Consider the following 461,373-nt stretch of genomic DNA (forward strand, 5'->3'; position numbering starts at 1 on the left):
CGAGTCGCGCACCACTTCTTCATCATCGACGATATGCAACATTTTATGTGTCTCCGTTAATCTTGGCTTCGGACGCAGGGAGCGTGAAGGTGAATATGGTACCGCCTTGCGGGTTGTCGCGGTGCGTCAGCGTGCCGCCGTGGAATTCGATCGCCGTGCGGCAGATGTTCAGCCCCATGCCCATGCCCTGCGCCTTGGTCGAGAAAAATGGCGAGAACAGGCGTTCGGCCACGTCGGCCGGAATGCCGTGGCCGTTGTCGATCACGTTGACGGCCACCTGGCCCGCCGCGGCATCGTGCCGCGCCTCGATGCGCAGCACGCGCTGCTGCAGCGGCACCCTGGCCATCGCCTCGATGCCGTTGCGCGCCAGGTTCAGCAGCACCTGTTCGATCATGATGTGGTCGGCCCGCACGAGCGGCAGGTCGGCCGGCAGTTCGGTGTGGACCGTCACCCGGTGCGGCCGCGCCTGCAGGTCGATCAGCGCGCGGATGCCGTCGATCATCGTGGCCAGCGGCACATCCCGCCGCTCGGTTTTTCGCTTGCGCACGAATTCGTGCACGCTGCGGATTATCTGCCCGGCGCGGCGCGCCTGGGTGCCGGCCTGCTCCAGCGCCGGCTTCAGCGTGGCGGGATCGACTTCCGGCCGCGCCAGCAGGTTCAGCGCGCCGGTCGTGTAGCTGGAAATGGCCGCCAGCGGCTGGTTCAGTTCGTGCGCCAGCATCGAGGCGATCTCGCCCATCGTGGCCAGCCGGCTGGACGCCTGCAGCTTTTCCTGGTGTTCGCGGTTCAGTTCCTCGATGCGCTTGCGGTCGGTGATGTCGAGGATCGACCCCATCCAGCCGGTGTGCCGGCCTTCGTTGTCCACCAGCGGCGCCTCGAAGATCAGCACCGGAATGCGGGTGCCGTCCGGGCGCTGGAAGATCGTTTCGAACTGCGGCGTCACCGTCCCCTGCAGCACGTTCTGCAGCCGGTGCTCGTATTCGGCCATCACTTCGGTGGCCCAGTACGGCATCGGCGGCGAGCGGCCCACCAGTTCTTCTTCGCTGTAGCCCACCATCTGGCAGAACGCCGGGTTCACGTAGGTGATGCGGCCCGCCAGGTCGCGCGCGCGCAGGCCCGTCACCAGCGAATTTTCCATCGCGGTGCGGAACGCCATCTGCTGGCGCAGCGCCTCCTCGGCCTCGAGCCGGCGCGAGATGTGGCCCCACAGCGCCAGCAGGCTCCACAGCAGCGCCAGCGCCAGCACGATCACCGAGCCCACCAGCAGGTTCGGCAGCAGCTTCGGCTCGGTTTTCACGCTGTCCGTCATCAGCGTGACGGTGGCGCCGGGCAGGTCGAGCGCGCGCTTGTGCGTGTAGACGCCGTGGCCCGGGCCGGCGGCGGCGCGGCGCGCCAGGATGCGGTCGTCCCGGTCGAGCAGGCTGACCTGGTTATCCTGCGCGAACCACCATGGCACCATTTCCTCGAGGATCGCGGACAGCTGGAACGTGGCCACCAGCGTGCCCAGGTAGGTGGCGCCACGGTACAGCGGATAGTGGTAATCCATCATCGCCGCGCCGGGCGTGCCGGCCGGATTGACGGTCTGCGGCGCCGGTTCGCTGTACACGCCGTTACGGCTGAGCCGGGCGCGTTCGGCGGCATCCCGCGAAGCGGCCGACAGCGTGGCGACCGGCGGCGGCGCTTCGTCGCTCGACGCGGCCACGTCGCCCTCGGGTGTTACCCACATCACGCGTTTCAGTTCCAGGCCCGTCTTCAGTTCGTTGGCCATGCGCTCGTGCAGCCGCTTCACCGAGGCGCCGGCCAGGATCTCGTTGGCCACGCCTTTCAGGTCTTCCTCGTGGCGGCCCAGCTGGAAGCGGATGGTCTGCTCCACCCACAGCGTGTCGGCGATCAGCTGTTCCTGGCGCTCGTTGCTTTCCATCTGGCGCGCCTGCCACGGCAACCAGATTAGAATCGCCAGGAACAGCAAGACGAGCACGACCGGCAGCAGCCAGCGCGCGGAAGTCGGAAACGGCAGGCGCGCGGCCCAGGGTTTGAGGGAGGTCATTGTCCGAGGGTAGCCATTCTGGTACGGCCGGGTATTGTGGTTTTCCACAGTAGCCCCTTGCCAGGGGGTTATGCAGAATGTAATTGCAGGAATAATAAATGTAACTTCCATCTATGGGGACACCGCATGAAGCTCAAGACCATCCTGGTTGCGCTCGCCGCGACCGCCTGCTTCACCAACGCTTACGCGCAAGCACCAATCGTCATCAAGTTCAGCCATGTCGTTGCCACCGATACGCCGAAAGGCCAGGCTGCCGCGCGCTTCAAGCAATTGGCCGAGCGGGCGACCAACGGCCGCGTGAAGGTGGAGGTGTATCCGAACAGCCAGCTGTACAAGGACAAGGAAGAACTCGAAGCGCTGCAGCTGGGCGCCGTGCAGATGCTGGCGCCGTCGCTGGCCAAGTTCGGGCCGCTGGGCGTGAAGGAGTTCGAGGTCTTCGATCTGCCCTATGCGTTCCCCACCAAGCAGTCGCTGTACAACGTGACGGAAGGGCCGATCGGCCGCAGCCTGCTGAAAAAGCTGGAAACCAAGGGCATCACCGGGCTGGCGTACTGGGATAACGGCTTCAAGATCATGTCGGCCAACAAGCCGCTGTATGCGCCGGCCGATTTCCGCGGCCTGAAGATGCGCATCCAGTCCTCGAAGGTGCTTGATGCGCAGATGCGCGCGCTGGGCGCCAACCCGCAGGTGCTGGCGTTCTCCGAGGCTTACCAGGCGCTGCAGACGGGCGTGGTGGATGGCACGGAGAACCCGCCGTCGAACATGTACACGCAGAAGATGCACGAGGTGCAGAAATACGCCACGCTGTCGAACCACGGCTACCTGGGCTACGCCGTCATCGTCAACAAGAAGTTCTGGGATGGCTTGCCGGCCGATATCCGCACCGCGCTCGAAGGGGCGATGCGCGAAACCACCACGTATGAAAAGGCGATCGCCCAGCGCGACAACGACATGGCGCTGGAAGCGATGAAGAAGTCCGGCCGCACCCAGTTCATCACCCTCACCGCGCAACAGCAGGACGCCTGGAAAAAAGTACTGCTGCCCGTGCACAAGCAGATGGAAAGCCGCATCGGCGCCGATCTCGTCAACGCGATCGCGAAGGAAGGCGCGAAGTAACCCCGCGGCTGTACGCCACGGGGAAAGCTTCGCCCGCAGCAGTTTGAGCCGGGGCGGCGTCCTGCCGCCCCGTGTGTTCCGCTGTGCCGGTCGCCCCTGACCGGAGATTTCCGAAAGTCACCCATGAAATTCCTGGACCACCTGGAAGAGTGGCTCATTGCATTCCTGATGGGCGCGGCCACCCTCATCATCTTCATGGCGGTGGTGCACCGCTACCTGTCCGGCCTGCCGGTTCCCTGGCTGCAGGACCAGCTCATTCAGATCAACACCAGCTGGGCACAGGAACTGTGCATCTACATGTTCGTGTGGATGGCCAAGTTCGGCGCCGCCTACGGCGTACGCACCGGCATCCACGTGGGCGTCGACGTCGTGATCAACCGCCTGTCGGTGCCGTGGCGCAATGGCTTCATCGTGTTCGGCCTGCTGGCCGGGGCGCTGTTTACCGGCGTGGTCGGCGCGCTGGGCGCTTCGTTCGTGTGGGACATCGGCCACACCGAGCAAACGTCGGCCGATCTCGAGGTGCCGATGTGGCTCGTCTACCTGGCGGTGCCGGCCGGTTCCTGGCTGATGTGCTTCCGCTTCCTGCAGGTGATGGTGGCGTTCGTGCGCACCGGCGAACTGCCGAAGCACGACCATGCCCACGTCGAGGGCCTGGATGACGAACTGGGAGCCAAGGCATGAACGCGCTGATCATTTTCACGCTGCTGCTGGCGCTGATGCTGACCGGCATGCCGATCTCCATCTCGCTGGGCCTGACGGTGCTGGCGTTCCTGTTCACGATGACGCACGTGCCGATCGAGGCGGTGGCGCTGAAGCTGTTCACCGGCATCGAGAAGTTCGAGATCATGGCGATCCCGTTCTTCATCCTGGCCGGTAACTTCCTCACGCATGGCGGCGTGGCGCGGCGGATGATCAACTTCGCCACGTCGATGGTGGGGCACTGGCACGGCGGACTGGCGCTGGCCGGCGTGCTGGCGTGCGCGCTGTTCGCGGCCGTTTCCGGCTCCAGCCCGGCCACCGTGGTGGCGATCGGCTCGATCATCCTGCCGGCGATGGTGAAGCAGGGCTTTCCCAAGCGCTTCGGCGCCGGCGTGATCACCACCTCCGGCGCCCTGGGCATCCTGATTCCGCCATCGATCGTGATGGTGATGTATTCGGTGACGACCAACACCTCGGTGGGCAAGCTGTTCATGGCCGGCGTGGTGCCGGGCATCATGCTGGCATTCCTGCTGGGGCTGACGACGTGGGCGCTGGCAAAGAAGCACAATTATCCGCGCCTGAAACGTGCCACGTGGAGCGAGCGGCTGGTGGCGTTCCGCAAGAGCGCGTGGGGTCTGCTGCTGATCGTTATCGTGATGGGGGGCATCTACAGCGGCATGTTCACGCCCACCGAGGCGGCGGCGATGGCGGCCGTGTATGCGTTCCTCATTGCCGTGTTCGTCTATAAGGACCTGCGGCTGCGGCAAGTCGGCAAGGTGCTGCTGGATTCGGCGTCGATGTCGGCGATGCTGTTGTACATCATCACCAACGCGATGCTGTTTTCGTTCCTGATGACCAGCGAGAGCATCCCGCAGGAGATGGCGGCCTGGCTGACGGCGCAGGGGCTGGGGCCGGTGGCATTCCTGCTGGTGGTGAACCTGATCCTGCTGGCGGCGGGGAATTTCATGGAACCGTCGTCGATCGTGCTGATCATGGCGCCGATCCTGTTCCCCGTGGCGGTCGCGCTGGGCATCGATCCGGTCCATTTCGGCATCCTGATCGTGGTCAACATGGAAGTGGGGATGTGCCATCCCCCGGTGGGCCTGAACCTGTACGTGGCATCCGGCATCACGAAGATGGGCATTTCGGAACTGACGGTGGCGGTGCTGCCGTGGCTGATGACGATGCTGGGCTTCCTCATGCTGGTGACGTATGTGCCGCAGATTTCGCTGTGGTTGCCTGAATTGATCTATGGCAAGGGCTAGGATAGTTGGCGTCTACCAAACTTTCGGGAACATTGCCACAGTTTATTTTAGGGCAAGCCAAATAATCTCTTGCTACAAAAAAACAGGAGAAAAGCGCAGATGGATCAGTTATGATCGCTCCTGTTTGGTGCAACAGATATCGATATGCACCAAGGTAGCAAGGGCATGAGATTTAGTGGGGAGTGGTAATAAAAACGGCATGCCGGAGACGGCAATAAATCGAGGAGACACGCGGTTCACAGTATGTTGTTGGCATCACTGCTGAAGGCGGCCAAAAGCCAGCCGCGGCGGGACCAAACAACCGGAATCGCGCCAGGCATTACTTAAAACGCACCGCAGGTGCGTTTTTTTTCGCCCGTGGCATTCATGACCGTTTCATGAAAACGCGTGAACGGTGGCGTCGTCCCATTCATGAAGCCAAAGCGGTGCATCAGGGGAGCATGGGGAAGCCACAGGGTCTGCGCAGTGCCGGCTTTGCGCATGGGAAACGGCGCGGCGGGCTGTCATGGCGGGACGCCGTTAACGCATCGCAGCCGGGCCATCGGCCGCCAGCAAAGACCCGGCTGTATGAAATCTGGTACTGCACACGCCGTTGGTGTAGCATGTTTGCCACAGTAGTTTGGAGTTAATTGTGACGCATATACAACAGGCCAGCGAGCTGTTCGCAGCGATCGTTTCCACCCCGTTCGGCGCGCTCGGCATCCGCACCGGCGGCGCCGTCGTCAGCGAACTGGTTTACTTGCCGGCAAGTCATGCCGAAAAAGCGCCTGTCGATGCGGTAGCCGAGCAGGCCGCACGCCAGGTACGGCGCTATTGCGACGACCCGGACTTCGTGTTCGACCTGCCGCTGGCGCAGGTGGGCAGCGCTTACCAGCGCAAGGTATGGGATGCGATCCGCGCGATTCCGCGCGGCGAAGTGCGCACCTACGGCGAGGTGGCGAAATTCATCGGCTCGATGCCGCGTGCCGTGGGCCAGGCGTGCGGCGCCAATTATTTCCCGCTGGTTATCCCATGCCACCGCGTCACGGGCGCCCAGGGCCTCGGCGGCTTTGCCGGCAGCGACGACCGCAACGGCTTCACGCTGGACGTCAAGCGCTGGCTGCTGGCACACGAAGGGCACCGCGAATACGCATGGCAGCAAACGACCCTGCTCTGATCGACGAGTTCTGCGATACGCTGTGGCTGGAAGACGGCCTGTCGAAGAACACGCTCGATGCCTACCGGCGCGACCTGAAGCTGTTCGCCGCGTGGCTGGCACAGGCGCGCCCGGATGCCGGCCTGCTGGCGGCGCATCCCGGCGACATTGCCGGGTATTTCGCGGCCCGGCACGACGATACGAAGGCCAGTTCGTCGAACCGGCGCCTGTCGGTGCTGAAGCGTTTTTACCAGCAGGCGCTGCGCCGGCAGCGCATCGCCGAAGATCCGTGCCTGAAGCTGGCATCGGCGAAGCAGCCGGCGCGTTTCGTGCATACCCTGTCCGAAGGCGACGTGGAAGCGCTGCTCGCGGCACCCTGCGTGCGCGAGCCGCTGGGCATCCGCGACCGCACGATGCTCGAACTGATGTATGCGAGCGGGTTGCGGGTGTCGGAACTGGTGGCGCTGAAGATCGCCGAGCTCGGCCTGAACGAGGGCGTGGTGCGGATCACGGGCAAGGGTTCGAAGACGCGCCTGGTGCCGTTCGGCGGGGAAGCGCGGCAGTGGATCGAACGCTACCTGCGCGAAGCCCGCGGCGCGATCCTGAACGGGCAGCAGGACGATGCGCTGTTCGTCACCGCGCGCGGCGGGCCGATGACACGGCAGATGTTCTGGGTCGTCGTGAAGAAATGCGCGCAGAAGGCGGGAATTACGGCGCCGTTGTCGCCGCATACGCTGCGCCACGCATTTGCCACCCACCTGTTGAATCACGGCGCCGACCTGCGCGTGGTACAGCTGCTGCTGGGCCACGCGGATATTTCGACCACCCAGATCTATACCCACGTGGCGCGGGAACGGCTCAAGCAGCTCCATGCGGTACATCATCCACGGGGATGAGAAATCTGCGATGCTGAATCTGTCGCATAATGTCGGCAACGGAGGTAGTCATGGCAAAAACGAATTTTCAGTACGAAAAGCGGCAACGCGAGTTGGAAAAGAAGCGCAAGGCCGACGAAAAGGCCAAGCGCAAGCTGGAGGCGAAAGTCCATCCGGCCGGCGAGGGCGATGGTGGAAGTCACGGCGGCGAAGCTGCCGATGAAACGGGCGAGACGGAGATCGATACCGAGCCGGCAAGGCAGGAGTAAGCACCTGGCGGCACCCGGCAACCCATCGTGGCATGAAGGCCTGTTTCTTCGTGCGCCAGGGATTGCACCCGGTGCGGCACGAAAATCCATCGCTTTCCTGTGCCACGCCGGTGCCGGCTGAACCGCCGGCCGTACGCCACGGCAGTTGCACCGGGGACTGACCAATGATTGCCGGGCAATCCCGCCCGGCAGGGTTGCTGCCCCCCGGTTTTGCATTTAGCAATAACGATGTTCCCCGTGTAGCTATTCTTGATGCAGCGCAAGTGCCTGCCGGGCAGGGCAGCAAAGAATGGGACGATGAACCCGCACGAGCCCCTTCTTCCTCCCGCTTCGCATTCCGTCCCGAAAACGGATTCGCGATCCAATGCCCGATCCGCTTTCCCCGCCAATCCCCGATCCGACCCCACGGCCGATCGCACGTCGCAATCCTGGTTCGATGCCAAATCCCATCCCGCGGCGGATCCCGGGCAACCCCACGCGCTTGGGCACGAATCGCACCTGGCAAGCGAGGCGCTCGACCTCATCGCGCGCCTCGTCGCGGCTCTCGAACTGACGCCGCTGGTGGCGGTCAGCAGCATCGATCGCGAAGGCAGGATCCGCTTTTGCAATACGGCATGCGCCGAACTGTCCGGCGTGGCGGGGGAAGCGGCGCTCGGCCAGCCAATGCAGGCCCTGTTTTCACGCGGCGAGCGCGAAGCGGAACACGATGCGCTGGTCGAAGAGGCCTGGCGCACCGGCCGGCATTCTCCCACCGGCGACTGGCAGGTGCGCACCGCCGGCGGCCGCGAGCTGTGGCTGTATTCGACACTGGTGCCGGTGTTTCACGAAGGCACGCTGACGCAGATCTTCTGCATGGATGTCGACGTTACCTCCCGCAAGCGCAACGAAGACGCGCTGGCCGCAGCAGGCACCAATTTCCGCCAGCTGTTCCAGAAGTCCGACGATGCGATCCTGCTGGTGAGCGGCGGCCTGATCGAGGAAGCGAATCCCGCCGCGCTGCGCCTGTTCAAGTGCCCTGGCGCGGCCACGTTCGTGGGCCGCCGGCTGGCCGATTTCTCGCCGCTGCAGCAGCCCGGCGGTGCATTGTCCGAGCCGGCCGCGCGCCAGCTCGAGGAGCAGGCATACGCCCAGGGCAACTGCCGCTACGACTGGCGCTATCTCGATTGCGCCGGCAACCTGTTCTGGGCCGAAGTGCTGATGACGTCCGTCACACTGGACCACGAATACCTGTTCTACGTGGTGGTGCGCGACATTTCAGAGCGCAAGAGCGCCGAGCGTACGCTGTACCTTGGGGCGCAGGTGTTCGAGAACAGCCGCGATGCGATCCTGCTGACGGACCATCAGCGCCACGTCATCTCGATCAATCGCGCGTATTCCGCGATCACCGGGTTCGGCAGCGACGACATGCTGGGCAAGCCGCTGTCCGTGTACCGCTCCGGTGTCGAGGATGAAACCTTCTTCCGCCACGTGTGGGACGAGATCGAGGCCACCGACCACTGGCAGGGTGAAATCTGGTCGCGCCGCAAGAGCGGCGAACTGTTCCCCGCGTGGCTGGCGCTGACGGCGATCCGCGACAGCCACGACCAGGTCAGCAACTACATGGCCATCGTGTCCGACATCACCGAGCGCAAGCGCTCGGAAGAACAGACGCGCCACCTGGCCGAGCACGATTTCCTCACCGATCTGCCGAACCGCGTGCTGCTGCTGGACCGGCTGTCGCTGGCGCTGTCCGCCGCGCGCCGCAAGGGCAGCATGCTGGCGATCCTGTTCCTGGACCTGGACCGCTTCAAGCAGATCAACGACACGCTGGGTCACCAGGTGGGCGACCAGCTGCTCAAGGAGGTGGCGGCGCGGCTGCTGAAATGCGTGCGCAAGGTCGATACCGTCAGCCGGCAGGGCGGCGACGAGTTCGTCATCATCCTGGCCGACATCGGCGGCATCGACCACGCGGCCCACGTGGCGGCGACGATCCGGCAGGCGATCTGCCAGCCGTACGGGATCGGCGCGCACGAGCTGCACGTGTCCACATCGATCGGCGTGGCCATTTTTCCCAGCGACGGCGACGATATCGATACCTTGGTCAAGAATGCCGACACGGCGATGTACCACGCCAAGCAGGGCGGCCGCAACAACTTCCAGTTCTTCAGCGCCGAGATGAACGAGCGCATCGTCGAACGCGCGTCGTTCGAGCAGGGCCTGCGCCGCGCACTGGCCGAGGGGCAGTTCGAACTGGCATTCGAGCCCGAGCTCGATATCGCCACCGGCGCGCTGGTGGCGGCGGAAGCGCTGATCCGGTGGCGGCACCCCGAGCTGGGCCTGCTGTTGCCGGAACGCTTCCTCGGCGTGGCCGAAGAAGCGGGTTTGATGGTCCCGATCGGCAACTGGGTGCTGCGCGAAGCCTGCCGCCGGGCGCGCCGCTGGATGGATGCCGGCACGCCGCTGGTGGTGGCCGTCAACCTGTCGCCGGCGCAGTTCATCGGGCGCGACCTGATCGACAATGTGCGCGACGCGCTGGCGGAGGCGGGGCTCGAACCCGGCTGCCTGGAACTGGAACTGACCGAGGCGATCATCATGAAGGGCGGCAATGCTACCGCCGGCACGCTGGACGGCCTGCGCGAGCTGGGCGTGCGCCTGTCGCTGGACGATTTCGGCACCGGCTGGTCGCGTCTGGAACAACTGAAGGACTACCCGATCGGCAAGCTGAAGATCGCCCAGGCATTCATGCGCGGCGGCGGCAACGAAACGGTGATCCGCACCATCATCGCGATGGCGCGCAGCCTGCGGATGACGGTGATCGCCGAAGGCGTGGAAACGCCCGGGCAGCTGGCATTCCTGCGGGAAGAAGGATGCGACCTGTACCAGGGGCGGCAGGCGGAAGCGGCGTTGCGCGAGGGCGGGCTGGATGGCCTGCTGCGATAGCGCCGGGCCGGCCGTTCGATCGCGGCGGCGTCAATACAGCCGCATCCGCACCAGCACCTGCCCGTGGTCCGAGGCTTCCGGCCGCTCCAGCCGCAGGTGGTCGTTGAAATAGCTGACGTCGATCACTTCGCCGATCGCGCGCGGCGAGTTGCGGTTGAATTCCTCGGAGACGAGCACATGGTCGATCGTCGAGTAATGCCCCTCGTGGATGCTGGTGTAGCCCACGTGGCGCAGGTGATCCTGGCGCAACTGGATCTGGTTGCTGTCGTACAGCCGGCCGCGGCGCTCCTCGGCCTGCGGGCCGCCACCGCTGCCATGGCTCCCATTCATTGCATTGCCGGTTACGCTGTGGGGACCGCCGTCACCTGCCATGCCGCGGGTGCCTTCATTTCCCGCCACGCTGCGGGTGCCTCCACTCCCCAGCACGATCGTCGTGGTGACGGCATCGGCGGTGTCGTTGAAGTCGCCGAGCACCACGCAGGGGCGGCGCGCTTCGCGCATCATCTTCGACAGCAGCACGCGCAGCGCCACCGCCTCGGTGCCGCGCCACACGAGCGAGCGCAGGCTGGCCAGCGCGTAGTGCAGCGGATCCTCGCCGCTGTCGCCGTTGCGGTAATCGGGGCGGCGCGATTTCAGGTGCACCACCACCACGTCCACGATCCGCGCGCCGGGCAGTACCACCTGCACGTGCAGCGGCGCGCGGGCGAAACGGTCGGAATCCGGGTTGCCGGAATCGCACGGCACGTCCTTGGGGAAATTGGCGTAGATGCCCGGCGTGCCGGCCAGCGGCAGGCGCGAGACGATGGCCACGCTGGGCGTGAGCCGGTGCGCGTGCGGATCGGGGTCGAAACCGGCATGCAGCGCATCGCGGTACTTGCGGGTGCGGGACAGCACGTCGCGCAATGCCGCCTGCGAGAAAATCTCCTGGAAGCCGATCACGTCCGCGTCGAGATGATCGAGCTGCTGCGCGATCCAGTCGGCCTTGGCGTCGTAGCCTGCCGGGGTCAGGGGCTCGAGGTTGTCGTACAATTTCGCGCCGGGCGGGGCGAGGTTGCAGACGTTGAAAGTGGCAAAGCGAATTTCTTCCTGCATAATGAGAAACTCCTTTTGAAAACGATCGTATCACGGCATGGCCAAGAAAGAGCACATTTCAGAGACCCCGGCAACCGCGCTGCTGAAGCAGCACAAGGTGCCGTTCAGCGAACATCCGTACGACTACGAGGAACATGGCGGCACGTCCGTATCGGCACGCGCGCTCGGCGTCGACGAGCACCACGTCGTCAAGACGCTGGTGATGCAGGACGAAGCCGCCAGGCCGTTGATCGTGCTGATGCACGGCGATCGCAAGGTGTCGACGAAAAACCTGGCGCGCAACATCGGCTGCAAATCCGTCGAACCGTGCAAGCCGGACGTGGCGCAGCGCCATTCCGGCTACATGATCGGCGGCACCTCGCCGTTCGGCACCCGGAAAGCATTGCCGGTGTACGTGGAAGCGTCGATCCTGGAACTGGAAACAATTTATATCAATGGCGGCCGGCGCGGTTTCCTGGTGGGCATCGCGCCGCGCGTGCTGACCGAGGTGCTGGCGGCCAGGCCCGTCGCCTGCGCACTGGCCGACTGACACGCTGTTGCTGTATAGTCGGCGCCCGCTGCCACTCTTACGCCATCAACAACACATGGGACTACCTGGGGAAATGACTACCATCCTGCTGGCGATTGCCGCCTACCTGATCGGCTCGATCTCTTTTGCCGTTGTCGTGAGCAAGGTGTACGGCCTGTCCGACCCGCGCACCTATGGCTCCGGCAATCCCGGCGCCACCAATGTGCTGCGCAGCGGAAACAAGGGCGCCGCGATCTGGACCCTGGTCGGCGACGCCTTCAAGGGCTGGCTCGCGGTCTGGCTGACGGTCCGCTACGCCAGCGAGCTCGGCATTGGCGACAACACCATCGCCCTGGTGGCGCTGGCCGTCTTCATCGGCCACCTGTGGCCCGTGTTCTTCCGCTTCGAGGGCGGCAAGGGCGTGGCCACGGCGCTGGGCGTACTGCTGGCGCTGAACGTGTGGCTCGGGCTGGCCACGCTGGCGACCTGGCTGGTGGTGGCCTATGCGTTCCGGTATTCGTCGCTGGCCGCGCTGCTGGCCGCCGTGTTCGCGCCGTTCTACTACGGCCTGCTGTTCGGCATCGAGCCGCAACTGTTCGCCGTGCTGGTGATGTGCGGCCTGCTGGTCTGGCGCCATGCGAAAAACATCGGCAACCTGATGGCCGGCAAGGAAAGCCGCATCGGCAGCAAGAGCAAGGGCGCCGCCGCCGGGGCAAAGAAAAAGTAGGCGCTGTCCGCGAACGGCGCCAGAAGTAACTTGCAATACCGGCGACAGCCCTCATCATGCGTGGGCCGCCGTCATCGGCGGCAAACCGATGGCCGCCGCCGGCGGCCCGCACCAGAAAGGCCGCCATGTCAATATCCGTCGATTCAAAGCCCGCCGATGCAACGCCCGCCGAGGCAACGACCGTCGCAGCCCCCGCCACATCGACGCCCATCCGCATCGATTTCGTTTCCGACATTTCCTGCCCCTGGTGCGCGGTCGGGCTGAAATCGCTGGAAACCGCGCTGGCGCGCATTCCCGAGGCCGCCGTCGAATTCCACTTCCAGCCTTTCGAGCTGAACCCGGACATGGAGGCGGAAGGGCAGGACATTACCGAGCACATCGCCGAAAAATACGGCAGCACGCCGGCGCAGCAGGAACAGTCGCGCGAGATGCTCCGCCAGCGCGGCGCGGCGGTCGGCTTCACGTTCGCGATGGACAAGCGCGGCCGCATCTACAACACGTTCGATGCGCACCGGCTGCTGCACTGGGCCGAGGGAGAAGGGCGCCAGCACGCCCTGAAGCACGCACTGCTCGAAGCCTACTTCACCAACGGCGAAGACCCGAGCTCGCACGACGTGCTGCTGCGCGCGGCCGAACGGGTGGGCCTGGACAGCGGCGCCGCGCGGCAGGTGCTGGAATCGGACCGCTACGCCGACGACGTGCGCATGCTCGAGCAATACTGGCAGCAGGCCGGCGTGCGCTCGGTGCCGGCCATCGTCATCAATCAGCGCCACCTCATTTCCGGCGGCCAGACGCCCGACGTGTTCGAGGGCGCGCTGCGGCAGATCATGGAAGGAAAGTAGCCTTTCCGGTTCCGGTATTACCGCATGTTGCCTTTTGCGCTACACTGCCGCGGCACCATGTAACCCGCTGCCCTGGACGCATCCCGTCCGCAGTGGGGAAGCGGGGGCACCCGTTGCAGCGCTAATATCGCACCGTATCATCGGACCACAGACATCAGGAGAACAGCCATGCCGAAAGCCATCTGGAACGGCGCGATCATCGCCGAGGCCGCCGACAACGAGGTGGAAATCGTCGAGCAGAACGTGTATTTCCCGCTCGAGCGCGTCAGGCGCGAATACCTGAAGGACAGCAGCCACACGACGCTGTGCCCGTGGAAAGGCGTGGCCAGCTATTACGATGTCGAGGTCGACGGGCAACTGAACCGCAACGCGGCATGGTATTACCCGGCGGCCAAGGAGGCGGCCAAGGCCATCGAGGGCCGCATCGCGTTCTGGCACGGCGTCGAGGTCAGCCGCTGAGTGGATAATGTCACCCATACCTTCGTCGGCCTGGGCATCGGCGAACTGGTGCAGCGCTCGCTGCCGGCCGAGCGCGACGAGGCACGGCAGCGCACGCGCCACCGGCTGCTGCTGACCGCCTGCGCCGCCGCCAGCAATTTCCCCGACCTGGACCTGTTCCTCACGCACCTGCTGCCCGCGCCGCTGGGCTACCTGCTGCATCACCGGGGCCACACGCACACGCTGCTGTACGCGCTGCCGCAGGCCTTGCTGCTGCTGGCGGCGCTGTGGCTGCTGTGGCCGAATGCACGGCGCCTGCTGAGAGACAGCGGCACCGCCCGGCTCGGACTGGGCCTGGCCATCGTGCTGGGCTTCCTGCTGCACATGTCGATGGATTTCCTGAATTCGTACGGCATCCACCCGCTGTACCCGTTCGACCCGCGCTGGTTCTACGGCGACCTGGTATTCATCGTCGAACCCGTGTTCTGGATCGCGTTCGGCGTGCCGCTGGCGCTGGCGATCCCGCGCCGGCCGCTGCGCCTGCTGGCGCTGGCCGCGCTGGCGCTGTTCCTGGCGGTGGTCACGTGGCGCGGCTACCTGGGTCCGATGTCGCTCGCCGGCCTGCTCGCGATCGGCGGCGCCATCGCGGCACTGCGCATCACCCGCACGCAAAGCCGGCGTGCGCTGGCATTGTCCGCCCTGGTGTCGGTGGCGTTCATTGCCGTGCAGGGCGGCGCGTCGTCGGCGGGGCGGGCAAGGGTGGAAGGGGCGCTGCAGGCGATCGACCCGGCGTCCCGCGTGCTGGACGTGGCGATGACGGCCTTCCCCGCGCAGCCGCTGTGCTGGTCGTTCGTCGCCATCGAGGAAAACGCGGCGCAGGGCAGCTACCGCATCCGCCGGGGCATGCTGAACCTGGCACCGGATCTGCTGGCCCATTGCCCGGCGTCGCTGGCCGAGCCCGGCGCAAGCGCTACCGGATCGGCCGGCGTGAGCCTGGCTTCCGCATGGCAGGGCAGCCTTGCCACGCTGCAAACACTGGCGAAGAACGATTGCCACGTCAACGCGTGGCTGCGCTTTGCCCGCATGCCGGCTGTCGATGCCGACGTGGCCAGCGACCTGCGCTTCTCGTCCACCCCGCGCGGCAATTTCACGTCGATGGACCTGGCCGCGGCCGGCCGCGAGCCGTGCGGCAATGTGCCGCGCTGGGGCTATCCGCGCGCCGACCTGCTGGGCGCCGCGCTACACTGACCGCCCCATGAGCGACCGTCCCGTCACCGACCGTCCGGCCAAGGAACCGGCGCCACCCGAGCGCTCGGCCGATCCGCAACAGCTGTACGGCAAGCCCGCCGGCGGCTGGCGCGAGGAGCTGTACGAAGTCATCTTCGAATCGCACACGCGCAAGGGGCAGATCTTCGACCTGGTGCTGATCGGCGCGATCCTGCTGTCCGTCGCCACCGTGGTGCTGACTTCGATCGCGCCGGTCGCGCGCGCCTATGGCCCGTGGCTGGTGGCATCCGAGTGGGTGTTCACGCTGCTGTTTACGATCGAATACATCGCTCGGCTGCTGTGCGTGAAGCGGCCGGACCGCTATGCGCGCAGCTTCTTCGGCATCATCGACCTGATGTCGGTGGTGCCCAGCTACGTCTCGCTGTTCATTCCCGGCTCGCACGTGCTGCTCGATGTGCGGATCCTGCGCCTGCTGCGCATCTTCCGGATCCTGAAGCTCACGCTGTACATCCAGGAATACAGCATGCTGGGCAGCGCACTGATGGCCAGCCGGCGCAAGATCCTCGTGTTCCTGTCGGTGGTATGCCTGGTCGTGTTCCTGATGGGAACGGTGATGTACGTGGTCGAAGGGCCGCAGCACGGCTTCACCAGCATCCCCACGGCCGTCTACTGGGCCATTTCGACGATGACCACGGTGGGCTTCGGCGACCTGGTGCCGAAGACCGACATCGGCCGGACCATCGCTTCATGCATGATGCTGCTGGGCTGGGGCATCCTGGCGGTGCCGACCGGCATCATCAGCTCCGAGATCTCGCACCAGCGAGGCATGCGCGCGATGAGCGCGCGCATCTGCACGCGCTGCCTGGCGCCCGGCCACGAGGCCGCCGCGCGCTTCTGCAAGAGCTGCGGCGAGGCGCTGCCGCAGGAGACGAGCTAGTCATTCCTGCGGCCCGGCCGCACCTGGAAAGCGGACGAACTGGTGCAGGCGCACCGCGATGGCCCGTGCGCGGCAGGGCTGGCGCATGCCCGGCCCGGTCCGCTGACTGCTGCGTTGCAGGGCACGCCTGGGGAAATTGTCACAAGAACCACGACAGTTTCAAAATCGTGGCCATGGCACGCCAATTGCTGATACATTGTCTCGTATAGACAATTTTCGCCAGGAGACAATCATGAACGAATCGGCTACCACCTCCACCAAGCCAATGACGCGCGACCCGGTCAAGCCGCCGCGCAGCGTGCGCGTCGAGGACATGCGCAAGAAACACGTGAAAACGGGCGCCGTGGCGGCCGGCGGCCTGCTGGCGCTGGTGGGCCTGGCGGCGGTGCTGCTGGGTGCCTGACCTGGCAACTGTCCGATTCGGCTTCAGACGGTCCTGAGTTCGTCCAGCGGCCAGCGCGGCCGCACATTGAATCCATATTCGCGGCGCGCCGCGGCCGGATTGATCGACAGCCGCATCGCGCCCGCAAAGGCGATCATCGCGCCGTTATCGGTGCAAAACTCCAGCTCGGGGTAATACACGCGGAAACGCTTCTTGGCTGCCGCCGCGTCCAGCGCGGCGCGCAGCTGGCTGTTCGCGCCCACGCCACCGGCGATGACGAGGCGTTTCAGGCCCGTCTGCTTCAGGGCCGCAACGCATTTCGCCACCAGCACGTCCACGATCGCATCGACGAAGCCGCGTGCGATGTCGGCCTTGCTCTGCTCGCATACATTGGCCGCCCCCCGGTTCTTCACCACGGTCAGCACGGCCGTCTTCAGGCCGGAAAAGCTGAAGTTCAAGTCTTTCGAATGCAGCATCGGCCGCGGCAGTTTATAGGCTGCCGGATCGCCGAATTCGGCCAGGCGCGAAATGGCCGGCCCGCCCGGGTAGCCCAGGCCCAGCAGCTTGGCCGATTTGTCGAACGCCTCGCCGGCGGCATCGTCCAGCGTTTCGCCCAGCAGTTCGTACTGGCCCACGCCATCGACCCGCATCAGCTGCGTGTGGCCGCCGGAAACCAGCAGCGCCACGAATGGGAATTCGGGCGGATCGGACGCCAGCAGCGGCGACAGCAGGTGGCCTTCCAGGTGGTGGATGCCGAGCACCGGCTTGTCCAGCGCCAGGCCGAGGCTGCATGCGATCGACGAACCGACCAGCAACGCGCCCGCCAGGCCGGGGCCCTGCGTGTACGCGATGGCGTCGATCCCGGCGGCCGCCATGCCTGCCCCCTTCAGCGTTTGCTGCAGCAGCGGGATGGCGCGGCGGATATGGTCGCGCGACGCCAGCTCCGGCACCACGCCGCCATACTCCTCGTGCATCGCCACCTGCGAATGCAGCGCGTGCGACAGCAGGCCACGGCCGGTGTCGTACAGGGCCAGGCCGGTTTCGTCACAGGAAGATTCAACGCCGAGAACGATCATGGTAAATAGCTGAAAATAAAGGGCAATCCGCCATTGTAATGGAAAGCGGCGGCCGTTTCAGCGCCATGCCGGACGCTGCATGGTTCCAATGCCCAGCCCGTGTCATGGGGTCTGACCACATGACACGGGCTGAGCATTGGCCAGGTTGCTGCCACAGCGCAGGGCGCTGGCGCACCGTGGCGGTGCGCCGATGGGGGCAGGGAGCGAAGTTTGCCGTCTTCGCCATGGCACCGCTCTTGCTATGCCTCTTGTGTTGCGGCAGCACGCCGTGGAAGGAGAGGCAATGCCCGAACACTGGAAACTGGTTTGCAAGGTCAAGGATATTCCGCCCGGCGGCGCGCACCACGTGCCGCGCGGCCTGGCGTGGCAGGAGCTGCCCGGGGTGGCCGTGTTCCGCACGGTCGACGACCGCATCTATGCGCTGCTCGACAGCTGCCCGCACAAGGGTGCGCTGCTGTCGCAGGGGATGGTGCTCGGCGAGCATGTGGAATGCCCGCAGCATCAGTGGAATATCGCCCTGGAAACGGGCTGCGCCGTGGCGCCCGAACAGGGTTGCACGCGACGCTATACCGTGAAGGTGGAGGACGGCAAGATCTACCTGGACCTGCTGGAGCTGAACGCGCCGGCCAGCCGCGCGGAGGCGGCGCTGGCCGGCACCTACGGCGTGGCACCGCTGGTCGGCACCTATATATAGATCGTTACGGCCGGCGGCGCAGTTCCGCGTCCGCCGATTTCAGCATCTGCGCCGTGGTTTCCCAGTCGATGCAGGCATCCGTCACCGAACAGCCGTATTTCAGCTCGGCCAGGTCGGCCGGGATCTTCTGGTTGCCGGCCACGATGTTGGACTCGATCATCACGCCCACCAGCGACCGGTTGCCGTGCACCAGCTGGTTGATCACGTCCGTCATCACCAGTGGCTGCAGTTCCGGCTTCTTGTAGCTGTTCGCATGCGAGCAGTCGACCACGATATTGGCCGGCAGCTTCGCCTTCGCCAGCGATTGCTCGGCGATCGTCACCGATACGGAATCGTAGTTCGGGCGGCCATCGCCGCCGCGCAGCACCACGTGGCCATAGGCATTGCCGCGCGTGCGCACGACCGCCACGTTGCCTTCCCCATTGATGCCCAGGAACGCGTGCGGGTTGGCGGCCGAGAGGATCGCGTTGATCGCGATGCTGATGTCGCCGTCGGTGCCGTTCTTGAAGCCCACCGGGGTCGACAGGCCGGACGACATTTCGCGGTGCGTCTGCGATTCGGTGGTGCGCGCGCCGATCGCGGTCCAGGCGATCAGGTCGCCCAGGTATTGCGGCGAGATCGGATCGAGCGCCTCGGTGGCCGTTGGCAGGCCCAGCTCGCACACGTCCAGCAGGAACTGGCGCGCCTTTTCCATGCCGATATCCACGCGGAACGAATCGTCCATGAACGGATCGTTGATGTAGCCCTTCCAGCCGGTGGTCGTGCGCGGCTTCTCGAAATACACGCGCATCACCAGCAGCATCGTGTCCTTTACTTCTTCCTGCAGCGCTTTCAGGCGGCGGGCATAGTCCAGGCCGGCCACCGGATCGTGGATCGAGCAGGGGCCGACCACGACGAACAGGCGCTTGTCCTTGCGGTCGAGGATGTTGCGCAGGTCTTCGCGGCCCTTGGTGACGGTGGCGAACGCCGTGTCCGTCATCGGCAGCCTGGCGTGCAGTTCGGCCGGCGTGGGCATGGACGCGAACGAGGTAACGTTGATGTTTTCTAAGTCGAGGGCAGTCATGGCTTCAGGTCTCTGGCTATGCTTTGTTAAGGCTCTGTTTGCTTACGGTATTCTTTTAGGGAGTCGATCAGTGTAGCCGAAATGCGGTAAGCTGTTTCCATGAGTATCGAAAACACATCCCTACCCGCATCGGCCCCCGTATTGGCCCCCGCATTGGCTCCCTTCGTTGCCGCTCCTTTCATCAAGGAAATCGGCCGCGGCGTCAAGGGCGCGCGCAGCATGAGCCGCGCGGACGCGTACACGCTGTATGAGGCCATGCTGAACGGCCGCGTTTCCGACCTGGAGCTGGGCGGCATCCTGCTGGCGATGCGCATCAAGGGCGAGTCCGTCGACGAGCTGGCAGGCTTCCTCGATGCCGCCGAAGCGTCGTTCGCGCCGCTGCGGGCGCCCGCCGGACCGTATGCCCCGGTGCTGATTCCCACCTACAACGGCGCCCGCAAGATGGCCAACCTGACGGCGCTGCTGGCGCTGCTGCTGGCGCGCGAAGGCGTGCCGGTGCTGGTGCACGGCGTGGCGCACGACCTGGGCCGCATCGCCACCGCCGAAGTGCTGGCCGAACTGGGCATCGCCGCCGCGGCCACGGCCGCCGATGCCGAGCGTGCGCTGGCCGACGGCCACGCCAGCTTCATCACGATCGACACGCTGGCGCCGAAGCTGGCCCACCAGCTGTCGCTGCGGCGCGTGCTGGGCGTGCGCAATTCCACGCACACGATCGTCAAGATCCTGCAGCCGTTCGCCGGCCCGGCATTGCGGCTGGTGTCGTACACGCACCCCGAATACCTGGAAACGCTGGGCGAATACTTCACCACCGCCGCCCCGCAGGCGCGCGGCGACGCGTTCCTGATGCGCGGCACCGAAGGGGAGACGGTCGCCAACGCCACCAAGGCGCAAAAGATCGACTGGTTCCACGACGGCGAACGCACCGTGCTCGTCGAGCGGCAGATGTTCGCCGAGGTCGAGCCGGTACTGCCTGAAGACAAGAGCGCCCCCGCCACCGCCGCCTGGATCGCGTCGGTATTGCGCGGCGATACGCCTGTCCCCGATCCGGTCGCCCAGCAGGTCGGCCACTGCCTCGCCGTTTCCCGCGAGTTGCGCAGCCGCCACGGCTGAACCGGGCATCGGCACCGGCGGGCAAGCCTGGCAAGGCTTTACCCGCCCAGGCAGGTACAATGCCCGGTTTGATTGGCGGGGCAGAGACAATGGCGGAACAGTTCGACGTGGTGGTGATCGGTGCGGGCGCGGCCGGAATGATGTGCGCGGCGGCGGCCGGGCAGCGGGGCAAGCGCGTGGTGCTGATCGATCATGCCGAAAAGCTGGCCGAGAAGATCCGCATTTCCGGCGGCGGCCGCTGCAATTTCACCAACATCAACGCGGGGCCGGCCAATTTCCTGTCGGAGAATCCGCACTTCGCCAAGAGCGCGCTGTCGCGCTACACGCCGCAGGATTTCCTCGCGCTCGTCAGGAAATACCGGATCGGGTACCACGAGAAGCACAAGGGCCAGCTGTTCTGCGACGAGTCGGCCGAGCAGGTCATCAACATGCTGCGCGCCGAGTGCGATGCCGCCAATGTGCGCTGGCGCATGCCGGCCACGGTGCAAGGCGTGGAAAAGGAAGGCGAGCTTTTCCTCGTGCAGACGAGCGCCGGCCTCATCGAAGCCGGGGCGGTCGTGATCGCCTCCGGCGGCCTGTCGATCCCGAAGATCGGCGCGACCGATTTCGGCTACCGCATCGCCAGGCAATTCGACCTGGCCATCGTCGAACCCCGTCCCGCGCTGGTGCCGCTCACCTTCGATGCCCGGCAATGGGAGCCGTTCGCGGCATTGGCCGGCGTGTCGCTCGAAGTGGACGTGGAAACCGGCACGCTGAAGGGCCGCAAGGCCACCGGTGCACGCTTCCGCGAAGACCTGCTGTTCACGCACCGCGGCCTGTCCGGCCCGGCCATCCTGCAGATCTCCAGTTTCTGGGAACCCGGCACGCCGATCACGATCAACCTGCTGCCGGAGCTGGACGTGGCCGCCACGCTGATCGAAGGCAAGGGCACGGTCAAGAAGCAGCTCGGCAACGTGCTGGCGCAATGGCTGCCGTCCCGCCTGGCGGACGGGCTGCTGAAGGCGCACGATTTCAACGCCGAAGCGCGCCTGGCCGATATGCAGGATGCCCAGCTGCGCCGCCTTGGTCAGGCCATCAACGCGTGGACCATCACGCCCGACGGCTCCGAAGGCTACCGCAAGGCCGAGGTCACCCGCGGCGGCGTCGATACCAGGGAACTATCGCAGCAGACCATGGGGGTCGTGAAGGTGCCCGGCCTGTACTTCATCGGCGAAGCCGTCGACGTCACCGGGTGGCTGGGAGGCTACAACTTCCAGTGGGCCTGGGCATCGGGGATGGCCGCGGGGCTGGCAGTCTGATATGATTCCTGACCCGGCAACGCTGTGGCGGTGCCGGTTTCGTGTGTTCGGATGTTAGCGGGTAGGCCATGAAGCCGCTTGTCTCTCTGGACAAAAGGTGCTAATATCGCCGTCTTCCTAAAAACCCTCTAACGGTTTGAATTTTACATGACCACTATCCGCCTTAAAGAAAACGAGCCGTTCGAAGTTGCCATGCGCCGCTTCAAGCGCACCATCGAAAAAACCGGTCTGCTGACCGAACTGCGCGCACGCGAGTTCTACGAAAAGCCAACCGCCGAGCGCAAGCGCAAGCTGGCCGCAGCCGTGAAGCGTCACTACAAGCGTATCCGCAGCCAGCAGCTGCCGAAGAAGCTGTACTAATTCTCGCTCTCGCAGACCGGGCCGTCGACGGCGCTTTCGCCTCCGGTCCGCTTGCGTGATGCGTTCGCCCGCTCCGGCAATGTCCGCAGCGGGTTTTTCGTCTTTTTATTTGTCTTTTTTGCTGCGTGTCGTGCGCAGTATCAGCCCGAGGAACTCATGAGCCTGAAAGCCCAGATTACCGATGACATGAAAGCCGCGATGCGCGCCAAGGAGGCCGGCAAGCTTTCCACGATCCGCCTGATCCTGGCCGATATCAAGCGCAAGGAAGTGGACGAGCAGATCGAGCTGAACGATACGCAGGTGCTGGCCGTCGTCGAAAAGATGATCAAGCAGCGCAAGGATTCCATCACGCAGTTTGAAGCCGGTGGCCGTGCCGACCTGGCCGATATCGAAAAGGCCGAACTGGCCGTGCTGGCCGCCTACATGCCTGCCGGCCTGTCGGATGACGAAGTGGCCGCCGAAGTCGCCGCCGGCGTCGCCGCCTCCGGTGCCGCCGGCCCGCAGGACATGGGCAAGGTCATGGCGATCCTGAAGCCGAAGCTGGCCGGCCGTGCCGACATGACGGCGGTGTCCGGCCTCGTCAAGAAGGCGCTGACCGGCGCCTGAGCCTGCCGGGTTTTGCTGTCCCCGTGCGCTTTGAGCTGAATCAACATCGCATCGGGGCGGCGTTATAGTTTGATCTGTAACCTCATCTGCAACATCCTGTAGGAAGCGCGGTTGCCACAGTGATTCCACAATCCTTTATTTCCGACCTGCTGAACCGCGTCGACATCGTGGACGTGGTGGGCCGCTATGTGCAGCTCAAGAAGGGCGGCGCCAATTTCCAGGGCCTGTGCCCGTTCCACAACGAAAAATCCCCCAGCTTCACCGTCAGCCCCACCAAGCAGTTCTATCACTGCTTCGGCTGCCAGGCGCACGGTACCGCGATCGGTTTCCTGATCGAGTATTCCGGCATGGGCTTCGTCGATGCCGTGAAGGACCTGGCCCAGAGCGTGGGCATGATCGTGCCCGAGGCGGACGACAAGATTCCGCCCGCCCAGCGCGCCCAGATCCAGGCGCAGAGCCTGGCGCTGTCCGAGGCGATGTCGCTGTCCGCCGACTTCTACAAGGCGCAGCTGCGCAAGGCGCCGAACGCCATAGGCTACCTGAAGGGCCGCGGCCTGACGGGGGAAATCGCGGCCCGCTTCGCGCTCGGCTATGCGCCCGAAGGCTGGGACAACCTGCGCGCCGTGTTCCCGCAATACGATGCGCCGGCGCTGGTCGAGGCCGGCCTCGTCATCGACAAGGTCGATGAGGAAGGCCGCCACATCAAGCGCTACGACCGTTTCCGCGAACGCGTGATGTTCCCGATCCGTAACGCCAAGGGGCAGGTCATCGCCTTCGGCGGCCGGATCATGGATCAGGGCGAGCCAAAGTACTTGAATTCTCCGGAAACGCCTTTATTTTCAAAGGGTTCAGAGCTGTATGGCTTGTTCGAGGCACGCCAGGCGATCCGCGATGCCGGCTATGTGCTGGTGACGGAAGGGTATATGGATGTCGTTGCGCTGGCCCAGATGGGCTTCCCGCAGGCGGTGGCCACGCTCGGCACCGCGTGCACGACGGTTCACGTGCAAAAGCTGTTGCGCCAAACCGACAACGTGATCTTCAGTTTCGACGGCGACAAGGCCGGTCGCCGCGCCGCGCGCCGCGCGCTGGAAGCGTGCCTGCCGCACGTGGCCGACGACAAGACGATCAAGTTCCTGTTCCTGCCGGCCGAGCACGATCCGGACAGTTATATCCGCGAGTTCGGCACCGAGGGCTTCGAGCAGCAGGTACATGAAGCGATGCCGCTGTCGCAGTTTCTGCTGCGCGAGGCGGCCGGCGAGCACGACCTGGATGAACCGGAAGGCCGCGCCCGTGCGCAGTTCGATGCGAAGCCGATGCTGCAGGCCATGGCGCCGTCGGCGCTGCGGTTGCAGATCGTGCGCGGGCTCGCTTCGATGACGCAGAGCACGCCTGGCGAGATCGAGGCGCTGTTCGAGCTGTCGAAACCGGTGGCGGCCAGCCGCAAGGCGCCGCCGCGCAGCAAGCGGCAGGAGCCGGTGGGGCTGGAGCGCAAGATCGTCCGTGCCGTCGTCACGCATCCGGCACTGGCGCTGCAGCTGGACGAGTCGGCGCTGCAGGCGTTCCACCAGTTCGGCCCGGAGCAGTGCGAGCACCTGGTGCACCTGGTACAGACGGCCCAGGCGCTCGGCGAAGGCGCCACGTTCGCCGCACTGGTGCAGGGCCTGAAGGACCAGGGGGCCGATTATGATGCGCTGATCAGCGAAATCGCCGAGGCGCCGGAACAGGATATCGATGCCGAAGCCGCGGTGCTCAAAGCCACGGTGCGCCAGCTGAAGAAGGACGCGCTGAACGCGGAGTTGAACGAGATCTTCGCCTCGGCATTGTCGACGGAAGAAAAAGCCATTCGCTATCGGGAAAATATGGCGAAGCAGGACATGTTATCCCGCGAAGAACAGTCGGAACTGGCGAATCGATAGAAAGTGGTAAAGGCGGTTGCAGGCCGAAACACACTGCAAGGCATGCGGGAGCGCGGCGCCAGGGCCGCGCGTCTGGCAATCAAAATACGGCGTGCTATAATAAAACGCTAAGTATTTCAATACCTTGGCAAGGTTACTTCAGTTCAGAATTTGTGTTTGTTTTCAGTAAGTTGGGCTCATGATCGGCACGTAATACAGTGTGCTGGCGGCCGGGTCCGGACTTGGTTGAGACGGCGCGAGTTTCTTGTCGCCGCGCAGGCAAATCTGCCCGCACCCTCACACCATTCGTGCCCCTAGCCCCCACGCGCACTCATACAGTAGAATTTCTGCCAAACATGGTCATTCAATAACGGAATGGCTGCCGGCAGCTTCAGGACTGTGGCCGGGAATGAGCAAGGAAGTTTTGTAGAAGTGCCGGATGGAAGAGTCCCGCGATTTCGGGGCTCCGGTGATTACGGCATCATCCTAACCCGTAAAGCAAGTCGTTGTGACATCGAAAGCGCCTGTGCCAGCAAAGAAACCTGAAACCCAAGCGGCTGCAAAGCCCAGCAAAGTGACCGCCAAGGCAGCCAAGACGGCCGACAAATCCGAAGCGCGCACGGAAACCCGCGCCGAAGCCAGCGCGGAAGCGGGCGTGGAAACGCGCGCGCCCGCGGCACCGCCGGCGGTGAGCCAGACCACCGATGCGGCCGCGCTGGCCGCGATCGACACGTCCGGCTACGTGCTGCCGAGCGTGAAGGTGCCCGGCCGGCGCGGCCGCAAGCCGAAGGAATTCCAGCCCGAGAACGAGGAAGTGGCGGCCCTGAACGCCGTCGAGCGCGCCGAACTGAAGGCCGTGGACAAGGCAAAAGCCAAGGACCGCAAGGCCAAGGAAAAGGCACTGCTGAAAGACGCGTTCTCGTCCGACACGGAAGCCACCGAGGAAGAGCTGGAACGCCGCCGCCAGAAGCTGAAAACGCTGATCAAGTTCGGCAAGGAGCGCGGCTTCCTCACATACGCCGAAATCAACGACCACCTGCCGGACAACATCGTCGACCCGGAAGCGATCGAAGGCATCATCGGCACGTTCAACGACATGGGCATTGCCGTGTACGAGCACGCGCCCGATGCCGAAACCTTGCTGCTGTCCGACAACGTTGCCACGGTCACCAGCGACGACGAGGCGGAAGCCGCCGCCGAAGCCGCGCTGTCCACCGTCGACTCCGATTTCGGCCGTACGACCGACCCGGTGCGCATGTACATGCGTGAAATGGGCTCCGTCGAACTGCTCACGCGCGAAGGCGAGATCGAGATCGCGAAACGGATCGAGGATGGCCTGAAGGACATGATCCAGGCCATTTCCGCCTGCCCGGTCACCATTGCCGAGATCATCGCCACGGCCGAGCGCATCCGCAACGACGAGATCAAGATCGACGAGATCGTCGACGGCCTCGTCGACGAGAGCGACGATGCGCCGAACCAGGCGCCGCCGACGGCGGCCGTCGCATCCGACGAGGATGACGAAGAGGAAGAGGAAGAAGAAGAGGAAGCCGAGGAAGAGGAAGAGGCCAATGCATCCGGCGCGGCCGCGGGCTACTCGGCCGAGCAGCTCGAGGCGCTGAAGAACACGGCCCTGGGCAAGTTCGGTGAAATCGCCAGCCAGTTCGACAAGATGCGCAAGGCCTTCGAGAAGGAAGGCTACAGCTCGAAGTCGTATGTGCGGGCGCAGGATGCGATCTCGAACGAACTGCTGGGCATCCGCTTCACGGCGAAGGTCGTGGAAAAGCTGTGCGACACGCTGCGTGGCCAGGTCGACGAAGTGCGCCACATCGAGAAGCAGATCCTCGACGTGGCGGTGAACAAGTGCGGCATGCCGCGCGCCCACTTCATCAAGGTCTTCCCCGGCAATGAAACGAACCTGGAATGGGTCGACGGCGAAGTGGCCGCCAGCCACGCGTACAGCGCGATCCTGGGCCGCAACATCCCCACGATCAAGGAACTGCAGCAGCGTCTGATCGACCTGCAGGCCAGGGTCGTGCTGCCGCTGCCGGACCTGCGCAACATCAACCGCCAGATGGCGGCCGGCGAGATGAAGGCGCGCAAGGCCAAGCGCGAAATGACCGAGGCCAACCTGCGCCTGGTGATCTCGATCGCCAAGAAATACACCAACCGCGGCCTGCAGTTCCTCGACCTGATCCAGGAAGGCAACATCGGCCTGATGAAGGCCGTGGACAAGTTCGAGTACCGCCGCGGCTACAAGTTCTCCACGTACGCCACATGGTGGATCCGCCAGGCCATCACGCGCTCGATCGCCGACCAGGCGCGCACCATCCGCATTCCGGTGCACATGATCGAAACGATCAACAAGATGAACCGGATCAGCCGCCAGATCCTGCAGGAAACGGGCGCCGAGCCCGATCCCGCCACCCTGGCGATCAAGATGGAGATGCCGGAAGACAAGATCCGCAAGATCATGAAGATCGCCAAGGAGCCGATCTCGATGGAAACGCCGATCGGCGACGACGACGATTCCCACCTGGGCGACTTTATCGAGGACAACAATACCCTCGCGCCATCGGATGCCGCGCTGCACGCATCGATGCGCGGCGTGGTGAAGGACGTGCTCGACTCGCTGACGCCGCGCGAAGCCAAGGTGCTGCGCATGCGCTTCGGCATCGAAATGTCGACCGACCACACGCTGGAAGAAGTGGGCAAGCAGTTCGACGTGACCCGCGAGCGGATCCGACAGATCGAGGCGAAGGCGCTGCGCAAGCTGCGCCACCCGTCGCGGTCGGACAAGCTGAAGAGTTTCCTGGAAGGGAATTGATCGGTCACCCGTGACGGGGTCTTGACGGAAGCGGGAGCAGGCCCTATTCTGCCGAGTTCGTTTTGCAGTCGTTTGACCGACGAACGCGGCAGGGTGGGGCGGTTTCGGCTTCGATTCCGGCCTCTGTTGTCGGTGGTAACATCAGCCTGGGCTTCCGCTCCGGCGCATTTGTTTGACAATACCCGCGCCTGGCATTCGCACGGCGCATCTGCAGTACCTCTGGGCCTCTAGCTCATGCTTGGTTAGAGCAGCGGACTCATAATCCGTTGGTGCCGTGTTCGACTCACGGGAGGCCTACCATTAAATCAATGAGTTACATCATTTTGATGTTAGCTTTTTGAGCGCACTGTCAACAAAGTGTCAACGCGAGATGTGCATATCGCATTGTCATTGTTAAACTTGCATGTCCAAGTATTTTCGAGACGCCGCTCATGCCTATTGCCTTGACCAGCTCGTCGACTGAGCGTGTCGAGATTCCTTGGATATAGGCTTCCTAGATGACTGCTGTCAGCGCCTTTTCGGCGGTACGCCGTGGCTCGAGAAAGCCTGGGGAAATAGCTGCCGCTGCCCAGCTTCGGGATTTTCAGATCCACTTTGCCGGCGCGGGTTTCGTAAGCCCGGTCGCAGTAGCCATTGCGGCTGTTAACGCGATCATCGCTACGCTGGCAGTATGCTGCCTGGCAAAGCGCTTCGACATCCATCTCCATCAGCCGCTGCAGGGCATGCTGCAGCGTTTGGCGGATGAAATCTGCTTCTGCCCCTTTTCGGCGAGCTCGGATAATGCGATAGTGGCGTCGGCCATTGTGACTCCGTAAGTGTTTTGTTAAGGTCTTCGCAAACCCAACATTACCTCAAGAATCACAATGGCCGCCCTCAAGCTGCCTTCCTAAACGCCAACTCTGGCGAAGTCTTCATACACCACGCTGCGAGACACAATCTTATAACAATGCAAGCCGAGTTGCGCCGCGCGTGCCACGGATCCGGGATTACCGCCGCTGCAGAGCCAGACCTTCATCGGCTGCTCGGCACGCGGCACAAGCACGTCCCGCAGAGGCTGCTTGCGATATGGCCCGGTTCATGCGACCTGCTCATTGCAATTCACGACGAACAGCAGCGCCAGCTTGGAACAGAACAGCATGTCGTAGCCACGCTCTTCGAGATCGAAGATCGGGAGGGTGATTGGGGACGACCCCGCGTCTTGCCACGATCTCAGTACGCCCGGGCGTCAGGCCAGCGCTTGTGGCGAGTTGCTGGTACACGCGAACGGGATCGTCGATGGACAATACCAACATCCGGTGCCTTGCTTGATCCACTTCTTTGATGCTGCCGCCGCGTTGACGAGCACCGTAGGCGACGTAGACGACGATACCGGAATCGGCGGTGTGTGGTGTTCGCCGAAACCGAAGAAGTCGAGTCCCACTGATTCGGCCACGTGGAGGACTGCGATGATGTTGCGGACCGTCTGCGCCGTTGGAGCGCCTCCTGCATGAAGATGTCTAAACCGTCTTTCGACTCGGTAAGTCAGGCGTGGCGTATGATTGTTGCATCGAATACTCATCCACTTCCACATGATCACATTAAACGTCAACAAAGAACTGTTCAAAGTCGAACATTGGGACGATGTTCTCCAGCGGCCGGGATTTACAAACAACCTCGACCCAACAAAGCATGAGCTTGGGTCGATCATTGGGCGTTACGTTTTCAGCGACTATGTTCGTTGTGGATTATCCGACTGCCATACTCCACATGGCCGAGGTTATCTAGTAGCGACCAAGGACGGGCGCGAAACGAACATCGGTAAAGACTGCGGCAGCAAGTACTTCGGCGTAGACTTCGTTGAGCAGGCCCGGCAATTCGAGCGCGATCTGGAGGCCCGAGACAATCGAGAAGTGCTAGCAACTGCCTTCTTTAGGCTTGATGAACTGGAAGCCAGGATCGAAACACTGCGAGCTGGCGATCACGGAGCGCGCTGGATACATCGCCAAGTGAGTGCACTAAAGAACCCCGCCAAGATCCCAACATTGATTACACGTACTCTTGAGCAAATGGTCCGGCAAAGAACCCGCCATTTGACTGCGTCACGCGAAGCCAACGAGAAGGAGATCGAACAGATCGAGGCAATGAGAGGCAAGAAAATCTCGCGACCATACTATCTGGATGAAATCGTCGCCGAAATTCAAGGATTAGAAGCACTGTATCAGGAGAACGACTTGCGCGAGTTGCTTGTCGTGCAACTTGAGGAAAAAATAAAAGAATTTAAGAAAGTGAAGATTGATGACTTACAGGTCAAGGACCTGAACCGCTGGAGTAAGTGGGTACAGTCAATTAAGCCCACTCTAGACACGGCTCGCGACTCAGTCGCGTTCGGCCGTCTCTTGCTGACTCAATCTAACTTAAAGCCACTGCTTCACAAGATAGATTCCGCTGATCCACGAGACGAGGAACGCCTCCGAGGGTTTCTGACAACATTGCCGTTTTAGATTCCTTCTACTTCGGCGCAGTTTTGCCGAGTGGTCTATAAGGCACCTACTGTGCAGATGATTACCTGCCCTTGTACGCAGGTAGTTTCTGCAGCTGTGGCCGTCAGTGATTTGACAGCTGCATCCCATCCGAGCATTAGGGTGCAGGGTAGGTTAATCCCTTGGAATTGGCCGCAGGCTGCGTCTGCTGGCGCCTGACAATACCAGCACCATCACAACGGGCGGTGCACCAAACATCACGGCGGACCGGAATCGGAAGGTAAGGGGCTCCGATGAGACAATAAGAGCCGCTAACAAAAGTCATCTATGAAGCGCGAAGTTATGATCGCAGCAGCCAGTGAGAGCAGCACTTTATGAATGTCGAGCCGGCACTCAAAACGGATTCGCAACTTCCCAAAACAAGCGAACTCTGAGTATGTTCGTTCAACGACCCAGCGGTGTCGGCCTAGACGATCTTTGCTTTCGATACCCTTGCGGGCAACGCGCGCTGTGATGCCGCGCTTTCGCAAATAACGTCGACATCGGGCATAGTCGTAGCCCTTGTTGGCGTGCAGTTTGCCTGGGCGTGTCCTTGGCCGCCTATCTAGTCCTGGCACGGCCGGGATAGCGTCCAGCGTGCTCTCAAACGCTATCGAATCGTGACGATTTGAGCCAGTGATCGTGATAGCCAGCAGGACACCTCTGGCATGGACCACGATGTGCCATTTACTGCCTAGTTTTCCACGATTGGTTGGGTTTGAGGCGGTTTCAGCATCGCCAAGTGCAATTCCTCCCATACGCCAGCAGCTTGCCAATCGCGCAGTCGCCGCCAGCAGGTCATTCCACTGCCAAAACCCAGTGCTTGCGGTAAGTCTTCCAATGGAATACCGGTGGGTAGCGCGTACAAATGCCGTTCAAGGCTACCTAGTCATTGACTGAACGCCGACGGCCTCCTTTTCGCGACGGGACAAATTCCGGTATCAACGGCCCCAGCGCTGCCTATAACTCATTGATAAATTTTCTTCTTGCCATACCCATGACGATAGCCAAAATATGGCCTACACATCCAGTTGTGTTACCGGCTCTTAAGGCGGTGCGGGCCGGCTACGGATGTGTACTGAACCCGTTTTAACAAATTGCTCCCATCGCATCATGAGATTGTAGTCCAGCAAACGTTGATCACCTTTACTGCATTTTAGTATAGTTACCAGCTCTCGAAGATCGAGAATGTGATAGAAATCGCCCGTTTCTAATACTGCGTCTCTCAAGGATTTCTCTATGGCCTTCCAATCTCCTTCATGCATCAGGTCAGATAGGAGGGCAATGCAATGTATTGGTTGATTCAGATTGAGTAAAATTGGATTGCCGTGTCGATCGGTGATTTTCTCTCCCCTCTTCGCGGCCTTACAAGCTCCAGTGAGTTGGACGATTGCTTTTTTCGCCTGTTTTTGAATTCCCGCCAAGCGGCGTTCCCGTGTTCGGTCGAATCCAGATGCGAGGATTGATAGATCTTTCGCTTCAATAAAGAAACTGCCGTGCTCATAGAATGCAGTAACATCAACTAACTCCCGTTGTTTTTTGCCGATAGTAACTTGCGGTGATCGATGAAGATTAAATGGGAACACTGACTCTAATGAAGCCCAGATTGCACTCTCGAAGACACCTCCTTCATTAAGATCGTCTATAACGATACTTTGCGTGTCTCGTATCCCTGGGAATGAAACCATATTTGATGCCCATGGACCATGTGCTACAGTAGTTTCTATAGCGAGAAAGTCTTCAGTACTCGTGATGCGTTTCTGGAGGTTTGTTGCTTCGCAAACGGCATCTAGAAAGTTTGGAGCTGCCTCTGGGTACTTGCCGGAGTAGAAGCCTTCTGGAATTGAGAGAAAGTCTATGAGCATAGCCTTTTCATCATTGGCTATCATGCTGTCCGACCATGCTACACATACGTCCATTTCATTGAAGAGGAAGATTGGGGAGCGTCCCGCTGCAGCAATTCGGCGAAGAGTCGCATGTTCTTCATTATGGCGCTGTATGCTACAAAGCAGCAATGGTGCTCCAGGCACATCGTAAATGCGTGTTCCGCAGCAGAGATATTTATCCTGAATAGCGAAAACGAAGGTCAGAGGAGCTCCTGCTACGAGAGCTTTTAAGGCACTTGTTGGCGCCTTGATAAGTACTGCTGTTTCTTTGCCACCGTTTGCTGGAACAAACCAAATACCTCCTTCTTCACGATGAATCTGGTTATAGACTCTGCTACTTGGGATATGCATGGGGTTCCTTTATTTTGATGTAGTCGGTCAGAATCTATTGCGATATGCAAAGAGAAGGCGCGCCAGTGAGTATGTCTGCAAATGATCTGCATAGATTTATACACACGGATTGACGCGGCCTCCTGATCATTGAGCCGCTAACACAAGTCATCTACGAAGTGCGAAGTTATAATCGCAGCCAGTGAGAACAGCGCTTTATTAATATCGAGCCGGTGTTCAAAACGGATTCGCAACTTCCCAAAACCAGCGAACCACGAGTGTGTTCGTTTAACGACCCAGCGGTGCCTGCCTAGACGACTTTTGGTTTCGATACCTTTGCGGGCAATGCGTGCTGTGATGCCGCGCTTTCGCAAATAACGCCGACATCGGGCATAGAGGTAGCCTTGTCGGCGTGTTTGCTTGGACGTCGTCTTGGCCGCCTATCTAATTCTGGCACGGCCGGAATGGCTTCCAGCATGCTCTTGAACGTTATCGAATCGTGACGATTTGCGCCAGTGATCGCGATGGCCAGCGGAACGCCTCCGACATAACGACGATGTGCTGTTTACTGCCTAGTATTCTACGATTGGTTGGGGTTGTGCCGGTTTCCTAGCCCCGAGGGGCTGGCCGCACTGGCTCCATCAATGCTGGCGCGATCCAGTTAATCTCTGGTCATGCTCGCGCAACCTCATCAGCATCGCCAAGTGAAATTCACCCATACGACAGCAGCTTGCCAATTGCGCAATCGCCGCCAACAGTCTCCTTTTCGCGTCGGAACAAATTTCGATATCAACGGCTCCAGCATTGCCAACAACTCATTGCTAACTTTTCTTCTTGCCATACCCATTACGATAAGCCTACACGGCGATGCTTTTGTCAGAGCGCAGCGTCCATGCAAAAAAAGCGCTGATGCTACTCGCACATTTATCCCTCGACGCCGCTCCCGCGATGCTCGCCACGAGCAAGAGAAGCGCCAATGAATAGCGCTTTTTTCGCAACTGGATGATTACTTTGTCTTGCTGCTTTTTTGAAGAGCCTTCAGCTGATCCTGAAGTACGGTCAGTCGGACGGTTTTGTGCAGCCCTACCCAATGCTGGCGATTTTTCCCAAGCAATTCGGGGTTGCGACCGATATCTTTCGTCGCACGATATGTCTCGGCAACCAGTTCAGGGCCGAGGTCCTGCCAGACTTTAAGAACTCGCTTAAAGCCACCACGCCAAACCGCGTCGCCAGTCTTCTCATCAATGGCGACATAATTGCGGAACGCGCCCAAGATCGGAAAAGCCGCGCCTTTGGTTAGCCGGTAGGCAGAGCTAGGAAGAGGGGCAAAGGGAAATTCGAAAACGCCTTTCTTGACTGGGGCTTTTTCAACTATATTCAGCTTGCCTGCAGAGCCGCCAGATCCATTGTGAATTTCCGGAAAATCGTGGCGGATGTGATCCCAGAGCTTGAGTACGTCCACAAGGAGATTTCTGAGACGGTAGTACTTGCTCTTTGAGAGGTCGTCTCGGCTAGCTTCATGATCAGCAGCGAACCGATCAAGAACAAGAGAGGACTTCTCGTACGCTGAAATCGGATGCTTGGGCTCATCATTATCGAAGTCAAAAATATTAATCAACTCCAGAACCCCGATGAGGTCACGGACATCATACTCGGCTACGTCGCTTTCCTTCCAGGAAAACTGATCGCTATAAGTCTCGGAGGATACGGCATCTTTCAGCCAATCAAAAACGCCATCAATGTTGTAGATCGATTTCGGCGCAACCTGCAGGCTTGTATTAAGGCCACGCGCAATGTCAGTAATCATCCGGCCGAAAATATTCGTACGAATGTAGACTTCGACATGCTGTTCGGGTGGAATTGAGCCGGACGCGTTAGCATCTGCAATAATTCTTGCCGTGTGGGCTCCATCTACAATTCCGCCTTCCTCGTCATCAATGACGATTTCATACTCACCACGTGCCTTGCTGATGAGGCGCACTTCTTCCGCGAGAATCGTAATGCCCTTGTTCATGAGATCAAAAGTGCCAAGTTCTGCTGATGACAAGCCTAGCAATGATTCCTTGACGTCGCGATACACCCGGCGATTCAAGCCAACGGGATCACGGGCATTTACAGCCGTACTTATGCCAGATGGGAAGTTCTTTGCGGGAACAGTGAGCCAAAATTTGGCAACACCATCAATGACAGGATGAGTGATTTTGCGCGCTTCATGCGCAACAATGCGGTGGACGGATTGTCCCATTTGACTTCCTTTCAATGCTCACGATGGAGCTTGACTAAAATTGTCGTGCTGCACGATGGCGGACGACGGCTGTGGTCACGATGAACCACCGCTGAGAAGGCTACTCCCGGAAAAGTTTCCTGTCAACAGGATACTTGCAGGGGCAATTTTGGGCGTCGAGCTTTGGGCAGACGAGGGATAATTGTGTTTGCGGACCACTGAGATAGGTGGAAGGAATCTAGGTTCACTAGCGGTACATTCATAACGTTTTCATGGCTGACGTAAATTTCGTTAACTCATTGATTCGTCATATATGATTACCTTCACCAACCTGCGGAGACTTGTCCTAGATTTATCTATGGATATGGTTTTGCTAGCAACTCATGATCCGTTGGTGCCGTGCTCGACTCACGGGAGGCCTACCAATCTTTATGCTGTGTAATCAATGGGTCAGGTGAGGATGCTCACTGCCCGGGCGCTGGCCGTCGGTCAGCAGTGTCGCGGCCAGCAGGTGCCAGTGGCACCCGTTACCGGCACGACCCGACACGCCGGCCTGAAATCAATCGCGTCAGTCGTCGCGCAGCCCTTTCGTGAACGGGCTGCCGCGGTGGCACACGTCGCCGTCGCAATGAGGCGCCGGCAGGCGCATGCCGAGCAGGCGCGAAACCCGGTAGCGGTTGCGCGCGAAGTGGTCGTAGGCCCAGGCCAGTGCAGGGCGCAGGGGGCGGATGCGCAGCGGCAGCACGGCCCAGCCCATGCCTACCAGCGAATACGCGGCCTGCATGCTGTCCAGGCCGGACAGCACGCGGCCGTCGGCCGTGACGGCATGCAGCCTGGCGTTCAGCGCCGCCATGTCCGTCCCCGGGGGGAAATCGGCAAAGCCCGGCGCGGCGATATCGACGAAGTCGAGTACGCCGCTCCGGTCGTGGCGGAGCAGGGTCAGCATGGCATCGGTGCAGAAGGCGCATGCACCGTCGTAGTACAGGGTCAGCGCCGGCGTGCCCGTGGTGTGTTCACTCATCGCGCAGGCCTTTCGTGAAGGGGCTGCCGGGATGGCAGACATTGCCGTCGCAGCGAGGCGCGGCGGACGTCGAACGCATGCCGAAGAAGTTCGAGATGCGATAGCGGTGGCGCGCGAATTGCTCGTAGCACCAGGCCATCGGCGGTCGCAGGGGGCGGATGCGCAGCGGCCAGACCACCCAGCCCAGGCCTACCAGGCGATAGATGGCCTGCATGCTGTCCAGGCCGGTGAGCACGCGCCCATCGGCCGTCACCGAATGCAGCCTGGCATTCAGGGCCGCCAGGTCCGTGCCCGGCGGAAAGTCGGCAAAGCCCGGCGTCGCCACGTCGACGAAGGCCAGGACGCCGAGACGGTCGTGGCGTTTCAGCATGTTGACCTCGGCCATGCAAAATCCGCAGGTGCCGTCGACATAGACGGTCAATTCGGGTGTACTCATGATGCCTCCTCAGCCCAGCAGCCTGGCGACCTTGCCGCCCATGGTGATGAAACGCTTCAGCGTGGCCGGCTCCAGGTGCTTGTAGTCATCGTAGCTGTCGGTCAGCATTTCCAGGAATTCCAGCACCTCCGCCATCCGCTCGCGGTTTTCTCTTATTTCTGTCATTACAGAAACTTAAGACCAAATGCGCCGGATGTCAACCTTTGTGCATTCTACCGAGTGGCCCGCAGCCGACCACTTCGCAGCCAGTCATGCGTGCCCTGCCACGACACCCTGCCGAACTGCGATATGCTCCAGGCTTCCATGCCGCCAGTCGCAGCACATCCGATGCCTTCCCGTAAAGCGGTAAAGGGAATCCGCGTGCACCGATACGACACAAACTGACAGGTGCCGGCAAGAGCCCCTGCAGGCCAGCAGATACAGGATATGATAGTTCCAATGGGAAATAAAATTCTTGCGATGTCCTGTCTGCGCCATTCTTTCCGATGCCTCATGCTTCTGGCGGTACTGGCGCTGACTTTCCAGGCGCAAACCGGGCACGCGGCCATGCCCGCCCCCTGGTCGGCACTCGCCCACACCTCGTTCACCCATCACAAGACGCCTTCATTGGGCGTCGGCACCGCGTTGGCCCAGGATCGGCAGGGCTTCATCTGGCTCGGTACCCAGACCGGCCTGATGCGCTGGGATGGTTTCCAGTTCCGGCGCTACCAGGCAAACCCCCGAAAATCGGGCACGCTGCCCGACAGCTATATCCTCAGCTTGCGGATCGATGGTGCGGGCCGCCTGTGGATCGGCACCAACAGCGGCGGTATTGCGCGGTATGACGCCGAGCACGACAGCTTCGTCTCGCCGGGGGTGGGCAAGAACGGGCTGAGCCATGTCCAGGTGACCTCCATGGCCGAAGACGGCAACGGCGGCCTGTGGGTGGGCACCGGCGCAGGACTGGAACGCATCGATGCGGCCGGCGTGGTGCATGCCGCGCGCAGCGGCGCGCCGCAGATCGCCGGCACCGCGCTGCCCAAGGGCGGCATCGAGTCGCTGCTGCGCGACCGCGGCGGAGCACTGTGGATCGGAACGCGGCAGGGATTGTGGCGGCGCGATGCCGACGACCGGCCGCTCGTGCCGGTCAACCTGCCGGTCGATGGCGCCAGCCAGCCGACGGTCAGCGTGCTCTACCAGGATAGCGCGGGCAGGATATGGATCGGCACGCGTGCCAATGGCGCGTTCGTGCAAGACGATGCGCATCACGGCCCGGTCGCGGTGACCGAAGCGCCGGGCCGGTCGATGCTGGAAAGCGAGCGGGTGTTTTCCATCGTGGAGAAGACCGCCGGCGTGATCTGGCTGGGAACGGAAGGCGGCGGTATCGTCGAGATCGATGCCGAACACGGGCACACGCGGCGTTTCAGGCACCGGGCGGAAATGCCGGACAGCCTGATCGAAGATGACGTCAGCGCACTGCTGCGCGACCGCAGCGGGCAGATATTCGTCGCCACGATGGATGGCCTCAGCCAGCACGACCCGCGTACCCGCGGCGTCACCACCATCCGCGCGCTGGGCGATATCCCGAAGCTCGACGTGCCGAGCATGCTGGCCCGGCCGGATGGCAGCGTATGGCTCGGCGTGGGCGAGGGAAGGATCGCGATTGTCGATCCGCTGCATGGCGCAACGGGGGAACTGGCGCCGGCAACGGGCAGGGGCGGCAAGGGGTTGCCGAAGAGCCGCGTCCTGGCGATGGTCAATGGCCCCGAAGGCACGGTCTTCCTCGGTACCCAGCACGGCCTTTTCCGCAGTGCCGCGGACGGCGGCGACATCCGGCGCATCGATATACCAGGGCGCCCCGGCGACAGTTCGGTCTGGAGCCTGGCATGGCGCGACGGCGTGCTGTGGACGGGTGGCCTGGACGGCCTCCATGGTCTCAGGATGATGCCGGGCGGGATGGCCGAAGTCATACGCCGCGAAGACAGCGCGCTGGGCGATTCCCGCGTCACCGCGATCCTGCCGCTGGAAGACGGCAGCGTCTGGGTGGGCACCATGGCGGGCCTGGCCCGGCTGGACATCGGCAGGAAAGAAGTGGAACGGGTCACGCTGCATACCGCCGGCCAGGCGCACATGCCGGCCAACTATGTATCGTCGATCATCCAGGATGCCCGGGGCCGCGTGTGGATTTCCACGTTCTCCGCCGGTATCGCCATGCTGGAACGCACCGATGGGCAGGGGCGGCGATGGTTCCGGCGTTTCGGCACCGCGGAGGGTCTCCCCGACAACGGTGTGAACGCACTGGTGCGTGACGCGGCCGGCCGGATCTGGATCAGCACCGACAACGGCCTGGCGGGCATCGATCCGGAAACATTCGCCATACGGCGACTCGGCATCGCGGACGGCATGCAGGTGTCGGCTTACTGGACCGGCTCCGCGGCGCGCACGCCTTCCGGCGATATCCTGTTCGGCGGCGTGTCCGGCGTGACCATCCTGCGGCCGGACCGCCTGAAGCAACCGGGCTACCGGACCTCGATGGCCATCACGCAATTGTCGCTGGGCGGACGGACCACGGCGTCGATGCCGGTGCCGGTGACAGCAGGCGGGGGCGGCGGCACGCCGCTGCAAATCGCGCCGGACGACCGCGAGCGCGGCATCGCCCTGGAGTTTTCCGCGCTCGATCATGCACCGCCCGGCTATCGCCGTTACGACTACCGGCTCGATGGCTTCGACCGGGGCTGGATCGAGGCGGCCGCCACGCCGCCCCGCGCGAGTTACACCAATCTGCCGCCGGGAAGCTACACGCTCGAATTGCGCGGCACGGCGGAAGACGGCGATATCGCCATGCTTCGCGTTCCTGTCGTGGCGCTGCCCGCCTGGCACCAGAAGAATTGGGTGCGCGGCCTGGCCGGCCTGTGCGTGCTGCTCCTGCTGGTGCTGCTGATGCAGGCCCGCACTTCGCTGCTGCGCCGGAAAAAGCGCGAGCTGGAAGCGATCATCGCCGGCCGCACGGCCGAGCTGCGCGCCATCCAGGCGCAGCTCGAGGAAATGGCCTATGGCGACACGCTGACCGGCCTGCCGAACCGGCGCCTGTTCAACGACACGCTGCGCCGGATGACGGCGCAGGCGGCACGCGGCGGCAAGCCGTTCGCGCTGCTGCTGGTCGACCTCGATCATTTCAAGTCGGTCAACGACACGCTGGGGCACGACGCCGGCGATGCGCTGCTGGTCGCCGCCGCGGAGCGCCTGCGCACGGCGGTGCGCGAGGGCGACCTGGTGGCGCGCCTGGGCGGCGACGAGTTCGCGATCCTGCTGGCGCCAGGCTACGAACCCGCGATCGTGCAGGATGTCTGCGAACGCATCGTCGCCGCCATGGCCATGCCGGTCGTCCACGGCGCGCACACGATGCAAATCAGCGCGAGCGTTGGCGTGGCCGGCTATTCGAACGGACAGGACAGCGCGGAGCGGCTCTACAAGCGCGCCGATATCGCGCTATACAAATCCAAGGAAGCGGGACGGAATACCTGGTCGTCCTGCGACGTGACGTGAGCGCCCGCCATATCGCGGCCGCGCGGCCGGCCCGATGAATTACCATGGTGGTTTCACCACCACCACCCGGGAACCGACACCCATGAAGACCTTCATTCGCGGCCAGAAAGGCAAGCTCTCCGATCTCGGCCTGCAGTCCGCATTCAGCGTGACCATCGACCTGCCGGCCAGCGGCGCATCGGTCGACCTGTCGTGCTTCGGCCTCGATGCGGCCGGCAAGCTGGCGGACGACCGCTACATGATCTTCTATAACCAGCTGGCCAGCCCCGAAGGGGCGATCCGCCTGAACCTGTCCGGTTCCAGGGCGGAGTTCCCGCTGAACCTCGATGCGCTGCCGGCGTCCATCGACAAGCTGGTATTCACCGGCGCCATCGACGGCAGCGGCACGATGCGCAATATCGGCAGCGGCGCCATGACGCTGGGCGACGCGGCCACGTTCGCGCTGGCCGGCGCCGACTTCCAGGAAGAGAAGGCCGTGATGCTGGGCGAGCTGTATCGCAAGGATGGCCTGTGGCGCTTCGGCGCCATCGGCCAGGGCTTCAATGGCGGCCTGTCGGCGCTGCTGGCGCATTTCGGCGGCAGCGAGGCCGCGTCCTCGCCGGCACCCGCGCCGGCCCCTGCCCCGGCCCCGGCGGCCGCCCCGGCTCCGGCACCGGTCCCCGCGGCACCGAAAATCTCGCTGTCGAAAGTCACGCTGGAAAAGCGCGGCGACAAGGTATCGCTGGCGAAGAACGCGGCTAGCCGCGGTTTCGGCCGCATTCGCGTCAACCTGAACTGGAACCGCAATCCGCCCGGTGCCAAGCCGGAGCAGAAGGGCGGTCTTTTCGGCGGCCTGTTCGGCGGCGCCAAGGGATCGAACGGAATCGACCTGGACCTGGGCTGCCTGTACGAGCTGGCCGACGGCACGCCGGGCGGCGTGCAGGCGCTGGGCGATTCATGGGGCAGCTTCGACCGTCCGCCCTACATCATGCTCGACAGCGACGACCGCACCGGCACCAACACCAGCGGCGAAAACCTGTTCATCAACGGCGACCATTTCGACCAGGTCAAGCGCATCCTCGTGTTCACGTTCATCTACCAGGGCGTGCCGAACTGGGCGGCCACCGACGGTGTCGTCACGATCGAGGTGCCCGACAACGCACCGGTCGAGGTACGGCTCGACCACGGCGGCGCCGGCGGCATGTGCGCCATCGCGTCGATCGAGAACCGCAACGGCCAGCTGCAAGTCACCAAGCTCGTCGACTACATCGTCTCCGACGGCAAGATGAGCAACCACGAGGCGATGGGCCGCAAGTACAACTTCGCCCTGCGCTGGGCACGCGGCTCCAAGAACTGATCTCTCGCAGGTTCAGGCGATCGTGACCGCCGGTCCCGACCAGTCGCGGGGCGTCATGCTCACGGGGGCGTGGCGGTTGACACCGCGCCCGGGGCCGCCGCAGCCCGCTCCCGCCGGGCAGGGGTGATTTGCTATGATTCGCCACTTCATTTTGATTACCTTGAGAAACCATGCGAACGAAGAGCCCTGTCAAACGCCAGTCGATCATTGATGCGGCCGCGGCAGCCTTCGAAGAGTTCGGTGTCGCGGAAACATCCATTTCGCAGATCGTTCAGCGTATCGGCGGGTCCAAGGCAACCATCTACAGTCATTTCGCATCGAAGGAAGAACTGGTCGGCGCGGTGATGCTGAGGATGTGGGTGGAGCAGATGACGCAGGTGTTCCTCGCGTTCGAAGCAGCTGACGATCTGCAACCCGCATTGGCCAGATTCGCGCGCGCGTACCTCAACATACTGTTGCAGCCTGCGATCATGACGCTCACGCGCTCGGCAATGCTGCACGGTGACAGCACCGGCCGCGATGTCTACGAGAAGGGGCCGAAGCGCGGCTGGGATCTCGTGGCTTCGCGTCTTCAGCATTGGTCGGAAAAAAATATTTTTCCTGCGGTGGACACGCAAGTCGCGGCCCTTCACTTGAAGGGCTTATTGCAGGCAGAGCTGTTCGACAAGGTGCTGTTCGGCTTTCCCGTGCCGGACCGGCAGGAAGTGGATGCCGTGGCCGACCGCGCCGTGCAGGCTTTTCTGGGCCACTACGCATTGCGCCTTCCGTAGATCCTGCATCACTGATGGCACCGCTGCGTTGCAGCGTGCCGGCTGCATCCCGCGGGCACGTGTCGGCGTCGGACCGGATGCGGCAATGGCGCTTGCCGCGACTCCGTCTTGATTTCCTGCTGCACTTTCTTTCTCTCTCTCAGTCTTCTCTCCCGAGATTCCTCCGATCTCAACTATTGCATTTTTGCATTCAGATTAACGATTCTTTTGACAAGTTCTTGCTATACTGTACCGCTGGTACGGTTTTGCAGTGACACAGCACGCTTCCGTCACCGTACTACGTTACAACTTTCAAAGGATATGAGCATGAAACAACCAATCGGAAAGGCCTGGGCACTCGCACTCTGTGTGTGCGTGTGCCCTCTCGTGCAAGCCGAGCCTGCAAACAAGGCCGTGGCAGCCGAAACGAAAGCGGCCCGGGACGCGCGGCTGGAACGCGAAGCGGTCGCCGCGAAACAGACGGAAATTTTTGAGCGCAAGAACATCTCGCTGCCAAACGAGGCCGCACCGGCCATGCTTCTGGATGCGCCAGTGGACGAAACCGACTCCCCGGGAGCAACGAAACAATGATGCACGCCCTTCATACGTCTGCACGCCGCCGGACCGTTCCCGCATTGATCGGCAAATCCATCCTGATGCTGGCTATCGGACAGGCAGGCTTCGCCCATGCCACGACCACGCGGTCCTGGGCCGAAGTGGAAGCCCGCGTCAGTGCGATGTTCGACAACATGACGCTGTCGGAAAAAATCAATTTCACTCGCGTCAACGACGGTCACATGCTGCCCGTGCTGGGCGCACAGGGCCTTCAAGGCACGCTTGCCTATGACTCCTCGATGGGGGTGCAGGTCCGGGGGGCCTTGTTCGGCGCCCAGTACCCGTCCCCGTCCGCGCTTGCGGCAACCTGGAGCATCAATCGCGCCAGGCAGTACGGACTGGCGATCGGCTACGAGACGCGCGAATCGGGCGCGCAGCAGATGCTGTCGCCTGGCCTGAACATGTATCGCACCCCGTACAACGGCCGCAGCGCCGAATACCTCAGCGGAGAAGATCCGTTTCTTGGCGCCGTGCTGGGCCCCGTGGTCACGAACGCAATCCAGGCCCAGGGCATTCATGCCGCGGCAAAGCACTATGTCGCCAACGATAACGAAGCGAACCGTCACCTGATCGATATCAAGGTCGACGAACGGACGTTGCGCGAAATTTACCTCCCTGGCTTCGAGTCGACGGTCAAGAATTCGAATCCGGCGTCGATCATGTGCTCGTTCAACAAGATCAACGGCGATTACGGCTGCGAAAGCCACCGCCTGATCACCGAGATCCTGAAAGGCGAGTGGGGTTTCCGCGGCTTCGTCATGAGCGACTTCAACTCGATCCACAATGCGCAAAAAGGGGCCTGGGCGGGTACCGACCTCGACATGCCCAGCGGGCTGCAGTTCACCGAAGCGAACATGTATGACCTGATCTACAGCAATCAGGTTCCGCTGTCGGTCCTGAATGACAAGGTCAAGCGCAATCTGCGTGCCATGGTGAACTATGATTTCGACAAGGGGTTGCCGTCGCCGAAGGGGCTCGACACCCGTTTCGGCGACACGGCGTCGCTGGCGATGTCGCGCGAGGCCATCGTGCTGCTGCAAAACGACGTGCCGCAGGGAGGTTCCTTGCCGCTGCTGCCACTGCAGGCCGGCGCACGCGTCGCCGTGATCGGCAATCTGGCATTGCAGGCGCCGGCCTCGCCCTTCGGTACCGCCTGGGCGCCACCCAACCGCTACGTGACCGAATTGAACGGCTTGCAGCAACTGAATGCCGCGCCTTCGAACGTGACCTTCATCAGCGCGCTGTCGCTGAATCCCGCCGCGTCGGTCTGGTACCAGCCCGCAAGCGGCACGGCAGGCGCCCTGCAGGCCGGGCTGAAGGCCGAGTACTATTCGAATTCGAGCCTTTCCGGCAGCCCGTCGGTAACGCGGATCGAACCCGGGGTTGCCTGGGACTTCACCACCGGGGTCAATGCAACCGACAGTGGCCGCACCTCGGTATCCGGCTTCAGCACGACGGCCGGGGCGTTTTCTGCCCGCTTCAGCGGACTGATCAAACCAACGACGACCGGCGAGCAAGTGTTCAAGGTGCGCGCGGATGGCGCCTACAAGCTGTGGGTCAACGACCAGCTCGTACTGGATTATGACGGCGCTCCCGTATCCACCGATGTCATCAATGCATACGCCAAGTCGGCCAAGTCCGCCGTGCTGAAAGCAGGACAGACGTATGCCGTGAAGCTGGAATATCGTCGCCTGAGCGACCGCTATTTCCCGGTCATCGGCGGCATGCAGGGTGTGCAGATGAGCTGGGCCGGGCTGTCCGCCCCTGCGGATCTGTCGAACTACGATGCCGTGGTGGTGGCGGTCGGTGCAAACCACGAGCATGAAGGAGAAGGCGCTGACCGCAGCTTCGACCTGCCGGAATTCCAGGCGGAACTCGTTGCCAATGTCGCCAAGGTGAATCCGAATACCGTGGTGATCATGCACGGCGGCGGGCCATCGAACATGTTGCCCTGGTCGAAAAAGACCGCAGCGGTGCTGAACGCATGGTATCCAGGGCAATACGGGGGCCAGGCATTGGCGGAGATCTTGTACGGCAAGGTCAACCCGTCCGGCAAGCTGCCGGTGACCATCGGTCGCCGCGCGGAAGACTACCCGTCCTACGCCAGCTACGGCAAGATTTCCGACTATGTGCCAAGTCTCACGTACGCGGAAAGGGCCAGCAACACGGCCAAGACGGAGATGACCTATGCCGAAGGCGTATTCATGGGTTACCGTGGCTTTGAAAAAACGGGCATCAAGCCGCTGTATCCGTTTGGCTTCGGCATGTCGTACACCACCTACGACTACAGCGACCTGACCCTCTCCGCGAACAAGTTGAGTGCCGATGCGACGGTGAATGCCACATTCACTGTCACGAACAGCGGCCGCATGGCCGGTTTCGAAGTGGCGCAGCTGTACGTGCGTCCGGTCAGCGCCACCGGCGACCGTCCGGTCAAGGAGTTGAAGGGATTCGCCAAGGTCTTCCTGCAGCCCGGTGAAAGCAAGCAGGTGACGATACCTGTCGATGGCCGTTCGCTGGCGTATTTCACGCAAAAGACGGTGTCGTGGAATGTCGACGCCGGCAAGTACCGTATCCAGGTTGGCCGGTCTTCAGCCGACCTGCCACTTTCGGAAGTCTTGACGGTAACCCAGCCCCTGAAGCTGTCGACAACGACATCGAATCCGCTGCCGCCAGCAGTCCGTGAAGCTGTGCAGGTACCGGCCACACAAGCGTACTGATAGAGCTCGTGGCGCGATGATCCCGTTCATCGCTGATTGTGAAGCCGCCCGGCCAAGCCGGGCGGCTTTTCTCATTGGGCGCTGGCAACGCCAAGCCGGAGATACCACCATTGCCAGCCTGCCGCGCGGCGCGGCAGGCCATCGCCCGCACGAGCATTTCCTCCGTTGCCGATAGCCAAAGATTCTGATACCGATGATATCGGCTGCCATATAAGCCCCCGGTCTTCTGCCGGTACATTACCTCCCTGCGACTGCCGAATTCGGCAACGCCTCTCCTCACCGCTGCGCGCCGGCCGTCATGCCCGTTCAGCGACAGTACAGAGACTGCCATGAGACGAATGCCACATGACCCCAGAAGGGCCATGCGGACACGCCTGCGCGAACGAAGGGGAGGGGCCGGCAAGCCCGGCAAGGAGAACTTCTGCAGCCAACCATAACAAGGTGCGGAACAGCACCACGATCCATCCCATCATTGGAGACAACATGAACAAAGCACGCCTGTCATGCCTGGCCGTGGCGATCGCCGCCGCCCTGGCAACCGCCTTCCCCGCGCAAGCGGCCCGGCAACAGCAGCAGCAACAGCAGCAGCAAAACACCGGCACGACCGCCTATCGCGCCTCGGTGCTGCACTTCACCGGCGACCCGTCGGCCACCCAGCAGTCGTACGAATACTACGAGGACGGCGTGCTGCTGGTGGGCGCGGACGGCAAGGTCAAGGCCATCGGCCCGGCCAACACCGTGCTGTCGGCCAACCAGAATGCCCAGGTGGTCGACTATCGCGGCCGGCTGATCGTGCCGGGCTTCATCGACAGCCACGTGCACTATCCGCAGACCGAAATGATCGGTTCCTTCGGCGAGCAATTGCTGGAGTGGCTCAACACCTACACATTCCCCACCGAGAAGCAGTTCGGCGACAAGGTGTATGCCCGCGGCGTCGCCAAGACGTTCGTCAAGGAGCTGGTGAAGAACGGCACCACGACGGCGCTGGTGATGGCCACCGTGCATCCGGAATCGGTCGACGCGCTGTTCGAGGAAGCCGCCACCCGCAACATGCGTCTCATCGCCGGCAAGGTGATGATGGACCGCAATGCCCCGGGCTACCTGCTCGACACGCCGCAAACCTCGTATGCCGACTCCAAGGCGCTGATCCAGCGCTGGCACAAGCGCGGCCGCGCGCTGTACGCGGTCACGCCGCGCTTCGCGCCGACCTCGTCGCCGGAACAGCTCACGCTGGCCGGCAAGCTGCTGCAGGAATATCCGGATGTGTACATGCACACCCACCTGTCCGAGAACAAGGGCGAAATCGCCTGGGTGCAGGAGCTGTTCCCGTCGTCCACCGGCTACCTGGACGTGTACAACAGCTTCGGCCTGTCGGGCAAGCACTCGGTCTACGCGCATGGAGTGCACCTGCGCGACGACGAATTCGCCTCGCTGGCCAGGACCGGCTCGGCGGTGGCGTTCTGCCCCACGTCGAACCTGTTCCTGGGCAGCGGCCTGTTCGACCTGCAGGCGGCCGAAAAGCATGGCGTGAAGGTGGGCCTGGGCACCGACGTGGGCGCCGGCACCAGCTTCTCGGCGCTGCGCACGATGGGCGAGGCCTACAAGGTCATCCAGCTGCACAAGGCGTTCACCGATAACCCGGCCGAGAAAAAGCCGCTGACGGCGCTGAAGTCGTTCTACCTGTCCACGCTGGGCGCGGCCAAGGCGCTCGACCTGGATGACAGGATCGGCAGCTTCAAGGCCGGCAACGAGGCCGACTTCGTGGTGCTGAACCCGAACGCCACCGAGCTGCTGAAATTCCGCTCGGCACGGGCCACCACGCTGGAAGAAAAGCTGTTCGTGCTGCAGACGCTGGGCGACGATCGCACGGTGGAGCGCACCTATATCATGGGCAAGCCCCAGTAATTGCACCGAGGCACGCATGTTCGGGCGGTCTGCGTGCCGCATTTTACGAATCGGTCACCGGAGCATCGCATGATGTTCCGGCCCGGTTCGCGCATGACTGCATATCTTATTTCCACAAGCCAATAAGAATGTGACGTTCATGCCATGTTCCAGTCAGCAAGCGAAAATTGTATACAAAATCTGTTGACAACTTTTTCGCGACTGGGCACCATGACTTCCCATTGAGAGCTGCCAAAGAGCAGCGCGGAGGGCATCTCCGGTGAAGCGCGTCGATGCGCGGCAAGTCCGATCCCATGGCTTGCCGCGCCTGTCCAGCACCAGCATCCATTATCCGGACGCCGGCATGGCGGCAGACACTTCACTCCAGCATCTTGCCGGTCCGGCACGACAGCAGGCGACACGACCTGCGTGACGGCACCGGTTGCACCGACAGCAGTCCATACACACATCTTGGAGACACAGATGAACAACCTGCTCTACCAGGTGGACGACCGTCCGCCGTTCCTCACCACCATCCTGCTGGCCGCCCAGCACATGCTTGCCGCACTGGGCGGCATCATTGCCGTGCCCATGGTCATCGGTGCCGTCCTGAAACTGCCGGCCGACCAGATTGTCGCACTCGTCAATGCCGCGCTGCTGGGCTCGGGCGTCGTCACCTTCATCCAGTGCAAGGGCGTGGGGCCGATCGGCATCCGGCTGCCCTGCGTGATGGGCACCAGTTTCGCCTTCGTCGGCGCGGCCATCACGATCGGCCTGGAACACGGCGTGCCCGGCATCCTGGGTTGTTCGCTGGCCGGCTCGGCGATCATGATCGTCGGCAGCTTCTTCATGCCGCAGATCCGCAAGCTGTTTCCCCATACCGTGACGGCCGTGGTGGTCACGATGATCGGCCTGTCGCTGATCCCGGTCGCGATCGACTGGGCCGCCGGCGGCAAGGGCGCCCCCAACTATGGCGATCCGGTCAACCTGGGCATCGCCCTGTGCGTGCTGGTGATCGTGATCGCCCTGGTGCAGTTCGGCAAAGGCATCATTTCCGCCGCCGCCATCGTGATCGGCATGGCCATCGGCTACGCCGGCTGCGTGGCGTTCGGCCTGGTCGACTTCACCTCGGTGAACAAGTCCGCCGTGTTCGCACTGCCGCAGGTACTGCAACACGGCATGACCTTCCCGCTTGGCGGCATCTTCGCGATGAGCCTGGCCTACATGGTCACGATCGTTGAAACCACCGGCACCTTCATGGCGCTGGGCTCGGCCACCAACACCAAAATGCGCGGCAAGCTGCTGTGCCGCGGCGTGCTGTGCGACGGCGTCGGTTCCGCGTTCGCCTCCGTCATGGGCAGCCCGGCGGTCTCGACCTTTGCGCAGAACGTCGGCGTGATCTCGCTGACCGGCGTGGCCAGCCGCCACGTGGTGGCGCTGACCGGCGTGTTCCTGGTGCTGGCCGGCCTGTTCCCGATCATCGGCGCGCTGGTCGTGACGATTCCGCAGTCCGTGCTGGGCGGCGCCGGCCTGATGATGTTCGCGATGATCCTCGCCGCCGGCGTGCAGATGCTGGCCAACGTGGAGCACAACAAGCGCAACGGGCTGATCATCGCCGTGTCGCTGGGCTGCGGCCTGGCCGTCAGCGGCCGCCCCGAACTGCTGGCCAAGCTGCCGGCCGTCTTCGCCGAAATCTTCGGTTCCGGCATCAGCACCGGCGCCATCGTCGCGGTGGTGATGAACCTGCTGCTGCCGGGCCGCGAAGTCGAAGCGCACGATGACGAGGTTGACACGCAAGCCGAACAACAAGAACCACCCCAGCCCCTGCTGGTAAAAAAAGCCGAGGCGGCGTAAGCTAGTTGCCTCACCTCATGCCGTGCCGGCTCCGCTTTGCGGGCCCGGCACGGTTTTTTGACATTGTTTCCGCAGTGCCCGAGCATTGTTTCCGCAGTGTCCCCACATTGAAAACGGAAACAACATAATGAGCAAAACACTGCTGATCAAGAATGCCCGCGTGGTGGTCACGATGGATGACGCACGCCGGGAAATCGACAACGGCGCGGTCTTCGTGCGCGATAACGTCATCGAAGCGGTCGGCCCCGGCGCCGAACTGCCGCAAACGGCGGACGAAGTGATCGATGCCACCGGCCAGGTCGTCATGCCCGGCCTGGTGAACACCCACCACCACATGTATCAGAGCCTGACGCGCGTGATCCCCGCCGCGCAGAACGGCGAGCTGTTCAACTGGCTGACGAACCTGTACCCGATCTGGGCCAACCTCACCGGCGAGATGGTGCACGTGTCCACGCTCACGGCGATGTCGGAGCTGATCCTGTCCGGCTGCACCACCAGCAGCGATCACCTGTACATCTACCCGAACGGCTGCCGGCTGGACGACAGCATCGCGGCCGCCTCGCAAATCGGCATGCGCTTCCATGCCGCGCGCGGTTCGATGAGCGTGGGCCAGTCGAAGGGCGGCCTGCCGCCGGACAGCGTGGTGGAAGAGGAGGGCGCGATCCTGAAGGATACCCAGCGCCTGATCGAGACGTATCACGATGCCGGCCGCCATGCGATGCAGCGCATCGTGGTGGCGCCGTGCTCGCCGTTCTCCGTGTCGCGCGACCTGATGAAGGAAGCGGCCAGCCTGGCACGCAGCTACGGCGTGTCGCTGCACACGCACCTGGCGGAAAACGTCAACGACATCGCCTACAGCCGCGAGAAATTCAACATGACGCCCGCCCAGTACGCCGAGGATTGCGGCTGGGTGGGCCACGATGTGTGGCACGCCCACTGCGTGCAGCTCGATGACGACGGTGTCTACATGTTCGCCCGCACCGGCACCGGCATCGCGCACTGCCCGTGCTCGAACATGCGGCTGGCCTCGGGCATCGCGCCGATCCGCAAGATGATCGATGCCGGCGTGCCGGTCGGCCTGGGCGTGGACGGCTGCGCGTCGAACGATGCCGGCCACATGCTGGGCGAGGCGCGCCAGGCGATGCTGTTGCAGCGCGTGGGCTTCGGTCCCGATGCGATGACGGCGCGCCAGGCGCTGGAAATCGCCACGCTGGGCGGCGCGAAGGTGCTGAACCGCGACGACATCGGCGCCCTGAAGCCGGGCATGGCGGCCGACATCGTCACGTTCCGGCTCGACCAGATCGGCTTTGCCGGCGCGCTGCACGACCCGGTCGCCGCGCTCGTGTTCTGCACGCCGTCGAACGTCACGCACAGCATCATCAACGGCAAGGTGGTGGTGCGCGACGGGCAGCTGCAGACGGTCGACCTGCCGGTGGTGATCGAGCGCCACAATGCGCTGGCCGGCGAGCTGGCGCTGGCGACCGGCACGCGCAAGCTGGCCTGATTACTTCAGCAGCGCCGACACGAGATCCTTCTCCTGCGGCGTGCTGCCGTCGAAGCGCAGCGCGGCTTCCACGTGCGACAGGTGCGAGAGCATCAGTTGCGCGGCCAGGTCGGCATCGCCGGCGTGGGCCGCCGCCAGGAATTCGGCATGTTCGTCGGCCGAGCAGGCGGCATCGCGGTCGGACTGGTACAGCATCGTGATCAGCGAACTGCGCGCCACGAGTTCGTGCAGCATTTCGCGGATCACGCCGTTGCCCACCACGTCCGCCAGCAGCACGTGGAAGTCGCCCAGCAGCTGCGAGCGCACCTTGTGGTCGCCCTCCAGCGAGCGGCGTTCCGCTTCCAGGTGTTTTTCCAGCCTGCGGTAGTCGGCGGCGGTGGCCCGGGCCACGAACTCGCGCGCCAGCGCGCCCTCGATGATGCGCCGCGCGGCGAAGATGTCGCGCGATTCCTTTTCGCTGGGCTGGCTCACGAACGCGCCCTTGTCCGGCACGATCTGGATCAGCTTGTCCTTGGACAGGATCAGCAGCGCCGCGCGGATCTTGGTGCGGCTGACATGGTAGAGCCGCGACAACGCTTCCTCGCGCAGCTTGGTGCCAGGGGGGAGTTTGCGCGCCGCGATCGCTGAGGCGATATCGTCGGCAATGTCGTTCGAGCTCGCGCCGCTGCTCTGCTTTTCTTCTGTGGCTGCGGTGGACGCTGACATGGAAATCGGACAGTGGATGATTCGCAATCATACATGCGCACGCATATATTGGCTATCTCGCAAGTGATCTGTTCAAGGCGCTTGCGATCTGGCAGCTGCGCAATGCCGATCGCCTGACAACGATATCCGTTAATGTGGCGACGAAAACCGATATCGTGCTGACAGGACTGAATTTGGTGTATATTTGGTCGTGTCGTTTTATCCCTGGAGCTGCCATGGCCGCCGCCGAACAAGTCAAACCTATTTCCTACTTGAAATCCCATACCACCGACATCGTGAACAGCTTCGATGCGGGCCAGGAAGAGCCCATCATCATCACCCAGAACGGCGAAGCGAAAATGGTGGTCATGTCGATCGACGCGTACAGGGAGTCCAGGCGCCGGGTGGAGCGCATGGAGGAACAGCACGCATTCATGAAGCTGGTGGCGCTCGGCAACAAGGAAATTGCCGCGGGTGACGCCGTTACCGAAGAAGCGTTCCTGGCCGACCTCGACAAGGATTGAGCCGGCGATGGTCAAGATCGTCGTATTGAAGAGCGCAGTGGAAGATTTCAACGAGATCAAGCAGGCATACCGGCAGCGGCACACCGACGACATGGTCCGGCGCTTCCTTGCCGAGTTTCCCAAGCTCTTCGAGCGGATGAAGCAATATCCCGAAAGCGGAGTACTTGTCGAGGAAGCGCGGGCGGTCGGCGCCAATATCCGCCAGCACCTTTGCGAACAGGTACGTGTCATTCATCACTACGACAGGTCGGACGATGTCATCTATATCCGGATGTTCCTGCCGACGAAGAAGAACTTCGTCGAGCACCTGACCAATCGCATCCTGCGTCCCTGACTGCGCGCCGGGCCGCGCCGGACGGCGCAGGCCCGGCATCCATCACCGCGATTTCCCCAGCAAATCCTTGCGGAACCAGTCCTCCAGCATCTGCTTCTCGTGGCTGTACTGCTCGTTGTTGTACAGGTTCGAGCTCATCAGGTAGTTGGGATCGGCCAGCTTCGGTTCGCCGCTCTTGATCACCTGGCCGTTTTCTTCGAGGGTGTAGCGCAAATGCATGCGCGGCCAGTCGGCGCGGCCTTTCAGCACCCGCACATCCTGGATCGCCACGCGGGGAAACTGGTCGCCCGCCAAGTCGATATCCAGGAATTCCACGTTCAGCTGCTGGCCGGCAGGCAGCTTTTCGGCCAGCTTTTCGATGGTTTCGCGGAAATGGATTTCCATCGATTCCCGATCGCTGGAAAAACGCGGCACGTCGGTCATTTTTTCGGTTGCCACGTACGTGACCCTGGCGCCGGCACTGGCCAGGCTGGACGCGGCCAGCAGCAATACGGCCATGCCCACCATGCGAATAAACGTCTTCATGACAAAGCCCTTTCACAGTATTTACCCAATATACCCCCATTGGACGGCGGCGCAACGGCGGCTTGGAAACACAATGTGACAGGAACCAGGCGAGGAACGAACGGGCCGGCATCGGCGCCGGAGCACAGTGCCGGTGCTCCGGCGCCAGCCCGGGATGCGGGCCCGCACCGCTTTGACGCGGCCGCGGCCGCCAGCACGCGGGAAGCGCCATGAAGCTTGCTGGCACGAAAATAGCATAACGTCATGCGGGCATTGGATTTTCCAGGGGAGGCGCATGACATTGCAGCAACTACGGGATTTCGTGGCCGTCATCGAACATGGCGGCTTCAGGGCGGCGGCGCGCGCGCTGCTGGTATCCCAGGCGGCGCTGACGAAGAGCGTTCTGAAACTCGAAGCCACGCACGACGTGGAGCTGGTGCTGCGCATGCAGTCCGGCGTGGCGCTGACCGATCCCGGACGGCAACTGCTCAGCTATGCCCGGGCCATCCTGCGCGACGTGGACGAAGCGATGGCCATGCTCGATACCCGGCGGCTGGCCGAGCGCATGACGCTCGTGGTGGGCGCCAGCATCGACCCGGCGCTGACGCTGGTGCCGCGCGTGTCGGAGGATTTCAAGCGCCGCAACGCGCACGCCAATGTGCATATCCAGTACGGCGCGCCGGGCGACCTGGTGGACATGCTGCGCGAAGGGCGGTTGAACCTCGTCGTGTCCGAGCTGCCCGGCGGCCTGAATACCGGCAACCTGTGCGTGGAGCCGATCTACCGGGAATCGCTGTTCATCGCCAGCCGCGCCGGCACGGTCGATACGCTGGACGGCGAGCAGTTTTCAAGGCGGCCCTGGCTGGTGCTCGGCGAAACCAACAGCGCCAAGCAGCCGCAGGATGCGCTGCGCGACGTGTTCGCCCGCTGGGGCTGGCGGCTGCCGGCCACCGTGTATTCGTCCAGCTCGCTGATCGCCGCGATCGACGAGGTGTCCGGCAGCGATACCTTCTGCCTGCTCCCCGAACGCATCTTCAGCCATCCCGTCGCGGCCCGGCGCCTGCGCATGACCTCGGTAGCCGGGCAGCCGGTGGCCGAGCGCGAGGTGGCGATCATCACCAAGGGTTCGCGCCACCCGCAGGGCGGAGTGGCCGAATTCGTGGCGATGACGAAGTCGCTGGCACGCATCCGCGATCTCGCGTTTTCGTAGCGCGCCAGCCGGCTCCGGCCATGTTCACTGGCGCAGCTTGCGTACATCGGCCGCCGTCGTGGCCGGCGCATCCGGCTTGCCGAACGACTGGCGCACGTAGGTGACCACGGCGGCGATCTGCTCGTCGTCCATCATGCCGGCGAACGCGGGCATGCCCCGGTAGCCGTTGGCTACCCGGTGGACGATGTACTCCGGGCTCTGCACCAGCGGATTGCCGGCCAGCTTCGGATAGAAGCCGGCGCCGTGCGCCCCTTCGCCCTTGGCCATGTGGCAGCCCTGGCAACTGGCCGCATACAGCGCCTTGCCATCCTTCTGCGCAAAGGTATACCCGCTCGACATCTGCGGCACGTCGGCCGCGCCAGCCGCCGCCGGTACCAGCGCGGCAATCGTGAAGACAGCCGCGAGAACCGTGCTGCCGAAAGGTTTCATCATGCTGCGCTCCTTGTCGTCGTGGCTTTCGCCTTCGCGTGCAGCCGGGTGATCGCGTCGTGCGCCGACAGCACGGCGCCTTCCTGCCAGCCGCCGATGAACGAGGCGTGCTCGCCGGCCAGCACGAGGCGGTTGTCGATGGTGCACAGGTTGTCGTAATGCTGCGCGCGCGCCCCCTCGGTCCACATGCCCATGCAGCCGTTGATCCAGGGTACCCGGTGCCAGCCCACGGTCACGCCGTTGTCGAATTCCTTCTCGTACTGCGCGTGGAGCTGGCCGCCCTGGCGCACCACTTCGCGCAGGCGCTCGTCGGTGTTCATCGCCGAGAATTCGAATGCGTTCGGCCCGAACATGTAGGCGCCCAGCACCACGGCCGGTCCCTTCGCATTGAAGTTCGAGGCGGGGTAGCAGATCCGGTTGATCGGCTGGTCGGTGTACGAAATGCCGCCGAAGATGCCGTCGTCCTGTTCCCAGAAACGGCGCTTGAACTGCAGGCCCGCCTTGAATGCCGCGGCATACGGCACCGCCGCGATCGCGGCCAGCAGTTCGGGCTTCGCCTTGACCTCGACCTGGCTCAGGATCGACAGCGGAATCGTGCACACGCACCAGTCGGCCTTCACCTTGCGGATGCCCTGGCCCGGCTGGCGCGCATCCTCCACCGTCACGGTCACGCCGCGCTCGTCCTGGTCGATCGCCGTCACCTTGGCGTGGAACTGCACCAGCTGTTTCACCTGGCCGTACACGGCCAGCGCGATCTGGTCCATGCCGTGCTTCGGCTGGAAGATGCTGGTCTGGAATTCATATTCGTGACCCACGGCCAGGCTTTCCCATAACCGCGAAGAGAGCAGCTCGCCGCGGTTGCCCGGCGTCGAGTACTGCGCACGTGGCATCAGGCCGCCGCCAGGCGGCACGTCATAGCCGCGCCGTTCGCTGGCGATGCGGTTTTTCCCGTACAGCATGTCCTTGTCCAGCCCGCCGAACGACGCCAGCGATTCGAGCAGCTGTTCCTTTTCCTCGCCGCTGATCTCGCCGTCGAGCCGGCCGGCGCCGGTGGCCTTGGCGAGCAGCTCGGCCACGTGGCCGTTGTAGTCGGCCTGCACCGTGCGATAGCGCTGCGGCTTGCCGCCGAAGGCATTGGTGCCGTGCAGGTAGGCGTTGTAGTTCACCTGGATGAACGGCTCCAGCGGCACGTTGAAGCGGCGCGCATAGTCCAGCATGCCGTGGTGGTGGTAGGGCAGGCGCCACGGGCCCGGATTCACGTATTCGCCCTTGGCGAAGCGGCACGTCTGCTCGGCGCCGCCCAGTTCCGTGTAGCGGTCGCCGCCGCGGATCGACCAGCTGCGCCCGCCCGCGCGGCCGTTGTATTCGAGTACCGTGACGTGGTAACCGGCCTGGCGCAGTTCGTACGCCGCCACCAGCCCGGCAATGCCGGCGCCCAGCACCAGCACGCTGGCGCCTTTCGGTGCGCCGTCGAGCCGCAACGGGCCGCTGAACGTGGACGCCTGGGCAAAGCCCAGCGACGTCATCGCGTGATACATGGCCGTGCCGCCGAGCGTCTTGCCCAGCGTCGCCAGCATCTGCCGCCTGCTGACGCCGCCCTCCAGGCCTGCGCCCGCATCTCCATTTGCCCTGTGCCGCATCGTGCTCCTTCCAGGAATGAACTCAACGGCTTCATCCTCGGGCACAGGCGCTGCCGCGTCGATCACTCGCGGGTGTTTGCGATTCCATTACGGAATCACCCGCCTCCCCGGATGGGGGGTGTCGAAAAGTTATGGTAGCGCTACATTGGGGCTACCAGCATGCTTGCCAGTGCACTTGCCAGTTCCCTTGCCAGCCTGTCCGGTGCCACAGCGCCATAGCAGTTCATGCCACCGAAATTTCCTCAACCAACCATCAGGAATCCCATCGTGCGTATGTCTCTCTCCCACAAGGCCGTTGCTGTTGCTTCACTGATCTTCGCCACCTCTGCAAGCGCCGATATCACCGCCTATACCAGCCAGGCGTCCTATCTCGCCGCCGTCGGTACATCCGGCGTCGACACGTTCGACGATTTGCAGATCTGGAACTATCCCACCCCCGCGCCGCGCCAGGCGGGCGATTTCGGCTACTCGGTCACGGCCGGCCCGGTCGTCAACGAATATTGGGGCGCCACCGACAACGGCAGTGACTGGTGGATGTCCACGGGTTACTCGCACGACCAGCTGGCTTACAGCGGCTTCGGCGAAGGCATCGTCGGCGCCGGCGGCTTCTTCTTCGGCTCCTGGTACAACGGCACCTCGCTGCCGATCGACGCGATCCGGGTCACCGCCACCGACAGCACCGGCGCCACGCTGACGTGGACCATCGAATCGCCGGAAGTGAACTCGTTCGTCGGCTTCGTCTCAGACACGCACCTGACATCGCTCACGGTATGGAAGGACAACATTCCCGACACGTTCATCACCGTCAACGACCTGCACCTGTCTGTGGCGGCGGTACCCGAGCCGGCCACGTACGGCATGCTGCTGGGCGGCCTTGCGCTGCTCGGCGCGGCGGCGCGCAAGCGGCGCCGGGCATAATCGGTTTTTCACGGGCCGGCCTGACGCCGGGCAGGCCCGACACAAAAACGCTATCCGTCCGCCATTTTTCTGCGTATGATACTAATCACTTAGTACTAAGAATGGTATGAGATGGACCCGAACCCGACCGAAGGCGAACTGGCGATCCTGCGCATCCTGTGGGCGCGCCAAACTCCCACCACCGTGCGCGAAGTGCACGAGGAACTGCTGCGCACGAAGGACACGGCTTATACAACCGTGCTGAAGATGCTTACGATCATGCACGAGAAAAAGCTGGTGCACCGCGACGAGAGCGAACGCAGCCACCGCTTCGTGCCCGTCTACAGCGAACCGGTGGTGCAGTCGGCCATGCTGAAGAGTTTCGTGCGCAACGCCTTCGCCGGCTCGCCGTTGACGCTGGTCCAGCGCGCCCTCGACGACGAGCACACCAGCGACGAGGAACTGACGGCGATCGAGAAGCTGATCGCCGAGGCGAAGGCCCGGCGCGGGGGCGGCGCATGAGCGCGCTGCCGCCGGCCGTGGCGCATGCGCTGCTGCATGCGCTGTGGCAGATCGCGCTGCTCGCACTGTGCGCCGGTGCAACGCTGCACGCGCTGCGGTACCACACGGCGGCGGCCCGCCATGCCGCGGGCATGGCGTGGCTGCTGGCAATGGCACTGGTACCGCTGGCCACGGCCATCGGGTTCTTCGCCGCCCCGCACGCGCCGTTGCAGGCGAATACCGGCTTTTCTCCCGGCCCGGCGCCGATGGCGGCCGCGCCCGCGCTGTGGCTGACGGGTGTGGGCATGATGGCCCTGCTGCGCTTGCGCGACTGGCGCGCACTGCTGAACCTGGAGCACCAGCGCTTCACGCCGTTGCCGGCCGCATGGGTTGCGCGCTTCGAAGCGATCCGGCGCCGCATGGGCATTCCGGCAGCGCTGCCGGTGCAGGTGCGCGTAGGCACGGACTTCGGCATGTCGCCTTTCACGGCGCGGCTGCTGCGCCCGGTCGTCTGGCTGCCGCTGGCCGTGCTGACGCACCTGCCGGCGGACCAGGTGGCCGCGCTGCTGGCCCATGAACTGGCCCATATCCGCCGCAAGGACTGGCTGTGGAACGGCCTGCAGTACGCGGTCGAAGCGCTGCTGTTCTTCCACCCGGCCATGTGGTGGCTCAGCCGGCGCATCCGCCAGGAACGCGAGAATGCCTGCGACGATCTCGCGCTGGCGGCCGGCGAAGATCCGGTCGCGCTGGCCGAAGGCCTGACGGCGCTGCAGCGGCTGCGCCAGCCGCGGGTCCCGCGCCCGATGCCGGCATTCGCGCTGGCCGCGGGCGGTGGCGTGCTGCTGGCGCGCGTGACCCGCATCCTGGCGGAGCCCGGCGGCAGGCCGCTCGGCGTGCGCACCGCCGGCGCCCTGGCCGCGATGCTGTGCGCCGCGCTGCTGCTGGTACATGGCGTCCCCGGATTCGAGGCAGGCGTTGCCGCACCGGCCGGCCATCAGTTGCCCGACGCGCCGCCTGCGACGGCCCCGGCCATGCCCACGCCGCTGCCGCAGCCGGTGCACCACGCAGCGCTGCCGCTGGCCGTGATCCACGTGGTGCCGGTGCCGCCGGAACCGCCCACGCTGCGGCATACCGTTCCGGCGCTGCCGCCGCCGCCGCCGCGCCCGACCATCGAATGAGCCGGTAACCCGCCTGTTGCGCGGCGAGGCTGCGGCCTGCGCCGCGATTTTTTTCACACGATGTACTAAATAATTAGTACTAATGGAGGAGTTGATATGAGAAGCTCGAACGGCCTGACATCATGAACCGCTATCCTGTCTGGAAATACATCGTCATTGCCATGGTCGTGCTGCTGGCGGCCCTGTACACGGCACCCAATTACCTCGGCGAATCGCCCGCGCTGCAAGTTACCGGCGGCAAATCCACGGTCAAGGTGGGCAGCGATATCGCCACCCGTGTCGAACAGCTCCTCGGCAAGGCCGGGCTGCCCGCCACGGACATCGCGCTCGATGCCGGCACGAATCCTTCGGTGCTCGTCCGTTTCGCCGACATCGACACGCAGTTCAAGGCCCGGCTCGCACTGGAGCGGGGCCTGAACGCCGATCCGCGCGATCCCGCCTATATCGTCACGAACAACCTGCTGGCCAACACCCCGAAGTGGATGCGGAAACTGGGCGCCTATCCGATGTACCTGGGCCTCGACCTGCGCGGCGGTGTCCACTTCCTGATGCAGGTCGACACCAGGGCCGCGCTGGACAAGCGCATCCAGGGCTTCGAAGCCGCGTTCCGGATGCAGCTGCGTGACAAGGACGTGCGCCATGCCGGCATCGAACGCGTGGGCGACGCGGTCGTCGTGACATTGCGCGACGAACCCATGCGGCGGGCAGCCCGCGACGCGCTGGCCGGCATGAGCGAACTGCGGTTCGCCGATGGCGGCAGCGGCACGGACCTGACGCTGACGGCCACCATGGCGCCGGCAGCCCTGAAAGCCGCGCTGGATAACGGCGTCAAGCAGAACATCGCCACGCTGTCCAAGCGCGTCAACCAGCTGGGCGTGCGGGAACCGGTCATCCAGCAGCAGGGCGCGGACCGCATCATCGTCCAGCTGCCCGGCATGCAGGACGTGGCGCGCGCCAAGTCGCTCATCGGCCGCACCGCCACGCTGGAAGTGCGCCTGGTCGACCCCGCGGTAACCCGCGGCACCGAACTCTCCGCCGCGATCCCGTTCAATTCCGAGCTGTTCACCGCCGGCAGGAACGCACCCGTGGTGCTGTACAAGGATGTCATCGTCACTGGCGACTACATTTCTTCGGCCACCGCCACTTTTGACTCGAGCCAGCAACCGGCCGTATCGATCGACCTGAACGGCGATGGCGGCCGCAAGATGCGCCAGGCCACGCGCGACAAGGTGGGCAAGCTGATGGCCATCGTGCTGGTCGAAAACAGGAAGCCGGAAGTATTGATGGTGGCGACCATCCAGCAGGAGCTGGGCAGCACCGTCCAGATCACCGGCGTGGGCAGCATCGGCAACGCCACCGAGCTGGCGCTGCTGCTGCGCGCCGGCGCGCTGTACGCGCCGATGGCCGTCATCGAGGAACGCCTGGTGGGCCCGCAGCTTGGCGCGGAGAACATCATGAAGGGCAAGCACGCCACGTTGTACGGCTTTGCCGCGATCGCCGTGTTCATGATCGCCTACTACACGATGTTCGGCTTCTTCTCCGTGCTGGCGCTGGCCATCAACGTGCTGCTGCTGGTGGCGATCCTGTCGATGATGCAGGTGACGCTGACGCTGCCGGGGATCGCCGCCATCGCGCTGGCACTGGGCATGGCGATCGACGCCAACGTGCTGATCAACGAGCGGGTGCGCGAGGAGCTGCGCGCCGGGGCTTCGCCGCAGGCCGCGATCTCGGCCGGCTTCGACCGCGCCTGGGCCACCATCCTCGACTCGAACGTGACCACGCTGATCGTGGCGTTGGCGCTGCTGGTGTTCGGTTCCGGCGCCATCCGCGGCTTCGCGATCGTGCACGCCCTGGGTATCCTGACCTCGATGTTCTCCGCCGTCTTCGTGTCGCGCGGCGTGGTCAACCTGTGGTACGGCCGCAGGAAGAAACTGCAATCGCTGTCGATCGGTACCGTCTGGGTACCGGGCCAGGCCAGGTAACCGCCGAAGTAGCCATTCATATCAGAGGATTCCATGGAATTTTTCCGCATTCGCAGAGACATCCCGTTCATGCGCTACGCGACGATCTTCAACATCGTGTCGGCGTTGACGTTCGTGGCCGCCGTGTACTTCCTGGCCACGAAGGGCCTGCACCTGTCGATCGAGTTCAAGGGCGGCACCGTGGTCGAGGTGAAGTACCCGCACGCGGCCGACCTGGAACGGCTGCGCGGCACGCTGCGCGGCGCCGGCTTCGAGCATCCCGAAGCCAGCACGTTCGGCACCGCGAGCGACGTGATGATCCGCCTGCCGGTCACGCCCGGTGCCAGCCCCGATGCCACGTCGGCCCGCGCCTTCGAGGCGCTGTGCCGCGCCGGGCAGGGCACGGCCCGCGTCTTCGATGAAGCGACGCAGAAGGGCGGCGGGGCTCATGCCCGCACCGCCTGCATCGATGCGGCCGGCAACGAAACGGTCTCGCTGCAGCGCGTCGAATTCGTCGGCCCGCAGGTGGGCGAGGAACTGGCGCAGAACGGCCTGAACGCGCTGATCATGGTGGTGGCCGGCGTGATGTTCTACCTGGCCGTGCGCTTCGAGTGGAAGTATGCGGTGGCGGCGATCATCGCCAACCTGCACGACGTGGTCATCATCATGGGCTTCTTCGCGTTCTTCCAGTGGGAATTCTCGCTGACGGTGCTGGCGGCGATCCTGGCGGTGCTGGGTTACTCGGTCAACGAATCGGTCGTCATCTTCGACCGGATCCGCGAGAACTTCCGCAAGCAGCGCAGGATGACCGTGCACGAAGTGATCGACAACGCGATCACCAGCACGATGTCGCGCACGATCATCACCCACGGCTGCACGGAGATGATGGTGCTGTCGATGCTGTTCTTCGGCGGCCCCACGCTGCACCACTTCGCCGTCGCGCTGACGATCGGCATCCTGTTCGGCATCTACTCGTCGGTGTTCGTGGCCGCCGCCGTCGCCATGAAGCTGGGCGTCAGGCGCGAAGACCTGGTCAGGCCAATGAGGGAAGAAGAGGCCAGGGAAAAGGACGGGACCGGCGGCGCCGTCGTCTAGGCCGGCATCATGGCGAGCAGTCGAGCACCACCAGCACGTCGATCCGGCGGGCCACGCCGTTTTCCACGAAGCGCGCGCTGGCCCGTTCCTCGATCGTATAGATATCCTGCGTGGCGCCATCGCGCATCTTCGTCCGCCGCGGCACGATCGTCACGGCAAGGCCGTCCGCGGCGTACGTGCGGGTCTTGCCGTCGCCAATGTCGGCCTGGCTTGTTTTCGTCAGCGCCGCCAGCCTGCCTTGCCGGCCGACCAGCAGATCCTGCAGCTCGTAGCCGACCAGCCGCCCGTTCGCCGTGATCGTTCCATAGCAGGTCTTCGAATCGAGCCTTGCCTCGGCCAGGCGCGGGTCCATCGGGATATCGACCGCGCCGGCGGCCGGGCACATCGCCAGCACGGCCATGCCAAGCAAGATTGTTGCGGTACTGTGCATTACGCCTCCGTCGGCAAGCCTGCGGTGCATCGGCCGGTCAGCGCTTCGTCGGCACGAACCGCAGCAGGAACACGGAAACCCCCAGCCCGATCGTGACCAGCAATGCCACCAGCGCGGGAATGTGGGCGACCCGTGTCAGCGAATAGCCCATCGATCCCCACATGAACAGCAGGATCGCGATCTTGCCGCGCAGCGGCAGGCCGCGCCCGTCTTCCCAGTCGCGCAGGTATTTGCCGAACAGCGGGTTGGTGCGCAGCCAGTTGTGGGCGCGCACCGAGCTGCGCGCAAAGCACGCGGAGGCCAGCAGCAGGAACGGTGTGGTCGGCAGCAGCGGCAGGAATGCGCCCAGTACGGCAAGCACGACGGCTACCGCGCCGATCATCGTCAACAGCCATTTCATCGGTCGGTTCATTGTTGCATCGTACCATTTGGCGCTGTTCGCATTAACTATGCAATGCTCCGAGGAACGGAACTTTTTCAGCAAGCTGGTCTTTGGCGATGGCTTCCGGCGACGCCCACGCGCAGCCATTGGGCCGGTAGCAGCAGGTGGGCCGCGTCGAGCACGCGTTGCCAGCCGGTGTAATTGGCCAGGTAGCGGCTGGCCACCCCATTGAAGCGGCGTAGCCAGGTTTTAAAACGGCTGTGCCACCCGTTCACGTTATTGAGGTGAATCGCGCCCCGGGCACGAACGCCGGCGCGAACGTTAATGGCTTCGTGGGTAATATTGGCCGCCCGAGCAAAAGTCCCGTAAGCCTTGGCACCATCGCTGATCAGAAGAACGTCACGACGCAACACCGGCAGCAGATGCAGCGCCAGCTGCCGCGCACTAACCGATCCACGCCCGGTAACGAATTCGTGCGTCACCCTGGCACGGTCGCGAGCGACCAGAATGCAGTCCAGTTCGCGGCTGATACCGCGGCGTGCCGCTTTGCTGCCACGCCGCCGCGCCGGGCGGTCGAGCTTTCGCGAGCCTTTTTGCGATTCCAGTAAATATGTTTCGTCCACCTCGACCATGCCTGCCAGTGGCGCCGGGCGCTCGCGGCGCACGCCGCCGATGAACCGGTGGCGCCATCGGAAGCTCGTCGAACGGGCGACGTCGACGCGCCGCGCCGCATCTCGCACGGTGCGCGACTCAAGCAGGCACTGCAGATACGGCAGCCATTTGTCGCGATGCCGTAATCGTGCCAGCGGCGTGCCGGTCAGCGCGTTGTAGCTGCGCGTGCACGCCATGCAGCGATAACGCTGCAGGCCATTGGCCTGACCACAGCGATGCCGCCGCCCGCAGCCACAGTGCGGGCAAGGGCACGCGCCGGCGGCCTGTTCAACAATGCCGAGGCAATTGCCACGCGACGACAGTGCCGCAAGCCACGCCTCCAGGCTGGCGACCTGCTGATCGGTCAGTTGCTCCTGGGTGAGTGCTTGAAACAGTCCGACAAAGCCGGCAGGGTCCATGATCGCTCCTCGTTTGCATGAGTTACCTCAACAAGGAGTAAGACAACGACCAGTTCGACTGGTTCCCCGATTTACCGCTAACAGCGCCTACCATTTGCGCCCTGACGCCGAAGGGCACCTTGTCGAAAAGAAAAGGCAAGTATATAATTTCCGCCCTGCAAATTTATTTGCATAATAAAAATCATAACCACATCAGGAAAACCATGTTCAACAAATACTTCGCCGCCGCCGTGCTGTCGCTGGCCGCTTCCGCTTCGTTCGCCACGCCGACCGGCATCTATGCCGGCGTCAATGCGGGCGTGACGCACGTTACCGACCTGGACGGCAACAAGTCGAGCTTCGGCGCGTTCGCCGGCTATGGCATCAATGCGAACTTCGCGATCGAAGCGGGCTACCGCCAGCATGGCGACTGGGACCTGTACGGCTCCGACGTGACGGTCAAGCAGACCGACATTTCCGTGCTGGGTTCGCTGCCGCTGAACGCCGGGCTCGACCTTTACGGCCGCCTGGGCTACAACCACGCCAAGGTCGAGGCGGAATACGCGGGCTACCGCGGCAGCGAAAGTGTCGACAACACGCTGTACGGCATCGGTCTCGCCTACAATTTTTCCCAGAACCTGTCCGGCCGTGTCGAACTGCAAAAGCCGTCGAGCGACACCACCAACACGAGCGTGAGCCTGGTCTGGAAGTTCTGATCCATTCGTGGCACCAACAAGAAACCGGCACGCGATGCCGGTTTTTTGTTGGCGGCCGCCCTTATTTGGTGCATCCCAACAGTGTGTAGCCATTCCAGGTATTGCCATTACCATCATTGCTGGTTCCCGGCCGGCCACGAGCCCGCACGCCCGCAGCGAACCTTCCCGGCACTACCCCAACCGCCAAAGGATGCAAACACATGGATGAGATCGATACCACCCGGCGCGACCTGCTGATCGCGGGTGCGCTGACCGCCACGGCCGCCGCCGTGCCCTCAATGGCGGGTGCCCAGCCCGCACCCGCCGGCGCGGCGAATGCCGCGCCGGCGACCCCCGTTTCCTCGAAAGTCACGCTGAAGGTGAACGGCCAGCAGCACGCCGTCTCGGTGGACACGCGCACCACGCTGCTCGACCTGCTGCGCGAGCAGCTGCACCTCACCGGCACCAAGAAAGGCTGCGACCAGGGCCAGTGCGGCGCCTGCACGGTGATCGCCGACGGCCGCCGCATCAATTCCTGCCTGTCGCTGGCGGTGATGCACGAGAACTCGGAAATCACCACGATCGAAGGCCTCGGCACGCCGGACAAGATGCACCCGATGCAGGCGGCCTTCGTCAAGCACGACGGCTACCAGTGCGGTTACTGTACGCCGGGGCAGATCTGTTCGGCCGTGTCCGTGCTCGATGAAATCCGCAAGGGCATTCCGAGCCACGTGACCGGCGACCTGACGGCGCGCCCGCTGCTGACCGAGAAGGAAATCCGCGAACGCATGAGCGGCAACATCTGTCGCTGCGGTGCCTACTCGAACATCGTCGACGCGATCGTCGAGGTGTCCGGGAGGCCCGCATGAAAGTCTTCAGCTACGAAAAGGCACGCACGCCCGCCGAGGCGGCCGCGGCGGCCGCGCGCGTGCCCGGCGCCCGCTTCATCGCCGGCGGCACCAACCTGCTCGACCTGATGAAGCTGGAAATCGAAACGCCGCCGCACCTGGTGGACGTCAACGGTCTCGGCCTCGACAGGATCGAGCCTACCAAGGAGGGCGGCCTGCGCCTCGGCGCGCTGGTGCGCAACACCGACCTGGCGGCGGACGAGCGCGTGCGCCGCGATTACGGCGTGCTGTCGCGCGCGCTGCTGGCCGGCGCCTCGGCCCAGCTGCGCAACAAGGCCACCACGGCCGGCAACCTGCTGCAGCGCACGCGCTGCCCGTATTTCTACGATACCAACCAGCCGTGCAACAAGCGCCAGCCGGGCAGCGGCTGCTCCGCGATCGGCGGTTTCACCCGCCATCACGCGATCGTGGGCACCAGCGAAGCGTGCATCGCCACGCACCCGAGCGACATGGCGGTGGCAATGGCGGTGCTCGATGCCAGCGTGGAAACGGTGCAGCCGAACGGCACCACGCGCGTCATTCCGATCGCCGATTTCCACAAGCTGCCGGGCAACACACCGCACATCGAGCACGCCCTCGTTCCGGGCGAGCTGATCACCGCGGTCACGCTGCCGCGCCCGCTCGGCGGCAAGCACGTGTACCAGAAGGTGCGCGACCGCGCCTCGTATGCGTTCGCGCTGGTGTCGGTGGCCGCCGTCGTGCAGCCCGACGGCACCGGCCGCATCGCGCTGGGCGGCGTGGCCCACAAGCCGTGGCGCATTCCGGCGGCGGAACAGAACCTGCCACGCGGCGGCCGCGCCGTGACCGACCAGTTGCTGGCGGGCGCGAAGCCGATGCACGACAACGCGTTCAAGGTTCCCCTCGTGGGCCGCACCATCGACGCCGTGCTGGCGGAAACCAGGAAAGGATAGAGCGATGAAATTCACCACGCCCGCCACCACCAACCCGATCGACCAGCTGAAGGTGGTCGGCAAGCCCACCGACCGCATCGACGGTCCGCATAAAACCACCGGCACCGCGCGCTATGCCTACGAGCGGCACGACGTGGCGCCGAACGCCGCCTACGGCTACGTGGTCGGTGCATCGGTCGCGAAAGGGCACATCACGTCGATCGATACCGCCGCCGCGCAGCGCGCACCCGGCGTGATCGCCATCGTCACCCATGAAAACGCTGGCAAGCTGGAAAAGGGCGACTACAACACCGCGAAACTGCTGGCCGGCCCGGTCGTCGAGCATTACCACCAGGCCGTGGCGCTGGTGGTGGCCGAAACGTTCGAGCAGGCGCGCGCCGCCGCCGGCCTGGTGAAGGTGCAGTACTCGGTCATCGCCGGCGAGTACGACCTGGCCAAGGCCAAGGATTCGGCAACGATCCCGAAGAGCGAAGACGATCCTTCGCAAACGAAGACGGGCGATTTCCAGGGCGCGTTCGACGGCGCCCCGGTCAAGCTCGATGCCACCTACACCACGCCGGACCAGTCGCACGCGATGATGGAGCCGCATGCCTCGGTGGCCGCATGGGAGGGCGACAAGCTCACCGTGTGGACCTCGAACCAGATGATCGCCTGGGGCAAGGGCGACCTGGCGAAAACGCTCGGCATCCCGAAGGAGAAAGTGCGGCTGGTGTCGCCCTACATCGGCGGCGGCTTCGGCGGCAAGCTGTTCGTGCGTGCCGAGGCGCTGCTGGCGGCACTGGGCGCGAAGCAGGCGAAGCGCCCCGTGAAGGTGGCGCTGCAGCGCGCGCTGATGATCAACAACACCACGCACCGCCCGGCCACGATCCAGCGCATCCGCATCGGCGCCACGCGCGAAGGGCGCATCACGGCGATCGCGCATGAAAGCTGGTCCGGCGACCTGCCGGACGGCAAACCGGAAACGGCCGTCCAGCAGACCCGCCTGCTGTATGCGGGTGCGAACCGGCTAACGACGCTGCGCCTGGCCGTGCTCGATCTGCCCGAAGGCAACGCGATGCGTGCGCCGGGCGAGGCGCCGGGCCTGATGGCGCTGGAAATCGCCGTCGACGAGCTGGCCGAAAAGCTGAAGATGGACCCGGTCACGCTGCGCATCGTCAACGACACCACGGTCGATCCGGAAAAGCGCGGCCGCAAGTTCTCGCAGCGGCGCTTCGTCGAATGCCTGCGCACCGGCGCGGAGAGGTTTGGCTGGAACAAGCGCAACGCGCAGCCGGCGCAGGTGAGGGAAGGGCGCTGGCTGATCGGCCAGGGCGTGGCCTCCGCGTTCCGCAACAACCTGGTGCAGAAATCGGCCGCCCGCGTGCGGCTCGACGGCAAGGGCATCGTCACGGTCGAAACGGACATGACCGACATCGGCACCGGCAGCTACACGATCATCGCGCAGACCGCGGCCGAAATGATGGGCGTGGCGCTGGACCAGGTGGTCGTGAAGCTGGGCGATTCCGATTACCCGGTGTCGGCCGGTTCGGGCGGGCAATGGGGCGGCAACAGCTCCACGGCCGGCGTGTACGCTGCCTGCGTGAAGCTGCGCGAGGCCGTGGCGAAGAAGCTCGGCCTCCCCGCCGATGCCGAGTTTGCCGACGGCACCGTGCGCGCCGGCGGCAAGTCCGTGCCGCTGCGCGATGCCGCGGCGGGCGGCGAACTGGTGGCCGAGGACAAGATGGAATACGGCGACCTGGACAAGAAATTCCAGCAGTCGACATTCGGCGCCCACTTCGTCGAAGTGGCCGTCGACGCCTATACCGGCGAGGTGCGCATCCGGCGCATGCTGGCCGTGTGCGCGGCCGGTCGTATCCTGAACCCGAAATCAGCGCGCAGCCAGGTGATCGGCGCAATGACGATGGGCGCCGGCGCGGCATTGATGGAAGAGCTGGCCGTGGACAAGCGCATCGGCTTCTTCGTCAACCATGACCTGGCCGGCTACGAGGTGCCCGTGCATGCCGATATTCCGCACCAGGAGGTGGTGTTCCTCGACGAGACGGACCCGATGTCGTCGCCGATGAAGGCGAAGGGCGTGGGCGAGCTGGGCATCTGCGGCGTGGCGGCGGCGGTGGCGAATGCGATCTACAACGCCACCGGGGTGCGCGTGCGCGAATACCCGGTCACGCTGGACAAGCTGATCGACAAGCTGCCGCAGGTGGCATAAGCGTCTCTATACAAATGTATTAATTTCATGGCAACATCGGGGGCGGTACGGCGCAGGCTGTACCGCCCTTGTCCGTTCCGCAGTCCATTTCATTCGAGGAGTCGCCATGAAGCTGTTCGCCGCCGCGGTGCTGTTGACCGCCGCCACTTTCGCCTGCGCCCAGGTCGCGCAAACCGCCCAGGCCGGGCAAGAGAAGCAGGCCATCGATGCGGCGAAGGCTGCCGCCGACAAGTGGCTGGCGCTGGTCGATGCCGGGCAGTACAGGGCATCGTGGGAACAGGCCGCGCCGGTGCTGCGCAATGCGGTCGGCGTGGCGCAATGGGAGCAGGGCGGCCGCGCCGTGCGCACGCCGGTCGGCGCCTTCCAGGCGCGCACGCTGGCATCGGCGCAATACACCACCACGATGCCCGGCGCGCCGCAAGGCAAGTACGTGGTGCTGCAATACACCACCCGCTTCGCCGACCGCGCCAACGCGGTGGAGATCGTGACGCCGATGCTGGACGCGGACGGCACGTGGCGCGTGTCCGGGTACTTCCTGAAGTAGGCGGGCCATGGGGCAGGCCGATGGCTTGCTGCGGCGGTTCGCCCTATCCGGTCGATGCAGCCGGAATATCGCCGTGCCCGTATTCCATGGGCTCATCCATGGCCGGCGTCGGGCAAGCAGCCTGCATGGGCAGCCGGCTTGCCAGAATCCTGCACTAGTTGCACGCATAGTGCCCGGCTTGGAAACAACATGCCCAGTCCAAACAAAATTCCTTGATGTAGTAACTATAGCTCATCAAGACTTTCATACTTTCTGTTGCTAATCTCCGACAGGTTGGCTGCTAGCCTCGCCAAAGCAGGAAATTTGCCTTATTACGCATAATTTTGATATTAGAATAAGGCGGCAGGCAGGACCGTAAAAATCCAAAGTAGAGAATTTGGGGGGTATTGTCATGATAAAAGTCATCAGAAATCTCTTGCATTTTACGCTTCTATTTTTCACGCTTCAAACAGCTCACGCGACGTCATTCGTTTTCCCAGCAGGAAGTCCCGAGATTTTGCCGACCACGGTACCGCCAGCCTGGCTGCCCGGAGGTAGTGGTGACGATGGTTATGTCACTGTTCAAGCCGATGTAAAAATGCCGGCCATATCGTGCGCTGCCTTAGGCAAAAAGGGACTTATCGCCGATGTTTTTGCGGAAAAAATGCAGATTGTTGCATCGATAAAAACTGTAGGCTTTCGCAACAACCTTGATGGGCAGAGTTTGCCGGTGGCCACGTTCGATGGAAGGTCCGATCCGGGGGGGTGTACAGGTTTTAACACTTTGCCAGCGATTATCATCCCCTATGCTCGCCTTGAGCCATTTTCTGCTACTGACGAGGGCACATTGGCGATCATTTTCGACGTTAAATCGACGACGGACAAGAACTCGAACCTGCTCTCCAATGCTCAGATGGCACTGGGCGTGGCAGCGGTGTTCACCACCGGTGGGGCAGCCACTACGGTGGCCGGCTTGACAGCAGCGTTCGCCAAACCCGCCTTGTCGAAGGCGGAGCAGAAAATCGACAAGAGCATTGGCATGATTGTTCCGGGGCAGGCGCGGGTCGATTTGACATGGCCAAGTATCCGGAACGGGATCAAGTCGATCACCTTGCCAGTATATGCGGCCAGGACAAAATTCAGAGAGCAGCCGGATGTGGTGATTTCACGGCTTCGAAATACAAAAATCAACGCCAATGACAAGTTGTTCGACATCGTGCTCACGTTTAGCTACAGCAAGACTCTTTTCGATCCGAGGATTTCATCGAAAGACGAGCTTCCCAAAGGCGATTCGGTTGCTAAGATTTTCGTGCTTAATTATCCTCGCCTTCCAGGCATTCAAAATTTCATTCAGTTACTGAATGCGAATGCGCCGAGTCTGCTGCAGACGCTTGCCAATGCAAAAACGCAACCCGAAAAAGCTGCAGCGACAAGCAAGGCTGTCGAGGTATTGGAAAGTACGGGGTTGAATGAAATCGACAGGGCCATTGTGATGAAATCGTTCATCGACGAGGCAAAAAAGGATGTCAACTGGTATGGAGCGCCAGAAGTTAATCAATATTTCTATGATTTAACCGATTTGAAAGCTCAGGTTATTAGAATATATGGGAGTGGAGGTCAATATGTCGGTATCGCCGATACGCAGGCAGGCATGGGCGAAAAATTTGATTCATGGAAACAAGCCGTTCCACCCATCCTTGCCGATCTCAGGCAGGCACTGACGACTACGGAAGCCAGAACTGCTGCGCTGAGCAATTTCAATGGCGGAGCGGACATCGAGGTTTCGTTTTATCCTGGTCCAGGCGAATGGGTGACTGCGGCGCCCATGACATCGGGCACATCAGTGCCGGGCACGACGGGTGGCACCAGCACGGACGATGCAGCCATCAAATATCCACCTGGCATTACAAAGCTTGCCGCCACAGGGGTGACCAAGGCGGGTTGCTTTGCGTATGGCAGCGACGCCAACCTTGAGGCGGAGAATTTCGGGGGCCACATGATCGTTGTTTCTGAAAAAGGTGAACCCTGGCGAGCGGATGTAAAAGTAGGGCCGAAGGGCGGTGGGAAGATAAGCAAGGTTACCTTGGCCAGGCTGACGGATGACTGGAAAAACTATTTCAAGTCAGCGACTTTCGGCGGGGGAGACTGCCCTGGAATCTTGAGCTCGCTCTAAGCGGTATCTGCCTGGGGCCGCAGGATACGCTTCGGGCAGATTTGACCGGTGCCGGCTAGGCCCGCCTAGGCCGGTGACATGGCGGCCGTCCTGTCCAGTGCCGAGTAGGGCCAGAGCCGCTTTCGAGCCCCGGTGGACAATACCCGCTCGATGACATCCTGCGACAGTTGCTCTGCGTGCAGCACGGCCATTGCCGCGCGTGTCCCGTGTGTTTGCTGGATCGATATGGCCGCCTGCACCATGGCGGCCTGTATGTAGTTTTCCCTGCGACACGTGACGAGGTCATAGTTATGCATGGGCGTCTCCTCCTTGGGAAGCAATCATGCGATAAGTGACGTGGAATGTTTAGGACAAAATGACAGGTCTTGATGTAGCTCAAACTCCATGCATTCACATGGTTGAGCTCGCACAATACGGCAAAAAACCATGCATGGCGCCTGGGCGATGCCCGTGTGGCGGGTATCAAAAAGCAAGGGGCGGTCAAAAATATTTGGACAGGTAATTCACGCCCGAGTCGGGGAAGATTGTGACGATCCGGCCGGCCAGCTTCGGCAGCAGTTGCGCAATGCCCGCCGCCACGCAGCCCGACGAGCCGCCGGCCAGGATGCCTTCCTCGCGCGCCAGCCGGTGGCAATAGTCGACGGCCATGTCGTCCGGCACCTGGATCACGTCATCCACCACGGCGGCGTCGAATGTGCCGCATGGCTTGCGCTTGCCCACGCCCTCGATGACGGTGCTGAACGTGCCGCTGTCGCCATCTTTGCTGGCCGCGATCCCGGCCACCGCCGCGCGGTACGCCGAATGCAGCGGTTCGACGCCGATCACGACGATGCGCGGATCGCGCTCCTTGAGGAACCGGCCGATGCCGGAAATCGTGCCGCCCGAGCCGATGCCGCACACGAAGTAGTCGATGCGGCCGTCGAGCTGGGCCCACAGCTCGGGCGCCGTGTCCACGTAGTGGGCTTGCCGGTTCAGGTCCGACCGGTACTGGTCGACATGGAATGCGCCGTGTTCGCGGGCGATGCGTTCGGCCATGCTCAGGTAACTGCGTCCGTGCGCTTCGGGTACGCCAGACATGCCCCTGTGCACCACCGCGCCGTACGCTTCCATGCGGCGGATCTTCTCCACGCTGGTCTGTTCCGGCACCGTGACATCGCAGCGCAGTCCGCCCACCGCGGCGGCCATCGCCAGGGCGGCGCCGGTATTGCCGGACGAGCTTTCCACCACGCGTTCCACGCCGGGCGGCATGTGGCGCAGCACATGGCGCACCATGCGGTCCTTGATGCTGCCGCCGGGGTTCATGAATTCGAGCTTGGCCACCACATCGTGGCCGTGGAACAGGCGCCGCAGGCGCACCAGCGGGGTGTTGCCGATGGCATCGAGCACGGAATCGTGGATCTGCGACACGCGTTCGGAGTGCGGCATGGTTACCCCTGAAATATTTTTCCTAGAGGAAATGTTAGCACCGAAATCGTGCCGGCAGCGCGCGCCTGACCTGAAACCGTTCAGGGTTTTGCATAAAAGGCATGGCACGCAAGTAAGACCCGGCCCGGCCGCGAACCCGGCATGGAAAGCTGCGTTAGAATGGCCGGTTTCGGCAATACTCGAGGTAAGCGCAATGAAATGGGCCCTGATCGGTTTTTACATCCTGTCCGTGATGCACATCCACTTCCGCGGCAAAGTGCGGCTGCCGATCGGCCGCCAGTTGTTCGACCACTCGTCGTTCATGGCGCCGATTAACATCTTCATGCACTTCTTCTCGCGCGTACCGTCCACGCCTTACCTGCCGGTAGCGGGTTTCAAGGAACTGGCGCCGCTGCAGGAAAACTGGCAGGTGATCCGTGCCGAGGCCGAAAACCTGATCCGCCTGCAGAAGATCAAGGCATCCGAAAAGAACGACGATGCCGGCTTCAACTCGTTCTTCAAGGCGGGCTGGAAGCGCTTTTACCTGAAGTGGTACAACGCCAGCCATCCGTCCGCGGCCGAACTGTGCCCGAAAACCTATGCGCTGCTGCAGGGCATTCCTTCCGTGAAGGCGGCGATGTTCGCCGAACTGCCGCCGGGCGGCAAGCTCAACCCGCACCGCGACCCGTTCGCCGGTTCGCTGCGCTACCACCTGGGCCTGGCTACGCCGAACGACGACCGCTGCTTCATCGACGTGGACGGCGTGAGCCACAGCTGGCGCGACGGCCAGGGCGTGATCTTCGACGAAACCTACATCCACTGGGCGATCAACGGCAGCGAGAGCAACCGCATCATCCTGTTCTGCGACATCGAACGCCCGATGCGCTTCCGCTGGGCGCAAGCCGTCAACCGCTTCCTGGGCCGCACGATGATGACGGCCGCCGCCTCGCCGAACGAAACGGGCGACCAGGTGGGATTGGTGTCGAAGCTGTTCCGCGTGTCGCACTATGCCGGCATCTACCGCCGGCGGTTCAAGGCGTGGAACAAGACCGTGTACAAGATCACGAAGGTGGCGCTGATCGTCGGTCTGGGCGCGCTGATCTACTACATCTGAAAATCAAGACGGACCCTGTTTTCCAGGAAATTTCCCAGAAAACAGGGTCCGTCCCTATTTTTGTTTTTGCTATTTTTGAAAACCGGTGTCCGACACCTTTTTCTGGAACAATCATCCGGGAAAAAGTGTTCGACACCACTGGCTCACTAGCCGGGTTATGGCTCGCCGGCCAGCACCTTGTCCGGCGTCATCGGCGTGCTGCGCAGGCGCTTGCCGGTGGCGTGCCAGATCGCGTTGCTGATCGCGGCGGCCACGCCGACGATGCCGATTTCCCCCACACCCTTGGCGCCCAGCCGGCTGACGATCCGGTCGTCCTCGTTCGCGAAAATCACGTCCATCGCGTGGATGTCGGCGTTCACCGGCACGTGGTACTCGGCATAGTTGTGGTTCATGAACCGCCCCAGCCGGTGGTCGGCATACGATTCCTCGTGCAGCGCCTGGCTGATGCCCCACACGATGCCGCCGGTGATCTGGCTCGTTGCCGTCTTGGTGTTCATGATGCGGCCGGCGGCGATCGCGCTCGTTACGCGCGTCACGCGCACCATGCCGGTCTGCTCGTCGACACGCACCTCCACGAACACGGCCGAGTGCACCAGCCGGCGGAACTTGCGCTGCTTGAGCATGTTCGGCAGCATCAGGTATTTTTCTTCCAGCTTCACCAGGCCGCTGTCGCCCAGGATCGCCTTCAGCGGCAGCGCAACATCGGGCTGGCGCTTGAGCCGCAGCGTGCCGCCGGCAAATTCCACGTCCTTGAACTTCGCATCCGCGAACGGCGAAGCGTGCAGCTTCTGCGCGTGCTTGAGCAGGGTTTTGCGCAGCTTTTCGCAGGCACCGGCAACGGCCGAACCCACCGTGGTCACGTGCGACGAGCCGCCCTGGATCGGCGCCACCGGCAGCGTGGAGTCGCCCAGCTGGAATGTCACGTCCTCCAGCGGCAGGCCCAGCGCCTCGGCGGCGATCATCGCCATCACCGTGTAGGTACCGGTGCCGATGTCGGTCGCCGCGCTGGACACCACCAGCCGGCCATCGGCATGCAGCACGGCGCTGGCGCGGGCGAACATCTGCATCGCGTCCCACACGCCGGTCGCCATGCCCCAACCGACCCATTCGGTGCCTTCCTTGCGCGAACGCGGTTCCAGCGGCCGTCGTGCCCAGCCGAATTTCTGCGCACCGAGCTCGTAGCAGGCCCGCAGTTCCTTGCTGGAATAGGGCTTGTCCTCGATCGGCGAGCGCTCCGCATAGTTCTTCAGGCGCAGCGCCAGCGGATCCATTTTCAGTTCATAGGCCAGCTCGTCCATCGCCACTTCCAGCGCGTGCACGCCGTGCGCGGCGCCGGGCGCGCGCATGTCGATCGGGGTGTATTCGTCGAGCTTCACGAGCTTGTAGTCGAGCTTGATGTTGTCGCATGCGTACAGCAGGCCCGACCAGTTGACCACCACCTCCACGTAATCCTCGATCGGCGACGTGGCGGCGATCGCCTGGTGCCAGATCGCGCGCAGCGTGCCGTCCCGCTCGGCCGCCAGCTTCACGCGCTGCACGGTTTCGGGGCGGTGGCCGAACGTGAACATCTGCTGGCGCGTCAGCACCACGCGCACCGAGCGCTTCAGGTGCAGCGACGCCATCACCGCCAGCGTCAGCTGGTATTGCGGCCGCAGGCCGGAGCCGAACGCGCCGCCCACGTAGGTGTTGCGCACCGTGACCTTGTCCTTGGAAAGGCCGAACACGTGCGACACGTACCAGCGGCTGTTCTGCGAGCTTTGCGTCTTGTCATGGATGGTCAGGTGGCCATCCTCGCCGCGGATCACGGTCGAGGCGAACAGCTCCATCGGGTTGTGGTGTTCCACGCCGCTGTAGAACTCCGCGTCGATCTTCACCGGCGCGGCGGCGAACGCCGCGTCGGTATCGCCCTTTTCGTCCGGCGGCGGCTCGAAACCCGCTTTCAGGGGCTTGGGCTTGTAGGCGCGGTCCAGGTTGGCCGAAAGCTTGGTGCCGTGCGGCTCGGGCGCGATCTCGAACGTCACCAGCGAAGCGGCATAGCGCGCCGCCTCGAATGTTTCGGCCACCACCAGCGCCAGCGGCTGGCCGCTGTACATCACGTGGTCGTCGTACAGCGGGCGGAACGGCGAGCCGGCCGGCGCCGTCATGTCCTTGTAGGCGATATCGAAGGAACGCACCTTCGGGCGGTTCAGGTGCGTGAGCACTTCCACCACGCCGTCGACCGCCAGCGCGGCACGCGTGTCGATTGACAGGATCTTGCCCTTGGCGGCCGGCGAACTGACGACGACGCCGTACGCCAGGTCGGCCGCCGGGTACTCGGCCGCGTATTTCGCCTGGCCCGTCACCTTCGCGCGGCCATCCACCCGCGATACCGGCGTGCCGGTGCGGACAGGCCCCGTGCCCCGGTCCGCGCTGGGTGCCTGCAATGCTTCGATCAGATCCGTCATTGCGCTTCTCCGTGATTCGTTTGGTTCATTCCCCCGTTCGTCACCGTTCCCTGGCTGGCCATGTGCAGTGCGCGCACGATGGCGTTCCGGGCGAGCGGGATCTTGAAGTCGTTGGCGCCGCGGCCCAGGGCGCCGTGCAGCAACGCATCGGCCACGCGGCCGAAGGCTTCATCGCCCGGTTCGGCGCCTTCCAGCAGTTGCTCCGCTTCCGGCAGGCGCCAAGGCTTGTGGGCCACGCCGCCCAGCGCGATGCGCGCGGCGGCGATCCTCCCGTCCGCGCCGATATCCAGGGCGGCCGCCACCGACACCAGCGCGAACGCATAGGACAGCCGTTCGCGCAGCTTCAGGTAGGCCGAGTGCCGCACGAACCGCGCCGCCTCCGGCAACGCAATGCCCGTGATCAGTTCATCCGGCGCCAGCGTCGTGTCGATGTCGGGCCGGTCGCCGGGCAGCCGGTGGAACCCGGCAAAGGGGATTTCACGCTTGCCGCGCACCGATTGCACGTGCACCACCGCTTCGAGCGCGGCGAGCGCCACGCACATGTCGGAAGGGTGGGTGGCGATGCAGTGTTCGCTGGTGCCCAGGATCGCATGCTGGCGCGTGATGCCGCCGTTGGCCGAGCAGCCGCTGCCCGGCTCGCGCTTGTTGCAGGGCGTGGCCACGTCGTAGAAATACCAGCAGCGGGTGCGCTGCAGCAGGTTGCCGCCGTTGCTGGCCATGTTGCGCAGCTGCGGCGAGGCGCCGGCCAGGATCGCCGCCGACAGCAGCGGATAATGCTGCTCCACCAGTGGGTGGTAGGCGGTATCGGCATTGCGGGCGAGGGCGCCCAGCAGCAGTCCGCCGTCCGGCGTTTGCGCGATGCTGGCCAAAGGCAGGCGGTTGATATCGACCAGGTGCGGGGCGATCGTTACGCCTTCCTTCATCAGGTCGAGCAGGTTGGTGCCGCCGGCCACGAAGCGAATCTCGTGTTGGTTCGCGGTCCCGGTGCCGGCAGCGGCGTTGGCGGCAATGACTTGCAGCGCGCTCTCCACGCTGTCCGGGCGATCGTAGGCGAACGGGTTCATGCCGGCACCGTTCCGGTAACGACCGGCCCTTCGGCGTTTTCGCTGTCCGCCGGCACGCCGGCCACCTGGGCGACGGCACGCAGGATCTGCGGGTAGGCGCCGCAGCGGCAGATGTTCCCGCTCATCAGCTCGCGCACGTCGGCCGAGCACCTGGCCCGTCCCTCGCTGATCAGGCCAACCGCGGAACAGATCTGGCCGGGAGTACAGTAACCGCACTGGAAGGCGTCGTGGTCCACGAAGGCTTGCTGCAGCGGGTGCAGGGTGTCGCCGTTGGCCAGGCCTTCGATCGTGGTGACTGCGCGGCCGTCGTTCATCACGGCCAGTGTCAGGCAGGAATTGATGCGGCGGCCATCGACGAGCACCGTGCAGGCGCCGCACTGCCCGTGATCGCAGCCTTTCTTGGTGCCGGTCAGCCCCATCCGCTCGCGCAGCAGGTCGAGCAGGGTGACCCAGGCTTCGATTTCCATGGTGTGCTGTTGTCCGTTGACGGTGATTGTCAGCGGGCAGCGCGCGGGAGCATGCATGGCGTGCCTTTCGGGTGAGTTCATGAAAGGCACCACGTTAGCGCGCGCAACGGCTGCGTTGCGTGCGCACACACACACAGGTTGTCGCCACAAGAAAAAAGCCCGCAGCTTGCGCTGCGGGCCGAGGGTCCAACGAGGTGTTCTTGATTTTTATTCCGGTGCTTCCTCGACGTGGAAGCATTGAAATCTGTTAATGATATTAATCAAACTGCCTGGTGATTTCAAGAAGGAAATCCGGGATTCGTGAGGGAAATGTCACCGTTCTGCAACACATTTGTACAAATAAAGTGTTAGCTGCGTGGCTCCTGGTTCCTGTCCATCGTGGCATGCTGATAGCGTCGCGACGCTGGCCCGCCGGACCTGCGCCTTTCATCTACCAGTCGAGGAGATGGACATGCAATGGTTTCGTGATCTGAAGATCGCCCGCAAGCTGTTGCTTGCGTTCGCCGTGGTGCAGTTGCTGATGCTGGTGCTGGGCATCGCCTGCCTGCAGTCGATGTCCCGCATCAACGACGCGTCGAGCGACCTGGCGGAGAACTGGCTTCCCAGCGTGCGTGCCGTCATGCAGGTGCGCAACGATGTGGGCGACCTGCGACGCCAGGAACTGGCTTTCCTGATGGCCGACGACCCGCAGGAACGCAACCGCTTCTCGCAGCAGATGGATACCACGAAGGCAGCCGCCGGCACCAACATCGCCAACTATGAAAAACTGATCTCGAGTCCCGAGGAGCGGGCGCAGTTCAACGTCTTCGCAGGCAGCTGGCAGGGTTTCCTCGCCGAGCACGGCAAGGTGATGGATCTCGCCCGGCAGGGGCGCAACGACGAGGCCCGGGCGATCGCCAACGGTGCGATAACGCGCCTGCTGCGCGAAATCAATACCACGCTGGACGGCCTGGTGCGCGTGAACGTGACAGGCGGCGACAAGGCCAGCGCGGCGGCCACGCAGCTGTATGAGTCCACGCGCATGTGGACGATCGCGCTGCTGGTCGGCGCCGTCACGGCCGGCATCGCGCTGGCGCTGTGGGTGGCCGGCATCGTGTCGAAGCCGCTGCGCGAAGCCGTCGACGTGGCCCGCACCGTGGCCGGCGGCGACCTCACGCGGCCGATCGACGTGCGGTCGCGCGATGAAACAGGCGAGCTGATGATGGCCTTGCGCGACATGACGGCCAGCCTGCAAACCCTGGTGGCGCAGGTGCGCACCGGGACCGAGACGATTTCCACCGCGTCGAGCCAGATCGCGGCCGGTAACCAGGACCTGTCTTCACGCACCGAGCAGCAGGCCAGTTCTCTGGAAGAGACCGCCTCGTCGATGGAGGAACTGACGTCGACCGTGCGCCAGAACGCGGACAATGCGCGCCAGGCCAACCAGCTGGCCCAGTCGGCCTCGGGCATCGCGGTGCGCGGCGGCCAGGTCGTGGGCGAGGTGGTGGGCACGATGGCATCGATCAACCAGGCATCGCAGCGGATCGTCGAGATCATCGGCACGATCGACAGCATCGCCTTCCAGACCAATATCCTGGCGCTGAACGCCGCCGTGGAGGCGGCCCGTGCCGGCGAGCAGGGCAGGGGCTTCGCCGTGGTGGCATCCGAGGTGCGCAACCTGGCACACCGCTCGGCCGCCGCCGCCAAGGACATCAAGCAGCTGATCGGCGACTCGGTCCAGAAGGTCGACGCCGGCTCGCGCCTGGTCGACGAGGCGGGCAACACGATGCGCGAGATCGTCGCCAGCATCGCCCGCGTGTCGAACATCGTCAGCGAGATCACGGCCGCCAGTAACGAACAGAGTACCGGCATCGAACAGGTCAACGAAGCGGTGGTGCAGATGGACCAGGTCACGCAGCAGAATGCCGCGCTGGTGGAGCAGTCGGCCGCGGCCGCGGAGGCGATGCAGCAGCAGGCCGAGCGGCTGGCGGCACTGGTCGCCACGTTCCGCGTCAATGCCGATGCGATGGCCGGGGTGGCCGCGCAGGCGGTCGTCGCGCCGGTGCGGGCGGCGACACGGCCGGCGCTGCCGCGTGCGGCGGGCAAGGATGCATGGGAAACGTATTGAAGGCGCTGTCGCCGCGGCTTGTTGGAACGGCCTGAACCTTCTGCAGTCCGTTGTCTGGACAGTATCGACGACGAGAGCGGCGAACAGCCGGCGCCGCGGCCGCTCCGTTCAGCTGCTGTCCGGGTGGCGCGCCAGCCACGCCGCCAGCAGCGTTTCGTAGCGCTCCAGGGCATCGTTGTACAGGTCGAACACGCAGACGGCGCAGCCGCTGTGACAGCAGTCGTCCGGCGCCGGCGGAACGGGCGGTTCGGGGCGTGGATCGGCGGCGCGATCAGGCGGCGGAGCGGTCATCATGCCCCAGCACCGCCCCGTTCTTGCCCCGTACCTTGGCGCGCAGCAGCGCCTCGTCCGCGCGCCGTAGCAGTTCGGACGGCGCCTCGGAGGTCGGCCGCAGCGCGGCGACCCCGATGCTGACGGTGAGCTTGCCGAGCGGCGATTCGCCGTGCGGCAGGTCCAGCGCCGCCACCTCGGCGCAGATCGCCTGCGCCTCCTTCAGCGCGGTGGCGGCGTCGCCGGCGGCCCACAGCACCGCGAATTCCTCGCCGCCGTAGCGGGCCACGAAGTCGGTCGTGCGCCGGCCGTGCCGCATCAGCACCTCGGCCACGGCGCGCAGGCCGGCGTCGCCGGCCGCGTGGCCGTGCCGGTCGTTGTACTGCCTGAACCAGTCCAGGTCCACCATCGCCAGCGCCAGCACCTGGCCGGTACGTGCGGCGCGGCGCCACTCGGCATCCAGCCTGGCGTCGAAGGCGCGGCGGTTGGTCAGGCCCGTCAGGCCGTCCGTGGTCGACAGCGACGCCAGTTTCAGGTGCGATTCCTCCAGCGCGGCGGTGCGCGCGCGCACCAGGTCTTCCAGCGAGCGGTTGGCGCCCTTGAGCCGCCGCACGCGCCAGTTGTAGGCGGTCCACAGCAGCGCCAATGCCAGCGCGGCGGCCAGCAGGCGGAACCACCACGCTTCCCAGAACGGCGGCGTGATCGTCACCGTCAGCGTCACCGGCTCGGCGCTCCACTGGCCGCGGTGGTTCGAGGCCTTTACGCGGAACACGTAGCGGCCCGGGTCCAGGTTGGTATACGTGGCGGCGCGATGGACCGCATCCGTTTCCACCCAGTCGCGGTCGAAGCCTTCCAGCCGGTAGGCGTAGCGGTTCAGCGCCGGCTCTGTGTAGTGCAGGGCCGCGAACTCGATCGAGAACGCCGAGGCGCTCGAGGCCAGCGTCAGCGCGCGCGGCGCCGTCACGGTGCCGTCGAGCGCCACGCCGGCATGCGGCCCCGGTTCGGCCAGCGAGCGGTTGTAGACCTTGATGTCGGTGATCGCCAGCTGCGGGGGCACCGACTGGCTGCGCACCTCGCGCGGCGCGACGGCCGTGAGGCCGTGCACGCCGCCGAAGTACAGGATGCCGTCCGGCCCCGGCGTCGACGAGTTGACGGTGAAGCCGTCCGTCATGCCGTCCGCCGCCGTGTACAGCGTGGCCTTCGCGGTGGCCGGATCGACGCGGAACAGACCGACGATCGTGCTGACCCACAGCTGGTCGTCCAGGTCGCTACGGATCGACAGGACCTTCGCGCCCCCGGTCGCCGCCGTGTACGAGCGGAACGTGATCGCGTCGCCCGCCTGCACCACCTGCTGCAGGCCTTTCGCGGTGCCGATCCAGATGCGGCCCAGCGAATCCTCGTGCACGGACGAGACGTTGTCGTCGGCCAGGCTGTCGGCGGCATCGGGCCGGTGCGTGAAATGGCGGAATTTGCCGGTCTTCGGATCGAGCAGGTCGAGGCCGCCGCCGTTCCATTCCGAGCCCATCCACACGCGGCCGTTGCGGTCTTCCAGCACGGACGACGTGCCGTTGACGGCGCGACTGTCCGGGTCGGCCGGGTCGTTCTGGAAGAGGCGGTGGTTGCCGGTGGCCGGTTCGTAGCGGATCAGGCTGTTGCCGGTGGCGAGCCAGAGGATGCCGCCGCGGCCCGGCGCGATCGCATTGATGTAATCGCTGGCGGGATTGCCGAAGTGAACCACCTTGAACGGGCCGGCCGGGCTGTCCAGCCGGTTCAGGCCGTTCGACGTGCCGGCCCACAGCGGTCCTTCGGCACCCTGATACAGGCTGTAGACAATGTTTTGCGACAGCGAGCCGGGCTGGCGGGGATCGGAAGTGTAGCGGCGCACCACGCTGTTGGCGGCCGGATCGAACAGGCTGATGCCCACGTTGCCGCCCAGCCAGAGCTTGCCGTCCGGCGCTTTCGCCACCGCCAGCACGGCATTGCTCGCGGCGACATTGCTTGCGGCATTCGGGCCGATGCCGCTGGTGTCGAAGTGCTGCGGCACGTAGCGGGTAAAGCCGCTGCTGTTCAGGTTGACGAGGCTGATGCCGTCGGTGAACGTGGCGATCCACAGCATGCCGCTGCGGTCCTGCAGCATCGCGCGCGTGCTGTCGCCCGGCAGCGAATAGGGATCGTTCGGCGCGTGCCGGTATTGCGTGAAACTGCCGGCCTGCGCATTCCAGCGCAGCAGGCCGGCGGAAAGCGTGGTCGCCCACAGCGTGCCGCTGCGGTCGATATAGAAGTTCGTCACGCGGCTGTTCGGGGTCGGCACCTGCCGGCGCGTGTTCCAGTCGCCCTTGCCGTCCCAGCGCAGCACGCCGCTTTCGGTGCCGATCCACAGCGCGCCATGGGCGTCGAACTGCAGCGCGCGCACGATGTTGGTGCGGGGATCGGTCTGGCCGGCAGGGTCCACCCCGTGGTGGACGAACTCGGTGGCGCCCGGCGGCAGGTAATCCAGCCCGCCCGGCCAGGTGGCGGCCCACAGGCCGCCCCTGGCATCGAGCGTGATGGCGTTGACGTCGTTGCTGGCCAGGCTGCCCGGCCGTGCCGGATCGTGGCTGTGCACCGTGAACTTGCCGGTGGCGGGATCGAAGTGCTGCAGGCCGCCCCAGCTGGCGAGCCACATGCCATCCTTGCCGTCCGAAATGATGGCCTTGATGATGCCCCGGTTGAGCGGGCCTGTACCCCGGGGGCCCTGCGGCGCCCTGAAAACGGTGAAATCGTTGGTGGCGGCGTCGTACCGCGCCAGGCCGTTCTGCGTGCCGGCCCAGATGCGGCCCTGCCGGTCTTCGTATAGCGTGGAAACACGGTCGTGCGGCAGGCTTTTCGGATCGTTGCTGCGGTTCCGGTAGCGCACCGCCTGGTAGCCGTTGTAGCGGTACAGGCCGTTGACATGGGTGCCGATCCACATGAAGCCCTGGCGATCCTGCAGCAGCGAGAGCATCGACGGCTCGTCGTTGCCGAGCGGCCCCAGCTTCTTGAAGCGCAGGGTCGGCGGCGGTTTGGCTTCACCCGCGACCCTGGCCCCGGCTCCGGCCTGGCCCCGGGCCGGGGTAACGGCGGCCAGCAGCAGGCATGCCGCCACCGATGCCGCCACGAATTTTGCCAGCCCCGTCCGCACGGGACGCGCCAGGTCGAATATTTGAGCTCGCATGGGCTGATTATAGAATCAAACGCATTCCTTTTATGCAATAAAAGATCGTGCTGCACGCCATTTTGTGCGTGTCCCGCCTGAAACAGGTATGATTCGTGGTTGGCCTTCAGCCTCAGCATGGGCGGTCTCCGACCTCGGCGAGGTTGGCCGTTTCAGTATCGCGGGGTTGGCAGTCCCGGTCACAGCTGCAGTTTTTTTCTCGGAAAGCATGGTCGCACGACCAATCATTTATGTCTGACATCGAAACAACCGCCCAGCCCGAGGCTCCCGCCCAGGTGCGTTTCTCCGACTTCGGCCTTTCTCCCGACATCCTGCGCGCGCTGACGGACCAGGGATATGTGCACCCGACGCCGATCCAGGCGCAGGCGATCCCAGTGGTGTTGCAGGGGCGCGACGTGATGGGCGCGGCCCAGACCGGTACCGGCAAGACCGCCGGCTTTTCGCTGCCGATCATCCAGCTGCTGCTGGCGCACGCGAGCGCGAGCATGAGCCCCGCGCGCCACCCGGTGCGCGCGCTGATCCTGGCGCCGACCCGCGAGCTGGCGGTGCAGGTGGCGGAAAACGTGGCGAATTACTGCAAGCACACGCCGCTGCGCTCGACCGTGGTGTACGGTGGCGTAGACATCAAGCCGCAGGCCGCGATCATGCGCGGTGGCGTCGAGATCGTGATCGCCACGCCGGGCCGCCTGCTGGACCACGTGGAACAGAAGAACATTTCGCTGTCGCAGGTGCAGATGCTGGTGATGGACGAAGCCGACCGCATGCTCGACATGGGCTTCCTGCCGGACCTGCAGCGCATCATCAACATGCTGCCGAAGCAGCGCCAGAACCTGATGTTCTCGGCCACGTTCTCGCCCGAGATCAAGAAACTGGCGGCCACGTTCCTGAACGATCCCGTCACCATCGAAGTGGCGCGCAGCAATGCCACGGCCGACAAGGTCACGCAGGTGGTCTACAAGGTCAGCGAAGAAAACAAGCGCGATGCCGTGGCCCACATCCTGCGTAGCCGCGAGCTGAAACAGGTGATCGTGTTCTCGAACACCAAGATCGGCGCCTCGCGCCTGGCGCGCGGCCTGGAACAGGAAGGCATGAAGGCTTCCGCGATCCACGGCGACAAGACGCAGCAGGAACGGATGGCGGCGCTGGAAGCGTTCAAGCGCGGCGAAGTGGATGTGCTGGTGGCCACCGACGTGGCGGCCCGCGGCCTCGACATCACCGACCTGCCGTGCGTGATCAACTACGACCTGCCGTACAACGCCGAAGACTACGTGCACCGGATCGGCCGCACGGGCCGCGCCGGCGCCTCCGGCGATGCGATCTCGATTTTCTCCGACAAGGACGAGCGCCTGCTGGTGGACATCGAAAAGCTGATCAAGCAGACCATCAAGCGCGCCGAACTGGTTGGCTTCAGTCCGTCGGCCCGCAGCGCCGAGGAACGCCACGGCGAACGCCGCACCCCGCGCCGCGCCGAAGGCGAACGTAGCACGGGCGGCCCCTATGCCGGCCCCAATGGCGGCGGCAGTGGCAGCAGCAGCGGCGGCAACGGTGGTTCCGGCAGCGGCCGTCCCGATCGCAGCGCGACCTACGACCGTGGCCCCCGCCCGTCCGGCCCGCGCCGCGACAAGGTCGATCCGTGGTTCCTGAAGCCCTACGAGCCCACCCGCGGCGGCAACGCCAACGCGGCACCCGCTTCGCCATCGTCGTCGTCGTCGTCGAAGCCCAAGCCGAAGCTGGCAGCCTTGCTGGGCGGCTTGCGGAAAGAATGAGCGGCCGAAGGCTTGTAGTGCCAGAAACGGAAATTCAGCGGGTATAATTGCGCGGTTTTTAACTTTCTGGCTGTGCCGCGATGCCTGCCCTTCGAATCCGTGAACGAGTCTGTTTTCCCGCGCGTGGCGGTCCTGGTACCCTGCTATAACGAAGCCTTGACGGTCGCCGCCATCGTGCGCGACTTTAATAAATTCCTGCCCCAGGCAGTGGTTTATGTATTCGACAACAACTCCACGGATGACACGATCCGCATCGCGCGCGAAGCGGGTGCAGTCGTCCGCGCCGTGCCCCTGCAGGGCAAGGGTAATGTCATCCGCCGCATGTTCGCCGATGTCGAGGCCGATGTTTATGTGATGGTCGACGGCGACGACACCTATGACGCCAGCGTTGCCCAGCAGCTGATCGACAAGCTGCTCGACGATGGCCTGGACATGGTAGTGGGCAAGCGTGTGGCCGAAGAGCAGGAAGCCTATCGCTTCGGCCACCGCTTCGGCAACCGCCTGCTGACGGGCTGCGTGGCCACCGTGTTCGGCAACACGTTCTCCGACATGCTGTCCGGCTACCGCGTGTTTTCCCGCCGCTACGTCAAGTCGTTCGCCGCCCATGCAGCCGGCTTTGAAACCGAAACCGAGCTGACCGTGCACGCGCTGGAATTGCGCATGCCGGTGGCGGAAGTGGACACCGTGTACAAGTCACGGCCGGAGGGTTCGGTCAGCAAGCTCAGTACCTACAAGGACGGCATCCGCATCCTGTGGATGATCATCCGCCTGTACAAGAACGAACGGCCGCTGTATTTCTTCGCGCTGGGCGCGCTCGTCACCGCCCTCATCGCGCTGGGGCTGGCCATCCCCCTCGTCAATACCTACATGCATACCGGCCTGGTGCCGCGCCTGCCGACGGCGCTGCTGTGCGTCGGCCTGGGGCTGCTGTCCGGCCTGCTGCTGACATGCGGCATGGTGCTCGATACGGTCACCAAGGGCCGTGTCGAGCAGAAGCGCTTCGCTTACCTGGCGATTCCTCCGACGGTGCGATGATGGCGTGCGCGGCGTGACCCCGCCGCGCCGGCAGCTCAGCCCGCGTTGCCGCGAAACGTGAACGTCTTGTGCAGCAGAAAGGTGAGCACGGGGCCGCACAGCAGCACCAGCCCCAGGCCCACCAGGTAATGCCAGTGCATCGCCTCGCCCAGCGCGGACAGGCTGATCGTCAACACCAGGCTCAACATCGAAACGCCGAGGAACTTGCGGTAGCTGGCCCAGGTGGGCGGCTGGCGGAACGTCAGCCGGCCGTTCGCGAAGAACGAGATGGTATTGGCGAGCGCAAAGCCGGCCATGTTGGCCAGCACCGGCCGGGCCAGGCCATGCTCCACCAGGGCCACCACCACGCCCGAATGCACGAACGTGTTGATGACGCCGATGACCCCGAAGGTCAGCAGCGCGCGCTGGCGGGCGATCCGTTCCCTCAGGTTAAGGCCGGCCAATTGCATGCTCTTCTCGTTCCGGGCACCGTGCGGTCCCCGGGGATGATGTCAGGATGTCCAGCAATGCACGGGCGTTTTCTGCCCATGTCATCCAGCGCATGCCTTTCGGCAGCGGGTGGCTCCCTGCGGCGTGCAGGGCCAGCCAGTCGCGCACGGCGCCAGCCAGCGCATCGCCATCCATGCCCCTGAAGTAATGCGCGGCATCGCCGGCCACCTCGCGGAACACGGGCAGGTCGCGCACCAGCAGCGGCACGCCGTATTGCGCGCCTTCGATCAGCGGCAGGCCGAAGCCTTCGCCCTCGCTGGGCGACAGCAGGCAGGCGCTGGCCAGGTACACCTGCTGCAGCGTGGCGTCGTCGATGCCTTCCAGCCAGAACAGGCGCTTGCCCAGTTCCGGATGCTCGCGCAGTTTCTGCACGATCTGCGGGATGGTGCGCCGTTCGCCCTGCGGCAGCGGCTTCCAGCCTTCGCGGCCGACGATGACGAGGTTGACATCCACGCCGGCGGCCCACAGCCGTTCGAATGCCTCGATCGCCTGCAGGTGGCCCTTGCGCGGTTCGATCGTGCCCACCATCAGGAAGCTTGGCCGCGCCGCGATCTGCTGCACCACCGGCGCTTGCGCGACAGGGGCGGCCGCCTGCGCGGCCGGCGCATCCGTTTCCAGGTCGGCGCCCAGGTGCAGCGCCGTCAGTTGCTGGCCCGGGCGGCGGCGGATGTCGCGGCCGTCCAGCCAGGTGGCCAGGTCGTCCTGCACCGCGCGCGAGATGCAGATCAGCCGGTCGGCCTCGGCGCCCACGCAGTCGAGGAAGGCGCCATGCGTGAGATCCGCATGGGACGGGAAGAATTCCGGGCGCAGCACCGGCAGCAGGTCGTAGATCACGAAATTGATCGAGACGCCGCGCGCGCGCCACGCCGCATACAGGCCGCTGCCGGCGGCCTGTATCGCCGCGTGCGGCGAATGGTCGGGGCAGTAATACACGTCGCCGGCCTGCACGTCCACCACCGGGTCGGCGCCCTGCAGCAGGTTGTCGATGCCGAGCAGGCGTGCCGCGTAATTGCGCGCGTAGCGGTATTGCGGCTGGCCGTCGGCGCTGCCCAGGTACACCGGTTCCACGCGCCAGCCGGTGGCACGCAGCTGCAGCAGTTCCAGCAGCTGGTTGCGCACCACGCGCTCGATGCCGGTTTTCAGGTCGTGCTGCGCGATATTCGTTACGTCCAGCAGGATCTGGCGCGGCTGCAGCGGATCGGGCGCGTGCCCCACGCAGCGCGCCAGGCGCTGCAGCATCGCGTCGTCCGCTTCCAGGCCCGGCGTGGACAGCAGGGCGCGCAACAGCGCGTCCCGGCCGTGCCTGCGCTTCGTTGCATCGTAGGCCAGTGCCTCCCTGTACATGCGGCCCACTTCTTCCGGGCTGTTGCGCCGCCGCATCAGGTCGAACCCGGCCGTGCCCAGTGCGCGGCGGCGCGCGGCGTCGGCGCGCAGCGTGTCAAGCGATTCCACCAATGCCTCCTGGCTGAATACGTCCGGCAGCATCCATGTGGCATCCGGGCCGAACTCGGCCATCGCGCCGTTGGCATTCAGGATCACCGGCATGCCGTAGATCATGCAGTCGGGCACGGTGCTCGAAGTCTCCCCACGCGAACCGGTGCGCAGCTGCACGCCCACGTCGGCCGCCTGGAGATAGTTCAGGTAATCGTCGTCCGAGGTCCAGCCGGTGATGCGGATGCGGTCGGTGCCGGCGGCGCCGATGATGTTCGTCATTTCGCGGCCATAGTCGCCGCCATGGTTGGCGCCCACGAACACCAGGTGGCAGGTCGTATCGGCATGCAGCCGCGACGCCAGCCAGGCCTGCAGCAGTTCGAGGCAAAGCTTGGTGGGTGCGATGAAGCCGAAGTTGCACACCACGAAGGCATCCTCCGGGATGCCCAGCGCGCGACGCGCGGCGGCGCGGTCGTTCACGGCCGGCACGGCGCGCGGCAGGTGGCCCAGGCTCCAGTCTTCGCCGGCGCGCGGGCCGTACCACTCGCCGGCCAGGTTGCGCGCATAGTCGGAGTGCACGATCACGTGCGTGGCATCCTGCAGGATCTCCAGGTTGCTGGGGTATAGCTGGCGGGCCAGTTCCAGGCCATCCGGCACGGCGCTGGCCTGCACCGCGGCATAGCCGTGCGAGTGCAGCATGCTCTGCGTCCACACGCCCGGCATGGCACCGGTGATCTGCTCGTACGACAGCATGCTCGACAGGTAGAAGTCGTGCAGCACCACCACGCCCGGGTGACGCCGCAGCAGCGGCACCATGTGGCTGTGGTAGGGGCTGTTGCCGAACTGGTAGACGATGTGCTGGTAGCGCTCCGGGTGCTCGTCGAGCCAGGCGACCGGGTGCTGCGGCAGGTGCGCCAGTTCGGCCGGCAGGTCCAGCCGCAACTGGTGCACGATCAGCTCCACGTCGAAGTACGGCAGCAGCGTGGGAAGCACGCGTGCCGAGTGGTCGGCGATGCCGGTGCGTTCCGGCGGCAGTGGCGACAGGAAGGCGATGCGGGGCCGTTCGGCCGGCGCCGGAGCAGCTTGCGCCGCCGCCGCTTGCGCGGCCCTGTCACGCGTGGCGGCATGCACCTCCAGCGCGGCGATGGCCTTGCGCGCGCTGTTGTCCCAGCTGAACTTGCGGGCCTGGGCACGGCCATGCACGCGCAGGCGCGCCTGCAGTGCTTCGTCGCCCAGCACGTGCTCGATGGTGGCTGCGATCGATGCAGGATGACGCGCATCGAACAGCGCTTCCGGGTTGCCGATCACCTCGGGAATGCTGGTGTTGTCGGCACCGATCACCAGCGCGCCGCATGCCATCGCCTCCAGCGCCGGCAGGCCGAAACCTTCGTGTAGCGACGGAAACACGAACAGCGCCGCGCTGCGGTAGAGGTCGATCAGGTCGGCATCGGTGAGGTAGCCGGTCAGGACCAGCTCGTCCGCGGCCAGGCCGGAACGGCGGGCCACGTCTTCCAGGCGCTGGCGTTCGCCGTCGTTGATGCGGCCCGCGATCACCAGCTGGTGGGCGCCCCGCATCGGACCCGGCAGCAGGCCATAGGCCGTGATCAGCCCATCGACATTCTTGCGCGCATCGAAGCCGCCCGGCGCATACATCAGCGCCGCGCGGGTGATGCCGCAACGGTCGCGCAGAGCGTGCAGGCTGGCCGGGTCCGGCGCGGCGGCGTTGAAGGTGTCGTCCACCGCCGTGGAAATCGCCACCACGTGCTCCGGCGCCAGGCCCAGCGCGTCGATCGCCTCCTGGCGCGAGTAGTCGGAAATGGCCAGCAGCAGGCCCGCCTTGCGCAGCGATGCGATCTTGCGTTCGTAATAGCTGCGCTGCTCCGGCTGGCGCAGGTAGGCATCCGGGTTCAGGAAGGGAATCAGGTCGTACAGCACCACGGCGGTGTCGGCGCCGTCCGTGAAGGTGCCCACCGAGACCACGCTGTCGTCCACGTAGCCTTCGAACAGGCTGGTGACCAGCACCGCGTCGGGCCGCAATTGCGCGATCGCATATTCGCGCAGCAGCTCGCCGGCGCGCGCGCGCGCGCCGTTGGCGGCGTGCAGCTCGGCGGTGGGACCGGCGATGTCGAACAGGCAGATACGTTCCGGCGGCACCAGGCCGGCGAAGGCCTGGCGGATGTCCTCGATCGCGCCGCCCAGCGCCGCGTTGAGCACCAGCCACACCTCGTGTTCGCCGGCGTTGCGGGCCACGCCCAGCGCCAGCGCCAGCGAATAACGGCCGATGCCGCGGAACCGGCTTTCCGATTGCGCTCCCTGCAGATCAATGACTATTCGCATCGGACATCCTTGCTTGTTCCTGTTTCAATTGCCGGTAAATGCGTGCCGCGCGGGGAGACAGCTCCCCCGGTTCTTCTTCCAGCACCAGCCGCGTGGCGGCGCCGCTGTTGTCGAGCATGAGCGTGTACAGGCGCGATTCCAGTGCCGGAATGTGCCGGAGCGCCGCGCGTGCCCAGCCTTTCAGGCGCGGGCGCCGCAGCACGGCGGCGGCACTGCCGCGCACTACACGTTTGGTGCGCGACTTCAGCCCGCTGCCGACGCGGCCGTCGCGGGTCGCCGAGCGCAGCCGGTAGACCAGCGTCATCACGCTGCGCAGCGGCGCGGTGATGCGCCATGACGTGCTGCCGAGCAGGTCGGTGATCTGCTTCGCGTAGGCGTTGGTGCGCTCTTCGTTGTGGGCGATGCGCCAGGCCAGTTCCTCCATCCGCGTGGCCCGTGCCTCGTCGCGCGCGGCCAGTTCCTCGGTGCGCGCGGCCAGGGCCGCCGCCTGTACGGACAATTCCACGTCGCGCGCGGCCAGGCCTGCGGCCTGCACCGACAGTTCCACATCGCGTGCGGCCAGGGCCGCGATCTGCACGGCCAGCTCGTGGGTGCGTTCGGCCAGCTCGTTCCGGATCACGCCGCTCTCGTGTTCCAGCGCCGCCAGGCGCCGCCGCTCGGCATCCAGTTCGGCCAGCTGCCGTTCGGCCAGTTTGCCCAGTTCGACCAGCCGTTCCGCGTGTGCGGCCGCCAGCCGCGACGTATGCTCGGCCGTCTGGCTGGTGGCCTGCTGGGCCACGCGCAAATCTTTGGCCTCGGCGGCGGTGCTGGCGCGGTCTTCCGAAATGCGCTGCTCGATGTGCGCGAAGATCTGGTGCACGCCGGCCAGTTCGCCATCGAGCTGTTCTTCATAGCGCCGCGCCAGTTGCTGCATGTCGATACCGTAGTCGGCGCCGAACGCCGCATCGAACAGCGCCAGTAGCGCGGGCGCGGCGGCCTTCTGCGCCACCACGCTGTAGTCCGGGCTGGCACCCTGCAGCACGGCCGTGAGCACCACGCGGCCGCCTTCGCGCAGTTGCGGGTCTTCCTGCAGTCGAACCACCTTGTGGCGCGCGAAGCCGCTATGCTCGGCGGCGAAGGCCAGCAGGTTCGGCGGAATGGGGCGCTCGTGCGATGGGTCGGTATAGAAATCGGAGGCGCCGACCACGAGGTTTTCCGGGTTCGGCGTTTCCATGATCAGCAGGCCGCCCGGCTGCAGTGCGCGCAGCGCCTCGGCGATCAGCTGGCGCACCAGGTCGAACGGGATGTGCTCGACCAGGTGGAAGGCCGAGACCAGCGCCAGACTGCCATCCGGCTGCGCGCGCAGCGCGGCCAGCGCATCCATGTTCTGCACATCCAGCCCGCGCTCGATGCAGGCGGCGAGCATGCCGTCGTCGAGATCGATGCCGCGCGCCGCGAAGCCATGTTCGCCCAGCAGTTCGAGCCATTCGCCGCGGCCGCAGCCCAGGTCCAGCGCCGGCGCCTGTGCGCCGGCCAGCGGGCGCAAGAAGGGCAGGTAGGCGCGCAGGCGCTCCTTGATGACTTCGCGCGAGCCGCGATAGCGGTCTTCGAACGCGCGATAAAAGGGTTGGCTCATCGCGGTTGCCTCATCGGGTAATCTCCACGGCCGGCTCGATCCAGCTGCTGCCGACGAACTCGCGCCGGTTCATGTTCGTGACGATGAACAGCAGGGCCAGGTCGCGCCATTCGTAATTGTTGGCCAGGTGGGTTTCGCTGCTGGTCAGCGCGGTGGTCACGGCATAGCTGCCAGCGCCCAGGTTCAGCGGGAAGCGAAACCGGTACTCCAGCGTTTCGCCCGCCTTCAGGTTTTCCATCGGCTGTTGCATGTAGTGCGTGTTGGTGCCGTAGATCGGCTGGCCGAGCCGGTCCTTGATCATGTAGCCGAGCACCAGGCGCTCCAGATCCGCATGCACCTTCACCTTGACGCGCAGCGTGACGGCCGCGCCCACGTTCAGGATCTCGGCCGCTTCGCCGTGCTCGTTTTCCATGACGATCTCGGTCACGGTGGCCTCGCCGCTGCCGGACACGGTCTGCGTGCGGCCTTCGGCGGTGACGATCTGCTCCACCGAGCTGCCTTCGCGCTCGGCGATCAGCGCATTGTAGTAATCCATCACCTCTTCCGGCGTGCCCTGCTTGGCCAGGCGGCCACGGTCGAGCAGGATCGCGCGGTCGCAGATCGACTGCATCGCGGTGCGGTCATGGCTGACGATCAGCAGCGTGGTACCCAGCTTGCGGAACTCGCGGATGCGGTCGAAGCTCTTGTGCTGGAAGTAGGCGTCGCCCACCGACAGCGCTTCGTCCACGATCAGCACATCCGGCCGGCGCGCGGTGGCGACCGAGAACGCCAGGCGCATCTGCATGCCCGACGAATACACGCGCACCGGCTGGTCGATGTAGTCGCCGATGTCGGCGAACGCCTCGATCTCCGGCATCAGCGCGGCGATCTCGTCGACCGTGAGGCCGATCAGCTGGCCGGCCATGAACACGTTCTGCCGACCCGTGAAATCGGGGTGGAAGCCCATGCCCAGCTCCAGCAGCGCGGCCACGCGGCCGTCGATGGCCACGCTGCCCGTGGTGGGTTGCGCGGTACCCGTGATCAGCTTGAGCAGCGTGCTCTTGCCGGCGCCGTTGATGCCGATGATCCCCACCGCCTCGCCCGGCGCCAGCTGGAAGCTGATGTCGTGCAGCACCCATTTGCTGCGATGGCGCGGGCCGCGGAACGGCATGACCCATTCGGCCAGCCGGTGCCAGCGCTTGTCGTAGATCTTGTAGGCCTTGCCCAGTTGTTTGACGCGGATGCTGCCCATTAGAGTTCGTCCACCATTTCACCCGCACGCTTGCGGAACAGATGCATGCCCAGCACGCAGAACACCACAGCCAGCACCGTGACCGGCAGCAGGCTTTCCCAGTCCGGCATGCGGCCATGGACGAGAATGCTCTGGCAGGCCATGATCACCGGCGCCATCGGATTGTACTTAACGAGGTCGCGCACGCCTTCGGGCAGGATGCTCGGCGAATAGACGATCGGCGTGAACCAGAACCAGAACTGCAGCAGGATCGTGAAGAACTGGCCCACGTCGCGAAAGAACACGTTCAGCACGCCCAGCACCATGCCAATGCCGATCGCGAACAGGATCAGCACCAGCAGCACCGGCGCCAGCGCCAGGAAAACCCAGCCGGGGAAGTTGTCCGTCGTGACCAGGAAGATCGTGAACAGCCCGAAGATGATGGCGAAGTTCAGCAGCGCATTGAGCACCACGATGATCGGCAGGCAAATGCGGGGAAACTGCAATTTCTTGATCAGGTTGGCATTTTCGAGGAACACCGTTTGCGCGCGCCCGGTGATCTCGGCGAACAGGCCCCAGGTCAGCACGCCGGCGCACAGGTAGATACTGTACGCGAACGTGGAATCGACGCCCTGCAGGCGGCTGTGCATCACTTGCGCGAAAATCACCGTGTACACCACGATCATCGCGAGCGGATTAAGCACCGTCCAGGTGGCGCCGAGCAGGGAATTACGGTATTTGGACTGGAATTCGCGTTTCAGGCTGCCGCTGATGAAGCCCCGGTAGCGCCAGACGCCGCTGAGCATGGCCGATGAGATCATGGCACTATTCCAGCAAAGATGTTGTACAGGGACATGGTGCGCAAAAAAGCGCGAATTATAGCATAAGCAACTTTCTCGAAGACGAGTATTCGCTGCCCGGGCGCCTTGACGTGCTGGGGCGCGAGCTAGCCCTCGACCAGCTTTTGCAGCGCGTCCGGCTTGACGATGATGAGCCGGTGGGTGCCTTTTTCCACGATGCCTTGCTGCGCCAGGGCGACCAGCGTACGGGTCACGGTTTCCCGGCTGGTATTGATCATGTTGGCGATATCCTGGTGGGTCGGCAGGTTTTCCACCACCTGGACATCGCCGTCCTTGGTCTGCTTCAGCAAGTTGATGAAGCAGTAGATGCGGCGCGCCGTATTGTTGATACTGAGCAAGGCCCGAAACTCGGAATCACGCTGCACCTTTTCGGCGAGAAAGCGCAGCATCTGATTCGCCACGGGCGGGGAGTGCGCGAACAGGTAAAGCGCGGTCTGGCGCGGCAGCAGCGCCACCAGCACCGGCGTGAGGGCCTCCACCGATGCCGAGCGCATCGTGCCGTTGATGACGGCGATTTCACCGAAGAAATCTCCCGGCTGCAGCATGCGCAGCCCGATGGCGCGGCCATCCTCGGTAATGTCGATGACCTGCAATGAACCGGTCAGCAGGAACAGCAGGCTGTCGCCCGCCGCGCCCTTCTGCAGCACCACGTCGCGCTTTGCGTACTGGCGGATGCGGATGTCGGCCTTGACGCGCGCCATTTCGTCATCGTTGAGCTCGGCAAGTAGCGGGATTTTACGCAGGTGAATCTGCAAATTGACCTGGGACGGCTCGCCCTGCGTCAGCGCAGTCGCGGTATCGGCGCTGGGCGGAGCATTGCGTGTGACGAACTCGCTTTGTGGTTTGCTTGTCATCTCTACAGTACAAGTTTCAGCAGGAAAGTGCCGGCGGCGGCGCAGGCGATGCCTGCCGCGTTGGCGCCCATGTCGCGCCAGCAGAAGCCGCGGCCGGGCACCAGCATTTGCAATACTTCGATCAGCCAGCCCGCTGCCAGCAGGCCCAACAACCAATAACCCAATTCGTTCCAGCCCGGTGCGATCAGGGCCGCCAGCATGGTGAGGCCGGCATAGGCGCCGAAGTGCAGCCATTTGTCGTGCGGTAGCGGCCGCATCCAGTGCGTGGGGATCAGGCACCCTACGGCCACGCCTGTAATGACAATGGCAAATACTGCGATTTCCCAGCCCACCATGCTACAACTCCAGCGTTACTTGCAAACGTTAAAAATTATCCCAGCGCAAGCCGAACTGGACAGAGCGAACATTATATTGAAACAGCCCGATATTCTCGTGGTTGCGCGTGGCCCGCGCTTCGATGTACAGGCTGTAATTGGGGCGTAAATAATACTGCACGGCGCCCCGGCCGGTCGTGGTCTGCTGGCGCCGCACCACATCGATCAGTTCGGGCGAATACATCTCGCTGCCGAGCCACACCTGATGGCTGAGCCCGGCTTCCGCGACCCAGCCGCTGCCCAGTGAAGTATACCATTGCAGGTTGCCGAACCAGCCCCTGCGGTCACCCCCCGGGCGGCTGGTTTCGCCGTTATCCTTCAGTCCGCTCAGGGTCATCAATACCTGGTTTCGACTGTTGCGCCAGGTGAGCGTGCTGCTCAGTTCCCAGGTATTGCCATCGTAGCTTTCCCGGGTGGGGTATTTGACATGGTTCAGGCTGGCGGCCACGGCCAGGTCCACGGACTTCGGCAGTGGCAGCGGGGGGGAGACCCGCACCTGCGCCTGCTGCTGACGCTGATACAGCACACCGCCGAGCATGGACGCGCCATAGGCCACCGTGCCGCGCACCCGCCAGCGTCCCGGTTTCCAGGCTTGTTCCACCGCGGCGAGCACCGATGTCATGTCCTGTTCATCGACATGGTCGTGCCTGACCGCGAAGGCCTGCACGATGGCCAGCGTGCCCTTGTTGTTCAGCGGCTTCAGGAACGACGCGGTGGCGGTCGTGTAGCTGTCGGCTTTCGGCAGGAATGACGGGTCCAACTCGAATTCGGTCTGGTTGCTGCCGCTGCCCAGGCTGCCGGTTGGGCTGCTGGCACCCTGGTTGACGTTGTTGCTGCGGCCGCGTGACGTGCTCAGCAGCCATGACGCCGGACGGATATAGACCCGTCGGCAACCTTCGGCACGGCGGGCGCCGATGACTTCCAGGATGCCGGGCGGCGGATCGAAGCGAGCCTCGATGGCGGCGAACAGCCGTTCCGCCTCGGCTGCATTGCCGAGTTCGCATTCGCTTAACGCCAGGTCGAGCCAGGCCCCGGCATGCTCGGGTTCCTGTTGGAGGAAACGCTGCAGTAGCACGGCGGCTTCGTCGGGGTGGCCTTCATTGATCAGCCGCAGTGCCTCGCGGTACATTTCGGGATTGCGAACATCTCCCTGGACACGCTGCTCCGCCGGCGCCGCGGCATCGGCCGGCTCCCGGGCCGCGGCACTGCCGCAGAAGATCGCCAGCAGGCAGGCGAACAGGAAGCGCGTCACGTGCCTGCCGCCAATGTATATACACGGATCGGCTTTTCGCGTCCACGCAGCTTGCGCTCGCCCAGTGGCAGGAAGTCGTGGCGGCGCGACAGCGCCACCGTGCCTTCGCCGATGACGACATCGTGCGGATAGTCGCGCGCAGCCTGTTCCAGGCGGGACGCGATGTTCACGCTGTCGCCCACGGCGGTATAGATGCTGCGGAAACTGGTGCCGTAGTCGCCGGCCATGGCCGGCCCGCTCTCGATGCCTATGCGTACCCGCAGCGGCGCCAGCCCTCTTTTGGCGCGCTCGCTGCTGAAACGGGCCACCTCGTGCAGGATCGCGCGGGCGGCGTCCAGCGCCAGGTCTGCATGCTCGTCGTTCGGCAACGGCGCGCCCCAGAAGGCCACCAGGCCATCGCCCGTGTATTTGTCCAGCGTGCCCTGCTTGTCGAGCACCGGCCGGGTCAGGCAATCGAGGAAGTCGGTGGTCAGGCGCGCCGCCTCTTCCAGCGACAGCGACTCGACCTGCGACGTATAACCTTCCATGTCGGCGATCAGCGTGGTCACCTGCAGCAGGCGCGGTGCCAGCGGGTCTTTCAGGTCGCTGCGCAGCAGCTCGTCCACCACGGCCTTGGCCACGTACTGGCGTAGCGTGCCGAGTAGCTGGCGCGAACGTTGCTGGGCAAGCTGCCAATGCATCGGCACGGCCACCGCCAGCAGGAACGCCGTGGCCAGCAACGGCGCCCCGGGCGCCAGCAGCGGGTCGTGCGGCACCATCAGGTAAGCCAGCCCGACCCACGCCATCGAAACGAGCGCCAGCAGCAGCGCATTGGCCGCGGCGGACAGGCGGGGCAGGGTATAGCTGGCCAGCAATGCCAGTGCGATGCAGAACACCACCGCCACGGCCCGACCCGGCCATGGGGCAGGACCGTTGCCCGCCTGCAGGTCGAGCTGGCTGCTGAGCATGGCGGCATGCACCAGCAGTCCGGCGGTCGAGGCGCCCAGCGGCGTGGCGAGGCGGTCGCCGATGCTGAGCGACGAAGAGCCGATCAGCGCCAGCCTGCCCTGGATGAAGCTGTCCGGCACTTCCCCGCGCAGCACTGCACCGGCCTTGGCCACGTCATAGGATTCCCAGCTGCGCGCATAGGGAATGCGCGCCTGGCCTTGGACGATGCGGCCCGGTGCGCCGTGGCCCGGTCGCGCGCTGCAGCAGTCGAGCAACGCGCGCGACAGCGTGGCATACACATGGCCCTCGTACCAGGTATGCATCGGTACGCGGCGCAAGATGCCGTCCGCATCCGGTACTACACCGATATTGCCGACATGCCGGGCGGCTGCAAGGCCCGGATGATTGGCGATGAAGCCATGGGCCGGCACGGCGCCGCCCGCATCGCGCGCAGGCAATCCACCGGCGAGGCGGCCGGCATGCAGTGGACTGCTGCGTGGAACATAGTCGAACATCTGCGCCAGCACTACCGGGCCATGCGATGCCAGCATGGCCAGCCTGGCGTCGCCGCCGGCATCAGCCGGTTTTTCCTGGAGAATATCGAGCGCGACGCCACGCGCACCGTGCTGGAGCAGGACTTCAATCAGGTCGGCCAGCTTGGCGCGGGGCCATGGCCAGGGCTGCTCGGCGAGGCTGCTTTCGTCGATGTCCACGACCAGGATGCGGTCTTCCGGCTCATCCCGCGCACCGAGCTGGATAAAGCGATCGCGCAACCACTCACTGCCCAGGTGCAATGGCTCCGGCGCGTTGCCGAACTGCGGCCAAGCCCCGATAACCGCCACGGCAGCGGCTACCAGGCTGCGCAGCACAAGCGCGGGAGCAGGATTGGTACGGGCGAAAGCCGGTAATATCATTGAGTGCGATAGCTAGAGCTGTTTGCAGGTAATATGGAGCAAAGTGATGCTGGAAAGACATGCCATAAATATAGCGCGTTGTCAATCTCCAAGAAAATGATGCAAAGCAATTGTGTGCCCCAGTGTAACAGGTGTAGTATGTGACGTAAATCACAGATTTTTACTTACCGCTGCGGATAATGCACAGGAGGGAGATTGCCATGTTTAAAGTGCTTGCCGTGGGCTTGATGATAAGCAGTTGTACATTTGCTTTCGCAGCGGAGGCTGGCCGTGTTGTATTCGTTACCGGTAAAGCTGATATCGCAGAAAAAGCGGCCACGCTCAATGCGGCGGTGCAGGAAGGTGACGAGATTGTTACCGGTAGCGACGGTTACGTCTACATCAAGACCATCGATAATGGATTCTTTATCCTGCGCCCGAATAGCCGCGCAAGGGTAGCAGCGTACCACATCGACAACAATGATCCCGCCAGTAACCGCGTCAAGCTGGAGCTCAAGAACGGTGTGGCGCGCGCCATTTCCGGGCAGGGCGTAAAAGCTGCCCGCCAAAACTTCCGATTCAATACGCCTGTCGCGGCGATCGGGGTGCGCGGTACCGATTTCATCGTGTTCACCGACGAGCATACATCCCGCGTTTCGGTGATATCCGGCGGCGTGGTGGTGACCGGCTTCGGCGGCACCTGTACTGCGGAAGGGGCTGGGCCTTGCGAAGGTACCGCGAGCCGCGAGTTGTTCGCGGGACAGGCCGGGCTGCTGCAGATCCAGCGCGGCGAGAACGTGCCGCAGCTGCTGAATAATCCGGCGTTGCTGCCGGATCAGAACGAAAAGCCGCGGATCGATGAGCCTGTGGGCAAGGTGTCGGCCGCTGCACCGTTGCAGTCGACGCAGCTGAACCTCGATCCGCAGCGCGAACTGGCGGTGGAAGGAGTACGTGCTTCCAATAATGTGGCGCCACCCGACAACTCCGGCAGTTCGGGCAATCAACCCATCGTGACGGTGCCGCCGGTAGTGGAGGTAAGTCCCAAGCCGGAGCCTGTGCCGGTTCCGGTTCCGGTTCCGGAGCCCGTTCCTGTTCCGCTTCCCGTGCCGAATCCCGCGCCGGACCCCATCGCCACGCCGGAGCCAACCCCGGAGCCTTTGCCAGTGCCGGTGCCCGAACCGCTGCCCCCCAAACCGCAAGAGGTATTCTGGGGCCGCTGGAGCTTGGTCGCGGGAACGATCAAGAAGCCGGGCAGCTTTACCAACCAGGACCTGGATACGGCACGGTTCCTGGATGGCTACATGATCGCCCGTACCAAGGGAGCAACCCTGGTCATGCCGACCGAGGGCACGATGGCCTTCACGCTGACGGGTAGCGAAGCTTTCATGCTGCGCGGCACCAAGGAGACGGTGGCAAAAGTCGACTCGGGTTCGCTGGGAATCAATTTTAACGATCGCACCTTCACGACCGCGCTCGTGGTATCCGATGCGGCCAATACGGTCGACGTGAATGGCCGTGGAGTAATCGACCTGAAGGGCGTGATGACGAACGACGCCCGCTCGCAGACGACGATTGTCGGCTATCTCAGCGGTGCGCAGGCCGAAGAAGCCGCTTACCTGTTCAGGAATACCGTAAAGCCCGGCATCACCGTCTTCGGTGCTGCCAGCTGGAAGAAGTAAGATCGTCCTCATGGCCGGCTACTGGCCGGCAAGCCACATCCATGACGAGGCAGGAGAGCAAACAGCTTTCCTGCCTCGCATGCGTTTACCCGCGGCAGTGTTCGCCCACGTCATGAAACGGCCTGGATACCGTATCCATTGCCTCGATGGTTCCTGTGCATCCAGCAGCATCCCAATTTTCATTTTCAATGCATATTTTGCATGACATTGGCAACTGGTTCTGGCGATGGATGCTTGCGTTTGCCATAACTATAACGGGTCCTGATAGGCCGACAATGAAATTTCAATATTGACTATATTCGGTTTTGTAAGAACGTCAAACGAACCTGATATATCGATAAGGAAGTTTCACGATGCTACCGAGATGGTCGTATATCGCAATGCAGCATTATGACCAAATGATGACATTCAGATTGTTCGTGTTGTCGAGCTCAAATCACAGGAATCGTGATAATCTATTAATGATTCGTTAGATATAATTGAAACGAAGTGTAAAAAAGGCGCGTTTTTACCACAAAAATCTTGTGATTTGTGATGTGCATCACAACCCGCGAAATAGATTGTGGCAATATACCTCCCATCGCTGCAGAGAAGCTGCTTTAAATCAAGACGCAGTGTGACAGACAGATTTTTGGTTAATACCACTTTATAAGGATTCAAAATCATGGCAGCACAAGACTACTACGCAGTCGTTCAGCAACTGTACGTTTCGTACTTCGGCCGCCCTGCGGACTACTACGGTCTGCAAGATTTCGCCGCACAGCTCGAGGCACTGGGTGCTCCAAAGACCTTCGCTGCGCTGAACGTTGCGATTCAGTCTCCTGACGCTTCCGCCGGCCTCAAGGCGCTGGTCTCCGGTTTCGATTCTTCTCCTGAAGCCATTGCCCTGTATGGCTCCGACACGTCGACCATCGGCACTTCGAAATTTGTTGCTGCAATTTATCAAAATGTGCTGAACCGCGAGCCGGACGTTTCCGGCTTGGATTTCTGGGTCAAGGCGATTACCTCCGGTACGCTGTCGCGCGCAAACGCCGCCGCTTCCATCAGCGCTGCCGCCGTGGCGAATCCTACCGGCCCTGACTCGGCTACCGTGCAGAACAAGGTGAACGTTGCGACCAACTTCACCGCCGCCATCGACACCGCCGCCGAAATCAACGGTTTCTCCGGTGACGCTGCTGCCGCATCGGCACGCGACCTGCTGGCTGCCGTGGACAGCACGACCAACGTCGAAGCCTACCAGGCTACCGTTGAAGCATCGCTCGAAGCCATCGTGGTCGCATCGATCCCGACCACGACCGCCGCACTGACGCAAGGCCTGGACAACCTGACCGGCGGCGCCGGCAACGATACCTTCAACGCTACCGAAGTAGTGGTTGGCGGTGTTGCCCAAGCCACCCTGACCCTGGGTGACAAGATCAACGGCGGCAGCGGCAACGACACGCTGAACATCACCCAGACGGCTGCGCTGGGCGCGCTGTCGAACGTAACCGTCGCTAACGTCGAGAACGTCAACGTGACCGTTGCCAATACGGTCCAGATCGACACCACCGCATGGACCGGCGTGACCGCGCTGAACGTCAACTCGGTCGGCGGCACGACTGGTACTGGTATCGTGGCAGCGGCTACGACCAACGTTACGGCAAACAACTCCGGTACCGGCAACGTCGTCGTCGCTGGCGGCCTGGCACAAACCGTTACGACCGCCGCTGGTGTTACCCTGAGCGGCGCTACCGGCGCAATCACCACCACGAGCTCGGCCCAGGCTGGCAATGCCATCTTGGTCAATGGCGGCACGACCGTTGCCGTTACCGCTGAAGGCCAGACCACCGGTACGATCACGGTCGGCAGTACCGCTGCTCCTACCGGCGCCGTGACTGTCGACGCCGCCGTCGGCTACGCTGATGGGGTACTGGCGGCAGGTAACATTTCTGTCAAAGGCGGCACGACGGTCGAAGTCAATGCAACGGGTGTCACCGCTGCTGCCGCGACTGCCGCTGCGACCGATACGTCCAACTTCACCGTCACGCTGGGTAGCGTCACGGTAACCGGCGGCGACGCTACGACGGATGTGACCGTCAACCAGGCCAACGCCGTGACCAAGGTCGATGCCACCGGTACTGCCGGTGCTGACGCAAACGGCAAGATCGGTATCGTCAACGGCCAGGTCGTCATCGCCGACAAGAACGTTGCTTCCGCAACGGCCGCCGGCACGATCGCCACGGTTACCATCAACAGCTTCGGCGCTTCGTCGACGGTCGCTTCCAGCGCACTGACGACGTTGAACCTGTCCGGTACCGGCGTCGACCTGACCGTGACCGATGGCAGCCTGACGACGGCAGCCGTGACCGAACAGGCAGTGAACGTGAATGGCCTGACCACCACGGGCGCAGTGACGCTGGACGCGCACATCACCACGCTCAACCTGAATGCGGCGACCAAGGAATCGACCATCGCTTCGCTGGCAGCTTCCGGCGCCGCCACGCTGAACATTGGCGGCGATGCAGCCGTGACCCTGACCAGCCATACGCTGGCCGGTGCCGCGAACACCATCACCGTGACCAACACCGCAGGCGTGACGCTGGGTGCGGCTCTGGCGACGAACACGACCTTCACCGGTGGTGATGGCGCCGATTCCATCAAGCTGACCGGTGGCTTCACCAAGGCGATCACCCTGGGCGCCGGCGATGACACCGTGACCTACGCTGCTGTGGGCACCGGCGGTTCGGTTGCTGCGGGCGAAGGCACCGACACGATCATCATCACGGGTGCTGCTGCCGTAACCGCAAGCGCCAGCTCGGCGTTCAACTCGAAGTTCACCGGCTTCGAAGTGCTGGAGCTGTCGAGTGGTGACGTTGGCACGATCAACCTGCTGGGCGTCAACAACATCTCCAGTGTTCGTGCTGCTGGCGGTGAAGTAAACCTGGAAGGCCTGGTATCGAACGGTACGTTCACCCTGACCGGCAACAGCGTCGACGCAACTGTCAATGTGGCTGCCGCTGCCTTCAATCCTGCTGACGTGCTGAACATCGGCCTGGCTTCCACAACTGCCCTGACCGGTGGTTCGGTTGTTGCAGCAGGCGTCGAAACCATCAACATCTCGGCCGCCGATGCTGCCGCTGCCGGCAGCAGCGCCGTCGTGCATGAGCTGACCCTGGAAGCTGTCGCCGCAACCAGCGTTGTCGTTACCGGCAACAACGGCGTCAACCTGACCAACACGGGCAACGTCGCGATCACTTCGTTCGATGCATCCGGCGTGGTGGCAAATGGTACGGCGACCGCTGATACGGCTGCCAACCTGGCTGTGACGTTCGTTTCGGAAAACACCACTGCTTCGGCCGCAGTAAGCATCACCGGTGGCGCAGGTAACGATACCCTGACCGGTAGCGTTGCGATTGACACCATCAACGGCGGTGCAGGCAATGACACCATCGGTGGCCTGGCTGGCGCCGACGTCCTGAACGGTGGCGAGGGTAACGACACGATCACCGGCGGCGCAGGCATCGACACCCTGACCGGTGGCGAAGGCGCGGATATCTTCGTGTTCGCTGCGGGCGACGCTGGTATCACCGGCACCGAACGTGTCACGGACTTCAGCATCGCGCTTGGCGGCGACAAGCTCGACCTGTCGACCACTACCCTGGTTGCCGACGTAACCGCTTCGAACATCACTTCGGCTATCAATGGTGCAGTGGACCTGACGGCAACCGTGAAGAACGGCATCATCACGCTGGGCGGTGCGGATGCTTCCCTGGTCGATACCATCGGCGAACTGAAGCTGGTCTTCGAGGCCCTGGAAGCCGCTGGTGCTGCTGATACGGCTGCGATCGTTTGGGGTGGCAACACCTACGTCATCACCGACACGGTTGGTGGCGCTGCCAATGACATCATCCAGCTGGTGGGCGTGACGGGTGCAACGTCGCTGTCGACCACGGATGCTGCCAACAGCATCTGGATCAGCTAAATTCTCACTGGCGTGCCTGCCTTCGAGCAGGCGCGCCGAGCGGAATTCCCCAAAACCCTGTCCTCTCACGAGGGCAGGGTTTTTTTATACGGATGACGGGCGCGACTGGAAGTGCGTCTTCCAGGCGAAATCCCCTGATGGGGTGGGCGCCGCCATGCGGTGCGAGTCCAAGCGTACGCGCAAAGCTATCATGCTTCGAAGCAGATTCCGGACGATCAACCTTGTCGATCACGCCGGTGCCATAAAGCAACAATTCGTCGAAATTTACATAAATATGTGATGTATGTCACATGATAGTTACATTTTGATGGATAATAAGTCGTTCTCAGATGAAGTGCCAGCACTCGATGCCAGGCCACGCCAATGAAAAAACTTCTCCCGATCCGTAACGAAATCGAGCTGGTCCTGCTCAGTTTCAAGCGCACTTTCTATACCGTTGGCACGTTCAGCGCGATCACCAACCTGCTGATGCTGGTGCCTTCCCTATATATGCTGCAGGTGTACGACCGCGTACTGCAGAGCCGTAACGAATACACGCTGCTGATGCTCACCGTGCTGATGCTGGGCGCGTACCTGTTCATGTCGGCACTGGAACTGATGCGCAGCTTCGTGCTGATCCGCGTCGGTGCCCGCTTCGACATGCAGCTCAACAAGCGTGTGTATACCGCGGCGTTCGAGCAAAACCTGAAACGGGCCGGCGGCAATGCCGGCCAGTCGCTGTCGGACCTGACGAACCTGCGCCAGTTCCTGACCGGTAACGCGCTGTTCGCGTTCTTCGATGCGCCCTGGTTCCCCGTGTACCTGCTCGTCATCTTCCTGTTCGAATGGCAGCTCGGCCTGTTCGCGCTGGTCGGTACGGCGATCCTCGTGATCCTGGCGATCGTCAACGAAAAAATCACGAAAAAGCCGCTGGCCGAGGCCAACGCCATGTCGATCGCCGCCGGCACGCTGGCCACCAACAACCTGCGCAATGCCGAGGTGATCGAATCGATGGGCATGCTGCCGAACCTGATGCAGCGCTGGTTCAAGACGCACGGCATGTTCCTGCATCTGCAGGCCGATGCCAGCGAGAAGGGCGGCAAGATCTCGGCGATCACGAAATTCGTGCAGGTGTCGCTGCAATCGCTGGTGCTGGGCTTCGGCGCGTTGCTGGTGCTCGAAAACAAGATGACGCCGGGGATGATGATCGCCGCGTCGATCCTGGTGGGCCGCGCGATGGCGCCGGTGCAGCAGCTGATCGGCGTATGGAAGAGTTTTTCCAGCACGCGCAGTGCCTATGAACGCCTGACCGCGCTGCTGCAGGCCAACCCGGAACGCGAAGCCGGCATGCAACTGCCGAAGCCGAAGGGCCAGCTGTCGGTGGAAGGCGTCACGGCCGCGCCGCCTGGAACGACGGTGCCGGTGATCCGCGGCCTGTCGTTCGGCATCGTGCCCGGCGACGTGCTGGGCATCGTGGGGCCGAGCGGCTGCGGCAAGTCCACGCTGGCCCGCCTGCTGGTGGGCGTGTGGCCGGCGGCGATGGGCAAGGTGCGCCTGGATGGCGCCGACATCTATCACTGGAACAAGGCGGAACTGGGCCCGCACCTGGGCTACCTGCCACAGGATATCGAACTGTTCGGCGGCAGCATTGCCGAGAACATCGCCCGCTTCGGCGAAGTGGACGCGGAAAAGGTCGTCGAGGCGGCCAAGCGTGCCGGCGTGCACGACATGATCCTGCATCTGCCGGACGGTTACGACACGAAGCTGGGCGATGGCGGCGCCGGCCTTTCCGGCGGCCAGAAGCAGCGCCTGGGCTTGGCACGCGCCATGTACGGCGACCCGGCCCTGCTGGTGCTGGACGAGCCGAACTCCAACCTCGACGATGCCGGCGAAGCCGCACTGGTGCGCGCCGTGAACGACCTGCGCCAGCGCGGCAAGACGATCGTGCTGATCACGCACCGCACCAATGCGATCGCGGCCACGAACAAGCTGCTGGTGCTGCAAGACGGCGGCGCGGCCATGTTCGGCCCTACCCGCGATGTGCTGGGCGCGCTGCAGGAGCAGAACAACAAGCGCCAATTGCAGGCGCAGCAGGCCGCGGCCCAGCAGCAACCGGGCCAGCAACAGCCAGGCCAGCAGCCTAACCCGCAGGCCGCGGCTCAACAGGCGGCGGCACAACAGGCGGCGGCACAACAGGCGGCCGCGCAGCAGGCAGCGACCCAGCAGCAGCCGGGCGTACCCGCGCAACCGGCCGGTACCGCGGTGCAGGCGCCTGCCGACACGGAGCAAAAATAATATGGTCAATATTGTCAAGTCGTCGGACAACGGCGCATCCGACGTCATCAGTCATGACGTCTCCCCAATCACCGTCCAGACCGACGACCGCATCTACACGCGGCTGGGCTGGTTCATCGTGCTGGCCGGCGTGGTCGGCTTCCTGATCTGGGCCTTCACGGCGCCGCTGGACAAAGGCGTGCCGATGTCCGGCTTCGTGGCCAAGGAGAGCAACCGCAAGGCGATCCAGCTGCTGAGCGGCGGTACCGTGTCCGAGATCCTGGTGCGCGACGGCGACGTGGTCAAGGCCGGCCAGGTGCTGGTGCGGATGAACGATGTGCAGGTCACGTCCGCGCAAGCCATGACCCTTGCCCAGTATTTCAGTGCGCGTGCCGCCGAGGCGCGCCTGCAGGCGGAGCTGCGGGGCGATAAATCCGTGCCGTTCCCTCCCGCGCTGGAAGAGTTCAAGGCCGACCAGGAAGTGGCCCAGGCGGTGGCATTGCAAAACGAACTGCTCGCCTCGCGCCGCATGGCGCTGCAGAACGAACTGGGCGCCATGCAGGAAAATATCGCGGGCCTGAATGCGCAGACGAAGGGCCTGGAAGAGTCGCGCGCCGCGAAAAAGGCGCAGCTCGACATCCTGAAGGAACAGCTGGAGAACTCGCGCGACCTGGCGAAGGAAGGCTACATTCCCCGCTCCCGCCTGCTGGACCTGGAGCGTACCTACTCGCAGATCGGCGGGGCGATCTCGGAAGATATCGGCAACATCGCGCGCGGGCGGCGCCAGGTGGCGGAACTGAACCTGCGCAGTGCGCAGCGCCAGCAGGAATACCAGAAGGAAGTGCGCGCCCAGCTCTCGGACGTGCGCAAGGAAGCCGATGCGCTGCAGGCACGCCTGGTCGGGCAGAACTACGACGTCGCCAATGTCGAGGTCAAGTCGCCGGTTGATGGCGTGGTGGTCGGCAGCAGCATCTTCACCAAGGGCGGCGTGGTGTCGCCGGGCGCGCACATGATGGAAATCGTGCCGGCCCAGGATGCGCTGGTGGTGGAAGGGCAACTGCCGGTCAACCTGGTGGACAAGGTACGTCCCGGCCTGCCCACTGAACTGATCTTCTCGGCCTTCAACACCAACCACACGCCGCACATTCCGGGCGAGCTGGTGCAGATCGCCGCGGACCGCACCGTCGATGAAAAGACCGGCAACGCGTATTACAAGGTGCGCGCCAGGGTCACGCCCGAAGGCGCCAAGCTGATCGCCGACAAAAAGCTCGAGATCGTGTCCGGCATGCCGGTGGAGCTGTTCGTCAAGACCGGTGAGCGCACGATGATGAGCTACCTGATGAAACCGATCGTCGACCGTGCCCATTCGGCCCTGTCGGAGGACTGACATGACCATTTCCATGAAACGCGCGGCGCTGCGCCGCCTGCCGCTGCTGCTGGGCGCGGCCTTCCTGCTGCACGGTGGCGGCGCCTCGGCCCTCGGCCTGATGCAGGCTTACCAGGCCGCGCTGCAGAACGACCCGGCCTACCGCGCCGCGTTCTACACCGCCGAAGGCGGCAAGGAATACAAGGTGCTGGGGCGCGCGGCGCTGTTGCCGACCGTATCGGCCAGCTACAGCGGCAGCAAGGCGCACACGCTGACGGAATACCCCGGCACCGCGCTGCCCGAGCGGGACCAGCACTACATCGCCCGTTCCACCGTGCTCCAGGTGCGCCAGCCGCTGGTCAGCCTGGATGCGCTGGCCCGCTACAAGCAGGGCAAGGCGCAGAGCGCCTACAGCGAATCGCAATTCGCCAGCCAGCAGCAGGATGTGATCGTGCGCGTTGCAACCGCGTATTGCGAAGTGCTGTACCAGCAGGAGCAGCTGGCGCTGGCGCAGGTGGAGCGCGACATGTACATCGAGCAGCGCAAGGTCAACGACCTGCTGTTCTCGAAAGGCGAGGGCACCAGGACGGATTCGATCGAAACCCAGTCGCGGCTGGATCTTTCCGAAGCCCAGGTGCTCGAAGCGCAGGACAATGTCGTCAACGCGAAAACCACGCTGGCCGGCATCGTCGGCGGCGAGGTCGGCGAGCTCGATGGCTTGCGGCCGGGCTTCCGGGCGGCGCCGGGCGACACGCGCGGCTTCGAGGCATGGAAGCAGACCGCCATCGACAACAGCCCGGAGATCCGCGCCCTTACCCAGGGCATCGAGATCGCCCGGCAGGAAATCAACAAGGCGCGCGCCGGCCACACGCCGCGGCTGGACCTGGTGGGCACATACCAGAAGAGCGAGTCCGATACGATCAACACGATCAACCAGAACATCGACTCCCACTCGCTCGGCTTCCAGCTGAACATTCCGATCTATAGCGGCGGCTCCGTCAGCGCGCAGACGCGGCAGGCCGCGGCCAACAAGAACAAGGCCGAAGAAGACCTGCAGGCCCAGATCGACAAGACGCTGACCGCGCTGCGCAAGGACTACAACACGCTGAGCAGCAGCGTGCGGCGCATCGATGCGCTGGTCAAGGCCGTCGATTCGGCGCAACTGCTGGTGAAAGCCACCGAGCAGAGCATCAAAGGCGGCGTGCGCATCAACCTCGACCTGCTGAACGCCAAGCGCCAGCTATATACGGCACAGCGCGACCTGGCCCAGGCGCGCTATGGCTACATGCTGGCGTCGCTGCGGATGAAGGCGGCGGCCGGTGTGCTGTCGGCGGAAGACCTGCAGCTGACGGCCGCGTATTTCCAGTAAGGTTCGGTAGCGGCCCGCGTCCGGAAGCAGGAGCGGATCCCGATAGCGCTTGAGGCACTGGTGCGGTCGCTGGCGCAGTCACTGGTGTCGGACACCGGTTTTCGCCAGCGCTTGCCGACTTCGGCGCCGAAAACCGGTGTCCGGAGAGGGCCATGCCTGCATGACCCGCTACGCAGGCAAGGAGCATGCTCCTTGAAACCCCTGCTTCGCCACCGAAGAGCCGGTGGCGACACCAGGCTGTCACCCCGACAGCGCAGTCCCCGCTTCTCTCAAGCAATACCCAACCCCTGATACATCGGCAGGAATTCCTCGTTGAACACGGTGGCGACGCGGGTCAGCTCGGCCAGTTGTTCCTCGGCGGAGAATTGCTCGCCGTTTTTCAACAGGCGCTCGTTCTGCGACGTGAGCACGTCGTGCACGAAACGCGGCCATTGTTCCGGCTGGCTTATGCCGCGGCGGCGCGCCAGCAGGAACAGCTGCTGGAAACGGTTGACGACGATCCCGCCGCCGGTCACGGGCGACGCCAGCTGCCCGATATCGCCGTTCTGGATGGCGAATTCGCACAGGCGGGCGTTCAGCTTGTCGGTGCGTGGCCGGACCCGCGCAACGACTTCGTTCGACTGGGCGGCGTGCACCTGGCCCGCACCGATCAGGATGAACACGGCTTCCGTCAGGTTGGCGAACTTCACCTCGCCGCAAGCCTGCTCCAGCTCGGCGATCGATTTCGGCCGATGGTCGGCCAGCGCATCGAGGATCGGCCGGTAGATGGCCTCATGCAGCGTGACGTCGCCGGCCACGGTCTTGATCGTCGTCGGCACCTTTTTCGCCGGGGTCGTCAGCACCACGCGCTGCCGGCGCAACTGCTGCGCGCGTTCCTGGGTGGTCAGCTTGCGGGTGCCGCGCGCCCAGTAATCCTTCCGGAACTGCTGGTTGCCGATGAAATCGTAGACCGTTTCCCGGAAGGTCGAATCCTCGATTTCCTTGATCAGCGCCAGCTGGTCGGCGCTGCAGTTCAGTGCGGGGAGCTGCCGCAGGTAATCCGCGCTGGCCGCGAAGCCGAGTTTCGCCGTTTCCATGTGGCCGGCGATTTCACTGAACAGCATGGGCTTCCATTCGCTGTTGAAATATTCGTGGGCAAGGTAGCTTTTTGGCTGCGCTTTCATGCTGGTGAGACGCTGGGCGATCTGGGGATTGGCGGCACTGAACTTGGGATTGGTTGCCAGCAGGCGTTCCGCGAACGCCACCGATTGTTCGACCCGCTTCAGGATATTGCTGCCGGGCGAGCACATCACCTGGTCGTATTGCGAAATCAGGTCGCGCAGCGGCACCATCGGCGCCCAGCCCGGCTGCGTGTTGTAGCTGATGAAGGCCACGCCGCCCACTTTCAGCTTGCGCGAGATAAAGTCCAGGATGATGCGGCGGTTGCTCTCCGAGACCCAGCTCCAGATGCCGTGCAGGCCGATGAAATCGAAATCCGGCAAGTCGTCGCGGCTGCAGAACTGTTCGAACGACTGGTCGAACAGGTGGGCGGGCGTACCCGAGGCACGCGCCAGTTCCTGCGCGAACGCCGCATGCGACGGATTGAAATCGGTACCGTACCAGTCGATTTCCGATGCCGCGGCATGCACGTTGATGCCCAGGCCCTGGCCGAAGCCCAGTTCGCACGCCGTGCGGATTTCCGGTACCGCGGTACCACCGTTCAACAGGGCCAGGCCCAGGCGCAAAGGGTTCAACTCCGGATAGACCCCGTAGGTGTATCCAACTTCGGAGACATAACCGGCAGACCATGTGGACATGCAACCCCCTTCAAGTTGATATCGATTTCCTTATTTTATAGGCAAGTGCCGTGTTGCTGAAAAATTTACTGCCCGATCCACCAGGGCAAAATTAATTGGCAGCAATGCGATTATTAATGGGCAATGTGGCAGGTTACCCATGCCCTCAAAACTGTTTTTCCTTCCCGGCGCCCTCGGGCGGATGGATTTTTGGATACCGGTTGCCGAACTCGTTCGTCACCGTGCGGAAAAAATCCACGTCGGATGGCCCGGATTCGGTCCTATTCCGCCTGAGCGCGATGTACACGGTCTCGACGACCTGGTCGGCAAGGTCGTTTCCAGAGTGGATGCGCCGTCGGCGCTTGTCGCGCAATCGATGGGCGGCGTCATTGCGATCCGCGTGGCGCTGGCCCGTCCGGACCTGGTAACCCACCTGATTCTTGCAGCGACGTCTGGCGGCATGGATGTCACGGGGCTGGGGGCGGAGGACTGGCGCCCGTTCGTGCGCAGCGACCATCCCGCGCTGCCTGGCTGGTTCCTCGATGATCGCGAAGATCTCACGGAGCGCCTTTCCGAGCTCCGGATGCCGGTATTGCTGCTCTGGGGGGAATAGCGATCCCATCAGTCCGGTGAAGGTGGGCGAAAGGCTGGCTGCGTGCCTGCCCAGGGCCGATCTGCGGATCATTGACGGCGCGGATCACGATCTGGGCTACACGCACGCGGCACGGGTTGCGGCACTCGTCGATCGGCACCTCGGATCGACCGATTGTCCGGAAGCTCAAGTTCCATGATGGAGCTGGCGGCAGAAGCGGCGGATCGATGGCGTCCGCGTGCCGATGCCCGGCATCCCGAAGACCAGTTCCACGATGGGACAGCGGCGCCATCCCGCGTGCTTTCATCGGCACCGCAAACAAGGTCCTGCCAGACTGTGGGCATGGCGTTACCAGCCTCGGCACCGGATCTGGAGCTTCGTCTCGCCGGGCAGCGTTAATCAGGCGCCAAATCAGGCGCCAAATCAGGCGCCGAACGCGCCGTCGATCGTATGCATTGCCCCTGTGACGAAACCCGCCTCCGGTCCGGCCAGCCACGCCACCATTGCCGCGACCTCCTCGGGGCGGCCATGGCGCTTGATGGCCATGAAACTGTGCATCAGGTCTTTCATCGGGCCGTCCGCCGGGTTCGCTTCCGTGTCGATCGGTCCGGGTTGCACGATATTGATCGTGATGCCGCCGGGACCGAAATCACGCGCCAGCCCGCGCGCCATCCCCTGCAATGCGGATTTGGTCAACGCATAGGAGGCCAGGCCGGGCATGGGCATGCGGTCGCCGTTGACCGATCCGATCACAACGATCCGACCGCCCGGGGGCATTTGCCGTGCGGCTTCCACCGAAGCATGGTACGGCGCGTGGATATTGATACGGAACATGCGATCGACCGCATCCGGGTCCTGCTCCCGTGCATCGCCGAAGATGGCAATCCCGGAATTGACGACCAGCACGTCCAATGGACCACTGTCGCGGACGCGCCCGATGACCGCATCCCGGTCGGCACTGTCCGTAGAGAACGCCGTGCTCCCTGTTTCCTCAGCGACCAGTTGCGCCGCTTCCGGAGAACCCGAGTATGTGAACGACACCTTTGCGCCATCGGCGGCAAACCGCCGGACGATCGCGGCTCCAATGCCCCGGCTGCCGCCCAGGACCAGCACCGACTTGTTCGTGAAATCCATGGCATTCTCCTTCGTGATTAATGTAGCGCATGTTACAATAAGGCCCATCGCACCTGTCAAGGATTTTTTTAGTCATGACTACAAATATGCCCGCGTCCCGAGGACGTCCACGGCAGTTCGATCCGGACGAAGCAGTGGCCAAGGCCCAGCGGCTGTTCCATGAGAAAGGCTACGACGCTGTCAGTGTCGCGGACGTGACGAAAGCGCTCGGCATCAATCCGCCCAGTTTCTATGCCGCCTTCGGCAGCAAGGCCGGGCTGTATGCACGCATCCTCGACCGCTACGCGGCCCTCGGTGCGATTCCTCTGAAGAAGATCCTGGAAACCGACCGGCCATTGGTGGAATCGCTTGCCGAAGTCCTCATGGAGGCAGCGCGCTACTACGCTGCCGATCCGGCTGCCACCGGCTGCATGGTGCTGGAGGGCACGCGCAGCAACGATCCGCAGGCGCGTGATGCCGCCTGCGGCTTTCATGTTGCTGCGCAAGATTTTATTCGGAACAAGATTGCTGAACGTTATCCGCGCGAGGCGGACCAGTTGGCCGATTTCATCTGCACGACGATGGCCGGACTGTCAGCCAGTGCCCGCCATGGTCAAAGTCTGGACCGCCTGCTGGCTACCGCGCGGCTGGCCGGCATGGCGCTCGCCCAGACGCTTCGTGGCTGAACGTTCGACTTGCACCAGGAGTGGACGTTGGCCTGCTGTCATGCCACCTCGGGCGCCAGTCGAAGCCTGTGGCGGACAGCGCAGGCCGCATCGGGCGATCGCCACTGTGAAATGTCGTGACAGGCAGCGATCCGCGCCCAGGGCCTAGATGACCGGCGCGGCCTCGAACGATGCCACATTGACGGGCGCGCGCCATCTGCGCTGCGATGGCCGCGTCAACACCCGCGTCGCCACGTTGATCGAAATGTGGTTTTCGCAGAAATAGCCGGCTGCGGCCCGCGTGCCGAGCATCTCTTGCATGACCAGGCCGACCTCGACCTGCTCGGCACGAAGGCGGTTCGCCCTGGACTGCGCCGTGTGGCCGTGAGCCAGGTCCGTGGCCCTTCGATTGGCATCCATCATTGGGGCTCCAATTGGTATTCGCACTTATCCTATCCGCTTATGGCGCGTCACAGTACCAGAGCACATGCGCTTCCTGTGTGGGAAATGGAGTACAGGCGACATGCATCCTGGGCAACAATGTGGATCGCGGCTGGGTACAAACGCGTGGCAAAAAGCGGGTTGTACCGCACGCTTTGGGCGATGGCGATCGTGGAGCGATGGACTGATGTTGGCAGAAACGATTCCTGCCATACTCGACGTTTTAACCATATCGCCGGGTTCATGCCAACTGATGCCGGCGGCGGGATAATCCGCCAGCCAGGTTCAAGGAAGCGGCGCGGCAGCGCAGGCCTGGCTGCGCTGCCGGCATGGCGCCGGCCTAGGCGCCTGGACGAGGTGGCTCGTGCAGCCGCTGCACACCCTGCCGCAGCATGTTGTAGACGGCGGAGCCGTCGTGATACAGGAACAGGATGTCGGTCTTCTGCGGATCGCGCAGCAGCACCTGCTTGAGCGTTTCCATGTCTGGCTGGCTCAGGTCGTTGATGGAGTGCGTGGCCATCTGCTCGACGGTGCGGTAGTAGCGCGAGAACCAGCCCGAGCTCTTGGAGCCGAACGAATCGGACATGATGAGCAGGCGCCGGTCAGGCGCGGCCGGATTGGTGAAGCGCGAGACATCGTCCATTACCCGGGCATAATTCGGGAAGCCGGCGAATTCCGGGAAGCACGCGGAACCGAAACAGGCTTGCACATTGGCCGTCGCGAAATCAGGCTCGGCAACGTAACTGGCCAGGTGGACACCGGGGAACAGGTGGTTGACGTCCGAATTCATCCAGGTCGACTTGACGGGCCATGGTTGCTGGTGCGCCGGCGCCCGCCCCCAGAAGCGGGCAACGGTGAGGCGCGCAACCTCGCCCAGTCCCGGCCCGCTCCAGTGGAACCAGGTCTTGGGATAGATCGCATCGTCGCCGGCCATTGCACGCATCTGCTGCAACGGGTAAAAAATGCGTTCGCGTGCCATGGGACTGAGTGCAGGGTCCCTGAGCACCGTATCCACCGCCGTATCGGTGGCCGCGCAGCGCGGCTCCAGCCATTTCGGCGTATCACTGCTGTGCAAGACAGCCGCCGATGGCACGATCAGCACCGCCGGGTGCATGCCCATGCGTTCGAAATCGGCCATCATGCTGGTGAAGTATTCAGCCGTGCCCGGCGCCGGGCTCGGCCTGCCGCCGCAGACATTGGTGATGGCGGAGAACGGCGGCGCCGTGGTGCCGTGCGCTGCCAGGAACACCCGCCCATGGCGGCCGGCCGCCATCTGGATGGTCGGGAATTCGCGGAAGGCCTTGAAGCGCACCTGGTTATTGGCTTTCACCAGTGCGCCGCGCATGCCGAAGTGATCGTTGATCCAGGCATCGGTGCGCGTGGGCAGTTGCAGGAAATCCTCCCAGGAGGTCGGCAAACTGGGTGCCGGCGCCAGGTGGCGGTGTTCATCGTTATTGCCGGCGCCGCCACGCACCGAGGCCAGCATTGGCACGAACAGTACCGCCAGCAGACCGAGCTTGACGGCATTTCCGCGCAGGAGTTGGGAAACAGAGACCATGGTTCAGAAGCGGAAATAGATGAAGGGGTTGTAGGTGCCGGCGGCCAGGCTGACCACGCACAACGCGAAGCACAGCAGCAGGGCCGTCGTGCGCATCGGACGCCACAGCGCCGGCGCGCGCAGCACCGGCGTGCCGCGCCAGAGCGCCAGGAGCATGCCGACGGCGAGCGCCGTCATTGCCGAGCGGCCGAAATACATCTGCCACGGGTTGGCCACCGGGCCATGCGCCTCGCCCATGCCGAACATGGCGCCGATGTAACCCAGCGCATGCGGCAGGGTATCGGCGCGAAAGAACACCCAGCCCAGCATCACCATCAGCAGCGTCCAGGCTTGCGCCAGCAGGCCCGGCCAGCGTGCCAGCCGTGCGCCCAGGAAGGCGCGCTCGATAATCAGCAAGGCACCATGCCACACGCCCCAGACGATGAAGGTCCAGGCCGCGCCGTGCCACAGGCCGCACAGCAGGAACACCAGGCCCAGGTTGAAATACGTGCGCGCCGGCGAGACGCGATTGCCACCCAGTGGAATGTACAGGTAATCGCGGAACCAGCTCGACAGGCTGATATGCCAACGGCGCCAGAACTCCGTAATCGAGCGCGCCGAATACGGCCGGTCGAAGTTGATCGGATAACTGAACCCCAGCATGTGGCCGATGCCGATCGCCATATTGCTGTAGCCGGCAAAGTCGAACAGGATCTGGATCGAATAGCAGGCGATGCCGATCCAGGCTGCCGGCGCGGTCAATTCCGCTGCCGGCAGGCCGAACAGATGGTCGGCCGGGCCGGCCACGGTATTGGCGATCAGCACTTTTTGCGCGAGGCCGGTCAGGAATATCTGGATGCCCAGCCAGATGCGCGCATTGTCGACCGTGCGCCGCTCGATTTCATGGGCGATCTGGCTATAGCGGACGATGGGACCCGCCACGAGCTGGGGGAACATCGCCTTGTACATGGCGAAGTTCAGGAAGCTCGTCTGTACGGCGATATCGCGACGGTACACGTCGATCAGGTAGGAAATGCCCTGGAACGTGAAAAACGAGATTCCCAGCGGCAGTACTACTGCCGGAAAGTCGATAGGCCCATGAAACTTTTCCAGCACGGCGTTAACCATGCCGCCGAAAAAGCCCAGGTACTTATAGTAAAGCAGCATGCCGAGGTTGGCGGCAACGCCCAGCCACAGCCAGTGCTTGCGTGACGGCCCTTCGCTGCGGCTGATCATCTGACCGGCGCCATAATTGAGCAGCGCCGACAGCAACAACAGGGGTACGAAGCGTGGCTCGCCCCAGGCATAGAACAACAGGCTGCCGATCAGCAGCACTGCATTCTTCCATGGCAGCAAGTAATACAGCAACAGGAAACAGGGCAGGAAATAGAACAGGAAGATGATGGAACTAAAGACCATTAAGCAAACTCGTCAAGTATCAGCACAATGCCGTAACGATAGATTATATTCTAGAAACATTACAAAGTCGCAACATATAGTCGGCTCGGGCGAAAAAAAAACGGGCCAGAATTGGTGCCTGGTGCGCTGTTTGCAGACATCGTCCCGCGATGGCGGGGATGAACGGCGGCTACATTGCGCCAACATGGCCTTTGTTGGCATTTCGCCACAAAGCTGACCGCAACACCGCTGGTGCGGGAAGCCCATGTGCTTTGTAAGTCGGTCGAAAGCAATGGCAGTTCGCGCCGCCCCATGCCAGGCGGTCCGTGAGGACCACATAAACATTTTTGATCCGGGATTTATCCCTTATCATGACCACCGGAATTTTTTACGGTTTTCTACATGCGTATTGTCTCGAAACTGAATCACGCCATTCAGCGCGCTCCCAATCTGGCGACATTGGTGGTGGCGCTGGTGGTCCTCGCAATTTTCTTCCGCCTGCAAATTCTCAACCACTTCAATTATTTATCCGGCGACCGTTACGACGGCGTGATCCAGGTGGCCTTGCTGGAGCACTGGTTCAACGTGTTCACGGGCTGGTCGAACTGGCGCAGCCCGAACTATTTCTACCCGTATCCCAATATCCTGGGCTTTAACGAAGGCCAGTTCCTGTATGGCGCGATCTATTCGATATTCCGCACCCTGGGCATCGATGGATTCCTGGCCAATGAACTGGTCAACGTGGCAATCAAGGCGATCGGCTTTTTCGGCTTTATCGCCGCGGGGCGCCGCATATTGAAATTGCCGTTGGCCTGGGCTTTGCTGGGGGCGGCGATCTTCACCCTGAGCAATAACAGCTTTTTGCAGATGTCGCACGCGCAGCTGCTGTCGGTGGCATTCGCGCCGGTCGAGGCTGTGCTGATCTACGAAGCCATCGGCGCGCTGCTCGCCCATGATGCCCGGCGCCTGTTCAGGTTTGGCAGCATCGCCGGGGTGTTTTTCGCGGCCTGGCTGATCACCTGTCTCTACACTGCCTGGTTCTTTACCCTGTTTGCGATGGTCACGCTCGCCGTGCTGCTGCTGACGGCTGGCCGGCCGGGCCTTGCGCGCCTGTGGCAAGCCATCATGGCGAACAAGCTGGCGATCGCGGGGATCGCGATGGTTACCGGCCTGGCCCTGGTGCCGTTCGTCAGCGTTTACACAGGCGGCGTGTCCAGGCAGCGCGCCTGGAGCGAGATCCTGTTCTACCTGCCCAACCTGTGGGATACGGTCAACGTCAGTACCGGCAACCTGCTGTACGGAGGCGTCATCGAATACCTGCTGGCGCATTGCAGTCGCTGCCATTTCGGCAACGGCGAGATGGAAGCGGGCTTGTCGCCCGTGCTGCTGGCGCTGACCGGCATGTGCATGTTCAGTATCTTCCGCCGCAAGAGTGCGGCAGGGCTGGCCGAAAAGGCGGCCCTGGTCAGTATTGCCGCTGCCAGCCTCATTTTATGGGTGATGGCACTTCGTATCGATGGCCATAGTGCCTGGTTCCTTATCTACAAATTCTGGCCAGGCGGTAACGGGCTGCGTGTCGTCGCGCGTATTGCACTGCTGCTGGCGCTGCCAGCTACGGCGCTGGCTGTCTGGTACCTGTCGCGTTCGTCATGGCCGCCACTGGCGTTGCTGGCGATTGGCACCGTGCTGCTGGCCGAGCAGATCAATACCAGACCCATCACCACGCTGGACCGGCGCCTGATGCTGGAGCGTACGAGCGGGATTGCGGCGCCACCGGCCAGTTGCCGCGCATTCTTTACCACCGCTTCGCCCGATACCGTGGAGGGCGACGAGTCGTTCCCGGTAGGGGCGCTGTATCCGCACAACGTGGATGCGATGCTGATCGCCGAATATGTGCATCTGCCTACCATCAACGGCGTGGCGAGCTTCCATCCCGCCGACTGGAATTTTGGCTCGCCGGGCAGCCCCGACTACCTGCAACGGGTCAAGGTATTTGCCGATGCGCATAAACTGGAAGGCCTGTGCCAGCTGGACCTGAAGACCAGGCAATGGAACAGCCGGCCGGTCTTCGCCGCCACGAGCGAGCGGGTAGCCTACTGGGATCTCTCCAACGCCAGCGAGGCCATTCCGGCCGACAGCCTGCAGGGTTTCAGCCCGGCCCAGACGTTCGGACGCTGGAGCGAGGGCAAGGAAGCCAGTTTCAAGTACACGTTGCCGGACAGTGCGGGCAATGGGGACCTGACATTGCAGATTGTGCTGATCACCGCGTTGGTCAACGATCGCCACAGTCAGCGAATGCTCGTCTCCGTAAACGGCGGCGAAAAGCATGAGTTCGTTTTCAAGACCACCGCGCGTGCCAATGCCGAGCTGCGCCTGCCTGCCGCCAGGGAAGGCGTGATCAGGATGGAATTCCCGGATGCGATTTCACCCAAGGAGCTCGGTATCAATGCCGACACGCGACCGCTTGCCGCCGGCATCAAGTCCTTTGAAATCCGGCGTGCGATAAAGGCGGAATGAAAGGTCTCCAAGCATGTTCGTCTGTCGGCCTGACTGATCACAAGCGCCGGAACAACGGCGCCGGCCATTACGCGCTGTTGGCAGAAAGGAAAACCGCGGATGCCGTTTCACGCGCAGGCAATTTGCCGAGCTAGAGCAGCGCCTGCGCCGCTGCTCGCCACCGCACGCGCACGGCGCATCTCGCGCATCGTGCCCGATCCCGCACGGCAGCATGCTTGCTGGACTTTGCCTAGCCGCGACTCCGTTCAGGGCAAGCACGCTACTCATGACATTGCATCACCATGGGATCAGGTCTTGCCATAATTGCCTTTTGACCATATCGACTTGGGTTGCCAATGCCCTTTAAATTGTTTTTCCTTCCCGGCGCCCTCGGGCGAATGGATTTTTGGCTACCGGTTGCCGGGCTTGTGCGTCACCCTGCGGAAAAAATTCACTTCGGATGGCCCGGATTCGGTCCCACTCCGCCCGAGCATGATGTGAACGGTATTGACGACCTGGTCGGCAAGGTCGTTTCCAGGCTGGATGCGCCGTCGGCACTCGTCGCGCAATCGATGGGCGGCATCATTGCGATCCGGGTGGCGCTGGCCCGGCCGGACTTGGTAACGCACCTGATCCTTGCAGCAACGTCGGGCGGCATGGATATTACGGGACTGGGCGCGCAGGACTGGCGCCCGTTCGTGCGCAGCGACTATCCGGCGCTGCCTGACTGGTTCCTCGATTACCGCGAAGATCTCACGGAGCGCCTCCCCGAACTCCCCATGCCGGTATTGCTGCTCTGGGGGAATAGCGACCCCATCAGTCCGGTGAAGGTGGGGGAGAAGCTGGCCGCGTGCCTGCCACGGGCCGATCTGCGGATCTTCGACGGCGCGGATCACGACCTGGGCTACACGCACGCGGCACAGGTTGCGGCACTGATCGATCGGCACCTCGGATCGGCACCTGGATCGACCCATTTCAAGGAACCTCAAGTTCCGTAATGGCGCTCGCCGCGGAAGCGGCGGATCGGCACACGAGGGCAGGTGACCGGCACGGTGCCTTACACCTGGTGTGAGCCGGAGTCGGCGCCATCCACGGGCGTCAGCACATGGCCCGCTTGCCCCAGCAACGCAACCGCTTTGGGCATGTCGCCTCTCTTGAGCAGCAGATGATCGCCGTCGAAAGTCGATACGACGAACACCCCCAGTCCACCCTCCGACAACGGCCGCACGACCGACAGCACGATGCCGGTGGCGCCAAAGGCGAACGGGCCGACGAAACGCAGGCAGGTCCAGCCGCCTTCCTTCTGCATATCCTCCGGCACGCGTTCAGCCAGGCAGACGATGGACAGTTCGTGGGCCGAGCGGCTGATGGTCACGAAGCCGGTCCCATCGGCCCAGGCGGGAATGGCTGCGTTCGGCGCCAGACGGCAAACCGCGTATTCGCCTTCTGCCTGTTCCAGTTCGATCTGATGGATCTCTTTTTGCATACGTCCTCTGAAGATTTATTAAACGAAAAGTGAGACGGCGATGGTCCACATGACCATGGCAATCAGCGCATCGAGCATCCGCCATGCGGCAGGCCGGGCGAACAACCGGGTCAACCCGCGCGCGCCCAGCCCCAGGCTGGTAAACCACAGCACGGACGCTGCCATTGCGCCAGCGGTAAAGCTGATGCGGCCATCGCCCGATTGCTGCGCGCCGATTGCGCCGAGCAGCACCACCGTATCGAGCCAGGCGTGCGGATTCAACAGGCTGAGCGCCATGGCGGCACGGAAGACGGGCCCGCGACGAGGCAGGCTGCGTTCATCGCCCTGCACCAGCCGGGACTGGCCGCGCCACGCCGATACCGCAGCGCGCCGACCGTATTCGACAAGGAACAATGCGCCGCCGATGCGCACAACCTCCAGCAGCATTGGGCTCGAAGCGATGGCGCGACCGACACTGCCGGCGCCGAGCGCAATGAGCAGCACGTCGCAGCAGATGCAGGTGACGATGCACATTGCGACGTATCGGCGCTGCAGGGCCTGCCGCAGCAGGAAGGCATTTTGTGCACCGATGGCAACAATCAGGCCGCCGCCCATGGCCATGCCTTTGAAAAAAGCGCCGCTAAGCATCATTGCTCCCTTGCTGCAGAAAGGCCGAAGCTTAACGATCCTGAGTTGATTAGTATAATGAATGATGTTCATAAATCATTCACAGAACTTATCATGTGGGACTATCGTGGACTGGCAGCACTGACGGCGATCGTGGAAGAAGGCAATTTCGAGCGGGCCGCAATGGCTTTGTCCATCAGCCAGCCTGCGGTTTCGCACCGCCTGCGCGCGCTGGAACAATGGGCTGGCGAATTGCTGGTGATACGCAGCCAGCCGCCGCAGGCCACGCTCCGCGGTCAGCAGCTGATCGCGCATTTTCGCCAGGTGCAGCTGCTGGAGTCCGGCATGGAGGCTCAATTGCAGGCCCATACCCCGATGCCGCAACTGGCGATCGCAGTCAATGCGGACAGCGCGGCGACCTGGCTGCTCGATGCGCTGGCGCCGCTACTGAATGCGCCCGCGTGCCTGATCGACATACGGATCGACGATCAGGAGGAAACGCTGCGCCATCTGCGGGAGGGGCAGGTGATCGGCTGCATCACCAGTTCCGGCGACGCGGTCGCCGGCACGACCGTGGAAGCATTGGGCAACATGGCTTATCTTTGCGTGGCAACGCCGGCCTTCGTGCAGCGCTGGTTCGCGGATGGTGTGACCGCGTCCGCGACGGCGGTCGCGCCAGCCCTGGTGTACAACCGCAGCGACCGGCTGCATGAACGCTATCTTCGGCAGGCCGGACTGCCTCCCGGCGTGCCGAAGAACTATTTTCCGAGTGCCGAGGGTTTTGTGTCGTTCATCAAGGCCGGCCACGGTTATGGCATGGTGCCGGCGATCCAGGTTCGCCACGAACTGGAAGCGGGCACACTGGTGGAGCTGACGCCGCGAGAAGCGCTGGATGTGCCGCTTTACTGGCACCAATGGAATATACAAACCCTGACCACGCGTGCGTTGCGTACCGCCATTGTGGAAGCCGCGCAGCGTTGGCTCGGGAGGCACTGATCAATTCTGGTGGGTGAGACCAGCCTCGGCAAATCGTCGCCCTGCCGGGCATGGCGACGATTTTCAGTGCGGCTGGGCGCCTTTCCCAACCGGTTGCGAGACATCCGCCCGGCGAATCGCTCAGTCCCGCGCCTTGCCATGGCAGTGCGGGCACGACACCTCGTACACATACTCCGGCGCCAGTTGCTGGCGCGGCGTGACCACGGCGCGGCACGCGAAGCACTGCACGGTCTCGGTCGGCTGCAGCTGCGGGTTGAGCGCGGTGCGGTAGTCGAACACGAAGCAGTCGCCCGTGTAGTGCGCGCCGCCCACATCCTCGAAGTATTTCAGGATGCCGCCTTCGAGCTGGTAGACGTTGTCGTAGCCGATGTTCTGCATGTGGATCGCGGCCTTTTCGCAGCGGATGCCGCCGGTGCAGAACGTGACCACGGTCTTGCCTTCGAAGTCGGCCTTGTGCTCTTCGATCAGTTGCGGAAATTCGGTGAACTTCTTGATGCGGTAGTCGACCGTATTGTCGAACGTGCCCACGTCCACTTCGAAATCATTGCGGGTGTCCACCATCACCACCGGCTTGCCGTTGTCATCGTGGCCCGCGTCCAGCCAGCGCTTCAGGGTTTTTGCGTCCACGAACGGCGCGCGGCCTTCTTCCGGCTTGATCAGCGGCATGCGCATCGTGATGATCTCGGCCTTGATCTTCACCAGCATGCGCTTGTGCGACTGCTCGGTGGACAGGCTTTCCTTCGCTTCCAGGTCGGCCAGCCGGGCATCGGCGCGCACCCATGCCAGGTACTCGTCGATATTTTCGCGCGTGCCGGAGAGGAACATGTTGATGCCTTCGGGCGTCAGCAGGATCGTGCCCTTCAAGCCGAGGCGCTGCGTGATGTCCTGGTATTGCGGGCGCAGTTCTTCGAGGTTTTCCAGCGTGATGAACTTGTAGGCGGCGATGTTGACGAACAACGCCGGAGCGGCGCCGGCCTGGACGGGGGCGCCAAGAGTGCTAGCTTGCATAACGGATCAGGGAAGGAATAGCGGAACAGCCGACATTATAAGCGTATCGCTGCAAAGCCGGCGGCAACGCCCGGGCCGCCCCGTCGATGTTTTAGCTAAGCAACAGTCATGCCGCTGCGCGGCTTGTGCCGCAGCAGGAACGCCGCAAGGCCGGCGGCCGTCAGCAGCAGGGTCGATGGCTCCGGCACGGCTTGCCGCACGTCTTCCTGCAGCGACCAGTGCGCGTAAGTCATGAACGTGGAATTGGCCGCGTCGCCGATCACGGCGAAGGGAAGCAGCAGGTCGGCATATGGGCTGGCCGTATTGGTAAAGGCGGCGCCTTTCGCGAATACGCCGTTGACTTCAAACGCCGTGACGACGAAGCACAGCAGGGGATTCGTGCAGCCGTTGGTCAGGCCCGGATTGGCATCGTGCATACCCTGGAAGACCAGCCGGTCGAGGGCGCTGGAAGCGCCGAAAGTGGCAGCCAGGGAATCGAACGCCATGTTACCTTCCACCGGACGCGTGTCGGAGAACGACACGTCGTAGTGCTGGCCATCGTATTCGACACCCGTGGCACCCGTCAGGATACCGTTGGTAACGAGCAGGATCGGCCCGGCATGGGCGGTCAGTTGCATTCCCAGCAGCATGCCGCATGCCGCAAGGAGTTTCTTGGAAGTGGATTTCACGGCGGCTCCAGTGTGATACTTCATTAACTCATCAGTTAATGAATAAAGAGCAAGAATTGTACCAGAATGGAAATGTTAAGGGAAATCAATGCCATAGTTAAGGATGGCATTGATTCTGCTCAATGAAGTGTAAGATTTCTCGACAGGTATTGAAGTTTCCGTCCCTGTGCAACAGCCAGGTAAGGTGCTTCTGGATCAGGCATGCATCCGGGCAGCGCCGCTTCCATCACGCCGGCGCCGCGCGAGCAGGGCAGCGAGGCCGGCGCCAGCCAGCCACAGCGTGGACGGCTCTGGAACAACCTGGCGTTCTTCCTGCAGCGCCCAATGGGCATAAGTGACGATGGCCGAGTTGGCGGCATTGCCCAACACGGCATAAGGAATGATCGGGTCGAGGTAACGGGTCGAGGTATTGGTAAATGCTACGCCGGTCGCCAGGATCTGGTTAACGTCGAATGCCGTCACGACCAAGCATTTCACCGGGTTCGAGCAACCGTTCGTCAAGCCTGGCGACATGTCGTAAGCACCCTGGAACACGAACTGGTCCAGGACATCCATCGCACCCCAGGTCGCGGCGAGGTCATGAAACGCCAGGCTTCCCGCCGTCGGACGCGTATCGGAGAACGAAACGTCATAGTGCCGGCCCCCGAACTCGACGCCTTGGGCACCCATCAGCACGCCGTTCGTGACGAGCAGGATCGGGCTCGCGTGGGCTGTGGCATTCAGGCCCAGCAGGAAGCTGCCGGTGATGAGGATTTTTTTCGTTATGGGTCGCATCGTGGCTCCTGTTGGTTGGTTACCAACAGTTAAGCAAGCATAATGCCAGTGAAGAATCTTGATAAAAATCAAGGGTATGGTTGAGCTAGCGCATGTGTGAGGCTATCCTGTGTAAAGTTTCTCGACAGCGAGAAGTCATCTGGAGGGCAGGCGGGTCCGATATAATATTTGGCTTTCCAGTCAAATTTCCCAGACACTCAATGACGATGCAAAATACGAAACGCGCCCTGGTCACGGGCATTTCCGGCCAGGATGGCGCTTACCTGGCGCAGCTGTTGCTCGAGAAGGGCTATGAAGTCACCGGCACGTTCCGCCGCACCAGTTCCGTCAATTTCTGGCGCATCGAAGAACTGGGCATCCAGGATCACCCGAACCTGCACCTGGTGGAGCACGACCTGACCGACCTGTCGTCGTCGATCCGCCTGCTGCAGAATGGCCGCTTCCACGAGGTCTACAACCTGGCCGCGCAGAGCTTCGTCGGCGTGTCGTTCGAACAGCCGGTGACCACGGCCGAGATCACCGGCATCGGCGCCGTCAACCTGCTCGAGGCGATCCGCATCGTCGATCCGAAGATCCGTTTCTACCAGGCGTCCACGTCGGAAATGTTCGGCAAGGTGCAGGCGATTCCGCAAAAGGAAGACACGCCGTTCTACCCGCGCAGCCCGTATGGCGTGGCCAAGCTGTATGCCCACTGGATGACGGTGAACTACCGCGAATCCTATGGCATCTTCGGCTCGTCGGGCATCCTGTTCAACCACGAATCCCCGCTGCGCGGCCGCGAATTCGTGACGCGCAAGATCACCGATTCGGTCGCCAAGATCAAGCTGGGCAAGCTCGAGGTGCTGGAACTGGGCAACCTGGACGCCAAGCGCGACTGGGGCTTCGCCAAGGAATACGTGGAAGGCATGTGGCGCATCCTGCAGGCCGACCAGCCCGATACCTATGTGCTGGCAACGAACCGCACCGAGACCGTGCGCGATTTCGTGACGATGGCTTTCAAGGCGGTCGATATCGCGATCGAATGGCAGGGCAGCGGCGAAAGCGAAACGGGCCATGACGCGCAAAACGGCAAGGTGCTGGTGCGCATCAGCCCGAAATTCTACCGTCCGGCCGAAGTGGAACTGCTGATCGGCGATGCGTCGAAGGCACGCAAGGAACTGGGCTGGGAACCGAAGACCACGCTCGAAGAGCTGTGCCAGATGATGGTCGACGCCGACCTGCGCCGCAATACCGCCGGCTTCTCGTTCTGACGGCCGCCTCCGCTGCCCCCGGCCTGCCCCGGGCCTCGCGGCGGTAAAGGGCACCGGATCCGGTGTCCTTTCGTTACGATTCTATTTTTGGCAATCATGCGGAGGCCACATCGGTGCCCGCCGGCTTTCGCCACTTCCGCCCGGCCTGTAAAATGGCACCTTCCGCTGCCCCATTTCCATGAGCCCCATGAGCACCAGTACCGTCTACCAGCCCGTCACTCTTCCCGTGATCTTGCCAGATGAACCGGCAGCGCCACCCGGCCCCGATTTCGTCCACCTGCGGGTGCACTCGGAATACTCGATCGTCGACGGCCTGGTGCGTATCGACGATCTGGTGAAAGCCGCGGCAAAGGACAAGCAGGGTGCGCTGGCCATTACCGACCTGTCGAACCTGTTCGGCATGGTCAAGTTCTACAAGACCGCGCGCGGCAAGGGCGTCAAGCCCGTGATCGGCTGCGACGTGTGGATCACCAACGACGACAACCGCGAAAAACCGTGCCGCCTGTTGCTGCTGGCGAAGAACCGCGTGGGCTACCTGCAGCTGTGCGAGCTGCTGTCGATGGCATGGCTGACGAACCAGTACAAGGGCCGCGCCGAGCTGCGCACCGAATGGCTGCAGGCGCTGAAGGACCAGACGTATGACGTGATGCCCGGCGAAAGCGGCGCCGACGGCCTGATCGTGCTGTCCGGCGCGCAGTTCGGCGACATCGGCTGCGCGATCGACAACGGCAACCTGGAACTGGCCGAACGGAACGCGCAAAAGTGGTCGGCGATCTTCCCCGGTCACTTCTATATCGAGATCCAGCGCGCCGGCCAGCCCAACCAGGAGGCGCAGGTGCGCCAGTCGGTGGCGCTGGCGGCCAAGCTGCGCCTGCCGGTGGTGGCCACGCACCCGGTGCAGTTCATGTCGCAGGCCGAGCACATCGCGCACGAGGCGCGCATCTGTATCGCCGAAGGCGAGATGATCGCCAACGCGAAACGGCCGAAACGCTTCAACGAGCAGATGCGCTTCCTCACGCAGGAAGAGATGGCGATCCTGTTCGAAGACCTGCCGGCCGCACTGACCAACTCCGTGGAAATCGCCAGGCGCTGCAACGTCACGCTCACGCTGGGCAAGCCGCAGCTGCCGAACTTCCCCACGCCGGGCATGACGATTGACGAATTCCTGGTCGCCGAAACGAAGAAGGGCCTGGAGAAACGCCTCGAACACCTGTACCCGGACCCGGTGCAGCGCGAAAAGCAGCGGCCCCGCTACGAGGAGCGGCTCGAGTTCGAGAACAATACGATCATCAACATGAAGTTCCCGGGCTACTTCCTGATCGTGGCCGAGTTCATCCAGTGGGCCAAGGATAACGGCGTGCCCGTCGGCCCGGGCCGGGGTTCCGGTGCGGGTTCGCTGGTCGCCTACTGCCTCCTGATCACCGACCTGGACCCGCTGCGCTACAACCTGCTGTTCGAGCGTTTCCTGAACCCGGAACGGGTATCGATGCCCGACTTCGACATCGACTTCTGCCAGGAAGGCCGCGACCGCGTGATCCAGCACGTGAAGGAGCTGTACGGCAAGGAGGCGGTGTCGCAGATCGCCACGTTCGGCACGATGGCGGCGAAGGGCGCGATCCGCGACGTGGGCCGCGTGCTCGATTTCGGCTACAACTTCTGCGACGGCATTTCCAAGCTGATCCCGTTCAAGCCGGGCAAGCCGGTGACGATCGCCGATGCGATCGACGAGGAACCGCTGCTCAAGGAGCGCCTCGAGAACGAGGAAGAAGTGCGCCAGCTGCTCGACCTCGCCCAGCAGGTGGAAGGCATCACCCGCAACATCGGCATGCACGCCGGTGGCGTGCTGATCGCGCCGGGCAAGCTGACCGATTTCTGCCCGCTGTACACGCAGGGCGGCGACGGCGGCGTGGTGTCGCAGTACGACAAGGACGACGTGGAGGCCGTGGGCCTCGTGAAGTTCGACTTCCTGGGCCTGACCACGCTGACGATCCTCGACCGCGCGGTGAACTACATCCGCGAACTCGATCCGGCGATGAAGGATTTCGACCTGGCCTCGCTGCCGCTGGACGACCGCGGCTCGTACGACCTGCTGACCAAGGCCAAGACCGTGGCCGTGTTCCAGCTGGAGTCGCGCGGCATGCAGGGCATGCTGAAGGATGCGCGCCCCGACCGCTTCGAGGACATCATCGCGCTGGTGGCACTGTACCGCCCGGGCCCGATGGACCTGATCCCCGACTTCTGCAAGCGCAAGCACGGCGAAAAGTTCGATTACCCGGACCCGCGCACCGAGGGCATCCTGTCCGAGACCTACGGCATCATGGTCTACCAGGAGCAGGTGATGCAGATGGCGCAGATCATCGGCGGCTACTCGCTGGGCGGCGCCGATATGCTGCGCCGCGCGATGGGCAAGAAGAAGGCCGAGGAGATGGCCGAGCACCGCGAGATCTTCCGCAAGGGTGCCGGCGAGCGCGGGCTGACCACCGAGAAGGCCGACGAGATCTTCGACCTGATGGAAAAGTTCGCGGGCTACGGCTTCAACAAGTCGCACGCCGCCGCCTACGCGCTGCTGTCCTACCATACCGCGTACCTGAAGCAGCACCACACGGCCGCGTTCATGGCGGCCAACATGTCGCTGACGATGGACGACACGGAAAAGGTCAAGATCCTGGTCGAGGATTCGATCGAGGTGTGCGGCCTGAAGATCCTGCCGCCGGACATCAACCTGTCGGCCTACCGCTTCCGCCCGGACGGCCCGGCGCCGTCGGTCACCGGCAAGAAGGTGACCAATATCCGCTACGGCCTGGGGGCGTGAAGGGCGCCGGCCAGAACGCGATCGAGGCGATCATCGCCGCGCGCGAGGCCGATGGCCCGTTCGTCAGCCTGTTCGACTTCTGCAAGCGCGTGGACAAGCGCCAGATCAACCGCCGCACGATCGAGGCGCTGATCCGCGCCGGCGCGTTCGACTGTTTCGGGGTTGACCGTTCGGTGCTGTTCGCCTCGGTCGCCTTCGCGATGGAGTGCGCCGAGCAGGAACTGAAGGCGGCCAACCAGGTGAGCCTGTTCGGCGGCGACGACAGCGACCTGGTCGCGCCACCGGAGTATGTGCAGGCCACCGCGTGGACCGACCGCCAGAAGCTGGCCGAGGAAAAGATCGCGCTGGGCTTTTATTTGTCGGGCCACATGTTCGACTCGTATGCGGGCGAGGCGCGGCGTTTTGCGCGCACCAAGCTGTCCGAACTGGAGCCGTCGCGCGAACCGCGCATGATGTGCGGCGTGATCACCGGCATCCGCACGCAGATGACGCAGCGCGGCAAGATCCTCATCGTCACCCTGGACGACAAGAGCGCCGTGGTCGAAGTCACCGTCTACAACGAGATCTTCGAGGCCAACAAGAAGGCGTTCAAGGAAGACGAATTCCTGGCCGTGACCGGCAAGGTGTCGGAAGACCGCTTCACCGGCGGCCTGCGCATCTCGGCCGAGAAGGTGTACGACATCGTTTCGGCCCGCCTGCAGTTCGGCCGGCAGATGGGCTGGCTGCTGCCGGGCGCCGTGCCGCCCGCCAAGCTGCAGGAAGTGCTGGCCCCGCACCGCGACGACTACGGCCTGCCGGTGCAGATGCGGATCAAGCCGCAAGGCATCGACTGCACGATGCAGCTGGGCGACGACTGGCGCGTGGCGCCATCGGACGAACTCACGCTGGCGCTGGAGCAGGTGCTGGGGGCGAAGGAAGTGGCGGTGGAGTACTAAAAACCAAAAGCCAGAAAAACAGGGACAGACCCTGTTTTCTGGGAAATAAAATTGGGACCGATTGAAATTGGGGACGGACCCTGTTTTTCAGGAAATTTCCTGAAAAACAGGGTCCGTCCCTATTTTTAGATGCCGCGCGGCGCGCGCACCGCCGCCACCAGGTTCCGCACGAACGCCTTCATGTCGAACCGGTTGTCGAACGCATCGAGCGCGCGGTGGGCCATCTGCGCCGTGTAGGGGGCGTCGTCCAGCAGCCGCGCGATGGCGGCGCGCATCGCGGCGGCGTCGCCCTGCGGCACCAGCACCGCCTCGTTGCCGTCGCTGACATAATCCTCGACCGTCAGCGTGCGCGTGATCACGGTGGCCTTGTTGAAGGCCATCGCCTGCAGCAGCACCATCTGGCCGGCCGAGATGTCGGCCACGCCCAGCGGCACCACCACGAAGCGGGCGTTCTTCAACTGTTCGACATAGTCGCCGTCGTAGCAGTTGCGCAAGACCTTGACATTGGGCGGGATCGCCAGCCCGGCCAGCGGCTTGTCGTTGTCGCACACCACGTGCAGGTCGATCGGCAGCCCGGTCACCGCCTCGAACAGCGTGGCGTAATCGCGGCCGGAGCGGCCGGCCGTCAGGATATACGGCGAGTTCGACGCTTCCGGCAATTCCTCGCGGCCGTGGATGTGCGTGCCGTGCGGGATGTAGAACACCTCGGTGCGGCCGTTCGCGAACAGCTCGCTGTAACGCTCGCGTTCCTTTTTCGAGTGGCAGATCACCTTGTCGACGAACGACATCACGAAGCGGAAGTACATCAGCCGCAGGCGGTTCAGCAGTGGATGCCTGCGCGGCGTGAGGATGAAGCCCAGCAGCACGATCTGCGTGCGGCGCGAGAACAGGGCGCGCAGCGGCGCGAAGATCAGCACCTCGATATCCGAACCCAGCACCACCGCTTCGGGATGCGTGCGGCTGGTGACCAGCGAGCGGATGCCGGCACGCAGCGCGAACCAGGCCAGCTTCGGCCAGCCGACGAACAGCAGTTTCAGGCGCGAGTGGTAGCGGAAGCGCACGTCGTCCGCGAACAGCCGGTAGTCGACGCCGAGTTCCTTCAGACCGAGGGCGAACGGCGAACGCGTGCCGTCCTTGGTATAGGTGGGGAAGAAGTGGATCACGGCAGGCCCTGTCGCGGTGAGTTTGACAAAGAGGAGTTACCAATTATACAAGGATAACCCCGCGATCTTTCCGCGGCCATGGCCGGCTGTTGCGCCAGCACAGCACAGCACGGGCGCAGGCGGGGGATGCCGCCGGTGCACGACGTGCTTACATGTGCTTACATGTCTTACATGTCTTTCAGGCTGGTGATCGCATAGCCCTTGGTGCCGAGCTGCTCGGACAGGTGTTCGATGTGGAAGTCCGGCAGGGTATCGGCTTCGTCGTCGACTTCCAGCGCCTTGGCGTCCGGCTCCCAGTCGGTATTGATCGCCTCTTGCGGAATTGGCTTTCCTTCCGGCACAGCCAGATAGGAAAAGATGCCATCGTGTTCAGGTCGTCGGTAGATGTCCAGGCGCATTGCGGTTCCTCCTTGTGGTTGTTCAGTGGCCAGCTTGGCAGTACCCGCGTGCAAGATCAGTTCGGTACCGCACATGCCGCCGTTTTCCGACCGATTGTACTCCGCGCCCGGACGACCGGTAGTTCCGGATGCCGGGGCGTCGCCTCGCCTCCGGCCCCAACCGCGATGGCGCCTTATCCGCCCGATCTGGCCATCCGTTTTGCCAGCTCCTTCAGGCCCGCCGCGGCCTGGGTGGTGCCGTCCGTGGCGCGTTGCAGCACCACTTTCCGGTTCGAGGTCGCCTGGTCGCGCTGGTTCTCGCGGTGCCACAGGTGATAGACCTCGGTGGCGAATGCGCCATCCTTGCGCAGCACGCCGGCGTTGAACAGCCGTACCACCAGGTCCGAATCCTCGTGGCCCCAGCCGGTAAAGCTTTCGTCGAAGCCGTTCACGCGATCGAGATCGCCGCGCCAGACGGCGAGGTTGCAACTCTTGATGCGGCGCCAGGTGAACTTGCGCCGCTCGCGCCCCAGGTCCGGCAATATCAGCACCGTCTGCAGGAACTTGTTGAAGTGGCCGCCCAGGCGCAGGCGCAGCCGCTCGATGGCGCCGAGGCGCTGCAGGTCGATACGGGAAGCGAGCAGGGTGTTGGTGTATTGCTCCGACACCAGCACGCGGCTGCCGGACACGAGGAAGCCGCGCCGTGCCAGCTTGCGGTGCTGCGAAACAAAGTTTCTTGCCGGGATGCAGTCGCCGTCCAGGAAAACGATGTAGTCGCCGCTGGCGGCCAGCGTGCCCAGGTTGCGCACGCGCGCGGCGCGAAAGCCTTCGTCGGGCTGCCACACGTGCCGCAGCGGCACCGGCGAACGGGCGCGCAGGGCTTCCACGCAGTCCCGTGTGTTGTCCGTGGAGCCGTCATCAGCGATAATGATTTCGAAATGCGGGTCATCCTGCGCAAAGCAGGCTTCGATCACGGCCGTCAGCGCGTCCGGGCGGTTATAGGTCGTGACAATGACAGAAATTTTTGACGCTGGTTGCATGTAGTCGGCGCGCCCAACAAGAACATTGATGAATAAAACTTTAGCCAGGCACCCCGATGTAACCGGTATCACCGCTTTTGCAGTCAACTGCCTGGTCTTCCTCCTGCCCTTCCTGACCCTGATCACCAACGCCGGCGTTGGCCTGTGCAGCTTTTGCTTCCTGCTGGCGGCGATCTGGTGCCACAGGCGCGGGCTGCCGGAGTTCCGGCGCCATCTTAACGATATCCGCGGCGTTTTGACAGCCTTCGTGCTTGCCTTCCTGTTAGCAGGTGTTACCGTGCTGCTGCACGAAGGCATCAGCATGCGCAATTGGGAAAAGCCCAGCCGCATGCTGTTTGCCATCACCGCGCTGATCGTGGTGCTGGCCTTGCGGCCCGCCCGCAAGGCGCTGTGGTGGGGCCTGATCGGCGGCGCCGTGGCCGGCGCCTGCGTGGCCGGCTACCAGCGCTGGGTGCTGGGCATCGATCGCCCGGGCGGATTGATGAACGCCATCACGTTCGGCGATATCGTACTGTGCATGGGCCTGATGTGCCTGGCGGCGGTGCTCGATTTCCGCGGCCGGCAGCGGCTCTGGCCGGCGCTGGGCGTGGTTGCCGGCCTCGTCGGCATGGTGGCCACCGGCACGCGCGGCGGCTGGGTGGCGATCATTTTCTCGGCGCTGCTGTTCCTGAAATACGGCCACTTCCTGCGCGGCAGGTTCGCCAAGGCCGCGGCCGTGCTGGTGGCGGTGCTGATGATCGGTGCCTATTTCGTGCCGCAGACGGGCGTCAGCGAACGGCTGGGGCAGGGCGTGGGCGATGTGCAGGCCTATTACACGGGCGGCAGCGCCTTCACGAACGTGGGTGTGCGGCTCGAGTTGTGGAAGGGCGCCATGATGCTGGCCGCGCGCCATCCGTGGATGCCCACCGGCCAGGAACAGGTCAAGGCCGAGCTGGGCGAACTGGTCGCAGCGGGCACGCTGCAGCCATTCGTGCTCGAGGCCGAACATTTCCATAACGACGCGCTGCAGATGCTCGTGTATGGCGGCATACCGGGCCTGTTATGCTGGTTCGGCACGCTCCTGCTGCCGTTCGCGTTCTTCCTGCGCATGCTGCACTCGCATCGATCGGCGCCGCCGGGGCTGGTGTCCGCGGCGCTGGCGGGGCTGCTGCTCGTGCTGAGCTACTTCAGTTTCGGGCTGACGGAAGTCATTTTCTATTCCACGCGCAGCGCGATGTTCTATGCGCTGATGCTGTTCGTGCTGATGGGCCTGTGCCTGAACGCCAGGGAAGGAAAGCAGTGATGCCTTCGAGTTTGCCGCGGATCCTGATCATCTCGCCCAACTGGATCGGCGACGCCGTGATGGCGCAGCCGCTGCTGCAGCGGCTGCGCGCCATGCATCCCGGCCGCCCGATCGACGTGCTGGCACCGCCGCCGGTGGCGCCCGTGTGGCGCCAGATGCGGGAGGTCGACGACGTCATCCAGACCACGTTCCGCCACGGCGCGCTGCAGCTGCGCGAACGCTGGCGCCTGGCGCGCGAACTGAAGCGCCGCGGCTATGCCGAAGCCTATGTGCTGCCGAACACGCTGAAGTATGCGCTGATCCCCTGGCTGGCCGGCATTGCCCGCCGGATCGGCTACAAGGGCGAAAGCCGGTATGGCCTGATCAACGTGATGCACCATGACGACGTGCCGCCGCGCCCGATGGTGCCGTTCTATGCGGCGCTGGCCAATGCGCCGGAAGCGCCGCTCGCACCCGCGCCGCGGCCCGCGCTGCAGGTGACACCGGAGCAGGCCGCCGCCGCGTGCGTGAAGGCGGGCCTGGCGGCCGGGCGGCCGCTGGTGGTGTTTGCCCCGGGCGCCGAGTTCGGCTCGGCCAAGCGCTGGCCGCCGGGCCATTTCGCCGCGCTGGCGCAGGCCATCGTGGCGCACGTGCCGCTGGCACAGGTGGCGCTGCTGGGTTCGCCCAAGGACCGCGCCGTGTGCGACGAGATCGTCGCGGCCTTGCAGGACACCGCGGCCGCGCCCGCCGTGTCGAACGTGGCCGGCCAGACCAGCCTGGCGGAAGCGGTGGCGCTGATCGGCCACAGCGCCGCCGTTGTCAGCAACGATTCCGGCCTGCTGCACGTGGCCTCCAGCCTGGACCGCCCGGTGGTGGCCATCTACGGGCCCACCGACCCGGACCACGCGCCGCCGTTTTCCACCGTGGCGGCGGCGCTGTCGCTGCGGCTCGACTGTTCGCCATGCCGCCAGCGCGAATGCCCGCTGGGCCACCACGACTGCATGCGCAAGCTCGACGCCGCGCTGGTGTGGCACACGCTGCAACCGATGCTGCCGGCCGCCGTGCCGGCCTGACCGGGCCGGGAGAGGGCGATGAAGCGGCAGCCGATCACCTTCTGGACCACGCTGTTCGTGACCCTGGTGTGCGTGGCACTGGTGGCGCTGGATATCGAACGCAGCTGGGCGGCACGCAAGGTGTTGCTGGAACAGACCGAGCGCAACGCCACCAACCTGGCGCGCGCGATGAGCGGGCAGGCCGACGATACGCTACGCGGTGCCGACACCACGCTGGCGGACCTGGAGGAGCGCATCGAGACCGACGGCACCGGCCCGCGCGAATTGCGCCGGCTCAATGGACTGATGGCCAGCCACGTGCGCGCGCTGCGGCAGCTGAACGGGCTGTCGTTCTACGATGAAACGGGGCGGCGCCTCGTCAGTTTCCTGCCGCAGCCGCACCGCGAGGCCAGCATCACCGACCGCGATTACTTCACGTATCACCAGCGGCGGGCGGATGACGGCCTCCATATCGGCAAGCCCGTCGCCAGCCGGCTCACGGGGGCATGGGTGATCCCGCTGTCGCGCCGCATCGACAAGCCGGACGGCAGCTTCGGCGGCGTGGTCGTGGCCACGATCGACATGAGGTACTTCCGCGACTTCTACGCCGGTTTCGACATCGGCCGCCATGGCGCCGTGGCGCTGCTGTCGAACGACGGCACGTTGCTGGTGCGCCGGCCGTACCGGCAGGAAGCCATCGGTACCAGCATCGTCCGGACGCCGCTGTATGCCGCCTATACGCGGGTGGCGAGGACCGGCATCGGCGAATTCCGCTCGTCCCAGGATGGCCAGGTACGCCTGAACAGCTACCGCCCGCTGCAGCATTACCCGCTGTTCGTCACGGCCGCGCTGTCGAAGGAAGAAGTGCTGGCCTACTGGTGGCGCGATACGCTGATCCGCACGGCCGGCGTGCTGTCGCTGGCGGCGCTGCTGGCGCTGTTCGGACAACGCCTGGTCCGCCAGATGCGCCGGCGGCTGCAGGCGGAGCAGGAACTGCGCGAGGCCCGCGATGCGCTGGCGGACCTGAACGCCACGCTGGAAAAGCTGGCGCTGCAGGACGGCCTGACGGGCCTGGCCAACCGCCGCCAGTTCGACCTGTCGCTGGGCACCGAGCTCAGCCGCGCGGCGCGGCAAGCCACGCCGCTGGGACTGGCAATGATCGACGTGGACCACTTCAAGGCCTACAACGACCATTACGGGCACAGCGCCGGCGACGATTGCCTGCGCGCCGTGGCGCGCGCGATCCGCCAGCACACGCCGAAGCGGGCAGGGGACCTGGCCGCGCGCTATGGCGGCGAGGAGATGACGGTGCTGCTGCCCAACACCGACGAGGCGGGTACCGGGGCGGTGGCCGAAAAGATGCGCGAGGCGGTGGAAGCACTGCGGCTGCCGCACGCGGGCAGCCCGCTGGGCATCGTCACCATCAGCGGCGGCGTGGCGGCGATCGTGCCGCGCCGCGGCGACGACCGGGCCGGGGTGCTGGTGGAACACGCCGACCGGGCGCTGTATGCCGCCAAGGACGCGGGCCGCAACCGCGTGCTGCGGCACGAAGACGCCGCGGCAGGCTGAAGTCCGGCTTACTCCACCATCAAGGTCAGTTGCAGTTCCCATGGCCAGATCCTGCGCCGGCCTACCGCTTCGCGCTGCACCACGATGGCGGCGGACAGGCCGTCGTCGATGCAGGCGGTCAGCTCTTCCACGCGCGCAAGGATTTCGGCGCGCCTGTCGGGATCGTTTTCCCACAGCAGCGCTTCCCAGCAGGCCATGACGGATGCCCGCTCGACCATCACTTCCGGGTGGTTGAACAGCCAGCGCACGAACGGCATCGCGTCGATGCGCTCCTCCCACAGTTCGCCATAGTTGTCCAGGTACTCGCGTGCCGCTTCCGGCAGCGTCGTATCGTCGGGGTGCCACATGACCAAAGGCGCGGGGGATGGATTGCCGGCCAGGATTTCGGCGATGTAGGGATTGGTCGCGAAGCCCCGCCGCAGCGCCGTGGCGGCGGCCACCCGGCGATCGCTCCGCAGGTGGGCCAGCGCCAGTTCGTACCAGTAGGGCGGGTATGTGCCGGCGTGCTGCGCCAGCACGTCGACGGCGCGGTCGAACCCCTCGGCGCCGCCCCACAAGTTGGCACGCAGCGCCGCGGAGCCGAGCAGGTAGCGCACGCCCTGGTTGTCGTTGGGGTTACGCAGCAGCATCTGCTCCATCAGTGCGGCGCCGTCCTTGTGTCGGCGCAGGCGCACATAGGCCAGCACGGCCACGTGCATCAGCCGCAGGTAGGCGCGGTTGTCGATATTGAGCCACTCGATGCGGCCGACGAAGCCCTCCGGGATCAGCCGGTTGGCCATGCCCAGGCCCAGCAGCGCGGCATCGAGCGACTTCTTCGGCTTGCCCTGGCGGTTCCAGTGGAAGGCGATCTGCGTATGGGCATCGATGAAATCCGGCGCTTCGGCCAGCAGGCCCTGCAGTGCCGCCAGGTATTTCGTTTCGCTCAACCGGCCTGTTTCGTGCTGGTCGAGGATGTCGTTGAAGCGGCCCAGCAGGGCGCCGTATTTCTCTTCGGTGTAGCCGAATTCGCCCGATTCGGCATTGGTTGCTTCGAATTCCAGTGGCATTTGGGGGGCGAGCGAAATTATTGGTGACGCCGCATGATATCAGTATCATCCGGCAAGTCTCGCCCGGTATCGCCTCCGGCAGGGTGCCGATGCCGGTCGGACAGGTGGTGGAAGCGGCGCAAAACAAGGCCGCACATCGCGATTGCCCACCGCCCGCATGTCAAACGCCTGTCACAAATAGCGCCTACCTTGCAAGTCTCGCGCTCCGAACCGGAGCCCGACGATCGTGCAACTGAACAGTTGAGTTGCCTTTCCCGAGGCCCGCCAGATGCCGCACTCCAGTGTTTGACGTGCCAACCCGTTTGTGAAATTTCACTTGATGAGGTATGCCATGTTCCTGTTTTCCCAGTCCGTTACGCCAGCAGTCCGTACTCACCTGAACGCACAGGCCGCATTCCTGAACGACGTGTCGAAATCGCTGTCGCGCTCCTTCCAGGAAATGTGCCAGCTCAACATCCAGCTTGGCCAGACGCTGCTCGAAGAAAGCACCATTGTCGGCCACCAGCTGCTGTCGACCGACCGGCCAAGCGACCTGATTTCGGTAACGGCGGCACGCGCGCAGCCCGCGGCAGAAAAACTGCGCGTGTACCAGCAACATCTCTCGCGGGTTGCCGCGGATTCGCAGGTCGACTTTACCCACGTCGCCGAGCAACATGTGCAGGAAACGTCCCGTACCGCACGCGCGCTGGCTGACCAGGTGGCACGCTCGGCCGCTGAAGAGACCGATCGCAGTGTCCGGCACCAGGAAGAATCGCTGAAAAACTTCCGTGATCCGTTCGAACACGGCAAGTCGTCGGAACGCGGCAACGGCGGCACGTATCGCGGCAGCATGCAGGCCGCCGGCGAAGGTTCGCAGGGCAGCGCGCAGGTCGACATCGACGGCGAACACGGTTCGTTCAAGGCCAATGTGCAGGGCGGCCAGTCGTCGCAAAACTCGCAGGGCGGCAAGCCGGGCAAGTCGTCATGATTTGACTTTGCCCTGACCGTTTGATCCGGTCGTGGGGCACCGGATGTGCGGCCGGCCGGGCCCGGCTTGCCGTACATCCTTTTGCTTTCGTCTGCCTCATTGAGCGGCAGCAGGATGGCGGCAGTTTTTTCGAAGCCTATTCGTCATCATGCGACGCGGCATGGTGCAACGTCATTGCAGGAGGCTGCCATGCTTCTCGAGCGACGCAACGATGTCGAAACCGCCTGGACCATCCAGCGCGCGGTCCGGATCGAACAGCAGGAAGGCGCCGTCAAGGCATGGACCTATCTCGCAGTGCGCGGCATTTCGACGAATGCCATTTGCCGAGTACTGGGACTCCATGGAGGCGTACCGTTGCGAAGGGCTTTCGAATGTCATGCCATGGACGACTTGTAATGACGTCGTGGAATCGCATACCAGCTTGTACCATGCTTATTTGTAAATATTCTATTCCAGCTCTTTGCTTTATTGGCAACTCTTGCTAAGTTATCGTGGTCCGGCAGCCCATCCATTTAACCAAGGAGCAAGAATGACGAACATGAAGAAGATCGGAGCAGCACTGGCCATGGCATGCGCCGCAGTAGCCGCGCAAGCGGAAGATATCAGCCTGCCGGTGAGCGGCATCGAAGTCATCGAGGGTGCCGGCGCATTCAGCCGCCTAATCACCGGCAACCATTCCGGCGACACATTCACCGACACGTATGCATTCGACGTGACCGATGCATCGTCCTTTACGGCCAACCTGTATTCGAACGCCGGCAACGCCAAGGTGGGCCTGGACATCACCGGCTTCAGCCTGTACGCCGGCGACGGCACGCTGGTGAGCAGCGGCACGCAGGTCGCCACCGGCAAGTTCGATCACTGGAGCCTGGACCTGTCCAAGGTAGCCCCGGCTGCCGATTATTATGTCGCGGTAAGCGGCAAGGTCGTGTCGCAGGCCGCCGGCACGTACAGCGGGCTGGTCGCCGTCACAGCCATCCCGCCGGTACCGGAGCCTGCCACCTATGGCATGCTGCTGGGCGGCATGGCACTGCTGGGCGTCGCCGCGCGCCGCCGTTCGCAGCAAAAGTAAGGAACCGGAAAGGCCACCCGCGCGAGCCTGCCCACACCGGGCTACCGGACGGCGCGCGGGTTGCTACATCAAGATCACGTCGTACTGCTCCTGGTGATACGACGTCTCCACCTGCAATGAAATCTTCTTGCCGATGAAATCGCCCAGCATCGCCAGATGCTGCGATTCCTCTTCCAGGAACAGGTCGACCACTTCCTGCGAAGCGAGGATGCGGAATTCGCGCGGGTTGAACTGCTTGGCTTCGCGCAGCAGCTCGCGCAGGATTTCGTAGCAGATCGTGCGCGACGTTTTGACCTGCCCCTTGCCGCTGCAGGCGGGGCAGGGCTCGCACAGGATGTGGGCCAGCGATTCGCGGGTGCGCTTGCGCGTCATCTCGACCAGGCCCAGCGCCGAGAAGTTGCTGACGGAGACCTTGGTGCGGTCGCGCGACAGTGCCTTCTTCAGTTCGGCCAGCACGGCATTGCGGTGCTCGGCGTTTTCCATGTCGATGAAATCGAGGATGATGATGCCGCCCAGGTTGCGCAGGCGCAGCTGGCGCGCGATCGCGTGCGCCGCTTCCAGGTTGGTCTTGAAGATCGTGTCGGCGAAATTGCGCCCGCCCACGTAGCCGCCGGTGTTGACGTCGATCGTGGTCATCGCCTCGGTCTGGTCGACGATCAGGTAGCCGCCGGATTTCAGGTCCACGCGGCGGCCCAGCGCGCGCTGGATTTCCTCTTCCACGCCATACAGGTCGAACAGCGGCCGCTCGCCGGTGTAGTGGTGCATGCGTGGCAGCACGCTGGGCGTGTAGGTCTTGCCGAATTCGGTGAGGCCGATGAAGTTCTCGCGCGAATCGACCTGGATGGTGGCGGTATCTTCGTGTACGAAGTCGCGCAGCACGCGCTGGGCCAGCGACAGATCCTGGTGCAGCAGGCTGGTCGGCGGCCGCGTGCGGGCGCCGTGCGTGATCGTGGCCCACGTCTTGCGCAGGTATTCGATATCGGCGGCCAGGTCGCCGTCGCCCGCGTCCTCGGCCTGCGTGCGCACGATAAAGCCGCCTTTTTCTTCCTTCGGCAGCAGTTTCTGCATGCGTGAGCGCAGCGCCTCGCGTTCGGATTCCTTTTCGATCTTCTGCGAGATGCCGATATGCGAATCCTGCGGCAGGTACACCAGCATGCGGCCTGCGATCGAAATCTGGGTCGACAGGCGGGCGCCCTTGGTGCCGATCGGATCCTTGATCACCTGCACCGTCAGCACCTGGCCGTCGAACAGCAGCTTCTCGATCGGCGTCGGGGTGGCGGCGGTGCCGTCGTGCGGGCGTGCTTCCCAGATATCGGCCACGTGCAGGAAGGCGGCGCGTTCCAGACCGATGTCGATGAACGCCGACTGCATGCCGGGCAGCACGCGCACCACCTTGCCGGCGTAGACATTGCCGGCCAGGCCGCGCGTGAGCGTGCGCTCGATGTGCAGTTCCTGCACGGCGCCCTGCAGCACCAGCGCCACGCGGGTTTCCTGCGGCGTGATGTTGATGAGGATATCTTCGCTCATGGCAGCCTCAGGCCCGCGCGGCGCAGGATATCGGCTGTTTCGAACAGCGGCAGGCCCATGATGCCGGAGTGGCTGCCTTCGATATGCTCGATGAACATGGCGGCCAGCCCCTGGATGCCGTAGCCGCCGGCCTTGTCGTAGGGTTCGGTGGTGGCGCAGTAAGCCTGGATGTCGCCCGGCTTCAGCGTTGCGAAGCGCACCTGCGATATCTGCGTGAAGCTGTCCGCGAAGTCGTGCGTGCGCACCGCCACGGTGGTCAGCACCTGGTGCGTGCGGCCCGACAGCTGGCGCAGCATCGCTTCCGCTTCGGCCTTGCCGGCAGGCTTGCCGAGGATGGCCCCGTCGATCGCCACCGTGGTATCGGCCGACAGCACGGGGCGGGGTTTCAGGTGGCGGCGGCGGCACAGGTCGAACGCGAAGTCCGCCTTTTCATTGGCCACGCGGCGCACATAGGCTTCCACCGGTTCGTCCGGCAATACTTCCTCGGTCACATCCGGCCCGCGCGGTCCGTCGCTGCGCAGCAGCATCAATTCGAATTCGACGCCGATCTGGCGCAGCAGCTCGCGGCGCCGCGGACTTTTTGAAGCGAGGTAGATTTTGCGTTCGACCAGTTTCATCGTTGTTCTTATGGTGATCCGGCTTCCCGGCGAATACCGGGAGGACTACACCCGATGATACGGGTGGTTCTGGGTGATTGTCCATGCACGGTAGAGCTGCTCGGCCAGCATCACGCGCACCACCCCATGCGGCAGCGTCATGCTGGAAATGCGGATCAGCCCTTCGGCTTTCGCCTTCAGGCCGGGATCGAGGCCATCGGCGCCGCCGATCAGGAAGGCCGTGTCGCGGCCATCCTGCTGCCACAACTCGAGCTGCTGCGACAGGCCGACGCTGGTGAGATCCCGGCCCCTCTCGTCGAGCGCGATGATGCGCACCGATTTCGGCAGCGCGGCCTCGATGCGTTCGCGTTCGAGCGCCATCGCGGTGGCGGCGGTCTTGCTGCCGGACCGCTCGACGGGCTTGATTTCCTTCAGCACGATGCGCAGCTCGGGCGGCATGCGTTTCACGTATTCGGCGAAACCCGTCTCGATCCACGCGGGCATCTTGTGCCCCACGGCAGCGATGATCAGCTGCATGAGTTCTCCAAGTTCTACCCCGCCTTACTCTTCCGCGGCCGGCTTGCGAATCCGCTTGATCACGGTCTTGGCAGGCGCGCCCGGTTCCTTGGCCTTGGCTTCCTTGGCGGCCCTGGCCGATGCCACGGATGCCTTCGGCGCGGCAACCTTCACCTTCTTGCCTTCCGGTACTTCGAGCTTCGGCGCGGCCTTCTTCACGGCGGCTTTCTTGGCCACGGCACCCGCGGCGGCGGCGGCTTTTGCCGTGCCGGGCTTGCGGGCGGCAGGGGCTTTCTTCTCGATCACCGGTTCCGCGGCCTTGGCGGCCTTGGTCGCGGCCAGGTGGCCGGCCTTCTTCTTCGGCGCGGCTTCGAGCGCTTCGGCAGCCTTGCCTTCGGTCGATGCCTTGCGCTTGGCGGCGCCCAGCTTCACCGGCTTCTCGCCCCAGATTTCCTCCAGGCGGTAGTAGGCGCGGATCGGCGCCTGCATGATGTGGACGATCATGTCGCCCAGGTCGACCAGCACCCATTCGCCCGTATCTTCGCCTTCGATGCCGATGACGTCGCCGCCGGCTTCCTTGACCTTGTCACGCACGGAAGAGGCCAGGGCGCGCGTCTGGCGGTTCGAGGTACCGGAGGCGATGCAGATGCGGTCGAACAGGGCTGTCAGACCGGTGGTGTCGTATACGACGATTTCCTGGCCTTTGACATCTTCCAGGGCGTCGACGACGAGGGCTTGCAGTTTTTTGATATCCATTCAGTTTTACTTCTTATAAAGATTATGTTGTCGAATATAGTCTAGCACCGGTGCCGATATCGGCGAGCCGCTATCGTGCTTGAAGTTTCCGGCCGCCAGCAATTCGCGGAGGCGGGTGGATGAGATGTCCACCGCCATGTCGGGTGCGATACAGGTTTGCCCGGCCGGACGGCTGCACAGCCGTTCCGCCGGCACGAGGCGATTGCGGAATTCGGCCGCCACCGCGGCGGGGATGTCCGGCCCGTCGAGCGTGAAGCCGGGGCGGGCCGCCACGCACAGGTGTGCCAGCCCGAACAGGTCATGCCAGTCGTGCCATGTGTCCAGCCGCTGCAGCTGGTCGGCACCCATCAGGAAACACAGCGAAACTTCCGGCCCCAGTTCGGCGCGCAGCGCGCGCAGCGTTTCGACCGTGTAGGTGGGCCGGCCACGTTCGATTTCCTGGCGGTCGATCACCACGCGGCAGGGCAGCGCCGCGAAAGCCAGCGCCGCCATGTCCGCGCGCTGCTCCGGCGTTGCCACCAGGCTGCTTTTTTGCCACGGCACGGTGGGAATCACGCGCAGCTCGCTCGCGCCCAGCAATCGCGCGAACGTGGCGCCGAGCGCCACGTGGCCATTGTGCACGGGATCGAAGCTGCCGCCCAGCAGCAATACACAAGTAGACTGCGAGGCAGACCGCGAGGCAGGATACGAACCGGTCACGCCAGCCAGTCGCGGTGCGGCAGGAAATCGGTGGTCAGCGCCGCCTCGGGCGTGCCATCCGCGGGGTGCCAGTCGTAACGCCATTTCACGATCGGCGGCATCGACATCAGGATCGCCTCGGTGCGCCCGCCCGACTGCAGGCCGAACAGCGTGCCGCGGTCGAACACGAGGTTGAATTCCACGTAGCGGCCGCGCCGGTAAGCCTGGAAATCGCGCTCCCGCTCACCGTAAGGGGTGTCCTTGCGGTTCTGCAGGATCGGCAGGTAGGCGCCAAGGAAACCGTCGCCGACGCTCTGTACCATCGCGAAGCTGGTGTCGAAATCGCGCTCGTTGAAGTCGTCGAAGAAGATGCCGCCCACGCCGCGCGCTTCCTGGCGATGCTTCAGGTAAAAGTACTCGTCGCACCACTTCTTGAAGCGGGGGTGCAGGTCGTCGCCGAACGGCGCCAGCATGTCGCGGCAGCTGCGATGGAAGTGGCGCGTATCGGCCTCGTTGCCGTAGTAGGGCGTGAGATCCATGCCACCGCCGAACCACCACACCGGCGTGCCGTCCTCGGTGGAAGTCGAGAAGAAGCGCACGTTCATGTGCACCGTGGGCGCGTACGGATTGCGCGGATGCAGCACGAGCGAGACGCCCATCGCTTCCCATGCGCGGCCGCCGATGCCGGGCCGGTGCGCCGCCGCGGAAGGCGGCAGCTTCGCGCCCGTCACGTGCGAGAAGTTGCAGCCGCCCCGTTCCAGCACATCCCCATCCTCGATCAGGCGCGAGATGCCGCCGCCGCCTTCGGGGCGCTGCCAGGCATCGCGCAGGAACGGCTGGCCGTCGGCCACCTCGAGCGCGGCAACGATGCGCTCCTGCAGGCCGATCAGCCAGGCCTTGACGGCTTCCGGGTTTGGCGTCGTCATCGCGCTCAATGCTTCAGGCCGCGCCAGCCGATATCGCGGCGGTACTGCATGCCGTCGAAGTGAATCTTCTCCAGCGTTTCATAGGCCTGCTTCTGCGCCAGCTTGACCGAGTCGCCCAGGCCCACCACGCACAGCACGCGCCCGCCCGAGGTGACCAGGTGGCCATCCACTTCCGCGGTGCCGGCATGGAACGTGACCGCTTCCGGCGTTTCCGCCGGAATGCCGTCGATGGCGTTGCCCTTGACCGGATCTTCCGGATAGCCGGCGGCGGCCAGCACCACGCCGACAGCGGTGCGGCGGTCCCATTCCAGGCCCACGGCATCGAGCGTGCCGTTGACGGCATGTTCCATCACGCCCACCAGGTCGGTCTTCAGGCGCGCCATGATCGGCTGCGTTTCCGGATCGCCCATGCGGCAGTTGAATTCCAGCGTCTTCGGGTTGCCGGCGGCGTCGATCATCAGGCCCGCGTACAGGAAGCCGGAGAACGGGATGCCGTCCTTCGCCATGCCGGCGATGGTGGGATTGATGATCTCGCGCATCACGCGGGCATGCATCGCCGGCGTCACGATCGGTGCCGGCGAGTAGGCTCCCATGCCGCCCGTGTTCGGGCCCTGGTCGTTGTCGAGCAGGCGCTTGTGATCCTGGCTGGTGGCCAGCGGCAGCACGTTCTTGCCATCGCACATGACGATGAACGAGGCTTCCTCGCCGGCCAGGAATTCCTCGATGACGATGCGCGCGCCGGCATCGCCGAAGCGGTTGTCCGACAGCATGTGTTCCACCGCCTGGTGCGCCTCGTCGAGGCTCATGGCCACGACCACGCCCTTGCCGGCGGCCAGGCCGTCGGCCTTGATCACGATCGGCGCGCCCTTGGCATCGATGTAGGCATGCGCCTGGGCCGCGTCGCTGAAGGTTTCGTACTCGGCGGTGGGAATGCCGTGCCGCTTCATGAATGCCTTGGCGAAGTCCTTCGACGATTCCAGTTGCGCCGCTTCCCTGGTAGGGCCGAACACCTTCAGGCCGCGCGCACGGAACAGGTTGACGATGCCGCCGGCGAGCGGCGTTTCCGGGCCCACCACGGTCAGCGCGATGTGCTCCCGGATCACGAATTCGGCCAGCGTGTTCAAGTCCGTGATCGGCAGGTTCTGCAGGCGCGAGTCACGCGCCGTGCCGCCGTTGCCGGGTGCGACGTAGACGATCTGCACCCGTTCCGATTGGGCCAATTTCCAGGCCAGCGCATGCTCGCGGCCGCCGGAGCCGACTACCAGAATTTTCATAGGGATCTTCGGTTAGTTTTTCAGGAAGCTGTTTCCGGATGCACGGACAAGGCACGTACAAGACATGCACAGAACACGCACAAGATACGCTCGAATACACGCATCCGGAAAGAACCTCGGAGACTGAAACAGCGGCCCGCGGGCCGCTGCTGCATCATGCTTCTCGATGAATCGTCGATGCCGGCCAGGACCGGCGTCATCGATGACGCGGCGTTGCGCTGCCGCTTACTCTTCGATGATGGCGTTGGAGTAGACCTCCTGGGTATCGTCCAGGTTCTCCAGCGCGTCCAGCAGCTTTTGCATTTTCACGGCCTCGTCGCCGGTAAACACGGTTTCGGTGGCGGGCTTCATCACGATCTCGGCCACCTCGGCCTTGAAGCCGGCCTTGTCCAGTGCATCCTTGACGGCGGCGAAATCGTGCGGGGCGCACAGCACCTCGAAGCCGCCTTCTTCGTCGGCCACGATGTCTTCCGCGCCCGCTTCGAGCGCCGCTTCCATCAGCGATGCCTCGTCGGTGCCGGGAGCGAACAGGAACTGGCCGCAATGCTTGAACAGGAACGACACGGAGTTTTCCGTGCCCATGTTGCCGCCGAATTTGCTGAACGCGTGGCGGACTTCTGCCACAGTGCGCACGCGGTTGTCGGTCATGCAGTCGACGATGATCGCCGCGCCGCCGATGCCGTAACCTTCGTAGCGGACTTCTTCGTAGCTGGCGCCGTCTTCGCCGCCGGTGCCGCGCGTGATCGCGCGTTGCACGTTATCCTTCGGCATGTTGGCGTCGGCCGCCTTGTCGATGGCAAGGCGCAGGCGTGGGTTGGAGGCGATCTCGCCGCCGCCCATGCGGGCGGCAACGGTGATTTCCTTGATCAGGCGCGTCCAGATCTTGCCACGTTTCGCGTCCGTTGCAGCCTTTTTGTGCTTGATGTTGGCCCATTTGCTGTGTCCAGCCATGTTCGGTCTTCCTTGGAGGGTATGCAATCGAGGGCGGTATTCTAACATACCGCCCCCTGCCGATTGCGCCGCCGCGGGCCGGGCCGCCGGGCGGTCAGCCCGTGAACAGCGTGTATTCGATGCCGTTCTGGATCTGGCCGATGACAGCCGCCTGGTTTTCCGGGCTTTCGGAGAAATCGAGAAGGATCTGTTCGCGGCTCACGCCGTTTTCCAGCGCCGCGATCCAGAAGTTGTAGCCGTCCTGGTCGAATGGACGATGCAGCGCGTTCAGGTACAGATTTTTCACGAACGAATCGTTGCTCGAGTTGGCGCCGTACAGGCTTGCCCACTCGGGGCTGCCCGTGAAGCCGGCCGCCATGCCTTGCCAGCTGTTGCCGGTGTCGGCCGCGTGGATCCACCAGCCGAGCCCGTCTTCATCGGGCGTGCGGTTCAGCGCTGCCTGGTAGAGGCGGAACATCTTGCCGGCATTGCCGTCGATGTCGAATGCGATGGCCCCGTCGGAAAAGGCCAGTCGCTCGATCTGGGCCAGCGTGTCGGACTGGCCGCCGGCCGCGATCGTGGCCACGCCGGCGGGCAGGTTGCCGGACATTGCGACCGTGTAATCGCCGCGTGCCCCGGTATAGATGGCGGTATCGAAGTTTCCGCCGCCGTTCAGGCTGTTCGTGCCCGCGCCGCCGAGGAGGAAATCGGCGCCTGAGCCGCCGTTCAACAGGTCGTTGCCGTTGCCGCCGTCGAGCCAGTCGCCGATGTAGTCGGGGGTATTGCCCGTGATCGTGCCGGGAGTTTCATATTCGCCACTGTTCAGGCTGTCGTTGCCATCGAGGCCGATCAGCCTGTCGCGGCCGCCTTGGCCATACATGATGTCGCTTGCGTCGCCGCCGGTCAGCACGTCATTGGCGGCCGTGCCGCCCTGGAATGTTGGTTCTGCCATAATAATTTCCTCGTGTTAATAACATTTTTACATTATCTAGACTACAACGAAACGGCTGGGTTGTCGATGATTGGCTTTCAACTGTGCAGTATCTTTTGTATCGAGCTGTAAGCAAAGCCGGGCCGACCGGCACCGGCGGTTTCCCCTTACAATGTTTCGATGGACAAAACCATAACGCCCCCGGCCGCGTCTTACCTGGGCGGGCTGATGCTCGCCGTCGGCGGCGCCGTGCTGTTTTCCGCCAAGGCCGTGATCGCCAAGCTGCTGTACCGCTACCACATCGATGCCGTGACACTGATCGCATTCCGCATGATCTTCTCGCTGCCCGTGTTTGCCGCCGTGGCGCTGTGGACGATGCGCGGCGCGGCGCCGCTGTCGACCGGCGACCGCTGGCGCATCGTCGGGCTCGGCCTGGTCGGCTATTACCTGTCCAGCTTCCTCGATTTCCTTGGCCTGCAATACATCACCGTGGGCCTCGAACGGCTGATCCTGTTCTTGACGCCCACCTTCGTGCTGCTGATCTCGGCCACCTGGCTGCGCCAGCACATCGGGCGGCTGCAGTGGATGGCGCTGGCCGTGTCGTATGCCGGCATCGTGTTCGTCTTCGTGCACGACCTGCGGGGCGGTGGCTCGAACGTGCTGGTCGGCTCCTCGCTGGTGCTGGGGTCCGCCGCGGCCTATGCGGCCTACCTGCTGCTGTCGGGCGAGATGGTCAAGCGCCTCGGCCCGCTGCGGCTGGTGGCGTATGCGATGTGCGTGTCCAGCGCGGCCTGCATCGGCCAGTATTTCCTGCTGCGGCCCGTCGCGGGGCTGATCCAGCCGCTGCCGGTCTATGGCCTGTCGCTGGCGAACGGCCTGCTGTGCACGGTGGCGCCGGTCTTCATGACGATGACCGCGGTGCAGCGCATCGGCGCCGGCGCGGCTTCGCAGGCCGGCATGATCGGCCCCGTTTCCACGCTGTTCCTCGGCGCCGTCATCCTGGCCGAACCGGTCACGAGCTGGCAGCTGGCCGGCACGGCGCTGGTGCTGGCCGGGATCTACCTGCTTTCCCATGCAAAACCCAACAATGGATAACGAGATGATTGCTGCCCCCCGCATCGCCCTGATCGCCCACGACAGGAAGAAGGACGACATGATCGCGCTGGCCGGCGAATACGCGGCCTTCCTGCGCCGGTGCACCTTGACGGCCACCGGCACCACCGGCGGCCGGCTGATCAGCGAGCTGGGGCTGGCGGTCGACTGCAAGCATTCCGGCCCGCTGGGCGGCGACCTGCAGATCGGCGCGCTGCTGGTGGAAGACAGGATCGACGCGGTGATCTTCCTGCGCGACCCGATGACGCCGCAGCCGCACGAACCGGACATCAATGCCCTGGTGCGTGCCTGCGACGTGCACAACGTGGCGTGCGCCACCAATGTCGCGACGGCCCACCTGGTGCTGTCGCAACTGCGGGATAATGGCCCCGCGCTCAACGAGGAGGTGTGATGAACAAGGCGGCAACGACCAAGGCGATCCGGATGAGCCGCACCGGCGGTCCGGAAGTAATGGAATACGTGGATGTCGAGGTGGGCGCGCCGGGCCCCGGCGAAGCCACCGTGAAGCACGAGGCGATCGGCGTCAATTTCATCGACGTGTATTTTCGCACCGGCCTGTACCCGCAGCCGCTGCCGAACGGCCTGGGCATGGAAGGCGCGGGCACGGTGGAGGCGGTGGGCGAGGGCGTCACGCACGTGCAGGTGGGCGACCGCGTGGCCTATGCCGGCCGCCCCAACGGTGCCTATGCGCAGGTGCGCAACGTGCCGGCCAGCCTGCTGGTGGTGCTGCCCACCCAGATCGCGTTCGACACGGCGGCGGCGATGATGCTGCAGGGGATGACGGCGCAATACCTGCTGCACCGCACCGCCCACCTGAAGCCGGGCGACACGGTGCTGTGGCACGCGGCGGCCGGCGGCGTGGGGCTGATCGCCTGCCAGTGGGCGAAAGTGATGGGCGTGAACCTGATCGGCACCGTGGGTTCGGACGAGAAGGCGGCGCTGGCGATCGAGCACGGTGCCGCGCACGTGATCAATTACCGGCGCGAGAATTTCACCGAAAAGGTGAAGGAACTGACGGGCGGCGAGGGCGTTTCCGTGGTCTACGACTCGATCGGCCAGGATACCTTCTACGGCTCGCTCGATTGCCTGGCGCCGCTGGGGCTGATGGTCAGCTTCGGCAACGCGTCCGGCCCGGTGCCGGCGTTCGCGCCCTCCGAACTGCAGTCGCGCGGCTCGCTGTTCCTCACGCGGCCCACGATGATGCACTACACGGCGAAACGGGAAGACCTGGAAGCCACGGCCCGCTCGCTGTTCGGCGTGGTGGCCAGCGGCGAAGTGAAGATCGCCATCAACCAGCGCTACCACCTGCCCGATGCGGCCCAGGCCCACATCGACCTGGAGTCGCGCAATACCACCGGCTCGTCGATCCTGGTGCCGCGCTGACATGGACCAGCATCGAGACGAGCCGCCGGTGAGCACGCCTGACGGCGAAGACGACGGCAACCCGAAGTTCGGCCGCCTGCTGGCCGTGCTGCTGCTGGCGCTGGTGCTGGTGGTCCTGATCACCTTTGCCAGCGAGGCCTTGTTCACCTGACCTGTCAGTCGAGCCTGGACGGGCCGGCAATCCGGTCCGTTCCCGGTTTTACTCCAGTTTCAGGTCCACCTGCTTCGCCTTGCCGTTCTCGCCCGGGAAGCCGCTGAAGGCGCTTTGCACCAGCAGCGGCATCACGGCCGGAGTCGACTGCCGGCGGCTGGTGTTCTGCACCGTCACGTCGTACAGCTTCTTGCCGGCGTTGTCGGCGATCGACACGTTCAGCTTGCGTTCGTAGTTGTGCCGGATCACTTCGCGGTATTCGGTCGGGCCGTACATCCACGGGTCGTAATACGGGCGGAAGCCATAGTAGCGGTAGCGGTAACGCGACGGGTAGAAGCCGCCGCGGTACGGCCAGCCGCCGTATATGCCGCCCCAGTACGGGCCGCTGGCCCAGAACGGATCGTAGGCCTGCAGCACGCGCGTGGGCCGGTCGATGGTCGAGAAGGCCATGTCCACACGCAGCTTCGCCGCATCCGGCGAGCCGGCCTGGGCGAAGCCCAGCTTGTTCAGCTCGGTTGCCACCAGGCCCTGGTAGCTGCGGTATTCCAGCGTATCCTCGCTCGGCGCCGGCGTATCGAACACATAAGTCTTGTCCTGCAACGCCGCCGGCCACTGGTGGAACACCGTGACATCGCTGCGGATGGTCGTCGCGCACCCGCCGAGCAGGAGACTGCCTGCCGCAACCAGGATCGCCAAGCATTTCATGATCTACTCCCAGAAAAAAGTATTTCCCCACGTTCAGTGTATGACCGGCCGCGTTGCATCGTCTAATTATTACAGAATGTTACGGCCACGCGAAAAGCTGAAACGAATGCGGACAATCGGGCTGGAAATCGGGCGGATATCAACGCAGTATTGGTAAAATAACCTTTTGTCCGCAACGAAGGTATTGGCGCCATGAGAACCGACAGCCCGCAGACGATCTACCGCAAGGATTACATCCCGCCCAGCTACCTCGTCGAAACGGTGGAACTGGGCTTCGACCTCGACCCCGCACGCACGATCGTCGCCAACCGGATCACGCTGCGCCACAATCCCGAGAGCAAGGGATCGAAGAACGAGCGCGACATCGTCCTGCACGGCGAGGACATCGAGCTGGTGGCGATCCGGCTGAATGGCGCCGAGCTGAACCCTGGCCAGTACATACTGGGGGCGAATACGCTGACGATCAAGAAGGCACCGCCCAATGTTGTGCTGGAAATCGAAAGCACCTGCGCGCCGGAAAAAAACACCACGCTGTCGGGCCTGTACGTGTCGAACGGCAGTTTTTATACGCAATGCGAGGCGGAAGGTTTCCGTCGCATCACCTTCTTCCCGGACCGTCCGGACGTGATGGCGAAATTCACCGTCATGCTGCGTGCCGACAAGGAAAAATACCCGGTGCTGCTGTCGAACGGCAACCTGGTCGAACAGGGCGACCTCGATGACGGCCGCCATTATGCCAAGTGGGAAGACCCGTTCAGGAAGCCTTCCTACCTGTTCGCGCTGGTGGCCGCCAGGCTGGTCTGCCAGGAAGAAACGTTCAAGCTGGCCGACGGCCGCGAGGCGCTGCTGCAGGTGTGGGTCGAAGAGGGCAACCTCGACAAGACCGACTACGCGATGCAGTCGCTGAAGAACTCGATCCGCTGGGACGAGGAACGCTGGAACCTGGAACTGGACCTCGACCGCTTCATGATCGTCGCCGTGGGCGACTTCAACATGGGCGCGATGGAAAACAAGGGCCTGAACATCTTCAACACCAAGTTCGTGCTGGCCAATCCGGCCACCGCCACGGACGTGGACTACGCCGGCATCGAAGCCGTGGTCGGCCACGAGTATTTCCACAACTGGACCGGCAACCGCGTCACGTGCCGCGACTGGTTCCAGCTGTCGCTGAAGGAAGGCCTGACGGTGTTCCGCGACCAGGAATTCTCGGCCGACATGATCGGCACCGACAGCGGCCGTGCCGTGACCCGCATCGACCAGGTGCGCACGCTGCGCCAGGCGCAGTTCCCGGAAGACGCCGGCCCGATGGCGCACCCGGTGCGCCCCGACTCGTTCGTCGAGATCAATAATTTCTACACGGTGACCGTGTATGAAAAGGGCGCCGAGGTGGTACGCATGTACCAGACCCTGCTGGGCCGCGACGGATTCCGCAAGGGCATGGACCTGTACTTCGCGCGGCACGACGAACAGGCCGTCACGTGCGACGATTTCCGCGCCGCGATGGCCGATGCGAACAACCGCGACCTGGCACAGTTCGAACGCTGGTACAGCCAGGCCGGCACGCCGGTCGTCACGGCCAGCGGCGAGTACGACGCCGCGACGCAGCGCTACGTGCTGACGCTGGCGCAACGCTGCCCGCCGACGCCGGGCCAGCCGGAAAAACTGCCGTTCCACATCCCCGTCGCCGTCGGCCTGCTGTCGGGCAGCGGCAGCGACCTGCCGCTGAACCCGGATGGCGACACCACCGTGGTGCTGGAACTGACCGAAGCGCGGCAGGTCTTCACGTTCGACGGCATTCCCGCGGCGCCGATCCCGTCGCTGCTGCGCGATTTCTCCGCGCCGGTGGTCCTCGAATACCCGTACACGGACGAGGAACTGCTGCACCTGTTCCGCCATGACAGCGATCCGGTCAACCGCTGGGAAGCGGGCCAGCGCCTGGCGATGGCCCGGCTGCTGAAGCTGACCGCCGCCGTGCAGGCCGGCGAAGCGCTCGACCTGGACTACACGTTCGTTGCCGCCCAGCGCGCGCTGCTGCTGGACGATACGCTCGATGCGGCGTTCCGCGAACAGGCGCTGATCCTGCCGTCCGAATCGGTGATCGCGGACCAGATGGAAATCGTCGACCCGCAGGCGATCCACCAGGCGCGCCAGTTCATGCGCAGGACGATCGCCGTGATCCTGCGCACCGAGCTGCTGAATGCCATCGCCGCCAACCAGACGCCGGGCGAGTACAGCCCCGACGCCGTGTCGGCCGGCAAGCGCGGCCTGAAGAACCTGGCGCTGGGTTACCTGCTGGCCGCGCCGGACGCCTTCACCCTCGACCTGGCGCGCCGCCAGTTCGATGAAGCCACCAACATGACGGACCGCGCCGCGGCACTGGTGGCGCTGATCCACAGCGGCGCCGATGTCGAAGAGCCGCTGCAGGCCTTCTACGACCAGTTCAAGGGCGAGGCGCTGGTGGTCGACAAGTGGTTCGCGATGCAGGCCAGCGCGCCGACCACGGATGTGGCGCGCGTGCGCGAACTGATGCAGCATCCGGCCTTCACGCTGCGCACGCCGAACCGCGCGCGCAGCCTGCTGTTCAGCTTCGCCAACGCCAATCCTTCGCAGTTCCATGCGAAGGACGGCAGCGGCTACGAATTCTGGGCCGAGCACGTGGCCAAGCTCGATGCGCTCAATCCGCAGGTGGCGTCGCGCTTCGCCCGCAGCATGGACCGCTGGCGCCGCTATGCGCCCGAACTGCAGGCGAACATGCGCCGCGGCCTGGAGCAGGTGGCCGGCGCCACCAAGCTGTCGAACGACGTGATGGAAGTCGTCTCGAAAGCGCTGGCGAATTAAAAGAACCGTATTCAAAAACCGAGTCAACCAAGGGAATCCATGAAACGTATCAGCCTCACCCAATACCTCGTCGAGGAACAGCGCGAGCACAACACCATTCCGGCCGAACTGCGCCTGCTGATCGAGGTGGTCTCGCGTGCATGCAAGACGATCGCCCACTCGGTGGGCAAGGGCGCCCTGGGCGACGTGCTGGGCGCGCTCGAAACCGAGAACGTGCAGGGCGAAGTGCAGAAGAAGCTCGATGTGATCAGCAACGAGATCCTGCTGGAGGCGAACGAGTGGGGCGGCCACCTGGCCGCGATGGCGTCGGAAGAGATGGAATCGATCCACCTGATCCCGAACCGCTATCCGAAGGGCGAATACATGCTGGTGTTCGATCCGCTGGACGGCTCGTCGAACATCGACGTCAACGTCTCGATCGGCACCATCTTCTCGGTGCTGAAGGCGCCGGAAGGCATGACCACGCCGACCGAGGAGGATTTCCTGCAGCCCGGCACGAAACAGGTCGCCGCAGGCTACGCCGTATACGGCCCGCAGACCATGCTGGTGCTGACCACCGGCAATGGCGTGAACTGCTTCACGCTGGACCGCGAAATGGGTTCGTGGGTGCTCACGCAGCGCAACATGCAGATCCCCACAACGACGAAGGAATTCGCGATCAACATGTCGAACCAGCGTCACTGGCAGCCGCCGGTGCAGCGCTACATCGGCGAACTGCTGGCCGGCAGCACCGGCCCGCGCGGTGCCGACTTCAACATGCGCTGGATCGCCTCGATGGTGGCCGATGTGCATCGCATCCTGAACCGCGGCGGCATCTTCATGTACCCGGCCGACGTGCGCGACCCGAGCAAGCCCGGCAAGCTGCGCCTGATGTACGAAGCGAACCCGATGGCGTTCATCGTCGAACAGGCCGGCGGCATGGCTACCGACGGCAAGCACCGCATCCTCGACATCGTGCCGACCGCGCTGCACCAGCGGGTGCCCGTGTTCCTGGGCTCGCGCGACGAGGTGGCGGTGGTGACCGGCTATCACCATGAAGGCACCGCCTGATTTTCAAGGCAGCGCGTTTCAAGGTATTGCGGAATATTTCCGAAAGAGACCCTAGTCAACCGTAAAAACGGTTGCTATAATGTGGCCTCTTTCGCAGCGGTTCATCCAAAGCGGCAAGAAGGCTAGACAGGTTTCCAGGTTTAGCCGCTGTAGCTCAGTCGGTAGAGCAGCGCATTCGTAATGCGAAGGTCACCAGTTCGATTCCGGTCAGCGGCACCAAGATTGGCAGTAAAGCAGAGGGTTACATGCTTCGGCGTGTAACCCTTTTTGCTTTTCAGCGGCGCCTCACCATGTAGGCGCCAACTCCCTGCGCTCCGCGTCGCTTGGCGCTGATTGGCGCCATTATACTCGGCAGTCTGGATGGCCTGTCCGCATCCTCACCCCCACCATGGCCGCCATGACGAAGCTGCGGCGCTTGCCGCGATCGCGCGCGATTTTCGCGGCACGCCGTCATCGGCTCCGTTCCACGGTTTCGATAGCCATATCTTCATTATCGCGCGCAGCATCGCCGTCGCGTCACAAAATACATTTTTGCAATGTTTATTGCCGATAAAGTACATTCCTGAACTTCCGCAGAAACATTTAATTTGCTAATATGCAAATCCCTGCGGTGCCGGGACAAGTCGTTGCGACGTGTGATGATGCGCCGCAGGAAATATGTCGCAAATATCCACTCGCAGTGACTTTTAGTGAGAAATGCGCGGGTGGAGTCCATTACAATGTCCTCCGTTTACCTGCTAAGCAGGCTCATCAGTATCCGGAGGAGACGTGTCACCCCCGGTCCATGACGCGGCGTTCGCGATCTCCCGGTTGTCGGCGGAATTCACCGACAAGTCCGTTGAAGCGCATTTCAGCCATCACCTGCTGCCACAGACCAAGGCCCAGCTGCGCACCACGCTGCTGTTCTGCGCTACCGCATACCTGCTCTTCGCGGTAACGGATGTGCTCGCACTCGGCCTGACGTCCATGGCGCTGGTGCTGTTCGGCTGCCGGCTCGCGGTCGGCGTGGTGGCCGTGGCCAGTTGCGTCACCAATTACCTGCATCCGCACTCCGTGCGGCGCGTCTACCTGACCGCGAGCATCACCGAAGTGGTGGGCATGCTGGCGTTTGCACCGATCGTGCTGGCGCGGCCCGCCGAGCTGCCGTGGCACTCCATGTCGATCGGGCTGATGATCATGGCCGTCTACCTCTACATTCCCAACCGGCTGGTGTATTCGCTGGCCATCTCGGTGATCTCCACGATCGTCTTCATCGTCGTCGCGATCCTGACCGGCACCCTGTCGGGCCAGGAGCAGCTGACGATGATCATGCTGCTGATACTGGCGAACTGCTTCGGCTATATTTCCGCGCGCCGCTATCACGTGATCCGGCGCGAGGAATTCCGCGTGCAGTCGGTGTTCAAGAACCTGTCCGAGCGCGATCCGCTCACGGGCTGCCACAACCGCCGCTACCTGCAGCAGGAGCTGCTGAACATGGAACTGTCGCGCGCGCGCCGCTTCCGCCTCAGCCTTGCGGTGATCGCGTGCGACATCGATTACTTCAAGTCGGTCAACGACACCTACGGCCACGCCGCCGGCGACCGGGTACTGGTGGCCTTCACCACGCTGCTGCGCGGCATGATCCGCGAGAATGTGGACAGCCTGATCCGCTTCGGCGGCGAGGAATTCCTGCTGGTGCTCCCCGAAACCGACCTGGCCGGCGCCATGCATCTGGCCGAGCGCATGCGCCTGGCGGTGGCGGCGGCAGCAACGAACATCGCGCCCGGCAAATCGGTTTCCGTGACGGCCAGCTTCGGCGTCACGTCGGTCAATTTCGCCAACGTCGTCGCGCGCTTCCCGCAGGAATCGGTGATCGAGCTGGCCGACCAGCTGCTGTACGCGGCCAAGCACGATGGCCGCAACACCGTCAAGGCGCTCGAGTTCTACGGCCGGCCCGGCCTGCACGTGGCGGCCCGCGCGGTCGGCTGAGGCGGGCGCCGGCATCGGGCTGCCGCGCGGCAGCGCAACGCGGCGCGCAATCCCGAAGGCTGGAACTGCGGGACTTGTCGCATCGTCGCCCCGAATGGTGACGGTCACCGGTTTCGCCTTTATTGGCACCACTGGAAAAACTAACTGACTCCGCCATCCGGCCGATTCTCTCCAATTATCACAATTTAATTAATGGTTGCCAATATTAAATAAAAGAAGGTATTATAATACTTTCTATGTGGTAATATTTGTATGTCCAGGTTAATCAGTTCCGCAGTACTTTCGTGTCTTTGCGCATGTGCGTCACAGCCGGAACAAGCCCCTGATCTGATTGCCTATTCCACGATCGAAATTACCAATAATGGCTCGGGAGAACGCGTTATCGCCCCGGGTCGCTACGATGCGGCAGCTTCAATCCTGGACCTGACTCTACCCGGCAATTTCCCGGCGCAGCGGTTGTTTGTCCAAGTGGAAGACTGTCATGACTCCGCCGATCCGCAATGCCGCCGAAGTTATTACCTGGGCGGCGATCTCGATGCCTTTCAATCACGCTTGAAGTGCTATGCACGGATACGCAACGACATCAATGTCGGCTATGCGGGGCAGGCATTGCAGGGTATTTGCACCGATCGCTCGGGTCGAACCTACGCATTGACGATTTCCCGCTGATTTTTTCTGTCCGCCAGCGGCGGGCGCACTTGATGGAGCTATCCCATGTTTAAGAAAAAGAATCTGGCCGCAGCGCTGTGCGCGGTGCTGCTGGCTGTGCCAGCCGTCGCCGACACCGTGATCGGGGAGGGGCGTGCACCGCTCGGTGCCGGCAACGCGTCCGCCGTCCGCAACGTGGCGAAGCAGGAAGCCGTCCGCGATGCCGTTCTGAAGGCGATCAAGGACGCCACGGCGCTCGACGCCAGTGGCGATCGGTTCGCCGGTATCGTGGGCGAAGTCGCGAAGCAGGTACAAGACATTCGTGTCATGTCCGAAGAGGCGGTCGGCAATGATTTCCTCACCCGGGTACAGGTGAATGTCGATCGCAAGCAGATCAAGAATGCGATTCGCGGTACCGAGCTGGACAAGCTGAACGACCGTTCCTTCAGTATCCTGATGTTGGTGGATGAGTTCGTAACGAGCACGCGCGACCTGAACCTGCCGCTCGAAGAACTGACCGAGTTTAAATATGACGCAGGTTCGTCGTTCCGGGACAAGTCGATTAAGGCCAATGCCGCCAGCGCGTCGTCCAGCTCCGCGGCAGCTTACAGCGGCAGCATCAACGCTGCCAGTGCACAGTCGGCAAGGCTCGACGCGTCGTCGCAAGGCTCGCTGGCCGCCGCATCGCCGCATGGCAGCCTGCATGCCGCCGACCGGTCCGCGGTGAAGGGCAGTGCATCGTCTTCCTCGTCGCTGTCGGCAAAGGAGAACTACGCGGCCGCCGCCAGCGCCAAGTCGGCCAGTTCCGCTGTCGATGCCAGGAATGTCGCGGCCAACAGCCACGAAACGGCCAGCTACAAGCACCTGGTGAAATACCAGGACACCTCGAAGCCCACCAACCGGCCGATGTTCCTCGGTGAGTTTGCAGGCAGGCTGCGTGATTACGATTTGCGCCTGCTCGATTCGAGCAATGCACGCAGCCAGTTCTTCGGCAACAAGCCCATTAACCTTGCTTTGCTGGCGAACGGCGCCGAGATGACGAAGTTCAGCGAGTTCGCGCGCACCAAGGCGAACGCCGACTTCCTGCTGATGGGGTCCTCCACTGTGGTCGCGGGCGACTACAACAGTGCCACAGGTGCCATAGGGTGCGTGGTCAACGCCGAGGTAAAAGCATTCGCCACGGCCGGTGGCGAGGTGATTGCTTCGATCGCCGACAGCGCCCAGGCGAGCGGACCGAATATCGAGGGCTGCGCCGCCGTCGCATCCAAGAAAATCGCCGACCTGATGGCACCGGTATTTGCCTCCGGTGCGCTGGGCTACTGGGCCGACCGTTCCGCGCGCGGCCGCCAGTACACGGTCGAATTCAAGGGCACGAACCTGGCTTTGCCGATGCGTATGGCGTTTGCCAAGGCCCTGCGCGACATCGACGGGGCGACCGCGGTCGAGAAGAAGGAAGACGGCCCGGATGGCGTGAAGGTGACCCTGACGCTGAAGGGCAAGGGCGACGCCATGGAGCAGGTGTACGGCGCCGTGTCCGGCCAGGCCGCGTTTGCCGGCAAGTCGCTGGACGGCACGGTCAATGGTGAAATGGTCACCTTGTGCCTCGACAAGTGCGGTGGCACGGCAAAGCCGGCTGCGAAAAAGCGCTGAGGCGACCGATGACTCTACATCGCACGCTTCGCAGCATCGGCGCTGCATGGCTTGTCGCGGGCGCCTGTTGCGCACCCGTGGGGGCGGCAGCGCAAACCACTGCCAGGGTCTATCCGGTCCAGGGGGTATTCTGGGATGAGAGGGAACCGGCGATCGAGCAGCGTTTCCTGCGCGCGCAGGATATTGCCGGCCTGTCGCAGCAGGTGCGCACGGCACTCGACAACGCCTTTGCGGGGCGCACTGGCGAACTGACGCAGAAGACGGCTGGCGGCACGTTTGCCGTGTCGTTCCATCTGACCCGGATGGCGCAGTACGCAACGAGAAAGCCGGATGGCAACCTGGAGATCCGTACCCCGGTCACCGGCAGCATTTACTTTACCAATGTGCAGACGGGCGAAATCCTGTTCACGCAGTCCGATACCAATGTGGCGCTGGGCCTGGTCGCCGCCAGGGACTCGGCACAGGTTCCGGCGGAGGTGGACAAGCTCTATGCTTCAGCGCTGACCGCGCTGATCGCCCAGCTGTGCAGCAAGGCGGGCCAGCAATTCCAGCCACATGCCGTGGAAGCGAAGATCGCCGCGCTGCAGAATGGCCTGATGGTGCTCGATGGTGGCTACCAGCAGGGCATCCAGTCCGGCGACAGCCTGGAAGATGAACAGTCGAACCTGATCCGGATCGTGTATGCGGGTGCCGGTTACGCGGTCGCGGAGCGGGTGCTGGTGGACAGCATCAAGCCCGGCATGGTGTTCCGCAAATACGTGGTCGGCAAGATCGACGGCCGCCGTCGGCCACGCGTCGCGGTCGTGGTCGACCAGGCCGCCGCCGGGTTCAGCCGCGAGTACCTGAACCGGATGTTTTCCGAGGCACTGGGGCAGCAGGCGCCATTCACGCTGGTGCAGGTAAACCCGAATTTCACCAATTTGCTGAAGACAGTTGCGCAGCATGCCACGCTGTCGACCTCCAGTACGGCGCAGCGCGAAACGCCGGATCTGCTGATACGGCTGCGGGTTCCCGATCCCATCCATTACGAGGCGAAGACCAATCTCGCATTTCGAACCGTGCGCGGTTTCGAAGCCAATGCCTATGCTGAACTGATCGATACGACCGGCCGGGTGCTGATGGCAACGTCCGGGCATGATGCGCAAAAGATCGAGGTCGACAACGGCTTCGACATGGACCCGCTGGCGCGGCGCGAAATCGCCGTCAAGAACGCATTGCTTGCCGTCGCCCGGCAGCTGGGCACGGTGGCCGAGGCGCAGCCGGATGCCGCGCCGGTGGCGCGCGTGGACGCGAATGGCATATTCGTGGCTACGCCGGCAAAGGTTTATCCGCAACAGGCGCCGGGCTACTTGCTGCGCCCGACAACGCTTGCAATCGGTGGCAAGCCGGTGAAGCTGCTGTTTCCGATGGCCGAAGCGACTACTGCGCAGCGGGAAGGCGCAGAAACCCGGATCGCGCCGAGCCTTCCGTTCGGCGAACAAAGGATTCCGGTCGTCGCAGGCGATGTGTTCGAGACACTGCAGTTGGGCGCCGTGCCGAAATCCGCCGCTGCGTTCAGCCTTTGCCCGGATTCGGAAACGCTGGGCAGCGTGCAAACTCCGCAACTGGAAAATGTCGCCTCGCTGGCGCTGGCACAGGCAATGCCCGGCAATTTTTACGCGCCCGAAGTACGTGAACTGGCCGACACGATGATCAATCCAGGCACGTCGTTCCGCGACCGTATCCGCTGGTCGGTGCCGCCGGTAACGGCCTGCATCCAACTTGTGCAGCGCGTCGATGCGACCGGCGAGCAGTGCGAGGAGCATTGCCAGCAAAACCTGACGGCCCGCTACACCATGCGCGTGCGCGAGAACGCGCAGGTGACGGCGCGGGTCGGCCTTGAATCGAAATTCCGCTCGAGCGGTTACGAAAAATCCACCACCCTGCAGGCAGTGAACAGCCTGGTGCGCTCGGATTTGATCGACGAAGCCCGAAAGTTGTTGAGCGCCGTTGCTGCAAAACTCGTTTTCCCGTCCACCAAATAGAAAGAAAAACATGAAATTCCGTATGAGCGTTACCGCCGCCGCCGCTACCCTTCTGCTGGGCACCGCCGTTCCTGCCTCTGCTCAACTGGGCGGCTTATCGCTGCCGGGTTTGTCGAAGAGTAGCTCGGGAGCCAAGGTGGACGTTGACGCCTACCTGAAAAACGCATTGACCGCCGAAGTGCTGCTGCGGAACTCGCTGGAGCAACTGGTGGCTTCGCTGGGCAGCAAGGAAGATATCGCCCGCATCGAAGCGCTGAAGCAGCAAGCCGCTGGCATCACCGACAGCAAGGAAAAGGAAGCGAAAACCCAGGAAATCACCAAGTCGCTGGCCGCAGCCGCATCGACGGTGGACTTTGAGAAAGCTGCCAACGAGAAAGTAAAGGCGATGGATGCACAGCAAAAGAAGACGCTGGGCGCGGCCAGCTTCAACTTCGTGCTCGCCATGCTGAAGGACAAGGAACTGGTCGGCCAGTCGCAGTCCGTCATCGATGGCATCGGCAGCAACCCGGCCAACCTGGGCAAGCTGGGCGCCGTCAAGGATACCGCGGCCAGCCTGAAGAACCAACTGGAACTGGGCTCCGCGCTGGCGGTCAAGGTACCGAAACTGTTTGCCACGGTCGGTGTGAAAAATCCGCCGACCAAGGCTTCCGACGCACCAGTCTCCGTGGCAGACTAATACCTGTTCCGGCGCCGCGTTCCATGCGGTGCCGGGAAGTGGCAGCGGTTCGCTTGTCGTGGCCGCAACAGTACGACGGCATCGATGCCGGTGCGGCATGTGACCCTGGCCGAGAATGCCAAGGGCATCACTGCACGCCGATGCCGTCCAGCGTATAGCGGATGCGGGTGTCATCGGACCAGCCCTTGTCGCCGATCCGCGGCGGGTTCGCCTGCGATGCCTGCCAAGCCAGGCGTCGCTCGCCGTCTTCCAACATCACCGTGTCGTATTTCCCGGCCGGCGGGTCGGCCTTCGTGACTTCCAGCTCGCTGCACACATTCAGCCCGAACAGGCCGGCCACGCCGAACATGGCGCGCAGCTGCATGCCTTCGGTCTTCATCATCGCGATCTGCGCCGCGCATGCCAGCCGCAGGTCGCCCATGCGCCGCACGCCGTCCGGCAGGCCGGGGGAGCGCACCCGCACGTTCGGGTGGTTCACGGCGCCCGGCGGGAAATGGCGGTTCACCACCGTCACCGCCGCGTCCGCGGGCACGGCATCATCGCGCACGAACCCGAACGTGGTCGGGGAAGTCATCGGCAGCGCGGTGCGCTTGTCCCCCTGGATGATCTCGACATGGTTGTCGCCCTGTGCCGCATCGAGCCTGGGCAGGCGGAACGACAACGTGGCGCCCGGCGCCTGCCGCGGCGCCCCCTCGTCGAACAGCGCCTGCGCCGTTCGCAGCATGCCGTAGCGCCAGCTCATCGGCTTTGCCACGGGTTCGCCATTATCGGGAATCACGCGATGGCCGAAGGAGACCGTGTCGGCGGCCTGGACGGTGCCGGCGAGCGCCAGCAGGATCACAGAGGTATGGAAGCGCATTGGATTGTTCCGGTTGTTCCGATGGAAAAAGAATAACGGGAAACGCGGTCGCGCCGCCGGGAATTTGCGACGAAACGCCGGGGCGGCGGGTCGAGCGGTGATGGCGCCGGGCGGAATGCCGCCACACCGGCTTTACGCCGCGTGCAGCGTTTCCGGTTCAAAGAACTGGTATGACCCGTTGCGTCGTGCTTTCGCCTGGTACATCGCCGTATCGGCGTTCTCGAACAGCGCTCCGGTCGACACCGTGCCGGGCTGCGCGAGACTGATGCCGATGGCGGCGCCGATCCGTATTGCCATGCCATTGATGGGGAACGGCGCTTTCAGGCTGTCGAGCAGGCGCTGGGCGATCGCTGACGCGGCACCGCGATCGCCACACTTCGCCACCACCACGAACTCGTCGCCGCCCAGGCGTGCCACCGCATCGCCAGGGCGCATGCAACGCTGCAGCCGTTTGCTTACCCGCTGAAGCAGGGCGTCCCCGGCCGCGTGACCCATCGCGTCGTTGACGGCCTTGAAGCCATTCAGGTCGATGAACAGCACGGCCGTATGGACCCGGTCTCCGGCTTGCGCCAGCAGGCGGTCGACATGGCCGTTGACCCAGGCCCGGTTGGGCAATCCCGTCAGCGCGTCGTGGGTTGCCATTTTCTCGAGCTTGCGGATGCTTTCCTTGTCGCGGGTAATGTCGCGCGACACCAGGACCGCACCGATACAGCCGCCGGTGGCGGGATCGCTGACGCCGCAAGCCTTGGTACCGAGCGTGATGTAATGGCCGTCGCGATGGCGCTTGCGTACCTCGACCACGTCCGGCAACGCGGCACCGGCGAAAAGGCGGTTCAATGCGTCCGAAGCGTGTGCGCGGTCGTCCGGATGCAGGAAATCCACCACGCGCTGGCCCACGATCTCGTTCGCCGCCCAGCCTATCATCCGGCTATAGGACGGCGATATCGCGATATACCTGCCGTCGGTGCCGCAATGCGCGATCAGGTCGGTGCTGTTTTCCACCAGCAGGCGATATTCCGCTGCGCTGCGCAACGCGCCCTCCAGTGCCTTGCGCTGCTCGGTGATGTCGACGATGGAGCCGCTATATTGGGGACGGGAAGCGCGGCGCTGCATATCCGGCACGCCCGACATGAGCACGCGCCGCGTGATGCCGTTCATGCAACGGATCGTCAATTCGACATGGAACGGCGCCGCGTGCTCCAGCACCTTGGCAAGCTCGAGCGCTGCCTGCGCGCCATCCTCGGCATGCGCGGCCAGCCACTCGGGCAGCGTCATGCCGCTCATTGCCGGCATCAGCCCGGTAAAGCTTTCCTGGACGGTACCGCACCGGCCTTCCGCGTCCGTGGACCATACAGTGAAAAGGTGGTGTTTGCTGACGATGTTCATGGGCTGCTTGCCGAAGGGGAGTGGCGCGACGGGGCGCATGGGCTCCGCTTGTCCGATGACCTGGCGGGCAAGGGATGGGGGCCGCCACGAAGCTATGCATACGATAGCATGTGAAATTCCTGAAGGCAATTGATGCTGATGTAAAACAACATCAGCATTTTTTATCCCTGGAATCTGCCCCTGCCGCGCGCCCCATCACGATGTCAGCCAGCGCGCCGCAATCACGCGGCGCAATGATCGTTCAATAACTCGCCAGCGCGCTCGGCTGCCCGCCCTTGAACGTGAAGATGGTGACCGGCGAAGCCTTCATGTCGCCCTTCGCATCGAAGGCATAGGTGCCGGCCACGCCCTGGTACGAGCCGGCCGAAATCGCGGCGCCCACTTTCGCGGGGTCGACGGAGCCGGTCGCCTGCATCGCCTGCGCGAACAGGTTCACGGCATCGTAGTACGACGCCGCGTAGACGTCCGGCTCGGCGTTGAAGCGCTTCTTGAACCTGGTCTTGAAGCCCGGACCGCTGGCTGCCTTGTCGAGCAGGGCGCCGCCCTGCGAGCACAGCACGTTGTCGCCGACGGCATCGCCGCCCAGCTTGCCCATCTCTGCGGTGCAGATCGTGTCGCCGCCCAGCAGCCTGGCCTTGATGCCCAGTTGCCGGATCTGGCGCGCCATCGGGCCGCCCTGCGGCGCGTAACCGCCGAAGAAGATCGCTTCCACGTTCTTAGCGCGCAGCTTGGTCAGGATCGACGCGAAATCCACCGCCTTGTCGGTGGTGTATTCATGCCCGGCCACGGTCATGCCGGCGGCGCGCGCGCCTTTCTTGAATTCCTCGGCCAGGCCCTGGCCGAACGCGGTGCGGTCGTCGATCACGGCCACCGTCTTCAGTTTCAGTTCCTTCGCCGCGTACACCGCCATCCGGGAACCGAGCTGCGTGTCGCTGGCGTTCACGCGGAACAGGTTCCTGTAGCCCTGCTGCGTGAGTTTCGGATTCGACGCGACGCTCGCCACCACCACGCCAGCATTGGCATAGACGCGCGAGGCGGGGATGGCCACGCCGGAGTTGTAGGGCCCGACAACGTAGCGCACGCCACCATCGGCCAGCTTCTGCGCGACGTTGACGCCGGCCTTCGGGTCGCCCTGGTCGTCCTCGGACACCAGTTCGAACTTGACTTTCCTGCCGCCGATGGTGAGCGGCCTGGCGTTGAGCTCCTCGATCGCCAGCCGCGCGCCGTTTTCATTGTCCTTGCCGGAGAACGCCTGCGCGCCGGACAGTGGCCCGCTGTGCCCGATCCGGACCACCGTCTCCTGTACCTGCGCGGCCGCGCCGGCGGTAAGTGCTGCCAGCGCGACTGCGCCGGCCAAGTGCCTGGTCTTCATTCGGTCTCCGTCGTTATGGTCGAGCGTGAATTATCCACGTTCTCGCCATGGGAGCAAGGGAAGTCGGCACCCGGCCCGCATTCGAGGTTGCAGGCGGGGGAGGCCGAAGATGGCAACGCCGCTCAGACCGGCGGCACGTTGCCCGTGCGGACAACCGGACGCACCGCCGGGTTGATCTCGTTGCGCGGCGGCGGCGCGGCACCCGGGGCGCCGCCGCCGGCAATGCCACCGGCCAGGTGCTGCGCGGCGATCGAGGCGGCCACGGACGGATCGGCCGCGTTCGGCGCCCGCGGGGCATTGTTCGCGCCGGCAGCGGCAGCCGCCGCACCCGGGGCGGTGCCGGCGTCCGCGGCGGTCGTTCCCGGCGTTCCCGGTGCCGTGCCCGCCGGCGCGCCGGTTGCCGACGGCGTGCCGCCGGCGGTGGTACCGGCGTCCGTGTCGGCCGGCGTGCCCAGCGAAGCCTGGGCCGCCGCCGCCGTGTCGGCCGCCGCCTGGGCCGTGGCGGCCGACACGGCGCTGAACGCGGCGATCTGCGCATCGGCCGCGGCACCGGCCACGGCCTGTTCGTTGGCCGTGCCGGCCAGTGCGGTCGCATCGGCGGCGGTACCCGTGCCGGCAGCCGCCGCGGCCTGCTGGGTGCGCAGCGCCAGCCGCTGCCGGTCCAGGATCGATTGCGCGCGCTCGGCGCCCTGTTCCTGCAGCACCCGCAGCGCATCGCGCTGCCGTGCCGTTTCGGCCTCGGTCAGCTCGGTGGCCTGGCGGGCATCCTCGGCCTGCCGCGTCGCGGCCATCCGTACCTGGGCGAGCCGCTGTTCGAGCAGTGCATCGTCCTGCGTGCCCAGCGTTTGCCGGGCCGCTTCGCGGCGTGCCGCCAGCAGGCGGTCCTGCGCCAGCTGGTCGGTGAGGGTCAACGCTTCCCGCCGCGCGTCGTCGAGGCGGTCGGCCAGTTGCTGCGCGGCCAGGTCTTCTTCGCGCGTGGACGTGAGCTGGCGCGCCGCGGCGGCGCGCACTTCCTGCAGGCGCTGGTCCTGCGTGACGATGTCCTGCTGGGCGGCCAGCGCTTCGTTGGCTGCCTGCCGCGCCAGCGCGAGGCGGTTGGCGGCGGCGCGTTCCTGCTGCGTCAGCCCGGCCAGGTCGCGGTCGAGGCGGGCCGCTGCGTCGCCCTGCGCCTGCCGCTGTGCTTCGCGCTGTGCTTCGATTTCGCGGTCGGCCGCCAGTTGCTGCTGCAGCGCGGCCTGCCGGCGCCGCGCTTCGGCGTTCTCCGCCACCGCCGCGCGCTCGGCGGCAAAGCGTTCGGCGGCCAGTTGCCTGGCAAGCGCATCGGCATTGGCCTGGTCGGGCGATGTCGTGGCCGGCGGCGGCGTCTGCACGGGGTTCGCCTGCGCTTCGCCGGCGGCACCGCTCACGCGCGAAGGCGGCGGCTGCAGCGACTGTCGCACGGCCTGTTGCGCGGCGGCGGCCTGGGCCGCCGTAAACGTCTGCGGGTTGGCGCTGGCCTGCGGCGCACCATCGACGGGTGCCTGCCCAACGGATGCCTGCGTGACGGGGGGCTGTGTGATGGGAGCCTGCGTGACGGCGGCCTGCGCGACGGGTACCTGCGGGCTGGCGAACGTGCCCGGTTGCGGATTGATGCCGACCGGCACCTGGGGATTCGCGAACGATGGTGCCGGCGGACTGGCCGCCGGCGCGGGATTGGCACCCGGCTGCATGGCCTGCTGCGCATTTTGCTGCGCCGCCACGGCAGGGCCGAGCGCGCCGCTGGCGCTGTTATTGGCCTGCGCGGCCGTCAGCTCAGCGGCCTGGTTGTTCAGCATCGCCGCCGGCGTGCCGGAACCGGCGATCTGCGGGGCCTCGGGCTGGCGTGCGCCGGCTGCGGGACTGCCGCCGGCTTCTTCCGCATCGCCGGCCGGCGCATTCTGCTGGCTGGCATTCACCGTGGTGTCGCGCAGCGCGTTCCGGAAAGCCGCATCGCTGACCTCGCTCGGCGGCAGGTTGGCGGTGGCAGGGGGCTGCAGCGTATTGCCGTCCGGGCCGACGGCATCCTGCTGCCGGGCCAGCACGCTGGCCGCTTCGTCGAAGCCGCCGGCGGCGCGCGCCAGCGTGTCCAGCGTGCCCTGGCGGTCGGATTCGAATGCGGCCAGCAGGCGGCGGTTGTCCACCGCGAGCATTTCGCCATCGTCGCCCAGCAGCGATGGCGCGAAACCGATGCCGATCTGCGCCAGCGCGGCGCGCTCCGCATCGAAGCTCTGCGTCAGGCGGCCGGCCAGCGCGTTGGCGGGCAGCGGTTCGCCCGAGGGCGGTGTCAGCGTATCGATGGCGCGGCCGACGTTGAAGGCTTCGACCAGCTCGCTGGCCGCGGTGCCCAGCAGTTCCAGGTCCGCATCCGGGTTGCGCCCGCCGCCGGCGGCCGCCAGTTCGCCCAGCCGCTTCTGCGACAGCGCAAGCGTGCCCATGAACTGGCCCAGCGACGACACCTCCACGGCGGAACTCGGCGCTACGTCCTGCTGCGCCGGCGCGGCGGCCACGCCGCCCATGCCGAACAGGGCGGCCATGCCGGAGGATTCGGATACTGAAGAGATAGGAAACATCGCACACCTCCATGCCTGATGCGGGGAGCATGCCATAAAGCCGGCGACGGCGGCGTGCGGCAGGGGGCAGGTATTTTCCTGCGGCTGCCCGGTCATTAGTCTTTTGTTATGCACCGCACCGTCAGGCGGTGGCGAACGGCCTATTGTTGGTCCTGCAAACACCAACCAAGAGGATACCGATCATGGACAATGAAAAATCGACCATCAATGCGACCGGCACCGTGACGCCGATCGGCAACAACAACCGTAACGATGCGCACAACGCGATCGACAAGGCCGCCGACAAGGTGCAGCCGAGCGCGGACAAGGCTGCCGCCTCCGTCCACAGCGCCGTCGACAAGGTCCAGCCCGCCGCCGACAAGGCCGCGGCATCGGCCCACAGCGCCGTCGACAAGATCGCCGAAAAAGTGCCTGCCGTCGCCGACAAGGTGCACAGCACCGTCGAGAAGCTGGCCGAAAGCGTGCCGGCCGCTACCGACCGCCTGGTGAGCAAGGCCCACGACACGGTGGATAAAGTCACCGATGGCGCCGCCAACCTGTCCGAACGCCTGAACCAGAAGGCCGCCGACCTGAACGTGGCGTACGGCCGCCTGGCCGAAACGGGCCGCAGCTATGTGCGCAACAGCCCGGGCACGTCCGTGCTGGTGGCACTGGCCGCCGGCTACGCCGTCTCGAAGCTGCTGGGTTCGCGCCGCCATTGATTCGCCCTTGCTGGCCCGCCGTTCGCCCCACCCCTTGCGGACGGCCGCGCCCGGCCGTATGTCATTGCGACATGCGGCCGGGCGCTTTTGCGCGTGTCGTGGCCAGCGACATCGTTGATCTCTTTTAGCGTTGTCATCCGTTTTTTGCGTTTCTTTTCGCGTTTTTTTCGCGTTTTTTTCGATCACCCACGAGGACCCATGAGCACCCCAACCAGCAAGCAGTCCTCCGGCGTCGACGGCGCCGGCTCCATTCTCTCCACCGTATCCGGCCCCTCCAACTCGGCACCGCCGCAATCGCTCGGCAACAACAACCCGCAAGGCGATGTGCTGCTCGAGAAGCAGGCCGGCGGCATGGACCTGGCCGCGCAATGCCCCTACAACGCCAACAAGCCGGGCGAGTACGGCGACGCGGCGCGCACGCCGCAGCAGGGCCAGACCGCCACGCCGGCCAGCGACATCGCCACCGCCAGCACAGCCGTCGAGAACATCGCTTCGCCCAAGACGGGCAGCGGCCAGCCGCCGGTCGGCGTGAACAACACCATTGCGCCGCTGGACCGCGTGCGCGCCGATTCGAGCGGGCAGGTGCTGACCACCAACCAGGGCGTGCCGGTGGCGAACAACCAGGATTCGCTGAAGGCGGGGCTGCGCGGCCCCACGCTGATGGAAGACTTCATCCTGCGCGAAAAGATCACGCACTTCGACCATGAGCGCATCCCGGAACGCATCGTGCACGCGCGCGGCTCGGCGGCGCACGGCTACTTCGAGAGCTACAAGGCCCTGACGGACGTCACGCGCGCCGCGCCGTTCGCCGAAGCGGGCAAGAAAACGCCGGTGTTCGTGCGCTTCTCGACCGTGGCCGGCGAACGCGGCTCCACCGATACCGCGCGCGACGTGCGCGGCTTCGCCGTCAAGTTCTACACGGACGAAGGCAACTGGGACCTGGTCGGCAACAACATTCCCGTGTTCTTCATCCAGGATGCGATGAAGTTCCCCGACCTGGTGCATGCGCTGAAGCCGGAGCCGCACAACGCGATGCCGCAGGCCGCCAGCGCGCACGACACGTTCTGGGATTTCGTCTCGCTGATGCCCGAATCGATGCACATGCTGATGTGGGCAATGTCCGACCGCGCGATCCCGCGCAGCTACCGCACCATGCAGGGCTTCGGCGTGCACACCTTCCGCCTGGTGAACGCGGCCGGCGAGTCGGTGTTCGTCAAGTTCCACTGGACGCCGCTGCAGGGCACCCATTCGCTGGTGTGGGACGAGGCGGTGAAGATCAGCGGCGCCGATCCCGACTTCCACCGCCGCGACCTGTGGGAAGCGATCGAGGCCGGCGAATTCCCCGAGTGGGAACTGGGCCTGCAGATCTTCACGGAAGCGCAGGCCGACAGCTTCGAATTCGACGTGCTCGATGCCACCAAGCTGGTGCCGGAAGAACTGGTCCCCGTCACCCCGGTGGGCCGCCTGGTGCTGAACCGCAATCCGGACAACTTCTTTGCCGAAACCGAGCAGGTGGCGTTCTGTACCGCCCACGTGATTCCCGGCATCGACTTCACCAACGATCCGCTGCTGCACGGCCGCATCCACTCGTATGTGGACACGCAGCTGTCGCGCCTGGGCGGGCCGAACTTCCATGAGATCCCGATCAACGCGCCGGTCACGCAGGTGCACAACAACCAGCGCGACGGCATGCACCGGCAAACGGTCAACCGCGGCCGCGTGTCCTACGAGCCGAACTCGCTGGGCGGCGGCTGCCCGTTCCAGGGCGGCCGCATGGGTTTCACCAGCTTCCCCCAGCAGACCTTCGTGGAAGACAAGGTGCGCGGCAAGCCCGAACTGTTCGCCGACCACTATTCGCAGGCCCGCCTGTTCTGGCAGAGCCAGACGCCGGTCGAGCGCGCCCACATCATCGGCGCGTTCCGCTTCGAGCTGACGCGCGTGACGGTGCCGGCGATCCGCCAGCGCACGCTGTCGATGCTGGTCAACGTGGATGCGGAACTGGCCAATGCCGTCGCCTCCGGCCTCGGCATGCCGGTGCCCGACCCGCAGCCGATGGCCACCACGCGGCCGGTTCCCGCCTACCGCAGCTCGCCCGGCCTGTCGCTGCTGTCGCGGCCAGGGCAGGTGGGCATCCACGCGCGCCGGGTGGCGATCCTGGTCGCCGACGGTGTCGATGCCGATGGCGTGCGGGAAATCTACGCTTCGCTGCTGGCCGATGGCGCCGTGCCGCGCGTGGTCGCTTCGCGCCTGGGCCTGATCAACGGTGCCGGCGGTGCCACGCTCGATGCGGAAATCACGCTGGAAGCCGGGCCGTCCGTCATCTATGACGCCGTGGTGATCCCGGCCGGCGCGCAGTCCGCGCTGGCACTGGCGGCCGACGCCAACGCGCTGGAATTCGTGCGCCTGCAATACCGTCACTGCAAGCCGATCCTGGTGGTGGACGATGGCGTGCAACTGCTGGTCAAGGCCGGCATTCCCGCCACGCTGCGCGACGGCTCGGCGGACCCGGGCATCATCGGCACCCAGCCGGTCGATGCGGCGGCCGCGCTGGCCGCGTTCAAGGCGGTGCTGGCCGAGCACCGCGTGTGGGCGCGCGAGACCGATCCGCCTGCGGTCTAAGCAAGACCAGGCAACACCTGCCGCAAAACGGCAGTGACATCCACCATGGCAGGCATCAGCTCTGCCATAAGTGGTGACCGGCCCGGTGCATGCGACATCGTTCGCAGCCGGGCCGTATCATTGTCACCTCGACCTTTCTCACCGTTACCACCGCTATCACCCACAGCATGGACGTCTACGCGCCCCAGACCTGGAAACCCCACGAACGGCCAATGCTGCCGGGGTCGCCGTCGTCGCCGCTGCATTCGCCGCAGCGCCGCCTGGCCTACCTGCTGGTCGGCTTCATCGTGGCGCTCACGGGCGGGCTGGGCAATGCGCTCGTCACCGTCAACCTGGTCTACGCCCAGGGCACCCTGGGCGTGTACCAGGCCGAGATCCAGTGGCTGCCCACGGTGTACGTGATGGCCAATGTATCGATGAACCTGCTGCTGGTGAAATTCCGCCAGCAATTCGGCCTGCGGCTGTTCACCGAGCTGTTCCTCGTGCTGTATGCGCTGGCCACGCTGGCCCACCTGTTCGTGCACGGCCTCGGCTCGGCAATCGCGGTGCGGGCCGCCAGCGGCATCTGCGGCGCGGCGCTCACGACCCTGGGGCTGTACTACACGCTGCAGGGCTTTCCGGCCCAGCACCGGCTCAAGGGCGTGGTGCTGGGCATCGGCTTCTCGCAGCTGGCGCTGCCGATCGCGCGGATCTTTTCCACCGAACTGCTGGAGATCGCCGAATGGCGCGGCCTGTACTGGTTCGAGCTGGGCATGTGCCTGCTGTCGCTGGGTTGCGTGCTGCTGCTGAAACTGCCGCCGGGCGACCGGATCCGTGCGTTCGAGAAGCTCGATGCCGTCACTTTCGCCCTGTTCGCACCCGGCGTGGCGCTGCTGTGCGCCGTGCTGGGCCTGGGCCGCACCGTGTGGTGGTTCGAGGCGCCGTGGCTGGGCTGGTGCCTGGCCGGCTCGATCGTGCTGGTGACGGCGGCGATCACCATCGAGCACAACCGCGCCCGGCCGCTGCTGAACATCCGCTGGCTGACGACCTCGAACATGGTGCGCCTGGCGTTGTCGGTGCTGCTGATCCGCATCGTGCAATCGGAGGCCACCGGCACCGTCGGCTTCCTGCAGGCGCTGGGCCTGCAGAACGACCAGATGCGCGATCTGTGGCTGGTCACGCTGGCCGCCAGCATCGCCGGCATGGCGGCCAGCGCGCTGACGATCTCGCCCAGCCGCATCCAGGTCTCGCTGATGTTCGCGCTGGTGCTGATGGCGATCGGCGCCTACATGGATGCGCACGCCACTAACCTCACGCGGCCGGCGCAGATGTACATCAGCCAGGGGCTGCTGGCATTCGCCGGCATCTTCTTCATCGGCCCCGTGTTCGTGTCCGGCTTCGGCGCGATCATCGCGCAGCCGAACAACCTGATCAGCTTTTCGCTGATGTTCTCGATGACCCAGAACCTGGGCGGCCTGCTCGGTTCCGCGCTGGTGGGCACGGTGCAGGTGCTGCGCGAAAAATACCATTCCAGCCAGCTGGTCGAGCACCTCACGCTGATCGATCCGCTGGTGGCCAGCCGCGTGCAGGGCAGCGGGGCCGCGCTGGCCGGCACGCTGGCCGACCCGGCGCTGCGCAGCGCGCAGGGCGTGGCGTCGCTCGGCGCGGCGGCCACGCGCGAAGCCAACATCCTCGCCTACAACGATGTCTTCCTGCTGATCAGCATCGTCGCCGTGGCCACGCTGGCGTGGCTGCTGGCGCACTACCTCTGGCAGCTGTGCACCGCCTGCCGGCCGGCCGTGCCGGCGCAGAATGCCCAGACGGGCATGGCCAGAGTTTCCCTTGAAAATTCCGGATCGAAATGAGCGCAAACGACACCAATCCTCCATCCGCACCTGCACCCGCATCCGCACCCGCACCTGCGGCGCCCCCCGCGGCAGCTGCGCCGGCTGCCGCAGCGCCCGGCCAGCCCGACCGGCCGCACCAGTGGTTCGCCATCGCCGGCTTCGCGCTGATCGCGCTGGTCGGCGTGCTGGTCGTGCTGTACGCATGGCGGCTGCCGCCGTTCACCAGCCCGGTCGTGTCGACCGAGAACGCGCTGGTGCGCGGGCAGGTGACGGTGATCGGCACCCAGCTTTCCGGCTATGTCACGCAGGTGCACGTGCAGGACTTCCAGCTGGTGAAGCAGGGCGAGCTGCTGGTGGAAATCGACCGCCGCATCTACGAACAGCGCTACGAGCAGGCCGAGGCCCAGCTGGCGGCGCAACAGGCCGCGCTGGAAAACTGGGGCCAGTCGCGCCGCAGCGCCGCCGCCACCATCGCGCTGCAGGAAGCGGCGCTGGCCAACGCGCGGGCCCAGGCCACCCGTGCCAGCGCCGATCTCGGGCGCGTCGAGGAACTGGTGCAGGATGGCTCGCTGTCGCAGCGCGAGCGCGATGCGCAGCGGGCCGCCCATGCGCAGGCCCGGGCCGCCGTGGCGCAGGCCCAGGCCAATGTCGAGATCTCGCGGCAGCAGTCGCAATCCGTGACGGTCAACCGCGCCGCGCTGGAAGCGGCGGTGGCCAACGCCGCGGCGGCGCTGAAGGCGGCGAAAGTAGACCTGGACAACACGCGCATCGTCGCGCCATCGGATGGCCAGCTGGGCCAGGTGGGCGTGCGGCGCGGCGCGTTCGTCAATTCCGGCGCCCAGCTGATGGGGCTGGTGCCCCGGCAGATGTGGGTCATCGCCAATTTGAAGGAAACCCAGATGAGCGGGGTGGGCGTGGGGCAGAGCGCCACGTTCAAGGTCGATGCGCTCGATGGCGCCGTGCTGACCGGGCAGGTCGAGCGCATCTCGCCGGCCACCGGCTCCGAGTTTTCCGTGCTGCCGGCCGATAACGCCACCGGCAACTACGTGAAGATCGCCCAGCGCATCCCGGTGCGGATCAGCATCGATGCCGGCCAGCGGCTTGCCGACCGGCTGCGGCCCGGCATGTCGGTTGTCGTCAGCATCGACACGTCGTCCGAGCGCATCGACGCGGAGGCGCGGCGATGAGGCGTGGTTCGCTTGCGCTGGTTGCGATGCCGCTCGCGGCGGTGTTGCTGGCCGGCTGTGCCGCCAGGGTGGCCGATCCGCCGGCGTCGATGCTGCAGGTACCGTCGCAATGGCGCGCGCCGTTGCCGGCGGGCGCTTCCGCGCTGCCAGTCGATGCGCAATGGTGGCAGGGCTTCGACGACCCGGCGCTGACCGCGCTGGTCACCGAAGCGCTGGCGAACAACGGCGACCTGCGCGTGGCACGCGAGCGGATCGAGGATTACCGCGCCCGCGTGCGCGCCGCCGCCGCTTCGCAGCAGCCCACGCTGTCGTTCGACACGTCGCCCACGCGCACGCGCACGCTGTCCGCCGCGACCGGCAAGCCGTACGTGGCGAACGTGTTCCAGGCGGAATTCCAGGCCGCGTACGAGATCGACGTATGGGGCCGCCTGGCCAACGCCACCGAGGCCGCCGCCGCCACGCTGCGCGGCGAGCAGGCCAGCCTAGATGCGGTGGCGCTGTCGGTCGCGGCGAACGTGGCCAGCGGCTACCTGAACCTGCGCGGCCTCGATGCGCAGCTGGAACTGGCGCAGGCCACGCTGCAGGTGCGCGAGCGTTCGCGCGACCTGGCGCGGCGCCAGTTCGAAGTGGGCTACAGCTCGCGCCTCGAATGGCTGCAGGCACAGGCCGAATACGATACGGCGGCCGAGCAGGTGCCGCAGCTGCGGCGGCAGATCTTCGAGCAGGAAAACGCGCTGGCGCTGCTGGCGGGCGGCCCGCCCGGCGCAATCGCACGCGGCAAGCCGCTGGCGGACCTGGCGCCGCCGCCGGTGCCTGCCGGCCTGCCGTCGGACCTGCTGCGCCGCCGCCCGGACATCGTGCGCGCCGAGCAGGCCATCGCCGCCGCCAGTGCGCAGCTGGCGGCCACGCGCGACCAGTTGTTGCCCACCTTCCGGCTCACGGCGGGTGGCGGCATCCAGTCCGCCGAGCTTTCCGACCTGCTGCATGCGCCCACCCGGCTGTGGCGGTTGTCCGGTGCGCTCGTGGCACCGCTGTTCGACGGCGGCCGCGTGCAGGCCGCCACCGATTCCGCGGCGGCGCAGCGCAACGGGGCATTGATCGCCTACGAGAACACGGTGCGGCAAGCCTTCGCGGAAACGGAAAACGGCCTCGATGCGATCACGCGGCTGCGCGAGCAGGTGGTGCAGAACGATGCCCGCCGCGCCACCGCTGCCGAAACGCTGCGCATCGCGCACAACCGCTACGCCAACGGCTACGCGGCCTACCTGGAAGAACTCGACGCGCAGCGCAGCCTGTATGCGGCCGACGTGGCGCGGCTGCAGTTGCGCGCGCGCCTGCTGGCCGCTTCGGTGGACTTGTACCGGGCGATGGGGGGCGGGTGGACGGCGCCGGCCGGCCGTTGAGCACATCGGGTAATATTGCCGGATGACCTATCATTTCACGCTCACGACCCCGCGCCTGACGTTGCGCCCGCCGCGCCCCGGCGATGAGGACGACCTGATGGCGATCCACGACGATCCCGAAGTGATGCGCTACTTCAGCGAGCCGGCGTGGACCGATCCCGAACGGCCCGCCCGGCAGATCGCCGAGGATGCGGCTGCCTTCGCGGCGCGCGAGTACTTCCGCTTCGCCATCGTGCTCAATGAAACCGGCCGGCAGATCGGCAATTGCGGGCTGTTCCGCCTGCACTGGCAGAACCGGCGCGGCGAAGTGGGGTACGCGCTCAACCGCGCGCACTGGGGCAAGGGCTACATGAACGAGGCGCTGCGGGCGCTGCTGGAATTCGCGTTCGTGGAACTGGACATGCACCGGCTCGAGGCCGATATCGATCCGCGCAACGCCGCTTCCACGGGCGCGCTGGAACGCCTGGGCTTCCAGCGCGAAGGCCTGCTGCGCGAACGGTGGATCGTCGGCGGCGAGATTTTCGACTCGGTGCTGTACGGGTTGCTGCGGCGGGAGTGGGAAAGCGGTCAGGCGGCTGCGGCCACCTGACCCGCCCGGCCGCCGCCTTCAGGGCCGGCGGATATCGTCCGAGGTGTACTCCAGTTCATACTCGTCGAACAGCGTCACGAGGCACGCCAGGTAGCCGTACGGGGTGGCCATCGTTTCGTCGCAATGCACGCGGATTTTCTGCTTCATGATTTCCGTCAGTACCGCCACGGCGAGCTGCGCCTGGGACTGGGCATAAGCCTGGGTGGGTTGGCCGAAGGCGATGACCAGCGTGGCGGCGGTCAGGGCGGCGATGCGTTGGATGGTTTTCATGGTATTTCTCCTGGTTGGTCCGCCTGGGGCGCCGGCGGGAGCGCTTGATCGACCTGGCAAATGCCGCATCGATGGAGCCATTCTGGACCCCGCCAGGGGCTTCGGATACCCGTTGAAAGCAGGTTCGCAGCCGCCGCGAAGCAGCCATGCGCCCGGAGCCCTCACTTCGTGGGGTGTCCGGTGCCGCCGGATTGCTCTACGATGGGCCATCGATCCACATCACGGGCGCACACATGGAAACCCCACACTTCAGGAAGACCCTGCTGGTCGAGGACCAGGGGTTGACCCGGCAGGCGATGAAGACGCTGCTGATCCAGTGCGACCCGCTGCTGGAAGTGGACGAGGCGGGCGACTTCGCCGGTTGCACCGCGGCGCTGGCGGCCCGGCAGTACGACCTGCTCTTCCTCGACTACCAGCTCGGCACTGGCGGGTGCGGGCTGGACGTGCTGCACTGGATTGCGGAGCGCGACATGCCGATTCATGTGGTGATGCTGTCCGGCCAGGACGATCGGGAAACGGTCATGGAGTGCATCAAGGCCGGCGCCAGCGGCTTCATCTCGAAGCGCAGCGACGAAGGGGATGCGGTATTCCGCTCGGCCCTCGACACCATCCTGCGCGGCCAGATCTACCTGCCGCACACGGCGATGGGCAAGGGGGGATTCAGTCCGCAGGCCAGGCTGCCGATGGCAACGCTGGAAGGCCTGGCGCTGTCGCCGCGCCTGGCCGAGGCGCTGGGCTATCTCTGCCAGGGCCTGTCGAACAAGGGCATCGCCCGCAAGATGGGCCTGACGGAAAACACGGTCAAGGAATACAGCGGCGACTTGCTGGAAAAGTTCGGCGTGCGGCGCCGGACCGAGCTGATCGTCGAGATGGCAAGGCGCGGTATCGTCATTCCACGCAGTTGACGTGCCGGCGCTCCCCTGCCAGCCGCGCAATGGCGGCGCGCAGCTGTTCGGGTTGAAGTGGCTTCGGCAATACTTCGGCCGCAACCCCGGCCAGCGCCGCCCTGGCGGTTTCCGGTTCGCCGCTGACCGCCAGCACGGGTGTCCGGCGGGCGCCGCTGCGGCAATGGGGCAGCAACATGTCCAGCACTTCCACCGCCGTGACACCGTTTGCGAACTGGTAATCGGTCACGATCAGATCGGGCATGCGTTCGAGGTCCGCCGCCAGGTCCGCCACCTGCGCCATGCCCGCAGCCGCGTCGACCAGCACGCCCCACTGGTTCAGCAGCGCTTCCATGGCCATCCTGACCAGCGGATCGTCTTCGATCACGATCACATACAAACCATGCAAGTCCGCAGCCGGCGGCGACTCGCCGGCTGCGGGGAAGGGGTCCTTGCGGCCATCCACGCAACCCGAGGGCACGTCGAGCGAAAACCGCGTGCCGCGTCCCATCCCGGACTTGAATTCGAGCCGGTGCTCGGGCAGCAGCGCGATCATCGCATTCACGATCGACAGCCCCAGCCCCAGGCCCTTGTCGCGGTCGCGCTCGGGATTGTTCAGCTGGACAAACGGCTCGAACACGCGCTGCCATTGCTGCGCCGGGATGCCGATGCCGTTGTCGACCACGTCGAGCCGTACGCGCATCGGCAGCTTGACGGCGCCGATCAGCACGATGGCGCCGCGCGGGCTGCCGTGGCGCGCGTACTTGATGCCGTTGCTGGCCAGGTTGCGCACGATGCGGCTCAGCATCTGCCGGTCGCTGTAGACGAAAATGCCGCCGGCACATGGCAGCCGCAGCCGCAGCGTAACGCCCCGGCTCTGCGCGAAGGACGCCAGGTCGGCGGCGATTTCGCGGATCAGCTCGCACACATCGAAGTGGCGGGGCTCGGGCGCCACAAAGCCCGACTCCAGCCGCGACAGGTCGAGCACCGCGTTGAAGGTGGTCGCCATGGCCCGCACCGAGCGGGTCGACAGCCGCGCCAGCCGGCGCGCTTCGTCCGTCTCGCCGTTCTCCAGCGCGCGCTGCATCGCCTCCAGCGCCAGCCCGAGGCCGAAGATCGGCTGGCGCAGGTCGTGCGACGCCGAAGCGAGGAAGCGGGCATTTTCCTGGCTTGCCCGCAACGCCTGCGTGCGCTGCTCGTCTTTGAGCCTGATCAGCGCCTGCGCCTTGATATGGTTTTCCTCCTTTTCCTGGGCCAGTTGCGCGTTCTTGCGGTGCGACTCCTCGTTGGCCTGTTCCAGCTCGCATTTCTGCAGGAAGTGACGTCGCGCATGGCGCTCGAACTTGATGCAGATGCCTACGCCGATCACGGCAAGGTGTACCAGGAACATCATCGCGTAGCCGAACTCGCTGGATGGCAGCAAGCCATGACGGGGGCCCGGCAGCAATATCGCATGGGTGCCGAGGATGGCCGCGAAGATCGCGATGGTGGTGTAGAGCACGGGCCTGGCCCGCATGTGGAGGAAACCGTACAGATAGATCATCACCACGTACAGCGACATGAAGTAGTCCTGGAACGCGATGGCGGCCGGCACGATCACGACCATCGCCAGTTCACAGGCAGCGGTCATGCAGATGGCCGCCACCATCAGCGCATGGGCCTGGCGGTCGTCGCAGAAGGAGGGCTGCAAGGATCGCACGAGCGTATAGCCGGTCACTGCCAGGATCACGGCACGGCACAGCAATACCTGCAGCAGGGGGAAAGCGGGATCGCCCACGTAGTGCGCATAGTCCCATACGACAAAGGCCGACAGCAGCAGGAACGCCAGTACGCTGGCGGCGCGGCGGTACGGGGCATACCGGTGGCCATAGTCGAGCAGGAAACGCTCTTCCAGCGCGGCTGGATGGAACGGCGCGGGCGGCGTGAACGTTTCGCGGATATTGCGCAGTGCACCAGCGCAGCGCAGGCGCAGGCGCCGTGTCCGTACGCCGGCACGACGGTGTACCGCGGGCATTGGTTGCTTCGACGAAAACAGCTTCACGATTCCTCCGCGCGCTGGTGCATCGCCAGCTACGATAGCACGCTGCAAGGCGCCGGCGGTGGCGCCGGCGCCACATCGCGCAATGCGAAGGCGCCCCAGCCGGAGAACGGTATCAGCGGCGCCGCAGTGGCTGTCCCTGTACGGCGTCTAGCTGAAACGTATCGACCACGCCCGCCAGCTGATCGGCCTGCTCGCGCAATGCCTGCGCCGCGGCGGAGGCCTGTTCGACCAGCGCGGCGTTCTGCACCGTCATGTCGTCCAGCTGGCCGATGGCCTTGCCGACCGATTCGATATCGGCGCTTTGCGTGTTCGTCACGGTCGAGATGTCCTGCATGATCGCGGACACGCGGGCAATGCCGTCGACCACGTTCTTCATCGTGGTGCCCGCCGCGTCGACCAGCGCGGTGCCGGTATCGACCTTGGCGACGGAATCCTCGATCAGCACCTTCACTTCCTTCGCGGCGGCCGCCGAGCGGTGCGCCAGGTTGCGCACTTCGCTGGCCACGACGGCGAAGCCGCGCCCCTGTTCGCCGGCGCGGGCGGCTTCCACCGCCGCGTTCAGCGCCAGGATGTTGGTCTGGAACGCAATGCCGTCGATGACGGCGATGATGTCGACGATCTTCCGCGACGATTCGCTGATCAGGTTCATCGTGTCCACGATGCTGTCCACCGCCACGCCACCCTGCCGCGAGACGTCCGACGCCTGGTGCGACAGCGCGCTGGCTTCTTTTGCGTAGCCGGCGTTGACGCGCACCGAGTCGACCAGCTTGTGCATCGACGTGGTCACGCGCGCCAGCGCTTGCGCCTGTGCCTCGGTGCGCTCCGACAGGTCGGCATTGCCGGATGCGATGTCGGCGGAAGCGGAGGTGATCGCCATCGTGCCGCCGCGTACGTCCGTCACGATGCCGGCCAGGCTGTCGCGCATCGTGCCCATCGCATGCAGCAGGCTTTTCTCATGCGCGCGGCCGGTATCCACCCGGCGGTGCAGTTCGCCCCGTGCGATGGCGCGCGCCACGCTGGTTGCATAGCCCGGTTCGCCGCCCAGCTGGCGCAGCAGGCCGCGCACGATGGCCGCGCCGATCGTCACGCACAGCAGGGCACTGGCGATGGCCAGCGCGCCGATCCACCAGCGCGCATTCGCCGCCTGCTCGCCGGCCGCCGCGGTGGCCAGCTCGTTGCGCTGCTCCAGGTCCTGCAGCAGCACCTCGATATCGGCCACGATCCGGCGGCGCAGCGGGCTGCATTCCTCGACCAGGAAGGTGCCGTACTGTTCCATCTCGCCCGCCTCGCGGTACTTGCGCGGGCGCTCCAGCTCCACCGCCATCTGCCGCATCCCGTCGCGTACCTTGGCGAACTGCGCCTGGTCGCGCAGCAGCGGTTCCAGCTTGTCCAGGTCGGCCAGGTACAGGGCTTTCTGCCGGTCCACGATGTCCAGTTCGCGCAGCGCGGCCGTGCCGTCGCCGAAGATGAATGCGTTGCGTGCGGCGATGCCGGTCTGCGCCAGGGCCTCGCGCGCATCCAGCAACGGATCGAGCTGGGTGCGGCGCAGGGTATTGGCATTGTCCAGCGCGGCGTCGATCTGGTTCACGCGCGAGATCGAAAAGAAGGCGAGGGTGACGGTAAAGAGCAGGACCAGGACGAAGGCCGAGTAGAGCTTGGTGGCAATGCTGGCGTGACGGTAGGCGTTCATGGGGAGACCGGGTGGATGCTGGTTATTTGACGGATTTGAGCAGCATGATGCCGTAAAAGTTTCCGTAACTCAACTTAAATTGTCATATTTGATGAATTGTTGCGGAAATGCCGTCAAATTCGTCAAATAGCGTTGCCCAGCGTATACTCTCGGCAATGAAAGGTTTTGTATGAATACTTTGGAAGACCCTATCCTGACCACCACGGCCGCCGCGCGCCTGCTCGGCGTGGCGACCAGCACCGTCCAGATGTGGATGGAAAGCGGCGCCATCGCTTCGTGGAAAACGCCGGGAGGGCATCGCCGCACCCGCATTTCCGCGATCCGGGAACTGATGGAAAGCGCCCCCGGCCAGCCATCGGCCACGGTGGGGCAGGCGGTCGAGGCGGCGCTGTCGCCGGTATCGCCTGCCGAGTTCAAGCCCCATCCCGCCCCCGGATATCCGGCGGGGAGGGATGAAGCCGCGCGCCTGGTGGCGCTGGCTTCGTCCGGCCTGATCGACACGCCGCCCGAAGCCCGGTTCGACCGCATCGCGCGCCTTGCCGCGCAGGTGACCGGGTCGCCGATCGCGCTGGTGTCGCTGCTGACCTCCACCCGCCAGTGGTTCAAGGCCCGCGTGGGCCTGGGCGCGCAGGAAACGCCGCGCGAGTGGGCGTTCTGCTCGCACGCGATCCTCGCGGAAGCAGCGTTCGTGGTGGAGGATGCGACTACCGACCCGCGCTTTCGCGACAACCCGCTGGTGCAGGGCGAACCGCGGATCCGTTTCTATGCCGGAGTGCCGGTGCGCGATCGCGCGGGACAGCCGCTCGGCACGCTGTGCGTGATCGACCGCGAACCGCGCAAGCTGCGTGCGGCCGAACTGCAGGCGCTGGTCGACCTGGCGGACATCGCTTCGGAAGAAGCGGGGAAGCGGTAAGTCGCGGAGGGAGCGGTGCCGGCTGCCCGGAAAGGGGCCGGCACCGTGGATTGCCGAAGACGGTCAGTGGCTGCCGGACTTGCCCGGCTCCACGACCCGTGGCAGGTTGGCCGCTTCGCCATGCGGCGCCGCGCCGTGCGCATGATCCTTGTGCCGCAGCTTGCGCGCCACCTTTGCGATCAGGTGTTCGAGGTCGTCTACGTACGTGAACACGGCCGGCACCACCAACAGACTCAGCAGCGTCGACGTGATCAGCCCGCCGATCACGGTGATCGCCATCGGCGCGCGGAAGCTGGGGTCGGCGCCCAGGCCCAGCGCCAGCGGCATCATGCCTGCGCCCATCGCAATGGTCGTCATCAGGATCGGGCGGCTACGCTTGTGGCAGGCGTCGACCAAGGCGTCGAAGCGCGTCATGCCGGCCTGGCGCGCCAGGATCGCGTAGTCGACCAGCAGGATCGAGTTCTTCGTCACGATCCCCATCAGCATGATCAGGCCGATCATCGACGGCATCGACAATGCATTGCCGGTAACGAGCAGCAGCACGATCGCGCCGCCGATCGACAGGGGCAGGGCGGCCAGGATCGTCACCGGCTGCATGAAGTCCTTGAACAGCAGCACCAGCACGCCGTAGATGCACAGCACGCCGATCGCCATCGCGATGCCGAAGCTGGCGAACAGCGACGCCATCTCCTGCGCGTCGCCCAGTTCGGCGATGCGCACGTTCGGCGGCAGGTTGGCCAGCGACGGCAGCTTGCGCGATTCGGTATTCAGTTCGCCCAGCGAGCGGCTGCCCAATTCGACGTCGAGCGTCACGTTGCGGCTGCGGTTCAGACGGTCGATCTGGGCCGGGCCGCTTTCCATCGTGATGGTGGCCACGCTGGCCAGCATCACGGGGCCGTTCCGGCCCGGTACCGTCAGGCGGCCGATCGCATCCAGGTCGGCGCGCACGGCGTCCGGCAGCTTCACGCGGATCGGCACCTGGCGCTCGGGCAGGTTCATCTTCGTCAGGTCGAAGTCGTAGTCGCCGGCCGTGGCCACGCGCACCGTTTCGCCGATCGACGTGGCCGTCACGCCCAGGTCGGCCGCGCGCGCGAAGTCGGGCCGCACGATGATCTCGGGCCGTACCAGCGACGCCGACGACGTCACGTTGCCGATGCCGGACAGCGTGCGCAAATCGCGCTCGGCCCGGCGCGCGGTGGCGATCAGTGCGTCCGGGTCTTCCGACTGCAGCACGAGCTGCATCTTGACGCCGGTATCCGGCGGGCCCACGGTGAAGCGCGCGCCGGCAATGCCGGCCAGCTGGCGGCGCAGCAGCGAGTCGATCTGCGCCATCGTTTCATCGCGGTCGGTGCGGTGCACGGTGGTGATCGTGAGCACCGCACGGCGCGCCTCGGCCGCGGCGCCGGGCGCGAACGCATCGCCGGACGAGCCGCCGCCGATCGAGCTGAACACGCCCGTCACGCCCGGCACGCGCATCGCCGCCAGGCGCGCCTGCTCGGCCACGGCGCGGGTCTGCGCCAGCGTGGAGCCGGGCGGCAGTTCGGCGTTGACCTGCGTCTGCGCGCGGTCGGCCGGCGGCACGAAGCCGGTCGGCAGCAGGCCCACCAGCATGATCGAGCAGACGAAGAACACGGCCGAGGCGATCATGGTGACCAGCCGGTGGTGCAGGCACCACTTCATCGTGCGCATGTAGCGCGACATGACCGGGCCGTCCTGCTCCGGCTTGCCGTCCGGTTTGGGCTTGTGGGGTTTCAGCAGGTAGGCGGCCATCATCGGCGTGAGCAGCCGCGCCACGACGAGCGAGGCCAGCACAGCCAGCACGGCGGTCCAGCCGAACTGCTTGAAGAACTTGCCGGGAATGCCGCCCATGAACGCGGTCGGCAGGAACACGGCCACCAGTGCGAACGTGGTGGCGATCACCGCCATGCCGATCTCGTCGGCCGCTTCCAGCGCGGCCTGCATCGGCGTCTTGCCCATTTGAAGGTGGCGCTCGATGTTCTCGATTTCCACGATCGCATCGTCCACCAGCACGCCCACGACCAGCGCCAGCGACAGCAGCGTGACCGTGTTCAGCGTGTAGCCGAACCAGTAGATGCCGAGAAACGCGGGCAGCACCGACAGGGGCAGCGCGGCGGCCGCCACCAGCGTGGCGCGCCAGTCGCGCAGGAACCAGTACACCACGATCACGGCCAGGATCGCGCCTTCGTACAGCAGCTCCATCGAGCCTTCGAAGTTTTCGTCCACCGGCGCGGCATTGTCGATCACCTGCTTCAGCTCCAGGTTCGGGTGCGCCTTGCGCATTTGCTCGACTGCTTCCTGCACGCCTTCGGCCACCGCCGTTTCGCTGGCGCCCTTGGTGCGGAACACCTCGAAGGCCACGACCGGCTTGCCGTCCTGCGTGGCGATCGCGCGCGGTTCGGCGATCGTGTCGGTCACCTTCGCCACCTGGTCCAGGCGGATGTGGCGGCCGTCGCCCAGCGGGATATCCATCGCCGCCAGCGCCTGGGCCGACTGCACGGTGCCGATCGTGCGCACCGACTGCTCGGCGCCCGACACGTCGCCGCGCCCGCCCGGCGCTTCCTTCTGCACCAGCCGCAGCTGGCGCGACACGTCCAGCGCCGAGACGCGCAGCGCGGCCATCTGGGCGTCGTCCAGCTCGACGCGGATCTCGCGGTTCACGCCGCCCACGCGGCTGACGGAGCCCACGCCGGGCACGGTCAGCAGCCGTTTCGAGACGGTGTTGTCGACGAACCATGACAGATCGGCCGGATCGACCTGCGTGGTGCCGGGTTTGCTCGCCAGGACGTACGTCGTGATGACCCGGCCGGCGGTGGACACCTTGCTGACCACGGGTTCGCGCAGTTCGGCCGGCATGTCGGCGCGCACCTGCGAGACCGCGTCGCGCACTTCGTTGACGCCGTCCGACAGGTTCTTTTCCAGGATGAATTCGACGGTGACCGTGGCCACGCCGTCGAGTACCTTGGTATAGATGTTCTTAACGCCTTGCAGCGTGGCGACCGAATCCTCGATCTTGCGGGCGACCTCGGTTTCCAGCTGGGCCGGCGCGGCGCCGGGCAGCGAGGCGCTGACGGTCACGATCGGCAGCTCGATATCCGGAAAGTCCTGCACCGGGTTGGCCTTGTAGGCCATCAGGCCCGCCAGCGTGAGCAGCACGAACAGCATGATCGCCGGAATGGGATTCCTGATCGACAGGGCGGAGAAATTCATCGCATTTCCCTTAATGTGGCAACTGGGCCGAGGCGCGCTGCGCAGGCGTCGGCGCCGTTGCCGTTGCCGTTGCCGGTGCAGTCGACGGTACTGCGTTGGCAACCCTGACAAGATCGCCGTCGTTCAGGAAGCCGGCGCCGCTCAGCACCACCGGCATCTGCGCCGTCACGCCGGACAGGATCTCCACCCGGTCGCCCAGGCGCCGGCCGGTCTGCACCTTCAGCTGGCTCACGCGCGAATCGGCGTTCAGGCGGAACACGTAGGGAAAGCCGTCGCGCACCACCACGGCCGGCTGCGGCAGGGTCAGCGCGCTCGATGTGCCCAGCTCGAAGTGGCCGCTGGCGAACATGCCGGCCTTGAACGGCGCATTGCTGCGCGTATCCGGCGGCAGGTCCACATAGACCAGCGCCGAGCGGGTCTGCGGGTCCACGGTGGGAGCGATCATGCGCACCTTGCCCGCCAGCTCGCTGCCGTTGGCCGCCTTGACGGTGGCCGTGGAGCCCACGCGGATGCTTTTCAGTTCCGCCGCCGTCACTTCGGCGCGCCATTCGAGGCGGCCCTGGCGGATCATCCGGAACAATTCCGTGCCGGCGCCTACCACCGATCCCACCGTGGCGGTGCGCGCCGAGATCACGCCGCTGTCGGGTGCCACCACCTGTGTGTACTTCAGCCGCAACTGCTGCGATGCCAGCGCGGCGCGCGCCGAGGCGATGCGCGCGTTGGCGGTCTGCTCGGCGGTCAGGTACTGGGAAACCTGCTGCTCCGACAAGGCGCCGGAGGCCTGCACGGCGCGCGCCCGTTTCGCGTTGGCCTGCGCCTCGGCGGCATTGGCCTGCGCCTCGGCCAGCGCGGCACGTGCCTGCGCGACGTCGGCGTTCACGGTATCGGCCGAGAACACGGCCAGCACCTGGCCCTTCTTCACCACGTCGCCGACATTGACGCGCACTTCGGTGAGCCGCAGGCCGGTCGATTCGCTGCCGAGCGAAGCTTCCTGCCAGGCGGCCACGTTGCCGTTGGCGGTCAGCTTCAGCGGCAGCGTGGCCGATTGCGGGCGGGTGGTCGATACCGTCAGCGCGGGCGTGGGCGCCGTTTTCTTTTCGTCGGCCGCATTGGAGGCGGGGCTGTACAGCATGACGCCGGCGGCGGCCAGGGCGAATGCGGCCAGCAGGGCCAGCGCGAGCGGCTTCGTTTGCATTGTCGTCTTCAGCTTGTTCATCGTGTTCATGGGTTGCCAGCAGTGGAGTTGAGTCGGTCGCGGGTCCAGCCGCCGCCGGCGGCACGGTACAGGGCGATCCAGGCGGCGCTGCGTTCGCGCTGCACGGCGATCATCGCGTTCTCGGCGGCCAGGCGGGTGCGGCGCGAATCTTCCAGCTGCAGCAGGCTGCCCATGCCGTTCCTGTACAGGTCCTCGGCGGCCGTGAAGGAGGCGCGGTAGCCTTCCAGCGCCGCCTGCGCCTGCACGGCGCGCAGGTCGGTGCCCTGCAGGTTGACGAGCGCCTGCTCGACCTCGCTGACGGCCTGGCGCACGCTGCCCCGGTAGCTCGTCGCGGCGGCCTCGTAGCGTTCCTGCGCCGCATCGACGGATGCGCGGCGGCGGCCGGCGTCGAAGACCGGCAGCGTCACCTGCACCGGGCCGATGGTCCAGGTATTGGCCGTTACGCTGTCGCCGGCGGCGCGGATCTGGCCGCGGCCGATGGCGCCGGCAAGGCTCAGCCGCGGATAGCGCTGGGCACGGGCGCCGGCCACTTCGAAGCTGGCCGCGGCCAGTTCGCGCTCGGCGTTGAACACGTCCGGCCGCTGGGCCAGCGTCTGCGCCGGCAGCGTATCGATGCCGATGCCCCGGGCCGGCGACAGTTCCGCCGGGCCGGCCGCCAGCCGGCCGCGCAGGTCCGGTTCCGGAATGGCGGTCAGGGCGACCAGCGTCTTCACGTCCACCTCGCACTGCGCGCGCTGGGCGATTTCGCGGTTGGCGCCGTCGGCCGCGCTGGCACGCGCCAGCGCCAGGCTGGCGGGCGCCTCGAAGCCCGCCCGGGAGGTCAGTTCCGTCAGGCGCGCGGTGTCGGCGCGCGAGGCGGCATCCTGCCGCGCCACGTCGAGCAGCCGTTCGCAGGCGCGCAACTGGTAGTACGTGTTCGCGGTATCGGCCGCCACGGAAACGCGGGCATCGTGCCAGCCCGCCTGCGCGCCTTCGTAGCGGGCCTGCGCCGCATCGCGCGCGGCGCGGTTGGCGCCGAAGATGTCGATTTCCCACGACGCCTGCAGGTAGCCCTGCGACGTGGTATTGGTCGGCATCGCGGCGCTCTGCTGGCTGGAGCGGGTGGAGGTCAGCGCCGCATCCACGGCCGGGGCCAGCACGGCGCCGGCGGCCACGCGCTGCTCGCGCGCCTGGGCCAGGCGGGTGCGGGCCGAAGCCACGGTGGGACTGACGGCCTGCGCCGCTTCCACCAGGTCGGCCAGCAGCGGGTCGCCCTGGCTGCGCCACCAGCCGGACAGCCCCGCTACCGTGCCGCCGTGCGGCAGCGGCGCGTGCCATTGCACGGGCGGCTGCGCATCGACCGCGGCCGGCGGCCCGGACAGCGCGCAGCCGCCGAGCGCCAGCGCTGCCGCCAGGGCGAGTGGTTTCATGATCGCCTTCCTGCTGACTGCTGCGGGCTTCATCCTTCTCCTTTCCTTCTTTTTTCCTGTTCGGCGGCGACGATCGCCTCTGCATACCCGACCAGCCTCGGTATCCATTCCTGCAGCGCGTTCGGCGCCGCCATCAGCTGCGGCGTGACGGCGGCCACGATATCCATCGACACCATCAGGTGCGCGCCCAGCGCGCCCACCGCGTGGACCAGGCGGCGCACCTCGTCGTCGACCGGTACCTGCAGGTGGCGCGCCAGCACGGCGGCCAGCGCCTCGAATTCGGGACGGATGCCGTTGTCGATCTCGTTCTGCCAGGTACCGGTGGGCTCCAGCACTTCGCGCAGCCACATGCGCAGCCGCAGCTGGGCCGTGTCGCCCTCCATCATCGGCGCCAGCAGCTGGGCGTAATAGCCTTGCAATACCTGGCGCAGCGTGAAGCCGGGCTGGTCGAACTGGGCGATGTTCCTTTCCGGCGGCGGCATGAAGTCCGTCAGCGCGGCGCGGTACAGGCCGGCCTTGTCGCCGAAGTAGTAGGCGATGGCCGCCACGTTGGCGCCCGCGGCCAGCGCGATCTCGCGGGTGGACGTGGCATTGAAGCCTTGCGCGGCGAACAGCCGCATCGCCGCCTGCAGCAGGCGCTCGCGCGACTGTTCGCCGTCCGACCGGATCTTGCGGGTGTGTTTTTCTGACATCTGCAGATTAAATCACAGATTTCAAACGATTGATATAAGTAAATCGGGTGTTTAGGTATGGCGGGGTTCAATGGCTGCCTTCGATAGATCAGCGCCGCGTTTCAGTACGTTACAAACCCGGGGTGGGCAGTGCCGCCGTCATGACGTATAAAGATCGCTGTTGTCTCCAGAAAGGATCACGACCGGCATGAAAGCTGCCCGTTACCTGATGATGCCGGCCGTGCTGCTGGGCGCACTTGCCGCGCAGGCGACGCCGCTGACCGGCGAAGCGGCGGCCGTTCATGTGCTGAACCGGCTGGCCTACGGGCCGCGCCCGGGCGACATCGAACGGGTGACGCAGATGGGGACGGGGCGCTACATCGACGAGCAGCTCGATCCGGCGGCGCTGCCGCTGCCGGCCGCGCTGGAACAGCGCCTGCTCCGGTTGCCGACGCAGCAGGAAGGCGCGGGCGTGACATTCGGCCGCTGGCGCGGTGCCCGGCAGGCGGGCGGCGATGCCCAGCGCGCGGTGAACACGCAGCTGGTCGCCGAGGCGGCCGAGGCGCGGCTGCTGCGCGCGGTGGACAGCCCGCGGCAACTGGAAGAAGTGATGATCGATTTCTGGTTCAACCACTTCAACGTGTTCGCCGGCAAGGGCGACGTGCGCGCGCTGGCGACAGGCTTCGAGCGCGATGCGATCCGCCCGCACGCGTTCGGCCGCTTCCGCGACCTGCTGGGCGCCACCGCGCGGCACCCGGCCATGCTGCATTACCTGGACAACCGGGTATCGAAGGCGGGCGGTGTCAACGAGAATTACGCGCGCGAGCTGATGGAGCTGCACACGCTGGGGGTGGACGGCGGCTACACGCAGCGCGACGTGACGGAACTGGCGCGCATGCTGACCGGCTGGACCTTCCGCCCGAAGGAACTGGCGCAGAACGGCGAAACGTTCCATTTCGACGCGAAGCGGCATGACACCGGGGCGAAGACATGGCTGGGGCGGTCCGTCGCGCCGCGCATGAAGGCCGAGGGCGTGCGCGAAGGGGAGATCGCGCTGGACATCCTGGCGATGCATCCGTCGACGGCGCGGCACGTCAGCGGCAAGCTGGCACAATACTTCGTGCGCGACGTGCCGCCGCCGGCACTGGTGGAGCGCATGGCACGCACATGGATGCTCTCCGATGGCAGTGTGCCTGCCGTGCTGCGCACGCTGTTCGCCAGCCCCGAATTCATGGACGACAGCGCGGCAGGCGCCAAGTTCAAGACGCCGTACCAGTACGTGGTATCGGCCGCGCGCGCGGGCGGCCTGGCGCCCGACGTGAAGAAGCTTTCCGGCGCGCTGGCGCGGCTGGGCATGCCGCTGTACGGCTGCCCGACACCGGACGGCTACGACAACACGCAGCAAGCCTGGCTGAACCCGGACGCGCTGGCCAACCGCATCGGCCTGGCGGCCGCGCTGGGCAGGGAAGCCGACGCGCGGACGGTCGCGCAGGCGCTGGGGCCGGCGCTGTCGGCGCGCACGAGGGCATTGTCGGGTGCCGAACCCGCAAGGCTGCACGCCGCGCTGCTGCTCGGCAGTCCCGATTTCATGCAGCGCTGACCAGTCACCAGGACACTACGGAGTAACCATGGAACGCCGCGCATTCCTGTACACGCTGGGCGCCGGGCTGGCATTGACGGCCGGCCGGCAAGCCTGGGCGGTCTCGTCGCCGCAACCGACGCAACGCAAGCTGGTCGTGGTGATGCTGCGCGGCGCGGTGGACGGGCTCAATGTCGTCGCGCCCGTCGCCGACGCGCATTATGCGCAACTGCGCCCGACGATCGCGCTGGCGCCGCCGGGCAGCGAGGGCGGCGGGGCGCTGGACCTGGACGGCTACTTCGGCCTGCACCCGGCGCTGGCGCCGCTGCTGCCGCTGTGGGAAGCGAAGAAGCTGGCATTCGTGCACGCCAGCGGCTCGCCGGACGAGACCCGGTCGCACTTCGATGCGCAGGATTACATGGAATCGGCGACGCCGGGCGTGAAATCCACGCCGGACGGCTGGTTGAACCGGCTGGTGCTGGCGCTGCCCGGCACTTCCACGCCCACGCGTGCGCTGGGCATCGGGCCGGTATTGCCGCGCATCCTGGCCGGCCGCGCCGCCGCCGTCAACCTGCCGAACGGCGCGGCCGCCGTGAAGCCGGGCGTGCTCGAATCGCCCGCTCTGGGCGCCGCGTTCGACCGGCTTTACGACGGCCATGAGCGCTTCGGCCGTGTCTACCAGGCCACGCGCGAAGCGCGGCGCGAAGTGATCGACGCGGCGGCATCGCCGCTGGCCGCGCAGATGATGGCTGCCGGCATGGATGCCGGCAAGGGCGCGCCGCTGCCGAACGGTTTTCCGGATGACGCGGCCCGGCTGGCGACGCTGCTGCGCAACGACCCGAACGTGCAGCTGGCGTTCATCGCACTGGGCGGCTGGGATACGCATGCGGGGCAGGGCGGCGCCACCGGCCAGCTGGCGAACCGGCTCGCGCCGCTGGGGCAGGGCCTGGCCGTGCTGGCCGAACGGCTCGGGCCGATGCTGGACGATACGACGATCGTGGTGATGTCCGAATTCGGCCGCACCGCCCGCGAGAACGGCAACGGCGGCACCGACCATGGGCGTGGCAACGCGATGTGGGTGCTGGGCGGCCGCGTCAACGGCGGCAAGGTCCACGGTCGCTGGCCAGGCATCGGGCCGGACACGCTGAATGAAAACCGCGACCTCGCCATCACCACCGATTTCCGCACGGTGCTGGCCCAGGTCGCCGAACGGCACCTGCGGCTGCCGGACCGGCAACTGGCGGCCGTGTTCCCGAAGCTGCCGGCCGGCGGCAACCTCGACCTGCTGCACGGCTGATATTGGCAAAACCGGGGCCCGAATCCGGATCAGACCCATTTTTTCAACCGGGGTCAGACCCCATTATTTGGCAATATTTCCTGAATCGGGGGTCTGACCCCGGTTTTCTGGAAATGCTGCGGGCAAAAAAATGCCCGCGAACCAGGGGTTGCGGGCTAATTCCAATTGTTCGGAGAACGCTTGGAGGAGACAGTTCCAATATAGCCTGCGTCATGTTGCGGTGCAATACCGTAAAACTACCATGCTCGCCAGGATGCGCCTGTTCTCTGCGCGGGAAGCGTTTCCATACGTAATGTGCACTGCAACAAAATTCGGTGTCGCCGCTGCCGGGCGAATATCGACAGGGTGAAATCTGAAAACGCCGCGCCTTCTTCAGCTGAGCTGAACAACCTGGCGCAGCCGTGCTCATCGCAAATTTTTTTGCGGTTGCGTAAAACATACGCAACTATTATTTTTTTAGTTGCAGGGTGAATGTGCTGCCCTGCCCGAACTCGCTCTTGAAGAACAGCGAGCCGCCGAGGACGTTGGCAAGGTTCTGGCACAGGTAGAGGCCGAGCCCTGCGCCCTCGGCGTGGCGGGTGGACGTGGAGTCCAGTTGCGAGAATGCCTGGAACAGCTTGGCCTGGTCTTCCTCGCGGATGCCGGCTCCCGTGTCGGCCACGGAAAATTCGGTGGCCCGCGTGCCGTCCGCGAGCGCGCGCTGCGCCAGTGTCACGCGCACCGCGCCCTTCTCGGTGAACTTGATGGCATTGTTGGCAAGATTGATCAGGATCTGCGTCAATGCGCGGCGGTCGGTGTCGAGCACGATCGGCTGCTCGTCCAGCGCCACTTCCAGCGCCAGCCCTTTTTGCGCGGCGAGCGGGCGCAGCGTTTCAGCCACTTCGCGCACCAGGTCCTGGCATTGCACCTTCTCGACCGCCAGCGTGACCTTGCCTGCTTCGATCTTGGCCACGTCGAGGATGTCGTTGATCAGCGAGAGCAGGTGGCGCGCCGAACCGCGAATGGTGTTCAGCTGCTTGTCCTGCTCGTCCGTCAGCGGTCCGGGCAAGCGCATCAGCAGCGCCCCGGTGAAGCCGATGATCGCGTTCAGCGGCGTGCGCAGCTCGTGCGACATGTTGGCGATGAACGCCGATTTCATCCGGCTCGCCTCGCCCAGTTCCACGTTCTTCAGCGCGATCTCGCGGTTGATGGTTTCCAGCTGCCCGGCATGGTGCGCCAGTCGCATGTTCAGCTCGATCACCTGGCGCTCGCGCGCCTGCAGCTCGCTGTTGACCTGCACCGCCTGCTCGTAGGTGGAAATGAGCAGGTCGAGGATCTGCTGGCGCTCGGCATTGATGAAGTGCTTCTGCTCGCCCAGGTAGAGGGCGATGCCCACTTCCATGTTCTGGTCCTTGCGCAGCTTCTGGTTGACCAGCATGTGGCCGATGCGGTTGAGCAGGTAGTCTTCCGCGTAGGGCTTGCGGATGAAATTATCGGCGCCGCATTCGATGCCGCGGATGATGTCCTTCGGATCGTTCAGCGACGTGACGAGGATGACGGGGATGTCGCGCATCGCCGGATCGGCCTTGATCGCGCGGCACAGCTCGTAGCCGTCCATCTCCGGCATCACGATGTCCGACAGCACCAGGTGCGGCTTGTGCGCGGCGATCGCTTCCAGCGCCAGCCGGCCGTTGCCGGCCACCCGCGCCTTGTACCGCACGGACTGGATCAGGCGGCGCAGCCGCTCGGCCTGGGTGGGGCTGTCCTCGACGATCAGGATCTCGATTTCGCCCGGTTCGATTTCGTAGGTGGAATCCACTCGTTTGCCTTGTGCTGTCATCCGGTTTCACTCGGTTGGACTATAAATGAATTGCGGACGCGACGGCGCCCGCACGGCTGCGGTGCCCCGATGGTCTCAGGCGCTTTCACCCTGGAAGCCGTCCGCGCGGTAGGTGATCACCAGCGTATCGCGGTGGCCGTGCGCGCCGGTCGGCTGGATCGGCGTCGATTCGTGGATCACGGTCGCATCGTCGAGCAGCAGCATGGTCCACGGCTCGGTCATCGTGAAACGTTTGCCGTTCGGCCCTTCGGCCTCGAAGATGCGCGTCTCGCCGCCCTTGATGTGGTGCCGGCCGATGAGGATCACGGCCACGTAGTCGACGCCGTCGCGGTGCGCCCCTTCGGGCGTGGGGCGGCCGATGCCGTCCGCCGTGTCGATGCGGAACTGATGGGCTTCCACGTACCACCTCGGCGCGCCGCGCACGTCGGAAAACAGCCGGCCCAGCGCCGTCAACAGGCCTTGCCAACCCGGCGTTTCGATGGTTTCGGGCAGCATGGGCTCGAACATGCGGTGCATGCCGCCGTGCAGCGCGTTGTACTCCACGCTTTGCCAGTGGGCGCGGTGCGCGGTCTGCGCCAGTTCCGCGCCCTGCTGCACGAAGCACGAGTGGCGGCGGCGCCGGTAGCGGCCGCCATCCTTCAGGTAATTGTCCAGCTCGAGGTTGTCCCAGCCGGGCGCCAGCGCATCGAGCTGCGCGAGCGGCGTACCCGACAGGGCCGCCACGTCGGCGGGGGCGATCAGGGCCCAGCCCTGCGTGCGCAGCGCCCCGGTGACGTGATCGAGGGAAGTGAACTCCGGCGCCATGGCAAGCCTCCAGTGACGGTTACATTAAAAATATTGTCGTATTGTACGACCTCAACGGTTGTTGTGTCAGAGGAGCAATTCAGAAGCTACCAATTGGAAGGAGTGCCAGGCGATGACCGGAAGCGCCGCGGAAAAGGTGGCCGACACCAGCATGTTCCGCGGCGCAGGCTAGAACGAGTAGGCGAGCGTCAGCCGCAGCGAGCGCGATTCGATCGGGTGGAAGTGATGGTCGTCCACCGGCGCCGCCTCGTCCTTCAGCTGCGACGCATAGTAATAGGTGATCGCCGCATCGCGCCGGTTCGTCAAATTGAAGGCTTCCAGCTCGACCTGCAGGTTGCGGTCGACCCGGTAGCCGATGCGGCCGTTGAGCGTCATGGTCGCCGCGGAACGGATGCTGTCGTCCTCCACCAGCGGGCGCGGGCCGAACCAGCGCAGCCGCAGCGCGCCGGACCACGGGCCCGCCGGCGTCACCGTGGCCGCGAACTGCGCCACGCCTTCCACCGCGCCCGGAATGCGGTCGCCGGCGGCATCGCCGTCCCTGTACCGGCCGCGCGCATAGGCCAGGTCGGCATCCAGCGACAGCCACCTGAACGGCTTGTAATAGTTCGACAATTCGATGCCGTGGCGGCGGCTCGGCCGGCCGGCCTCGGTGGTGCCGGCATCGCCGACGAACACCAGCTCCGAATCCATGTCGAGCCGGTACAGCGACAGCGATGTCTGCAGCCCGCGGAACCATTCGCTGCGCACGCCCAGGTCCAGGCCACGCGTGCGCGCCAGCGGCGTCACGCGGTCGGCCGGCGCGTTCGTCTTCGGATCCACGGCGATCACCGTGCCGCGCGCATCGTTGCTGTGGAAGCCCGTGCCGGCGTTGACATAGAACTCGGTGTTCGCCCACGGCCCGAAAATCAGGCTGGCGGTGGGCGAGGCCATCGTATCGTTCGCCTTGCCCGTGTTGACGGCGCGGTCGCTCGCCACGTCGAAGCGGTAGCGATCGGCGCGCAGGCCGGCCACGGTGCGGAAGACGGGATTCCAGCGCGTCTGGTTCTCGACGAACAACGCGCCGCTGGTTTCCACGATGTGGTCCTGGCGCGTGGTCGCAATCACCCGGCGCGCCTTCGTGCTGTACAGGCCGTTGTGGATATTGTCGTTCTGCGCGGTGAAGCCGACCGTGGTGGTCGACGCGAAGCTGCCGTTCGCACCGTGCGCGTGCCACGCATAGCTGGCGTCGACACCGGACGTGACGCGCCGGTCCGGCTGGGCGAACTGGTCGCCGTTCACCGGGTCGTCCATGAAGTACGTGAAGTTCGAGAACAGCGCCAGGCGGTTGGCGATCGCGTAGGCGGAAACCCTGGCGGAGCTCTCTTCCGTCGTGCGCGCCCACGCGGCGGAGAGGCTGTAGCGGTGCGCGCTGCCGCCGTCGGTCGGGTCGATCGCATCGAAGCGGCCCAGCGTGCCGTTGTCGACGGCGCGCTGCGGGATCTGGTCGGTGGCGTTCCATCCGGCGCGATACGCCATCGCGGTGACGTGGAAGCCGTTGTTCGCAAAGCCCTCGCTGTAGCGCAGCACGCCGTTGACCTTGCGGTAGTTGTCGCCGCGCGTGAACGGGCCGTCGTTGTGCATCGTCTCCAGCGCGTACAGCAGGCTGCCCGCCTGCGCTCCGGCTTCGATGTCGGACGATCCGGCGACCAGAATCCGGCCGTAGCCGTTCTGGCCCACGGTGAGGTTGGCGATGCCGCGCGTGAGGCGGCCGGCGTAGGCGATATCGGTGGCGCCGGCCGACGCGAAGTCGCCGCCGTAGACCGAGTAGGGGCCCTTGCGGTAGTCGAGCCGCGTGGCCAGTTCGGGGATGACGAAATTGAGGTCGGTCCAGCCCTGGCCGTGCGCGTGGCTGCGCTGGTTAACGGGCATGCCGTCCACCGTGGTGCGCAGGTCGGTGCCGTGGTCGAGGTTGAAGCCGCGCAGGTAGAACTGGTTGGCCTTGCCCTCGCCGCTGTGCTGGCTGGCGACCAGGCCGGGCGTCGCTTCCAGCAGCTCGCCGGGGCGGTACGTGGTGCGCGCTGCCAGCTGGCGCTGCGTGACGGTCCCTTCGGCCGCCGAGTCGGCGATGCCGAGCTGGCTGATGCGCGAGGCATCGATCGTGACGCGGGGCAGGAACGGGTCGTCGGCGTGGGCGGACAGGGATAGCGCCGCGAGGGCGGTGGCGAGGAGGGTTTTTTTCATGGTGAAGTAGTGGGGAAAGCACCGGAAAACCAGTGCCAGGCACCTTTTCGAGCTTGCTCGAAAAGGTGCCTGGCACTATTCCGCTGCCGGCAACCAGGGTTGCAGCAACCGGCACGCGTGCGGGAAAAATCAGGGCAGCCGCTGCTCGCCCTGCGCCGCCGTAAACGTCAGCGTGACGGTGGCCCGCCCCGCGCTGCCGCCCACGTTGACGGTATTGATCTGCGCCGGCAGGAAGTCGGTCAGCACGCCGTTCTTCAGCACGGCGCCGGCCGGCAGCGCGGTCCTGTCGATCTGCTGGAATACGGTGATCGTGTCGGCGCTGGCCTTCATGCCCACCCATTGCAGCGGCAGGTGCCGCCCGTCGACCGTCAGCACGAACCGCTTGTCCAGGTAGCGCCGCAACGCTTCCTGGTCTTCCTCCATGCCGAGGTCGAACTGGCGCCCGTACAGGTTCGTCAGCAACGCCTCCACATCGTGCGCAGTGTACGTGTGCACGATCTCGGTATTGCCGGTGGCGGCGTTGTAGCCGATGTCCGCCAGGCCCATGTGGTAGTTGTGGGCCGCGGCGGCAACCGGGAACAGCGCCGCCACGAGGGCGGCCTTCCTGAACCGGCGCAGCATTACTTCCGCGGCTCCGCGCCGGGCTGCTCCTGCTTCACGGCCTCCGGCGCCGGCTCCTTCGGTTGCTGCCGCGGTTGCTCCCGCAGTTGCTGCACCTCCGCCTGCTGCTTGGCCGCGGCGCCGTTGGTCGCCGGTACCGCGTCCGCCGCCTTCGCCCCGGATTTTTCGTTATCGTCGCCCTTCAACGGCGCGTTGAAGTCCTTCATCATGTCGTTCGGCTTGCGTTCCATCTTGAACAGCTCCAGGCGCGACGGCGCCGCCTTGCGGGGCCAGGAGTTGTTGCTGGTGTCGATATCGGCGGTTTCCCAGTACGGGTCCTGCGTCAGCGCCGTCATCGGCTCGTCCGTCACCAGCAGCTTCGTCACCTTCTGCGGCGAGTAGCGCCACACTTCGGCCGGCACGCGTTCGATGTATTTTTTGCCGGACTTCAGCGTGATCTCCAGCACCAGCGGCATCACCAGCCCGCCCTTGTTGGTGAAGTCGACCAGGTAGATGTACTTGCCCTGTTTCAGCAGGTCCTTCTGCCACGGTTCCAGCTCGCCCAGCGCCTCCTTGTACTTGTTGCGGTCGGCATTGGTGACGGTGAACTGGTCATGCTCGTTGTAGAAGTCCTTCAGTTCCGGATGGCGGTCGACGCGGCGCTCCATGCCTTCGTTGCGCTGGTCGGTGAGCGAGACCGGTTCCTCGGCCTTGCGGGCGCGCGCCCACGCCTTCTCGATCTCGGGGTCCTTGCTGCTGATGTTGAACTCGGTGATGTTGTCGAGGCTGATGTCCACGGCGTCCGTGGTGTAGAACCAGCCGCGCCAGAACCAGTCGAGGTCCGTGCCGGACGCGTCTTCCATCGTGCGGAAGAAGTCGGCCGGTGTTGGGCGCTTGAACTTCCAGCGGCGTGCGTATTCGCGGAACGCGTGATCGAACAGCTCGCGGCCCAGGACCGTTTCGCGCAGGATGTTGAGCGCGGTGGCCGGCTTGGCATAGGCGTTGTTGCCGAACTGGAGCACCGATTCCGAGTTCGTCATGATCGGCACCTGGTTCGCCGAGCGCATGTAGGCGGTGATGTCGCGCGGGTCGCCGCGGCCGATCGGGAAGTCCTTTTCCCACGCCTGCACGGCCAGGTATTCGACGAACGAGTTCAGGCCCTCGTCCATCCAGGTCCACTGGCGTTCGTCCGAGTTGATGATCATCGGGAAGTAGTTGTGGCCCACTTCATGGATGATCACGGCGATCAGGCCATACTTGGTGCGCTGGGAATACGTCAGTTCGCCGGTCTTCTTGTCCTTCGTCGGGCGCGGGCCGTTGAAGGAGATCATCGGGTATTCCATGCCGCCCACCGGGCCGTTCACGGAAATGGCGATCGGATACGGGTAATCGAAACTGTACTTGTTGTACTGCTCGATCGTGTGGATGATCGACGCCGTCGAATAGCGTTCCCACAGCGGGTTGCCTTCCTTCGGGTAGTACGACATGGCCAGCACGTTCGTGCCGTCCTTCTTGTAGCCCTGCGCATCCCAGATGAACTTGCGCGACGAGGCGAACGCGAAGTCGCGCACGTTCTTCGCCTTGAAGTGCCAGGTCTTGGTGGCCTTGCTGGCAGCGCTGTTGCCAGCCCTTTCCGCCGCTTCGGCCTCGGCCTGGGTGACGATCATCACCGGCTTGCTCGACGTGCGGGCTTTCGCCAGGCGATCGCGCTGGGCGGCGCTCAACACGTCGCCCGGGTTCTGCAGTTCGCCGGTGGACGCCACCACGTGGTCGGCCGGCACCGTGAGCTTCACATCGTAGTCGCCGAATTCCAGCGTGAATTCGCCGGAGCCCAGGAACTGCTTGTGCTGCCAGCCCGCCACGTCGTAGTACGCGGCCATGCGCGGGAACCACTGGGCGATCTCGAACAGCGCGTTCTTGTCGTCTTCGAAATATTCGTAGCCGGCGCGGCCGCCCAGCACTTTCTGCTCGTTGATCTTGTACGACCAGTCGATGCCGAAGGACACCCTGTCGCCCGGTTTCAGGGGCGACGGCAGGTCGATCCGCATCATCGTGCCGTTGATGGCGAATTTCAGCGGGGCGCCGCCGGCGGTGCGGATGTTCGACAGCTTGAAGCCGCCGTCGAACTCGCGGCCGGTCAGCACGCTGCGCAAGCCTTCGAACTTGGCGCCGCCTTCGTCGCCCTGCGGCTTCATCCATGCCTCGCGCGATGGCGCGGTCTGCACGCGGCGCGCATCCGAATCGGGCTTGTAGATGTTCTGGTCCAGCTGGACCCACAGGTACGTGAGCGTGTCGGGCGAATTGTTGTGGTACGTGATCTGTTCCGTACCGGTGATGCTGCGGTTCGCTTCGTCCAGCGTGGCGCGGATCGTGTAGTCGGCGCGCTGCTGCCAGTACTGGTGGCCCGGCGCGCCGGAGGCGGTGCGGTACTGGGTGGCGGTGGGCAGCAGCTCGTCGAGCTGGCGGAACTTGTCGTCGAACTTGCCGGCCGGCGGCTCGGCGGCGATGGCGGAGGCAACCAGGCCGAGTGCGGTCAGGCTGGCGGCGATTACGATAGGCAGGCGCTTCATTGATACCCCAGGGCAGGTAAGGGGACCGCGCCATGCCGGGTCTGGCCGGGCGGAACTCCTTCGTGTTTTTATGGAAACAGCCGGGGTATTCTAAGCGCGCGCATCAACTCGCGCAGGCGACGCGATTGTAACAATCCTGAAACATTGCCCATGCGGACGTCCGCGCCGGACACGGATGGACTGCACAGGGCGCCGTTGCAGGAACACGGCCGGACGTCCGCCGTCCGGGGGAATTCAGTTGTGTAGTATTCCTGCGACGCACCAGGGGTCAACCGGCGTCGGACAGGCTGGTGCGCAGGGTTTCGAGCTGGCGTTTCAGGTCATGCACCTGGTCCAGGCTGCACTGGCTGGCCGCCAGCACGCAGGCCGGGATTTCCCTGGCCTGTTCGCGCAGGACGTCGCCCTCCGGCGTCAGCGCGATGATGACCTGGCGCTCGTCGTTCGCGCAGCGCGTGCGGGTGATCAGCCCGGCCTGTTCCATCCGCTTGAGCAGCGGCGTCAGCGTGGCCGAATCGAGGAACAACTTGTCGCCCAGTTCGCTGACAGTCTGCTCGTTGCGCTCCCACAGCACCATCATCACCAGGTACTGGGAATACGTGAGATCGAGCTTGCGCAGCAGCTTGCGGTACAGCTTGTTCATTGCCAGCGCACTGGAGTACAGCGCAAAGCACAGCTGCTGGTCGAGCTGCGGTACATGAGGGGGGATCGTCGTGTTCATGGGATCAGTATAAATAGCGTGCGATCTAATTGCAACCTACTTTTGAGTGGAGGAATGTGCTTGCCAGCGCGCGCCGATTTGGCTATCGTGATCGGGCCCGTCTTTCCCCCATGGCGGGCGAGGAGGTTCAGAATGGATCGTGCAAGCAACCGAGCTACCTCGCACGCAAGCGAGCTTTATTCGCGGCTACCCGACCAGCGGGCCGGCCAGGCGCACTTGTACCTCGTTCAGCTCGACCCGCAGGCCGTGGTCGACGGGGTGCGCTATGACGATACCTATCTTGCGGATGAAATCCGTACCTGTGGCACCATGCGCGAAACCTGCCCGGTGTGTGCCGAAGGCCATCTGCAGCTGGTATTGCGACAGAAAAACGTGCGGGTACCGCACTTGTTCTGCCTGGAATGCACGCGCTGCTTTGGCGCATTTCTCGAAGACGGCTCCCCGGCCCTGATCGAGTAAACCCCGCGGCGCTTTCTCGCAAGGCGCCGTTTTATTTTCCTCGTTGCACACTGCTGCGCCCGGTCGGGTTGCCATGCACGCGGTCTGTCCGCGCGCCTGTCCGCCGCCAATTTCTTCAACCCGGTTGCCAATCGCCCCATGCTATAGTCGCTTGCAGAATAAGCACAAGCAGGGGACTTCATGCGTGCACAGGGTTACCTGGCCTTTACCGTCGGCATCTGCCTGACCGCCTGGGCATGTCTGTTCGCGATGGAAACGCAGGACCGTCACATCGCCGACCGCTTCGGCCACGACATGGACAAGGTGGCGCGCGATACCGAGGCGCGCCTGAAGACCTACTTCGACACGCTGCTGGCGATCCGCGGCACGTTCAGCGTGCATGGACAGATGAGCCGTGCCGACTTCCATCGCTACGTGGCCGAGCTGCACCTGACCGAGCGCTATCCGGGGTTCCAGGGAATCCAGTGGGTGCTGCGCGTACCCGAAGCGGAACTGCCCCGCCACGTGGCGACCGTGCGCGCCGATACCGGCATCGTGCCGGGCGGCTATCCCGATTACCGCATCCATCCCGTGATCGAGCGCGCCGAACACTATCCGATCGTCTATACCGAACCGATGGCCGGCAACGAGAACGCGTTCGGGCTCGACCTGGCCGCGCTGCCGGCGCACCTGCGCGCGCTGGAGCTGGGGCGCGACAGCGGCGAGCTGGTGGCCACGGAGCGCATCACGCTGGTGCAGGATGCCAGCGGCCAGCCCGGCTTCATCGCGCGCCTGCCGGTCTACCGCAAGAACGTGCCGCTGGGTACCGTGGAGCAGCGGCGCGATGCGCTGGTGGGCTTTGTCGCGATCGTGTTCCGCGTTACCGACCTGATGCGCGAAGTGATCGAACCGCAGCTGCTGAGCCACGTGCACGTGGTGATCCACGATACCGGCTATGTGCTCGACGGCACGCCGCCGACACCGACGATCGACGGCCTGCTGTTCGACAGCGCGGGCAAGCTGGGCGGCGCACGGGAGGCGCGCCGCACGGTGCCGGGGCTGCTGTCGAAGGCGGTGCTGAACGTTGGCCAGCGCCGCTGGCTGCTGCAGGTGCAGGGGTACGACGGCAGCCGCTACGGACGCGGCCATGAAACGATCTACCTGATCGGCGGCTGCGGCTTCCTGATCAGCACGCTGATCGGCGTGTTGCTGGTCACGCTGCAGCGGCGGCGCGCGCTGGCGCACACGCTGCGTGCCGCGCTCGAAGAACAGCGCGCATTGCAGGACAGCGCCGTGGTGGGCATCGGCCTGTTTTCCGATGGCCGCATCGTGCGCTGCAATCGCGGCCTGGAGGAAATGCTGGGCTACCCGAACGGCACGCTGGCCGGCCAGCCGACCACGATGCTGGTGCCGGATGGGAGCGACCCGTTCGACTGCGGCCTGGCCGGGCAGCGCATGCACCGCGAGCTGGAACTGACCCGGCGCGGTGGCGACAGCCTGTGGTGCATCGTCAACGGGCGCATGCTGGACCGGCAGGCGCCGGACAAGGGCTGCGTATGGGTGCTGTGCGACATCAGCGACCGGCGCCACACCGAAGCCGCGCTCGAAAGCACCCTGCACGAGGTGGCGCAGCAGAAGGAGCAGGTGGAAGAGGCGCACCGCGAGCTTTCCAATGTGCTGCACCAGTTGCGGCAGGCGCAGGATACGTTGATCACCTCGGAAAAAATGGCGGCGCTGGGCGCCCTGGTGGCCGGCATCGCGCATGAACTGAACACGCCGATCGGCAACAGCCTGCTGACGGCTACCGCGCTGGCCGACATGGTGGCCGACTTCGAACGCCAGCTCGAAGGCCCCGGCGTGCGGCGCTCGGCGCTGGAAGCGCACCTGAACGATGCCAAGACGGCCTGCGGCATCATCGCCGGCGCGCTCGGCAAGGCGGCCGACCTGATCACGTCGTTCAAGCAGGTGGCGGTCGACCAGACATCGGACCAGCGGCGCCGCTTCGACCTGGCCAGCGTGGTGCACGACACGCTGGCGACCTATTCCGCGCAACTGCGGCGCGCCGGTTGCGAAGTGCGGGTCGACATACCGGGCAACCTCGACTGCGACTCGTACCCGGGCAGCATCAGCCAGGTGCTCAGTAACCTGATCAACAATGCGCTGCTGCATGCGTTCGTCGGCCGGCCCGACGGCCTGGTGACGATCGCCGCCCGTGCGCTGGACGGCGACATGGTCGAGCTGCGCTTCATGGACGACGGCGTGGGCATGAACCACCGCACGCTGCACCAGATCTACGATCCGTTCTTCACCACCAAGATGGGGCAGGGCGGTTCCGGGCTGGGCATGAACATCGTCTACAACATCGTCACGGGCGTGCTGAAGGGCAGCATCCGCGTGGAGTCCACGCCAGGCAGCGGCACGGCGGTGGTGCTCATGCTGCCGCGCACGGTACCGCACGCCGCCGCTGCCTGACCGCCACGCCGCCGGCATGCACCACGGGCAGGCAAACGCTCCCGAACGGTGCCGTGCATCGTGCGCGGCACCAGAATGGACCGCTGCCGCGCAAACGCCAAAACAACTTTATTCGATGCGGCGCTCCCCGATCGGGCGCGGCAGTCCTTGCTGGTGCGCCGGTGCACCAGCGCATGGCGCCGCCGGCCAATATCGTGCGCCGGCATGCCTGGACGGCCCGGCGTGCATTGTCGGGCCCGGTTTTTGCTTCGCTTCAAGTAAAGAGACTGAATTTTCAGTACATCGATCAAAACTTCAAGGGGAGAAGCAATATGGCGTACCTGGTGCCGACGGAATTCGTGACCAAGATGGTGGATGCGGGCGAATCGAAAATCTACATGGCCACGCGCGATGCGCTGATCCGTGCCTACATGGCCGGCGCGATCCTGGCGCTGGCGGCCGTGTTCGCGGTCAGCTGCTCGGTCGCAACCGGCGTTCCCCTGATCGGCGCCATCCTGTTCCCGGTGGGTTTCTGCATGCTGTACCTGATGGGCTTCGATCTGCTGACCGGGGTGTTCGTGCTCACGCCGCTGGCGCTGATCGACAAGCGTCCCGGCGTGACCGTCGGGCGCATCCTGAAGCATTGGGGCATCGTCTTCGTCGGCAACTTCCTCGGCGCGCTGACCGTGGCCGTGCTGATGGCCTACATGTTCACGTTCGGCTTCAACACCGATGGCGGCAAGATCGCCCAGACCGTGGCGCACATCGGCGAAAACCGCACGACCGGCTACGCCGCCTACGGATCGGCCGGCATGCTCACGCTGTTCATCCGCGGCATGCTGTGCAACTGGATGGTCTCGATGGGCGTCGTGGGCGCGATGATTTCCACGACCGTGGGCGGCAAGGTGCTAGCCATGTGGATGCCGATCATGCTGTTCTTCTTCATGGCGTTCGAGCACTCGGTGGTGAACATGTTCCTGTTCCCGTTTGGCCTGATGATGGGCGGTAATTTCACGATCATGGATTACCTGATCTGGAACGAGATCCCGACCGTGCTGGGCAACCTGGTGGGCGGCCTGGCGTTTACCGGCCTCACGCTGTACACCACGCACATCAAGACCGCCGCCAAGCGCAAGTTCAACTGATCCGGGCATGCCGGCCCTGCACCAGCGGCCGGCATCCGTTACCCACCATGCCCGCGCGACTCACGCTGTCCATCGGCCAGCACACGGACCCCGGCCGCAAGGCCGTCAACCAGGACTTTCACGGCAGCTATGTGCCGCGCGAGCCGCAGTTGTCGGTAAAGGGGGCCGCGCTGGCCGTCGCCGACGGCATCGGCAGCAGCGATGTCAGCCACATCGCCAGCGAGACGGCGGTGGCCGCCTTCCTTGAAGACTACTATTGCACTTCCGATGCGTGGTCGGTGAAGACGTCGGTCGAGCGGGTGCTCGCCGCCACCAATTCCTGGCTGCATGCGCAGACGCAGCAGGGCCAGGGCCGCTACGACAAGGACCGCGGCTACGTGTGCACGTTGTCGGCGATGGTGATCAAGTCGAATACCGCGCACCTGTTCCACGTGGGCGATACGCGCATCTGCCGGGTGCATGCGGGGGCGCTCGAACCGCTCACGGTCGACCACAGGGTGTCGCTCTCGCCCGGGCAGAGCTACCTGGCGCGCGCGCTGGGCGTGGATGCGCACCTGGAAATCGACTACCGCACGGTAAGCCTGCAGCCTGGCGACCTGTTCATGCTGGCCAGCGATGGCCTGCACGAACATGTGTCCGCGGCCGAAGTGCAGGAAGCGCTGTCGGCGGGCGCCGACCTGGATGAAGCGGCGCGGCTGCTGGTGGCGCGTGCGCTGTCGAACGGCAGCGACGACAACATCACGGTGCAGCTCGTGCGGGTGGAAACCCTGCAGGCGCATGACGCCGGCGAGCTGCTGCAGCAGATGGCGGAACTGCCGTTCCCGCCCCAGTTCGAGCCGCGCAGCGAATTCGACGGCTACCGCATCATGCGCCCGCTGCACGGCAGCAGCCGCAGCCACGTCTACCTGGCACTCGACCTGGCCACCGGCGAGAGCGTGGCCATCAAGACGCCGTCGATCGACCTGCGCGACGATCCCGTCTACCTGGAACGCTTCCTGATGGAGGAGTGGATCGCGCGGCGCATCGTCAGCCCGCATGTGATCGAGCCGGTCGTCACGGAGCGCAAGCGCAGCTACGTCTACCTGGTGACCGAATATATCGAAGGGGTCACGCTGGCGCAATGGCTGCGCGACCGCGGCAAGCCGGACCTGGACGCCGTGCGCGATATCGTTTCGCAGGTATCCAAGGGATTGCGCGCGTTTCACCGGCTGGAGATGCTGCACCAGGATATCCGCCCCGAAAATGTGCTGGTCGACCGCACCGGCACCGCCAGGATCATCGACTTCGGCTCGGCCAGCGTGGCCGGCGTAATGGAAATGACGCCTTTCTCTCCCGGCGGCGGCGGGGCCACGCTGGCGGGAGCGGCTTTGTATGCCGCGCCCGAATACTTCCTCGGCGAGCCGGGCACGGTGCGCTCCGACGTGTTTTCGCTGGGCTTGCTCGCCTACCACATGCTGACCGGGCAGCTGCCGTACGACGTGCGCATCCCGCAGGCGAAAAACCGCGCCGCGCAGCGCAAGCTGGTTTATACGCCGGCACGCGGCCATGACCCGTCGATTCCCGCCTGGGTCGATGCCGCCATCGAGAAGGCGGTGTCGATCGATCCGCACAGGCGCCATGAAGACGTTTCCGAATTCGTCTTCGACCTGCACCGGCCGAACCACGCATTCCTCGCGCGCACCCGGCCGCCCCTGATCGAGCGCAATCCGGTGGCGTTCTGGAAGGGGATGTCGTTCGTGCTGTTGCTGGCACTGGTGGTGGACCTGGCGCTGCGGCGATAGCGGCACCTGTTGCCGAGCCCGTGTCACTTTGGTGCCAGGCACCGATGTGACACGGGCTCGGCCATTTGTCACTCTGGTGCCAGGCACCGATGTGACACGAACCCGGCCGTTAGTGCGCCGGTTGTATTGCAGGCAAGATCGGGTCAGCAGGCAGAGCCGGGCACGCCGGCCGAGGTAATCCGGCTCACAGTTCTGACGGATATATTGAAATGCCGGGCGATCTGATCGCGAGAATAGGCGCCACTCATCCAGGCAGCCACAATGGCGGCATTACGGCTGGGCAGATTTCTTTCCAGTTCATCAAGGACTGGAATTGCGGTGAATGCCTGGGAAAGATCGATGTATCGGGAAATGGCTGCCACGGGGCGCCTCTTGATCCCGGTGCCGGCATCTACAAATGCCCGGTATGCCTGAATGCGCTCGGCCAAGGCCGCGCCACTGAACTGGTCGATGACGCACATTGAATTGAGCCATTCCGGCCTGGCTTTGATACCGCTGACATGCAGGTGCGTACTCCAGCGCCAATCATCGGCTTTCGCGGCCAGCTGCGCACGGACTGGATTCAACACGATGTAACGGAGCAGTTCGAGAAGATGCTCCTGCCGTTCCACCAGTTCGAGGTAGCAGCGGCGTTCGAATACATGGCCACTCAAGCCATGGCGCCAGTTGAACTTCTGTGCGTATTTCCCGTTGAGGTAGTGCATGGTTGCCGAGATATTTGCGTCCGGTGTTTCGACCAGCAAATGGAAGTGATTCGGCATCAGGCAAAGTCCGTAGACCACCAGGTTGAATCGCGTTGCCGCCTCGCCCAGCAAGCGAAGCCAAGCAAGATGGTCGCGGTCATCCACGAATATATTCGCGCGACGGTTCCCGCGTGATGTCACGTGATAAATCGCGCCTGAAAACTGGATTCTGTTTGGTCTGCCCATGCAGGCAAGTTAGCACCGTCCGCAAACGATGCGCTGAGTTCGGTCACGCATGCATGCGCAACTTTGCTGATGAGTCAGTGTCACTTCGGTGCCTGGCACCAAAGCGACACGAGCTCGGCCGTTGGGACTGTCAGCGCTAACGCTCCCGCAGCATGTCACTTTGGTGCCTGGCACCAGAGTGACACGAGCTCAGCCGTTGGCACTGTCAGCGGTACCGCTCCCGCAGCAGCGCAGCCATCGCCACGTTCAGCTCCCACGCATCCGCTACGGGCGCCTGCGAGTAGGGCAGCCGGAACGTATAGGGCGCCGGTCCGAATTCCGGCGTGATGGTGACGAGCGGGGCGCCGGCGGCGCGCCGCAGGGTAACGATGCGGTCCCACCAGCCCAGGTGGGCGGCCAGTTCGACGGCGTATTCGGGGGCGCGGAAGTCGGGCACCTGCGGGCCCTGGGCGTGGCCCACGCGGGCGTGGATGTGCCGCACGCGCGGCAGCACGGTGTCGAGCGTGGACGGCTGGTCTTCCAGCAGCGATTCGCAGGCGGCGCACCAGTGCGACAGGTCGGCCGTCAACAGCAGGCCCGGCAGGCGCTCGAGGTAGGGGCGCAGCAGCATCGGGTGGCCGGAGAAACGGCTGCGGTGGATTTCATGCACGATCGGCACGTCGTGCTCGCGGGCGATTGCATCGGCCAGCGCGATCAGTTCCTCGTTCTGCTCCTGCGTATAGAAATCCTTGCCGGTCTGCGAATTCACCAGCAGCGGCCGCGCGGCGCACGCCTGCGCCAGCAGCGACTGCAGCGCGATGCGGTGGGCATGGAACTCGGTGTGGAACACCGTTTGCCATTGCGACACGACGAGGTCCAGCCCGGCATCGGCGATACGCCGCAGCCAGTCCTCGCGTTCGGCGCCGTCGTCCGGCAGCGACATCTCGATGCCGTCGAACCCCGCCTCCAGCACGCGCTCGATGAACACCGGCGCGGACAGTTCGTTGTTGCCCCACTGCGGAGCGAGAATGCGGATCGCCGTCACACGAACCCCCGTACCGGGAACGATTCGTCGCGCTGGATCCAGTTGCGCGGCGAGTAGACCGTGCGCCCGTCCGTCACGTGCAGCGTGTACGCATGGCGCGATACCGCCGAGCGGTTCGGCGCGCTGTAGTGCGGCAGCAGTCCGTGGAAGCAGACCAGCGCGCCGGCCTTGCATTCGAGCGGCACGGCGGTGCTGTCGTCCGGCCATGGCGTGGCATCCAGTTTTTCCACCGCGATGTCGTCACCGCTGCGCACGAAGCGTTCGCGCAGCGGCGTGCGGTGCCCGCCCGGCTCGGCCCACAGGCAGCCGTTGTCCAGCGTCGCGTCTTCCAGCGCGAACCAGAACGTGGTCACGCTGATCGGGTCGGTATCGAAATAGGTCGCATCCTGGTGCCAGCGCACCTCGCCGCCGATGCCGGGCTGCTTGAAGATGTACATCGATTGCCATACCTGCGGCTGTTCCAGTGCCAGGTCGCGGGCGACCTGCTGCAGCCGCGGGTCGTTCGAAAAGGCGCGGAATGCCGGATCGAGATCGTGCATTGCGTGCCCGATCTTGTTGATCGACAGCTCCTTCGCCTGGCGCAGCTGCCCGTCCGGGCCGAACGCCTCTTCCTCGAAGAAGCAGCGGATCGTGTTGTCGGAGCGGAGGAAGTACTCGTCGGCCTTCTTTTCCTGGTCCTTCGTGGTGAAGATGCCGCTGGCGGCGGCCGGGTCGAACGCGTCGACGATTCGCGCGGCGCCGGCGCGCAGCGCGGCGATCTCTTCCGGCGACTTGAAGCCGGGAATGACGAGGTATCCGTCGCGTTGGTACTGTTCTTGTTGCGCTGCGCTCAGCATGGCATGGCTCCTGGTAAGTGATGCCGTCGATTGTACGGAACCCGCCTGGTCACCGATACCCAGTCAATGGTTGACACATTGTCGCCAAAGTGAAGACAATGACGGCCATGGACCAGTTGCGCGCAATGGAAATCTTTGTCGAAGTGGCCCGGCAGCGCAGCTTTTCCGGCGCGGCGCGCCGGCTCGGCCTGTCGCGCGCGATGGTATCGAAGCATATCCTCCAGCTGGAGGAAAAACTGAACGTCCGGCTGCTGCACCGCTCCACCCGCGAAGTGAGCCTGACCGATGCCGGCCAGGCCTACCTGGCCCCGTGCGACGCGGCCGTGAGGGGAGCGCAGGAAGCGGCGCGCATCGTCATGCAGACCGGCGATACGCTGGCCGGCCCGTTGCGCATCCAGGCGCCGTCGAGCTTCGGCGTCGCCTGGCTGGCCGATGCGCTGGCCCGTTTCAGCCAGCCGCACCCGCAACTGCGGCCCCTGCTGCATGTGGACGATGCGCTGCTCGATCCGATCGCCCACGGTTTCGACCTGACGATCCGCGTGGGCGGCATTCCGGACAGCCGCGCGCTGGCGATCCGTCCGCTGGCGCCGTGCCGCGCCGTGCTGTGCGCATCGCCCGGCTATCTCCGCAGCCACGGCAAGCCTGCCGCACCCGAGGATCTGCGGAACCACCGCTGCCTGCATTTCTCGCACCTCACCGACGGCACCGCATGGCACTTCGAACGGGCAGGCGAACGGCGCACGGTGCACGTCGACGCGTCGTTCACATCGAACAACGGCCTGGTGCTCCACCATGCGGCGCTGCAGGGCACCGGCATCGTCTACAGCACCACGTTCCTCGCCTGGCGCGAGCTGCAGGCCGGCACGCTGGTGGCGGTGCTGCCGGAATGGCAACTGCCGCTGAATTACCTGAGCGCGCTATACCCGGCCAGCGGCCGGCCATCGCCCAAGGTGCGCAAGCTGATCGATTTCCTGGTCGCGGAGTACCAGCCGGTGCCGCCGTGGGATGCGGCGCCCGGGCCGGCCGTTCACCTTCCCGCGCTTCAGACCGTCCACGCTCCGTCCGCATAAATCCGTTCGCCGTCGAGATACACGCCTTCGGTCACCGCGAACACATCCACGTGATAGCGCGCATCCTTGCGCCTGATCTGCGGCTTCTGGTATTGCCCGTGCTTGGCGCCCAGCGACAGGTGCACGCCGCACATCCGCTCGTAGGTGCCGATATCGTCCACCGTGCGGGTGAACGAGAATGCCCGGTTCATGCCGAAACCCAGCTCGCGCACCCACACGTCGCCTTCATGGGCGCGGATGATGGCCAGCATCTCGTCGAAAGCCGGCGTGCTGTTTTCCGCGCCGGTCACGCGGCCCCGCTCGACGATCATCGTGACCGGTTCGAGCGGGCGGTTGACGCGGAACGACGTATCGCCGAACACGAACACGCGCACGCGGCCGTTCACCGCTTCCAGGTCGCGTGCCTCCGTAAACACTTCGCCGATCGGGAACAGCCCGCCCACGTTCTTCAGCGCCGAATAGTCGCCGATGTTCAGCTTGGCTTCCTCGAACGGCGAGGCGAACACGAGCTCGGCACCGTTCCCGCTGTCCACCACGCCGCCCTGCGCCCGGTCCAGGCGTTCCTTCAGCGCATGGCCCGTGCCGCGGAAGTAGGCCGGGTCGTAGGCCAGCGCGTCGATGTACACCAGTCCCTGGGCGCCCGGCATGCGCGACAGGTGCAGGTGCTCGATCACTTTCAGTCCCTGCTGGAACAGCTCCATGCGGATCCGGTACTCGTTGAGCCGGAAGCTGGTGGTCTGGATCAGCACCACCAGGTCGCGTGGTGCCAGTGCCGCGAAGGCGGCCAGCACCTCGTCGGCGGCGACCGCGTCGAAATCGATGAAGACGCCGCCGGGCAGCGCGCGCCGGTAGGCTTCCGTCAACACGGCGTTCAGCTCGCTGCGGCGGTCGAACACCACCAGCGCCCGGTGCGCGGGCCCGTGTTCGAGCGCGAAGGCGAGCAGGTCGGCCACGTTGCGCGCGGCGGTGTCGATGGCGGTGGATGGAAAAGTCGTCATGGTTGCAGGGCTGGTAAGGAAAACACAAAAGTGTTGCGGCGCGCTCATTATAAATGTCGCCGCAGGCGTGCAATGCTTGTAGCTGCCGGGGGTGCAGGGTAGAATCGGCGGAAGATATAGCCTACGGGCAACACTTATAAGACCCGCGCAAACCACGGAGCGACAGGATGAGCATTACATTTGGCCAGGATTTGCCGCTCGAGCGGCCCGATGCGGATGGCCGCGCGGCGCTGTTCGTCCCGAAGGCGGATATCAAGGAAGATGTGCTGCAGACGCTGCGCAAGGGCGCGGCCGTGGTCGGCTTCGGCAACCATGACCGTACCGTCACGATCTACTTCGAAAGCAACCGCTTCAACGAGCCGACCCTGGCCAAGTGGGAGCAGAAGGCGCGCAAGGCCTACGCCCGGCTGGTGGACGACCTGCCCACCACTTCCAAGATGCAGACCCGGCTGGAATATTTCGAGCAGGTGGGCTACATCAGCGGCAAGGGCCTCAGCATCCGCCGCATGGACAGCCTGAAACGCTGGCTGGAATTTTCCGAGGCGCTGGACACGGCGCCGGCCAGCGAAAGCGTGACCTGGGCGCCGCCGGCACCGCCGAAAAAAAGCAGCACCGGCAGCGACCTGTAAGGAACTGTCCCACCCATACAGTCCCGATCCGCCGCCATCCGGAGGAAACTATTCCGATCAACGCCCCGCCTTCGTGCGGGGCGTTTGTTTTGGCGTCCTGCCGCGCCGTATAACATGAAGCATATGCGTTATGATTGACGCAACAGATTGCAATGGCGGATGGGGGATCGATGGATGAATGGTGGCGGGCCGGGGACAGCGTGTGGCGTGAGGACGCAGCCTCGTCCACACGGTTCGTGCTCGAGGCGGTGCAGGGTGTGCCACGGATCGACTGGGAGCTGGCGCGCGGCCGGCTGACGGACGTGGCGCAGCTGGTGGGCGCGGCGCTGCCCGCCACGTGCGCGCACGCGGCGATCTTCCCCCAGGGTTTTGCGTTTTGCCCCGAGTGCGGCGCACCGGTGCATGCCGCCGCGCCCGCGCCGGAGACGGCGTGGTGGGGACCGGCCACGGGCTCGCTGCCGCCCGGCGCGGCGCCGCTGCCGCGCCACGTGCCGCACGGCCTGCCGCAAACGGCGCTGCCGCTGGGCGAAGCACTCGAGGGGCGCGAGCCCGAACCGTTCGTGGGCCGCGCAGACCTGCGCATGCCCGCACCGCCCAATTCCCTCTGCGTGTTTGCCGCCGCCGATTTCGGCTTTGCCGCCCAGCGCCTCATCGCGCTGGCGTATACCCGCAACGTGGTGCAGTACTGGGACCCGCCCGGCAACCGCTGGCACGTGTTCACCGCCGACGACGGCTCCGCCGACCTGCACTTCGCCATCTCGGCCTATGCATGGCTGCCGCCGGCCGATGCGGCGCGGCGCGGCGAGTTCGGCCTGGTGCCCACGGCGCAGGGCCTGTTCCGCCTGATCCTGAACCCGCTTGCGGAAAGCTGGCGCACCGAACCCGTGTTCCAGGCACGGCTGGCCGCCAGCCCGGGAGCCGTCGGCCGCCGCATGGCCTGCCCGTTCGTGGCGCCGGAGGGCGTGCGCCTGTGGACCGCCGGCGCCGACGGTGCCGATCCCGAAGTGCTGGACATCGTGTCCCCCGACCCGGCCGTGCCGGTGCCGGCATCGGGCTGGTCGCGCCCGTTCAGCTATGACGGCCGCCTGCACTGGCTGCACGACGAAGGCCAGTTGCTGTGGCGCCCCGGCCAGCCGGCGCGCTGGCTGCCGTGGCCGTTCCCATGGATGCCGCGCCTGCAGTTCGGCGGCCCGGTGCGCAGCCGCGATGGCCGCCTGTGGCTGATCGGGAACGATGGCGCCGGCTATTCGTTCCGCGCGCTGGGCGATGAGGCGGGACTCGGCACGCCGCAGGTCGAGCAGATCGACGGCGCGCGGCTGGGCTTCGGCACGCTGCTGTTCCGCCGCGGCCACCAGGTCAAGGACGATCCCTGGTCGGACGAGGATGTGGAAGACCAGGCGCGCGGCGATGCGCTCGTGCTGCCGCTGCTCGAAGCGGTGTCGGCCACGCGCGGCCAGCCGTCCGGCCTGGTGCTGCGCTTTCCCGGCTTTACCGGCCGCGCCGAAGCCGCGCTGGCCGGCGAGGTGCTGCCTCGCACGTTCGTCGAATGGATCGGCCGCCACAACGTGATCCTCGATGAAATCGCCCGGTTGAAGAACCCCGGCGAGTGCGTGCCGTTCGTCTGCGACGGCAGCCTGTGGCTGCATCACCCGTCATGGAACGAGATCCGCGGCTGGCGCCTGGAGGGCCTGGCGTGACGCGCTGGCGGCCGGTGTCATCGCGGCGGCTTGCACTCCTGCTCGCCGGCGCATTGTCCGCCTTCGCGGCGCAGGCGGCATCGCATGTCTTCCTGGTGCAGAATTCCGGCTGGATGGAGCCGTTCTACACGGACCCGCAATCGCCCTACAAGGCGCTGGTGACGGAAGTGGTGCAGGCCGCGATGCAGCCCGGCGATGCGCTGGTGCTGGCTTCGTTCAACCAGGGCGTGCCCGGTGCGCCGTCGCCGCACGCGCTGCTGGCGCAAAAAGGCAAGCCGGACCGCGAAAAACTGCGCGGCGTGCTCGATCCGCTGCAGGTGGGCCGCAAGCCGGGTGGCAAGGCAATGGCCGACACGGATCTGGGCGAAGCGGTCGGCACCGCCATCGACGGCGCGCTGGCCGGCAAGCCGGGCCTGGTGTGGCTGTTCACGAACAACCGCAACAGCCCGAACAACGACCAGGCCACGGCGCGCCGCAACCGCGAGTTCTACCAGCTGATCCATGAGGGGAAGGCGATCCGCAAGGCGCTGGCGTTTCCGCTGAAGATGCCGGTGCAGGGCGCGCAATACCGCGCCGGCGGCCTGATGGTCTACGTGTTCGCGGTGCAGGAGCAGGGCGTGCGCGAGCTCGATGCGCTGCTGGCGGGCGGCCGGCTGAAACAGGTGATCACCGAAACGCCCGCGCGCCTCAAGCCGCTGGACCAGGATACCGTGCGGCTCGTGCCGGCGCGCGTGGAAAACACGCCCGGCGTGCGCTACACGGTGCTGCCAGGCGGCCGGCTGCGCGCCGAACTCGATGCGGACACGCCCGCATCCGGCAATGCGCGCATCACGTGGCGGCTGGAAAACGCGATGTACCCGTACACGATCAAGCAGGCCGACATCACCGCGCAGGCCGCGCTGGCCGGCGAAATGAAGCCGGTGGCGTTGAGCCCGGACGCGGTGCGCAACCTGGCGCCGGGCAGGCCGCAGCCGCTGGCATCGTCGCTGGGCCTTCCCGTGGCGAACCTGCCCGGCAAATGGTCGCTGGCGGCGCTGTCGACGGCCGGCTCGGCGCAGGTGCTGCCGGGCCGGATCGAGGTACGGCTGGCCAACCAGCGGCTGGAACTGTCGCAGGCGTTCCGCGAACGGATGGCCGAGCTGTTCCCCGGCGACCCGCTGCCGGATATCTTCACACCGCCGGCCGAGATACAGCACTCGCGTGCCGTGCTGCCGGTCGAGGTGCGGCTGCGATACGGCTCCGGTCCGCTGCTGGCAGCGATCGGCGGCCTGTTCGCGCTGCTGGCGACGGGCGGCGCGCTGCTGGTGGCGGCAACGCGCGGCCGCAAGGTGCTCGTTACCGTCGACGGCGAACAGCGCACGCTGCGCACCAGGGCCGGCGCGAAGACCCCGCTTTACAATGCCGCCGGCGACCAGGTCGCGGAGCTGCGCACCACGCTGTTCGGGCACCAGCTGGCGAACGTGCACGAAGGCGCCAGCGTGCGCCTCGGCAAATGAGGTCGCAAATCAGGTCGCAAATCAGGTCGCAAATAATGTCGCAGACAAGAATCAAAGGATAACCATGCAAGCCACCGAATCCCAGCGCGATCCCGGTTTCCGGATCCCGGAAGACAAACCCGTGCAACCGCCGGCCGGCGACGGCACGCTGTCCACCACGCCGCCTTCCGGCACGGGCACCGCTACCGGCACCGCCAGCGGCACAGGAACCGGTAACAGCGCCGGCATCGAGGTCGCGCCGGAAGGGCAGGTGCCGGCCACCGACACCTCCACGCGCGATATCGCGATCGGCGGCGCCGTGTTCCTGTTCCTGCTGGTGATCTTCTTCTTTGCCCGCAACGCGTTCGCCAACCACCTGGTGCGCCGCCGCGTGGCGCCTTCGTCGGCCGACACGGCCGGCTGGCTGCTGTTCTTCGGGCTGGCGTTCCTGTCGGCCGCCGTGGTGCTGGGCTTCGTCAATTCGACCAAGTTCCTGAACGTGGCCATCACCGGCACGCTGCTCGTGTTCGGCATCGCCGCCATCGGCGGCGCGCTGTTCACCGGCCGGAGGTAGGCCGTGGACCCGATCGGAAAGAAGACCGAACTGAAGGTCGACCTGCGGCCGACGCTGTTCATCGGCGCCGGCGGCACCGGCATGGAAGTGATGATGCGGATCCGGCGCCGCATCCTGTCGGCCGTGTGGAACCGGCACCACCCGGCGCGGGTCGAGTCGATCGGCGAATTCCCCGTCGCGCGCTTCCTGCACATCGACCTGGACAGCGGCGCCGTCATCGACGAGGGCAAGTCGCAGCGCACCGACCCGTGGTACGAACTGGTCAAGCTGGGCGATGAAGAGAGACTGGTCGAGCCGATCGACCTGCAGCAGTACCATGAATCCGACGACAGCCTGGCGCGCTTTCCGCTGATCGAAAGCTGGATGCCGCTGCGGCCGAAGAAGCTGCGTTCGCTGGGCATCGATCCATCGCTGGGCGCGGGCCAGATCCGCGCCGTGGCGCGGCTGTACCTGTTCGACAAGTATCCGAAACTGCGCGGCCGCATCAAGGGCGCGCTGAACTTCCTCGCCTCGAACGCGGGCATCGAGCGCAAGGACAATTACCAGCGCCTCGGCCTGCAGGTCGACACGTCGAAGTTCCGTATCGTCGTCATCGCGTCGAACGCGGGCGGCACCGGTGCCGGCACCGCGCTCGACCTGGGCTGGCTGGCCAAGGCCATCGCGCGGCAGGAAGTGGCGGACAGCCAGGTCGACCTGGTGATGTTCATGCCCACCGGGTATGCGCACGCCAACAAGGAGCGCACCGAGGCCAATGCCTATGCCACGCTGATGGAAATGGAAACGGCGATGCGCGACATGAACGCGCAGGTGCGCTGGGCCGACCCGGACAGCCTGGTCGGCCGCGGCGCGCCGTACGACGACGTGTATTTCGTCGATACGGCCAACCTGGCGAACAAGGCCACCCAGGACGTGAAGGATGCGTACCAGATGGTGGCCGACTCACTGTTCGAGGATTTCGCCTCCGCCGATTTCGCCAACCGCAAGCGCTCGGTCGCCGTGAACCAGCAGCAGCACAAGCTGGGGCCGTTCAACCCGAAGGTGCCGGAAGGGCGCTTTGGCGACATGCGCCTGTCGTACTCGAAAGCCTATTCGGCGTTCGGCCAGTCGGTGCTCGATACGCAGCAGGGCCTGCGCGAGGACATCCGCGCTTACGAACTGGCGGCCCTGATGGTGAAGGCGTTCTTCGGCATCATTGGCACCGACGGCGCTCCGGCGCGCCGCGCCGGCGACGGCGAGCGCGACGTGTTCATGCGCGAGCAGATGTGGCTGGCAGAGCGCCCGTTCGACGAATTCCCCGATTTCAAGAAGGGCACGGTGGAGGTGACGCCGTTCCAGGAATACGCGCTGACCGACCAGCTGCTGATGGACAAGGACCAGCGCTCGCTGCTGGAACGGGTGGAATCGAAGGTGCAGACGGAAATCGACCGCATCACCGGCGGCTACGACCTGAAGGAATGGCGCGCCAAGATCGCCGAGCTGCTGCCGCAGCTGGAGCGCGACGCGATCCGCGAGGCCGGGGCCACCGCCGAGACCAGCGAGGACCGGCTCAAGCGCCACACCCAGGAACTGGTGATGCGGCTGAAGGGCCGCATCCGCGAGCGGCTGTACGGCTTGCTGGACGACCGCCGCCAGGGCGGCCTGGAGTTCGTGCTGTCGCTGCTGGAGCAGATCAAGGCCCGCGTGGCCCAGCGCGACATTCCGCGCATGGAGCACAACGAGCGCCGCTACCGCGAGATGCGCGATGCGCTGCGCACCCGGCAGGTCGAAGAGTCGCTGAACAATCTCTCGCAGGCGGCCGGCAAGTGGATCAACGCCGGCGCGCAGGCGCGCGAAGTGATCGTGCACCTGAAACGCGATATCGCCGACTACCTGCGTTTTCACCTGTTGTCCGTCACCGCCGGGCAGTCCGCCGAAGTGCTCCGGCAGGTTTCAGGCTGGCTGGGCGAGCCGCTGTCGGTCGACGAGAAGGGGCAGGCCGTCTGGTCCGGCATCGCCGGCGAGTTCCAGGAAGGGCGGCGCTGCGTGGAAGCGATGCTGGGCGCCGTCGACCAGCGCGTGGCGCAGCTGCGCGCCGATGCGCAGCACGAGCATGCCACCTACATGAAGCTGGCGAACGGGGACGCGCCGCCGCCGGTGAAGCTGACCGGCGACGTGTCGGCGTGGAGCGAGGAAGTGCTGCTCGAATTCGGCGGCTCGGCGCGGCTGTTCCCGCAGCTGGGCGACGAGAAGCTGCGCTCCTCGCTGCTGCTGAAACTGTTCCGGCGCGCACAGACGCAGCTGTCCACGGAAGAAGCGGGGACGGAACCTGTCGATCCGCTGCTGGAGCGGCTGCTGGCGATGTCGGTGCAGGAGCGGCAGCGCGTGTTCGGCGAGTGGCTCAAGAGCGCGATGCCGTGGGTGAACGCGCGCTTTTCGGCCGAGTTCACGCCGCGCGCCGACCAGTTCAAGTGTTTCGTCGGCGTGGGCGATGTCAACGCGTGGAAGCGGCTGGAAGCCGAAATCCGCGCCGCCGCGCCCACCGGCTACTTCCACGGCGAACTGGTCAATATCGTCAACACGGGCGTCAAGGGCCGGGCGGTATGCTACATCGAACTGTCCGGGTTCCCGATGACGGTGCTGCGCGGGCTTCCCACGTGGCGCACCTCCTACCAGATCGAGAACCCGAAGATCCCCACGCACCTGCATTTCGACGCGACGCGCTTCCGCCACCCGATCGCGCCCGGCATGGATGAACTGAACCGGCTGGCCGACGATTACGAATGGTTCCTGCAGGCGGTCGCGCTCGGCGTGCTGAAGCGCAAGGCCGACCTGGCCGACCGCGAGGCGTCGTTCCAGCCGCGCGGCCAGTACCTGTACGAAGTGGAGCAGGGCTCCGGCGAATGGCTGCAGGTGGGCAACGAGTACGCGGTGCGCTCGAACGGGCTGCCGTCGTATTACCGCGAGCAGATCATCGCCACCGTGCAGCAGCGCCTGGCCCGGCTGGGACCGCACCAGTTCCTGCTGCTGGCGGCGCTGATGCGCCATTACCAGCAGCGCGTCTACCAGCCGCGCCTGGAAGTGGATGAAACCGGCGCCGAACTGCCGTCACCGTCGCTGCCGAACATCACGGCCAAGCGGCTGCACGACGAATGGCTGCGCCGCGCGCTGGCGGCCGAACCGGCGCTGGCGGCGTCGCCGCATCATGCGCTGGACCGTGCGCTGGAGTTGCTGCCGCAGTGGAGCGAGCCGGTGCCGGGATCGGCTTCCGATGCATATGCATGGGAAGTGCAGCAGAGCGTGGACAAGCGCGTGCCGCACGCGCAATTCCTGAACGGCGAAGCCGCGGCGAAAGCGCTGCTCGATGGCGGCCCGACGCTGGGCAAGACCCCGGCTGGCGCCATCGGCGCGGGAAGCGCTTTCGCCGGCGGTGCGGCCCTCGTCGCACCCGCTGCCGGCGTGCCGGCGCTGTTCAAGGTGTTCGTCAACAAGACGCAGCAAGGGCCGTACACGGTGGCCGAGCTGGCCCAGCGCATCGCGCTCGGCGAAGTGGGCGCCGCCACCAAGGTGTGGAACATGCGCTGGGTGCCGCACGTGGACGGTTGGCAGCCGGCCGGGGCGGTAGCGGAACTGGCGCCGCTGTTCGCGGCGGCGATCCCCGATCCCTCGGATGACATTCCAGATCCGGAGTAAGCGGTGACGTCAGAATTTTCCAGCAATTTTCGCTGCATCAATGCCGCGTGCGGCCGCGCATTCCCGCGCGCCGTGCGGTTCTGCCCCTGGTGCGGCACCGGGCAGGCGGCCGCGGCTGCACGGCCGGCCGCCGCCGCGCCGGCACCGGCTTCGCCACCTGTTGCACCGCCGGCACCGGCTGCGCCCCCCGTCGCACCGCCCCCGGCGGCTTCTCCCGCGCCACCGGTCCGGCCTGCCGCCACGGCATCGGCCGCGGCTGCTGCGCCAGCCGCGGCGGCATCGCGCCCCGGCCCCACGCAGCCACCGCGCCACCAGCAGCCGCAGCCGGCGGCCGGCGTACCGCGCCCGCCTGGCGGCGCCGGCAGCGGTGCCGGGCCGTCGCTGCCGCCCGTGCGCAAGCCGGTCGGCAAGGGCACGTGGTTTTTCGTCGCGCTGTTGCTGCTGGCGGTGTGGTTCCTGGTCAAGCCGGGCGATCCGTCGAAACAGTGGCGCGACAAGGTCGATGACGCCATCGCATTGACGGAGGAGTGCCGCATGGGCGATGCGCGCGCCGCGTTGAAGGAACTGCGCGGCGACAAAGCCGATGCCGCCCAGCTGGCGCGCCTGCAAAAGGCGATCGCCGCCACCGCGCCGGCCTGCGAGAAGAAAAGCCAGCGCGCCAAGGCATGGACCGACACGCAGGCCGCGCTGGAGGCGGCGATGGCCGCCGGCGCGCCCGATAAGGCTTCAACGCGGCTGTCCGCCTTCGTCAAGCGCTGGAACGACGACGAACAGACCCGCGAATGGCGTGACCGCATCGACGTGCGCCGCGCCGAAAAGCTGCTGGACGACGCCAACGCCTGCCTGGCCAGGAAAGACCGCGCGTGCGTGGAAGCCAGGCTGAACGCGGCCGAAAAGCTGAACCGGCCGGAAACCCGGCCACGCGTCGAGGCGCTGCGGGAATCGCTGTCGCGCATGCTGGAATCCACATTGCTGGAGGGCGCCGTGGAGGGGGGCGCGTCGCCAACGGCCAACCCCGCCAACCCGGGCGGCTATCCGCCGCCGCTGTCCGCCACGCCTCCGCGGGTCGCAACGGCGGGAGTGACACCGAACAGCGCCGAAGCCCGGCGCCTGCAGGCGGGAGCGGAACGCGAACTTGCGCAAGGCAACTACCGCAGCGCGATCGGCCTTGCCGGCCAGTGTGCCGCGGCCGGCGGCAGCGACTGCGCCGCGCTGCGCGACAGGGCCGCCCGCCTGGAGCGCGAACAGCATGCCTGCGTGCAGGCCGGCCGTGAATGGGTGGGCCAGCGCTGCGAGTAAGCCTCCGCTCCCCATGGGCGGAGCTGCGCGGGATCAACGATCCCGGCACTCGCTGCACGGGCAGCCGTACGGCGGCATCGAGGTGAAATTTGTTAAGCTTCGTGCAAGGAGGACACCATGCAACGACCATCACGATTGTTGACGGCAGGTTCGCTGGCGCTGCTGCTGGCGCTGGCGGGATGCCACAAGGAAGACGACCGCCGGGTCGATGGCCCGGCCGAGCGCGCCGGCAAGGAGCTCGACCAGGCCACCGAAAAGGCGGTCGTGCATCTCGACAAGGCGCGCGAGGATTTCCAGCAGGCGGCCAAGGAAACGGGCCGCGAGCTGGACCAGGCGGCGGAAAAGGCCGGCGAGGGGCTGAACAAGGCGGCTGAAGTCGTGGGCGAGAAGCTCGAACGGGCCGGCGAGAAGGTGCAGGCCAGCGCGGAGGCGGCGCGGCGGGAGGATGAGGAAAAAGGCAAGTCGAAGTAACGCCGCGGCGCGGCTGGCCCATTCCCAAGACCGCCCGCCGGCGGCCCGGCCCATCCGCCAGCGCATCAACTGCCGGTTTTCGCGGCCGCCGCCGGGATTTCCGTCGCTTCCGGGGCCTCGCCCGGCACCACGACCAGGTCCACGAAGCCGTTGCGCCACGCGCCCTCGAGATCCTGCTCGATCGCTTCCAGCGTCGTCCGCTCCAGGTTGGCGAAGCCGCGCAAGCCGTACGCGCGGTTGCGCCCGTGCGACTTGGCCATGTACAGCGCCATGTCGACCAGGTTGACCGCGCGCTCCCATGACAGCGGCGTGCCGCCCGGCGCCAGCGGATAGGGCGCGAACCCCACCGACACATTGACCTGCAAGGTCTTGCCACCGTGCGCCAGCGTTTGCGATGAAATGCCGTGCAGGATGCGGCGCGCCACGTCATCGAGGCCGCGGCGCGGTACCGCCGGCAGGAACGCGAGGAATTCCTCGCCGCCCCAGCGCACGATCATGTCCGTTTCGCGCAGTACCACGCGCAGGCTTGCCGCGATCATTTTCAGCACCGCATCGCCGGCGGCATGGCCATGGCTGTCGTTGATGTGCTTGAAATGGTCCACGTCCAGCAGGAACAGCGCGCCGATGATGTCGTCGCCGCCGCCGTTGTGCTGGCGGCGCTCCGCCTGCGCATGGCTGCGCATGAAGTCCTGGAAGTGGCGGCGGTTGTACAGCGATGTCAGCGGATCGAGCGTGCTCTGCTGCTTCAGTTCCAGGTTCTTCACCTCGAGCTTGGCATTGGCCTGCCGCACCTTGCGGTACAGCAGGCCCACGACCAGCGAGGCCAGTGCGAACACGATCGCCAGCAGCCACCAGATGCGCTGCTGCAACCGGCGGTTGGCCAGTTCGACGCTTTGCACGCGGTTGTCCTGCCGCAGCGCCTCGATCTGGCGCTGCTTGGTTTCGGTGTCGTACTTCTGCTGCAGTTCCAGCACCGCTTTCTGGCGCTGCTCGGCGAACATTTCGTTGGAGATGCGCCGTTCGCGGTGATACGCGGCGACGGCGCCCGCGTAATCCCCGGCCCGCTCCAGCGCCGCCCCGTACTCGACCAGCACGCCCTGCAGCTCGGGCTTGACGCCGATCTTTTCGAAGGTTGCCAGCCCCGCCTCGAACTGGCGCTTGCCTTCGGCCACGCGGCCCATGCCGAGGTAGGCCAGGCCCAGGTTGACATGGGCCGTCGAGATGGAGTTCTGGTGGCGCGCCTCGGTGCCTGCCGCCAGCGCCTGCCGGGCGAAATCGGCGGCGCGCCGGTAGTCGTGGTCCTTCAGGTAGCTGTCGGCCAGGTTGACGAGCGAGCTGGCGATCATCTGCCGCGCGCCCAGCCTGCGTTCCACGGCCAGCCCTTCGAACAGCGCCTTGCGCGCCCGCTCGTACTGCTTCGACTCGATCGCCAGGCCGTACTCGGTGGACAGCGCGATCGCCAGCCGCCCCTGCGAGCGCATCCGCTTGGCCACGGCAAGCGACTCCGCCTGCACTTCCCATCCCTTGTCGTACTGGTGCATGTCCGTGTACAGCTGCGCGAGCGCGTTGAGCGCGCCGGCCAGCGGCACCTCGTCGCCGCGGACGGTGCGCGCCAGGTCGATCGCCGCCTGCAGCCTGGCCAGCGCCATGGGGTAGTTGCCCTGTTCCTGGAAAGTCTGGCCGGCCGTGACGATTCCCTGCACCTGCAGCGGCACGTCGCGCGTGGCGCGCGCACGGCGCTCGGCCTCGAACGCCGCCGCATGCGCGGCAGGCAGGTCATCCATTTCGAACAGCGCATAGCTGCGCGCCAGCAGGCCCTTGGCCAGCGCGCCGTCGTCGCGCTGCGCCCGGCCGTACGCCACCAGCTCGTCGGCCACGGCCAGCGCGCCCTTCGTATCCCCGGCGCGCCGCGTGGCGCTGCTGTACAGCGACAGGAATTCGGCGCGGGTGGCCACGCCGCCGCCGCGCGCCTCGGACTCGATCGCCCGCAGCCGGCGCAACGCTTCGTCCGGGCCGAAGCGCACCATCTCGCGCGTGGCGGCCAGCTCCGCATCGACAGCCGGCTGGCCGAACGCGAGCACGGGCGCCAGCGCCAATGCGGCGGCGAGTCGGCGGCAGGCATGTAAAACGGAGGAAGAAGGGAAGGGTGGTCGGGCAGCCACGTAAGGGTCCTTGCACTGCGCCTTGCATAAGGTGCGCGCGGTTATCTGGATCATTATAAGCCTGTTGCTATAAGGAATCGCCAACGCCGTCGCATTTTCGTCCGCTGCGCGCCTGGCGCTGCTTTTATGCAACACCAGGCATGCGGCAAGCGGCCGGCGAGCTCAGGCGGCCAGTTGCTGCAACAGGTACAAACGCTGGTACAGGCCGCCTTCGATCCGCATCAGCGCATCGTGCGCGCCCGCTTCCTCGATGCGGCCGTGGTTGAGCACCACGATCCGGTCGGCGTCCCGGATGGTGGAGAGACGGTGTGCGATCGCGATGATCGTCACCTGCCCGCGCAGCTCGTTCAGCGCCTCCTGCACCACCTGCTCGGTGGCGCTGTCGATGCGCGACGTGGCTTCGTCCAGCATCAGCACGCGCGGTTCGCCGGCCAGCGCGCGGGCGATCGCGATCAGCTGCTTCTGGCCGGACGACAGGCGCGACCCGCCTTCGCCCAGCAGCGTGTCGTAGCCGTCTTCCAGCGCCATGATGAAGTCGTGCGCATGCGCGGCGCGCGCTGCCCGCTCGATACGCGCCAGCGGCAGGTTGCGGCCCATGTCGATGTTTTCGCGCGCCGAGGCGGCCAGCAGAAACGGATCCTGCGGCACCAGCCCCACGCGGGAACGGAACGCATCGTGGCCGATGTCGTCCAGCGGCACGCCGTTCATCAGGATGCTGCCGCGCGGCGCCGGATAATAGCGCAGCAGCAGCGACAGCAGCGTCGACTTGCCGCTGCCCGTATGGCCGACGATGCCGTAGAACGCGCCGTGCGGGATTTGCAGGCTCAGGTCGTGCAGCACGTTGCGGTCGCCGATATAGGCAAAGTCCAGGTGGCGGATGTCGATCGCCGGCGTGCCGGACGTGGGTGCGGCTTCGTTGGCCGCCGCTTCGTCGCCCGGATTCGCGGTGCCATGCTCCGGCGCGCCCGCTTCGTCCAGCAGCCCGGCCACGCGCGCGGTGGCCACCACCGACTGCTGCAACTGGCTGAACTGCATCGTGATCTGGATCAGCGGCTCGATCACGCGCGCGATGTAGCTGATGAACGCATACAGCACGCCCACCTCGGCCACGCCGAGCACGGTGCCGTCGGCACGCTGGCCGAACAGATAGATCACGGAGGCCAGCAGCACCACGTTCAGCATGTCCAGCGCCGGCCGCAGCAGCCATGCGTTGGCGCGGATCTCGGCGACCCGCTGCGTGTACTGGTCTTCGTTGGTGCGGCTGAACCGTTCGGCGAAACGCGCCTGCGCATTGTTCGCCTGCAGCACGCTCATGCCGCCGATCGATTCGGCCACCTGGGCGTTGATGTCGCTGCGCAGCTGGCGCGCCCTGGCCACGGCCGGGGCGGAGAGCCGCTGGTACAGCCAGACGATCAGCAGCACGCAAGGCATCAGCGCGACCACGAGCGACATCAGCCGCCAGTCCAGCCATGCCATCGCCAGGATGGTACCGGTGAGCACGATGGTGCTGTCCAGGATCACGAACAGCACCTGGATATACAGGCCCTTGACCGCTTCGGTGTCGTTGGTCACGCGCGATACCAGCTGGCCGGTGATGGCGCGGTCGAAGAATGCCATCGGCAGCCGCAGCACGTGGCCGTACACCCGCTCGCGCAGCCGCTGCACCGAGCGCATCGCCAGGCCGGACAGGCGCAGCAGCTGCAGGTAGCGCAGCCAGGAAGCGGCGCAACCGGTCAGCACCAGGCCGCCCAGCAGCAACGCCATCGACGTCCAGTCCAGGGCGCGGGGCAGCAGGTGTTCGTCGATCAGCCGCTTGCCGAGCAGCGGGCCGAGCACCTCCAGCCCGGCGGCGAGGGCCAGCCACAGCACGGCCCAGCCCAGGTGGTGGCGATCCGGCCCGGCGGCGTCCTTCAGCAGGCCGACCGCCTGCCGCATCGATTCTCCGCGCGTCTTTTCCAGTGTTTCAGCTTGCATCGAGGCTCGCCTCCAGTTGTTGATAGCGCCACTGGCTGGCATACCAGCCATCCCGCGCCAGCAGTTCCTCGTGCGTGCCCTGTTCGACGATGCGGCCATGGTGCAGCACGATGATGCAATCGGCGGCCACCACGGCGGAGAGCCGGTGGCTGGCGATGATCGCGCTGCGCACCGGCCGCTCGCGGCGCAGTTCTTCCAGGTGTTCGAGGATGCGCGTTTCGGTGCCGGTATCGACGGCCGACAGCGCATCGTCCAGCAGCAGCAGGTCGTTGTCGGACAGCAGCGCGCGGGCGATCGCCACGCGCTGGCGCTGGCCGCCGGACAGCGTGATGCCGCGCTCGCCCACCTCGGTTTCATACCGGTGCGGGAACAGCAGGATATCGTCGTGGATCGCGGCCAGGTCGGCCGCGTGTTCCACTTCGGCCCGCGTGGCGTCCGGCTTGGCCAGCGCGATGTTCTCGGCGATCGAGGCCGAGAACAGGAACGATTCCTGCGGCACCCAGCTGATCGCGCCGCGCAGCGCCTGGAGCTTGTAGTCGTCCAGCGCATGGCCGTTCCAGCGGGCGCTGCCCGACCGGGGCGCCAGCTGGCGCAGCAGCACGCGCAGCAGCGTGGTCTTGCCGGAGCCGGTCGGCCCCACCAGGCCGAGCGTCTGCCCGGGGCGCAGGCGCAGCGACACGTCGGCCAGCGCCGGTTCCGCCTGGCCCGGGTAGCATACTGTGAGATGGTCGAGCGCCAGTTCGCCCGGCTGCAGTACCGCCACGGTGCCGTGATCGTCGATCGACAGCGGCGCATCGAGCATCGGCTGCAGCCGCTGCCACGCGGCGCGGCCCCGTTCCAGCAGCGACAGCACCCAGCCGGCCGCGAACATCGGCCAGATCAGCTGGCCCAGGTACATCGAAAAGCTGGTCAGCGCGCCGATCGTCAGCTGGCCGGTCCAGACCAGGTAGCCGCCCAGGCCCAGCGTCAGGCCGGTGGCCGCCGTCAGGGTCAGGCCCACCGCCGGTTCGTAGGCCGCTTCCCAGCGCTGCGCGGTCAGGGCCGCGTCCGACGCCTTGCCGGCCAGGCTGGAGAACGTGGCCGCGCTGCGCTGTTCCAGGCCGAGGGTGCGCAGCGTGCGCACGCCGGTCAGCGTCTCCTGCACGTGATCGTTCAGTGCCGAGAAGCGTTTCAGGGAATCGGCGGCCGCCGTGTGGATCTGGCTCGAAATGCGCCAGAACGCATAGGCCATCACCGGGAACGGCAGCAGGGCAACGAGCGCCAGGCGCCAGTCGACCCCCAGCATCATGATGCCGATCACCAGCACCAGCGTCAGCGCGCCGTCGAAGCCGGCCAGCATCGCCTCGCCGGCGGCCTGTTCGATCGAATCGATATCGTTGGTGGCCAGCGCCATCAGGTCGCCGGTGCGCTGTTTCTGGTAGAACGCCGGTCCCTGCAATGTCAGGCGCCGGTAGAAACGGGTGCGCAGTTCCACGCCGAGCCGGTAGGCGGTCGAATACAGGCGGATGCGCCAGGCGACCCGCAGGCCGTAGTTGGCCACGCCCACCAGCAGCAGCAGGCCGACGCCTTCCAGCAGTTCGGTATGGGGCAGGCGCTGGGCGGCCAGCGCATCGACCATCTGGCCGATCTTGCGGGGAATCCAGACGCCGATGACGGCGACGAGGGCCAGCATCACGCCGGCGCCCGCGTACGCGCGCCAGTGCGTACGCACGAAGCTCGTGATTAGCCTCGATAAACTCATGACGTATTCCTTAATGAAGGTCGCTAGGATACATCAGGGGAGAAGAGCGCGTCGGCCGGGTCCGGTACGGGCCGCGGCGGTGCGGGGAAGAGCGGAAAAAGCAGAACGCCCGGCCGGTGGCCGGGCGTTCTTCAGGCGACAGGGGCCTGCTTCAGGCGGTTGGCCTGGCGTGATTCAAACCGGCCGGCCTGGCGTAGTTCAGGCCATTGGCCTGAATTACTTGCGCGACCGGCCCGGGGCGGACTTTGCCTGGGCGGACTTGTCGGCCAGCGCGGCCACGGGTTCGGCGGCCGGTTTCGAAGCGGCCCTGCCGCGCCCGCCCTTTTGCGTCGAAGGTTCCGTTTCGAACAGCGGGGCAGAAGACGCCGTGACCGGCGCCGGGGCTTGCGCGGTTTCCGCTGCCGCGCCGGTCACGCGTTCGACTGCCGCCGCGACCGCGTCCTTGGGGGCCGGCGCCGCTTCGGCAGCCTTGGCGATGTTGTCGCTGGCCGCCTCGACCGCATCGACGGTGGGGGCGCCGATCGCCTCGGCTGCGTCGTTCGCGGCCCTGGCACCCGCCTCGGTCGCATCCCTGGCCGCCCTGGCGCTGGCTTCGACGGCGGCGTCCTGCACCTTGCCGGCTGCGTTTGCCGCGTCGTCGATTTCCTCGGTGGTCTCGCGCGCCGCGCCCGCCAGGCTGCCGGAGGTGGCACGGGCCGCCTCCACCGCGCTGCTCGTGGCGGCCTGCGCCGCATCGCTCGCCGCATGCGCGGCCTGGGAGGCGGTGCCGGCCGCGCCCTCGGCGGCGGCCTGGGTGGCTTCGGCTGCCGCATTGGTTGCCGCCACGGCCGCGTTGACGGCCGATTCGGTCACCTGCGTCACAGCGGGCGCAGCCAGTACCAGTGCCTTGGCCGGCACGTCGCGCAGGCGCTCGCTGGCCGTCCTGAACAGTGCCTGCTGGGTCTGGCTGGCGATCGAGAACAATTCGCGGTTGTAGGCAAACAGGCCTTCGAGCGCGGACAGGGGGCGGGCCAGGTCGAGCACCGCGCGCGGGTCCTTCGCTTCGATCAGCTGGCGGGCTGCGATGGCGCTGCGTTCGGCGGCGTTGCGCGCCGTGCTCAGGTTCAGTGCGACCACCTGGCCAGCAACATCGACGGTGTTCTTCAGCACGCTGTTCAGGAAGTTGAGCTGGCTTTCTAACTGCGACTTGCTGGTGGCGGAAATTTGTTCGGTAATCGAAGACATGAGCTCTCCTTGGAACAATGAATTGTGCGTTGCAATAAATGCATTCTAGCGATGTATCAAGGCGTTGGAAAGCGCTTTGTGCGCTCTTTATTCAGTAATTTATGCATTGCAACATGCATTTCGGCGCCTTCCGTGCACATGTTGTTGCGCCGTTTGCGCCGATATCCCTACAATCGACCATACCCATTGCCGGAGCTCACTCATGGAATTCGTCATTCGCAACGCCGCGCTGCCCGATGGCCGCACGGGCATTGATATTGCTGTGCAACATGGCCGCATTGCGGCCGTTGCGCCGCGCCTCGCCGTCACCGCCGCGCGCGAGATCGATGCCGGGGGCGACCTGGTCACGCCGCCGTTCGTCGATGCCCATTTCCATATGGACGCTACCCTGTCGTACGGCCTGCCGCGCGTAAATGCCACCGGCACGCTGCTGGAAGGCATCGCGCTGTGGGGCGAACTCAAGCCGCAACTGACCCAGGAAGCGCTGGTGGAACGGGCCATGCGCTATTGCGACTGGGCGGTGGCGCGCGGATTGCTGGCGATCCGCACCCACGTGGACGTGTGCGACGACCGGCTGCTGGCCGTGGAGGCGCTGCTGGAAGTGAAGCGCCGCGTCGCGCCGTACCTGGACATGCAGCTGGTGGCATTCCCGCAGGACGGCCTGCTGCGCAGCCCCACGGCGCTGGCCAACCTGAAGCGGTCGATCGCGATGGGCGTGGACGTGGTGGGCGGCATTCCCCACTTCGAGCGCACCATGGCCGACGGCGCGGAATCGGTGCGCCTGCTGTGCGAATTCGCGGCGGCGCAGGGCCTGATGGTGGACATGCACTGCGACGAGTCGGACGACCCGCTGTCGCGCCATATCGAAACGCTGGCCGCCGAAACGCATCGCCTCGGGCTGCACGGCCGCGTGGCCGGCTCGCACCTGACGTCGATGCACTCGATGGACAACTACTATGTGAGCAAGCTGCTGCCGCTGATCGCGGAATCCGGCGTGGCGGCCATCGCCAACCCGCTGATCAACATCACGCTGCAGGGCCGGCACGACACCTACCCGAAGCGGCGCGGCATGACGCGGGTACCGGAACTGATGGCCGCCGGCGTGACCGTGGCGTTCGGCCACGACTGCGTGATGGACCCGTGGTACGGCATGGGTTCCGGCGACATGCTGGAGGTGGCGCACATGGGCCTGCACGTGGCGCAGATGACGAGCCAGCAGGCGATGCGCGCCTGCTTCGCCGCCGTCACCGACAACCCGGCGAAGATCCTGGGACTGGAAGGCTACGGCCTGGAGCCCGGCTGCCATGCCGACCTGGTGCTGCTCGACGCGGCCGACCCGATCGAGGCGATCCGGCTACGCGCGGCGCGGCGGCTGGTCATGCGGCGCGGCCGCATCGTGGCCGAGTCGCCGCGCGCCGTGGCCCGCCTCGATTTGCCGGGCCGCCCCAGCAGCGCCGATTTCCGCCAGCTTCCACCGGCATGATGAAGCCGCCGCCGTGCGAACGGCCGCCGCCATTCTACTGCGTGGATTTCGACTCGCCGCGCGACTGAGCCGCCGGGAAGAACCACGCCAGGGCACGGTGCACGCGGCCTGCCCAGGACTGCTCGCTGTGGGTGCCCCCTTCGTCCTCCACGTACAGCAGGTTGCCGCCTTCGTGCCAGCCGTTGCGCAGGAGCGCCTGGCGGAAGGCGCGCGTGCCCTCGATGCCGTCCGCGGCCGTGCCGCCGTCCACGTACAGCCTTACCGGCGTTGCCGCCGCCCGCGGCGCGGTGGCCACCGGCGTGCTGCCGTTCCACCAGAACGAGCCGGACACGATGCCGGCCTGGCCGAACACGTTCGCATGTTGCTGCGCCATGTGCAGCGACGCCAGGCCGCCGAATGACGAACCCATGACGGCGGTATCGGCCCGGCCCGGCAGCGTGCGGTAGCGGCCGTCGATGTAAGGTTTGACGGTGTCGACGAGGAAGCGGCCATACGCCGCGACCTTGCCGCCGCCCCAGCGCGCGTCGCAGCACGGCGTGTACTCGGCATTGCGTTCCGGCGTGTTGTCGACGCCGACCACGATGATTTCCCGCATCTCGCCCCACGCGGCCAGGCGGTCCGCCACCTCGTCGATGTTCCACTCGGCACCGTAGGCCGCCGTCTTCGGATCGAACAGGTTCTGGCCATCGTGCATGTACAGCACCGGGTAGCGCTTGCCGGGATTCCGATCGTAGCCGGCCGGCAGCCAGATCCGGAGCTTTCTCTCGTTCGCCAGTTGCGGCGAGGCGAACCGGTCGACGATCTCCAGCCGGCCCCTGGCCACCGGGCCGTTCATGGGCATGTCCGCCGGCGCGCCCGTCGCCAGCAGCCGGATGCCGTGGATGTCGAAACGGTTCATCGCGCCCGCCTTGCCGCCCGCATCGGCGTACGCGGCGTTCGACTGCAGGCTGCTCATGTTGATGAAGTCGGACAGTTCGATGGCGAACGTGCCCGCCTTCAGCTGCGCCGCCAGCGGCGTCGAATACACCGTTTGCCCGGCGGGGGAGTGCGGCAGCTGCACGACGCCCCGGGCGACGACGGTGCCGGCCGCATCGATCACCTTCATCCACTTGACGCCGCCGGTGATGCCCAGGTTGACCTGGTGCGCGTTGTTGCGGTAGCGCACCTGCACCGCGTACGTGCCGGCCTGCCGGACGGCGATGCTGGCGGCGAACGTGTCGGCGGGCGCGCCCCACTGGCCGATCACGCCGTCCCGGGCCTTGACGCTGGAGGCGATGCGCGCATCGCCCGCCGCCACCTCGAGCGCGGTGCCGAGGCAGGCGGGGGCACTGTGGTGGCTGCGGTTGCCCGACACCGGGAACACCGCTTCCACGGCATAGCAGGAGGCGGTGCCGGGCTTCGGATCCGTCCAGGCCGCGCCGCGGATGTTCGCCGCCACGAGGCGGCCGTCGCGATAGATGTTATAGACGGCACCGGCGGCCGGTGCGGCATCGAATTTCAATTCGGCCAGCTTGCCGCGGGCGGCGGCCGTGACGGCCGGTTCGGCCGGCGAGAACACGGCGGGGTCGAGCGCCAGCGGATCGGCCGCCACGCGCGTGAGCGCCTGCCGTCCCGGCAGCAGGGCGCCCAGCTGCACCACGATCGTGTTGTGCGCCGCCAGGTCCTGCCACTTGATGCGGCCATCGACGGGCTTGCCGTTCAGCAGAACCTGCTGCACCGGGTAGTAACCGGATGCGTCTTGCGGCGCCGGCAGCACCACCTGCACGTCGAGCGCGTGGCCGCGCAGCCGCAGGCCGGCCAGCAGGGCGCTGCCGGAACCGCGGAACGCCTCGTTGCGCAGTTTCGACGTGATGAACGGCTTGACCTGGATGCCGTCGTTCGTGGTGGAGACGCCGAACACGCCGCCCACCAGCGCGCCGGCGAAGCCGCCGACGGACCACAGCTGGCGGCGCGAATTGACCACCGGGCCGGACAAGTCCCGCGCCGTATCCTTGCCGTCTTCGAGCATCGGCTGGCCGCTGAGCCATTCCATGTTTTCCATGTTCGACGCATTGACGGCGGCCGCGCGCAACAGCGTGTCGTAGGCCGCGTCGGCCGCTGCCACGTTCTGCACCTGCACTGCCGCCTTCAGGCCGTAGGCGGTGACGAAGGGCCAGATCGCGCGGTTGTGGTACACGGCGCGGCCCGGCTGCTGCGGCCAGATCACCGGCGCGCCCATCGGCCCGTGCGGGTAGCGTGCCACGATGCTGGTGGCCTGCTCGGCATCGGCCACGCCCGTGACCACGGCCAGCGCCTGCCCGAGCCAGTCGAACTTGTCCATCGGCGCGCCGTCGAAGTGGCCGGCGGTCAGGCTGCTGTACATGCCGGCATCCTTCAGCCACAGCCGGGCATTGATCGCGTCCTTCAGTTGCACCGCCCAGTCGCCGTAGCGCTTCGCCGTGGCGGCGTCGCCCTGTTCTTCCGCCAATTGCGCCGCCAGCGTCAGCGCCTTGTAGTGCGCCACGTTGGTCGACAGGGCCTTGGCCGTGGCCATGTGCGCCAGGTGGTCCGGGGTCCAGCTGGCGTAGCTTTGCTCGCGCCAGTCGAGGAACGACTGTTCGCCGTTGTACAGGCCCGCGGCCGGGTCGAACACCGCCACGCGGTCGATCTCGAGCGTGTTGGCCAGCGCCTTCAGCGCCACCGGCACGAAGGCCGCGCGCTCCTCTGGCGGCAGCGCCTTCAGTGCCTCGTCCGCGCCGAAGGCCCACGTCACGCGGTCGGTGCTGACGGGCCAGCTGCCGCCGCTGCCGGTATCCTGCACGATCTGCAGGCCATCGGCGCTGCCCGGCACGACAGCCGGTTTCGTGACCCCGTCGCGGTAACCCGCCAGCTTGAACTGCAGCGAGTTGCGTACCCGCTGCGGGTCCAGCATGCCCAGGCCGAGGCCGGCCGCGTACGACAGGTCGCGCGTCCACACGTAGTGCCACTTCTCGCCCGTTTCGAAGCATTCGCAGGCGATCGGCTGGCCCGCGCGCTGTTCGTTCACGTTGTAGCTGTCGTCGCGGATGTGGGACGCGGCATCCTGCCGCATTTCGGCCATCGCCATCGCGAACAGCGCGTCGAACGCCACGTTGCCGCTGCGCACGCGCGGCAGGCCGGCGCTCTCCGAGTAGGTCACGCTTTGCGGGTCGCCGTCGCGCAGCTTCAGCGTGGTGTTGTGCGTGTAGGTACGCAGCGGCGCACCGCCATCCGCGGTACTGTCGCCCGCCGTGCCGTCGTTCAGCGCGATGCGCACGGTTTCCTGCTTGCCCCAGGAGCCGAAGGGAATGGATTGTTCGGTGGCATGGACCGCGCCCGCGGCGAGCATGCCGAGCGCGATTGCCGCGGCGATCGAGATGGTGGTGCGCTTCATGTCAGCTCCAGGATGATGGCCGTGGTAAGCGTGGTGGTCGGCAGCGCGACGCTGCGTTCGACGGTCTGGCCGCCGGCAGGAATGCCGGCGACGGCGGTACGGCATGGATCGGCGGCGGCGGCAGGAAAGCGGACCATGTGTCTCCTCATGGGGAAGTAGTGGTACTACAGGCTCGTCAATGGCCTGCTGGGCGTAAAACGTGAGCAGAATACTATGTGCTGCAGGCGCGCACAACGATCCTGGAGGGCGGTTTACTAGTTTTAATACAGCGCCCACGGAAATTTGACGGTTTCGTTACATCTTTACAGTGGAAACGATTGTTCTACGGAATTTTATGTAGTTACACTACAGCTGGATGTGGCGACGTCTGTAGCCGCGATACAACGAAAACGTGCGGAAGCCCGGAAACAGGGGCTGAAACGGCCAATTTGCGTGATCTCGGACTGAACTTTAATTGACACTGCATCTAGTTTTAATACAAAATTCTTGCAGGACGTCTAAAAGAGCGGCCGTAATCCTTGGAACCCCGTGTAGTCGAGCTAATTTTTGCGCGCGGGAACATATTCGTAATTAGTGAGGGGACTTCAATGAAATTCTTCGCGCCTGAGCGCAGCCTGCGCACGGCAATGCAATTGAGCCCGGGTTTGACACCATTGGCCGCCGGCTGCGCACTCTTCGTTGCGGCATTGGCCAACCCGGCCATTGCACAGGAACAGAACACCGGCGCGGAAGCGGCGCCGATGACCACGGTGACCGTGACCGGCATTCGCCGCGGCATCGAGGACGCCATCTCCGTCAAGAAGGAAGCGACGTCGATCGTCGAAGCCGTTTCCGCCGAAGACATCGGCAAACTGCCGGACGTCTCCATCGCCGAATCGATCGCCCGCCTGCCGGGTCTGGCCGCCCAGCGCGTGGCCGGCCGTGCCCAGGTGATCTCGGTGCGCGGCCTGTCGCCGGATTTCTCCACCACGCTGCTCAACGGCCGCGAGCAGGTCTCCACCGGCGACAACCGCAGCGTGGAATTCGACCAGTACCCGTCCGAACTGCTGTCCGGCGTGACGGTCTATAAAACCCCGGATGCGGGCCTGATCGGCCAGGGGCTGTCCGGCACGATCGACCTGCAGACGGTGCGCCCGCTCAATTTCGCCAAGCGCACCGTGGCGATGAATGTCCGCGGCGAGCACAACTCGCTGGGCAGCATGGCCAACACGAAGTCGCTGGGCAACCGCTTCTCCGTCAGCTACATCGACCAGTTCCTGAACCGCACGCTGGGCGTGGCGATCGGCTTCGCCCACATGGAGTCGCCGGTGCTGGCCAACGAGACCGGCATCTACGAACCCTGGAAGACGGATGCCCGTACCGGCCTGCCGGCCGGCACCACTGCCACCGACGGCATCAAGGCATTGTCCCGCACCGGCTACAACCGCCGCGACGGCCTGATGGGCGTGGTGGAATATCGCCCGACCAAGCAGCTCACCAGCACGCTGGACTTCTATGCGTCCGTGTTCAAGCATGAAGACACGGCCAACCAGTTCGAAGTCAACCTGTCCGGCTGGAACGGCAACCTGCAGCCTTCGCCGTTCTACTCGAACCTGACGAAGAACGGCAACGCGATCAGCACCGCCGTCGCCAACAACGTCTACCCGCTGGTACGCGGCATGTACACCAGGCGCCGCGACGATATCCGCGCGCTGGGCTGGAACAACGAACTGCGCCTGGACGGCGTGAAGCTGGTGGCCGACCTGTCCTGGTCGAAAGCCAAGCGCGACGAGCTGGGCCTGGAAAACAACCTGCAGCTGGGCGCCGTCAATACGCCGCAGTATCTCGATACGGTGAACCTGGCGTTCAACACCGGCGCATTCCCGTCGATGACGCCCGGCCGTGCCGACTACAGCGACGCATCGAACCTGTATGTGAAGAACACGATCTACGGTTCCGGCTACGGCAAGAAGCCGTATGTGGAAGACGAGCTGAAAAGCGTAAAGCTGGCGGCCAACTTCCAGGCGCCGGCGGCACTGGAAAACTGGTTGTCCGGTTTCGACGTGGGCGTCAACTACAGCGACCGCTCGAAGGACAAGGACCAGCCCGAAGGCAACATCAACCTGGTCGGCAACCCGACCACGATCGATCCGTCGCTGCTGTACGGTTCCGTCGACCTGGGCTTCGCCGGTGTCGGCAACGTGCCGGCGTGGAATGTGCCGGCCGTCGTGGCGCGCTACATGACGTTCAATCCGACCGCGGGCAGCGGCGCCATCCTGATCAAGAACTGGTCGGTGGTCGAAAAGATCTCGACCGCGTACGCCAAGGCGAACATCGAACACGAGTTCGGCGACATCTCGCTGCGCGGTAACGTGGGCGTGCAGGTGCAGCACACCAAGCAGTACTCGGATTCGAAGTACTTCAACGGCGCGGTGGCCGCGGACCAGCAGGTGCAGCCGATCCACGACGGCAAGTCGTACAACGACTGGCTGCCGAGCATGAACCTGAACTTCAGCCTGCCGAACGACCAGACCGTGCGCGTGGCGCTGGCCAAGCAGATCGCCCGCCCGCGCGTGGACCAGCTGCGCGCCGCGCTGGACTTCGGCGTATCGGACACCACGTTCAAGCCGGGTGCTTCGGGCGGCAATGCGCAGCTCGATCCATGGCGCGCCAAGGCGTTCGACGTGTCGTATGAAAAATACTTCGGCAAGAAGGCATACCTGGCCGGCGCGTTCTTCTTCAAGAAGCTGGACACGTACATCTTCACGCAAACGAAGACCTACGACTTCTCGGCATTCGTTCCGGGCACCAAGGCCAATACGGTCTTCGGCGACTACAAGGCGCCGTACAACGGCAACGGCGGCACGATGCGCGGCATCGAGCTGTCCGGCTCCCTGCCGCTGAGCATGCTGACTCCGGTGCTCGACGGCTTCGGCATCGTGGCCAGCGGCACCTACACCGACAGCAATATCGCGATCCAGGAACCGGATGGCTCGATCGGCCAGAACATCCCGCTGCCGGGCCTGTCCAAGCGCGTGACGAACCTGACCGTGTACTACGAGAAGAACGGTTTCGAAACCCGCCTGAGCCAGCGCAAGCGTTCGGACTTCGTGGGCGAGATCGGCAACTTCGCCGCCGAGCGTTCGCTGCGCTACGTGGTGGGCGAGAGCATCCTCGACCTGCAGCTCGGCTACACGTTCCAGAGCGGTCCGCTGAAGGATGTGGGGGTGGTGCTGCAGGCGAACAACCTGCGCAACGCCGCCTACGAAACCTACAACGGTTCGAAGAACCAGCAGCTGGAATACCAGAAGTACGGCCGCACCGTTCTGCTGGGCTTGAACTACAAGTTCTGAGCGTACCTGTCTGAATGCGAAAGCCCCGTCCGCGCAAGCGGCGGGGCTTTTTTTTCACTCAGGTCCGCCTGGGATCGATGCTGTACGGCCGCTCGCGGTACTCGAAATAATCGAAGTCCGCATGCAGGCCGGCGCCCGACATGTCCTGGCATGCCATGCCGACGAAGGCGCCGGTGAAGTTGGGCTGGCCCGGCGCGTTGGCTTCGTCCGACAGGATGCTCGCATCGAATTGCTGCGGCAGCCATTGCCAGCCGCCGCCGTCCCCGTCGCCGTCGATACGGTAGCCGAAATACAGCCTTTCTTCGTCCACTTCCACGCGCAGGTGCACCGGCACGTTCGGCGGCAGCGGGACCGGCGCGGTGAAGGTATCGGTCTGCACATGGTTGGGCAGGCTGGTCATCACGCGCAGGTGCCTGCCGATCGTTTCGTCGTGCGTGATGTACAGGTAGTGGAACTTGGCGCCGTTGTAGTAGCACACCAGGCCCGCCTGCTGCTGGTAGTGTTCCGGTTCGAAGTCCACCACGGTGGACGCGCTGTAGCAATGCGACTGCTGGCGGCGCGCCACGAGCGCCTGGCGGAACTGGCCGCCCAGGCTTTCGCGCCCGAACAGGCGCAGGTGGCCGGGCCGCGCGGCGAGGCTGAGCAGCTCTTCCGGCCACGGCGTGCGCAGCCACTGGAAGTCCACCGGCAGTTCGGGCGCATCGAACTCTTCGCGCGCCGGCGCGGCGGCGAAGCGGTGTTCCGCCAAGGCGGGCGCGGCGGCCTGCAGCTGCGGGGTTCCCTGGCCATCGGCGGTGCGCAGCCAGCCGTCGTCGCCCCACACCACCGGCTGGATCGCGGTCTCTCGCCCCAGCGTGCACGTGCCACGGTTGCGCAGCGGCCGGCCGCACAGGTACACCATGTACGTCCGGCCATCCGGCGTGTCCACCAGGTCGGCATGGCCGGCCCGCTGCAACGCGGCATCGGGGCGATTGCGCGCGGTGAGGATGGTGACGTCGGGGTGCAGTTCATACGGTCCATGCAGGTCGCGCGAACGCGCCATCGTCACGCCGTGGTTCCAGCCGGTGCCGCCCTCGGCCGTGAGCAGGTAGTACCAGCCGTTGCGCCGGTAGAGATGCGGCGCTTCGGTCAGGCCATGCGCCGTTCCCGGGAAAATGTTGCGGCGCTGGCCGACCAGCCGGCGGTCCGCCACCGAGTATTCCTGCGCCACGATGCCGTTGAAGCGGTTGCTGCCCGGGCGGTGGTCCCACAACTGGTTCAGCAGGTACTTGCGGCCGTCGTCGTCATGGAACAGCGACGGATCGAAGCCGCTGCTGTTCAGGTAAACGGGATCGGACCAGGGCCCCTCGATCGCCGGGCTGGTGACCAGGTAGTTGTGGAAGTCGCGCAGCGATGCGCTGCCGGTGGCGCCGCCGGTGGAAGTGCGGCCGTAGCGCTTCACGTCGGTGTAGATCAGCCAGAACAGGCCGTCCGCATATGTCAGGCACGGTGCCCACACGCCGCAGGAATCCGGCGCGCCCAGCATGTTCAGCTGGCTGGCGCGGGTGAGCGGGCGGGCCAGCAGGCGCCAGTTGACCAGGTCGCGCGAGTGGTGGATCTGCACGCCCGGATACCACTCGAAGGTGGACGTGGCGATGTAGTAATCGTCGCCCACCCGCACGATGGACGGATCGGGATTGAAGCCGGGGAGGATCGGGTTCTGGATCATGCTTTGCTCGCGACGAAAGGTTCGGGGTGCCCGGCTTGCCGTGCGGGTTCGCGCACCAGGGTCCACAGCAGCACGGCGGCCACCAGGTCGAGCACCGCCAGGCTGACGAAGAACGGCGTGTAGCCGACGGTGGCCATCAGCCCGCCGATCAGCAGCGAGAAAATCAGCAGGCCGAGGTTGCCGAAGGTGCCGCACATACCGGCCACCGTGGCCACCTCGTTGCGGCGGAACAGGTCCGACGACATCGTGATCACGGTGACGGACAGCGTCTGGTGCGCGAAGCCGGCGAGGCTGAGCAGGGCGATCGCGGCATACGGGCTGTCCACGTAGCCGACGAAGGCCACGCCCATCATCATGCAGGCGCCCAGCGTGAACGCGCCGCGGCGCGCATTGATCAGGCGCACGCCGCGCTTTTGCAGCGCCAGCACCACCACGGGCCCGAACAGGCAACCCAGGTCCGCGGCCAGGAACGGCAGCCAGGCGAACATGGCGATCTGCCCGAGGTCGAAGCCCCGTACCGTGGTCAGGTACAGCGGCACCCAGAACGACAGCGTGCCCCAGGCCGGGTCGGCCAGGAAGCGGGGCAGGGCGATGCCCCAGAAATTGCGCAGCTTGAGGATGCTGAGGATGGAAGGGCGCTTGCCGTCGCCGGCCAGGTGCTTTTCCTGGCCGTCGGCGATGTGCCGCGCCTCGTCGGCGGACAGGCGGCGGTGCCGGGCCGGGGCGTCGTACAGCAGCAGCCATGCCGCCACCCACACCAGGCCGAGCGCGCCGGTGATCACGAACGCCGACTGCCAGTTGTAGTACAGGATGGCCCACACCACCAGCGGCGGCGCCAGCATCGAACCGAACGAGGCGCCGATGTTGAAGATGCCGCCGGCCATGCCGCGCTCCTGCGCCGGGAACCATTCGGACACCGCCTTCATGCCGGCCGGGTTGGCCGACCCTTCCGCCAGCCCGAGCATCCCGCGCAGGAAAGCGAACGTCTGCCAGTTGGTGGCCATGCCGTGCGCCATGCAGATCAGCGACCAGGCGGTGGCGAACATGGCGAAGCCGTATTTCAGGCCGATCACGTCCAGCACGTAGCCGCACAGCGGCTGCAGCATGATCGCGCCCTGGAACGCCGCCGTGATGTACGAGTATTCCTGGGTGGTGATGCCCAGCTCGGTGAGCAGCGTGGGCGCCGCCACGGCCAGCGTGCTGCGCGTCAGGTAGTTGATGACGGCCCCCAGCATGATCAGGCTGATCATCCACCAGCGTAGTCCCTTGATCTTGGAGGCAATCATGTTTGCGCAATCACGTGTAATGGGACCGCTACCATAACACATGCAAACGGCGAGATGATTGCGCAAACGTGAGCATTTCGCTCACGTTTGCGTCAACTTCCTGAGCGGTACGGGAAGGGCCTTGCCATGGCGTGCAGTGCCGCCGCTCAGCCCCCCTGCTGCGAGGCCAGTACCCGGTTCTGCCCGTCGAGCCATGTCTTCAGCGGCGCGAAGTATTCGAGCAGCGCGTTGCCGTCGATGCGGTCTTCGCCGCTGATCGCCCTCAGCGCTTCCGGCCATGGCTTGCTGGTTCCGAGTTCCAGCATCGCCTGCAGCTTCCTGCCGGCTTTCTCGTTGCCGTAGATCGAGCACTGGTGCAGCGGGCCGGTGAAGCCGGCTTCGCGGCACAGCGCCCGGTGGAACTGGAACTGCAGCAGGTCGGCCAGGAAGTAGCGGGCATACGGCACGTCGGCCGGCACGTGGTACTTGGCGCCGGCATCGAAGCCGTCGCTGGAGCCGAAGCGCTGCGCCGTGCCGGGGCGCCGCATGCCCATGTACTGTTCGCGCGACTGCCACCAGGTGCTGTCGTAGTCGGCCGGTTGCGTCTTTCCGGAATAGACGTCCCAGCGCCATTTGTCGACCGAGTAGGCGAACGGCAGGATCGCCACCTTCGACAGCGCGCGGCGCAGCAGCTCGCCGATATCGGCCCCGGGATCGGGATCTTCCTTCATCAGGCCGATCTTCCTGAAGTAGGCGGGCGTGATCGACAGCGCGACGGTGTCGCCGATCGCTTCGTGGAAGCCGTCGTTGGCGCCGTTGCGGAATAGCGCCGGCTGGTCCTGGTAGGCGAGGAAATAGTAGACATGGCCCAGCTCATGGTGGATCACCGTGAAATCCTCGCCCGTGGGATTGATGCACATCTTGATGCGCACGTCGTCGCGGGCATCGATCGACCAGGCGGACGCATGGCACACCACGTCGCGGTCGCGCGGCTTCGCCAGCAGCGAGCGTTCCCAGAACGTGGCCGGCAGTTTCGGCATGCCCAGCGACGTGTAGAAGCCCTCGGCATATTCCGTCATCCGCCTTGGCGTGGTCCGGTTCTTTTCCAGCACCCGGGTCAGGTCGAAACCGCCGGCGCCCTTCGCGGGTTTCAGCAACGGGTAGATGTTGTCCCAGGTCTGGCTCCACATGTTGCCGAACAGGTGGGCGGGAATGGGGCCGGTCAGCGGCACCACGTCCGGACCGTACGCGGCGCGCAGCCTGTAGCGCGCATATTCATGCAGCGCTTCGTACAGCGGCTTGACCTGCAGCCACAGGCGCTCCATCTCGAGCGCGAATTCGTCGGGCGGCATGTCGTAGCCGGAGCGCCACAGCGCGCCCGTGTCGGCATAGCCCATCTCGCGGGCGCCCTTGTTGGACAGCTGCACGAAGTCGACGTAGCGGCCCTTGTATGCGGACGCCTGCGCATGCCAGCCGGTCCACGCTTCGAGCAGCTTTGCCGGATCGCGGCTGTTGGCCAGGATTTTTTCCAGTTCGCCCAGCGGCATGCAGGGGCGGCCATCCGCCGGGCAGTACCGGGCCTTGCCATACGCGCCGGTCAGTGCGGCGCGCGCGGCCGCGTAATCGGCGCGCTCCTTCGGGTTGGACAGCATCAGCGTCAGCTGCAGCAGCTTCATCTTGCGCGCATCGGCGTCGCCGAGGTTCAGGCCGTTGAAGCGGCGCGCCGCCAGCGCCGCCTGGCCGGCCGCGTCCAGCTGCAGCTCGCCGAAATACGCGGCGATCGCCTCGGTATCGTCGGTGATGAAGTTCGCGACGACCCATTCGGCGCGGGCCTGGTCGGTGTTCAGCCTGCCGAATTGTCTTTCGGTCTGCAGCAGGAAACGCTTGGCTTCTGCCACCGCGGGTTTTGCCGCCGCCTTCGCGCCGGCCTTTGCCTTTGCCGGTGCGTTCGGTTTCGCCTGTGCCTGCGCCGGGCCAGCGCCCAGCGCAAGGAGCACGAGCGGCACGATCAGCACGACTGGTGGAATGGCGGGCAGCAGTGGCTTGGGTTTCATCGTCGTCTGTCCGGTCGGGGGAGTGAAGTCGTCAATATAGCGCAACCGGCCCTGTTCGCACTTGTGTTCCCGGTGGCGTTTTGTCATGCTCTCGGCTCCTCATCACCTGCCATCGACGCCCATGAAAATCACCACGACCGCAGCGCTCGCGCTGGCCTTCGCCTGTCAATCCGCCGCCGCGCAGAACAGCGCGCGGCACGTGCAAAGCTGGACCGAGAAGGGCGGCGTGCTCGAGATCGTCACCAACGACGGCCGCTACCTGATCCGGCCCTATTCGTCGGCGATCCTGGAAACCACGTTCGTTCCGGATGGCGAGGAGCATGACGCGCGATCGCACGCGGTGGTGCTGGCGCCCGCCGGCGTGGCCGCCACGGTGAAGGAAGCGGGTGGCCGCATCGAGTTCGCCACCCCGGGCATCGCCGTGACGATCGAGCGCCGGCCGCTGCGGATCGCCTACACGTACAAGGGCCAGCCGCTGGTGGCGGAAAAACTGGGCTACACGAGGAAGAACGGTATCGAAGCGCTTGAGTTCGCGCTCGACGGCGACGAGGCGCTGTATGGCGCCGGCGCCCGCGCGGTGGGCATGAACCGGCGCGGCAACCGCTTCCAGTTGTACAACAAGGCGCACTACGGCTATGGGAACCGCTCGGAACTGCTGAACTTCACGATTCCCATGGCGCTGTCGTCGAAGAGGTATGCGCTGCACTTCGATAACCCGCAGGCGGGCTGGCTGGACTTCGACAGCCGCAAGGATGGCACGCTGTCGTATGAAACGACTGGCGGGCGCAAGACTTACCAGGTGATCGCCGGCGACGCGTGGTCCGACGTGATGGCCGGCTACACGAGCCTGACGGGCCGCCAGCCGCTGCCGCCGCGCTGGGCGTTCGGCAACTTCGCCAGCCGCTTCGGCTACCACGACGAAAAGGAAGTGCGCGCCGTCGTCGACAGGTTCATCGACGAAAAGATCCCCCTCGACGCGGTGGTGCTGGACCTGTACTGGTTCGGCAAGGAAGTCAAGGGCACGATGGGCAACCTGGCATGGGACAAGGACAGCTTCCCGAATCCGCAGGGCATGCTGCGCGACCTGAAGGCCAGGGGCGTGAACACGGTGGTCATCACCGAACCGTTCGTGCTGACCACCTCAAGCCGCTGGCAGGAAGCGGTCGATGCGAAAGCGCTGGCCACCACGAAGGAAGGCGCGCCGTACACCTATGACTTCTTCTTCGGGAACACGGGCCTGGTCGACATCTTCAGCCCGCAGGGCAGGAGCTGGCTGTGGAAGATCTACAAGGGCCTGAAGGAGCAGGGCGTGGCCGGCTGGTGGGGCGATCTCGGCGAACCCGAGCTGCACCCGGCCGCGCTGCAGCACGCCACCGGCTCGGCGGACCAGGTGCACAACATCTATGGCCACGACTGGGCGCGGCTGATCGCCGAAGGCTACGCGAAGGACTACCCGGACGAGCGCCCGTTCATCCTGATGCGCGCCGGCTATTCGGGCTCGCAACGCTTCGGCCTGATTCCGTGGTCCGGCGACGTGTCGCGCAGCTGGGGCGGATTGCAGTCGCAGATGGAAATCGCGCTGCAGATGGGCATGCAGGGCCTGGCGTACATGCATTCGGACCTGGGCGGCTTTGCCGGCCCGGTGCTGGACGACGAACTGTATGTGCGCTGGCTGCAGTACGGCGTGTTCCAGCCGCTGTTCCGTCCGCACGCGCAGGAGGAGGTGCCCTCCGAACCCGTGTTCCGCGCGCCGCGCGCGAAACGGCTGGCGACCGAGGCAATCCGGCTGCGTTACACGCTGCTGCCTTATCACTACACGATGGCGTTCGAGAACAGCACCACCGGCATGCCGCTGATGCGCCCCGTGCTGTTCGAGGATGCCGCCAACGATGCCGGCACGCTGGCATCGACGTACCTGTGGGGCGGCAGCTTCCTGGTGGCGCCGGTGACCGAGCCGGGTGCGAAGCGCAAGGAAGTGTATTTCCCCACCAAGGGCAGTGCGTGGTTCGATTTCCATAGCGGCGAGCGGCACGGGGGTGGCATTCTCGAAACGGTGGACGTGGTGGCGGAACGCATCCCGGTCTACGTGCGCGCCGGCGCGTTCGTGCCGATGGCACCGGTGGTGCAGGCTACGCGCGACTACACGGGCCGCGCCATCGACCTGCACTACTGGCACGATGCGGGCGTGACGTCGTCGTCGGGCATGCTGTACGACGATGACGGCGCCACAGCCGATGCGTATGGCAGGGGCAAGTACGAGATCGCCCGCTTCACCGCCTCCGCGCAGCCGGGAATGCTCGATATCGGCATCGCCACCGAGACGGGCAGCGCCGCGGAGCCGGTAGTGCGCGCTTACACCGTGCACGTGCACGGTATCGCCAGGCCAAGGCGCGTGCTGCTCGACGGGCAGGCGCTGGCGTTTACGTGGGATGCGAAGACACGGGTGGCGAAAGCCGTGCTGCCGGCACGCGCCAGGCTGGCGGCGAAGGTTTCCGTGCAACTGTGACGCAAGGCGCTGTCGAGGAATGTAGGGAAACCGGCGGTAATTTCCTGTAAAACAGGGTCCGCCCTCAATTTTTTTATGTTGTTTGACTACAAAGTGACTGAGGCAGGGGGTGTTTTGGGGTGTAACTGGCGTTGACTGCCTGTGCTTGGCATGTTATTTTGCTACAAATATAGTGGCGCATAACATCGGAGACCTGGATGCATTCTTCTTCCACCAAGGCCAGGCTGTCGTTCTGGCAGCTCTGGAACATGAGCTTCGGCTTTTTCGGCATCCAGTTCGGTTTCGCACTGCAGAACGCCAATACCAGCCGCATTTTTTCCACGCTGGGGGCCAATCCCGAGGAATTGCCGCTGCTGTGGCTTGCCGCGCCCGTCACGGGCCTGCTGGTGCAGCCCATCATCGGCTACCTGTCCGACAACACATGGCACCCGAAGTGGGGCCGCCGCCGCCCGTTCTTCTTCCTCGGCGCCGTGTTCGCGTCGCTGGCGCTGTTCCTGATGCCCAATTCGCAGGCGCTGTGGATGGCCGCGGCCGTGCTGTGGATGATGGATGCGGCGATCAACGTTTCGATGGAACCGTTCCGCGCCTTCGTCGGCGACAAGCTCGATCCCTCGCAGCAGACGGCCGGCTTCGCGATGCAGACCTTCTTCATCGGCTGCGGCGCCGTCATTGCCTCGCTGCTGCCCACGATCTTTTCCGACTACCTTGGCGTGAGCAACGTGGCGGCCGACGGCGGCATCCCCGATTCGGTGCGCTATTCGTTCTACGTCGGCGGCGCGGTGTTCTTCCTGTCGGTGATGTGGACCGTGCTGACGGCCGATGAACTGCCGCCGGAAAACCTGGAAGCGTTCCGCAAGGAGCGCAGCGCCACCGCCGGCCTGGGCCATGCGCTGGCCGAGATCTTCGGCGGCTTCGGCCGCATGCCGAAAACGATGGTGCAGCTGGCGTTCGTGCAGTTCTTCACGTGGATCGGCCTGTTCGCGATGTGGATCTACACCACGTCGGCGATCGCCGACAACGTGTTCAATACCACCGATGCGCAATCGGCCGCCTACCAGCAGGCCGGCAACTGGGTCGGCACGATGTTCGCCATGTACTCGGGCGTAGCGGCGCTGGCCGCGTTCATCCTGCCGGTGCTGGCCCGCGCCACCAGCCGCAAGACGGTGCACATGATCTGCCTCGTCATCGGCGGGCTTTCGCTGGCCAGCGTGTCCCAGATCCACGACAGGCAGGCGCTGATGCTGCCGATGATCGGCGTGGGCATCGCATGGGCCAGCATCCTGACGATGCCGTACGCGATCCTGGCCGGCGCGCTGCCGGCGAAACGGATGGGCTACTACATGGGCGTGTTCAACTTCTTCGTCGTCATTCCGCAGATCGTCAGCAGCCTGCTGCTGGGCTTCATCACGACCCGTTTCCTCGGCGGCCATACCGCCAGCACGCTGGCGCTGGGCGGCGGCGCGATGCTGGTGGCCGCGGCGCTGACGCTATTCGTACATGACGCCGCGCGCCGGGCGGAATAAGCGCAGCTGGCTGAAATAAGTCATACAGGCAACGAGCCGCGCGCCCCCGCACGATAGATCGCGGTACGCTGGGATGTTAATCTTAAGGTAACACCACAGCGGAGCAAACATGGCAATCCAGACGATATCGACGGCACCCATCCCCGGCCAGCGGCCGGGCACTTCCGGCCTGCGCAAGAAGGTCGGCGTTTTCCAGCAACACCCCTATCTCGAGAACTTCGTACAGAGCGTCTTCGATTCGCTCGGCGACCTGTCCGGCAAGACGCTCGTGCTGGGCGGCGATGGCCGCTACCACAACCGCGCCGCCGTGCGCACGATCCTGAAGATGGCCGCCGCCAACGGCGTGGCGCGCGTGCTGGTGGGGCGGGGCGGCCTGCTGTCCACGCCGGCCGTGTCATGCGTGATCCGCAAGTACGAGGCGATGGGCGGCATCATCCTGTCGGCCAGCCATAACCCGGGCGGCCCGGATGGCGACTTCGGCATCAAGTACAACATCGGCAACGGCGGCCCGGCACCGGAAGCAATCACCGAAGCGATTCACCAGCGCACGCTGACGATCAACTCCTACCGGATCAGCGATGCGCCGGATATCGACATCGACCACGGCGGCCGCTACTACGTGGAGCAGATGCAGGTCGAAGTGATCGACCCGGTAGAAGATTATGCCCAGTTGATGGAACAGCTGTTCGACTTCGACGCGATCCGCAAGCTGTTCGCCGGCGGTTTCCGCATGCGTTTCGACGCGATGCATGCCGTGGGCGGCCCCTACGCGAAGGCCATCATCGAAGGCCGGCTGGGCGCGCCGGAAGGCACCGTGATCAACAGCGTGCCGCTCGAGGACTTCGGCGGCGGCCACCCCGACCCGAACCCGGTCAACGCCGCTGAACTGATCGCGCTGATGGCGGGTGACGATGCCCCGGACTTCGGCGCCGCCTCCGATGGCGACGCCGACCGCAACATGATCGTCGGCCGCAAGTTCGACGTCACGCCGTCGGACAGCCTGGCGATCCTGGCCGCCAATGCGCAGGTGGCGCCCGGCTACCGCGGCGGCATCGCCGGCATCGCCCGCTCGATGCCCACGTCGCGCGCCGCCGACCGCGTGGCCGAGGCGCTCGGCATCCCGAGTTACGAAACACCCACCGGCTGGAAGTATTTCGGCACGCTGCTCGATGCGGGCCTGGCCACGCTGTGCGGCGAGGAAAGCTATGGCACCGGCTCGAACCACGTGCGCGAGAAGGATGGCGTGTGGGCCGTGCTGTTCTGGCTGAACCTGCTGGCCGTGAAGGGCAAGCCGGTGCAGCAGATCGTCGAGGAGCACTGGCAGCGCTTCGGCCGCAACTACTATTCGCGCCACGACTACGAAGGCATCGAGGTGCATGCCGCCCAGGTGCTGATGGACGACCTGCGCGTGAAGCTGGCGGCCCTGAAGGGCGTGGAGATGAACCACTACACGGTCGACTACGCCGACGATTTTTCATACACCGATCCGGTCGACGGCTCGCAGGCCACGCAGCAGGGCATCCGCATCGTGATGACGGACGGCTCGCGCATCGTCTACCGGCTGTCCGGCACGGGCACCGAGGGCGCCACGTTGCGCGTGTACCTGGAGCGCTATGAAGCGGATCCGGAACAGCACCACATCCCCACGCAGCAGGCACTGGCGGCGCTGATCGCGATCGCCGACAGCGTGGCCAGCATCGCCTACAACACGGGCCGGAGCAATCCTTCCGTGATCACCTGACATTCACCCCCCATGAGGAAAGGTCGCATGAAGCCCACATCCATTGCATTGTCCATCGCGTTTGCCGGATCACTGGCGATATCCGGTTCGGCCGCCCTGGCCGCGCCGCCGCAAAAAATGCCGTTCATGTGGGAGAACGCGACCGTTTATTTCCTGCTTACCGACCGCTTCGCCAACGGCGACAGGGCCAACGACCTGGCATATGGCCGCAAGGCCGATGCCGCGCCGTTGCGGGGTTACCTGGGTGGCGACCTGAAGGGGCTGACGGCGAAGGTGAAGGAGGGCTATTTCGACAGCCTGGGCGTCGACGCGATCTGGCTGACGCCGCCCGTGGAACAGATCCATGCCGGCACAGACGAAGGCACCGGCAAATCGTATGGCTTCCATGGCTACTGGGCGCGCGACTTCACGGCGCTCGACGCGAACCTGGGCACCGAGCAGGACTTCCGCGACTTCGTCGACGCCGCCCATGCGCGCGGCATCCGCGTGCTGCTCGATGTGGTGATGAACCACACCGGGCCGGTGACGCAAGCCGATCCAGTGTGGCCGGCGGACTGGGTGCGCACCTCGCCCACCTGCACGCACAAGGATGCGCCGACCACGATCTCGTGCACGCTGGTGGACAACCTGCCGGACGTGCGCACCGAAAGCGATACGCCGGTGGCGCTGCCGCCGGCGCTCGCCGAAAAATGGAAGAAGGAAGGGCGCTACGAGCGCGAGGTGAAGGAGCTCGATGATTTCTTCGCCCGCACCGGTTACCCGCGCGCGCCGCGCTATTACCTGATGAAGTGGCACGCGGACTGGATCCGCAAGTACGGCATCGACGGCTACCGCGCCGATACCGTCAAGCACACCGAGGCGGGCGTATGGAAGGAGCTGCGCACGGTGACCGAGGCCGCACACGACGAATGGAAGAAGGCCAATCCCGGCAAGGTGCTGGGCGACGGCAAGTTTTTCACCGTGGCCGAGGTCTACAACTATTCCATCGGCCATGGCCGCGAGTTCGACATGGGCGGCGGCGTGAAGACCGATTTCCATGCCAACGGCTTCGACAGCCTGATCAACTTCAGCCTGCCGGCCGATGCGAAGGGCGGCTACGAAAGCGTGTTCGCCAGGTTCGATACGCAGCTGCATGGCCCGCTGCGCGGCAAGTCGGTGCTGAACTACCTCGACTCGCACGATGACGCCAACGCATTCGATGCCGCGCGCGTCAAACCGTTCGAGTCCGCGAACAAGCTGCTGCTGGCGCCGGGCGCCGCGCAGATCTACTATGGCGACGAAACCGCGCGGCGGCTCGACATCGCCGAGGCCGTCGGCGATGCGAAACTGCGCTCGCCGATGAACTGGGACGAGCTGGCCGACAATGCCGCGCGCGATGGCTACCGCGTCGCCGACGTGCGCGCCCACTGGAGCAAGGTGGGGCAGTTCCGGCGCGCCCACGTTGCCATCGGGGCCGGCCGCCATGGCAAGCTCGCCGATGCGCCTTACACCTTCTCGCGCACCTACAGCGGCAACGCCTTCGCCGACAAGGTGGTGGTGGCGCTCGATGTCCCGGTCGGCAAGCCGGTCGCGATCAAGGTCGGCGGCATCTTTGCCAACGGCACGAAAGTACGCGACGCCTATGCCGACGCCACCTACACCGTCGCCAACGGCGCCGTGCGCACCGGCGGCAAGTTCAATACCGTGCTCCTCGAAGCTGCCCCCTAAAAAAATTTCCTGAAATCGGGGACTGTCCCTGAGCCTACCCCTCGAATTCCCAAGTGCGGACCATCGAAACGAGTTCGATAAATGCATATTTGATGGCCGATGGGGAGAGTCTGGGTCGACGATAGTCGTCGACCCAGTGCATTGCCAACGAGAAGATTGAAAGGCAGCTGCCTGCCTTGGGATGGCTGCCGTAGTGGACTTCATAGCCAGCCGCTCGTGCCGCTAAGCCGATCAGCCATAAGGCATAAGTGAGCAATGCACCGATTAGTAAAAGTGCCGCCAGACGAAGCAGGCTTGTAGTCTGGCTATGTCGCAGTGCCATTCCCCATTTGGCATTCTTCAGGTCGCGGAAAGTCTGCTCGATTTGCATGCGCCCAGAGTAAATTTTGATGATGTCGTCTGCACGAAGCTGTGCCAGTGCTGGCGAAACGGCGAGTAGCCAAGGCTCACATTGGGCAGCGCTGTTTTTCTTGCTGTGGCGCGCGCGCGCAGGTTGACCGGATTTCGTCAAGCAATGCCGTCCTTTCGATTTGGACTTGTACAGCACTAATCGGCAGTCGACAGGGTTGGAGCGGACATGAAAAAAATAGCCCAAATCGCGCGCTTTTGCGGTAGCTCTTGAGTACAAGCTTTTGCAGCCGAACCAGTCGTTGCCGTTCTGTTGGCACACCAAATCACGGTTGCGTATCCGTCCGACCCAGCCAAAGCCGAGCTGATTGAGCGTTTTAAACCACGTAGCACGAAATCCTGCATCGGTGATGATGATGGCGCGACAGTGCGCTGGCAGGATGGTTTTCAGGGTCTTCATGAAGCACTTATGGACCAAAGATGCCGCGAGCCTCTCCTGAGGGTGGACCTCCTCGTAGAGCGTAAAGGCGCGTCCTTCGATGATGGCTGCTGCACGCAGCAATTGAGCACTGCCATCTGCGCGAATTTCTGACCAATCTACTGCTACCTGCACGTATTGCCTGGATTGAAGAAGGCGTTGGCTCATTGCTCGGTATATCTGCACCCGCTCTTTGGCCAGATGGGGATTGCTCAGCAAACGGTCACAGCACTTGATGCGATGCCGAAGACTTGTTTGTGACCTGAGCTGCTTACCGATGCGTACAACGCCCAGCCCGGCACGAGCTGCAGCTTGCACAATTTGAGCTAGGCAAGCTCGGCGTTTAGCGTGAATTGATGGGCACTCCTGCCCCAACAATCGTTGTATGATTTGGCGTGCATGCATGGTCCGTGCCTTTCATTTGCAGTTTGGTCACTACGAATGAAAGGGCTAACACGGCCATGCATGTGCCGTTTTTGGGATTGAAGTTAACAGCTTCCCATATGGTTTACAACAAAAATTTGAGGGGTAGGCTCAGGGACAGTCCCCTTTTTCAGGAAACTAATTTCGCCAAAGTACTTACTCTCCCGAGGTTGCCTGCAATTGGCTAAAGTTCGCTGTTTTTGGCAAATTCCCAACCCTTGCTGTGATGTTTACTCCACGAACACGACGGCGGTGCGCGGCGGGATCGTGAAGCGGCCGCTGGTGGCGTCGTAGCGCGCTTCGGCGGCGCGCTTGTCGGCGGCGGCGGGGGATGCCTGCACGGGATGCAGCCGCCAGGCGCGGCCCGCTTCCTGCGGCACGACGATCGATTGCGCGGCCTTGTCGACGTTCAGCAGGTACAGCACTGCCCCGAATCCGGCACCTTCGTAGCCGGCGCCATCGAGCCGGCCGGCGATCACGGTCGGTACCTGGGAGGGGCCGGTGTTGTAGAACCGCAGCCGTTGCCGCACGTCTTCCGCGCTGCGCAGCCGGAACAGCGTGCTGCCGGCGCGGATTTTCAGCAGGTCGCGGAAGGCGTCGCGTGTGAAGGCGATGTCGGCCGGCGCCGGCTTGAACGCCGGATTGGCCAGCAGCGGCTGGAACAGCGGGTAATCCTTGCCGTTGTCCGCCGCCGGCGGCAGGCCGGTGCCGAAGTGATTGTCGCGATAGGTCCAGTCCAGCCGGTTGAACCAGTCGCCGGATTCGAAGCTGTTGCGGTCCAGCGATTTCGAACGGAGGATATCGAAACCGGCATGGAAGTAGGCCACGCCCTGGCTGAATGCATTGATCGCCGCGGCCAGCACCTGGACGCGGGCGCGGTCGGCGGTCGATGTCGATGCCGGCAGCCGCAGCACGTTCAGGTCGTACAGCGTCTGGTTGTCGTGGTTCTCCACGTAGTTGACGACTTCGCCGGGCTCGCTGGCGTAGCCGGCCGGCTGGCCGCCGTAGTCGATCCGCTGCAGTTCGCGGACTTCGCCGGTGTGCGTCGGCAGCGGATACGTGCGCAGCGTGCCGGCCAGGCCCACCTTCACCAGGTCCGCCGCTTTCAGCAGCTCGGCAGCCGGGTCGGCAGCGCCGGCCGCGCTGCCCGCGTGTTCATTGCGGTCGTACACCAGGCCGTTCACATAGCCCTGGCGCGTAAACATGTCGCGGCCGGCATCGCCGGCGCCGCCGCCGCGCACGGCATCCCGGCCACGGTCGCTGAAGGTGCCGATGCCGCTGCCGTTCAGCGCCAGCTGCGACGCCTGCACGAAGCGCTTGCCGTCCGCCACCTCGCCGAAGTTCCAGCCTTCGCCGATCAGGTTCACGTGCCGGCCCGCCGCCGCGTTCACGCGGCGCTGCAGCGCCTCCATCGTGGCGCGCGGCTGGTGGCCCATCAGGTCGAAACGGAACGAATCGATGTGGTAAGCCTTCGTCCACAGCACCGCCGAATCGATCATCAGCTTGCCCATCATGCGGTGCTCGGTGGCCGTGTTCTCGCAGCAGGTCGAGCGCTCGATGACACCCCTGGCATCGAGGCGGTGATAGTAGCCGGGCACAACGCGGTCCAGCACCGATTTTTCGTCCTGCCCGGCGGTATAGGTATGGTTGTAGACCACATCCATGCCCACGCGCAGGCCGGCCCGGTGCAGTGCCTGCACCATCTGCCGGAATTCGAGCACGCGCCGCCCGCCGTCCTCCGGGTCGGTGCTGTAGCTGCCTTCCGGCGCGCTGTAGTGATACGGGTCGTAGCCCCAGTTGTAGCAGTCGGCCAGCTTGCTGGCGCCCACGAGCTTTTGCTGCGCGTCGCTGTCCGGCGCGCCGGACGGCCAGGGCGTGACGCAGCCCTGTTCGGGAATGCTGCCGATGTCGTAGACGGGCAGCAGGTGCACGTCGGTCAATCCCGCCTGCGACAGCGCGCGCAGGTGCTTCATGCCGTCCGACCCGGACTCGAGAAACGCGGTGTACTTGCCGCGATGCGCCGGGCGCACGGTCATGTCGCCGATCGAGAAATCGCGCACGTGCAGTTCGTAGATCGACATGTCGGGCTGCGCCCGCACCCTGGCCGGCGGCGCATCGGCATCCCAGCCGGCAGGTTTCAGGCGCGGCGATGCAAGATCGGCGATGTAGCCGCGGCGCGAGTCGGTGGTGAGGCTGACCGAATACGGATCGGTGACGAGATTGCGCACGATGCCGGCGCCCGGCACCGCCACATCCACCGCGTACCGGTAGTACTTGCCGTGCAGGTTGCCGGGCAGCGTCGCGGACCAGATGCCGGTCGCCGGATCGAAGCGCAGCGGCGTGGCGGCGCGCGACGGGCCGGTGCCCTTGTCGTACGTGCAGACCGAAACCCGCTGCGCGGTCGGTGCCCACAGCTTGAACGTGGTGCCCGCCGCGCGTGGCGTCGCACCCAGTTCCGGCTCCGCACCGGCAGCCGCGTACAGGTCGTCCAGCGCGCCGGCGACCTGCACCCGCGTGGCGTCGAGCACGGTGCCGTCGGCCGCTTCGCTCACCAGCAGCAGCTGGCCGCGGTGCAGGGCGGCTATTCGTCCGGCCTGTGCCACGTCCGCCGCATCTGCATCCCGCAGCGCGAACACGGGGCCGTTGCCGAGGTAACGCAGGCGTTCCGGCATGGCGGCGGGCGTCGGTTCGAGTGGCAGGAAGCCGTCGGCACCGACGACCTTGCCGCCGGCCGGTGCCGCCAGCGACGCATTGCGCGCGTGGTAGAGGCGCAGTCGCCCATCGGCGCGGACCCCCGGCCATGCCAGCATGCGCCGGTCCAGCCAGGCGGCGCGCGCGTCGACATTGACCGCGCCGGCGGCGGCGGGGGCAAGGACGGTCTGGAATTGGTCGCCGTCGCACAGCGCGGCGGAAGAAGGCGCGGCATGCGCGGCGCCTGTCGTTGCCGATGCGGCGGCACAGGCCGTGGCAAGCGCCGCCGCGGCGGCGATGCGCAGCGCGCGGCTGCGGGATGGATGGTCCATGCGTCCCCCTGTTTCGATGGGAACGTATGGTAAAGGAAGGTTGCGACTACAGCCATGCTGTAGTCGCGCGGGATCAGAATTCTTCCCAGTCCGACTCGCTGCCGACGGTGACGGGCGCCTTGCGGGCCGGCGCCGGCGTGGCCGCGGGCCGGGACGCAGCCGGCAGCGCGGCGCGGGCGGCCGGCTTCACGGCCGGCTTCACGGCAGGTTTCACCGCGGGCCTTGCGGCAGGACGGGCGATCGCCGCGGCCGGTGCCGCGCCTTGCGCCAGCGTGAACGTGCCGACCAGTTCGGCCAGCCTGCGGGCCTGCTCCTGCATCGCTTCGGACGCGGCACTGGCCTGCTCCACCAGCGCGGCGTTCTGCTGCGTCACTTCATCCATCTGCGTGATGGCGAGGTTGACCTGGTCGATGCCGCTGCTCTGCTCGCGGCTGGCGGCGGAGATTTCGCCCATGATGTCCGTCACGCGCTGCACGCTGCCGACCACCTCGTTCATCGTGGCGCCGGCCTGGTTCACCAGCTGCGTGCCGGTGCCGACCTTGGTCACGGAATCGTCGATCAGCGCCTTGATTTCCTTGGCGGCCGTGGCGGAGCGGTGCGCCAGGTTGCGCACCTCGCCGGCCACCACGGCGAAGCCGCGGCCCTGTTCGCCGGCGCGGGCCGCTTCGACTGCCGCGTTCAACGCCAGGATGTTGGTCTGGAATGCAATGCCGTCGATGACGGAGATGATGTCCACGATCTTCTTCGCGGAGGCATCGATCGCGCCCATCGTGTCCACCACCTGCGCCACCACGGCACCACCCTGGGCGGCGACGGTGGAAGCGGAGGCGGCCATCGCGCTGGCCTGCTGCGCATTGTCGGCATTCTGGCGCACGGTCGACGTCAGTTCTTCCATCGACGACGCGGTTTCTTCCAGCGAGCTGGCCTGCTCCTCGGTGCGCGACGACAGGTCCTGGTTGCCCGCCGAAACTTCGGCCGCGGCGGTGGCGATCGTGTCGGTGCCGGTGCGCACTTCGGTCACGATGGCGGCCAGCTTGTCGCGCATGCTGCGCATCGCGAACATCATGCTGGCGGTATCGCCGGCCTTCACGGGCACGTCCACTGTCAGGTCGCCGTCGGCGATGCGGGCGGCGATCGCCGCCGCTTCGTTCGGCTCGCCCCCCAGCTGTTTCAGCAGCGTGCGCGTGATGAAGATCGCGGCGGCAATGCCGCCAGCCAGCGCCACGGCAGCCAGAGTCAGCATCAGCGTGATGGCGCTGTGATACGCCGCCTTGGCCTCTTCGGCTTCCCCGGTGTTCAGTTGTCCTTCCAGGACGATGAGCTCGTCCAACGCACTGAGCCATGCCCGTTGCGCAGGCCGTACCTTGTTCATCAATGCGTCGGTTGCTTCCTCGGCCTTGTTGGCCAGCCCCAGCTTTTCCGCTTCCGCCATCAGCGGCATGGAGAGCTTCTCGTGTTCCGAGAGCTTCGCCGCCAGCGCTTTTTCCCTCGGATCCGTCGCCGGGTGCGCCAGGGTCTTGCCGAACATGGCCAGCTTGTCCGCGTAGATGCTTTCCTGCTTGCGAATGCGCTCCGCTTCCGGGCGCATGGCGTTTTCGTCGCTCAGCAGCGCCAGGTTACGCAGGGCGATCATGCGGTCAGTAACGCTGTCGCGCATCGTGTTCAGCTGGGCGATCTGCACGTTGTTGACATCGGTGATCTTGCTGATGCGTTCCTGCATGCCGCGCATCTTCAGCAGGCCGGTGCCGACGATGACCATCAGCAGGACCAGGACCAATGCATAGCCCAGCGCCAGCCGGGTACCGACTTTCATATTCTTGAAGTTCATGTTGTTCCGTTCGGAGTTCGACGACCGCAGGATGGAGGGCGGTATTGATCCGGCAACGCAAGGGTGGGGCGATAACCGGACGGCACATCTTGTTAGTGCCGTCTGGCAATTATAGAGAACTCTGCAAAGGGAATGAACGGGTTTGTTGCTTGTGTGCAGCAAAAAAACGAAATATTCCTTATCGTCGACCGATACGCCATCGCACCGATGGCATATCGGTCATGATCGGTGGCGATCAGGCAATGTTCGGCTCGGCCCGGTAGTTGTCGACCATCCTGTAGCTGCGGGCATACCAGCCGAACAGCACCGCCGTCAGCAGCGCGAAGCCGGCAAAGAAGAACATCTGGAACGCGATCACCGACAGGCCGGTGTCGCCGATGTGGGCCAGCACCGCGTCGTTCTTCACGCTGGCGTTCACGATCAGCACCCACAGGTTGCCGACCGTGACGGCCAGCGTCCAGAAGCTCATGATCGAACCCTTCATCGACGGCGGCGCCTGGCTGTAGGCGAATTCCAGGCCGGTAGCGGAAACCAGCACTTCGGCCATCGTCAGCAATGCGTACGGCAGCAGCTGCCACAGGATCGACATCGGCGTGCCCGCATCCATCGACACCTGGATCCAGCCGATCACCAGCCACGACGCGGCGGAAAAGGCGATGCCCGCCGTCATCCGCCGCAGCGCCGTCGGCTCCACGCCGGCCTTGCGCAGCAAGGGGTAGATCACCAGGTTGTTGAACGGGATCAGCAGCATCACCAGCGCCGGGTTCACCGCCTGCATCTGCGCCGGCAATACCTGGAACTGCCAGCCGAACAGGCTCAATACCGGGCTGGTCATCGCGTTGGCCTGCACGATCCAGGTGGAGGCCTTCTGGTCGAACAGCGACCAGAACGGCGTGACGAGGGCGAACACGATGAGGATGCGCAGCACGGCGCGAACGCCTTCCACCGCTTCGTCCGGATGATGGCCGCGTGCCCGCTCCAGCTGCAGCGCGGTGCCGATGCCGCCGAACGCCAGCAGCAGCACCAGCGCCGTGCAGGCGGCGATCACGAAGCCCCACGAGAACGACATCAGCAGCGCCGCCACGGCGCCGGCCGCACCGATGGCGGCCACCGCGAGGCCCGGCCTGCCATGGCCGGGCTTTTTCGCCAGCAGCGCGGTGCGCGCCACGCGCGTGAACGAATCGGGGCTCGGCGGCGCCGGCGGCACGTGCACGTATTTCCTGTTTCCCAGCCAAAAAATGAGGGTGGCCAGCGCCATCAGCAGGCCGGGTATGCCGAAGGCGACGGCCGGGCCGTAGTTCTTCAGGAACAGCGGCATCAGCAGCGATGCGAAGAACGAACCGAAGTTGATGATCCAGTAGAACGCGTCGTAGACGACTTTCGCGCGCTTCTTGTTGGTGTGGTCGAACTGGTCGCCGACGAATGCGGCCACCAGCGGCTTGATGCCGCCGGCGCCCAGCGCGATCAGAAACAGGCCGAAATAAAAGCCCGTGAGATTGTCCTCGAAGACGGCCAGGCAGGCGTGGCCGGCCACATAGACGAGGCTGAGCCAGAAGATCGTGTTGTATTTGCCGAAGAAGCGGTCGGCCAGGAAGCCGCCCAGCAGCGGGAAGAAATACACCCCGATGACGAAGGTATGGAACACGTGCTTGGCTTCGCCCGTGCGGTCTTCCAGGGGCACGAACAGCAGCAGGGTACTGATCAGGAACGGCGTCAGGATGTTGCGCATGCCATAGAAGGAAAAGCGTTCGGCCCCTTCGTTGGCGATGATGTACGGTATCTGGCGCGGCAGCGGACCGTAGCCCGCTTCGTGGGTGGCGTTTGCCATGGATATCCTTCTCGAATTGTGGATGGACGCGATGCTATGCCGAACACGGTTGGGCTGGCAATGGCCCGAACCCGGCCATTTCGAACGTTCTCTATTGATTTCGTGTAGTTTGACTACGTTTTTGGAAGCGCGATATTGCGCGATTCTATCGTAACTAATTGATTTATATGGTTGTGGTGTAACTACGTCGCAAGCGCAATCCGTTGAACTATTCATACGGTTGATGTATATTCTCTACAATACCCACCACCTTTTTTGGAATCCCCCATGAGCCAGCCTACGTTCAAGTCCACGTCGCCGACCTGGTGGCAGGAAGCCATCATCTACCAGGTGTACCCGCGCAGCTACCTCGACACGAACGGCGACGGCGTGGGCGACCTGAACGGCATCACCGACCGCCTCGACTACATCGCGAAACTGGGCGTGGATATCGTCTGGATCTCCCCGTTCTTCAAGTCGCCGATGAAGGATTTCGGCTACGACATCGCCGACTATTGCGATGTCGATCCGCTGTTCGGCACGCTGGCGGACTTCGACCGGCTGATCGCCAGGGCGCATTCGCTCGGCGTCAGGATCATGATCGACCAGGTGATGAGCCACTGCGCTGAACAGCACCCGTGGTTCGTGGAAAGCCGCAGCAGCCGCGACAATCCGAAGGCCGACTGGTTCGTGTGGTCCGACCCGCTGCCGGACGGTAATCCGCCAAACAACTGGCTGTCCGTGTTCGGCGGCTCGGCGTGGCAATGGGATGCGCGGCGCAAGCAGTACTACATGCACAATTTCCTCACCAGCCAGCCGGACCTGAACTTCCACAATCCGGAGGTGCAGGGGGCGATGCTGGACAGCCTGCGCTTCTGGCTGCAGCGCGGCGTGGATGGCGTGCGGCTCGATGCCGTGACGTTCCACTTCCATGACAGGGAACTGCGCAGCAATCCGCCCGCCACGGTGCGCGACACGGCCACCGTCACGGATGTGAATCCCTACGGCATGCAGGCGCACGTGTACGACAAGTGCCGCCCCGAGAACGTGCCGTTCCTGCAGCGCGTGCGCCGGGTGCTGGACGAGTTCGGCGCCGTGTCGATCGGCGAAGTGGGCGCGGACGACGCGCTGGCGTTCATGGCCGAATACACGGCAGGCGGCGACAAGCTGCACATGGCCTACAGCTTCAACCTGCTGACGGAAGACCACTCGGCGCGCCACATCCGCACGCAGGTGGAGGACTTCAAGCGGCGCGTCAAGGATGGCTGGGCTTCCTGGTCGGTGGGCAACCACGACGTGCCGCGCGTCGCCACCCGCTGGGGTGCCGGGAAGGACCCGGCAGCTTTCGGCAAGCTGGCGCTGGCGATGCAATTGTCGCTGAAGGGCACGCCGTGCCTGTACCAGGGCGACGAGCTGGCCTTCACGGAGGCGGACGTGCCGTATGAACTGATCCAGGACCCGTACGGCATCACGTTCTGGCCCGAGTTCAAGGGCCGCGACGGCTGCCGCACGCCGATCGCCTGGACCGATGGCGACCAGGGCGGCTTCACGAGCGGCAAGCCTTGGCTGCCGGTCGCGCCCGAGCACATCGCGGTGGCCGCTTCGGTGCAGGAAGCGGATACGCAGTCGCCGTTGAACTTCGCGCGCCGGCTGATCGCATGGCGCCGCACGATGCCGCAGCTCACGCGCGGCGACATCGAGTTCCTCGACGCGCCGGAACCGGTGCTGGCGTTCCGGCGCACGCTTGCCGGCGAGCGTTCCGTCCTGTGCGTGTTCAACCTGGGCGCGGACGGCGTGACGTTCACGCTGCCGCAGGCACGGGGCGCGCAGAAGCTCGAACAGCCAGGGCTGCCGGGCGAGATCGCCGATGGTGTCGTGACGCTGCCGGCGTCCGGCGGCTGGTTCGGCTACGAAGCGTGAAGCCTGGCTGCATGACATCGGCCAGGTGACAGCGGCTGCATGCAGGATCGGCTGCCCCGGGACGGGCGCGCTTTTTCGGCGCGCCCGTTTCGGGTATGCTGCGACCTCGCCCGCGTGAGCGAAGCAACAAGTATAAAGAGCGTAAAGAGAGCGAGATGAGACAAGTGGAAGTGGAACATAAACTGGGGCGTGCCGCGTTTGCCGATGGCCCGCGGCTGCTGGCCGACATCGGCGCGACGCACGCGCGCTTCGCGCTGCAGACGGCGCCCGGCGAATACCAGGCGGTGCGGGTACTGCAATGCGACGACTATCCCGGCATCGTTCCGCTGCTGCGCACCTATCTCGCCGACCATCCCGGCATCAACCTGAATCACGGCGCGCTGGCGCTGGCGAACCCGGTGCATGGCGACTACATCCGCATGACGAACCGCGACTGGCAGTTCTCCACGGATGAAGTGCGCCGCGAACTGGGCTTGCACACGCTGCTGGTGGTGAACGATTTCACGGCGCTGGCGATGGCGATCCCCGGCCTGAAGCCCACCGACCTGATGCAGGTGGGCGGCGGCGCCCCGGCGGCGAACTCCGTCATCGGCGTGCTCGGTCCGGGAACGGGCCTGGGCTGCTCGGGCGTGATTCCCACCGTCGACGGCTTCGTCACGCTCGGTTCCGAAGGGGGCCACAACAATTTCGCGCCGGCCGACGAGCGCGAATACGCGATCCTGCAATACGCGTGGCAGACCTGGTCGCACGTGTCGAACGAGCGTCTCATTTCCGGCCCCGGCATGGAAATCATCTACCGCGCCATCGCGCGGCGCAACGGCCGGCAGGTGCGTGACCTCACGTCGCAGCAGATCATCTCCGGCGCATTGAAGGACCGGGATGCGCTGTGCATCGAAGTGCTCGAATGCTTCAGCGCGATGCTGGGCGGCGCGGCCGCCAACCTGGCCGTCACGCTCGGTTCGTTCGGCGGCATCTTCATCGGCGGCGGCATCGTGCCGCGGATGGGCGAGTGGTTCCGCGATTCGCCGTTCCGCGCCCGCTTCGAAGCCAAGGGCCGCTTCTCGTCGTACCTGGCCGAGATTCCCACCTACGTGATCACCACGCCGAACCCGGCGTTCTATGGCGTGGCCACGATCCTTTCGGAACACCTGCGCGGCCGCAGCGGCGCGAACACGCTGATGGAGCGCGTGCAGACGCTGCTGCGCGAGCTGACGCCGGCCGAGCAGCGCGTGGCGCAGCTGGTGCTGGAACAGCCGCGCCTCGTGCTGAACGAGCCGATCGCCGATATCGCGCGGATGGCCGAGGTCTCGCAGCCGACCGTGATCCGTTTCTGCCGTTCGCTGGGCTTCACGGGGCTGGCCGACTTCAAGCTGAAATTCGCCAGCAGCCTGACGGGCGCGATCCCCGTGCGCCACAGCCAGGTGCGCAACAGCGACAGCACGCACGACCTGTCGGCGAAGGTGGTCGACAACACGGTATCGGCGATCCTGAAATTCCGCGACCAGCTCGACGTGCGCGCGCTGGACCGCGCCATCGCGCTGGTGGCCAAGGCCAAGAAGGTGGAGTTCTACGCGATGGGCAATTCGCGCGTGGTGGGGCTGGACGGGCAGCACAAGTTCTTCCGCTTCCGCATCCCCACCGCATCGTACGGCGACTCGCACCTGCTGTCGCTGGCGGCCGAGCTGCTGCAGCCGGGCGACGTGGTCATCGCCATTTCCAATTCGGGCCGCCTGCCGGAACTGCTGGCCGCTGTGGACACGGCGCGCGCCTGCGGAGCCGATGTCATCGCGATCACCACCAGCCAGTCGCCGCTGGCCAAGAAGGCCAGCGTGTGCCTGGCGGTGGACCACAGCGAGGACAGCACCACGTTCCTGTCGATGATCTCGCGCATCCTGCAACTGCTGCTGATCGACATCCTGACGGTGGGCATCTCGCTGGACGAGCAGAACAAGGCGCTCGTACTGGAAGGGAAGGGCACGGCGGGCGGCGGTTCGCGGCTGCTGATTTCCCATCTCGACAGCTGAGCCGGATGGTCAGGATCGATTGCGGATCCTGCGTCGTGGATGAAAAAAACGCCGGGCCGCTTGCGCGCCCCGGCGTTTTCTTTTACGCCCACCGTTCTCAGTAGGGGCGGCGCGGTGGCTGCACCGGCGCGCGGTTGAGCATCCGCGCCTGCACCTTCTTCCAGATAAAGCCGGCGATCGCCATGAAAATCATCTTGCGCATACGTCCTCCTGTCAGATTGGAATGATTTCTCCTCGGCAATGACGCTGCCTGCCGTGGCAATGAGCCAACGATACCTGAAACGCTCGGGGGAAGGCGCCGCACAGGTAGCCATGGTTAATGATGGGCTCATGTCACTTTGGTGCCAGGCACCAAAGTGACATGGATCAGCCCGTGTCACATCGGTGCCTGGCACCAAAGTGACACGGGCTCGGCCGTAAAAATTTGCTTGCATCGTTACGTAAAAGGTTTAAGATATATCTTATTGAGATATATCTTAAGGAGTTTCACATGTTCCACAAGTTTCCACACCATGGTCCCCGCATGCACGAACATCATCATCACCGCGGCGGTCACGGCGGCCCGCATGGCGGCGGACCGGGCGGCGGCCGTGCGGCGCGCATGTTCGATGCGGGCGCGATGCGCTATGTCGTGCTGCAGCTGATCGCGGAAAAGCCGCGCCACGGCTATGAAATCATCAAGGAGCTCGAAGGCCGGATCGGCGGCGGTTATGCGCCGAGTCCCGGGGCGATCTACCCGCTGATGGCGATGTTGTACGACATGGGCCACGTGTCGATCAGCACCGAAGGTAACAAGAAGCTGCATGCGATCACGCCGGAAGGGCAGGCGTTCCTGGACGAGAACCGCCAGATGGTCGATGCGCTGATGGCGAAGCTGTCCGAGCCCGGTTCCGCCACGCGCGACAGCCTGCGCTCGGTGATGCACGAGCTGAAAGCCATCGTGATCGAAAAGGGCCGCGACCCGGCCGCGCCGCCGGCGCGCGCCGAGCAGATCGCGGCGGTCCTGCGCCGCGCCGCCGAAGAGATCCGCCAGCTGGCGTAATGCCATCGGTTCCGGCGCAAGCGGGCTGCCGGCCCGCTTGCGCCCATCACAAGAAGAAGAGCTCATGACCACTTCCCTCAACCCTGCGCGCGAGCGGCTCGTATTGTGGCTGCTGGCGCTCACCCAGTTCACCGTCATCATGGATTTCATGGTGATGATGCCGCTGTCGCCGCAGCTGATGCAGGCGTTCTCGATCAGTCCCGCCCAGTTTTCCGGTGCCGTGTCGGCGTATGCCTGGTGCGCCGGGCTGTCCGGCCTGCTGGCCGCCACCTACATCGACCGCTTCGACCGCAAGCGCATGCTGCTGACGGTGTTCCTGCTGTTTAACCTGTCGAACCTGGCCTGCGCGATGGCGCCGAATTTCCACGTGCTGGTCCTGTCGCGGGCGTTTGCCGGGCTGACCGGCGGCGTGCTGGGCGCGATCGGCATGGCGATCATCGGTGACCTCGTCGCGCCGCAGCGGCGCGGCTACGCGACCGGCATCGTGATGACATCGTTCTCGATGGCCGCCATCCTCGGCGTGCCGCTGGGCGTCGGCCTGGCGGCGCGCTTCGGCTGGCAGTCGCCGTTCTACCTGCTGGTGGTGTTCTCGATGGCGATCTGGCTTGCCGCCGCGTTCGTGCTGCCGCCGCTGACCGCGCACATGGGCCGCAAGGTACCGCTGGCCCGCGCGCTGCCCGAGCTGGTGGCGCTGTTCCGGGTGCCGGACCATTTGCGCGCCTTCCTGCTGACCTTCGTGACGATGCTGAACGGCATGCTGGTCATTCCCTTCATTTCGCCGGTACTGGTGGGTAACCTCGGCGTTCAGCCGGGCGACATCATGTGGATCTACATGGCCGGCGGCATCGCGGCGTTCTTCAGCTCGCGTTATGTCGGCACCTGGTCGGACCGCGCCGGCAGGCAGAAGGTGTTCCGCGTGTTCGTGCTGTTCTCGGTGGTGCCGATCCTGGTGATCACGCACCTGCCAAGGCTGCCGTTGATGGCGCTGGTGTGCATGTTCCCGTTCTTCATGGTGGCGATGAACGGCCGCAACGTGCCGCTGCAGGCGCTGATGACGACCGTGTCCGATCCGCAGCGCCGCGGCGCCTTCCTCAGCGCGAACGCGGCCGTGCAGCAGATCGGCACGGGCCTGGGCGCGCTGCTGGGCGGCCTGTGGCTGCGCACCGATGCCGCCGGCCACATTTCCGGTTACGGCCTGAACGGCTGGCTGGCGGCGGGGCTGTCGCTGTTCACGTTCTGGTGGGTGGGGCGGGTGGGCACGGCCCCGGTGCCGGCAGTCAGGAGTCCTGCCTGACGACGATGTCGAGCAGGCGTTGCGCCTGCCGCAGCACAGGGGAGGCCACCTTGTCGCGGTCGATATCGCCGAAGGTGCCGTCGCGCACGTGCAGGCCGTCCGCCGCCAGCAGCGACAGCCGGACACTGCCCAGTGCCGGCGGTGCCGCCCGGTTCTTCACGGTGCCGCGGGCCGCCAGCGGGATCGCCGCGTGCACCAGCAGCTTGCCCTGTTCGGCCACTTCCTCCGGCGCACCTTCGAACACTGCCACGCGGCCGGTGTGATGAAGATAGCGGACGTTGCCGTCCGCGTAGGCGGCCAATACGTCGAGCCCGCCCTCGAGCGGCACCTCGACGATGACGCCGAGCAGCTCGCGCGACGCGACCGGCTGGCCGGCGGCGCGCAGCCATTGCCATGCAAGCAGCCGCACGCGGCTTTCCTCGGCCGGGTCCTCGCCGATCGTCTGCACCACGCGCGGATCGGGAGCCGTGCCGAACAGCGACGCAGGTTCGGTCCCCTGCTTCACCAGTTGCGGATCGTCGCAGAACAGCAGCTGGTAGATCAGGTTCAGTTCGTCCTGCTTGTAGGGCCGGACCGGGGATGCGTGCCGGCGCGACGACAGCGCGGCGATGAGTTTCTTGAACATGGCATCATGATAAACCATCGAGATGCCAGCCACGCAATCCTTCCATCGCGACCGCGTTCCGCCATGCGGGGCGGGCGACGACCAGCCGCGCCAGCCGGTCCAGCGCCGGCCATTCCGTGGCCGGCTTCGGCATGGCGCGCGACCAGCGCATGTACATGCACAGCTGGTAGTCCGCCGTGCTGAAGCGTTCGCCCAGCAGGTAGGGGCCGTGCGCCACCAGGTGCGATTCGATGCGTTCGAACGCCGCCTCGAGAATGCGCTGCACCGGTGCGCGGGTCTGCTCGCTGTGTTCCGGCAGGCCCAGGTCCTGCGGGTAGAACCATAGCCGGTACGGCCCGCCCAGCGAGGTGGCCAGCGCCACGCTCCACTGCAGCCATTCGGCGCGGCCCGGCGCACCCGGCGGCGGCGCCAGGTCCGCCTGCGGGTGGCGTTCGGCCAGCAGCAACAGCAGGGCGGCGGACTCGCGGTGCGCCAGGCCGTCGATGACCAGCGTGGGCACCGTGCCTTGCGGGTTCAGGCGCAGGTAATCCTCGGTGCGCTGCACCTGCAGGTCGACCTTGACCAGGTCGTGCGGCGCATCGACTTCATGCAGGGCTGCATGGACGGCCAGGCTGGCCGCTCCGGGAGCGTAGAACAGGGTATACATGGCGGGCTTTTCTCCTCGATTGTCCGGATAGGGAACGGCTCAGCGGGCGGTGCGCTCCAGCGGCCGCTTGTCAAGGCGCCAGCGCTCGAGCGGCACCAGGGTTTCATCATCGTCGACCAGGATCGCCCCGTCGGCGGCGCCGACCAGGAAGCTTTCCCACGTGACGGCGGCATCCGGCCGGTTCTCGACAAAGCTCAGCTGGTGGTACTGCCTGCCGTTCACGGTGCGCAGCGCCGGATCGAATGGAATGACGGCGCCGCGTACCGCACCGCCGGAGGCGCTTTCGATGTGTTTTGCCCAGGCCTGCAGTTCGGGCAGCGCCATCAGGCGCGTCACGGCCTGGTCGCGGGTCAGCGCCTGTTTCGGCGGCCGCGGCGCGGCGGCCGGGGCGGCGGCGGGCGCAGCGACCGTGGCGGCGGTGGAGCGAGCCGGCGCGGCACCCGGCCCGACGTGCTGGGGATACAGGTGCCACGCTCCGAATGCGGCGGCCAGCAACCCGGCGAGGGTGCCGGCAACGGCGGGAAAGTGGGAGGGTTTGCTCATGCGGCGTGCTTTCGTGGGTCATCCATGTTGCGAACATGGTAACTGAAAGCGCGCCGGGCCGGCACCGGCCTGGTTGTTCCGCGGCTGCCCCGGCATTACCGCTATTCCTTTTTCGGCGGGAACCACGATTCCCAGGTTTCCTTGATGCTGGCGCGCACGGTGGCCAGCGCATCCGGGTCGCCCTTCAGCAGCGCCTTGAAGTAGGCTGCCGCCTGCTTGGCCGGCACATCCGGCGGCAGCGGCGGCACGTTGGGATCGGTGACCATCTCCAGCACGCACGGCCGGTCCGATGCCAGCGCCGCTTCCCATCCGGCGGCCACCGCATCGGCGCTGTCGATCCGGATGCCCTTCAGGCCGACCAGTTCCGCATATTGCGCGTACGGAAAATCCGGCACGGCTTGCGAGTCCTCGAATTTCGGCGAGCCGCCCATCACGCGCTCTTCCCACGTGACCAGGTTCAGGTCCTGGTTGTTGAGCACCATGACGACCAGCTTGCCGTTGCCCCAGCGCCGCCAGTACTTGGCGATGGTGATCAGCCCGTTGATGCCGTTCATCTGCATCGCGCCGTCGCCCACCAGCGCGATCACCTGGCGTTCCGGATGGGCGAACTTGGCGGCGATCGCGTACGGCACCGCGCAGCCCATCGTGGACAGGCCGCCGGACACGCTGGTCATCATGCCGCGCCGGATCTTCACGTCGCGCGCATACCAGTTGGTGGCCGAGCCGGAATCGCCGACGATGATGCAATCGTCCGGCAGGCGCGGCGACAGTTCCCAGAACACGCGCTGCGGGTTGATCGGGTTGGCCTCGTTCATCGCACGGCCTTCGAGCACGCGCCACCAGCGCTCCACGTTGCCGCGGATCTCGTCCTGCCACGCCCGGTCGGTCTTGCGCTGCAACAGCGGGATCAGGGCGCGCAGCGTGTCGCGCGAATCGCCGATCAGGTTGAATTCCATCGGGTAGCGCACGCTGGCGCGCCGCGCGTCGATGTCGATCTGCACGCCGCGCGCCTGGCCTTCCTTCGGCAGGTGTTCGCTGTACGGGAAGTTGGAGCCCACCATCAGCAGCGTGTCGCAATCGTTCATCATGTCGTGGCTGGGCTTGGTGCCCAGCAGGCCGATGGTACCGGTGACGAACGGCAGGTCGTCGGGCACCGCGGCCTTGCCGAGCAGCGCCTTGGCGATGCCGGCGCCGAGGATGTCGGCCACTTCGATCAGCTCGTCGGTGGCGTGCAGCGCCCCGGCACCGGCCAGGATCGCCACCTTCCTGCCTTCGTTCAGGATGCGCGCCGCCTGCTGCAACGCGTCGAGCGGCGGCACGTGGCTGCGCGTCAGCGTGCCAATGCCCGAATGATTGGCGCCGTGCTCGCGCGGCGGGTGCGGCACGGCGTCCAGTTCCTGCACGTCGTTCGGGAAGATGAGGCAGGTGACGGCGCGTTCTTCCTTGGCGATGCGGAACGCGCGGTCGATCAGGTGGCGCACCTGCGCCGGGTCGGTGGCCATGTGCACGTATTCGTGCGCCACGTCCTTGAACAGCGCGGGCAGGTCCACTTCCTGCTGGTAGTCGCTGCCGATCGACATGCGCTTTTGCTGGCCGACGATCGCCACCACGCCCTGGTGATCGAGCTTGGCGTCGTACAGGCCGTTGAGCAGGTGCACCGCGCCCGGGCCGGACGTGGCCAGGCAGACGCCCACTTCACCGGTGAACTTGGCATGTGCGGTGGCCATGAAGGCGGCCATTTCCTCGTGCCGCACCTGGATGAATTCGATCTCTTCCTGCCGGCTGAAGGCGCCCATGATGCCGTTGATGCCGTCGCCGGGGTATCCATACACGCGCTGCACGCCCCAGGCATGCAATCGTTGCAGGAGGAAGTCGCCTACCGTGTCTGCCATGTCGTTCTCGCTGAGTTGGACCAGCGGCGATGATAAATCCGCCATGGTTGCGTTGGCGCACGCATGCGGTGCACTGCAGCACATACCGGCGATCCGGCGCTTCAAACGAGATGGTTTGCGAACGGAACGTGATCTTTGATGCAACGCAAGATCGTATATCTGAAGGGACTGGAAACGTTGTTGATGCGGGACGATCCGCTTAAAAAAACGGCAGAGAGATCGAAATCCGGGTGTATATTGAATGCACAACAACCACGAAACAGGAGACGCAAGATGGATATGGAACCGGACGACCGCACCGGGCGCTATGTTGGCTTCGGTATCAGCCTGGGTGCAGCGATCGGCTGCGCGATCGGTGTTGCAATGGGTAATTTCGCAATGGGCATCGGCCTCGGTGTCGGCCTCGGCAGTGCCGTCGGTGCCGGCTTGGCGCAACGGCGACACTGACGCGCTCCTACGCGTCTCACGTAACAATGGCTGCCTCGGCAGCCATTGTTGTTTTCACCTGAACAATAAAAAAGGCCGCTTCCAGGGAAGCGGCCTTTTCAGGCGCGGCGGGCCGAAGCCCGCATCGACCGCATGATTACATCATGCCGTCCATGCCGCCCATGCCACCCATGCCGCCCATGCCACCCATGCCGCCGGCTGGCTTGTCTTCCGTCACTTCAGCCACCATGCAGTCGGTCGTCAGCATCAGGCCGGCGATCGATGCGGCGTTCTGCAGTGCCGAACGGGTCACCTTGGCCGGATCCAGCACGCCCATTTCCACCATGTCGCCGTAGGTGCCGTTGGCGGCGTTGTAGCCGTAGTTGCCGGTGCCGGCCAGGACTGCATTGACGACGACGGATGCTTCTTCGCCGGCGTTCTGGACGATCATGCGCAGCGGTTCTTCCATCGCGCGCAGCACGATCTTGATGCCGGCGTCCTGGTCAGGGTTGTCACCCTTCACGGTCAGCGCAGCGCGGGCACGCAGCAGGGCCACGCCGCCGCCAGGAACAATGCCTTCTTCCACGGCAGCGCGGGTAGCGTGCAGAGCATCTTCCACGCGGGCTTTCTTCTCTTTCATCTCGACTTCGGTGGCAGCGCCAACCTTGATCACGGCAACGCCGCCGGCCAGCTTGGCCACGCGTTCCTGCAGCTTTTCACGGTCGTAGTCGGAGGTCGCGCCTTCGATCTGGGTACGGATCTGTGCCACACGGCCTTCGATGTTCGACGCATCGCCGGCGCCGTCGATGACGATCGTGTTTTCCTTGCCCACTTCGATGCGCTTTGCCTGGCCCAGTTCGGCCAGCGTGATTTTTTCCAGCGTCAGGCCGATTTCTTCAGCAACGACCTGGCCGCCGGTCAGCACGGCGATGTCTTCCAGCATGGCCTTGCGACGGTCGCCGAAGCCCGGTGCCTTGACGGCGCAGGTTTTCAGGATGCCGCGGATGTTGTTGACCACCAGGGTCGCCAGTGCTTCGCCTTCGATGTCTTCGGCGATGATCAGCAGCGGACGGCCAGCCTTGGCCACTTGCTCCAGTACCGGCAGCAGGTCACGGATGTTCGAGATTTTCTTGTCGCACAGCAGAACGAACGGGTTCTCCAGGATGGCGACTTGCTTTTCCTGGTTGTTGATGAAGTACGGCGACAGGTAGCCGCGGTCGAACTGCATGCCTTCCACGATGTCCAGCTCGTCGTTCAGCGACTTGCCGTCTTCCACGGTGATCACGCCTTCCTTGCCCACTTTTTCCATCGCTTCGGCAATGCGCTCGCCGATCGAGTAGTCGGAATTCGCGGAGATCGCGCCAACCTGGGCGATTTCCTTCGACGTGGTGCATGGCTTGGAGATCTTCGCCAGTTCTTCGACGGTGGCGGCCACGGCCTTGTCGATGCCGCGCTTCAGGTCCATCGGGTTCATGCCGGCGGCAACGAACTTCATGCCTTCGCGCACGATGGCCTGTGCCAGCACGGTCGCGGTGGTGGTGCCGTCGCCGGCGTTGTCGGAAGTCTTCGAAGCGACTTCCTTGACCATCTGCGCGCCCATGTTCTGCAGCTTGTCCTTCAATTCGATTTCCTTGGCGACCGACACACCATCCTTGGTCACGGTCGGGGAACCGAACGAGCGTTCCAGTACCACGTTGCGGCCTTTCGGGCCCAGCGTGACCTTGACCGCGTTGGCCAGGATGTTGATGCCTTCAACCATTTTGGCGCGCGCTGCGTCGCCGAAAATCACTTCTTTAGCTGCCATGTTTCTTTTCTCCTGAATTCTGTAAGGGGGCTGTTACTTTTGGACGATGGCCATGATGTCTTCTTCGCGCATCACCAGCAGCTCTTCGCCGTCGACCTTGACAGCCTGGCCGGAGTATTTGCCGAAGAGAACGCGATCGCCGACCTTGACTTCCAGTGCGCGCAGCGTACCGGTGTCCGACACTTTGCCGTTGCCGACTGCCAGCACTTCACCCTGATCCGGCTTTTCAGCGGCGGCGTCAGGGATGATCAGGCCGGAAGCAGTCTTGGTTTCCTGGTCCAGACGTTTGACGATGACGCGATCGTGCAAAGGGCGAAGGTTCATACAAAACTCCTTATGTGTACAGTGAGGTTGAAACGTTGTTAGCACTCTCGGCTAACGAGTGCCAATTATTATAGGGATGGTCATAAGTGATTTCAAGAGAATTCATATTGGGAAAATTTCTAAGGGGCGAGCTCAGCAACAAGCAGCCGTGAAATGACCGTTTGTGTTTTGACAAAGGAGCGCCGGAAGCGCACACTGTCCGTTCACATGCGGAAGTGTTTGCCGAACCCGCGTGGTTCGATCCGCGTAGTTCGATCCGTGTAATTCGATCCGTAGCTCGACATGTGTTCGCACCTGTATGGCTCGAACCTGTAGCTCGAACCTGTGTAGCTCGACCCTGTATAGCTCGACCCTGTTAGATCGATCACCTTTTAGCGAGGCTGCGATGTTCCAGACGAAATTACCGAGAGACCTGCACGCCCCGGGGTGGGTGCGCGTTGCAATCAATGTTGCCGCTGGCGCGGCGCTGGGAGTGCTTGCCGGAGCCATGCTGTTGCTGGCGCTGGGTGCCGTCAACTGACGCATTGCCAGGATTTCTTCCGCTGCCGCCGCCCGGCGGCATGCCTGCCGGACTATCGTCGCGACGGAAACTTCAAGATGATAGCCATCATTAAGATGTAATTAAGTGTAGAACGTTGTCGATTCGGTTGACCACGTTATCACACAGCCCTATAGTGGCGGGATGATTGCAGACTTCCAAGAACTTTCCGACAAGATCGAGCAGTTGGCCGAGCTGACGCAGATGCTGCGTCGCGAAAACGCGCAGCTGCGTCAAGCCAATGCCGCGCTGGTGACGGAAAACCTCGGTCACCAGAAGCGCCTTGCCGAAGCCCACGCGCGCGTATCGGCGTTGCTCGAACACGTTCCGCCGCTGGAAACCGCGACGCCTGAACAAGAGGAGGTCCAGTCATGAGCAACGTGGACGTCAATATCCTCGGTTCATCGTACCGCCTCGTCTGCAAGGAAGGCGAAGAACGCGCGTTGCGCGAAGCCGCCGCACTGCTGGACAAGAAAATGACCACCATACGCGATACCGGCAAGGTGAAGGGCAACGACCGCATCGCCGTGATGGCCGCGCTGTCGATGGCCGCCGAGTTCCTGACGGCCAAAGCGCCGGCCGGACCGCTGTCCGAGATCTCGCTGCTCGAAGTGCAGCACAAGATCGCCGCGATGCATCGGGTGCTCGACAGTGCGCTGACCCCGCAGGAAAATCTCTTCTGACGCACGATAGGACTTTCCCTCCAGGCGTTTGAGGAGTAAACTCCGTCCTACCCTGCGGTGTTCGAGAAGTGCCATATATTCCTTGAACCATTAACACGCATAGGTTGCGGAATATTGTTTGGCGGGTGTGAGCGTCGCTAGTCCGATGAACCCGAAGTTGAACTGACTGTGACCGACTTGAACCGTTAGGTTCAGGATGCCGGCATGACGGCACAGGCGGGGCCCTATTCGAAGCAGCGCAGAAGTAGCGCAGAAGTAGAAAAATTGTCGTAGCGAGAGCGGTTGCTTGCACCGAAAGGTGCGCAGCCGCTTTTTTACGTCCATCCCCCATGTCCCTCGTTCGATAACAGCAGGAGCGCCATGCCGAAACAGTACTGGCTGATGAAGTCCGAACCCGACGACGTCAGTTTCGACGACGTGCTGGCAGCAAAGGACCAGACCACGTCGTGGTACGGCGTGCGCAACTACCAGGCACGCAACTTCATTCGCGACGGCATGCAGGTCGGCGACGGCGTGCTGTTCTACCACTCCAGCTGCGCGGTGCCGGGCATCGCCGGCATCGCGGAAATCGCCAGCATGCCGTACCCGGATGCCACGCAGTTCGATCCGGACAGTCCGTATTTCGATCCGAAGGCCACGCCGGAAAATCCGCGCTGGACGGGCATCGACGTAAAGGCCGTGAAGAAGGGCCGCTACGTGGACCTGACGGAGTTGCGCAGCCACCCCGAGCTGGAGCACATGCGCCTGCTGGCCAAGGGCAGCAGGCTGTCCGTGATGCCGGTGGAGCCGGCCGAATGGCGCTTCATCCTCAAACTGATCGAATAGCCGCCAATACAAGCCACATGGCGGCGTTGTATCGTCTCGCCGTACTGAAGTACTGTCTTCGACGATGCGCCTTGCCCTGCGGCCCGTATTGGCGGCTTTGAAATACTATGCCGTTGCCGGCGCGGCGCCGTAGATATTGCGGCGGTACGACCACACCAGCATCGCGATGGCCGCCACGATCATCGGCAGCGACAGCACCTGGCCCGACGTGATCGGCAGGCCCAGCACCGTGGTCTCCCAGTCCGGCGTGCGGAAGTACTCGGTGAAGAAGCGCGCGCAGCCGTAAAGCAGCGTGTACATCGCACCCACCGCGAGCCGCGGCCGGGCATGGCGCGCGAACATCCACAGGATGATGAACACGAGGATGCCGTCGACCAGCATCTGGTAGATCGGCGAAGGGTGGCGCGGCAGCGCATCCACGTTCGGCCAGATCATCGCCCACGGCAGGTTCGGGTCGAGCACCGGGCGGCCCGGCAGCTCCGCGTTGATGAAGTTGCCCAGGCGGCCGGCCGCGTACCCGAGCGGCACCATCGGCGCGATGAAGTCGTACACGTCCAGCAGGTTGCGCTGCGCCTTGCGCGACCAGAACCACATCGCCACGAGCACGCCGATGAAGCCGCCGTGGAAGCTCATGCCGCCATGCCAGACGGCGAAGATTTCCAGCGGATTGGCCAGGAAGTAGCCGGGGCGGTAGAACAGCACCTCGCCCAGCCGGCCGCCGATCACCACCCCCAGCATGCCGTAGAACAGCATGTCGTCCAGGTCCTGGTTCTTCCAGCCCAATGCGGCGATGTGCGGCTGCCGGATCCGCACGCGGCCCAGGCCTATGAACAGCGCGAACGCCAGTACATACATCAGGCCATACCAGTGGATCGCGACGGGGCCGATGTGGAGGGCGACAGGATCGGGCATCGGGTGAATCAGCATTCAGAGTCTCTTTCTCATCAAATCCAGGAAGCCCTTGAGGACGGGCGAGGTATTGTCGCGGCGCCAGGCCAGGCCCGTCTCGACCAGCGGGGTGGTTTGCGACAGGGGCCGGTATTCTACTCCCGGGCGGCGCAGGTTGGAGACCGATTGTGGCACAAGTGCGATACCCATGCCAGCCGACACCAGGCTCACGATCGTCTGCATCTGGATCGCTTCCTGCCCGATCACGGGCGTGATGCGCGCGGCGCGGAACACGGCCAGGATCGCGTCGTACAGGCCGGGCGAAATCACCCGGGGGAAGATAATCAGCGGCAGCGGCGGCAACGCGCGCAGGTTGGCTTCGTGCTTGCCTTGCAGTTCCGGCAGATTGGCCGGCGATGCCAGGATCAGCGGCTCGTTCAGCACCGGCAGGTAATCCAGTTCGGCCCTGGCCTTCTCGGGCAACGGCGGGATCAGCAGGCCCGCGTCGACGCGGCCGTGCAGCAGTTCTTCCAGCTGCAGGTCGGAGGTCGCTTCAAGCAGCGTGATCTGCACCTGCGGAAAGGCGGCGCGGTACGCACGCAACGAAGGCGGCAGCACGCTGTAGTCGGCGGAGGATACGAACGCCAGTACCAGCTTGCCCGTCGCGCCCGTTGCCGCCCGTTTCACGAGGCCCGGCAGTTCACCGGCCTGCGCCAGCAGGCGGCGCGCCTCCGGCAGCAGCGCCTCGCCGGCCGCGGTCAATGCCACCCCGCGGCGGTTGCGGTCGAAGAGGGCGGTGCCCAGCATGTCTTCCAGTGCGAGAATCGTCTGCGACAACGGCGGCTGCGTCATGTGCAGGCGCTTCGCCGCGCGGCCGAAATGCAGTTCCTCGGCCACGGTCACAAAGTAGCGCAGCTGGCGAAGTTCAATGTTCATGGGATTTGTTGATACTCCAGGTGAATCACAGAGCATTAAATCATATATTTGACAACTGATGGTAACGCGCGCAAGCTGATGCCCTTTCGCGCGATGATTCGCGCTTGCAGCAGATGCCTGAATATGGCCGCGTCCCGGCGCGTTATCACGACGGCGAAGCAGCGCAACAACGCCGCCGCCTTCTTCAAGCATCGCCCTTTATTCAGTCCGAGGAGACACCGTCATGCCAACCTACCGTTCCTATACAACCACGCAGGGCCGCAACATGGCGGGCGCCCGCGCGCTGTGGCGCGCCACCGGCATGAAGGATGGCGATTTCAGCAAGCCGATCATTGCCGTCGTCAACTCGTTCACGCAGTTCGTGCCGGGCCACGTGCACCTGAAGGACCTGGGCCAGATGGTGGCGCGCGAGATCGAGGCGGCCGGCGGCGTCGCCAAGGAATTCAACACGATCGCCGTCGACGACGGCATCGCGATGGGCCACGGTGGCATGCTGTACTCGCTGCCGTCGCGCGACCTGATCGCCGACTCGGTCGAGTACATGGTCAACGCGCACTGTGCCGATGCGATGGTGTGCATCTCGAACTGCGACAAGATCACCCCGGGCATGCTGATGGCCGCGATGCGCCTGAATATCCCCACCGTGTTCGTTTCCGGCGGGCCGATGGAAGCGGGCAAGGTGATCAAGGTCGTCAACAATGACCGGAAAATCATCAAGCTCGACCTGGTGGACGCGATGATCAAGGCCGGCGATTCGACCGTGTCGGACGCCGACGTGGCGGAAATCGAACGCTCGGCATGCCCGACCTGCGGTTCCTGCTCCGGCATGTTCACCGCGAACTCGATGAATTGCCTGACCGAGGCGCTGGGCCTGTCGCTGCCGGGCAACGGCACGATCCTGGCCACGCACTCCGACCGCAAGGAGCTGTTCCTGAGCGCCGGCCGGCTGATCGTCGAGATCACCAGGCGCCATTATGAAGAGGACGATTACTCGGTCCTGCCGCGCAACATCGCCTCCAAGGCCGCCTGGGAAAACGCCATGGCGCTGGACGTGTCGATGGGCGGCTCCACCAATACCGTGCTGCACCTGCTGGCCGCCGCGCACGAGGCGGAAGTGCATTTCACGATGGCCGACATCGACCGCATCTCGCGCAACGTGCCGTGCCTCTGCAAAGTGGCGCCGATGACGGACAAGTACCACATCGAGGACGTGCACCGCGCCGGCGGCATCTTCTCGATCCTGGGCGAACTGGCGCGCGCCGGCCTGCTCGACACGTCGCTGCCCACGGTGCACAGCCCGACCATGGCCGACGCCATCAGGAAATACGACATCCGCGTCAGCGACGACCAGGCCGTGCACCAGATGTTCCGCGCGGCGCCGGGCGGCGTGCCGACCCAGGTGGCGTTCTCGCAGTCCGAACGTTTCGAAGCGAACGACCTCGATCGCACGGCCGGCTGCATCCGCGACATCGCGCACGCCTACTCGCAGGATGGCGGCCTGGCGGTCCTGTACGGGAACATCGCCGAAAAGGGCTGCATCGTCAAGACGGCCGGCGTGGATGAAAGCATCCTGAAGTTCTCCGGCAAGGCACGCGTGTTCGAAAGCCAGGACTCGGCGGTGGAAGCCATCCTGGGCGACACGGTGCATGCCGGCGACGTGGTCATCATCCGCTACGAAGGCCCGAAAGGCGGCCCGGGCATGCAGGAGATGCTGTATCCCACGTCGTACATCAAGTCCAAGGGTCTCGGCAAGGCCTGCGCGCTGTTTACCGACGGGCGTTTCTCCGGCGGCTCCTCGGGCCTGGTGATCGGCCACGCGTCGCCCGAGGCGGCCGAAGGCGGCGCGATCGGCCTGGTGGAAGAGGGCGACATGATCGACATCGACATCCCGAACCGCACGATCAACCTGCGCGTGACCACCGAGGAACTGGCGCACCGCCGCGCCCTGATGGAAGAACTCGGTGCCGCCGCCTGGCATCCGGTCAACCGCGAGCGTGCCGTCTCGCAGGCACTGCGTGCCTACGCCGCGCTGACCACCTCCGCCGACCGCGGCGCCGTGCGCGACCTGTCGCAGCTGAAGCGGTAACGCAACCCGATCAGGCATGAGCTCGTGTCACATTGGTGCCAGGCACCAATGTGACATGCCCCAAAGCCTGAGTTCGTGTCACCCTGGTGCCTGGCACCAGAGTGACACGAACCGAGCATTGGCGTTATTTCTTCTTCGGCGCACCAAAGCGCTCCGTGACGCGATCCTTGCGCCGCTTGGCATCGACGTCATGCGCCTTGCGCTTGTCCAGCCCCAGCATCGGCTCGAGGAACTCGAACCAGATGAACGCGAGCAGCATCAGCCCCGCGATCCACCACCACGACAGGCCGGCAAAGCGCCAGACTTCGAAAAAGCGCAGCGCGCAAAGTGCAAGGATGACAAGGATGATCGGCATGGCGGGCTCCGGTAATCCTCCATGGTACTTACAAAATTTACGTGTAGCAACATCTTCGGGGTCAACGGAATACCCGACTGCTTCGTTGTGGCAATAGGCGCTATACGTACCCGCTTATGGGAAACGCGATAGAATCACCGCGGGTTTAAATTGGAGAAATCAATGAAACGTTTCGTGATGGGTGCAATGGTGGTGGGTTCGGCTTTCCTGTCGCAGGCTGCGATGGCAAACGCGGACCTGGCGAAGGCGAAAAACTGCATGGCTTGCCACGCTGTTGCGAACAAGCTCGTGGGCCCTGCCTACAAGGATGTGGCCGCCAAGTATGCCGGCCAGAAGGATGCGGAAGCCAAGCTGGTGACCAAGGTGATCAAGGGCGGTTCCGGCGTGTGGGGCGCGATCCCGATGCCCGCCAACCCGCAGGTGAGCGAAGCGGATGCGAAAACGCTCGTCAAATGGATTCTGGCGCAAAAGTAATCTTTTGCGCCGCAGCGAAAAACCGGGCAGGGTGCGATACCCTGGCCCGGTTTTTTTACGGCTGCCACATTACTTCACGACTTCGATCAGCGTCTTCTTGCCGCCCTTGAACGTGAACAGCGTCAGCGCGCCATCCTTGATATCGCCGAACTGGTCGAACGTGATCGTGCCGGTGATGCCCGGGTAGCTTACTTTCGACAGGAACGGCAGGTACTGCTTCGGATTGGCCGACTTCGCCTGGGCCATCGCCGTGGCCATCGTCATCACCGCATCGTAGGAATACGGCGCGTAGATCTGCAGTTCCTGGCCGTAGCGCTTTTTATAGCGCGCAGCGAATTCCGCCATCTTCTTCTGCTGCGCGGGCGTCACGCCGCCCGCTTCGGCGCACACCACCGCGTCGTCGCCCGCCGTCGGGCCGGCCAGTTTAGGCATTGCCTCGGTACAGATGCCGTCGCCCCCCATCAGCTTGGTCTTGATGCCCAGCGCCTTCATCTGGCGCAGCAGCGGGCCGCCCACCGAATCCATGCCGCCGAAGAACACCAGATCTGGGTTCTTCGCCTTGATGCTGGTGAGGATCGCGTTGAAGTCGGTGGCCTTGTCGTTGGTGAACTCGCGCGCCACGATCTGCGCACCTTTCGCGCCCTTGGCGAATTCGGTGGCCACGCCCATGCCGTAGGCGGTGCGGTCGTCGATCACGGCGATCTTCTTCGCGCCGAGTTTCTCGACGGCATACTTGCCCAGCGTGCCGCCCAGCTTCAGGTCGTTGGCGACCACGCGGAACGTGGTGTTGAACTTCTGGCGCGTATAGACCGGGCTGGTGGCCGATGCCGAGATCTGCGGGATGCCGGCGTTGTAGTAGATGCGCGAGGCGGGGATCGACGTGCCGGACGTCTGGTGGCCGATCACGCCGTTCACCTTCTGGTCCGCCAGCTTTTGCGCGGCGGCCGTGGCCTGCTTCGGTTCGGCCGCGTCGTCCTCGGCCGCCAACACGAACTTGACGGGCTTGCCGCCGATCTGGAAGCCCTTGGCATTGAGGTCTTCCACGGCCAGGCGCGCGCCGTTCGACGTGTCCGTGCCCAGGTGGGCGGACTGGCCCGACAGCGGGCCCACGTAGCCGATCGTGACCACTTCCTGCGCCATCGCGGCGCCCGCGAAGGTGAGCGCGGCGCCAATGGCGAGGGAAATCAGCTTCTGTTGCATATTCGTTTTACTCCAATCGGTATGCGGTTACCGTATAAGGGCCGCTAAAAAACAAAAGGCCGTCCATGAAGGACGGCCGCGGGCGGTGTCATGCCACCTTGTCTCCCGTTGTTATCTGTTACTTCACCACTTCCATGCGCGTTTTCTTGCCGCCGGTGTACGTGAACAGCGTCAGCGAACCGTCGTTGATGTCGCCGAACTGGTCGAACGTGATCAGGCCCGTCACGCCCTGGTACTTCACCTTTTTCAGGAACGGCAGGTATTTCTTCGGATCGGAGGAGCCGGCATCCTGCATCGCCTGGGCCAGCGTCATGACCGAGTCGTACACGTAGGGGGCGTACAGTTGCACTTCCTGGTTGTACGCCTTCTTGTAGCGGGCGCGGAAGTCGTCCATGTTCTTCTGCAGTTCCGGCGGCACGCCGCCCGCTTCGGCGCAGGTGACCACACCATCGGCCGCGGCGGTGCCGGCCAGGCGCGGCAGCGCGTCCGTGCAGACGCCGTCGCCGCCCATGAACTTGGCCTTGATGCCCAGCGCCTTCATCTGGCGCAGCAGCGGGCCGCCCACCGCATCCATGCCGCCGAAGAAGACCAGGTCCGGGTTCTTCGCCTTGATGCTGGTCAGGATCGCGTTGAAGTCGGTGGCCTTGTCGTTCGTGAACTGCTTGTCGACGATCTGCGCGCCCTTGGCGCCCTTGATGAACTCGGTCGCGACACCCATGCCGTACGCGGTGCGGTCGTCGATCACGGCGATCTTCTTCGCGCCCAGCTTGTCGACGGCGTACTTGCCCAGCGTGCCGCCCAGCTTGGCATCGTTCGCGACCACGCGGAACGCGGTATCGAATTTCTGCTTCGTGTAGACGGGATTGGTGGACGCCGGCGAGACTTGCGGAATACCGGCATTGTAATAGATCCGCGACGCGGGCACCGTGGTGCCCGAATTCAGGTGGCCTACCACGCCGTTGACCTTGGCATCGACCAGCTTCTGCGCCACGGTGGTGCCCTGTTTCGGGTCCGCGCCGTCATCCTCCAGCACGAGCACGAACTTCACGGGCTTGCCGCCGAGCTTGATGCCCTTCGCATTGAGGTCGTTGACCGCCATGTTGGCGCCGTTCTCGTTATCCTTGCCGAGGTGCGACTGGGCGCCGGAGACCGGGCCCACGTGGCCGATCTTGACAATCTCTTGCGCGCCGGCCGAGCCCGCGAACGCGAGGGCGATGGCAACTGCGATGAACTTCGTCTGCATACTCGTCTCTCCAGTGAAAGTGGGTGGACGCCTCGTGAGCGTCGGCTTGGCAGAAGGTACAACAAATTTTTCGATTGGCAAAGGCGCAAAGCGGCGATTGTTGCACTACGCACCGGCACGGAGCGCGCATGCACCGGCCGGGGCCGTTTATTCAGCGTGCTTTCACCGTTTTTGTGCCTGCAGGCCGGCAAGCTCCTGCCGCACGGAATCGGCGACGGCCTGCGCGACCGATTCGCCCAGGCCGGCTCGCAGGCTGGAAGCGAACCCTTGCAGCGCCTGTTCGAGCCGTTCCGCCACCAGCGCGTCCACGCGCGGCATCAACTGCTGCACGATGCGTTCGCCGAGCGCCTGCTCGAGCGCGGCAAGGTCGGTATCGGTGCCGGTCCGTTGCGCGGCGGGCACGCCCGGCATGACCCGTTCGATCAGGTCGACATAGCCGGCCGGCGCGGACGCCGCCCCATCGTCGGCGGGTTCGGCGGGCAGGGCGGCTGGCCCGGGTTCGGCAGCTTCGGCGGGTGCGGCAATGCCTGTCGCAGTTGCCGGCGCGGCGGCCGCCGGCGTGGGCAGCGGCGCCGTTGCCGCGGATCCGGTACGCCAGACCGCGGGCCTGGCGGGAGAGGGAGGGGGCGGGGCTGTCACGGGTACGATCTCCTTCACCACTTCGGTCAGCACCGGAATCCCGGCATCGAACGGCACCGCGCCGCTCATGCCTTGCCCACGTTGAGGTGGGCGGGCTGGAACTCCTGCCGTTTGTAGGCAACGAAGCGGATGCGGCCGGCGGCGGCATCGGCTTCATCGTTCGACACCACTTCGATCAGGCGTGGAAAATTCTCGAACTGCGCCGGTGCGTTGCGCGCAATGTTCACCAGCAGCTCGAACTGCGGCAATTCGACATCGTTGCTGTCGGCCAGCACGATCGGCGTATCGGGCGCCAGCGGATCGTTGACGTGCACGTGCGGCAGGAAATCCACATCGGAAAAGCCCCACAGCGCGGCATCGAGCTCGGCAAGCTGCGCCGCGTTTTCCGTCATCACGACGATACGGTTCTTCGCCCCGTACGCCTTGCGCACGAGGCGGCAGGCGTAGGCGATCTTGTCGGGAACGTTGGTGTGGAAGTCGATGCGGGTCATGGCCGCTATTGTAGCGCGGCGGGGACCCCGACCCCGGATGGAGAATGCGGGGTCGGGAGAAAGCGCACGTCTCGAGCGTGCGCTGGTACGTCAGTGCGCTTACGCCGCCATGCCGCTATGCCGAAGCAATGCGTCGATCTGCGGTTCGCGGCCCCGGAACGCCGTGAACGATTCGATCGCCGGCCGCGAACCGCCCACGGACAGGATCTCGTGCAGGAACTTCTTGCCCGTTTCGACCACCTTCTGGTCTGCGCCTTCCAGCGCCGCGGCTTCCTCGAACGCCGCGTAGGCATCGGCGGACAGCACCTCGGCCCACTTGTAGCTGTAGTAGCCCGCCGCGTAGCCGCCGGCGAAGATGTGGCCGAACGAATTCTGGAAGCGGTTGAACGCCGGCGGCACGATCACCGAGAAGCGCCTGCGCACGTCGTCGATCACGTCCTGCACGGCGCGGCCCGAGGCCGGATCGTAGTCATAGTGCAGGTGCATGTCGAGCAGCGAGAATTCCACCTGGCGCAGCGTCTGCAGGCCGGACTGGAAGTTCTTCGCCGCCGTCATCTTGTCGAACAGCGCGCGCGGCAGCGGTTCGCCCGTCTTCACGTGCGCCGTCATGTGCGACAGCACGTTCCACTCCCAGCAGAAGTTTTCCATGAACTGCGACGGCAGTTCCACCGCATCCCACTCCACGCCGGCGATGCCGGACACGCCGAGTTCCTCGACGGTCGTCAGCATGTGGTGCAGGCCATGGCCGAACTCATGGAACAGCGTGATCACCTCGTCGTGCGTGAACAGCGAAGGCTGCACCTTGCCGCCGATGACGGCCGGCTCGGTGAAGTTGCAGGTGAGGTAGGCGACCGGCGTCTGCAGCTGGCCGGCTTCCACGCGGCGGCTGCGCGCATCGTCCATCCACGCGCCGCTGTTCTTGCCGGGGCGGGCGTACAGGTCGAGGTAGAACTGGCCCACCAGCTCGCCGTCGCGCTCGATGCGATAGAAGCGCACGTCCTGGTGCCAGGTCGGCGCCTCGTCCGGCAGGATCTGCACGTCGAACAGGTTCTGCACCAGCTTGAACAGGCCGTCGATCACTTTCGGCTCGGGGAAGTACTGCTTCACTTCCTGCGCCGAGAACGCATAGCGGTGCTGCTGCAGCTTTTCGGAGGCATACGGCAGGTCCCACGCGTTCAGTTCGGTCAGGCCCAGGTGTTCGGCCGCGAAGGTGGTCAGCTCTTCCAGGTCTTTCTCGGCGAACGGCCGGGCGCGTTTGGCCAGGTCTTCCAGGAAGCCGATCACCTGCTCGGGGCTCTGCGCCATCTTCGGCACCAGCGAGACTTCGGCAAAGTTCTTGTACCCCAGCAGCCGTGCCTCTTCCGCACGCAACTGCAGCAGTTTCACGATATTGGCGCTGTTGTCCCACTTGTCGCGCTCGCTGAACGCGTCGCCCAGTTCCGATGCCTTGGTGGCATTGGCGCGGTACACCTTCTCGCGCAGCGCGCGGTTGTCGGCGAACTGCAGGATCGGATAATACGACGGGAAGTGCAGCGTGAACTGCCAGCCCTCCTTGCCGTTCTTTTCGGCGAGCGTCCTGGCGGCATGCTTCACGTCGTCCGGCAGGCCGGACAATTCGGCTTCGTCCTCCACCAGCAGCTTCCAGTCGTTGGTGGCGTCCAGCACGTTTTCCGAGAAGCGCGTCGACGTCGCCGCGTGTTCTTCCTGGATGTCGCCGAAGCGCTCCTTCTGTTCCGCCGGCAGCTCGGCGCCGCCCATGCGGAAATCGCGGATCGCGTTCTCGACGATGCGCTTGCGCGCCGGCGACAGGGTGGCGAATTCCGGCGAAGCCTGCAGCGCCTTGTACTTGGCGAACAGCGCCTCGTTCTGGGCCAGTTCGGTCCAGAACTCCGTCACCTTCGGCTGGTTTTCGTTGTAGACGGCACGCAGCTCGGGCGTATCGGCCACGTTGTTCAGGTGACCGACGATCCCCCATGCCCGGCCCAGCAGCTCCGTCGCGTTTTCCAGCGGCGTCACGAAGTTCTGCCACGTGACCGTCCCGGCGGGCGCTTCCAGCCCCTTCACCACTTCGCGGTTCTTCGCCAGCAGCTCGTCGATGGCCGGCGTCACGTGTTCGGGCCTGATCGCGTCGAAACGCGGCAGGCCGCTAAAGTCCAGCAGGGGATTGTCAGTCGTCATCGTCTATTCCTAGGGTTGGCTGAAAGGCTTAGACCTTTTCAGCGGATTCGATCGTATTCATCAACAACATCGTGATGGTCATGGGGCCCACGCCGCCCGGCACCGGCGTAATGTGCGCGGCCACTTCCTTGATGCCGGCAAAATCCACGTCCCCGCACAACTTTCCATTATCGTCGCGGTTCATGCCCACATCGATCACGATTGCGCCCGGCTTCACCATGTCGGCGGTCAGCGTGTTGCGGCGGCCGACCGCCGCCACGATCACGTCCGCCTGTTTCGTGTACACGGAGAGATCCGGCGTCGCGCTGTGGCAGATGGTGACGGTGGCGTTGGCTTGCAAGAGCAGCAGACCCATCGGTTTGCCGACCGTGTTGCTGCGGCCGATCACCACCGCGTGCTTGCCGCGCAGGTCCACGCCGGTCGATTCGATCAGCTTCATGCAGCCATACGGCGTGCACGGGCGGAAACCTTCCAGGCCGGTCATCAGTTCGCCGGCGGACAGTACCGAGTAACCGTCCACATCCTTTGCCGTGGAGATCGCTTCGATGACCTTGTGCGGGTTGATGTGCTTCGGCAGCGGCATCTGCACCAGGATGCCGTGGATCGCCGGTTCCTCGTTCAGGGCCGCGATGCGTTCGAGCAGCGCCGCCTCGGACAGGTCGGCCTCGTATTTTTCCAGCACCGAGTGGATGCCCACGTCGCCGCACGCCTTGACCTTGTTGCGTACATACACCTGGCTGGCCGGGTCTTCGCCCACCAGGATCACGGCCAGGCCGGGCTGCTTGCCCTGTGCGGTCAATGCGGCGGCGCGGGAGGCGATTTCGGCGCGCAGTTTTTGGGAGAGGGCGATTCCGTCGATGAGTTGGGCAGACATGGTGATTGGCTAAGGTGGGATGAAAGACCGACATTATAAAGGCGCCCGGTGCGGTCCCGCGATTGCCCGATCCAGCCCGAACGACCCTGTCGACGGAAACGGTTCCGTTTTGCTCACATGGATGATTTTTCAATGATCCGGGATGACTGGAAATCGTGGATTTATGCGGCATTGCAGCATTTTTCCATAGGGAGATTTCACATTATAAAAACATCTTTCATGTTTTGAAAAAGGAGAAATTCACTGTTAGAATCCTCACACCTCGTAAAAGTCTTGGTAAATAATCACCCCCTCGCGTCCGCCACGATCACCGCATCGGTTCGGGCCAAATCACTTAGGAGACTAGATAGATGTCAGCTCAACTTGACCAGGTCACGGCCCAAACCGCCAATGATCCGGACGCACAGGAAACCAAGGAATGGCTCGAGGCGCTCGAGGCTGTACTGCAAAATGAAGGCCCGGAGCGCGCCCAGTACCTGATGGAGCGGCTGGTCGACCTGGCGCGCCGCAGCGGCGCCGATATCCCGTTCTCGGCCAATACCGCGTACGTGAACACGATCCCCGCCGATGTCGGCGCGCACTGCCCGGGCAACCTGGAGTACGAAGAGCGCCTGCGCTCGTGGATGCGCTGGAACGCGATGGCGATGGTGGTCCGCGCCAACCGCGCCGATGGCGACCTGGGCGGCCACCTGTCGTCGTTCGCTTCGCTGGCGAACATGCTGGGCATCGGCTTCAACCACTTCTGGAAAGCCCCGAGCGAAGAGCACGGCGGCGACCTGCTGTACATCCAGGGCCACTCGTCACCCGGCGTGTATGCACGCGCCTACCTGGAAGGCCGCCTGACGGAAGAGCAGCTGATCAACTTCCGCAAGGAAGTGGACGGCAAGGGCCTGTCGTCGTACCCGCACCCGAAACTGATGCCGGGCTTCTGGCAGTTCCCGACCGTGTCGATGGGCCTGGGCCCGCTGATGGCGATCTACCAGGCGCGCTTCCTGAAGTACCTGCACGCGCGCGGCATCGCCAATACCGACGGCCGCAAGGTCTGGGCCTTCTGCGGCGACGGCGAGATGGACGAGCCGGAATCGCTGGGCGCGATCGGCATGGCCGCCCGCGAACAGCTGGACAACCTGGTCATCGTCGTCAACTGTAACCTGCAGCGCCTGGACGGCCCGGTGCGCGGCAACGGCAAGATCATCCAGGAACTCGAAGGCGAATTCCGCGGTGCCGGCTGGAACGTCGTCAAGGTCATCTGGGGCCCGGGCTGGGACAGCCTGCTGGCCAAGGACAAGGAAGGCATCCTGCAGCGCGTGATGATGGAAACCATCGACGGCGAATACCAGAACTACAAGGCCAAGGATGGCGCCTACGTGCGCAAGCACTTCTTCGGCAAGCATCCGAAGCTGCTGGAAATGGTCGCCAACATGAGCGACGACGACATCTGGCGCCTGACCCGCGGCGGCCACGACCCGCACAAGATCTACGCCGCGTTCAAGGTGGCGCAGGAAGCCAAGGGCAAGCCGACCGTGCTGCTGGTGAAGACCGTCAAGGGCTACGGCATGGGCAAATCCGGCGAGGCGCGCAACACCGCCCACCAGACCAAGAAGCTGGACGACGAGGCGATCCGCGAAATGCGCGACCGCTTCAACATTCCGATCCCGGACGACAAGCTGGCCGAAATCCCGTTCTTCAAGCCGTCCGACGACGCGCCTGAAATGAAATACCTGCACGAGCGCCGCGCGGCACTCGGCGGCTACCTGCCGGCGCGCCGCCAGCAGGCCGATGAAACGCTGGTCGTGCCGCCGCTCGAAGCGTTCAAGAACGTGCTGGAACCGACCGCGGAAGGCCGCGAGATCTCCACCACGCAATCGTTCGTCCGCATCATCACCGCGCTGCTGCGCGACCAGAGCCTGGGCCCCCGCGTGGTGCCGATCCTGGTCGACGAATCGCGTACCTTCGGCATGGAAGGCCTGTTCCGCCAGATCGGCATCTTCAACCAGCAAGGTCAGCTGTACGAGCCGGTCGACAAGGACCAGGTGATGTACTACCGCGAAGACAAGGCCGGCCAGATCCTGCAGGAAGGCATCAACGAAGCGGGCGGCATGAGCTCGTGGATCGCGGCGGCCACGTCGTACTCGACCAACAACCGCGTGATGATCCCGTTCTTCACGTATTACTCGATGTTCGGCATGCAGCGCGTCGGCGACCTGGCCTGGGCCGCAGGCGACATGCGCGCCCGCGGCTTCATGATGGGCGGCACCGCCGGCCGTACCACGCTGAACGGCGAAGGCCTGCAGCACGAGGATGGCCACAGCCACCTGTTCGCCGCGGCGATCCCGAACTGCCTGCCGTACGACCCGACCTTCGGCCACGAACTGGCGGTGATCGTCCATGACGGCCTGCGCCGCATGGTGACGGAACAGGAAGACGTGTTCTACTACATCACCATCATGAACGAGAACTATGCTCACCCGGGCCTGAAAGCCGGCCAGGAAGAGGGCATCCTGAAGGGCATGTACCTGCTGCAGGAAGGCGCCGCGAACGCCGGCCAGCGCGTGCAGCTGATCGGCTCCGGCACGATCCTGCGCGAATCGATCTTCGCCGCCGAGCTGCTGGAGAAGGACTGGGGCGTTGCCGCCGACGTCTGGTCCGCGCCGTCGCTGACGCTGGTGGCCCGCGACGGCCAGGATGCCGAGCGCTGGAACCTCGTGAACCCGACCAAGGAACAGCGCGTGCCTTACGTGACGCAGCTGCTGCAGGATACGCAGGGCCCGATCGTCGCCACGACCGACTACATGCGCCTGTACGCCGAGCAGATCCGCGCCTTCATGCCGAAGGACCGCACCTACCGCGTGCTGGGCACCGATGGTTTCGGCCGTTCGGACAGCCGCGCCAAGCTGCGCGAGTTCTTCGAGGTGAACCGTTACTACATCGCCGTTGCCGCGCTGCGCTCGCTGGCCGACGAAGGCAAGATCGACATCTCCGTGGTGGAGCAGGCTGTCGTCAAGTACGGCCTGAACCCGAACAAGCCAAATCCGGTGACCCAATAACGAGAATACGGAGCAAACGCTATGAGTATTGTGGAAGTCAAAGTCCCGGATATCGGTGATTTCAAGGAAGTCGAGATCATCGAGCTGATGGTCAAGGTCGGCGACACGATCAAGGTCGACCAGTCGCTGATCACCGTCGAATCGGACAAGGCGTCGATGGAGATTCCATCGTCGTCGGCCGGCGTCATCAAGGAAATCAAGGTCAAGGTCGGCGACAAGGTCGCCGAGGGTTCGCTGCTGTTGCTGGTCGAGGCCGAAGGCGCCGCCGCCGCCGCGGCTCCAGCCCCTGCGCCGGCCGCCGCCGCGCCGGCACCTGCAGCCGCTGCCGCACCGGCGCCAGCGCCAGCTCCGGCGGCGCCGACAGCATCGGCCGGTCCTGTCGAAGTGAAAGTGCCGGACATCGGCGACTTCAAGGAAGTGGAAGTCATCGAGCTGATGGTGAAGGTGGGCGACACGATCAAGAAGGACCAGTCGCTGGTCACCGTGGAATCGGACAAGGCATCGATGGAGATCCCGTCGTCGCACGAAGGCGTGGTCAAGGAAATCAAGGTCAAGGTCGGCGACAAGGTTGCCGAGGGCTCGCTGGTGCTGATCGTCGAATCGACCGGCGGCGGCGCAGCTGCCGCTCCTGCCCCTGCGGCGGCTCCCGCCCCGGCAGCCGCTGCTCCGGCCGCCGCGTCCGCACCGGCACCTGCCGCGGCTCCGGCTCCGGCCCCCGCGGCTGCTCCGGCTCCGGCCGCGCCGGCAGTCTCCGGCAAGCTGGCCCACGCGTCGCCGTCCGTGCGCAAGTTCGCCCGCGAACTGGGTGTGGACGTGGCGAAGGTGCCGGGCACCGGCCAGAAAGGCCGCATCACCCAGCAGGACGTGCAGAACTACGTGAAGGGCGTGATCGCCGGCGCGGCCGCTCCCGCCGCCGCCGGTGGCGGTGCGGGCCTGAACCTGCTGCCATGGCCGTCGCTGGACTTCTCGAAGTTCGGCGAAACGGAACTGCAGCCGCTGCCGCGCATCAAGAAGATCTCCGGCCCGAACCTGCACCGCAACTGGGTGATGATCCCGCACGTGACGCAGTTCGAGGATGCGGACATCACCGACCTGGAAGCGTTCCGTGTCGATACCAACAACGCCAACGCGAAGAACAAGGATGCCGCCAAGCTGACGATGCTGGCCTTCGTCATCAAGGCATCCGCCGCGGCGCTGAAGAAGTACCCGGCGTTCAACTCTTCGCTGGATGCGAAGGGCGAGAACCTGATCCTGAAGAAGTACTACAACATCGGCTTCGCGGCCGATACGCCGCAAGGCCTGGTGGTACCGGTGGTGAAGAATGCCGACCAGAAGAGCGTGTCGCAGATCGCCCGCGAAATGACCGAACTGTCGCTGGCGGCGCGCGAAGGCAAGCTGAAACCGGCCGACATGCAGGGCGCCACGTTCACGATCTCGTCGCTGGGCGGCATCGGCGGCTCGCACTTCACGCCGATCGTGAATGCCCCGGAAGTGGCGATCCTCGGCCTGTCGAAGGCTTCGATGAAGCCGGTGTGGGACGGCAAGCAGTTCGTGCCGCGCCTGATGATGACGCTGTCGCTGTCGTACGACCACCGCGTGGTCGACGGCGCGTCCGGTGCCCGCTTCGCAGTCTACCTGGCAGAAGTGCTGGGCGACATGCGCAAAGTGCTGCTGTAAGGAGAGGGCTACATGAGCATCGTTGAGGTAAAAGTACCGAATATCGGCGACTTCAAGGAAGTCGAAGTGATCGAGGTGATCGTCAAGGTGGGCGACACGATCAAGGTCGACCAGTCGATCGCCACCGTGGAATCGGACAAGGCGTCGATGGAGATTCCGGCCACCCATGGCGGCGTGGTCAAGGAACTGAAGTTCAAGGTGGGCGACAAGGTGTCGGAAGGCTCGCCCCTGCTGTTGCTGGAAGAGGCGGCCGGCGCCGCTTCTCCGGCGCCGGCGGCCCCGGCTCCGGCGGCGAATGTCGCCACGCCTGCGGAGAAAGGCGAGGCGCCGGGCCAGGCCGCGCCGGTGTACGGCGCACCGGCGGTGCCGGCTCCCGCGGCACCAGCCGCCGGTCCCGCGCCTGCCGCGGGCTCGTATTCCGGCAATGTCGACATCCAGTGCGACGTGATGGTGCTGGGCGGCGGACCCGGCGGCTACTCGGCCGCGTTCCGCGCTGCCGACCTGGGCCAGAACACGATCATCGTCGAGCGTTACGCAACGCTGGGCGGCGTGTGCCTGAACGTGGGCTGCATCCCGTCGAAGGCGCTGCTGCACCTGGCTTCCGTCATCGACGAGACGGCGCACCTGGGCAAGCACGGTGTGAAGTTCGCCCGGCCGGAAGTGGACATCGATGAAGTCCGCAAGTACAAGGAAGGCGTGATCGGCAAGATGACCGGCGGCCTGTCCGGCATGGCCAAGGCGCGCAAGGTGCAGGTGGTGCAGGGCCTCGGCCAGTTCGTCAGCCCGAACCATATCGAAGTCACCGGCCCGGACGGCACGAAGAAGGTCGTGCAGTTCAAGCAGGCGATCATCGCGGCCGGTTCCGCCGTGGTCAAGCTCCCGTTCGTGCCGGAAGATCCGCGCATCGTCGATTCGACCGGCGCGCTGGAACTGCGCTTCATCCCGAAACGCCTGCTGGTGATCGGCGGCGGCATCATCGGCCTGGAAATGGCCACCGTGTACTCCACGTTCGGTGCGCGCATCGACGTGGTCGAGATGATGGATGGCCTGATGCAGGGCGCCGACCGCGATGCCGTGAAGATCTGGCAGAAATACAACGCCGCGCGCTTCGACAACATCATGACCAAGACGAAGACCGTGGGCGTGGAAGCGCTGCCGGAAGGCATCAAGGTCACGTTCGAAGCCGCCGAAGCCGGTGCCACCGCACCGGAACCGCAGATCTACGACATGGTCCTCGTGGCCGTGGGCCGCAGCCCGAACGGCAAGAAGATCGCCGCCGACAAGGCCGGCGTGCAGGTGACCGACCGCGGCTTCATCAACGTCGACAGCCAGATGCGCACCAACGTGCCGCACATCTTCGCCATCGGCGACCTTGTGGGCCAGCCGATGCTGGCCCACAAGGCGGTGCACGAAGGCCACGTGGCGGCCGAAGCGGCCGCCGGCCAGAAGTCGCACTTCGACGCCACCGTGATCCCGTCCGTCGCCTACACCGATCCGGAAGTGGCGTGGGTCGGCCTGACGGAAGACGAAGCGAAGGCCAAGGGCATCAAGGTCGAGAAGGGCCACTTCCCGTGGGCCGCCTCCGGCCGTGCCGTGGCCAACGGCCGCGACGAAGGCTTCACGAAAGTGCTGTTCGACGCTGAAACGCACCGCATCGTGGGCGGCACCATCGTCGGCACGCACGCCGGTGACATGATTGGCGAGATCGCGCTGGCCATCGAGATGGGCGCCGACGGCACCGACATCGGCAAGACGATCCACCCGCACCCGACCCTGGGCGAGTCGATCGGCATGGCCGCCGAAGTGTACGAAGGCGTCTGCACCGACCTGCCGCCGGTGCGCAAGCGCTGATCCCTTCGAGCCTGCGCAGTCTCCGAACGCCACCTCCGGGTGGCGTTTTTTATCAGCTTTGTTGCCTAAAATCGGGGTCAGACCCTGAGCCTACCCCTCGAATTCCCAAGTGCGGACCATCGAAACGAGTTCGATAAATGCATATTTGATGGCCGATGGGGAGAGTCTGGGTCGACGATAGTCGTCGACCCAGTGCATTGCCAACGAGAAGATTGAAAGGCAGCTGCCTGCCTTGGGATGGCTGCCGTAGTGGACTTCATAGCCAGCCGCTCGTGCCGCTAAGCCGATCAGCCATAAGGCATAAGTGAGCAATGCACCGATTAGTAAAAGTGCCGCCAGACGAAGCAGGCTTGTAGTCTGGCTATGTCGCAGTGCCATTCCCCATTTGGCATTCTTCAGGTCGCGGAAAGTCTGCTCGATTTGCATGCGCCCAGAGTAAATTTTGATGATGTCGTCTGCACGAAGCTGTGCCAGTGCTGGCGAAACGGCGAGTAGCCAAGGCTCACATTGGGCAGCGCTGTTTTTCTTGCTGTGGTGCGCGCGCGCAGGTTGACCGGATTTCGTCAAGCAATGCCGTCCTTTCGATTTGGACTTGTACAGCACTAATCGGCAGTCGACAGGGTTGGAGCGGACATGAAAAAAATAGCCCAAATCGCGCGCTTTTGCGGTAGCTCTTGAGTACAAGCTTTTGCAGCCGAACCAGTCGTTGCCGTTCTGTTGGCACACCAAATCACGGTTGCGTATCCGTCCGACCCAGCCAAAGCCGAGCTGATTGAGCGTTTTAAACCACGTAGCACGAAATCCTGCATCGGTGATGATGATGGCGCGACAGTGCGCTGGCAGGATGGTTTTCAGGGTCTTCATGAAGCACTTATGGACCAAAGATGCCGCGAGCCTCTCCTGAGGGTGGACCTCCTCGTAGAGCGTAAAGGCGCGTCCTTCGATGATGGCTGCTGCACGCAGCAATTGAGCACTGCCATCTGCGCGAATTTCTGACCAATCTACTGCTACCTGCACGTATTGCCTGGATTGAAGAAGGCGTTGGCTCATTGCTCGGTATATCTGCACCCGCTCTTTGGCCAGATGGGGATTGCTCAGCAAACGGTCACAGCACTTGATGCGATGCCGAAGACTTGTTTGTGACCTGAGCTGCTTACCGATGCGTACAACGCCCAGCCCGGCACGAGCTGCAGCTTGCACAATTTGAGCTAGGCAAGCTCGGCGTTTAGCGTGAATTGATGGGCACTCCTGCCCCAACAATCGTTGTATGATTTGGCGTGCATGCATGGTCCGTGCCTTTCATTTGCAGTTTGGTCGCTACGAATGAAAGGGCTAACACGGCCATGCATGTGCCGTTTTTGGGATTGAAGTTAACAGCTTCCCATATGGTTTACAACAAAAATTTGAGGGGTAGGCTCAGGGTCAGACCCGAATTTTCAGCCTGCCCAGTCTCCGAACGCCACCTCTGGGTGGCGTTTTTTTATCAGCTCTTGTTGCCTAAAACCGGGGTCAGACCCCGAATTTTGGAAATATTTCCTGGAACCGGGGTCAGACCCGGTTGCCTTGACGCCTGTCATCTGTTTTTTTGCAGCATTTCAGGCGAAGCGGGCCCGGTAGTCGCTCGGCAGCACGCCCAGCCGCTGCATGAAGGCGCGCCGCAGGTTGTATTCGCTGCCATGTCCGCTGCGCCGGGCGGCTTCCTTGACGGTCATGCGCGGCCGTTCCAGCAGGCTGCAGGCCAGTTCCATGCGTAACCGCGCCAGCAGCTGCGCCGGCGTGACATCCGCTTCCCGCCGCACCCTGCGGTGCAGCGTGCGCACCGACAGCGCGCAGGCGGCGGCCATCTGTTCCACATCCAGTTCCTTCGCCAGGCGCGGCCGCAGCCATGCGGCCAGCTGCGCGGTCACGCCCTCCGGTGCCGACTGTGCCAGCAGTTCGGCACTGAACTGCCGTTGCCCGCCGGGGCGCTTCAGGAACAGCACCATCCGCCTGGCCACCGCCAGCGCCGCGGCGCGGCCGAGATCTTCCTCGACGAGGCTGAGTGCCAGGTCCATGCCGGCGCTGATGCCGGCGGACGTGCGGAACTTGCCGTCGCGGACGTGGATCGCGTCGTCCTGCACGTCGATCGCCGGATGCTGTTCACGCAGCGCCGGCACGTCCTGCCAGTGCGTGACGGCGCGGCGTCCGTCGAGGAGACCGGCGCGCGCCAGCACGAAGGCGCCGGTGCAGACGGAGCAGCAGCGCGCCGCCGGCCCGCTCGTCCGGGCCACCCAGCGCAGCAGCGCACGGCCTTGCGCCGTCGCAGCCGAAGGCAGGCATGCGCCGCCGCCGCCCGCCACCATCAGCGTGCCGCCGGCGATCCCGCGTCGCGGCAATGGCGCGGCCAGCATGCTCACGCCGGCCGACGATGCGACAGCGCCGCCGCCATGCGCGACCAGGTGGATGCGGTAAGGCGGCGGCAGGCCGGCGTCGCGCGCCTCGTCGTTGGCGCTGGCGAATACCTGGATCGGCCCGGCGGCATCGAGCAGCAGGAAGCCCGGGAACACCAGCAGCCAGATGTCGACAGGCAGGGCAGGGGAATTTGGCATGTGGCAGATATTCATCTATCGATGTCATTCCTGTCAAACGCGGCGATCCTACAATGGATTCGACATTGAAAAGGAGAACCTCATGCTCGAACTCAGGCCCACCTGCGAACACTGCGACAAGGCGCTGCCGGCGCATGCGACCGACGCTCGCATCTGTTCCTACGAATGCACATTCTGCGCCGGCTGCGTGGACGGCCTGCTGGAGAACGTCTGCCCGAACTGCGGCGGCGGTTTCGTGCCGCGCCCGGTCAGGCCGGTGCGGAACTGGAAGGGCGACAATTACCTCGGCAAGGATCCGGCGCGCGTGGAGCCGAAGTACCGGCCGGTCGACGCCGCCGCGCATGCCCGGTTCGCCGCAGCGATCCGGAACCTTCGGCCAGAAGAGCGGTAGTTTCCCTGGCGTGCGCCGGATGCGCGCCGCCGCAGCGCGGCCGGCCGTCACACGCCGCCGGTCATGCATCACTCTCTTTCGCAGACACTGCATGCGATGTTATGCTCGATGCCCGTTTGATAACCGATACCGAGGAAACCGATGCTCCTGTTCGCCGATGCCCAGTACACCAGCCCGTATGCAATGTCCGTGTTCGTCGCATTGACGGAGAAGCGCATTCCGTTCGAGTTGAAGACCATCGACCTCGATGCCGGCGCCAATCGCGAGGGGGATTACGCGACGCGGTCGCTGACGCAGCGCGTGCCCACGCTCGTCGACGGCGACTTCGCGCTGTCCGAGTCGTCCGCCATCACGGAATACCTGGAAGAGCTGCGGCCCGATCCGGCCCTGTATCCGGCGGACCTGAAAACACGTGCCCGCGCGCGCCAGGTGCAGGCGTGGATCAGGAGCGACCTGCTGCCGATCAGGCAGGAGCGCTCGACCAATGTCGTGTTCTACGCACCGACCGACGCGCCGCTGTCCGCCGCCGCGCAACAGGCGGCGGGCAAGCTGTTCAAGGCGGCGGACGCATTGCTCGCGCACGGCGGCGATCACCTGTTCGGTTCCTGGACCATCGCCGACGTGGACCTGGCCGTGATGCTGAACCGGCTCGTGCTGAACGGCGATGACGTGCCGGCGGCATTGCGCGCGTACGCCACGCGGCAGTGGGAGCGTGAGTCCGTGCAGGGCTGGGTCACGTTGCAACGCCCGCCGCTGTAAGGATCGCTGGCCCCGAATTTCCGTCACGCTGCCGGCTGCGTTGAATGTGCAGTAAGCCCGCGCCGCACGGCGACGCGGCAAGGTGACAATACGTGCGTTTTGCGGGGCCCGCGTGGTGATAGCATGGGAAACCGCCATCCTTCCCATGCTTTCAACCAGAAAGGCGCACATGAACAAGCGATTGCCCGCTGTACTGCTCGCCGGCCTGCTCGCCGGCCTCGCGTCGGCTCCCGCATGGTCGGGCGCCGGGGCATCCATTGCCCGCGAAACCCGGCAGCCCAAGGTCACGATCGTCGCAGGCTTGCCATACAGTGCCACGCAGACGATGACCCGGCTCCAAAGGCAGCATGACGGCAGCGAATTCACCCGGCAGCTCGTCTCGAAGCTGTACCGGGACAGCGCCGGAAGAACCCGCACCGACCGGCTGGACGACGAGGGCAATCCCGTGGTCTCGACGATCCGCGACACCGACGGCGCGTACCTGATGCTGGATCACCTGCACAAGACGGCGTTCAAGCCGAAAGTGACGCGGTCGCCGGTGCCGCCGAGGAAACGGGCCGGTGCCGGCGGCAGCGCGCCGCAGGCCTTGGACCAGGCGCGGGCAGCGGATGCGCAGCCCGGCCCTGCGGTCGAGCCGCTGGGCGAGCGCGAACTCGAAGGCTTGACGGTGACGGGCCAGGCTTACAGCTACACGGCCGGTGGCGGCGACAAAGGTGTGACGGTGGTCAGCGAGACATGGGTGGCACCGGAACTGAAGATTTCCGTCTACTACCGGCACAACGATCCACGTACGGGCGAAACCGTGACCGCACTGAGCGGCATCGACCGCACCGAGCCCGATGCCGCGCTGTTCGCCGTGCCGACCGGTTACACGCCCATTTCCCTCAAGGATGGCGAGGCGCCGGCCGAACGGCCGTGATGCGGGTCGCCGCCAGCCCGGTACGTTGCGGGATGGCGGCAATGGAGGGCCTCACCCCTCCTTGTGATGAAACGGCGCGAACCACGTCACCAGGAACGATGGAATGGTGGCCGCCATCACGAACCAGAAGTAATTCACGTACCCCATCCACTGCTGCAGGTGGCCGGAAACCAGGCCAGTCACCATCATGCACAGCCCCATCAGGCCGGTGCCGAACGCGTAGTGGGTGGTGGTGTACCTGCCCGGCGCGAGCTGCTGCATCAGGTAGATCATGAAGCCCACCGAGCCGAAGCCGTAGAAGAATTTTTCGATCGCCACGCCGGCGCTGATCGCCACCAGGCTGGTGGGCTGGTACATTGCCATCAGCAGGAACGTCACGTTCGGGATGTTGACGGCGCAGCACAGCAGGAACAGCGTCGGCTTCAGGCCGCGCTTGGCCACGAACAGGCCGCCCAGCAGCGAGCCGACCAGCACCGCCACCAGCCCATAGGTGCCGTAGACGATGCCCAGCAGCTCGTTCGACAGCCCGAGGCCGCCCTTGGCCACCGGGTCCACCATGAAGAACGGGCCGATCTTTTCCAGCAGGCCGATCGACAGGCGGAACAGGAACGCGAAGCCCACCATCAGCCACACATCGCGCTTCTGGAAGAACGTGATGAACGAATCCTTCAGGATGAACAGTGCCTCGCCGATGGAGACGGGCGCATTTTCGGCCTTGGCGCCATCGGGCATCACGCGCAGGTGCCACACCGCCATCACCAGCGTGATGCCGGCCACGATGAAGAACACGATGCGCCAGCTGTCGATCCACGCTTCGCCGAACGCGTTGGCATCGTGGCCGAACACGTTGGTGTGCAGCCAGCCCGACAGGTAGACCAGGCCACCGGAGGCGACGATCGGGCCGATGTTCCACGACAGGCTCTGGATGCCGCAGTACAGCGACTGCGTGCGCGTGTCCAGCGCCGTGACGTAGACGCCGTCGGACGCGATGTCCTGCGTGGCGCCGACGAACGACAGCACGATGAACAGCCCGACCATGATCGCCATGTACCCGGGCAGGGACATCGCCAGCGCCACGCAGCCGAAACCGAGGCCGATCGTCAGCTGCGCGCACAGCACGAAGAACTTCTTGGTGCGGTACATTTCGACGAACGGCGCGAACAGCGGCTTGATCGTGTAGGCGAGGATCAGGTAGCTCGCATACTCGGCCGCCTTGCCGTTGTCCATGCCCAGGTTCTTGAACATGATGGCCGTCACGCTGGTGAGCATGATGTACGCCAGCGCCATCGTGAAGTAGCCGGAAGGCACCCACAGCAGCGGGCTGACGCGCCGCGCCGCGGCGGCGGCGCCGGCCGGGGGCAGGGCGCCCGGTGTGGCGGCTTTCGTGTTCATGTCGTCTCCTGTCTCGATCGTCAAGGTGCGGGCGGCTATGTTGCCGCTGCTGCCGCTGCTGCCGCCATTATCTTAGGATGCGCGGCGCTGCGTGTCGATGAATTCGCGGTACCACAGCGCGCTGTCCTTCGGCGTGCGCTTCTGGGTGGCGTAATCGACATGGATGATGCCGAAGCGCTTGGCGTAGCCGGAATTCCATTCGAAGTTGTCCAGCAGGCTCCAGAGGAAATAGCCGCGCACGTCCACGCCCTGGTCGATCGCCGCCTTCAGTGCCGCCAGGTGGCGCTCCACGTAGTCGATGCGCTTTGCATCGGGCACGCGGCCTTCCACCAGCTCGTGGTCGGGATTGGCCATGCCGTTCTCGGTGATGTAGATCGGCGGCAGGTCGTACTCGCCCTTCAGCTTCACCAGCAGCTCGGTCAGCCCCTGCGGATAGATTTCCCAGCCCATGTCCGTGGTACCCAGCGCATTGGGTGCCTGGCGCGGCGGCGTTTCGGCGCTGCAGAAGGAGCGGAAGTAGTAATTCACGCCGAGGAAGTCGATCGGCTGGCGGATGATGTCGAAGTCGCCGTCGTCGATTTCCGGCGCATCGGCACCGTGGCCGCGCAGCGCATATTCGGGATAGCGGCCCTTGAAGATCGGGTCCATGAACCATTGCACCGAGCGGGCATATTCCCAGGTGGCGAGATCGCGGTCGGCCTGGCTGCCGGTGGCGGGGTCGGCGGTCCACTGGTTCAGTACGATGCCCAGTTCGGCGGATGCGCCGACGGCGCGCATCGCCTTCATCGCCAGCCCGTGCGACAGCAGCAGGTGGTGCGACACTTGCACCGATTGTTTCGTGTCCGTCACGCCCGGCGCGAACTGCCCGTTGCCGTAGCCCAGGTTCGCCGTGCACCATGGCTCGTTGTGCGTTGCAATCGTTTTCACGCGATTGCCGAAACGGCGCGCCACTTCCGCCGCGTACTCGGCGAAGTGGTAGGCGGTGTCGCGGTTCAGCCAGCCGCCTTCGTCCTGCAGGCCCTGCGGCAGGTCCCAGTGGTACAGCGTCACGTGGGCGGCGATGTTCTTCTTGTCCAGCTCGTCGAGCAGGCGCTCGTAGAATGCAAAACCCGCCTCGTTCCAGGCCCCCTTGCCGGCCGGTTGCACGCGTGCCCACGCCATCGAGAAACGGTAGGCATCCACGTGCAGGTCCGCCATGATGCCGACATCTTCCGCGTAGCGGTGATAGTGGTCGCAGGCCACGTCGCCATTGCTGCCGTCGATCACCTTGCCGGGCGTGTGGCTGAACGTGTCCCAGATGGACGGGCCCTTGCCGTCGGCCGTGGCGGCACCCTCGATCTGGAACGAACTCGTGGCCACACCCCACGTGAATGAAGGCGGAAATTGCAATTTGTCGGTCATTGTCTTGGTCGGCTGGAGGTTTTTGAGAAGGCATGAAAACGATTTCACGCGACGCTGGACATTAGACCGCAAGCGCAAATCCGTGTCAATTATAAAAAAGCTGCTTCGGGGCACCGATTTTCAGCAACAAAACAAGCCTGGAGACACGCCTGTGCAGCGGAAATTTCTGTGAGAAGGGGACTGCAGCGGGCCGGGCAGGCAATAAAAAACCCGGCCTTGCCGGGTTTGCGTTACTGCCTTGCTGACTTATCGCTTCTAACTTGCGATAAAGCGCGGCGGGATTTCCATGCCGGCGGTGGCGGCATCGGCGTAAGCACGCAGCTCGTTGATGGCCAATTCAAGTTGTTCCTGGCTGGGATTGGCTTGGAAACCGCGAATGCGTTCGTTCAGCGCAGCGACTTTCTGCGTCCATTCCAGCCTGTCGATCCTGCTCATAGAGCCTCCCTGCAAATTATATTCTTGAGGAAATCATTTTCCCCCAGTGGCAGCACGATCTCTGTGCGCCAGCGCACAATGCGCCGGTCACCAAGGATGAGTTACGGCGAGAGGCGTGTCAAGCCTTGACGCCGTGCAGGAACAGGTCGACGCGCTGCTCGACGAGCAGGGTGTCCTCGTGCACGTCGCGCGCCGGGGGCGCGAACAGGTAACGCTTCAGGTGATCCCCCATCAGGCAGTTCAGCAGGTGCACCACCAGCTGGTCGGCGGGCAGGTCGCGCAGCTGGGCACGCACGTCGGGCCGGGTGAAGTACCGCTCCAGCGCCAGCCGGGTCTGGCGCGGGCCGGATTCGAAGAACGCCTCGGCCATCTCGGGATCGTGGTGGGCTTCCGCGATGACCATCCGGTACAGCTTGATGACCGCCCCCGATGACACGAGCTCGTGGAAGCGCATGCCGAAGTCGACCAGCACCTCGCGAATCGGCCTCGGGTTCGTCTCCAGGTCTTCCATCGTCTCGAAATAGACATCGCGGCCCGATTTCAGGATTTCCCGAAACAGACCACTCTTGCCGCCGAACTTCACGTAGATCGTGCGCACGGCCACGCGCGCCCGGCGCGCGATCATTTCCAGGCTGACTTTCGAATAGCCCTTTTCCAGGAACAGCTCGGCGGCGGCGCTCAACAGTTCCTGCGTGCGCGCTTCCGCATCGCACGCCCGGGGGCGTCCGGCGCTGCGTGCGGCAAGCGGGCACAGGGGCGGCGCATCGCACAGGCCGGGATCTTTTACTTGCTCGTCAGACATGATTTGAACGGCGCGACAGGCGCCAGACACTGTGGGAACGCCGTTACTGTATGTCACCTAGAAATGAAATGCAATCGTTTCATTTCTTGACTTCGGTCAACCGATATCGAATAATGCGCATAACCCATTTCATTTTCGGAGCGTTTCCATGTCCAACCAGGCAGAACAAAAAGTGCTCGGCGCCGCCTCCCAGGCAACCCCGCAAGCCGCCGCGCCGGCGAAAAAGCCGAATCGCCGCGTGCTGGTCGTTGCCGGCCTGATCGCCGTGGCGGCTATCGCGGCGGGTGGCCGCATGTGGTACCGCAGCGCGCATTTCGTGGAAACTGAAAATGCCTATGTCGCCGGCCACGTGCACCCGGTGTCGTCGCGTATCGCCGGCACCGTGACGAAGGTGCTGATCGACGATAACCAGTATGTGAAGGCGGGCGACGTGATCGCCGAACTCGATCCGTTCGACCAGCATGTGAAGGTGGAGCAGATCCGCGCGCAGATCGCCAGCGCGGAAACGCAGGTGCTGCAGGCCGACGCGCAAGTGGCGCAGGTGAAGGCCCAGGCCAGCGCCACCGCCGCCCAGGTGAAGCAGGCCGAAGCGCTGCTGGTGCGCGCGAAACAGGACGCCGACCGCTACGGCCAGCTGTACACCAGCCAGATGAAGGCCGTGTCGAAGGCCGAGCTCGATGCCGCCAATGCCGGCCGCGCCAGCGCCGCCGCCGACCTGGCGGCCCGCAAGGACAGCGTCACCGCCGCCAAGGCGCAGATCGGCGCCGCGGCCTCCGCGCGCGATGTGCTGAAGGCGCAGATCGACGTGCTGAAAGTGCAGCTGAAGGACGCCGAACAGCAGCTCGCCTACAACCGCATCGTGGCGCCGGTCAGCGGCCGCGTGGGCAAGCGCAATCTCGAAGTGGGCCAGCGCGTGTCGCCGGGCCAGCAGCTGACGGCGCTGGTGCAGGACAATGTGTGGGTCACCGCGAACTTCAAGGAGACCCAGCTGGCGGAGATGCACATCGGCCAGCCGGTGCACATCAGCGTGGATGCGCTGCCGGGCAAGGAAATCACCGGCCACGTGGACAGCTTCTCGCCGGCATCCGGCAACCAGTTCGCGCTGCTGCCGGCCGATAACGCCACCGGCAACTTCACCAAGATCGTCCAGCGCGTGCCCGTGAAGATCACGCTCGACGCCGCCGACCAGAAGGCGCTTGCCGGCCGCCTGGTGCCGGGCATGTCGGTGATCGCCGAAGTGGCGATCGGCGAAGCAAGCCAAGTCCACTAAGCGGAACGCTGCAATGAGTACGCAGACACTGACCGGCAGCCCGCCCGGCGCGCCGGCCTATGGCCAGGCCGCCGAAGCGGTTTCCGGCCGCACCTGGATCGCGGTGGCCGCCGGCATGCTCGGCGCGTTCATGGCGGTGCTGGACATCCAGATCACCAACTCGTCGCTGAAGGACATCCTCGGCTCCCTGTCGGCCACGCAGGAAGAGGGTTCGTGGATCTCCACCGCCTACCTGGTGGCCGAGATCATCGTGATTCCGCTGACGGCGCTGCTGACGCGCGTGTTCTCGCTGCGCGGCTACATGATGGGCACCACCGCGCTGTTCCTGGTGTTTTCCACGCTGTGCGGTTTCGCCTGGAACCTGGAAAGCATGATCGCCTTCCGCATGTTGCAGGGCTTCACGGGCGGCGCGCTGATCCCGATGGCGATGACGCTGGTGATGACCCAGCTGCCGCCGTCGAAACGGGCGACCGGCATGGCGCTGTTCGGCCTGACCGCCACGCTGGCGCCGGCCATGGGCCCCACGCTGGGCGGCTACCTGTCGGAGCTGTACGGCTGGCCGTCGATCTTCTACATCAACTGGGTGCCGGGCCTGCTGCTGATGGCCGGTATCGCCTATGGCCTGGACAAGGAAAAGCTGCGCCTGGACCAGCTGTGGAACGCCGACTGGCTGGGCATCGCGTTCATGGCGATGGGCCTGGGCTGCCTGACGATCTTCCTCGAGGAAGGCAACAGCAAGGACTGGTTCGATTCGGCCTTCATCATCGCATTCGCCGCGATGGCGCTGGTCGGCCTGCTGGGGTGGGTCATCACCAGCGCGATGCGCGAGCAGCCGTTCGTCAACCTCGGCCTGTACGGGCAACGCAACTTCCTCGTCGCCACGGTACTGTCGGCGGTGATGGGCATGGGGCTGTACGGCTCGTCGTTCCTGCTGCCGCTGTTCCTGGGCCAGATCGCCGGCTATTCGCCGATGCAGATCGGCGAAGTGATCATGTGGGTGGGGCTGCCGCAGCTGTTCATCATGCCGTTCGTGGCCAAGCTGTCGGCGAAGATCGACAACCGCATCCTGTGCTCGTTCGGCCTGCTGCTGTTCGGCGGTTCGTGTCTGATGAACGCCTACATGGATGCGAGCACCGGCTACGACCAGCTGATGCTGTCGCAGGTCGTCCGCGCGCTGGGCCAGCCGTTCGTGATGCTCACGCTGTCGAACTTCGCGATGAACGGCATCTCGCCGAAGGACATGCCTTCGGCATCGAGCCTGTTCAACATGACGCGCAACCTGGGCGGCTCGATCGGCATCGCCCTGCTGGCCACCGCGCTGTCCACGCGCGAGCATTTCCATTCGGCGCGGCTGGGCGAATCGATCACCAGCTACTCGGCGGCCGCGCAACAGCGGCTCGACCAGATGACGCAGGCGTTCATCGGCCAGGGGTTCGACCCGGTCAACGCGGCGGACAAGGCGTTGAAGGCGGTCGACGGCATCGTGCGGCGCGAAGCGTATGTGATGGCCTACAACGACGGCTTCTTCATCGTCGGCGGCATCCTGCTGTCCTGCATCGCCATCCTGTGGCTGTCGGACAAGGTCAAATCGCCATCCGGCGCCGGCGCCGGCGGCCATTGAATTCAAGAGGTAACATCATGTTCATCAAACCAGGCATTACCGTGGCGGTCGCATCCGCCATGCTGTTTCTCTCCGGCTGCGCCACCGTGGGCACCGATTTCAAGGCGCCGGCCGGCATCGCCGGCTCCGGCTTCCGCCACGCGCCGCAAGCGGCCGCATCGCACCAGGATGCCGCCGCGCGCCTGCCGCAGCAATGGTGGAGCGTGTTCGGCGATGCAACGCTGGACCGGCTCGAACAGCAGGCGCTGGCCGACAGCCCCACCGTCAAGGCGGCCGGGCAGCGGCTGCTGCAGGCCGAGGCGCAACTGGGCGTCACGCGGGCCAGCGAACGGCCGCAGCTGAACGTCAGTGCCGGGATCTCGAATTCGCGCACGTCGGCGAACACCTCGCAGGGGATCGCTCTGGGCCGCCGCGCGATCGACGGCAACAACTATTCGGTCGGCTCGTCGTTCTCGTACGAGCTGGACCTGCTGGGCCGCGTGCGCCGCGCCGTGGAAGCGGCCGATGCGCAGGCGCTGGCCGCGCAGGCCGATCGTGATGGCGTGATGCTGGTGCTGACATCGCAGGTTGCCACCACCTACTGGCAGTTGCGCGGCCTCGACGCCGAGATCGCGATCCTGCGCGGCGCGCTCGATACGCGCCGCGAAACCGAGGAACTGGTGACCGCGCGCTTCAATGCCGGCCTGTCGAACGAACTCGATACGTCGCGCGCGACGATCGAACGCGCCAACGCGGAAGCCGACCTCGAAGAAGCCCAGCGCCAGCGCAACGGCCTGGAACACGGCCTTGCCGTGCTGCTGGGGGCGTCGCCGTCATCGACCGTGCTGCCGGCCGTCGCGGGAGCGGGCTTGCCGCAGCCGCCGGCGATTCCCGTCGGCCTGCCCGCCAGCCTGCTGGCGCAGCGGCCCGACCTGGCGCAAAGCGTGGCCACGCTGAAGGCGGCCAATGCGAATATCGGCGTGGCCGAGGGCGCGCTGTATCCGTCGCTGAGCCTGACCGGCAATTTCGGTTTTGCTTCCGAGAGCCTGTCGGAGATAGCCAAGGGCGGCTCGCGCCAGTTCAGCTTCGGCCCGCTGGCGTTGTCGCTGCCGGTGCTCGACGGCGGCCGCAACAAGGCCAACCTGGCCGCGGCGCAGGCCCGTTACGACGAAGCCGTGGCGAACCACCAGGGCCGGCTGCTCACCGCCCTGCGGGAAGTGGAAGACGCGCTGTCCGACGTGCAGCAGCGCCAGCAGCAGGGCAAGGCGCAGGCCGTGTCGCGCGAGGCGGCGGCGCGCGCTTACCTGGTGGCGCGGGCCCGCTACGAGCGCGGCCTGTCCACCTACCTCGACGTGACCGATGCCCAGCGCAGCTCGCTGGCGGCCGACCGTGCCACCGCGCAGATCGATACGCAGCGGCTGCTGGCCGCGGTGTCCGTCGCGCGGGCGCTGGGTGCCGGCTGGCAGCCGGAAGGCAAGCTGGCGCAACTGGCCCAGGCACCGAAGCAATAGGCAGAACAAGGCAGCCTCGCAGGGCCATGCCGATGCGCCGCAGCAGGCGGAGCCTGGCGAAATCCCTGCCCGTCTGCGCCGCGGCGAAAAATGCAATATGCTGAGTTTGTCTCAACCGACTTGGCCAACCTATAAGGAACTTACCCATGCCATTACTGGAAAAACTGCGGTGGCGCTACGCCACCAAGAAAATGGACGCGCAGCGCCCCGTGCCGGCCGACAAGGTCGAGCGCATCATCGAGGCGGCACGCCTGGCGCCCACGTCGAGCGGCCTGCAGCCGTATGAAATCCTGCTGGTGACGAATCCCGAAGTGAAGAAGCGCATCAGTGCCGTGGCCTGGAACCAGCAACAGGTGGTCGATGGCTCGCACCTGCTGGTATTCGCCGCATGGGACAACTACACGGCCGAACGCATCAACCAGATGTTCGACTACACCAACGAGGTGCGCGGCTTCGAGAACGAGGGTTGGGAGAAGTACCGGCAGCAATTGCTGGCCACGTACCCGCAACGCGACGCCGAGGTCAACTTCAGCCATGCTGCGCGGCAGGCGTACATCGGCCTGAGTGCGGCGGTGATTGCGGCCGCGTTCGAGGAAGTGGACAGCGTGCCGATGGAAGGCTTCGACCCGGCCGCGGTGGACGAGATCCTGGGCCTGCAGGCACGCGGCCTGAAGAGCGTGGTGATACTGCCGCTGGGCTACCGCGCCGATGCCGGCGACTGGCTGGTGGACCTGCCGAAGGTGCGCCGGCCGCGCGGGCAGTTCGTGACCGAAGTGGCGTAAGTTCCAGCCCGTTCCTGCGGCCCTGTTCAGGGCCCGAAGCGCTCGAGCAGGAAATCGACGAACGTCGTCAGCTTGGGCGTGGCGCGCCGGTCGCGCGAGTAGACCAGGTGCATCGGGCGGGGCGCGGGCAGCCAGTCCCGCAGCAGCGGGATGAGCCGGCCGGCGGCGATGTCGTCGGCCAGGATCAGCTCCGCCTGCATCACGATGCCGAAGCCATTCAGCGCGGCCATCCGCAGCGCCGCCGTGCTGTTGGCCCGAAAGCGCCCCGGCCGTACCAGGCGGCCGTCTTCCTGCCCCTTCAGTTTCCACCTTGCCTGCGGCAGCCAGCCCGTGAATTCCAGGCAGGCGTGATCCTTCAGGTCCGCCGGTGCCTGCGGCGTGCCATGCCGCGCCAGGTAGTCCGGCGACGCGCAGATCGCCATCGCATACGGTGTCAGGGGCCGTGCCACCAGCGTCGAATCGGGCAGGGGGCCGATGCGCACGGCGATATCGAAACCTTCTTCCACCAGGTCCACCGTGCGGTCGCTCAGGCTCAGGTCCACCGTCACATCCGGGTAGCGTTCCAGGTAGGCGGTGATCGCGGGGCTCAGCCACTGCGCGCCGAACGATACCGGCGCCGTCGCCTTGATCAGGCCGCGCGGCGCTGCGCGCATCGCTTCGGCCACCGATTCGGCATCGCCGACCTGCGCCAGGATCGCGCGGCACTGCTCGGCATAGCGGCGGCCGATCTCCGTCAGCGCCTGGCGGCGCGTGGTGCGCGTCAGCAGCGCCGCGCCCAGCATCTGTTCCAGCATCCGGATGTGCTTGCCGACCATCACGGCCGACATGCCGCAGTGCTGCGCCGCGCCGGTGAAACTGCCGGCGTCGACGGCGGCCACGAACACTTCCATGCTGCGCAACTTGTCCATTGCTAACCTTTGGTTTGGAATGTCCGTCATGCTAGCTCATTTATTCTTTGCATGACGGAGAAGATACTGGCTGCTCTTACCTACAGGGAGCAGACATGAAGATCATCGTCATCGGTGCGGCGGGCACCATCGGCAAGGCGGTCGTGGAGCGGCTGGGGCAGCGGCACGACATCATCGCCGCCGGCCGTTCCAGCGGCCAGCAGCAGGTTGCAATCGAGGATTACGCCAGCGTGCAGGCGCTGTTCGCGCGCACCGGTGCCGTGGACGGCGTGGTCGTCGCCGCCGGCGGGCTGCACCTGGGATCGTTCGCCGAAATGACGCCCGAGCAGTTCCATGTGGGCCTGCACGGCAAGCTGATGGGGCAGGTGCACGTGGCGCTGGCCGCGCAGCATGCGTTGAACGACGGCGGCTCGATCACGCTTACGTCCGGCATCGATGCCTATCACGCGATCCGGCACGGCGCCAACGCCATGACCGTCAACCTGGGACTCGAAGGCCTGGTTGCCGGCGCCGCGCTGGACCTGCGGCGCGGCCTGCGGATCAACCTTGTCGCGCCCACCGTGCTGACCGAATCCGTGCCGCTGTACGGGCACCTGTTCCCGGGCTTCGAATCGGCAGACGGCAAGCGCGTGGCGCTGGCGTACGAGCGCAGCGTCGATGGGCCGGAAACCGGAAAGGTGTATCGGGTCTATTGACGGTCCGGCCGTGGCGCTGGCCGGGATGGCAATGGGCGCTTTCGGCCTCGAAGATCAGCCAGACCGTTACCGATCTCGACAACGAGTTCATGACGGTCTGCCGCCTCTGGCGTGGCGTGTTGGCAGAACCCAACATTGGATTTGTGCTGACGCAAACCGGCTTTATGCAGGGCAATATTAGCCCGGTGCGGGTGATAACTTCATTGTGTTTCCTCCTTGCAATTTTCAAGGAAAGCGCATGAACATCACCAATATCGGCACCCGGCTCGCACTGGGCTTCGGTCTCGTCTTCTTCCTGCTGACCGTCGTGACGGCGATCGGCATCCACCGCGTCGGCTATATCGACAGCATCCTCACGCAAGTGTCGGAGGTGAACAATGTGAAGCAGCGCCACGCGATCAACTTCCGCGGCAGCGTGCACGACCGTGCCATCGCGCTGCGCGACGTGGTGCTGGCCGATGATCCGAAGCCGTTCATGGCCGAGATCGACGTGCTGGCGAACAATTATGAAAAATCCGCCGCGCCGCTGGACGATGTGCTGGCGCACCGTGCCGACACGACCGCGGCCGAACGCGCGGCGATCGCCGCGATCAAGGATGCGGAAGCGAATGCGCTGCCGCTGATCGCCAGGGTCGTGGCGCTGCGCCAGGCCAACAGCGTGGCGGAAGCCACCGGCGTGCTGCGGCTGCAGGCCGCCCCCGCCTTCGTGGCATGGCTGGCCGCCATCAACCGGATGATCGACCTGCAGGAGCATGCCAGCGCCGCGCAGGCGCAGGATGCGGCGGGCGTGGCCCATGGCTTTCCGGAACTGATGGTGGCCCTGTGCCTTTCCGCGATCGCGCTCGGCAGCGGCGCCGCGTGGTGGATCCACCGCGGCCTGTGCCGGCAGCTGGGCGGCGAGCCGCGCCACGCGTCGGCCATCGTGGCAGCGATCGCCGCCGGCAACCTTGCCGTGCCGATCGACACGCGGCCGGGCGATGACAGCAGCCTGCTGCATGCGCTGCGCGGCATGCGCGACAGCCTGGTCGAAATCGTCAGCCAGGTGCGGCACGGCACGCAGACGATCGCCGCCAATTCGCGCAAGATCGCCGCCGGCAACCAGGACCTGGCGCAGCGTACCGAAACCCAGGCCGGCAATATCGAGGAGACCGCCGCGTCGATGGAGGAACTGACCGGTACCGTCAAGCAGAACTCGGACCATGCGCGGCAAGCCAACGGGCTGGCACTGTCGGCGTCGGAAGTGGCGACTAAGGGCGGCGACGTGGTGGGCGAGGTCGTCAGGACGATGGCTTCGATCAATGCCTCGTCGAAAAAGATCGTCGACATCATCGGCGTCATCGACAGCATCGCGTTCCAGACCAACATCCTGGCGCTGAACGCCGCCGTGGAAGCGGCGCGTGCCGGCGAGCAGGGGCGCGGCTTTGCCGTCGTCGCCACCGAGGTGCGCAACCTGGCGCAGCGCTCGGCCGGCGCGGCCCGCGAGATCAAGGTACTGATCGACGATTCCGTCGAGCGGGTGGACATGGGCGCCCGGCTGGTGGACCAGGCCGGCGCCACGATGGCGGAAATCGTCACGAGCGTGCGGCGCGTGACCGACATCATGGGCGAGATATCGACCGCCAGCGTCGAGCAGACGGCCGGTATCGAGCAGGTCAATTCCGCCGTGGCCGAGATGGACGACGTGGTGCAGTGTAACGCCGCGCTGGTGGAGCAGGCGGCCGCCGCCGCGTCGTCGCTGCAGGACGAGGCGGCGCACCTGGCGGAGGTGGTGTCGGTCTTCAGGCTGGCCGATGCCGCAACCGCTGCCGCGTCGCCCGTGTCGATGCCGGCACCCGGCCGCAGCCCGGCGGCGGCCGGCAAGCCGGCCGGCAGCGGACAACCTGCGCCGCGCCCGGCCGCGAGCCGGACAGCCGACAAGGTGACCGGCAAGGGAGTCGATAACGTGGTCGGCATGGGCACCCGCAAGGTGGCCAATGCCCGCGTCCAGGCCGACGAGGAATGGGAGGAGTTTTGACAACGCCAGGCATTAGATTTCCCGCAAACTTGTAAGTTTCAGTAAGGAAATATTTTGTAACAGCCGCCGTTTGCCGGTAACAAATTTCCGCTCGGCATGTATAGTAATTCTTCCCGATGGAGTACTTCATGCCGACGCTTACCCGTACCTTCGCCTCCGCCCTGTTGTTGTCCCTGACCGCCACCACCGCCGTTGCCGCCCAGCTTACCGCGCTCGAAACGCGCTGGCTGAATGCGGCCGCCCCGGTGCTGGATTACGCCAGGACCCTGAAGTTGCCGATCGATATCATCGTGCAGCCGCGGGCCGGGCCGAACGATGTACCGCTGGCGATGGGGTTCGCGGACGGGCGCTGCAAGCTGGTCCTGTCGATGCGCGGCAATCCGAATGCGGAAACGATCCTGGCCGAGGTGGCCGAGGAGCGGCGCGACGTGCTGATCGAGGCGATGGCGGCGCACGAAGTGGGGCATTGCTGGCGATATGCGCAGGGTAACTGGCATGCGCTGCCGGCCGGCTTTACCGAGGTGGGCCAGGAGATCGCGGCGAACCCGGAATTGCTCGCGTTGTCGAAGCAGATGCGCGAAACCCGCCGCGAGGAAGGTTTTTCCGACCTGGTGGCGCTGGCATGGACCCAGCAGCGCCACCCTGATCAGTATGCCCACGTGGCTGGCTGGTTGCGCAAGGTGCGCGACGACCAGCCCACCAGCCATGGTTCGCATGACACCCGTCCCTGGCTGCGGCTGGCGCCCTGCGGCAGTGCATTCATTGCCGGGGCCGGTCCGTTTGAGCAGGCAACCTTGCTGTGGCGCAAAGGACTCGTTAAGCATGAGTGACTAAATGATAACAATTTCTGGGCTGTGTACGGCCACGCACAGAAGGATACGGCGCGGTAGCGTTTAATCATCCGTGCCAACCATCCTAAGGGGACTTATCATGAAAAAAGCTGCATTCATCACGCTGGCCCTGGTCAGCGCATTTGCTACCGCCCAAACCGCCAACAACACGGCCTACAAGTCGGCGCACGACAAGGCAGAGGCCGCCTACAAGGCTGCCAAGAAGCAATGCGACACGCTGAAGGATAACGCCGAAGACGTGTGTACCGAGGAAGCAAAGGTTGCCCGTGCCCAGGCTGAACGCGATGCCGTGGCACAGCACAAGAATACCGGCAACGAACTGTCGCGTGCCGAGCGCAAGCTGGCCGACGCCAAATATGAGCTGGCCAAGGAAAAATGCGACGACCTGTCCGGCGATGCGAAGGATTCCTGCCAGGTCCAGGCCCGTTCGCTGAAAGCCAACATGACGGCGCAGACCGCGGGCGATGGCCGCACCGCCGTGCTGGTCGATAACAAGACCGGCGCCGAGATTGCCAGCACCGGTGGCGCCACGGTAGCCGGCACCGCTGCCGCTACGCGTGACGCGACCGCCGCCGCGGTCGATCGCGCCGGTGACCGTACTGCCGCCGCGGTGGACCGCGCCGGTGACCGTACCGCCGCCGCTACCGCCAATGCCCGCGAAAAAGCTTCCGACATGGCATCGAACGCCAAGGAAAAAACTTCCGACCTGGCGCAATCGGCCAAGGAAAAAACCTCGGGTGCGGCCGGTACCGCACAGGCTGCGATGTCCGACACGATGATCACCGCGAAAGTCAAAGCCGACATGGCCGCCGACAAGACCGTGAAAGCGATGGACGTGCACGTGGAAACCCAGAAAGGCGTGGTGATGCTGAGCGGCTTCGTACCGTCGAAAGCCGAGGCTGACCGCGCCGTCGAACTGGCCAAGGGCGTGCAAGGCGTGAACGACGTGAAGAGCTCGATCCAGGTCAAGAAATAACCTTCTAGAAGCGCAGCAACTCCGGTCTGGCCCGCGTAACGCGGGCCTTTTTTTGTCATCATCCGGTCAAACGCGCATGCGACCATCCCGGCCTTCCATTCGACCGGAGCAATGCATGCAACCTCGCGCGTATGGCGCCATCCTGGCGCTGGCCCTGCTGTCCGCCTGTGGCAGCGACAACGATCATGACGCGGCCACGCCGCCGCAGACCGCGCCGGAAGCGCCGGCGGCAACACCGGCCGTGGCATTCATGACCGACGTTCACTTCGAAAATGTCTACGGCGACTTCAAGAGCGCTCAATTCGCCGGGATTCCCACCAAGGATGGCCGCAATGCGACGATCCGCACGATGTACGCTCAGCTCACCTCCACGCGCCTGTTCAACGAAAATTATTTCGCCTTCCGCGCCGCGCTGGACGACGCGTATGCAAAAGGCATCCGCCACGTGGCGTTGCCCGGCGATTATTCGGACGACGCGCAGCCGATCAACATCGATGGCATCGCCGAGATCCTGAAGGAATACCAGGCCAGGGGCATGCGCTTCTTCCTGGCCCCGGGCAACCACGATCCGAACGAACCGCACGACGACAACGAGGCCGGCAAGAACGACTTCCTGACGAAGGACGGCAAGGAACAGAAGGTGTACGCCACCGGCAGCGCGGCCTGCAAGGCCAGGGATCCTGCCGTGGTCTGCACCGACCAGCTGATGGAGCAGGGCTACGAGAAGCTGCTGGCCAAGCTGGGCGAACACGGCTTCATGCCGAACCGGGCCGACGTGTACTGGGAATCGCCGTTCAGCAAATACGCCGGAACGTACACCTTCGAGCAGGCCGGCACGCAGGCCGCGCTGTCGAACCGCCAGTTCGAGATCTGCGCGGAAGGCGAAGGCGGCGCCTACAAGGCCGCCGGCGAGGCAAAGCTGGGCCGCTCGTACACGAAGTGCACGTCGATCGTCGATGCCAGCTACCTGGTCGAACCGGTGAAAGGCCTGTGGCTGCTGGCGATCGATGCCAACGTGTTCATCCCGAACGGCAACTTCGATCCGGCCAATCCGAAGAACTTCAAGGGCTTCGACGGCGCCGGCAACGCCGGCTGGAACAAGGTGCTGACGCACAAGCAGCACCTGATGGACTGGATCAAGTCCGTCAACGAGCGGGCGAAGGCGCAGGGCAAGCAGCTGATGGCGTTCTCGCATTATCCGACGATGGATTTCTATGCGAACCAGACGGGCGCGATGAAGGCCGTGTTCAAGTCCGGCGCGTTCCAGACCGCGCGCGTGCCCGACGCGGCTACCACGGCGGCGGTGGCCGCCACCGGCCTGCCGGTGCATGTGGGCGGCCACATGCACTTCAACGGCACCAACGATTACAGCGATGCGGCCGGCAATTTCCTTGTCAACGTGCAATCGCCTTCGCTGGCGGTGTATGGCGCGTCGTACAAGATCCTGTCGTACAAGGACAAGGACACGATCGATGTGCAGACCGTGGCACTGAACGCGGTGCCGCGCTTCAACGAACTGTTCCCGCATTACCAGGCCGAGTACGATTATCTGCAGGGCAGCACCGCCACCGCCGACGTGGCCAAGCGCTGGAACCGCGCCGTGCTCGATACGCAATCGTATGGCGAGTTCACGCGCTATTACTTCGGCGAGCTGTCGCGCCTGCGCTTCATGGATGAATACTGGCCGTGCGAGATGAAGGAAGCGGCGATGAACCTGGATGGCCGCCAGATGCTGATCCTGTCGCAATTGCAGACCAGGGTCACGCTGGCCCAGCTGAAGGATGTACCGGGCGTGCTGCCGCTCACCGCGAGCTGTGCCGCCAGGGGTACTGCCGGCACGGACGGGGTTGCCGCGAGCGAGCTCGCCGCCGACTGGGCGGATGCCACCGCGAAGGCTGAAAAGCTGGCCGGTGCGCGCGGCCTGACGCTGGCCGGCTTCGCGAAGATCACGGCCTACGATTTCTACGGCGACTTCCACCGCACCGTGTATGCCGGCGAACTGGCGCTGCGCGACATGGGGCAGGAACGCGTAAACCAGTACAAGGTGCTGATGGGCGCGTTCCCCGCCACGCCGGCGCCCATCGCGATGAGCGGCAGCCAGCTGTCGGACCAGAACCCGGTGCACGTGGCGTTCCAGAACCAGTTCAGGCAGGTGTTCGCCATCTTCAAGGGACTTGGTTCGGCCAAGCCGAGCGGGCACTTCACGATCGACCTGAAAGGCAAGAAGGTCGCCAATGCGGAGAGCGCCGCGCTGTCGTTCAACTGAGGCCGGCTATACTGGCCCCCGGGCGGGAGGCCCGTGATCGAAGGAGAGGCGGATGCGATTCCAGTTAAGCGTTCTTGTCGGCGGCGTGCTGGCCGGCATGCTCCAGGTGGCGCAGGCGGCCAATGCGGGCACGGCCCCGGCCGCCTGCCCCGCCGCGTCCGCGAACGGGGAGCTGCCCATCATCTTCGACGGCTACAAGGGCTGCAATCCGCTCGGCAAATATTACGACGCACTGCAAAGCGCGGGGCCAGACTGGCAGGCGGTGCATCGCTGCGCCGTGCAGGACCGCAATGAAGCCGTGCTGATGATGCTGTATGCGAACGGCTATGGCGTGCCGCGCGACATCGACCGCGCCATCACCCATGCGTGCCGGGTCGACGGTGCGCAGGCGGAAACCGAAGGCCGCCTCGAGCACCTGCAGCGGATGAAGGCGGGGCAGGACAGGCAACCATTCGACCTGTGCGACGACATCACCAGTGGCATGATGGGCGGTTTTTGCGCCGGTGTCGCAGAAAATGCGCAGGGAGCACGGCGCAACGCCGCGCTGACAAAGCTTGGCGCGCCGTTCACGCCCGCGCAGCGCACCCGCTTCGCGGCGCTGCGCAAGGCAGCCGACGCCTTTGCGCGCAGCGTGGGGGAGAATGAGACGGACCTTTCCGGCACCGCGCGGGCCGCGCTGTCGATCGGTGCGCAGGCCGCGGTGCAGGACGAGCTGCTGGCGGACCTGCGTGCCGCGGAAGCTGGCAAGCTGCCGGGCGGGACCGAGGCCGGCTTCACTGCCGCCGACAAGGGGCTGAACGATGTCTACCGCAACGTGATGGCGCTGCCTGCGGACGACCAGGGCAGGGTAGGCCATACCACGGTGACCAAGTCCGATATCCGCACCACGCAGCGCGCCTGGATCGCCTACCGCGACGCATGGACCGCCTTTGCCCAGGCGCGGTATCCCGCCGTGCCGGCGGCCGCGTGGAAAGCCCGGCTGACCGGACGCCGCGCGGCGCAGTTGCGCGCGTGGCTGGAGTAGGGGATTACCAGGCAGGCGCGCCGGGCACCTTCGCCGGCGCGTCGGTGGCGCCAGCAATGCGACGGCGACGCGACTTCAATGCGACGTCGACTTCGAGAACAGCTGCATGACGAGCACGCCCGCAACGATCAGGCCGATACCGACCAGCGCCGGCAGGTCGAGCCGCTGTCGGAACATGAAGTAACCGACCAGCGTGATCAGCACGATGCCCGCGCCCGACCAGATCGCATAGACGACGCCCATCGGGATCGAGCGCAGCGTCAGCGACAGCATGTAGAACGCGATGCCGTAGCCCACCACCACCAGCACGGAGGGCAGGGTGCGCGTAAAGCCCTCGGACGCTTTCAGGGCGGACGTGGCGATGACTTCGGCCACGATGGCGACCGCCAGGAATATCCAGTTCATGTAACTCCTCTTCAGGCTTTTTTGCCGAGGCAGCACTGTACCAGACCCTGTTGCGCCACCTGCCGGAATGTGCCGGGGAATCGGCTGGGGAATCGGTCAGGGAATCGGCCGCGGAAGTACGGTCGTCTCTTTTTTGCGCCACTGATCGGCTAACTCGGCTATTCTGCCGCCTTTACAAAATCATCACGGTTCGGGGATCGGGATGAGCTGGACGAAGGAAGCGGATGAAGCGGGCAATTTCTGCAGCAAGCGGAACCAACGAGGCAAACGGAGCAGCCGGGCAGGCCAGAGCAGCCGGGCAGGCCAGGCCGGAATTTGCATTGATTAACGTGTTGAAGGCGGTGGCCGCGCAACTGATCGTGCTGCATCACCTGGCGTTCTACGGGCCGATGGCCGATCACGCGCGCGTGTTGTTGCCGGACACGATCGACTGGCTGGGCGACACGGCACGCATCGCCGTGCAGGTGTTCCTCGTCATCGGCGGCTTTCTCGCCGCGAAGTCGCTGAGCCCGGGGGGGCATGCCGGACTGGCCGCGCCGCGGGCGGCGATCTGGCGGCGCTACGTGAAACTGGCACCGCCATTCGTGGCCGCGACGCTGCTGGCCGCGCTGGCCACCGCCTGGGCTGCCGCCTGGATGACGCACGACTCGATCTCCGCTCCCGCCACGTTCGCGCAGCTGTGCGCCCATGCGGTACTGCTGCATGGGGTGCTCGGGTATGAATCGCTGTCGGCGGGCGCCTGGTATGTCGCCATCGATTTCCAGCTGTATGCGGCGCTGGCCCTGATGCTGTGGCTCGCGGGCCGCGCGGCCGGACCAAGCCCGACGCCGCGCGTGGTTTCGTACCTGGTGCCGTGCGCCGTCGCTGCCGGCATCGCGCTGTCGCTGTTGTACTTCAACCTGGATGCCGGCTGGGACGACTGGGCGCCGTATTTCTTCGGCAGCTACGGGCTGGGCGCGATGGCCTGGTGGGCCGGCGATCGCGACCGCAAGGGCGGGTCCGTGGCGCTGCTCGTCGCGCTGGCCGTCGTGCCGGTGCTCGCCGCGCTGGTGGTCGAATTCCGCGACCGGATCGCGCTGGCATTGGCGGTCGCCTGCGCACTGTTCCTGTTCGGGCGCGCCAGGACCGAGGCGCGCGGCCCCGGGGCCTCGGTTGCCGGCTACCTGGGGCGCATCTCCTATGCGGTGTTCCTGGTCCACTTCCCCGTGTGCCTGGTGATCAATGCGGCATTCACGCGCTATGCGCCGGCCGAGCCGCACTGGCAACTGCCCGGCATGCTGCTCGCATGGGCCACCAGCGTTGCGGCGGGCGCCATGTTCCACCGGTGGGTGGAGGTGCCGCTCGGCCGCACGATCCGTTCCACGACGACGCGGCTCGCCACCCCGGCATGGGCGGCCGAGCGGGTGGCGCGGCGCTGACGCATCATCGCCTGCGTCACGCGCCAGGGGGCAGCCGGGCCGGCAACCGGCCCGGCCGGATGCGGCTTAAAGATCGACCTTCAGCCGCGCGACCACGCTGCGTTCGGCGCCCGCGGACACGTACAGGTTGCCCCACGAAGACGTATAGAACATCCGGTTGGCCAGGTTGTGCACATCCACCGACAGGCGGGTGCGCCGGTTGACCTGCCAGTAGCTGACCAGCTTGAACGTGGTGTACGCCGGCAGCGAATACGTGTCCGCGCTGTTGCCCGAGCGTTCGCCAACGTAGTTCGCGCCGGCGCCGATGCCGTAGCGGCCGCCGCCCGGCAGGCGGTCTTCGCGGATCGCCAGCAGGCCGGCGCTGTATTCCGGCACGTTGGCCAGGCGCGTGCCGGCGGCCAGCGTTTTATCCTTCGTCACGCGCGCATCGTCCCACGCGAAGTTGCCCATCACGCGCCAGTGGCGGTCCACCTGGCCGTTGACGTCGACTTCGAAGCCGGTGCTCCTGATCTCGCCCGCCGCCACGGAATAGCCGGGCACGTCGCTCGCGGTCAGCACGTTGGTCTTGGTGATCTCATACAGCGCCAGCGTGGCCCCCAGGCGTCCGTCCGGCGTCTGCAGCTTCCAGCCCGCTTCATACGCGGTCGAGCGCTGCGGGTCGAAGGCGCGGCCCGCGATATCCGTGCCGTTATTGCCGCGGAACGATTTGCCGGCCGAGACATACAGCGAACTCCAGCCGTTCGGCAGGTACGTCACGCCGGCGCGCGGGGTGACGGCGCTCTGCTCGCGCGCGATGAACGTCTTGGCGACGCGGTTTTCCAGCGACTGGCTGTACTCATCCCAGCGCAGGCCGGCCAGCAGTTTCCACCGGTCGGAAAGACTGACCTGATCCTGCGCGAAGACGGCTTTCACGCGCTGCCGTTCGTCGGAGCTGGTGGTGAGGCTGGTCAGCGCCGGCGCAGCCTTGCCGTACACCGGCGTGTAGATGTCGATCGGCGTGTTGGCCGAACGCAGGATTTCCATGTTCATCCACAGCCGCGACGCTTCGGCGCCGACCAGCAGCGTGTGCCCGATGCCGCCGGTGGTGAACTTGCCTTCGAGTTCGGCCTGCAGCGCCACATCGCGCGACGGCAGCGTGCGCCACGTAGCCTGGCGGTTCAGCGTGCGGTTGTCCGCCGCCAGCGCGGTCGCTTCGGTGTATTCGCCGTAGAAATCGCTTTCCTTGTAGCTGGCGCCGATCCGCACGCGCCAGTCGTCAGTCAGCCGGTGTTCCAGCGTGGCCTGGTGCGTGTCGCTGTTCAGGCGCATGTTGTCATCGCCGGGTTCGTTCAGAACGCGGTCGCGCGGCAGCGTGCCGAGCACGCCGCGCACGTTGATCACGCCGCGGTCCAGCGGCGCATCGGTGCGCAGGAATTCCGATTCGAAGCCGAACGTGGTGCGGCCATCGATCTTCCATGTCAGCGCCGGTGCGACCAGCGTGCGCTTGTTGTGCAGCAGCGAGGAGCGGGGGCCGCCTTCTTCCGTCACCAGGTTCAGCCTGTAGGCCACCGTGTCGGTCAGGGCGCCAGTGCTGTCCAGCGTGGCACGGCGCAGGCCGGTGCTGCCCACGCTCGCTTCGGCCACGTTGGCGCTGTCGAATTTCGGCTTCTTGGTGACGATGTTGATCGTGCCGCCCGGCTCGCTGCTGCCGTAGACGGCGCCGGCCGGACCCTTCAGGAACTCGAAACGTTCGACCGTTGCCGTATCGCGCGGCGGATTGTAGCCACGCGATCCGGGAAAGCCGTTGACGAGGTAGCCCATGTCGGTGCTGGAAAAGCCGCGGATGGCGAAGTTGTCCCACGTGCCGCCGAAGTCGTTGAGGCGGGAAATACCGCTGACGAAATCGACCGTATCGGCCATGCGCGTCGCGCCCAGGTCTTCGATCTGCTGCAGGCTGATCACGCGCACCGATTGCGGCACTTCGGCCAGCGGCGTATCGGTGCGCGTCGCGCCGCGCGATTGTTGTGGATTCCAGGCGTCGCCGACGCGTTCGGCGACGATGCTTACCTGCGGCATGGCGGTTTCCGCCGCTTCGTCGGCGGCCGGTTGCGCCGAGACCAGCGGGGCGGCGGAGAGCAGGCTTAAAGCGAACAGGCGGTGTGTGAACGGATGCGGCTTGGCGATGTGCATGGGCTAATGACGGGAAAAAGGCGCAACTATAAATGAGAATCATTATTATTTATAGTCATATGGGGGGCTTTGTCGTTCCCATGCAAAAAAAAAGCCAACCGGACAGGTTGGCCAAAGTGGGGGAGTGCGGCAATGGTGCTCAGTGCCTGACTGGTTTGCTTCAGCGTTACGGGTTTCCTGATTTGCGGTTGCGGGAGCGGCGCAGGCGCCAGCCGAGGCCGGCAAGACCCAGCGCGAACATCGCATACTGCGACGGTTCCGGCACTGCGCTGACGGTGGCAAAGCTGCCGGCGGCGAGGCCCAGGTTGCCGTCGATGCCTTGTGCGCCGGTCGAAAGGCTGACGGTCAGCCCGCGCGCGGCGTTGTTGCCGAAGTTGCTGACCAGGCTGTCGTAGATGACCGTGTCCTCGACTTCGAACGGGTCGTCCAGGTAGCTGATGAACAGTTCCGCGTGGCTGTAGCCGTGATGGGTGGCGGTGAAGGTGCTGCTGGCGTCGGCGTCGGCATGCAAGACCAGCCTGGTATTCGCGGTCAGCGAGAATGCATGGCCGATGGCCGCGGTACCGAACATTTCGCCCTGTGCGCCGGAAAAGCTGGCGCTCAGGCCGGCCGTGCCGTTCGCCATGCTGACGCTGGCGCTGCCTCCGCCAACCGTGGCGCCGACGGTGCCATCGCCGACGCGGTAGTCGAACGGCTCGGGAAACGTGGTCGTCGTCGGATAGAAGCCGGCGGTCAGCACGATGGCGCTTTCATCGAGCGTCAGGGCGGCGTCGATGCCGTCGTTCAGGTCGAGGTCGATGACTTCGTAATGGAAATTGCTGAAGTGCGCACTGGAAGTGGCTTCGGCTTGCGCGGCCAGCGGCGCCGACAGCGCAAGGGCCGCGGCGGCGATTACAGGCAGTTTCATGAGGGAGCTCCACGGGATGAAAGACCGTTATTGTGCTTGAGCTCGTTATCTTTTTTTTAAGGGATTTTTACGCGAAATTGTCATGAATGTATGACGATGAGCAAGACCTGCAAAAACAAAAAAGCCAACCGCGAGCGGTTGGCTTCTCTGATCTATTCGTGGTAGGCCGTGCGGGATTCGAACCTGCGACCAACGGATTAAAAGTCCGCTGCTCTACCAGCTGAGCTAACGACCCGAAAGAGGCCGCATTATATACGGCGTATTACGCTCTGCCAAGTGCTTCAACAATAAAGCCTGCAAAAGATCAGCAAATGACCTGGGGTCAGGCACCAGGCCATTTTCTGTGCAAGATCAAGCAAGGGAACAGCCGCGGCGAACGCTATGCCAGCGATGCAGTAGCCTTCAGCACTTCCTCGGCCGTGGTGACGCCCTCGATCAGCTTGTAGGCACCGGCGATGCGCAGCGGCTTCATGCCGTCGGCGACGGCTTGCCGGCGCAGCGCGCCGATGTCGGTTTCTTCCTGCACCAGTGCATTGAAGCCGGCGCTGACAGTGAGCAATTCGTAGATGCCGGTGCGGCCGCGGTAGCCGGTCTGCCGGCACTCCGGGCAGCCGGCGGGGCGGTAGACCGGCCGCGGCTTGGGCAGGTTCCAGGCGCCGCCGATGCCATGCCAGATGTCGTCGGCCAGTTCGCCGTCCGGTGTCTTGCACTCGGGGCACAGGGTGCGCACGAGGCGCTGCGCCATGATGCCGATGACCGTGGCTTCCAGCAGGTAGTACGGCACGCCCAGTTCCAGCAGCCGCATCACGGCGGACGGCGCATCGTTCGTGTGCAGTGTCGACAGCACCAGGTGGCCCGTCAGCGCGGCCTGGATCGCCATCTCGGCCGTGGCCAGGTCGCGGATCTCCCCGACCATGATGATGTCCGGGTCCTGGCGCATCAGCGCGCGCACGCCGTCGGCGAACGACAGGTCGATGCCCGGCTGCACCTGCATCTGGTTGAAGGACGCCTCCACCATCTCGATCGGATCCTCCACCGTGCACACGTTCACTTCCGACGTGGCGAGCGCTTTCAGTGTCGTGTACAGCGTGGTGGTCTTGCCGGAGCCGGTGGGCCCGGTAACGAGGATGATGCCGTGCGGCCGCTTCGTCAGCGCATCCCAGCGCGCCGCATCCTCGGGCGGAAAGCCCAGTTCCGGCAGCGTCTTCACGACCACGTCCGGGTCGAAGATCCGCATCACGAGCTTTTCGCCGAACGCGGTCGGCAGGGTCGACAGCCGCAGCTCGATCTCCTGGCCGCCGGCGGTGCGCGTCTTGATGCGGCCGTCCTGCGGGCGGCGCTTCTCGATCACGTCCATCCGCCCCAGCAGCTTGATGCGCGCGGTCATCGCGATCATCACCACGGCCGGCACCTGGTACACCTGGTGCAGCACGCCATCGATGCGGAAGCGGATGTTGCCGATGTCGCGCTTGGGTTCCAGGTGGATGTCGGATGCGCGCTGCTCGAACGCGTACTGCCACAGCCAGTCGACGATGTTGATCACGTGCTGGTCGTTGGCATCCACCTGGCGGTTGCTCTTGCCCATTTCGACCAGCTGCTCGAAATTGTTGCGCAGCGCCAGGTCCTGGCCGGTGGAACGGTTGGCATCCCTGATCGACTTCGCGAGGGAAAAGAACTGCGACGTGTACTGGGCGATGTCGAGCGGGTTGGCGATCACGCGGCGGATCGAGCGGCGCGAGATCTTGGCGATCTCCGGCTCCCATTCGAGCGCGAACGGATCGGCGGTGGCGACGGTGAGCGTGTCCGCGCTGATCTCCACCGGCAGGATGTTGAAGCGGGCCGCGTAGCTGGCCGACATGACGTCCGCCACGCGGGTGAAATCCACCTTCAGCGGATCGATGCGGTACAGCGGCAGGTGTGCACGCTGCGCCAGCCATTCGGTCAGCATGTCCAGCGTCAGCTGCCTGTGCGGCGCCTGCGCGGACAGGATCTTGCAGTGCGCAACGGCGCACAGCGGATGCATCGATCCGGCGGTATTGCGCAGGATGCCCTGCGCCTGCGTGTAGTAGGCCTTGACGCCGGCTTTCTCCACCATGCCATCGGCGAGCAGCCACGTGAAGAGTTGTTGCAGGTCGAGCGTCTTGGCCATGGCGTCAGGTCCCGGTCAGGTCTTGGTGGCGGCGGCGAGGCCTTTTACCCAGGATTTCGCCGGCAACTTCGTTTGCGCGTGGATCTCCGCGGCGCGCGCTTCCAGTGCAGGGATGTCGAGCGCGCGGGCACGCTTGAACGCCAGCGCCACGACGTTGCCATCATGGACTTCCGGCAGGCTCACCACTTGCGCAAACGCGAATTTCATCGCCTTCAGGTTCTTTGCATAACTCGGATGATCGCCGAACAGGTTCACCGTCATGATGCCGTCATCGGTGAGGCAGGCGGCGCACGCCGAATAGAATTCCGCCGAATCGAGCACCGGGCCGCGCGCGGTGGCGTCATACAGGTCCACCTGCAGCGCGTCGAGCGTGTTGCGGCGTGCGGGATCGTCCACGAAGTCCAGCGCATCCATCTCGAGCACGTGCAGGCGCGTGTCGTCCGGAGGGAGCTTGAACATCGCGTGGCAGATCGTGATCACGTGCGGGTTCAGTTCCACCGCTGTCACCTGCGCATCGGGGAAGGTCCTGTAGCAGAACTTGGTCAGCGTGGCGGTGCCGAGGCCCAGTTGCGCGACGGCGCGGGGCGCGGCGTTCCACAGCATCCAGGCCATCATCTGCTGCGCGTATTCCAGTTCGGGCCAGTCGGGCTTGCGGATGCGCATCGCGCCCTGTACCCACTCGGTACCGAAATGCAGGTAGCGCACGCCATCCTGCTCGGACAGCGTGACGGGGGCGAATTTCGGCTTGTATTTCGCCGGCTTGTCTTTCGGTTTGTCTTTCGGTTCGTCCTGCGCCAGTTTGCGCACGGCGGTTTTCACGGCCGGCTGGCGGGCAGGACGGGACGATTCTTCTTTTTCGATGGATTTACGTTTGATCAGCATGGTGGCGTCCGGAGTAGACCTTTATTATCCCGCGTCGCTTTGCCCTGTAGCAAGCGCGGAAATACAGGCGTGCAAATGAAAACTGCCGGCCCAAGGGCCGGCAGTTCCGCGAGCAATGCGCTCTATCGGCGCCGATGCGCTCTATTGCTGTACCGGTTCGACCGATACGCGCAGGCGCACGCGTTCGCCCGGATCCTGCGACATATAGCTGGTGTAATTGCGGCCGCGGTAGTCATACACGACTTCATAACCGGTGGTGTGCGATTCCCATCTGTCCACGGTACGGCACTGCTTTACCGCCTGTTCCTGCACGCCGCCCGGTGCGGCATTCTGGTTGTCGACCCGGTCGCCGACCACGGCACCGGCGATCGCGCCGGCCGCCGCCGCTGCCGTGCGGCCATTGCCGCTGCCGATCTGGCTGCCCAGCAGGGCGCCGGCGATGCCGCCCACGATCGAGCCGCCCGCGCTGCGCTGCTGCGGCTGCTGAACCTGTACATATTCGGTACGGCATTCCTGCTGCGGACGGTTGACCCGTTCGACCTGCGGCGTCACGCGCACGACGCGGCCATAATCTTCGAAATCGGCAGCCTGCACGGCCGGCAGGGCGCCGAGCAGCATGGCCGACAACATACATTTAGCTTGCAGATTCATTTGAAGTACCTCTATAGGTGATTGTCTTTTTATCAGGATAAGCCAGTCCGGAACAGGAGGCGAAGCAGGGGCCGGATACACGACCCAATGGTAACGCCGGTGATGTCGGATGGTATGGGCTCATGGCAACAAAATGTAACGCCATAATGACGGTTGCGTTGTGGCGCGGATTGTCGGTAAAGCATCTTAAACGGCGCTGAAAATGACCGGTTTTTAACAAATCTTGCGGGCGCGGCCACATTAAAGTTGATTCATGCTGTACAACACGTTACCCTTACAGTCTAGGGATCGAATTGACGGAGAGAAACGCGACTAGCGCTGCCGGTGCAGCGGCACGCAGTGTCACCCAGTGTCACACAGTGCGTGCCTTGTATAGGTGCCTTCAATATAAAACACATACCGTACAACAGGTCGATTTGAGGGAAAAATGAGTTTGTTCTTAACCGTGCCGCCCAACCTCGTTCAGTCCATCAGGGCATTCCGGATCGCTGAACTACAAGAGGAGGCCGGCCGCCTGGGCCAGCATTTTTTATATGCATACTGCAATGCCGGCCTGACGAAGCAGCAAGTGCTGGGCATCATCGCCGAAGCGTTCAGGTTCCCCAAACCCTGCGGCAAGAACTTTGATGCGCTGCGCACCACGCTGACGGAAACACTGTTCGAGGCCGGCGCGCAACCCGGCTTTGTGATCGTGCTGGAACAACTGCCCAATACCCAGAAATTCGACCGCGAAGCGCGCGAAACGCTGCTCGACGTGTTCCGCGATGCGGCCGACTGGTGGGCCGAAAAGAAGGTGCCGTTCCGCGTTTTCTACTCCTTCGAATAGCCCGGGGCTGGCGGCCCGAGGTTGCCTGAGCGGCGCCGATCGTTGGTCCGCTCTGCGGCAGCGGGTACAATGTCGGCCATGAAAAATATCGTCATCCTCATTTCCGGCCGCGGCAGCAATATGGAAGCCGTTGTGCGCGCCGCCGAGGCCGAGCAATGGCCGGCCCGGATTGTTGCCGTCATCAGCAACCGCGCCGATGCGAAAGGCCTGGAATTCGCCGCCGCCCGCGGCATTGCCACCGCCGTCGTGCCGAACAAGGAATTTCCCACCCGCGAAGCGTTCGATGCGGCGCTGCAAGCCGTGATCGACGGCTTCCAGCCAGACCTGGTGGTGCTGGCGGGCTTCATGCGCATCCTCACGCCGGCCTTCGTCGAGCATTATGCGGGCCGCATGTTGAACATCCACCCGTCGTTGCTGCCGCTGTTCCCGGGGCTGCACACGCACGAGTCGGCGCTGGCCGCGGGCCACGCGGAGCACGGCGCCACGGTGCACTTCGTCACCGCCGAGCTGGACCACGGCCCGATGGTGGACCAGGCGACCGTGCCGGTATTGCCCGGCGATACACCCGACACGCTGGCGGGCCGGCTGCTGGTGCAGGAGCATCTCCTGTATCCGCGCGCCATCCGCTGGTTCATCGAAGATAAACTGATTGTCGAGAATGGCCAGGTGTATGGCCCACATCGTCCACACCCGTCGACTCCATCCTCGACTTAATTCATCACCAGGATTCCCATGAGATTGCCTCCAGCAGTACTCGCCAGCGCCGAAGAAGTGCTGCGCGAGATTTTGCGCTTTACCGCGCCGGCGGACACTACCTTGTCCCGCTATTTCAAGGACCATGCCCGCCTTGGCGGCCGTGAGCGCGGCGCCATCGCCGAGTGCGTGTACGCGGTACTGCGCAACAAGAATTTCTTCACCGAGTTTTCCGAGCCGAACGGCGGCGCCACGATGCGCCGGCTGATGTTGCTGGGCATGAGCGACGCCGTCGGCGTCGACTCGCTGCCAGGCCTGACGGAAGAAGAAACCGAATGGCTGACGCGGATGCGCGACATCGACCGCTCGCTGCTGCACAAGTCGCTGCGCACCAATATGCCGAAGTGGCTGTGGGAAAAGCTTGCCGAGCAATACGGCGAAGAAGAAGCGCTGCAACTGGCCGATGCGCTGAACCGGCCCGCGCCGCTGGACCTGCGCGTCAACGCGCTGAAGGCGGACCGCGACAAGGTGATGGCGCAACTGGCCGAAGCGCCGATTGCCGCCACGCCGACGCCGTTCGCGCCGCTGGGCCTGCGCATCCTGCGCAAACCGCAGCTGCAGAACCTGCCGCTGTTCAAGGAAGGCGCGATCGAAGTGCAGGACGAGGGCAGCCAGATCCTGGCGCAGATCCTGGGCGCCCGCCGTGGCGAGATGGTGGTCGACTTTTGCGCGGGCGCCGGCGGCAAGACGCTGGCGCTGGGCGCGCAGATGCGCAACACCGGCCGCCTGTATGCATTCGACGTTTCCGAGAAGCGCCTGGCCAAGCTGAAGCCGCGGCTGGCGCGCTCGGGGCTGTCGAACGTGCATCCGGTGGCGATCGCGCATGAGCGCGATGCCAAGATCAAGCGCCTGGCCGGCAAGATCGACCGCGTGCTGGTCGATGCGCCATGCTCGGGCATGGGCACGCTGCGCCGCAATCCGGACGTGAAATGGCGCCAGCCGGTGGAAGCGATCGCCGAGATGCACGCCAAGCAGGTGGCGATCCTGGATGGCGCCGCACGCCTGGTCAAGGCCGGCGGCCGTCTCGTGTATGCCACGTGCAGCCTGCTGAACGAGGAAAACGACGCCGTGGCCGAGCAGTTCATCGCCGCCCACCCCGATTTCCAGCTGGTGCCGATGAACAAGGTGCTGGCCGAGCAGAAGATCGAGCTGGAAATGGGCGACTACCTGAAGCTGCTGCCGCACCGGCACCAGACCGATGGCTTCTTCGCCGCCGTGTTCGAGCGCAAGCCGATGGCCAAGGCCGTGCCCGCCGCTGAAGACGGGGCCGAAGACGACACCGAGGCCTGATGAAGCAGATTCCGCTTTCCGCACTGTGGAATGACCTGCTGGGCGACCTGCGCGATCCCGGCCTGCTATGGCAGCTGGGCGCGCTGGCCGCGTCCGTGGTGCTCGGCTGGGCGCTGGCGCGGTTTGTCCTGTCGCGGATCGCGCGCCGGGAAGACCGGGGCGTCATGGCCCGATTCGGCGTGGAAAGCTTCGCCAAGGTCCTCGCGCCGCTGGCGATCGTTGGCCTGCTGTGGCTGTCGCAGGTCGTGCTGGAGCGCTGGTATCACGTCAACCTGCTGAAAGTGGCGCTGCCGATCTGGGGCTCGCTGGCCGTGATCCGCCTGACGTTCTACATGCTGCGGCGCGTGTTCGCCCGCCATGGCGAGATCGGCGCCACGATGCTCACGTTCGAGAAGATCTTCCAGGTGCTGGTGTGGATCGCGTTCGCGCTGTACATCACCGGCTACTGGGACGACATCTACCGGTATCTGGACGGCACCACGCTGCGCATCGGCAAGAACAAGGTGACGGTGGCGGAAATCCTGCAGGGAATCGTCTCGGTCGTCGTCACGCTGGTGCTGGCGATGTGGGCCGGTACCGCGCTGGAAGAACGGTTGATGGGCGTCGATACGCTCAGTTCCAGCGTGCGGGTGGTGCTGGCGCGGATCGCGCGCGCGCTGCTGATCGTGGTGTCCTTGCTGTTCAGCCTGAATCTGGTGGGCATCGATCTCACCGTGCTGTCCGTGTTCGGCGGGGCACTCGGCGTCGGCCTCGGTCTCGGCCTGCAGAAGATCGCCAGCAATTACATTTCCGGTTTCATCATCCTGCTCGAACGCAGCCTGCAGATCGGCGACATGATCACGGTCGACAAGTACAGCGGCCGGGTGGCGCGGATCAACACGCGCTACACGGTGCTGCAGGGGCTGGACGGCGTGGAGTCGATTGTGCCCAACGAGATGTTCGTGTCGAGCCCGGTGCAGAACACCACGTTGTCGAACAAGGAAGTATGGCTCAGCACGAAGGTGTTCGTTTCCTACGATACGGATCTCGATTTCGCGCTGGGGCTGCTTGAAAAGGCCGCCGCCACCGTGCCGCGCGTGCTGCAATCGCGGCCGCCCGGCGCGTCGCTGCTGACCTTCGGCGCCGACGGGCTCGAACTGCAGGTGGGTTTCTGGATCGGCGATCCGGAAAACGGCCGCGGCGGGGTCACGTCCGACGTCAACCGGGCGATCTGGAAAGCGCTGAAGGAGCATGAGGTCCTGGTGCCGTTCCCGGTGCGGGAGATGCGCATCATCGGCGCGCCGCCGGTTGCCGAAGAAGTGCCGGCGCAGGTCACCCCATAGCTTCCGTGCAATTTTTGCAGGGCTGCGCATTTCCTTGTGCAGCCCTGCAGAGTGCTTTGCGCATTTCCCCTCCGCATTTTCCCTGCGCATTTTTCTGCGCATTTTTCTGATTAACCACATGAAACCGCGAGACGGTACGCAACGCCGTGCCTGTCGTGGACGAATACGCGTACAATTGACGGTAACGTCTGCTGGCGTTGCGCAAGATTTCCGCGCGACTGGAAATTATTGATTGGATGGATAAAGCTTGAACGCTGTTTTGGACTTCCTGACCCATGGCATTACTGGTCTGTCTAACTGGCAAACCGTCATCTACACGCTGATCGTCACACACATCACGATCGCAGCTGTCACGATCTACCTGCACCGCCACCAAGCACACCGCGCCCTGGAGTTGCACGCGATCCCGAGTCATTTTTTCCGTTTCTGGCTGTGGCTGACGACCGGCCAGGTCACCAAGGAATGGGCGGCTGTCCATCGCAAGCATCACGCCAAATGCGATACCGAAGAGGATCCGCACAGCCCTGTCACCCGCGGCATCAAGAAGGTGTTCTGGGAAGGCGCCGAGCTGTACCGCGCTGAAACGAAAAACCAGGAAACGCTGAGCAAGTACGGTCACGGCACGCCGGACGACTGGATGGAGCGCAACCTGTACACCAAGTACAGCTGGCAGGGCGTGGCGCTGCTGCTGATCCTGAACGTCATGCTGTTCGGCGCCAAAGGGCTGACCGTCTGGGCGGTGCAGATGCTGTGGATCCCGATCACGGCCGCCGGCATCATCAACGGCATCGGCCATTACTGGGGCTACCGCAACTTCGACTGTTCCGATGCCGCCACCAACATCATTCCTTGGGGCATCCTCATCGGTGGCGAAGAGCTGCACAACAACCACCATACGTATGCCACGTCGGCCAAGCTGTCGTCGAAATGGTATGAGTTCGATATTGGCTGGGCTTATATCCGGATGATGGAAATGGTTGGCCTGGCGAAAGTGAAAAAGATGCCGCCGAAGCCCAAGTTCGCCGCCGGCAAGCTGCAGGCGGACCTCGACACGCTGCATGCAGTGATCGCCAACCGCTACGACGTGATGGCCAAGTATGCCAAGTCGGTCAAGCATGCCTGGGACGAGGAAGTCGAACACCTGAAACAGAAGCCCCAGCTGGAGTCGGGCTTCCTGAAGTCGGCACGCAAGCTGATGCAGCGCGAGCCGGCCAAGCTGGAAGCGGCGCAGAAGGAGCACCTGACCGAGCTGTTCCAGCACAGCAAGGCGCTCGAAACGATGCACAACATGCGCGTAGAACTGGGCGTGATCTGGGAACGTTCGCACTTCACGCGCGAAGAACTGGTCCACAAGCTGCAGGACTGGTGCCAGCGCGCGGAAACGTCCGGCATCAAGGCCCTGCAGGAGTTCTCGCTGCGGCTGCGCAGCTACGCCTGATCTTCTTCCAGCACTTCATCGAAACGGCCCTTCGGGGCCGTTTTTATTTGGCGCTGCAAAGTGTTGTAAAAATTCGGGGACAGTCCCCGATTTTTTACAACACTTTGCCGTTGGGCACACTCCGGGCTGCTCGGGCGTGCGCAACATATAGTCTGGGCAATAAAAAAGCCGCTCGAGAGCGGCTTTTTCAGTGGAGCAAAGATCGATTACTTGATCTTCGTTTCCTTGTACGTCACGTGCTTGCGGGCTTTGGGATCGAACTTCATGATCTCCATTTTGCCAGGCATCGTGCGCTTGTTCTTGGTCGTGGTGTAGAAGTGACCCGTGCCAGCGGTCGATTCCAGCTTGATTTTGTCGCGGCCAGTTTTTGCCATGATAGCTCCCTATTAGACTTTTTCGCCACGCGCACGCATGTCGGTCAGGACGGCATCGATGCCGACCTTGTCGATCACGCGCAGACCCGCGTTGGACAGACGCAGGGAGACCCAGCGGTTTTCAGATTCAACGAAGATGCGGCGGTTCTGCAGGTTCGGCAGGAAACGGCGCTTCGTTTTGTTGTTTGCATGGGAAACGTTGTTGCCGACCATCGGCTTCTTCCCAGTGACTTGGCAAACACGTGCCATGTTGCACTCCTTAAAATTACTTCCGAATTCGGAAAAACAGCAGTGTATCTAAAAAACTGAGCTTTTTCAATCACTTGGGAAAAACAATTGTGTCTCGGTTTTGCTAGGAAATTTAACATTTTCCCCTGCCGGCACATCAGCACATCGGGTGGCGCGCCGAAGTCCTTGATATCTAACGGTAAACTCCGGACAGGGCAGGCGACGATTGTTACATCTGGCCGTTTTCCGCGAAGGAATGCACGCGGTGCCCTGCAACAACGAAGTGATCGAGGATGCGGATATCGACCAGGGCCAGTGCCTGCACCAGCGAACGTGTCAGCAAAAGATCGGCCTCGCTGGGCTCCGGCGTGCCGGAGGGATGATTGTGCGCCAGCATCACGCTGGCGGCATTGCGGGTCAGCGCCTCGCGCACCACTTCGCGCGGGTAGACGCTGGTGTGCGTCAGCGTGCCGCGGAACAGTTCGCGCGCCGCGATGAGCCGGTTGCGCACATCCAGGAACAGCACGTGGAACGATTCGTAGGGCCGGCCCGCCATTGCCAGCCGCAGGTATTGCTTGGCAGCCTGCGGCGAGCAGATCGATTCGCCGGACAGCATTTCGTCGCCGATCGCCCGCCGCGCCAGTTCGATGACGGCATTCAGTTGCGCATACTTGGCCGGCCCCAGCCCCGGCACGTTGGTGAATTCCTGCAGGCTGGCGCGCAGCAGCGCCTGCAGGGAGCCGAAGTGCCGTACCATGTCGCCCCCCAGTTCGACGGCGTTCTTGCCGCGCACGCCCACGCGCAGGAAAACGGCCAGCAGTTCCGCGTCCGACAGCGCCTGCGCGCCTTCGCGGATCAACCGTTCGCGCGGGCGCTGATGCGCCGGCCAGTTCGAAATGCCCATGCGTGCCTCCGTGTTGTCATCGGAAGGCCATTATCGGAGCCGGCGAGCCGGGCCATACTGATATGGCGAAGACGAAAGCGATTCCGGCCTGTACCGCGTACGGCAGGGCACAAGCTGGCTTACAATACCGGTTTGCCCAGTTTCCGGTCACATCATGTCGAACGTCGTCACGCCTTCCGCCTATCTCACCCTGCATTACCGCCTGGCCCAGCTGGACGGTACCGATATCGTCTCCACTTTCAACGGCAACCCGGCCACGCTGATGCTCGGTTCCGGCCAGCTGGCGCCGGTGCTGGAAGAACTGCTGCTCGGCCTGCCGGAAGGCACGCATAAAACATTCGACCTGGAGCCGGGCGTGGCCTTCGGCCCGCGCAACCCGGAACTGGTGCGCCCCGTCACGCGCGCCACGCTGGACGAGAATTCGGTGCCCGGCGCGGAATACCGCGTGGGCGACCTGGTCGACTTCGCGGCGCCGGGCGGCGGCCGTTTTTCCGGCATCCTGCGCGAATTGCATGACGATGCCGCCATCTTCGATTTCAACCACCCGCTGGCCGGCCAGCCGGTGCGCTTCGAAGTCAACCTGATCTCGGTGCTGTGACCGGATGAACATCGGAATGAACATGGACAAGGAAATCCTCCTGGCCCAGCCTCGCGGCTTCTGCGCGGGCGTGGACCGCGCGATCGAGATCGTCGAGCGCGCGCTGCAGCAGTTCGGCGCGCCGATCTATGTGCGCCACGAAATCGTGCACAACGCCTATGTCGTCGCGGACCTGCGCGCCAAGGGGGCGATCTTCATCGAGGACCTGGACGATGTTCCGGCCGGCAACACGCTGGTGTTTTCCGCGCACGGCGTGTCGAAAGCGGTGCGGGCCGAGGCGGAAGCGCGCGGCCTGTCGATCTTCGACGCCACCTGCCCGCTGGTCACGAAAGTGCACGTGGAAGTGGCGAAAATGCGCAAGACCGGTTGCGAGATCATCATGATCGGCCATGACGGCCACCCCGAAGTGGAAGGCACGATGGGCCAGGCCGAGGAAGGCATGCACCTGGTGGAAACCATCGATGACGTGGCCACGCTGCGGGTGAACAATCCCGAACACCTGGCCTACGTGTCGCAGACCACGCTGTCGGTGGACGATACCGCCGAGATCATCGCGGCGCTGAAGGCGCGCTTCCCGGCAATCCAGGAACCGAAGAAGGGCGACATCTGCTACGCCACCACGAACCGCCAGGAAGCCGTGAAGTTCATGGCGCCGCAGGTGGAAGTGGTGGTCGTCGTCGGCAGCCCGAACAGTTCGAACTCGAACCGCCTGCGCGAGGTGGCCCGCAAGATGGGCACGCCGGCCTACATGGTGGACCGCGCGGACCAGATCGATCCCGCCTGGCTCGAAGGCCACCAGCGCATCGGCGTCACCGCCGGCGCATCGGCGCCCGAGGTGCTGGTGCAGGCCGTCATCAACCGGCTCAAGGAGCTCGGTGCCAGGAGCGTGCGCCCGCTCGAAGGGGTGGAAGAAAACGTCACGTTCCCGCTGCCGAAAGGCCTGGTTTGACCGCCATGTTGTAAACTGAATATTGTTCAGCATTGCCGCGATTATTCCACGCGAAGTTTTTGACGGGAATCGCTATGATGGCGGGCGCTTGCGGTAAAACCCACAAACTTGCCGATCAGACTTCTTTTGATCGGCTTTCAGGACACGCCCGGAAGTAGTAGGATGCAAGCCCGTTGCGACAGGTGCACGACTGCGCACATGGCGACAACGGCGGCAATGGACAGCGATGCCCGCGAGGGCGTCATGCGGCGGCACTGCGGGGCTATCCTCCGGGTGCCGTTTTTGTTACGCGCCGGCCGGCGATACCGGCCGGCGCGGTGATCGATCAAATAAGGTCGAACCAAGGGGAGCGATGGACACCTTCATCCAACAAATTATCAACGGCCTGGTGCTGGGCAGCATGTATGCACTGGTCGCGCTCGGGTACACGATGGTGTATGGCGTGCTGAACCTGATCAACTTCGCCCATGGCGACGTGCTGATGATCGGCGCGATGATCGGCCTCACGATCCTCAACCTCCTCGGCGCGCATTTCCCCGAGATGAACGGCTGGCTGCAGCTGGGCATCGCGATCCTGGGCGCCATCCCCGGCTGCATCATCGTCAACGTGCTGATCGAGCGTATCGCCTACCGCCGGCTGCGCAATGCCCCGCGCCTGGCTCCCCTGATCACCGCCATCGGCATGTCGATCCTGCTGCAGACGTTCGCGATGATGATCTGGGGCCGCAATCCGCTGCCGTTCCCGCAACTGCTGCCGAGCGAGCCGATCGCCGTCGGCGGCGCCGTCATCAGCGTGACCCAGGTACTGCTGCTGGCGCTGGCCGCGCTGTCGATGTGCGGCCTGGTGCTGCTGGTCGAAAAGACCAAGATGGGCCGGGCCATGCGCGCCGTGGCCGAGAACCCGCGCGTGGCCGGGCTGATGGGCGTGGACTCGAACCGCGTGATCATCTACACGTTCGCGATCGGCGCCGCGCTGGCCGCCGTGGCCGGCGTGATGTGGGGCGCCAACTACGCGTCGATCCAGTTCGCCATGGGCACGATCCCCGGCCTGAAGGCGTTCTGCGCCGCGGTGCTGGGCGGCATCGGCAACATCTACGGCGCGATGATCGGCGGCATCGTGCTGGGCATCATCGAAAGCCTGGGTGCCGGCTACATCGGCGACCTGACCGGCGGCTTCCTCGGCAGCCACTACCAGGACATCTTCGCGTTCATCGTGCTGATCCTGGTGCTGACGGTCAGGCCGTCCGGCATCATGGGCGAACGCGTGGCCGACCGCGCATAAGGAGAAGCCATGGCACTGCTCAATTTCGATATCGCGCGCAAGCCGAAGCAGGCCTACGCCAGCCTCGCGCTGCTGCTGGCCGTGATGCTGGTATTCCCGTTCGTGGCGCAGCACTTCGGCAACTCGTGGGTACGCATCGCCGACCTGGCGCTGCTGTACATCATGCTGGCGCTGGGCCTGAACGTGGTGGTCGGCTTTGCCGGCCTGCTGGACCTTGGCTACATCGCGTTCTACGCGCTGGGCGCCTACATGACGGGCCTGCTGGCATCGCCGCAATTCGCCGCGCTGCTCGAATCGGTGATCATGCTGCACCCGGCGTTCGGCGAAACGCTCGTGGCGATCCTGGGCGAGGAGATCCGCACCAACGGCATCCACCTGTCCGTGTGGTTCATCGTGCCGTTCGCGGCGGCGCTGGCCGGCGTGTTCGGCGCCATCCTGGGCGCGCCCACGCTGAAGCTGCGCGGCGACTATCTCGCCATCGTCACGCTGGGCTTCGGCGAGATCATCCGCATCTTCATGAACAACCTGAACGATCCCGTCAACGTCACCAATGGCCCGCAGGGCATCAACCTGATCGACTCGATCAAGGTGTTCGGCGTGGACCTGGCGGGCGAGCAGGGTTCCGGCGCGATGGTGAGCATCGGCGGCTGGCAGATGCCGTCCGTGAACGCCTATTATTTCCTGTTCCTGCTGTTGTGCATCGCCACGATCTTCATCACGTCGCGTCTGCAGCATTCGCGCCTGGGCCGCGCCTGGGTGGCGATCCGCGAAGACGAGATCGCGGCCAAGGCCATGGGCATCAACACCCGCAACGTGAAGCTGCTGGCGTTCTCGATGGGCGCCACGTTCGGCGGCGTGGCCGGCGCGATGTTCGCGTCGTTCCAGGGTTTTGTTTCCCCGGAATCGTTCTCGCTGACCGAATCGATCGCCGTGCTGGCGATGGTGGTGCTGGGCGGTATCGGCCACATTCCGGGCGTGGTGCTGGGCGGCCTGCTGCTGGCGGCATTGCCGGAAGTGCTGCGCCACGTGGTCGAACCTGTGCAGATGCAGCTGTTCGGCAAGGTGCTGATCGAGGCGGAAGTGCTGCGCCAGCTGCTGTACGGCCTGGCGCTGGTGACGATCATGCTGTATCGCCCGGCGGGTTTGTGGCCTTCGCCGAAACATGAAGACCGCCCGGATGGCGATTCGGATACAAAAGGACAGTCGTCCGGTGTCGTGGCGGCCTGAGGAAGCAAGATGAGCGAACCAGTCATTCTGAACATCCAGGGCGTCAACAAGCGGTTCGGCGGCCTGCAGGCGCTGACCGATGTGCGCATCAACATCCAGCGCGGCCAGATCTACGGCCTGATCGGCCCGAACGGCGCCGGCAAGACCACGTTCTTCAACGTGATCACCGGCCTGTACCAGCCGGACACCGGCACCTTCGAGCTGGCCGGCAAGCCGTATTCGCCGTCGGCACCGCACGCGGTGGCCAAGGCGGGCATCGCCCGCACGTTCCAGAACATCCGCCTGTTCGGCGAGATGACGGCGCTGGAAAACGTGATGGTGGGGCGCCACGTGCGCACGCACCAGGGCGTGTTCGGCGCGATCTTCCGCCACAAGGCGGCGCGCGACGAAGAAAAGGCGATCCGCATCCGTGCCCAGGAACTGCTGGACTTCGTGGGCATCGGCCAGTTTGCCGGCCGCACGTCGAAGTACCTGTCGTACGGCGACCAGCGCCGGCTGGAAATCGCCCGCGCGCTGGCCACCGACCCGCAACTGCTGGCGCTGGACGAACCGGCCGCCGGCATGAACGCCACCGAAAAGCTGGCACTGCGCGAGCTGCTGGTGAAGATCAAGGCCGAAGGCAAGACCGTGCTGCTGATCGAACACGACGTGAAGCTGATGATGGGCCTGTGCGACCGTATCAGCGTGCTCGAATACGGCAAGCTGATCGCCGAAGGCCTGCCGCATGAAATCCAAAGCAACCAGGCTGTCATCGACGCCTATCTGGGAGGGTCGCACTGATGGCGGCAACTGAAGGCGCAACTGCCAACGTAACCACGAACGTCCTCAGGATTTCCGGCCTGAAGGTCGCCTATGGCGGCATCAAGGCCGTCAAGGGCATCGACCTGGAAGTGAACGAAGGCGAACTGGTGACGCTGATCGGCGCCAACGGGGCCGGCAAGACCACCACGCTCAAGGCCATCACCGGCACGCTGCCGGCCTGCAAGATCGAAGGCACGATCGCTTACCTGGGCCAGCCGCTGAAGGGCATGCAAAGCTTCCACCTGGTCGAGAAGAAGCTGGCGATGGTGCCGGAAGGGCGGGGCGTCTTCACGCGGATGACGATCCTGGAAAACCTGATGATGGGTGCCTACACGCGCGACGACAAGGCCGGCATCGAGGCCGACATCGCCCGGTGGTACGACATCTTCCCGCGGCTGAAGGAGCGCTCGGCGCAGCTGGCCGGCACGCTCTCCGGCGGCGAGCAGCAGATGCTGGCGATGGCGCGCGCGCTGATGTGCCATCCGCACTTGCTGCTGCTCGATGAGCCGTCGATGGGGCTGTCGCCGATCATGGTCGACAAGATCTTCGAAGTGATCCGCGACGTGTCGAAGCAGGGCATCACGATCCTGCTGGTGGAGCAGAACGCCAAGCTGGCGCTGCAGGCCGCCGACCGCGGCTACGTGATGGATTCCGGTGCCATCACGATGACCGGCAACGCCGATGACATGCTGCACGATCCGCGTGTGAAGGCGGCTTACCTGGGCGAGTAGGAACAGGCAAACGCAGCACCCGGAGACCCGGAAAATGGGGGACGGACCCTGGTTTTCAGGAAATTTCCTGAAAACCAGGGTCCGTCCCTATTTTTCGTCCGGGGAATAAAAAAAAGCCCCGGACAGAGTCCGGAGAATAAAAAAAAGGCCCCGGACAGAGTCCGGAGAATAAAAAAAGCCCCGGACAGAGTCTGGAGAATAAAAAAAAGCCCCGGACAGAGTCCGGAGGATAAAAAAAAGCCCCGGACAGAGTCCGGGGCGTGCGAAGGACATCCGCTGAGAGGATCCACGGATGCCGAGGAGACCTGATACAGCGATGCTTTCAGTGCGCCGGCGTGGCCGGCGCAAGTCCTACGTTCCTGCTACTACGTTCCTGCTATTACGCTGCTGCCGCGGCGGCGTTGGCGGCCGGGGCGGATTTCACGGCGGAGGTGAACTGGCTCACGGCGGCGTTCACGTTGGCTTCGTACGTTTCAGCAGCTTGCTTGGCGGTGCGGGTGATCTGTTCGTAACCGGCATTGGCGCTGCCCAGGGCGGACTTGAACAGGGCCACGGCATTTTCGGTGCCGGCTGGTGCGTTCTTGCTCACTTCGTCAACCAGCGAGATGACCTTGCGGTTGGTTTCCAGGATCTGCGCTTCGGCGGCTTTCGAGAACTCGGCAGCCGTGCTCGAGGCGATCGATGCCAGGTTGCGGCTGTAGGCAATGGCTTTTTCGGCGTTCGGCTGGGCGCGGGCGGCGGTCAGCGAGAAGAATTCTTGCGGATCCTTGGCGGCCAGCAGCTGCTTGGCGGCAGCGGAGGTATCTTCCAGCGAAGCTTTGGCGGCGGTCAGGTTCAGGTCGACAAGCTTCTCAACACCTTCGAACGCCTTGTTCGTCAGGGAGGTGAAAATCGCGAATTGGCTTTCGAAGTTCGCCTTGGTCGCATTGGAAAATTGCTCAGGAATCGAAAACATGTGGTTCTCCAGTAATGGAATATCGTGAATGAAAGCTTGCTGTAGTCTGTGCCAGCTATTGTGCAACGCAACATGCTCAATTTTACGGCTGCACAGATTTAAGTCAAGCGAAATTTGTGCGTTGCACAAAAGCATGAGTTCGTCTGCTCGATCAACATGGCCGTGCTAAAGTTGCAAGATGTCGCACTTCCTGTCGCCCATTCCCCTGTTTTTCGTCTTCCTGTGGAGTACGGGATTCATCGTCGCCAAATTCGGCCTGCCCTATGCGCCGCCGCTGACGTTCCTCGTGATGCGGTATGCCTGCGCGGTGGCGGTGCTGGCGCCGGTGGTCTGGCTGGTCAAGGCACCGTGGCCGAAAGGGAAAGCCGGGCATATCGCCATGGCCGGCCTGCTCCTGCATGGCGGCTACCTGGCCGGCGTGTGGTGCGCGATCAAGCTGGGCATGCCGGCCGGGCTGTCGGCGCTGATCGTGGGAATGCAGCCGATCCTGACGGCCTTCGCGGCGCCCCTGATCGGCGAACGCGTCACGCCGCGCCAGTGGCTGGGGCTGCTGTTCGGCCTCGGCGGCGTGGCGCTCGTCGTTTATGCGAAAATCTCGCTGGCGGGCCTGTCGTGGCAAGCCGTTGTCCTGTGCCTGGGTGCGTTGCTGTCGATCACGGCCGGCACGTTGTACCAGAAGCGCTGGTGTCCGCAATTCGACCTGCGCACGGGCGCGGCGATCCAGTTTTCCGCCTGCTTCATCGCAACGCTGCCGTTTGCCGTGGCGTTCGAGGCGCTGACGCCCGCCCTGGACGCCATCGCGTGGTCGCCGCGCTTCGTCGGCGCGTTGCTTTGGTCGGTGCTGGGCCTGTCGATCGGCGCGATCTTCCTGTTGTTCGCGCTGATCCGCCGCAGCGACGCGACCCAGGTCACGAGCCTGCTTTACCTGACGCCGCCCACCACCGCGCTGATGGCGTGGCTGATGTTCGGCGAGGCGTTCAGCGCCCTCGGCGCGGCCGGCATGGCGCTGGCCGTGGCGGGGGTGTTCTTCGTGGTTCGCAAATGAGGATAAAGATGATCTCCAGTCCAGCACAGCAGGCGGTGGATGCCGCCATCACGTCGCGCCGGTCGATCCGCGCATTCCTGCCCACGCCCGTTGCCCGCGAAGACATCGCCGCGATCCTGGAGGTGGCGCGCCGCGCGCCGTCCGGTACCAATACCCAGCCGTGGAAGGTCTATGTGCTGACGGGCGCCGCCCGCGACAGGCTGTGCGCGCGCATCACCGGGGCCTACCGCGACCCGGAGCAGAATCGCCGCCACGAAGAGGAATATGCCTACTATCCGCGCGAATGGAAATCGCCCTACATCGATCGCCGCCGCAAGGTGGGCTGGGACCTGTATGCGCTGCTGGGGCTCACGCGCGACAACAAGGAAGGCATGGCCGCCCAGCATGCCCGCAATTTCCATTTCTTCGATGCGCCGGTGGGCCTGATTTTCACGATCGACCGGATCATGGAGCAGGGGTCGTGGCTCGACTATGGCATGTTCTTGCAGAACATCATGGTCGCGGCCAGGGGGCGCGGCCTGGATACCTGTCCGCAAGCGGCTTTCACACAATTCCATTCGATCATTGCAGAAGAGCTGGCATTGCCCGACAATGAAATGGTGGTGTGCGGGATGGCGCTGGGGGTTGCCGATCTGTCCCGGATCGAGAACTCGCTCGTCACCGAGCGCGAGCCCGTGGAGGGTTTTGCCACGTTTATTGAAGGGTAAGATTCCGTTGCGGCGCTGCGTCATGATTGTTGATTGCGCTACCGATCTGCTCAATTTTCGTGCTCAGCAATGTGAATTTCTGTTGTGCGCGATCTGTGTTTTGCTACACTGCAACGTATTCGCGCAATTGATCATCACTGATCCTTTAACTTCGCGCCCAGCTGCTCATTCGGGGATATCTCATGTACAAAGTAATCGTTGCCGCTTTGATTTCCGCGTTGTGCATCACTGTGCCAGTCACTGCCGTGCAAGCGGCGGATGGTGTCAGGAAAACCGCGGTCAAGAAAACGACGGTCAAGAAATCGGCTGCCAGCAAGACGGCGGTCAGGAAATTCGCCATCACGAAAAAGGCCGTCAAGCGCGCGGGCGTCCGCCGCCAGGCGGCGGCCGAACCGGCGGACAGGATGGTGCGCCGTGTCGTCATCGTGCGCGGCAAGAAGAAAGTCGTATTCCAGCGCGTTATTGTCGCTGCCGCTGCCGCCGCCGCCGTGCCGGCGCTGGCGCGCCCGACAATGGGCGACATGGCCGGCCTGAATCTCACGCGCGATCCGCTCGACCTGAAATCGAACGTGGCCCTGGTGGTCGACCAGAACAATGCCGAAGTGCTGTTTGAAAAAAATGCCGGCGTGGCGCTGCCGATCGCATCGATCACGAAGATGATGACCGGGCTCGTGGTCGTGGAGGCCAACCAGGACCTCGATGAAGTGCTGACGGTGACCGAGGACGATGTCGACCGCGCCAAGTTTTCCAGCTCGCGCCTGAAAGTGGGGGACCAGCTGACCCGCCGTAACATGCTGCATATTGCATTGATGAGCTCGGAAAACCGGGCTGCCTCCGCGCTGGGCCGCAATTACCCCGGCGGCTTGCCCGCGTTCGTGAGCGCGATGAATGCCAAGGCGCGCGCGCTGGGCATGACGGAAACGCGTTACGCGGATTCCACCGGCCTGTCGAAGCAGAACGTGGCGAGCGCGCGCGACCTGGCCAAGCTGGCAATGGCTGCCTATGAGCACCCGATGCTGCGGGAATTTTCCACCGATGCGAAAGCAATGGTCGAACGCAACGGCCGTCCGGTGCAGTTCGGCACCACCAACGGCCTCGTCGTGCCCACCTCGGGCTGGCAGATCGGCTTGCAGAAGACCGGCTTCATCAACGAGGCGGGCCGCTGCGTGATGATGCAGGCGGTGATCGAAGGCCGTTCCGTGATCATGGTGCTGCTCGATGCCAAGGGCACCGCGGCACGCGTGGCCGATGCGATGCGGATGAAAAAATGGCTGACGGCGCTGAAACCCGCGTCATTCCCTGAAACCGCCGGCGCCGGTGCGGTGATCGGCGGCGGCGCCGCCGCGATGACTCACTCCGCGGCCGGCATGTAACCCAGCGTGGCCGAGATCTGGTTGGCGGTATTGACCAGGTCTTCGAGCCAGTCGTCCTGCAGGCGGTCGGCCGGTGCCGAGATCGACAGCCCGGCCACCAGCTTGCCGCTGTCGTCCCGGATGGCCGCCGCCATGCAGCGTACGCCCAGTTCCAGTTCCTCGTTGTCGCGCGCGTAGCCGCGCGAACGCACCAGCGACAGTTCGCGTTCGAGCCGCGACAGATCCGTGATCGAATTCTTGTTGTGGCCCGCCAGCCCGGTACGGGTGGCGTAGGCGCGGATCGCCTTGGGTTCGTCCACCGACAGGAACAGCTTGCCCGTCGACGTGAGGTGCAGCGGCCCGCGGCCGCCGATGGCCCGCACCACCTGCATGCCCGAGCGCTCCGAGAATGCGCGATCGATGTACACGATTTCGTCGCCCTGGCGCACCGACAGGTTGATCGTCTGCTGCGTTTTCTTGTGCAGTGCGCGCATGAAATCCAGCGCCGCCTCGCGCACCGAGAGCCGGCTCTTGACGACATTGCCCAGTTCCAGCAGGCGCATGCCGAGCCGGTAGGTGCCCGGTTCGATGCGGTCGACGAAGCGCGTCAGCACCAGGTCGTTCAGGATCCGGTGCGCCGTCGACGGGTGCAGGCCCGACACCTTCGACAATTCCTTCAGGCTCACCGGGTCCGGGTACCTGGCCAGCGCATCGAGCAGGCCCACCATGCGGTCGATGACCTGGATGGTCGTTTTTTGTTCTGGAACGGATTCGATTTTCATGATGTGGTTGGTGCGGTGCAGTATGTACCCGCTTCTTTATACCATGATGTGAAAAAATTGGGAATTGTAGCGGGGCTCCAGAGTAACCGGTCGGTATAATGGCGCACCTCAATCCACGGTGAATCCATGTCCCAGCCTGTCAGCGAATTCAAGAGCAAGAGCGGTCTCAAGCGTATCGTGGCGGCCTGTTCCTATTCGCTCGATGGCTTGCGCACGGCGTGGCGCCACGAGTACGCATTCCGGCAAGAACTCATCCTGTTCTTTGTGGCCGCGCTCGTGGCGCTGCTGCTGCCGGTCTCGGCGTTCCAGAAGCTGGCACTGATGGCCGTGCTCGTGCTGGTGCTGATTGTCGAACTCATCAATTCGGCGATCGAGGCCGTGGTCGACCGTATTTCGCTGGAACGCCATCCATTGTCGAAAAACGCCAAGGACCTGGGCAGTGCGGCCGTGCTGCTGGCCTGCCTGCTGGCCATGGCCACATGGGGCGTAGTGTTGTTCAACCGCTTCTGGTAACACGCTTCATATACGATTTTGTCATAACGAAGCGTCAAAATGTTCGTTCTCAATCATAAGCTCAGCAGCTAATCTGCACTCTCCAAACATAAGGGGAATCAGATGTTGTCCAAGAAACTTTCCACGCTGGCCGCCGCAGTTGTTACGACCCTTGCCGTATCGCTGACCGCACACGCGGCCGAAATCACCCTGCTGAACGTATCGTACGATCCGACGCGGGAGCTGTACCAGGACGTGAACACCGCCTTCGCCAAGGAGTGGAAGGCCAAGACGGGCGACGACGTCAAGATCAAGCAGTCGCACGGCGGCTCCGGCAAGCAGGGCCGTTCGGTGATCGACGGCCTGCAGGCCGACGTTGTCACGCTGGCGCTGGCCTACGACATCGATGCGATCGCCGAAAAGGGCCTGGTCAACAAGGACTGGCAAAAGCGCCTGGCGAAAAATTCCACGCCTTACAGCTCGACCATCGTGTTCCTGGTCCGCAAGGGCAACCCGAAAGGCATCAAGGACTGGGGCGACCTGGTCAAGCCGGGCGTGGCGGTGATCACGCCGAACCCGAAAACCTCCGGCGGTGCGCGCTGGAACCACCTGGCCGCATACGGCTATGCACTGCGCCAGCCGGGCGGCACCGATGCCACCGCGCGTGACTACCTGAAGAAACTGTACAAGAACGTGCCGGTGCTCGATTCCGGCGCGCGCGGTGCCACCACCACGTTCGTCGAACGGGGCATCGGCGACGTGCTGCTCGCCTGGGAAAACGAAGCGTTGCTGGCCATCAAGGAACTGGGCCCGGACAAGTTCGAGATCGTGGCACCGTCGGTGTCGATCCTGGCCGAGCCGCCGGTGGCCGTGGTCGACAAGGTCGTCGACAAGCGCGGCACCCGCAAGGTGGCCGAGGCCTACCTAAACTTCCTGTACACCGATGGCGCGCAGGAAATCATCGCCAAGAACTACTACCGCCCGACCGTGGAGAAGGAAGCGAAGAAATTCGCTGCGCAGTTCCCGGCGGTGAAACTGTTCACGATCGGCGACGTGGCCGGCGACTGGGCCAAGGCGCAGAAGACGCACTTCGCCGACGGCGGCGTGTTCGACCAGATCTACCAGAAGTAATTTCCAAACCGGGAGAAGGCGCATGCCGGGCAGTTTTTCACGATTCCGTGTGCTGGTTGCACCGGGCCTGCACGACAGCGGCCCGGAACATTGGCAAAGCCGCTGGCAGCGCCTGTATCCCGGCTTCGAACGCATCGGGCAGGATGACTGGAACGATCCGATCCTGCCGATCTGGAGCGCGCGGGTGGATGAAGTCCGGCAGCGCGACACCCGGCCCGCACTGATCGTGGCGCACAGCTTCGGCTGCCTTGCCACGGTGCACAGCGTGGCACGCGATCCGGCCAATGTCGCGGGCCTGCTGCTGGTGGCGCCGGCCGACCCGGAGAAGTTCGGCGTGGCCGCGCTGCTGCCGGATGCGCCGCTGCCCGTCCCTTCGATCATGATCGCCAGCACCAACGACCCGTGGATGCCGCTCGAGCGGGCGCGCCAATGGGCAGGGCAATGGGACAGTGCCTTCATCGATGGCGGCGCCCTGGGTCACATCAATGCCGAGTCGGGTTTGAAGGACTGGCTGTTCGGCCAGCAGCAGTTGCAATTGTTGGCCGATCGGGCGCACAATGTGAAAACAACACAATATTGATTTTCGTCTAATTACTGGATACTGGAGAGTTTCATGACGCTACGCCTTGGCGACATCGCACCTGACTTCGAGCAGGATTCTTCCATCGGCAGCCTCAAGTTCCACGAATGGGCGGGCGATTCCTGGGTCGTGCTGTTCTCGCATCCGGCCGATTTCACGCCGGTGTGCACCACGGAACTGGGCCTGACCGCAAAGCTGAAGCCCGAGTTCGACCAGCGCAACGTGAAAGCGATCGCACTGTCCGTCGACCCGGCCGACGCGCACAAGGAATGGATCAAGGATATCGAGGAAACCCAGAAGACCGTCGTAGGTTTCCCGATCATCGCCGATGCGGACAAGAAAGTGGCCACGCTGTACGACATGATCCATCCTGAACAATCCGCGACCGCCACCGTGCGCTCGCTGTTCGTGATCGACCCGGCCAAGAAGATCCGCCTGCAGATCACCTACCCGATGAGCACCGGCCGCAACTTCGACGAAATCCTGCGCGTGATCGATGCGCTGCAGCTGACCGACAAGCACACCGTGGCCACGCCGGGCAACTGGAAAGACGGCGACGACGTCATCATCCCGCTGACCGTGCAGGATCCGGAAGTGATCAAGCAGAAGTACCCGAAAGGCTTCACCGCCCCGAAACCGTACCTGCGCCTGACGCCGCAACCGAACAAGTAATCGCTGGCGCACTTCGACAAACCCGGGCATGCCCGGGTTTTTTGTTGCCGAAATTAGGGCGGTGTGTTGCCAAAAAACGGGGTCAGACCCCGGTTTCAGGAAACATTGCTGAAAATTGGGGTCTGACCCCGGTTCCAGGAAATGATTTTGGTGTGAACACGTCGACAGCCCGCACGGTTGCGTTATATCGATTCCTGCATCTAAGCAAATGACAAAAGGTTAGTTTGGTTTATAACGCCCAGATGCGAGACTTCGGCCTCAATATCCGAAAATGTAATAAGAGGCCACCATGTCTGCAGTACTGCCGGTTACACAACCGGTACCGTTCGAAGCCAGGAAGAGGGCGCCGTACCGGGTGATGCCGGGCTTTAAGCTCTCGCTGGGCTTCACGATCTTCTACCTGACGCTGATCGTGCTGATTCCGCTGTCGGCGCTGTTCCTCAAGACTTTCACGATGACGTGGGAAGGTTTCTGGAGCGCCGTCACGTCCGAGCGCGTGATGGCCTCTTACCGCTTGACGTTCGGCGCCTCGCTGATCGGCGCCACGATCAACGTGATCTTCGGCGGTATCGTCGCGTGGGTGCTGGTGCGCTACCGCTTTCCCGGCAAGCGCTTCATCGATGCGCTGGTCGACCTGCCGTTCGCGTTGCCGACGGCGGTTGCCGGCATCACGCTGACGGCACTGTACTCATCGAACGGCTGGATCGGCCAGTTCGTCGAGGGCACGCTGGGCATCAAGGTGGCCTTCACGCCGATCGGCGTGGTGCTGGCCCTCACGTTCATCGGCCTGCCGTTCGTGGTGCGCACGGTGCAGCCGGTGCTGGAAGACGCCGAGCGCGAGCTGGAAGAAGCCGCCGCGTCGCTGGGCGCATCGTCCTGGCAGACGTTCACCAAGGTGGTGTTCCCCACCGTGATGCCGTCGCTGGTGACGGGCTTTGCGCTCGCGTTCGCGCGCGCCACCGGCGAATACGGCTCGGTGATCTTCATTGCCGGCAACATGCCGATGGTGTCCGAGATCACGCCGCTGTTCATCATCACCAAGCTGGAACAATACGACTACGCGGGCGCCACGGCGATTGCCGTCGTGATGCTCGTCGTGTCGTTCCTGATGCTGTTGGGTATCAACATGTTGCAGGCCTGGGCCCGCGGAAAGTCGGGTAAATAAGCATGAGTGGAACTTCCCATCGGGGCGAACTGCCCTCCGTCTCCGAACTGCTGGAACCACGCTGGGTACGCTATGCGCTGATCACCGTCGCGCTGGCGTTCCTCACGCTGTTCCTGTTCGTGCCGCTGATCGCCGTGTTCGCCGAGGCGCTGAAGAAGGGCACCGAGGTCTATTTCGAGGCGATCCGCGAGGAAGACGCGATCGCCGCCATCAAGCTGACCCTGATCACGGCCGCCATCGCGGTGCCGCTGAACCTCGTGTTCGGCGTGGCCGCTTCGTGGGCCATCGCCAAGTTCGAGTTCCGCGGCAAGAGCCTGCTGCTGACATTGATCGACCTGCCGTTTTCCGTGTCGCCGGTGATCTCCGGCCTGATCTACGTGCTGCTGTTCGGCGCGCAAGGCTGGTTCGGCCCGTGGCTGGCCGAGCACGACATCAAGATCCTGTTCGCCGTGCCCGGCATCGTCATCGCGACCATCTTCATCACGTTCCCGTTCGTGGCGCGCGAGCTGATTCCGCTGATGCAGGCGCAGGGCAGCGAGGAAGAGGAAGCGGCCGTGGTGCTGGGGGCCTCCGGCCTGCAGACCTTCTTCCGCGTAACGCTTCCCAACATCAAGTGGGGCCTGCTGTATGGCGTGATCCTGTGTAATGCCCGCGCCATGGGCGAGTTCGGCGCCGTGTCGGTCGTCTCCGGCCATATCCGCGGCGAGACCAACACGATGCCGCTGCAGGTCGAGATCCTCTACAACGAATACAACTTCGTCGCGGCCTTCGCCGTTGCCTCGCTGCTGGCACTGCTCGCACTGGTGACGCTGGCGCTGAAATCCTTCATCGAGTGGCGCCTGCACGAATCGCGCAATGCCGATGGGAACGACAACTAATGGACAATCAAGGCGGGAGCAACACATGACCATCGCAGTCAAGAACATCAACAAGCGCTTTGGCAATTTCGTGGCGCTGAACAACGTGTCGCTGGATTTCCCGGCCGGCGAGCTGACCGCGCTGCTGGGCCCTTCCGGCTGCGGCAAGACCACGCTGCTGCGCTGTATCGCCGGCCTGGAACACCCGGATTCCGGCCAGGTGCTGCTCGACGGCGAGGATGCCTCCGACCGCCACGTGCGCGAGCGCCAGGTGGGCTTCGTGTTCCAGCATTACGCGCTGTTCAAGCACATGACCGTGTTCGAGAACGTGGCATTCGGCCTGCGCGTGAAGCAGCGTAGCGAGCGCCCCTCCGAAGACCAGATCCGCCGCAAGGTGAAGGACCTGCTGGAGCTGGTGCAGCTCGATTGGCTGGCCGACCGCTATCCGCCGCAGCTCTCCGGCGGCCAGCGCCAGCGCATCGCGCTGGCGCGTGCCCTGGCGGTCGAACCCCGTGTCCTGCTGCTCGATGAGCCGTTCGGCGCGCTGGACGCGAAGGTGCGCAAGGAACTGCGCCGCTGGCTGCGCCGCCTGCACGATGACCTGCACGTATCGTCCATCTTCGTCACGCACGACCAGGAAGAGGCGCTCGAAGTGGCGGACCAGGTGGTGCTGATGAACAAGGGCACCGTCGAGCAGATCGGCACGCCGGACGAGGTGTACAACCACCCGGCCTCGCCGTTCGTGTACGGCTTCCTGGGCAACGTGAACGTGTTCCATGGCCGTGTGCACGAAGGCGTGCTGGCCGACGCGGACGTGCAGCTCGACGTGCCGGCCCATACCGGCGTGCGCGATGGCAAAGGCACCGCCTACGTGCGTCCGCACGAGATGGAAGTGGACCGTTATGTCAGCGGTGCCGAAGGCATCGTCGTCAAGCTGCGCCGCGCGCATGCGATCGGCCCGCTGGCCCAGCTGGACCTGGAACGCACCGACAATGCCCAGCTGATCGAGGCCACGATTTCCAATGAGCGGTTCCAGAACCTGGGACTGAAAGAGGGTGAAACCCTGGTGGTGCGTCCCAAGCGCCTGCGCGTATTCGTCGATGAAGGAGCTTCCATATGAATTTCCAGCAACTGCGCTCCATCCGTGAAGCGGCCCGCCGCAACTACAACCTGACCGAAGTGGCCAATGCGCTGTTCACGTCGCAGCCCGGCGTGAGCCGCCAGATCCGCGAGCTGGAGGACGAACTGGGCGTGGTCATCTTCGAGCGCAACGGCAAGCGCCTGACGGGCCTGACCGAGCCGGGCAAGGGCATCCTGAAGATCATCGACCGCCTGCTGATCGAGGCCGAGAACCTGCAGCACGCCAGCATGGAATACAAGGGCCAGAGCACCGGCACGCTGACGGTCGCGGCCACGCACACGCAGGCGCGCTACGCGCTGCCGCGCGCCGTGTCGCACTTCCGCAAGACGTTCCCGGATGTGCGGATCGCGCTGCAACAGAGTTCGCCCGAGCACATCGCCGAATGGGTGTTGTCCGGCAAGGCCGATATCGGTATCGCTACCGAAGGCCTGTCGCAGTTCCCCGACCTGGTGTCGTTCCCATGCTACCGCTGGAGCCACCTGATCGTGGTGCCGGACGACCACCCGCTGCTGACGCGCACGCCGGTGCGGCTGGAAGACCTGGCCGAGTTCCAGCTGATCACCTATGACGTCGGCTTCACGGGCCGCGGCCACATCGACGATGCGTTCGACAAGGCCGGCGTGCGGCCGGACATCGTGCTGACGGCGATGGACTCCGACGTGATCAAGCAGTACGTGGCGCTGGGCCTCGGCGTGGGGCTGGTGGCGTCGATGGCGTTCGACCATGGCCGCGACAAGGGCCTGCGGGCGATCGAGGCCTCGCACCTGTTCGCCGCCAACACCACGCGGCTGGCCGTGCGGCGCGGGGCTTACCTGCGGCAGTATGCCTACGAATTCATTTCGCAGTTCGCTCCGGAGCTCAAGCGCGGCGATATCGAGCAGGCGCTGCTGGGGGCCGAGGCGGCTTAGGTTTCCCGTTTCTGCAATCGAGCCCGGCTTTTGCCGGGTTTTTTTTGCCCGTTCGCCGCCAGCCGGCGCCGGCGAGGCACTGATGGAGGCACCGGTGTCGGACATTATTTTCTGGGCGAATCAGCCAGAAAATAGTGTCGGACACCGGTTTTCTCTGGATGCAACGGCAATGCATGGGAAAACCGGTGTCGGACAAATTTTCCGGGAAAGGCATCCGGAAAAATTGTCCGACACCAGGCCGCGACGATGCCGAAGCTGTGCGCGATCCAAAAAAAATCCCGCCATCAGGCGGGATTTTCGTTGAAGCAGCCAGCCTTACCAGCTGTACCCCACCTTCGCATAGAAGAACCGCCCGTTGAAACCGGCCGGCGAGAAGTTCGAGTACGGATAGATACCGTTCGTGTTCAGGTTGCCGGCGGTGGTGGTCTTGTCCGGATAGCTGTCGGTCAGGTTGTCGACGCCGGCGGTGACGCGCCAGTTGGTGGCGAGGCGCACGGTGGCGGAGACGTCCAGCACCCATTGCCGGCCGTATTCCTGGTCCAGCGCCGCGTTGTTCTGCGGGACGGTGAACTTGCCGTACTGCGTGGCCAGCGCGCGGGCGCTCCAGCCGTCGGCCGTGTAGTCGGCGCCCAGGCTGAACTTGTCCTTCGGCGAGCCGACCGTATTGCGCTGCACCGTCTGGCGGTCGATCAGAAGCAGGTTGTTCGCGGTGAGGATCGCCGGATTGGCGGCCACGTTCTCGACGGTCGTCTTGTTGTGGTTGTACGCGGCGGTGAAGTCCACGCGGTCGCGGTTGGCCAGGTTCAGGCGGTACGTGCTCACCAAGTCCACGCCGGTGGTCTTCGTGTCGATCGCGTTGGTGAAATAGCGGCCGGCGCCCACCTGCACGCCCTGCGCGGCCAGCGTGTTGCGCAGCGCCTGCGGCAGCGTCATGTTGGCAGACAGCGCGATGCGGTCGTCCACGAAGATGCGGTACACGTCCACCGTGGTGTTGAAGTTGCGCACCGGCGACCACTGCACGCCGACGCCGAAGTTGCGCGCCTTTTCGGCCTTCAGCGGCGTGGCGCCCAGCGCCTGCGCGGCACTGCTGCCCACGGCGAACGTGCCCGTTTCGATCGACCTGTTCTCGCCGTTGACGACGCCGAAGTTGGTGGTGGTGATCGTGTAGAACTGCTGCGCCAGCGACGGGGCACGGAAGCCCGACGACGCGGTGCCGCGCACCGAGACCTGGTCGTTGAACGCGTAGCGCGCCGAAGCCTTGGCCGACGTGGTGCTGCCGAAATCGGTGTAGTGCTCGTAGCGGGCCGCCAGCGCGCCGGACAGCTTCGGCGTCACCTGCGCTTCCAGGTTCACGTAGGCCGACTGGTTGCTGCGGCTGTTCTTGCCCGCGTTGACGGGGCGGAAGCCCGAGAAGCCCTGCGAACCGGAACCCGTATAGGAGGCGGCGTCGCCGGCATCGATCTCGTATTCCTCGTGGCGGATTTCCAGGCCCGTGGCCACCGTCAGCGGGCCGGAGAAGGCGGCTACGGGGATCTCGCGAGCGAGGTCGAAGTTGGCGACGGATTGCGTGTTGGTCAGCTTGCCAAGGTGGAAGTGGGTGGGGCTTTGCGCGGCCAGGCTCTGGTTGACGGTATTGTCGATGTCGAGCCAGAAGCTGTTGCGGCCCCAGTCCAGGCTCGCATCCCAGCGCCAGCCGCCCAGGTCGCCGCGCACGCCGGCCACGATCGACGAATCGGTCGACGTGCTGTTCTGCAGCGGGAGGAAGCCTTGCGGGAACAGCGGGGTGCGTTGCACATAGCGCACCGGCGGCGTCACGCCGTTCACGGCAGGGTCCTGCACGGCGACGAGCGCGGTGCGCCATGTGGCGGCAGCCTCGCTGTCACGCTCGCCATACTGGCCGAACGCATAGAAATCCGTGTTCTCGCCCAGCTGGTACTGGGTGTTGAAGAACACGTTGCGCGGCTTGGTATCCGAATCGCCGTAGCGCTGCGTGACCTGGCCATTCAACGGCTCGAGCGCATTGCGGCTGTCGGCGCCGGCGCGGTTGGTCGGGTTGCGGTCCGCGCCTTCGGCGGCCAGGCGCAGCCAGCCCTTGTCGCCCAGCGCGAAGCCGGCCGACGCCTTCAGCGAAATCTGTTCGCCGTCGCCTTCCCCGTACCAGCCGGTGCCCACTTCGACGTCGCCGCCGTTCGGGCCTTTTTTCAGGATGATGTTGACGACACCGGCGATCGCATCGGAACCGTATTGCGCGGAAGCGCCGTCGCGCAGCACCTCGATATGGTCGATCGCGGCCAGCGGGATCGCGTTCAGGTCCACCGGCGCCGAACCGCGGCCGGCGGTGCCGTTGACATTGACGACGGCCGACGTATGGCGGCGCTTGCCGTTCACCAAGACCAGCGTCTGGTCCGGCGCCAGGCCGCGCAATTGCGCGGGGCGCACCGCGTCGGATGCATCCGCGCCGGATGGGCGCGGGAAGTTCATCGACGGCAGCAGGCGGGAAAGCACGGTGGCCAGCTCGGTCGAGCCGGTGGCCTGCAGTTCCTTCGCGCCGATGATGTCGATCGGCGATTCCGAATCGGCCGTACGGCGGTTTTTCGCATACGTGCCGGTGACGACGACGGTCTGCAGTTCTTCGGCGGGGGCTTGCTGTTGCTGCTGTGCGCTGGCCGGGGCGGTGACTGTTGCCACGGCGGCGGCGATCAGGGTGAGGACGAAAGGAGACTGGCGAAGGCGTGTGCTCATCGTTTTATTATTGGCGAGTTGACGATCACACTATATTAATCGCCGGGCCTCATGACACGAACGATTGAGAAGCGGTTTGCTTATGCTTCAGGTGCATAAGCGGTGCTGGCGAAAACCGGTGCCGGGCACCTTTTCCGGGTGAAGCATCCGGAAAAGGAGTCCGACACCAGGTATTCGGCGGCCCGGGTCCGGCAGGCGCCAGGGGCTTACTGGCCCGGGTTGGGCAGGCTGGCGTGGATCACGTCGATCCCTTCGAGCACGTGCTGCGGCAGCTTCACCGCGTAGGCGTCGATGTTTTCCTTCAGCTGTGCCAGCGTGGTGGCGCCGATGATGGTCGAGCCCACGAACCAGCGCGAGTAGCACCAGGCCAGCGCCATCTGCGCGGGCGTGATGCCGTTGTCGCGCGCCAGCTTCGTGTACTGCGCCACGGCCGACAGCACGCCCGGCCGCAGGTAGCGCGGGCTCCAGGTGGGCGGGAAGATCGTCAGGCGGCCGTGGGCTTTCGGGTCGTCCAGGTACTTCGCCGTCAGCTGGCCGAACGCCAGCGGGCTGTAGGCCAGCAGCGTCACGTCTTCGCGGAAGCAGGTCTCGTCCAGGAAGCTCGTCTCGTAGTGGCGCGCGGTCAGGTTGTACAGGTTCTGGATCGTGGCGATGCGCGGCAATCCCTTGATTTCCGATTGCTTGATGAATTCGGAAATGCCCCAGCTCGATTCGTTCGACACGCCGATGTGGCGGATCTTGCCCTCGTCGACCAGCTTGCCCAGCGCGGCCAGCGTGTCCTCGATGGCCACCGAGGCGCGCTCGTTTTCCGGATTGAACGCGCTGGCGCCGAAGATCGGCACGTTGCGGCTCGGCCAGTGCAGCTGGTACAGGTCGATGTAATCGGTCTGCAGGCGCTGCAGGCTGGTCTCCACGGCGGCGCGCAGGTTCTGCTCGTCGAAGTTCTGCTGCCCGCCGCGCAACCAGTGGATGCCCGGGTTCGGGCCGGCCGCCTTGGTGGCCAGCACCACGTTTTCACGCTTGCCGCTCCGCTTCAGCCAGGTGCCGATGTGGCGCTCGGTGGAGCCTTGCGTTTCCGCGCTCGGCTGCACCGGATACATCTCTGCCGTGTCGATGAAGTTGATGCCCCGTTCGAGCGCGTAGTCGAGCTGGCTGTGCGCATCGGCTTCGGTGTTCTGCTGGCCCCATGTCATCGTGCCGAGGCAGATTTTCGTGACGTCGACATCGGTACGGCCCAGTTTGATCTTTTCCATGAAACTCCTCAAAGTTTGCGAATGGCGTCCGCGCAGTCGCGAACCAGGGCAGGGCCCGCGTAAATCAGTCCGCTGTACAGTTGCACGAGTTGCGCGCCGGCGTCGATCTTAACCTTTGCGTCGGAACCGCGCATGATGCCCCCCACGCCGATGATCGGCAGCGCATCGCCCAGCTCCGCCTTCAGCAGGCGGATCACGCGGTTCGACGGCTCGAATACCGGCGAGCCGGAAAGCCCGCCGGCTTCGGCGCCGTGCTGCATGCCTTCGACGGCGGTGCGCGACAGCGTGGTGTTCGTGGCGATCACGCCGTCGATGCGGTGGCGCACCAGCGCGTCGGCGATGTTCTTCACCTGGTCCTCATCCATGTCCGGCGCGATCTTCAGCGCCAGCGGCACGTAGCGCTTGTGCTGGTCGGCCAGGCGCTGTTGCGCATCCTTCAGCTGCGCCAGCAGGCCATCGAGCTCGGAACCGCCCTGCAGCTGGCGCAGGTTCTTCGTGTTCGGCGACGAGATATTCACCGTCACGTAGCTGGCGTACGGATAGACCTTCTGCAGGCAGTGCAGGTAGTCGTCCGCCGCGCGCTCGATCGGCGTATCGGCGTTCTTGCCGATGTTCAGGCCCAGCACGCCTTCCTTCTTCTGGTAGAAACGCGAGGACTGCACGTTGGCCACGAACGCATCCACGCCGCCGTTGTTGAAACCCATGCGGTTGATGATGCCGTGCGCGGCGGGCAGGCGGAACATGCGCGGCTTCGGGTTGCCGGGCTGGGCGCGCGGCGTCACGGTGCCGATCTCGATCGAGCCGAAGCCCAGGTCGGCCAGCGCGTCGATATAGGTGCCGTCCTTGTCCAGGCCGGCGGCCAGGCCGACCGGGTTCTTGAACAGCACGCCCATCACGGTGCGGGGATCGGCTTTCGGCGCCTGCACGACCGCGCGCATCAGGCCGAGTTTCGACAGGCGTTTCAGGTTGTCGAGGGTGAAATGGTGCGCTGATTCGGCGTCCATCGTAAACAGCGCCGGACGCGCGAGGGAATACAGGAATTTGTCGGACATGGGGGCGGGGAGGAACAGCGCGACGGATCGCGCGGAAAGAGGTAAAAGGTCGGGGACGGCGTCGGAAAATGCGTTGCCCGATATTCTACATGGCCTGCCGGTCTGCCGGCTTGCCGAGCTTTACGTCACTTCGGCCGCCGGCCTGCCCCACCGGCCAGCGGGCCTCACGCCACTTCGCGCGGCATGACAGCCCAAACGCCCTTGCGGCGCGCCTCCAGCGGCTGGAACTTGATCTTGTAGCTCATCTTCGGGCTTTCCTCGATCCAGTAGCCCAGGTACACGTAGGGCAGGCCCAGTTCGCGCGCCTGCTGGATCTGCCACATCACGTTGTAGGTGCCGAACGAGGCGGCCGGCAGATCCGGGTCGAAAAAGGTGTAGACGGACGACAGCCCGTCTGACAGCACGTCGATGATCGAGACCATGCGCAGCGTGCCGTCCGGCTCGCGGAACTCGACGAGGCGCGTATTGACGCGGCTTTGCAGCAGGAACTGCGCGTACTGGTCGCGGCTGTCCTGGTCCATGCCGCCGCCGGCATGGCGCGTGCTTTGATAGCGCAGGTACAGCGCGTAATGCTCGTCCGAGAACGACAGCGTGGCCACGCCGGTACGCAGGTTGCCGTGCCGGGCCCACGCGCGTCGCTGGCCGCGCGTGGGCGTGAATTCGTCGGCCACCACGCGCACGGGAACGCAAGCCTGGCAACCATCGCAGTAGGGGCGGTAGGTAAAGATCCCGCTGCGGCGGAAACCGTTGCGCACCAGTTCGGAATACACGTCCGCGTTGATCAGGTGCGAAGGCGTGGCGACCTGGGAGCGGGCCTGGCGTGTTTCCAGGTAACTGCAGGGATAGGGCGCGGTGGTATAGAACTGGAGCGCGGCAAAGGGAAGGTCGTTCAGCTGCGTCATGCAGAACCTGTCGAGGGATTGGCGGTTATGCATATCATAGCGCGTTCGCGAAAAACGCAGTGTGCGCAGGCACACCAACCTCGGCGGCCGGCCCCGCTGATCGGCCCGGCCGCCGTCAACCGCCGGCAACCACCGGCGGTACCGGCTGCCAGTCGCGGATACGGGGCCTGGCGATGGCCCGTTTCAGGTGCTCGAGGAACGCGCTGCGCGCAATGGGACGCGCGCCCAGCGAGGCCAGGTGGCCGGTTTCCTGCTGGCAGTCGATCATCTTCACGCCATGCAGTTTCAAAAAATGCACGAGGTAGGCCAGCGCCACCTTCGAGGCGTCCGAGACGCGGGCGAACATCGATTCGCCATAGAACATCTGGCCGATCGACACGCCGTAGGCGCCGCCCACCAGTTCGCCATCGAGCCACACCTCGGCCGAATGGGCGAAACCGAGCGCGTGCAGGCCGGTATAGCCGCGGATGATGTCTTCCGAGATCCACGTACCGGGGCCATCGCGGCGCGGCGAGGCACATGCGCGCATCACCTGCTCGAAGTCGCTGTCGAAGCGCACCTGCCAGCGGCCGTCCGTGCGCGCGCTCTTTTCCACTTTTTTCAGCGTCTTGACCAGGCTGGCGGACAGTTTGAACTCGTCCGTATGCAGCACCATGCGCGGGTCGGTGCTCCACCACAGGATCGGCTGGCCTTCCGAAAACCACGGGAAGATGCCGCGCTGGTAAGCGGCCAGCAGGCGTTCGGGCGACAGGTCGCCGCCGGCCGCCAGCAATCCGGGCGCCTCGGTGGTCAGCGCTTCGGATACGTCAGGGAAGGGAGTCTGGGCGCCGAGCCAGGGAATCATGAGTCGCTGCGCATGGGCCGCGTAATGTCCTGCGTGTGGAAGCCATAGCTGCCGCCTTCGAGTACTTTCGCGCGGTCGGCGAAGAAGCATTCCAGCGTGGTGCGGATCGTGGGGAACGCCAGGTCGTTCCACGGGATCTCGCTTTCCGTGAACATCTGCACTTCCAGGCTTTCCTCGCCGGGCGCGAAATCCAGGTCGCGCAGCCTGGCCAGGTAGAACAGGTGCACCTGGTGCACGTGCTTCACGTTGAGCAGCGTGAAGAGCTTGCCCAGTTCGATGTTGGCGCCTGCTTCCTCTTCCGTTTCGCGCTGCGCCGCATCGGCCGTGGTTTCATTGTTTTCCATGAAGCCGGCCGGCAGCGTCCAGTAGCCGTAGCGCGGCTCGATCGCCCGTTTGCAGAGCAAGACTTGCAGCTCGCCGTCGCGCTCCCATACCGGGATCGAGCCGATCACCATTTTCGGATTCTGGTAGTGGATCGTCGCGCACTGCGGGCAGACGTAGCGGGGGCGGTTGTCGCCGGCCGGGACCATCAGCTCGACCGGGTGGGCACATTCGGAGCAGAATTTCATACAGGGCAGGTAGCGGTTGTCGTTTGCCTACTTTACACCGTTTGCGTGCCAGCGCGGTACTGCCGGCAGCAGGTTGCGCGCCGCTGCTGGCGGATATATCGGATCTATCATCTGGAAAACGAGGATTGATATTGCCTAAATCGGCGAAAGGGCCTATAATTCATTTCATCAGACGCGGGGTGGAGCAGTCTGGCAGCTCGTCGGGCTCATAACCCGAAGGTCACAGGTTCAAATCCTGTCCCCGCAACCAGAATTCAAGAAAGCCGCCATCGGTAACACGATGGCGGCTTTTTTACTTTGTAATTTTTCTTTTCCACGCACGATTTCCTCCGCATCAATCTATATACTTGCCATTTCATAAACCATGGTGGCTTGCATGTATGCAGGAACGCGCGGCGTTTATTCTCCGGCCGGATTGGCGCTGGCGCTGGTGCTGGTCCTGCACGCGGTCCTTTTTTATTTCCTGCTGCGGGATCAACCCGCCATGGAAAACCTTCCCACCGTTCGCTATTCCCGGCTGGTTTTCATCAGCCCGCCGCCTCCAAAACAGGCTGTGGAATCCCCCATGCAGCCACGTCAATCTCCTGTTAATACCCGGCCGGAGCGGCGCATTGCCGCCGGGTCGCCGGTTCCAGTCGGTGCCCCATCCCCTGCCGACGCCACAGCGCCACCTGTCACGCAAGCCGATCCATTTGAAGAACCCGCCCGTATCGATATCGACAGTATGGTCAGGCAGGCCGGCAAGGCCGACCGGGAAACCCGCTCCGACAAGGAAATGCGGGGTTATGGTCCGGCAGCCGACTCGATGGAAGCCGTAATGACGCGTGCATTCACGGCCGCAAAACTGGCGGTACCGCTGAAATGGTATGAAGCGGCCCGGATTGAATTGTTCAGCGCGCCGAACGACAGAAAGCGGATTTACCAGATCACGACAGCGTTCGGCACTTATTGCCTTTTCTACCGCGACTACATCAATGAGCCGAGCGATCCGCCACGTATTTCGTCATGTCCGAGGCGTTTTGGCCCCGGTGCCAAGTAGTTCATGCTGGAATCTGGCTTGATCGGGCCAGAATCCAGCATGAAAAAGACGATTTGACTTGGTCAGGCGTGCTGCTGGACCATTCGCAGCCAGGCAATCATCTCATCCGTCATGCCACGCGCGATCTGCAGGACAGATTCGTTCGCCATTGCAGCCTGGAAGCGGCCAAGCGTTTCCGGATTATCTCCGACCATGTCGTGGAATAACTCATGCTTGAGCCGGGCCAGTTTTCTTGAATCCGGCATATTGCCCTCCGGGTCGGCCTTGATTTGGGCGCGGATCGATTCGAATAATGCGAACCATTCCTTGCCGCGCGAACGCTGGTGGCGGCGCATGCGTTCCACTTCCGCCGGCAGCAAGTATTTGGCCCAGGCGTCGAGTTTCAATTCGCCGATTATTTCGGCAATGTAGTCACGCATGGCCGGGCTGATACCGGTGCTTTGCTGGATGGCTGGCTCATTCACATGCATCGCATCGAGACGGGCCATCAGCGAAGCATTGCCGCCGGTATCGCGTTCGAGCATCGTGATCCAGCGCAAGCCCAGCCGTTTTGCCTCCAGGCTCGTCGGCAATGTTTTGTCGGCCATGATGATTCCCACCTCGGCAACCAGTGCATCCCATTCTGCGCGGCAGTCATCGTCGTGCACCATGCGCAGATTGGCCAGTTCTTCCTTGGAAAAGTATTTCTCGTACATTTTCATTTGCTCCAGTATGGTCAGCCATTCAGCCAGTTCCGGTTGTTCGCCCCGTGCGAGCTGCGTATGCAAGCCCAGCAAATGCGCATGCATGCGCGCCGCTTCATCGATCTGATGTTGCAGCGCGGCCAGCTGGCGCTCGACGATTGCGAGTGCGGAGGTGCCGGAATTGGCCAGGAAATGTCCGATGTCGGCCAGTGGCATGCCGAGTTGACGCAGCGCCTGGACCTGCTGCAGGCGCGCCACATCGTCGCGGTCATAGAGCCGGTAGCCGGCATCGGTACGGACCGAAGGGCGGAGCAGCCCGATATCGTCGTAATGGTGGAGGGCGCGGACCGTAAGGCCCGCATGTTTCGCCAGTTGTCCAATCTTCAGCATCGTCAGCTCCTCTTCGGTAAGGCCATCGTGAAGCCTGACGTTGCGTTAGGGTCAAGCAAATTCCTGGTCAAGCAGATCCTTGGTCAAGCAGATCCTTGGTCAAGCAAACCCCCGGTCAAGCAATATCCTGCTCAAGCCGTATTGGCGTCGGCTGGCGGGGCCAGGCTGGCCCACAGGTGGGCCGCCGCCATCGTACGGTGCGGTTGATACTGTTGCAAGATCCGCTCGGTGCGGAGAATATCCGGCTTCTGCTCTTCGCCGAGCAGGCGCTGCAATGCGGCGCGGATCGCCACGTCGCCGTGCAGCGAGCAGTCGGCATGGCCGTAGCCGCGCAGCAGGCCATAGTTGACCGTCCACGGGCCGATGCCCTTGATCGCCAGCAGCCGCTGGCTGATCTGCGCGATGTCATTGTCCGCGCCGGTCGCGAGATCGAGTTCGCCGCTGGCGACCAGGCCGGAAAAGCGCTGCAGCGTTTCGGCTTTCGCGCGCGAAAACTTGCGGGACGTAAATTCTTCGATGGCGATGCGGGCGGTGTCGGGCGCCTCGGGGTAGCACCACAGGCCGCCCGAATGCCGGCGTCCGGCCAGCAGGATGAACGTGCGCCGCAGTGCGATCGCAAAGGGCAGGTTGATCTGCTGGCCGATGATCGCCCATGTCAGCGCTTCGAACACCGTGGCCGATTGCACGATGCGCAGGCCCGGCTGGCACCGCACGAGGGGGCCGAACAGGGGATCGGCGGCGGCAAACGCGCAGAATGGGTCCGGGTCGATGCGCAGGCCGAGGATGCTCAGCAACGCGTCGTCGATGTGCCGTTCCAGTGCCGGTGACGAGACGCCATCGATTTCCGCCACGCAGGCGGCCGAGGCCGGCGTAAAGCGGATCGCCAGCACCACCGGCACGCCATCGAGCATGACGCCCTTGCGCAGCGAGTCCGGCCCGACATGTTCCGCGATGCCCTGCTCGTCGCGGCGATGGAAGGCGAGCACATCGCGCACGCGGTAGCCCGCCGGCAGCGGCAGCGTGCGTTCCAGCTTCATGCCGGCTTGCCCTTGCGCGCGGCAAAGGCCGGCCGGTAGCCGGTAACGAACGCCGTGCCCAGGAGGACGACGGCCGCGCCGGCGATCGTATACCAGCCCACCACTTCGCGCAGGAACAGCGCGCCCCACAGGATGCCGAACAGGGGGCTGAGGAAGGTGACGGTCAGCGCGGACGTGGCGCCCACGTCGCGGATCAGCCCGTAGTACAGCAGGTAGGCGACGCCGCTGCACACCACGCCGAGCGCCAGCGCGGCGGCCATGATGCCGGTGGTGGGAGTGCCGGGCGCGGGAAAGAACAGCAGCGACGGCAGTACCATCAGCGCCGCCGTCCACATGCTGCCGTGCGCGTTCGCGAACGGCTCCACGGTCGGTGCGGCCCTGGCATACGTGCTGGCGATGCCGTAATTGAACGATGCGAACAGCGCGGCGGCGATGGCCAGCCCGGCGCCCTCGCGCGAACTGACATGGTCGAAGCCGACCAGCAGCGCCACGCCGGCGGTCCCCAACGCGATCCCCAGCAGTACCCGCGCGCTCACCATTTGCCGCTGCCATACCGCGCCGATCAGCGCGCCCCACATCGGCGCCGTGGCATTGAGCACGGCCAGCACCGAGGCCGACAGTGTCTTCGCCGCCCAGGCGAACAGCAGGAACGGCAGCGCCGAATTGAAAAAGCCCAGCACCATGTAGTGCTTCCAGTGGCGGCGCCAGTCAAGCGGCTTTTTCATCGCCAGCGCGATCGCCGCCAGGAACAGCGCGGCAAACACGACGCGGTATTCGATCAACAGCGCCGGGCCCAGCACGGGCGCCGCGATGCGCATGAACAGGAAGGAGCCGCCCCAGATGGCGGCAAGCAGGATCAGGCGGAAGAGGTTGGCGGTGGACATGAGGCGTATCGTTATTGTTCAACCACGGGCTTGGCCGTGGTGATGATTGTCGCCGCAATGGTGGCAGTTATGCCAGCTGGATCTTGCTGTCGAATTCGGCCAGGCAGGCGTTGGTGCCGGGCGCCTCCAGGGCGGCGGCGTGGTTCACCTGCAGCGCCGGCGGCACGCCGTTCTTCACCGCCGTCATCTCGGCCAGGATCGAGATCGCGATCTCCGATGGCATCTTGCTGCCGATGTACAGGCCGATAGGCCCGTGCAGGCGTTCCAGTTGCGCTGCCGTCAGGTCGAATTCCAGCAGCCGTTCGCGCCGCTTCGCATTGTTGGCGCGCGAGCCGATGGCGCCCACGTAGAACGCGTCCGACTTCAGCGCTTCCATCAGCGCCAGGTCGTCCAGCTTCGGGTCGTGGGTCAGCGCGATCACGGCGCTGCGCCGGTCCAGCTTCATTTCGATCACCAGGTCGTCCGGCATGGCATGGACCAGGCGCACCTCCGGCAGCGCCCAGCCGGCGCGGTACTCCTCGCGCGGGTCGCAGACGGTGACGTGGTAATCCATCGCCGTGGCGATCTGCGCGACGAAGCGCGACAGTTGCCCGGCGCCGATGATCAGCAGCCGCCAGCGCGGGCCGTGCTGGGTGACCAGTTCATCGTCGGTGCGCGTCAGCACGTTGCCGGCCACGGCCCTGTCGAGCCGCACGGCGCCGGTGCGCAGATCGAGCCGGCGCTCCACCAGCTGGTGCTGTTCCAGCCGCTCCAGCAGTTCCGCGATGCGGCTGCCGGCCGACAGCGGTTCGAGCGCCAGTTCGATGGTGCCGCCGCACGGCAGCCCGAAACGGTGCGCTTCATCGGCGGTGATGCCGTAGCTGACGATTTCCGGCAGTTGCCGCGTGATGCCTTCGCGCCGCACGCGGTCGATCAGGTCGTCCTCGATGCAGCCGCCGGACACGGAGCCGACGACGCGGCCGTCGTCGCAGATGGCGAGCAGGGCGCCGACCGGGCGGGGGCTCGAGCCCCATGTGCGGATGACGGTGACCAGTTCGCAGCGGTGCCCCGCGGCAATCCAGGCGGCGCTGGTTTTGAGTACTTCGAGATCGATGCTGTCCATGGCCGGACTATACTACGGTGCGGTTTTTGCCGCTGCCGCCCTGGCAACAGTGCCTTTTCCACATACCGCATTCATCGCCACGGCATAGCGGGTGCCCGGTTCCACCTGTTCGGCGTCGAACGCCTCGAACTTGTAGGTGCCGACCGCTTCGCCCTTCGCCATGGGCTCGGGATAGAACGACTGTGTTTGCAGCGTCACGCTGCGCTCGTTGCAGTCGTACAGGTGCAGCGCCTTGACGGAGAGATACTGCTTGCCGTCCGGCGCCGTCTGCGGCTTGGCGAACGATTCGAGCGTCCAGGCACGGCGGCCGCCTTCGCCGTTTTTCCCGTCGCCTTTGCGGACGGATGCCTTGTCGATGAACACGCGGCTGTCCTTCGTGCTGCCGGCCTTTGTCCAGGTCACCGCATGTGCCAGCGGCGGCAGCGCGCACAGCACGAAGACCGCGGCACGCAGCATCACGGCACCAGCGGCTTCTTGGCGGATTGCTTGGCCTTGATATCGGCCACCACCTTGTCGATCGCGGTTAGCCGCGGCGCCAGGTTCGGATGCACCGCCATGTAACCGTTCGGCACGGAAGCGGGATACTGCGCCGCGAGCCGCTGCCAGAATGCCTTGTAGCGCTCGACCCCGTAGCCGGCGCGCGCCAGCATGTACAGTGCCAGCGTATCGGCCGATACCTCCAGGTTGGCCGGCAGTGGCTTGACGTTGCCGGCGCCGGCCAGCTGGGCCTGGTCCGGCTGCACGCGCGTAACGTTGTCGATGATGGCCGCCACGGCGCCCGTGTTGCGCGTGACCGCGGTGTGGCCGAGCACATTGTGCGCGATGTCCTTGGCCAGCACGTAGGCCAGCGCTTCGTCGCTGCCGGCAAAGGCGATCATGCCGCGCGTGACCGCGATGCGGCCGCCGTCGGCGTGGGAATTGACGTTGTCGGCATTGGCCAGGTCGACGCGCATCGCGCACGCGCGCGTGACGGGCACCTTCAATACCTGGTTCTGGCCGTTGCGGCCGATCGTCATCGACAGCTGGGTGCGGCCCGAGACGAGCGGCGCGAACACCCCGGCCGCGGCGGTTTCGGCACCCGGGCCGGTCGGCAGCGCCTTGCCGTCCGCGGCCACGAGTATGTCGCCCTTGCGCAGGCCGGCACGCGCGGCGCCGCTGCCGGCCAGCACGCCGGAGACGCGCAACGCATCGTCGTAGCCCAGCACGGCGCTGGCGGCATCGGCGTATTCGCCCGGATACGACCACTTGTTTTTCGCGGTGAACCCCAGCAGGCCGCGCGCCGCGGTGCGGCACAGGTCGACGTTATTGATCAGCAATGGCGCGGCCACGCGGTACAGTCGGTCCTGCTGCGTGACGATGGCATCGAGCGCGGTGCGTGCCGCCTGCATGCGGGGCGTGACGACCGGCGCCTCCGCGGCGGGCGGCGGCTGGACGGTAACGGGGGAAGTGGGCTGGAGCGGCGTGGTGGAGCAGGCCGACAACAGCAGGGCTGCCGCTGCGGCTGCCAAAGCCGGCCGCGTGATGCGCGTGGAACGCGAAGTCCCGTATGCATCGGCCTGAGAGGTGCCACATGGAATTGCAGAAATGCTTGCAAACGAGGTTGCAAATGCGGTTGCAGATGCGGTTGCATCCCCGGTACTGCGTGGTGCGGCGGTTCCTGCCATAGTTCCTTCCCGATCGATTCTCAATGCTTGCCGGTGCTGCCGAAGCCTCCTTCGCCCCGTTCGCTCGCACCGAATTCCTCCACCACGCTGAAACCCACCTGCAGCACGGGCACGACGACCAGCTGGGCCAGGCGCTCCATCGGTTGCAGCGTGAAAGCGTTCTGGCCCCGGTTCCACGTCGAGACCATCAGCGGGCCCTGGTAATCGGAGTCGATCAAGCCTACCAGATTCCCCAGAACAATGCCGTTCTTGTGGCCCATGCCGCTGCGCGGCAGGATCATCGCCGCATAGGCGGGATCGCCGATGTGGATGGCCAGGCCGGTCGGCACCAGCACGGTCTGGCCAGGCTCGATGGTGATCGGTGCGTCGATGCAGGCGCGCAGGTCGAGGCCGGCGCTGCCGGGCGTGGCATAGGCCGGCAGCAGGTCCTGCATGCGCGGGTCGAGGATTTTTACGTCGATGGTTTTCATTATTGGAACAGCGAGTGCTTGTTGGTGCGTTTCGAGATTTCGGAGATCAGCTGGCGTGCCAGCGTCAGCTTGGGGGCCTGCGGCAGGATCGTGTGGCCGTGCTCGTCGAACAGCACGATCGTGTTATCGTCCGCGCCGAACGTGTGGTGGCCGATATTGCCGACCAACAGGGGGATACCCTTGCGCTCGCGCTTGGCAGCGCCGTACTCGAGCAGGTTTTCCGATTCGGCCGCGAAGCCCACGCAGTACGGATGGCCGGCCAGCGTGGTGCGGGCGGCGATCGTGGCGAGGATATCGGGGTTCTGTTCGAACCGCAGTTCGGGGCCTTTCGCGCCTTCCGCGCCCCCGTCGGTCTTCTTGACCTTCTGCGCGCTGGGGTTGGCGACGCGCCAGTCCGCCACCGCGGCCACCGCGATGAATACATGCTGCCCGTCGATGGCGCGGTTCACGGCGTCCATCATCTGCTGCGCGCTTTGCACGTCGATGCGGGTGACGCCGTAAGGCGTCGGCAGCGCGGTCGGGCCGGAGATCAGCGTGACCTCGGCACCGGCTTCGCGCGCGGCGCGCGCCACCGCATAGCCCATCTTCCCGGACGACAGGTTGGTGATGCCGCGCACCGGATCGATGGCCTCGAACGTGGGGCCGGCCGTGATCAGGATGCGCTTGCCGGCCATGAGCTTCGGCTGGAATGCCGACACGATCTCGTCGAGCAGCTGCTGCGGTTCCAGCATGCGGCCCATGCCCGTTTCGCCGCAGGCCTGTTCGCCGGCCGCCGGTCCGAGGATGCCGATGCCGTCGTCGCGCAGCTGCTCCACGTTGCGCCGGGTGGCGGGATTGGTCCACATCTCCACGTTCATCGCCGGCGCCACCAGCAGCGGCACATGGCGCGGGCGCGCCACGCACATCGTCGACAGCAGGTCGTCGCAGGCGCCGTGCGCCAGCTTGCGGATGAAGTCGGCGGAGCAGGGCGCGATGACGATCGCATCCGCGTCGCGCGTGACGTCGATGTGCGCCATGTTGTTGTTCACGCGCGGGTCCCACTGGTCCGTGTAGACAGGCTTGCCGGACAGCGCCTGCATCGTCACCGGGGTGATGAAGTGGGTGGCGGCGTCCGTCATCACCACCTGCACCGAGGCGCCTTCCTTCGTCAGCGCGCGGCACAGTTCCGCCGCCTTGTAGCAGGCCACGCCGCCCGACAGGGCGAGGACGATCTTCTTGCCGGTCAGTTCCATGCTGCTCCCGTTGGTTTGGCGTGCATCGCTTTGCCCGCTTACTTGTTCACGCGCCGCAGCTCATCGAGGATGAGCAGCCCGGCGCCGATGCAGATCGCGGTATCGGCCACGTTGAAGGCCGGGAAGTGGCCGATGCCGCGCCAGTGGAAATCGAGGAAATCGATCACGTGGCCATGCACCATGCGGTCGATCACGTTGCCGACCGCGCCGCCCAGGATCAGCGACATGGACCAGCAGAACAGCTTCTGTGCCGCATGCTTGCGCAGCAGGTAGACGATGAACAGTGCCGCGCCGACGCCGATGCCGGTGAAGAAATAGCGCTGCCAGCCGCCCTGATCGGACAGGAAGCTGAACGCCGCGCCCTTGTTATACAACAGCACCAGGTTGAAGAAGCTGGTGATGACCAGCTCCTCGCCGTAATTGAACATCTTTTCGATCGTGATCTTGGTCAGCTGGTCGACCAGGATGATCACCGCGGCGATGCCGAGCCACGGGATCATGCTGCCGCCGGCAGGCTTGCTGGAAAAGGTCTTTTTGGATTTTGCCATTGTTCTTGTCGAGTCGGTGGCCGGGCCGCCGCCACGCCTCTCGAGCGCGGCGGCGGATGCGGGGATCAGGCGAAGCGGCGTGCCTCGCCGGTGCCGAACAGGTTGCTGTAGCAGCGGCCGCACAGCGTTGGATGGTCGGCGTGGCTGCCCACGTCGGCGCGGTAGTGCCAGCAGCGCTCGCACTTCTCGTCCTTCGAGGCCGCCACCGCTACCGCTTCCTCGGCATCGTTCGCCACTTCGACGGCTTTCGCCAGCGACGTGATGAAGACGAACTTCAGGTCGTCGTCGAGGCTGGCCAGGGCCCGGTATTTGTCGCCTGCGGCCCTGATTTCCAGTTCGGCCTGCAGCGACGAGCCGATCGCGCCCGAAGCGCGCAGGTCTTCGAGCTGCTTCATCACCTCGGCGCGCACGGCCAGGATCACCCCGTACTTCGCGAGCAGCGCTTCGGCATCCCCGACGGATGGCAACTGCCAGAACGTCTGCGTGTAGATCGTCTCGTCGCTGGCGGCGTACTGCTCGCCGGCGGCGAACACGGCCCACGCTTCTTCCACCGTGAACGGCAGCACCGGCGCCAGCATGCGCAGCAGGCTTTGCGTGATGTGCCACAGCACGGTCTGCGCCGAGCGGCGGGCCCGGGAATCGACGGCGGTGGTGTACAGGCGGTCCTTCAGGATATCGAGGTAGAAGCCGCCCAGGTCTTCCGAGCAGTAGTTCTGCAGCTTGCTCACCACCGGCTGGAACTCGTACTGTTCATAATGCTTCTCGACCGATGCCTGCAGCACGGCCAGGTTGGCCAGCGCGTAGCGGTCCGTCTCCAGCAGCTCGGCGACCGGTACGGCGTTCGCCTTCGGGTCGAAGTCCGACGTGTTCGCCAGCAGGAAGCGCAGCGTGTTGCGCAGGCGGCGGTACGATTCCGTCACGCGCTTGAGGATTTCGTCGGAGATCGACAGCTCGCCGGTATAGTCGGTCGATGCGACCCACAGGCGCAGGATGTCCGCGCCCAGCGTATCGGAGATCTTTTGCGGCGCCAGCGTGTTGCCCAGGGACTTCGACATCTTCTTGCCTTCGCCGTCGACGGTGAAACCGTGCGTCAGCAGCGCCTTGTACGGTGGACGGCCGTTCAGCATCGACGACGTCAGCAGCGACGAGTGGAACCAGCCGCGGTGCTGGTCCGAGCCTTCCAGGTACAGGTCGGCGGGAAAGTGCGACTGTTCCTTGTGCGAGCCGCGCAGCACCGTCTGGTGCGTGACGCCGGAGTCGAACCACACGTCCAGCGTGTCCTTGTTCTTCACGTAGTGGGCCGCGTCGTCGCCCAGCAGTTCCTGCGGATCGAGCGCCAGCCAGGCGTCGATGCCGCCCTGTTCGATGCGCTGCGCCACCTGTTCCAGCAGTTCCGCGGTGCGCGGATGCAGTTCGCCCGTTTCCTTGTGCACGAAGAACGCCATCGGCACGCCCCACTGGCGCTGGCGCGACAGGGTCCAGTCCGGGCGGTTGGCGATCATGCCGTGCAGGCGCGCCTTGCCCCAGTCGGGGAAGAACTGCGTGTCGGCGATGCCTTCGAGCGCCGTTTCGCGCAGCGTGGAGCCGCCATCGATCGGCTGCACGTCCATGCCGGCGAACCATTGCGACGTCGCGCGGTAGACGATCGGCGTCTTGTGGCGCCAGCAGTGCATGTAGCTGTGGTCGAACATCTTCAGTTCGAACAGCGCGCCCGCTTCGCGCAGCGCTTCGCAGATCGGCTTCGAGGCTTCCCAGATCGTCAGGCCGCCGAACAGCGGCAGCGTGGACACGTATTTGCCGTCGCCCATCACCGGGGTCAGGATCTCGTCATCCTTCATGCCATGCTGGCGGCACGACACGAAGTCTTCCAGGCCGTAGGCCGGCGCCGAGTGCACGATGCCGGTGCCGCTGTCGGTCGTCACGTAGTCGGCCAGGTACATCGGCGAATAGCGGTCGTAGAACGCGTCGCGCGCGTGCAGCGGGTGCCTGAAGCGGATGTTTTCCAGCTGCGCGCCGGTGGTGGTGGCGACGACCTTGCCTTCGAGCTTGAAGCGCAGCAGCGCCGCTTCGACCAGGTCGGCGGCCAGCAGCAGCAGCAGCGGCGATTTTTCACCATTCACGTCGCGCGACGTTTCCACCAGCGCATAGGTCACTTCCGGGTGCACGTTCAGCGCCTGGTTCGACGGGATCGTCCATGGCGTGGTGGTCCAGATGACGACGAAACCATCGCCTGCGGGCAGCGCCGGCAGGCCGAACGCGGCCGCCAGCTTTTCCGGTTCCGCGAACGGGAAGCCCACGTCGATCGCCGGATCGCGCTTGTCCTGGTATTCCACTTCCGCTTCGGCCAGCGCCGAGCCGCAATCGAAGCACCAGTTCACCGGTTTCAGGCCGCGGTACACGTAGCCCTTTTCCAGCAGCTTGCCCAGCGCGCGCAGCTCGTCGGCCTCGTTACCGTAGGCCATCGTCAGGTAGGGGTTGTCCCATTCGCCGAGCACGCCCAGGCGGATGAAGCCGGCACGCTGGCGGTCGATCTGCTCCAGCGCGTAGGCACGCGCCTTGGTCAGCACCTCGGCGGTCGGCAGGTTCTTGCCGTACTGTTTTTCGATCTGGATCTCGATCGGCATGCCGTGGCAATCCCAGCCCGGCACGTACGGCGCGTCGAAGCCGGCCATCGTGCGCGACTTGACGACCATGTCCTTCAGGATCTTGTTGACGGCGTGGCCCAGGTGGATGTCGCCGTTGGCGTACGGCGGACCGTCATGCAGCACGAACATCGGGCGCCCCTTGGCGGCCTTGCGGATGCGCTGGTACACCTTCTTGTCCTGCCATTGCTTCACCCAGTTCGGCTCGCGCTTGGCCAGGTCGCCCCGCATCGGGAACGGCGTTTCGGTCATGTTGACCGCGTATTTGCTCGGGGCCTTGGTGTCGGCCTTTTTTGGTTTTTCGGACATGGTAATTCTTTATGGAGAGATTCGATAAACTGCGTGAGTGTCGCCGGGATGAAAACAGCCGGCACTCAAATTCGGTCGGTGGCGGTCACGGCGCCGCTGCGTTCGCGGAAAAAGGCCCGCGCCAGCGCCGCGTCGCGGTCGATCGCCACGGTCAGGGTCGCCAGGTCGATGAACTTTTCTTCATCGCGGATCTTTTGCAGGAACTCGACTTTCACGCGCCGGCCATAGAGGCTCGCGGCGAAATCGAAGATGTGCACCTCGAGCAGCACGCGGCCGGCGTCTTCCACGGTGGGGCGCACGCCCAGGCTGGCCACGGCCGGCAGCGGTGCGTCGCCGATGCCGTGCACCTGCACGATGAAGATGCCGGACAGGGCGGGGCGGTGCGGCACGCGCAGGTTCAGCGTGGGGTAGCCCAGCGTGCGGCCCAGCTTCTGGCCATGGACCACGTGGCCGGAGATCGAATACGGGTGGCCCAGCAGTTGTTCGGCCTGCGGGAAGTCGCCTTCGGCCAGCGCCGAACGCACCGCCGAGCTGGAGATGCGGGTGGCGCCGTTCATCACGGTGGCCATCGTCTGCACTACGAAGCCGTAGCGTTCGCCGGCCTCGTGCAGCATCTGCACATTGCCGGCGCGCCGGGCGCCGTAGCAGAAGTCGTCGCCGACCATCAGCCACTTCACGTGCAGGCCGTCCACCAGCACGCGCTCGGTGAACTCCTGCGGCGTGAGGGCGGCGAAGCTGTCGGAGAAGTGTTCGACGATGACGCGGTCGATGCCGTTGGCTTCGAGCGAGGCCAGCTTGTCGCGCAGGTTGGCGATGCGGGGCGGCGCCTTTGCCAGGTCTTTCATCTTGTGGGCAAAGAACTCGCGCGGGTGCGGTTCGAACGTCATCACGGCGGCTTCCAGCCCCAGGCGTGACGCGGCGGTGCGGACGTGGGCCAGCAATGCCTGGTGGCCACGGTGGACGCCGTCGAAATTACCGATCGTGAGGGCGCATGGCGCACGGGACGCTGCGTTGGGAAGTCCGCGAAATACCTTCATGGATATGAAATCTTTTGCCTGAACCAGGGATTATACGGCGGTTTTACAAATTCACATGGGAAATGCCGCAGCGCACCAGGCGCGCCACGGCCGGGAATGAAAAAAGCGCCGCCTGCGGGGCAGGACGGCGCTTTCAAATGACAGCAGTGCAAGGAATTACGCGGCGCTGCCTGGATTGTTGATATGCAGCGTCCAGTAACGCGCCAGGTCGGATTCGCCGGCAGTGCCCTTGACGTTCTTCAGCGCGGTCAGCGCCTGCTGCTTCTTGCCGGCGCTGAACAGCGCCACGCCATAGTGCAGCTTCATTTCTTCCGGACGGCGCGCGGTGCCGAATTTCAGCGCCTGGTCCATCAGCGCGATACCCTGGTCGGCCTTGCCCGAGGAAACCAGCGCATAACCCATGTTGAACAGGCCGTCGGCATCCTTGTTCTGGATCAGGGTGGCTTGCTGGGTGGCTTGCGCGGCGGTGTTGTCCGCCAGGGTCTTGTTGGCCAGGTCTTTCAGGCGCTGGTGACGCGCCGCGTCGGTACCGGTGCCCAGGGCGCCTTTCTTGTAGCCCTGGTCGATGATCTTGATCGCCTCAGGCGCGTTGCCGGCCTGCAGTGCCAGCTGGGCCATTTCCATGTACTCGGAAGGCTTGGTCAGCTGGCCCAGCGCCAGGCGCAGGCGCAGCACGTCCAGCCCCAGCGTACGGGAGAAGCCCGGCTTGCCCTGGACGCGGTTCAGCAGGTCGGCCCAGTAACTGGCTTTCGGGTAGCTGCCGGCCAGTTTCTCGATGGTCTGCACGTAGCCCGTCTTGTCGTTCTGCTTCAGCTGGATGTTGGCCAGCATCTGCAGGCTTTCTTCCGACTGCTTGCCTGACTTCAGCGCGGCGGCGGCTTCGTTGTAGCGGCCGCTGATGAAGTAGGTCTGCGTCAGCAGCTGCTGCATCTGCACATTGCCTGGATTGTCCTTCAGCACGCCCTGGATCGCGGTGATCGCTTTCGGGTAATCCTTGGCGCGGTAATGCATACCGGCCAGGCCCTCGTTGAACTTGGCTTTTTCGCCGGCGGACAGGCGGCCGGAAGCGATCAGGGTTTCAAAGGCCTTGATGGCGGTCGGCGTATCGCCGGCGGTCGATGCGGCGGCTGCACGCACGCGCTCGATCTGGTATTTCTCGAATTCGGTCTTGTTGCCGACGGCATCGGCTTCCTTCAGCTTGGCAACTGCTTCCCTTGCCTTGCCGCTGCTGAGCAAACGCTGCGCTTCCTGCAGCGGTTTGCCCACATCGGCACGTACCGTATCGGCAGCATACGCAGCGGGCGCCAGGCCAGCCAGGGGAGCTGCGGCGGTAAAACCGACGGCGGCCATCACCAGGCCGAGATGGGCGAGACGGAACTTGGACATAAGTGAGGTATCTTTCATCAAAAAACAAGAATAGGCAGGATAACCCGCCTATCGTGGAAAATAAAGAGCCGTACTCCTGAGTTTCATATGTTACCCGCACTTACAAAAATCGCGGTACCGAAGTACCGCGATCATGGTCTGCCAGGCAGCGAAACTGTCCAGGGAAAATACTCTTACTGGAACTGCTCGTTGCCGACGAGGCCGATCTTCGTCACGCCCAGGCGCTGGGCCGAAGCCATCACCCCTGCAACGGCGTTGTACTCGACCAGCTTGTTGGGACGCAGGTGCACTTCCGGCTGATCAGCCTGTGCCGCCACGTTCATCAGCTTCTGCTCCAGCGTGGCGCGATCCGGGATGGTCTGGCCATCCCACAGGATCGTACCGTCGAAGTCCACGTCGATCGTCACGACAACCGGTTCCACCGTCGATGGCGGCGGCGTACCGACCGGCATGTTCAGGTTCACCGAGTGGTTGGCCTTCGGAATCGTAATAATCAGCATAATGATCAGCACCAGCATCACGTCGATGAGCGGTGTCATGTTCATTTCCATCATTGGTTCCGGATCCGCATTGGGAGCGGCGCTGCCCGAACCGACATTCATACTCATGGGTGTGTTCCTTATAGAAGACTGCCCGGCCAGCTGCAAGTCAATAAGCCGTCCGGGCAGGGGCCTTACATCTTGTCAGGCGGTTCGGTGATGAAACCAACCTTCTGGATGCCGGCGCGCTGGGTCGTGAAGATCACGCGGCCGATCGACTCGTACTTGACTTCTTTATCGCCACGTACGTGCACTTCGGGTTGCGGAACCTTTACGGCCTCGACCTTCAGAAAATCGAACAACTCATTAGTGTCCGCCATTTTCTTCTGATTCCAGTAGATGTCACCATCCTTGTTGACGACGATGTTGACATTTTCCGGTTTGGTTTGGATAACCTGGTTGGTCTCTTCCGGCAGGGTGATCTTCTGCAGTTTGAGAACGACTGGGCTGGTAATCAGGAAGATGATCAGGAGAACCAACATGATGTCCACGAGGGGCGTCGTGTTGATCTCCGACATTACCTGGTCTTCGCCGCTATCGGAGCCTACGGACATCGACATGGTATTAGCCTACTTTTTTCGGTGCACGAGCAGCGGAGTCAGCGGTGGACATGGCGCCGGAGATCAGCACGGAGTGCACGTCAGCCGAGAACGCACGCACTTCTTCCATTGCCGACTTGTTGCGACGCACCAGCCAGTTGTAGCCCAGAACGGCAGGAACTGCGACTGCCAGACCGAATGCCGTCATGATCAGTGCTTCACCGACCGGACCTGCAACCTTGTCGATCGACGCGTTACCGGTCATACCGATGTTGGTCAGTGCACCGTAAATACCCCAGACGGTACCGAACAGACCGATGAACGGTGCGGTCGAACCCACGGTTGCCAGGAACGACAGGCCATCCTGCAGGCGGGACTGAACTTTGTCCACGGCGCGCTGGATCGACATCGTCACCCAGGTCGACAGGTCGATCTGCTCCAGCAGGGCGCCATCGTGGTGGGCGGAAGCCTTGGTGCCCGATTCGGCGATGAAGCGGAACGGCGAGCCTTCGGCCAGGGTCGTGGTGCCGGCAGCGATCGACGATGCCTTCCAGAACTTGGCGGTAGCTTCACGGGCTTGACGCATGATCTTCATCTGGTCCAGGAACTTGGTGATGATGATGTACCACGAGCCGATCGACATGATCGACATGATGATGATCGTGCCTTTCGGGACCCAGCCCGATTCCCATGCTGCCTTGATGCCGAACGGGTTTTCCACTTCTTCCTTGCCAGCGGCGCCATGCGCGCCAGCATCGGCGGCCGGTGCTGCTGCGGCTGCATCGGCGGCCGGTGCTGCGGCTGCGTCGGCTGCCGGTGCTGCTGCCGCATCCGCTGCCGGCGCTGCAGGCGCATCCGCGGCGGCCGGGGCAGGGGCGTCGGCCATGGCCGGCGCGCTCACCAGGGCAGTTGCTGCGGTCACCGAGAACAGCACAGCGGCCAGTACAGCGGACAAACGGGTATTCTTAAACATGCTTCCTCCAAATTGATAAAAGATCAGTTCGCTGAACGTAACGACAACGAATCTTGCTAAATGAGACTTCGTCTCGGGTTATTCCAGCGTCCAGACGTATTGCATCGACATCCACGCCTGTTCCGGCTTGCCGTCAACCAATGTTGGTTTGAACTTGCACTTGCCGATACCCACCACGGCCGCTTTGTCCAGATCCCTGAAACCACTGGACTTCACGATCTTGGAATCGGCCACGCGACCGTCGACCCCAATCAGGAACGACAAGGTTACCGTGCCCGTTTCTTCGTTACGCAGCGACGACTTCGGCCATTCCGGTTTCGCGCAGGTGCTGAAGTCAGCCACTGCGGGAACACGTACGGACTGGGCCGGAGGTGCTGGAGGTGCCGGCGGTGCCGGTGGTGCCGCCTTCGCCAGCTCGGTCGTTGCCGGCTTTTGCTGGGTGGTGTTGGCGATCACGTTCTGTTGCGGCGGCGGCTGCTGCACATTCACTTCAACTGGCGGAATGAACGGCGGCGGCGGTGCTTTCATTTCCGGCGGCGGAGGTGGGGGAGGCAGCTCCTTCGGTGGCGGTGGAGCGACCTCTTCAATGATCTTGGTTTCAACCGGCTCGATCATTTTAGTGATCATCCGTTTGCCCAAGCCCGACACGATCCCGTAACCAGCGATTATGTGCAAGGCCACCACTACCACGATGCCGGTATAGTTCTTTTTGACCTTCCCGTTATCACTAAAATTCATGCCTGCTTTCTCCAATACCTACTCTACTCGAACCCCAAAATAGCGACACAAAGCTACAGCCGCATCCGGGACGTCGGCGAATTATACATACGAATTCTTCATTGTACATAGAATTTTGGGATCAAAAAACTGGTTAAATTTCATGCCCTTAGCTGCTCCCATGCACCATTCTGGCGCCCGTTTCCGGGCACCCGTGACCAACCCTGTGCAAGTGACCGAAATGGCGCCATGAAGTTTTCCTAATGAGAAAAAAACAAAATTTTCTGTCAGCTTTCCTCCCTTCCGCCAATGAAAAATTTGGTACCGAAACTTGCAAATGCATAACAATGGGAGCGGTACCTTTGCCATCCAAGTATATGCAATTTGCAGGCCGGGCGGCGCACCCGGATGCAAAAAAACCAAGCTTGAAAGTTCACTACATCGGGAGGGGCGGTACGGATGAGAAAAGATGAGGCCGGTCCAGCCGATCTGTCGAGGCGGTCAGACCAGTCTACAGCATTGCGGGCGTATTGGAAGGGAAGTCCGGGAGCCTGGCGAACGCCCCCGGGTCGAATCGGTTCATCAGGGCTTCACGCCAGCCGGCCGCGCTTTTCACGCTTGCATTCCAGCGTGCTGATCAGCTTGCCTTCGGGCGAAACGGTATCGAGGTGCACGTCGAAGCCCCATAGCCGCGCCACGTGCTTGAGCACTTCATGCGCCTGCTGGTTCAACGGCCGGCGGTTGAACTGCGTGTGCCGCAAGGTCAGCGCGCGGTCATCCCGCGTGTTGACCGACCATACCTGGATGTTCGGCTCGCGGTTGCCCAGGTTGTACTGGTCGGCCAGTTGCTGGCGCACGTAGCGGTAGCCCATCTCGTCGTGGATCGCCGAGACGGACAGCTTCTCGTTGCGGTCATCGTCCAGCACCGCGAAGAAGTGGAACTCGCGGATCAGGCGCGGCGATAGGTATTGGGCAATAAAGCTTTCATCTTTGAAATTACGCATCGCGAATTGCAGCGTCTGCTTCCAGTCGCTGCCGGCAATGTCCGGGAACCATTCGCGGTCCTCGGCCGTGGGGTTTTCGCAGATGCGGCGGATATCCGTCATCATCGCGAAGCCCAGCGCGTAAGGGTTAATCCCATTGTAATAGGGACTATGCACCGGCGGCTGGTAGACGACGTTCGTGTGGCTCTTCAGGAATTCCATCATGAAGCCGTTGCCGATCACGCCTTCGTCGTACAGCTGGTTCAGGATCGTGTAATGCCAGAACGTGGCCCAACCTTCGTTCATGACCTGGGTCTGCCGCTGCGGATAGAAGTACTGCGAGATCTTGCGCACGATGCGTACCAGCTCGCGCTGCCATGGCTCCAGCAGCGGCGCGTACTTCTCGATGAAGTACAGCAGGTTCTCCTCCGGTTCGGGCGGGAAGCGGGCGGGCGCCTGGGCGACGGCTTCTTCCTCGGGCCGCTTCGGCAGCGTGCGCCACAGCTCGTTGAGCTGCGATTGCAGGTAGGCTTCGCGTTCCTTCTGGCGCGCCTGTTCCTGCGCCAGCGACAGCTTGGCCGGCCGCTTGTAACGATCGACACCGTAGTTCTGGATCGCGTGGCACGAGTCGATCAGCAGTTCGACCGCGTCGATGCCGTGCCGCTGTTCGCACTCGGCAATGTAATTCTTGGCGAACACCATGTAATCGACGATCGCTTCGGCATCGGTCCACGTGCGGAACAGGTAATTACCCTTGAAGAAGGAATTGTGGCCATATGCCGCGTGCGCGATCACCAGCGCCTGCATCGTCAGGCTGTTTTCCTCCATCAGGTAGGCGATGCAGGGATTGCTGTTGATGACGATCTCGTAAGCAAGGCCCATCTGCCCGCGCTTGTAGCCCTTCTCGGTGGACAGGAAGTGCTTGCCGAACGACCAGTGGTTGTACGACACGGGCATGCCGACGGATGTATACGCATCCATCATCTGCTCGGCCGTGATGATTTCCAGCTGGTTCGGATACGTGTCCAGGCCGAAGCCCTGCGCCACGCGCTTGATTTCCTCGTGCGCCTGTTCGATCAGCTCGAACGTCCATTCCGACTGTTCCGGCAGCGCGCGCGGATGGGGCGGTCGTTTCGTCATCTCGTTCATCTTATTTGGGCTGCTTCTTGAACAGTTCGCGGAACACCGGATAGATATCGGCCGGCGTGACAATTTTCTGCATGGCGAAGTGCTGGTGGAGATCCGGCACCTGCGCATACTGCTCCCACAGGTTCTGTGGCGGACCGTCGGTGATTTCCACATACGTGTAGTACTGCACCTTCGGCATGATCGTGTTGACGAGCAGTTGCCGGCACAGCACCGAATCGTTGTCCCAGTTGTCGCCGTCCGAGGCCTGGGCCACGTAGCTGTTCCATTGGCCGGCGCCGTAGCGCTCGTCGATGACCTTGTTGAGCAGGTTCAGTGCCGACGAGACCACCGTGCCGCCCGACTCGCGCGAATGGAAGAACTCGTGCTCGTCGACTTCGGCCGCCGCCGTGTGGTGGCGGATGAAGACGACTTCGATCTTGTCGTATACCCGTTTCAGGAACAGGTACAGCAGGATGAAGAAGCGTTTCGCGGTGTCCTTGCGCCCCTCGTCCATCGAGCCGGACACGTCCATGATGCAGAACATCACGGCCTGCGTCATCGGCTTCGGGATCTTGATGCGGTTGCTGTAGCGCAGGTCGAACGGGTCGATATAGGGGATCGCCAGCAGCCTGGTATGCAGGTGATGGATTTTCTTCTTCAGCTCGACGACGCGGAAGTCGTCCAGCGGCACGTCGGCCAGCAGCAGCGTTTCCAGCTCCAGCTCGGCTTCGGCCAGCGCCTTGCGCGACGGGCCGCCGACGGCAATGCGCCGCCCCAATGCGCCGCGCAGCGAGCGCAGCACGTGGATGTTGCTGGGCGTGCCGGACACGGTATAGCCGGCGCGCTGGCTCTTGAAATCGGTGGTGGCCGTCAGCTGCGTCTTGACGAGGTTCGGCAGTTCGAGGTCTTCAAAGAAATAATTCATGAATTCCTCGCGCGACAGCTCGAAGATGAAGTCATCCTCGGAAGTCTGGTCGCTGTTGCCCGCCTTGCCGCGGCCGGAGCCGCCGCCGCCCTTGGGCCGGGCGATCTGGTCGCCCTTCTGGTATTCCTGGTTGCCGGGATTGACAACTTCCCACACGCCGCCATGGGCATGTCCGAAGGAGGGCTCGTTCACGTCCTTGACGGGAATCGAAACCTTCTCGCCATTTTCGATGTCGGTGATCGAACGGCCCTTGATGGCACGCCCGACGGCATCCTTGATCTGGCCTTTGTAGCGCCGCAGGAACCGTTCGCGGTTGACCGCGGACTTGTTTTTACCCTGCAAGCGTCGGTCGATGAGGTAACTCAAAAGATTCCTCCTGCGCTGGGGACCGTGCTCCCGCCGGGAGGCGGGAGCACGAAGCCCGATGCTGCTGTGACGGACTCGCTTCCTGAACCTATTATGGCACTGACCGCGTTACGACGACTTCCGCACGCGCAGATACCACTCGCACAGCAGCCGGACCTGCTTGGCGGTGTAGCCTTTTTCCACCATCCGGGCCACGAAGTCGGCGTGCTTGTTCGCATCCTCGGCGCTGGCCTTGGCGTTGAACGAGATGACCGGCAGCAGTTCCTCGGTGTTCGAGAACATTTTCTTCTCGATCACCGTGCGGAATTTCTCGTAGGACGTCCAGGCCGGGTTCTTGCCGCCGTTGTTGGCGCGGGCGCGCAGGCCGAAGTTGACGATCTCGTTGCGGAAATCCTTCGGATTGCTGATGCCGGCCGGCTTCTCGATCTTTTCCAGCTCGGCATTGAGCGATTCGCGGTCGAAGCTTTCGCCGGTGTCCGGATCGCGGTATTCCTGGTCCTGGATCCAGAAGTCGGCGAACGTCACGTAGCGGTCGAAGATGTTCTGGCCGTATTCCGAATAGCTCTCCAGGTAGGCGGTCTGGATTTCCTTGCCGATGAAGTCCACGTAGCGCTGCGCCAGGTGCTCCTTGATGAAGGAGAAGTACTTCTGTTCCGTCTCCGGCGGGAACTGCTCGCGCTCGACCTGCTGCTCGAGCACGTACAGCAGGTGGACCGGGTTGGCCGCCACTTCCGTCGAGTCGAAGTTGAACACCTTCGACAGGATCTTGAACGCGAAGCGGGTCGACAGGCCGTTCATGCCTTCGTCCACGCCCGCGTAGTCGACATATTCGTGGATCGATTTCGCCTTCGGATCGGTATCCTTCAGGTTCTCGCCATCGTAGACCAGCATTTTCGAGAAGACCGACGAGTTTTCCGGCTCCTTCAGGCGCGACAGGATCGCGAACTGCGACATCATCCGCAGCGTGCCCGGCGCGCAGGGCGCCTCGGCCAGCGACGAGTTGCGCAACAGCTTATCGTAGATCTTCACCTCGTCGGACACGCGCAGGCAGTACGGCACCTTGACGATATAGATACGGTCGAGGAACGCCTCGTTGTTGCGGTTGTTGCGGAAGGTCTTCCACTCCGATTCGTTCGAGTGGGCCAGCACCACGCCATCGAACGGGATCGCGCCGAAGCCTTCGGTACCTTTGTAGTTGCCTTCCTGCGTGGCGGTCAGCAGCGGGTGCAGTACCTTGATCGGCGCCTTGAACATCTCCACGAATTCCATCAGGCCCTGGTTGGCCAGGCACAGGCCGCCGGAATAGCTGTAGGCGTCCGGATCGTCCTGCGCGTAATCCTCGAGCTTGCGGATGTCGACCTTGCCGACCAGCGAGGAAATATCCTGGTTGTTTTCGTCGCCCGGTTCGGTTTTCGAGATGGCGATCTGCTTCAGGATCGACGGATAGCGCTTGACCACGCGGAACTGGTTGATGTCGCCGTTGTATTCGTGCAGCCGCTTCACCGCCCATGGGCTGGGAATGCTGCGCAGGTAGCGGCGCGGAATGCCGTAGTCCTCCTCCAGGATCACGCCATCCTCCGCCTCGTTGAACAGGCCGAGCGGCGATTCATTGACGGGCGAACCCTTCAGGCAATAGAACGGCACCTGTTCCATCAGCGATTTCAGCTTCTCCGCGATCGACGACTTGCCGCCGCCTACCGGCCCCAGCAGATACAGGATCTGCTTGCGCTCCTCGAGGCCCTGGGCCGCGTGGCGGAAGTAGGACACCACCTGCTCGATCACTTCCTCCATGCCGTAGAACTCGCGGAAGGCGGGATAGATCTTGATGACCTTGTTGGCGAAGATCCGGGACAGCCGGGTATCGTTGCGCGTGTCGACCAGCGTCGGCTCGCCGATCGCGGCGAGCATCCGCTCCGCCGCGCTGGCGTAGGTCAGGTGATCCTTCTTGCATAACTGGAGATATTCGGAAAGGGACATTTCCTCTTCCCGGGTGCGCTCGTACCGTGCTGCGTAAGTGTCAAAGATCGTCATGTGCGTGTCCTCTGATGTAAACCTACAAGTTACGGCAAACCCGCCATCGCTGCCGCGTCGCCATCGGTGGGATGCGCGCGGCGGTACTGCAGGTTTCCCTTACTGTGGTCGGCAGTCGTCATGCAAGGCTGTCGGCCTGATCCTGTGTGATGCTCCTTGATTGTCATGGTTGCCCCCGGCTTCTGGCATTGGGGCGCGTTGCGCGCACCGGTGAGCCGGGTTTTTTATGTGCCGTGCTGTGGAAAGATGCCGGCTTGTGTGTGCGTCGAAACGCATCTTGCGATTGTGAAATTCGCTTGAGTCGATTATTGCGCTAATGGTGCGGGAAGTCAAAATATTATCCGGCATCGTCCATTCCATCTTCCAGGGCTTCGCTCCGCAAGGAAGTACCCGGCACGCCAGGCACCGTCCACAGCACTGTTGCCAATTTCCTCATGCTTTACATCACAGTAGCATGGTTGTTCAAGCTGTGCTGAGCATGATGCAAACCGTGCGACAGGGCACAGACTCAAAAAAGATTTGATCTTGCGCTAAGATGCGCTTTATCAGCTACAAAGGAACCGAATGAATACTCAAATCAGGCACATCGTGCAAAACATGCCCAAGGCGGAACTGCACATTCACATCGAAGGCTCGCTGGAACCGGAATTGATTTTCGCGCTCGCGCAGCGCAATGGCGTGCAGCTTTCCTATCCTTCCGTCGACGCTTTGCGCGCCGCTTATGCGTTCACCGACCTGCAATCGTTCCTCGACATTTATTATGCCGGTGCGAGTGTGCTGTTGAAGGAACAGGATTTCTACGACATGACGGCGGCCTACCTGGCGCGTGCCAAGGCCGACCATGTGCGCCACACCGAGATCTTCTTCGACCCGCAGACGCATACCTCGCGCGGCGTGCCGATCGGCGACGTGATCAACGGCATCCACCGCGCCTGCGCGGACAGCGACGTGTCGGCCACGCTGATCCTGTGCTTCCTGCGGCACCTGTCCGAGGAAGACGCGCTTGCCACGCTCGAGGCCGCGCTGCCATACCGCGACAGGTTCATCGGCGTGGGCCTCGATTCTTCCGAAGTGGGCCACCCGCCGGAAAAATTCACGCGCGTGTTCGCGCGCGCCCGCGAGCTGGGCCTGCACCTGGTGGCGCACGCCGGCGAGGAAGGGCCGCCGGAATACATCTGGTCGGCGCTGGACGTGCTGCATGTGGAACGCATCGACCACGGCGTGCGCTGCCTGGAAGACGCCGTGCTGACGCGCCGCCTGGCCGCCGAGAAGATCGCGCTGACCGTGTGCCCGCTGTCGAACATCAAGCTGCGCGTGTTCGACCACATGAGCGAACATAACCTGCTCACGCTGCTCGACGCCGGCCTGGTGGTGACGATCAATTCGGACGACCCCGCCTACTTCGGCGGCTACCTGAACGAGAATTACCTGGCCACGTTCGACTCGCTGCCGCTGGGCCTGCAGCACGCGCATGAACTGGCGAAGAACGGCTTTGCCGCATCGTTCCTGCCGGCCGAACAGAAGCAGAAGTTCCTCGCCGAAGTGGATGCGTATTTCGCGGCGTTCGACGTGGTCTGACGCTTCGGCGCGCGGCCGTTTCGACGCCGGCTGCGAAAACCGGTGTCGGACACCAGAGTGCCGGTGTCCGACACCAATCCTCACGCGGTACGGATTTTCCTGCTGAAAGAACCATGTTCCTCCAAGCCCTCCGCATGACCGCGCGCGACTGGCGCGCCGGCCAGTTGCGCTTCCTGCTGGTCGCGCTGATCGTTGCCGTCGCCGCGCTGTCGTCGGCCGGTTTCTTCATCGACCGGCTGCGTGCCGGCCTGAATCGCGATGCGCACCAGCTGCTCGGCGCCGATCTCGTGATCGCCGGCGACCAGCAGATGTCCGCCGCGTGGCGCACCGAGGCGGCGCGCCGCGGCCTGGTGCTGGCCGACACGGCCGTGTTCCCCAGCATGGCCCAGGCGGGGGAGGGCGAGGCGGCGCAGTCGGTGCTGGCCTCGCTGAAGGCCGTCAGCCCCGGTTATCCGCTGCGTGGCCGCGTCAAGGTGACGACCGACCAGGACCTGGCCAACGACAGCGTCGGCACGCCCGCGCCGGACATTCCCGAGCCCGGCACGGTATGGATCGACGTGGCCGTGCTGCGCGCGTTGAACGCGAACGTCGGCGACAACCTGCGCCTGGGCGACGCCACGTTCCGCATCGCGCAGCTGATCGCGGCCGAGCCGGACCGCGGTACCGGCTTCCTCAATTTCGCCCCGCGCGTGATGCTGCGGCTCGATGAATTGCCGAAAACCAATCTCGTGCAAACCGGCTCGCGCCTCACGTACCGCCTGCTGGCGGCCGGCCAGGGGCCGGACGGCCGCGCCGCCGTGAACGGCTACAGCGACTGGCTGCGCGCCGAAATCAATGCCGGCAAGGCGCGCAACATCCGCATCGATACACTGGAGGATGGCCGGCCCGAAATGCGCTCCACGCTGGAGCGGGCCGACCAGTTCCTGTCGCTGGTGGGCCTGCTGTCGGCCATGCTGGCCGCCGTGGCGGTGGCCATGGCCGCGCGCCGCTTCATGCTGCGCCATCTCGACGCCTGCGCCATGCTGCGCTGCCTGGGGCTGACCCAGAACCAGGTCACGTCGATCTACCTGATCGAGTTCCTGCTCGTGGGACTGGCCGGCAGCGTGATCGGCGTGCTGGTGGGCTTCGGCAGCCACTTCGTGCTGCTCGAACTGCTGGGCCGCCTGGTGCAGGCGGACCTGCCACCGGTATCGGTCATGCCGGCCCTGCAGGGACTGGCCACCGGCATGCTGCTGCTGGCCGGCTTCGCGCTGCCGCCGATCCTGCAACTGCGCAACGTGCCGCACAACCGCGTGATCCGCCGCGAACAGGCGCCGCCGCAGCCGATGGCACTGGCCACCTACGGCCTCGGTCTTGCAGCGTTCATCGTGCTGCTGCTGTGGCAGGCCGGCGACCTGAAGCTGGCGCTGTACACGGCGCTCGGCTTCACGGGCGCGTTCGGCGTGTTCGCGCTGGCGGGCTACGGCGGCCTGGCGGCGCTGAAATCGCTGCGCACGTCGCTGAAGCACCCGTCGTGGCGCTTCGCCGTCACGTCGCTGCAGCGGCGCCCCGGCGCCACCGTGGTGCAGGTGGTGTCGCTGGCGCTGGGCCTGATGGCGCTGCTGGTGCTGACGATCGTGCGCGACGACCTGATGACATCGTGGCGCAGCGCCACGCCACCGGACGCGCCGAACCACTTCATCATCAACATCCAGCCGGACCAGAAGGCGGAAATCGCCGGCAGGCTGCGCACCGGCGGCGCGTTGGAAGCGCCGCTGTACCCGATGATCCGCGGCCGGCTGACGGCCGTCAACGGCAAGCCGATCACGCCGGCCACCTATCCGGAAGGACGCGCGCGCAACCTGGCCGAGCGCGAATTCAACCTGTCGACAATGGCCGCGATGCCGACGCAGAACCAGCTCACGGCCGGCAAGTGGTTCGACGACGCGCCGGGCAGCGCCGAAGCCTCCGTCGAGGAAGGGCTGGCCAGGACGCTGGGGCTGAAACTGGGCGACACGATGCGCTTCGATATCGCCGGTTCGCCGGTGGAGGCGAAGATCACCAGCCTGCGCAAGCTGGAGTGGGGCTCAATGCGCGTGAACTTCTTCGTCATCATCAACCCGCGCGCGATGGCCGACACGCCGCAGACATGGATCACCGCGTTCCACCTGCCGAAGAAGTCGGCGGCGCTGGGCACGCAACTGTCGCGCGATTACCCGAACCTGACGGTGGTCGACGTGGGCGGCGTGCTGCGCCAGATCCAGTCGGTGCTCGACCAGGTGATCCAGGCCGTGGAATTCCTGTTCGGCTTCACGCTGGCCTCGGGCCTGCTGGTGCTGTACGCGGCGCTGATGGGCTCGCAGGACGAGCGCACCCGCGAATCGGGCCTGCTGCGCGCGCTGGGCGCCACCCGGCGCCAGCTGTCGCGCGCGCAACTGATCGAGTTCCTGCTCGTGGGTTCGCTGGCCGGCATGCTGGCCGCCACCGGTGCCGCGGCGATGGGCTGGGGGCTGGCGAAATACCAGTTCAAGTTCGACTGGGTGTTCAGCCCCACGGCCTGGATGGCCGGGGTGGTGGTGGGGGCCGTGTGCGCGGCCATCGGCGGCTGGCTGGGCCTGCGCAACGTGCTGCGCCAGCCGCCGCTGCAGACGCTGCGGGAAGCGTGACGGGAAGCTGTCAGGCCGCCAGGTAGGTCGCCGCCTGGCGCGCGTTCAGGAACTGTTCGAACGGCGCCGGCGGCGCGGCCAGGTAATGCTCGGGGAAGTCGAACAGCGCCCAGTAATACTTTTCGCGGCCCGCGCACACCTGCGGCGCGCGGCAGTGGCGGTGCCACTCGTCGCCCGCCTCGGTCGAATACATGCCGTCGCCCACGCCAGGGGGAAAGAACGGCAGCACGCGCCGTTCGGAAAGGGCCAGCAGCAGCGAGTGCGGCGCATCGTTGTCGCGTGCCACTTCGTACTGCGCGCACATGCCCTGTTCCGTTTCGATCACCATCAGCTTGGCGCGGCCATACCGGTCCAGGAACAGGATCCCGGCCGGGCCGGGATACAGGTAGTGTTCGACGAAGCCATGCTGGCGGTACAGGTCCTGTACCACGCCGGCCATGGCCTGGCAGCGCAGGAAGCTGAAATCGTGCAGGGCCAGCATGTCCGACAACGTTTGCGCGTAGTCGAGAAAGAACGCGCGCTGCATGTTGCCGATCTCCACTTCGAGGCGGTCGAGCGCATCGTCGTCGCTTTTCTTGATGTAGCGGTCGATCAGGCCGCGGTTGAACGCATCCACCGCGATCTTTTCGTCCGCCGCGCCGGTGAACAGGATTTTCTTGGTCGGCAGGTGCTGCAGCGCCTCGCAGAATTCCACGCCGTTCATCTGCGGCATCGAATAATCGACCACCAGCACCGACGGGATCGTGAAGCGCATCGGCTGCTCGCACACGCGGTGGATGCGGCGCATGTCGACCGCCACGTTGGGCTGGTCCGGCGACTGGTTCAGGCTGTCGAAATCCACGTGCAGCGGCAGGTCTTCGCGCCGGGTACTGCGCGCGAACCAGTCCAGTGCCACCGTCGTGTCATGGAAGGTCTTGCTCGGCAAGAGCGGGTCGAGCTGGAACGATATGCTCTTCAGGAACGAGTCGCTGTCGTCCACCAGCACGACCGTGGTCGGATGGGAAAGAATCGGTAGTCTCATGAGTCACCTGATGGAGGAGTGCTGCGCTGAACCGGGAACTCCAGCACGAAAATCGAATAGGCGTGCTCGCGCGATATGCAACGGATCTCGGCATTCCACGCGCGCATGATCTGCCGGCACAGGGCCAGTCCGATGCCGGTGCCGTTGTGCGCCGGGTAAGCATAGAAGCGCTGGAAGATCAAAGGCAGCCGGCGCGCCGCGATGCCGCACGCCGTGTCGATGAACAGCAGCCGGGGCGTGCGGCGGTTGCCGTCGACCACGATGCGCACCCGGCCCTTGCCGGCGCGGTGTATGGCCTTGAGCGCATTGCGCAGCAAATTGAGGAGGATGACGACGGTCAGCTCGTGCTGGCCGGCAAAGCGGAAATTGCCGCGCACTTCGACCGCCACGGTGCCGCTCTGTTCCGGGCCGGTAAACGGATAGCGGCGCAGTACGGCCTGCACGGCATCCGCCATCGAGACCGTCTCGAACGGCTCGTGGCGCCGCCGCACCGCGTTGGCCGACAGCAGGAACAGGTCGATCAGGTGGTTCATGTGGCGCACTTCGTACTGCACGCGGGACATCGCATCGCGCACATCCTCGGGCTGGCCGGCGGGCAGCGCCTGCAGCATCCGCGTCAGTCCGCGCACGTTGGCATCCATGCTGGCCAGCGGCGTGCGCATCTCGTGCGCCACGGCGCCCAGCCCTTCGCCCAGCCCGGCCATCTTTTCATGCTCCAGCGCGATGCGGGAAAAGCGGGCCAGGCCCAGCAGGGCGATGATCATCCAGTGCACCGGCAACTGCTGCAGCACGGCCTGGGTCAGGATCACGCCGCCCTTGCCCTGCAACGTCACGCACAGGCAGGCGAGCGCCGTTCCCGTCACGTAGCAGCGCAGCGCCAGCCCGGTGGGGAAGTGGAACAGGCCCACCAGCATCACCGTCAGGCACTGCGCCCAGGCACCCGTTGCACCGTTCATCATGAACATGTAGGAGCCGAAGAACGGCAGCAGGAATGTGAGCGCCAGCGCCACATACCGTTGGCACCAGCGCGTGCGGTAGCGCACGACGGCAATGCCGGCCACGCCGATCGCGGTGCCCACCAGCCGCACCGCGGGGCTTTCGTAGGGCTGTGGGAAGACCCACGTGAACAACACGAAATACAAGGGGTGGAGGATGACGCTGAGCCAGCCCAGGACGAGGGCCTGGATGGCCGCACGCTCGCCGCCGCGGTGGCGCCGCACCAGCCGGCCGATGAAACTGCCGGCCGCGCGTTCAAATGCATCGTGACGCATGGCTGTGTGGTAAATGGCTCGAAACAAGCAACCATCTTCCTACCAAACACAGCCATGTTGAGCGGTATCGCAGGCTGAATTGATATGGATCAATCAGCTCACGTGCAGTGCGCTATCATGGCAACCATGACTGAATCACGCACGCTTTACGATACGATCGGCGGCGCAGAAACCTTGCGCGCGATGGTGGACCGTTTCTATGACCTGATGGAGCTCGAACCGGAATTTGCCGGCATCCGCGCCATGCATCCACCGTCCACGGATGGATCGCGCGACAAGCTGTACTGGTTCCTGACCGGCTGGATGGGCGGCCCGGACCTGTACCAGGAACAGTTCGGCCACCCGCGGCTGCGCGCCCGGCACCTGCCGTTCGCGGTCGGCAGCAGTGAGCGCGACCAGTGGCTGCGGGCGATGGCCTGGGCGATGGAGGATGTGGGCATCGCCGAGGACTTGCGCCTGCGGCTGATGGAATCGTTCTACCAGACCGCCGACTGGATGCGCAATAAAGCCGACTGACCCGGCTGACCGACCCGAGACATTGACCCGAGCTGACTGAATCCATGGAAATCTATGCACTGCTGGTGCTTGCCGTCGCGATCCTCGCGGTGCAGGTCGTGATCCTCCTGCGCGGCAACGGTCATCGCGGCGGCGACATCGGCGAACGCCTGGAACGGGTCGAGCGGGAAGTGCGGATGCAACTGCAAGCCACCGCGCAGGCGCAGCGGCAGGAGATGGGCAACCTGTTGGCCCAGTCGCACGCCGCCACCGTCCAGCAGCTCGACGGCATGCGCCGCCAGATCGAGGTGCTGACCGAGTCGAACGCGCGCCGCATGGCCGAGGTGCGCGCAACGCTGGAAACGCGCATCCGCGACCTGCAGACCGACAATGCCGCGCGGCTGGAGGAAATGCGCCAGACCGTCGATGAAAAGCTGCACGCCACGCTGGAATCGCGCCTGACCGAATCGTTCAGGCAGGTCTCGGACCGGCTGGAACGCGTGCACCAGGGGCTGGGCGAGATGCAGCAGCTGGCGCTGGGCGTGGGCGACCTGAAGCGGGTGCTGACCAACGTGAAAACGCGCGGCACATGGGGCGAAGTGCAGCTGGAAATGCTGCTCGAGCAGGTGCTGACGCCAGAGCAGTACGCGAAGAACGTGGAAACGGTGGCCGGCACCAACGCCCGGGTCGAATTCGCGTTGAAACTGCCGGGGCAAAAGGAGGGCGGACCGCCGGTGTGGATGCCGATCGACGCCAAGTTCCCGAAGGAGCAGTACGAGCGCCTGCTGGAAGCGGCCGAGCGCGCCGATGCCGACGGCGTGGCGCTGGCCGGCCGCGAACTGGAACGGGCGGTGCGCGTCGAGGCGAAAACCATCGCCGACAAGTACCTGTGCCCGCCGCAGACGACCGATTTCGCCATCCTGTTCCTGCCGACCGAAGGGCTGTATGCGGAGGTGATGCGCCGCCCCGGCCTGGCGGACGACCTGCAGCGCGTGAACCGCATCAGCATCGCCGGGCCGTCCACGTTGTCGGCATTGCTGAACAGCCTGCAGATGGGCTTCCGCACGCTGGCGCTGGAAAAACGCTCGTCCGAGGTGTGGCAGGTGCTGGGTGCCGTGAAGACGGAGTTCTCCAAGTTCGGCGATGTGCTGGCCGCCACGAAGACCACGCTGGAGCGTGCGGCGAAGAACATCGAATCGGCCGAAGTGCGCAGCCGCCAGATGGCGAAAAAACTCAGGTCCGTCGAGGCGCTGCCGGCCGAGGCGGCGGAACTCCTGCTGGGCCGGCAGATCGAACCCGAGCTCGATATCAGCGAAACGTAATGTAATCGGGCGAAACCCGATCCACTTCCGCAGGAGGCCGCCATGGCGTCTCGTCGCAACAAGGTCGTCAGTGCCCAGGAGGCAGTCGGCAGGATCCGCGATGGCGACACGGTCGCCACCGGCGGCTTCGTCGGCGTGGGCTTCGCCGAAAACATCGCCGTCGCCCTCGAGCGGCGTTTCACTTCCCACGACAGTCCCCGCGACCTGACATTGCTGTATGCGGCCGGGCAGGGCGATGGCCGCGACCGCGGCCTGAACCACTTCGGCCACGCAGGCCTGGTCAAGCGCGTGATCGGCGGCCACTGGGGCCTGGTGCCGAAGCTGCAGCAGCTGGCCATCGACAACCGGATCGAAGCCTACAACCTGCCGCAAGGCGTGATCAGCCAGCTGTTCCGCGACACGGCCGCCGGCAAGCCGGGCCTGCTCACCCACGTGGGCCTCGGCACCTTCGTCGATCCCCGCCACGGCGGCGGCAAGGTGAATGCGCGCACTACGGAAAACCTCGTCGAGCTGATGACGATCGATGGCCGCGAATGGCTGTTCTACAAGGCCATTCCGGTGCACGTGGCGGTGATCCGCGGCACCACGGCCGACAGCGCCGGCAACGTGACGATGGAGCGCGAGGCGCTCACGCTGGAAGCGCTGGCGATCGCGATGGCGGCCCGCAACAGCGGCGGCATCGTGATCGTGCAGGTCGAGCGGCTGGCCGCCTGCGGCACGCTGCCGCCGCGCCAGGTGCGCGTTCCCGGCATCCTGGTCGATTGCGTGGTGGTGGCCGAAAAACCGGAATACCACATGCAGACCTTCGGCACTCCTTACGATCCGGCATTCGCCGGCGAACTGCGCGTGCCGCTCGACCGGATCACGCCGATGCCGCTTTCCGCCCGCAAGGTCATCGCGCGCCGCGCGCTGCTGGAGCTGTCCGACGGCGACGTGGTCAACCTCGGCATCGGCATGCCGGAAGGCGTGGCCGCGGTGGCCGCCGAGGAAGGCATGCTGGACCGCTTCACGCTGACGGCGGAGCCGGGGGTGATCGGCGGCATGCCGGCCGGCGGCCTCGATTTCGGCGCCACCGTCAACCCGGATGCCGTCATCGACCAGCCCTACCAGTTCGACTTCTATGACGGCGGCGGGCTCGACGTGGCGATCCTCGGCCTGGCGCAGGCCGACCGGCAGGGCAACCTGAACGTGAGCAAGTTCGGCCGCAAGCTGGCCGGCGCCGGCGGCTTCATCAACATCAGCCAGAGCGCCCGCAAGGTGGTGTTCATCGGCACGTTCACCGCCGGCGGGCTGGAAGTGGCATTCGGCGAAGGCGGCGTGCAGATCCTGCGCGAAGGCGATGCGCACAAGTTCGTGCAGGAGGTCGAGCACCGCACCTACAGCGGCGCGGTGGCCGTCGAGCGGGGGCAGGAGGCGCTGTTCGTCACCGAGCGGTGCGTGTTCCGGCTCACGCCGCAGGGGCTGGAATTGCGCGAAGTGGCGCCGGGGATCGATGTGGAATGGGATATCCTGGCGCGGATGGATTTCGTGCCGGCGATTGCCGCGGACCTGAAAACGATGGATGCGCGGCTGTTCCACACGGCGTCGATGGGCAGCTTCGACGGGCGCTGACATCACGACAGCGCCTGCGTCCTCATAACTTCAGCCTGATCGTCCAGCGGCGCGACAGGTCGGTGTCGCACTGGAACTGCAGGGTCCGCACATTGTTGGCGGTGCTCACGCCGCCGGCGATCGTCAGGCACTTGTTGGTTTGCACATTCCTGATCTGGTGGATGCCGCTGCCGGTCACGTCGCTGATCCGCCAGGTGCGCGAAGGATGGTCGTCGCAGTCGAACTGCAGCGCCGTCACATTGTCGTCGGTGCTCACGCCGCCGGCGATCGTCGCGCACTTGCCGGTCTTGGCGTTGACCAGCATGACTTCGTTCGTGACGGGTGCCGCATAGGCATCCTGCGGGAGCGCGGCGGCGCAGGCCACGGCGAGCGCCATGGCGCACACGACCGCAAGCCTGCCGCGTGCCCGCCGGGTGCGGGTCATCTCATGGTGGGCAGCGCGGTTCAGCAGTGAATTGCATCCATTCATACCATTCTCCTTTCGCACCTCGCGGGGAGGGGAAACATGAACTTGTCCAGGGGTGCTTTGCGTGCACGGGTGCGTAGAGGGCCGATGAACCAGGTGGCCGTAAGGTATCCGGCGAGCGCAATGCGATATTGCACCCATCGTGCAGGTTACTGTGTCACCGGTTGTCGGAATGGTGTATCGACTGTGTAGCAAGCCGTCACGGCCATGCGGGGCGGCTGCTTGAGCGCAGGAATGTGCCTGGGCGGGATGAGGACATCTGTCGGGATTGGCAGAATGCCGCTGGCGAAAATCCTCGCATTGTCACTGGCCCGCGGCGACTGCATCAGTGGCTGCGGGCGGCAATGATCACCCGGCTACACCAGCCCTTCGAACATCAGCACCTCCACCGCATCCCCCGGGGCCACGTTGCCCTGCTCATCGGACAGCACGACGATGCAATTGGCTTCCGTCATCGAGCGCAGGATGCCGGAACCCTGGGCGCCGGTAAGGCGCACCTCGCGCCTGCCGTCGGCAGCGATACTGACGATCCCGCGCTGGAATTCGGTGCGGCCCGGCTTCTTGCGGATGGCTTCCACCGAGCAGGCCTTCGCCAGCACATCGGCCGGCGCCGCGGCGCCCATCATTTGCAGCAGGGCCGGGCGGGCAAAGAAGTAGAAGGACACCATGACGGCGACCGGGTTGCCGGGCAGGCCGAACAGGAATGCGTCATGCCCGGCCGCGCCGATGCGGCCGAACGCCATCGGCCGGCCGGGGCGCATGCCGATCGTCCAGAACGCCACGTCGCCCAGCCGCGCCATAATGTCGCGGGTGTAGTCGGCGGCGCCGGCCGACACGCCACCGGAGGTGACGATCGCATCGGCGCTCTGGCAGGCATCGCGCAACGCCGCTTCCAGCGCGGCCGGATCGTCCTGCACGATGCCCATGTCCACCAGTTCGCAGCCCAGGCGCGTGAGCATGCCGAACAGCGTATAGCGGTTGCTGTCGTAGACGCAGCCCTGCGCCAGCGGTTCGCCCACCGAGCGCAATTCGTCGCCGGTGGAGAAGAACGCCACGCGCAGGCGCCGCCGCACGGCCACCTCGGCAATGCCGAGCGAGGCGATCAGGCCCAGGTCCGCCGGGCGCACGATCTTGCCGGCGGTGAGCGCCGGATGGCCGGCCATCAGGTCTTCGCCCTTCAGGCGGCGGTTGTCGCCGGCACGCACGCTGCGCGGCGCGATCGTCACGCAGTCGTCCTCGATGCCAGCCGCGTGTTCCTGCGCTAGCACCGTGTCGCAGCCGGCCGGCATCACCGCGCCCGTCATGATGCGCAGGCACTGGCCGGGGCCGGGGTGCAGGCCCGATGGCCGGCCGGCGAAATCGGTGCCGATCACTTTCAGCCGGGTCGGATGATCCGGCGACAGCTGGGCGCCGGCAAACGCAAAGCCGTCCATCGCCGAGTTGTCATGCGCGGGCACGCTGATCGGCGAGATGATGTCTTCGGCCAGTACGCGGCCCAGAGCGGCGCGCAGCGCCACCTTTTCCACGCCGCGCACGGGGCGCACGAAACCGTCGATGACCTGCCGCGCCCGGCGCACCGGCATCGCATGCGGATCGAGCCCGTCGGCGAGGTCCTGCAGGCGTTGCGCGCCGTCCTCGCGCTGCAGCTCTTCCGGCGTGTTGATGTTGCGGAACGCGGCGGCGTCGTTGAACAGCACCTCGGCCACTTTCAGGCCATCGTGCCAGCCACCCATCTTGCGCCCGCTGCGCGCCAGGTAAGCGTCGAGCTGCGGCAGCACCGCCGTTTTCATCAGCGCGAAGACGGGGTGGGGCTGCTTGCGGGCCGCGCCGTCGCCGTCCGCTTCGATCGTCACGGCCAGCGCCACGTCGGCATCCTGCGCCAGCAGGGCTTCGCGCAGGCGCTGCACCAGGTCCTCCGGCAGGAACGGCGAGTCGCACGGCGCCGTGGCCAGCAGCGGCGTGGCGCAGTGGCGCAACCCCGCCTGCAGGCCGGCCAGCGGGCCTTCGAAGCCGGGCAGTTCGTCCGCCAGCACGGTGGCACCCAGTGCCGCGTAGGCTTCCCGGTTGCGGTTGGCGCTGATCGTCACCGCCGCCACTTGCGGGGCGAGGCGCCGCAGCGCGTGCGCCGCCAGCGTTGCGCCGCGAAACGGCTGCAGGCCCTTGTCCACGTTGCCCATGCGGCTGCCGCGGCCCCCTGCGAGCAGCAGGCCGCTGACGTCGTTGTCGTTCAATGTATCCCCCTGCGTTTTTTATCTGCCGCGCATTCTGTCACCACGTATTCAGCCGCCACGCATTGAGCCGCCACGCATTCAGCCACCACGCATTCAGCCACCACGCATTCAGCCACCACGCATTCAGCCACCAATGTACGACATCTCGACCTTCGGCTGCCCGGTGCGCGACAGGCCATCCGTATTAATCGTGCGCAGTTCCGAGTAACGGTCGCCGCGCGCCTGCCACAGGGCGCCGATCGCGGCGGCCAGTTCGCCGTCGCTGTGGCCGCCGCGCAGCAGCGCGCGCAGGTCGTGGCCCCGGGTGGCGAACAGGCACGTGTACAGCTTGCCTTCGGTCGACAGGCGCGCCCGGGTGCAGTCGCTGCAGAATGCCTGCGTGACGCTGGAGATGACGCCGATTTCGCCGCCGCCGTCGGCATAGCGCCAGCGCGCCGCCGTTTCGCCGGTATAGTTCGGGTCGGCCTGCACCAGCGGCAGCTCGGCGCCGATGCGGCGCACGATCTCGGCGGAAGGAATCACATCCTTCATGTTCCAGCCGTTCGAGGCGCCCACGTCCATGAATTCGATGAAGCGCAGGATGTGCGGCGTGCCGTGGAAATGGCGTGCCATCGGCACGATTTCCTGCTCGTTCGTGCCGGCTTTCACCACCATGTTGATCTTGATCGGGCCGAGGCCCGCATCATGGGCGGCATCGATCCCGCGCAGCACGTCGGCGACGGAGAAATCCACGTCGTTCATCGCGCGGAACGTGGCATCGTCGAGCGCATCGAGCGACACCGTCACGCGTTGCAGGCCCGCTTCCTTCAGCGCCCTGGCCTTGCGGGCCAGCAGCGAGCCGTTGGTGGTCAGCGTCAGGTCGAGCGGCTTGCCGTCCACGGTGCGCAGCGCGGCCAGCATCTCGATCAGGCGCTCGATATTCTTGCGCAGCAGCGGCTCGCCGCCCGTCAGGCGGATTTTCTCGACGCCGTGGGCCACGAACTGGCGCGCCACGCGGGTGATTTCCTCGAACGTCAGCAGCGAAGAGTGGGGCAGGTACTGGTAATCCTTGTCGAACACTTCCTTCGGCATGCAGTACACGCAGCGGAAATTGCACCGGTCGGTGATGGAGATACGCAGGTCGCGCAGCGGCCGCGCCAGGCGATCGCGCACCTCGCCGACAGGCGCTTCGATGGCGGAGGGAATTGCCGGCGGCCGGCTGCGGCCGTCGGAGAGCATGATGATCTTTTCGGTCATTACAAAAAACGCATTAACTAATCTGAACTAAATCGTTGATTCCATTGGCGTAATGTAGCACGAGGCCAGCAATCGCACAGGCCGCGAGCAGCTTTGCGGGACCGGCGTGCCAGCGCAGCAGGGCCCAGGCGGCCGCCGCGGCAATTGCCACCGCCGCCCAATCCCAGTTCGCGCCTGCATGAAACACGTGTTCGCCGAAAAAAACGGCCAGGCTGGCGATCACGCCGACCACGGCGGCCGAGATCGCCGTCAGGGGCGCCGTCATCCGGATATTGCCCCGCGTGGCCTCCACCAGCGGCCCGCCGGCCAGGATGAAGATGAACGACGGCACGAACGTGAACCAGGCAGCCACCGCTGCCCCGGCAATGCCGGACGCCGCCGGATTGCCCAGCACCTCGTGTGTCCAGCCGCCCACGAAGCCCACGAACGCGTTCACCATGATCAGCGGGCCGGGCGTGGTTTCGCCCAGCGCCAGGCCGTCCATCATCTGTGCCGGGGTGAGCCAGCCATGGGTTTCCACGCCGCCCTGGTAGACGTATGGCAGTACCGCGTAGGCACCGCCGAACGTCAGCAGCGCCGCTTTGGTGAAGAACCAGCCCATTTGCGCGAGCGGATCGTGCTGCCCGGTGGCGGCCGCCACCACGGCCCAGCTGCCGGCCATGATGGCGATCCCCGCCGCCGATGTGGCCAGCAGCCGGCGCCAGGAGAACAGCGCATGCGGTGGCGTGGGCGTGCCGTCGTCGATCATGGCCGGGCCGTGGCCCGGCACTGCCGGACCGTTGCCCTGTTTGCCATGTGTGAACGCTGCCGGCCGTACGCGGCCGCCAAGCCAGCCCAGCGCCGCGGCGGCCAGCACGATCGCGGGGAAGGGGACGCCCAGCATGATGGCGGCGAATGCGGCGCAGGCAAGGCCGCCCAGCAGGGCGTTCTGGAGCGTGCGTCGGCCGATGCGCCAGGTGGCGGCCAGCACGAGCGCGACCACCGCGGGCTTGATGCCGTACAGCACTGCCGCGATCGCCGGCAAGTGCCCGAAGGCAAGATAGATCCACGCGAGTCCGATCATGATCAGCAGCGAGGGCAGCACGAACAGCACGCCGGCCAGGATGCCGCCGCGCTTGCGGTGCAGCAGCCAGCCGATGTAGACGGCCAGCTGCGTCGCTTCCGGTCCGGGCAGCAGCATGCAGTAGTTCAGCGCATGCAGAAAGCGCTGTTCGGAAATCCAGCGCCGCCTCTCGACCAGCTCGGCGTGCATCATCGCGATCTGGCCGGCGGGGCCGCCAAAGCTGACGAAGCCCAGCTTCAGCCAGTAGCGTAGCGCAACGGATAAGGGGACAGGAGGGCGCATGGCGAAAAAAAGGGAAGCCGAGGCTTCCCTTTTCCAGATCGCTGACAGATCAGCGGCGGGTATCCACCTGCACCAGCGGCTCATCGGCCACCTGTGGCGCCGGCTTGCGGGTGCGGCGCACGCGCACCGGCGCCTCTTCCTGCGCCGCGGCTTCCTGGGCCGCACGCAGCTTGGCCGGGTCGGTCGCGGCCATCTGCAGGCCGGCCGCTTCCAGGATCGACTGCAGATCCTTCGATGCGGCAGGCTTGGCCGGCGCAGCGGCTGGAGCCGGAGCGGCGGCTTCGGCAGGCGTGGCAACCGGCACCGGCTGCGTTGCCACGGCTTCGATGGAAACCGCCTCGGCCGTTGCAATCTCGGCACCAGCCGGGATGACGACGGCGGCTTCGACCACGGGAACCAGGTCCACGTCGGCCGGCTTCGCGGCCGGAGCCGGGGCGAGGTCGGCGGCAGGTGCAGCGGCAGGTTCAGCGGCAGGTTCAGCGGTAATCGCTTCCCGGGCCGCGGCAGGCAGCGGCTCGGCGGCCGGCGCTTCCACGATTTCCGCTTCGGCCGGCTCGATGGCCACCGGTGCGGCTGCGGTTGCTGCATCTGCCGTCACAGGCGGCAACGGCTCCGCGGCCGGCGCTTCGACGATTTCGGCTTCGGCCGGCTCGATGGCCACCGGTGCCACTGCGGTTGCAACGTTCGCAGTGACTGGCGGCAGCGATTCGGCGGCCGGCGCTTCGACGATTTCCGCTTCGGCAGGCTCCACGGCAGCCGGTGCGGATGCCACCGGAGTCGTTTCGGCCACGCCGGCGCCCTGGTCCGCAACAGCGGCGACAGGCGCCCCCTCGACAGCCTCGATCGCGGCGGCGGCGGCAGCCACCGGCTCGACCGGTGCCGGCGCCTGCGGCGCTTTCGGCGTTTCCGCCGAGGCCGCCACTTCTTCGCGGGCAGCCACGTCGGCCTGCTCGATCACCACGGCGTCGGTTGCCTTGAGGATGTCGCCTTCGGCGGTACCGGCGGCGAACTCGTCGCCGGATTCCTCGATGCCTTCGGCGCCTTCGCGCTCGCGGCGGTTACGGTTGCGGCCACCGCGGCGGCGGCGGCGGCGCGGCTCGTCGCCGCCTTCGCCCGCTTCCAGTTCCTCGCCATCCGGACCGATGCCGGCAGCCGGTTTCGCCAGCTCCGGGCTGTCGGACAACGGCGCCGCGGATGGTGCGCTGGCGGCGATGCCGGTGCCGGTGCCGACCGGACCAACGCCGGCCGCGGCCAGCGCCAGTTCATCGGCCTTTGCTTCGGCCGGCTGGGCCCTGGCTTCACGCGGCTCGCGCGGCGGACGCGGCTCGCGGCCTTCGCGCGGCGGACGTTCCGCCCGTTCCGGGCGCTCGGCACGCTCGGCACGCGGCACGGCAACGCCTTCCACGCTTTCCTTGTCGGCTTTTTCCAGGTACTTGTCGGTGGCTTTCTCGACCGAGAATTTCTCGGCAGAGAATTTTTCACCCGGCTTTTCGCCGAACTTTTCCACTTTCTCACGCGGTTCGCGCGGCGGACGGGGCGGACGGGCCGGGCGCGCTTCCGCTGCCGGCTTGGCGGCCTCGTCGCGGACACCCGGTTCGCGGTCTTTCGGGCCACGCGGGCCACGGGCACGCGGGCCACGGCCATTCTTGTCGGCACGGTCAAGCGGTGCAACGGCCGGTTTCGTCACGATCGCCGGCGCAGCCGGCGCCGCCGGTTCGTCGGTCTTGCCGGTGAAGAAGGACACCAGTTTCGAGAAGAAACCTTTTTCGGCCGGGGCAGGTGCCGCGACCGGCGCCGGCGCTGCCGGCTTGGCCGCTTCCGGTGCCGGCGTACGGTCCACGATCGGCGCAGGCTGGCTCGGGGTGATGGTCTTGACCACCGCTTCCTGGCGCGGCTTCTGCTCTTCCTTCTGGCGCTTGGCGAAGCCCATGTCGGTTTCCGCCTGCTCGGCCATCGAATAGCTGGCAGGGGCTTCTTCCAGGCGCGGATCGTCGTGCTTGATGCGCTCGAGCTTGTAGTGCGGCGTATCGAGGTGCTTGTTCGGCACCAGGATCACGGTGATGCGGTGGCGGTTCTCGATCTTGAGCACTTCGCCGCGCTTCTCGTTGAGCAGGAAGGCGGCCACGTCGACCGGCACCTGCACGTGGATCGCGGCGCTGTTTTCCTTCATCGCCTCTTCCTGGATGATGCGCAGCACCTGCAGGGCGGACGATTCGGTGTCGCGTATATGGCCGGTGCCGGAGCAGCGCGGGCACGTCACGTGCGAACCTTCGGACAGCGAAGGGCGCAGGCGCTGGCGCGACAGTTCCATCAGGCCGAAGCGGGAGATCTTGCCCATCTGCACACGTGCACGGTCGTGGTGCAGCGCATCCTTCAGGCGCTGTTCCACTTCGCGCTGGTTCTTCGACACTTCCATGTCGATGAAGTCGATCACGATCAGGCCGCCCAGGTCGCGCAGGCGCAACTGGCGTGCCACTTCCTCGGCCGCTTCGCAGTTGGTATTGAACGCGGTGGTTTCGATGTCGGAACCGCGGGTGGCGCGGGCCGAGTTGACGTCCACGGAAACCAGTGCTTCGGTGTGGTCGATCACGATGGCGCCGCCGGAAGGCAGCGGCACGGTGCGGCTGTACGCCGTTTCGATCTGGTGTTCGATCTGGAAGCGGGAGAACAGCGGCACGTCGTCGCTGTAGCGCTTCACGCGGTGCACCATGTCGGGCATCACGTGGCTCATGAACTGGTGCGCCTGTTCGTAGATCTCGTCCGTGTCGATCAGGATCTCGCCGATATCGGGCTGGTAGTAGTCGCGGATCGCGCGGATCACGAGCGACGATTCCTGGTAGATCAGGAACGCGCCGTTGGCGGACTTGGACGCGCCTTCGATCGCGCGCCACAGCTGCATCAGGTAATTCAGGTCCCACTGCAGTTCATCGACATTGCGGCCGATGCCGGCGGTGCGGGCGATCACGGACATGCCTTGCGGCAGGTCCAGCTTGTCCATCGTTTCGCGCAGTTCCTGGCGTTCCTCGCCTTCCACGCGCCGGGAAACACCACCGCCGCGCGGATTGTTCGGCATCAGCACCAGGTAGCGGCCGGCCAGCGAGATGAACGAGGTCAGGGCGGCGCCCTTGTTGCCGCGTTCTTCCTTCTCCACCTGCACCACGATTTCCTGGCCTTCGCGCAGCGCATCCTTGATGGTGGCGTTGCGCACGTCGCAGCCTTCACGGAAGTAGCTGCGGGCCACCTCCTTGAACGGCAGGAAGCCGTGGCGATCCTCGCCGTAGCTGACGAAGCAGGCTTCCAGCGATGGTTCGATGCGGGTGATCACGCCTTTGTAGATATTGGACTTGCGCTGCTCCCGTCCAGCCGTTTCGATGTCGATGTCGATCAGTTTCTGACCGTCGACAATGGCCACGCGCAGCTCTTCCTGCTGCGTAGCGTTGAACAACATGCGTTTCATTTTTTATTTGACTCCGCGGCCCATGGGCCGAGTTGAGCCGCTCAAGCTCCAGGAACCCGAGCGGCAACCGTACAAGGATATACGCGGAATTAAGGAGGCTGCGGGGAAATGCCTCGTCGTGCGGCAGCGCGCAGGCGCAGCTGCCACAGTGGGCGCATGAGGCTGATCGTCATGCCGAGTTCGCACCACCTGCAACTCATCCTGTCCGGCCCCTGCATGGTGGCGGGGCCGCGGAGAATGCGGGCGTGCGCAAATGGTCGAGCCGGGCATCTTGTGTGGTGCCCGGCGAAAACGGCAAGCGTTATCAGCTCCATCAACCGGCAAGCAACGACTCTGTGCTTGCTTGCCGGATTTATCCTAACGATCCAGCCAATCTAATTCCAGCATCCGTCCACCAACCCGATGACAACATTGGTTGCCACCCTGATCCGTGCCCGGCTGTGCGTATACGTTTATTTCCGCTGAATTTGCATTCCGCGAGGCCAGCGGATGCGCCCCTGTGTAGAATCGTGGTTTTCTTCTTACACTGCAACAGCAGGCCAGCACTACTTTAGTGCTGTATTGCTACGGCGAATTGATTATATATTCAAAATGAAGGACTTAGAGAGATTTTCTGGGAAGCCAATCCAAAAGGGCCGGCCACAAGCCGCGGAGCCTTCCCCCCAAACAGTCCTGCCACAAGCACAATTCGTGACGATCGGCGAAGAAGAGGCCGGTCAGCGTATCGATAACTACCTGTTGCGTATTTGCAAAGGCGTTCCGAAGAGCCACGTCTATCGCATCCTGCGTTCCGGCGAAGTCCGGGTCAACAAGGGCCGCATCGACCAGCTGTATCGCCTGGTGGCCGGCGACATCGTCCGGATTCCCCCGGTACGTATCGCGGAGAAGCCGGACAATGGCGCACCGGCAGCGGAGTTTCCCATCATTTTCGAGGATGCGCACCTGCTCGTCATCGACAAGCCGGCCGGCGTGGCGGTGCATGGCGGTTCCGGCGTGTCGTTCGGCGTGATCGAGCAATTGCGCGCCGCCCGGCCGGACGCGAAGTTCCTGGAACTCGTACACCGGCTGGACCGGGAAACTTCCGGCCTGCTGCTGCTGGCGAAAAAACGCACCGCCCTGACCAACCTGCATGAACAGATGCGCGACGGCGAGACGGACAAGCGCTATCTCGCGCTGGCCACCGGCGACTGGAAAAACAAGCGCCAGCACGTCAAGGCCCCGCTGCACAAGTATACGACGGGCGATGGCGAGCGCCGCGTCGCGGTGAAGGAGGATGGCATGCCGTCGCATACCGTGTTTACACTGCTGAAGAAATTCCCGGAATTCGCCTTGCTGGAGGCCGAACTGAAAACCGGCCGTACGCACCAGATCCGGGTGCATTTGCAGTCCACCGGTTTTCCGATCGCCGGCGACGACAAATATGGCGACTTTGCGCTGAACAAGGCACTGCAAAAACGCAGCGTGCCGTTGAGGCGCATGTTCCTGCACGCGCACCAGATCACGTTCCGCCACCCCGACAGCGGGAAAATCGTCACGCTGAACGCGCCCCTTGCCCCCGAATGCGAAAGATTCTTGGTAAGCTTGGGCCAACCCGATAACTCTGCTCTGCAATAACGGGCATATCAATACACGGAGCCGGCCTGGCCGGAGCACATGGCAAGAAAGCAATTTGACCTGATCGTTTTCGATTGGGACGGCACCCTGATGGACAGTACGGCAACGATCGTGAAAAGCATCCAGTCGGCGGCAAAGGATCTCGGCCTGCCGGTGCCGTCGCGCGAGCGCGCATCGCACGTGATCGGCCTGGGCCTTTCCGAAGCCATGCAGGTGGCGCTCGGTCCGGACGTGGACGCGAAATACTATCCGCGCATGGTGGAGCGCTACCGTTACCACTATCTCACCAAGGATGGGGAACTCACGCTGTTCGACGGCGTGGCGGAAATGCTCACCGAACTGTCGCAGCAGGGCTATTTCCTGGCCGTGGCCACCGGCAAGAGCCGCGTGGGGCTCAATCGCGCACTGGATGCGGCAAAGCTGCTCACCACGTTCCACGCCACGCGCTGCGCGGACGAAACGTTCTCCAAGCCGCACCCGGCCATGCTGCAGGAACTGACCCGCGAGTTGGGCCAGGACCTGCGCCGCACGGTGATGATCGGCGACACCACGCACGACCTGCTGATGGCGCAGAACGCCGGCTCGGCCGGCATCGCCGTGGAGTATGGCGCACACCCGGTCGACCAGCTGCATGCGTGCCGCCCGCTGTTCTCGGCGAAAAACGTGCCCGAGCTGCATGCGTGGCTGGGCGCCAACGCCTGATGGACATGTCCCGGACAGCACCGATACCCACATCGAAGGACGCAGGCAAGCACGGGGGCCGGCCGTGAGCACCGATATCCTGATCTGCGCGGCCGACGCGGTGGCGGAGGGCGGCAAGGGCATCCGCTTTGCCGTGCTGGCCGGCGGCGAGCCGGCCACGGCATTCGTCATACGGCATGGCGGCACGCCGTATGCCTACCTGAACCGGTGCGCGCACGTGCCGATCGAGCTGGACTGGAATGAAGGCGACTTCTTCGAATCATCCGGGCTGTACCTGATGTGCTCCACGCACGGTGCCGTGTATATTCCCAGCAGCGGCCAGTGCGCGGGCGGTCCGTGCCGCGGCGGCCGGTTGCGGCCGGTGGCATTGGCCGAGCGCGACGGCAACCTGTACTGGCAACCGGACGATTATATCCGCCCTCCAACAACTGTTTTATGAGCAACGAAATCAACGACACGCCGGGCAGCCTGCCCCCTGAGCCGCTGCGCGCGGACACCCCGCCCATCAAGTGGGAACGCGAAGTGCTTGAAAAGCTCGTGTTCGCCACGATCAAGGAGCAGCGCGCCAACCGCCGCTGGAGCATCTTCTACAAGGTGGCACTGCTGCTGCTGGTGTTCTTCGCGATCGCCAGCTACTTCGAGGTGGACCTGTTCGGCGGCGAAGGCGACGTGGGCCGCCATACCGCGCTGGTCGAAATCGAGGGCGATATCGAATCCCAGGGCAGCGGCGCGGCCTCGGTCGTCATCCCCGCGCTGAACAAGGCGTTCGCGGACAATGGCTCGGTTGCCGTCGTGCTGCACATTAACAGCCCGGGCGGCAGCCCCGTGCAGGCCGGCATGATCGTCGACGAGATCCGCCGCCTGCGCCAGGGCTACCCGGAAAAGCCGCTGTATGTGGTGGTCGACGAGATCTGCGCCTCGGGCGGTTATTACATTGCCGCCGCCGCGGACAAGATCTACGTCAACAAGGCCAGCATCATCGGTTCGATCGGCGTATTGATGGATGGCTTCGGGTTTACCGGCACGATGGAGAAGCTCGGCGTCGAACGGCGCCTGCTCACGGCGGGTGCGAACAAGGGGTTCATGGACCCGTTCACTCCGCTATCGGAAAAGCAGAAGCAGCACGCGCAGGCAATGCTGAACGAAATCCACCAGCAGTTCATCGAAACCGTGCGCGCCGGCCGCGGCAAGCGCCTGCAGGAAACGCCCGAAACGTTTTCCGGCTCGTTCTGGACTGGCGCGCGGGCGATCGACATGGGCCTGGCGGATGAGCTCGGCAGTGTCGACAGCGTGGCGCGCGACGTGGTGAAGGCCGAAGACATCATCGACTACACCCAGCACGAAGGCTTGCCGGAGCGGGTGCTGAAGAAATTCGGTGCGGCGGTCGGCAGTGGCGCCATGAAAGCGGCCGTGCAGGCCGGCGTGCCGGCGTTCAGGTAACGCGTGCTGATTGTCGAGGCTTGCTGTCGGGCTTGCCATCGGCCCTGCCATATCAATACGGCGCACGGTAGCAATCCCGAGCTTGAAAACAAATACAGATAGGTTATAGTGGTGCTGTAGTTCGTTGAAGGAGGGCGTAATACTAAAAGTATTCAATATTCGATCGTGCGGTTTTCATTCGCACTGTCTTACATAGCGGAACTACCCTGCCGCATTCAGCGGAACTGAGAGAATTGCAATTCCTCATCGGTCCTGGGTTTGGACACGAGAACAGCGGCCCCTGGCCGCTGTTTTTAATTGGGCGGGCATCATCACGGCCATTGCCATCGGCGAAGCAAAGCCACCTTCTTCCAGCCAGTCGATCAAACCCTGGGTATTGGCCGCCAGCCAGCGGCCCTGCGGCATCAGCGCCTGTTCGGCGCCGATACGGCAGCGGGCGATCAGGGATGCGGTAGCGAACTGCGCAGCGGCGTCACGGGCGATGGCAGAGCGGCTTTCGATGGTCGTCATAACGAACTCCTGGGTTGATCGATCGTATCGGGATCGCGGATACTTTCTTAACAATAGGGTAGGAAGCTCTCGCTGCTGTTCAGCAAATTCCTACAAGAACTTCAGTGTACCGATGACGGGAATGTCTAACTTGATATTCCTCAACGGCAGGATGATTGCAACTGGCAATCCGGTAAAATGCTGCTCATGAGTAAACTATCGCTGGATCGCATCCTCCAATCCCAGGGTTTCGGAACCCGCAAGTACTGCCGCACGCTGATCGAAGACGGGGAAGTGGCCGTCAATGGCGTCATTGCCGACAACTACAAGGCCGCCGTGGAAACGGAAGGGCTGGTCCTGACCGTCTTCGATGAGGAATGGCGCTACCGGCAGCATGTGTACATCGCCCTGTACAAGCCGGCAGGCTATGAGTGCTCCCGCAAGCCCAGCCACCACCCGGGCGTACTGAAACTCCTGCCCGAGCAATTCACCTGGCGCGAGGTGCAGCCTGTTGGCCGCCTCGACCATGACACGACGGGCCTGCTGCTGATCTCGGACGATGGTCCGTTCATCCACGCCCAGTCGTCGCCGAAGCGGCACGTGCCGAAGGTCTACCAGGCCACCACCGCCGAGCCGGTCACGGAGGCCCTGGTGGCGCAGCTGTTGTCCGGCGTGCAACTGCACGATGAACCGGCCCCGCTGGCGGCACTCGTGTGTGAAAAGAAAGGCGAACATCAGCTGGAGATCGTGCTGGAGCAGGGCAAGTACCACCAGGTGAAGCGCATGCTGGCCGCCGCCGACAATCACTGCAGCGCGCTGCACCGGTCCGCCATCGGCGGGCTGACGCTCGAGGCACTGGGGCTGAAGGAGGGGGAGTGGTGTTACCTGGAGGCGGAGCAACTGGCACTGCTCGCCGCGGCCTGATCCGATCATCCGGCGCAATTTTTCGTTGAATTTCCCGTAAATCGCATCCCGACCGGGCCAGCAAGGCCGCCCGGTCACCCGATCCCGCCCAGGCTGTGGCGGTCCCGTGCTCACCGTTTCCCCGCCACCGGCCTGCCCGCATCCTCGCAATCGAGGATGTTTCAAATGTGAAACATCAAATTGCCGCCGGTTTGCCGCGCTGTTTCCCCCTTCGCCTGTGCCAGCCATGCCCGACAATGCATGCTGAGAAAAGTCGGCGCAGCCGAAAAAGGTAACCGGAGCACCCGATGGCAGAAGACAGCGAAGCCGAGAAGACAGAACCCGCGTCAGAGCGGCGCCTTACACAGGCGCGTGAAGAAGGCGATGTTCCCCGGTCCCGCGAAGTGGCGACCTTCACCGTGCTGATGGCCGCGGGTGCCGGCCTGTACATGTACGGTTCCACGATGGTACGGCAGCTGTCGGCCACGCTCACTTCCGGCCTGCGGCTGAGCCGCGAGCAGGTGTTCGACATGGATGTGCTGGGCCAACGCATCCTGGCCGACGTGGTACAGGTGATGATCACCTTCCTGCCGCTGGGCCTGGCCGTGATGGTGGTGGCGATCGCATCGCCCGTGCTGGTCGGCGGCTGGCTGTTTACCGCAAAGGGCTTCATGCCCAAGTTCAGCAAGCTCAATCCCGTCAGCGGCATCACCAACATGGTGTCGAAGAATGCACTGGTGGAGCTGGTCAAGGCCATCATCAAGACGATCATCGTCGGCGCCGTGGCCTACATGGTCGTGATGCGCTACAAGGACGCGATCTTCGGCCTGCCGTCGGAGCCGGCCAACGAGGGCTATGCCCACATGCTCGACATGCTGGCAATGAGCTTCCTGTTCCTGGTCGGCGCGCTGGGGTTCATCGCCGGCATCGACGCGCCGTACCAGATGTGGCACCACGCGAACAAGCTGAAGATGACGCGCCAGGAAATGATCCAGGAATCGAAGGAGTCGGACGGCAATCCGCAGATCAAGGGCAAGATCCGCCAGATGCAGCGCGAGATGGCGCGGCGCCGCATGATGCAGGATGTGCCCACCGCCGACGTGGTGGTCACCAATCCTACCCACTACGCGGTGGCGCTGAAATATGCGGACGGCTCGAAGGGTGCACCGAAGGTGGTGGCCAAGGGCACCGATGCGGTGGCGGCGAAGATCCGCGAGCTGGCCAAGGAAAACCGGGTGGCGATCCTGGAAGCGCCGGCGCTGGCCCGTGCGCTGCACAAGCATACCGATATCGGCGACGAGATCCCGCAGCGGCTGTATGCCGCCGTGGCCGAAGTACTGGCTTACGTGTACCAGCTGCGCGCCTACCGGCCGGGCGGCCGGTATCCGGACCGGCCCACGAAGCTCGACGTGCCGGCCGACCTGGACCCGAACACGGCCAAGCCGGCGCAGTAGATTCAAGCGCAATCCTTTCAACAATAGCGTCAGGGGAAGAACACGATGCAAGCAATCAGAATGCCCGGCTGGATGAACGGCATCACCGGCGGCAAGCCGCAAAGCCTGGCCGCGCCGATCCTGATCATCATGCTGCTGGCGATGATGATCCTGCCGCTGCCCGCGTTCATCCTCGACCTTTTCTTCAGCTTCAATATCGCGATTTCCGTCATCGTGCTGCTGACCAGTCTCTACACGGTCAAGCCGCTCGACTTCATGGCGTTCCCGATCGTGCTGCTGCTGACGACGATGCTGCGCCTGGCGCTGAACGTGGCGTCCACCCGTATCGTGCTGACCGAAGGGCATACCGGCCCGGATGCCGCCGGCAAAGTGGTCGAGGCGTTCGGCCACTTCCTGATCGGTGGCAACTACACGGTCGGCATCGTGGTGTTCGTCATCCTGACGATCATCAACTTCGTCGTGGTCACGAAGGGCGCGGGCCGGATCGCCGAAGTGGGCGCCCGTTTCGCGCTCGATGCGATGCCCGGCAAGCAGATGGCGATCGATGCCGACCTGAACGCCGGCCTGATCGGCGAGGCCGATGCCAAGCAGCGCCGCGCCGAAGTATCGATGGAAGCGGAATTCTACGGCGCGATGGACGGTGCGTCGAAGTACGTGCGCGGCGACGCGGTGGCGGGCATCCTGGTCACCGTCATCAACGTCGTCGGCGGCCTGCTGGTCGGCGTGATCGCCCACGACATGGCATTCGGCGACGCCGCCAAGACCTACACGCTGCTGGCGATCGGCGACGGCCTGGTGGCGCAGATTCCATCGCTGATCATTTCGCTGGCGGCCGGCGCCGTGGTTTCCCGGGTGGCGTCGGAAAAGGATATCGGCTCGCAACTGATCGGCCAGCTGTTCGCGAAACCGCAGGTGATGTATATCACCGCCGCGATCATCGGCGGCCTGGGCCTGATTCCCGGCATGCCGAACCTCGTGTTCCTGCTGCTGGCCGCCGCGCTCGGCGGCACCGGCTACATGCTGGCGAAAAAGGAAACGGAGGCCGGCGAAACGGGCACCGCGGGCGGTCCGTCGGGCAGCGGCAGCGGTGCCGGTCCGGCGGCGGGCGGCCCGGCCGCGGGCGGGCAGGGCGGCGCCGCCGCCGAGAACGAGGAAGCGACATGGAACGATGTGATGGCGGTCGACACGCTGGGCCTGGAAGTGGGCTACCGCCTGATTCCCCTGGTCGACAAGGCGCAAAGCGGCGAACTGCTCAAGCGCATCAAGGGCATTCGCAAGAAGTTCGCGCAGGAAGTGGGCTTCCTGGCGCCGCCGGTGCACATCCGCGACAACCTGGAGCTCAAGCCTTCGGCCTACCGCATCACGCTGAAAGGCGTGGAAGTGGGCACCGGCGAAGCGTTCAACGGCCAGTTCCTGGCGATCAACCCGGGCATGGCGAGCGGCACGCTGCCGGGCCTGGCCACCACCGATCCCGCCTTCGGCCTGCCGGCCGTGTGGATCGACGCCAGCCTGCGCGACCAGGCGCAGGGCCTGGGCTACACGGTGGTCGATGCCGGCACCGTGGTCGCCACGCACCTGAATCACCTGATCACGTCGCACGCCTCGGAACTGCTCGGCCGCGGCGAAGTGCAGGCGTTGCTCGATCACCTGGGCAAGGAAGCGCCCAAGCTGGTGGAAGACCTGGTGCCGAAGACGATCTCGCTGTCCGCGCTGCAGAAAGTGCTGCAGAACATGCTGGCCGAAGGCGTGCATATCCGCGACATGCGCACCATCATCGAAGCGCTGGCCGAGCACACCGCGCACACGCAGGACCCGAACGAACTGACCGCGCTGGTGCGGATCGCGCTGGGCCGGGCGATCGTCCAGCAACTGTTCCCGGGCAATGGCGAACTGTCCGTGATGACGCTCGATAATCGCCTCGAACGCCTGTTGATGCAGGCGCTGGCGCAGGGCGGCGCCGACGGTGCCGGCATCGAACCGGGCCTGGCCGACACGATCGCCCAGCAGGCCGCCAATGCCGCCATGCAGCAGGAAGCGCTGGGCGTCACCCCCGTGCTGCTGGTGCCGGGCCCGCTGCGGCCGCTGCTGTCGCGCTTCCTGCGGCGCGCCTTGCCGCAGCTGAAGGTGCTGTCGCATGCCGAGATCCCGGAATCGAAGACGATCCGCGTGACGGCGCTGGTGGGCAACACGTAGGGCGCCACGGCCGAGCCCGTGTCATGGGGTCAGGCACCATGACACGAGCCCAGCCTTGGGATATCGCCTTCCGCACTTCTGAAATACCCCCCTTTTCCCTACCTGTTCGGATGATGCTTACTCCACGGCATCGTCAATAATCTCACCATCGAGAATATCTCTGTGCATGGCGAACGGGAGCAGCAATGAACGTCAAGAAATTTACCGCGCCCACGTCGCGTGAGGCGCTGCGGAAGGTACGCGAGGCGCTGGGGCCGGATGCGGTGATCCTGTCGAATCGCCCGATGGATGGCGTGGTCGAGATCCTGGCGCTGGCCAACGACGATGCCGCTTCGCTGGCCAGCCCGGTCGACGATGCGCCGCCCGGCGCGCCGCACCTGGACCTGGATGACGGCTATGCCGCCGCGCCTGCGTCCATGCCGCGCCCGCAGGCGATGCCGCAGCCCCCGCGTGCCGCCGCGCCGATGAGCTATGCCGATGCGCCGGAGCCGATGCCGGCCGTCCGGTCCGCCGCCGCACCGACGTCCCGCGCGCCGTTCGCGCCGCCGATGCCGCCACAGGTCGCGCAGCCGGCATATCAGCCGCCGATGCACCAGCAGCCGATGCACCAGCAGCCGATGCACCAGCCGATGATGCAGCCTGCGGTGGACATGGCCGGCATCACCGCGCTGGTGTCCGAGGCCGTCAGTGCCGCCAAGGCCAATGCCGCCGCCGAGATGCACGGCATGATGAGCGAGCTGCGCGCCATGCGCGGCATGATGGAAACGCAACTGGCCGAACTGTCGTGGGGCAGCGCGCAGCAGCGCGAGCCGCACAAGGCCGCCGTGCTGCGCGAACTGCTGGCGGCCGGTTTTTCCACCACGCTGGCGCGCCGCCTGCTGGACAAGCTGCCCGCCGGCCGCAGTGCCGACGATGCCTCCCGCTGGATCCACACCGTGCTGGCCCGCAATGTCAGTGCGCTGGCCACCGAGGATGCGCTGATCGAGCGCGGCGGCGTGTTCGCGCTGGTGGGCCCCACGGGCGTGGGCAAGACCACCAGCACGGCCAAGCTGGCTGCCCGCTGCGTGATGCGCCATGGCCCGCAAAACCTGGCGCTGATCACCACCGATGCCTACCGTATCGGGGCGCACGAACAGTTGCGCATTTACGGCAAGATCCTTGGCGTGATGGTACATTCCGTCAAGGATGAGGCCGACTTGCGCATCGCCTTGAAGGAGCTGCGCAACAAGCACACGGTGCTGATCGACACGGTCGGCGTCAGCCAGCGCGACCACATGGTGACCGAACAGGTGGCGATGCTGCAGGGCACCGGCGTCGATGTGAAGCGGCTGCTGTGCCTGAACGCCACGTCCACGCAGGAAACGCTGACCGAGGTCGTGCGCGCCTACCAGGGCAGCGGCCTGGCCGGCGGCATCATCACCAAGCTGGACGAGGCGGCATCGCTGGGCAACGTGCTCGACGTGGTGATCCGCCAGAAGCTGCAGCTGTATTACGTATCGAACGGCCAGCGGGTGCCGGAAGACCTGCACCTGGCCCAGCCGGCCGAGCTCGTGGAGCGCGCGTTCCGGCTGAAGAAGGATGTGTCCCAATACACCGACGGCGACCTGCCGATGCTGATGGCGGCCGCCGGCAACGATGCACTGCGCGAGGTTCACCTTGGCTAATTTCGATTTCGACCAGGCGGAAGGACTGCGGCGCATGCTGGCGGGGCCGCCGCGGCCCCGCATCGTCACGTTCCTGTCGGCCACGCCGCAGGACGACAAGGGCGCCATGCTGGTCAACCTGGGCGCCTCGCTGGCCCGCGCCGGCAACGACGTGGTGCTGGTCGATGCCTGCGCCAGCGCGCACGGCGTGGCCTCGCGCCTCGGCATCGACAACGGCGCCAGCCTGCTGAACGTGGCGCGCCAGGAATGCGCGCTGAACGAGGTGATCCACGAAGTACCGCAGGGCTTCAACGTGGTGTCGATGACGCGCGGCGAATCGCGCAACGGTCCGCCGGAAGCGCGGCGGCTGGCCAAGGCGTTCGACGTGCTGGCCGCGCAGGCCGGCATCGTGCTCGTCGACGGCGAGTTCGATGGCGAAGCGTTCCCGGTACCGGTGATGGCCAGTTCGGAAATCGTGGTGCAGGTCTCGAACAGCGCCACGTCGATCACCAACGCCTACATGATGATCAAGCGGCTGAACCATGAGCTCGGGCGGCGGCCGTTCGGCATCGTCGTCACGGGTGCGTCCGAGAGGGAGGCCAAGGTGGTTTACGATAATATGGCACAGGCGGCAAGCCGTTACCTGGCAGTCAATCTCGTATCGATGGGATCGGTGCCGGCCGATGAATACCTGCACCGCGCGGCGCGCCTGGGTCGCGCCGTGGTGGACGCGTTCCCGCTGGCCGGTGCCTCGGTGGCGTTTCGACAATTGGCGGGACGGTTTGCGCTGGCTTCGCCGTCACATCCTGGGAGCGGCCACCAACTGCAGCGCTGAACCTGGCGTTCATTACAAGAATAGAGATTTATGTACACGGTCAAAGGGAAGGTGAACAAGGATTCGCTGCTGACGGAGCACATGCCCCTCGTAAAGCGCCTTGCTCACCACATGAAGGCAAAATTGCCGCCCAGCGTGGAAGTGGATGACCTGGTACAGGCGGGCATGATCGGCCTGCTCGACGCGATCAACCGCTATGAAGAAACGCACGGCGCCCAGTTCGAAACCTACGCGGTGATGCGCATCCGCGGCGCGATGCTCGATGAATTGCGCAGCAGCGACTGGATGCCCCGCACCTTGCGGCAGGACATGCGCAAGATCGAGAACGCGATGGCCGTGCTGCAGCAGAAGCTGGGCCGGCCGCCGGCCGAATCCGAAGTGGCAAAATCGCTGAAACTGTCGCTCGAGGATTACCAGGAGATGCTGGGCGAGGGCGGCGGCCACCAGCTGCTTTACTACGAGGATTTCCAGGGCGAGGAAGGCAACGACAACTTCCTGGACCGCTATGCCCATGACGAAGAAGCCGATCCACTGCGTTCGCTGATGGATACCGGCTTCCGCCAGGCCGTCATCGATGCGATCGACGCACTGCCGCCGCGCGAGAAAATGCTGATGGGCCTGTACTACGAAGAAGAATTGAACCTGAAGGAAATCGGCGCCGTGCTGGGCGTCTCCGAATCACGCGTGTCGCAGCTGCATACCCAGGCGGTATCCCGGCTGCGCGCCACGTTGCGGGAGCAGGCATGGACTGGTCCAGCGTAGCGGGTATCGTGCTGGCGCTGGCCGGCCTGATCGTGGGGCAGGCACTCGAAGGCGGTAAACCGTCCTCGCTGATCCAGCCGGCCGCCTTCGCCATCGTCGTCGTCGGCACGTTCGGCGCCGTGCTGCTGCAAACGCGGCCGGCCACGCTCAAGCGCGGCATCCTGATGCTGCGCTGGGTCTTCAAGCCGCCTGCGGATGGCCGCACGCTGCTCGCGCGCGACATCCAGGCCTGGAACCAGACCGTGCGCCGCGAGGGCCCGCTGGCGCTGGAGCGCCACATGACCGGCGCGCGCAACATGTTCCTGGCAAAGGGGCTGCGGATGGTCGTCGACGGCATCCAGCCCGACAAGCTGCGCCAGCTGCTCGATACCGAGATCACGGCATTCGAAACCTCCGAACGGCAGGCCGTGCGGATCTGGGAATCGGCCGCCGGCTACTCGCCCACGATCGGTATCCTGGGCGCCGTGCTGGGCCTGATCCACGTGATGGAAAACCTGTCCGACCCGGCCAAGCTGGGGCCAGGCATCGCCGTGGCATTCGTATCCACGATCTACGGCGTGGGGCTGGCGAACCTGTTCTTCTACCCGATCGCGAACAAGTTGAAGAACATCGTCACCGCCCAGGTCCACCAGCAGGAAATCGCCGCGGCCGTATTCCACGACATCGCCAGCGGCGACTTCTCGCGCATCATGGACGAGCGCATCGCCACGCTGTTGCAGGAGTACGCATGAGCTTTCAATATCGCCGGGCGCGCCGCCCGTTCGACGAGGAACCGGAAAACCACGAGCGCTGGCTGATCTCGTATGCCGACTTCATCACGCTGCTGCTGGCGTTCTTCGTGGTGATGTATGCGATTTCGTCGGTCAACATCGGCCGCTACCGCATCTTTTCCGATTCGCTCGGCGAAGCGCTGGGCGGGCAGGGCGCCAACGTCAAGCCCAATACCGAGGTGCTGAACCAGCCGTTGCCGAACCCGAACCTGAAGAAGCGCCAGGAACTGATGAAGCAGGAGCGCGCGTCGATGACGAAGCTGGCGCAGGATCTGCAATCGACGATGGCGCCGCTGGTCAAGGAAGGCAAGGTGCGGGTCACGCAGAACAGCCGCGGGGTTTCCGTGGAAATCAATGCCAGCGTGCTGTTCGACCCCGCCGAAGCGAAGCTCACGGAAGAGTCGCGCGAAGCGCTGACCGCCGTGGCCACGCTGCTCAAGAGCGATCCGCACGCGGTGCAGGTGGAGGGCCACACCGACGACCAGCCGGTGCGCAACATCTATCCGTCGAACTGGGAGTTGTCGTCGATGCGCGCGGCCACGGTGGTGCGGCTGTTCATCGAATCGGGCGTCGCCCCGGAGCGGCTGACCGCCGTCGGCCATGCCTCGAACCATCCGGTCGCCCCCAACGACGACCCGGTCGGCCGCGCCCGGAACCGGCGCGTGGCGGTCACCATCCTGTCGACGGTGCCGGATCCGGAGACGGAGATTCCCACGGCGGCGGACGACGTGCCGGCCGCCCCCGCGCCGCAACCTGCGCAATAAGGAATTCGGGACGGACCCTGTTTTTCAGGAAATTTCCTGAAAAACAGGGTCCGTCCCTGAGCCTACCCCTCAAATTTTTGTTGTAAACCATATGGGAAGCTGTTAACTTCAATCCCAAAAACGGCACATGCATGGCCGTGTTAGCCCTTTCATTCGTAGTGACCAAACTGCAAATGAAAGGCACGGACCATGCATGCACGCCAAATCATACAACGATTGTTGGGGCAGGAGTGCCCATCAATTCACGCTAAACGCCGAGCTTGCCTAGCTCAAATTGTGCAAGCTGCAGCTCGTGCCGGGCTGGGCGTTGTACGCATCGGTAAGCAGCTCAGGTCACAAACAAGTCTTCGGCATCGCATCAAGTGCTGTGACCGTTTGCTGAGCAATCCCCATCTGGCCAAAGAGCGGGTGCAGATATACCGAGCAATGAGCCAACGCCTTCTTCAATCCAGGCAATACGTGCAGGTAGCAGTAGATTGGTCAGAAATTCGCGCAGATGGCAGTGCTCAATTGCTGCGTGCAGCAGCCATCATCGAAGGACGCGCCTTTACGCTCTACGAGGAGGTCCACCCTCAGGAGAGGCTCGCGGCATCTTTGGTCCATAAGTGCTTCATGAAGACCCTGAAAACCATCCTGCCAGCGCACTGTCGCGCCATCATCATCACCGATGCAGGATTTCGTGCTACGTGGTTTAAAACGCTCAATCAGCTCGGCTTTGGCTGGGTCGGACGGATACGCAACCGTGATTTGGTGTGCCAACAGAACGGCAACGACTGGTTCGGCTGCAAAAGCTTGTACTCAAGAGCTACCGCAAAAGCGCGCGATTTGGGCTATTTTTTTCATGTCCGCTCCAACCCTGTCGACTGCCGATTAGTGCTGTACAAGTCCAAATCGAAAGGACGGCATTGCTTGACGAAATCCGGTCAACCTGCGCGCGCGCGCCACAGCAAGAAAAACAGCGCTGCCCAATGTGAGCCTTGGCTACTCGCCGTTTCGCCAGCACTGGCACAGCTTCGTGCAGACGACATCATCAAAATTTACTCTGGGCGCATGCAAATCGAGCAGACTTTCCGCGACCTGAAGAATGCCAAATGGGGAATGGCACTGCGACATAGCCAGACTACAAGCCTGCTTCGTCTGGCGGCACTTTTACTAATCGGTGCATTGCTCACTTATGCCTTATGGCTGATCGGCTTAGCGGCACGAGCGGCTGGCTATGAAGTCCACTACGGCAGCCATCCCAAGGCAGGCAGCTGCCTTTCAATCTTCTCGTTGGCAATGCACTGGGTCGACGACTATCGTCGACCCAGACTCTCCCCATCGGCCATCAAATATGCATTTATCGAACTCGTTTCGATGGTCCGCACTTGGGAATTCGAGGGGTAGGCTCAGGGTCCGTCCCCATTTTTATGGTTCGGCAACCAGCTCAATAAAAAACACGGCTGATTTTTAGCCGGCGAGGAACCCGCGGGAAGTGGTGGTGGTGGCGGTCAGCCCGGTCGGGCCATAGACGGTGCCGGCGGGGCTGGGCGGCCGCAGCGCCTGCAGTGCGCCCTGGGTGTGCGACAGCTGCTTGTTGATCAGCATGCCGTTCAGGCGGTTCAGTTCTTTTGCTTCGCGGGTCTGCGACAGCACGGTATTCCACAGCGTCCTGTCGTCCGCCGTGCCATGGGCGCACAGCCAGTTTTCCATGCCCGCCTCCTGGGCTTCGAACCCGGCGCCGGCCAATGCCGTGTGCCGTTCGCCGGCCAGCACGCCCATTCGGCCGATCAGCTCGGACTTGCGGGGCGTCAGCGCCGAGAGCCTGTCGATGTCGGCCGCCACCAGGGATTGCTGCTCCTGCTTCAGGATGTCGAGCAGCTCGGTGATCAAACGCTGTTCTTCGCGGAGCAGCAGCATGGGGGCGCCGTCATGCATGGTGTTGTTGCCTTAACGTTGGCGGGAATGCAGCAGATCCTTGACCGTGTCGAGCAGGCCGTCCGCCACTTTCTCCGAGTTTACCTGGTACTGGCCATCGGCGATGGCCAGCTTGATACGTTCCACTTTCTTCGTGTCGAACACGCCGCTGTTGCTGCTCGTGGCCATGGCCTGGCCCTGGGCCGACAGCTTGACGCTTTCCGAATTCGTTTGCGTGGATGCCGTCGACGCCGCTTTTTCGGCGTTGCGGGCATTGCCCGTGGTCGACGGTGTCGTCGACGGCAAGCCAGCATTCTTCACTGAATCGTTGATTTTCACAGCATCTTCCTCGTCTGGTGGGGAGATTTTACTCCGCGCTTTTACCTATGTACGAGTTCTTAACGGCTGTCGCGTTGCAAACTTTAGCGGCACACCGATTATCTTCTTCAAAATGCCACCTCGACCTGGCCGCCCGCGCGGGCGATCCCGCTGACGCTGCGGCCGGCCTGCGTGCGCACCAGCACCACCTGCCCATCCGAGGCATTGCCCAACGCCTTCCCGTCCGAGGCGATCCTGAACCCGGCGCCCAGCGCGACCAGCTTCACCATCTGCCCGTTCAATACCACGGTCTGGCTGCGCAGCGTATCGAGCCGCAGCGGCGTGCCTGCCGAAATGGAAACATTGCTGCTGCGGCCCACCACCTGTGCCTTGTCGGTCGCTATGCTGGCCGGCAGTGTCGTCAGGTCGCCCTGCATCGTCGCCAGCTGCGCATCCGTGATCGGCTGGCCCTGGGACAGCGGCGTGGCGGCGGCAATGTAATTGCCCAGCACTGATACATTGGCCTGAATATACACCGTCCATTGCGCCGGCGCCGCGCAGCGCACGCCGACCGATGTCTTGCCCCAGGCTTTGCTGCCGGGCATCAGGAATGCTTCCGGCGCCGGGCAGGCCGCCAGCTTCATCCGCGGATCGACAGTGCCGACGGTGACCGTCACCTTGCCCGGCAGTCCGGCGCTTTGCACCTGCAGGAAGGTATCCACGGTACTGCGTAGAACGGCCGGATCCATGCCGGCGGCGGCCTGCGCGACCGGCAGGCCCGCCAGCAGGATCAGTGAAGCAAGAGCAAGGGGCAGCGTTCTCATGGCGTGATCGTGGCTGTGTTCATCTATAAGCAAGTGCAGCCATCTTACGCGCGCGTGCCGTGCCGAAAGCGGCGAACAGCGTGGCAAAGCCCATGCTTATCCCACGATCATTTGCTGCACGGCATACGTATGATGAATCCTGTCACCGATGGAAGGATGCCGCCATGTTGGGAAAACTGGACAATCACCTGCGTTTCAACGAACTGGCACTGAGCCTGCGCTCCACGCGCCAGAGCGTGCTGGCCTCGAATATCGCCAATGCCGACACGCCGAACTACAAGGCGCGCGACATCGACTTCAACGCCGCGCTGCAGGGCGCGCTGAAGAATACCGCGCAGACCGGCACGCTGAACACCACGGCGCAGCGTCACTTTCCGACCCCGGCGCCGGACGGCAGCACGCTGGCCGACGGCACGCCGCTGCTGTATCGCGGCGTGGTGCAGGGCGCGGTGGACGGCAACACGGTGGACATGGATGTCGAACGCAACCAGTTCGCCGACAACGCGCTGCGCTACGAAGCGGGCGTCACCTTCATCAACAGCCAGATCAAGGGCCTGATGACGGCCATCCAGGGCCAGTAACGGGGCAGGGCCGCGTATCGGGGCCCGGTCTACAAGAGGAGAATCGCCATGTCGCTGTTCAGTATTTTCAATGTTTCCGGCTCGGCCATGAGCGCCCAGTCGCAGCGCCTGAACGTGGTGGCCAGCAACCTGGCCAATGCCGACAGCGCCACCAGCGCCACCGGCGAAGCCTACCGCGCCAAGCAGGTGGTGTTCGAAGCCACGCCTTCCGCGAACAACGCGTCCACCGGCGTGAAAGTGCAGCAGGTGATCGAGGACCCGTCGCCGATGCGGCAGGTGTATGACCCGAAAAGCCCGCTGGCCGACGAGAACGGCTATGTGGCGATGCCGAACGTGAACGTGGTCGACGAGATGGTCAACATGCTGTCGGCCTCGCGCTCGTACCAGAACAATGTCGAAACGATGAACGCGGCCAAGAGCCTTCTGCTGAAAACCCTGACCATCGGTCAATAACGGCTTGTTAAACCTCACGGGTTATTGAACCCCACGGGTTGTTAAACCTCACAATACGGAACCACCATGGCCGTTACCGCCACCTCCAATAACGCTGTCTCGCAGTCCCTGATGGACTCGATGAACACGAAAGCCGCCACCGGCAGCGAGATCTCCGCCGAGCAGGACAAGTTCATGACGCTCCTGATCACGCAACTGAAGAACCAGGACCCGCTGAACCCGCTCGACAATGCCCAGGTCACCAGCCAGCTGGCGCAGCTGAATACCGTCACCGGCATTAACAAGCTCAACGACACGCTGGAAACGCTGAAGACCGACCTGGCCTCGTCGCAGTCCGCGCAGGCCGTCAACATGATCAACCACGGCGTGCTGGCAGCCGGCACCTCGATGCAGGTTGCCGACGGCAAGGCGATCTTCGGCGTCGAGCTGGGTTCGTTCGCGGACAAGGTGCAGGTCGACATCAAGAATGCCAGCGGCAAGATCGTGCACTCGCTGTCGATGAGCTCCGTCGAGGCCGGCGTGCTGCCGCTCGCGTGGGACGGCAAGCTGGAAGACGGCACCACGGCGGCGAACGGCACCTATTCGGTCGCCGTCACGGCGAGTGCCGGCGGCAAGGACCTGACGAACGCCCAGGCGCTGACGTTCGGCACCGTGGCCAGCGTATCGACCGGTCCGACCGGCGCGAAACTCAACGTACCCGGCCTCGGTCAATTGACCATGGACGACATCAAGCAGGTGTTGTAGCCGGTCGAAAGCGGCCATGGCGTTGTCGTGGCCGTCGACCTGGTGACGCAAGTTGCCAAAACCGGTGTCCGACACCTTTTTCCGGAAAGACGCCTGGAAAAAAGTGTCCGGCACCAGCATCGAAACAGCAGCCGAATTGCCTTCAACCAGATTTTTTAAAGCCCGACCAGTAGCGGCAGCGGCGACCAACGCCTTCAATTTTTTCAGCAGGGGAAATCCATGTTCCAGCAAGGTCTCAGCGGCCTGAACGCCGCCTCCACGCAGCTCGATGTCATCGGCAACAACGTCGCCAACGCCAGCACGGTGGGCTTCAAGAGCAGCGAAGCGCAGTTCGCGGATCTGTACGCGAATTCGCTGAACGGCATCAGCGGCAACAATCCCGGCATCGGCGTGACGGTGGCCCGCCTCGCCCAGCAATTCTCGCAAGGTAATATCGAGACCACCAACAATCCGCTGGACATTTCGATCAACGGCAGCGGTTTCTTCCGCACCGTGCAGGATGGCGCCATCCAGTACACCCGCAACGGCCAGTTCCTGCTCGATAACACCGGCACGGTCGTCAATGCCCAGGGCGCCGCGCTGACGGGTTACCTGGCCACCATCGACGGCACGATCCTGCAGGGCGCCCCGGTGCCGCTGCAGATCGACGCCGCCGACCTCGCGCCGGTGCAGACCACGCAGGCGAACTTCCAGATCAACCTGTCGTCGAACACGGCCAATCCCACGGTGCAGCCGTTCAACGCCAGCGATCCGAAGACCTACAGCAAGCAGACCGTGATTCCGGTCTACGATTCGCTGGGCAATGAACACACGATGGGCGTGTATTACGCGCGCACCGGCGGCAGCACGTGGGATGTGTACGTGGCCAACGATGGCGTGCAGGTCGATTCCCAGCGGGTCATGCAGGGTGTCGTGGCCAACCAGGGCGTGATCGACGCGCGCGCCGCCTACAATGCGGCGGCCACGAGCGGCGATGCCGCCGCGCTGGTGGCGGCACGCCAGGCCTATGCGGCGACCGTGGGCGCCCTGGTCACCGATGCGGCCACCGCCGCCGGCGCCACCCCGGCAGCGCTGGCGCAGATCGCCGCGCTGTACGATCCCGCCACCAGCGTCGGCAACGTGGCGAGCAACACGCCCGATTCGATCGATGCCGCGTTCGGCGCCGCCGTCAACGTGCCAGCCACCAAGGCGGGCACGCTGATCTTCACGAAGAACGGCCTGGTCGACGCCGCCGCCATGCAGGCCGCCGGCACCACGCTGCCGTTCAACGTCGTCTTGCCGGTGTTCCCGGACAATGGCGCCGTGCTGGAGATCCCGGTGGCGCTCACGTTCGACGGCACCACGCAGTACGGCACCGCCACCAGCGAAAAGAATTCCACGCAGGACGGCTATTCGTCCGGCAGCCTGCAGCGCTTCGCGGCCGACGAGAACGGCATCATCCAGGGCCAGTACAGCAACGGCAAGTCGCGCGCGCTGGGCCAGATCGTGCTGGCCGACTTCGCCAGCGTGGACAACCTGACGCCGCTGGGCGGCAACGCCTGGGCCGAGAGCGGCAGTTCCGGCGTGCCGCAGATCGGCGTGCCGAACGCCGGCGGCATGGGGCAGCTGCGCGCATCGTCGGTGGAATCGTCGAACGTGGATTTGACCGAACAGCTGGTGGACATGATCACCGCCCAGCGCGTCTACCAGGCCAACGCGCAAACGATCAAGACCGAGGATTCGGTGCTGCAGACCCTGATCAATCTCAGGTAATGCATCGCGATCATAACGACAGGAGCACGCCATGGACCGTCTGATCTATACCGCAATGACCGGCGCCAGGCACATCCTGGACCAGCAGGCCACCACGTCGAACAACCTGGCCAACGCCACCACGGTGGGCTTTCGCGCCCAGATCGACGCCTTCCGCGCCGTGCCCGTGGTGTCGGAAGGCTTGCCGACCCGTACCTTCGTCGTCGACAACACGGTCGGCGCGGATTTCCGTGCCGGTCCGATGGAAACCACCGGCCGGCCGCTGGACGTGGCGATCCGCGGCGAAGGCTGGTTCGCAGTGCAGTCGCCGGACGGTTCCGAGGCCTATACGCGCAACGGCAGTTTCAAGGTCAGCGAAAACGGCCTGCTGCAGACCGCCGGCGGCCTCACGCTGCAGGGCGAGAACGGCCCGATCGCCATTCCGCCCAATACCGAGGTGGCGATCGCCAGCGACGGCACGGTCAGCGGCATCGATGCCAGCCAGGTGCAGGCCGGGCCCACCAACGTGATCGGACGGCTGAAGCTGGTCAATCCGCCGGTGGCCGGGCTGGTGCGCGGCGACGACGGCCTGTTCCGCCAGCAGTCCGGCGAACCCGCCGCGGCCGCCCCCGCGGTGCGCGTGGCCGATGGCTGCCTGGAAGGCAGCAACGTCAACCCGGTCGATGCGATGGTCAGCATGATCACGCTGGCAAGGTCGTTCGAAACACAGATGAGCCTGTTGAAGAACGCCGAGAACAACGCCGCGAAAGCCGCCCAGATCCTTGCTTTGAACTGATCCCCGCCGTCGCATAATGCTTTCGTGGATGAAAGCCCTAGCGGGCAGGGAGAAAGCAGATGATACGTTCGCTCTGGATTGCCAAGACCGGCATGGAAGCGCAACAGACGCAGATGGACACCGTGGCGAACAACCTCGCCAACGTGAGCACCAACGGGTTCAAGAAATCGCGCGCGGTCTTTGAAGACCTGCTGTACCAGAACGTGCGCCAGCCCGGCGCCAGTTCGTCGCAGCAGACGCAGCTCCCTTCCGGCATGCAGCAGGGTACCGGCGTGCGCCCGGTTGCGATCGAGCGCATCCACACGCAGGGCAACCCGCAGGCCACCGGCAACGACAAGGACCTGATGATCAACGGCAACGGCTTCTTCACCGTGCTGCTGCCCGACGGTACCACCGGCTACACCCGCGACGGTTCGTTCCAGCGCGACAGCAACGGCCAGATGGTCACCTCCAGCGGCTACGCGCTGCAGCCGCCGATCACGATCCCGATCGACGCCGATGAAATCAACGTCGCCAAGGACGGCACCGTGACCGTGCAGCTGCCCGGCCAGGCCGCCGCGCAGCAGATCGGCAACCTGCAGCTGGCGTCGTTCATCAATCCCACGGGGCTGGAATCGATCGGCGAGAACCTGTACCTGGAAACCGGCTCGTCCGGCGCGCCGCAGGCCAACGCGCCGGGCAGCAACGGCATCGGGCAGATCCTGCAGGGCTATGTGGAAGTCTCGAACGTCAACGTGGTCGAGGAAATGGTCAACATGATCCAGACGCAGCGCGCCTACGAGATCAACAGCAAGGCCATCACCACGTCGGACCAGATGCTGCAGCGCCTGTCGCAGCTGTAAGGATCGCCATGAAGTCCACCGCATTCATCGCCACCCTGGCAACGCTGCTGGCCGGCTGCGCCAGCGAGCCGACGTCGATCGTGGCCGGCCCCACCAGCGCTCGGCCGATCCCGGTCCCGGCGCTGCAGGTGCCGGCCAACGGCGCGATCTACCAGGCGCAATCGTTCCGGCCCGTGTTCGAGGACCGCCGCGGCCGCATGGTGGGCGACATCATCAACGTCGTCATCACCGAACGCACCACGGCCAACAAGAACGGCACCAGCTCGGCCACCCGCACGGGCGGCGTGGGCATCGGCATCCCCGGCCCGCTGCAGGGCCGCTTCGGCGCGCGCGTGGCGACCGAAACGGACAATAACTATGCCGATTCGGCCGCGCAGACCGCCAGCAACGCGTTTACCGGCACGCTGGGCGTGACGGTGGTCGAAGTGCTGCCGAACGGGAACCTGGTGGTGGCCGGCGAGAAGCAGATCGCGATGGACAAGGGCACCGAGTTCATCCGCATCTCCGGCACGGTGAACCCGGATACGATCGGCGCCGGCAACGCGGTGCCGTCCACGGCGATCGCCGATGCGCGCGTCGAATACCGCACCAATACCCACCTGGATCGCGCCGAACTGACGTCGATGGCGTCGCGGTTCTTCCTGAGTCTCTTACCGTTCTGATCATGAAAATCCTGCTCACAGCGCTCGCCCTTGGCCTGTCCCTGCTGGCGCCGGCGGCGCAGGCGGAACGCCTGAAAGACCTGGTCGGCATCGCCGGCGTGCGGGAAAACCAGCTGCTGGGCTATGGCCTGGTGGTGGGCCTGGACGGCAGCGGCGACCAGACCACGCAAACCCCGTTCACGGTGCAGAGCGTGGCCTCGATGCTGCAGCAGATGGGCGTGACGCTGCCGTCCGGTTCGCAGCTGCAACTGCGCAACGTGGCGGCCGTGATGGTCACCACGTCGCTGCCGGCGTTCGCGCAGCCGGGGCAGCAGCTCGACGTCACCGTTTCCTCGCTGGGCAACGCGCGCAGCCTGCGCGGCGGCACGCTGCTGATGACGCCGCTGAAGGGCGCGGACGGCCAGGTGTACGGCATGGCGCAGGGCAACCTGGTGGTGGGCGGCGTGGGCGCGCAGGCGCCGGGAGGCGGCGCTTCCACGGTGGTCAATCACCTGTCGGTGGGGCGCATCAGCAACGGCGCCACCGTCGAGCGCGCGGTGCCCACGGCGCTGGGCGAGGGCGGCCAGATCCGCCTGGAACTGAAGAACGCCGATTTCGCCACCACCAGCCGGGTGGTTACCGCCATCAACAACCGCTTTGGCGCCGGCGTCGCCTATGCGCTCGACGGCCGCGTGATCCGCGTGACGTCGCCCGCCGCATCGGACCAGCGCGTGGCCTTCATCGGCCAGCTGGAAGAGCTGAACGTGCAGCCGGCCGCGCTGGCCGCCAAGGTGATCATGAATGCCCGCACCGGCTCGGTGGTGATGAACCAGGCGGTCACGTTGCAGGCCTGCGCCGTTTCGCACGGCAACCTGCAGGTTTCGGTCTCGGCCGATACCCAGGTGAGCCAGCCGGGGCCGCTCTCCGGCGGGCAGACGGCCGTCACGCAGCCGGGCAGTGTCGATATCCAGCAGGCGCCGGGCAAGGTGCTGCAACTGCAGGCCGGCGCCCAGCTGGCCGACGTGGTGAAGGCGCTGAACGCGATCGGCGCATCGCCGCAGGACCTGCTGGCGATCCTGCAGGCGATGAAGGCATCGGGCGCACTGCGCGCCGAACTCGAGATCATCTAGCAGAGGCCCATCATGATCCGCCAGACCAGCACGCCGACCGATCTTTCCGCCAATCTCGCCCTCGACAGCAAGGGCCTGTCCGAACTGCGCCAGGGCGCGAAAGCAGGGTCGCCCGAGGCACTGAAAGGCGCCGCCACGCAGTTCGAGGCGATGTTCGTCAACATGATGTTGAAGAGCATGCGCGACGCCACGCCGCAGGAAGGCCTGCTGGACAATTCGCAGACGAAGATGTTCACCACGATGCTGGACCAGCAGACCAGCCAGAACATTGCCAAGAAGGGCGTGGGACTGGCGGACGTGCTGGTGCGGCAATTGTCGAAGACGGCGGGATTGAGCGGCATGGCGGGGGAACCGGGCGTACAGGGCGGCGTGCAGGGGGCGGTACCCGAGGGCGGCTTCACGAAGTCGATGCTCGATGCGGCGAAACTGCAGCGCTCGATCGATGCGGCCGGCGGCGGCATGGCCAAAGTGGCCAATGCGGCGGATGCTGCCGGCACGGCGACGGCGAGCACGGTCGCGGCCAGCACATCGCGTCATGCCCACGTGCGCACGTTCGCCGACAAGCTGTCCGGCCACGCCGAGGAAGCCAGCCGCGCCACCGGCATTCCGGCCAAGTTCATGCTGGGCCAGGCCGCGCTGGAGAGCGGCTGGGGCAAGCGGGAAATCAAGGCTGCGGACGGTACCACCAGCCACAACCTCTTCGGCATCAAGGCCGGCGCCGACTGGAAGGGCAAGACGGTGGACGTGGCCACCACCGAGTATGTCAACGGCCGGGCCCAGCGCAAGATCGAACGCTTCCGCGCCTATGACAGCTATGCGGACAGCTTCAAGGATTATGCCAGGCTGATCACCAATAATCCCCGTTACGAAAAGGTGCTGGCCAGCGCCGGCGACGCGGCCGCGTTTGCCCGCAACCTGCAAAAAGCCGGTTATGCGACCGATCCGAACTACGCGACCAAGCTGGCGGCCGTTATCAACAAGACACTGGTATAAGCGGAGTGATGGGCACCGTAGCCGGCCGGAAACTCAAGTTCGGCCGCGTTCTGCCGTAAACTGGCTACATCAGGAAAGAATTCAGCATGAGCAATCTACTCAGCATCGGCAGGACGGGTTTGCTGGCGGCGCAGACGGGCATCGCCACCACCGGCCACAACATCACGAACTCGAGCGTGCCTGGCTACACCCGGCAGGGGATCGTGCAGTCGACGCTGCCGCCGGTGAGCCAGGGCGTGGGCTACGTGGGCACCGGCACCCAGGTGGCCCAGATCAAGCGCTACTACGACGATTTCCTGAACAAGCAGGTGATGACCGCCCAGGCCACGCAGGGCGCGACCGATACCTATCTCACGGAGATCAGCCAGATCGACAACATGCTGTCCGATGCGACGATCGGCCTGTCGCCGGCGATGCAGGATTTCTTCAAGGGCGTGCAGACGGCCAATTCCACGCCGTCGCTGCAGTCGTCGCGCGCGTCGATGCTGTCGTCCGCCGAGACGCTGGCGGCGCGCTTCCACGAGGTTTCCGGCCGGCTGCAGGAACTGCAGGATGGCGTCAACACGTCGATCACCAGCACGGTCAACGGCATCAACTCGTATGCCGCGCAGATCGCCAACCTGAACAACCAGATCGCCACGCTGACCACCGATCCGCTGAACCCGCCGAACGACCTGCTGGACCAGCGCGACCAGCTCGTGCGCGAGCTGAACCAGCAGGTGAAGATCACCGTGCTGCCGAGCGATAACAACATGCTCAACATCTCGTTCGGTTCCGGCCAGCCGCTGGTGACGGGCACCAGCCACCTCGAGATGGCGGCCGTGCAGTCGCCGACCGACCCTGGCCGCCTCGTGGTCGCGTATCCGGCCACCGGGCGCAGCACGATCATCGCCGACGACACGTTCGCCGGCGGCGCGCTGGGCGGCCTGATGGATTTCCGCAGCGAATCGCTGGACCGGGTGCAGAACGAGATCGGCCAGGTGGCCGCCGGGCTGACGCAGGCGTTCAACGCGCAACACCGGCTGGGGCAGGACCTGGACGGCAATCCGGGCGGCGACTTCTTCACGCCGTTGAAGGCGTATGTCGGCTACGACGCACGCAATTCGGCGTTGAGCACGGCCACGCTGGATGCTTCGATCACCGATGCGACCGCGCTTACCGGCCTCGATTACGAAGTCAATTATGGCGGCACGCCGGCCGCGTATTCGGTGACCCGTTCCGATGGCGTGGTCACGCCGATCGCCGATCCGACGGTCCCGCAGGAGATCGATGGCGTCACGTACGCGTTCGCCGGCGATCCGGTCTCCGGCGACCGCATCCAGGTGCGCCCCACGTATACCGCCGCGGCCAGTTTCGACGTGGCCGTTACCGACTATCGCAGGATCGCGCTGGCGGCGCCGATCGCCACGTCGACGCCATCGTCCAATTCCGGCACGGCCACGATCAGCCCCGGCACCGTCGATGAAAGTTACCTGCCCAACCCGTTGACGGCACCGGTGACGCTCACGTTCGACGGCACCCAGCTCACGGGCCCGGATGGACTGGAGATACCCTACAGTGCGGCGGACGGCGGCACCGTCAGCTTCGGCGGCATCACCTTCACGGTGTCCGGCGGCGCCAAGGCGGGCGACCAGTTCACGGTCGGGCCCAATACCAACGGCGTCGGCGACGCCCGCAACGGCGTGCTGCTGGCCGGCCTGCAGACAAAAAACATCCTGAACGGCGGCACCTCCACGTTCCAGGGCTCGTACGCATCGACCGTGAACTTCGTCGGCAACAAGACGCGCGAGATGCAGGTGGGCAGCGCGGCCAGCGAGACCACCGTCAACCAGGCGATCGCGGCGCAGCAGAGCGTGTCCGGCGTGAACCTGGACGAAGAGGCGGCGGACCTGCTGCGCTACCAGCAGGCCTACCAGGCCGCCGGCAAGGTGATGCAGGTGGCGGGAACGTTGTTCGACACGCTGCTGTCGATCGCACAGTAATCCATCGAGGTTGAACATGGCAATCCGTATCAGTACCCAGACAATGTACGACCGCAACGTGCAGCAGCTGTCGAATCTGCAGGGCAACATGCTGCGCACGCAGATGCAGCTGTCGACCATGCAGCGCGTGCTGACACCGGCGGACGACCCGGTGGCTTCCGCGCGCGCGCTGGAAGTGACGCAAGCCTACGAGATGAACGAACAGTTCACGGTAAACCGCCAAACGGCCGAGGCTTCGCTGCTGCAGGTCGACACGACGCTGGGCACCATCAACGATGTGATGGAAAGCGCGCTGGCGTCGGTGGTCGAGGCCGGCAATCCCGGGCAAAACCAGAGCAACCGGGATGCCATCGCCCTGGCACTGGAAGGCCACCTCAACGACCTGCTCAGCCAGGCCAACACGGCCGACGGCTCGGGCGGTTTCCTGTTTTCCGGCTACAAGACCAACACGCAGCCGTTCTCGCTGACGGCCGATGGCGCCACGTACAACGGCGACCAGGGCCGGCGCGAGCTGCAGGTGGGCTCGGGCCGGCAGATGCCGATCAGCGCGTCGGGCAGCGAAATTTTCGAGGAAAACCCGACCGGCAACGGCACGTTCCTGACGGGGGCGGAGCGCACCAACACGGGCACCGGCATCATTTCTCCCGGTACCGTCGTCGGCGCCGCGGTGCCGGGCAATTACGCGATCAATTTCACCAAGGACGCCACCTCGGGGCTGGTGCAGTATTCGGTGACCAATACCGACGACGGCAGCGAAATCATGCCGGCCACCGACTTCAAGGCCGGCGAGACGATCACCTTCGGCGGCATGTCGCTGAACATCACCGGCGCGCCGGCCGACGGCGACACGTTTACGATCGAACCGAGCCGTAACCAGTCGGTATTCACCACGCTGCGCGACGTGATCACCGCGCTGCGCACGCCGGCATCGAGCTCGGGTCCGACGGCGGCGGCGGCGTTGACCAACGCGCTCAGCCAGGCCAACCAGAACCTGCAGAACGCGCAGACCAACATGGGGGCGGTGCAGGCCTCGGTGGGCGCGCGCAGGCTGGAGCTGGACACGCTGGAAGAATCGGCCTCGGCATTGAAGATCCAGTATTCGGCACAGATCACCAACCTGGTCGGCCTGACCGATGCCGGCACGGTCGAAGCCCTTTCCCGCTTCCAGCAGCAGACCACCAGCCTCTCCGCCGCCCAGCAAACCTTCCGCTCCGCCACCCAGCTCTCGCTGTTCAACTACATCTGACGGTGGCCTTGAAGTCAGTTGCGGACGTAGCGTGGTTCCGACACCGGTTGTCAGCGCCGAAAGTCGGCAAGATGCCGGTGAAAACCGGTGTCCGACACCAGCGACACTGACGCCATCGGGATCTGCTGAACGGCACCAGTATCCGTACCCGGTTTACCTGGCGGCGGGAGGTTGCGGCCGGGGCGGGATATTGCCTTCGCCCTGCAGCACGCGCGGCACCAGCTTCGCCTTTTCGGCGCCCTGGCCCAGCAGGTTGAGGAACGGCGTGGTGAGGTAGGGCAGGGCGATCATCAGCACCAGGAACCCGGCGCCCAGCGTGATCGGAAAACCGATGCCGAACAGGTTCAGCTGCGGGGCCGCGCGTGTCAGCACGCCGAGGGCGACATTGGTGATCAGCAGCGCGGCGACGATCGGCAGCGACAGCTGCACGCCGGCCGAAAAGATCTTGGCGCCCCACAGCGCCAGGTCCCAGAAGCCGGCACCGTGGAACATGCGGCCCGAGATCGGCAGCGTGAAGAAGCTTTCCGCCAGCGCTTCGAGCAGCAGCAGGTGCACGTTCGCGACCAGCAGCATCAGCGTGGCGACCCAGGTGAGGAATTGCGAGATCGCCGACGAGCGGCCCTGCGACATCGGATCGAAGAAGCTGGCGAAGCCCAGGCCCATCGTGAGGCTGCTGATCTCGCCCGCCATCTCGACGGCGGCGAACACGATCCGCATCGCGAACCCCATCGCGGCACCGGTAATGAATTCCTTCGCCAGGATCAGCAAGCCTTCCCACGAAGCCGGGTCGGCGGCGGGGATCGCCGGCACCAGCGGCGCGATGGCGATCGCCACGACCACGCCGAAGCCGAGCCGCGCACTGCGGGGAATGCGCGCGTTGCCGAAGAACGGCGATGCGGCGACCAGCCCGAGGATGCGCGTCAGCGGCCAGATGAAGCCGGCGATCAGGGTGTTGATGTCGGCAAGCGAGAGAGCCAGCATGGCGGGGGCGGGACCGTCGTCAGCCGATCATGCCGGGAATGCCGCCGAAGATCTCGCGCATGTAATCCGTCATCACCGAGATCATCCACGGCCCGGCCACCACGAGCGCCACGAACACGCCCACCAGTTTCGGGATGAACGACAGCGTCGACTCATTGATCTGCGTGGCCGCCTGGAAGATCGACACGACGAGGCCGATGCCGAGGGCGACGAGCAGCAGCGGCGCGGCCACCATCAGCGTCACTTCCATCGCATGGCGGCCCATCGTCATCACGGTTTCGGGAGTCATGAACGGTGTTCCTAGTAAAAACTCTGCGAGAGCGAGCCCAGCAGCAGTTGCCAGCCGTCGACCAGCACGAACAGCATCATCTTGAACGGCAGCGAGATCACCGCCGGCGACATCATCATCATCCCCATCGACATCAGCACCGAGGCCACCACCATGTCGATGATCAGGAACGGAATGAAGATCGCAAAGCCGATCTGGAACGCCGTCTTCAGCTCGCTGGTGATGAAGGCCGGCACGAGGATGCGCATCGGTACATCCTCCGGGCCCTGCAGCGCCGGGCTGCGCGAGATCTTCACGAACAGCGCCAGGTCGGCCTGCCGCGTTTGCTTGAGCATGAACGTCTTCAGCGGCGCCCCGCCGCGCTCGATCGCCTGCTGCATCGTGATCTGGTTGGCCTGCAGCGGCTGGTACGCTTCGGTATAGATGCGGTCGAACGTGGGGCCCATCACGAAGAACGTGAGGAACAGCGCCAGGCCGACCATCACCTGGTTCGGCGGCGCCGTCTGCGTGCCCATCGCCTGCCGCAGCAGCGACAGCACGATGACGATTCGGGTAAAGCCGGTCATCATCAGCAGCACGGCAGGCAGGAACGTCAGCGCCGTCATCAGGATCAGCGTCTGCAGCGTGAGCCCGTACTGGACGCCGCCGCCCGGGGCGGGGGTGCTGGTGAAGGCGGGAATGGTGGGCTCGGCGGCCGCTGCCAGCGGCAGGCAGAGTACCAGCGGCAAGCCGGCCAGTGCCAGCGCGCGCGCGGCGTGCTTCAGGTTACTTGCCATTGCGCTTTTCGATGGTTTGCTTGAACCATTCCGAGAAATTGGTGGCCGGCATGCCATCCGGCCGCACCAGCCCTTCGGGGGCCGTTTCCTGCCGCGGCATCGTGGCCAGCGCGTTCATGCGCCCCGGCGAGGCGCCGACGACGATCCACTGCTCGCCCACCTCGACCACGAGGATCCGTTCGCGCGTGCCGACCGACAGCGCGCCGACCAGTTTCACGGTATTGCCGCCGGTGACGTTGCGCGGGCCGAAGCGCTTCAGCGCCCAGGCCAGGCCCACCAGGATCGCCAGCACGAAGCCCAGCGCGAGAACGGTCTGCACCAGGTTGGCCGCCGCCGACGGCGCCGCGGGCAGGGCGGGCGGCGGCACCGCGGTACGCGCGCCGGCCAGCGCGGCCTGCTGCTCCGGCGAGGCCGCCGGCGGCGGCACGGGGCCCGGGGCCGGCGCTTCTTCCGGCGACACGACGGTGGCCGGCTCGCCGGCCTTCACGGGCGCGACGGTACGGTCGGCGGGATTGGTGACGACGGTGGCAGGTGCGGTGGCAGGCGCGGTGGCAGTGGCAGGCGCGTTCTGGCCGAAGGCCGGCGGCGCAAAGCCGCCGGCCAGCACGAAGCCTGCCAACAGCGCGGCCGACAGTGCAGGAACAAGGACACGCTTCATTTATTCAGTTTTCGGATGCGTTCGGAAGGCGTGATGATATCGGTAAGGCGGATGCCGAACTTGTCGTTCACCACCACGACCTCGCCCTGCGCGATCAGGCAGCCGTTGACCAGCACGTCCATCGGTTCGCCCGCCAGGCCGTCCAGTTCGACCACCGAGCCCTGCGCCAGTTGCAGCAGGTTCTTGATGGCGATCTTGGTGCGGCCCAGTTCCACCGTCAGCTGGACCGGGATATCGAGGATGAAGTCGATGTCGTTGTGGGTTTCCGTACGCGTCGGCGTCTTCGAGAAATCCTTGAACACGGCAGCGGTGGCGGCTTCCTTCTGCAGCGCTTCGGCTTCCGCCTTGGCCTGCTCCGCAATCGCCGCGCCCCAATCGTCGTCGAGGCTTTGATCGTCCTGGTTATCCGCCATGATGTGCTCCTGTGATGCTGGTGTCGCCAGCCAAATGCCAAATTGCACGCGGACGCCGACGGCGTCCGCGTGCCTGTTATTTACTCAAATTGTCGCTGTTGGCGAGCAGCCGCTCCACCCGCAGCGCGTATTGTCCATTCAGCACGCCATACGTGCAATCGATCACGGGCACGCCGTCCACCGTGGCTTCGATCGTTTCCGGAATGCTCAAAGGGATCACGTCGCCCACGCGCATGTTCAGGATTTCGTCGAAGCTGACCTTGGCTGTGCCGAGTCGCGCCACCAGTTCCACCTCGGCGATCTGGATCTGCTGCGTCATCAGGCGGATCCAGCGCTTGTCCACTTCCAGCGCCTCGCCCTGCAGCGACGACGTCAGCGCATCGCGGATCGGCTCGATCATCGAATACGGCATGCAGAAGTGGATCTGGCCGGATACCGAGCCCAGCTCCACCGTGAAGGTCGATGCCACCACCACCTCGTTCGGCGTGGCGATGTTGGCGAACTGCGTATTCATCTCCGAGCGGATGTATTCGAACTCGACCGGGAACACCGGTTCCCACGACTTCGTGTAGGCATCGAACACGATATCGAGGATGCGCAGGATGATGCGCTGCTCGGTGGCCGTGAAGTCGCGGCCTTCCACGCGGGTGTGGAAGCGGCCGTCGCCGCCGAACAGGTTATCCACCAGCAGGAATACCAGGCCCGGATCGAACACCATCAGCGCCGTGCCGCGCAGCGGCTTCATGTGCACCAGGTTCAGGTTCGTCGGCACCACCAGGTTGCGGATGAATTCGCTGTATTTCGATACCCGCACCGAGCCTACCGATACTTCCGCGCTGCGGCGCAGGAAGTTGAACAGCCCCACGCGCAGCAGGCGGGCAAACCGTTCGTTGATGATCTCCAACGTCGGCATCCGGCCGCGCACGATGCGCTCCTGGGTCGCCAGGTTGTAGGTGCGGACTCCCGCGACTTCTTCCGGCGCCTGGACGTCGTCCTGGTCGCCGTTGACGCCCTTCAGCAGGGCATCGACTTCTTCCTGGGAGAGAAAATTATCCGCCATGGCTCATCGATGCTTGTTGAATGCTCACTGGATAATAAACGAGGTAAACAGTACTTCCGTCACTTCCTGTTCGTCGCCGTGGTCCTGGAATGGCTCGTTGACCTGCTCCAGGATTTCCTTGGACAGCTTGGTCTTGCCTTCGGGATTGTTGATTTCCGAGGCTTTCTTGGAGGATAGCAGCAACAGGATGCGGCTGCGCACCTTCGGCATGTTGTTCTTGATGACCTCCGACTGCTCGGCATCGGGCACCTGCAGCGTAAACGCCAGCTGCAGGTACTGTTCGCCTTCTTCCGGATTCAGGTTGACGGTGAACGGCTCCACCGCCACGTAGACGGGCGGGCCTTCATCGTGTTTCTTCTTCTTTTTCTTTTTCGGCTGCACGGTTTCTTCCTCGTGCTCGGCATCGGCCGCGTTGCCCTTCATCAGGAAGAACGCCGCCGCGCCGCCGCCGCCCAGCACGAGCACCAGTACGGCCACCAGGATGATGACCAGTTTCTTGTTGCCGCCACCGGCGGGTGCCGCGTCTGCCTTCGGGTCAGCTTTCATGTCTTGTTTCGCTTTCAACTCTGCATTTCCATCACGCGCGCGCAGTCATCCGATCACGCGTGCTGTTGCCATTCGATATGTGCCGCCATTATGGCATTATCGGCAGAGGCGGCGCGTCGGGATACGCGGAACAGCGGGCCGAAGACCCGCCAGCTCTGCCGTATGGAAATCGGTGCGGACCGGGCCGCACCATGGAATCAGGCAAACGTGTCGACGGCGCCCAGTACGGCGCGGCGGATGACGGGCTGGCTTTCTTCCTGCTGCCCGCCGTCGCCGCCATGGCCGTGGCGCCCGTTGCCGCTCCCGCCGCCGCCGCGGGCCTGCTCGGCAAACGCCTGCTGCTGTTCCTGCGAGCCGGCCGACACGCTGGCGTCGCCCAGCATGATGCCGGCTTCGCTCATCATCTCGCGCAGCTTCGGCAACGCGTTCTCGATCGCCTGGCGGGTTTCCGCCTGGTGCGCGGTGAAGGTGGCGGTGGCCGAGTCGTTCGACACGTTCAGCACCACCTGCAGCGGCCCCAGGTCCGGCGGATTCAGGGTCAGCGAAGCGCTCTGGTCGCCGCCGGCCACCATCCACACCACTTTCTGGCCCAGTTGCTGTTCCCATGCGCTGGACCCGACACGCGCCTGCAGCCCGCTGGCAGCCGCCGCGTTGGCGGCCTGCACGGTGGCGGCCAGGGCCTGCGCGGCGGGCAGCGCCACCGGCTGGGCCGCCGGCGCAGTGTCGGCCAGGTTCGCTGCCACGTTTGCAGCCAGTTTCGCGGCGAATGCGGCGGCTTTCTCGTCACCGGCCAGTCCCATGCCGGCATCGGGTTGCAGGCGCTGGGCGGAGACCTGTTCCGACAGCGCATCCTGCAATGCGGCAGTGCCGTCCGCCTGCGGCTTGCCGGCCCGTGCATCGGCGGCGAGATCGGACAGGGCGGCACCCTTGCCGGCGGCATCGGCCTGCAGGGCCGCCAGCGCCGCGGCGTCGGTGCCGGCGCCTGTCGCGCTATCGGGCAGCTCGGTTTTGGGTTCCGGCCTGGCCAGCTGGCCGTAGGCGGCCAGCATCGCGAGCATGCCGGCGGCCGGGTCGGCCGCCGGCATGGTGTCTTCGGCGGTTTCCGCCGCCTCGTCGGATGCCTGCGCCTGGGTCCGCGCCGGGTCCGTTACCGGCCGGGCGCCGGCCGCCGCCTCGTTGCCGGACGGCGCCTCGGCCTGGCCAGCCTGGCTGGCTTCGCCGGCCTGGCCGGCGTTCTGCGCCTGCTGTGCTGGCTTTGCCCCCTGGGCATTCTTCGGCGGTTTGGCCTGGGCCGCCGCCGGTGCCGGCTGTTCCGGCGCCGCGCAGACCGGCGCGCGGTCCATCTCGAGCGCCAGCGCGTTCTTGAAGTCGGTATTGGGCAGCGGCGCGCTCTTCGGCGCCTGCGGCTTGTTCGGTTGCTGGCTTTGGATCGACTGGGTCTGCATGAGGCCGCCTGAATTGAACGCTGGATCGGGTGCTGGGGAATACGGTGGAAGCAAAGCCGGAGAGGGCGCCGGAGAGAAGCTATCGCCGGAAGAAGGCCTGGCGCGACGCGTGCTCGTCCATCGCTTTCTGGTCGCGCTTGGCTTCCACCTTTTGCTGCTTGACCGCCTCGCGGTCGCGCAGCGTGGAATACGACACGCGCTTGCGCTCGGCCGCCTGCCACGTGGCCTTTTCAAGGTCGCCGCGCTTTTTGCTGTGGCGCACCACTTCTTCCTGGCCATGGATGGCGCTGTCGAGCTTGTCCATGAAGGCCTGGAAGTTACGGTAAGCCATCGGCGTGATGCCGGCCTGCTGGGTTTCCTGGAACTTGCGGCTGTATTCGTCGCGATAGCCGATCAGCATGTTCAGCTTCTCTTCCGCATCGCTGACGGCCTTCAATGCCGCACCCAGGCGCTTGGCCGCATCGTCCGTCTCGGACTGCGCCATGTCGATCAGGGTGGTAAGTTGGGATGTGGAGGCCATGATGGGCAATTATAGGCAGCGCGGGTTTTTCCAATCAGTCGAACAGGGTGGTCAATTGGCCCAAGCTCTCGGCCATGTCCACCCGTTCGGTGATCTTTTGTTGCAGGAAATGCTCGATGCGGTCATGCAGCTTGATCGCCTGGTCCAGCTTCGGGTCGGTGCCCGGGGTGTAGGCACCCACGGCGATCAGGTCGCGGCTGCGTTCGTACATGGAAAACAGCTGCTTCAGGCGGCGCGCCTGGTTCTGGTGTTCGTGCGATGTGATCGAGTGCATCGCCCGGCTGATCGACTGTTCGATGTCGATGGCGGGGTAATGGCCCGCTTCGGCGAGGCGGCGGTTGAGCACGATGTGGCCATCCAGGATCGCGCGCGCCGAGTCGGCGATCGGGTCCTGCTGGTCGTCGCCCTCGGTCAGCACGGTGTAGAACGCGGTGATCGATCCGCCGCCCACCTCGCCGTTGCCGGCGCGCTCGACCAGCACCGGCAGCTTGGCGAACACCGATGGCGGATAACCCTTGGTTGCCGGCGGCTCGCCGATCGCCAGCGCGATCTCGCGCTGGGCCATCGCGTAGCGTGTCAGCGAATCCATGATCAGCAGCACGTTCTGGCCCTTGTCGCGGAAGTGCTCGGCAATCGCGGTGGAATAGGCGGCGCCCTGCATGCGCATCAGCGGCGGCGTGTCGGCCGGCGCGGCCACCACGACCGAGCGCGCCAGGCCTTCCTCGCCGAGGATGTGTTCGATGAATTCCTTCACTTCGCGGCCCCGCTCGCCGATCAGCCCGACGACGATGACGTCCGCCTCGGTGTAGCGCGCCATCATGCCGAGCAGAACGGATTTGCCGACGCCGGAACCGGCGAACAGGCCCATGCGCTGGCCCCGGCCCACGGTCAGCATCGCGTTGATGCAGCGCACGCCCACGTTCAGCGTCTCGACGATCGGCGCACGGCCGAGCGGGTTGGCGGGGCGCACGTTGATCGGCGCCGACTCGGTGCAATTGATCGGGCCCAGGCCGTCGAGCGGCCGGCCGGCCGCGTCGACCACGCGGCCGAGCAGTTCCGGCCCCGCCGGCAGCTGGCGCGCCCGGTCGCTGGTGCGGCGGCGCCGGTGCGTGACGGCGCCCGGCTTGGGAATCGACGGCTCGATCGGGAACACGCGCGTGCCCGGCACGATGCCTTCGACATCGCTTTGCGGCATCAGGAACAGCCGCTCGCCCTCGAAGCCGACCACCTCGGCCTCGACCTTGCCGCCGGCCGGCAGCGGCACCGTGCAGGCGGCGCCCACGGCCAGGCGCAGGCCCACCGCTTCCATCACCAGACCGGCCACGCGCGTGACCCGGCCGGACACCACCATCGGCTCGACGAAATCGAGCAGCGTGCCGCAGTCGTTCAGGTAGGAACGCCAGCGGGCGGCGTGTTCTTCCGGGCCTTTTACCGGGGCATCCATGGTCATTTTCCTTCGTCGAGCCAGTCGAGGTTCTTGCCGACGGCATTGGCCAGGCGGATCCAGCGCGCTTCCACCTGGGCGTCGATCTGGTTGCTCGGCGTATCGATCTTGCAGCCGCCGCGCGCGATCGAGTCGTCTTCGTTGACGATCCAGCCGCCTTTATCGAGTTCCTGGCCCAGGGCATTGCGGATGATCACGGCGTCCTCCGGATTGAGCATCAGGATGGCCGGCTTCTGCATCGTGGGCAGGTACGTCATGGCTTCCTGCACGATCGGGATGATCAGTTCCGGCCTCGCCGGCAGCGCCTGCTTGAGCATGTTGCGCGCCAGGTGCAGCGCAAGATCCACCACGTCGTTGGAAATGAGCAGGTCGGCACCGCGCAGCGCCTCGGAAAAGTTGTTGGCGAGATCGGCCAGCGGCGCCAGCGCCGCCTTCATCGCTTCCTCGCCTTCGCGGATCGCCTCGTCCTCGCCGGCACGGTGGCCCTCCGCGTAACCATCCTGGTAGCCCTGCTGGCGTGCTTCTTCCCGGATCGCCGCGATTTCTTCCTCGCTCAGGCCGGAGGGCGGGGGAGGCGGGGCGTTCAGTTCGCGTTCATACTCGGCCTGGCGCGCACGTGCCTCCGCGGCCTGCTGCGCCGCCGCCTGTTCGGCGCGGGCGCGCGCTTCCGCTTCTTCCTTCTCACGCGCGGCGAGCGTGCTGGGCCGCAGATCGCCGAACGATTTCAGCTCCCATCGTTGAAATGCCGGTTGCGCATCTTTCGGGAAATTTGCCAAGCGTTACCTCATTAAATAAACGAATCCTCGCCCTTGCCGCCAAGGACGATCTGCCCTTCGTCGGACAGGCGCCGCACGATCTGCAGGATGCCCTTCTGCTGCGTTTCCACTTCGGACAACCGCACGGGTCCTTTCGATTCCAGGTCTTCGCGCATCATTTCGCTGGCGCGCGCCGACATGTTCTTGAAGATCTTGTCGCGCAGTTCCTGCGATGCGCCCTTCAGCGCGATGATCAGCATTTCCGACTGCACCTCGCGCAGCAGCAGCTGGATGCCGCGGTCGTCGATCTCGATCAGGTTGTCGAACACGAACATTTCGTCCATGATCTTCTGCGCCATGTCGTTGTCGTAGTTCTTGATGTTCTCCATGACGGAATTTTCCTGCTCGCCGCTCATGAAGTTCAGGATCTCGGCCGCGGTGCGCACGCCGCCCAGCGTGGACTTCTTGATATTCTCGTTGCCCGACAGCAGCTTGGTCAGCACGTCGTTCAGCTCGCGCAGCGCGGCCGGCTGCACGCCGTCCAGCGTGGCGATGCGCAGCACCGCGTCGTTGCGCAAGCGGTCTGTAAAGTGTCCCAGAATTTCGCAAGCCTGGTCGCGCTCCAGGTGCACCAGGATGGTGGCGATGATCTGCGGGTGCTCGTTGCGGATCAGTTCGGCCACGGATTGCGAATCCATCCACTTCAGGCTCTCGATGCCGGACGCATCCTTGCCGCCCAGGATGCGCGACAGCAGCACCGAGGCCTTGTCGTCGCCCAGTGCCTTGGTCAGCACCTGGCGGATGTACTCGTCCGAGTCCAGGCCCACGGTGGAGGCGGCCGCAACCTCGTCGCGGAAGCCGTCCAGCACGTCGACCACCTGCTCGTGCGGCACGTTCTTCATCGTGGCCATGGCCGCGCCCAGTTTCAGCACCTCGCGCGGGCCCAGGAATTTCATCACTTCCGCGGCTTCGGCTTCACCCATCGCCAGCATCAGGATCGCTGCCTTTTGCAGTCCGGTATTTTCAGTCATTGTTGCCTATCCATGCCTTGATCACGTTGGCGACAATCCGCGGGTCCTCGTTGGCCAGTTTCTTGGCGAGGGCCAGGTTGTCGCGGTAGGTGCGCGCCGTGCTTTCTTCCATCGCCGCCAGTTCCTGCGCGCGGATTTCCTCTTCCGTCGGGCCGGCGGGCTCCACCACGATCTCTTCTTCCGGCTCGGGCTCGGGCGCGTTGATTTCGTCGATCTTCTTGAAGACCGGCCGCATCATCGGGCGTACCACGCGCAGCAGGATGTACAGCAGGATCAGCGCCACGATCGCGAACTTGGCGATCTCGGCGGCCAGCGGCAGGTTGGCCGGATCGCGCCACCAGTCGAGCGCCGGATCGGCCGGCCGGTCGATGCCGTCGAACGGCACGTTGGCCACGCTGACGGAATCGCCGCGGTCCTGGCTGAAGCCCATCGCCTCGCGCACCAGGCTGTTGATCTTCGCCATCTCGTCCGCGGCCAGGGGCCGCACGGTCACCTTGCCGGTCGCCGGGTCGACGATGCGGCGGTAATTGACCACCACGCCGACCGTCATGCGTTTCAGGCCTGCAATGGCTTTCTGCTCGTAGCGGACCGTCTTGTCCACTTCATAATTGGTGGTCGATTCCTTGTGGCCCGGCGCCGTGCCGGCCGCGGCGGCGCCGCCGGGCACGGTGCCCGGCGGCGCTGCTTCGCCGGGTGGCGTGGTCGCCAGCGGGGCGGTGGCGACACCGGGCGGCTGGTTCGACAGCGCGCCGGGCACGCCGTTCGGGTTGGCGTTCGCGTTGCCCGACGTTTCGCTGCTCTGCTGGCTGCGGATCGCCGACGGCGCCGGCGCCGAATTCGGTTTATAGGACTCGGCGGCCTGCTCGATGGCGGAAAAGTCCACGTCGGCCACCGCCTCGGCGCGCACGTTCTGGTCGCCGACGATCGGCTTGACGATGTTCTCGACCTGCTTGATGATCTGGTTCTGCAACTCCTGCACGTACTTCAGCTGGGTGGCGTCGAGGCTCTTGATCGCGCTCTTGCTGTCCTTGTTCTGGTCCGACAGCAGGTTGCCCTGCTGGTCGACGACGGTCACGCTGGCCGGCATCAGGTCCGGCACGCTGGATGCGACCAGGTGCACGATGGCGCTCACCTGGCCCGGATCGATCGAGCGGTTCGGGTGCAGCGTCAGCACGACCGAGGAAGTAGGGTGCTGCTGCTCGCGCACGAAGACAGACGGTTTCGGCATCGCCAGGTGCACGCGCGCGCTTTGCACGCTGCCCAGCGATTCGATCGACTTGGCCAGTTCGCCTTCCAGCGCGCGCTGGTAGTTCACCTGTTCGAGGAATTGCGAAACGCCGAGCTTCTGGTTTTCCATCAGCTCGAAGCCCACGTTGCCGCCCTTGGGCAAACCCTGCGAAGCCAGCGTCAGGCGCACATTGTGCACGCGATCCTCGGGAATCATGATCGCGTTGCCGCCTTCGCTGAACTTGTACGGCACCTGCATCTGGTCGAGCGCCGCCGTGATGGCGCCGCCGTCGCGGTCCGAATAATTGGAAAACAGCACGCGGTATTCCGGCTTGCTCTGCCACAGCCAGATCATCACGATCACCGCGATCACGGCGGCCACGGCGCCGCCGCGAATGATGTTCTTGCCCATCGGGGTCTTGTAGAACGGGACGCGCGCGTCGCCGGCGGCGGGGGCGTCGATATCGAGTGGTTCGGCGGCTGCGGCCATGGGTGTTTTCCGGGAACGTTGATGTCGGCAGCCCGGACACAGCGGGCCTGATACCTATTATCGGTTCGCGGCCGGTCGTTCGATCCGCCGAACAGACGCCGGTTTCCCGGCCTGCTCGGCGCCGCCGCCGGCGCCTTGCGCTGCTATCCTGCGAGGGTGGAAAAAGGCATCGGCCCAGCGCTGGTTGCCGACAGGTATTGTAGCGCGGCAAGCGACTATTTCGCTTGGGTTTGTTCTGCTACAGCAACAAAATGGAGTTCACCATGCGCACAGGCGGTATCGACAGCAGCCAGATCCAGTCCATGATTGCCCAGCTGAAGGCGGCGGCGACGCGCCCGCAAGCCACGCCGCCGGCGATCCAGACCGAGCAGCCAGCCGCCAGGGTCGATTTTTCCAATGCGCTCAAGGGCGCCCTGGACAGCGTGGCGGAAACGCAGAACAAGGCGCAGGCACTGTCGCAACGCTTCCAGGCGGGCGACGATTCGGTGAACCTGTCGGATGTGATGATCCAGATGCAGAAAGCCAGCATCAACTTCCAGGCCACCGTGCAGGTACGGAACAAGCTGGTGGAGGCTTATAGCAACATCATGAACATGCAGGTATAAGCGCGCGACAAAGAATCAGGGACGGCCCCAGTAACTAGGGGCCGTCCCCATTTTTACGCCCTTTCCCAGGTGCGGCCCTGCATGGCCGCACCGTTTCGCAGGCGCGGAGCAGTGCTCCACGATTTACGCCCTTTCCCAGGTGCGGCCCTGCATGGCCGCACCGTTTCGCAGGCGCGGAGCAGTGCTCCACGAATTCCCTGCTTCACCCCAGCCCGTTGATCCGGGCGTTCCGTTCCCGTTCCAGCTTGGTGATGTAGCGCTGCACGGCGGCGGCGGCGCCGCGGCCCATGTCGGTGAACTGGCAGCCGAGGCGGCGGTTGGTCGTGCTGTTGAGCTGCGTGATGTCGTGCGTGTTGCGGATCTGCAGGCCGGTGGTGACGTTGCCCAGGTCCGGCAGTTCGATCCGGCATTCGTGGTAGTCGCGGCCGGTGGCATCGCCCAGCATGAACTGGTTATCCAGGATCGCGATGCCGCCCACGCTGATATCGGCCAGGGGGAACATCGCCTGGCTGCCGCCCAGCTCGGGCGGCAGCGGGATCGTCACGCGCACCGGGTTCGTTAGCGGCGTCTGCATCCGGTAGTACTCGCGCCGCTGCAGGCGGATCAGGCTGGCGGGCACGGCCATTTTCAGGGCCGGCAGGCCGGCCTGCAGCGCCGGGTTCAATTTTTCACTGCCGAAAAAGATGCGGATCTTGTCGAGCGAGGTCTCGAACGACACCTCGCCGGTCAGCAGCCGCAGCACGTGCTCCTGCTCGGCGGGGCGGTCCAGCAGCACCGTGTCGGTGTCGCCATCGACTTCCAGGATCGAGGTCACATACACGGCGCCGCCATCGCGCGCGGCCACGCGGACGGTCTGCCTTGTTTCAGAGAGCTTGCGCAGCAGCGCAATGATTTCACGGCGCGATCCTACCTCGAAATCGTGCCAGTTTTCCGTGTCCGCGTCCGGGATGAAGGGTTGCATCAGGGTTCGTCTGTAGAGGTAGATGGGGGGAGGGCAGCGGCGGTGTCGGGTGCGGGCGGGGGTAACGCGCCGGATTTTTTCGCTGCTTCGATATGATAAAGCCAGGCCAATAGTTCCGCAATGACACGATAGAGTGCGGGCGGAATCTGCCGGTCCAGGTCGATGTCCATCAGCAAAGATACCAGCTCTTTCGATTCGTGGACGTAGACGCCGGCCTCCGCCGCCACTGCGATGATCTGTTCGGCCACCAGGCCGCGGCCCTTGGCCACCACCCTGGGCGCACCCTTGCCGTCATGGTAGGCCAGGGCGACGGCGCTCTGCATCGGTCGCTTCGGGCCGCCGTCACGATGCATCGTCATCCCCTTCGTCCGCCGCGGCGCCGGCCGTTGCCATTGCCGGGCCGGCATCCGCGGCGGCATCCGCGCCTGTACCCGGCCCCGCGTCCGAATCGATCTTCAGCGACGCCAATGGCGCCCCGGCCGCCTCCAGCGCCCGCTGCAGCATGCCCGACCAGGCACGCAGCTCGGCGGCCGTGTCATCCGTGCCGGACTGCATCGCGACATGCACCTGGTCGCCCACCAGCGTGATGGTCGCCGCCACCTTGCCCAGCAGCGGGAACGAGAAGCGGGCGCCGCTGCGCCATACGGGCGGCTCGTCCGGCTCGCCGCGGCCGCGCGAGCGGCCTTCGTTCTGTTCCCGTTCGACGTCCCACTGCATCGGCTGGCCGGGCCATGCCTCGCCGTGCCACTGCACCTTGCCCTGTTCCTGCGTGTGAAGCTGCAGGTTGATCATCTGCGCGGCGGAGAGGTCGGGGCCGCCGGCCATCGCGCGCGTCATCGCTTCGGAGGATGCCTGCTGCTGGGTCATCCGCTGCATTTGCGGCTCGCGCGCCAGGTCCTGCAGGCTGCGCTTGCCTTCGGCCCATTCGGCCACGTGCGATTCGTAGAACAGCCCGGATTCGCCGAGTACATTCTTCAGCGCCAGGCCGAGGCGCTCCGGATCGGGCGCGCCGGCGGCCACCAGCGGGTTCTTGCCATGGATCGTCACCGCTGCGCCGGGCGCCGAGTAGGCCTGCGTCAGCGCGCTGGCGATCGCGCGCGCGGCGGGGCTCAGCGTGGCGGTCGCGGACGTGTGATCGAGGGTGGGAAGCTGGTCGGCGGCCAGCAGCGGCGCCTTGTTCAGCAAGACCGCGGCCGAGCTCATCGGGCGGGCCTGCGCCGCAGCGGATTCGCCCGGCGCTGTATAGACGGTGGCCGGCTGCGCCTGCCCGGTGCCCACCTGCAGCAGCGGCCTGGGCTGGGCTGCCACGACGTTCAGCGCGATCGATGCGCCCACCGGCGTGCCGCCCGGCAGCACCATGCGCGCATTGGTATCGGCCACGCGCACGAGATAACTGCCGTCCGGGATCTTCGCCAGCACTTCGCCCTGCACGGTCTTGCCGACCATCGGGCCCAGCGCGCGCTGGAAGGCGGCCTGGCGCGGATCGGCGACCGCCTGGCCGCCGCCGGGTACAAGGGGCCGCAGCCCGGCCGGATCGAGCCGCGTCTGCACCCCTTAACCCTTTCGCCCGCCGCGCATCGGTGAACCGGCGCGGCTCAGACGCCGCCGTAGGCGTTGACCAGCCGCCGCTCGGTGCCGGTACTGTTGATCAGCCGCGACAGCTGCGCCATCCATGGCGTGATCAGGTCACGTACCTTGCGGTCGTTGTCCAGCATCTGCTTGATCAGCGTGGCCTTGCGCGCGCGCTGTTCGCCTTCCAGCCGGACCATGCCTTCGCTGGCCTTCAGCACCGCCACATGGGCCGTCATGCGCTGTTCCAGGTCCTGCAGGTGTTCCCAGTCGGAGGCGTTGGCCGCGGCCACCATCTGGGTGGTCAGGTCGCCCATTGCCGCATACACGCACAGCACGTCATGATTGGTCATCGTCATCGTTCCGGATTGCCTGGATTGTTATGTCGGTTTGAATGCTGCTCAGATGTTCGAGTAGGCGCGCGCCTGCTTCTGGGTGGCCAGCGGCGCGCCGCCCGCCGGTGCGTGCGCTTCGTCGCCGATCTGGTTCCACGTGTCGCGCAGGTCGGTCAGCAGGCCGCGCACTTCGTCCAGGATCTCGACCTGGTTCTGCAGGTTCGCGGTCAGCAGGCGCGAGCTCATGTATTCGTACAGCGCATCGAGGTTTTTCGCGATCTCGCCGCCCACTTCCTTGTCCAGGCTGGCCTTCAGGCCGTTGTCGATGATCTGGATCGCGTGCGAGATGGCCTTGCCCTTCGCTTCGATATTGCCGCTCTTCATATGATTGGTGGCGTTGATCAGCGCAACGATGGCGCCGTCGTACAGCATCGCCACGAGCTTGTGCGGGGTGGCGGCCGCGACGCCGGTTTCCAGGCCGACCTTGGCATAGGCATTGACGCCGCGTTGGGGGCTTCCGAACATGAGGTTCTCCTTGTTTCGATTAGCTGTTGGCGGCCAGGGCCGACAACTGCTGGGTCAGGTAGCTGGACGTGGTCTGCATGTTCGCCAGCATCACGTCCAGCGCACTGTACTGTTTGCGGTAACGGGCTTCGATGCCGGTCAGCTTGTCGGAAAACGCGGCGCTCTGTTTTTCCACGTCCTTGATCGACTTGTTGATGCCGTCGGTACGGCTGGTGATCTGGCCGGTCTTGCCCAGCATCGTCGTGGCCAGGTTGTTGAGCTGGTAGGCATAGCCTTGCGAGAAGCTGACCGTGCCGCGCGAACCGACCGCGCCGCCCGTCACGTCGATCTTCAGGCCTTCGACATCGGTACCGGCCAGGCCCGTCAACGTTTGCCCGGAACCGATCACCGGATGCCCGCCCAGCGTGCCGGCCACGTCCATGCCGGCCACGGCGGTGGCGCCGCCGAACAGGCTGTCCGTCGACGTGCCGCTGGTCGAACTGAGGGCGATATTGGACAGCGAACCGTACTTGGCCGACGACACCACCAGCTTGCCATCTGTATCGATCGATGCCGTCACCGAGCTGCCGGCGCTGGAGAACGCGGAGGTGCCGTTGATCGACGACTGCACCACCTTCGCCAGCTCGGCCGGCGTATAGGTGCCGGCCGGCAGCGTGACGGTCGCCGTGTTCTTGCTGTTGCTGGGCGTGGTGTCGTTCAGCGTGACGGCCCACGTGGTATCGGCGGCGATCGTGGTGCTCGGGGCGACCGGGTCGCCGCTCGTCAGCGCGCCCTGCGAGGCCATCTGCGTGATCGACAGTTCGTAGGTGCCCGGCTTGGTGGCCGAGGTGGAACTGGTGAACGACACCAGGTTGTCGCTGGTGTTGCCGACCGCGCCGAACAGGGCGCCGATATCGCCGAAATTGGTGTCGATCGCTTTCTGGAACTTGGTCGAGTCGAGCGTCAGCGTGCCGTCCTTCGAGAAGCTGATGCCCACCTGGCCCAGGTTCGAGTAGGCGCCGGACAGGCCGCTGATGTTCGACGTCAGCATGCGGCGCACCTGCGACTGGATCGAGGTGGCGGTGGCATCGCCCTGCAGCGCGCCCGCGGTCTTGTTTTCCGCGTCGTAGCCGGTGAGCTTCTTCAGCGTGCCGTTCAGGTCGTTGTAGGCCTTGACGAAGGATTCCACGTTGCTCTTCACCTGCGACGTGTTCTTGCTGATGGCCAGCGTGCTGGCGCCCGTCTGCGTGACGGTCAGCGTCACGCCCTGGATCGCTTCGCCCACGTTGTTCGACTTGCTGGTCACGGCGATGCCGTTGACGGTCAGCCTGGTATCCTGCGCGGCCGAGGTCTGCGTCATCTTCTGCGCGCCGGACGGATCGTAGGCCAGCAGGTCGGCCAGCGCGCTGTCGGGCGGATCGGTATCGGTGCCGGACAGCCCGATCTTCATCGACGCGTTGGCGCCGGTGGCGTTCGACGTGAACACCAGGTGATACGGGTTGCTGCTGCCGTCGGAGACGATGGTGGCGGTCACGCCGAGGCCGGCCTTGTTGACGGCGTCGCGGATGCCTTCCAGCGAATTGTTGGTGGCGTCGATCGTCACGATGCCCGAGGCGATGTTGGCATCCTGCGTGAAGGTGCCGCCGAGATAGGTGCCGCCGGTGCCCGCGGCCAGACCGGCGCCGGCCGGATTGCTGCCGGCGATCGTGATCGGGCTGGCATCGGTGGATTTGAGCGAAATGCCGCTGAGGGCGGTCTTGCTGGAACCGGCATTGACCTCGCCGCCACTGCTGCCGAGACCGCCGGTGACGCCGGCCGCGCTGCCGGTCACCACTTCGTCGATGTCGAGGTTGGCGCCGTCGGTACGCGTAAACTGGAGATCGCCGCCGGCGGCGGTGCCGGTGAAGGTGATGCCCGCGTCGGCGAGCGCGGTGAGCACGGTCGACGGGCTGGTCAGCGCCTCATCGATCGACGCGGCCGTGATGCCGTCGCCGGCGGCCACGCCGGCACCCTGCGCGCCGATCTGCACGCCGCCGACCTTCAGCGCATAGGTGCCGTCCACCCCGGTCTCGACATCGCCGAAGCCGGCGAACAGCGCGGCATCGCTCGATGCCGGCGTGGCACTGGCGGTGACGCCGGTGGTGGTGCTTTTCGCATTGATGGCTTCGGCCAGCGCGCGGGCGCTGGTGGTGGTGCTGTCGGTGGCGATGGCAGTACCGTTGATCGTCAGTGAACCGTTGCTGAGACCGGTGCTGGCGATAGGGCCTTTCAACGTTTCGCCAGCCAGGCCGAAACCGCCGCTGGCGCTGCCGAACTGGAACGAAATCGTGGTCTTGCCGCCCAGGCCGATCGCCGACTTGCTGCTGGTGATGCCGGGGGTCGTCAACGTTTGCGCCTGGGCGAGCTGCGACACGTTGACCTTGTAGTTGCCGGCCACGGCCTTGGACGTTGCCGAGGCCGACAATACGTCGGCATTGCTGGGCGTGGCGCTCAGCGTGTTGAAGTCGGTGGCCTTGGTAAGGCCGCCGAGCGACGCCTGGAACACGCCCACGGCGCCGCTCAGCGAACCGTAAGCGGACAGCGAAGCCTGGTAGGATGCGGTTTTTTGCGCATACTTGGTCAACGGCTGCTGTTCGACAGCCATCAGCTGGGAAACAATGGAGTTGACGTCGAGTATGCTGCCGGAGGTAGAGATAGTGGCCACGCCTTTGCTCCTGAGAAAGCGATAATGTAATTGATTATCGGCAGAATCAAACGAGACTTGAGAGGGAGAAAGAAGGCTCAGTTTTGCGCAATGCGGATCATGTTAGCGCAAAGCAGCCGGGGCCGACGCCCGGCTAGGGGTTTCCGGCACGGAGGACCGCCGCAGGCGGCCGCCGTGCCGGGGAATCAGGCTTGCTGGCGGATCAGCAGGCCGATCGCCTTGTCGAGCGACTTGGCGATCTGCAGCGCCTCTTCGGTCGGCATCTGCCGGACGATTTCCTTCGTGGCGACATCGACCACCTTGACGATGGTGCGTTTGCTGTCTTCGTCGATCGAGAATTCCAGGCTTTGCGCATGGACCGATTCGTTGAGCTTGCCAATGGCATCCTTCAGCTCGTCCATCGAGCCGGTGCCGGACGTGCCTGTTACCCTTGTTGTGCTTGTTGTGCCTGTTGTGCTTGTTATTGCCGTGGTGCCAGCCGTTGCCGCGGAATTGGCCGTGGAAGTGCGCCCTGCAGTGGGCGTGGCCACTTCGGTGGCAAAACCGCGGTCCGCCCTGGCGTAGGACTGCGGGCCGAGCGTGTCGATTGTCATGATGATTCCTGGAACGTAAAAAGTTCCCCGACTGAATTACCAGGCGGGGAACCGAAAAACTGCCATCGTGATCCAGCCATGCGAGCGGCCGGATCAGTGGTGGCGCCGACTGGCGCTGCTGACGAACTCAGCTTATGAACTCAGCCTATTAACGCAGCAGGCTCATCACGCTGTTCGGCAGCGAGTTCGCCTGGGCCAGCATCGCGGTACCGGCCTGCTGCAGGATCTGGCCACGGGTCATGCTGGCGGTTTCCGAAGCGAAGTCGGTGTCGACGATACGGCTGCGCGACGCGGACAGGTTCTCCTGCGTGCTCGACAGGTTCGAAATCGCCGACGAGAAGCGCGATTGCAGTGCACCGTAGGCGGCACGCTGGGTGTTCACCGTGGCCAGCGCGGCATCGGCGATCTTGATGGCCGACTGGGCACCTTCGAACGTCGAGATGTCCAGGCTGGCGACCGATTTCAGGCTCGAGGTGCCTGCGCTGCCCAGGCCGGAACCGTCGGTGACCTTGAATGCGCCTTCCGAGTCGTAGCTGAGCTGGCCGTTACCGGTGGCCTTGGCGGCGATTGCTTTCGCATCGAACGCCGTGCCGGCGGTACCGGTGGAGGTGTACTGCGCCACGTCGAGCTTGGTGTTGTCGGCGGTGTTCGTGTTTTCGATCTGGATATCCGCGCCGCTGGCATGGGTCAGCTTCAGGCCCTTGTTGACGGAATCGTATTCTGCCGTCACGCCGGTCTTGGCCGATTGGGCATTGATCGCGTTGATGCCGGCAGAGAAGTCCGCGGCGCTGGAAGCGGTACCGCTGACGGTGAAGTTGATCGCCACGCCCTTGTCGCCGTTGTCGCCCTTCAGCTCGAACGAGTAAGCCTCGGCCGCCAGTGCGACGGAAACTTCGGTCTTGGCCGATGCGGTCACGCCGGTCGACGCGGTCTGTGCGTTGACCTTCGAGGCCAGCGACTTGGCGGTATCGGTCGCTTCGACGTCGATCGCCGCGCCGCTGCCGCGCACGCCGGCAACCTGCATCGTGGTACCGGCGGTGATGTTGGTGGTGCCATCGGTCTTGATGACGGCCGCATCGGCTTTCACGTTGTTGTTGCCGTACGTATTCGTCGTGAAGTTCGCACCGGTCGACGAGATCAGCTGGTTGGCATCGGCGCCGACCTGGAAGTTGGCGGTGCCCATCGAACCATCCAGCAGCTGCTGGCCGTTGAACGACGTATTTTGCGAGATGCGGTTCAGTTCCGAGCCCAGCTGGGTGACCTCGGTCTGCAGTGCCTGGCGGTCCGATGCCGAGTTCGATGCATTCGACGACTGGACGGCCAGTTCGCGGATACGCTGCAGGATGTCGCCAGAGGAGGACAGGGCCCCTTCAGCGGTTTGCGCCATCGACACGCCGTCGTTGGCGTTGCGGGTTGCCTGCGTCATGCCGCGGATCTGCGACGACATGCGGTCGGAAATCGCCAGGCCTGCCGCATCGTCCTTGGCGCTGTTGATTCGCAGGCCGGAGGACAGGCGTTGCAGCGAGGTGGACAGGGCGGTCTGCGATGCGCTCAGGTTGCGCTGCGAATTCAGTGAGGCGGTGTTGGTATTGATTACGGAAGCCATGGTATTTCTCCAAACGGGTACGTCATATCGGCATTTGCTCTTTCACTTTGGCCCGCCCCCGTGTTCTGGGACGATCAGGCCGCTGTTGAGATTTGTAACGGTTTCCGTACGGGAACCTTTAGCGAATTTTCGTCAGGAAATTTTTTCTTTTGGGACTCAAGTATTTCCTGATGGATGCGCTTATACGGCTGCTCATCAGTATTCTTTAGGGGGAAATATTTTTTATTTCGTGGGTGCGGAAACCATGCTCCGCCATGTCGGATGGGGGCACTGATCCGCCCGGCAGGCACGGGCTTCCTGGGCCGGGCGTAAAAGACGGGTCCGGCAACGGTACGGCCGCAGGACCGGAGAACCTGCACCCGAAGCGGCCCTGGCGGGCGCAGGCGGCGGGAAGGTGACGAAAGAAAAAATCCCCGGCGGGATCGACCGGCCGGGGATTCGATGAAACGTGGTTTATGTCGCTTGCATGACGTTGTTTCGATTAACGCAGCAGGCTCATCACGCCATTCGGCAGCGTGTTGGCCTGGGCCAGCATCGCGGTGCCGGCCTGCTGCAGGATCTGGCCGCGGGTCATGCTGGCGGTTTCCGCCGCGAAGTCGGTGTCGACGATACGGCTCTTCGACGCGGACAGGTTTTCCGTCGTGGTCGACAGGTTGGCGATCGCCGACGAGAAGCGCGACTGCAGTGCGCCGTAGGCGGCACGCTGGGTGTTCACCGTGGCCAGCGAGGCATCGGCGATCTTGATGGCTGCCTGTGCGCCTTCGAACGTCGAGATGTCCAGGCTGGCGACCGATTTCAGGCTCGAGGTGCCTGCACTGCCCAGGCCGGAACCGTCGGTGACCTTGAATGCGCCTTCCGAGTCGTAGCTGAGCTGGCCGTTGCCGGTGGCCTTGGCGGCGATTGCTTTCGCATCGAACGCCGTGCCGGCGGTACCGGTCGAGGTGTACTGCGCCACGTCGAGCCTGGTGTTGTCGGCGGTGTTCGTGTTTTCGATCTGGATATCCGCGCCGCTGGCATGGGTCAGCTTCAGGCCCTTGTTGACGGAATCGTATTCCGCCGTCACGCCGGTCTTGGCCGATTGGGCGTTGATCGCGTTGATGCCGGCGGCGAAGTCGGCGGCGGTGGAAGCGGTGCCGCCCACGGTGAAGTTGATCGCCACGCCCTTGTCGCCGTTGTCGCCCTTCAGCTCGAACGAGTAGGACTCGGCCGCCAGCCCCATGGAAACCTCGGTCTTGGCCGATGCGGTCACGCCGGTCGACGAGGTCTGCGCGTTGACCTTCGAGGCCAGCGACTTGGCTGTATCGGTTGCTTCGACATCGATCGCCGCGCCGCTGCCGCGCACGCCGGCAACCTGCATCGTGGTGCCGGCGGCGATGTTGGTGGTGCCATCGGTCTTGATGACGGCCGCATCGGCTTTCACGTTGTTGTTGCCGTACGTGTTCGTGTTGAAGTTCGCGCCGGTGGCGGAGATCAGCTGGTTGGCGTCGGCGCCGACCTGGAAGTTGGCGGTGCCCATCGAACCATCCAGCAGCTGCTGGCCGTTGAACGAGGTGGTTTGTGCGATACGGCTCAGTTCCGAGCCCAGCTGGGTCACCTCGGTCTGGAGTGCCTGGCGGTCCGATGCCGAGTTCGATGCGTTCGACGACTGGACGGCCAGTTCGCGGATACGCTGCAGGATGTCGCCGGAGGAGGACAGGGCGCCCTCGGCGGTTTGCGCCATCGACACGCCGTCGTTGGCGTTGCGGGTCGCTTGCGTCATGCCGCGGATCTGGGAATTCATGCGGTCGGAAATCGCCAGGCCGGCGGCGTCGTCTTTCGCGCTGTTGATGCGCAGGCCGGACGACAGGCGTTGCAGGGAAGTCGACAGGGCGCCTTGCGAGCCCGACAGGTTACGTTGCGAATTCAGGGAAGCGATGTTGGTGTTGATGACCGATGCCATGGTAACTCTCCAGACGGTACTGCTGTTTGGGCACTTTGCTCGTCAACTTTGGCCCGCCACGCTGTTCCGTGACGCTCAAGCCGCTGTTGTTACTGGTAACGGATTCCGTATGGAAAGCTTTAGGCGTTTTTCCCGGAAGAATTTTCAAGCCAGGGCCTCAAGTACCGGGGGCGGCATGCGCCTTGTCGACCGGCGGCTGGATTTCTTTAGCCCGAATTGAAGGGTTTTTTGCCGTCAATTCCGCGCTTTGAAGGGGCAAAAAAAATCCCCGGCGGGTTACCCGGCCGGGGATTCTTGTCTGTAGCGCAGCGAATTTACGCCTTGTTGCCCACGCTTGTCGACGCTTGTTCCTATTAACGCAGCAGGCTCATCACGCCGTTCGGCAGCGTGTTGGCCTGGGCCAGCATCGCGGTGCCGGCCTGTTGCAGGATCTGGCCGCGGGTCATGCTCGCGGTTTCCGCCGCGAAGTCGGTGTCGACGATGCGGCTCTTCGACGCGGAAAGGTTTTCCGTCGTGGTCGACAGGTTGGCGATCGCCGACGAGAAGCGCGACTGCAGTGCGCCGTAGGCGGCACGCTGGGTGTTCACCGTGGCCAGTGAGGCATCGGCGATCTTGATGGCTGCCTGTGCGCCTTCGAACGTCGAGATGTCCAGGCTGGCGACCGATTTCAGGCTCGAGGTGCCTGCACTGCCCAGGCCGGAACCGTCGGTGACCTTGAATGCGCCTTCCGAGTCGTAGCTGAGCTGGCCGTTGCCGGTGGCCTTGGCGGCGATTGCTTTCGCATCGAACGCCGTGCCGGCGGCACCGGTCGAGGTGTACTGCGCCACGTCGAGCCTGGTGTTGTCGGCGGTGTTCGTGTTTTCGATCTGGATATCCGCGCCGCTGGCATGGGTCAGCTTCAGGCCCTTGTTGACGGAATCGTATTCCGCCGTCACGCCGGTCTTGGCCGATTGGGCGTTGATCGCGTTGATGCCGGCGGCGAAGTCGGCGGCGGTGGAAGCGGTGCCGCCCACGGTGAAGTTGATCGCCACGCCCTTGTCGCCGTTGTCGCCTTTGAGCTCGAACGAGTACGACTCGGCCGCCAGCCCCATGGAAACCTCGGTCTTGGCCGATGCGGTCACGCCGGTCGACGAGGTCTGCGCGTTGACCTTCGAGGCCAGCGACTTGGCGGTATCGGTCGCTTCGACATCGATCGCCGCGCCGCTGCCGCGCACGCCGGCAACCTGCATCGTGGTGCCGGCGGCGATGTTGGTGGTGCCATCGGTCTTGATGACGGCCGCATCGGCTTTCACGTTGTTGTTGCCGTACGTATTCGTGTTGAAGTTCGCGCCGGTGGCGGAGATCAGCTGGTTGGCATCGGCGCCGACCTGAAAGTTGGCGGTGCCCATCGAACCATCCAGCAGCTGCTGGCCGTTGAACGAGGTGGTCTGTGCAATACGGCTCAGTTCCGAGCCCAGCTGGGTCACCTCGGTCTGCAGTGCCTGGCGGTCCGATGCCGAGTTCGATGCGTTCGACGACTGGACGGCCAGTTCGCGGATACGCTGCAGGATGTCGCCGGAGGAGGACAGGGCACCCTCGGCGGTCTGCGCCATCGACACGCCGTCGTTGGCGTTGCGGGTTGCCTGCGTCATGCCGCGGATCTGGGAATTCATGCGGTCGGAAATCGCCAGGCCGGCGGCGTCGTCTTTCGCGCTGTTGATGCGCAGGCCGGACGACAGGCGCTGCAGGGAGGTCGACAGGGCGCTTTGCGAGCCCGACAGGTTACGTTGCGAATTCAGGGAAGCGATGTTGGTGTTGATGACCGATGCCATGGTGACTCTCCAGACGGTACTGCTGTTTGGGCACTTTGCTCGTCAACTTTGGCCCGCCACGCTGTTCCGTGACGCTCAAGCCGCTGTTGTTACTGGTAACGGATTCCGTATGGAAATCTTTAGGTGATTTGGGGAAAATATTGAAGTTTTTTGCGCTGAATCAGTACGCGATGACAGATATTTAATGATGTTTCACGATTCTTGCTGACAAATTAAAAAGCCCGGCATTGCCGGGCTCTTCAGTATCAACCACAGGAACGGGGTAGAGGGCTCTACTCCGCGACAATGACCCGGTTCTTGCCGGACTTCTTCGCCACGTACATGGCGCGGTCGGCCCGCGATACCAGCGCGGTCTGGTCTTCGCCCTGGCGGCGCAACGCCACGCCGGCCGAGAACGTGATCAGCACCTTTTCATTCTCGTGCATGAAGAAATGCCGGGTAAGTTCCCGTTGCAGGCGGGTCATCGTGGCAACGGCCGCGTCCACCGCGGTCTCGGGCAGCAGGATCAGGAATTCCTCGCCGCCGAAGCGGGCGATCACGTCCATCGAACGCAGCGTTTCCTTGACGATCTTGACCAGGTGCTTCAGCGCGCTGTCGCCGGCGATGTGGCCGTACGTATCGTTGAGTTTCTTGAAATCGTCCAGGTCCAGCACGGCGATGCACAGCGGCGTGCCGCGCCGATCGGCACGGGCCGTTTCGCGCTCGAACACGTCGTCCAGGCCGCGGCGGTTCAGGCTGCCTGTCAGCTGGTCTTCCCGCACCAGCTCGCTCATGTGCTGCAGCTGCGTTTCCAGTGACTTGATGCGCTCTTCCGCTTCCTGCACTTCCTGCCGCGCGGTCATCATGTTGTCGCGCGCCTGCAGCGCTTCGGCCTGCACCACGCGGGTATCGTGCAGCACGTCGTCGAGGATCTGGTTCAACTCGGTGATGTCGTTGGCATGGCTGATCTTCTCGGAATAGGCGCCGATCTTTTCCTGGAAGTCGCCGGTGGTGGCGGCCACCTGGCCGAGGCGGTCGATGAAGGTCATCACCATGTTCTTCACGGTGGCCTTCACATCCGCCATGCTGTGCTTGAGCTGGCTCTGCTTGTAGATCACGTCCTTCAGCGTGCGGGTGGCCGCTTCCAGCGCACGTGCGTCGAGCGGGCCCGCGATCAGCGCCTGCACGGCGTCGACCTGGCCGCGCAGCCATGAATCGTCGTCCAGCAGTTCGCTGACATTTTCCAGCAGCAGGCGGAACAGCCGCAGCAGCAGCTCCTGCTGCTCGGCCGTGTCGCCGTGCTTCAGTTCGATCTGGTAGCACAGCTGTTTCAGCCGCACGGCGATCTCGGAAAGGTCGGCCTCCGTATGCGCTTCCTTCGTCGCCGCGCCCAGCGATGCCGCTTCCTCCGCCATGGCCGGCGCGCCCGCCAGCAGCGACGCCACCGCCAGCGTCAGCGTACGGCTGAGCAGGTCGCGCAGCAGCCGGGTCTGCTCGCCCTCGGCCATCGGCGCCAGTTCGATGCCACCCTTCTTCACCGGCCGCTCGGCCAGTTGCGACAGCGCCGTGGCATAGGCATCCCAGTCGCGCGTCTTTACGGCACGGTTGAAACGGCGGCCGAAATCGGCCAGCTCGCCGGGCTGTTCGGCGATCCGCGAGGCGAAGCGGCTCAACACGTTCTCGGGGCCCGGATCGGCGGGAATCGCCACCACGGGCGCCGGCGCCGGAATGCCGGCGATTTCATTGTAAATGTCGCGATAGGCATCCGGCGTTGGCGAGATGCGGCGCACCGCCAGGCGGCGAAATGCCTCGCGTGCAATCTCGGCCGGATTCTGATCAGCAGGGCTTGGGGGTTTGCTCGACATCGCGCTTGCAGCCTTTACAAAGGATTACCTGTAGCTTCCCATCTTAAAGTAACAATGGATTTGCCGATGCACGGAGCAGCGGGGCTAATTTCCTTTATTTCCGGAACCAGGAGTTTCTGGAAAACAGTTGTCCAAGTTGCCAGCGAACCTCAATCGATCAAGCCGTTCCTGATCGCATAGTGGGTCAGTTCCGCGCTGTTCTTCAGTTTCATCTTGACCAGCAGGCGGGCGCGGTATTCGCTGACCGTCTTTACCGACAGCGACAGTTCCTTGGCGATCGCACCGACCGTCATGCCGGAAGCAATCAGCGTCAGCGTCTGGTACTCGCGGTCGGACAGCGTTTCATGCAGCGCGGTTTCATGGTCTTCGCCAACGTGGTTGGCGAGCTCCTGGGCCAGGGCGGCACTGATGTATTTCAATCCGCCCGCTACCTGCCGGATCGCGGTGACGAGCTCCTTCGGCGCGCTCTGCTTGGTGAGATAGCCGGCCGCGCCAGCTTTGAGCGAGCGGATCGCATACTGGTCCTCGCGGTGCATCGACAGCATCAGCACGGCGAGCTCCGGCTTTTCCTTCTTGATCTGCTTGAGCACTTCGATGCCGCTGCGGTCGGGCATCGAAATATCGAGCAGCACGACGTGGCAGCCCGATTTGCGGAACAGGCGCAACGCGTCGCTGCCGTTTTCCGCCTCGCCGGCCACCACGATATCGCGCGTGTCGGCCAGGATCTGCTTCAGGCCTTCGCGCACGATCGCGTGATCGTCCGCGATGAAGACCTTGATGGCTGCCTTGTCGCTCATGCTGCTTGGTTCCTAGTTCGTTGTTGCAGGCCGAATTGTAGCCGCTTCCGGGCCAAGGCCCGGGCCGGTACGGCCGATGCGGATCGCCACGACGGTGCCGCCGCCCGGAGCATGCGACAGGTTCAGCGTGCCGCCCAGGGCCCGGGCGCGCTCGGCCATGCCACGCAGGCCGAACGAGCCAGGCTTGGCACGGTCCGCGGCACGGATGCCACGGCCGTTGTCCGTGATCTTCACGCCCACGTGCTGGCGGGTGCCGTGCAGGCGCACCGCCACGCTGGTCGCGTGCGCGTGCTTGGCGATGTTCGTCAGCGCCTCCTGCACGATGCGGAACAGCGCGGTGGCCTGGTCGGCGTCGAGCGCCACATCCTTGGCGTTGGAGTGGAAGGTGCAGGCCAGGCCCGCCTGCGTGGCGAATTCCTTCACCTGCCACTCGAGCGCCGCAACCAGGCCGAAATCGAGGATCGACGGACGCAGGTCCAGCGTGATGCGGTGCACGGCTTCGATGGTGCGGTCGGCAAGTTCGTCGACATAGGCGGCCTTCTCGGCCAGCGCGGTATCGCCGGCCGGCAGGCGCGCGGCCAGCATCGCCAGCGCCATCTTGATGGCGGTGAGGTTGCCGCCCAGGTCGTCGTGGATCTCGCGCGCCATCCGCGTGCGTTCCTGTTCCTTCACTTTCTCGATGTGGGCGGTCAGTTCCGCCAGGCGCGCGCGGCTGGCACGCACTTCGAGTTCCTCCAGCTTGCTCTCGGTGATGTTGGTCATGATGCCTTCCCACTGTACCGCGCCACCCGGCAGCACGTGTGGCGACGCACGCAGGTTGATCCATTTGACATCCTTCCAAGCCTCGATCCAGATGCGGCCTTCCCAGTTCCAGCTCCACAGCGTGGCGGCGGACGATGTCATCGAGTCCACGTAGGATTGCCGGTCTTCCTCCAGCACGAGCTGCGCGAATTGCTCCGGCTGCGCCGCCAGTTCGCCCGATGCCAGGCCGAGCAGCGCCTGGCAGCCTTCGCTCAGGTAGGGGAACGACACGCGGCCATCGGGTTCGCGGCGGAACTGGTACACCAGGCCCGGCGTGTGCGACACGATCGCCTCGAAGCGGGACTGCACCTGCTGCAGCTTGTCGGCGTGGCTCTCGTCTTCCGCGATGGCCAGCACGCAGTCCCTGTCGCCATGGCGTATCCCTTGCAGGCGCAGCGACACGCGGTAGCGGGTGCCGTCCGCCCGCGCCAGCACGGTGCTGACGATGGCGCCGCTGTCGGCGGCCGCATCGAACTGCTCGCGCGGCAGTGCCGGCGCGATGGCGGCGAAGGGGGTACCGGCTTCATGGCCGGCCTGGGTGCGGGCGGCGGGATTGGCATCGAGGAGGTACAGCGTGCCGCGGTCGATCAGGAACAGCTGGGAACGCGTGGCATCCCACACCGCTTCGTGGCACGAGGCGTGCGAGCCGAATCGGGCAGCGCTCATAAATGTGTACAATCGTTCCGCATTGGCAGGATGATACGTGAAACACCACTTCTCATGAACAAAGCTTTTGTTAAAGAAACCGAGCAGGAAGACGACGACGACGTCCAGCAGGCGCCGCCGATCCCGCCCGGGGCGAAGAATTACATGACGCCGGCCGGCTACCGGCGCATCAAGGAAGAACTGCTGCAGCTGATCGACGTCGACCGGCCCGAGGTGGTGAGGGTGGTGCACTGGGCCGCATCGAACGGCGACCGTTCCGAAAACGGCGACTACATCTACGGCAAGCGGCGCCTGCGCGAAATCGACCGCCGCATCCGCTTCCTGACCAAGCGGCTGGACCTTGCCGAAGTGGTGGACCCCAGCGTGCACCACGGCAGCGACCAGATCTACTTCGGCGCCACCGTCACCTACTGCAACCAGGATGGCGCCGAGAACACGATCACGATCGTCGGCATCGACGAATTCGACCCGCTGAAGGGCAAGGTCAGCTGGATCTCCCCGATCGCCCGCACCATCACCAAGGCACGCGAGGGCGATGTCGTGACGCTGCACACGCCGACCGGGGTGGAGGAGCTGGAAATACTGGCGGTGACGTACCCGGCGGCGGCGGAACGGTAGCTGGTCAGAAGCCCTGGTGTCGGACACTTTTTCCCGGTTTCTCGGAAAAAGGTGTCGGACACCGGTTTTTTTTGCTTGCACCTGCCTTTGTCAGATTCCCGCGATCTTCCTGGGCCGCCCCCGTGGTGCTGTCTCCTTCATCAAGCTGCGAAACCGCGCCAGCTCATCCTGGTGCAGCGCTTCATCGGACAAGCGCTGGTAGTTCAAGTGGCGTTCCACGTCGCTGAGTCCCAGGCGCAGGTACAGCTCATGGGGGCACAACAAGCGATCCGTGCCCAAGCCGGCATTCCCAAGATAGCTCGACCAGCGGTAGTCACGTTGGTGCCAGCACATCGCAGCCCGCACCGGATTTGCCTCAACATAGCGCTGACAGGTCAGCAGATAGCGTTCCGTAGGAACCGGGTGCGACCAGTAACGGCCCTCCCAGATCGATCCCGTGCGACCCAGACGTTTGTTGAGATACCGGGTGTATTGCTGTCCGAGCCGTCTCATCAGTTCAGGCGCCAGCATGACGTCGTCGAAAGAGGCCAGGATGTGCACGTGATTGGTCATCAGCACATACGCGTGAATCGAACAGGCGACAGCGGAAGCATGCTTGCTTAGCCACTCGAGATAAACCAGGTAATCCGAGTCAATGAAGAAGCATGGCTGCCGATTATGACCACGCTGGATGATGTGCAGCGGCACACCTGGCAACAGCAAGCGGGGGAGCCGCGACATGTTTTGCTCCGGAGATGGGAAGTCGCTATTTTCTTACTGGTCTGTTACAAGTGACCTGTGCGGGCGCAAGGAAGAACCAGGGTCCAACGTTGGCTATTGGTGCGAGCGCGAGGGACAACCGGTGTCCGACACCTTTTCTGGAAAGGTCGTCCAGAAAAAGTGTCCGACACCAGGCCGCGAATTGTGCCGGCAGTTATCCCCGCTCGCGCGAAACCCGGTTCACGCCGGTAACCTTCCGCACATTGCGCAGCAGCCCGGCCAGGTGCACCCGGTCCTTGACCTGGATGGTGAAACGCAGCTGGTGCAGTACGTGGTCGTTGTCCTCGTCCATGCCGACGAACGTGATGTTGCCGTCGGATTCGCCGATTTCGGCGGCCACGCGGGCCAGGATGCCTTTTTCGTTGTTGATCAGCAGGCGGATGCGGCTGTCGAAGCGACGGTTCAGTTCCGTGCCCCACTTGACCGCGATCCAGCGCTCCGGCTCCTTCTGCCGCTGGCGCCGCGCCACGCTGCAATCGGACGTGTGCACCTGCAGCCCCTGGTCGCGCCGCAACTGGCCAACGATCTGGTCGCCCGGGATCGGCAGGCAGCATGGCGCCAGCTGCACGGACACGCCTTCACTGCCGTAGATCGTCACGGGATCGAGGTCGGCGGCCGAGTTGTGGTCGATCGGCACCGAGGCCGATTCGCCGCCCATCAGGCCGAAGATGTGCCGCGCGACGAGCGCCGCCATCCGCTTGCCGATGCCGATGTCGGCATGCAGTTCGTCCATCGACTTCGCCGACGATTCGTTCAGCAGCCGTTCCACCAGCGGTTCCGGCACATCCGGCGAGATGCTGATCGCCGCCAGCGCCTGCTGCAGCAGTTGCCGTCCGAGGCCGATGGATTCGGGCAGGTTGATGGTGCGCAGGTGATGCCGGATCGCCGAGCGCGCCTTGCCGGTGCGTACGAAACTCAGCCAGCTCGGGCTCGGCCGCGAATCGCTGTCCGTCACGATCTCGACGATGTCGCCGTTGCGAAGCTCGGTGCGCAGCGGGGCGGGTTCGCCGTTGATCGTCACCGATACCGTGTGGTCGCCAATGCCGGTGTGGATCGCATACGCGAAATCGATCGGCGTGGCGCCGCGCGGCATGGCGATGATCTTCGACTTCGGCGTGAACACGTACACCGAGTCGGGGAACAGGTCGACCTTCACGTGTTCCAGGAACTCGGCCGAGTCGCCGGTCTGCTGCTGGATGTCGAGCAGCGACTGCAGCCACGCGTGGGTGCGCTGCTGCATGTCGGTCATGTTGGCATCGCTGTTCTTGTACAGCCAGTGCGCCGCCACGCCCGATTCGGCGGTGCGGTGCATTTCCTGCGTGCGGATCTGGAACTCGACCGGCGTGCCGTACGGGCCGATCAGCGTGGTATGCAGCGACTGGTAGCCGTTCAGCTTGCGGATCGCGATGTAATCCTTGAACTTGCCCGGCATCGGCTTGTACAGCGAATGCAGCGTGCCCAGCGCCACGTAGCAGTTCGGGAAACTGTCGACGACGACGCGGAAGCCATACACGTCGAGCACCTGTGAAAAAGTGAGCTGCTTCGTGCGCATCTTGTTGTAGATGCCGTACAGCGTCTTTTCGCGGCCATACACTTCGGCGTGGATGCCGGCCATGCCGAGCGTGTTCTTGACCGAGTCGAGGATCTTGCCGACCACTTCGCGCCGGTTGCCCCGCGCGGCTTTGACGGCCTTGGCCAGCACGTTGTAGCGCAGCGGGTGCAGGTGCGAGAACGACAGGTCCTGCAGCTCGCGGTAGATGTTGTTCAGGCCGAGCCGGTGCGCGATCGGCACGTACACTTCCATCGTTTCCTTGGCGATGCGCTGCTTCTTGGCCGGCGCCATCACGTCGAGCGTGCGCATGTTGTGCAGACGATCGGCCAGCTTGATCAGGATGACGCGCACGTCGGACGCCATCGCCAGCAGCATCTTGCGGAAGTTCTCCGCCTGCGCCTCGATCTGGCTCTGGAACTCGATCTTTTCCAGCTTGGACAGGCCGTCGACCAGTTGCGCGACCGGCGCGCCAAAGCGCTCGATCAGCTCTTCCTTCTTGACGTCCTGGTCTTCCATCACGTCGTGCAGCAGCGCCGCCATCAGTGCCTGGGCGTCGAGCTTCCAGTCGGCGCAGATCTCGGCCACGGCGATCGGGTGCGAAATATAGGGCTCGCCCGATTTGCGCACCTGGCCCAGGTGCATCTCGTCCGAGAACCGGTAGGCTTCCTTGACCTTTTTCAGGTCGGCCTCGGTCATGTACTCGGCAAGCTTTTCAGTCAGGTGGCTGATGGTTGCCACGCCCGCGGGAATCATGGGAGCGGCGAGAGGGGAGGTGGAAATGGCGGGAGACTGGGCGGCATCGCCGTCCGGCCGGGCGGCCGAACGGCGCCCTCGCGAAACGGGGCGTTCAGTGATGCCGGATTCGGTGGAATTCAGGTTCATGGTGTTCGCAGTGTAATTCAACTGAAGAACCTGTGGCGGTGCGGTGAATCCGGAGCATCAAAATTACATCGGAACCTTCTTGAGCATTTCGATGCCGACCTTGCCGGCAGCGATCTCGCGCAGTGCCAGCACGGTCGGCTTGTCCTTGGCATCCACCTTCGGGGTGTGGCCTTGCAGCAGCTGGCGGGCGCGGTAGGTGGCGGCCAGGGTCAGCTGAAAGCGGTTCGGCACATGTTGCAGGCAATCTTCGATCGTAATACGGGCCATGGTAACTCCTGGGCAGAAATCTGAAAAATAAAAGGGGATAAAACGGCATTTCAAAACAGGAAATGCGGTTCAGCCTTGCGGTTCAGTCACAAGATAACGTCGCGAATTGGATCCCGGATCGGGTTCCGAATCAGGTCCAAATTCGCGAATTCAGCCATGTGACCGCGACTTCAGTCATGCAGTTCGGCGTGAATGCCCAATTGGGCAAACAGCGATGCATTGCGTGCCGCCTGCTGCGCAAACCGGCATCGGGCCGATCGGACGATCGCAGTCAGTTCGGACAAGGCGACGGGAAACTCTTCATTGATAATAACATACTCGAACTCGGGCGCGTGGGCGATTTCGCCGCCCGCCGCCAGCAGCCGGCGCGTGATCACGTGCGGCTCGTCCTGCCCGCGCTTGTGCAGCCGTTCTTCCAGTGCCGCGATCGATGGCGGCAAAATAAAGATGCCGGCCGCCTGCGGGAACTGTTTTTTGACCTGGCGGGCGCCCTGCCAGTCGATTTCCAGCAGGATGTCCGTGCCGGCGCGCATCTGCTCGGCGACGAACAGGCGCGACGTGCCATAGTAATTGCCGTGCACTTCGGCCCACTCCAGGAACTCGCCGGCATCGACGCGTGCCGTGAAATCCTCGACCGTCGTGAAGAAATATTCGCGGCCATGTTCCTCGCCCGGACGCGGCGGGCGCGTGGTGGTGGAGATCGACAGCTTGATTGCCGGCTCCTGCGCCAGCAGCGCATTGACCAGCGTGGACTTGCCGGCACCGGAAGGGGCCGCAACCATGAACAGGCTGCCGGAGAAGTGTTGGTTCATTTCAATCTCGCTTCGCGGGCGCGTGGCCCGAACGGGTACAAAACGCGTATTTTACCAAGAGCAACCGATTTTGCACGCCCCCGCGTGATCGATAGTGACCGGTTACTCCAGGTTCTGTACCTGTTCGCGCATCTGCTCGATCAGCAGCTTCAGTTCCATCGAAGCGTCCGCCAGTTCCTTGACCGACGCCTTGGCGCCCAGCGTATTGGCTTCGCGGTTCAGTTCCTGCATCATGAAATCGAGGCGCTTGCCGACCTGGCCGCCCTTTTTCAGGATATGGCGGGTTTCCGACAGGTGCGCCGACAGCCGGCCCAGCTCCTCGGCCACGTCGATGCGGATGCCGTACAGGATCACTTCCTGGCGGATGCGTTCCATCGCATCCTGGCGCGACAGCGCGGCGTTCGATCCCTGCGATGCCAGGCCCAGCGCTTCCTGCATGCGCTCGATCGCCTTCTGCTGGAACGCGGCCACGACTTGCGGGATCAGCGGCGTGATGCGCCTGACGATGGCCTCCATGGCCTCGATGCGCGAAACCAGCATGGCCTCGAGCGCGGCGCCTTCGCGCTGGCGGCTGGTGACGAACGCCCCGGTGGTCTTGGCCATCAGCGTGGCCACGTCGGCCTGCAGCGTTTCCTGGCCGATCTGCGCTTCCTCGACCACGCCGGGCCAGCGCAGCAATTCCGCCACGGACATCGCATGCGCGCCGCTGAAATGCGCGGTCACCTCGTTCTGCAGGCGGGCAAGTTCATTGAGCAGGGGGATATTCAGCGCCTGGGTACCCGCGCCAGCGGCCTTGCGGCCGAAACTCAACCGGATTTCCACCTTGCCGCGCGTGATGGCGGCCATGATCGCGGCCCGCAGGTCGGGTTCCAACGCCCGGAGGTCATCATTGATGCGGAATTGAAGGTCGAGAAAACGGGAATTGACACTCTTGATTTCAATGGTCAGAGTTCCCGCCGCGCTTTCGCTGGTGGCAACCGCGTAGCCCGTCATGCTGGAAATGCTCAATGGATATCCCCGATTTTATCTTTACAATGCTTCGTTTTGTCCACACAATCCGGTCTCAGTTGCGTTAGTTGAGGCGAAGAAACGCATGGTTGCGAACGTACCGTTACCGGATGGGTTGGAGCTGGCTGGATACCGCATTGTAAAGAAAATTGCGTCCGGCGGGTTCAGTATCGTCTACCTCGCCTATGACACGGAAGGCAATGCGGTCGCCATCAAGGAGTATTTACCAAGCGCATTGGCATTGCGTCAAGAGGGAGAATTGGCGCCAAGCGTTTCTGCTGCCAATCTGCCCGTGTTCCGCATCGGCCTGAAATGCTTTTTCGAAGAAGGCCGCACGCTCGCCAGGATTGCCCATCCAAACGTGGTGCGGGTCCTGAACTTCTTCCGGGCCCACGATACCGTGTACATGGTCATGGCTTATGAATCCGGCCATACGCTGCAGGACCATATATCGCACCAGCGGGCCAAGGGCGGCAGGATCGGCGAGGCATTCATCCGCCAGGTTTTTATCCAGGTATTGAAGGGATTGCGCGAAGTGCATGCGAACGGGTTGCTGCACCTCGATTTAAAACCGGCCAATATCTACCTGCGTACCGACGGCACGCCGATGCTGCTCGATTTCGGCGCGGCGCGGCAGATCATCAACAGCGGGGCGCTGACACTGATGCCGATGTTTACGCCGGGCTTTGCCGCCCCCGAGCTCACCGTCAAGACTTCGCCGCTGGGGCCGTGGACCGACGCCTATGGCATCGGCGCGGCCATGTTCGCCTGCATGGCGGGCGCGCCGCCGCAGCCGGCCCAGGAGCGCCGCAACGCCGACAGGATGGATGAACATTACGGCAAGCTGGCGGAGCGTTATTCTCCCGAGCTGTTGCAGCTGGTGCGTTGGGCGCTGACGAGCGATCCGCTGGCGCGGCCGCAAAGCCTGTTCGAACTGCAGAAAGCATTGCAGACGCCGCCCGCGCCGCCGCCGCCGGCAGGCCCGTTCGCGCGGCTGCGCACGCTGGCGCGGCGCCTGCGGCCGGCGCGAGGCGCCGAAGCATCCGACACTCTGCAGCACTAGATACCATGCGATTCTCCGTCTACCAGGAAAGCCACATCGGCGCCCGCCGGATGAACCAGGACCGGATGGGCTACAGCTTCACGCGCGATGCGCTGCTGCTGGTGCTGGCCGACGGCATGGGCGGCCACCCGCGCGGCGAAGTGGCCGCCACCATTGCGTTGCAGACCATTTCCGCGCTGTTCCAGCAGCAGGCCGACCCGTACGTGAAGGGCCCCGAGCGCTTCCTGGAAGACGCGTGCCACGCGGCGCACCGCGAGATCCACCGCCACGCGGCGGCGCACGGCATGCCGGAGACGCCGCGCACCACGATCGTCGCCTGCCTGGTACAGCACAATGCCGCCACGTGGGCGCACTGCGGCGACTCGCGGCTGTACTGGCTGCGCGGCGGGCGCATCCTGGCGCGCACGCGCGACCACTCGCATATCGAGAAACTGATCGATGCCGGCCGCGTGCCGGCATCGGCCCGCGATACGCATCCGGACCGGAACAAGCTGTACAACTGCCTGGGCGCGACCGCGGCGCCGAAGGTCGAGCTGTCGCGGCAGGCCAGCCTGGCGCCCGGCGACGTGATGCTGTTATGCTCGGATGGCCTGTGGGCCGTGCTGCCGGAAGAAGAGCTGGTGACCGCTCTTTCCTCCGGCCCCGTCGACAGCGCCGTGCCGCACCTGCTGCGCTGCGCATTGCAGCGGGCCGGCGCCACCAGCGACAACGTCACCGGCCTGGCGATCGCCTGGCAAGGCGCGCCGGGCATCAACGATGCGCCGGCTGCCGGATCGACCATGATCGCCACGGAAACCTTGCCCGGCGACCTGCACAGCACCACGATCGCGCCCGCCGATCCGTTCGACGAAGCCGAGATCGACCGGGCCATCGCCGAGATCCGCGTGGCCATCGAACGATCCTCCCAGTTACTCAAATAACGTTAGAAAGCATTCATGACCCTTGATACCCGTCCCAGCGGCCGCGCCGTCGACCAGTTGCGCACCGTGCGCCTGACCCGCCAGTACACCCGGCATGCCGAAGGCTCGGTACTGATCGAATGCGGCGACACCAGGGTGATCTGCACCGCCAGCCTCGAAGAGAAGGTGCCGGGCTTCCTGAAGGGCAAGGGGCAGGGCTGGCTGACGGCGGAATACGGCATGCTGCCGCGCTCCACCCATTCGCGCATGGACCGCGAAGCCGCCCGGGGCAAGCAAAGCGGCCGCACGCAGGAAATCCAGCGCCTGATCGGCCGCTCGTTGCGCGCCGCGTTCGACCTGCAAGGCTTCGGCGAGCGCACGCTGCACCTGGACTGCGACGTCATCCAGGCCGACGGCGGCACCCGCACCGCGTCGATCACCGGCGCCATGGTCGCCGCCTACGATGCGTTCACGAAGCTGGTCGACAAGGGGGCGATCCCTGCCGTGCCGGTGAAGCACTTCGTCGCCGCGATCTCGGTCGGCGTATTCCAGGGCACGCCGGTGCTGGACCTGGACTACCCGGAGGATTCCGCCTGCGACACCGACATGAACGTGGTCATGACGGATGCCGGCCACTTTGTCGAAGTACAGGGCACCGCCGAAGGCGCCGCCTTCGACCGCGCCACGATGAACCGGCTGCTCGACCTGGCCGATGCCGGCATCGCCGACCTGATCCGGCTGCAGAAGCGCGAACTGGGGCTGGCGGGGTAAAATAGTTGCCCCCAACTCGAATGGGGGCCCCAAATTGGGGCAGACCCTGTTTGCAGGAAATTTTCTCGTAAACAAGGGCCGTCCCGGATCTTTCCTCAAAAACAGGGTCCGTCCCGGATTTTTCGGATTTTCATTTCATGACCCAAAAGCTCATCCTTGCCTCGAACAACGCGGGCAAACTGAAGGAATTCAACGCACTGCTGTCCACCGTCGGCTTCGACGTGCACGCGCAGGGCGAATTCGGCGTGCCGGAGGCGGACGAACCGTTCCACACGTTCGTCGAGAACGCGCTGCAGAAGGCGCGCCATGCGTCTCGGCTCACCGGGCTGCCGGCGCTGGCCGACGATTCCGGCGTCTGCGTCAACGCGCTCGGCGGCGCTCCCGGCGTCTACTCGGCGCGCTATGCGGGCGAGCCGAAATCCGATGCCGCCAACAGTGCCAGACTGGTCGCCGACCTGGCGCGGCATGACGACAAATCGGCCTATTACTACTGCGTGCTGGTGTTCGTGCGCCATGCCGACGATCCGCAGCCGGTCATCGCCGACGGCGTCTGGCGCGGTGTCATCCAGGCCGAGGCGCGCGGCGCCGGCGGCTTCGGCTACGATCCGCACTTTTACATTCCCGAATTGGGCAAGACGGCCGCGGAACTTGCACCCGACGAGAAAAACCGCCTGTCCCATCGCGGCCAGGCATTGCGCGCGCTGGTAGAGAAGCTGAAATGATCCCCATCAAACCGGTTGGCGCGGGCAGCGGCAAGAGCGCAGCGCCGGCCCGCACCATCGATGCCGCCGCCGGCGTTGCAGCGCAATACCTGCAGCCGGGCGCCCTGAACCTCGCGGCACTGCCGCCTCTTTCACTCTACGTGCACTGGCCGTGGTGCGTGCGGAAATGCCCGTACTGCGACTTCAATTCGCACGAAGCCACCGGCGAGGTGCCCGAGAAACAGTACCTCGATGCGCTGCGCCTCGACCTGGAAATGGCGCTGCCGCTGATCTGGGGCCGCCGCATCCACACGGTGTTCATCGGCGGCGGCACGCCGAGCCTGATGTCCGCCGCGGGCCTGGACCGGCTGCTGTCGGACCTGCGCACGCTGCTGCCGCTGGACGGCGATGCCGAGATCACGATGGAAGCCAACCCCGGCACCTTCGAGGCCGAGAAATTCCGCAGCTACCGGACCAGCGGCATCAACCGGCTGTCGATCGGCATCCAGAGCTTCAATCCGCACCACCTGCAGGCGCTGGGCCGCATCCATGACGACGGCGAGGCCCGCCGTGCGGTCGAGATCGCGCTGGCGAACTTCGACAACTTCAACCTCGACCTGATGTACGCGCTGCCGTCGCAGACGCTGGACGAGGCGCGCGTCGACCTGGCGACGGCATTGTCATACCAGCCGCCGCACCTGTCGCTGTACCACCTGACGATGGAACCGAACACGGTATTCGCGAAGTATCCGCCAGAACTGCCGGACGACGACACCAGCGCGGACATGCAGGACCTCGTCGCCGACATGACCGGCGCGGCCGGCTATGGCCATTACGAGGTGTCGGCCTATGCGCGGCCCGGCCACCAGGCGAAGCACAACCTGAATTACTGGCAGTTCGGCGACTACCTGGGTATCGGTGCCGGCGCGCACACCAAGCTGTCGTTCCCGCACCGCGTGCTGCGGCAGGCCCGCTACAAGCAGCCGAAATCGTACATGGAGCAGGTGGCCAACGGCACGCCGGTGCAGGAAGAGCACGAGATCCCGCGCGCCGAGATGGGCTTCGAGTTCATGCTGAACACGCTGCGCCTGCAGGGCGGCTTCGCCCCGAACCTGTTCACCGAGCGCACCGGCCTGGCGCTGAACACGATCGAGAAGGGCCTGAACGAAGCCGAAGGCAAGGGGCTGATCTACCGCGATCACGCCATCATCCGGCCGACCGAGCTGGGACACCGGTTCCTCAACGACCTGCAGCAGATCTTCCTCGCCTGATATTCCTTGCCTGACCGAAGCCGGACTAGAACGCTGACGCCAGCGCCAGGTCCGGCTTCTCCGCCCACCCGGCGAGCGCCTCGGCCATCCGTTCGCTTTCCCCGATCGCATAGGTCCAGTCCCGGATGCGGGCCGCGTGGTCCTGCCCGTAGCGCTTGAAGTCGTTCCGGTCCGGCAGCTTGCGGTTCGGCAGCCGGGCGACGAACGACGGCGAAGGGGAAACGAGGATCACGTTTTCCAGCGCCAGGTGACCGGACTGCGCCGGCGCACGGCGCCACGGCAGCGATTTGTCGAGCCAGCCGGGCACGATGTAGTCGGTGAAGTGCGGGTACAGCACCAGGCCGGGATCGCGCTGGTAGGGCAGGTGCAGGTGGTAGTCGATCAGGCCGCCATCCCAGTAAGCCCCCGGCGGCGCGCCTGCGATGTCGCGCACGGCTTCGAGCACGAGCGGAATCGAGCCGGAGGCCAGCAGCGCGTCGCGCAGGTTGTCCAGACCCAGGGCCACGAAGCGCGACGCGAACGCATCGAAACGCTCGCGCAGCCAGCCGCCTTCGTCGCGCGCATCGTGGAACAGTACCCGCTCCATCCCGCGCGCCAGCCGGCTGCGCGATACGGCATTGCCGGCCGCGGCCCGCAGGAACCCCGCCAGTTCCCGCCAGCGCACGCCGCCGGCATTGGCCAGCGGCCCGATGCCGCGCGCGGTGATCACGGTCACGCGATGATGCGGATGGGCGATGACTTCGTGGCCATGCCCCGCCAGCACTTCTTCCAGCAGGCCGCGCACCGTGCGCGTCACATAGGCCGAATCGACCCGGGCCGGGTAAGTCTGGTGCGTGTAGTGGTAAGCCAGCCGCTTGTGCGCGGCCACCGGGTCGGCGAACGCGCCGGCGGCCATGCGCCAGGCGCCGATCGAGGCGCCGATCAGCTGCCGTTCGCGCGGCGCCCGGGGCAGCCAGTCGCCGAACAGCCAGGTGTCGATGCCGTTCAGGATCAGGCCTTTCGGCCCGCCGGCCGCGGCGGGAATGATGGCGATGTCGGAAGCCTGCAAGCCTTCGGCGGCGATGCGCTGGCGGGCGCGGGCGCCGAGGCGGATGGTGATCGGTGAGTCCATGCCGCATTGTAAGCCGGCCGCTCCGGGATTACCGCAACCCGCCGCCCAGCGCCCGGTACAGGTCGATGGCGCTCGTGGTGCGCAGCAGGCGCGCCTGCACCAGCTCCTGCTCGGCCGCGAACAGTTCGCGCTGCGCATCGAGCACGTCCAGCGTGCTGGCAACCCCGTTCTCGAAACGCAGCGTGAGCAGCCGCAGCCGCTCGGCCTGCGCATCCTGGATCGCCCGCTGCGCCGCCACCTGGTCGCCCAGATAGCTGCGCGCCGCGAGGGCATCGGCCACTTCGCGGAACGCGGTCTGGATCGTCCGCTCGTAGTCGGCGACGGCAATGTTCTTCCTCACCCCGGCCAGGTCGAGGTTGGCGCGGTTGCGGCCCGCGTCGAAGATCGGCAGCGTCAGTTGCGGCACGAACGACCAGGTATCGTTGCCGCTGTCGAACAGCTGCGAGAATGCGGGGCTGGCGCTGCCGACCGCCGCGGTCAGCGAAATGCGCGGAAAGAACGCGGCCCGCGCGGCGCCGATGCTGGCATTGGCCGCCAGCAGCCTCTGCTCGGCGGCGCGGATATCCGGCCGCCGCGCGATCAGGTCCGACGGCAGCCCGGCCGGCACGGCGCTCATCGCGTCGATCTGCGCGTCGTCCGCCATGGCGCCCGCCGTTTCCTGGTCAACCGGCGCTCCCACCAGCAGCGTCAGCGCGTTCCCGGCCTGGGCCCGCTGCCGCGCCAGGGCCAGCGCCGATGCGCGCGCCGTTTCCATCAGCGTTTCGTTCGAGCGCAGGTCGAGCAGCGACGACGCCCCCGCGTCCAGCCGCTGCAACGTCAATTCATACGTGCGCCGGCGTGCCTCGTACGTGCGCTGGGCCAGCGCCAGCTGCTCGGCATTCGCGCGCTCGGTGAAGTAAGCCTTGGCCACCTCCGCCACGATGCTGATCTGCGCCGCCTGCCGGGCTTCGCCGGTGGCGAGATACGTGGCCAGTGCCGCATCGGACAGGCTGCGCACGCGGCCGAAGAAATCCAGCTCAAAGGCCGGGATCGACAGCCCTGCATCGAAGCGCTCGGCGATCGCCGGCTGGCCGGTGGCGGAATTCACGAAGCCGGGCGAGCGCGCCCGCGTGCCGGACAGCGTGCCGTTCAGGTTCGGCAACCGGTCCGCACGCGTGATGCCGTATGCGGCGCGCGCTTCCTCGATGCGCAGCGCCGCGGTGCGCAGGTCGCGGTTGTTGTCCAGCGCGGCCGCGATCAGCGCCTGCAGCCGCCCGTCGGGGAAGAAGTCGCGCCAGCCGGTATCGACGGCGCTCGTCGCATCGGCGGCCGCCGGGGGTGCCCCCTTGCCGCCGGCAGTGAGGGGATTTTCCGGAAAGTCGGCGGCCACCGGCGCGGCCGGCCTCTCGTACTTCGGCGCCAGCGAGCATGCCGACAGCATGCCGGCGCAGAGGAGGATGCCCACGCTGTTCAACGCTTTCATGGCTTGGTCTCCGGCAGGTCCATTTCATGCGCGGCGAGCCGGCGCTGCCGTTCGCTGCCCTTGAAGATACGGCGGATCACGACAAAGAACACGGGCACCAGGAACACGGCCAGCACGGTGGCCGTGATCATGCCGCCCATCACGCCGGTGCCGATCGC

General features: G+C 64.8%; 387 protein-coding genes, 4 tRNA genes, 1 other RNA gene and 5 pseudogenes (2 of these 397 cut by a window edge). 199 read left to right on the forward strand and 198 right to left on the reverse strand.

What is annotated here, in order from left to right; translation table 11 throughout:
- Positions 1-42 carry the start of a response regulator transcription factor gene (locus GJV26_RS18140; protein ID WP_155710068.1) on the reverse strand. Its footprint begins 546 nt before the window's first position, so the window shows 42 of its 588 coding nt (coding positions 1-42); it begins with the start codon at positions 40-42; its stop codon lies beyond the left edge, outside the window.
- Between the two features lies 1 nt (position 43).
- On the reverse strand, positions 44-2,047 hold the full coding sequence (locus GJV26_RS18145; protein ID WP_155710069.1) for a sensor histidine kinase: 2,004 nt from the start codon (positions 2,045-2,047) through the stop codon (positions 44-46).
- Positions 2,048-2,173: 126 nt separating this feature from the next.
- Between GJV26_RS18145 and GJV26_RS18150 the strand changes: the two genes are divergently transcribed.
- The 7 genes from GJV26_RS18150 to GJV26_RS18180 all read left to right on the forward strand — a co-directional run bounded on the left by GJV26_RS18150 (position 2,174) and on the right by GJV26_RS18180 (position 10,325).
- Positions 2,174-3,163 (forward strand): TRAP transporter substrate-binding protein, encoded by a 990-nt coding sequence (locus GJV26_RS18150; protein WP_155710070.1) that lies wholly within the window; start codon positions 2,174-2,176, stop codon positions 3,161-3,163.
- Between the two features lie 123 nt (positions 3,164-3,286).
- Positions 3,287-3,844 (forward strand): TRAP transporter small permease, encoded by a 558-nt coding sequence (locus tag GJV26_RS18155; protein ID WP_155710071.1) that lies wholly within the window; start codon positions 3,287-3,289, stop codon positions 3,842-3,844.
- Positions 3,841-5,127 carry a TRAP transporter large permease gene (locus GJV26_RS18160; RefSeq protein ID WP_155710072.1) on the forward strand — a complete coding sequence of 429 codons (1,287 nt, stop codon included), beginning with the start codon at positions 3,841-3,843 and terminating at the stop codon, positions 5,125-5,127. The genes GJV26_RS18155 and GJV26_RS18160 overlap by 4 nt, the downstream gene beginning before the upstream one ends.
- Positions 5,128-5,758: 631 nt before the next feature.
- Positions 5,759-6,283 carry a methylated-DNA--[protein]-cysteine S-methyltransferase gene (locus GJV26_RS18165; RefSeq protein WP_229427967.1) on the forward strand — a complete coding sequence of 175 codons (525 nt, stop codon included), beginning with the start codon at positions 5,759-5,761 and terminating at the stop codon, positions 6,281-6,283.
- Complete coding sequence (xerD, locus tag GJV26_RS18170) at positions 6,259-7,158, forward strand: site-specific tyrosine recombinase XerD (RefSeq protein ID WP_155710073.1); 900 nt, start codon at positions 6,259-6,261, stop codon at positions 7,156-7,158. The genes GJV26_RS18165 and xerD overlap by 25 nt, the downstream gene beginning before the upstream one ends.
- Positions 7,159-7,208: 50 nt before the next feature.
- Positions 7,209-7,406 (forward strand): hypothetical protein, encoded by a 198-nt coding sequence (locus GJV26_RS18175; RefSeq protein WP_155710074.1) that lies wholly within the window; start codon positions 7,209-7,211, stop codon positions 7,404-7,406.
- Positions 7,407-7,703: 297 nt separating this feature from the next.
- Complete coding sequence (locus GJV26_RS18180; protein WP_216643140.1) at positions 7,704-10,325, forward strand: sensor domain-containing protein; 2,622 nt, start codon at positions 7,704-7,706, stop codon at positions 10,323-10,325.
- A 30-nt stretch (positions 10,326-10,355) separates the two neighbouring features.
- Here GJV26_RS18180 and GJV26_RS18185 read toward each other — a convergent pair whose 3' ends face one another.
- The gene (locus tag GJV26_RS18185) at positions 10,356-11,417 is read right to left on the reverse strand and encodes an endonuclease/exonuclease/phosphatase family protein (RefSeq protein WP_155710075.1); all 1,062 of its coding nucleotides are present in this window, start codon (positions 11,415-11,417) and stop codon (positions 10,356-10,358) included.
- Between the two features lie 37 nt (positions 11,418-11,454).
- On the opposite strand from GJV26_RS18185, the gene ybaK reads away from it, so the two are divergent.
- The 7 genes from ybaK to GJV26_RS18220 all read left to right on the forward strand — a co-directional run bounded on the left by ybaK (position 11,455) and on the right by GJV26_RS18220 (position 16,499).
- Complete coding sequence (ybaK, locus tag GJV26_RS18190; RefSeq protein WP_155710076.1) at positions 11,455-11,946, forward strand: Cys-tRNA(Pro) deacylase; 492 nt, start codon at positions 11,455-11,457, stop codon at positions 11,944-11,946.
- Between the two features lie 73 nt (positions 11,947-12,019).
- Positions 12,020-12,652: a glycerol-3-phosphate 1-O-acyltransferase PlsY gene (plsY, locus tag GJV26_RS18195; protein WP_155710077.1), complete on the forward strand. Its 633-nt coding sequence runs from the start codon at positions 12,020-12,022 to the stop codon at positions 12,650-12,652.
- A 125-nt stretch (positions 12,653-12,777) separates the two neighbouring features.
- Positions 12,778-13,494, forward strand: a complete 717-nt coding sequence (locus tag GJV26_RS18200) for a DsbA family oxidoreductase (protein ID WP_155710078.1) — start codon at positions 12,778-12,780, stop codon at positions 13,492-13,494.
- A 168-nt stretch (positions 13,495-13,662) separates the two neighbouring features.
- Entirely contained in the window at positions 13,663-13,953 is a 291-nt protein-coding gene (locus GJV26_RS18205) for a DUF427 domain-containing protein (RefSeq protein WP_155710079.1), read from the forward strand.
- On the forward strand, positions 13,954-15,180 hold the full coding sequence (locus GJV26_RS18210; RefSeq protein ID WP_189442050.1) for a metal-dependent hydrolase: 1,227 nt from the start codon (positions 13,954-13,956) through the stop codon (positions 15,178-15,180).
- Positions 15,181-15,187: 7 nt separating this feature from the next.
- On the forward strand, positions 15,188-16,096 hold the full coding sequence (locus GJV26_RS18215; protein WP_155710080.1) for an ion transporter: 909 nt from the start codon (positions 15,188-15,190) through the stop codon (positions 16,094-16,096).
- Between the two features lie 232 nt (positions 16,097-16,328).
- Positions 16,329-16,499, forward strand: coding sequence for a hypothetical protein (locus tag GJV26_RS18220; RefSeq protein ID WP_155710081.1), 171 nt, complete (start codon positions 16,329-16,331; stop codon positions 16,497-16,499).
- A gap of 23 nt (positions 16,500-16,522) precedes the next feature.
- Here the strand turns inward: GJV26_RS18220 and tsaD are convergent, their stop codons facing one another.
- On the reverse strand, positions 16,523-17,554 hold the full coding sequence (tsaD, locus tag GJV26_RS18225; protein ID WP_155710082.1) for a tRNA (adenosine(37)-N6)-threonylcarbamoyltransferase complex transferase subunit TsaD: 1,032 nt from the start codon (positions 17,552-17,554) through the stop codon (positions 16,523-16,525).
- A gap of 283 nt (positions 17,555-17,837) precedes the next feature.
- On the opposite strand from tsaD, the gene nirD reads away from it, so the two are divergent.
- Positions 17,838-18,248, forward strand: coding sequence for a nitrite reductase small subunit NirD (gene nirD, locus GJV26_RS18230; RefSeq protein WP_155710083.1), 411 nt, complete (start codon positions 17,838-17,840; stop codon positions 18,246-18,248).
- Between the two features lie 4 nt (positions 18,249-18,252).
- Here the strand turns inward: nirD and GJV26_RS18235 are convergent, their stop codons facing one another.
- The gene (locus GJV26_RS18235; RefSeq protein ID WP_155710084.1) at positions 18,253-19,311 is read right to left on the reverse strand and encodes a 3-deoxy-7-phosphoheptulonate synthase; all 1,059 of its coding nucleotides are present in this window, start codon (positions 19,309-19,311) and stop codon (positions 18,253-18,255) included.
- A 99-nt stretch (positions 19,312-19,410) separates the two neighbouring features.
- On the opposite strand from GJV26_RS18235, the gene ybiB reads away from it, so the two are divergent.
- From ybiB to GJV26_RS18270, 7 genes are all read left to right on the forward strand, one after another.
- On the forward strand, positions 19,411-20,421 hold the full coding sequence (gene ybiB / locus GJV26_RS18240; RefSeq protein ID WP_155710085.1) for a DNA-binding protein YbiB: 1,011 nt from the start codon (positions 19,411-19,413) through the stop codon (positions 20,419-20,421).
- Positions 20,422-20,510: 89 nt separating this feature from the next.
- Positions 20,511-21,719 carry a BaiN/RdsA family NAD(P)/FAD-dependent oxidoreductase gene (locus tag GJV26_RS18245; protein WP_155710086.1) on the forward strand — a complete coding sequence of 403 codons (1,209 nt, stop codon included), beginning with the start codon at positions 20,511-20,513 and terminating at the stop codon, positions 21,717-21,719.
- A 147-nt stretch (positions 21,720-21,866) separates the two neighbouring features.
- A complete protein-coding gene (rpsU, locus tag GJV26_RS18250) occupies positions 21,867-22,079 on the forward strand; it encodes a 30S ribosomal protein S21 (RefSeq protein ID WP_005665410.1) in 213 nt (70 codons plus the stop codon).
- Between the two features lie 156 nt (positions 22,080-22,235).
- On the forward strand, positions 22,236-22,685 hold the full coding sequence (locus GJV26_RS18255) for a GatB/YqeY domain-containing protein (protein ID WP_155710087.1): 450 nt from the start codon (positions 22,236-22,238) through the stop codon (positions 22,683-22,685).
- 119 nt (positions 22,686-22,804) lie between these two features.
- A complete protein-coding gene (gene dnaG, locus GJV26_RS18260) occupies positions 22,805-24,601 on the forward strand; it encodes a DNA primase (protein WP_189442052.1) in 1,797 nt (598 codons plus the stop codon).
- Between the two features lie 553 nt (positions 24,602-25,154).
- Entirely contained in the window at positions 25,155-27,407 is a 2,253-nt protein-coding gene (gene rpoD / locus GJV26_RS18265; RefSeq protein WP_371866500.1) for an RNA polymerase sigma factor RpoD, read from the forward strand.
- A 221-nt stretch (positions 27,408-27,628) separates the two neighbouring features.
- A tRNA-Ile gene (locus tag GJV26_RS18270) sits at positions 27,629-27,707 on the forward strand.
- 115 nt (positions 27,708-27,822) lie between these two features.
- On the opposite strand, the pseudogene GJV26_RS18275 reads toward GJV26_RS18270, so the two are convergent.
- Positions 27,823-28,209 (reverse strand): annotated as a pseudogene (locus GJV26_RS18275) (transposase); the annotation flags it as partial.
- Positions 28,210-28,975: 766 nt separating this feature from the next.
- Between GJV26_RS18275 and GJV26_RS18280 the strand changes: the two are divergent.
- Complete coding sequence (locus GJV26_RS18280) at positions 28,976-29,887, forward strand: hypothetical protein (protein WP_155710089.1); 912 nt, start codon at positions 28,976-28,978, stop codon at positions 29,885-29,887.
- A gap of 290 nt (positions 29,888-30,177) precedes the next feature.
- Here GJV26_RS18280 and GJV26_RS18285 read toward each other — a convergent pair.
- The 7 genes and pseudogenes from GJV26_RS18285 to GJV26_RS18315 all read right to left on the reverse strand — a co-directional run bounded on the left by GJV26_RS18285 (position 30,178) and on the right by GJV26_RS18315 (position 35,967).
- Positions 30,178-30,859, reverse strand: a pseudogene (locus GJV26_RS18285) (transposase).
- Between the two features lie 92 nt (positions 30,860-30,951).
- Positions 30,952-32,142 (reverse strand): hypothetical protein, encoded by a 1,191-nt coding sequence (locus GJV26_RS18290; RefSeq protein ID WP_155710090.1) that lies wholly within the window; start codon positions 32,140-32,142, stop codon positions 30,952-30,954.
- A gap of 137 nt (positions 32,143-32,279) precedes the next feature.
- Positions 32,280-32,962 (reverse strand): annotated as a pseudogene (locus GJV26_RS18295) (IS5 family transposase).
- Between the two features lie 165 nt (positions 32,963-33,127).
- Positions 33,128-34,366 (reverse strand): AIPR family protein, encoded by a 1,239-nt coding sequence (locus GJV26_RS18300; protein WP_155710091.1) that lies wholly within the window; start codon positions 34,364-34,366, stop codon positions 33,128-33,130.
- Between the two features lie 547 nt (positions 34,367-34,913).
- On the reverse strand, positions 34,914-35,366 hold the full coding sequence (locus tag GJV26_RS18305; RefSeq protein WP_173346228.1) for a thiol-disulfide oxidoreductase DCC family protein: 453 nt from the start codon (positions 35,364-35,366) through the stop codon (positions 34,914-34,916).
- Entirely contained in the window at positions 35,359-35,802 is a 444-nt protein-coding gene (locus GJV26_RS18310; protein ID WP_155710093.1) for a thiol-disulfide oxidoreductase DCC family protein, read from the reverse strand. Before GJV26_RS18310 ends, GJV26_RS18305 begins: the two co-directional genes overlap by 8 nt.
- A 9-nt stretch (positions 35,803-35,811) precedes the next feature.
- Positions 35,812-35,967 carry a hypothetical protein gene (locus GJV26_RS18315; protein WP_229419349.1) on the reverse strand — a complete coding sequence of 52 codons (156 nt, stop codon included), beginning with the start codon at positions 35,965-35,967 and terminating at the stop codon, positions 35,812-35,814.
- Between the two features lie 327 nt (positions 35,968-36,294).
- Between GJV26_RS18315 and GJV26_RS18320 the strand changes: the two genes are divergently transcribed.
- The 8 genes from GJV26_RS18320 (at position 36,295) to GJV26_RS18355 (ending at position 49,989) form a co-directional block, all read left to right on the forward strand.
- Positions 36,295-39,327, forward strand: a complete 3,033-nt coding sequence (locus tag GJV26_RS18320) for a two-component regulator propeller domain-containing protein (protein ID WP_173346229.1) — start codon at positions 36,295-36,297, stop codon at positions 39,325-39,327.
- An 82-nt stretch (positions 39,328-39,409) separates the two neighbouring features.
- Positions 39,410-40,663, forward strand: coding sequence for a TerD family protein (locus tag GJV26_RS18325; RefSeq protein ID WP_155710095.1), 1,254 nt, complete (start codon positions 39,410-39,412; stop codon positions 40,661-40,663).
- A gap of 170 nt (positions 40,664-40,833) precedes the next feature.
- Entirely contained in the window at positions 40,834-41,433 is a 600-nt protein-coding gene (locus tag GJV26_RS18330; protein WP_155710096.1) for a TetR/AcrR family transcriptional regulator, read from the forward strand.
- A 306-nt stretch (positions 41,434-41,739) separates the two neighbouring features.
- On the forward strand, positions 41,740-42,003 hold the full coding sequence (locus GJV26_RS18335; protein WP_155710097.1) for a hypothetical protein: 264 nt from the start codon (positions 41,740-41,742) through the stop codon (positions 42,001-42,003).
- 65 nt (positions 42,004-42,068) lie between these two features.
- Complete coding sequence (locus tag GJV26_RS18340) at positions 42,069-44,747, forward strand: beta-glucosidase (protein ID WP_216643141.1); 2,679 nt, start codon at positions 42,069-42,071, stop codon at positions 44,745-44,747.
- A 483-nt stretch (positions 44,748-45,230) separates the two neighbouring features.
- Positions 45,231-46,652, forward strand: a complete 1,422-nt coding sequence (guaD, locus tag GJV26_RS18345; RefSeq protein ID WP_155710098.1) for a guanine deaminase — start codon at positions 45,231-45,233, stop codon at positions 46,650-46,652.
- 462 nt (positions 46,653-47,114) lie between these two features.
- Positions 47,115-48,485, forward strand: a complete 1,371-nt coding sequence (locus tag GJV26_RS18350) for a uracil-xanthine permease family protein (protein ID WP_155710099.1) — start codon at positions 47,115-47,117, stop codon at positions 48,483-48,485.
- Positions 48,486-48,612: 127 nt separating this feature from the next.
- Positions 48,613-49,989 (forward strand): 8-oxoguanine deaminase, encoded by a 1,377-nt coding sequence (locus GJV26_RS18355; protein WP_155710100.1) that lies wholly within the window; start codon positions 48,613-48,615, stop codon positions 49,987-49,989.
- Here GJV26_RS18355 and GJV26_RS18360 read toward each other — a convergent pair whose 3' ends face one another.
- Positions 49,990-50,694: a GntR family transcriptional regulator gene (locus tag GJV26_RS18360; protein ID WP_155710101.1), complete on the reverse strand. Its 705-nt coding sequence runs from the start codon at positions 50,692-50,694 to the stop codon at positions 49,990-49,992.
- 215 nt (positions 50,695-50,909) lie between these two features.
- Between GJV26_RS18360 and GJV26_RS18365 the strand changes: the two genes are divergently transcribed.
- Both GJV26_RS18365 and GJV26_RS18370 read left to right on the forward strand, forming a co-directional pair.
- Complete coding sequence (locus tag GJV26_RS18365; protein ID WP_155710102.1) at positions 50,910-51,197, forward strand: type II toxin-antitoxin system Phd/YefM family antitoxin; 288 nt, start codon at positions 50,910-50,912, stop codon at positions 51,195-51,197.
- 7 nt (positions 51,198-51,204) lie between these two features.
- Positions 51,205-51,531 (forward strand): type II toxin-antitoxin system RelE/ParE family toxin, encoded by a 327-nt coding sequence (locus GJV26_RS18370; protein ID WP_155710103.1) that lies wholly within the window; start codon positions 51,205-51,207, stop codon positions 51,529-51,531.
- 42 nt (positions 51,532-51,573) lie between these two features.
- On the opposite strand, the gene GJV26_RS18375 is transcribed toward GJV26_RS18370, so the two are convergent.
- On the reverse strand, positions 51,574-52,056 hold the full coding sequence (locus GJV26_RS18375) for a DUF3016 domain-containing protein (protein WP_155710104.1): 483 nt from the start codon (positions 52,054-52,056) through the stop codon (positions 51,574-51,576).
- A gap of 274 nt (positions 52,057-52,330) precedes the next feature.
- On the opposite strand from GJV26_RS18375, the gene GJV26_RS18380 reads away from it, so the two are divergent.
- Positions 52,331-53,245 (forward strand): LysR family transcriptional regulator, encoded by a 915-nt coding sequence (locus GJV26_RS18380; protein WP_173346230.1) that lies wholly within the window; start codon positions 52,331-52,333, stop codon positions 53,243-53,245.
- Between the two features lie 24 nt (positions 53,246-53,269).
- On the opposite strand, the gene GJV26_RS18385 is transcribed toward GJV26_RS18380, so the two are convergent.
- Together GJV26_RS18385 and GJV26_RS18390 are read right to left on the reverse strand one after the other, a co-directional pair.
- Complete coding sequence (locus GJV26_RS18385; protein ID WP_155710106.1) at positions 53,270-53,677, reverse strand: c-type cytochrome; 408 nt, start codon at positions 53,675-53,677, stop codon at positions 53,270-53,272.
- Positions 53,674-55,314: an NAD(P)/FAD-dependent oxidoreductase gene (locus GJV26_RS18390; RefSeq protein WP_216643142.1), complete on the reverse strand. Its 1,641-nt coding sequence runs from the start codon at positions 55,312-55,314 to the stop codon at positions 53,674-53,676. Before GJV26_RS18390 ends, GJV26_RS18385 begins: the two co-directional genes overlap by 4 nt.
- 273 nt (positions 55,315-55,587) lie before the next feature.
- Between GJV26_RS18390 and GJV26_RS30255 the strand changes: the two genes are divergently transcribed.
- The 5 genes from GJV26_RS30255 to secF all read left to right on the forward strand — a co-directional run bounded on the left by GJV26_RS30255 (position 55,588) and on the right by secF (position 60,946).
- Complete coding sequence (locus tag GJV26_RS30255) at positions 55,588-56,232, forward strand: PEP-CTERM sorting domain-containing protein (RefSeq protein WP_229419632.1); 645 nt, start codon at positions 55,588-55,590, stop codon at positions 56,230-56,232.
- A gap of 111 nt (positions 56,233-56,343) precedes the next feature.
- Positions 56,344-56,733: a BlaI/MecI/CopY family transcriptional regulator gene (locus GJV26_RS18400; RefSeq protein WP_155710108.1), complete on the forward strand. Its 390-nt coding sequence runs from the start codon at positions 56,344-56,346 to the stop codon at positions 56,731-56,733.
- The gene (locus tag GJV26_RS18405) at positions 56,730-57,890 is read left to right on the forward strand and encodes a M56 family metallopeptidase (RefSeq protein WP_155710109.1); all 1,161 of its coding nucleotides are present in this window, start codon (positions 56,730-56,732) and stop codon (positions 57,888-57,890) included. The genes GJV26_RS18400 and GJV26_RS18405 overlap by 4 nt, the downstream gene beginning before the upstream one ends.
- Before the next feature lie 122 nt (positions 57,891-58,012).
- Positions 58,013-59,872 carry a protein translocase subunit SecD gene (gene secD / locus GJV26_RS18410; protein WP_155710110.1) on the forward strand — a complete coding sequence of 620 codons (1,860 nt, stop codon included), beginning with the start codon at positions 58,013-58,015 and terminating at the stop codon, positions 59,870-59,872.
- A 33-nt stretch (positions 59,873-59,905) separates the two neighbouring features.
- A complete protein-coding gene (secF, locus tag GJV26_RS18415; protein WP_155710111.1) occupies positions 59,906-60,946 on the forward strand; it encodes a protein translocase subunit SecF in 1,041 nt (346 codons plus the stop codon).
- 7 nt (positions 60,947-60,953) lie between these two features.
- On the opposite strand, the gene GJV26_RS18420 is transcribed toward secF, so the two are convergent.
- The 3 genes from GJV26_RS18420 to GJV26_RS18430 all read right to left on the reverse strand — a co-directional run bounded on the left by GJV26_RS18420 (position 60,954) and on the right by GJV26_RS18430 (position 62,828).
- The gene (locus GJV26_RS18420) at positions 60,954-61,376 is read right to left on the reverse strand and encodes a hypothetical protein (RefSeq protein ID WP_155710112.1); all 423 of its coding nucleotides are present in this window, start codon (positions 61,374-61,376) and stop codon (positions 60,954-60,956) included.
- Between the two features lie 37 nt (positions 61,377-61,413).
- Positions 61,414-61,788, reverse strand: a complete 375-nt coding sequence (locus GJV26_RS18425) for a YbaN family protein (protein ID WP_229419350.1) — start codon at positions 61,786-61,788, stop codon at positions 61,414-61,416.
- Between the two features lie 65 nt (positions 61,789-61,853).
- Complete coding sequence (locus tag GJV26_RS18430; RefSeq protein WP_155710113.1) at positions 61,854-62,828, reverse strand: IS1595 family transposase; 975 nt, start codon at positions 62,826-62,828, stop codon at positions 61,854-61,856.
- A 203-nt stretch (positions 62,829-63,031) separates the two neighbouring features.
- On the opposite strand from GJV26_RS18430, the gene GJV26_RS18435 reads away from it, so the two are divergent.
- The 6 genes from GJV26_RS18435 to GJV26_RS18460 all read left to right on the forward strand — a co-directional run bounded on the left by GJV26_RS18435 (position 63,032) and on the right by GJV26_RS18460 (position 70,223).
- Positions 63,032-63,523 carry an outer membrane beta-barrel protein gene (locus GJV26_RS18435; RefSeq protein ID WP_155710114.1) on the forward strand — a complete coding sequence of 164 codons (492 nt, stop codon included), beginning with the start codon at positions 63,032-63,034 and terminating at the stop codon, positions 63,521-63,523.
- Positions 63,524-63,723: 200 nt separating this feature from the next.
- Positions 63,724-64,371, forward strand: coding sequence for an aldehyde dehydrogenase iron-sulfur subunit PaoA (paoA, locus tag GJV26_RS18440; protein ID WP_155710115.1), 648 nt, complete (start codon positions 63,724-63,726; stop codon positions 64,369-64,371).
- Positions 64,368-65,321 carry an FAD binding domain-containing protein gene (locus tag GJV26_RS18445; RefSeq protein WP_155710116.1) on the forward strand — a complete coding sequence of 318 codons (954 nt, stop codon included), beginning with the start codon at positions 64,368-64,370 and terminating at the stop codon, positions 65,319-65,321. The genes paoA and GJV26_RS18445 overlap by 4 nt, the downstream gene beginning before the upstream one ends.
- Positions 65,322-65,325: 4 nt before the next feature.
- Positions 65,326-67,527, forward strand: a complete 2,202-nt coding sequence (gene paoC, locus GJV26_RS18450; protein WP_155710117.1) for an aldehyde oxidoreductase molybdenum-binding subunit PaoC — start codon at positions 65,326-65,328, stop codon at positions 67,525-67,527.
- A gap of 106 nt (positions 67,528-67,633) precedes the next feature.
- Positions 67,634-68,071, forward strand: a complete 438-nt coding sequence (locus tag GJV26_RS18455) for a DUF4019 domain-containing protein (protein WP_155710118.1) — start codon at positions 67,634-67,636, stop codon at positions 68,069-68,071.
- A gap of 391 nt (positions 68,072-68,462) precedes the next feature.
- Positions 68,463-70,223: a hypothetical protein gene (locus GJV26_RS18460; protein WP_155710119.1), complete on the forward strand. Its 1,761-nt coding sequence runs from the start codon at positions 68,463-68,465 to the stop codon at positions 70,221-70,223.
- 65 nt (positions 70,224-70,288) lie between these two features.
- On the opposite strand, the gene GJV26_RS18465 is transcribed toward GJV26_RS18460, so the two are convergent.
- Together GJV26_RS18465 and GJV26_RS18470 are read right to left on the reverse strand one after the other, a co-directional pair.
- Positions 70,289-70,519 (reverse strand): hypothetical protein, encoded by a 231-nt coding sequence (locus GJV26_RS18465; RefSeq protein ID WP_155710120.1) that lies wholly within the window; start codon positions 70,517-70,519, stop codon positions 70,289-70,291.
- 184 nt (positions 70,520-70,703) lie between these two features.
- Positions 70,704-71,648 carry a PLP-dependent cysteine synthase family protein gene (locus tag GJV26_RS18470; RefSeq protein WP_155710121.1) on the reverse strand — a complete coding sequence of 315 codons (945 nt, stop codon included), beginning with the start codon at positions 71,646-71,648 and terminating at the stop codon, positions 70,704-70,706.
- A gap of 193 nt (positions 71,649-71,841) precedes the next feature.
- Here GJV26_RS18470 and lpxO point away from each other — a divergent pair, with 193 nt between their 5' ends.
- On the forward strand, positions 71,842-72,741 hold the full coding sequence (lpxO, locus tag GJV26_RS18475; protein ID WP_155710122.1) for a lipid A hydroxylase LpxO: 900 nt from the start codon (positions 71,842-71,844) through the stop codon (positions 72,739-72,741).
- A 155-nt stretch (positions 72,742-72,896) separates the two neighbouring features.
- Here the strand turns inward: lpxO and GJV26_RS18480 are convergent, their stop codons facing one another.
- From GJV26_RS18480 to GJV26_RS18490, 3 genes are read right to left on the reverse strand one after another with little or no spacing between them, the layout of a single operon-like run.
- Positions 72,897-75,185: a xanthine dehydrogenase family protein molybdopterin-binding subunit gene (locus GJV26_RS18480; protein ID WP_155710123.1), complete on the reverse strand. Its 2,289-nt coding sequence runs from the start codon at positions 75,183-75,185 to the stop codon at positions 72,897-72,899.
- On the reverse strand, positions 75,182-76,249 hold the full coding sequence (locus GJV26_RS18485) for an FAD binding domain-containing protein (RefSeq protein ID WP_155710124.1): 1,068 nt from the start codon (positions 76,247-76,249) through the stop codon (positions 75,182-75,184). Before GJV26_RS18485 ends, GJV26_RS18480 begins: the two co-directional genes overlap by 4 nt.
- Positions 76,246-76,797: a (2Fe-2S)-binding protein gene (locus GJV26_RS18490; protein ID WP_216643143.1), complete on the reverse strand. Its 552-nt coding sequence runs from the start codon at positions 76,795-76,797 to the stop codon at positions 76,246-76,248. The genes GJV26_RS18485 and GJV26_RS18490 overlap by 4 nt, the downstream gene beginning before the upstream one ends.
- Before the next feature lie 370 nt (positions 76,798-77,167).
- On the opposite strand from GJV26_RS18490, the gene GJV26_RS18495 reads away from it, so the two are divergent.
- Positions 77,168-78,823: a methyl-accepting chemotaxis protein gene (locus GJV26_RS18495; protein WP_155710125.1), complete on the forward strand. Its 1,656-nt coding sequence runs from the start codon at positions 77,168-77,170 to the stop codon at positions 78,821-78,823.
- A 108-nt stretch (positions 78,824-78,931) separates the two neighbouring features.
- On the opposite strand, the gene GJV26_RS18500 is transcribed toward GJV26_RS18495, so the two are convergent.
- Positions 78,932-79,117 carry an oxidoreductase-like domain-containing protein gene (locus tag GJV26_RS18500; protein WP_371866503.1) on the reverse strand — a complete coding sequence of 62 codons (186 nt, stop codon included), beginning with the start codon at positions 79,115-79,117 and terminating at the stop codon, positions 78,932-78,934.
- A complete protein-coding gene (locus tag GJV26_RS18505) occupies positions 79,095-82,286 on the reverse strand; it encodes a ligand-binding sensor domain-containing diguanylate cyclase (RefSeq protein WP_155710126.1) in 3,192 nt (1,063 codons plus the stop codon). Before GJV26_RS18505 ends, GJV26_RS18500 begins: the two co-directional genes overlap by 23 nt.
- A 230-nt stretch (positions 82,287-82,516) precedes the next feature.
- Here GJV26_RS18505 and GJV26_RS18510 point away from each other — a divergent pair, with 230 nt between their 5' ends.
- Positions 82,517-84,052 (forward strand): DEAD/DEAH box helicase, encoded by a 1,536-nt coding sequence (locus GJV26_RS18510; RefSeq protein WP_155710127.1) that lies wholly within the window; start codon positions 82,517-82,519, stop codon positions 84,050-84,052.
- Between the two features lie 99 nt (positions 84,053-84,151).
- Positions 84,152-85,087 carry a glycosyltransferase family 2 protein gene (locus GJV26_RS18515; RefSeq protein WP_189442101.1) on the forward strand — a complete coding sequence of 312 codons (936 nt, stop codon included), beginning with the start codon at positions 84,152-84,154 and terminating at the stop codon, positions 85,085-85,087.
- Between the two features lie 35 nt (positions 85,088-85,122).
- Here the strand turns inward: GJV26_RS18515 and GJV26_RS18520 are convergent, their stop codons facing one another.
- The 9 genes from GJV26_RS18520 to GJV26_RS18560 all read right to left on the reverse strand — a co-directional run bounded on the left by GJV26_RS18520 (position 85,123) and on the right by GJV26_RS18560 (position 97,350).
- Positions 85,123-85,536: a GtrA family protein gene (locus GJV26_RS18520; protein ID WP_155710128.1), complete on the reverse strand. Its 414-nt coding sequence runs from the start codon at positions 85,534-85,536 to the stop codon at positions 85,123-85,125.
- A complete protein-coding gene (locus GJV26_RS30565) occupies positions 85,517-89,344 on the reverse strand; it encodes a glycosyltransferase (RefSeq protein ID WP_155710129.1) in 3,828 nt (1,275 codons plus the stop codon). Before GJV26_RS30565 ends, GJV26_RS18520 begins: the two co-directional genes overlap by 20 nt.
- On the reverse strand, positions 89,328-90,959 hold the full coding sequence (locus GJV26_RS18530) for a class I SAM-dependent methyltransferase (protein WP_155710130.1): 1,632 nt from the start codon (positions 90,957-90,959) through the stop codon (positions 89,328-89,330). The genes GJV26_RS30565 and GJV26_RS18530 overlap by 17 nt, the downstream gene beginning before the upstream one ends.
- 10 nt (positions 90,960-90,969) lie before the next feature.
- On the reverse strand, positions 90,970-92,190 hold the full coding sequence (locus GJV26_RS18535; RefSeq protein WP_155710131.1) for an ABC transporter ATP-binding protein: 1,221 nt from the start codon (positions 92,188-92,190) through the stop codon (positions 90,970-90,972).
- Positions 92,190-92,990, reverse strand: a complete 801-nt coding sequence (locus GJV26_RS18540) for an ABC transporter permease (protein ID WP_155710132.1) — start codon at positions 92,988-92,990, stop codon at positions 92,190-92,192. Before GJV26_RS18540 ends, GJV26_RS18535 begins: the two co-directional genes overlap by 1 nt.
- A gap of 125 nt (positions 92,991-93,115) precedes the next feature.
- Positions 93,116-93,883, reverse strand: coding sequence for a Crp/Fnr family transcriptional regulator (locus GJV26_RS18545; RefSeq protein ID WP_155710133.1), 768 nt, complete (start codon positions 93,881-93,883; stop codon positions 93,116-93,118).
- A 2-nt stretch (positions 93,884-93,885) separates the two neighbouring features.
- Positions 93,886-94,218, reverse strand: a complete 333-nt coding sequence (locus GJV26_RS18550; protein ID WP_155710134.1) for a VanZ family protein — start codon at positions 94,216-94,218, stop codon at positions 93,886-93,888.
- Between the two features lie 28 nt (positions 94,219-94,246).
- Entirely contained in the window at positions 94,247-95,509 is a 1,263-nt protein-coding gene (locus GJV26_RS18555; RefSeq protein WP_155710135.1) for a tetratricopeptide repeat protein, read from the reverse strand.
- Positions 95,506-97,350 (reverse strand): CHASE2 domain-containing protein, encoded by a 1,845-nt coding sequence (locus GJV26_RS18560; protein ID WP_155710136.1) that lies wholly within the window; start codon positions 97,348-97,350, stop codon positions 95,506-95,508. The genes GJV26_RS18555 and GJV26_RS18560 overlap by 4 nt, the downstream gene beginning before the upstream one ends.
- A gap of 200 nt (positions 97,351-97,550) precedes the next feature.
- Between GJV26_RS18560 and GJV26_RS18565 the strand changes: the two genes are divergently transcribed.
- The 5 genes from GJV26_RS18565 to GJV26_RS18585 all read left to right on the forward strand — a co-directional run bounded on the left by GJV26_RS18565 (position 97,551) and on the right by GJV26_RS18585 (position 107,957).
- On the forward strand, positions 97,551-99,008 hold the full coding sequence (locus tag GJV26_RS18565) for a FecR family protein (protein WP_173346231.1): 1,458 nt from the start codon (positions 97,551-97,553) through the stop codon (positions 99,006-99,008).
- 664 nt (positions 99,009-99,672) lie between these two features.
- Positions 99,673-102,969 carry a beta strand repeat-containing protein gene (locus GJV26_RS18570; RefSeq protein WP_155710138.1) on the forward strand — a complete coding sequence of 1,099 codons (3,297 nt, stop codon included), beginning with the start codon at positions 99,673-99,675 and terminating at the stop codon, positions 102,967-102,969.
- 363 nt (positions 102,970-103,332) lie between these two features.
- Positions 103,333-105,243 (forward strand): type I secretion system permease/ATPase, encoded by a 1,911-nt coding sequence (locus GJV26_RS18575; protein WP_155710139.1) that lies wholly within the window; start codon positions 103,333-103,335, stop codon positions 105,241-105,243.
- 1 nt (position 105,244) lies between these two features.
- Positions 105,245-106,609, forward strand: coding sequence for an HlyD family type I secretion periplasmic adaptor subunit (locus GJV26_RS18580; RefSeq protein WP_155710140.1), 1,365 nt, complete (start codon positions 105,245-105,247; stop codon positions 106,607-106,609).
- A gap of 1 nt (position 106,610) precedes the next feature.
- Positions 106,611-107,957, forward strand: a complete 1,347-nt coding sequence (locus GJV26_RS18585) for a TolC family outer membrane protein (protein WP_155710141.1) — start codon at positions 106,611-106,613, stop codon at positions 107,955-107,957.
- 269 nt (positions 107,958-108,226) lie between these two features.
- Here GJV26_RS18585 and GJV26_RS18590 read toward each other — a convergent pair whose 3' ends face one another.
- Positions 108,227-109,753: a methyltransferase regulatory domain-containing protein gene (locus GJV26_RS18590; RefSeq protein WP_155710142.1), complete on the reverse strand. Its 1,527-nt coding sequence runs from the start codon at positions 109,751-109,753 to the stop codon at positions 108,227-108,229.
- A 139-nt stretch (positions 109,754-109,892) separates the two neighbouring features.
- Here GJV26_RS18590 and GJV26_RS18595 point away from each other — a divergent pair, with 139 nt between their 5' ends.
- Positions 109,893-110,345, forward strand: a complete 453-nt coding sequence (locus GJV26_RS18595; protein WP_308807633.1) for an alpha/beta fold hydrolase — start codon at positions 109,893-109,895, stop codon at positions 110,343-110,345.
- A gap of 402 nt (positions 110,346-110,747) precedes the next feature.
- On the opposite strand, the gene bdcA is transcribed toward GJV26_RS18595, so the two are convergent.
- Positions 110,748-111,458, reverse strand: a complete 711-nt coding sequence (gene bdcA / locus GJV26_RS18600) for an SDR family oxidoreductase (protein WP_155710143.1) — start codon at positions 111,456-111,458, stop codon at positions 110,748-110,750.
- A gap of 74 nt (positions 111,459-111,532) precedes the next feature.
- On the opposite strand from bdcA, the gene GJV26_RS18605 reads away from it, so the two are divergent.
- Positions 111,533-112,123 (forward strand): TetR/AcrR family transcriptional regulator, encoded by a 591-nt coding sequence (locus GJV26_RS18605; RefSeq protein WP_155710144.1) that lies wholly within the window; start codon positions 111,533-111,535, stop codon positions 112,121-112,123.
- 144 nt (positions 112,124-112,267) lie between these two features.
- Here the strand turns inward: GJV26_RS18605 and GJV26_RS18610 are convergent, their stop codons facing one another.
- The 3 genes from GJV26_RS18610 to GJV26_RS18620 form a co-directional block, all read right to left on the reverse strand.
- A complete protein-coding gene (locus GJV26_RS18610; RefSeq protein ID WP_155710145.1) occupies positions 112,268-112,525 on the reverse strand; it encodes a hypothetical protein in 258 nt (85 codons plus the stop codon).
- A 358-nt stretch (positions 112,526-112,883) separates the two neighbouring features.
- A complete protein-coding gene (locus GJV26_RS18615; RefSeq protein ID WP_155710146.1) occupies positions 112,884-114,101 on the reverse strand; it encodes an alginate O-acetyltransferase AlgX-related protein in 1,218 nt (405 codons plus the stop codon).
- Positions 114,102-114,104: 3 nt separating this feature from the next.
- Positions 114,105-115,499 carry an MBOAT family O-acyltransferase gene (locus GJV26_RS18620; protein WP_155710147.1) on the reverse strand — a complete coding sequence of 465 codons (1,395 nt, stop codon included), beginning with the start codon at positions 115,497-115,499 and terminating at the stop codon, positions 114,105-114,107.
- 381 nt (positions 115,500-115,880) lie between these two features.
- Between GJV26_RS18620 and GJV26_RS18625 the strand changes: the two genes are divergently transcribed.
- Together GJV26_RS18625 and GJV26_RS18630 are read left to right on the forward strand one after the other, a co-directional pair.
- Positions 115,881-117,995: a carbohydrate-binding protein gene (locus tag GJV26_RS18625; RefSeq protein ID WP_155710148.1), complete on the forward strand. Its 2,115-nt coding sequence runs from the start codon at positions 115,881-115,883 to the stop codon at positions 117,993-117,995.
- 335 nt (positions 117,996-118,330) lie between these two features.
- Entirely contained in the window at positions 118,331-118,972 is a 642-nt protein-coding gene (locus GJV26_RS18630) for an alpha/beta fold hydrolase (RefSeq protein WP_155710149.1), read from the forward strand.
- Positions 118,973-119,031: 59 nt separating this feature from the next.
- On the opposite strand, the gene GJV26_RS18635 is transcribed toward GJV26_RS18630, so the two are convergent.
- Together GJV26_RS18635 and GJV26_RS18640 are read right to left on the reverse strand one after the other, a co-directional pair.
- Entirely contained in the window at positions 119,032-119,460 is a 429-nt protein-coding gene (locus GJV26_RS18635; protein ID WP_155710150.1) for an ACT domain-containing protein, read from the reverse strand.
- Between the two features lie 18 nt (positions 119,461-119,478).
- Entirely contained in the window at positions 119,479-120,159 is a 681-nt protein-coding gene (locus tag GJV26_RS18640) for a LysE/ArgO family amino acid transporter (protein ID WP_308807634.1), read from the reverse strand.
- Between the two features lie 21 nt (positions 120,160-120,180).
- Between GJV26_RS18640 and GJV26_RS18645 the strand changes: the two genes are divergently transcribed.
- Positions 120,181-121,062 carry a LysR family transcriptional regulator ArgP gene (locus GJV26_RS18645; RefSeq protein ID WP_229419351.1) on the forward strand — a complete coding sequence of 294 codons (882 nt, stop codon included), beginning with the start codon at positions 120,181-120,183 and terminating at the stop codon, positions 121,060-121,062.
- A 120-nt stretch (positions 121,063-121,182) separates the two neighbouring features.
- Here GJV26_RS18645 and GJV26_RS18650 read toward each other — a convergent pair whose 3' ends face one another.
- From GJV26_RS18650 to GJV26_RS18660, 3 genes are all read right to left on the reverse strand, one after another.
- Entirely contained in the window at positions 121,183-122,070 is an 888-nt protein-coding gene (locus GJV26_RS18650) for a sulfurtransferase (protein WP_155710152.1), read from the reverse strand.
- Between the two features lie 95 nt (positions 122,071-122,165).
- On the reverse strand, positions 122,166-122,738 hold the full coding sequence (locus GJV26_RS18655) for a PEP-CTERM sorting domain-containing protein (RefSeq protein ID WP_173346232.1): 573 nt from the start codon (positions 122,736-122,738) through the stop codon (positions 122,166-122,168).
- A gap of 195 nt (positions 122,739-122,933) precedes the next feature.
- Entirely contained in the window at positions 122,934-123,512 is a 579-nt protein-coding gene (locus GJV26_RS18660; RefSeq protein ID WP_155710154.1) for a PEP-CTERM sorting domain-containing protein, read from the reverse strand.
- A gap of 206 nt (positions 123,513-123,718) precedes the next feature.
- Here GJV26_RS18660 and gmd point away from each other — a divergent pair, with 206 nt between their 5' ends.
- Positions 123,719-124,762 carry a GDP-mannose 4,6-dehydratase gene (gmd, locus tag GJV26_RS18665; RefSeq protein WP_155712578.1) on the forward strand — a complete coding sequence of 348 codons (1,044 nt, stop codon included), beginning with the start codon at positions 123,719-123,721 and terminating at the stop codon, positions 124,760-124,762.
- Between the two features lie 187 nt (positions 124,763-124,949).
- Positions 124,950-128,509, forward strand: a pseudogene (gene dnaE, locus GJV26_RS18670) (DNA polymerase III subunit alpha).
- Between the two features lie 125 nt (positions 128,510-128,634).
- Here dnaE and GJV26_RS30270 read toward each other — a convergent pair.
- From GJV26_RS30270 to GJV26_RS18685, 3 genes are all read right to left on the reverse strand, one after another.
- The gene (locus tag GJV26_RS30270) at positions 128,635-129,672 is read right to left on the reverse strand and encodes a glycosyltransferase (protein WP_155710156.1); all 1,038 of its coding nucleotides are present in this window, start codon (positions 129,670-129,672) and stop codon (positions 128,635-128,637) included.
- Between the two features lie 167 nt (positions 129,673-129,839).
- A complete protein-coding gene (locus tag GJV26_RS18680) occupies positions 129,840-130,070 on the reverse strand; it encodes a DUF6139 family protein (protein ID WP_155712579.1) in 231 nt (76 codons plus the stop codon).
- A gap of 173 nt (positions 130,071-130,243) precedes the next feature.
- Entirely contained in the window at positions 130,244-131,089 is an 846-nt protein-coding gene (locus GJV26_RS18685) for a glycosyltransferase family 2 protein (protein WP_155710158.1), read from the reverse strand.
- A gap of 28 nt (positions 131,090-131,117) precedes the next feature.
- On the opposite strand from GJV26_RS18685, the gene GJV26_RS18690 reads away from it, so the two are divergent.
- From GJV26_RS18690 to GJV26_RS18700, 3 genes are read left to right on the forward strand one after another with little or no spacing between them, the layout of a single operon-like run.
- Positions 131,118-132,371 (forward strand): O-antigen ligase family protein, encoded by a 1,254-nt coding sequence (locus GJV26_RS18690; protein WP_155710160.1) that lies wholly within the window; start codon positions 131,118-131,120, stop codon positions 132,369-132,371.
- A complete protein-coding gene (waaF, locus tag GJV26_RS18695; protein WP_173346233.1) occupies positions 132,371-133,423 on the forward strand; it encodes a lipopolysaccharide heptosyltransferase II in 1,053 nt (350 codons plus the stop codon). The genes GJV26_RS18690 and waaF overlap by 1 nt, the downstream gene beginning before the upstream one ends.
- A gap of 18 nt (positions 133,424-133,441) precedes the next feature.
- On the forward strand, positions 133,442-134,971 hold the full coding sequence (locus GJV26_RS18700) for a GGDEF domain-containing protein (RefSeq protein WP_155710162.1): 1,530 nt from the start codon (positions 133,442-133,444) through the stop codon (positions 134,969-134,971).
- 8 nt (positions 134,972-134,979) lie between these two features.
- On the opposite strand, the gene GJV26_RS18705 is transcribed toward GJV26_RS18700, so the two are convergent.
- On the reverse strand, positions 134,980-136,017 hold the full coding sequence (locus GJV26_RS18705; RefSeq protein ID WP_155710164.1) for a tetratricopeptide repeat protein: 1,038 nt from the start codon (positions 136,015-136,017) through the stop codon (positions 134,980-134,982).
- Between the two features lie 331 nt (positions 136,018-136,348).
- Here GJV26_RS18705 and phaP (GJV26_RS18710) point away from each other — a divergent pair, with 331 nt between their 5' ends.
- The 3 genes from phaP (GJV26_RS18710) to GJV26_RS18720 all read left to right on the forward strand — a co-directional run bounded on the left by phaP (GJV26_RS18710) (position 136,349) and on the right by GJV26_RS18720 (position 138,056).
- The gene (gene phaP / locus GJV26_RS18710) at positions 136,349-136,984 is read left to right on the forward strand and encodes a TIGR01841 family phasin (protein ID WP_155710167.1); all 636 of its coding nucleotides are present in this window, start codon (positions 136,349-136,351) and stop codon (positions 136,982-136,984) included.
- A 189-nt stretch (positions 136,985-137,173) separates the two neighbouring features.
- Positions 137,174-137,380, forward strand: a complete 207-nt coding sequence (locus GJV26_RS18715; protein ID WP_155710169.1) for a hypothetical protein — start codon at positions 137,174-137,176, stop codon at positions 137,378-137,380.
- A 133-nt stretch (positions 137,381-137,513) separates the two neighbouring features.
- On the forward strand, positions 137,514-138,056 hold the full coding sequence (locus GJV26_RS18720; protein WP_155710171.1) for an FxDxF family PEP-CTERM protein: 543 nt from the start codon (positions 137,514-137,516) through the stop codon (positions 138,054-138,056).
- A gap of 63 nt (positions 138,057-138,119) precedes the next feature.
- On the opposite strand, the gene rng is transcribed toward GJV26_RS18720, so the two are convergent.
- From rng to GJV26_RS18765, 9 genes are all read right to left on the reverse strand, one after another.
- Positions 138,120-139,583 (reverse strand): ribonuclease G, encoded by a 1,464-nt coding sequence (gene rng / locus GJV26_RS18725; protein WP_155710173.1) that lies wholly within the window; start codon positions 139,581-139,583, stop codon positions 138,120-138,122.
- Entirely contained in the window at positions 139,580-140,200 is a 621-nt protein-coding gene (locus GJV26_RS18730; protein ID WP_155710175.1) for a Maf family protein, read from the reverse strand. The genes rng and GJV26_RS18730 overlap by 4 nt, the downstream gene beginning before the upstream one ends.
- A 45-nt stretch (positions 140,201-140,245) precedes the next feature.
- Complete coding sequence (gene rlmH, locus GJV26_RS18735; RefSeq protein WP_155710177.1) at positions 140,246-140,716, reverse strand: 23S rRNA (pseudouridine(1915)-N(3))-methyltransferase RlmH; 471 nt, start codon at positions 140,714-140,716, stop codon at positions 140,246-140,248.
- A gap of 24 nt (positions 140,717-140,740) precedes the next feature.
- Positions 140,741-141,451 (reverse strand): ribosome silencing factor, encoded by a 711-nt coding sequence (rsfS, locus tag GJV26_RS18740; protein ID WP_155710180.1) that lies wholly within the window; start codon positions 141,449-141,451, stop codon positions 140,741-140,743.
- 6 nt (positions 141,452-141,457) lie between these two features.
- Positions 141,458-142,099: a nicotinate (nicotinamide) nucleotide adenylyltransferase gene (gene nadD, locus GJV26_RS18745; protein ID WP_229419352.1), complete on the reverse strand. Its 642-nt coding sequence runs from the start codon at positions 142,097-142,099 to the stop codon at positions 141,458-141,460.
- A gap of 47 nt (positions 142,100-142,146) precedes the next feature.
- A complete protein-coding gene (gene hemF, locus GJV26_RS18750; protein WP_155710183.1) occupies positions 142,147-143,055 on the reverse strand; it encodes an oxygen-dependent coproporphyrinogen oxidase in 909 nt (302 codons plus the stop codon).
- 5 nt (positions 143,056-143,060) lie between these two features.
- The gene (gene purD / locus GJV26_RS18755; protein WP_155710184.1) at positions 143,061-144,329 is read right to left on the reverse strand and encodes a phosphoribosylamine--glycine ligase; all 1,269 of its coding nucleotides are present in this window, start codon (positions 144,327-144,329) and stop codon (positions 143,061-143,063) included.
- 225 nt (positions 144,330-144,554) lie between these two features.
- Positions 144,555-145,280 (reverse strand): YebC/PmpR family DNA-binding transcriptional regulator, encoded by a 726-nt coding sequence (locus GJV26_RS18760; protein ID WP_155710187.1) that lies wholly within the window; start codon positions 145,278-145,280, stop codon positions 144,555-144,557.
- Positions 145,281-145,374: 94 nt separating this feature from the next.
- Positions 145,375-146,211, reverse strand: a complete 837-nt coding sequence (locus GJV26_RS18765; RefSeq protein ID WP_155710190.1) for a DUF4214 domain-containing protein — start codon at positions 146,209-146,211, stop codon at positions 145,375-145,377.
- A 159-nt stretch (positions 146,212-146,370) separates the two neighbouring features.
- Between GJV26_RS18765 and GJV26_RS18770 the strand changes: the two genes are divergently transcribed.
- The 4 genes from GJV26_RS18770 to GJV26_RS30480 are packed head-to-tail and all read left to right on the forward strand — an operon-like array spanning position 146,371 to position 148,837.
- Positions 146,371-147,285, forward strand: coding sequence for a DMT family transporter (locus GJV26_RS18770; protein WP_155710192.1), 915 nt, complete (start codon positions 146,371-146,373; stop codon positions 147,283-147,285).
- Positions 147,286-147,289: 4 nt separating this feature from the next.
- Entirely contained in the window at positions 147,290-147,694 is a 405-nt protein-coding gene (locus GJV26_RS18775) for a methylglyoxal synthase (protein ID WP_155710193.1), read from the forward strand.
- Positions 147,694-148,686 (forward strand): quinone oxidoreductase family protein, encoded by a 993-nt coding sequence (locus tag GJV26_RS18780; protein WP_229419353.1) that lies wholly within the window; start codon positions 147,694-147,696, stop codon positions 148,684-148,686. The genes GJV26_RS18775 and GJV26_RS18780 overlap by 1 nt, the downstream gene beginning before the upstream one ends.
- A 28-nt stretch (positions 148,687-148,714) precedes the next feature.
- The gene (locus GJV26_RS30480; RefSeq protein WP_260114846.1) at positions 148,715-148,837 is read left to right on the forward strand and encodes a hypothetical protein; all 123 of its coding nucleotides are present in this window, start codon (positions 148,715-148,717) and stop codon (positions 148,835-148,837) included.
- A gap of 48 nt (positions 148,838-148,885) precedes the next feature.
- Here the strand turns inward: GJV26_RS30480 and GJV26_RS18785 are convergent, their stop codons facing one another.
- Entirely contained in the window at positions 148,886-149,542 is a 657-nt protein-coding gene (locus GJV26_RS18785) for a DUF4136 domain-containing protein (protein WP_155710196.1), read from the reverse strand.
- Positions 149,543-149,734: 192 nt separating this feature from the next.
- Here GJV26_RS18785 and pepN point away from each other — a divergent pair, with 192 nt between their 5' ends.
- The 9 genes from pepN (at position 149,735) to GJV26_RS18830 (ending at position 160,396) form a co-directional block, all read left to right on the forward strand.
- Positions 149,735-152,380: an aminopeptidase N gene (gene pepN / locus GJV26_RS18790; RefSeq protein ID WP_155710197.1), complete on the forward strand. Its 2,646-nt coding sequence runs from the start codon at positions 149,735-149,737 to the stop codon at positions 152,378-152,380.
- A 39-nt stretch (positions 152,381-152,419) separates the two neighbouring features.
- Positions 152,420-153,430 (forward strand): class 1 fructose-bisphosphatase, encoded by a 1,011-nt coding sequence (locus GJV26_RS18795; RefSeq protein WP_155710199.1) that lies wholly within the window; start codon positions 152,420-152,422, stop codon positions 153,428-153,430.
- A gap of 143 nt (positions 153,431-153,573) precedes the next feature.
- A tRNA-Thr gene (locus GJV26_RS18800) sits at positions 153,574-153,649 on the forward strand.
- A 141-nt stretch (positions 153,650-153,790) separates the two neighbouring features.
- On the forward strand, positions 153,791-154,024 hold the full coding sequence (locus GJV26_RS18805) for a hypothetical protein (protein WP_155710201.1): 234 nt from the start codon (positions 153,791-153,793) through the stop codon (positions 154,022-154,024).
- Positions 154,025-154,198: 174 nt separating this feature from the next.
- Positions 154,199-155,398, forward strand: a complete 1,200-nt coding sequence (locus GJV26_RS30735; RefSeq protein WP_155710203.1) for a GGDEF domain-containing protein — start codon at positions 154,199-154,201, stop codon at positions 155,396-155,398.
- 252 nt (positions 155,399-155,650) lie between these two features.
- A complete protein-coding gene (locus tag GJV26_RS18815) occupies positions 155,651-156,067 on the forward strand; it encodes a hypothetical protein (protein ID WP_155710205.1) in 417 nt (138 codons plus the stop codon).
- Positions 156,068-156,112: 45 nt separating this feature from the next.
- On the forward strand, positions 156,113-157,696 hold the full coding sequence (locus GJV26_RS18820) for a hypothetical protein (RefSeq protein ID WP_155710206.1): 1,584 nt from the start codon (positions 156,113-156,115) through the stop codon (positions 157,694-157,696).
- A gap of 8 nt (positions 157,697-157,704) precedes the next feature.
- Positions 157,705-159,720 carry a hypothetical protein gene (locus GJV26_RS18825; protein ID WP_155710208.1) on the forward strand — a complete coding sequence of 672 codons (2,016 nt, stop codon included), beginning with the start codon at positions 157,705-157,707 and terminating at the stop codon, positions 159,718-159,720.
- Complete coding sequence (locus tag GJV26_RS18830) at positions 159,686-160,396, forward strand: hypothetical protein (RefSeq protein ID WP_155710210.1); 711 nt, start codon at positions 159,686-159,688, stop codon at positions 160,394-160,396. The genes GJV26_RS18825 and GJV26_RS18830 overlap by 35 nt, the downstream gene beginning before the upstream one ends.
- Positions 160,397-160,523: 127 nt before the next feature.
- Here GJV26_RS18830 and GJV26_RS18835 read toward each other — a convergent pair whose 3' ends face one another.
- Together GJV26_RS18835 and GJV26_RS18840 are read right to left on the reverse strand one after the other, a co-directional pair.
- Positions 160,524-161,255 (reverse strand): hypothetical protein, encoded by a 732-nt coding sequence (locus tag GJV26_RS18835; RefSeq protein WP_155710212.1) that lies wholly within the window; start codon positions 161,253-161,255, stop codon positions 160,524-160,526.
- Positions 161,256-161,387: 132 nt separating this feature from the next.
- On the reverse strand, positions 161,388-162,641 hold the full coding sequence (locus GJV26_RS18840) for a sensor domain-containing diguanylate cyclase (RefSeq protein WP_155710213.1): 1,254 nt from the start codon (positions 162,639-162,641) through the stop codon (positions 161,388-161,390).
- Positions 162,642-162,751: 110 nt separating this feature from the next.
- Between GJV26_RS18840 and GJV26_RS18845 the strand changes: the two genes are divergently transcribed.
- Positions 162,752-162,889 carry a hypothetical protein gene (locus GJV26_RS18845; protein WP_155710216.1) on the forward strand — a complete coding sequence of 46 codons (138 nt, stop codon included), beginning with the start codon at positions 162,752-162,754 and terminating at the stop codon, positions 162,887-162,889.
- On the opposite strand, the gene GJV26_RS18850 is transcribed toward GJV26_RS18845, so the two are convergent.
- Positions 162,883-164,013: a branched-chain amino acid ABC transporter substrate-binding protein gene (locus GJV26_RS18850; RefSeq protein ID WP_155710218.1), complete on the reverse strand. Its 1,131-nt coding sequence runs from the start codon at positions 164,011-164,013 to the stop codon at positions 162,883-162,885. The genes GJV26_RS18845 and GJV26_RS18850 overlap by 7 nt on opposite strands.
- A gap of 122 nt (positions 164,014-164,135) precedes the next feature.
- Positions 164,136-166,565, reverse strand: a complete 2,430-nt coding sequence (locus GJV26_RS18855; RefSeq protein ID WP_155710220.1) for a hypothetical protein — start codon at positions 166,563-166,565, stop codon at positions 164,136-164,138.
- Positions 166,566-166,783: 218 nt separating this feature from the next.
- On the opposite strand from GJV26_RS18855, the gene GJV26_RS18860 reads away from it, so the two are divergent.
- The 6 genes from GJV26_RS18860 (at position 166,784) to GJV26_RS18885 (ending at position 174,926) form a co-directional block, all read left to right on the forward strand.
- A complete protein-coding gene (locus GJV26_RS18860) occupies positions 166,784-167,302 on the forward strand; it encodes a hypothetical protein (protein ID WP_155710221.1) in 519 nt (172 codons plus the stop codon).
- 198 nt (positions 167,303-167,500) lie between these two features.
- Complete coding sequence (locus GJV26_RS18865; protein WP_155710223.1) at positions 167,501-169,921, forward strand: catalase; 2,421 nt, start codon at positions 167,501-167,503, stop codon at positions 169,919-169,921.
- An 89-nt stretch (positions 169,922-170,010) separates the two neighbouring features.
- Positions 170,011-171,765, forward strand: coding sequence for an MFS transporter (locus GJV26_RS18870; protein ID WP_229419354.1), 1,755 nt, complete (start codon positions 170,011-170,013; stop codon positions 171,763-171,765).
- Complete coding sequence (locus GJV26_RS18875) at positions 171,762-172,934, forward strand: HlyD family secretion protein (RefSeq protein WP_155710225.1); 1,173 nt, start codon at positions 171,762-171,764, stop codon at positions 172,932-172,934. Before GJV26_RS18870 ends, GJV26_RS18875 begins: the two co-directional genes overlap by 4 nt.
- The gene (locus tag GJV26_RS18880) at positions 172,931-174,337 is read left to right on the forward strand and encodes an efflux transporter outer membrane subunit (protein ID WP_155710227.1); all 1,407 of its coding nucleotides are present in this window, start codon (positions 172,931-172,933) and stop codon (positions 174,335-174,337) included. The genes GJV26_RS18875 and GJV26_RS18880 overlap by 4 nt, the downstream gene beginning before the upstream one ends.
- A 22-nt stretch (positions 174,338-174,359) precedes the next feature.
- Positions 174,360-174,926 carry a GNAT family N-acetyltransferase gene (locus tag GJV26_RS18885; RefSeq protein ID WP_155710229.1) on the forward strand — a complete coding sequence of 189 codons (567 nt, stop codon included), beginning with the start codon at positions 174,360-174,362 and terminating at the stop codon, positions 174,924-174,926.
- 18 nt (positions 174,927-174,944) lie between these two features.
- Here GJV26_RS18885 and GJV26_RS18890 read toward each other — a convergent pair whose 3' ends face one another.
- On the reverse strand, positions 174,945-175,196 hold the full coding sequence (locus GJV26_RS18890; RefSeq protein WP_155710231.1) for a hypothetical protein: 252 nt from the start codon (positions 175,194-175,196) through the stop codon (positions 174,945-174,947).
- A 233-nt stretch (positions 175,197-175,429) separates the two neighbouring features.
- Here GJV26_RS18890 and GJV26_RS18895 point away from each other — a divergent pair, with 233 nt between their 5' ends.
- Positions 175,430-176,101: a response regulator gene (locus tag GJV26_RS18895; RefSeq protein ID WP_155710234.1), complete on the forward strand. Its 672-nt coding sequence runs from the start codon at positions 175,430-175,432 to the stop codon at positions 176,099-176,101.
- On the opposite strand, the gene GJV26_RS18900 is transcribed toward GJV26_RS18895, so the two are convergent.
- Complete coding sequence (locus GJV26_RS18900; RefSeq protein WP_155710235.1) at positions 176,085-178,094, reverse strand: hybrid sensor histidine kinase/response regulator; 2,010 nt, start codon at positions 178,092-178,094, stop codon at positions 176,085-176,087. The two genes, GJV26_RS18895 and GJV26_RS18900, sit on opposite strands and share 17 nt — an antisense overlap.
- A gap of 139 nt (positions 178,095-178,233) precedes the next feature.
- Complete coding sequence (locus tag GJV26_RS30570; RefSeq protein WP_155710237.1) at positions 178,234-179,811, reverse strand: methyl-accepting chemotaxis protein; 1,578 nt, start codon at positions 179,809-179,811, stop codon at positions 178,234-178,236.
- A gap of 169 nt (positions 179,812-179,980) precedes the next feature.
- Between GJV26_RS30570 and GJV26_RS18910 the strand changes: the two genes are divergently transcribed.
- Positions 179,981-180,724 (forward strand): GAF domain-containing protein, encoded by a 744-nt coding sequence (locus GJV26_RS18910; RefSeq protein WP_155710239.1) that lies wholly within the window; start codon positions 179,981-179,983, stop codon positions 180,722-180,724.
- A gap of 63 nt (positions 180,725-180,787) precedes the next feature.
- Here GJV26_RS18910 and GJV26_RS18915 read toward each other — a convergent pair whose 3' ends face one another.
- The 4 genes from GJV26_RS18915 to GJV26_RS18930 are packed head-to-tail and all read right to left on the reverse strand — an operon-like array spanning position 180,788 to position 187,269.
- Positions 180,788-183,952 (reverse strand): efflux RND transporter permease subunit, encoded by a 3,165-nt coding sequence (locus tag GJV26_RS18915; RefSeq protein ID WP_155710240.1) that lies wholly within the window; start codon positions 183,950-183,952, stop codon positions 180,788-180,790.
- Positions 183,953-183,962: 10 nt separating this feature from the next.
- Complete coding sequence (locus tag GJV26_RS18920) at positions 183,963-185,168, reverse strand: efflux RND transporter periplasmic adaptor subunit (RefSeq protein ID WP_155712583.1); 1,206 nt, start codon at positions 185,166-185,168, stop codon at positions 183,963-183,965.
- Between the two features lie 5 nt (positions 185,169-185,173).
- On the reverse strand, positions 185,174-186,577 hold the full coding sequence (locus tag GJV26_RS18925; RefSeq protein WP_155710242.1) for an efflux transporter outer membrane subunit: 1,404 nt from the start codon (positions 186,575-186,577) through the stop codon (positions 185,174-185,176).
- A gap of 29 nt (positions 186,578-186,606) precedes the next feature.
- Positions 186,607-187,269, reverse strand: a complete 663-nt coding sequence (locus tag GJV26_RS18930) for a CerR family C-terminal domain-containing protein (RefSeq protein WP_155710244.1) — start codon at positions 187,267-187,269, stop codon at positions 186,607-186,609.
- A gap of 187 nt (positions 187,270-187,456) precedes the next feature.
- Here GJV26_RS18930 and GJV26_RS18935 point away from each other — a divergent pair, with 187 nt between their 5' ends.
- Together GJV26_RS18935 and GJV26_RS18940 are read left to right on the forward strand one after the other, a co-directional pair.
- Positions 187,457-188,848 carry a DUF1800 domain-containing protein gene (locus GJV26_RS18935; protein ID WP_155710246.1) on the forward strand — a complete coding sequence of 464 codons (1,392 nt, stop codon included), beginning with the start codon at positions 187,457-187,459 and terminating at the stop codon, positions 188,846-188,848.
- A 28-nt stretch (positions 188,849-188,876) separates the two neighbouring features.
- Positions 188,877-190,124 (forward strand): DUF1501 domain-containing protein, encoded by a 1,248-nt coding sequence (locus tag GJV26_RS18940; protein WP_155710248.1) that lies wholly within the window; start codon positions 188,877-188,879, stop codon positions 190,122-190,124.
- Between the two features lie 448 nt (positions 190,125-190,572).
- Here GJV26_RS18940 and GJV26_RS18945 read toward each other — a convergent pair whose 3' ends face one another.
- From GJV26_RS18945 to GJV26_RS18970, 6 genes are all read right to left on the reverse strand, one after another.
- Positions 190,573-191,922 (reverse strand): hybrid sensor histidine kinase/response regulator, encoded by a 1,350-nt coding sequence (locus tag GJV26_RS18945; RefSeq protein WP_189442300.1) that lies wholly within the window; start codon positions 191,920-191,922, stop codon positions 190,573-190,575.
- A gap of 96 nt (positions 191,923-192,018) precedes the next feature.
- Positions 192,019-192,747: a 2OG-Fe dioxygenase family protein gene (locus GJV26_RS18950; protein ID WP_155710251.1), complete on the reverse strand. Its 729-nt coding sequence runs from the start codon at positions 192,745-192,747 to the stop codon at positions 192,019-192,021.
- A gap of 168 nt (positions 192,748-192,915) precedes the next feature.
- Positions 192,916-194,967 (reverse strand): TonB-dependent receptor, encoded by a 2,052-nt coding sequence (locus GJV26_RS18955; RefSeq protein WP_155710254.1) that lies wholly within the window; start codon positions 194,965-194,967, stop codon positions 192,916-192,918.
- Between the two features lie 129 nt (positions 194,968-195,096).
- On the reverse strand, positions 195,097-195,588 hold the full coding sequence (locus GJV26_RS18960; protein ID WP_155710256.1) for a DUF6702 family protein: 492 nt from the start codon (positions 195,586-195,588) through the stop codon (positions 195,097-195,099).
- Complete coding sequence (locus tag GJV26_RS18965; RefSeq protein WP_155710258.1) at positions 195,588-198,137, reverse strand: M1 family metallopeptidase; 2,550 nt, start codon at positions 198,135-198,137, stop codon at positions 195,588-195,590. The genes GJV26_RS18960 and GJV26_RS18965 overlap by 1 nt, the downstream gene beginning before the upstream one ends.
- A 268-nt stretch (positions 198,138-198,405) precedes the next feature.
- Positions 198,406-198,855, reverse strand: a complete 450-nt coding sequence (locus GJV26_RS18970) for a MarR family winged helix-turn-helix transcriptional regulator (protein WP_155710259.1) — start codon at positions 198,853-198,855, stop codon at positions 198,406-198,408.
- Between the two features lie 132 nt (positions 198,856-198,987).
- On the opposite strand from GJV26_RS18970, the gene GJV26_RS18975 reads away from it, so the two are divergent.
- The 4 genes from GJV26_RS18975 to GJV26_RS18990 all read left to right on the forward strand — a co-directional run bounded on the left by GJV26_RS18975 (position 198,988) and on the right by GJV26_RS18990 (position 204,670).
- Positions 198,988-199,314 (forward strand): hypothetical protein, encoded by a 327-nt coding sequence (locus tag GJV26_RS18975; RefSeq protein ID WP_155710261.1) that lies wholly within the window; start codon positions 198,988-198,990, stop codon positions 199,312-199,314.
- Between the two features lie 180 nt (positions 199,315-199,494).
- Positions 199,495-201,765 carry a CHASE domain-containing protein gene (locus GJV26_RS18980; RefSeq protein WP_189442334.1) on the forward strand — a complete coding sequence of 757 codons (2,271 nt, stop codon included), beginning with the start codon at positions 199,495-199,497 and terminating at the stop codon, positions 201,763-201,765.
- 311 nt (positions 201,766-202,076) lie between these two features.
- The gene (locus GJV26_RS18985) at positions 202,077-202,889 is read left to right on the forward strand and encodes a formate/nitrite transporter family protein (protein WP_155710263.1); all 813 of its coding nucleotides are present in this window, start codon (positions 202,077-202,079) and stop codon (positions 202,887-202,889) included.
- Between the two features lie 47 nt (positions 202,890-202,936).
- Positions 202,937-204,670, forward strand: coding sequence for a bifunctional protein-serine/threonine kinase/phosphatase (locus tag GJV26_RS18990; protein WP_155710265.1), 1,734 nt, complete (start codon positions 202,937-202,939; stop codon positions 204,668-204,670).
- Positions 204,671-204,813: 143 nt separating this feature from the next.
- On the opposite strand, the gene GJV26_RS18995 is transcribed toward GJV26_RS18990, so the two are convergent.
- From GJV26_RS18995 to GJV26_RS19005, 3 genes are all read right to left on the reverse strand, one after another.
- Entirely contained in the window at positions 204,814-205,599 is a 786-nt protein-coding gene (locus tag GJV26_RS18995) for a transposase (protein WP_155710267.1), read from the reverse strand.
- Between the two features lie 205 nt (positions 205,600-205,804).
- Positions 205,805-206,623 carry a sugar phosphate isomerase/epimerase family protein gene (locus GJV26_RS19000; RefSeq protein ID WP_229428005.1) on the reverse strand — a complete coding sequence of 273 codons (819 nt, stop codon included), beginning with the start codon at positions 206,621-206,623 and terminating at the stop codon, positions 205,805-205,807.
- Positions 206,620-207,459 (reverse strand): phytanoyl-CoA dioxygenase family protein, encoded by an 840-nt coding sequence (locus GJV26_RS19005; protein ID WP_155710269.1) that lies wholly within the window; start codon positions 207,457-207,459, stop codon positions 206,620-206,622. Before GJV26_RS19005 ends, GJV26_RS19000 begins: the two co-directional genes overlap by 4 nt.
- Before the next feature lie 98 nt (positions 207,460-207,557).
- On the opposite strand from GJV26_RS19005, the gene GJV26_RS19010 reads away from it, so the two are divergent.
- Positions 207,558-208,529 carry a LysR family transcriptional regulator gene (locus tag GJV26_RS19010; RefSeq protein WP_229419355.1) on the forward strand — a complete coding sequence of 324 codons (972 nt, stop codon included), beginning with the start codon at positions 207,558-207,560 and terminating at the stop codon, positions 208,527-208,529.
- Here the strand turns inward: GJV26_RS19010 and GJV26_RS19015 are convergent.
- Entirely contained in the window at positions 208,502-209,527 is a 1,026-nt protein-coding gene (locus GJV26_RS19015; protein WP_155710271.1) for a hypothetical protein, read from the reverse strand. The two genes, GJV26_RS19010 and GJV26_RS19015, sit on opposite strands and share 28 nt — an antisense overlap.
- Before the next feature lie 167 nt (positions 209,528-209,694).
- Between GJV26_RS19015 and GJV26_RS19020 the strand changes: the two genes are divergently transcribed.
- The 7 genes from GJV26_RS19020 to GJV26_RS19050 all read left to right on the forward strand — a co-directional run bounded on the left by GJV26_RS19020 (position 209,695) and on the right by GJV26_RS19050 (position 219,341).
- Complete coding sequence (locus GJV26_RS19020) at positions 209,695-210,156, forward strand: hypothetical protein (RefSeq protein ID WP_155710273.1); 462 nt, start codon at positions 209,695-209,697, stop codon at positions 210,154-210,156.
- Between the two features lie 152 nt (positions 210,157-210,308).
- The gene (locus GJV26_RS19025; RefSeq protein ID WP_229419356.1) at positions 210,309-211,853 is read left to right on the forward strand and encodes a hypothetical protein; all 1,545 of its coding nucleotides are present in this window, start codon (positions 210,309-210,311) and stop codon (positions 211,851-211,853) included.
- Entirely contained in the window at positions 211,811-213,349 is a 1,539-nt protein-coding gene (locus GJV26_RS19030) for a hypothetical protein (RefSeq protein WP_155710277.1), read from the forward strand. The genes GJV26_RS19025 and GJV26_RS19030 overlap by 43 nt, the downstream gene beginning before the upstream one ends.
- Positions 213,350-213,413: 64 nt before the next feature.
- Positions 213,414-213,902, forward strand: a complete 489-nt coding sequence (locus tag GJV26_RS19035; protein ID WP_155710278.1) for a hypothetical protein — start codon at positions 213,414-213,416, stop codon at positions 213,900-213,902.
- 3 nt (positions 213,903-213,905) lie between these two features.
- Positions 213,906-217,571, forward strand: a complete 3,666-nt coding sequence (locus tag GJV26_RS19040; protein WP_229428006.1) for a tubulin-like doman-containing protein — start codon at positions 213,906-213,908, stop codon at positions 217,569-217,571.
- 3 nt (positions 217,572-217,574) lie between these two features.
- Positions 217,575-218,870, forward strand: a complete 1,296-nt coding sequence (locus tag GJV26_RS29950) for a hypothetical protein (RefSeq protein WP_216643145.1) — start codon at positions 217,575-217,577, stop codon at positions 218,868-218,870.
- 117 nt (positions 218,871-218,987) lie between these two features.
- Positions 218,988-219,341 (forward strand): apolipophorin, encoded by a 354-nt coding sequence (locus GJV26_RS19050; protein ID WP_155710280.1) that lies wholly within the window; start codon positions 218,988-218,990, stop codon positions 219,339-219,341.
- Between the two features lie 65 nt (positions 219,342-219,406).
- On the opposite strand, the gene GJV26_RS19055 is transcribed toward GJV26_RS19050, so the two are convergent.
- The 4 genes from GJV26_RS19055 to GJV26_RS19070 all read right to left on the reverse strand — a co-directional run bounded on the left by GJV26_RS19055 (position 219,407) and on the right by GJV26_RS19070 (position 226,442).
- Positions 219,407-221,503, reverse strand: a complete 2,097-nt coding sequence (locus tag GJV26_RS19055) for a tetratricopeptide repeat-containing diguanylate cyclase (RefSeq protein ID WP_308807670.1) — start codon at positions 221,501-221,503, stop codon at positions 219,407-219,409.
- Between the two features lie 162 nt (positions 221,504-221,665).
- On the reverse strand, positions 221,666-223,477 hold the full coding sequence (locus GJV26_RS19060) for an ABC transporter ATP-binding protein (RefSeq protein WP_155710282.1): 1,812 nt from the start codon (positions 223,475-223,477) through the stop codon (positions 221,666-221,668).
- Positions 223,467-225,218: an ABC transporter ATP-binding protein gene (locus tag GJV26_RS19065; RefSeq protein WP_155710284.1), complete on the reverse strand. Its 1,752-nt coding sequence runs from the start codon at positions 225,216-225,218 to the stop codon at positions 223,467-223,469. The genes GJV26_RS19060 and GJV26_RS19065 overlap by 11 nt, the downstream gene beginning before the upstream one ends.
- Positions 225,219-225,434: 216 nt before the next feature.
- Entirely contained in the window at positions 225,435-226,442 is a 1,008-nt protein-coding gene (locus GJV26_RS19070; RefSeq protein ID WP_155710286.1) for a phasin family protein, read from the reverse strand.
- Positions 226,443-226,644: 202 nt separating this feature from the next.
- Between GJV26_RS19070 and GJV26_RS19075 the strand changes: the two genes are divergently transcribed.
- Positions 226,645-227,925, forward strand: coding sequence for an amidohydrolase family protein (locus GJV26_RS19075; RefSeq protein WP_155710288.1), 1,281 nt, complete (start codon positions 226,645-226,647; stop codon positions 227,923-227,925).
- 34 nt (positions 227,926-227,959) lie between these two features.
- Here the strand turns inward: GJV26_RS19075 and GJV26_RS19080 are convergent, their stop codons facing one another.
- Both GJV26_RS19080 and GJV26_RS19085 read right to left on the reverse strand, forming a co-directional pair.
- Entirely contained in the window at positions 227,960-231,316 is a 3,357-nt protein-coding gene (locus GJV26_RS19080; RefSeq protein WP_229419357.1) for an alpha/beta hydrolase-fold protein, read from the reverse strand.
- Positions 231,313-231,453, reverse strand: coding sequence for a hypothetical protein (locus GJV26_RS19085; protein ID WP_155710290.1), 141 nt, complete (start codon positions 231,451-231,453; stop codon positions 231,313-231,315). Before GJV26_RS19085 ends, GJV26_RS19080 begins: the two co-directional genes overlap by 4 nt.
- 450 nt (positions 231,454-231,903) lie before the next feature.
- Between GJV26_RS19085 and GJV26_RS19090 the strand changes: the two genes are divergently transcribed.
- On the forward strand, positions 231,904-234,648 hold the full coding sequence (locus GJV26_RS19090) for a TonB-dependent receptor (protein WP_155710293.1): 2,745 nt from the start codon (positions 231,904-231,906) through the stop codon (positions 234,646-234,648).
- A 58-nt stretch (positions 234,649-234,706) separates the two neighbouring features.
- On the opposite strand, the gene GJV26_RS19095 is transcribed toward GJV26_RS19090, so the two are convergent.
- The 3 genes from GJV26_RS19095 to GJV26_RS19105 all read right to left on the reverse strand — a co-directional run bounded on the left by GJV26_RS19095 (position 234,707) and on the right by GJV26_RS19105 (position 239,675).
- Positions 234,707-236,356 carry a glycoside hydrolase family 43 protein gene (locus GJV26_RS19095; RefSeq protein ID WP_155710294.1) on the reverse strand — a complete coding sequence of 550 codons (1,650 nt, stop codon included), beginning with the start codon at positions 236,354-236,356 and terminating at the stop codon, positions 234,707-234,709.
- Positions 236,353-237,642: an MFS transporter gene (locus GJV26_RS19100; RefSeq protein ID WP_155710296.1), complete on the reverse strand. Its 1,290-nt coding sequence runs from the start codon at positions 237,640-237,642 to the stop codon at positions 236,353-236,355. Before GJV26_RS19100 ends, GJV26_RS19095 begins: the two co-directional genes overlap by 4 nt.
- A gap of 146 nt (positions 237,643-237,788) precedes the next feature.
- Entirely contained in the window at positions 237,789-239,675 is a 1,887-nt protein-coding gene (locus GJV26_RS19105; RefSeq protein ID WP_155710298.1) for a M2 family metallopeptidase, read from the reverse strand.
- A gap of 121 nt (positions 239,676-239,796) precedes the next feature.
- On the opposite strand from GJV26_RS19105, the gene GJV26_RS19110 reads away from it, so the two are divergent.
- The 4 genes from GJV26_RS19110 to GJV26_RS19125 all read left to right on the forward strand — a co-directional run bounded on the left by GJV26_RS19110 (position 239,797) and on the right by GJV26_RS19125 (position 247,152).
- Positions 239,797-242,181 (forward strand): TIM-barrel domain-containing protein, encoded by a 2,385-nt coding sequence (locus GJV26_RS19110; RefSeq protein ID WP_155710300.1) that lies wholly within the window; start codon positions 239,797-239,799, stop codon positions 242,179-242,181.
- A gap of 197 nt (positions 242,182-242,378) precedes the next feature.
- On the forward strand, positions 242,379-243,704 hold the full coding sequence (locus GJV26_RS19115; RefSeq protein WP_155710302.1) for an MFS transporter: 1,326 nt from the start codon (positions 242,379-242,381) through the stop codon (positions 243,702-243,704).
- 109 nt (positions 243,705-243,813) lie between these two features.
- A complete protein-coding gene (locus GJV26_RS19120) occupies positions 243,814-245,445 on the forward strand; it encodes an alpha-D-glucose phosphate-specific phosphoglucomutase (protein WP_155710304.1) in 1,632 nt (543 codons plus the stop codon).
- A gap of 27 nt (positions 245,446-245,472) precedes the next feature.
- Positions 245,473-247,152: an alpha-amylase family glycosyl hydrolase gene (locus GJV26_RS19125; protein ID WP_155710306.1), complete on the forward strand. Its 1,680-nt coding sequence runs from the start codon at positions 245,473-245,475 to the stop codon at positions 247,150-247,152.
- Positions 247,153-247,186: 34 nt separating this feature from the next.
- On the opposite strand, the gene GJV26_RS19130 is transcribed toward GJV26_RS19125, so the two are convergent.
- The 4 genes from GJV26_RS19130 to GJV26_RS19145 form a co-directional block, all read right to left on the reverse strand.
- On the reverse strand, positions 247,187-248,383 hold the full coding sequence (locus GJV26_RS19130) for an IS4 family transposase (RefSeq protein WP_155710308.1): 1,197 nt from the start codon (positions 248,381-248,383) through the stop codon (positions 247,187-247,189).
- A 248-nt stretch (positions 248,384-248,631) separates the two neighbouring features.
- Complete coding sequence (locus tag GJV26_RS19135) at positions 248,632-251,424, reverse strand: alpha-1,6-glucosidase domain-containing protein (RefSeq protein WP_155710311.1); 2,793 nt, start codon at positions 251,422-251,424, stop codon at positions 248,632-248,634.
- A gap of 73 nt (positions 251,425-251,497) precedes the next feature.
- The gene (locus GJV26_RS19140; protein ID WP_229419358.1) at positions 251,498-253,252 is read right to left on the reverse strand and encodes a methyl-accepting chemotaxis protein; all 1,755 of its coding nucleotides are present in this window, start codon (positions 253,250-253,252) and stop codon (positions 251,498-251,500) included.
- A 235-nt stretch (positions 253,253-253,487) separates the two neighbouring features.
- Positions 253,488-255,080: a POT-type proton-dependent oligopeptide transporter gene (locus GJV26_RS19145; protein ID WP_155710312.1), complete on the reverse strand. Its 1,593-nt coding sequence runs from the start codon at positions 255,078-255,080 to the stop codon at positions 253,488-253,490.
- A gap of 267 nt (positions 255,081-255,347) precedes the next feature.
- Here GJV26_RS19145 and GJV26_RS19150 point away from each other — a divergent pair, with 267 nt between their 5' ends.
- The 4 genes from GJV26_RS19150 (at position 255,348) to GJV26_RS19165 (ending at position 261,339) form a co-directional block, all read left to right on the forward strand.
- Positions 255,348-256,979 (forward strand): alpha-glucosidase family protein, encoded by a 1,632-nt coding sequence (locus tag GJV26_RS19150; protein ID WP_155710315.1) that lies wholly within the window; start codon positions 255,348-255,350, stop codon positions 256,977-256,979.
- Between the two features lie 155 nt (positions 256,980-257,134).
- Positions 257,135-259,003, forward strand: coding sequence for a glucokinase (locus GJV26_RS19155; RefSeq protein ID WP_155710317.1), 1,869 nt, complete (start codon positions 257,135-257,137; stop codon positions 259,001-259,003).
- A 490-nt stretch (positions 259,004-259,493) separates the two neighbouring features.
- Positions 259,494-260,045 (forward strand): PadR family transcriptional regulator, encoded by a 552-nt coding sequence (locus GJV26_RS19160; RefSeq protein ID WP_229419359.1) that lies wholly within the window; start codon positions 259,494-259,496, stop codon positions 260,043-260,045.
- A 64-nt stretch (positions 260,046-260,109) separates the two neighbouring features.
- Positions 260,110-261,339 carry an MFS transporter gene (locus tag GJV26_RS19165; RefSeq protein WP_155710319.1) on the forward strand — a complete coding sequence of 410 codons (1,230 nt, stop codon included), beginning with the start codon at positions 260,110-260,112 and terminating at the stop codon, positions 261,337-261,339.
- Here GJV26_RS19165 and GJV26_RS19170 read toward each other — a convergent pair.
- The 4 genes from GJV26_RS19170 to GJV26_RS19185 all read right to left on the reverse strand — a co-directional run bounded on the left by GJV26_RS19170 (position 261,323) and on the right by GJV26_RS19185 (position 265,045).
- Positions 261,323-261,964 (reverse strand): hypothetical protein, encoded by a 642-nt coding sequence (locus GJV26_RS19170; RefSeq protein WP_155710322.1) that lies wholly within the window; start codon positions 261,962-261,964, stop codon positions 261,323-261,325. The genes GJV26_RS19165 and GJV26_RS19170 overlap by 17 nt on opposite strands.
- 4 nt (positions 261,965-261,968) lie before the next feature.
- On the reverse strand, positions 261,969-262,610 hold the full coding sequence (locus tag GJV26_RS19175) for a glutathione S-transferase family protein (RefSeq protein WP_155710324.1): 642 nt from the start codon (positions 262,608-262,610) through the stop codon (positions 261,969-261,971).
- Positions 262,611-262,649: 39 nt separating this feature from the next.
- Positions 262,650-263,153: a hypothetical protein gene (locus tag GJV26_RS30285; protein ID WP_173346234.1), complete on the reverse strand. Its 504-nt coding sequence runs from the start codon at positions 263,151-263,153 to the stop codon at positions 262,650-262,652.
- 101 nt (positions 263,154-263,254) lie between these two features.
- The gene (locus GJV26_RS19185; RefSeq protein ID WP_155710326.1) at positions 263,255-265,045 is read right to left on the reverse strand and encodes a thiamine pyrophosphate-requiring protein; all 1,791 of its coding nucleotides are present in this window, start codon (positions 265,043-265,045) and stop codon (positions 263,255-263,257) included.
- A gap of 138 nt (positions 265,046-265,183) precedes the next feature.
- Here GJV26_RS19185 and GJV26_RS19190 point away from each other — a divergent pair, with 138 nt between their 5' ends.
- On the forward strand, positions 265,184-265,492 hold the full coding sequence (locus tag GJV26_RS19190; protein ID WP_155710329.1) for a glycine zipper domain-containing protein: 309 nt from the start codon (positions 265,184-265,186) through the stop codon (positions 265,490-265,492).
- A 136-nt stretch (positions 265,493-265,628) separates the two neighbouring features.
- Here GJV26_RS19190 and groL read toward each other — a convergent pair whose 3' ends face one another.
- Together groL and groES are read right to left on the reverse strand one after the other, a co-directional pair.
- Positions 265,629-267,275: a chaperonin GroEL gene (gene groL / locus GJV26_RS19195; protein WP_155710331.1), complete on the reverse strand. Its 1,647-nt coding sequence runs from the start codon at positions 267,273-267,275 to the stop codon at positions 265,629-265,631.
- A 33-nt stretch (positions 267,276-267,308) separates the two neighbouring features.
- Positions 267,309-267,599 (reverse strand): co-chaperone GroES, encoded by a 291-nt coding sequence (gene groES / locus GJV26_RS19200; RefSeq protein ID WP_155710333.1) that lies wholly within the window; start codon positions 267,597-267,599, stop codon positions 267,309-267,311.
- A gap of 385 nt (positions 267,600-267,984) precedes the next feature.
- Between groES and GJV26_RS30485 the strand changes: the two genes are divergently transcribed.
- From GJV26_RS30485 to GJV26_RS19220, 5 genes are all read left to right on the forward strand, one after another.
- Entirely contained in the window at positions 267,985-268,119 is a 135-nt protein-coding gene (locus GJV26_RS30485; RefSeq protein ID WP_260114807.1) for a hypothetical protein, read from the forward strand.
- Positions 268,120-268,281: 162 nt separating this feature from the next.
- The gene (locus GJV26_RS19205; RefSeq protein ID WP_155710335.1) at positions 268,282-268,512 is read left to right on the forward strand and encodes a hypothetical protein; all 231 of its coding nucleotides are present in this window, start codon (positions 268,282-268,284) and stop codon (positions 268,510-268,512) included.
- A complete protein-coding gene (locus GJV26_RS19210) occupies positions 268,509-268,820 on the forward strand; it encodes a cell division protein ZapA (protein WP_155710337.1) in 312 nt (103 codons plus the stop codon). Before GJV26_RS19205 ends, GJV26_RS19210 begins: the two co-directional genes overlap by 4 nt.
- A 46-nt stretch (positions 268,821-268,866) precedes the next feature.
- A non-coding RNA gene (gene ssrS, locus GJV26_RS19215) (6S RNA) lies at positions 268,867-269,047 on the forward strand.
- A gap of 133 nt (positions 269,048-269,180) precedes the next feature.
- Positions 269,181-269,645, forward strand: a complete 465-nt coding sequence (locus GJV26_RS19220) for an EVE domain-containing protein (RefSeq protein ID WP_155710340.1) — start codon at positions 269,181-269,183, stop codon at positions 269,643-269,645.
- 105 nt (positions 269,646-269,750) lie between these two features.
- On the opposite strand, the gene lgt is transcribed toward GJV26_RS19220, so the two are convergent.
- Positions 269,751-270,572, reverse strand: coding sequence for a prolipoprotein diacylglyceryl transferase (gene lgt, locus GJV26_RS19225; protein WP_155710342.1), 822 nt, complete (start codon positions 270,570-270,572; stop codon positions 269,751-269,753).
- Positions 270,573-271,469: a LysR family transcriptional regulator gene (locus GJV26_RS19230; protein ID WP_155710344.1), complete on the reverse strand. Its 897-nt coding sequence runs from the start codon at positions 271,467-271,469 to the stop codon at positions 270,573-270,575.
- 223 nt (positions 271,470-271,692) lie between these two features.
- Here GJV26_RS19230 and ilvD point away from each other — a divergent pair, with 223 nt between their 5' ends.
- Positions 271,693-273,555 (forward strand): dihydroxy-acid dehydratase, encoded by a 1,863-nt coding sequence (gene ilvD / locus GJV26_RS19235; RefSeq protein WP_155710346.1) that lies wholly within the window; start codon positions 271,693-271,695, stop codon positions 273,553-273,555.
- Between the two features lie 124 nt (positions 273,556-273,679).
- Here ilvD and GJV26_RS19240 read toward each other — a convergent pair whose 3' ends face one another.
- On the reverse strand, positions 273,680-273,910 hold the full coding sequence (locus GJV26_RS19240; RefSeq protein WP_155710347.1) for a TIGR04438 family Trp-rich protein: 231 nt from the start codon (positions 273,908-273,910) through the stop codon (positions 273,680-273,682).
- 162 nt (positions 273,911-274,072) lie between these two features.
- Between GJV26_RS19240 and GJV26_RS19245 the strand changes: the two genes are divergently transcribed.
- Positions 274,073-274,384, forward strand: coding sequence for a c-type cytochrome (locus GJV26_RS19245; RefSeq protein WP_155710348.1), 312 nt, complete (start codon positions 274,073-274,075; stop codon positions 274,382-274,384).
- A gap of 69 nt (positions 274,385-274,453) precedes the next feature.
- Here GJV26_RS19245 and GJV26_RS19250 read toward each other — a convergent pair whose 3' ends face one another.
- The 6 genes from GJV26_RS19250 to folD form a co-directional block, all read right to left on the reverse strand.
- Complete coding sequence (locus GJV26_RS19250; RefSeq protein WP_155710349.1) at positions 274,454-275,584, reverse strand: branched-chain amino acid ABC transporter substrate-binding protein; 1,131 nt, start codon at positions 275,582-275,584, stop codon at positions 274,454-274,456.
- 118 nt (positions 275,585-275,702) lie between these two features.
- The gene (locus GJV26_RS19255) at positions 275,703-276,827 is read right to left on the reverse strand and encodes a branched-chain amino acid ABC transporter substrate-binding protein (protein WP_155710351.1); all 1,125 of its coding nucleotides are present in this window, start codon (positions 276,825-276,827) and stop codon (positions 275,703-275,705) included.
- Between the two features lie 162 nt (positions 276,828-276,989).
- Positions 276,990-277,466, reverse strand: a complete 477-nt coding sequence (locus GJV26_RS19260; RefSeq protein ID WP_155710353.1) for a hypothetical protein — start codon at positions 277,464-277,466, stop codon at positions 276,990-276,992.
- A gap of 65 nt (positions 277,467-277,531) precedes the next feature.
- Complete coding sequence (locus GJV26_RS19265) at positions 277,532-277,957, reverse strand: DNA polymerase III subunit chi (RefSeq protein WP_155710354.1); 426 nt, start codon at positions 277,955-277,957, stop codon at positions 277,532-277,534.
- A gap of 99 nt (positions 277,958-278,056) precedes the next feature.
- The gene (locus tag GJV26_RS19270; protein ID WP_155710355.1) at positions 278,057-280,135 is read right to left on the reverse strand and encodes a M3 family metallopeptidase; all 2,079 of its coding nucleotides are present in this window, start codon (positions 280,133-280,135) and stop codon (positions 278,057-278,059) included.
- Between the two features lie 28 nt (positions 280,136-280,163).
- Positions 280,164-281,009 (reverse strand): bifunctional methylenetetrahydrofolate dehydrogenase/methenyltetrahydrofolate cyclohydrolase FolD, encoded by an 846-nt coding sequence (gene folD / locus GJV26_RS19275; RefSeq protein WP_155710356.1) that lies wholly within the window; start codon positions 281,007-281,009, stop codon positions 280,164-280,166.
- A gap of 350 nt (positions 281,010-281,359) precedes the next feature.
- On the opposite strand from folD, the gene aceE reads away from it, so the two are divergent.
- The 3 genes from aceE to lpdA are packed head-to-tail and all read left to right on the forward strand — an operon-like array spanning position 281,360 to position 287,584.
- Entirely contained in the window at positions 281,360-284,056 is a 2,697-nt protein-coding gene (aceE, locus tag GJV26_RS19280; protein WP_155710357.1) for a pyruvate dehydrogenase (acetyl-transferring), homodimeric type, read from the forward strand.
- 21 nt (positions 284,057-284,077) lie between these two features.
- Entirely contained in the window at positions 284,078-285,733 is a 1,656-nt protein-coding gene (gene aceF, locus GJV26_RS19285; protein WP_155710359.1) for a dihydrolipoyllysine-residue acetyltransferase, read from the forward strand.
- A 12-nt stretch (positions 285,734-285,745) separates the two neighbouring features.
- The gene (lpdA, locus tag GJV26_RS19290; protein ID WP_155710361.1) at positions 285,746-287,584 is read left to right on the forward strand and encodes a dihydrolipoyl dehydrogenase; all 1,839 of its coding nucleotides are present in this window, start codon (positions 285,746-285,748) and stop codon (positions 287,582-287,584) included.
- Between the two features lie 90 nt (positions 287,585-287,674).
- Here the strand turns inward: lpdA and GJV26_RS19295 are convergent, their stop codons facing one another.
- Both GJV26_RS19295 and GJV26_RS19300 read right to left on the reverse strand, forming a co-directional pair.
- On the reverse strand, positions 287,675-288,871 hold the full coding sequence (locus GJV26_RS19295) for an IS4 family transposase (protein ID WP_155709600.1): 1,197 nt from the start codon (positions 288,869-288,871) through the stop codon (positions 287,675-287,677).
- Between the two features lie 308 nt (positions 288,872-289,179).
- On the reverse strand, positions 289,180-290,172 hold the full coding sequence (locus GJV26_RS19300) for a GlxA family transcriptional regulator (RefSeq protein WP_155710363.1): 993 nt from the start codon (positions 290,170-290,172) through the stop codon (positions 289,180-289,182).
- An 82-nt stretch (positions 290,173-290,254) separates the two neighbouring features.
- Between GJV26_RS19300 and GJV26_RS19305 the strand changes: the two genes are divergently transcribed.
- The 3 genes from GJV26_RS19305 to GJV26_RS19315 all read left to right on the forward strand — a co-directional run bounded on the left by GJV26_RS19305 (position 290,255) and on the right by GJV26_RS19315 (position 292,241).
- Positions 290,255-290,563: a DUF1272 domain-containing protein gene (locus tag GJV26_RS19305; RefSeq protein WP_155710365.1), complete on the forward strand. Its 309-nt coding sequence runs from the start codon at positions 290,255-290,257 to the stop codon at positions 290,561-290,563.
- Positions 290,564-290,704: 141 nt separating this feature from the next.
- Positions 290,705-291,322: a glutathione transferase gene (gene yfcF, locus GJV26_RS19310; protein ID WP_155710367.1), complete on the forward strand. Its 618-nt coding sequence runs from the start codon at positions 290,705-290,707 to the stop codon at positions 291,320-291,322.
- Positions 291,323-291,491: 169 nt separating this feature from the next.
- The gene (locus GJV26_RS19315; RefSeq protein ID WP_155710370.1) at positions 291,492-292,241 is read left to right on the forward strand and encodes a hypothetical protein; all 750 of its coding nucleotides are present in this window, start codon (positions 291,492-291,494) and stop codon (positions 292,239-292,241) included.
- Between the two features lie 51 nt (positions 292,242-292,292).
- On the opposite strand, the gene GJV26_RS19320 is transcribed toward GJV26_RS19315, so the two are convergent.
- The 4 genes from GJV26_RS19320 to GJV26_RS19335 all read right to left on the reverse strand — a co-directional run bounded on the left by GJV26_RS19320 (position 292,293) and on the right by GJV26_RS19335 (position 296,271).
- Positions 292,293-293,528: an MFS transporter gene (locus GJV26_RS19320; RefSeq protein ID WP_371866565.1), complete on the reverse strand. Its 1,236-nt coding sequence runs from the start codon at positions 293,526-293,528 to the stop codon at positions 292,293-292,295.
- A 177-nt stretch (positions 293,529-293,705) separates the two neighbouring features.
- A complete protein-coding gene (locus GJV26_RS19325) occupies positions 293,706-295,034 on the reverse strand; it encodes a GH1 family beta-glucosidase (protein WP_155710374.1) in 1,329 nt (442 codons plus the stop codon).
- Positions 295,035-295,289: 255 nt separating this feature from the next.
- Positions 295,290-295,469, reverse strand: coding sequence for a hypothetical protein (locus GJV26_RS19330; protein ID WP_155710376.1), 180 nt, complete (start codon positions 295,467-295,469; stop codon positions 295,290-295,292).
- 118 nt (positions 295,470-295,587) lie between these two features.
- On the reverse strand, positions 295,588-296,271 hold the full coding sequence (locus GJV26_RS19335; protein WP_155710379.1) for a TetR/AcrR family transcriptional regulator: 684 nt from the start codon (positions 296,269-296,271) through the stop codon (positions 295,588-295,590).
- A gap of 148 nt (positions 296,272-296,419) precedes the next feature.
- On the opposite strand from GJV26_RS19335, the gene GJV26_RS19340 reads away from it, so the two are divergent.
- The 4 genes from GJV26_RS19340 to GJV26_RS19355 all read left to right on the forward strand — a co-directional run bounded on the left by GJV26_RS19340 (position 296,420) and on the right by GJV26_RS19355 (position 301,434).
- Complete coding sequence (locus GJV26_RS19340) at positions 296,420-297,541, forward strand: HlyD family secretion protein (RefSeq protein ID WP_155710381.1); 1,122 nt, start codon at positions 296,420-296,422, stop codon at positions 297,539-297,541.
- A gap of 13 nt (positions 297,542-297,554) precedes the next feature.
- Positions 297,555-299,162, forward strand: coding sequence for a DHA2 family efflux MFS transporter permease subunit (locus GJV26_RS19345; protein WP_155710384.1), 1,608 nt, complete (start codon positions 297,555-297,557; stop codon positions 299,160-299,162).
- 17 nt (positions 299,163-299,179) lie between these two features.
- Positions 299,180-300,652, forward strand: a complete 1,473-nt coding sequence (locus tag GJV26_RS19350; protein WP_155710387.1) for an efflux transporter outer membrane subunit — start codon at positions 299,180-299,182, stop codon at positions 300,650-300,652.
- 146 nt (positions 300,653-300,798) lie between these two features.
- Positions 300,799-301,434 (forward strand): NAD(P)H-dependent oxidoreductase, encoded by a 636-nt coding sequence (locus GJV26_RS19355; protein ID WP_155710389.1) that lies wholly within the window; start codon positions 300,799-300,801, stop codon positions 301,432-301,434.
- A gap of 26 nt (positions 301,435-301,460) precedes the next feature.
- On the opposite strand, the gene GJV26_RS19360 is transcribed toward GJV26_RS19355, so the two are convergent.
- Positions 301,461-302,342, reverse strand: coding sequence for a LysR family transcriptional regulator (locus tag GJV26_RS19360; RefSeq protein ID WP_155710391.1), 882 nt, complete (start codon positions 302,340-302,342; stop codon positions 301,461-301,463).
- A gap of 95 nt (positions 302,343-302,437) precedes the next feature.
- Here GJV26_RS19360 and GJV26_RS19365 point away from each other — a divergent pair, with 95 nt between their 5' ends.
- The 7 genes from GJV26_RS19365 (at position 302,438) to GJV26_RS19395 (ending at position 310,168) form a co-directional block, all read left to right on the forward strand.
- Positions 302,438-303,037 (forward strand): short chain dehydrogenase, encoded by a 600-nt coding sequence (locus GJV26_RS19365; RefSeq protein WP_155710393.1) that lies wholly within the window; start codon positions 302,438-302,440, stop codon positions 303,035-303,037.
- Entirely contained in the window at positions 303,034-303,279 is a 246-nt protein-coding gene (locus GJV26_RS19370; RefSeq protein WP_155710396.1) for a hypothetical protein, read from the forward strand. The genes GJV26_RS19365 and GJV26_RS19370 overlap by 4 nt, the downstream gene beginning before the upstream one ends.
- Positions 303,276-305,051, forward strand: a complete 1,776-nt coding sequence (locus GJV26_RS19375; RefSeq protein ID WP_155710398.1) for a methyl-accepting chemotaxis protein — start codon at positions 303,276-303,278, stop codon at positions 305,049-305,051. The genes GJV26_RS19370 and GJV26_RS19375 overlap by 4 nt, the downstream gene beginning before the upstream one ends.
- A gap of 128 nt (positions 305,052-305,179) precedes the next feature.
- Positions 305,180-305,881, forward strand: coding sequence for a hypothetical protein (locus GJV26_RS19380; RefSeq protein ID WP_155710399.1), 702 nt, complete (start codon positions 305,180-305,182; stop codon positions 305,879-305,881).
- 100 nt (positions 305,882-305,981) lie between these two features.
- Positions 305,982-306,878 (forward strand): BON domain-containing protein, encoded by an 897-nt coding sequence (locus tag GJV26_RS29960; RefSeq protein ID WP_216643146.1) that lies wholly within the window; start codon positions 305,982-305,984, stop codon positions 306,876-306,878.
- Between the two features lie 115 nt (positions 306,879-306,993).
- Complete coding sequence (locus tag GJV26_RS19390) at positions 306,994-309,144, forward strand: metallophosphoesterase family protein (RefSeq protein ID WP_229419360.1); 2,151 nt, start codon at positions 306,994-306,996, stop codon at positions 309,142-309,144.
- 52 nt (positions 309,145-309,196) lie between these two features.
- Positions 309,197-310,168 (forward strand): lysozyme inhibitor LprI family protein, encoded by a 972-nt coding sequence (locus GJV26_RS19395; RefSeq protein ID WP_155710400.1) that lies wholly within the window; start codon positions 309,197-309,199, stop codon positions 310,166-310,168.
- A 75-nt stretch (positions 310,169-310,243) separates the two neighbouring features.
- Here the strand turns inward: GJV26_RS19395 and GJV26_RS19400 are convergent, their stop codons facing one another.
- Entirely contained in the window at positions 310,244-310,573 is a 330-nt protein-coding gene (locus GJV26_RS19400) for a DMT family transporter (RefSeq protein ID WP_155710401.1), read from the reverse strand.
- A gap of 329 nt (positions 310,574-310,902) precedes the next feature.
- Here GJV26_RS19400 and GJV26_RS19405 point away from each other — a divergent pair, with 329 nt between their 5' ends.
- Positions 310,903-311,991 carry an acyltransferase family protein gene (locus GJV26_RS19405; RefSeq protein WP_229427985.1) on the forward strand — a complete coding sequence of 363 codons (1,089 nt, stop codon included), beginning with the start codon at positions 310,903-310,905 and terminating at the stop codon, positions 311,989-311,991.
- A 66-nt stretch (positions 311,992-312,057) separates the two neighbouring features.
- Here the strand turns inward: GJV26_RS19405 and GJV26_RS19410 are convergent, their stop codons facing one another.
- The 6 genes from GJV26_RS19410 to GJV26_RS19435 all read right to left on the reverse strand — a co-directional run bounded on the left by GJV26_RS19410 (position 312,058) and on the right by GJV26_RS19435 (position 318,749).
- Positions 312,058-314,160 carry a TonB-dependent siderophore receptor gene (locus tag GJV26_RS19410; protein ID WP_155710403.1) on the reverse strand — a complete coding sequence of 701 codons (2,103 nt, stop codon included), beginning with the start codon at positions 314,158-314,160 and terminating at the stop codon, positions 312,058-312,060.
- Positions 314,161-314,326: 166 nt separating this feature from the next.
- Complete coding sequence (locus GJV26_RS19415; RefSeq protein ID WP_155710404.1) at positions 314,327-315,067, reverse strand: PEP-CTERM sorting domain-containing protein; 741 nt, start codon at positions 315,065-315,067, stop codon at positions 314,327-314,329.
- Positions 315,068-315,226: 159 nt separating this feature from the next.
- Positions 315,227-315,302, reverse strand: a tRNA-Lys gene (locus GJV26_RS19420).
- Positions 315,303-315,446: 144 nt separating this feature from the next.
- Positions 315,447-317,216 (reverse strand): type IV pilus assembly ATPase TfpB, encoded by a 1,770-nt coding sequence (gene tfpB, locus GJV26_RS19425; RefSeq protein WP_155710405.1) that lies wholly within the window; start codon positions 317,214-317,216, stop codon positions 315,447-315,449.
- 15 nt (positions 317,217-317,231) lie between these two features.
- Complete coding sequence (locus GJV26_RS19430; protein WP_155710406.1) at positions 317,232-318,098, reverse strand: spermine/spermidine synthase domain-containing protein; 867 nt, start codon at positions 318,096-318,098, stop codon at positions 317,232-317,234.
- Between the two features lie 141 nt (positions 318,099-318,239).
- Complete coding sequence (locus tag GJV26_RS19435) at positions 318,240-318,749, reverse strand: glycine zipper 2TM domain-containing protein (RefSeq protein WP_155710407.1); 510 nt, start codon at positions 318,747-318,749, stop codon at positions 318,240-318,242.
- 427 nt (positions 318,750-319,176) lie between these two features.
- Between GJV26_RS19435 and GJV26_RS19440 the strand changes: the two genes are divergently transcribed.
- From GJV26_RS19440 to GJV26_RS19460, 5 genes are all read left to right on the forward strand, one after another.
- Positions 319,177-319,575 (forward strand): barstar family protein, encoded by a 399-nt coding sequence (locus GJV26_RS19440; protein ID WP_155710408.1) that lies wholly within the window; start codon positions 319,177-319,179, stop codon positions 319,573-319,575.
- A 78-nt stretch (positions 319,576-319,653) separates the two neighbouring features.
- A complete protein-coding gene (gene purN, locus GJV26_RS19445) occupies positions 319,654-320,289 on the forward strand; it encodes a phosphoribosylglycinamide formyltransferase (protein ID WP_155710409.1) in 636 nt (211 codons plus the stop codon).
- A gap of 18 nt (positions 320,290-320,307) precedes the next feature.
- Complete coding sequence (locus GJV26_RS19450; RefSeq protein WP_155710410.1) at positions 320,308-321,618, forward strand: RsmB/NOP family class I SAM-dependent RNA methyltransferase; 1,311 nt, start codon at positions 320,308-320,310, stop codon at positions 321,616-321,618.
- Positions 321,618-322,940: a mechanosensitive ion channel family protein gene (locus GJV26_RS19455; RefSeq protein WP_155710411.1), complete on the forward strand. Its 1,323-nt coding sequence runs from the start codon at positions 321,618-321,620 to the stop codon at positions 322,938-322,940. The genes GJV26_RS19450 and GJV26_RS19455 overlap by 1 nt, the downstream gene beginning before the upstream one ends.
- Before the next feature lie 247 nt (positions 322,941-323,187).
- Positions 323,188-324,378: a DesA family fatty acid desaturase gene (locus GJV26_RS19460; protein WP_155710412.1), complete on the forward strand. Its 1,191-nt coding sequence runs from the start codon at positions 323,188-323,190 to the stop codon at positions 324,376-324,378.
- Between the two features lie 206 nt (positions 324,379-324,584).
- Here the strand turns inward: GJV26_RS19460 and rpmG are convergent, their stop codons facing one another.
- The 3 genes from rpmG to radC form a co-directional block, all read right to left on the reverse strand.
- A complete protein-coding gene (rpmG, locus tag GJV26_RS19465; protein ID WP_050411857.1) occupies positions 324,585-324,752 on the reverse strand; it encodes a 50S ribosomal protein L33 in 168 nt (55 codons plus the stop codon).
- A gap of 12 nt (positions 324,753-324,764) precedes the next feature.
- Positions 324,765-325,001 carry a 50S ribosomal protein L28 gene (gene rpmB, locus GJV26_RS19470; RefSeq protein ID WP_026637479.1) on the reverse strand — a complete coding sequence of 79 codons (237 nt, stop codon included), beginning with the start codon at positions 324,999-325,001 and terminating at the stop codon, positions 324,765-324,767.
- 208 nt (positions 325,002-325,209) lie between these two features.
- Positions 325,210-325,884: a RadC family protein gene (radC, locus tag GJV26_RS19475; protein WP_155710413.1), complete on the reverse strand. Its 675-nt coding sequence runs from the start codon at positions 325,882-325,884 to the stop codon at positions 325,210-325,212.
- Between the two features lie 154 nt (positions 325,885-326,038).
- Here radC and GJV26_RS19480 point away from each other — a divergent pair, with 154 nt between their 5' ends.
- From GJV26_RS19480 to GJV26_RS19505, 6 genes are all read left to right on the forward strand, one after another.
- Entirely contained in the window at positions 326,039-326,482 is a 444-nt protein-coding gene (locus tag GJV26_RS19480; RefSeq protein ID WP_155710414.1) for an FKBP-type peptidyl-prolyl cis-trans isomerase, read from the forward strand.
- Positions 326,483-326,504: 22 nt separating this feature from the next.
- Positions 326,505-327,431 carry a 4-hydroxy-3-methylbut-2-enyl diphosphate reductase gene (gene ispH / locus GJV26_RS19485; RefSeq protein WP_173346235.1) on the forward strand — a complete coding sequence of 309 codons (927 nt, stop codon included), beginning with the start codon at positions 326,505-326,507 and terminating at the stop codon, positions 327,429-327,431.
- Between the two features lie 352 nt (positions 327,432-327,783).
- Positions 327,784-328,713, forward strand: a complete 930-nt coding sequence (locus GJV26_RS19490) for a branched-chain amino acid ABC transporter permease (protein WP_155710415.1) — start codon at positions 327,784-327,786, stop codon at positions 328,711-328,713.
- A gap of 9 nt (positions 328,714-328,722) precedes the next feature.
- Positions 328,723-329,940, forward strand: coding sequence for an ABC transporter permease subunit (locus tag GJV26_RS19495; RefSeq protein WP_155710416.1), 1,218 nt, complete (start codon positions 328,723-328,725; stop codon positions 329,938-329,940).
- A gap of 9 nt (positions 329,941-329,949) precedes the next feature.
- Positions 329,950-330,720: an ABC transporter ATP-binding protein gene (locus tag GJV26_RS19500; RefSeq protein ID WP_155710417.1), complete on the forward strand. Its 771-nt coding sequence runs from the start codon at positions 329,950-329,952 to the stop codon at positions 330,718-330,720.
- Positions 330,720-331,472: an ABC transporter ATP-binding protein gene (locus GJV26_RS19505; RefSeq protein WP_155710418.1), complete on the forward strand. Its 753-nt coding sequence runs from the start codon at positions 330,720-330,722 to the stop codon at positions 331,470-331,472. Before GJV26_RS19500 ends, GJV26_RS19505 begins: the two co-directional genes overlap by 1 nt.
- Positions 331,473-331,851: 379 nt before the next feature.
- Here the strand turns inward: GJV26_RS19505 and phaP (GJV26_RS19510) are convergent, their stop codons facing one another.
- The gene (gene phaP / locus GJV26_RS19510; protein WP_155712596.1) at positions 331,852-332,427 is read right to left on the reverse strand and encodes a phasin family protein; all 576 of its coding nucleotides are present in this window, start codon (positions 332,425-332,427) and stop codon (positions 331,852-331,854) included.
- 178 nt (positions 332,428-332,605) lie between these two features.
- On the opposite strand from phaP (GJV26_RS19510), the gene GJV26_RS19515 reads away from it, so the two are divergent.
- From GJV26_RS19515 to GJV26_RS19525, 3 genes are all read left to right on the forward strand, one after another.
- Positions 332,606-333,472, forward strand: a complete 867-nt coding sequence (locus GJV26_RS19515; protein WP_155710419.1) for a DMT family transporter — start codon at positions 332,606-332,608, stop codon at positions 333,470-333,472.
- Positions 333,473-333,480: 8 nt separating this feature from the next.
- Positions 333,481-334,179 (forward strand): nitroreductase, encoded by a 699-nt coding sequence (locus GJV26_RS19520; RefSeq protein ID WP_155710420.1) that lies wholly within the window; start codon positions 333,481-333,483, stop codon positions 334,177-334,179.
- 182 nt (positions 334,180-334,361) lie between these two features.
- Positions 334,362-335,552, forward strand: a complete 1,191-nt coding sequence (locus tag GJV26_RS19525; protein ID WP_155710421.1) for a serine hydrolase — start codon at positions 334,362-334,364, stop codon at positions 335,550-335,552.
- On the opposite strand, the gene GJV26_RS19530 is transcribed toward GJV26_RS19525, so the two are convergent.
- The gene (locus GJV26_RS19530; RefSeq protein ID WP_155710422.1) at positions 335,531-336,313 is read right to left on the reverse strand and encodes an IclR family transcriptional regulator; all 783 of its coding nucleotides are present in this window, start codon (positions 336,311-336,313) and stop codon (positions 335,531-335,533) included. The genes GJV26_RS19525 and GJV26_RS19530 overlap by 22 nt on opposite strands.
- Before the next feature lie 126 nt (positions 336,314-336,439).
- Between GJV26_RS19530 and GJV26_RS19535 the strand changes: the two genes are divergently transcribed.
- The 8 genes from GJV26_RS19535 (at position 336,440) to GJV26_RS19570 (ending at position 343,259) form a co-directional block, all read left to right on the forward strand.
- A complete protein-coding gene (locus GJV26_RS19535; RefSeq protein ID WP_155710423.1) occupies positions 336,440-336,826 on the forward strand; it encodes a diacylglycerol kinase in 387 nt (128 codons plus the stop codon).
- Between the two features lie 102 nt (positions 336,827-336,928).
- Positions 336,929-337,936, forward strand: coding sequence for a sulfate ABC transporter substrate-binding protein (locus GJV26_RS19540; RefSeq protein WP_155710424.1), 1,008 nt, complete (start codon positions 336,929-336,931; stop codon positions 337,934-337,936).
- 22 nt (positions 337,937-337,958) lie between these two features.
- Positions 337,959-338,516 (forward strand): RBBP9/YdeN family alpha/beta hydrolase, encoded by a 558-nt coding sequence (locus GJV26_RS19545; protein ID WP_155710425.1) that lies wholly within the window; start codon positions 337,959-337,961, stop codon positions 338,514-338,516.
- A 33-nt stretch (positions 338,517-338,549) separates the two neighbouring features.
- A complete protein-coding gene (locus GJV26_RS19550; RefSeq protein WP_155710426.1) occupies positions 338,550-339,188 on the forward strand; it encodes a peroxiredoxin in 639 nt (212 codons plus the stop codon).
- Between the two features lie 289 nt (positions 339,189-339,477).
- On the forward strand, positions 339,478-340,353 hold the full coding sequence (gene cysT, locus GJV26_RS19555) for a sulfate ABC transporter permease subunit CysT (RefSeq protein ID WP_155710427.1): 876 nt from the start codon (positions 339,478-339,480) through the stop codon (positions 340,351-340,353).
- Between the two features lie 2 nt (positions 340,354-340,355).
- Positions 340,356-341,231 (forward strand): sulfate ABC transporter permease subunit CysW, encoded by an 876-nt coding sequence (gene cysW, locus GJV26_RS19560; RefSeq protein ID WP_155710428.1) that lies wholly within the window; start codon positions 340,356-340,358, stop codon positions 341,229-341,231.
- 25 nt (positions 341,232-341,256) lie between these two features.
- The gene (locus GJV26_RS19565; protein WP_155710429.1) at positions 341,257-342,330 is read left to right on the forward strand and encodes a sulfate/molybdate ABC transporter ATP-binding protein; all 1,074 of its coding nucleotides are present in this window, start codon (positions 341,257-341,259) and stop codon (positions 342,328-342,330) included.
- Positions 342,327-343,259 carry a CysB family HTH-type transcriptional regulator gene (locus tag GJV26_RS19570; protein WP_155710430.1) on the forward strand — a complete coding sequence of 311 codons (933 nt, stop codon included), beginning with the start codon at positions 342,327-342,329 and terminating at the stop codon, positions 343,257-343,259. The genes GJV26_RS19565 and GJV26_RS19570 overlap by 4 nt, the downstream gene beginning before the upstream one ends.
- A gap of 315 nt (positions 343,260-343,574) precedes the next feature.
- On the opposite strand, the gene GJV26_RS19575 is transcribed toward GJV26_RS19570, so the two are convergent.
- From GJV26_RS19575 to GJV26_RS19600, 6 genes are all read right to left on the reverse strand, one after another.
- Positions 343,575-346,001: a TonB-dependent receptor plug domain-containing protein gene (locus GJV26_RS19575; protein ID WP_155710431.1), complete on the reverse strand. Its 2,427-nt coding sequence runs from the start codon at positions 345,999-346,001 to the stop codon at positions 343,575-343,577.
- Positions 346,002-346,207: 206 nt separating this feature from the next.
- Positions 346,208-347,254, reverse strand: coding sequence for an aldo/keto reductase (locus GJV26_RS19580; RefSeq protein ID WP_155710432.1), 1,047 nt, complete (start codon positions 347,252-347,254; stop codon positions 346,208-346,210).
- Between the two features lie 8 nt (positions 347,255-347,262).
- Complete coding sequence (locus tag GJV26_RS19585; RefSeq protein WP_155710433.1) at positions 347,263-348,306, reverse strand: quinone-dependent dihydroorotate dehydrogenase; 1,044 nt, start codon at positions 348,304-348,306, stop codon at positions 347,263-347,265.
- 164 nt (positions 348,307-348,470) lie between these two features.
- Entirely contained in the window at positions 348,471-349,208 is a 738-nt protein-coding gene (locus GJV26_RS19590; protein WP_155712597.1) for an arginyltransferase, read from the reverse strand.
- A 115-nt stretch (positions 349,209-349,323) separates the two neighbouring features.
- Positions 349,324-350,052 (reverse strand): leucyl/phenylalanyl-tRNA--protein transferase, encoded by a 729-nt coding sequence (gene aat / locus GJV26_RS19595; RefSeq protein ID WP_155710434.1) that lies wholly within the window; start codon positions 350,050-350,052, stop codon positions 349,324-349,326.
- Positions 350,049-350,621 (reverse strand): NUDIX hydrolase, encoded by a 573-nt coding sequence (locus GJV26_RS19600; protein ID WP_155710435.1) that lies wholly within the window; start codon positions 350,619-350,621, stop codon positions 350,049-350,051. The genes aat and GJV26_RS19600 overlap by 4 nt, the downstream gene beginning before the upstream one ends.
- A gap of 173 nt (positions 350,622-350,794) precedes the next feature.
- Between GJV26_RS19600 and GJV26_RS19605 the strand changes: the two genes are divergently transcribed.
- Both GJV26_RS19605 and GJV26_RS19610 read left to right on the forward strand, forming a co-directional pair.
- A tRNA-Met gene (locus GJV26_RS19605) sits at positions 350,795-350,871 on the forward strand.
- A 126-nt stretch (positions 350,872-350,997) separates the two neighbouring features.
- Complete coding sequence (locus GJV26_RS19610) at positions 350,998-351,660, forward strand: hypothetical protein (protein WP_155710436.1); 663 nt, start codon at positions 350,998-351,000, stop codon at positions 351,658-351,660.
- Positions 351,661-351,722: 62 nt separating this feature from the next.
- On the opposite strand, the gene GJV26_RS19615 is transcribed toward GJV26_RS19610, so the two are convergent.
- The 19 genes from GJV26_RS19615 to GJV26_RS19705 form a co-directional block, all read right to left on the reverse strand.
- Complete coding sequence (locus GJV26_RS19615) at positions 351,723-352,733, reverse strand: MerR family transcriptional regulator (protein ID WP_155710437.1); 1,011 nt, start codon at positions 352,731-352,733, stop codon at positions 351,723-351,725.
- A gap of 131 nt (positions 352,734-352,864) precedes the next feature.
- Positions 352,865-353,770 (reverse strand): DNA-3-methyladenine glycosylase family protein, encoded by a 906-nt coding sequence (locus GJV26_RS19620; RefSeq protein ID WP_155710438.1) that lies wholly within the window; start codon positions 353,768-353,770, stop codon positions 352,865-352,867.
- Positions 353,767-354,654, reverse strand: coding sequence for a DMT family transporter (locus GJV26_RS19625; protein WP_155710439.1), 888 nt, complete (start codon positions 354,652-354,654; stop codon positions 353,767-353,769). Before GJV26_RS19625 ends, GJV26_RS19620 begins: the two co-directional genes overlap by 4 nt.
- A gap of 67 nt (positions 354,655-354,721) precedes the next feature.
- Complete coding sequence (locus GJV26_RS19630; protein WP_155710440.1) at positions 354,722-355,756, reverse strand: XdhC family protein; 1,035 nt, start codon at positions 355,754-355,756, stop codon at positions 354,722-354,724.
- A gap of 12 nt (positions 355,757-355,768) precedes the next feature.
- The gene (locus GJV26_RS19635; protein WP_155710441.1) at positions 355,769-356,212 is read right to left on the reverse strand and encodes a surface-adhesin E family protein; all 444 of its coding nucleotides are present in this window, start codon (positions 356,210-356,212) and stop codon (positions 355,769-355,771) included.
- Complete coding sequence (locus tag GJV26_RS19640; protein WP_229419362.1) at positions 356,212-357,264, reverse strand: M48 family metallopeptidase; 1,053 nt, start codon at positions 357,262-357,264, stop codon at positions 356,212-356,214. The genes GJV26_RS19635 and GJV26_RS19640 overlap by 1 nt, the downstream gene beginning before the upstream one ends.
- A gap of 176 nt (positions 357,265-357,440) precedes the next feature.
- A complete protein-coding gene (dut, locus tag GJV26_RS19645; protein ID WP_155710443.1) occupies positions 357,441-357,890 on the reverse strand; it encodes a dUTP diphosphatase in 450 nt (149 codons plus the stop codon).
- Complete coding sequence (gene coaBC, locus GJV26_RS19650) at positions 357,890-359,122, reverse strand: bifunctional phosphopantothenoylcysteine decarboxylase/phosphopantothenate--cysteine ligase CoaBC (protein WP_155710444.1); 1,233 nt, start codon at positions 359,120-359,122, stop codon at positions 357,890-357,892. The genes dut and coaBC overlap by 1 nt, the downstream gene beginning before the upstream one ends.
- A 38-nt stretch (positions 359,123-359,160) precedes the next feature.
- Positions 359,161-359,670, reverse strand: a complete 510-nt coding sequence (lspA, locus tag GJV26_RS19655) for a signal peptidase II (protein WP_155710445.1) — start codon at positions 359,668-359,670, stop codon at positions 359,161-359,163.
- 65 nt (positions 359,671-359,735) lie between these two features.
- On the reverse strand, positions 359,736-362,621 hold the full coding sequence (ileS, locus tag GJV26_RS19660) for an isoleucine--tRNA ligase (RefSeq protein WP_155710446.1): 2,886 nt from the start codon (positions 362,619-362,621) through the stop codon (positions 359,736-359,738).
- Between the two features lie 65 nt (positions 362,622-362,686).
- The gene (locus tag GJV26_RS19665; protein ID WP_155710447.1) at positions 362,687-363,658 is read right to left on the reverse strand and encodes a bifunctional riboflavin kinase/FAD synthetase; all 972 of its coding nucleotides are present in this window, start codon (positions 363,656-363,658) and stop codon (positions 362,687-362,689) included.
- 156 nt (positions 363,659-363,814) lie between these two features.
- On the reverse strand, positions 363,815-365,044 hold the full coding sequence (locus GJV26_RS19670) for a tetratricopeptide repeat protein (RefSeq protein WP_229419363.1): 1,230 nt from the start codon (positions 365,042-365,044) through the stop codon (positions 363,815-363,817).
- A 173-nt stretch (positions 365,045-365,217) separates the two neighbouring features.
- Complete coding sequence (locus GJV26_RS19675; protein ID WP_189442032.1) at positions 365,218-365,652, reverse strand: ExbD/TolR family protein; 435 nt, start codon at positions 365,650-365,652, stop codon at positions 365,218-365,220.
- Between the two features lie 65 nt (positions 365,653-365,717).
- Positions 365,718-366,143 (reverse strand): ExbD/TolR family protein, encoded by a 426-nt coding sequence (locus GJV26_RS19680; RefSeq protein ID WP_155710448.1) that lies wholly within the window; start codon positions 366,141-366,143, stop codon positions 365,718-365,720.
- Positions 366,144-366,147: 4 nt separating this feature from the next.
- On the reverse strand, positions 366,148-367,095 hold the full coding sequence (locus GJV26_RS19685; protein WP_155710449.1) for a MotA/TolQ/ExbB proton channel family protein: 948 nt from the start codon (positions 367,093-367,095) through the stop codon (positions 366,148-366,150).
- Positions 367,096-367,173: 78 nt separating this feature from the next.
- Complete coding sequence (locus GJV26_RS19690; protein WP_155710450.1) at positions 367,174-367,833, reverse strand: energy transducer TonB; 660 nt, start codon at positions 367,831-367,833, stop codon at positions 367,174-367,176.
- Between the two features lie 569 nt (positions 367,834-368,402).
- Positions 368,403-369,944 carry a SpoVR family protein gene (locus GJV26_RS19695; RefSeq protein WP_155710451.1) on the reverse strand — a complete coding sequence of 514 codons (1,542 nt, stop codon included), beginning with the start codon at positions 369,942-369,944 and terminating at the stop codon, positions 368,403-368,405.
- A 1-nt stretch (position 369,945) separates the two neighbouring features.
- The gene (locus GJV26_RS19700) at positions 369,946-371,214 is read right to left on the reverse strand and encodes a YeaH/YhbH family protein (RefSeq protein WP_155710452.1); all 1,269 of its coding nucleotides are present in this window, start codon (positions 371,212-371,214) and stop codon (positions 369,946-369,948) included.
- A 108-nt stretch (positions 371,215-371,322) separates the two neighbouring features.
- Positions 371,323-373,245 (reverse strand): PrkA family serine protein kinase, encoded by a 1,923-nt coding sequence (locus tag GJV26_RS19705; RefSeq protein ID WP_155710453.1) that lies wholly within the window; start codon positions 373,243-373,245, stop codon positions 371,323-371,325.
- A 564-nt stretch (positions 373,246-373,809) separates the two neighbouring features.
- Between GJV26_RS19705 and GJV26_RS19710 the strand changes: the two genes are divergently transcribed.
- The gene (locus GJV26_RS19710; RefSeq protein ID WP_155710454.1) at positions 373,810-374,823 is read left to right on the forward strand and encodes an adenosine deaminase; all 1,014 of its coding nucleotides are present in this window, start codon (positions 373,810-373,812) and stop codon (positions 374,821-374,823) included.
- A 113-nt stretch (positions 374,824-374,936) separates the two neighbouring features.
- Positions 374,937-377,468 (forward strand): ABC transporter permease, encoded by a 2,532-nt coding sequence (locus GJV26_RS19715; RefSeq protein WP_155710455.1) that lies wholly within the window; start codon positions 374,937-374,939, stop codon positions 377,466-377,468.
- A 10-nt stretch (positions 377,469-377,478) separates the two neighbouring features.
- On the opposite strand, the gene GJV26_RS19720 is transcribed toward GJV26_RS19715, so the two are convergent.
- Together GJV26_RS19720 and GJV26_RS19725 are read right to left on the reverse strand one after the other, a co-directional pair.
- A complete protein-coding gene (locus GJV26_RS19720) occupies positions 377,479-378,489 on the reverse strand; it encodes a response regulator (RefSeq protein WP_155710456.1) in 1,011 nt (336 codons plus the stop codon).
- Entirely contained in the window at positions 378,486-379,760 is a 1,275-nt protein-coding gene (locus tag GJV26_RS19725; RefSeq protein ID WP_155710457.1) for a sensor histidine kinase, read from the reverse strand. Before GJV26_RS19725 ends, GJV26_RS19720 begins: the two co-directional genes overlap by 4 nt.
- Before the next feature lie 117 nt (positions 379,761-379,877).
- Here GJV26_RS19725 and GJV26_RS19730 point away from each other — a divergent pair, with 117 nt between their 5' ends.
- The 3 genes and pseudogenes from GJV26_RS19730 to GJV26_RS19740 all read left to right on the forward strand — a co-directional run.
- Entirely contained in the window at positions 379,878-380,276 is a 399-nt protein-coding gene (locus tag GJV26_RS19730; protein ID WP_155710458.1) for a group II truncated hemoglobin, read from the forward strand.
- Between the two features lie 44 nt (positions 380,277-380,320).
- Positions 380,321-381,577, forward strand: a complete 1,257-nt coding sequence (locus GJV26_RS19735) for a DNA recombination protein RmuC (protein WP_155710459.1) — start codon at positions 380,321-380,323, stop codon at positions 381,575-381,577.
- A gap of 42 nt (positions 381,578-381,619) precedes the next feature.
- A pseudogene (locus GJV26_RS19740) lies at positions 381,620-383,170 on the forward strand (acyl CoA:acetate/3-ketoacid CoA transferase); the annotation flags it as partial.
- Between the two features lie 40 nt (positions 383,171-383,210).
- Here the strand turns inward: GJV26_RS19740 and GJV26_RS19745 are convergent.
- The 5 genes from GJV26_RS19745 to GJV26_RS19765 form a co-directional block, all read right to left on the reverse strand.
- A complete protein-coding gene (locus GJV26_RS19745) occupies positions 383,211-383,657 on the reverse strand; it encodes an RICIN domain-containing protein (RefSeq protein ID WP_216643148.1) in 447 nt (148 codons plus the stop codon).
- Positions 383,658-384,010: 353 nt separating this feature from the next.
- Positions 384,011-385,885 (reverse strand): molybdopterin molybdotransferase MoeA, encoded by a 1,875-nt coding sequence (moeA, locus tag GJV26_RS19750; RefSeq protein WP_260114808.1) that lies wholly within the window; start codon positions 385,883-385,885, stop codon positions 384,011-384,013.
- 123 nt (positions 385,886-386,008) lie between these two features.
- The gene (gene moaA, locus GJV26_RS19755) at positions 386,009-387,121 is read right to left on the reverse strand and encodes a GTP 3',8-cyclase MoaA (RefSeq protein WP_155710461.1); all 1,113 of its coding nucleotides are present in this window, start codon (positions 387,119-387,121) and stop codon (positions 386,009-386,011) included.
- A gap of 13 nt (positions 387,122-387,134) precedes the next feature.
- Positions 387,135-388,466 carry a chromate efflux transporter gene (chrA, locus tag GJV26_RS19760; protein WP_155710462.1) on the reverse strand — a complete coding sequence of 444 codons (1,332 nt, stop codon included), beginning with the start codon at positions 388,464-388,466 and terminating at the stop codon, positions 387,135-387,137.
- Positions 388,467-388,515: 49 nt separating this feature from the next.
- Entirely contained in the window at positions 388,516-391,923 is a 3,408-nt protein-coding gene (locus GJV26_RS19765; protein WP_155710463.1) for an Rne/Rng family ribonuclease, read from the reverse strand.
- Between the two features lie 591 nt (positions 391,924-392,514).
- On the opposite strand from GJV26_RS19765, the gene GJV26_RS19770 reads away from it, so the two are divergent.
- The 4 genes from GJV26_RS19770 to GJV26_RS19785 all read left to right on the forward strand — a co-directional run bounded on the left by GJV26_RS19770 (position 392,515) and on the right by GJV26_RS19785 (position 395,679).
- Positions 392,515-393,537, forward strand: a complete 1,023-nt coding sequence (locus tag GJV26_RS19770; RefSeq protein WP_155710464.1) for an RluA family pseudouridine synthase — start codon at positions 392,515-392,517, stop codon at positions 393,535-393,537.
- 39 nt (positions 393,538-393,576) lie between these two features.
- Positions 393,577-394,239 carry an HAD-IIIA family hydrolase gene (locus GJV26_RS19775; protein ID WP_155710465.1) on the forward strand — a complete coding sequence of 221 codons (663 nt, stop codon included), beginning with the start codon at positions 393,577-393,579 and terminating at the stop codon, positions 394,237-394,239.
- A 64-nt stretch (positions 394,240-394,303) separates the two neighbouring features.
- Entirely contained in the window at positions 394,304-394,678 is a 375-nt protein-coding gene (locus GJV26_RS19780) for a Rieske (2Fe-2S) protein (protein ID WP_229427965.1), read from the forward strand.
- Positions 394,675-395,679: a S49 family peptidase gene (locus GJV26_RS19785; protein WP_155710467.1), complete on the forward strand. Its 1,005-nt coding sequence runs from the start codon at positions 394,675-394,677 to the stop codon at positions 395,677-395,679. The genes GJV26_RS19780 and GJV26_RS19785 overlap by 4 nt, the downstream gene beginning before the upstream one ends.
- A gap of 243 nt (positions 395,680-395,922) precedes the next feature.
- Here GJV26_RS19785 and GJV26_RS19790 read toward each other — a convergent pair whose 3' ends face one another.
- Entirely contained in the window at positions 395,923-396,189 is a 267-nt protein-coding gene (locus GJV26_RS19790; protein WP_155710468.1) for a hypothetical protein, read from the reverse strand.
- A gap of 186 nt (positions 396,190-396,375) precedes the next feature.
- On the opposite strand from GJV26_RS19790, the gene GJV26_RS19795 reads away from it, so the two are divergent.
- The 9 genes from GJV26_RS19795 to GJV26_RS19835 all read left to right on the forward strand — a co-directional run bounded on the left by GJV26_RS19795 (position 396,376) and on the right by GJV26_RS19835 (position 406,878).
- Positions 396,376-397,092, forward strand: a complete 717-nt coding sequence (locus GJV26_RS19795; RefSeq protein ID WP_155710469.1) for a pseudouridine synthase — start codon at positions 396,376-396,378, stop codon at positions 397,090-397,092.
- 287 nt (positions 397,093-397,379) lie between these two features.
- A complete protein-coding gene (gene flhB, locus GJV26_RS19800) occupies positions 397,380-398,525 on the forward strand; it encodes a flagellar biosynthesis protein FlhB (RefSeq protein WP_155710470.1) in 1,146 nt (381 codons plus the stop codon).
- Positions 398,526-398,570: 45 nt separating this feature from the next.
- Complete coding sequence (gene flhA, locus GJV26_RS19805) at positions 398,571-400,718, forward strand: flagellar biosynthesis protein FlhA (RefSeq protein ID WP_155710471.1); 2,148 nt, start codon at positions 398,571-398,573, stop codon at positions 400,716-400,718.
- A 185-nt stretch (positions 400,719-400,903) separates the two neighbouring features.
- Positions 400,904-402,382 (forward strand): flagellar biosynthesis GTPase FlhF, encoded by a 1,479-nt coding sequence (gene flhF, locus GJV26_RS19810; RefSeq protein ID WP_155710472.1) that lies wholly within the window; start codon positions 400,904-400,906, stop codon positions 402,380-402,382.
- Positions 402,375-403,196, forward strand: a complete 822-nt coding sequence (locus GJV26_RS19815; protein ID WP_155710473.1) for a MinD/ParA family ATP-binding protein — start codon at positions 402,375-402,377, stop codon at positions 403,194-403,196. The genes flhF and GJV26_RS19815 overlap by 8 nt, the downstream gene beginning before the upstream one ends.
- Positions 403,197-403,226: 30 nt before the next feature.
- Positions 403,227-403,958 (forward strand): RNA polymerase sigma factor FliA, encoded by a 732-nt coding sequence (locus GJV26_RS19820; protein ID WP_155710474.1) that lies wholly within the window; start codon positions 403,227-403,229, stop codon positions 403,956-403,958.
- On the forward strand, positions 403,940-404,689 hold the full coding sequence (locus GJV26_RS19825) for a flagellar motor protein (protein ID WP_155710475.1): 750 nt from the start codon (positions 403,940-403,942) through the stop codon (positions 404,687-404,689). Before GJV26_RS19820 ends, GJV26_RS19825 begins: the two co-directional genes overlap by 19 nt.
- Positions 404,686-405,492, forward strand: coding sequence for a flagellar motor protein MotD (gene motD, locus GJV26_RS19830; RefSeq protein WP_155710476.1), 807 nt, complete (start codon positions 404,686-404,688; stop codon positions 405,490-405,492). Before GJV26_RS19825 ends, motD begins: the two co-directional genes overlap by 4 nt.
- 189 nt (positions 405,493-405,681) lie before the next feature.
- On the forward strand, positions 405,682-406,878 hold the full coding sequence (locus GJV26_RS19835; protein WP_155710308.1) for an IS4 family transposase: 1,197 nt from the start codon (positions 405,682-405,684) through the stop codon (positions 406,876-406,878).
- A 63-nt stretch (positions 406,879-406,941) separates the two neighbouring features.
- On the opposite strand, the gene GJV26_RS19840 is transcribed toward GJV26_RS19835, so the two are convergent.
- From GJV26_RS19840 to flgA, 3 genes are all read right to left on the reverse strand, one after another.
- The gene (locus tag GJV26_RS19840; RefSeq protein WP_155710477.1) at positions 406,942-407,391 is read right to left on the reverse strand and encodes a flagella synthesis protein FlgN; all 450 of its coding nucleotides are present in this window, start codon (positions 407,389-407,391) and stop codon (positions 406,942-406,944) included.
- 30 nt (positions 407,392-407,421) lie between these two features.
- Positions 407,422-407,727 carry a flagellar biosynthesis anti-sigma factor FlgM gene (gene flgM, locus GJV26_RS19845; RefSeq protein WP_189442349.1) on the reverse strand — a complete coding sequence of 102 codons (306 nt, stop codon included), beginning with the start codon at positions 407,725-407,727 and terminating at the stop codon, positions 407,422-407,424.
- A 107-nt stretch (positions 407,728-407,834) separates the two neighbouring features.
- Positions 407,835-408,530 carry a flagellar basal body P-ring formation chaperone FlgA gene (flgA, locus tag GJV26_RS19850; protein ID WP_155710478.1) on the reverse strand — a complete coding sequence of 232 codons (696 nt, stop codon included), beginning with the start codon at positions 408,528-408,530 and terminating at the stop codon, positions 407,835-407,837.
- Between the two features lie 164 nt (positions 408,531-408,694).
- Between flgA and flgB the strand changes: the two genes are divergently transcribed.
- The 11 genes from flgB to flgL all read left to right on the forward strand — a co-directional run bounded on the left by flgB (position 408,695) and on the right by flgL (position 419,669).
- Complete coding sequence (flgB, locus tag GJV26_RS19855; protein WP_155710479.1) at positions 408,695-409,111, forward strand: flagellar basal body rod protein FlgB; 417 nt, start codon at positions 408,695-408,697, stop codon at positions 409,109-409,111.
- Between the two features lie 48 nt (positions 409,112-409,159).
- Positions 409,160-409,564: a flagellar basal body rod protein FlgC gene (flgC, locus tag GJV26_RS19860; RefSeq protein ID WP_155710480.1), complete on the forward strand. Its 405-nt coding sequence runs from the start codon at positions 409,160-409,162 to the stop codon at positions 409,562-409,564.
- 66 nt (positions 409,565-409,630) lie between these two features.
- Positions 409,631-410,308, forward strand: a complete 678-nt coding sequence (locus GJV26_RS19865) for a flagellar hook assembly protein FlgD (RefSeq protein WP_155710481.1) — start codon at positions 409,631-409,633, stop codon at positions 410,306-410,308.
- Between the two features lie 219 nt (positions 410,309-410,527).
- The gene (locus GJV26_RS19870; protein ID WP_155710482.1) at positions 410,528-412,060 is read left to right on the forward strand and encodes a flagellar hook protein FlgE; all 1,533 of its coding nucleotides are present in this window, start codon (positions 410,528-410,530) and stop codon (positions 412,058-412,060) included.
- Positions 412,061-412,091: 31 nt separating this feature from the next.
- Complete coding sequence (gene flgF / locus GJV26_RS19875; protein WP_155710483.1) at positions 412,092-412,835, forward strand: flagellar basal-body rod protein FlgF; 744 nt, start codon at positions 412,092-412,094, stop codon at positions 412,833-412,835.
- Positions 412,836-412,894: 59 nt separating this feature from the next.
- On the forward strand, positions 412,895-413,677 hold the full coding sequence (flgG, locus tag GJV26_RS19880; protein WP_155710484.1) for a flagellar basal-body rod protein FlgG: 783 nt from the start codon (positions 412,895-412,897) through the stop codon (positions 413,675-413,677).
- A gap of 8 nt (positions 413,678-413,685) precedes the next feature.
- Entirely contained in the window at positions 413,686-414,339 is a 654-nt protein-coding gene (locus GJV26_RS19885; protein WP_155710485.1) for a flagellar basal body L-ring protein FlgH, read from the forward strand.
- A 2-nt stretch (positions 414,340-414,341) separates the two neighbouring features.
- Positions 414,342-415,448, forward strand: coding sequence for a flagellar basal body P-ring protein FlgI (locus GJV26_RS19890; RefSeq protein WP_155710486.1), 1,107 nt, complete (start codon positions 414,342-414,344; stop codon positions 415,446-415,448).
- A 12-nt stretch (positions 415,449-415,460) separates the two neighbouring features.
- Complete coding sequence (gene flgJ / locus GJV26_RS19895) at positions 415,461-416,441, forward strand: flagellar assembly peptidoglycan hydrolase FlgJ (RefSeq protein ID WP_155710487.1); 981 nt, start codon at positions 415,461-415,463, stop codon at positions 416,439-416,441.
- Between the two features lie 86 nt (positions 416,442-416,527).
- Positions 416,528-418,423 (forward strand): flagellar hook-associated protein FlgK, encoded by a 1,896-nt coding sequence (flgK, locus tag GJV26_RS19900; protein WP_155710488.1) that lies wholly within the window; start codon positions 416,528-416,530, stop codon positions 418,421-418,423.
- Positions 418,424-418,439: 16 nt separating this feature from the next.
- Complete coding sequence (gene flgL / locus GJV26_RS19905; RefSeq protein WP_155710489.1) at positions 418,440-419,669, forward strand: flagellar hook-associated protein FlgL; 1,230 nt, start codon at positions 418,440-418,442, stop codon at positions 419,667-419,669.
- 153 nt (positions 419,670-419,822) lie between these two features.
- On the opposite strand, the gene fliR is transcribed toward flgL, so the two are convergent.
- From fliR to fliF, 13 genes are all read right to left on the reverse strand, one after another.
- Entirely contained in the window at positions 419,823-420,650 is an 828-nt protein-coding gene (gene fliR / locus GJV26_RS19910; protein ID WP_155710490.1) for a flagellar biosynthetic protein FliR, read from the reverse strand.
- Positions 420,651-420,669: 19 nt separating this feature from the next.
- On the reverse strand, positions 420,670-420,939 hold the full coding sequence (gene fliQ / locus GJV26_RS19915; protein WP_155710491.1) for a flagellar biosynthesis protein FliQ: 270 nt from the start codon (positions 420,937-420,939) through the stop codon (positions 420,670-420,672).
- Positions 420,940-420,950: 11 nt separating this feature from the next.
- Entirely contained in the window at positions 420,951-421,715 is a 765-nt protein-coding gene (fliP, locus tag GJV26_RS19920) for a flagellar type III secretion system pore protein FliP (protein ID WP_155710492.1), read from the reverse strand.
- Positions 421,705-422,373 (reverse strand): flagellar biosynthetic protein FliO, encoded by a 669-nt coding sequence (fliO, locus tag GJV26_RS19925; protein ID WP_155710493.1) that lies wholly within the window; start codon positions 422,371-422,373, stop codon positions 421,705-421,707. Before fliO ends, fliP begins: the two co-directional genes overlap by 11 nt.
- The gene (gene fliN / locus GJV26_RS19930) at positions 422,370-422,786 is read right to left on the reverse strand and encodes a flagellar motor switch protein FliN (protein ID WP_155710494.1); all 417 of its coding nucleotides are present in this window, start codon (positions 422,784-422,786) and stop codon (positions 422,370-422,372) included. Before fliN ends, fliO begins: the two co-directional genes overlap by 4 nt.
- Positions 422,787-422,862: 76 nt before the next feature.
- The gene (gene fliM / locus GJV26_RS19935; RefSeq protein WP_155710495.1) at positions 422,863-423,846 is read right to left on the reverse strand and encodes a flagellar motor switch protein FliM; all 984 of its coding nucleotides are present in this window, start codon (positions 423,844-423,846) and stop codon (positions 422,863-422,865) included.
- Between the two features lie 24 nt (positions 423,847-423,870).
- Positions 423,871-424,392: a flagellar basal body-associated protein FliL gene (gene fliL, locus GJV26_RS19940; protein ID WP_155710496.1), complete on the reverse strand. Its 522-nt coding sequence runs from the start codon at positions 424,390-424,392 to the stop codon at positions 423,871-423,873.
- A gap of 197 nt (positions 424,393-424,589) precedes the next feature.
- Positions 424,590-425,837: a flagellar hook-length control protein FliK gene (locus GJV26_RS19945; protein ID WP_155710497.1), complete on the reverse strand. Its 1,248-nt coding sequence runs from the start codon at positions 425,835-425,837 to the stop codon at positions 424,590-424,592.
- Between the two features lie 79 nt (positions 425,838-425,916).
- On the reverse strand, positions 425,917-426,357 hold the full coding sequence (gene fliJ / locus GJV26_RS19950; RefSeq protein WP_155710498.1) for a flagellar export protein FliJ: 441 nt from the start codon (positions 426,355-426,357) through the stop codon (positions 425,917-425,919).
- A 34-nt stretch (positions 426,358-426,391) separates the two neighbouring features.
- Entirely contained in the window at positions 426,392-427,801 is a 1,410-nt protein-coding gene (fliI, locus tag GJV26_RS19955; protein ID WP_155710499.1) for a flagellar protein export ATPase FliI, read from the reverse strand.
- A 2-nt stretch (positions 427,802-427,803) separates the two neighbouring features.
- Entirely contained in the window at positions 427,804-428,577 is a 774-nt protein-coding gene (locus tag GJV26_RS19960) for a flagellar assembly protein FliH (RefSeq protein ID WP_229419364.1), read from the reverse strand.
- A gap of 11 nt (positions 428,578-428,588) precedes the next feature.
- The gene (gene fliG / locus GJV26_RS19965) at positions 428,589-429,587 is read right to left on the reverse strand and encodes a flagellar motor switch protein FliG (protein ID WP_155710500.1); all 999 of its coding nucleotides are present in this window, start codon (positions 429,585-429,587) and stop codon (positions 428,589-428,591) included.
- The gene (gene fliF / locus GJV26_RS19970) at positions 429,580-431,304 is read right to left on the reverse strand and encodes a flagellar basal-body MS-ring/collar protein FliF (RefSeq protein WP_229419365.1); all 1,725 of its coding nucleotides are present in this window, start codon (positions 431,302-431,304) and stop codon (positions 429,580-429,582) included. The genes fliG and fliF overlap by 8 nt, the downstream gene beginning before the upstream one ends.
- Positions 431,305-431,567: 263 nt before the next feature.
- On the opposite strand from fliF, the gene fliE reads away from it, so the two are divergent.
- Complete coding sequence (fliE, locus tag GJV26_RS19975; protein WP_155710501.1) at positions 431,568-431,909, forward strand: flagellar hook-basal body complex protein FliE; 342 nt, start codon at positions 431,568-431,570, stop codon at positions 431,907-431,909.
- 202 nt (positions 431,910-432,111) lie between these two features.
- On the opposite strand, the gene GJV26_RS19980 is transcribed toward fliE, so the two are convergent.
- From GJV26_RS19980 to GJV26_RS20040, 13 genes are all read right to left on the reverse strand, one after another.
- Positions 432,112-432,870 (reverse strand): flagellar brake protein, encoded by a 759-nt coding sequence (locus GJV26_RS19980; RefSeq protein WP_155710502.1) that lies wholly within the window; start codon positions 432,868-432,870, stop codon positions 432,112-432,114.
- Positions 432,870-433,229 carry an EscU/YscU/HrcU family type III secretion system export apparatus switch protein gene (locus GJV26_RS19985; protein WP_155710503.1) on the reverse strand — a complete coding sequence of 120 codons (360 nt, stop codon included), beginning with the start codon at positions 433,227-433,229 and terminating at the stop codon, positions 432,870-432,872. Before GJV26_RS19985 ends, GJV26_RS19980 begins: the two co-directional genes overlap by 1 nt.
- Positions 433,213-434,421: a flagellar hook-length control protein FliK gene (gene fliK / locus GJV26_RS19990; protein ID WP_189441934.1), complete on the reverse strand. Its 1,209-nt coding sequence runs from the start codon at positions 434,419-434,421 to the stop codon at positions 433,213-433,215. The genes GJV26_RS19985 and fliK overlap by 17 nt, the downstream gene beginning before the upstream one ends.
- 44 nt (positions 434,422-434,465) lie before the next feature.
- Positions 434,466-434,792, reverse strand: a complete 327-nt coding sequence (locus GJV26_RS19995; protein WP_229419366.1) for a flagellar protein FliT — start codon at positions 434,790-434,792, stop codon at positions 434,466-434,468.
- Between the two features lie 48 nt (positions 434,793-434,840).
- The gene (gene fliS / locus GJV26_RS20000; RefSeq protein ID WP_155710504.1) at positions 434,841-435,299 is read right to left on the reverse strand and encodes a flagellar export chaperone FliS; all 459 of its coding nucleotides are present in this window, start codon (positions 435,297-435,299) and stop codon (positions 434,841-434,843) included.
- A gap of 19 nt (positions 435,300-435,318) precedes the next feature.
- Positions 435,319-437,982 carry a flagellar filament capping protein FliD gene (gene fliD / locus GJV26_RS20005; RefSeq protein ID WP_229427945.1) on the reverse strand — a complete coding sequence of 888 codons (2,664 nt, stop codon included), beginning with the start codon at positions 437,980-437,982 and terminating at the stop codon, positions 435,319-435,321.
- Between the two features lie 185 nt (positions 437,983-438,167).
- Positions 438,168-438,575: a flagellar protein FlaG gene (locus GJV26_RS29805; protein ID WP_173346236.1), complete on the reverse strand. Its 408-nt coding sequence runs from the start codon at positions 438,573-438,575 to the stop codon at positions 438,168-438,170.
- Between the two features lie 148 nt (positions 438,576-438,723).
- Positions 438,724-440,181: a flagellin N-terminal helical domain-containing protein gene (locus tag GJV26_RS20015; RefSeq protein WP_155710505.1), complete on the reverse strand. Its 1,458-nt coding sequence runs from the start codon at positions 440,179-440,181 to the stop codon at positions 438,724-438,726.
- A gap of 481 nt (positions 440,182-440,662) precedes the next feature.
- A complete protein-coding gene (locus GJV26_RS20020; protein WP_155710506.1) occupies positions 440,663-442,120 on the reverse strand; it encodes a flagellin N-terminal helical domain-containing protein in 1,458 nt (485 codons plus the stop codon).
- A 353-nt stretch (positions 442,121-442,473) separates the two neighbouring features.
- Complete coding sequence (locus GJV26_RS20025) at positions 442,474-443,931, reverse strand: flagellin N-terminal helical domain-containing protein (RefSeq protein ID WP_155710507.1); 1,458 nt, start codon at positions 443,929-443,931, stop codon at positions 442,474-442,476.
- A 272-nt stretch (positions 443,932-444,203) separates the two neighbouring features.
- Positions 444,204-445,775 carry a GGDEF domain-containing protein gene (locus GJV26_RS20030; protein ID WP_155710508.1) on the reverse strand — a complete coding sequence of 524 codons (1,572 nt, stop codon included), beginning with the start codon at positions 445,773-445,775 and terminating at the stop codon, positions 444,204-444,206.
- Positions 445,776-445,924: 149 nt separating this feature from the next.
- Positions 445,925-446,572, reverse strand: a complete 648-nt coding sequence (locus GJV26_RS20035; RefSeq protein ID WP_155710509.1) for a response regulator — start codon at positions 446,570-446,572, stop codon at positions 445,925-445,927.
- 12 nt (positions 446,573-446,584) lie between these two features.
- Positions 446,585-448,039: a sensor histidine kinase gene (locus tag GJV26_RS20040; protein ID WP_155710510.1), complete on the reverse strand. Its 1,455-nt coding sequence runs from the start codon at positions 448,037-448,039 to the stop codon at positions 446,585-446,587.
- Positions 448,040-448,093: 54 nt separating this feature from the next.
- On the opposite strand from GJV26_RS20040, the gene greB reads away from it, so the two are divergent.
- Positions 448,094-448,657 carry a transcription elongation factor GreB gene (gene greB, locus GJV26_RS20045; RefSeq protein ID WP_155710511.1) on the forward strand — a complete coding sequence of 188 codons (564 nt, stop codon included), beginning with the start codon at positions 448,094-448,096 and terminating at the stop codon, positions 448,655-448,657.
- A 90-nt stretch (positions 448,658-448,747) separates the two neighbouring features.
- Here the strand turns inward: greB and GJV26_RS20050 are convergent, their stop codons facing one another.
- The 5 genes from GJV26_RS20050 to GJV26_RS20070 all read right to left on the reverse strand — a co-directional run bounded on the left by GJV26_RS20050 (position 448,748) and on the right by GJV26_RS20070 (position 453,922).
- Entirely contained in the window at positions 448,748-449,377 is a 630-nt protein-coding gene (locus GJV26_RS20050) for a transposase (RefSeq protein WP_155710512.1), read from the reverse strand.
- Between the two features lie 193 nt (positions 449,378-449,570).
- On the reverse strand, positions 449,571-451,850 hold the full coding sequence (locus GJV26_RS20055; protein WP_155710513.1) for a RelA/SpoT family protein: 2,280 nt from the start codon (positions 451,848-451,850) through the stop codon (positions 449,571-449,573).
- A gap of 63 nt (positions 451,851-451,913) precedes the next feature.
- On the reverse strand, positions 451,914-452,117 hold the full coding sequence (gene rpoZ / locus GJV26_RS20060) for a DNA-directed RNA polymerase subunit omega (RefSeq protein ID WP_155710514.1): 204 nt from the start codon (positions 452,115-452,117) through the stop codon (positions 451,914-451,916).
- Between the two features lie 170 nt (positions 452,118-452,287).
- Positions 452,288-452,929, reverse strand: coding sequence for a guanylate kinase (gene gmk / locus GJV26_RS20065; RefSeq protein WP_155710515.1), 642 nt, complete (start codon positions 452,927-452,929; stop codon positions 452,288-452,290).
- Positions 452,930-453,031: 102 nt separating this feature from the next.
- The gene (locus GJV26_RS20070; protein WP_155712609.1) at positions 453,032-453,922 is read right to left on the reverse strand and encodes a YicC/YloC family endoribonuclease; all 891 of its coding nucleotides are present in this window, start codon (positions 453,920-453,922) and stop codon (positions 453,032-453,034) included.
- Between the two features lie 100 nt (positions 453,923-454,022).
- Between GJV26_RS20070 and GJV26_RS20075 the strand changes: the two genes are divergently transcribed.
- The 5 genes from GJV26_RS20075 to hemW all read left to right on the forward strand — a co-directional run bounded on the left by GJV26_RS20075 (position 454,023) and on the right by hemW (position 458,642).
- A complete protein-coding gene (locus GJV26_RS20075) occupies positions 454,023-455,000 on the forward strand; it encodes a serine/threonine-protein kinase (protein ID WP_155712610.1) in 978 nt (325 codons plus the stop codon).
- A gap of 5 nt (positions 455,001-455,005) precedes the next feature.
- A complete protein-coding gene (locus GJV26_RS20080; RefSeq protein ID WP_155710516.1) occupies positions 455,006-455,920 on the forward strand; it encodes a PP2C family protein-serine/threonine phosphatase in 915 nt (304 codons plus the stop codon).
- A 15-nt stretch (positions 455,921-455,935) separates the two neighbouring features.
- Positions 455,936-456,670: a ribonuclease PH gene (rph, locus tag GJV26_RS20085; protein WP_155710517.1), complete on the forward strand. Its 735-nt coding sequence runs from the start codon at positions 455,936-455,938 to the stop codon at positions 456,668-456,670.
- Between the two features lie 137 nt (positions 456,671-456,807).
- Positions 456,808-457,392: an RdgB/HAM1 family non-canonical purine NTP pyrophosphatase gene (rdgB, locus tag GJV26_RS20090; RefSeq protein WP_155710518.1), complete on the forward strand. Its 585-nt coding sequence runs from the start codon at positions 456,808-456,810 to the stop codon at positions 457,390-457,392.
- Positions 457,389-458,642, forward strand: coding sequence for a radical SAM family heme chaperone HemW (hemW, locus tag GJV26_RS20095; RefSeq protein WP_155710519.1), 1,254 nt, complete (start codon positions 457,389-457,391; stop codon positions 458,640-458,642). Before rdgB ends, hemW begins: the two co-directional genes overlap by 4 nt.
- Before the next feature lie 25 nt (positions 458,643-458,667).
- On the opposite strand, the gene GJV26_RS20100 is transcribed toward hemW, so the two are convergent.
- The 3 genes in view from GJV26_RS20100 to GJV26_RS20110 are tightly spaced (at most 28 nt apart) and all read right to left on the reverse strand, a layout consistent with a single transcriptional unit that may run on beyond the window.
- Positions 458,668-459,753, reverse strand: coding sequence for a patatin-like phospholipase family protein (locus GJV26_RS20100; RefSeq protein WP_155710520.1), 1,086 nt, complete (start codon positions 459,751-459,753; stop codon positions 458,668-458,670).
- Between the two features lie 28 nt (positions 459,754-459,781).
- Positions 459,782-461,215: an efflux transporter outer membrane subunit gene (locus tag GJV26_RS20105; protein WP_155710521.1), complete on the reverse strand. Its 1,434-nt coding sequence runs from the start codon at positions 461,213-461,215 to the stop codon at positions 459,782-459,784.
- On the reverse strand, positions 461,212-461,373 hold the final stretch of the coding sequence (locus GJV26_RS20110; RefSeq protein WP_155710522.1) for an efflux RND transporter permease subunit. 2,988 nt of this gene lie beyond the right edge of the window; the window shows 162 of its 3,150 coding nt (coding positions 2,989-3,150); the start codon falls outside the window, past its right edge; it ends in the stop codon at positions 461,212-461,214. The genes GJV26_RS20105 and GJV26_RS20110 overlap by 4 nt, the downstream gene beginning before the upstream one ends.

This window comes from Pseudoduganella dura (assembly GCF_009727155.1).
GTDB classification, from domain to species: Bacteria; Pseudomonadota; Gammaproteobacteria; order Burkholderiales; family Burkholderiaceae_D; genus Rugamonas; species Rugamonas dura.

Coding starts and splice junctions, on each gene's coding strand:
- GJV26_RS18145 (WP_155710069.1), bottom strand. CDS start 2,047: ATGACCTCCCTCAAACCCTGGGCCGCGCGCCTGCCGTTTCCGACTTCC.
- GJV26_RS18150 (WP_155710070.1), top strand. CDS start 2,174: ATGAAGCTCAAGACCATCCTGGTTGCGCTCGCCGCGACCGCCTGCTTC.
- GJV26_RS18155 (WP_155710071.1), top strand. CDS start 3,287: ATGAAATTCCTGGACCACCTGGAAGAGTGGCTCATTGCATTCCTGATG.
- GJV26_RS18160 (WP_155710072.1), top strand. CDS start 3,841: ATGAACGCGCTGATCATTTTCACGCTGCTGCTGGCGCTGATGCTGACC.
- xerD (WP_155710073.1), top strand. CDS start 6,259: ATGGCAGCAAACGACCCTGCTCTGATCGACGAGTTCTGCGATACGCTG.
- GJV26_RS18175 (WP_155710074.1), top strand. CDS start 7,209: ATGGCAAAAACGAATTTTCAGTACGAAAAGCGGCAACGCGAGTTGGAA.
- GJV26_RS18180 (WP_216643140.1), top strand. CDS start 7,704: ATGAACCCGCACGAGCCCCTTCTTCCTCCCGCTTCGCATTCCGTCCCG.
- GJV26_RS18185 (WP_155710075.1), bottom strand. CDS start 11,417: ATGCAGGAAGAAATTCGCTTTGCCACTTTCAACGTCTGCAACCTCGCC.
- ybaK (WP_155710076.1), top strand. CDS start 11,455: ATGGCCAAGAAAGAGCACATTTCAGAGACCCCGGCAACCGCGCTGCTG.
- plsY (WP_155710077.1), top strand. CDS start 12,020: ATGACTACCATCCTGCTGGCGATTGCCGCCTACCTGATCGGCTCGATC.
- GJV26_RS18200 (WP_155710078.1), top strand. CDS start 12,778: ATGTCAATATCCGTCGATTCAAAGCCCGCCGATGCAACGCCCGCCGAG.
- GJV26_RS18205 (WP_155710079.1), top strand. CDS start 13,663: ATGCCGAAAGCCATCTGGAACGGCGCGATCATCGCCGAGGCCGCCGAC.
- GJV26_RS18215 (WP_155710080.1), top strand. CDS start 15,188: ATGAGCGACCGTCCCGTCACCGACCGTCCGGCCAAGGAACCGGCGCCA.
- GJV26_RS18220 (WP_155710081.1), top strand. CDS start 16,329: ATGAACGAATCGGCTACCACCTCCACCAAGCCAATGACGCGCGACCCG.
- tsaD (WP_155710082.1), bottom strand. CDS start 17,554: ATGATCGTTCTCGGCGTTGAATCTTCCTGTGACGAAACCGGCCTGGCC.
- nirD (WP_155710083.1), top strand. CDS start 17,838: ATGCCCGAACACTGGAAACTGGTTTGCAAGGTCAAGGATATTCCGCCC.
- GJV26_RS18235 (WP_155710084.1), bottom strand. CDS start 19,311: ATGACTGCCCTCGACTTAGAAAACATCAACGTTACCTCGTTCGCGTCC.
- ybiB (WP_155710085.1), top strand. CDS start 19,411: ATGAGTATCGAAAACACATCCCTACCCGCATCGGCCCCCGTATTGGCC.
- GJV26_RS18245 (WP_155710086.1), top strand. CDS start 20,511: ATGGCGGAACAGTTCGACGTGGTGGTGATCGGTGCGGGCGCGGCCGGA.
- rpsU (WP_005665410.1), top strand. CDS start 21,867: ATGACCACTATCCGCCTTAAAGAAAACGAGCCGTTCGAAGTTGCCATG.
- GJV26_RS18255 (WP_155710087.1), top strand. CDS start 22,236: ATGAGCCTGAAAGCCCAGATTACCGATGACATGAAAGCCGCGATGCGC.
- GJV26_RS18280 (WP_155710089.1), top strand. CDS start 28,976: ATGATCACATTAAACGTCAACAAAGAACTGTTCAAAGTCGAACATTGG.
- GJV26_RS18290 (WP_155710090.1), bottom strand. CDS start 32,142: ATGCATATCCCAAGTAGCAGAGTCTATAACCAGATTCATCGTGAAGAA.
- GJV26_RS18300 (WP_155710091.1), bottom strand. CDS start 34,366: ATGGGACAATCCGTCCACCGCATTGTTGCGCATGAAGCGCGCAAAATC.
- GJV26_RS18305 (WP_173346228.1), bottom strand. CDS start 35,366: ATGAGTGAACACACCACGGGCACGCCGGCGCTGACCCTGTACTACGAC.
- GJV26_RS18310 (WP_155710093.1), bottom strand. CDS start 35,802: ATGAGTACACCCGAATTGACCGTCTATGTCGACGGCACCTGCGGATTT.
- GJV26_RS18315 (WP_229419349.1), bottom strand. CDS start 35,967: ATGACAGAAATAAGAGAAAACCGCGAGCGGATGGCGGAGGTGCTGGAA.
- GJV26_RS18320 (WP_173346229.1), top strand. CDS start 36,295: ATGCTTCTGGCGGTACTGGCGCTGACTTTCCAGGCGCAAACCGGGCAC.
- GJV26_RS18325 (WP_155710095.1), top strand. CDS start 39,410: ATGAAGACCTTCATTCGCGGCCAGAAAGGCAAGCTCTCCGATCTCGGC.
- GJV26_RS18330 (WP_155710096.1), top strand. CDS start 40,834: ATGCGAACGAAGAGCCCTGTCAAACGCCAGTCGATCATTGATGCGGCC.
- GJV26_RS18335 (WP_155710097.1), top strand. CDS start 41,740: ATGAAACAACCAATCGGAAAGGCCTGGGCACTCGCACTCTGTGTGTGC.
- GJV26_RS18340 (WP_216643141.1), top strand. CDS start 42,069: ATGCTGGCTATCGGACAGGCAGGCTTCGCCCATGCCACGACCACGCGG.
- guaD (WP_155710098.1), top strand. CDS start 45,231: ATGAACAAAGCACGCCTGTCATGCCTGGCCGTGGCGATCGCCGCCGCC.
- GJV26_RS18350 (WP_155710099.1), top strand. CDS start 47,115: ATGAACAACCTGCTCTACCAGGTGGACGACCGTCCGCCGTTCCTCACC.
- GJV26_RS18355 (WP_155710100.1), top strand. CDS start 48,613: ATGAGCAAAACACTGCTGATCAAGAATGCCCGCGTGGTGGTCACGATG.
- GJV26_RS18360 (WP_155710101.1), bottom strand. CDS start 50,694: ATGTCAGCGTCCACCGCAGCCACAGAAGAAAAGCAGAGCAGCGGCGCG.
- GJV26_RS18365 (WP_155710102.1), top strand. CDS start 50,910: ATGGCCGCCGCCGAACAAGTCAAACCTATTTCCTACTTGAAATCCCAT.
- GJV26_RS18370 (WP_155710103.1), top strand. CDS start 51,205: ATGGTCAAGATCGTCGTATTGAAGAGCGCAGTGGAAGATTTCAACGAG.
- GJV26_RS18375 (WP_155710104.1), bottom strand. CDS start 52,056: ATGAAGACGTTTATTCGCATGGTGGGCATGGCCGTATTGCTGCTGGCC.
- GJV26_RS18380 (WP_173346230.1), top strand. CDS start 52,331: ATGACATTGCAGCAACTACGGGATTTCGTGGCCGTCATCGAACATGGC.
- GJV26_RS18385 (WP_155710106.1), bottom strand. CDS start 53,677: ATGATGAAACCTTTCGGCAGCACGGTTCTCGCGGCTGTCTTCACGATT.
- GJV26_RS18390 (WP_216643142.1), bottom strand. CDS start 55,314: ATGCGGCACAGGGCAAATGGAGATGCGGGCGCAGGCCTGGAGGGCGGC.
- GJV26_RS30255 (WP_229419632.1), top strand. CDS start 55,588: ATGTCTCTCTCCCACAAGGCCGTTGCTGTTGCTTCACTGATCTTCGCC.
- GJV26_RS18400 (WP_155710108.1), top strand. CDS start 56,344: ATGGACCCGAACCCGACCGAAGGCGAACTGGCGATCCTGCGCATCCTG.
- GJV26_RS18405 (WP_155710109.1), top strand. CDS start 56,730: ATGAGCGCGCTGCCGCCGGCCGTGGCGCATGCGCTGCTGCATGCGCTG.
- secD (WP_155710110.1), top strand. CDS start 58,013: ATGAACCGCTATCCTGTCTGGAAATACATCGTCATTGCCATGGTCGTG.
- secF (WP_155710111.1), top strand. CDS start 59,906: ATGGAATTTTTCCGCATTCGCAGAGACATCCCGTTCATGCGCTACGCG.
- GJV26_RS18420 (WP_155710112.1), bottom strand. CDS start 61,376: ATGCACAGTACCGCAACAATCTTGCTTGGCATGGCCGTGCTGGCGATG.
- GJV26_RS18425 (WP_229419350.1), bottom strand. CDS start 61,788: ATGAACCGACCGATGAAATGGCTGTTGACGATGATCGGCGCGGTAGCC.
- GJV26_RS18430 (WP_155710113.1), bottom strand. CDS start 62,828: ATGGACCCTGCCGGCTTTGTCGGACTGTTTCAAGCACTCACCCAGGAG.
- GJV26_RS18435 (WP_155710114.1), top strand. CDS start 63,032: ATGTTCAACAAATACTTCGCCGCCGCCGTGCTGTCGCTGGCCGCTTCC.
- paoA (WP_155710115.1), top strand. CDS start 63,724: ATGGATGAGATCGATACCACCCGGCGCGACCTGCTGATCGCGGGTGCG.
- GJV26_RS18445 (WP_155710116.1), top strand. CDS start 64,368: ATGAAAGTCTTCAGCTACGAAAAGGCACGCACGCCCGCCGAGGCGGCC.
- paoC (WP_155710117.1), top strand. CDS start 65,326: ATGAAATTCACCACGCCCGCCACCACCAACCCGATCGACCAGCTGAAG.
- GJV26_RS18455 (WP_155710118.1), top strand. CDS start 67,634: ATGAAGCTGTTCGCCGCCGCGGTGCTGTTGACCGCCGCCACTTTCGCC.
- GJV26_RS18460 (WP_155710119.1), top strand. CDS start 68,463: ATGATAAAAGTCATCAGAAATCTCTTGCATTTTACGCTTCTATTTTTC.
- GJV26_RS18465 (WP_155710120.1), bottom strand. CDS start 70,519: ATGCATAACTATGACCTCGTCACGTGTCGCAGGGAAAACTACATACAG.
- GJV26_RS18470 (WP_155710121.1), bottom strand. CDS start 71,648: ATGCCGCACTCCGAACGCGTGTCGCAGATCCACGATTCCGTGCTCGAT.
- lpxO (WP_155710122.1), top strand. CDS start 71,842: ATGAAATGGGCCCTGATCGGTTTTTACATCCTGTCCGTGATGCACATC.
- GJV26_RS18480 (WP_155710123.1), bottom strand. CDS start 75,185: ATGACGGATCTGATCGAAGCATTGCAGGCACCCAGCGCGGACCGGGGC.
- GJV26_RS18485 (WP_155710124.1), bottom strand. CDS start 76,249: ATGAACCCGTTCGCCTACGATCGCCCGGACAGCGTGGAGAGCGCGCTG.
- GJV26_RS18490 (WP_216643143.1), bottom strand. CDS start 76,797: ATGAACTCACCCGAAAGGCACGCCATGCATGCTCCCGCGCGCTGCCCG.
- GJV26_RS18495 (WP_155710125.1), top strand. CDS start 77,168: ATGCAATGGTTTCGTGATCTGAAGATCGCCCGCAAGCTGTTGCTTGCG.
- GJV26_RS18500 (WP_371866503.1), bottom strand. CDS start 79,117: ATGATGACCGCTCCGCCGCCTGATCGCGCCGCCGATCCACGCCCCGAA.
- GJV26_RS18505 (WP_155710126.1), bottom strand. CDS start 82,286: ATGCGAGCTCAAATATTCGACCTGGCGCGTCCCGTGCGGACGGGGCTG.
- GJV26_RS18510 (WP_155710127.1), top strand. CDS start 82,517: ATGTCTGACATCGAAACAACCGCCCAGCCCGAGGCTCCCGCCCAGGTG.
- GJV26_RS18520 (WP_155710128.1), bottom strand. CDS start 85,536: ATGCAATTGGCCGGCCTTAACCTGAGGGAACGGATCGCCCGCCAGCGC.
- GJV26_RS30565 (WP_155710129.1), bottom strand. CDS start 89,344: ATGCGAATAGTCATTGATCTGCAGGGAGCGCAATCGGAAAGCCGGTTC.
- GJV26_RS18530 (WP_155710130.1), bottom strand. CDS start 90,959: ATGAGCCAACCCTTTTATCGCGCGTTCGAAGACCGCTATCGCGGCTCG.
- GJV26_RS18535 (WP_155710131.1), bottom strand. CDS start 92,190: ATGGGCAGCATCCGCGTCAAACAACTGGGCAAGGCCTACAAGATCTAC.
- GJV26_RS18540 (WP_155710132.1), bottom strand. CDS start 92,990: ATGATCTCATCGGCCATGCTCAGCGGCGTCTGGCGCTACCGGGGCTTC.
- GJV26_RS18545 (WP_155710133.1), bottom strand. CDS start 93,883: ATGACAAGCAAACCACAAAGCGAGTTCGTCACACGCAATGCTCCGCCC.
- GJV26_RS18550 (WP_155710134.1), bottom strand. CDS start 94,218: ATGGTGGGCTGGGAAATCGCAGTATTTGCCATTGTCATTACAGGCGTG.
- GJV26_RS18560 (WP_155710136.1), bottom strand. CDS start 97,350: ATGATATTACCGGCTTTCGCCCGTACCAATCCTGCTCCCGCGCTTGTG.
- GJV26_RS18565 (WP_173346231.1), top strand. CDS start 97,551: ATGTTTAAAGTGCTTGCCGTGGGCTTGATGATAAGCAGTTGTACATTT.
- GJV26_RS18570 (WP_155710138.1), top strand. CDS start 99,673: ATGGCAGCACAAGACTACTACGCAGTCGTTCAGCAACTGTACGTTTCG.
- GJV26_RS18575 (WP_155710139.1), top strand. CDS start 103,333: ATGAAAAAACTTCTCCCGATCCGTAACGAAATCGAGCTGGTCCTGCTC.
- GJV26_RS18580 (WP_155710140.1), top strand. CDS start 105,245: ATGGTCAATATTGTCAAGTCGTCGGACAACGGCGCATCCGACGTCATC.
- GJV26_RS18585 (WP_155710141.1), top strand. CDS start 106,611: ATGACCATTTCCATGAAACGCGCGGCGCTGCGCCGCCTGCCGCTGCTG.
- GJV26_RS18590 (WP_155710142.1), bottom strand. CDS start 109,753: ATGTCCACATGGTCTGCCGGTTATGTCTCCGAAGTTGGATACACCTAC.
- GJV26_RS18595 (WP_308807633.1), top strand. CDS start 109,893: ATGCCCTCAAAACTGTTTTTCCTTCCCGGCGCCCTCGGGCGGATGGAT.
- bdcA (WP_155710143.1), bottom strand. CDS start 111,458: ATGGATTTCACGAACAAGTCGGTGCTGGTCCTGGGCGGCAGCCGGGGC.
- GJV26_RS18605 (WP_155710144.1), top strand. CDS start 111,533: ATGACTACAAATATGCCCGCGTCCCGAGGACGTCCACGGCAGTTCGAT.
- GJV26_RS18610 (WP_155710145.1), bottom strand. CDS start 112,525: ATGATGGATGCCAATCGAAGGGCCACGGACCTGGCTCACGGCCACACG.
- GJV26_RS18615 (WP_155710146.1), bottom strand. CDS start 114,101: ATGGTCTCTGTTTCCCAACTCCTGCGCGGAAATGCCGTCAAGCTCGGT.
- GJV26_RS18620 (WP_155710147.1), bottom strand. CDS start 115,499: ATGGTCTTTAGTTCCATCATCTTCCTGTTCTATTTCCTGCCCTGTTTC.
- GJV26_RS18625 (WP_155710148.1), top strand. CDS start 115,881: ATGCGTATTGTCTCGAAACTGAATCACGCCATTCAGCGCGCTCCCAAT.
- GJV26_RS18630 (WP_155710149.1), top strand. CDS start 118,331: ATGCCCTTTAAATTGTTTTTCCTTCCCGGCGCCCTCGGGCGAATGGAT.
- GJV26_RS18635 (WP_155710150.1), bottom strand. CDS start 119,460: ATGCAAAAAGAGATCCATCAGATCGAACTGGAACAGGCAGAAGGCGAA.
- GJV26_RS18640 (WP_308807634.1), bottom strand. CDS start 120,159: ATGAACATCATTCATTATACTAATCAACTCAGGATCGTTAAGCTTCGG.
- GJV26_RS18645 (WP_229419351.1), top strand. CDS start 120,181: ATGTGGGACTATCGTGGACTGGCAGCACTGACGGCGATCGTGGAAGAA.
- GJV26_RS18650 (WP_155710152.1), bottom strand. CDS start 122,070: ATGCAAGCTAGCACTCTTGGCGCCCCCGTCCAGGCCGGCGCCGCTCCG.
- GJV26_RS18660 (WP_155710154.1), bottom strand. CDS start 123,512: ATGCGACCCATAACGAAAAAAATCCTCATCACCGGCAGCTTCCTGCTG.
- gmd (WP_155712578.1), top strand. CDS start 123,719: ATGCAAAATACGAAACGCGCCCTGGTCACGGGCATTTCCGGCCAGGAT.
- GJV26_RS18680 (WP_155712579.1), bottom strand. CDS start 130,070: ATGCGCCTGGACATCTACCGACGACCTGAACACGATGGCATCTTTTCC.
- GJV26_RS18685 (WP_155710158.1), bottom strand. CDS start 131,089: ATGCAACCAGCGTCAAAAATTTCTGTCATTGTCACGACCTATAACCGC.
- GJV26_RS18690 (WP_155710160.1), top strand. CDS start 131,118: ATGAATAAAACTTTAGCCAGGCACCCCGATGTAACCGGTATCACCGCT.
- waaF (WP_173346233.1), top strand. CDS start 132,371: ATGCCTTCGAGTTTGCCGCGGATCCTGATCATCTCGCCCAACTGGATC.
- GJV26_RS18700 (WP_155710162.1), top strand. CDS start 133,442: ATGAAGCGGCAGCCGATCACCTTCTGGACCACGCTGTTCGTGACCCTG.
- GJV26_RS18705 (WP_155710164.1), bottom strand. CDS start 136,017: ATGCCACTGGAATTCGAAGCAACCAATGCCGAATCGGGCGAATTCGGC.
- phaP (WP_155710167.1), top strand. CDS start 136,349: ATGTTCCTGTTTTCCCAGTCCGTTACGCCAGCAGTCCGTACTCACCTG.
- GJV26_RS18715 (WP_155710169.1), top strand. CDS start 137,174: ATGCTTCTCGAGCGACGCAACGATGTCGAAACCGCCTGGACCATCCAG.
- GJV26_RS18720 (WP_155710171.1), top strand. CDS start 137,514: ATGACGAACATGAAGAAGATCGGAGCAGCACTGGCCATGGCATGCGCC.
- rng (WP_155710173.1), bottom strand. CDS start 139,583: ATGAGCGAAGATATCCTCATCAACATCACGCCGCAGGAAACCCGCGTG.
- GJV26_RS18730 (WP_155710175.1), bottom strand. CDS start 140,200: ATGAAACTGGTCGAACGCAAAATCTACCTCGCTTCAAAAAGTCCGCGG.
- rlmH (WP_155710177.1), bottom strand. CDS start 140,716: ATGCAGCTGATCATCGCTGCCGTGGGGCACAAGATGCCCGCGTGGATC.
- rsfS (WP_155710180.1), bottom strand. CDS start 141,451: ATGGATATCAAAAAACTGCAAGCCCTCGTCGTCGACGCCCTGGAAGAT.
- hemF (WP_155710183.1), bottom strand. CDS start 143,055: ATGACGACGCCAAACCCGGAAGCCGTCAAGGCCTGGCTGATCGGCCTG.
- purD (WP_155710184.1), bottom strand. CDS start 144,329: ATGAAAATTCTGGTAGTCGGCTCCGGCGGCCGCGAGCATGCGCTGGCC.
- GJV26_RS18760 (WP_155710187.1), bottom strand. CDS start 145,280: ATGGCTGGACACAGCAAATGGGCCAACATCAAGCACAAAAAGGCTGCA.
- GJV26_RS18765 (WP_155710190.1), bottom strand. CDS start 146,211: ATGGCAGAACCAACATTCCAGGGCGGCACGGCCGCCAATGACGTGCTG.
- GJV26_RS18770 (WP_155710192.1), top strand. CDS start 146,371: ATGGACAAAACCATAACGCCCCCGGCCGCGTCTTACCTGGGCGGGCTG.
- GJV26_RS18775 (WP_155710193.1), top strand. CDS start 147,290: ATGATTGCTGCCCCCCGCATCGCCCTGATCGCCCACGACAGGAAGAAG.
- GJV26_RS18780 (WP_229419353.1), top strand. CDS start 147,694: ATGAACAAGGCGGCAACGACCAAGGCGATCCGGATGAGCCGCACCGGC.
- GJV26_RS18785 (WP_155710196.1), bottom strand. CDS start 149,542: ATGAAATGCTTGGCGATCCTGGTTGCGGCAGGCAGTCTCCTGCTCGGC.
- pepN (WP_155710197.1), top strand. CDS start 149,735: ATGAGAACCGACAGCCCGCAGACGATCTACCGCAAGGATTACATCCCG.
- GJV26_RS18795 (WP_155710199.1), top strand. CDS start 152,420: ATGAAACGTATCAGCCTCACCCAATACCTCGTCGAGGAACAGCGCGAG.
- GJV26_RS18805 (WP_155710201.1), top strand. CDS start 153,791: ATGGCCTGTCCGCATCCTCACCCCCACCATGGCCGCCATGACGAAGCT.
- GJV26_RS18815 (WP_155710205.1), top strand. CDS start 155,651: ATGTCCAGGTTAATCAGTTCCGCAGTACTTTCGTGTCTTTGCGCATGT.
- GJV26_RS18820 (WP_155710206.1), top strand. CDS start 156,113: ATGTTTAAGAAAAAGAATCTGGCCGCAGCGCTGTGCGCGGTGCTGCTG.
- GJV26_RS18825 (WP_155710208.1), top strand. CDS start 157,705: ATGACTCTACATCGCACGCTTCGCAGCATCGGCGCTGCATGGCTTGTC.
- GJV26_RS18835 (WP_155710212.1), bottom strand. CDS start 161,255: ATGCGCTTCCATACCTCTGTGATCCTGCTGGCGCTCGCCGGCACCGTC.
- GJV26_RS18840 (WP_155710213.1), bottom strand. CDS start 162,641: ATGAACATCGTCAGCAAACACCACCTTTTCACTGTATGGTCCACGGAC.
- GJV26_RS18850 (WP_155710218.1), bottom strand. CDS start 164,013: ATGAAGACCAGGCACTTGGCCGGCGCAGTCGCGCTGGCAGCACTTACC.
- GJV26_RS18855 (WP_155710220.1), bottom strand. CDS start 166,565: ATGGCCGCCCTGTTCGGCATGGGCGGCGTGGCCGCCGCGCCGGCGCAG.
- GJV26_RS18860 (WP_155710221.1), top strand. CDS start 166,784: ATGGACAATGAAAAATCGACCATCAATGCGACCGGCACCGTGACGCCG.
- GJV26_RS18865 (WP_155710223.1), top strand. CDS start 167,501: ATGAGCACCCCAACCAGCAAGCAGTCCTCCGGCGTCGACGGCGCCGGC.
- GJV26_RS18870 (WP_229419354.1), top strand. CDS start 170,011: ATGCGACATCGTTCGCAGCCGGGCCGTATCATTGTCACCTCGACCTTT.
- GJV26_RS18875 (WP_155710225.1), top strand. CDS start 171,762: ATGAGCGCAAACGACACCAATCCTCCATCCGCACCTGCACCCGCATCC.
- GJV26_RS18880 (WP_155710227.1), top strand. CDS start 172,931: ATGAGGCGTGGTTCGCTTGCGCTGGTTGCGATGCCGCTCGCGGCGGTG.
- GJV26_RS18885 (WP_155710229.1), top strand. CDS start 174,360: ATGACCTATCATTTCACGCTCACGACCCCGCGCCTGACGTTGCGCCCG.
- GJV26_RS18890 (WP_155710231.1), bottom strand. CDS start 175,196: ATGAAAACCATCCAACGCATCGCCGCCCTGACCGCCGCCACGCTGGTC.
- GJV26_RS18895 (WP_155710234.1), top strand. CDS start 175,430: ATGGAAACCCCACACTTCAGGAAGACCCTGCTGGTCGAGGACCAGGGG.
- GJV26_RS18900 (WP_155710235.1), bottom strand. CDS start 178,094: ATGCCCGCGGTACACCGTCGTGCCGGCGTACGGACACGGCGCCTGCGC.
- GJV26_RS30570 (WP_155710237.1), bottom strand. CDS start 179,811: ATGAACGCCTACCGTCACGCCAGCATTGCCACCAAGCTCTACTCGGCC.
- GJV26_RS18910 (WP_155710239.1), top strand. CDS start 179,981: ATGAATACTTTGGAAGACCCTATCCTGACCACCACGGCCGCCGCGCGC.
- GJV26_RS18915 (WP_155710240.1), bottom strand. CDS start 183,952: ATGAATTTCTCCGCCCTGTCGATCAGGAATCCCATTCCGGCGATCATG.
- GJV26_RS18920 (WP_155712583.1), bottom strand. CDS start 185,168: ATGAACAAGCTGAAGACGACAATGCAAACGAAGCCGCTCGCGCTGGCC.
- GJV26_RS18925 (WP_155710242.1), bottom strand. CDS start 186,577: ATGAAACCACTCGCCCTGGCGGCAGCGCTGGCGCTCGGCGGCTGCGCG.
- GJV26_RS18930 (WP_155710244.1), bottom strand. CDS start 187,269: ATGTCAGAAAAACACACCCGCAAGATCCGGTCGGACGGCGAACAGTCG.
- GJV26_RS18935 (WP_155710246.1), top strand. CDS start 187,457: ATGAAAGCTGCCCGTTACCTGATGATGCCGGCCGTGCTGCTGGGCGCA.
- GJV26_RS18940 (WP_155710248.1), top strand. CDS start 188,877: ATGGAACGCCGCGCATTCCTGTACACGCTGGGCGCCGGGCTGGCATTG.
- GJV26_RS18950 (WP_155710251.1), bottom strand. CDS start 192,747: ATGGCGCCGGAGTTCACTTCCCTCGATCACGTCACCGGGGCGCTGCGC.
- GJV26_RS18955 (WP_155710254.1), bottom strand. CDS start 194,967: ATGAAAAAAACCCTCCTCGCCACCGCCCTCGCGGCGCTATCCCTGTCC.
- GJV26_RS18960 (WP_155710256.1), bottom strand. CDS start 195,588: ATGCTGCGCCGGTTCAGGAAGGCCGCCCTCGTGGCGGCGCTGTTCCCG.
- GJV26_RS18965 (WP_155710258.1), bottom strand. CDS start 198,137: ATGAAGCGCCTGCCTATCGTAATCGCCGCCAGCCTGACCGCACTCGGC.
- GJV26_RS18970 (WP_155710259.1), bottom strand. CDS start 198,855: ATGAACACGACGATCCCCCCTCATGTACCGCAGCTCGACCAGCAGCTG.
- GJV26_RS18975 (WP_155710261.1), top strand. CDS start 198,988: ATGGATCGTGCAAGCAACCGAGCTACCTCGCACGCAAGCGAGCTTTAT.
- GJV26_RS18980 (WP_189442334.1), top strand. CDS start 199,495: ATGCGTGCACAGGGTTACCTGGCCTTTACCGTCGGCATCTGCCTGACC.
- GJV26_RS18985 (WP_155710263.1), top strand. CDS start 202,077: ATGGCGTACCTGGTGCCGACGGAATTCGTGACCAAGATGGTGGATGCG.
- GJV26_RS18990 (WP_155710265.1), top strand. CDS start 202,937: ATGCCCGCGCGACTCACGCTGTCCATCGGCCAGCACACGGACCCCGGC.
- GJV26_RS18995 (WP_155710267.1), bottom strand. CDS start 205,599: ATGGGCAGACCAAACAGAATCCAGTTTTCAGGCGCGATTTATCACGTG.
- GJV26_RS19005 (WP_155710269.1), bottom strand. CDS start 207,459: ATGCTGAGCGCAGCGCAACAAGAACAGTACCAACGCGACGGATACCTC.
- GJV26_RS19010 (WP_229419355.1), top strand. CDS start 207,558: ATGACGGCCATGGACCAGTTGCGCGCAATGGAAATCTTTGTCGAAGTG.
- GJV26_RS19015 (WP_155710271.1), bottom strand. CDS start 209,527: ATGACGACTTTTCCATCCACCGCCATCGACACCGCCGCGCGCAACGTG.
- GJV26_RS19020 (WP_155710273.1), top strand. CDS start 209,695: ATGAGCATTACATTTGGCCAGGATTTGCCGCTCGAGCGGCCCGATGCG.
- GJV26_RS19025 (WP_229419356.1), top strand. CDS start 210,309: ATGGCGGATGGGGGATCGATGGATGAATGGTGGCGGGCCGGGGACAGC.
- GJV26_RS19030 (WP_155710277.1), top strand. CDS start 211,811: ATGGAACGAGATCCGCGGCTGGCGCCTGGAGGGCCTGGCGTGACGCGC.
- GJV26_RS19035 (WP_155710278.1), top strand. CDS start 213,414: ATGCAAGCCACCGAATCCCAGCGCGATCCCGGTTTCCGGATCCCGGAA.
- GJV26_RS19050 (WP_155710280.1), top strand. CDS start 218,988: ATGCAACGACCATCACGATTGTTGACGGCAGGTTCGCTGGCGCTGCTG.
- GJV26_RS19060 (WP_155710282.1), bottom strand. CDS start 223,477: ATGCAAGCTGAAACACTGGAAAAGACGCGCGGAGAATCGATGCGGCAG.
- GJV26_RS19065 (WP_155710284.1), bottom strand. CDS start 225,218: ATGAGTTTATCGAGGCTAATCACGAGCTTCGTGCGTACGCACTGGCGC.
- GJV26_RS19070 (WP_155710286.1), bottom strand. CDS start 226,442: ATGTCTTCGATTACCGAACAAATTTCCGCCACCAGCAAGTCGCAGTTA.
- GJV26_RS19075 (WP_155710288.1), top strand. CDS start 226,645: ATGGAATTCGTCATTCGCAACGCCGCGCTGCCCGATGGCCGCACGGGC.
- GJV26_RS19080 (WP_229419357.1), bottom strand. CDS start 231,316: ATGAAGCGCACCACCATCTCGATCGCCGCGGCAATCGCGCTCGGCATG.
- GJV26_RS19085 (WP_155710290.1), bottom strand. CDS start 231,453: ATGGTCCGCTTTCCTGCCGCCGCCGCCGATCCATGCCGTACCGCCGTC.
- GJV26_RS19090 (WP_155710293.1), top strand. CDS start 231,904: ATGAAATTCTTCGCGCCTGAGCGCAGCCTGCGCACGGCAATGCAATTG.
- GJV26_RS19095 (WP_155710294.1), bottom strand. CDS start 236,356: ATGATCCAGAACCCGATCCTCCCCGGCTTCAATCCCGATCCGTCCATC.
- GJV26_RS19100 (WP_155710296.1), bottom strand. CDS start 237,642: ATGATTGCCTCCAAGATCAAGGGACTACGCTGGTGGATGATCAGCCTG.
- GJV26_RS19105 (WP_155710298.1), bottom strand. CDS start 239,675: ATGAAACCCAAGCCACTGCTGCCCGCCATTCCACCAGTCGTGCTGATC.
- GJV26_RS19110 (WP_155710300.1), top strand. CDS start 239,797: ATGAAAATCACCACGACCGCAGCGCTCGCGCTGGCCTTCGCCTGTCAA.
- GJV26_RS19115 (WP_155710302.1), top strand. CDS start 242,379: ATGCATTCTTCTTCCACCAAGGCCAGGCTGTCGTTCTGGCAGCTCTGG.
- GJV26_RS19120 (WP_155710304.1), top strand. CDS start 243,814: ATGGCAATCCAGACGATATCGACGGCACCCATCCCCGGCCAGCGGCCG.
- GJV26_RS19125 (WP_155710306.1), top strand. CDS start 245,473: ATGAAGCCCACATCCATTGCATTGTCCATCGCGTTTGCCGGATCACTG.
- GJV26_RS19130 (WP_155710308.1), bottom strand. CDS start 248,383: ATGCATGCACGCCAAATCATACAACGATTGTTGGGGCAGGAGTGCCCA.
- GJV26_RS19135 (WP_155710311.1), bottom strand. CDS start 251,424: ATGGACCATCCATCCCGCAGCCGCGCGCTGCGCATCGCCGCCGCGGCG.
- GJV26_RS19140 (WP_229419358.1), bottom strand. CDS start 253,252: ATGAACTTCAAGAATATGAAAGTCGGTACCCGGCTGGCGCTGGGCTAT.
- GJV26_RS19145 (WP_155710312.1), bottom strand. CDS start 255,080: ATGGCAAACGCCACCCACGAAGCGGGCTACGGTCCGCTGCCGCGCCAG.
- GJV26_RS19150 (WP_155710315.1), top strand. CDS start 255,348: ATGAGCCAGCCTACGTTCAAGTCCACGTCGCCGACCTGGTGGCAGGAA.
- GJV26_RS19155 (WP_155710317.1), top strand. CDS start 257,135: ATGAGACAAGTGGAAGTGGAACATAAACTGGGGCGTGCCGCGTTTGCC.
- GJV26_RS19160 (WP_229419359.1), top strand. CDS start 259,494: ATGTTCCACAAGTTTCCACACCATGGTCCCCGCATGCACGAACATCAT.
- GJV26_RS19165 (WP_155710319.1), top strand. CDS start 260,110: ATGACCACTTCCCTCAACCCTGCGCGCGAGCGGCTCGTATTGTGGCTG.
- GJV26_RS19170 (WP_155710322.1), bottom strand. CDS start 261,964: ATGTTCAAGAAACTCATCGCCGCGCTGTCGTCGCGCCGGCACGCATCC.
- GJV26_RS19175 (WP_155710324.1), bottom strand. CDS start 262,610: ATGTATACCCTGTTCTACGCTCCCGGAGCGGCCAGCCTGGCCGTCCAT.
- GJV26_RS30285 (WP_173346234.1), bottom strand. CDS start 263,153: ATGAGCAAACCCTCCCACTTTCCCGCCGTTGCCGGCACCCTCGCCGGG.
- GJV26_RS19185 (WP_155710326.1), bottom strand. CDS start 265,045: ATGGCAGACACGGTAGGCGACTTCCTCCTGCAACGATTGCATGCCTGG.
- GJV26_RS19190 (WP_155710329.1), top strand. CDS start 265,184: ATGCAACGCAAGATCGTATATCTGAAGGGACTGGAAACGTTGTTGATG.
- groL (WP_155710331.1), bottom strand. CDS start 267,275: ATGGCAGCTAAAGAAGTGATTTTCGGCGACGCAGCGCGCGCCAAAATG.
- groES (WP_155710333.1), bottom strand. CDS start 267,599: ATGAACCTTCGCCCTTTGCACGATCGCGTCATCGTCAAACGTCTGGAC.
- GJV26_RS30485 (WP_260114807.1), top strand. CDS start 267,985: ATGTTCCAGACGAAATTACCGAGAGACCTGCACGCCCCGGGGTGGGTG.
- GJV26_RS19205 (WP_155710335.1), top strand. CDS start 268,282: ATGATTGCAGACTTCCAAGAACTTTCCGACAAGATCGAGCAGTTGGCC.
- GJV26_RS19210 (WP_155710337.1), top strand. CDS start 268,509: ATGAGCAACGTGGACGTCAATATCCTCGGTTCATCGTACCGCCTCGTC.
- GJV26_RS19220 (WP_155710340.1), top strand. CDS start 269,181: ATGCCGAAACAGTACTGGCTGATGAAGTCCGAACCCGACGACGTCAGT.
- lgt (WP_155710342.1), bottom strand. CDS start 270,572: ATGCTGATTCACCCGATGCCCGATCCTGTCGCCCTCCACATCGGCCCC.
- GJV26_RS19230 (WP_155710344.1), bottom strand. CDS start 271,469: ATGAACATTGAACTTCGCCAGCTGCGCTACTTTGTGACCGTGGCCGAG.
- ilvD (WP_155710346.1), top strand. CDS start 271,693: ATGCCAACCTACCGTTCCTATACAACCACGCAGGGCCGCAACATGGCG.
- GJV26_RS19240 (WP_155710347.1), bottom strand. CDS start 273,910: ATGCCGATCATCCTTGTCATCCTTGCACTTTGCGCGCTGCGCTTTTTC.
- GJV26_RS19245 (WP_155710348.1), top strand. CDS start 274,073: ATGAAACGTTTCGTGATGGGTGCAATGGTGGTGGGTTCGGCTTTCCTG.
- GJV26_RS19250 (WP_155710349.1), bottom strand. CDS start 275,584: ATGCAACAGAAGCTGATTTCCCTCGCCATTGGCGCCGCGCTCACCTTC.
- GJV26_RS19255 (WP_155710351.1), bottom strand. CDS start 276,827: ATGCAGACGAAGTTCATCGCAGTTGCCATCGCCCTCGCGTTCGCGGGC.
- GJV26_RS19265 (WP_155710354.1), bottom strand. CDS start 277,957: ATGACCCGCATCGACTTCCACACCAACGTTCCCGACAAGATCGCCTAC.
- GJV26_RS19270 (WP_155710355.1), bottom strand. CDS start 280,135: ATGACGACTGACAATCCCCTGCTGGACTTTAGCGGCCTGCCGCGTTTC.
- folD (WP_155710356.1), bottom strand. CDS start 281,009: ATGTCTGCCCAACTCATCGACGGAATCGCCCTCTCCCAAAAACTGCGC.
- aceE (WP_155710357.1), top strand. CDS start 281,360: ATGTCAGCTCAACTTGACCAGGTCACGGCCCAAACCGCCAATGATCCG.
- aceF (WP_155710359.1), top strand. CDS start 284,078: ATGAGTATTGTGGAAGTCAAAGTCCCGGATATCGGTGATTTCAAGGAA.
- lpdA (WP_155710361.1), top strand. CDS start 285,746: ATGAGCATCGTTGAGGTAAAAGTACCGAATATCGGCGACTTCAAGGAA.
- GJV26_RS19295 (WP_155709600.1), bottom strand. CDS start 288,871: ATGCATGCACGCCAAATCATACAACGATTGTTGGGGCAGGAGTGCCCA.
- GJV26_RS19300 (WP_155710363.1), bottom strand. CDS start 290,172: ATGCCAAATTCCCCTGCCCTGCCTGTCGACATCTGGCTGCTGGTGTTC.
- GJV26_RS19305 (WP_155710365.1), top strand. CDS start 290,255: ATGCTCGAACTCAGGCCCACCTGCGAACACTGCGACAAGGCGCTGCCG.
- yfcF (WP_155710367.1), top strand. CDS start 290,705: ATGCTCCTGTTCGCCGATGCCCAGTACACCAGCCCGTATGCAATGTCC.
- GJV26_RS19315 (WP_155710370.1), top strand. CDS start 291,492: ATGAACAAGCGATTGCCCGCTGTACTGCTCGCCGGCCTGCTCGCCGGC.
- GJV26_RS19320 (WP_371866565.1), bottom strand. CDS start 293,528: ATGGCGCTGGCGTACATCATGCTCACCAGCGTGACGGCCATCATGTTC.
- GJV26_RS19325 (WP_155710374.1), bottom strand. CDS start 295,034: ATGACCGACAAATTGCAATTTCCGCCTTCATTCACGTGGGGTGTGGCC.
- GJV26_RS19330 (WP_155710376.1), bottom strand. CDS start 295,469: ATGAGCAGGATCGACAGGCTGGAATGGACGCAGAAAGTCGCTGCGCTG.
- GJV26_RS19335 (WP_155710379.1), bottom strand. CDS start 296,271: ATGTCTGACGAGCAAGTAAAAGATCCCGGCCTGTGCGATGCGCCGCCC.
- GJV26_RS19340 (WP_155710381.1), top strand. CDS start 296,420: ATGTCCAACCAGGCAGAACAAAAAGTGCTCGGCGCCGCCTCCCAGGCA.
- GJV26_RS19345 (WP_155710384.1), top strand. CDS start 297,555: ATGAGTACGCAGACACTGACCGGCAGCCCGCCCGGCGCGCCGGCCTAT.
- GJV26_RS19350 (WP_155710387.1), top strand. CDS start 299,180: ATGTTCATCAAACCAGGCATTACCGTGGCGGTCGCATCCGCCATGCTG.
- GJV26_RS19355 (WP_155710389.1), top strand. CDS start 300,799: ATGCCATTACTGGAAAAACTGCGGTGGCGCTACGCCACCAAGAAAATG.
- GJV26_RS19360 (WP_155710391.1), bottom strand. CDS start 302,342: ATGGACAAGTTGCGCAGCATGGAAGTGTTCGTGGCCGCCGTCGACGCC.
- GJV26_RS19365 (WP_155710393.1), top strand. CDS start 302,438: ATGAAGATCATCGTCATCGGTGCGGCGGGCACCATCGGCAAGGCGGTC.
- GJV26_RS19375 (WP_155710398.1), top strand. CDS start 303,276: ATGAACATCACCAATATCGGCACCCGGCTCGCACTGGGCTTCGGTCTC.
- GJV26_RS19380 (WP_155710399.1), top strand. CDS start 305,180: ATGCCGACGCTTACCCGTACCTTCGCCTCCGCCCTGTTGTTGTCCCTG.
- GJV26_RS29960 (WP_216643146.1), top strand. CDS start 305,982: ATGAAAAAAGCTGCATTCATCACGCTGGCCCTGGTCAGCGCATTTGCT.
- GJV26_RS19390 (WP_229419360.1), top strand. CDS start 306,994: ATGCAACCTCGCGCGTATGGCGCCATCCTGGCGCTGGCCCTGCTGTCC.
- GJV26_RS19395 (WP_155710400.1), top strand. CDS start 309,197: ATGCGATTCCAGTTAAGCGTTCTTGTCGGCGGCGTGCTGGCCGGCATG.
- GJV26_RS19400 (WP_155710401.1), bottom strand. CDS start 310,573: ATGAACTGGATATTCCTGGCGGTCGCCATCGTGGCCGAAGTCATCGCC.
- GJV26_RS19410 (WP_155710403.1), bottom strand. CDS start 314,160: ATGCACATCGCCAAGCCGCATCCGTTCACACACCGCCTGTTCGCTTTA.
- GJV26_RS19415 (WP_155710404.1), bottom strand. CDS start 315,067: ATGAAACTGCCTGTAATCGCCGCCGCGGCCCTTGCGCTGTCGGCGCCG.
- tfpB (WP_155710405.1), bottom strand. CDS start 317,216: ATGGCCAAGACGCTCGACCTGCAACAACTCTTCACGTGGCTGCTCGCC.
- GJV26_RS19430 (WP_155710406.1), bottom strand. CDS start 318,098: ATGCTGATCAAACGTAAATCCATCGAAAAAGAAGAATCGTCCCGTCCT.
- GJV26_RS19435 (WP_155710407.1), bottom strand. CDS start 318,749: ATGAATCTGCAAGCTAAATGTATGTTGTCGGCCATGCTGCTCGGCGCC.
- GJV26_RS19440 (WP_155710408.1), top strand. CDS start 319,177: ATGAGTTTGTTCTTAACCGTGCCGCCCAACCTCGTTCAGTCCATCAGG.
- purN (WP_155710409.1), top strand. CDS start 319,654: ATGAAAAATATCGTCATCCTCATTTCCGGCCGCGGCAGCAATATGGAA.
- GJV26_RS19450 (WP_155710410.1), top strand. CDS start 320,308: ATGAGATTGCCTCCAGCAGTACTCGCCAGCGCCGAAGAAGTGCTGCGC.
- GJV26_RS19455 (WP_155710411.1), top strand. CDS start 321,618: ATGAAGCAGATTCCGCTTTCCGCACTGTGGAATGACCTGCTGGGCGAC.
- rpmG (WP_050411857.1), bottom strand. CDS start 324,752: ATGGCAAAAACTGGCCGCGACAAAATCAAGCTGGAATCGACCGCTGGC.
- rpmB (WP_026637479.1), bottom strand. CDS start 325,001: ATGGCACGTGTTTGCCAAGTCACTGGGAAGAAGCCGATGGTCGGCAAC.
- radC (WP_155710413.1), bottom strand. CDS start 325,884: ATGGGCATTTCGAACTGGCCGGCGCATCAGCGCCCGCGCGAACGGTTG.
- GJV26_RS19480 (WP_155710414.1), top strand. CDS start 326,039: ATGTCGAACGTCGTCACGCCTTCCGCCTATCTCACCCTGCATTACCGC.
- ispH (WP_173346235.1), top strand. CDS start 326,505: ATGGACAAGGAAATCCTCCTGGCCCAGCCTCGCGGCTTCTGCGCGGGC.
- GJV26_RS19490 (WP_155710415.1), top strand. CDS start 327,784: ATGGACACCTTCATCCAACAAATTATCAACGGCCTGGTGCTGGGCAGC.
- GJV26_RS19495 (WP_155710416.1), top strand. CDS start 328,723: ATGGCACTGCTCAATTTCGATATCGCGCGCAAGCCGAAGCAGGCCTAC.
- GJV26_RS19500 (WP_155710417.1), top strand. CDS start 329,950: ATGAGCGAACCAGTCATTCTGAACATCCAGGGCGTCAACAAGCGGTTC.
- GJV26_RS19505 (WP_155710418.1), top strand. CDS start 330,720: ATGGCGGCAACTGAAGGCGCAACTGCCAACGTAACCACGAACGTCCTC.
- phaP (WP_155712596.1), bottom strand. CDS start 332,427: ATGTTTTCGATTCCTGAGCAATTTTCCAATGCGACCAAGGCGAACTTC.
- GJV26_RS19515 (WP_155710419.1), top strand. CDS start 332,606: ATGTCGCACTTCCTGTCGCCCATTCCCCTGTTTTTCGTCTTCCTGTGG.
- GJV26_RS19520 (WP_155710420.1), top strand. CDS start 333,481: ATGATCTCCAGTCCAGCACAGCAGGCGGTGGATGCCGCCATCACGTCG.
- GJV26_RS19525 (WP_155710421.1), top strand. CDS start 334,362: ATGTACAAAGTAATCGTTGCCGCTTTGATTTCCGCGTTGTGCATCACT.
- GJV26_RS19530 (WP_155710422.1), bottom strand. CDS start 336,313: ATGAAAATCGAATCCGTTCCAGAACAAAAAACGACCATCCAGGTCATC.
- GJV26_RS19535 (WP_155710423.1), top strand. CDS start 336,440: ATGTCCCAGCCTGTCAGCGAATTCAAGAGCAAGAGCGGTCTCAAGCGT.
- GJV26_RS19540 (WP_155710424.1), top strand. CDS start 336,929: ATGTTGTCCAAGAAACTTTCCACGCTGGCCGCCGCAGTTGTTACGACC.
- GJV26_RS19545 (WP_155710425.1), top strand. CDS start 337,959: ATGCCGGGCAGTTTTTCACGATTCCGTGTGCTGGTTGCACCGGGCCTG.
- GJV26_RS19550 (WP_155710426.1), top strand. CDS start 338,550: ATGACGCTACGCCTTGGCGACATCGCACCTGACTTCGAGCAGGATTCT.
- cysT (WP_155710427.1), top strand. CDS start 339,478: ATGTCTGCAGTACTGCCGGTTACACAACCGGTACCGTTCGAAGCCAGG.
- cysW (WP_155710428.1), top strand. CDS start 340,356: ATGAGTGGAACTTCCCATCGGGGCGAACTGCCCTCCGTCTCCGAACTG.
- GJV26_RS19565 (WP_155710429.1), top strand. CDS start 341,257: ATGACCATCGCAGTCAAGAACATCAACAAGCGCTTTGGCAATTTCGTG.
- GJV26_RS19570 (WP_155710430.1), top strand. CDS start 342,327: ATGAATTTCCAGCAACTGCGCTCCATCCGTGAAGCGGCCCGCCGCAAC.
- GJV26_RS19575 (WP_155710431.1), bottom strand. CDS start 346,001: ATGAGCACACGCCTTCGCCAGTCTCCTTTCGTCCTCACCCTGATCGCC.
- GJV26_RS19580 (WP_155710432.1), bottom strand. CDS start 347,254: ATGGAAAAGATCAAACTGGGCCGTACCGATGTCGACGTCACGAAAATC.
- GJV26_RS19585 (WP_155710433.1), bottom strand. CDS start 348,306: ATGTCCGACAAATTCCTGTATTCCCTCGCGCGTCCGGCGCTGTTTACG.
- GJV26_RS19590 (WP_155712597.1), bottom strand. CDS start 349,208: ATGACGCAGCTGAACGACCTTCCCTTTGCCGCGCTCCAGTTCTATACC.
- aat (WP_155710434.1), bottom strand. CDS start 350,052: ATGATTCCCTGGCTCGGCGCCCAGACTCCCTTCCCTGACGTATCCGAA.
- GJV26_RS19600 (WP_155710435.1), bottom strand. CDS start 350,621: ATGAAATTCTGCTCCGAATGTGCCCACCCGGTCGAGCTGATGGTCCCG.
- GJV26_RS19610 (WP_155710436.1), top strand. CDS start 350,998: ATGTATGCAGGAACGCGCGGCGTTTATTCTCCGGCCGGATTGGCGCTG.
- GJV26_RS19615 (WP_155710437.1), bottom strand. CDS start 352,733: ATGCTGAAGATTGGACAACTGGCGAAACATGCGGGCCTTACGGTCCGC.
- GJV26_RS19620 (WP_155710438.1), bottom strand. CDS start 353,770: ATGAAGCTGGAACGCACGCTGCCGCTGCCGGCGGGCTACCGCGTGCGC.
- GJV26_RS19625 (WP_155710439.1), bottom strand. CDS start 354,654: ATGTCCACCGCCAACCTCTTCCGCCTGATCCTGCTTGCCGCCATCTGG.
- GJV26_RS19630 (WP_155710440.1), bottom strand. CDS start 355,756: ATGGACAGCATCGATCTCGAAGTACTCAAAACCAGCGCCGCCTGGATT.
- GJV26_RS19635 (WP_155710441.1), bottom strand. CDS start 356,212: ATGCTGCGTGCCGCGGTCTTCGTGCTGTGCGCGCTGCCGCCGCTGGCA.
- dut (WP_155710443.1), bottom strand. CDS start 357,890: ATGAAAACCATCGACGTAAAAATCCTCGACCCGCGCATGCAGGACCTG.
- coaBC (WP_155710444.1), bottom strand. CDS start 359,122: ATGGAACTGACCGGCAAGAAGATCGTCCTCGCCCTGTCGGGCGGCGTG.
- lspA (WP_155710445.1), bottom strand. CDS start 359,670: ATGGCAAAATCCAAAAAGACCTTTTCCAGCAAGCCTGCCGGCGGCAGC.
- ileS (WP_155710446.1), bottom strand. CDS start 362,621: ATGTCCGAAAAACCAAAAAAGGCCGACACCAAGGCCCCGAGCAAATAC.
- GJV26_RS19665 (WP_155710447.1), bottom strand. CDS start 363,658: ATGAAGGTATTTCGCGGACTTCCCAACGCAGCGTCCCGTGCGCCATGC.
- GJV26_RS19670 (WP_229419363.1), bottom strand. CDS start 365,044: ATGTCCAAGTTCCGTCTCGCCCATCTCGGCCTGGTGATGGCCGCCGTC.
- GJV26_RS19675 (WP_189442032.1), bottom strand. CDS start 365,652: ATGAGTATGAATGTCGGTTCGGGCAGCGCCGCTCCCAATGCGGATCCG.
- GJV26_RS19680 (WP_155710448.1), bottom strand. CDS start 366,143: ATGTCGATGTCCGTAGGCTCCGATAGCGGCGAAGACCAGGTAATGTCG.
- GJV26_RS19685 (WP_155710449.1), bottom strand. CDS start 367,095: ATGTTTAAGAATACCCGTTTGTCCGCTGTACTGGCCGCTGTGCTGTTC.
- GJV26_RS19690 (WP_155710450.1), bottom strand. CDS start 367,833: ATGAATTTTAGTGATAACGGGAAGGTCAAAAAGAACTATACCGGCATC.
- GJV26_RS19695 (WP_155710451.1), bottom strand. CDS start 369,944: ATGAACGAGATGACGAAACGACCGCCCCATCCGCGCGCGCTGCCGGAA.
- GJV26_RS19705 (WP_155710453.1), bottom strand. CDS start 373,245: ATGACGATCTTTGACACTTACGCAGCACGGTACGAGCGCACCCGGGAA.
- GJV26_RS19710 (WP_155710454.1), top strand. CDS start 373,810: ATGAATACTCAAATCAGGCACATCGTGCAAAACATGCCCAAGGCGGAA.
- GJV26_RS19715 (WP_155710455.1), top strand. CDS start 374,937: ATGTTCCTCCAAGCCCTCCGCATGACCGCGCGCGACTGGCGCGCCGGC.
- GJV26_RS19720 (WP_155710456.1), bottom strand. CDS start 378,489: ATGAGACTACCGATTCTTTCCCATCCGACCACGGTCGTGCTGGTGGAC.
- GJV26_RS19725 (WP_155710457.1), bottom strand. CDS start 379,760: ATGCGTCACGATGCATTTGAACGCGCGGCCGGCAGTTTCATCGGCCGG.
- GJV26_RS19730 (WP_155710458.1), top strand. CDS start 379,878: ATGGCAACCATGACTGAATCACGCACGCTTTACGATACGATCGGCGGC.
- GJV26_RS19735 (WP_155710459.1), top strand. CDS start 380,321: ATGGAAATCTATGCACTGCTGGTGCTTGCCGTCGCGATCCTCGCGGTG.
- GJV26_RS19745 (WP_216643148.1), bottom strand. CDS start 383,657: ATGAATGGATGCAATTCACTGCTGAACCGCGCTGCCCACCATGAGATG.
- moaA (WP_155710461.1), bottom strand. CDS start 387,121: ATGACCGAAAAGATCATCATGCTCTCCGACGGCCGCAGCCGGCCGCCG.
- chrA (WP_155710462.1), bottom strand. CDS start 388,466: ATGCGCCCTCCTGTCCCCTTATCCGTTGCGCTACGCTACTGGCTGAAG.
- GJV26_RS19765 (WP_155710463.1), bottom strand. CDS start 391,923: ATGAAACGCATGTTGTTCAACGCTACGCAGCAGGAAGAGCTGCGCGTG.
- GJV26_RS19770 (WP_155710464.1), top strand. CDS start 392,515: ATGAAGGACTTAGAGAGATTTTCTGGGAAGCCAATCCAAAAGGGCCGG.
- GJV26_RS19775 (WP_155710465.1), top strand. CDS start 393,577: ATGGCAAGAAAGCAATTTGACCTGATCGTTTTCGATTGGGACGGCACC.
- GJV26_RS19785 (WP_155710467.1), top strand. CDS start 394,675: ATGAGCAACGAAATCAACGACACGCCGGGCAGCCTGCCCCCTGAGCCG.
- GJV26_RS19790 (WP_155710468.1), bottom strand. CDS start 396,189: ATGACGACCATCGAAAGCCGCTCTGCCATCGCCCGTGACGCCGCTGCG.
- GJV26_RS19795 (WP_155710469.1), top strand. CDS start 396,376: ATGAGTAAACTATCGCTGGATCGCATCCTCCAATCCCAGGGTTTCGGA.
- flhB (WP_155710470.1), top strand. CDS start 397,380: ATGGCAGAAGACAGCGAAGCCGAGAAGACAGAACCCGCGTCAGAGCGG.
- flhA (WP_155710471.1), top strand. CDS start 398,571: ATGCAAGCAATCAGAATGCCCGGCTGGATGAACGGCATCACCGGCGGC.
- flhF (WP_155710472.1), top strand. CDS start 400,904: ATGAACGTCAAGAAATTTACCGCGCCCACGTCGCGTGAGGCGCTGCGG.
- GJV26_RS19820 (WP_155710474.1), top strand. CDS start 403,227: ATGTACACGGTCAAAGGGAAGGTGAACAAGGATTCGCTGCTGACGGAG.
- GJV26_RS19825 (WP_155710475.1), top strand. CDS start 403,940: ATGGACTGGTCCAGCGTAGCGGGTATCGTGCTGGCGCTGGCCGGCCTG.
- motD (WP_155710476.1), top strand. CDS start 404,686: ATGAGCTTTCAATATCGCCGGGCGCGCCGCCCGTTCGACGAGGAACCG.
- GJV26_RS19835 (WP_155710308.1), top strand. CDS start 405,682: ATGCATGCACGCCAAATCATACAACGATTGTTGGGGCAGGAGTGCCCA.
- GJV26_RS19840 (WP_155710477.1), bottom strand. CDS start 407,391: ATGCTGCTGCTCCGCGAAGAACAGCGTTTGATCACCGAGCTGCTCGAC.
- flgA (WP_155710478.1), bottom strand. CDS start 408,530: ATGAGAACGCTGCCCCTTGCTCTTGCTTCACTGATCCTGCTGGCGGGC.
- flgB (WP_155710479.1), top strand. CDS start 408,695: ATGTTGGGAAAACTGGACAATCACCTGCGTTTCAACGAACTGGCACTG.
- flgC (WP_155710480.1), top strand. CDS start 409,160: ATGTCGCTGTTCAGTATTTTCAATGTTTCCGGCTCGGCCATGAGCGCC.
- GJV26_RS19865 (WP_155710481.1), top strand. CDS start 409,631: ATGGCCGTTACCGCCACCTCCAATAACGCTGTCTCGCAGTCCCTGATG.
- GJV26_RS19870 (WP_155710482.1), top strand. CDS start 410,528: ATGTTCCAGCAAGGTCTCAGCGGCCTGAACGCCGCCTCCACGCAGCTC.
- flgF (WP_155710483.1), top strand. CDS start 412,092: ATGGACCGTCTGATCTATACCGCAATGACCGGCGCCAGGCACATCCTG.
- flgG (WP_155710484.1), top strand. CDS start 412,895: ATGATACGTTCGCTCTGGATTGCCAAGACCGGCATGGAAGCGCAACAG.
- GJV26_RS19885 (WP_155710485.1), top strand. CDS start 413,686: ATGAAGTCCACCGCATTCATCGCCACCCTGGCAACGCTGCTGGCCGGC.
- GJV26_RS19890 (WP_155710486.1), top strand. CDS start 414,342: ATGAAAATCCTGCTCACAGCGCTCGCCCTTGGCCTGTCCCTGCTGGCG.
- flgJ (WP_155710487.1), top strand. CDS start 415,461: ATGATCCGCCAGACCAGCACGCCGACCGATCTTTCCGCCAATCTCGCC.
- flgK (WP_155710488.1), top strand. CDS start 416,528: ATGAGCAATCTACTCAGCATCGGCAGGACGGGTTTGCTGGCGGCGCAG.
- flgL (WP_155710489.1), top strand. CDS start 418,440: ATGGCAATCCGTATCAGTACCCAGACAATGTACGACCGCAACGTGCAG.
- fliR (WP_155710490.1), bottom strand. CDS start 420,650: ATGCTGGCTCTCTCGCTTGCCGACATCAACACCCTGATCGCCGGCTTC.
- fliQ (WP_155710491.1), bottom strand. CDS start 420,939: ATGACTCCCGAAACCGTGATGACGATGGGCCGCCATGCGATGGAAGTG.
- fliP (WP_155710492.1), bottom strand. CDS start 421,715: ATGGCAAGTAACCTGAAGCACGCCGCGCGCGCGCTGGCACTGGCCGGC.
- fliO (WP_155710493.1), bottom strand. CDS start 422,373: ATGAAGCGTGTCCTTGTTCCTGCACTGTCGGCCGCGCTGTTGGCAGGC.
- fliN (WP_155710494.1), bottom strand. CDS start 422,786: ATGGCGGATAACCAGGACGATCAAAGCCTCGACGACGATTGGGGCGCG.
- fliM (WP_155710495.1), bottom strand. CDS start 423,846: ATGGCGGATAATTTTCTCTCCCAGGAAGAAGTCGATGCCCTGCTGAAG.
- fliL (WP_155710496.1), bottom strand. CDS start 424,392: ATGAAAGCTGACCCGAAGGCAGACGCGGCACCCGCCGGTGGCGGCAAC.
- GJV26_RS19945 (WP_155710497.1), bottom strand. CDS start 425,837: ATGCAGACCCAGTCGATCCAAAGCCAGCAACCGAACAAGCCGCAGGCG.
- fliJ (WP_155710498.1), bottom strand. CDS start 426,357: ATGGCCTCCACATCCCAACTTACCACCCTGATCGACATGGCGCAGTCC.
- fliI (WP_155710499.1), bottom strand. CDS start 427,801: ATGGATGCCCCGGTAAAAGGCCCGGAAGAACACGCCGCCCGCTGGCGT.
- fliG (WP_155710500.1), bottom strand. CDS start 429,587: ATGACTGAAAATACCGGACTGCAAAAGGCAGCGATCCTGATGCTGGCG.
- fliF (WP_229419365.1), bottom strand. CDS start 431,304: ATGGCCGCAGCCGCCGAACCACTCGATATCGACGCCCCCGCCGCCGGC.
- fliE (WP_155710501.1), top strand. CDS start 431,568: ATGCGCACAGGCGGTATCGACAGCAGCCAGATCCAGTCCATGATTGCC.
- GJV26_RS19980 (WP_155710502.1), bottom strand. CDS start 432,870: ATGCAACCCTTCATCCCGGACGCGGACACGGAAAACTGGCACGATTTC.
- GJV26_RS19985 (WP_155710503.1), bottom strand. CDS start 433,229: ATGACGATGCATCGTGACGGCGGCCCGAAGCGACCGATGCAGAGCGCC.
- GJV26_RS19995 (WP_229419366.1), bottom strand. CDS start 434,792: ATGACCAATCATGACGTGCTGTGCGTGTATGCGGCAATGGGCGACCTG.
- fliS (WP_155710504.1), bottom strand. CDS start 435,299: ATGTTCGGAAGCCCCCAACGCGGCGTCAATGCCTATGCCAAGGTCGGC.
- GJV26_RS29805 (WP_173346236.1), bottom strand. CDS start 438,575: ATGACAATCGACACGCTCGGCCCGCAGTCCTACGCCAGGGCGGACCGC.
- GJV26_RS20015 (WP_155710505.1), bottom strand. CDS start 440,181: ATGGCTTCCGTAATCAATACCAACACCGCCTCACTGAATTCGCAGCGC.
- GJV26_RS20020 (WP_155710506.1), bottom strand. CDS start 442,120: ATGGCATCGGTCATCAACACCAACATCGCTTCCCTGAATTCGCAACGT.
- GJV26_RS20025 (WP_155710507.1), bottom strand. CDS start 443,931: ATGGCATCGGTCATCAACACCAACATCGCTTCCCTGAATTCGCAACGT.
- GJV26_RS20030 (WP_155710508.1), bottom strand. CDS start 445,775: ATGTCGAGCAAACCCCCAAGCCCTGCTGATCAGAATCCGGCCGAGATT.
- GJV26_RS20035 (WP_155710509.1), bottom strand. CDS start 446,572: ATGAGCGACAAGGCAGCCATCAAGGTCTTCATCGCGGACGATCACGCG.
- GJV26_RS20040 (WP_155710510.1), bottom strand. CDS start 448,039: ATGAGCGCTGCCCGATTCGGCTCGCACGCCTCGTGCCACGAAGCGGTG.
- greB (WP_155710511.1), top strand. CDS start 448,094: ATGAACAAAGCTTTTGTTAAAGAAACCGAGCAGGAAGACGACGACGAC.
- GJV26_RS20050 (WP_155710512.1), bottom strand. CDS start 449,377: ATGTCGCGGCTCCCCCGCTTGCTGTTGCCAGGTGTGCCGCTGCACATC.
- GJV26_RS20055 (WP_155710513.1), bottom strand. CDS start 451,850: ATGAACCTGAATTCCACCGAATCCGGCATCACTGAACGCCCCGTTTCG.
- rpoZ (WP_155710514.1), bottom strand. CDS start 452,117: ATGGCCCGTATTACGATCGAAGATTGCCTGCAACATGTGCCGAACCGC.
- gmk (WP_155710515.1), bottom strand. CDS start 452,929: ATGAACCAACACTTCTCCGGCAGCCTGTTCATGGTTGCGGCCCCTTCC.
- GJV26_RS20070 (WP_155712609.1), bottom strand. CDS start 453,922: ATGACGGGCTACGCGGTTGCCACCAGCGAAAGCGCGGCGGGAACTCTG.
- GJV26_RS20075 (WP_155712610.1), top strand. CDS start 454,023: ATGGTTGCGAACGTACCGTTACCGGATGGGTTGGAGCTGGCTGGATAC.
- GJV26_RS20080 (WP_155710516.1), top strand. CDS start 455,006: ATGCGATTCTCCGTCTACCAGGAAAGCCACATCGGCGCCCGCCGGATG.
- rph (WP_155710517.1), top strand. CDS start 455,936: ATGACCCTTGATACCCGTCCCAGCGGCCGCGCCGTCGACCAGTTGCGC.
- rdgB (WP_155710518.1), top strand. CDS start 456,808: ATGACCCAAAAGCTCATCCTTGCCTCGAACAACGCGGGCAAACTGAAG.
- hemW (WP_155710519.1), top strand. CDS start 457,389: ATGATCCCCATCAAACCGGTTGGCGCGGGCAGCGGCAAGAGCGCAGCG.
- GJV26_RS20100 (WP_155710520.1), bottom strand. CDS start 459,753: ATGGACTCACCGATCACCATCCGCCTCGGCGCCCGCGCCCGCCAGCGC.
- GJV26_RS20105 (WP_155710521.1), bottom strand. CDS start 461,215: ATGAAAGCGTTGAACAGCGTGGGCATCCTCCTCTGCGCCGGCATGCTG.